Source organism: Streptomyces phaeolivaceus, assembly GCF_009184865.1.
GTDB classification, from domain to species: Bacteria; Actinomycetota; Actinomycetes; order Streptomycetales; family Streptomycetaceae; genus Streptomyces; species Streptomyces phaeolivaceus.
The window spans coordinates 1,949,307-2,410,679 of the sequence record NZ_CP045096.1 but is presented as its reverse complement, the minus strand read 5'-3'; the positions used below and the strand labels follow the sequence as shown (position 1 = coordinate 2,410,679).

Here is a 461,373-nt window from a genome sequence, read left to right as displayed (position 1 = left end):
CGTACACGAAACCGCTGCCCTCGCGGCCCTGGGTGCCCGCGACGCCCTCGATCTTCACCGTGCTGCGCTTGGCGGCACCGGTCGCGGCGGCGGTGACACTGTCCCCGGAGGGTTTGGCGACCTCGGCCGTCGCCTCGTTCTCGAACGGGTTGAAGACCTGCGGGAACCCCGCCTCGGTGAGTGCGGAGGTGGCGTCGGAGAACCAGGCCGGGGTGGTGTCCGGCATGGTGTTCTGCACGGCGCCGAGCAGCGCGGAGTCACGGATCGAGTTGGTCACCACCGGGGACGAGGACGCCCCGAGGACGCTCGCCGCCACCCACGCCACGATCAGCACCGCGACCGTGTTGGCCGCCGCCCCGCCGACGCCGTCGGCCACCCGCAGCGGGCTGCGGTCGATCTCCCGGCGCAGCCGCAGCGCCAGCCGGCCCGCCAGCTCGTGCCCGATCACCCCCGGCACCAGCACCGTCAGCACGGCCGTGACCGTGGCCGCCGGGGTGCCCGCCTCGACCAGCTCCATCATCCAGGGCAGCACCCAGACGCCTATCGCCGCGCCGCCCACGAAACCGGCGAGGGACACACATCCCGCTACCAGCCCGCGACGGTAACCCGACGCCGCGTAGGCCAGGATCACCAGCATCAGCAGGATGTCGAGCACGTCCACTCCAGCCGCCTCTCCTCAGGGACCCTGTAGTACGCGCGGGGCGGGCGCAGTGATCAGCTTCGTCCGCCGCGCGCCCCGTGGACCCGCGTGAACCGGCCACCACCGCGCCACCTCCGCCCTGAATCGTAAAAACGTCCCGGACCACGGGGTTGGTTCCTTCCGCTTCCACCGGGTGGCCCACTCCACATCGCGGCCGGCGCGCATCCGGGTGACTCTGGGGCCATGCGTGTGTTCCGGATGTCACGGGGGGCGCGAATACGGCGGCTGCCGCGGGTGCGGCGCCGCCGTGTACGGCCCCCGCGCGCCCCGGACCCGGTCCGGCGGGGTCCGCGCCGGGCCCACGACCGCCTGCGCCGGGCCCGGGACCGTATACGCGCGGCCCGGGGGCGGCTGGACCTGCCCCGGCCCGTGCTCCTGCTGCTGGCCTGTCTGCCCGGACTGGCGGCCGTCCTCGCGCTGGTGCTGTGCGCGGTCGGCGTGGACCGCACCGGGGACGGCGCGGGCAACTCCGTCGCGGCCCGGCCCGCGCTGCCGCACCAGGCGCCCCGGCCGCCCATCGTCCCCAGGGACCGCTGGCTGGAGCTGGAGAAGGACCCGCCCAGCCAGCCGCCCGCCCGCTACGACGACGAGGTCGCCGCCGTCTTCGTCCACCACACGGACTCGCCCAACGGCTACGAATGCGCCGAGGCGCCCCGCATCATCCGCCACCTGTACGCCGGCCAGACCGGCGCCAAGGACTGGGACGACATCGGCTACAACTTCCTCGTCGACCGCTGCGGCACCATCTACGAGGGCCGCGCGGGCGGCGTCGACCGTGCCGTCACCGGCGCCCACACCCAGGGCTTCAACCACCGCACCACCGGTATCGCGGCCCTCGGCACCTTCACCGCCGGTGTCCCCGTCCCGCAGGTCATGACCGACGCGATCGCCGCCCTCGCCGCCTGGAAACTCGGCCTCACCGACACCGACCCCCGCGGCAGCGTCCGGCTCACCTCCAGCAACAGCCTCAGCCGCTACGCCTCCGGCACCACCGCCCTGCTGCCCACCCTCGCGGGCCACAGCGACGGCTTCATGACCAGCTGCCCCGGCGCGGCCCTCGCCGAACGCCTGCCCGCGATCAGGGAACTGGCGGCCCGTCTCCAGGGCCGGAGTTGAGACGGATCCCCTGAGCGTCGTCGAGACAGATCTCATGAGCTTCACAGACAGCGCGCCGGGCGCTCACAGACTTCTCCAAGATCGCCGCCCTACCTTCGTAGTCGTCAAGCCGACCGGAGGTGGGGAGAACGATGAACAGCCGTACGAAGAACACGTCCCGTGACCCGAAGAGGTCCTGGTCCTCGGCCCTGCGGAGCCCCTGGACGGTGGCCTGCGCGACCGCCGTCGTCGTCCTCGGCCCCTCCGCCGTCACCGCGTCCGCGCTGGACCGCGCCAACTCCGCGCCCCTGCACGGAGCCTCGGCCCCCGAACACCCGGCCCCGGGCCGGGAACGACCCCGCCACGCCCAGCCGTACACCACCGAGCAGTACGCGTACCTGCCGCGCACGCCGAGCCGCGGGCTCAGGGCCTGACGCCGTCCCGCCTTCGGGTCAGCCCTGGCCCCGGAAACGCTCCCAGAGCTTCGGGCACCGCTCCGCGAGCGCGGACTCGTCCTCGAAGTCGAGCGGGGTGCCCTCGGGTTCGGCGGGCGCGGGCGGGATACCGAGATCCGGGGCGACCACACCGGTGAGCTGCTCGTACGCCTCGTCGGCGGCGTACCCCAGCTCCTCGCCGTCCCCGTCGATCTCCTCGTCGAAGTCGTCCAGCAGATCGGCGAGCGCGTCGGGGTCGTGCACGGCCCCCTCGAACACCTCCCGGCCCTGGCCGATCAGCCAGCACCGGAAGAAGTCGAACGCGTCGTCACTGGCACCGTCCAGCAGCACCCAGGCGGCGCCCCAAAGGTCCCAGGTGTAGGCGCGGTTGTAGCGGGACTCGAAGTGCCGCGCGAAGTCCAGCACCGCCTCCGGGTCCAGTCGGCCGAGCCGTTCCACGAGCAGGTCGGCCTGGTCCTCCGGATCGCCCTCGGCGTCCTCGCGGGCCTCGTCCACCAGCTCCCAGAACTCCGTCTCGTCCATCACTGGTCCAGCATCGTGCCTGGGCGGGCCGTACGCACGCGGAGGACGGCGGATTGTTGTGCGGGTCATGTGGCGTACAGCCCGGCGAGCCGGCGCGCGTCGTCCGCGAAGCGCTCCCGCAGGCTGCCCGGGGCCAGCACCTCGGCTTCCGGCCCCAGCGCCGTGAGCTGGGTGTGCGCGACCTCCTCCGACTCGACGCGGAGCGTGACGGTCGTCCGGCCACGGGCGTCGGAGGCCTCCGACGCCGCCAGCGCGTCCCGCGCCGACACGGGATCCACCACGTACGGCAGCCTCCGCACGCCCTCGGCCGAGAGCCGTACGACGACCTCTGCGTGCAGGATCGACCGGGCGAACCGCTCCGCCTGCTCGTCCCAGTAGGCCGGCAGATCGAATTCCTCGTCGCGGGTGAAGCGGTCGCCACCGGTGTCGACGGTGAGGAAACGGTCGATGCGGTAGGTGCGATACGCGTCATGTGTGCGATGCGTGAGATGTGTGCGATGCGTGCGACTCGGGCCGTGGGTCTGCTCCGGGACGTGGGCGCACAGATACCAGACACCGGCCTTGAGGACGAGACCGTACGGCTCCAACTCCCTCTCGACCTCGGTGTCCCCTCTGCCGTACCTCGCCACGATCCGGCGGTCGTCCCAGACGGCGTCCGCCACGGCGGGCAGCAGCTCGGGGGTCTTCGGTTCCTTGAACCAGCTCGGGGCGTCCAGGTGGAAACGCTGGGAGGCCGTACGGGAGGCGTCGCGGAGGGAGGGGAGCAGGGCGGCCGAGACCTTCAGCCGGGCGGCGGAGGCGGCGTCCTCCAGACCCATGTCCCGCAGGGCCCCCGGTACGCCGCTGAGGAACAGGGCCTCGGCCTCGCCGCGGGCCAGCCCCGTCAGGCGTGTCCGATAGCCGCCGATCAGCCGGTAGCCGCCGGCCCGGCCCCGGTCCGCGTACACCGGGACGCCGGCCTCCGACAGCGCCTGCGCGTCCCGGGTGACGGTGCGCTCGGAGACCTCCAGTTCACGGGCGAGTTCGGCGGCGGTCATGGAGGGGCGGGACTGGAGAAGCAGCACCATTTTGATCAGCCGGGCAGCACGCATGCGGCCATGATGCCGGGCGGGGGTGACAGTGCGGGGTGCGTTGTCGGGCGCGGGTGCGTGGGGCTTCTCGCGCGGTTCCCCGCGCCCCTCAAGGGCCTACGACCCGTTCGGGCCGAAAAAGCAGGGCGCAGCCCGCTTTTTCAGGGGCGCGGGGAACTGCGCGAGAAGCCCCACGCACCCGCACCCGCCGACGACCCGCGCCCCCGAGCCATGAGGCGCCCTCGCCCCCTACAGCCCGTACCGCTCCCGCGCTTCCTTCACCGCCGTCGCCTTGACCTCACCACGCCGGGCAAGCTGCGCGAGCGCCGCGACGACCACGGACTGCGCGTCGACCCCGAAGTGACGACGCGCGGCCTCACGGGTGTCGGAGAGGCCGAAACCGTCCGCACCCAGCGAGGAGTAGTCCTGCTCCACCCACTGCGCGATCTGGTCCGGCACCTGCCGCATGTAGTCGGAGACCGCCAGCACCGGCCCCTCCGCACCCTGGAGCGCCTGCCGGACGTACGGCACCCGCTCCTCGCCGCGCAGCAGCGCCGCGTCCGCGTCCAGCGCGTCCCGCCGCAGTTCGCTCCAGGAGGTCGCCGACCAGACATCGGCCGCCACCCCCCACTCCTCCGCGAGCAGCTTCTGCGCCTCCAGGGCCCAGTGGATCGCCGTACCGGAGCCGAGCAGCTGCACGCGCGGCGCGTTCGCCACCGGGGACAGGCCCGCCGACTCGGCCGTGTTGAAGCGGTACAGGCCCTTGACGATGCCCTCGTCCACCCCGGCCACGCCCGGCTTCGCGGGCTGCGGCAGCGGCTCGTTGTACACGGTCAGGTAGTAGAAGACGTTCGGGTCCTCGCCGGGCGCGGCCTCGCCGTACATACGGCGCAGACCGTCCTTCACGATCACCGCGACCTCGTACGCGAACGCCGGGTCGTACGTCAGCGCCGCCGGGTTCGTCGCCGCGATCACCGGAGAGTGGCCGTCGGCGTGCTGCAGGCCCTCGCCCGTCAGCGTCGTACGGCCGGCCGTGGCGCCGACGAGGAAGCCGCGGCCGAGCTGGTCGCCGAGCTGCCACATCTGGTCGGCGGTCCGCTGCCAGCCGAACATCGAGTAGAAGATGTAGAACGGGATCATCGCCTCGCCGTGCGTCGCGTACGACGTCGAGGCGGCGATGAAGTCGGCCATGGAACCGGCCTCGGTGATCCCCTCGTTGAGGATCTGCCCGTCCTTGGCCTCCTTGTAGTACATCAGCTGGTCACGGTCGACCGGCTCGTACGTCTGGCCCTTGGGGGAGTAGATCCCGAGGGACGGGAAGAGGCTCTCCATGCCGAAGGTGCGGGCCTCGTCGGGGACGATCGGCACCCAGCGGCGGCCGGTCTGCTTGTCGCGGACCAGGTCCTTGACCAGGCGGACGAAGGCCATGGTCGTCGCCACGTTCTGGGAGCCGGAGCCCTTGTCGAAGGAGGCGAAGGTCTTGTCGGCGGCGGCCGGGAGGGGCGCCAGCGCGTGCGTACGGCGGGCCGGGGCGGGACCGCCGAGGGCGGCGCGGCGCTCCTGGAGGTAGCGGACCTCGGCGGAGTCGGCGCCCGGGTGGCCGTAGGGCACCACCCCGTCGACGAAGTCGCTGTCCTTGATGGGGAGTTCGAGCAGATCACGCATCTGCTTGAACTCGTCCGTCGACAGCTTCTTCATCTGGTGGTTGGCGTTCTTCGACGCGAAGCCCTCGCCGAGGGTGAAGCCCTTGACGGTCTGCGCCAGGATGACGGTCGGCGCGCCCTTGAACTCGACGGCGGCCTTGTACGCGGCGTACACCTTGCGCGCCTCGTGACCACCGCGCGAGAGGTGGAAACACTCCAGGATCTTGTCGTCGCTCAGCAGCTTCGCCAGCTCGACGAGCGCCGGGTCCTTGCCGAAGAAGTCCTGGCGGATGTAGGCGGCGTCCCGGGTCTGGTACGTCTGCACCTGCGCGTCCGGCACCTCGCGGAGGCGGCGGACCAGCGCGCCCGTGGTGTCGAGCTGGAACAGCTCGTCCCAGGCGGAGCCCCACAGCGACTTGACCACGTTCCAGCCGGCGCCCCGGAACTGGGCCTCCAGCTCCTGCACGATCTTGAAGTTCGCGCGGACCGGGCCGTCGAGGCGCTGGAGGTTGCAGTTGATGACGAAGGTGAGGTTGTCGAGACCCTCACGGGAGGCCAGGGCGAGTGCCGCCGTGGACTCCGGCTCGTCCATCTCGCCGTCGCCGAGGAACGCCCAGACGTGCGAGTTCGAGACGTCCTTGATGCCGCGGCTGGTGAGATAGCGGTTGAAGCGCGCCTGGTAGATGGCGGAGAGGGGGCCGAGGCCCATGCTCACCGTCGGGAACTCCCACAGCCAGGGAAGGCGGCGCGGGTGCGGGTACGACGGGAGGCCGTCGCCGGCGGACTCGCGGCGGAAGTTGTCGAGGTGCGACTCGTTCAGGCGGCCGTCGAGGAAGGCGCGGGCGTAGATACCGGGGGAGGCGTGGCCCTGGATGTAGAGCTGGTCGCCCGAGCCGTCGGCCTCTTTGCCTTTGAAGAAGTGGTTGAAGCCGGTCTCGTAGAGCCAGGCCGCGGAGGCGAAGGTGGCGATGTGGCCGCCGACGCCGTACTTGGAGCCACGGGTCACCATCGCGGCGGCGTTCCAGCGGTTCCACGCGGTGATACGGCGCTCCAGCGCCTCGTCACCGGGGACGGCCGGCTCGGCGGCGGTGGGGATGGTGTTGACGTAGTCCGTCTCGAGCAGCTTGGGCAGCGCGATGCCGTTGCCCTCCGCACGCTCCAGGGTGCGGCGCATCAGGTACGCCGCGCGGTGCGGCCCGGCCGCCTTGGTGACGGCGTCCAGCGAGGCCTGCCATTCGGCGGTCTCCTCCGGATCACGGTCGGGGAGCTGGTCGAGCGCGCTCGGCTGGATGGCGTTGGGGTCGGTCATTGCGCCGCCTCCTCAGTCGAAGGGGGTTCCCTCATCTGTAAGGGTTCGGGGGTGCCCTTGGTCTTTGGCAGGACAGGGCGGGGACCTCGGTGGAGGTCCGTCGGCGACTGTAACCCGCTGATCGATGATCGATCAAAGGGTTGCGGGCAAAATATCTTGATCACGAGAAAGTCGGCACGGGGTGCCTTCTGCGACGACACCGGGTGCCTTGGTGAGCCCGGGTTTCTGCAGGTGGGGCGGCGTTTGAGCGGGGATGCGCTCAAGGGGGGCGGTTGGGGTGCGTGGGCGGGTGCGGGTCCGTCGTGGTTGCTCGCGCAGTTCCCCGCGCCCCTCAAGAGCATGGGGTGAGCCCGGGTGACCAAGGGGCGCGGGGAACCGCGCGACCAGCCCCCACTCACCCGCGGTCGAAGAACTACGCAGGCTCGTCGTCCGTGTGCGGGGCGCAGCCCAACACGTGGGACTTGACCAGGTCGGCGATCCGCGGGTCGCGGCGGCGGAAGGCCGCGACCAGCTCCTCGTGCTCCTCGGCGTACGACTGCTGGACCGTACCCAGCCAGCGGATCGACAGCGCCGTGAAGACCTCGATGCCGAGCCCCTCCCATGTGTGCAGCAGCACCGAGTTCCCCGCCGCCCGCACCAGCTCGCGGTGGAACGCCACCGTGTGCCGCACCTGGGACGTACCGTCCGCGTTGCGGTCCGCCTCGTACAGCGCGGCCACATGCGGCTCCAGCGCCGAGCAGTCCTCCGCCAGCCGCTCCGCCGCCAGCTCCGCCGCGATCGCCTCTAGCCCGGCCCGCACCGGGTAGCTCTCCTCCAGATCGGCGGCGGTCAGATTCCGCACCCGTACGCCCTTGTTCGGCGCGGATTCGATCAACCGCAGCGACTCCAGCTCACGCAACGCCTCCCGCACGGGAGTCTGGCTGACCTCCAGCTCGGTCGCGATCCGCCGCTCCACGATCCGCTCACCCGGCTTCCACCGCCCGCTCACGATCCCCTCCACGATGTGCTCGCGGATCTGTTCGCGCAGCGAGTGGACGACGGGCGCGGTGGTCATGCGGGCTCCTTCGGCGGGGGACCGGCGCGGGGACGGGCCCCAAGGGCGTTGACCTCTAGACAATAAAGCCGTGGCCCTCCGGTGGAGAGGCGCATGGGGGCGCTTTGGCGCAGGTGAGACGAGACTTACACGCTCCCCTGGGGGGCCGGTTTGTAAAGACCCGTACCGGCCAGGCTCGGGGGCCCGTCCGGAACCCGCCGTGAACGCGGCGGTGCCCCGCCCGGAGAACTCCGGACGGGGCACCGCCGTACCGCTTGTACCCAGGGGGCTACAGGCCGAGCTCGACCTCGAACTCGCCCGCCTCCAGGATCGCCTTGACGGCCGTCAGGTAACGGGCCGCGTCGGCGCCGTCGACCAGACGGTGGTCGTAGGAGAGGGTCAGGTACGTCATGTCGCGGACGCCGATGACCGTGCCCTCCTCCGTCTCGATCACGGCGGGGCGCTTGACCGTGGCGCCGATGCCGAGGATCGCGACCTGGTTCGGCGGCACGATGATCGTGTCGAAGAGCGCGCCGCGCGAACCGGTGTTGGAGATGGTGAAGGTCGCACCGGACAGCTCGTCCGGCGTGATCTTGTTCGCCCGGACCTTGCCCGCCAGATCGGCGGTGGCCTTGGCGATACCGGCGATGTTGAGGTCGCCGGCGCCCTTGATGACCGGGGTCATCAGGCCCTTCTCGGAGTCCACCGCGATACCGATGTTCTCGGCGTCGAAGTAGGTGATCGTGCCCTCGGCCTCGTTGATCCGGGCGTTGATCGGCGCGTGCGCCTTCAGCGCCTGGGCCGCGGCCTTGACGAAGAACGGCATCGGGGAGAGCTTGACGCCCTCACGGGCCGCGAAGGAGTCCTTGGCCCGCGCGCGCAGCCGCATCAGCCGCGTGACGTCGACCTCGACGACCGAGGACAGCTGCGCCTGCTCGTGCAGCGCCTTGACCATGTTGTCGCCGATGACCTTGCGGATGCGCGGCATCTTGACGGTCTGGCCACGGAGGGGAGAGGCCTCCAGGGTCGGCGCCTTCTTGGCCGCGGGGGCGGCCGGGGCGGCGGCCGGAGCCGGCGCGGCGGCAGCCGCCTTCGCGGCCTCGGCGGCGGCGATGACGTCCTGCTTGCGGATACGGCCACCGACGCCGGTGCCCTTGACGGAGCCCAGGTCGACACCGTTCTCGGCGGCGAGCTTGCGCACCAGCGGGGTGACGTAGGCACCCTCGTCGGTCGCCTGGGCGGCGGCGGACGCGGCGGCCGGAGCCGGGGTGACCGGGGCGGGCGCGGCGGCCGGAGCCGCCGGGGCGGCGGCGGCGGGCGCGGGCGCCGGAGCGGCGGGAGCCACCGGCGCGGGCGCCGGGGCCGGAGCCGCGGGGGCGGCCGGGGCGGGCGCGGGGGCCGGCGGGGCCGGGGCGGCGGCGGCGGGCGCCGGAGCCGGGGCGGCCGGAGCCGGGGCAGCGGCCGGAGCGGCACCCGGGGCACCGATGACGGCCAGCTTGGCGCCGACCTCGGCGGTCTCGTCCTCGGCGACCGTGATCTCCAGGAGCACACCGGAGGTGGGCGCCGGGATCTCGGTGTCGACCTTGTCCGTGGAGACCTCGAGGAGCGGCTCGTCGGCCTCGACGGAGTCGCCGACCTCCTTCAGCCAGCGGGTGACGGTGCCCTCGGTGACGGACTCGCCGAGCGCCGGGAGGACCACGTCGGTGCCCTCGGCGGAGCCGCCGCCGGTGGCCGCCTCGGCGGTCGGGGCCGGCGCGGGGGCGGCCTGCTCGGTGGAGGGCGCGGCCGGGGCGGGCTCGGCGGCCGGAGCCGGAGCCTCCTCGGCGGCGGGGGCCGGGGCGGCGGCGGGCGCGCCCGAGCCGTCGTCGATCAGGGCCAGCTCGGCGCCGACCTCGACCGTCTCGTCCTCGGCGACCTTGATGGACGCCAGGATGCCGGCGACCGGGGAGGGGATCTCGGTGTCGACCTTGTCGGTCGACACTTCGAGCAGCGGCTCGTCGGCCTCTACGCGCTCACCCTCGGCCTTCAGCCAGCGGGTGACAGTGCCCTCGGTGACGCTCTCGCCGAGCGCCGGAAGGGTTACGGAAACCGCCATGGTTTCTGTTGCTCCTTAACGATTGCGGAAGTCTGGATCGTCGCTTCGTCGACCGAGGGGTCAGTCGTGCGAGTGCAGCGGCTTGCCCGCGAGGGCCAGGTGGGCCTCGCCGAGCGCCTCGTTCTGCGTCGGGTGGGCGTGGATGAGCTGGGCGACCTCGGCGGGGAGGGCTTCCCAGTTGTAGATCAGCTGGGCCTCGCCCACCTGCTCGCCCATGCGGTCGCCGACCATGTGGACGCCGACCACGGCACCGTCCTTGACCTGGACGAGCTTGATCTCGCCCGAGGTGTTCAGGATCTTGCTCTTGCCGTTGCCCGCGAGGTTGTACTTCAGAGCGACGACCTTGTCCGCGCCGTAGATCTCCTTGGCCTTGGCCTCGGTGATGCCCACGGAGGCGACCTCCGGGTGGCAGTACGTCACCCGCGGGACACCGTCGTAGTCGATCGGCACGGCCTTGAGGCCGGCCAGACGCTCCGCCACCAGGATGCCCTCGGCGAAGCCGACGTGCGCGAGCTGGAGCGTCGGGACCAGGTCACCGACGGCGGAGACGGTCGGAACGTTGGTGCGCATGTACTCGTCGACCAGGACGTAGCCGCGGTCGATCGCGACGCCCTGCTCCTCGTAGCCGAGACCGGCGGAGACGGGCCCGCGGCCGACGGCCACCAGCAGCACCTCGGCCTCGAACTCCTTGCCGTCGGCGAGGGTGACCTTGACACCGTCCTGGGTGTACTCGGCCTTCGAGAAGAAGGTGCCCAGGTTGAACTTGATGCCGCGCTTGCGGAACGCGCGCTCAAGAAGCTTGGAGGAGTTCTCGTCCTCGACGGGGACGAGGTGCTTCAGGCCCTCGATGACCGTGACGTCCGTCCCGAAGGACTTCCAGGCGGAGGCGAACTCGACGCCGATGACACCGCCGCCGAGGACGATCGCGGACTTCGGCACGCGGTCCAGGACGAGGGCGTGGTCCGAGGAGATGATCCGGTTGCCGTCGATCTCCAGGCCCGGCAGCGACTTCGGCACGGAGCCGGTCGCCAGCAGGACGTGACGGCCCTGGACACGCTGGCCGTTGACGTCGACGGAGGTGGGGGAGGAGAGACGGCCCTCACCCTCGATGTAGGTGACCTTGCGGGAGGCGATGAGCCCCTGGAGCCCCTTGTACAGGCCCGAGATCACGCCGTCCTTGTACTTGTGCACGGCGGGCACGTCGATGCCCTCGAAGGTGGCCTTCACACCGAACTGCTCGCTCTCGCGGGCCTGGTCGGCGATCTCGCCCGCGTGCAGCAGGGCCTTCGTGGGAATGCATCCCCGGTGCAGGCAGGTGCCGCCGACCTTGTCCTTCTCGATCAGGGCGACGTCCAGGCCCAGCTGCGCCCCGCGCAGGGCCGCGGCGTAACCACCGCTACCACCGCCGAGGATCACTAGGTCGAAAACGGTGCTGGCGTCGTTCGCCACGTCACGTCCTCCATGCATGTGCGCCGTACGCCGGTCGTCCATGACCGCGCGGCGGCTGGGTCCGGCCGCTCTTCTTCGGCCCTGTGGTGGGGGCCCTGTCCTGCCGAGCCCCATCTTCGCACTTGTCGGGAGGGAACGAGACGCCGGGCCGGGGTGTGAGACACCACACGCTCGGATGTGACGCCGCGCTTCGTGACGCGGCCCGAGGACAGCCGACCCAGGGGCGCGGGGAACCGCGCGACCGGCCACAGCCGGCCCGCAGTCGCCCACGCTCCTCGGGCGTCGAGCTCCTGGGCGAACATCAGCCCAGGCCGCCGCATGTCACCCCAGGTCGCCGGAGGCCGCCCGCTCGGCCAGCCGCACCAGCGTCCGCACCGCCGTCCCGGTGCCCCCCTTGGGCGTGTACCCGAAGGGCCCGCCCTCGTTGAACGCCGGCCCCGCGATGTCCAGGTGCGCCCAGGTGATCCCCTCGCCCACGAACTCCTTCAGGAAGAGCCCGGCGACGAGCCCGCCGCCGTAGCGCTCGCCCATGTTCGCGATGTCGGCGGTCGGGGAGTCCATGCCCTTGCGCAGGTGGTCCGGCAGCGGCATCGGCCACGCCGGCTCGCCCGACTCCTCCGCCGCCTCGTGCACGGCGGAGCGGAACGCGTCGTCGTTGGCCATGATCCCGAACGTCCGGTTGCCCAGCGCCAGCATCATCGCGCCGGTCAGCGTCGCCACGTCGACGATCGCGTCCGGCTTGTCCTCGGAGGCCTTGGCGAGCGCGTCGGCGAGGACGAGCCGGCCCTCCGCGTCGGTGTTCAGCACCTCGACGGTCTTGCCGCTGTACATGCGCAGCACGTCACCCGGGCGGGTGGCGGAGCCGGACGGCATGTTCTCGGCGAGGGCGAGCCAGCCCGTGACGTTGACCTCAAGGCCGAGGCGCGCGGCGGCGACGACCGCGGCGAACACGGCGGCGGCACCGCTCATGTCGCACTTCATCGTCTCGTTGTGCCCGGCGGGCTTCAGCGAGATACCGCCCGAGTCGTAGGTGATGCCCTTGCCGACGAACGCCAGGTGCTTCTTCGCCTTGGAGTGGGTGTACGACAGCTGCACCAGCCGGGGCGTGGCCGCGGAGCCCGCGCCGACGCCGAGGATGCCGCCGTAGCCGCCCTTGGCGAGCGCCTTCTCGTCGAGCACGGTCACCTTGATGCCGTGTTCCTTGCCCGCGGTCTGCGCGACGGCGGCGAAGGCCTCCGGGTCGAGGTCGTTCGGCGGGGTGTTGATGAGGTCGCGGGCGCGGTTCAGCTCCTCGGTCACCGCGATCGCGCGCTCGGCGGCGGCCTTGTGGGCCTTGTCGCGGGGCTTCGCGCCGAGCAGGGTGACCTCGGCGAGCGGCGCCTTGCCGTTCTTCGCCTTCGCGGCGTTGTTCGCGGGCGCCAGCTCCTTGTAGACGTCGAAGGAGTACGCGCCGAGCAGCGCGCCCTCGGCGACGGCGGCCACGGCGTCGGCGGCCTGGACGGGCAGCGTGAACGCGGCCTTCTTCGTCCCGGACAGGGCGCGGGCAGCGGCACCGGCCGCGCGGCGCAGCGCCTCCGTGCCGAACGAGCCGTCCTTCTCGGGCACCGCGCCCAGGCCCACCGCCACCACGAGCGGCGCCTTGAAGCCGGACGGCGCGGGCAGCTTCGTCACCTCGCCCTCCGCGCCCGAGGCGCCGAGAGTCGTGAGGACGTCGGCCAGCTTGCCGTCGTACGCCTTGTCCACGGCCTCGGCACCCGGCGCTACGACCGGTGCCTTGGCGCCCTTCGCGACACCGACCACGATCGCGTCGACCCGGAGGCCCGGCGCGGCGGCGGTGCTGAGAGTGAGAGCAGTCACGGTGGTGAAATCTCGCTTCCGATTGAGTTTCGGTGGCCGAACGGATGGGTCGACGTGCCGGGAACGAGCCTAGGCCCTTGTTCGGCCCATCGGACCTGGGGCGTCGGCCGGTTGCGTTCCCGCCGTCCGCACGCGGTCCGCACGGCGTCCGCTGCGACCAGCCTCCCCGACTTTCCGCTCCGGCCGTGCAGGGAGATCCCCATGTCTCAGGCATAGGGGGATCCCTTATGGCCGGGCGGGGGGTGGCGCCTTCCGTGGCGCTATGCGCGTAGCTCCACGGGTCTCCGCGCGTAGCGTGCGCGCTGGATTTCGCTCACTCCTGCGGGCGTTCACCCCTATGTGGCTTCATGGTCATTTTCGTGCCTCGTATGCCCTGGCCTGGGACACACTCGTCCCGCCGGTGAGTGATCAACTCATCGGTCCTCATCATTTCCACGGATTCCCCCCGGCATGCGCTCGGTCCGGCCGCAGGGGGATCTTTTCTCGGGGAGGGGCGAACATGACGCACAGCGTGCCCGGATGGAGAAGCGCCGCCGCGTTCGTGGCGAGCGCGAGCCTGCTGGCGGCGGGCGTGGGCATACCCGAAGCGTCGGCCGCCGCCGCACCGCGCGTCGATCTGCGGGTCCTGCTGCTGGACAACGGCGACAGCCCCGTCCGGGCCATCGCCGAGGAACTGCGGAACACCGGCGTCCCGTACACCCGCGTGGACCTCGACGACGCGAACCGCCCGACCGTGAACGCCGCCTTTCTCAGCGACACGGTCGGCGGCACCCCGCGCGCCAGGTACCAGGGCGTGGTCCTGCCCAACGAGGCCCCGTTCGGCGCCGGTTCGGCCGAGCAGACCGCCCTGGAGACGTACGAGCGGACGTACGGCATCCCGCAGGTCGACGCCTACACCTGGGCGCACCCCGGGGTCGGCCTCGACTACACCAGCGAGGGCGGCTGGGCGGGCTCCCTGGACGGCCGCGAGGCCACGGTGACCGCCGCCGGGAAGGCGAGCCGCTTCGGCTATCTGGACGGGCGGTTCACCTTCGAGGACAACTCCCCTTCCGCGCAGGAGAGTTACGGCTTCGTCGCCCGGCCCCGCGCCGGCTACACCAGCTATGTCGACCTCCCGGTGCCCGGCGGCAGCGGCCGGGGCAGCCTGGTCGGCGAGTACGCCCACGACGGGCGCCGCGAACTGGTCGTCACCTTCGCCTACAACCAGCACCAGCGGCAGTTCCGGGTGCTGGCCCGGGGCATCGTCGAATGGCTGACGGACGGGGTGCACCTCGGGCGGAGCCGCAACTACTTCGCCGTCCACGTCGACGACGTCCTCGCGCCCGACAGCCGCTGGGACACCGAGCGGAACTGCACCCCCGGCAGCTTCAACTGCGGTGACGGGCAAGGCACCGGGACCGAGCCGATCCGGATGACCGCCGCCGACGCCGAGTACGCCAAGCAGTGGCAGCGGTCCAGCGGCTTCACCCTCGACATGGTCTACAACGGGGGCAGCGGCGAGGAGTGGAAGGCGGCGAACGGCGACGCGGACGCCCTCGCCGACCGGCTGCTCGCCGACCGGGCCGCGTACCGCTGGATCAACCACACCTACACCCACCAGTACCTCGGCTGCGTCCAGGACACCTCGACCGTCCCGTGGAGCTGCGCGAAGAACGCGAACGGCACCACCCGCTATCTCAGTCGCGCCGAGATCGCCAAGCAGATCCGCGACAACCACGACTGGGCCGTCGCACGCGGCCTCGCGGTACAGCGCGACGAGTTGGTGACGGGCGAGCACTCGGGGCTGCGGACGCTGCCGCAGCAGCCGGACGACAACCCGAACCTCGCGGGCGCCCTCTCCGACAACGGTGTCAGATGGATCGCCTCCGACAACTCCCGTGAGCCCGCCCAGCGTGCGGTGGGCGCCGCGCTGACCGTGCCCCGGCACCCGATGAACGTCTACTACAACGTGGGCACCGCCGCCGAGATGGTCGACGAGTACAACTGGGTCTACACCTCGGCGGCCGACGGCGGCAGCGGGATCTGCGAGAACAACGCGACCTCCACCTGTCTGGCCGCCCCGCTGGACCCGGCCACGGGGTACGCGACGCACATCGTCCCGCAGGAGGTGCGTACCGCCCTGCTGCACGTGGTCGGCAACGACCCCCGGCCGCACTACGCCCACCAGTCCAACCTGTCCGAGGAGCGCCTCCTCTACCCGGTCCTGGACCAGGTGCTCGCCGACTACCGGGACCTCTTCACCTCCGACACCCCGCTGGAGAGCCCCCGGCAGAACGCGGTCGGCACCGAGTTGAAGCGCCGGGCCGCCTGGCAGACCGCCGTCGCGAACGGCACGGTCACGGCGTACCGGATCGGCACGACGGTGACGGTGACGGCACCCAAGGGGCTGGAGATCCCGCTGACGGCCCCGAAGGGAACAGTCCAGCAACTCCCGCTCGGCACCACCACGTTCGGCACCCCGTACGCGGGAGCCCGCTCGTCCTGGACGACGCCCGCACCACTCCGGTCGGCCGTGAAGCTCAAGCTCCAGTAGAGCGCGCCCCGAAAAGGGGCGCGGGGCTGTATTGGATATGCGGCTCCGCCGCGGGGCGCGACCGGCCCCGACGCACCCGCAGTCGGGGTCCGGTCGGCAGTTCCCCGCACATCATCCGAACAAGAACAACAGGGGGGCGGCGCAGCCATGCGCACCGGCAGTCATGTCACCATGCTCACCGAAGGCACCTACCCGCATGTCCACGGAGGGGTCAGCACCTGGTGCGACCAGCTCGTCCGGGGCATGCCCGACGTCGAGTTCCATCTCGTGTCGCTCACCGGAACCGGCCGCGAACCCGTGACCTGGGAACTGCCGCCGAACGTGTACCGGCACACCTCGGTACCCACCTGGGGCCCACGCCCCGGCCGCGCCCGCGCCCCGTACGGCGCGGCCCGCCGCCGCTTCACCGACGCCCATGAACGGCTGCTGCTCTCCGTCCTGGACCCCGAGGCGCCCCGCGACTTCGGCACGGCCCTGTACGAGTTGGCCGGACTCGCCCGCGACGGACGTCTGTCGGCGGCCCTGCGCACCGAGTCCGCGCTGCGCTCGCTGATGTGGATCTGGACGATGCCGCATCTGGCGACGGCCGCCGCGCACCCCACCGTCCATGACGCGCTCACCGCGACCGATCTGCTGGAACACGCCCTGCGCCCGCTCGCCGCCCGGATCCCGGAGGACTGTGTGGCGCACGCGGTCAGCGGCGGCCTGGCCACCCTGCCCGCGCTCGCCGCCCGGGAGCTGGACGGCGTACCGTTCCTGCTCACCGAGCACGGCATCTATCTGCGCGAGCGCTACCTCGGCCAGCGCGGCAGCGACCAGCGCTGGCCGGTGAAGGCCTTCATGCTCGGCTTCCACCGCGAGCTGACCCGGCTCGGCTACCGCGCCGCCGACCTCATCACCCCCTGCAACCAGTACAACCGCCGCTGGGAGGAGCGCGGCGGCGCCGACGCCGACCGGATCCGCACGGTCTACAACGGCGTCGACCCGGCCGCCTTCCCGCACGCCGGCCCCGAACCCGAGGTGCCCACCCTCACCTGGTGCGGGCGCGTCGACCCCATCAAGGATCTGGAGACGCTGCTGCACGCGTACGCCATGGTCCGCGCCGAGATCCCGGAGACCAGACTCCGGCTGTTCGGTCCCGTACCGCCCGGCGGCGAGGAGTACCGCACCGAACTGGAGAAGCTCGCCGCCGAACTGGGCGTCACGGACGGGCTCACCTTCGAGGGCCGGATCACCGAGGTCCGACGGGCCTACGCCGCCGGGCACGTCGTGATGCTCTCCTCCATCTCCGAGGGCTTCCCGTTCTCCCTCATCGAGGCCATGTCCTGCGGCCGTACGACCGTGTCGACCGACGTCGGCGGGGTCCGCGAGGCGGTCGGCGACACCGGGATCGTCGTCCCGCCGCGCGAGCCGGAGATGATGGCCGCCGCCGCGCTCACCCTCCTCCGTGACGACGAACGCCGCCGGGAACTGGGCGAGTCGGCGCGCCGACGGGTGATCGACCGGTTCACCCTGCGCCGGTCCGTGGACGCCTTCCGCACGATCTACCGGGAGTTGGCGGGCCGGGACGAGACCGTGTACGAGCCCGCGCCGGCGACGGTCGCCGACTGGACCGTCGAACTGCGCGACCCCTGGTACCAGTTGGGGCCGACGGACGGAACCGGCTGGTGAGCCGCGACCTGCCCGCGCCCCCGGGCGGACGGCCGGACACCCTTTCCGCCGTCCCGAGGCAACGCAGGCCGCGCTGGGCCGCGCCCGACCCGGTCGATCAACTGGCCGAGCGGCACCGCGAGTTCATAGCCGCGGCCGTCCACCCGGACGAGATAGCCGCACTGCTGGAGTCCGACGGCATGTCGGACGACCGGACCCGTGAACGCTACGGCTGCCGCAACTCCTTCGCCCTGGCGGAGGAGTTGTACGAACGCGTCGAGCGCGCCCACCCCGAACCGTCGGGCCCCGCGCCCGACCCCTGGCGGATCGGCCTGCTCGGCTGTCTGCTGCGCGGCGTGGTCTTCGCCCTCCCCGGCCTGGCCTACGTCCTCGGCGCACCCCTCCTGGCCGGCCCCGGGGACGGCTCCGGCCTGCCCGCCGGTACGGTCCCGCTGCTGGCCGGCGCGCTGTGCGGCTGGATGTGGAACCAGGGGCTCGCCCACCGGGCGTACTCCTGGCTCGGGTTGGGCGACCGGGACGCGTGCCGCCGCGCCCTGGCCGGCGGGGCCCCGGTGGGCGCGCTGCTCTGCACGGCGGTCGCCCGTCTGGCGGCGGGTGACGGCGATCCGGGCGCGGTGTTCTTCGCCGCGGGGGAGGCCTGCTATCTGGGCGCCGCGACCGTCCTGCTGGTCCTCGGCCGTGAACGGGCCCTGCTGTACAGCCTGTCGCCGATGACGGCGGGCGCGCTGTTCGCCCTGGTCCAGCCGGTGCCCGTCTGGGCGAGGCTCTCCCTGCTGGCCGGTTCCCTGGCGGCGGTCGTGCTGCTGGCGGCCCGTGAAGTCGCGCCCGCCGTACGGCAGTTGCGGCCCGGAAGCGTCACCCTGCTCGCCGCTTCCGACGGCGCCGAGGAGAAGGACCGGGTCTCACCCCGGCTCGCGGCCTCCCTCCCGTACGCCTTCTTCGGCCTCGGCATCGGGGTGCTCGTGCTGTACGCGGCCGTCGGGGACGTGATCGCCCACGAGGGGCGCGGCTCGGTCGCGACGCCCGCCGCCGTGGCGCTCACCCTCAGCATGGGCCCCGCCGAATGGCTGCTGTACCGCTTCCGCAGCGGAGGCCTCGCCGGACTGCGGGCCACCAGCACACCGGGCGCCTTCTGGCGGGCCACCACGGTGACCCTGGTCCAGTGCATGGCCTGCTACCTCGCCTCCCTGCTGATCCTGGCCCACGCCACGGCCGCGCTCTGGCCCGGGGCCCCACGTCTCGACGCCGTCCACTTCGCGGGCCTGCTCCTGCTGGGCGCGGTGCTCTGGACGGGACTGCTCCTCCAGTCCTTCGGCGCGGTCCTGGGCGCCGCCGCCGTCTGCTGCGCCACGGCCCTCACCCAGACGGTGGCCCTGGCGGCGTACCCGGGCGACCCGCACGCCGTCGGCCTGCTCGTCTACGGCGGTGCGGCGACGCTCCAGGCGACCCTGGTCTGCGGCCTGCTGGGAAGGGCGACGGCGCACCGATGAACACACACGCCCCTTCCCGCCCCTCTCTCCTGGTTCCCTACTACGAGCACCCCGCCGACCGCCCCGCCGAATGGGACGCCCTGATCGCCGCCGCGCCCCGTCTCTACGGCGTCGTCCTCAACCCGGCGAGCGGTCCGGGCGACGCCCCCGACCCGGCGTTCATCCAGGCCGCCAACCGGCTGAGGGCGGCCGGCGTACGGCTCCTCGGCTACGCCGACACCGGCTACGGCCGCAGACCCGTCACCGACGTCGTACGCGAGCTGACCCGGTACCACGCCTGGTACGGCACCGACGGCACGTTCCTCGACCAAGTGGCCGCCGAGCCGGGCGGGTTCGACTACTACCGGCGGCTCGCGGCGGCCGTCTGGGGCGCGGGACCCGCCACCCTCGCCCTCAACCACGGCACCCCGCCGCACCCCGCGTACGCCAGGATCGCCGACCTCGTCGTCACCTTCGAGGGCACCTGGGAGACCTACCGGGACCAGCCGTCCGAGCCCTGGCCCGGCGGCAGCGGCGGCCTCGGCGCCCAGGTCTGCCATCTGGTGCACGGAGTGCCGCCCGACATCGATGTCGGCGCCCTGGCCCGTGCCCGGGGTGCCTCCGTGCACTGTGCGGTGCCCGGCGTGGGGGATCATCCCTGGGGTACGTTGCCGCACTCCCTGGAGCCCACCCGATGAGCCGCGCCCTCGCCCGCAGCGCCCTGTTGTCCCTGCTCCTGCTGACAGCGGGGTGCACCGACGCCACCGACGACGAGGCGGGCACCGGCGGCGGGACGGGCGAGGGCGCCCGCTGGCGGCCGGAGCCCGGCACCCCGTGGCAGTGGCAGCTCAGCGGGCGCCTGGACACCTCCGTCGACGTCCCCGTGTACGACATCGACGGCTTCGACCACTCCGCCGACACCGTCGCCGGCCTCCACGACGACGGCCGCAAGGTGATCTGCTACCTCTCCACCGGCGCCTGGGAGGACTGGCGCCCCGACGCCGACGACTTCCCGAAGTCGGTCATCGGGAAGGGCAACGGCTGGGAGGGCGAACGCTGGCTCGACATCCGCGCGACCGACGTCCTCGAACCCCTGATGGCCGCCCGTATCGACATGTGCGCGGAGAAGGGCTTCGACGCCGTCGAGCCCGACAACATGGACGGCTACCGCAACGAGACCGGCTTCCCGCTGAAGGCCGCCGACCAGCTCCGCTACAACCGCCTCGTCGCCCGCCTCGCCCACGAACGGGGCCTCGCTGTCGGCCTGAAGAACGACCTCGACCAGATCCCCGAACTCGTCGACGACTTCGACTTCGCGGTCAACGAACAGTGCGCCCAGTACGAGGAGTGCGACGACCTGACCCCGTTCATCGAGGCAGGCAAGGCCGTCTTCCACGTCGAGTACGAGATACCGACGGGCGACTTCTGCCCCGAGGCCCGGCGCCTGGAACTCAGCTCGCTGCTGAAGAAGTGGGAGCTGGGGGTGTGGCGGAAGGCCTGCTGATCACCCGAGGGCGAACACGACGAGCGCCGCCGTCGCCGCCGTCTCCGCGAGGCCGCCGAACACATCACCGGTGACACCGCCGAACCGCCGTACGCAGTGCCGCAGGAGGAGTGCGGCGGCACCACAGCCGAGGACGACCGCGAGGACCGTACGGCCGATGTCGTACGGCCCGAAGAGCGCCCCCGCGCCCGCCGCCGCGCACCCGACCGCGACGGCCACCAGCAGCGCGCCCCGCACCGGCACCACGCCCGCCACCGCCGCCCCCAGCCCCTCGGGCCGGGCGGCGGGTACGCCGGCGCGCGCGGCCAGGGTCAGGGCCAGCCGCGCGACGGTCGCCGAGACGGCCGCCGCGAGCGCGCCCAGCGCCCAGGACTCGCCGTACGCCTCGGCGAGCGCGGCGACCTGGGCCAGCAGGACGAGCACGAGGGTGATGACCCCGAACGGCCCGATGTCCGACTGCTTCATGATCCGCAGGGCGTCCTCGGCGGGCTTGCCGCTGCCGAGACCGTCGGCGGTGTCGGCGAGGCCGTCCAGATGGAGGCCCCGGGTGAGCGCGGCCGGTACGGCGGCGGAGGCCACGGCGGCGAGCAGGGGACCGGCGCCCAGGAGCAGCAGCAGCCCGCCGAGCGCGGCCGAGGCCAGGCCCACCGCCAGCCCGGCGACGGGCGCGCACAGCATTCCGGCGCGCGCCGCCTCGCGGTCCCAGCGGCGCACGGTCACCGGCAGCACGGTCAGGGTGCCGAAGGCGAACCGCAGACCGTCGGCGAGCGTGGGCGCGGAGGACGAAGGGGAGGGCTCGGGGGGCGTGGGCACCGGCGCAGGCTACCCGGCGGAGCCGGCGGGCTCGGCGGCGCCCGGGGGCAGTGCTGGATAAAGTGCGCATATGGGTCACTGGTGGGAGCGGAACATCATCGAGCCGGGCAAACTGCCGCTGCTTCTCGCGCTCACCGCGTTCATCCTCACGTTCCTGATCACCCGGGTCATCACCCGCCTCATCCGCGCGGGCAAGGGCCCCTTCCGCAACATCAGCGGCAGCGGCGGCGTCCACATCCACCATGTCGTCCCCGGAGTCGTCCTCACCGTCATCGGCGGCTTCGGCTCGGTCGCCGGGGACGGGCACGGCTTCGGCGCGCTGCTGTCCGCCGTGCTGTTCGGCATGGGTGTGGGCCTGGTGCTGGACGAGTTCGCGCTGATCCTGCACCTCGACGACGTGTACTGGAGCGAGGCGGGCCGGCAGAGCGTCGAGGTGGTGGTGCTGACGGCCGCCCTGGTGGGCCTGATGCTGGTCGGCTTCCTCCCGTTCGGCGTCAACGACCTCGACGACGAGGAACTCCAGGACCGGGGCGCCGTCATGGCCACCATGGGCTCGAACTTCCTCATCGCCCTGATCGCGCTCGCCAAGGGCAAGACCCGCACGGCGATCTTCGGGGTGGTCATCCCGTTCATCGCCCTCGTCGGGGCGATCAGGCTGGCCCGCCCCACCTCCGCCTGGGCCCGCCGCTTCTACCGCCGTCGCCCGCGCGCCCGCGCCCGCTCCTGGAAACGCGCCTACCGCCACGACCGTCGCTGGACGGGCCCCAGCCGCCGCCTTCAGGACTGGATCGGCGGCACCCCGGACGAGCCGCCCGCGCTGAAGTCGGCCGCCCGCCCCGCGCTGCCCCCCGGCCCGTCGGGCCCGTCACGTCCGTCCGCTCCCGCCGACCGACCGGGCCCGCCCGACCCGCCGGAGCGCCGCTGACGTACGGCCTCGGCCCCGCACACCACCAGCACCGCCGCGATCGCCGCCAGATGCTCCCTGCCCGCGAGGTTCTCCTTCACCAGCACCTCGACGACCATCGCCACGACCACCGCGCCCGCCGTGGCATACGCCCGGTGGCGCCATCCCAGATACGCGGCGAGTCCCACCACGGCAGCTCCTCCTCGCCCGCGCCCATCACCGCCGGGATCCAGCCGTGCGCCCGCGCCTCGGCGAGCCAGGGCTCGATGGCGCCGGGCCAGGCCTCGGGATCGCCGATCGGGTCACCGGAGGCGAGCGAGACCCCGCCCAGCACGCGATAGGCGATGCCCGCCTTGCCCGTGGGCGACCACACGACGCTCTTCTCCCGCCGCAGGGCGAAGTAGCCGAGGGAGTCCCGGTCGCCGTTCCGCTCCAGCAGCGCCCGCAGCCTCGCCTCGTCGTCCTCGGTGAGCGGGTCGACGGCGCGACGGGAGCGGAAGGCGGCGTAGAACACGGCGAGGACGAGCAGGGTGCTGAGGATGTTGATGACGACGTTCACCCAGGTGGGCGTGGTGATCCCGACGAAGCCGGAGTCGTCGGCGGCGACCGACACCAGCCGCAGGGCCCCGCACCCCCAGCGGTCCCAGAACGACGAGCGGTGCGCGTCGTCGGCCTCGTTGGTGACGGTGACGAGGAGCGTGGCGAGCAGGGAGCACACGAGCAGTCCGCCGACGCCGACGGCCGCGGCGAGCCGGGGGTTCGACCGGTCGCCCTTCGCGTAGAACTCGCGCCGCCCGACGAGCAGCGAGGCCACGAAGGCGGCGGTGAGCGCGGTGGACACCCAGTTCTGGGCGTGCTGCCTGATCTCCGCGAACGCCATCGCGAACAGGAACAGCAGCAGGAACAGCCCGCCCAGCACCACGTTCAGAATCCACGCCGCCCGCTTGCGGCGCCGCATGGTGATCGCCAGGAACGTCGTGAACACGCCCGTCGCGAATCCTGCCGTCAGCAGGTACGGCGTGAAGTAGTCCTCCGTGTTGTGCCGCCGCAGGTCCTGGCCCAGCGACACCCACACGGCCCCGAGGAAGTTGACGAACGCGACGACCCGCAAATACCGGACGGCGAACGCGGCGGCCCGCCGAGACCGGACGTTTCCCATGAAATGGGATCTTAGGGGGCGGGTTTCGATTTCGGGCGCGGGTGAGTGGGGGCTGGCCGCGCAGTTCCCCGCGCCCCGGAAAGCAACGGCCCCTGCTGTTTCAGGGGCGCGGGGAACTGCGCGAGAAGCCCCACCCACCCGCACCCGACAACGAACCCCGGGGCCCGAGGCCTACGTCGCGTCGTACTCCGCGGCGAGATCCTTCTCCTCGGCCACCGCGGCTTCCACCGGCTCCGCCGGTCCCGCCGACTCCCGTTCCGGCAGCTCCGCCGACAGGGACGCCGCGGCCCGGACCAGCGGCAGCGCCAGCAGCGCCCCCACCCCTTCGCCGACCTTCACCCCATGGTCGAGCAGCGGCTCGATGGCCATCCGGTCCAGCGCCTTGGCCTGCGCCGGCTCCCCGCTGCTCTGCCCGGCCAGCCACCAGTCCGGCGCCCGGAACGCGACCCGCTGGGCGACCAGCGCACACGCCGCCGACACCACGCCGTCCAGGATCACCGGCGTCTTCCGCACCGCGCTCTGCAACAGGAACCCGGTCATCGCGGCGAGATCCGCCCCGCCCACCGTCGCCAGCAGCTGCAACTGGTCCCCGAGCACCGGCCGGGCCCGCCGCAGCGAGTCCCGTACGGCCGCGCACTTGCGCATCCACGCCAGATCGTCGATCGCCCGCCCACCGCGCCCGGTGACCACGGACGCGTCGGTCCCGCACAGCCCGGCGACGAGGACGGCCGCCGCCGTGGTCCCGCCGACGCTCACATCGCCGAGGACGACGAGATCCGTCCCGGAGTCCGCCTCCTCGTCCGCGAGGGCGACGCCCACCCGGAACGCCGCCTCCGCCTCCTCCGGCGTCAGCGCGTCCTCGATGTCGATCCGCCCGGACCCGCGCCGCACCCGGTGCCGTACGACCTCGGCGGGCAGCGCCTCGGGGTCGCAGTCGAGCGCGAGATCCACCACGCGTACGGGGACGTCGAGCTGCCGGGCCAGCACCGCCATCGGGCTGCTGCCGTCGAGGACGGCCCGCACCAGCTGGTCCGCGGTGCCCGCGGCCCGCGCGGAGACGCCGAGTTCGGCGATCCCGTGGTCGCCCGCGAACAGCACCGCGCGGGCCTGTCGGATCGGCCGCACCGGCACCGCCGACTGCGCCGCCGCCAGCCATTCACCGAGTTCGTCGAGACGGCCCAGCGCCCCGGGTGGCACGATCTGCCGCTCCCGCCGCGCCTCGGCGTCGCGGCGCACCCCACCGTCGGGGCGCTCGATCAGATCGGTGAAGTCGTCGAGATTAAGCGAGCTCATTCGCCGAACAGTACCGGCAGCGATCGAACACGACAGCGCCACACCGTGACCCCGGGACGTACGGACGTCCCCGCGCGCCACGGGCACGTCATTGCGACCGGGACGGCGACCGCCTACGTACCTTTTTGAGGCGAATGTCCCCATGTCCCGCCCCGCTGTCCCAGGAGCCGCCATGTCCCCCACCCCGCGGCCGGAGCCCGGCCCCTTCACCGGAGAACCGGGAGTCGACCCCTTCCACGAACCGCGCCGGAGCGACTGCCCGTGGTGCGGCTCACGGCAGTTGCGTACGCGGGTGCGTGCGCCGGAGGGGAGGCGGCGCACGCCGGGCACGTTCGTGGTGGACGAGTGCCGGGACTGCGCGCACGCCTTCCAGAACCCCCGGCCCACGACGGACGGGCTGCTGCTGCGGCAGCACCAGCACGCCGTCGAGGACGACCTCGGCCCGAACCCCGTCGGGCGCCGCCGGCGCCGGCACCTCCGGGGCGCGGCCCGCGCGCTGCTGCCGTACCCGGAGCCGGAGAGCTGGCTCGACGTCGGCACCGGCCACGGCCACTTCCCGGAGGCCGCGCGCGCGATCCACCCGTACACCTCCTTCGACGGCCTCGACGCGACCCCGAGGGTCGAGGCGGCGTGGGAGGCCGGGCGGGTGGAGGAGGCGCATCAGGGGCTGCTCACCGACCCGGAGATCACCGCGCGGCTGCGCGCCCGCTACGACGTGGTCAGCATGCTCCACCACCTCGAACACACCACCGACCCCCGTGCGGAACTCCGGGCCGCCCGCGCGGTGTTGCGCCCCGGCGGCCATCTCCTCCTCGAAGTCCCGGACCCGGCCCGCCCGTTCGGCACACTGCCCGGCGGCGGACGGCGGCTGTGGAAACCGTCCGACCGCCCGCGCCCCCTCCACCTCATGCCCCTGCGCAATCTGCTCGCCGAACTGGCGTCCCTGGGCTACGAAGTGCTGGTCCGCCGCGCCTGCGCCCCCCTCCCGCCCCGCGCACACCGCATCATCGCGCGCCGCACGACGCACCCGACCGCCCCCGCGACCCCACGAGAACGGACCGGCGGCGCTCCCTCAGCCCCGTAGCGACAGGGCCTGCCCCGCCACCACAAGCAGCACGTGCTCGCACTCGTTCGCGAAGGCCGTGTTCAGACGCCCGAGTTCGTCGCGGTAGCGGCGGCCGGAGGCGGTGGCGGGGACGATGCCGGAGCCGACCTCGTTGGAGACGGCGACCACCGTGCGGCGCGTGTGCCGTACGGCCACGGTCAGCTCGGTGACACGCGCCCGGAGCGCGCGCTCCCCACCACCGGCCCACTCCGCGTCGTCCCACGCCCCCACCGAGTCCATCGCGTCGGTCAGCCACAGCGACAGACAGTCGATGAGCAGCGGCGCCCCCTCGTCGTCCTTGAGCAGCGGGACGAGATCGCAGGTCTCGGCCGTGCTCCAGGTGCCGGGGCGCCGCTCCCGGTGGACGGCGACCCGCTCGGCCCACTCCCCGTCCCCGCCCCGCGTCCCGCCCGTCGCCACGTACAGCACGTCGGGGAACGCCTCCAGCCGCCGTTCGGCCTCCACCGACTTCCCGGACCGCGCCCCGCCGAGCACCAGCGTGCGGCGCGGTACGTCGGGCACGTCCTGGTAGGCGCCCACCGCCAGCGTCGTCCCGTCGGGCACGGCGCGCGCGCCCGCCGCCGCGAGCCGGCGCGGCAACTCGCCGTCCGGCGGCACACCGTGGTCGAGGTGCACGGCGACGACATCGGTCGTCGGCCCCACGGCCCCCGCCGCCCGCAGCCGCGCCAGCGCGTCCGGCCGCCCCACCACATCGAGGAGCACCATGTCGTACGGCTGCGCCCGCTCCTCCACACCGGCGGGCGCGCCCCCCGGCGGCAGATACAGCAGCCGCTGCCCGCCCGGCCCGGTCACCGCGTACCCCGTCCCCGGCGCGTCCAGGGCCAGCGCCCGCACCCGGTGCCCGGTCAGCAGCGCCAGCTCCCGCCCGTCCGGCACCCGCCCCGGCTGCGGCAGTCCCGCCGGGACCTCCACGGCGGGCCCGTCGTGCGGATGCGACAGCAACACCTGGCGCACACCGGTCAGCGAGTGCCCGGCGCGCGCGGCGGCCAGGGCGGCGCCCGGAGTGAGGTCGAGCAGCAGTGTGCCGTCCACGAGCAGCGCGGTCGCCCCGCGCGCGGCAGCACCGAGCGCGGTCGCGCACACCGCGCACGGACAGTCGGGGCGGGGCAGCCCCGCGGGAGCGCCGGTGCCGAGCAATGTCAGTTCCACACCCCCGAGTCTCCCGTGCGCGGATGAACACCCGCAGGTCTTGTGCGTCCGACTAGGCTCAGGACGGAACCGGATCTTGCTCGGTGCTGCGCGTGCGGTGCCGGGCCGGTACTTACGGAGGCTCACATGGCGGCATGGCTGTGGCGGTTCGAGAAGGCCGACGGGGCGGAGGTCCAGCCCGCGGTCCAGCCCGAGGAGTTCACGACCCAGGGGGATGCCGAGTCGTGGATCGGCGAGCACTGGAAGGCGCTGCTGGAGGGCGGCGCGGATCAGGTGCGGCTCTTCGAGGACACGACGGAGATCTACGGGCCGATGAGCCTGCACGCGTAGCGTTCCGCGACGGGCGGGGCCCCTGTACGGGGCTCCGCCCCGATCCCGCGGAGGGATTTGGCGGGACGGGGTGCGTTGGCGGGTGCGGCCCGGTGGGGCTTCTCGCGCGGTTCCCCGCGCCCCTGGAAAGCCGGGGCTGCGTCCCGTGCTTTTCAGGCCCCCCGCCGGTTGCCTTTCAGGGCCGCGGGGGCCTGGGGTTTTTCAGGGGCGCGAGAAGCCCCACCGGATCCGCACCCGCCAACGACACCCGCACCCCCGAGCTACGAGGCGCCCTCAGCCCCGCACCCCGCACAGGTGCAGCAACGCCGCCACCTGCCGATATGGATCCGTCCGCCCCGCCCGCTCCTCCGCCGCGAGCAGCACTTCCAGGTCGCCCGCCCCCGCAGGCACCCCCGCGTCGTCCGCCGCCAGGTCGGTGAACACCCGCACCCCGTACCACGCGTGCAACGGCGCCCCGATCCCCCCGAGCGCGTCCGTCAACACGGCGAGCCGATCCGCCCGCACATCCAGCCCGAGCCGATTCCGGTACGCGGTGGTGTCGAACGCGGCCAACGCCCCCGCCCAGTCCCCGGCCAGCCCCGCCCGCATCGCGAGCGCGTCGCCGTTCCGTACGAGCAGCGACAGCAGCCCCCCGGGCGCCAGCATCCGCGCCAGCCCCGCCAGTAGGGCGTCGGGCTCCTCGACGTACATCAGCACCCCATGACAGAGCACCACGTCGAAACTGCCCGGCAGGAAGTGCACCCCCGTGTCCCGGCCGTCGCCCTCGACGATCCGCACCCGCCCCCGGATGCCCTCGGGCTCGGCGGCCAGCGCCTCCCGGGCCACGGCGATCAGCCGTGCCTCGCGCTCGATCCCGGTCACCGCGTGCCCGGCACGGGCCAGCCGCAGCGCCTGTGTGCCCTGCCCCATGCCCACGTCGAGCACCCGCAGCCGCTGCCCGACCGGGAAGCGGCCGGCTATCTGCTCGTCGAGCTGCCGGGACACCAGCTCCTGCCGGACGACCTCACGCAGGGTGCCCAGCCGGTTCAGCCAGGCCTCGGCGGCACCACCGGGGAAAGAGGTCGTGCTCAGGGCCGCTCTCCGCGCTTGACCTGCGGCTTCGGCAGCCGGAGGCGACGCATCTGGAGGGTGCGCATGAGGGCGTAGGCGACGGCGCCCTTCTTGTTCGCGTCGGGGAAGCGCGCGGCGAGCTGCTTCTTCAGCCGGAACCCGAGGCTGATCGAGTCGACCACGATCAGCACGATCACGAAGAGCCACAGCAGCAGCGCGACGTTCTGCAGCGACGCCACCTGCACCATGCTCAGCACCAGGATGATCACGGCCAGCGGCAGGAAGAACTCCGCGATGTGGAAGCGCGAGTCCACGAAGTCACGGGCGAACCTGCGCACGGGACCCTTGTCCCGGGCGGGCAGATAACGCTCGTCGCCGGTCGCCAGCGCCTGACGCTGCTTCTCCATCGCGGAGCGACGCTCGTCGCGGGAGCGCCTCGCGGCCTCCTTGCGGGTCGTCGGCGTATTGGCGACGCTTCGGCGCTGCCCCTGGGCCTCACTCCGCTTGGGAGTGGGACGACCCTTGGGGGCCTGCGGGTCACGGGTCTGCTGGGAGTCGGTCGCCAGCGCCTTGTCGGCGACCGATTCCTTCTCGCTCTTGGCGCGGCTACGGAACACAAAACCCAAGGGTACGGGGTGCCGGGGCATGGACCCCAGCCGAGTGGGGAACGATCCGGCAACACCCGACGTCCTTGCTGGAGACAGAGCTGGGGCGAAAGTGTTCGGGAAAACCCGAAAGGCCGGAAAAGGGGGACGCGCGGTGACGGTTCGCCCGTAGGAGATCTGAGGTATTCCGGGGATCGGCCCGTACGTAACCCCGGGAGACACCTACTCCCTACGCCGGAGCGGCGCCGTGCACAGTCGTCCTTGGGGATGAGCGCATCCGTCCCCGAACAGTGCGGTAATAGAAGCAGGGCCCGTACTGTGGGTTCTGTCGAGAGACCTGTGAGCTGGAGTCCGTCAGAAGGGGGCGCGCGAAGCCCATGAGCGGTGTCATGAAGCGTATGGGGATGATCTTCCGCGCGAAGGCGAACAAGGCCCTTGACCGGGCCGAGGACCCGCGCGAGACCCTTGATTACTCGTATCAGAAGCAGCTGGAGCTGCTCCAGAAGGTGCGCCGGGGCGTGGCCGACGTCGCCACCTCCCGCAAGCGCCTGGAGCTTCAGCTCAACCAGCTCCAGTCCCAGTCGTCGAAGTTGGAGGACCAGGGCCGCAAGGCGCTCGCGCTGGGCCGCGAGGACCTGGCCCGCGAGGCGCTCTCGCGTCGCGCCGCGCTCCAGCAGCAGGTGACGGACCTGGAGACGCAGCACTCCACCCTCCAGGGCGAGGAGGAGAAGCTGACCCTCGCCGCGCAGCGCCTTCAGGCCAAGGTCGACGCCTTCCGTACGAAGAAGGAGACGATCAAGGCCACGTACACCGCCGCCCAGGCCCAGACCCGGATCGGCGAGGCGTTCTCCGGCATCTCCGAGGAGATGGGCGACGTCGGCCTCGCGATCCAGCGCGCCGAGGACAAGACCGCGCAGCTCCAGGCCCGCGCCGGCGCCATCGACGAGCTGCTCGCCTCAGGTGCCCTCGACGACCCGTCGGGCATGCACAAGGACGACATCCAGGCCGAGCTGGACCGTCTCTCCGGCGGTACGGACGTCGAGCTGGAGCTCCAGCGCATGAAGGCCGAGCTGGCGGGCGGCCCGTCCGCGCAGCAGCAGGCCATCGAGGGCGGCACCGGCCAGGCTGCCCCGCAGCAGCAGCAGTCGCAGCAGCAGGACACCCCGCGTTTCGACAAGTAGGCGTCTCTCGTCCCGGAGGAGGGCGACATGATCGTACGGATCATGGGGGAGGGGCAGGTGAGGCTGGACGACGTCCACTTCGCCGAGCTGAACAAGCTGGACGACGTACTCCTGGCGGAGATGGAGGTCGGCGACGGCTCGGGCTTCCGCCACACCCTCCACGCCCTCCTGGACAAGGTCCGAGAACTGGGCACCCCCCTCCCCGACGACTCCCTGGAGCCCTCGGAACTCATCCTCCCGTCCCCGGACGCGACGCTGGAGGAGGTCAGGGAGATGCTGAGCGACGACGGCCTGATCCCGGGGTGAGGACCGTCGGACAGGCTTGAAGGGCCGTGTCCTTCAGGGGCGCGGGGCTGTGTCGACATGCGGCTCCGCCGCGTGGTCGCGACCAGCCCCCACCGGCCCTGCACCCGACCGACAACCCACCAAACCCTCCGGCCCCGGTTACAGCTACCACCCGTTCCCCCACCTGCAAGAACCCCGTACGGTGAACAACCGTGACCACCCTCCACCGAGCCAGGACCTGGCTGACAGCGCACCCCACCGCGCTGGACGCCGCCCTCGCCCTGGGCGTCCTCGTCGCGATGGTGGCCGGCTCGTTCGTCGACCCGCACGCCGAGCACGGCGACAAGTGGGGCGCCCGCACCCCCGGCGCGCTCAGCATCGCGCTCATGGTCCCGGCCGCCGCCGTCCTGATCGGCCGCCGCCGCGCCCCCATGGCCGTGCTGGCCGCCACCTCCGCGCTCACCCTCGCCGAACTGGTGACCGGCGACCCGCGAACCCCCGTCGCGATGTCCGCCGTGATCGCCCTCTACACGGTCGCCTCCACCACCGACCGCCCCACCACCTGGCGCGTGGGCCTGCTCACGATGACCGTGCTGACGGGCACGGCCATGCTCGCCGGCCCGCTGCCCTGGTACGACCAGGAGAACATCGGCATCTTCGCCTGGACCGGCATGGCCGCCTGCGCCGGGGACGCGATGCGCAGCCGTCGCGCCTTCGTGCACGCCATAAGGGAGCGCGCCGAACGCGCGGAGCGCACCCGCGAGGAGGAGGCCCGCCGCCGGGTCGCCGAGGAACGGCTGCGGATCGCCCGTGATCTGCACGATGTCGTCGCCCACCACATCGCCCTGGTCAATGTGCAGGCAGGAGTCGCCGCGCACGTCATGGACAAGCGGCCCGACCAGGCCAAGGAGGCCCTCGCCCACGTCCGCGAGGCCAGCCGCTCCGCGCTCAACGAACTGCGTGCCACGGTCGGTCTGCTCCGTCAGTCCGGCGACCCCGAGGCCCCCACCGAACCCGCCCCGGGCCTGGTCCGGCTCGGCGAACTCGTCGGCACCTTCCACAGCGCGGGCCTCGCCGTCGAGGTGGTCCGCGCCGACGAGGGCGTGACCCTCCCGGCCGCCGTCGACCTCGTCGCGTACCGGGTCATCCAGGAAGCCCTGACCAATGTGCACAAGCACGCGGGCGAGGAGGCGAAGGCCGAGGTCAGCGTCGTACGCGTCGGCTCGAACGTGGAGGTCACCGTCCTCGACAACGGCACCGGGGACACGGGTGGGGACGGCGACGGGGACGAGGAGGGGGCCGGGGGTGGCGGTCACGGTCTGCTGGGCATGCGGGAACGGGTCGCCGCGCTCGGCGGCGCCCTCACCACCGGACCCCGCTACGGCGGCGGCTTCCGCGTCCATGCGATCCTGCCGCTCAAGACCCGAACGACCGCGGCAGAACAGGTCGTACGACCATGACCAGCGCTCCGGGGGACCCCGTATGACGATCCGTGTCCTGCTCGCCGACGACCAGGCGCTGCTGCGCAGTGCGTTCCGGGTGCTCGTCGACTCCGAGCCGGACATGGAGGTCGTGGGGGAGGCGTCGGACGGGGCGGAGGCGGTGCGGCTCGCGAAGGAGAAGCGGGCGGACGTCGTGCTGATGGACATCCGGATGCCGGGCACGGACGGACTGGCCGCCACCCGGCTGATCAGCGCCGATCCGACGCTCGCCCATGTCCGGGTCGTCATCCTCACCACCTTCGAGGTCGACGACTACGTGGTGCGCTCGCTGCGCGCCGGCGCCTCCGGCTTCCTCGGCAAGGGCTCCGAGCCCGACGAACTGCTGAACGCGATCCGGGTGGCCGCCGGTGGCGAGGCGCTGCTGTCGCCCGCCGCCACCAAGGGCCTGATCGCCCGTTTCCTCGCCCAGCCGGACGACTCCGACGACGGCGAGGGCGGCGCCGCCGCCCGCTCGGTGCGGCTCGCCACCCTGACCGGCCGTGAGCGCGAGGTGCTGGTGCAGGTCGCCGCCGGGCACTCCAACGACGAGATCGCGGAGCGGCTGGAGGTCAGCCCGCTGACCGTGAAGACACACGTCAACCGGGCCATGGCCAAGCTCGGCGCCCGCGACCGGGCCCAGCTGGTGGTCTTCGCGTACGAGTCGGGCCTGGTACGACCGAGGGTGGACTGAGAGCGGCCGGAGAGTACTCCACTCGGAGTATGCGCGGCATAAGGAAATGGCCCTGGGGAGCGAGGGAACAGGGGCCCCTATGGCCCAGGGTATGAGGTGAGCGCTCACATCTGCGGCACACCGGCTTCACATGAGAGATACAAGCCGTAGGTGGCACATGGGCGTTCGTCCTCCGCTCACGCCACAGAAGAGAGACCCTGACCCATGTCCTGGCTGTCTCGGTTCAGCCTCGCACAGCGGGCCCTCGTCGGTCTGATGTCGATCATCGCGCTCGTCTTCGGGGCGATCGCGATACCCCAGCTCAAGCAGCAGCTGCTGCCCACCATCGAACTGCCCATGGTGTCCGTGCTCGCGCCCTACCAGGGCGCGTCCCCGGACGTGGTCGAGAAGCAGGTCGTCGAACCCGTCGAGGACAGCCTCGAAGGCGTCGACGGCATCACCGGTGTCACCTCCACCGCCAGCGAGGGCAACGCCCTGATCATGGCGTCCTTCGACTACGGCCCCGGCACCGACCAGCTCGTCGCCGACGTCCAGCAGGCCGTCAACCGGGTCCGCGCGCAGCTCCCGGACGATGTGGACCCGCAGGTGATCGCGGGCTCGACGGACGACATGCCGACCGTCGTCCTCGCCGTCTCCTCCGACCAGGACCAGCAGGCCCTGGCGGACCAGCTCGACCGGACCGTCGTCCCGACCGTCGAGGCCATCGACGGCGTCGGCCAGGTCACCGTCGACGGCGTACGCGACGTCCAGGTCACCGTCACCCCCGACGACGCGAAGCTGGCGAAGGCCGGCCTGACCACGATGGCGCTCGCGCAGGCCCTCCAGGCGGGCGGCGTCACCATCCCGGCGGGCTCCTTCGACGAGGACGGCGCCAACCGCACCGTCCAGGTCGGCGGCGGCTACACCTCGCTGGAGCAGATCGAGAACCTGATGGTGCGCGGCGAGGGCGCCAGGAAGCCCGTACGTCTCGCCGATGTCGCGGACGTCGAGGAGGAGCAGGCCAAGGCCGACTCGATCACCCGCACGAACGGTGAGCCGAGCCTCGCGGTCATGGTCACCATGGACCGCAACGGCAGCGCGGTCGCCATCTCCGAGGCCGTCGAGGACAAGCTGGCGGACATGCGCCGCGACCTGGGCTCCGGCGCCACCGTCACCGTGGTCAGCGACCAGGGCCCGGCGGTCGCCAAGTCCATCGAGGGCCTGACCACCGAGGGCACCCTCGGTCTGGTCTTCGCGGTCCTGGTCATCCTGGTCTTCCTGGCGTCGATCCGCTCGACCCTCGTCACCGCGGTCTCCATCCCGCTGTCGGTGGTCCTCGCGCTGATCGTCCTGTGGACCCGCGACCTCTCCCTCAACATGCTCACCCTCGGCGCGCTGACCATCGCCATCGGCCGGGTCGTCGACGACTCGATCGTGGTGCTGGAGAACATCAAGCGGCACCTCGGCTACGGCGAGGAGCGCGAGGAGGCCATCCTCAAGGCGGTCCGCGAGGTCGCCGGCGCGGTCACCTCCTCCACGCTGACGACGGTCGCCGTGTTCCTCCCGATCGGCCTCACCGGCGGCATGGTCGGCGAGCTGTTCGGCAGCTTCTCGCTGACCGTGACGGCCGCCCTGCTGGCCTCCCTGGTGGTCTCCCTGACCGTGGTCCCGGTGCTGTCGTACTGGTTCCTGCGCGCCCCGAAGGGCACGCCCGAGGACGCCGAGGAGGCCCGCCGCGAGGCGGAGGAGAAGGAGGCCAGGAGCCGCCTCCAGCGCTTCTACGTCCCCGTCCTGCGCTTCGCCACCAGCCGCCGCCTGACCAGTGTGGCCATCGCCGCCGTCGTGCTGATCGGCACGTTCGGCATGGCCCCGCTGCTGAAGACGAACTTCTTCGACCCGGGCGACCAGGAAGTCCTCAGCCTCAAGCAGGAGTTGAAGCCCGGCACCAGCCTCGGGGCGACCGACGAGCAGACCAGGAAGGTCGAGAAGCTGCTCGCCGGCACCAAGGGAGTCAAGGACTACCAGGTCACCATCGGCTCCTCCGGCTTCATGGCCGCGTTCGGCGGGGGCACCGACTCCAACCAGGCCTCGTACAGCGTCATGCTGGACGACTCGGGCGACGCCGCCGGTGTCCAGGACACCATCGAGAAGGGCCTCGCCGGGCTCTCCGGGATCGGGACGACGACCGTCGCGGTCGGCGACGCCTTCGGCAGCCAGGACCTCAGCGTGGTCGTCAAGGCCGCCGACGCCGACGTGCTGCGCAAGGCCGCCGAGCAGGTCCGTGACGCGGTCTCCACCATGGACAACGTCACCGACGTCACCAGCGACCTCGCCCAGAGCGTGCCGCGCATCTCGGTGCGGGCCACCGACAAGGCCGCCGCGGCCGGCTTCGACGACCAGACCCTCGGCGCGGCCGTCTCCCAGGCCGTCCGCGGTACGACCAGCGGCCGGGCCGTCCTCGACGACACCGAGCGGGACGTCGTCATCAGGTCGGCGAAGCCCGCCGAGACACTTGAGGAGCTGCGGGACCTGCGGCTGGGCGCGGTGAGGCTGAGCGACATCGCGGACGTCCGACTGGTGGACGGCCCGGTCTCCATGACCCGGATCGACGGCCAGCGCGCCGCGACGATCACGGCCAAGCCCAAGGGCGACAACACCGGCGCGGTCAGCACCGACCTCACCGCCAAGCTGGACGCCCTGAAGCTGCCCGAGGGCGCCACCGCCGCCATCGGCGGTGTCTCCGAGGACCAGGACGAGGCCTTCGCCTCGCTCGGTCTCGCGATGCTCGCGGCGATCGCGATCGTCTTCATGCTGCTGGTGGCGACCTTCCGGTCCCTGGTCCAGCCGCTGATCCTGCTGGTCTCCATCCCGTTCGCGGCCACCGGCGCGATCGGCCTGCTCATCATCACCGGCACCCCGATGGGTGTCCCGGCGATGATCGGCATGCTGATGCTCATCGGCATCGTGGTGACCAACGCGATCGTGCTGATCGACCTGATCAACCAGTACCGCCGCCAGGGCTACGGCACCGTCGAGGCCGTCATCGAGGGCGGTCGCCACCGCCTCCGCCCGATCCTGATGACGGCACTGGCGACGATCTTCGCGCTGCTGCCCATGGCCCTCGGCATCACCGGCGAGGGCGGCTTCATCGCCCAGCCGCTGGCCGTGGTCGTCATCGGCGGTCTGATCACGTCGACGCTGCTGACCCTCCTGCTGGTCCCGACCCTCTACGCGATGATCGAGATCCGCAAGGAGCGCCGGGCCAAGAAGAAGGCCCTGAAGCGGGCGGGCACGGCACCCGCCCCCACCGAGCAGTCGGAGGAGCCGGAGCCCGCCGGGGTCTGACGATCCCGAGGACCGCGGCGGCCGGGTCCCGAACCCCATGTGTTCGGGACCCGGCCGTTCGTGCGCCCGCGTTACGTATCCTGTGCCTCGAACCGCTTCACTGGGGAGGGACTCGGGCGTGGCTCTGCATGGCGACGACCCGAGATCGGTCGGCGGGTACAAGGTGGTCGACCGGCTCGGCAACGGCGGTATGGGCGTCGTCTACCGGGCGCGGGCACGCTCCGGCCGCGAGGTCGCCGTGAAGGTGGTGCACGCCCAGTACGCGCAGGACGCCGTCTTCCGCGCCCGGTTCCGGCAGGAGATCGACGCCGTCCGCAAGGTCAGCGGAGCCTTCACCGCCCCGGTCGTGGACGCCGACCCGGAGGCCGTACGCCCCTGGATGGCCACCCAGTACGTGCCCGGCCGCTCCCTGGCCCAGCTGATCCGCGACCGGGGCCCGCTCCGCGTCACCGAGCTGCGGCCCCTGGCCCTGGGGCTCGTCGAGGCGCTGCGGGAGATCCACCGGGCCGGTGTGGTGCACCGGGACCTGAAGCCGGCCAACGTCCTGATGGCGGACGACGGCCCCCGCGTCATCGACTTCGGTATCTCCCGCGCGGCGGAGAACCGCACCCTGACCGAGACCGGCCAGATGATCGGCACCCCGCCGTTCATGTCCCCGGAACAGCTCACCGACGCCCGCACCGCCGGCCCGGCCTCGGACGTCTTCTCGCTCGGCACCCTCCTGGTGTACGCCCTGACCGGGCGGGGCCCGTTCGACGCGGACAGCCCGTATCTGACGGCCTATCGGGTGGTCCACGACGAACCCGTGCTGGAGGGGGTGGACGCGCCGCTGCGCGCCGTCCTGGAACGCTGTCTGGCCAAGGACGCCGCCGACCGGCCCGGACTCGACGAACTGGCCCAGGAGTTCGCGGCCGTCCTGCCGGAACCGGGACCGGACGACCTTCCGGCGGCGGCGCCGCGCACGGACACCCACGACATCGCGACGGAGCCCCGCCCGGCGCCCGGGACCGACCCCGGACCCGCCCTCCGGCCCGCCCGCCGACGCCGGGTCCGGTCCCTGCTCGCCGTCACCGGCACCGTGGGCGCCCTGGTCCTCGGGCTGACCGCCTACCTGCTGGGACCGGGCGGCGCGGACACCACCGACGCGGCGGCACCGAAGCCGTCCCCGACCTCCCGCTGGACGGCCCCGCCCAGCGGCTGGAACGCCTGGCAGACGACGGTGTTCGCGAAGGCGTCGGCCGGTACCCGCGAGCCGCTGCCCGCCGCGGACGGCGGCCTCGAAGGCGCCCCCTCCTGCCAGGCACAGGGGAACGCCGTCTACTGCGGGGGCGAGGGAGTTCTCCCGGTCCGCGTCGACGCCAGGACCGGAGAGACCGTCTGGCGGGCCGGCCTCGTACCGGCGGACCACCAGCGGGACCGCTACTACGCCTCGGTCCTCGGCGTCCGGGACGGCACCGTCCTCGTACGGCAGACCGTCTCCAGCGACGAACCCGTGGTGGACCCGGTCGATCTCGTCGCCCTCGACGCGGAGACGGGAAAGCGGTTGTGGACCCGTCGCATCGCCACCGACCACATCGAACCGGCCCTGACCGGTGACCTGGTCCTCGCCGCCGACCCGAACGGCGAGCGGGTGACGGCCCGTTCGCCGCGCACGGGCGCCGAGCGCTGGTCCCTGCCGATGCCCGCCGGCCACCGCTGTGTGTTCACCACGGCCGGAGCGGGCACGTACGCGCACTGCCTGCCGGTGACCCGGGACGCGAAGGCGGCGAACTCGGAGTCCCGGGTCCTGGTCGTGGACCGCGCCGACGGCACGGCCCGGACCGTGAAGGTGCCGCTGAACAGCGAGCTCCTCGGCGTGAAGCAGGGCGACCTGGTCCTGGTCGTGGACGACACCGCGTACACCGACGCGACCCGCGGCAGCGACCCGGCGTACGAGACGATCCTGCTCGTGGACCTGGAGACCGGGAACCGCGTGACGACGAAGCCGGGCGAGGACGGGCGGGGCCGGGCGGCACTGACGGGCGGCGTGCTGGTGTTCACCCGGTCCGGCGGCCAGGTCACCGCCGTGTCCCCGCACACGGGCGAGCTGCTGTGGCGGACCAGGACCAGCCTGGAACGGCCGGGCGCGCCCGGGTACGACGCCGGGTCGGGCACCGTCTACCTGGCCAGCGCCACCGGCAGGGTCGCGGCGCTCGACAGGGTCAAGGGCACCCTGCTGTGGGAGACGCTGCCCCGCGCCACGCCGATCTCGTATCTCCTGGGCGCTCCCTGGGCGCTGCCCCACGAGGGAGCGCTGTTCGTGGCCGTCCCCGACGGCACCCTCTTCTCCCTCGACCCCGCCCACCCCGACCGGGAGCCCGTGTCGGGGTGAGCGAGGGACGCGGGCGACGGGCTACGGCAGCGCCAGCATCCGCTCCAGCGCCAGCTTCGCGAACGCCTCGGTCTCCTTGTCGACCTCGATGCGGTTGACGAGGGTGCCCTCGGCGAGGGACTCCAGGGTCCAGACGAGGTGCGGGAGGTCGATGCGGTTCATGGTGGAGCAGAAGCAGACCGTGCGGTCGAGGAAGACGATCTCCTTGCCCTCGGGCGCGAAACGGTTCGCCAGCCGCCGCACGAGGTTCAGCTCGGTGCCGATGGCCCACTTGGAACCGGCCGGCGCGGCCTCCAGCGCCTTGATGATGTACTCGGTCGACCCGACGTGGTCGGCCGCCGCCACGACCTCGTGCTTGCACTCCGGGTGCACGAGGACGTTCACGCCCGGGATCCGCTCCCGTACGTCGTTCACCGACTGCACGCTGAAGCGGCCGTGCACCGAGCAGTGGCCCCGCCACAGGATCATCTTCGCGGCCCGCAGCTGCTCGACCGTGAGGCCGCCGTTCGGCTTGTACGGGTTGTAGAGGACACAGTCGTCCAGCGACATGCCCATGTCCCGCACGGCGGTGTTGCGCCCGAGGTGCTGGTCCGGCAGGAACAGGATCTTCTCACCCTGCTCGAAGGCCCACTCCAGAGCCCGTTTCGCGTTGGACGAGGTGCAGATCGTGCCGCCGTGCTTGCCGGTGAAGGCCTTGATGTCGGCGGAGGAGTTCATGTACGAGACGGGCACGACCTGCTCGGCTATGCCGGCCCCGGTCAGCACGTCCCAGCACTCGGCGACCTGCTCGGCGGTGGCCATGTCGGCCATCGAGCACCCGGCGGCCAGGTCCGGCAGCACGACCTTCTGCTCGTCGCCGGTCAGGATGTCCGCCGACTCGGCCATGAAGTGCACACCGCAGAACACGATGTACTCGGCCTCGGGCCGCGCCGCCGCGTCCCGGGCCAGCTTGAACGAGTCACCGGTGACGTCCGCGAACTGGATGACCTCGTCGCGCTGGTAGTGGTGGCCCAGCACGAAGACCTTGTCCCCGAGCTTCTCCTTGGCCGCGCGGGCGCGCTCGACCAGGTCGGGGTCGGACGGGGAGGGCAGGTCTCCCGGGCACTCGACACCCCGCTCGCTCCTCGGGTCGGCCTCGCGGCCGAGCAGCAGCAGGGCGAGGGGCGTCGGCTGTACGTCGAGCTCCTGGGTCTGGGCGGTGGTCACGGCACGCACCCTTTCTGTTCTGCGGCTCGCCGCCCGGGGGAGGGTCGGCGGGAGATCCGGGCTATCCTTTTCGTCGAATTGACGCTATCTATCATAACCGCTTCACGTCACGTTGACGATGCCCATAGCGTCGATGTGACATGAATCCCGGCCGGCTCTTCGGGACGGGTTCCACCGGCCATGTGCGAGCATGAAGAGAGACGCGAACGAATCCGCGCGCCTCGGAATGAATCCGGGGCTCCGGCGGTTGCAATCGTCGGCAAGCAGTCTCCGTACAACCCGGGAGAGATGTAGATGTCCGTATCGGACGAGACCGGCACCGTCACCGACGGCATCATCGTGACCGACGCCGCCGCGGCCAAGGTCAAGGCCCTGCTCGACCAGGAAGGCCGTGACGACCTGGCGCTGCGCGTCGCCGTTCAGCCCGGCGGCTGCTCCGGCCTGCGCTACCAGCTCTTCTTCGACGAGCGCTCGCTCGACGGCGACGTCGTGAAGGACTTCGAGGGCGTGAAGGTCATCACCGACCGTATGAGCGCCCCGTACCTGGGCGGCGCCACCATCGACTTCGTCGACACCATCGAGAAGCAGGGCTTCACCATCGACAACCCGAACGCGACGGGCTCCTGCGCCTGCGGCGACTCCTTCAGCTAGGAGTCCCGGCGCGCTGGCGCCACGCGTCCGAGCGTACGACGAAGGCGGCGTCCCCCTCCGAGGGGGACGCCGCCTTCGTGTTGTCCCGTCGTCCCGTCGACCAAGCGTGTCCGAGCGGGTCCCGAGCGGGTCCGGGGCCCGCCTACCGCGGCTCCAGCTCCGCGAGACCGCCCTCCGGGATCGCCTTGCCGTCCGACCCGACCACCTTCCGGTCGCCCAGCGGCTGGTCCAGCGACACCGTCCGCTCCATCGCCTTGGCGATCATGATGCAGACCTTGCCCTCCCACGGGGTGTCGGTCACGGTCACCGTCACCTCGCCCGACTCCTCGCTCACCGACGCCGAGTAGTCGCTGCACACCCCGCCCCAGAAGGTCACGGTCAGCTCGTCGCCGTCGACCGTGTAGCCCTCCACCCGCACATCCGCCGAGTCGGGACCGGTGGACGGGGTGTCACCCGGCTCGCCGGGCCTCTCGGTCGGCTCCGAGCGCGGCTCGGGGGAGGCCAGATACTCCGGGTCGACCGCCGGACGCGTCACCGTGTACGTGTCCCCGGCCCCCGACGGACGCACCTCGAACAGCCATGACGGCACCAGCGCGGGCCGGCCGTCCACATGGTGCGAGGCCAGCCCGAACACGGCCTTCTCGACGGTGACCGGCTCCGGCTTCGGCAGCGCGGTCATCCGCTCGCACGGCGTCTCGTCCGCCACGACCGTCCCGCTCCGACCGGTCCCGCTCTCCCCGGTTCCGTTCTCGCCCTCCAGCGGTACGGGGCCCGTGCAGCCGCCGATGCCACCGCGCTCGGTGCCGACGCCCTGGCCGGAACCGTTCAGCAGCTCCAGCGCCCGCTTCGCGTCCACGACGGGATACGTGTCGCCCTTCACCGGCGACTTCAGGTTGCCGCTGCCGCCGACCACCCGGCCGTCGGCGCCGATCTGGATGCCGGTCGTCCAGCCGTAGGTGGGCAGTCCGCCGACCTCGGGGTTCGCGTTCACCACCCGTACCGCGCCCATGAGCTGGGTGGCGTCGAGCTTGGCGTCGTCCTGGCCGACGGCCTTGAGCACCGGGGCCGCGGCCTTCCTCGCCGCCGCCTCGCCGACCGGGTCGCCGCCCTCGGCCGTGCCGGAGGCGCAGACGTCCACCTTCTGGCAGTTGTCGGTGCCCGGCGTGTACCGGTTGAACGTCCAGGTGCCCGGCGCCTGCCTGGTGACGTGCAGCACCGGTCCGGAACCGTCCCCGGCCGCGCCCACCTGCCAGGCGTCGCCCTCGGCCGTGGGTTCGCCCTCCACCCCGAGCGCCTTCGCGAGCCGCGCGACCTCGGCGGCCGTCACCTGGCCCTCGACCGAGTGGACGGGAGCGGAACCGGGGCCCTCGGGCAGCTCGCCGTCCGCGCGATAGGTCACCCCGGACGGGTCGGGCTCACCTGGCGCGATGCCGTTCGAACCGCCGTCGGTGTAGCCGTCGAGCGCGAGCGGCGGGGGAGTGCCGTCACCGCCGGGCGCGGCGGATCCTCCGCCTCCGCCGGACCCGCCGGACGAGGTGGAGGCGAGCAGCGCCCCACCGCCCCCGACCAGCAGCACGGCGGCGGCCACCGAGGCCATGACCACACGGGGGCGCCGCCGACGCGGACGCTCGGCCCCGCCGACACCGACGACCTGACCGGCGTCGGCACCCTCGTCAACGTCAACGTCAATGTCAACATCGACGTCACCGGCCGCGGCCTTCGCTTCGGCCTCGGCGGGCTCACCGGTCTCAGCCTCAGCCTCCGCCACCGCCTCGGCGGGCTCACCGGCCTCGGCCCTGTCGGCCGCGGCGGTCTCGGTGACGTCATCCCCGGCAGCCCTGATCTCCTCGGTGGCGTCGGGCTCGGGGCCCTCGTCCGGGTTCTCGGGGTTGTCGGGTCGCTCGGAGTTCACCGCATCGCTCCTTCGGCACGTCGTACACCGCCTCCCCTATACGGGGGACAGCGATGGGACGCGGCGGAGGAGCCGGCGGTTCCCTCAGTCGCCGTACTCCGGCATCGCGTCCACCAGCCGCGCGGACGTCACCGGCACGGTCACCCCATGGATGAGCGAAGGGGACACCGGAGCCGTAATGACCTTCGCGGGGGCCGCCCAGTGCGGAGCCATCCGGGCGCAGTCGCCGCGCAGCGCCGCGAGGCCGCCGTCCGGGTCGAACGGAACGGTGCCGTGGATCTTGGGGTTCGTCATAACGGCACCGTACGCACCACGAACCCCGCGAAGAAAGACCTACTATCGGGTAGTTTTGCCTGCTTCAGCGCAGGTGGGCGACCCGGTAGCGTGAACTGTCAATCCCCTCTCCCTTCGCAGGAGCGTGTCCTCGCCGTGCGTATCGCAGTCTCCGGCTCCATCGCCACCGACCATCTGATGACCTTCCCGGGCCGCTTCGCCGACCAACTCGTCGCGGACCAACTGCACACGGTCTCCCTTTCCTTCCTTGTCGACCAGCTCGACGTGCGCCGGGGCGGTGTCGGCGCGAACATCGCGTTCGGCATGGGACAGCTCGGCACCCGCCCGATCCTGGTCGGCGCGGCGGGCTCCGACTTCCACGAGTACCGCGACTGGCTCGACCGGCACGGGGTGGACACCTCCTCCGTGCGTATCTCCGAGACGCTGCACACGGCCCGCTTCGTGTGCACCACGGACGCCGACCACAACCAGATCGGCTCCTTCTACACCGGCGCGATGAGCGAGGCCCGCCTCATCGAGCTGAAGACCGTCGCCGACCGCGTCGGCGGACTCGACCTCGTCCTGATCGGCGCGGACGACCCCGAGGCGATGCTCCGCCACACGGAGGAGTGCCGCTCCCGGAGCATCCCGTTCGCCGCGGACTTCTCCCAGCAGATCGCCCGGATGAACGGCGACGAGATCCGGATACTGCTGGACGGCGCGACCTACCTCTTCTCCAACGAGTACGAGAAGGGCCTCATCGAGTCCAAGACCGGCTGGTCCGACGAGGAGATCCTCGGCAGGGTCGGCCACCGGGTCACCACCCTCGGCGCGCGGGGCGTCCGGATCGAGCGGGCCGGCGAGGACCCGATCGAGGTCGGCTGCCCCGAGGAGGAGCGCAAGGCCGAGCCCACGGGCGTCGGCGACGCGTTCCGCGCGGGGTTCCTCTCGGGGCTGGCCTGGGGGGTCTCGCTGGAGCGGGCGGCGCAGGTCGGCTGCATGCTCGCGACCCTCGTGATCGAGACGGTCGGCACGCAGGAGTACGCGTTGCGCCGGGCGCACTTCATGGACCGGTTCACGAAGGCGTACGGCGACGAGGCGGCGGCAGAGGTGAAGAAGCACCTGGGCTGAGGTGGGACACCGCCCCGCGCCCCTGGAGAACCAAGAGGCGCGGGGCGCCCGCTAACGCGCCCGGCGCACCACATACGCCGAACCCCGCTCCGCCGGCTCCTCGCCCACGTACTCCTGGCCCCGCATCTCGCACCACGCCGGGATGTCCAGGCGGGCCGCCTCGTCGTCGGAGAGGACGCGGACCGTGCCGCCGACCGGGACGTCGCCGATGACCTTGGCCAGTTCGATGACGGGGATCGGGCACCGCCTGCCGAGGGCGTCCACGACGAGGACGCCCTCCTCCGCGGACTTCGCCACGGACACCTCGGCGGCGGACACGGGCGCCCCCAGCTTCTCCCGGACCGCCGCGACCGCCCCCGGCAGCACCGACAGGAACCGCTCGACGTCCTCCTCCACCGCCCCCATCGGCAGGGACACCCGGACGTTCCCCTCGCTCAGCACCCCCATGGCCCGCAGCACATGGCTGGGCGTCAGCGTGCTGCTCGTACAGGAGGAACCGGAGGAGACGGAGAAGCCCGCGCGGTCCAGCTCGTGCAGCAGTGTCTCCCCGTCGACATAGAGACAGGAGAAGGTGACGACCCCCGGCAGCCGCCGCTCCGGGTCGCCCACCACCTCCACATCGGGCACCAGCGAAGGCACCCGCGCCCGGATCCGCTCCGTCAACTCCCGCAGCCGTACCGCCTCCGCGTCCGCCTCGGCCCGTACGGCCCGCAGCGAGGCGGCGGCGGCCACGATCGCCGGGATGTTCTCGAACCCGGCCGCCCGCCCCGACTCCCGCTCGTCGGCGGGCCCTTGCACCGAGAACCGGACGCCCTTGCGTACGACGAGCAGCCCGACCCCGGGCGGACCACCCCATTTATGGGCGCTGGCGGTCAGTACCGACCAGTCCCCGTCCACCCGCCCCCACCCGAGCGACTGTGCCGCGTCCACCAGCAACGGCACCCCGGCCGCCCGGCACACCTCCGCCACCTCGGCCACCGGCTGCGCGGTCCCCACCTCGTGGTTGGCGGACTGCAGACAGGCCAGCGCGGTGTCGTCGCGCAGGGCCTCGGCGTACGAGGACGCGGACACCGATCCCGTACGGGCCACCGCCACCCGGGCGACCGTCCCGCCGTCCGCCTCATGGGTCTCCGCCGCGTGCAGCACCGAAGAGTGTTCGACCGCCGACACGATCAGGTGACGCCCCACCCGCCGCCGTCCGGCCAGCGCCCCCGCGACGCCGGAGTGCACGGCCCGCGTCCCCGACGGGGTGAAGACCAACTCGTCCGGACGGCACCCCACGGCCTCGGCGGCGGCCTCCCGGGCGGCATCCAACAACAGGCGCGCCCGCCTCCCTTCCCGATACAACCGCGCGGGATCGGCCCACCCCTCGTCCAGCGAGGCCACCAGCGCCTGCCGGGCAACGGGATGAAGGGGAGCGGAGGATGCAGAGTCGAAGTACGCCACACCTCCACGCTATAAGCAGGGCTGCCCCCAAGGGGTGCGGGGCACTGCGCGAACAACCACAACGCGCGCGCACCCGCCAAACCACCCGAACTCCCGAGCTATTAGGCGCACCCGCCCACCCCAGCTAGGCGCTACAAGTGACCCCCGGCGAGTTGGTACCCCCTCCCCGCGCGACCCCAAATCGCGTCCAGTAGGGTTTGGTCCGCATAAACATCCAAACCCCTGCCCGACGCAGGGCGGCGACCGACCAGCGAGAAGGCCGCAGCCATACCGCGCGGGCGAGACTCTCGGGAAGGCGCTACGTGAGTCCCAACGGCTCCGACCGCTCGCCGCGGCGCCCGATGCGGCGGAAGCTGCTGCAGGCACTGACTGCGGGCCTGGTCCTGGCGACCGCCACCGGTTGCACATACAAGGACTTTCCCCGCCTTGGTATGCCCACCCCGACCACGGAAGAGGCTCCGCGGATCCTCTCCCTGTGGCAGGGTTCTTGGGCCGCCGCGCTCGCCACGGGCGTATTGGTCTGGGGCCTGATCCTGTGGAGTGCTTTCTTCCACCGGCGCAGCCGCACCAAGGTCGAAGTTCCCCCACAGACCCGGTACAACATGCCCATCGAGGCGCTGTACACGGTCGTCCCGCTGATCATCGTCTCGGTGCTGTTCTACTTCACCGCCCGCGACGAGTCGAAGCTCCTCGACACGTCGAAGAAGCCGGACGTCACCATCAACGTCGTCGGCTTCCAGTGGAGCTGGTGCTTCAACTACATCGAGAACGTCGACGGGTCGACCGGCGACGCGAAGACCGACGAGAACCTGGACGCGGTTCCCACCAAGTGGAAGAACCAGTTCCCGGACAACGCGGGCGGCGTCTACACCTGCGGCACCCCCGGCGACAAGAACCCGCAGACCGGCAACCCCGGCCCCACCCTGTGGCTGCCCGAGGGCAAGACGGTCCGCTTCGTGCTGACCTCGCGTGACGTCATCCACTCCTTCTGGGTGGTGCCGTTCCTGATGAAGCAGGACGTCATCCCGGGCCACACCAACGTGTTCCAGGTGACGCCCAACCAGGAGGGCACGTTCCTCGGCAAGTGCGCCGAGCTGTGCGGCGTCGACCACTCCCGGATGCTCTTCAACGTGAAGGTCGTCTCCCAGGAGCGGTACGAGCAGCACCTGAAGGAGCTGGCCGAGAAGGGCCAGACCGGTTATGTCCCGGCGGGCATCGAGCAGACGCAGCACGAGAAGGACCGGGAGGTGAACCAGCTGTGAGCATCATCAACGAACCCCAGGGCACTGCCGCAGACGAGGGCTCGTACGAGGACGAGCTGCCCGTCCGGCGCAAGCAGCCCGGCAGCGTAGTGGTCAAGTGGCTGACCACCACCGACCACAAGACGATCGGCACGCTGTACCTGGTGACGTCGTTCGCGTTCTTCTGCATCGGCGGCGTCATGGCGCTCTTCATGCGCGCCGAGCTCGCCCGCCCGGGTACGCAGATCATGTCGAACGAGCAGTTCAACCAGGCGTTCACGATGCACGGCACGATCATGCTGCTGATGTTCGCGACGCCGCTGTTCGCCGGTTTCACCAACTGGATCATGCCGCTGCAGATCGGCGCGCCCGACGTGGCGTTCCCGCGGCTGAACATGTTCGCGTACTGGCTGTACCTCTTCGGCTCGCTCATCGCGGTCGGTGGCTTCCTCACCCCGCAGGGCGCGGCCGACTTCGGCTGGTTCGCCTACTCCCCGCTGTCCGACGCGGTCCGCTCGCCCGGCATCGGCGCCGACATGTGGATCATGGGTCTGGCCTTCTCCGGCTTCGGCACCATCCTCGGCGCGGTCAACTTCATCACCACGATCATCTGCATGCGCGCGCCCGGCATGACCATGTTCCGCATGCCGATCTTCGTGTGGAACGTGCTGCTGACCGCCGTCCTGGTCCTGCTCGCCTTCCCCGTCCTCGCGGCGGCGCTGTTCGCCCTGGAGGCGGACCGCAAGTTCGGTGCGCACGTCTTCGACGCGGCCAACGGCGGCGCGTTGCTCTGGCAACACCTCTTCTGGTTCTTCGGCCATCCAGAGGTGTACATCATCGCCCTGCCGTTCTTCGGCATCATCTCCGAGGTCATCCCGGTCTTCTCCCGCAAGCCGATGTTCGGCTACATGGGCCTGATCGGCGCGACCATCGCGATCGCGGGTCTGTCCGTGACGGTGTGGGCCCACCACATGTACGTCACCGGCGGTGTACTCCTCCCGTTCTTCTCCTTCATGACGTTCCTCATCGCCGTACCGACGGGCGTGAAGTTCTTCAACTGGATCGGAACGATGTGGAAGGGGTCGCTGAGTTTCGAGACCCCGATGCTCTGGGCCACCGGCTTCCTGATCACCTTCACCTTCGGTGGTCTGACCGGTGTCATCCTGGCCTCGCCGCCGATGGACTTCCACGTCTCGGACTCGTACTTCGTGGTCGCGCACTTCCACTACGTGGTGTTCGGCACCGTCGTCTTCGCGATGTTCTCCGGCTTCCACTTCTGGTGGCCGAAGATGACGGGCAAGATGCTCGACGAGCGCCTCGGCAAGATCACCTTCTGGACGCTGTTCATCGGCTTCCACGGCACGTTCCTCGTCCAGCACTGGCTGGGCGCGGAGGGCATGCCGCGCCGGTACGCGGACTATCTCGCGGCCGACGGCTTCACCGCCCTGAACACGATCTCCACGATCGCCTCGTTCGTCCTCGGCCTGTCGATCCTGCCGTTCCTCTACAACGTGTGGAAGACGGCCAAGTACGGCAAGAAGGTCGAGGTCGACGACCCGTGGGGTTACGGCCGTTCGCTGGAGTGGGCGACCTCCTGCCCGCCGCCCCGGCACAACTTCCTCACCCTGCCGCGGATCCGGAGTGAATCCCCGGCGTTCGACCTGCACCACCCGGAGATCGCCGCGCTCGAACAGCTCGCGCACGGCGGCCCGGCGGCCGAGCTCGCGGCCAGCGGCAAGGAGGCCGGCAAGTGAAGGTCCAAGGCAAGATGTTCATCTGGCTGGCAGTCTTCGTGCTGGCCATGGCGATCGTCTACGGCGTGTGGTCGAAGGAGCCGGCCGGTACCACGGCCCTCTTCCTCGCCTTCGGCCTGTGCATCATGGTCGGCTACTACCTGGCCTTCACGGCCCGGCGGGTCGACGTCGGCGCGCAGGACAACAAGGAGGCCGACGTCGCGGACGACGCCGGTGAGCTGGGCTTCTTCAGCCCGCACAGCTGGCAGCCCCTCGCCCTCGGCGTGGGCGGCGCGCTCGCCTTCATGGGCGTCGTCTTCGGCTGGTGGCTGCTGTACTTCTCGGCCCCGATCATCATGATCGGCCTCTGGGGCTGGGTCTTCGAGTACTACCGCGGCGAGAACCAGAACCAGTAGCACGCGCCACGCGGCGCTAGCACGCACCGCGCGCACGGAAGCCCGGACACTCCGACAGGAGGTCCGGGCTTCCCCCGTTCGCCACGCCGTACGTCGCCCACTCGGCCCACCCGACGCGCCACGCCCCACGGCCGTTCCTACGTTGAACCCATGAGCAACTCACCCCGTAACCGCACGGTCGCCGGCTGCGCCCTGCTGGTGGTCTCCCTGGGAGCGGGCGTCACCGCCTGCGGTTCCGGGGGCCACCCGCTCTCGGGCAAGCCCTACGACGCGGCCGACCACGTCTCCTTCAACGCCCCCACCGGGGACGGCGAGAAGGCCGACCCCGACAAGCCGCTGGAAGTCACCGCCGAGGACGACGGACGCATCACCGACGTCACCGCCGTGGACGCCGCAGGACGCTTCGTGGCGGGCGAACTCTCCGCCGACGGAGGCCGCTGGCACTCCACCTCCCCGCTCGCCGCCAACGCCCGCTACACGGTCCGGGTGAGCACCGAGGACGAGGACGGCGCCCCCGGCCGCGAGACCCTCGCCTTCGACACCGGCCGCCCCCTCACCAAGAAGCGCCTGGACGTCACCTTCGGCCCCGAGGAGGGCCGGTACGGCGTCGGCCAGCCCGTCACCGCCGAACTGAGCCGGCCGGTCAAGGACAAGGCGGCCCGAGCCGTCGTGGAACGCGCCCTCAAGGTGGACTCCACCCCCGCGGCGGACGGCGCCTGGCACTGGGTGGACGACAAGAAGCTCCACTACCGGCCCAAGGAGTACTGGCCCGCCGACGCCACCATCCGGGTGCACAGCAACCTGGAGGGCCTGAAGATAGGCGACCGGCTCTGGGGCGGGAAGGCCGAGCCCATCGAGCTGACGACCGGCGCCAAGATAGTCGCCGTCACGGACGCCGCCTCGCACCACATGACGGTCTACAAGAACGACGAGGTGATCAAGGAGATACCGGTCACCACGGGCCGGCCCGGCTACGACACCCGCAACGGGGTCAAGGTCGTACTGGCCAAGGAAGGCACCGTACGGATGACCAGCGCCAGCATAGGCGCGTCGGACTTCTACGACCTGACCGTGCACCACTCCGTCAGGGTCACCAACAGCGGCGAGTACGTCCACGCCGCCCCCTGGTCGACCGGCTCCCAGGGATACGCCAACGTCAGCCACGGCTGCACCGGCATGAGCATGGGCAACGCCCAGTGGTTCTACGACACCATCAACGAGGGCGACATCGTCGAGGTCGTCAACTCGGGCGGCGACACCATGGCCCCCTTCGGCAACGGCTACGGCGACTGGAACCTCGACTGGAAGAACTGGCGCGAGGGCAGCGCCCTGGTGGGCGGCACGAAGGAGGTACCTGGACCCCAGGTACAGGCCCGCCTGCGACCCGAGTCGGTGTAAGGGGGACGCGGCCGGCGCCCCCCCCGAGCCATCAGGCGCTCAATGCCGACTTCCGACGCAGCAAGGAAGCCAGCGCCGAAGCGAACTCCACCGGCTCCACCGGCAACGTCACCGCCGCGTCCGCCCGGCTCCAGGTCGCCAGCCACGCGTCCTGCGGCCGTCCGATCAGCACCAGTACCGGCGGGCACTCGAAGATCTCGTCCTTGATCTGCCGGCACACCCCCATGCCCCCCATCGGCACGGCCTCGCCGTCGAGGACACAGACGTCGATCCCGCCCCTGTCCAGCTCCTTGAGGACGGCGGCGGGGGTCGCGCACTCCAGGAACTCCACCTGAGGAGCGTCCGGTGCCGGACGGCGCCCCGTCGCCAACCGAACTTGTTCGCGGGTGTTGGCGTCGTCGCTGTAGACCAGCACCGTGGCGGTCGGCTGCATTGTTCCTCCGTGACGTCAGCGTCTTAAGGACAGGCCCGATGCGCGGATGCTACTCCCTCGAACACCACGTCAGCACCGGTACGGAGGGGAGCAACACTCCGAACGGCACCCCCCGGAGTGAGGGCGGGATAAGCGACCGACATAATGTCGGTCGTGGCGACAGCAACGACAGTAGAAACCGGGCACGCGCACCCGTCGGTCAACCGGCCGAACCTCACCAGCGTCGGAACCATCATCTGGTTGAGTTCCGAGTTGATGTTCTTCGCGGCCCTCTTCGCGATGTACTTCACCCTGCGATCGGTGACCGGTCCGGAGTTCTGGACCGAGAAGGCCGACACCCTGAACTTCCCGTTCTCGGCGACGAACACCACGATCCTGGTGCTCTCCTCCCTCACCTGCCAGCTCGGCGTGTTCGCCGCCGAGCGCGGGGACGTGAAGAAGCTCCGGATGTGGTTCATCGTCACGTTCGTGATGGGTGCGATCTTCATCGGCGGCCAGGTCTTCGAGTACACCGAGCTGGTCAAGCACGAGGGCCTGTCGCTCTCGTCCGACCCGTACGGCTCGGTGTTCTATCTGACCACCGGCTTCCACGGCCTGCACGTGACGGGCGGTCTCATCGCCTTCCTGCTGGTCCTCGGACGCACCTACGCGGCCAAGAGGTTCACCCACGAGCAGGCGACCGCGGCCATCGTCGTGTCCTACTACTGGCACTTCGTCGATGTCGTCTGGATCGGCCTCTTCGCCACGATCTACATGATCAAGTAGACCGGGCGGCCGGGCCGGGCGGACCGTACGCCTGCCTCGCACCGAGAACCACCCTTCCAGAAGCACCGACGCAGAAGATCCTGACACCGGGGTAATCCGTGAAAAAGCTCTCCGCACGACGACGCCATCCGCTGGCGGCGGTCGTCGTCCTATTCATCGCGCTGGCGGCCTGCGCGGGGCTCTACACCGCCTTCGCCCCCGCGGAAAAGGCGCAGGCCGATGAAACCGCCCAGACCCTCACCATCGAGGAGGGCAAGAAGCTCTACGCCGTAGGCTGCGCCAGCTGCCACGGCACCGGCGGTCAGGGCACCTCCGACGGTCCGTCCCTGGTGGGTGTGGGCGCGGCGGCCGTCGACTTCCAGGTCGGCACCGGCCGGATGCCGGCCCAGCAGCCGGGCGCGCAGGTCCCCAAGAAGAAGGTCATCTACTCGCAGGCCGAGATCGACCAGCTCGCGGCGTACATCTCGTCGCTGGGCGCCGGCCCGGAGATCCCGACCGAGAACGAGTACGACCCCGAGGGCGCGGACATCGCCGAGGGTGGCGAGCTGTTCCGGACCAACTGCGCGCAGTGCCACAACTTCACCGGCCAGGGTGGTGCGCTGTCCGAGGGCAAGTACGCGCCGCCCCTGAAGGGTGTCGACCCGAAGCACATCTACGAGGCCATGGAGACCGGCCCGCAGAACATGCCGTCCTTCCCCGACACCACGCTGTCGGAGGAGAACAAGAAGGACATCATCGCGTACCTCGACGCGGTCAACGGTGACGAGACCGTGGAGCCCGGTGGCCTCAGCCTCGGCGGGCTCGGTCCGGTCAGCGAGGGTCTGTTCGGCTGGGTCTTCGGACTCGGTTCGCTGATCGCCGTCGCCGTGTGGGTCGCCGCTCGGACCGCAAAGGCCAAGAAGTCATGAGTAGCCAAGAGATTCCAGAAGAGAACCTGCCCGCAGCGCAGGACGACGCGCACGACGCGCACGGCGCGGTGAAGGTCGCGGACGAGAAGAACCCCTTCGCGGACCCCGGCCTCCCGCCCCACGAGCACCGGATCCAGGACATCGACGAGCGGGCCGCGAAGCGGTCCGAGCGCACGGTCGCCCTGCTGTTCACGGTGTCGATGCTGGCCACCGTCGGCTTCATCGCCTCGTACCTGGTGATCGACGTCGACAAGTCGATCTACGTCTGGCCGATCGGTCACATCAGCGCGCTGAACTTCGCGCTGGGCATGACGCTGGGCCTGTCGCTGTTCTGCATCGGCGCCGGCGCGGTCCACTGGGCCCGCACGCTGATGTCGGACGTCGAGGTCGCCGACGAGCGCCACCCGATCGAGGCCGCGCCCGAGGTCAAGGCCAAGGTCCTGGCCGACTTCAAGGCCGGTGCCGAGGAGTCGGTGATCGGCCGTCGCAAGCTGATCCGCACCACGATGTTCGGCGCGCTGGCCCTGTTCCCGCTCTCCGGTGTCTTCCTGCTCGGCGGCCTCGGCCCCGCGCCCGGCACCAAGCTGCGGCACACCACCTGGGCCAAGGGCAAGAAGCTCGTCAACATGAACACCAACGAGCCGCTGCGTGCCTCGGACGTCGCGGTCGGGTCGCTGACCTTCGCCATGCCGGACGGCCTGAGCGAGCACGACCACGACTTCCAGAAGAACATCGCCAAGGACGCCCTGATGATCGTCCGGATCCAGCCGGACGACATCAAGGACAAGCGCGAGCTGGAGTGGTCCCACGAGGGCATCGTGGCGTTCTCGAAGATCTGCACCCACGTGGGCTGCCCGATCTCCCTGTACGAGCAGCAGACGCACCACGTGCTCTGCCCCTGCCACCAGTCCACCTTCGACCTCGCCGACGGCGGCCGGGTCATCTTCGGCCCCGCGGGTCACGCCCTTCCGCAGCTGAGGATCACCGTCGGCGAAGACGGCTACCTCGAAGCGGTCAGCGACTTCGAAGAGCCCGTTGGTCCTGCCTTCTGGGAGCGCGGATGAGTACTGCAACCACCACCGACGCACGCGACAAGCGTGAGAAGGCACCGGCCGGCGAGCGCGTCGCCGACTGGGCCGACGGCCGGCTCGGGATCTACTCCCTGGCCAAGGCCAACATGCGCAAGATCTTCCCCGACCACTGGTCGTTCATGCTGGGTGAGATCTGCCTGTACAGCTTCATCATCATCATCCTCACGGGTGTGTATCTGACGCTGTTCTTCCACCCGTCGATGAACGAGGTGGAGTACCACGGCAGCTACGTCCCGCTGCAGGGACAGCTGATGTCCGAGGCGTTCAACTCGACCATGCACATCTCCTTCGAGGTGCGCGGTGGTCTGCTGATCCGGCAGATCCACCACTGGGCGGCGCTGGTCTTCCTCGCCGGCATGTTCGTGCACATGATGCGGGTGTTCTTCACGGGCGCGTTCCGCAAGCCGCGTGAGGTCAACTGGCTGTTCGGCTTCCTGCTGTTCGTCCTCGGCATGTTCACCGGCTTCACCGGCTACTCGCTCCCGGACGACCTGCTCTCCGGCACCGGTGTCCGCTTCATGGAGGGCGCGGTCCTGTCCGTGCCGATCGTCGGCACGTACCTGTCGTTCTTCCTCTTCGGCGGCGAGTTCCCGGGCGGCGACTTCGTGGCCCGCTTCTACTCGGTCCACATCCTGCTGCTGCCGGGCATCATGCTCGGCCTGCTGGTGGCGCACCTGATCCTGGTCTTCTACCACAAGCACACGCAGTACGCGGGCCCCGGAAAGACGAACAACAACGTCGTCGGCATGCCGCTGCTCCCCGTGTACATGGCGAAGGCGGGCGGCTTCTTCTTCCTGGTCTTCGGTGTCATCGCGGTCATCTCGGCGATCGCCACGATCAACCCGATCTGGACCATGGGCCCCTACCGGCCCGACCAGGTCTCCACCGGCGCCCAGCCCGACTGGTACATGGGCTTCTCCGAGGGCCTGATCCGTGTCATGCCGGGCTGGGAGATCAACTTCTGGGGCCACACGCTCGTCCTGGGTGTGTTCATCCCGCTGGTGATCTTCCCGCTGGTCCTGGTGGCGATCGCGGTCTACCCGTTCATCGAGTCCTGGGTCACCGGCGACAAGCGCGAGCACCACATCCTGGACCGCCCGCGCAACGCCCCGACCCGTACGGCCTTCGGTGTCGCGTGGATCACCTGGTACATGGTCCTGCTGATCGGTGGTGGAAACGACCTCTGGGCGACCCACTTCCACCTGTCGATCAACTCGATCACCTGGTTCGTCCGGATCGCGTTCTTCGTGGCCCCGGTCCTCGCGTTCATCGTCACCAAGCGCATCTGCCTCGGCCTGCAGCGGCGGGACAAGGACAAGATCCTGCACGGTCGCGAGACCGGCATCATCAAGCGCCTGCCGCACGGTGAGTTCATCGAGGTCCACGAGCCGCTCAGCCAGGAGCAGCTGCACACGCTCACGGCGCACGAGCAGTACGCCCCGGCCGAGATCGGTGCCGCGGTCGACGAGAACGGTGTCGCCCGCAAGGTCACCCGCCTGCAGAAGCTCCGCGCCAAGCTGAGCAAGGGCTACTACGGCGAGGACAGCCAGATCGCCAAGCCGACCGTCGAGGAGTACAAGGAGATCACGAGCGGCCACGGCCACCACTGATCGCTTCGCTTCGCCACACCACGGTCGAAGGGCCCCCGTCCGATCTTCGGACGGGGGCCCTTCGCCGTGCCCGTGGCTGGATAGGGTGGGAGCGCACTTTTGATTTCATGGATCGCGCGGCATCTCGCGCGCCACGACACCCAGGAGCGGCTATGAGCGCTGTGACCCCCGCTGGAGGCGACACCGCGGCGGGCCGTTCCTGGCCCACCGTGCTGAACGCGCTGCTCTCCGGGCAGGACCAGGACGCCGGCGCCACGTTCTGGGCGATGGACCAGATCATGCGCGGTGAGGCGACGGACGCGCAGATCGCCGGGTTCGTGGTGGCGCTGCGGGCCAAGGGGGAGACCGTCGACGAGATCACCGGTCTCGTCGAGGCGCTGTACGAGCACGCCAATGTCATCGAGGTGTCCGGGAAGACCGTCGACATCGTCGGTACGGGCGGGGACGGCGCCAAGACCGTCAACATCTCCACGATGTCGTCGATCGTCGTCGCCGGTACGGGCGCGAAGGTCGTCAAGCACGGCAACCGGGCCGCGTCGTCTGCGTCCGGGGCTTCCGATGTGCTGGAGAAGCTGGGCGTCAATCTGGAGCTGACGCCGAAGCGGGTCGCCGAGGTCGCCGAGGAGGCCGGGATCACCTTCTGCTTCGCGGTGAAGTTCCATCCGGCGCTGCGTCATGTGGCCGCCGCGCGCGGGCAGTTGGGCATCCGGACCGTCTTCAACGCGCTGGGGCCGCTGGCGAACCCGGCGAAGGTGCGGGCCCAGGCGGTCGGTGTCGCCGACCCCCGGATGGCGCCCATCATGGCCGGTGTCCTCGCCGAGCGCGGCAACTCGTCACTGGTCTTCCGCGGCGACGACGGCCTGGACGAACTGACGACCACGGCGACGTCGCGGGTGTGGGTCGTCCGGGACGGCAAGGTGACGGAAGAGGCGTTCGACCCGCGTGACGTCGGCCTGGAGCTGGTGCCCGTGGAGGCGCTGCGGGGGGCCGACGCGTCCTTCAACGCGGATGTCGCGCGGCGGTTGCTGGGTGGGGAGACCGGTCCCGTGCGGGATGCGGTCCTGCTCAACTCGGCGGCGGCGCTGGTGGCGTTGGACCCGACATCCGCGTCGCTCGCGGAGCAGCTGCGGGACGGGATGGCGAAGGCGGCGGAGTCGATCGATTCCGGGGCGGCTCGGCGGGCCCTTGAGCGGTGGGTCGCGGCGACGAACCGGTAGTTCTGCGGGTGCGGGTGCGGGTGCGGGTGCGGGTGCGGGTGCGGGTGCGGGTGCGTGGGGGCTGGTCGCGCAGTTCCCCGCGCCCCTGAAAAGCCGGGGCTGCGCGAGAAGCCCCACCGGCCCCCACCGGCCCCCACCGGCCCGCACCCGCCCAACATCCGGACACAAGTTGCGGCGCGACGATCACTTCACGTAGGTTTTCGACAGGTCATGAGTGACAGCCCATAGCCCCGGCTGGCTGTCCGGCAACCCTCCGTCCGTGGCGGGGTGCCCCGGGTGAAGACCGGGCCATAGGCAGCGAGGTCTACGGCAAGCGCGGTTACGAGGGAGTCTTCCGTGAGCAAGCGAATGCGATAGGGCCGCCGAGCCCCGCCTCCGCGCACCCTTCTCTCTTTCCTCCACATGCGCCCTTCCCTTCCTTCGCGCATGCCTCTCACGGGAGTTCGCCATGTCCGTCTTCACCGCTGCCGCCGACCAGTCCGTTTGTGCCCCGTTGTCCGTTCTGGGGCGAGATGTCACCGTCCCGCTCGTCACCGGCGGCGAGGTCACCTACGCCGCCCTCGACTACGCGGCCAGCGCCCCGGCCCTGCAGCGCGTCTGGGACGACGTGGCGGCGTACGCGCCGTACTACGGGAGCGTGCACCGGGGCGCCGGGTACCTCTCGCAGCTGTCGACGGACCTCTTCGAGAACGCCCGGAGGACCGTCGCCGAGTTCCTCGACTGCCGGGACGGCGACCAGGTCGTGTTCACCCGGTCGACCACCGACTCGCTGAACCTCCTCGCCGCCGCCCTCCCCGCCGACTGCCAGGTCTTCGTCTTCGAGACCGAGCACCACGCCTCGCTGCTGCCCTGGCGGGACGCGCGGGTGACCTACCTGGACGCGCCCCGGACGCCCGAGCAGGCCGTCGCCACCCTGGAGACCGCGCTCGCCGGACGCGACCCGTTCGGGCCGGCGCTGGTGTGCGTCACCGGTGCCTCCAATGTCACCGGGGAGATCTGGCCGGTGCGGGAGCTGGCCGCCGCCGCGCACGCGCACGGTGCGCGGATCGTGCTCGACGCGGCCCAGCTGGCACCCCACCACCCCGTCTCCGTACAGGAGTTGGACGTCGACTGGGTCGCCTTCTCCGGCCACAAGCTGTACGCGCCCTTCGGCTCGGGCGTCCTCGCCGGCCGCGCCGACTGGCTCACCGCGGCCGAGCCGTACCTCGCCGGGGGCGGAGCCTCCCGCAAGGTCACCCGGCGCACCGACGGCGGTGTGGACGTCGAGTGGCACGAGACCGCCGCCCGGCACGAGGCCGGCTCGCCCAACGTCATCGGCGCCTACTCCATCGCCTCCGCCTGCAAGGCCCTCACCGAGGCCGGGTTCGACACGCTGGTCGCCCGTGAGCGGTATCTGATCGACGTCGTACGGGCCGGGCTAGCCGAGGTGCCCGAGGTGCGGATCCTCTCCCTCTTCGGGGACGACGCCCCGCGCGTCGGTGTCCTCTCCTTCGTCGTAGAGGGCTGGAACAGCTCCCACTTCGCCGCCGCGCTCTCCGCCGAGTACGGCATCGGCGTACGCGACGGTCTCTTCTGCGCGCACCCCCTCGTCCGCGCCCTCCTCGGCAGTGAGCCGCAGGCGCAGGGCGAGTGCGGCGCACCCGAGGCCGCGCCCGGCGAGCGGTCCCTCAACGCGATCCGGGTGAGCTTCGGCGCGGGCACCCCCGACGAGCACGTGGAGCGGTTCGTGGGCGCGGTGAAGGAGCTGGTGAGCAACGGCGCGCAGTGGAACTACCGCACGGAGGACGGTCGTTGCGTCCCGGCCGTCTGAACCGCGCCAGCCGTCTGAACCGCGCTGACCGCGCCATTCGTTCCGGCCGTTCCGGCCGTTCCGGCCGTCACCCGCGCGCCCAGCACGATCATCCGTAGCGCCCGTTCCGTGGCGTCCGTGAGCAGCTCGTGTGCGCGGACCAGGGCCTCGGCGAGGGCCATCGGCGCGGGCAGGATGCCGGTGTACGCGTCCACGCCGGGCACCTGGTGCGCGCCCTCGCCCAGGGTGCCCGCGAGGGCGAGGACCGGGCGGCCGTGCAGCTTGGCGCGGCGGGCCACCTCGGCGGGCACCTTGCCCCGAGGGGTCTGGTGATCGAGGGCGCCCTCGGCCGTGATGACCAGATCGGCGCGGGCCAGCCGGGCGTCGAGGTCCAGATGGCCCAGCAGCACCTCGAAGCGGGGGAGCAGCCGGGCCCCCAGCGCGGCCAGCCCGGCGCCGAGCCCGCCCGAGGCGCCCGTGCCGGGGCCGGTCCGGAGATCCGTACGCGGCGGGGCGAGGTCGCGGGTGAGGACACGTGCCCAGTTCTCCAGGCCCGCCGAGAGTTCCTCGACCCGCTCCGGCGTCGCCCCTTTCTGCGGGCCGAAGACCCGGGCGACCCCCCGCTCGCCGCACAGCACGTTGAACGGGTTGCAGGCGACCAGCAGTTCCACGTCCGCGAGGCGGGGGTCCAGGCCGGACGGGTCGACGCGGCGCAGCCGGGGCAACTCCCCGCCTCCCGGCGGCAGTTCGACACCGTCCGCGTCCAGCAGTCGCGCGCCCAGCGCCTGGAGGGCACCGGCCCCGCCGTCCGACGTCCCGGAGTCGCCGCAGCCGACCAGGATCCGCCGTACGCCGGTGTCGAGCGCGGCACGGATCAGTTCGCCGACGCCGTACGTGGTCGTGGCGCCGGGGTCGCGGAGGGTGTGCGGGACGAGGGAGAGGCCCGCGACGGCCGCCATCTCGACCACGGCCGTCTCCGCCGTCGTCGTCGCCGGGCCGTGGGAGCCGATGAGGGCGAAGTGGGTGTCGACCGGTGCGCCGACCGGGCCCGTGGCGATCCGGGGGACCAGCCGGCCCCCGGTGGCGGCGGCCAGCGCGGCGGCCGTGCCCTCGCCGCCGTCCACCAGCGGGATCAGGTCCACCTCCGCGTCGGGCAGGACCCGGCGGACGCCCTCCGCGATGGCGTCGGCGGCGGCCTCGGCGGACAGGGACTCCTTGAAGCCACTGGGGGCTACGGCGACTCGGTTCAGCATGTGCTCAGGGCTCCTGGAGAGTGGGTTACGGGACGAGCGGGACGCCCAGCGCCGGCCACAGCACCACTGCGAAGAGCACGACCAGGGCGGCGGTCAGCGGGGCCAGCACGGCGGAGAGCCGCAGCAGGTCGCGCGGGGTGTAGGTGGGGGTGCCGGGCAGGTCGGCGAAGAGGGCGACCGGCTTGGCGGAGGCGGGGAGGGTGTGACAGAAGCCCGCCGCCGCGGTGGAGGCGAGCGCGGCGGCGACCGGGTTGACCCCGGCGCCCACGGCCGCCGCGACGACCAGCGGGACGAGCACCGAGGAGCGCGCCGACCGGGACTGCAGGACCAGATGCGCGGCCGTGCTGACCGCCACGACCGCCACCAGGAACACCAGGGGGGAGACGGCCGCGGGCAGCCCGGAGACCAGCCACTTCGCCGCTCCCGAGTCGCTGAGCGCGACGCCCATCGCCATCGTCGCGGCCATGAAGAGCAGCATCGACCAGGGCACGGTCCGCAGCGCGTCCTTCAGCCGCACGGTGCCCAGCGCCGGTGAGGCGGCGACGACCGCGCCGATCAGCGCGACCACCGCCGGGGAGACCCGGTGCAGCGGCTCGCTGCACCACAGGACCACGACCGTGGCCAGCAGCAGGGCGCAGCGCGACTCGGCGGGGGACCAGGGGCCGGTCACCGGCTGCTCGCTGTGCAGCTGGATCTCCTCGACCGTGATCTTCACGGGGCCCCGGCGGTCCGCGCGCCGGGTCGTCGTCAACAGCACGGCCTCGGCCGCCAGATGGGACGACACGATCGCCAGCGGCAGCCCCAGCAGCAGCCATTCGGTGAACCCGATCCGGTCGCCGGTCGCCTCCCACAGCACCGACACGGTGATCAGATGCGCGCCCGCGCCGATCAGGGTCGCCACCGCCGACAGAAGGATCACGGTCGGGAACAGCAGCGCGAGCATCACGACCAGTCGTCTCCGGTCGGCCAGCGCCTTCGCGAGGGCCAGGAACACGGGGAGCGCGAGGGCGGCGCGGCCGGAGGTGGCCGGCACCGCGAACGCCGTCACCACGAGTGCGGCCGTCGTCAGGTGCGTCAGCTGGCGTACGGTTCGCGCGCCGCTGACCAGGAACGCGGCGGCCCGCCCCGCGAGGCCCGTCCGGGTCACCGCCGCCGCCAGTACGAACGCGCAGATCAGCAGCCATACGGTGTCGTCGCCGAGGGTGCCGAAGAGGGTGTCGTTGCTGATGACCCCGGTGACGGTGAGGGCGAGGCCCGCGCCCAGCGCGATGTAGGTGTCGTCGATGGGGGTGCCGATCCAGGCGGCGGTGGCCAGGGCGAACACGGCGAGGGTGAGGCGGGCGTCTCCGCCGAGGCCGGGGAAGTTGCCGGGGACGATCAGTAGGGCGCAGAGGGAGAGGGCCACGCAGAGGGTGGTGGCCAGGCGGAGGGTCAGGGTCACGTCATCAAGGGTTCAGAGGGGGAGTGAGTCCTTGATGAGTTGTCTATGAAGGAAGCTTCACGTCGATTTCGGGTGCGGGTCCGGTGGGGGCTTGTCGCGCCCACGCGGCGGAGCCGCATATCGACACAGCCCCGCGCCCCTGAGAGTCCCGCGGCCTCAAGGGGCGGCTGTTGTCGGCAGGCGGTAGCCCATACCCCTCACCGTTTCCAGTTGGGCCGCTCCCAGCTTCTTGCGCAGGGCCCTCACGTACACGTCCACGATGTTCGAGCCGGGGTCGAAGTCGTAGCCCCAGACGTGCGACAGGATCTGTTCGCGGGACAGGACCTGGCCGGGGTGGCGCAGGAAGAGTTCCAGCAGGACGAACTCCCTGGCCGTCAGGTCCACGAAGCGCTCCCCGGCCCTGGCCCGGCGCGTCCGGAGGTCCAGGGTCAGGTCGCCGCTGCGCAGCATCGTCACCTCGGGGGCCCTGGCCGCCGTACGCAGCCGGAGGCGGACCCTCGCCAGCAGCTCCTCGAAGCGGAACGGCTTGGTCATCCAGTCGTCGGCGCCGCCCTCCAGACCGGCCACGGTGTCGCGTACCGAGTCCCGGGCGGTCAGCACGATCACCGGGACGGTGACCCGGGCCTCGCGCAGCTCGCGCAGAACGGTGAAGCCGTCGCGGCCGGGCAGGCCGATGTCGAGGACGATCAGGTCGAAGCCGCCGGTGAGGGCGTACTCGTAGGCCGCGTCGCCGTCGCCGACCACGGTCGTGGTGAAGCCGCCCGCGCGCAGGCCCTTCTCCACGAAGGAGGCGATGCGTTCCTCGTCCTCGACGATGAGGACGCGGTTCACGGGAGCGCCTTCGTGGCCTCGGCGCGGTTCATGTGCGTGCCCCTTCCAGGGTCAGGACGAAGGTCGCGCCGCCGCCCTCGGTGTCGTGCAGGCGTACCCGGCCGCCGTGCGCCTCGGCGATCGCGCGGACGATGGCGAGGCCGAGCCCCGCGCCGGTGCCCCGGGCGCCGCGTCGGGCCGTGCCGCGCCGGAACCGCTCGAAGATCACCTCGGCGTCCTGCGGCTGCACCCCGGGCCCCGAGTCGACGACGTACAGCTCGATCGACGGGCCCTCGGCGCGGGAGCCGACGCGGATGGTCTGGCCGGTGGTGGTGTGCTGCACCGCGTTCTGGGCCAGCTGGACCATCGCCTGGGTGATCCGCTGCGGGTCCAACTCGGCCTCCAGATCGGCGACTTCGGCGAGCTGCCAGTCGCGGTCGCCCAGGGTGCGGGCCTTGACGTAGACATTGGCGGTGAGTTCGGCGAGCTGGACCGGCTCGGGGCGGACGAAGTCGGGCCGCTCGGCCTTGGCGAGCAGCAGCAGGTCCTCGACGATGCGGCTCATCCGGTCCAGTTCGTCGGTGACCAGCCGGACCGTCTCCTCGCGCTCGGCGGGATCGTCGCCCATCAGCTCCAGATGCCCGCGCACGATCGTGATGGGGGTGCGCAGCTCGTGCCCGGCGTCGTCCACGAACTCCCGCTGCGCGGCGAACGCCCTCTCCAGCCGGTCCAGCATCGCGTTGAACGTCTCGGCGAGCGCGGCCACGTCGTCCCGGCCGTGCACCGGGATGCGCCGGGTGAGGTCCTGCTCGGTGAGCTGGGCGGCGGCGGACCGCACCAGCCGTACGGGCTTGAGGATGCGGCCCGCGACCACCCAGGCGATCCCGGTGGTCATCAGCAGGGCGACGCCGGAGATGGCGAGCAGGACGCGGAACACCTCGTCGGCGCGTTCCTGCTCGCTCGCCGGGTGGAAGGCGACCACGAACGCGGCGTCCGGCTCGGAGCCGTGGCGGGCGACCTCCACCTTGGCCCAGCGGACCTCCCCGGCGGCCCGGTCCAGCGTGCCCGTGGACCCGGGCGACTCGAAGATCGCCCGGCGGGCGGCGGGGTCCTCGTGCAGCGGTCGCGGGACGGGGATCTCCCGAGGCTGGAAGAACTGCGCGGGGGCGCGTCCGCTTCGGCCGACGAGCCCGATCAGCTCCTCGTCGAGGTCGGCGTTCTGCCGCTCCAGGAAGACCTTCAGCAGCCGTGACGGCTCGGTGAACGGCTCACCGGTCTCCGGATCGACGCCGTGCGCCTGGAGGTTGGTGAACTCCCCGGCCTCCTGTGCGAGCAGTTCGTCGATGCGCTGGTCGACGTCCCGCAGCAGGATCGACCGCGTCGTCGTCGCGACCGAGGCCAGCGCCACGGTCATCACCAGCAGCAGCCACAGCAGGATCCGGACCCGGGCCGAGACCCGCCCGAGCGGTCGGTCAGCCGTCGTCACCGGGGCCGTCGTCGGCGTCGTCCCGGCCGTCCTGCCCGGCATCGTCGTCATCGTCATCACTCGCGGAGCCGTCGGTCACCGGAGGCCGCGACACGACCTCGTCGCTGGGGGTCGCCGTGGGCCGGGTGGGTGTGGGACTCGGTGATCCGCTCTCCAACTCCACCTTCGGCGGCACCTTCGGAGCCTGCGGGCTGTCGGTGAGGGCGAAACTGGTCGCGGCGATCCCGAGCGGAATCGCCACGACGGCGGCGAGAGCCGCGATCCGGCGGGAGAAGACCATGGGGACGATCCTGCGGAGGGGACCCGCCGCCGCGGATGAGGCCGGGATGAGGATTTCTTCATCTCGGGGCGGCGAAGGCACGTTCCCGGGGCGGCGAGGGCGCGCTCAGCCGTCCAGGCCGATGGAGAACGCGGCGTCCAGGTCGTGCTGCGAGTACGCCCGGAACGCGACATGCGTGTCCGTGCCCAGGACCCCGGGGATCTTGCTGATACGGCCGGGGATCACGTCCGCGAGGTCCTCGTGTTCCTTCACCCGGACCATGGCGACCAGATCGTAGGTACCGGTCACGGAGAAGACCTCGGTCACGGATTCGATCGCGGCGATCGATTCCGCGATCTCCGGAATCCGGTCCACGCTGGTCTTGATGAGCACGATCGCGGTGATCACGGCTGTTTCTCTCCCTCAAGGACGTCGACGGGCGCCTTCACTGTAGCCGTCCGCCCATAACGCCCCCACGCGTAGACGAACCCCAGTCCGAACCCCACCAGATGCGCCAGATAGGCCACCCCCGGCCCCGAGGTCTGCCGCCCCGCCGCCAGCCACTGCAGCGCCACCCAGAACGGCAGCGTCACCCACGCCGGGAACCGCAGCGGGAGGAAGAAGAGGAACGGCAGGAGGCTCGTCACCCGCGCCCGGGGGAACAGGAAGAGAAACGCGCCGAGGACCGCGGAGATCGCCCCGGACGCGCCGACCAGCGACTGCGGCGACCCGGCGTGCGCCGCCGCGTAGGCCACCAGCGCGAGACAGCCGCAGCCCACGTAGAACAGGGCGAACTCCACATGGCCCATGCGTTCCTCGGCCATCGCCCCGAAGACGAAGAGGAAGAGCATGTTGCCGAGCAGATGCAGCCAGCTGCCGTGCACGAAGAGCGCGGTGAGCGGGGTGAGCCACGCGCCCGGGGTGCCGTCGAAGAGTTCCACGGGGACGACGCCCCAGCGCCGGAAGTACGCCCGCTGCGCGGCGAGCAGCTCCTCCCCGGTGCCGTACCCGGGGTTGAGACCGGCCGCCGGTCCGACGAGGAAGAGCGCACAGCAGACGGCGATCAGTCCGTACGTCACCGGTGCCGACTCGTTTCGTACGGCGCGGGCGGCCGAGGTGCTCCACTTGCCGATCATGAGCAGAGCATGACGTAACGGTACCTACTCGCACAGACCGCCTCGCCGCCCACGGGGATCGACCGCACCGCCGGAGGCAATCCGTGCCGCCGCCACAGGTGAACGGGCGTCGAGTACCGGTCAGGCCGTAGGGTTACGAGCCACACGCACCGGGACGCCGGCGCTTCACGGAGACTGGAAGAAGGAAGAGCAGCCACGATGACGGTTCCCCTGCCGACGGACACCACCCGCTGGCGCTGCACGCTCTGTGGCAACCTCACGCGGTTCGACGTGACCCGCTCGTCGAAGGTCGTCGAGTACGTTCACCTCGACCTCGCCGGGGAGCCCAAGGTCGAGGAGCGCGACGTGGTCAGTGAGAACATCGAGTCGGTGCGCTGCCGCTGGTGCAACGCCGTGGACCAGGTGGAACTCGTGGACAGGCCGGGCGCCGGCTCCTGAGGGAGCCGGCCCGCACAGACATTTGGGGTGACGGATGGTGGAGAGCTCAGGCGGGGGGCCGGGCGACGGCGCCGCTGAGGTGCTCGACCGTCCGCTGCCCGAGGGCGTCCGCAAGCGCGTGGTGCAGATCGTCTCCGACGGCTTCGGCGGACTGACCGTCGGCGAACTGCCCGCACAGCTGCGGCAGTACGCCCGGTTCACCCCGACCCGCCGGGTGAAGTTCGCGGGCAACGCGATGGCCGCCGCCGTGGAGAGCGACACGCTCTTCAGACAGCGCATCGGGGAGCGGTTCCGGGAGGCCCACCCGGAGCTGGCGGGCGCCCTCGACACGGGCGCGCCGCCCCCGGCCGCGGACCCGCTGGACGTGGCGGCCGCGGCCTACGTACTGCGCCCCACGGGCTGGGTGAAGCTGGTCGCGGCGGCCGGTGAGGAGGCCCTGCGGGCGGACGCCGAGCGGGCCGACGAGGAGAGCCGGGCCGAGCTGGAGCGGCTGCGCGAGCAGCTCGCCGAGGCCCGCGGCCACACCAAGGCCGAGACGGAACGGCTGCGCGCGGAGCTGGAGTCGGCCAAGAAGGAGGCCGACTCGATGCACCGCAAGCTCCGGGCGGCCGTCAGCGACGTCAAGCGCGGCGAGGCCGCCCTGCGCAAGCTGCACGCCGAGATGGAGACCGTACGCACCGACAGCCACGCCCAGGTGTCCGCCGCCGAGAGCGAGACCCGGCGGCTCAAGGCGCGGCTCGGGGAGGCGGAAGCCGCCCTGGAGGCGACCCGGCGGGCCGCCCGCGAGGGCCGCAGCGTCGAGGACATGCGGGTACGGCTGCTCCTCGACACCGTGCTGGACGCGGCCCAGGGGCTCCGGCGGGAGCTGGCCCTGCCGCCGGTCTCCGTACGGCCCGCCGAGACCGTCGACGCGGTCGAGCCGGGGCGGATGACCCCGAAGGACATCGCCGCCCGCGCGCTGTCGGAGAACGACCCGGCGATCCTGGACCAGTTGCTGGCGCTGCCGCAGGCGCATCTCGTCGTCGACGGCTACAACGTCACCAAGACCGGCTATCCGCAGATGCCGCTGGAGAAGCAGCGGCTGCGCCTCCTCGGGCAGCTCTCCCAGCTCGCCGCGCAGACCGGCGCCGAGGTCACCTGTGTCTTCGACGGCGCCGAACTGGCCGCGCCGGTGCTGCTGGCGCCGCCGCGCGGGGTGCGGGTGCTGTTCTCCAAGCCGGGGGTCACCGCCGACGAGTTGATCCGCCAGCTGGTGCGCGCCGAGCCGCCCGGCCGGCCGGTCATCGTCGCCTCCACCGACCGCGAGGTGGCCGACGGGATCGCCAAGGCGGGTGCCCGCCCGGTTGCTTCCGCCGTGCTCCTCAAGCGGCTTTCCTGACCCTTCCGTCGTGTCCGACACAACTGCAACGAACAGGCGCTATGCCCGAATTGACGGAAAGGTTGCGCAACGTAGCGTCAACCGAACGCTACTGAATGTGTGTTGAGTGTAAATTGTGCGCCGTGGGACGGGATTTTTCCTGTGGGGGATTTGAAGTGATCACCGTTGGGTCACTAGGGTCTGGGCTCAAACCTCTGAACGGGTGATCGTCGCCGGAGTCCCCGCCGGCCGGTCGCTCACATGAAGGAGTTCACCTACCGTGGCGTCCCACCGTCGTCCCAAGCAGCCGAGCCGTACGCGTGTGACCGTGCTCACCACCGCCGCCGCCGCTGCCGTGGCCCTCACCTCGCAGGCCGCCAATGCCGCGCCCGCCGAGAAGCCGAGCAAGGACGACGTCCAGGCCAAGGTCCACAAGCTCTACGAGGACGCCGGGCGGGCCACCGACAAGCTCAACGGGGCCGAGGAGAAGCAGGAGAAGCTCGAAAAAGAGATCTCCACGATCCAGGACAACGTCGCCAAGGGTCAGGAAGAACTCAACGAGCTGCGGGAGGGCATAGGCCTGGCGGCCAGCGCCCAGTACCGCTCGGGCGGCATCGACTCCTCGATCCAGCTCTTCCTCTCCGCCGACCCGGACGACTACCTGGACAAGGCCGCCACGCTCGACCAGCTGACCAGCCAGCAGGTCGAGTCCCTGAAGAAGATCCAGGAGAAGCAGCGCACGCTCGCGCAGCAGCGCCAGGAGGCCACGGAGAAGCTGGAGGACCTCGCCGAGACCCGCGAGACCCTGGCCGACAAGAAGAAGGAGGTCCAGGGCAAGCTGGCCGCCGCGCAGAAGCTCCTCAACACCCTGACGGCCGAGGAGAAGGCCGCCCTGGACGAGCAGGAGACCCGCGCCAGCCGCGACGCCGGGGACCGCGTCGAACTCGGCAACGAGGCGCCCGCCTCCAGCTACGGCGCCGCCGCCCTCGCCGCCGCCGACACCCAGGTCGGCAAGCCGTACGTCTCCGGCGGCAGCGGCCCCAACTCCTACGACTGCTCCGGGCTGACCCAGTGGGCCTACGCCCAGGCCGGTGTCTCGATCAGCCGGACCACGTACACGCAGCAGAACGACGGCACGAAGATCGGGCGCGACCAGCTCAAGCTGGGCGACATGGTGTTCTTCAACGACCTCGGGCACGTCGGCCTCTACGCGGGCAACGGCATGGTCCTGCACGCCCCGTACCCGGGCAAGGTCGTCCGCTACGAGTCGATGAGCACCATCGGCAGCTTCCAGTTCGGTGTCCGCGTCGTCGGCTGACACCCACTCGCCTCGAACAGGGCCGATCGTCACACTGTGTGACGATCGGCCCTGTTTTTCTTCAAGATCAGGACACAGCACCGCCCGAACGGGCGAATTCCCGCACCTCGTGCTGACCCCTTCACCCGCTGGTGACCTGGGTCCCAGGCCGGACATCACGCTCTGTGGCCGCGGAGGTCTTTGGCTGGGACACGGTCGCGCGGCTACTGTCGGCCGCGCTTCCCTCACCCGCCGTGAGTGCGCCCCTCCCGGGACGCCCTCCGGCCCGGGGAGCGCCCTGTCCACCGTCGAAGGGAGTGCGGCTTCCCGTGGTGTCCCACAGTCGTCTTGTACCGTCCGGGTTCGACCGGGGCGCGGTCGCCGCCCTCGGCGTGCTGTCCGCCGCTGCCGCCGCCCTCGGTGCCATCCCCGTCCAGCAGGCCGCCGCCGCGCCGCACGACAACACCCGGGCCGAGGTGGACCGGCTGTACGAGGAGGCCGAGCGGGCCACCGAGGCCTACAACAAGGCCGACGAGCGCGCCGACGAGCTGCGCGACCAGGTCGGCATCGCGCAGGACTCCATCGCCCGGCAGCAGGACCGCATCAACACCATGCGGGAGTCGCTGGGTTCGCTCGCCGGCGCCCAGTACCGCTCCGGCGCCGTCGACCCGTCGATCGCCCTGCTGTTCTCCGACGACCCGGACGACTACCTCGACACGGCAGCCGCCCTGGACCGCATCAGCGCCCACCAGGCCGGCGAACTCCACGACCTCCAGCAGGCCATGCGCGACCTCTCCCAGAACCGCGCGGAGGCCGGTGAGAAGCTCACCGAGCTGGAGAAGAACCGCAAGGCCGTCGCCCAGCACAAGCGGTCCGTCGAGGGGAAGCTCGCCGCGGCCCGGCGGCTGCTCAACTCCCTCCCGGACGAGGAGCGCGAGGAGTACGACCGCGCCTCCCGCTCCACCGCCTCCGGCCGCACCGACATGCCCGACCTCTCCGGCGCCGTCGCCCCCAGTGGCCGCGCCGCCGCCGCCGTGGCCGCCGCCCGCTCCGCCCTCGGCAAGCCCTATGTGTGGGGCTCCACCGGCCCCGACGGCTTCGACTGCTCCGGCCTCATGGTCTGGTCGTACGGGCAGGCCGGTGTCGGTCTGCCGCGCACCTCGCAGGCCCAGCGGTACGCCGGCACCCAGGTCCCGCTCTCCCAGGCCCAGCCCGGCGATCTCGTCACCTACCGGTCCGACGCCAGCCATGTCGGCATGTACGCCGGCAACGGCCAGGTCATCCACGCCCCCTATCCGGGCGCCCCGGTCCGCTACGACCCCGTCGCCATGATGCCGATCGCCTCGGTCACCCGCCCCTGACCGACCCCCCGGGGGCCCGGCCGCCGCGCGGTACGGCGACCGGGCCCCCGTACGATCGGGAACGTGGCTGCTCGAAGGCGTACGACGCGTGCCCAGGCCGGGCCGGGGGTCCGGCGCGGGCTCCCGGGACGCCGAGGCGTCCCCTCGGCCGTCGCGCTCGCCCTCGCCCTCCTCGTCGGCTGCGGCGGCAACACGCCCCCCGACACCGCCCGCGCCGACGTCCGGCGGATGCTGGACCGGCGGGCCACGGCCGTCCTGGAGCGGGACGGCACGGCCTACCGCGCCACCGAGGCGACGACCACCTCCGTCGCCGGTCAACTCGCCACCGGAACCGCCGAGTTCGCCAACCTCCGCGCCCTGCCGCTGGCCTCCTGGTCGTACGGCCTCAACGCCTTCCACCGCTCCGGCGACCGGGCCACGGCCGAGGCCGCCCTGCGCTACCGGATCCGCGGCTACGACACGGCGCCCGTCACCGCCGTACGGACCCTGACCCTCGTCCGGGGCGACGACGGGGCGTGGCGGGTCGCCGCCGACGAGCCTTCGGAGAAGGGCACCGAACAGCTGTGGGAGCAGGGGCGGATACGGGCCGTACGGGGGGAGCGGAGCCTCGTGCTGGGGGTCGGGCGGTCGGCGCGGGCCCTCGGGGAATACGCGCGGCTGGCGGACCGGGCCGTGCCCGCCGTCACGGAGGCGTGGGGCGAGGACTGGGCGCGGCGGGTCGTGGTCGTCGTCCCGGAGTCGCTGGAGGAGATGGCGGGGCTGCTGGGGGCGCCGGCGTCCGGGTACCGGGGGATCGCCGCCGTCACCACCGGGGAGGCGGGGGGCGCGGCGAAGGCGCCCGCGGACCGGATCGTCGTCAATCCCGACGCGTACGCCGTCCTCGGCGACTTCGGCCGGCAGGTCGTCCTGACCCATGAGACGACCCATGTCGCCACCCGCGCCCACACCGACGCGGCGACCCCTCTGTGGCTCTCCGAGGGCTACGCGGACTGGGTCGGCTACCGGGGCACCGGCCGTGCGGCTCCCGAGGTGGCCCCCGAGCTGCGGCGGGCGGTCGCGGAGGGCCGCGCCCCCACGGCCCTCCCCACCGACTCCGACTTCGGCTTCTCCGACGACTCCGGCGAGCTGGCCCGCGCCTACGAGGGGGGCTGGCTGGCGTGCCGGATGATCGCCGACCAGTGGGGCGAGGTGCGCCTCGACGAGTTCTACCGGGCCGTGGGGGCGTACGGGGAGCGGGAGGGGGCCGTGGAGGGGGCGCTGAAGGAGGTTCTGGGGACGACGGTGGGGGACTTCACGGGCCGGTGGCGTGAGTATGTGCGGGCTCAGTTGGGGTGAGGGAGGGGGTGGGGGCGGGTGGGGTGGGGGTGCGTAGTCGGGTGCGGCCCGGTGGGGCTTCTCGCGCAGTTCCCCGCGCCCCTGAGAACAACGGCCCCTGCGGGCCGTTGGAAAAGCACGGGGCGCGGCCCCTGCTTTTTCAGGGGCGCGGGGAACTGCGCGACCAGCCCCCACCCACCCGCACCCGACGAACGCACCCCCACCAAACGCTCAGGAACCCAACGGCTCCTTCGTACGAGCGGCCCGCCCCGGGAGCGGCTCACGCGCTGCCCCCGGCACCGTGTCCTGCCACAGCACGCGCGCGGAGCGCACCGCCGCCAGGACCAGGAGGCCGTTGCGGACGAAGAGGAGCGTGACGCCCAGCCAGTCGCTGGTGACGACATGGGCGAACCAGATCGGGAACTCCAGAACGGTCACGAACGACGCCACCAGCACCAGCACGGCCGGCAGCCCCATCCGGCTCGCCCGGAAGCAGAGACAGACGGCCGCCAGCCCGACCAGCCACACCATGTACTGGGGGCTGATCACCCGGCTCGTGGCCGTGAACATCAGCACCCCCACGAACGCCGCGTCCGCGAGCGTGTGCGGAGCGAACCGCCGCGCCCGCACCCGCCACAGCAGCAGCCACGCGAAGGCCACCCCGCTGAGCAGCAGGGCCGCGTCGCTCACGGTGTCCACATACGGGCCGAGGAACTCCACCGAGCCGTAGTTGAGCAGCACCTGGCCGTCCCAGCCGAACTGCCGGGCCACATGGAAGACGAGGGCGCCCAGCGACTCCACCTCGGTGCCCCGGTCCCGCTGGAACGTCAGAAAGGCGAAGGCGCCCGGCATGGAGAGGGCGAGGAGCGCGGCCACCGCGAGACCCGTGCCCACCGCCCACGCCCAGGCCGTACGCCCGCGCGCGCCCAGGAGCAGCAGTGCCGGCCACACCTTCAGCAGGGCCGCGAAGGCCGTCAGCGCCCCCATCGCGCGCGGATGGCGACTGCCGGCCAGCAGCGCCGCGACCGCCACCGCCGTCACCATCACGTCGTAGCGGGCGTACCCGGTCGGGCCGAGCAGGGGCAGGCCCACCACCCACACCCAGGCACCGCGCCGGCTCCTCCCGGGCCGCCCGCCCGTGTACAGGAGCAGCGCCAGCACCACCAGGTCGGCGAGGAGGGCGAGGACGAAGAACGCCGACGCGTAGTCCAGGAAGGGCAGCAGCGCGGGGGAGAGGATCGCGAGGGCGGCGGCGGGCGGGTACTGCCAGGTGACGTCGTCCAGGGGATACGTTCCTGTGCGCAGGGTGCCGTACCAGCCCTGGTAGATCACCGAGACGTCGCCGGTGACGTCCGGGCCCGGGAACACGTACACCTTGAAGACGAACAGCAGCAGGAGCAGCCGGGTGGCGCCCCAGAGCGCGAGCAGCCCGAACGGGAGCCGTCGAGCGCCCGTCATGTCCGTCTGAGCCACGTGAGTCCCTGTCTCCGTCCGCGCTCCGGTTCGCGCCTGTGGGGGAGCGCCTGCGGTGGAGCGTCTGTGGGGGACATGATCCCCCCTCGGCCTGTGAAGCGGCCGTGAAGCACGGCCGGGCCGGGTGGGGATGTGCGCGGGGTGGTGTGGACATGCCTGGGGACGGCGGTCCGGCGCCCGTTCGGTAGGGTCGGCGGCGATGCACAAGACCCTGATCGTGACCAACGACTTCCCGCCCCGGCCCGGCGGTATCCAGGCGTTTCTGCACAACATGGCGCTGCGGCTGGACCCCGAGCGGATCGTCGTCCACGCGTCGACGTGGAAGCGGAGCCGGGAGGGCGTCGAGGCGACGGCCGCCTTCGACGCCGAGCAGCCCTTCACCGTCGTACGCGACCGGACGACCATGCTGCTGCCGACGCCCGCCGTCACCCGCCGCGCGGTCTCACTGCTGCGCGAGCACGGCTGTACGTCGGTGTGGTTCGGCGCGGCGGCCCCGCTCGGCCTGATGGCCCCGGCGCTGCGCCGGGCGGGCGCCACGCGCCTGGTGGCCACCACGCACGGCCACGAGGCGGGCTGGGCGCAGCTGCCCGCCGCCCGGCAGCTGCTGCGGCGGATCGGCGAGGGCACGGACACGATCACCTATCTGGGCGAGTACACGCGCTCCCGGATCGCCACGGCCCTCACCCCCGAGGCGGCCGGGCGCATGGTCCAACTGCCGCCCGGCGTCGACGAGAAGACCTTCCACCCGGGCTCCGGCGGCGACGAGGTCCGCGCCCGGCTCGGGCTCACCGACCGCCCGGTCGTCGTCTGTGTCTCCCGGCTCGTGCCGCGCAAGGGGCAGGACACGCTGATCCGGGCGATGCCCGGCGTTCTCGCGAAGGAGCCGGAGGCGGTGCTGCTGATCGTCGGCGGCGGCCCGTACGAGAAGGAGCTGCGCCGGCTCGCGCGGGAGACGGGGGTCGCCGGGTCCGTCCGCTTCACCGGCGCCGTCCCCTGGTCCGAGCTGCCCGCCCACTACGGCGCCGGCGACGTCTTCGCCATGCCGTGCCGCACCCGCCGGGGCGGTCTGGACGTCGAGGGGCTCGGCATCGTCTACCTGGAGGCCTCCGCGACCGGCCTGCCCGTCGTCGCCGGCGACTCCGGCGGCGCCCCCGACGCCGTCCTCGACGGCGAGACCGGCTGGGTCGTCCGGGGCGACTCCCTCACGGACACCGCCGAACGCGTCACCACCCTCCTCGGCGACCCGGAACTACGGGCCCGCATGGGACAGCGGGGACGGGAGTGGGTGGAGGAGAAATGGCGCTGGGATCTGCTGGCGGAACGGCTGGAAGCGCTGTTGTGAAAGGCCGTTCAGAAGGTCCGTTCCAATCGCTGTCGCGCATCTAGCCGGAGGAGGGAAATCCGCACATGCTGCGCACATGACAGCAAAACTGATGCAACGTCAGCTGACGAGACGTCACATACTTGGTATGGCCGCCCTCCAGACGGCGGCCACCCTCGGCCTCACCCGCATCGACCTCCGGTCCGCCCAGGCGGCCGAGCCCGCCGCCGTCGACAACGCCCCGGCCATCGTCATCGGCTCCGGCTACGGCGCCGCCGTCGCCGCCCTCCGCCTCGGCCAGGCCGGCATCCGCACCCTCGTCCTGGAGATGGGCAGGGCCTGGACCGCCCCCGGCGCCGACGGCAAGATCTTCTGCTCCACCCGGGAACCCGACGAGCGGTCGATGTGGTTCAAGACCCGCACCGAGGCCCCGCTCGCCACCTTCCTCTGGCTGGACGTCGTCAACCAGGACATCAGCCCCTACCCCGGCGTCCTGGACCGCGTCCGCTACGCCAACATGTCGGTCTTCCTCGGCCGCGGCGTCGGCGGCGGCTCCCTGGTCAACGGCAGCATGGCCGTCACCCCCCTCCAGTCGTACTTCGCCGAGCAGTTCCCGACCGTCGACACCAGCGAGATGTACGGCACGTACTTCCCGCGCGCCCGCTCCATGCTCGGCGTCAACACCGTCGACCCCGCCTGGTTCGAGTCCACGGAGTGGTACCGCTTCAGCCGGATCTCCCGCGCCCATGCCCAGAAGACCGGCCTCAAGACCACGTTCGTGCCCAGCGTCTACGACTTCGGCTACATGCAGCGCGAGGCGGCGGGCACCGCGACCAAGTCCGCCCTCGCCGGAGAGGTCATCTACGGCAACAACCACGGCAAGAAGAGCCTCGACAAGACATACCTCGCCGCCGCCCTCGGCACCGGCAACGTCACCATCCACACCATGGAACGGGCCCGGGGCATCCGCCGGCTGAGCGACGGCACGTACGTCGTCACGGTCGACCGTATCGACGGCACGGGCGCGGTCGTCGAGACCAAGGAGTACGGCTGCACGTATCTCTTCCTCGGCGCCGGCAGCGTCGGCACCACCGAACTTCTCGTCCGCGCACGGGCGAAGGGCACCCTCCCCGCACTGGACGCCAGTGTCGGGGCCGGCTGGGGCTCCAACGGCAACGTCATGCTCGGCCGGGCCAACCATCTGTGGGACACGGTCGGGGCGAACCAGTCGACCATGCCGGTCATGGGCATCGACGACTGGGCCAACACCGCCAACCCCGTCTTCGCCGAGATCGCCCCGCTGCCCACCGGCCTCGAACACTGGGTCAGCCTCTATCTGGCGATCACCAAGAACACCGAACGCGCCTCCTTCACCTACGACGCCGCCGGCGACTCGGCGAAGCTGGGCTGGAGCGCCGCCCAGAGCGCGGTCTCCTCCGCCATGGCCAAGAAGCTCTTCGACCGGATCAACTCCGCCAACAGCACGATCTACCGGTACGACCTGTTCGGCTCGTCCAACAAGGTGTTCGCCGACGACTTCACGTACCACCCGCTGGGCGGCTGCGTCCTGGGGAAGGCGACCGACGACTACGGGAGGGTCAAGGGGTATTCGAAGCTGTACGTCACGGACGGCTCGCTGGTGCCCGGCTCGATCGGGGTGAACCCGTTCGTCACGATCACCGCGCTCGCCGAACGCACGATGGCGCGGGTCCTCGTGGAGGACACCGCGCCATGACCGTCGTACGTGTCTGCTGTCTCTGGTGACGCGAACTACTTCTGGTAGATCGCCTCGATCTCGTCCGCGTAGTCCTTCGCCACCACGTTGCGCTTGAGCTTCAGGGACGGCGTCAGGTGGCCCGACTCCTCCGTGAACTGGGAGGGCAGAATGCGGAACTTCCGCACCGATTCCGCCTTCGACACCGCGGCGTTGCCGTCGTCGATCGCGGCCTGCACGGCCGCGTTCAGATCGACGTCCGCGCTCAGCGACGCCGCGGTGGAGCCCGTCGGCTTGCCGTGCTCGGCGGCCCAACGGCCCAGGAACTCCTCGTCGATGGTGACCAGCGCGCCCACGAACGGCCGCCCGTCGCCCACCACCATGCACTCCGCGACCAGGGCGTGCGCCCGGATACGGTCCTCGATCACGGCCGGGGCGACGTTCTTGCCGCCCGCGGTGACGATGATCTCCTTCTTGCGGCCGGTGATGCTGAGGTAGCCGTCCTCGTCCAGGGTGCCGATGTCACCGGTGTGGAACCATCCGTCGGCCAGCGCCTCCTCGGTCGCGCCCGGGTTGTTCCAGTACTCCTTGAACAGGTGCTCGCCGTGCAGCAGCACCTCCCCGTCGTCCGCGATCCGGATCACGGAACCCGGCAGCGGCTGCCCGACCGTACCGATCTTCTGCCGGTCCCAGGGGTTGAACGCGGTCGCCGCACAGGACTCGGTCAGGCCGTAGCCCTCCAGGACCGTGAAGCCGATACCGCGGAAGAAGTGGCCGAGGCGCTCGCCCAGCGGGGCGCCGCCCGAGATCGCGTACTCGCCCTTGCCACCGAGCACCGCGCGCAGCTTGCTGTAGACGAGCCGGTCGAACACCTTGTGCTTGACCTTCAGACCGAGCGCCGGCCCCGAGGCGGTGTCCAGCGCCCGGCTGTACGCGATCGCCGTGTCCGCGGCCCTGTCGAAGATCTTGCCCTTGCCGTCCGCCTGCGCCTTGGCCCGCGCCGAGTTGTAGACCTTCTCGAACACCCGCGGCACGCCGAGGATCAGCGTCGGCCGGAAGGAGGCCAGCTCGTCGGTGAGGTTCTTGATGTCCGGGACGGTGCCCAGCTTGATCGGCGCCATCATCGGCGCGACCTGCACGAGCCGTCCGAAGACATGCGCGAGCGGGAGGAACAGCAGGACCGAGCACTCGCCCGTACGGAACAGGGGGCGCAGCCGCTCCACCACGTTCCCGCACTCGGCGAAGAAGCTGCGGTGGGTGAGGACACACCCCTTGGGGCGGCCGGTGGTGCCGGAGGTGTAGACGATGGTCGCCGGGTCGTCGGCCTTCGCCAGCGAGCCGCGCTCCTCGACGGCCTGGTCGGTGACGCCCTGGCCGAGACGGCCCAGCTCCTCCACCCCGCCGCCCTCGATCTGCCACACGTGCTTCAGCGCGGGCAGCCGGTCGCGCACCGACTCGACGGCGGCCGTGTGCCCGTCCAGCTCCACGATCATGGCGGTCGCGCCGGAGTCGGCGAGGATCCACTGCACCTGCTCCGGCGAGCTGGTCTCGTACACCGGCACGGTGACCGCGCCCGCCGACCAGATCGCGAAGTCCAGCAGGGTCCACTCGTACCGGGTGCGGGACATCAGCCCGACCCGGTCGCCCGGCTGGACCCCGGCGGCGATGAGCCCCTTGGCGGCCGTGCGCACCTCGGTGAGGAACTGGACGGCGTTCACGTCCTGCCAGACGCCGTCCACCTTGCGGGCGATGACGGCGACATCGGGATGCTGCGCGGCGTTTCTACGGACGATGTCGGTCAGATTGCCGTCCGTCGGGACCTCGTACAAAGCCGGAAGGCTGAACTCGCGCAAGACTGCTGCTCCTCATAGGGCTCCGGCGCCACGACTCCGTGTTGCTGCGACGGTGCGGACTGCCCGGACGTTACCCGTCGGTATGGCATCTTCGCGAGGGGGTCCGGTGAGATGTTCTCCGCGTCACACAGGTGGGGTTCTCAAGGTGGGGTTCTCCGGGGCAGAGTAATCCCCCAACTTACCGACTGGCCAGTAACCGGACGTCCGGACGGCACTGTTCACGTATGCCGCACACGCCTACGCTTGATCGCCATGGCACGCACACCGGGCGGTAACGGCAGAACACGCATCCATGTGGTCAGCGACGTGCACGGCAACGCACGCGACCTGGCCCGAGCGGGTGAGGGCGCCGACGCCCTGCTGTGTCTGGGCGATCTGGTCCTCTTCCTCGACTACGCCGACCACTCCCGCGGCATCTTCCCCGACCTCTTCGGCGCCGGGAACGCCACCCGGCTCGTCGAACTGCGCACCGCCCGCCGCTTCGAGGAGGCGCGCGAACTCGGGGCCCGGCTGTGGGCGGGCGTCGGCGAGGAACGCTCCACCGTGATCGAGAAGGCCGTCCGCAAGCAGTACGCCGAGATGTTCGCCGCCTTCCCGACACCGACGTACACCACCTACGGCAATGTCGATATGCCGATGCTCTGGCCCGAGTACGCGGGGCCGGGGACGACCGTGCTGGACGGCGAACGGGTGGAGATCGGCGGGTGGGTCTTCGGCTTCGTGGGCGGCGGACTGCGCACCCCCATGCGCACGCCGTACGAGATCAGCGACGAGGAGTACGCGGCCAAGATCGAGGCCGTGGGGGAGGTGGACGTGCTCTGCACCCACATCCCGCCGGAGGTCCCCGAGCTGGTGTACGACACGGTGGCGCGCCGCTTCGAGCGGGGGAGCCGGGCGCTGCTGGACGCGATCCGTCGTACCCGGCCCCGGTACTCGCTCTTCGGCCACGTCCACCAGCCGTTGGCGCGGCGGATGCGGATCGGGGCGACCGAGTGTGTGAACGTGGGGCACTTCGCGGGGAGTGGGAAGCCGTGGGCGCTGGAATGGTGAGTCTCCGCAAGCGGTAGCCTTCACGCTGCACATACGTGCGCACCCACCTCCCTCACCGGACAGTCTCTGGAGGAGCCACGGCGATGGCGGAATTCACCAGTTCGAGCATCACGATCGAGGCTGCGGCGGCCGACGTCATGGCAGTGATCGCCGACTTCGCCCGCTACCCGGACTGGACGGGCGAGGTGAAGGAGGCGGAGGTGCTGAAGACCGACGGCCAGGGCCGCGCCGAGCAGGTCCGGCTCGTCATGGACGCGGGCGCGATCAAGGACGACCAGACGCTGGGATACACCTGGACCGGGGCGAACGAGGTGTCCTGGACGCTGGTCAAGTCCCAGATGCTCCGTTCCCTCGACGGGTCCTACATCCTCAAGCCGTCCGGGGACTCCGTGACCGAGGTGACCTACCAGCTCACCGTCGACGTCAAGATCCCCATGCTCGGCATGATCAAGCGCAAGGCGGAGAAGGTCATCATCGACCGCGCCCTGGCGGGCCTGAAGAAGCGGGTGGAGTCGGGGGCGTAGCCTCGCGGCTTCGGGGTGCCCGGCACTGGGTTACCGTTCACCCCCATGCGCACCATCCTGATCACCGGGCAAGGCGGCGGCGGCCGTACGACGGTCGCGGCGGCCACGGCCGTCGAGGCGGCCCGCGAGGGCACACGGGCCCTCGTGCTGAGCGCGGACCGCACCGACAGCCTGGGCGCGGTGCTCGGGGTGGCGACCGGCGCGGAACCCGTCCGGGCCGCGCCGAACCTCACCGCCTGGCGCCCCGACGCCGCCGCCGGCTTCCGCCGGGACCTCGTCGCCTTCCAGGAACGCGCCACCTCCGTCCTCGACCTGCTGGGCGCCGGCCGCCTGGACGCCGAGGAACTCACCCCCCTCCCCGGCGCCGAGGAACTCGCCCTCCTGCGGGCCCTGCGCGACGCCGCGCTGTCGGAGGCGTACGACCTGCTCGTCGTCGATCTGCCGCCCTCGCCCCAGGCCCTCGCCCTGCTCGGCCTCCCGGAGGAACTCCGCCGCTATCTGCGCCGCCTCCTCCCGCCCGAACGACAGGCCGCCCGCGCCCTGCGACCGGTCCTCGGACGGCTCGCCGGAGTGCCGATGCCCGCCGAGTGGCTGTACGAGACGGCCGCCCGCTGGGACGTCGAGCTGGCCGCCGTCGCCGCCGTCGTCGAGGACCGGGGGACGAGCGTGCGCCTGGTCGCCGAGCCGGGCCCGGCCGGCGCCGACCACGTACGCCTCGCGAGCGTCGGACTCGCCCTGCGCGCCCTCCCCGTGGACCTGCTGATCGCCAACCGCGTCCTGCCCGAGGGCACCCACGAGACCTGGCTCGCCGGCCTCGTCGCCCAGCAGCGCAAGACGTGGGAGGAGTGGACGGAGGCCCCCGCCGCGGGCCCGGCCCGTCCCGTACGCGGCGTCGCCCACCTCGGCCACGACCCCCGAGGCGTCGACGACCTCACCGCCCTCCGTGTCCCCGGTCCGGGTGACGCGCCCGCCCGCGTCGAGTGGGCCGTCACCGACAATCTCGGGGACGAGGGCGTGCTCGTCTGGCACATCCCGCTGCCCGGCGCGATACGGGACGAGCTGGATCTCGTCCGGCGCGGCGACGAGTTGGTCGTCACGGCGGGCCAGTTCCGCCGTATCGTGCCGCTGCCGTCGGCACTGCGCCGCTGCACCGTCGACGGCGCGGCCCTGCGCGACGGCGCCCTGAGGATCCGTTTCGCGCCGGACCCGCAGTTGTGGCCCCGGACCCGGTGAACCGCATACGCCCGTTCGGGTAACGTCGAAGGTACGAACCGTAGGCAGGAGCCCGCCATGAGCGAAGAGCGCCCCACGTCCGACGCCGCTCGCGAGGACGCGGCCGATCAGGCGCGGACGGCCGACCGGGTGCGCGCCACCGATTCCGACGCCTGGGCGACGGCGTGCGAGGAGGACCTCGCCGCGGAGAAGGCCCGCCGCCGGGCACAGTACGGTCCGCCGCCGGGCTCGGCCGCCGAGGAACTGCGCAAACTGGTCGACACCGTCGCCGACAAGCTGTCCGGCCTCCAGTCGCCGTTGCTCGGCGCCGTCGCCGGGGGCGCGGCCCAGCAGATGGTCCGGCAGGTCGTCCGACAGGCCAAGGACGCCGTCGAACCCGTCATCGAACGCAACCCGGACGTCTTCGACCATCTCGCCGCCGCCGGCGGCGAACTGCTCGCCGCGTACCGCTCCGCCGTCGAGGCCCAGGAGCGCCGCTGGACGAACCGGGACACCACCCACCGGCCGGGACACGACCAGGGCGACGATCCGGGCCCCGGAGAACGCATCGACCTGGACTGAGTCGGGCCCGTCCGCCCGCCGGACGTCGGGAATCCCGGGGCAGGGCCTCGGGTACGGTTGGCCGTAGCGGGGCTCGACCGAAACTGAGGGATTCATGGGACTCACCATCGGCGTCGACATCGGCGGCACCAAGATCGCGGCCGGTGTGGTCGACGAGGAAGGCAACATCCTCTCGACCCACAAGGTGCCGACCCCGGGCACGCCCGACGGGATCGTGGACGCCATCGCCGCCGCCGTCGAGGGCGCGCGAGCCGGGCACGAGATCGTCGGTGTCGGCATCGGCGCTGCCGGTTACGTCAACCGGCAGCGGTCGACGGTCTACTTCGCCCCCAACATCGACTGGCGCAACGAGCCGCTCAAGGAGAAGGTCGAGGCCCGCGTGGGCCTGCCGGTCGTCGTGGAGAACGACGCCAACGCCGCCGCGTGGGGCGAGTACAAGTTCGGCGCGGGCAAGGGCCACCGCAACGTCATCTGCATCACCCTCGGCACCGGCCTCGGCGGCGGCATCATCATCGGCAACGAGCTGCGCCGCGGCCACTTCGGCGTCGCCGCCGAGTTCGGCCACATCCGCATGGTCCCGGACGGACTGCTGTGCGGCTGCGGGTCGCAGGGCTGCTGGGAGCAGTACGCCTCGGGCCGCGCCCTCGTCCGCTACGCCATGCAGCGCGCCAACGCCACCCCGGAGAACGCGGAGCTGCTCCTCGGCCTGGGCGACGGCACCCCCGAGGGCATCGAGGGCAAGCACATCTCCATGGCCGCCCGCCAGGGCGACCCGGTGGCCGTCGACTCCTACCGCGAACTCGCCCGCTGGGCCGGCGCCGGCCTCGCCGACCTCGCCTCCCTCTTCGACCCCTCCGCGTTCATCGTGGGCGGCGGCCTCTCGGACGAGGGCGAACTGGTCCTCGACCCCATCCGCAAGTCCTACAAGCGCTGGCTCGTAGGCGGCAACTGGCGCCCGGTCGCCGAGGTCATCGCCGCCCAACTCGGCAACGAGGCGGGCCTGGTGGGCGCGGCGGACCTGGCGAGAGAACCCGACCCGATCATGTAGACACCGGAAAGCGGCGACCCCGCGCCCTTCAGGGGCGCGGGGATCCGCGCGAACAACCACGACGCACCGGCACTCGCAAACGGACAAATACCCCCGAGCTCTTGGGCGTATCTTGATCCCCATGGCGACCCCGCTCCCCAACTCCCGCACGAACCCCGACGGTTCGGCCACCATCCGCGTCCTCAGCTACAACATCCGCTCCATGCGCGACGACACCGCCGCCCTCGCCCGAGTGATCACCGCCTGCGCCCCCGACCTGGTCCTCGTCCAGGAGGCGCCCCGCTTCTTCCGCTGGCGCAAGAAGCTCGCCCGGCTGGCCGCGGCCTCCGGCCTGGTCACCCTCTCCGGCGGTGCCACCGCCTCCGGCCCCGCGCTGCTGTGCAGCCTCCGCACCACGGTCGAGCGCACCGAGGACGTACTGCTGCCGCTCACCCCCGGCCTGCACCGACGCGGCTTCGCCACGGCCGTGGTCCGCTTCGGCCGCGCCCGCCTCGGCGTCCTGTCCTGCCATCTCTCCCTGCAGAAGGACGAGCGGTACGAGCAGGGCGGCCTGCTTCTCGACCGGCTGGCCGGCCTGGGGGTGCGGCACGTGGTCGCGGGCGGCGACCTCAACGAGCGTCCGAACGGCCGCGCCTTCCGCCGTCTCGCCGGGGAACTCCAGGACTGCTGGGCCACCACCCCCTGGGGTGGCGAGTACAGCTCCACCCCCACCGACCCCCACCAGCGCATCGACGCGATCCTGGCCGGCCCCGGCATCGAGGTCCTCGGCTGCGGCGTCCCCCTCGACCACCCCGGCATCACCGACGAGGACCTGAGGGCGGCCACGGACCACCTCCCGGTCCTGGCCGCGCTCAGGGTCCCGGCCGAGCCGTAGGCCGTGTCCGCGGGGTCCGCCGGTCCGGGCGGCAGCGGCGTACGGCGGGCGGGAACGGCGTACCGCCGGGCGGCAGCGCCGAGGGCCCGCCCGGAACGCTCCCGGGCGGGCCCTCGTACGGCTGCGGTGGTGGGGTCAGACGACCGCGCCGCGGCCCGGATCGTCGTCGTCCTCGTCGTCGTGCTTCATCCGCATCACCAGCGTGGCGAAGCCGCCGAGGAAGCCGCCGATGCCCAGGGTGGTCAGCCACCAGGTCATCTCCCAGCCGAGCAGCACGGCGAGCAGCAGCAGGACCGGGCCGCCGATCACCCCCAGCCAGGCGAACTTGGCGGTCACGTCGGCCTCCGGGAGCGGGGGCGGCTCGGGCGGCACGAAGTGGCCCTCGTCGTCCTCGTCGTCGGTGGCCTCGTCGTCCGTGTCCGGGTCCTCGCCGACCGGATCGGGCACGCTGTAGTCGCGCGGTCCCGCGCCGACGCCGGGGGCGAACGCGACCGAGCTGCCCAGCGGCTTGGGCGCCGCGGGCCCGGCGGCGGCGTCCGGGGACTTGTCCGTGGACTCCTCCGGCTCGGCCTCGATCAGGGCCAGGTCCTCCACCGACTTGAACGGCTTGGCACCCGGCGGGTCCGGCGGCTCCGCACCGAACCCGGCGACGATGGCCCGCCACGCCGCGTCCTCGTCGAACGGCACATGCTGCTCCTCGCCCACATGCTGCTCCTCGCCCGGCGCGTCGCCGGACGAGGCGCCCGCGGGGCTGCCCGAGGAGCCGCCCGGGGAGTCGCCGTGGCGCTCGCCGAGTGGCGCTCCCTTCTCCTCCGGCTCACGCTCGGAGTCGTGCTCAGCCACCAGTGGCCGTCCCTTCCCTCTGCTCCAAGGATCCCGGACCGTTCCGCTCCACGGACCCCGAACCAGACCGCTGTACGGATTCCGCGTCGGACTCCTTCACCCGTGCCGCGTCGGACTCCGTCACGAGCCGGGTGACGAACGCGTGGCTCTCGGCGAAGACGAGGTCCGCGTCGTGGTCCAACGTCGCGACATGATGGCTCTGTTCCAGCAGGATCTCCGTGACGTCCGTCGACGACACCCGGCCGAGGACGCGTTCGGAGTCGACGGGCGGCACCACATGGTCCCGCGGGCTGTGCAGCAGCAGCAACGGCTGGGTGACCTGGGGCAGTTCGCCGTCGACGAGGCGCAGGAAGTTACGCAGCGAGTGCGCCGCGTGCAGCGGCACATGGCCGTACCCGACCTCCTCGACGCCCTCCTTGGCTATGTCGCTGGTGATCCCCTTGGTGGTGGGGACGAAGTGCCGGAGCAGGGGGAGGGCGTGCGCGGCCGGGCCGTGCACCTTGTTGGCCGGGTTGACGACCATCACGCCGGCGACCGCGTCCCCGTGCTTCGCGGCCAGCCGCAGCGCCAGCGCGCCGCCCATGGACAGCCCCGCGACGAAGACGTGCGCACAGCGCTCGCGCAGGACCCGCAGCTCGCGGTCCACCTCCGCGTACCAGTCCTGCCAGCCTGTCAGGCGCATGTCCTCCCAGCGGGTGCCGTGTCCCGGCAGCAGGGGCAGCGCGACGGTCAGCCCCCGCGCGGCGAGATACTCCGCCCAGGGGCGCAGCGACTGCGGGGACCCGGTGAATCCGTGGCAGAGGAGGACTCCGACCTCCCCGCCCTCGTGGTGGTACGGCTCGGCTCCAGGAAGGACCGGCACGGTTCGGTCTCCTGTTCATGAGAAGGGTGTGAATGAGTCCGGATGTGGTTCACCGTACGCGACCGCACTGACACCGACCAGGGGCTTCGCGCGGTGGAGCCCGACACCGGCCGGGGGCGTAGGACTCTTCCTCCGGCGTCCGGGTTAAGGTCTGATCCACGGAACACAGAGAGGCACTCGGTTGTTGTACGGCGCGATGAAGGTCGCTATCGGGGGACCGCTCAAGGTCACCTTCAGGCCTTGGGTGGAAGGCATGGAGAACATTCCGGCCGAGGGCGCCGCGATCCTCGCGAGCAACCACCTCTCCTTCTCGGACTCGTTCTTCCTCCCCGCGGTCCTCGACCGCAAGGTCACCTTCATCGCGAAGGCCGAGTACTTCACCACCCCCGGCGTCAAGGGCAAGCTCACGGCCGCCTTCTTCAAGGGCGTCGGCCAGCTCCCGGTGGACCGCTCCGGCGCGCGCGGCGCGGGCGAGGCCGCGATCAGGAGCGGGATACAGGTCATCGAGAGCGGTGAGCTGTTCGGCATCTACCCCGAGGGCACCCGCTCGCCCGACGGCCGCCTCTACCGGGGCAAACCCGGCGGCCTCGCGCGCGTGGCCCTCGCCACCGGCGCGCCCGTGATCCCCGTCGCCATGATCGACACGGAGAAGATCCAGCCCCCCGGCAAGGTCCTGCCGAAGGTGATGCGCCCCGGCATCCGCGTCGGCAAGCCCCTCGACTTCAGCCGCTACCAGGGCATGGAGCACGACCGCTTCGTCCTGCGGGCACTGACCGACGAGGTCATGTACGAGATCATGAAGCTCTCCGGCCAGGAGTACGTCGACATCTACGCGACCGCCGCCAAACGGCAGATCGCGGACGCGGCCAAGGCCGAGAAGGAGGCCGACAAGGCCGCCAGGGCCGCCCTCGCCAAGGCGGAGAAGGACCGGGCGGCCTCGTAAGGACCGGCCGGCTTCGTAACGGCCGGGTTCCCGGGTACGGTCGCGTTCCCGGACACGACCGTCGTGGCCGGGGTGGGGTGGGGGCATGCCGAAGCGCGAACGGGTCATGACGATGTCGGTCGAGCAGCCGCTGTGGCGTGCGCTCACCGGCTACCGGGTCCTGACGACGATCTACGCGGTCGGACTCTTCGCCAGTGCCTACGACAAGTTCCAGCGCCCCTGGGTGGCCGTCGCCTACTTCGCGGTGCTGGCAGGCTGGACGCTGGCGACCCTGCCCAAGGTCGCGGGCGCGGCCAGCTGCACCAAGCGGTTCCTCGCGGCCGACCTCACCATCGCGATCGTCGGCATCCTGCTCACCCGCCTCGCCGACTCGACCGCGCGGGTCGAGGCCGGAGGCCCCACGCTGCCGTCGATATGGACCGCCGGCGCCGTGCTGGCCTTCGCCATCAAGGGCGGCTGGCGCTGGGCCGCCTTCGCCTCCACGCTCGTCGCCGTCGCCAACCTGATCCACCGGGGCGCCCCCACCCGCGACACCATCCACAACGTGCTGCTGGTCTGGGTCGCCTCCATCGCCATCGGCTACGTCGTCGAGGTCGCCCGCGCCTCCGAGCGCACCCTCGCCCGCGCTCTGGAGATCGAGGCCGCCACCCGGGAACGGGAACGCCTCGCCCGGGACATCCACGACAGCGTCCTCCAGGTCCTCGCCATGGTCCAGCGGCGCGGCACCGCCCTCGGCGGCGAGTCCGCGGAGCTGGGCCGGATGGCGGGCGAGCAGGAGGTCGCCCTGCGCACCCTGGTCTCCGGCGGCCTGGTCCCCGTCTCCCGGGTCTCGGAGGACGCGACGCGGGGAGCGCTCGTACGGGCGGTGGACGAACCGGACGCGCCGGGCGACGCCTCGGACCCGGTGGATCTGCGCGCCCTCCTCGCCCCGTACGCCGGTGCGACGGTCACCTTCTCCGAGCCCGGCGGCCCGGTGCCGCTCGCCCCGGGGGCCGCGCGGGAGCTGGCGGCGGCCGTCGGCGCGGCCCTGGACAATGTGCGCGCGCACGCGGGCGCCGGGGCGCGGGCCTGGATCCTGGTCGAGGACTGGCCGGACGAGATCATCGTGACGGTACGGGACGACGGCCCCGGCATCCCCGAGGGCCGGCTCGCCCAGGCGGAGGGCGAGGGCCGGCTCGGGGTGGCCCTGTCCATCCGGGGACGGCTGCGTGACATCGGCGGCACGGCCGAACTGATCTCGGTGCCCGGACAGGGCACGGAAGTGGAACTGAAGGTGCCCAGGGCCGCGGAAGGGCCCAAGGGCGTACGGGGGAAGGCGGAGAAGCGATGACGGAGAGTGTGGAGCAGGGGGAGAACGTGCGCGGTGGCGGGCCGGGGGACGGGGCGGGACCGTCCGGCGGGCGCGGACCGATCAGGGTCATGGTGGTCGACGACCACCCCATGTGGCGCGACGCCGTCGCCCGCGACCTGGCCGAGTCCGGCTTCGACGTGGTCGCCACGGCGGGCGACGGCGAGCAGGCGGTCCGGCGCGCCCACGCCGCCGCCCCGGACGTCCTCGTCCTGGACCTCAACCTGCCGGCCAAGCCGGGTGTGCGGGTCTGCAAGGAACTGGTCGGCGCCAACCCGGCGTTGCGGGTGCTGGTCCTCTCCGCGAGCGGGGAGCACGCGGATGTCCTGGAGGCGGTGAAGTCGGGCGCTACGGGCTATCTGCTGAAGTCGGCCTCGACGGAGGAGCTGATCGACGCGGTCCGCCGCACGGCCGTGGGCGACCCCGTCTTCACCCCCGGCCTCGCGGGCCTGGTCCTCGGGGAGTACCGCCGCCTCGCCTCCGAACCGGCCCCCGCGCCGGGCGCCGACGAGCCCAAGGCCCCGCAACTCACCGACCGCGAGACCGAGGTGCTCCGGCTGGTCGCCAAGGGCCTGAGCTACAAGCAGATCGCCGAACGCCTCGTCATCTCCCACCGCACGGTCCAGAACCACGTCCAGAACACCCTCGGCAAGCTCCAGCTCCACAACCGGGTGGAGTTGGTCCGCTATGCCATAGAGCGCGGTCTCGACGACGAGTAAACGCGACGAATCACCCCATAGAGTGAGGGTGATTTGATCATCTCCGATCAACTCACCCTCAATCGGCCGCAATTCGCTGGAACGCGCCGGAATTGACTTCCCGTTCATGCCGAAGTGACCTGGATCACTATTAGCGTGGCCCTCGTCAGCCAACCGCGGCGAAGGGACATTTCCATGCGCGTCGGAGTACTCACCGGAGGCGGCGACTGCCCCGGGCTCAACGCCGTCATCCGGGGCGTCGTCCGCAAGGGCGTCCAGGAGTACGGCTATGAGTTCGTCGGCTTCCGGGACGGCTGGCGGGGTCCGCTGGAGAACGACACCGTCCGCCTCGACATCCCCGCCGTGCGCGGCATCCTGCCCCGCGGCGGCACGATCCTCGGCTCCTCGCGCACCAACCCGCTCAAGCAGGAGAACGGCATCCGCCGGATCAAGGACAACCTGGCCAAGCAGGAGGTCGAGGCGCTCATCGCCATCGGCGGCGAGGACACGCTCGGGGTGGCCGCGCGGCTCTCGGACGAGTACGGCGTGCCGTGCGTGGGCGTCCCGAAGACGATCGACAACGACCTCTCGGCCACGGACTACACCTTCGGCTTCGACACGGCGGTCGGCATCGCCACGGAGGCCATCGACCGCCTCCACACCACCGCCGAGTCGCACATGCGCGTCCTGGTCGTGGAGGTGATGGGCCGGCACGCCGGCTGGATCGCCATCCACTCCGGGCTCGCCGGCGGCGCCAACGTCATCCTGATCCCCGAGCAGCGCTTCGACGTCGACAAGGTGTGCGCCTGGGTGACGTCCCGCTTCAAGGCCTCGTACGCGCCGATCGTGGTCGTCGCGGAGGGGGCCATGCCGAAGGACGGCGAGATGGTCCTCAAGGACGGCTCGCTCGACTCCTTCGGCCACGTCCGCCTCTCCGGCGTCGGCGAATGGCTCTCCAAGGAGATCGAGCGCCGCACGGGCAAGGAGGCCCGCACGACGGTCCTCGGCCACGTCCAGCGCGGCGGCACCCCCTCGGCCTTCGACCGCTGGCTCGCCACGCGCTTCGGCCTCCACGCCATCGACGCGGTCCGCGACCGTGACTTCGGCAAGATGGTCGCCCTCCGCGGCACGGACATCGTCCGCGTCCCGATCGCCGACGCGACGGCCCGCCTGAAGACGGTGGATCCGAAGCTGTACGAGGAGGTCGGCGTCTTCTTCGGCTGAGGGCGCCTAGTGGCTCGGGGGTTCGGGTGCGTTGGCGGGTGCGGGTCCGGTGGGGCTTCTCGCGCGGTTCCCCGCGCCCCCAAAGATGAAAAGCACGGGGCGCAGCCCCTGTTTTTCAGGGGCGCGGGGACCGCGCGACCAGCCCCACCGGACCCGCACCCGAACCCACGGCCTAAATCGCCCGCAGCGACCCGACCCCCGCCACCAACTCCCGCACCACACTCACCCCGTCCAACGTCAACACCGACTCCGGATGGAACTGCACCCCCGCGAACCCAGGCCCCCTCAACGCGTGCACCTCCCCGTTCCCCCCACGGCTGACCTCCACCCCGTGCGCCGCCAACTCCACCGCCGTCTCGTCGTCGCAGTGGGCCACGAAGCTGTTGTAGAAACCGACGGTCTCGGAACGCCCGAAGAGATCGATCGCGGTCTGCGCCCCCTGATAGGGCACCTCCTTCCGCACGATCTCCAACCCCAGCTCCAGCGCGATCAGTTCATGCCCCAGGCACACCCCGAGCACCCCGTGCCGATGCCCCCGCAACACCTCGGCGGTCAGCGCCCGCAGGCCCCGCATCTTCGCGTCGCCGAGATCACCGGGATCCCCGGGACCGGGCCCCAGCACCACCACCCCCTCGTGCGCGAGCACCCCCTCCCGCAGCCCCGGCTCGTCGTACCGCCGTACGGTCACGTCCAGCCCCGACGACCTGAGCAGATGCGCCAGCATCGCGGTGAACGTGTCCTCGGCGTCCACCACGAGCGCGTGCCCGGTCAGCTCCGCCGTCCGCTCCCGCATCCGCAGCCAGAACGGCGCCAGCGCCCCCCGCCGCCCGTCCAGCGCGGCCCGCACCCGGGGATCGTCCGCCAGAACCGGCCGCACCCGCTCCGGGCCGGGCCGCCCCGGCCGTACTCCCAGCGCCGCGAGCACCCCCGCCGCCTTCGCGTGCGTCTCGGCGACCTCGCCCGCCGGGTCCGACCCCCGGACGAGCGTGGCCCCGACCGGCACCTTCAGCCGCCCGTCCACCGAGATGTCGGCCGTACGGATCAGGATCGGCGAGTCCAGCGTCTGCGCACCGCCCGAGTCACGTCCCACCAGCGCCAACGCGCCCGCGTAGTAGCCGCGCCCACCCACCTCGTGCCGCTCGATCACCCGGCACGCGTTCTGCACCGGCGACCCGGTGACCGTGGCGGCGAACATCGTCTCCTTCAGCACCTCCCGCACATCCAGCGAGGACCGCCCGCGCAGCTCGTACTCGGTGTGCGCGAGGTGCGCCATCTCCTTGAGCCGGGGCCCGACCACCACCCCGCCCATGTCGCCGACCGTGCACATCATCTTGAGTTCCTCGTCGACGACCATCGAGAGCTCCTCGATCTCCTTGCCGTCGGAGAGGAAGGCGAGCAGGTCCTCCGGTGTCGGCCCGTCGGCCGGATAGCGGTACGTGCCGCTGATCGGGTTCATCACGACCGTCCCGCCGGACATCCGCACATGCACCTCGGGGCTCGCGCCGACGAGCGTGCGCTCCCCGGTGTGCACGACGAACGTCCAGTACGCGCCCCGCTCGCCCTCCAGCAGCCGCCGGAACAGCGCGAGCGCGTCGGCGCGGCCGAAGCCGGGGATCGTGCCCTCGTACGTCCGCCGGATCACGAAGTTGGCGCCCTCGCCGCGCCCGATCTCCTCGTGGAGCACCCGGCCGACGATCTCCGCGTACGCCTCGTCGTCCACGTCGAAGCCTCCGCCCTCGACCCGGACGTCATGCGTGGGCAGCTCCGCGAGGGCCCGGTCCAGCGGCAGCGCGTACGACTCCTCCGGTACCAGCACAGACAGGGGTGTGCCGTCGTCGCGGACGTCGAAGCCGCGTTCGCGGATCTGCCGGAAGGGGATGAGCGCCAGCCCCTCGTCGGGGATGTCGGCGAGCCGCTCGTGGGCGGTCATCGGGCCGATCAGCAGCTCGACCGTGTCGTGGTCGTGCGCGCCGGGCGTGCGGCGGCGCAGCAGCGCGAACGGGCGGTCGTCGGACAGGAGCCGGGTCAGGTCCATGGGTTCCTCTTCCCTGAGGGACCACCGTCGTCGCGGTGATCCCGATCGTGATCGTCATCGGGGAGGAGCGGCCGGGCCCGGGAAACACCGAAGGCCGCCCCTCGGGCGGCCTTCGCGAAGTCTTGCGTACGCGCAGTCAGTGGGCCGCCGGATGAGCGGTCCACCACCAGTTCTGGATCGTGTTCTGGATCGAGTGCGCGAACATGCGCCGCACCCTACCGGACGTTCCGGCCGAACTCACGTGATCCCCACCGGGCGGTCAACTTGATCCCCGCCGGGCGGTCAATTTGTGATCACCGCTTGTTCTGTTCTTTGACATGTTCTAGTCGATTTGTGATCACGGAAGGGCGAGTGCGTCACCCAAACGGAGCATGAGGCCCCTGGCCTTCGTCACGGCGACGGCCGCCCTGCTCGCCGGTCCCACCGGGCAGCCCGCGGCGGCGGCCGAGCCGGTGGTGACGAAGCTGGCGCTGAGCGGCGACAGGTTCAGGATGACCGACACGCGCACCGTGTCGGAGGCCACCACCCTCGACGGCAAGCCGGCGGACGCCGACCTCGCGGACGTCGTCACGACCGACTTCACGACGGACTCCTCCGGGGCGAGCGCCCCCTGGACGAACCTGCGCACCATGGGCGCGTGCGCCGGCGACGACACCACCCCGCGCTGGTGGCCGCAGGGCATGAGCGGCACCGGCACCGCCGACGGGGCCGACGGCGCCATCCAGGACAAGCGCGTCACGGCGGTCGCCTGGCACTACGAGACGTTCAAGACGAACGCGGCCGGCGACTACGAGGCCAACGACAAGTGCCGGACGAACAACCTGCTCAAGCTCACCCTCGTCGACCGTGACACCAAGAAGTGTGGAGACCTTGTCGGACCACCTTCGGGTGGCAGGGGCCGATGAAGCGGGAACCCGAGGGAGCACCGCGCAGCGGTGCTGACCGGAATCGCCTACATTCACGCGGGCGAGGATGTCAATCCTGGCTCTCCCTCGACAAGATCGGCGACCAGCGCCTCGACCTGTCCCGGACTGCTGAACTTCGCCTTCCACAAGGGCTGCGCCCTCCAGCCCGCCGTGTTCTCGCACACCTGGGTCGGCGACACCCGGGCCACCACGGCCCGCGACCGCGCGGTCGGCACCACGGTGTACGCCAACGGCAACTGTGCGGTGGGCACCCCCCAGGCCCTCAGCTACTGGCCCAGGCTCGGCACCGAACAGGTCGGGGAGCTGTGGGGGCTGACGGAGCACATCCGCGCCGGGACGACCCCGCGCACGGTGTTCGCGGTCGGCTTCGACGACAGCGCGGTCATGAACCTGCACTGACGCCCGACGGATCCCGCTCCAGTCGAGCGGGGTTCGTCTCACTTGATGAGCAGTGGGATGGACGCCCGACACGACCCCGTAATGTGGAGGTCGTGACCGTGAACGCTAAGTCCAGCGCGAGCGCTGGCAACACCTGGCGAGACCTGCCCGCGGCGCAGCAGCCCGAGTACCCCGACACCGAGGCTCTGCGCGCAGTCGTTGCGGAGCTAGAGTCGTATCCGCCGCTCGTCTTCGCGGGCGAGTGCGACCAGCTGCGCGCCCGGATGGCGTCCGTCGCCAAGGGAGAGGCGTTCCTCCTCCAGGGCGGCGACTGCGCCGAGGCCTTCGACGCCGTGTCGGCCGACCACATCCGCAACAAGCTGAAGACGCTGCTCCAGATGGGCGCGGTCCTCACGTACGCGGCCTCCGTGCCGGTCGTGAAGGTCGGCCGGATCGCCGGGCAGTACTCCAAGCCCCGCTCCAAGGGCACCGAGACCCGCGACGGCGTGACCCTGCCGACGTACCGCGGCGACTCGGTCAACGGCTTCGACTTCAACGAGGCCGCCCGCATCCCGGACCCCGAGCGCCTGAAGCGGATGTACAACGCGTCCGCGTCCACGCTCAACCTGGTCCGCGCCTTCACCACCGGCGGGTACGCCGACCTGCGCCAGGTGCACGCCTGGAACCAGGACTTCGTGAAGTCGTCCCCGTCCGGCCAGCGCTACGAGCAGCTCGCCCGCGAGATCGACCAGGCGCTGAACTTCATGCACGCCTGCGGGGCCGACCCGGAGGAGTTCCGCACCGTCGAGTTCTTCTCCTCGCACGAGGCGCTGCTGCTCGACTACGAGTCGGCGCTGACCCGCGTGGACTCGCGCACGGGCCATCTGTACGACGTGTCCGCGCACATGGTGTGGATCGGTGAGCGCACCCGGCAGCTGGACCACGCGCACATCGAGTTCGCCTCGCGGATCCGCAACCCGATCGGGATCAAGCTCGGCCCGACGACCACGGCCGAGGACGCGCTGCAGTACATCGAGCGTCTCGACCCGCACCGCGAGCCGGGCCGGCTCACCTTCATCGTGCGCATGGGCGCGGACAAGGTCCGCGACAAGCTGCCCGAGCTGGTCGAGAAGGTCACCGCCTCCGGCGCGACCGTGGCCTGGGTGACCGACCCGATGCACGGCAACACCTTCGAGGCCGCCTCCGGCCACAAGACCCGCCGCTTCGACGACGTGCTCGACGAGGTCAAGGGCTTCTTCGAGGTCCACAAGGGCCTCGGCACCCACCCGGGCGGCATCCACGTGGAGCTGACCGGTGACGATGTCACCGAGTGCGTGGGCGGCGGCGACGAGATCTTCGTCGACGACCTGCACCAGCGCTACGAGACGGCCTGCGACCCCCGGCTCAACCGCAGCCAGTCCCTGGACCTGGCGTTCCTCGTCGCGGAGCTGTACCGGGACTAGTAGCAGATCAAGAGTGGATGTGCCCGTTACCCGGGCATGACGTGGGGCGCGGATCACATACGATCCGCGCCCCACTCCACTTTTGCGGCTCCGGCGTGCCGGGTAAGGTTAGGTTAGCCTCACCGATCATCGGGATGGCGCCACCTATCGATCCCGGCTGGAGGTGAACCGCGTGTACGTCTGCAGTTGCTTCGGTGTCACCGAGCAGCAGGTCAAGAAGCACGCGGCGGACGGCGCCCGCACCCCGCGTCAGATCGCGTCGGCCTGCAAGGCGGGCACCGACTGCGGATCGTGCGTACGCCGGATCCAGGCGATCCTCGGCAGGGGAGCGTGCCCGCGCCGTGAGCCGGCCGATCAGGGTCGGCCCGTTTTCTCCGACTTCGACGAACTCGGCGAACTCGACGAAGCCGCCTAGCCCCCGGGGCCCGTGTACGGGCTCAGCTCTCGGGCTGTTCGATCAGCTGCGCGATGTAGAGCGCCTCGCCGAGCTTCTCCAGCAGTTCCAGCTGGGTGTCGAGGTAGTCGATGTGGTGTTCCTCGTCCTTGAGGATCGACTCGAAGATGTTCGCCGAGGTGATGTCGCCCTTGTTGCGCATCACCTCGATACCGCGCTTGAGACGGTCGATCGCCTCGACCTCGACCTGCCGGTCGGCCTCGAACATCTCCTTGACCGTCTGGCCCACCCGGACGTGGAACAGCCGCTGGTAGTTCGGCAGCCCGTCCAGGAACAGGATCCGGTCGGTGAGGATCTCCGCGTGCTTCATCTCGTCGAACGACTCGTGCCGCGTGTACTTCGCGAGCTTCGTCCAGCCGAAGTTCTCCTGCATCTTCGCGTGCAGGAAGTACTGGTTGATCGCGGTCAGCTCGGCCGTCAGCTGCTCGTTGAGGAATTCGATGACCTCGGGGTCGCCCTGCATCGCAGAGGCTCCTTCCAAGCGGGGGACTGGGAGGTTGCGCCGCGATGATTGCACCGCTGTCGAAGATCGTCCAGTAAGTGCAAGCTTAGTAAGTAAGTGCAGCCTTAGTTTGAAATGTCCGGGTCGGGTGGACCCTGGTCATGTGCACCACTCGGGGTCTGTCAGGATGGAGTCATGGGTCAGCCGGTGGAACGCGAATCAGGAGATCGCGCATCTGAGAACGCGGCATCGTCGCAGCTTCCACCGGGACAGCGGCTCCAGCGCGGCTGGCCGGTCACCCACTACGGGCCCGTCCCCAAGTTCCGTCCGGAGCGCTGGGACTTCCGGGTCTTCGGCGCCACCGCCGACGGCGAGAAGTACTCCTGGGCCCACGAGGAGTTCACCGCCCTGCCGTACGACTCGGTCGTGGCCGATCTGCACTGCGTGACGAAGTTCAGCATGGTCGGCGCGGAATGGGGCGGTATCCCGGCCCGGACGATCCTGGCGACCGCGCCGCCCGCCCCCGAGGTCACCCATGTGATGGTGTGGGCGGAGTACGGCTTCAGCTCCAACCTCCGGCTCGCCGACTTCGCCGACGACCGCACGATCTTCGCCACCCACAAGGACGGCGAACTCCTCACCGCCGAACACGGCTTCCCGCTCCGCCTCGTCGTCCCTCACCTGTACGCCTGGAAGGGCCCCAAGTGGGTCCGAGGCATCGAGTACATGACCGCCGACCGCCGCGGCTTCTGGGAGGAACGCGGCTACCACAACATCGGCGACCCCTGGCAGGAACAGCGCTACTCGTACCAGGAGGAACCGGGGGAGGGGCCCGAGCTCTGATCCCGATGTCGGCAGGAGCGCATGGCCGAGTCGACGACGGTCGGTGCTCTTTCGGGCAAGCGTCCTATTGGGGTGCGTGTGAATCAATTCAATGTGCGAGAACGGTGAGGTTGGCCGGACGGGAATTGTTCGTTCCGGGAAAAGAGCGCCTGCCGTGAATGGTGTTCACGGCAGGCGCTATCCGGTTCCGAGGATTCCGGTTGACTAAATGGACGCGAGAGTGCGGGCGAGGCTTCCCTGCGGGAACTGGAGCTCGCTCGTCTCAAGCAGTCGACGCACGGAGGGGAATTCGTAGGAGCGATATCCCGTCACCACGGTTTTGCTCCTGCGCAGCTGGGTCAGCGCGGCCTCGACCGAGCCGATGCTGAGGCAGAGCGCGTCCGCGAGGTCGGTCTGTGTCGGCCCCTCGACCATGAAGTCGTACTCCTTGCCCGGCACCGCGCAGTGCATGAGCAGGTGTCCCAGCAGCCCACACAGCCGTTGTTCGGGTTTCAGGCCGTGCCGGTTGTAGATGCGCTCGGCTGCCTCCATGCGGTCCACGACGGAGCTGCCGATCGCCTTCATCAGGCCGGAGTTGGTTTCGGCCAGGGCCCGCATCCTGTCCAACGGGACAGCGAGTGTCCACGTCTTGGTGATGCACTTCGCCATCGGCGGGGGCACATGGTCGTCGAAGACCTCGACGGATCCGACCATGGCCCCTGCCCCGAGGAAGCGCACCGTGGACGACTGGCCCATCTGGGTCCGCTCCAGCACGCAGCCGGTCAGCACGATGTGCACCGAGGTGCCTATGTTCGGCCCCCGCAGCTCGTGCCCTCGCGAGTAGGTCCGCGAGCCGGCCGAACCGCTCGTCTCCTCAAGGAAGTTGAGACGGGTCTCCTTGGGGAGCTTGCGCAGGAAGGGGTTGCGCTCGAAGACGGTGCCCAGGCGGCTGGGCGTCTCCTCCCGGTCGATCCGGCCGGTCGTGATGTCCACGTTGTAGAAGGACGATCCGATCTGAATGGGCTCGTCCTTCTTCCAGAAGGTCATTGCGCGCCTGCCTCTCCCGTGGCGCCGGACTGCGGGCTTGGCTGCTCGACGGCCGGCGGGGAGGTGGCCGGAGCCTGCGTGTCGAGGGCGCGAAGGATCGGTGGGAAGGCGATCACCAGGCCGGCGAACGCGGTGATCACCACCCCGATGCGCGCCGGTGTCGACGACAGGACTTTGACTGTGAAGGCGACCGTCGCCGACATGATCAGAAAGATCACGACGGCGGCGATCAGGAACGCTGACATTCGTTGCTACTCCATTTACGATGCGTGGCCGGTCCAGGTGAGGGAAGACGCGATCCGGATTGGTGGTCCGAAGAAAATTCGCGGTCTTCCGGTAGCCAAAGACGATATCTCACCTGTCGGACTGCCCGAGATCTCGTATGTCGACAAAACGGCAGGATTGTCGACCGGGGCAACGGGGCGCCTGAAAATCCCCAAACGGAAGGGGTTCTACGCTTACTCTTCGGTAACTCCTCACTTTTAGGGAATGACCTTGAGGCGGAGCCGGTTACATTGACCGTGCTGACGTTGAGCCTGGCCGGTCCAACAGCAGCTGTCGGGCCGTGGCTCCGGGGGGTGGTACCCCAGGGGCCGCCCCGGCACCGCCCGGACCGTGGGTGTCGCGGGGTAGCCCATCGCGTCCGCCCGGTCACGCAGTGCGGTGATGTCCCTGTCAAAAGGGGTGGTCTGCCGCTTTCCCTATTTATGGGGTGAGTGTGACCCGCTCGCGCTGGACACTCCCGGTTGTGCGCCCCCCGGGGTGGTGACGGCAGTGGAATCCTTGGCCACTGCACGTTCAGGAGACAAGCGTCACACCGGTGGACTGCCGTTTCCTGTACGGCCCCTGACTGCCCGTAGCCCCTTCAGCCGCTCCACGTCCGCCGCGTGGCCCTCCTTGCCGCCCGGGGTTTCGATGATCAGCGGGACGCCCTCCGTCGCGGGGTGGGTCATCAGGGCGCGGAACGGGGCCTCGCCGATGTGACCGGAGCCGATGTTCTCGTGGCGGTCCTTGTGGGCGCCGACGACGTCCTTGGAGTCGTTGGCGTGGATCAGCTTCAGCCGGCCCTCGCCGACGGTGTCCACCAGCAGGTCGAGGGTCCGGTGCATACCGTCCGGGCCCGTCAGATCGTGCCCGGCCGCGAAGATGTGGCAGGTGTCCAGACAGACGCCCAGCTTGGGATGGGCCTCCAGCGCCTCGAAGTACGGCCCGAAGTCCCAGGTGCGTGAGCACAGCGAGGAACCCTGGCCCGCTGTCGACTCCAGCAGCAGGAACGGGTCGTCGTCATGGGTCAACTCGTCCAGCAGCGGCAGCAGATGCTCCCGTACCTGCTTCAGCGCCACCGACCGGTCCCGCCCGCCGGTCGCGCTCCCCGTGTGCACGACCACCCCGAGCGCGCCGATCTCCCGCCCCCGGCGCAGCGAGTGCCGCATCGACTCCACGGACCGCTCCGCCGTCGCCTCGGTGTGCGACCCGAAGTTGATCAGGTACGGCGCGTGCACATACGCGGGGATCGACTCCTCGGCGCACGCCGCCCGGAACTCCTCGTCCTGCCGGGGATTGCCGACCGGAGTGGCCCAGCCGCGCGGATTGGCGACGAAGACCTGAACCGTCTCGGCCCCGAGTTCACGGGCGTACGTCAGCCCTACGGAGTTCAGCCCCCCGGCGACGGGGACATGCCCGCCGACGGGGTTGCGGGACGGGCCGGAAGGGGTGGGGGCGGGGGACTGCGGAGTGCTCACCGCACCAGGGTGTCATGCGGCGGGTGTCGTGGGGCCGACGGTGCCCGGCCGCCGGTTCGAGGCGACGGCCGGGCCGATCCCGTCAGCGGATCTCGATGGTGATGGTCGAGCCCTTGGGCGCGGTGTCACCGCCGTCCACCGACTGGCTCTTGACCTCGTCGCCGAAGAGTCCGAGGATCCCCCGGTCCTCCTCGACCTCGAAGCCGGCGTCCTTCAACCGCCGGGTCGCGTCGTCGACGCTGTCGCCCACGACGTCCGGGACCTCGACCATCACGGGCCCCTTGGAGAGGGTCAGGGTGACGGTGTCGCCCGTGCCGGCCTCCTTGCCCGCCTCCGGCGACTGCTCGGCCACGAGCCCCTTGTCGAACTCGGAGTTGACCCGCTTCGGGGCGATCTTCACCTTCAGGCCCGCCTCCTCCAGCTCGGCGGTGGCGTCCGCGGCCGACGCGCCCGCCACCTCGGGCACCTCCACCGGGGCGCCCCGGCTGACCACGATCCGGACGGCCGCCCCCGAGGAGATCTCGGTGCCGCTGCCCGGCTGGGTGCTGATCACCTGCCCTCGGACGACCTCGTCGCTGAACTCCCGCGTCACCACGCCCGGTTCGAGCCCGGCGTCCTTCAGCTTGGTCTTCGCGAGGTCCAGTCGGTAGCCCTTCAGGTCGGGCACCTTCACGGTCTGCGGGCCCTTGGAGATCGTGATCGTCACGCTGTCGTGGTCCCGGATCCGCTCCCCGGGCGCCGGATCGGTGCTGATCACCCTGCCGTGCTCGACGGTGTCGCTGAACGCCTCCTCGACCTCGACGCCCAGCCCGGCGCCCTCAAGGCGCTTCGTCGCGTTCGCCTCGCTCTGCTGCAGCACGGCCGGGACCTGGGTGAACTGGCCCGAGTTGATGTACCAGACGCCCCCGCCCACCCCGAGGACCAGCAGCACGGCGACGACGACCGCCCACATCCCGCGCCGGGGCGCTGCGGAGGCGCGGTCGCGCCGGGGCGGCGGCGGGGGCGACGCGAACCGGCTCGTGCGGTTCAGCCGGTCGGGATCCGTCCCCACCGACCGCGACACGGACAGCGAACGCGGGATCACGCTCGTCCGGTCGTCGGCGTTGTCATGGCCGCCGGCTATCGCCTGCGGCGGCACCGCGTCCAGCTGCTCGGCGCTCAGCGACGCGCGCGCGTCCAGCGTCTGCGCGAGCAGCGCCACGGCGTCGTAGGGCCGCAGCTCCGGACTGCGGGCGGTCGCCGACGCCACCAGCGCGTCCAGCTCGTACGACAGCCCCGGCACGGCGGCCGACGGCGGCGGCACGTCGTCGTGCAGCGCGTGGTACAGCACCTGCGCGGGGGACTCCCCGGCGTGCGGCTTGCCGCCGGTGAGCATCTCGTAGAGCATCACGCCGCACGCGTACACGTCGACACGGGTGTCGGTGGTGCCGTGCTCCAGTTGCTCGGGGGCGAGATAGGAGACGGTGCCGAGGACGGAGCCGGTGGTGCTGGTGACCGTGTCCACCGCCCGGACGAGCCCGAAGTCGGCGACCTTGACCCGGCCGTCGTCCCCTATCAGCACGTTCTCCGGCTTCATGTCCCGGTGCACGAACCCGGCGCGGTGCGCGGCCCCCAGCGCGGCGAGCACCGGCTCCAGGATGTCCAGCGCTGCCCGGGGCTGCAGCGCCCCGCGCTCGCGCAGCACGTCACGGAGGGTGCAGCCGGCGACGTACTCCATCGCGAGATAGACGTACGAGCCGTCGGTGCCCTGGTCGTAGACCCCCACCACGTTCGGGTGGGACAGCCGGGCCACCGACTTGGCCTCGCGGATGAAGCGCTCGACGAACGTGCGGTCCGCGGCCAGCGTCGGATGCATCACCTTGAGGGCGAGCACGCGGTCGAGGCGGGTGTCCACGGTCCTGTAGACCGTGGCCATCCCGCCGACCGCGATCCGCGCCTCGACTCGATACCGGCCGTCGAGCACCTGGCCGACAAGCGGGTCCTGAAGGGTCGTGTCCACGCAGGTGAGTGTACGAGCCGACGCCGACAGGCCCATAAGTCCCGGGGCGGGCGAGAAGTACTGCAGCAGAGCTGTGACCGAGATCGGAGGGCTGTGACAAGCGGCTGTCCGGCGGAACTCGCTCGGCTGTTCGGGTGAGGGCGAAGTGGCGTGAGATGCGACTCAGAACGCCGGGCGTTCCGGATCCAGCCGCGCCAGCCCCTCGCCCGGCGACGACGCCTCCGCAAAGTGCCGGCGCGGGATGCGGCCCGCCCGGTACGCCAGCCGCCCGGCCTCCACCGCGTGCCGCATGCCCTCGGCCATCAGGACCGGCTCCTGGGCCCGGGTCACGGCCGAGGCGAGCATCACCCCCGCACACCCCAGCTCCATCGCGAGGGCGACGTCCGAGGCCGTACCGGCGCCCGCGTCCAGAATCACCGGCACGCGCGCGTGCTCGACGATCAGCTGGAAGTTGTGCGGGTTGCGGATACCGAGCCCGGACCCGATCGGCGACCCCAGCGGCATGATCGCCGCACAGCCCACGTCCTGGAGCCTGCGCGCGAGCACGGGATCGTCGTTGGTGTACGGCAGCACGGTGAAACCGTCGTCGACCAGCGTCTCGGCGGCGTCCAGCAGCTCGATCGGGTCGGGCAGCAGGGTGCGCTCGTCGGCGATGACCTCCAGCTTCACCAGGGAGGTACCGAGCGCCTCGCGCGCGAGGCGGGCCGTCAGCACGGCCTCGCCGGCCGTGAAGCAGCCGGCGGTGTTGGGCAGCACCCGGATGCCGAGCCGGTCGAGCACGGACAGCACGGAGCCGTGCACGGTGGTGTTCACCCGGCGCATCGCGACCGTCGTCAGCTCCGTGCCGGAGGCCACCAGCGCGCGTTCCAGGACGTCCAGGCCACTCGCCCCGCCCGTGCCCATGATCAGCCGGGACGAGTAGGTCGTACCGCCGAGGACGAAGGGGTCGTCTGCCATGGGATCAGCCTCCTTGGACGGCGGTGAGGACCTCGACGCGGTCCCCTTCGCGCAGGGCGGTGGTCGTCCACCGCGCGCGGGGGACCACGGTTTCGTTGAGCGCGGCGGCGACACCGGAGGCGGACGGGGTGAGCGTCCGCACCAGCGCGTCCAGGGCCGTGCCGGGGGCGATCTGCCGCCGCTCCCCGTTGACGAGGACGGTCAGGGTCCCGGTGGTGCTCATACGGGCTGCTCCAGGAGTTCGCGGACCGCGCCGGCGCGGAACCTCAGGGGGGTGAAGTCGCGGGCCTCCTGCGGCAGTTCACCGGTGGCCAGCACATGGGCCATGACATCGCCGGTGACCGGGGTCAGGAGCACCCCGTTGCGGTAGTGGCCGGTCGCGAGGAGCAGGCCGTCGAGTCCGCTGGGGCCGAGGAGCGGCGCGTTGTCCGGGGAGGCCGGGCGCAGTCCCGCGCGGGTCTCGGTGAGCGGGAGTTCGGTGATCCCGGGGACCAGCTCATGGGCGTCCCGCAGCAGTTCGTACACCCCGCCCGCGGTCACCGTGGTGTCCCAGCCCTGCTCCTCGCTGGTCGCGCCGACGACGAGCTCGCCGTTCTCGCGTGGCACCAGATAGACGTGGCTGCCGCGCACCACGGCCCGCACGGTACGGCTCAGGAAGGGCGCGTACGGCTGCGGCACGGTCAGCCGCAGCACCTGCCCCTTCACCGGGCGCACCGGCGGCAGCACCTCGGCCGGGACCCCGGCGAGCCGCCCGCTGAGGCTGCCCGCGGCGAGGACGACCTGCTCGGCGGTGAGCCGGTCGCCGGCGTCGGTGCGGACCCCGGCGGCCCGTTCCCGGACCACCGACAGCTCCTCGGCCCTGGTCCGGTGGAAGACCACCCCGGCGCGCTCGCAGGCCGCGACGAGTGCCCTGGAGAGCCGCCTCGGGTCGATCTGATGGTCCCCGTCGACCCGCAGTCCGCCGCGCACGCCCGGCGCGAGCATCGGCTCCAGCCGGCGGCAGTCACGGCCGCTCAGCCACTCCGAGTCCAGGCCCGACCGGCGCTGCAGCGCGTGCAGTTCGCGCAAGTGGGCGCGGTCGTCGGAGTCGAGCGCCACGGCGAGCGTGCCGCAGCGGCGGTAGCCGAGGTCGAGACCGGTGGCCTCCGTCAGCTCGGCCGCGAAGTCCGGGTAGCGGCGCGCGGACTCCAGGTTGAGCCCCAGCAGGGTCTGCTCGCCGTAGTGCAGTTCGGTGACGGCGGCGAGCATCCCGGCCGCCACCCGCGCGGCCCCGCCGCCGGGATCGGGATCGACCACGGCCGTGGCGAACCCGCGCCGCGCGGCCCGCCACGCCGTGACCAGGCCGATGATTCCGCCCCCCACGACGAGGACGTCTGACGTGTGCGTACGCGACATGGGCGTCCAGCCCCTCCCTTCGCCGGCATGACCCGGATCAGGTTCGTACGGTCGGAGGCCGCCAGCCTCCCTCTCAGCCCGGTGCGTCCGGGCTCCCGCGAGTGCTCTACGGTGGCCCACCCTAGTCCCCGCCGTTCGCCTCAGTAAGGGAGCCCGTGCCCATGGCCCGCTCGCTCGACGGTCTCGTCCTCGCCCCCGTCGCCGACCAGGCCCCAGGTCAGGTGGGCACCCGCACCCGCTTCGCGTACCACGAGAAGGACGGCGAGATCTGGGCCGAGTACGCGGGCGGGGACGTCGTCCGCGGCCATCTCGTGGGCACGCGCGCGGGGGACCGGCTGGACTTCCGGTACGTGCAGTTGAAGACCGACGGGACCACCGCGTCCGGGCACTGCGTGTCCCAGGTGGTCGAACTGCCCGACGGGCGGGTCCGTCTGGAGGAGACCTGGGAGTGGGAGTCGGGGCCCGGCAGCGGCACGAGCGTCGTGGAGGAGCCGGCCGAAGGCGCCGAAGGTGTGGAACAGCTCACGGGGCACGACCACTGACTGACCATTCGTCAGTTGTCTATGGTGATCAGGTGAGCGAGCAGACGCGGGAGCCGGGACGGACCGCACGACGGGTCGTCGTCGTGGGCGCGGGCATGGCCGGGGTGCGGACGGCCGTCGCCCTGCGCGAACAGGGCTTCACCGGTGACGTCGTCCTCATCGGCGCCGAGCCGCACCAGCCGTACGACCGGCCGCCGCTCTCCAAGGCCGTCCTGCTCGGCAAGGCCGAGGGCTCCGCCTTCGACGTCGACTTCGAGGCGCTCGGCATCGAACTCCGCCTCGGCCGCGAGGTGTCGGGCCTGCGCCCCGCCGACCACGCCCTCGACACGGCCGCCGGACCCGTCCCGTACGACCTTCTCGTCCTCGCCACCGGCGCGGAACCGATCCGGCTGCCGGGCGCCGAGGGGGTGCCCGGGGTGCATCTGCTGCGGACCCTGGACGACGCCGAGCGACTGCGGCCCGTGCTGGCCCGCCGGCACGACATCGTGGTCGTCGGCGCGGGCTGGATCGGCGCCGAGTTCGCCACCGCCGCGCGCGAGGCGGGCTGCGCGGTGACGGTCGTCGAGGCGGCCGACCGCCCCCTCGCGGGCGCGCTCCCCGCCGAGGTGGCCGCGCCGATGACCGCCTGGTACGCCGACAGCGGCGCCACCCTGCGCACCCACGCGCGCGTGCAGCGCGTCGAGCCCGGGACGGTCGTCCTGGACGACGGCACCCGGGTACCGGCGGACGCGGTCGTCGTCGGCATCGGCGCCCGCCCGGCGACGGCCTGGCTGAAAGGCTCGGGCATCGCCCTGGGCGCGCACGGCGAGGTCCTGGCCGACGACCATCTGCGCACCTCCGCGCCGGACGTCTACGCGGTCGGCGACTGCGCCTCCTTCCCCTCCGGCAGATACGGCCGGCGCCTCCTCGTCCACCACTGGGACAACGCCCTCCAGGGCCCCCGCACGGTCGCCGCGAACATCGTCGGCGAGACGCCCGAGCCGTACGACCCCGTCCCGTACTTCTGGTCCGAGCAGTTCGGCCGCTTCGTCCAGTATGCCGGGGACCACGCCTCGGCCGACACCACCCTGTGGCGCGGTGACCCCACCGGCGCCGCCTGGTCGGTGTGCTGGCTGCGTGAGCGCCGGCTGGTCGCCCTGCTGGCGGTGGGCCGCCCCCGCGACCTGGCCCAGGGCCGCCGGCTGATCGAGGCGGGCACGCCGATGGACCCGGAGCTGCTGGAGGATCCGGCGCGGCCCCTGAAGGCGGCGACGGCGTAGACCGGGGGTGGCTCGGCTACCCACTGTCAGTCCCAGATGGCAGTCTTGGAGGCGTGACCGAGATTGACGCAAAGATCGATGCTCTCGTCCCCGCGTGGCTGACCCTCCCCGACATCGCAGAGATGCTGGACGTCGAGGTGACCCGCGTGCGGCAGCTGGTGAAGGAAGGCCAGCTCATCGCCGTACGCCGTGGTGAGAACCGCGCGCTGCACGTCCCCGCCGCCTTCATCGACGAGGACAAGGTGGTCAAGGGCCTCACCGGCACCCTGACCCTGCTGAAGGACGACGGCTTCACCGACGAAGAGATGCTGGAGTGGCTCTTCACTCCGGACCCCAGCCTGCCCGGCACCCCGGCCCAGGCACTGAGCGAGAATCGCGGCACGGAGGTGAAGCGGCGCGCCCAGGCGCTCGCCGTGTGACCCGGAAAGCCTGAAACACCCGAAAATCCGCACCACAGCCGCCTGTGCGGCGTACGGGAGCCGGGCCCGCCAGGGGCACGGCCCCGTACGCCGTGTCGACCACGCACGCCCACGGGGGACCCACGCATGCCCGACGCCACCGCCCGGCTCGCCGACGCCCGGCTCTACCTCTGCACGGACGCCCGCAAGCGCCAGGGCGACCTGCCGGAGTTCCTGGACGCGGTCCTGGCCGGCGGTGTGGACATCGTGCAGCTCCGCGACAAGGGCATGGAGGCCGCCGAGGAGCTGGAGCACCTCCGGATCCTCGCGGACGCCTGCCGCCGCCACGGCAGGCTGCTCGCCGTCAACGACCGCGCGGACGTCGCGCACGCCGCCGGCGCGGACGTGCTGCACCTCGGCCAGGGCGACCTTCCCGTCCCCGCCGCCCGCGCCCTCCTCGGCCCGGACGTCCTCATCGGCCGCTCCACCCACGCCGAAGGGGAGGCCGCCGCCGCGGCCGTCCAGGAGGGCGTGGACTACTTCTGCACCGGTCCCTGCTGGCCCACCCCCACCAAGCCCGGCCGCCACGCCCCCGGCCCCGACCTGGTGCGGTACACCGCCGCCCTCGGCACCGGCCGCCCCTGGTTCGCCATCGGCGGCATCGACCTCGGCAACCTCGACGAGATCGTCGAGGCGGGCGCCCGCCGGGCCGTCGTCGTCCGGGCGATCACCGAGGCCGACGACCCCGGAGCCGCCGCGGCAGAGTTCACCAAGCGCCTGCGCGCCCTAGGTCCTGTCTGACAATTCCCGTCTGCCCCGCGACGCCATGCACGCACTCTCGCCGCACCGGGCGCAGAGCCAAGTACGTCCGGTACGAGGCTCCACGCCCGGCACGCCGAGAGCACGCTCCCCCAGTCTCGGCTTCGCTCGACCGGGAGGTACCCCCACGACGCCACGAGGCCGCCCTCCGGGCGACGACGGGAATTGTCAGACAGGCCCTGGGACGCGCTCCCGGCCCGCGGCCGTCCAAGGCGTGGACAGCAGGTCGGCAAAACGGACAAAAACCCCGGGTCTGGTTGGGAGACGGCCCCGACCTGACTAACCTGCCGGTATGGCCCTAGGAACCGCTTCCACCAGGACTGATCGCGCGCGCACCGTGCGCGACATGCTCGCCACGGGCAGGACCACGTACTCCTTCGAGTTCTGGGCGCCCAAGACGGAGAAGGGTGAGCGGAACCTGTGGAACGCCCTCCGCAGGATCGAGGCGGTCGCCCCGAGCTTCGTCTCCGTGACGTACGGCGCGGGCGGCTCCACCCGGGCCGGCACGGTGAAGGCGACCGAGCAGATCGTCGCCGACACGACCCTCACCCCGGTCGCCCACCTCACCGCGGTCAGCCACTCCATCGCCGAGCTGCGCAACATCATCGGCCAGTACGCGGACGCCGGGATCCGCAACATGCTCGCGGTCCGCGGCGACCCGCCCGGCGACCCCATGGCCGAGTGGGTCGCGCATCCGCAGGGCCTCACCTACGCCGCCGAACTCGTCCAGCTCATCAAGGAGTCGGGTGACTTCTGTGTCGGCGTCGCGGCCTTCCCGGAGATGCACCCGCGATCCCCGGACTGGGACAGCGACGTGGCGCGCTTCGTCGACAAGTGCCGGGCGGGCGCCGACTACGCGATCACGCAGATGTTCTTCCATCCGGAGTCGTACCTGCGTCTGAGGGACGCGGTAGCCAAGGCAGGCTGTGAAACCCCTGTCATTCCCGAGGTCATGCCCGTCACCAGCGTGAAGATGCTGGAACGGTTGCCGCAACTCAGCAACGCCGCGATCCCGCCCGCCCTGAAAGAGCGGATCGTCACAGCCAAAGACGATCCGGCCGCTGTACGCTCCATTGGCATCGAGTTCGCCACGGAGTTCTGCGCGAGGCTGTTGGACGAAGGAGTCCCCGGACTTCACTTCATCACCCTGAACAACTCCACCGCGACTCTGGAAATCTACGAGAACCTGGGCCCGCACCATTCACCACGGGCCTAGACCGGTCGCACTCGCGTACGACACACTGCGTAGCGGCCACAGGGAGAGGGGCGTACATGGGCTGGACGGTCCTCTACATCGCGTTCGGTGTCGTCGCGTTGTGGCTGCTGGGTGAGGTGCTGCTGCAGTACAAGGCACGCCTGCGCTGGCGGCTGCTCGCCTTCGCCGGATTCCTCGTCGTCGTCCTCGGTGTGCTCATCCCCAACGTGATCGTCATCGCGCTGGGCGCGATCGGCTTCGCCATCGGGCAGACCTATGTGACGCTCTCCTTCCGCCGCGGCTTCGAGGCCGGCTGGGCGGTCCGCCCGCGGTCCGCCGAGGGCGACGGCGAGGGCGGCGGCAGGCTCCCGAAGGCCGGCAAGAAGCGCCGGCGCGGCGAACCGGACCGCCAGGACCCGAGCCTGGAGGTGATGGACCTGGAGTCCACGGCCGCCGGTTCGTACGGCCAGGGCGACGACCGGCTCGACGACGACCCCGAGGACGACGTGTTCGTCCGCCCGCAGTCCGCGCCCGCCACGGCCGGGGCCGCCACCGTCTACTCGCCGGAGCCCATGCCGGACGACACCAGCACATACGGCATCTACGGCGGCGACGACAACGCCTACGCGGGCACGGCGGCCGGCCAGCCCTACGCGACCGCCGACCAGGCCGCGCAGGACGAGGCCTTCGCCTACTACGGCTACGACCAGCAGGGTTACGGCTACGACCCGAACCAGCAGCAGTACGCCGCCTACTCCGACCCGTACATCGGCACCCAGACGTACGACGCCACGGCCTCCTACGACCAGTCCTACGGCCAGCAGGGATACGGGCAACAGGGCTACGGCCAGGACCAGTACGGCAACGCCGGCTACGGTGCCGAGACCCCGCCCGGCGGTGTGTGGGTGCCGCAGCAGCGCAGCACCGACGACTCGTTCGACCCGTTCGGCAACAACAACGACCAGTCGGCGGCGGACCAGCAGTACCCGTACCAGGGCAACGGCAACGGCAATGGCCAGAACGGTTACGACGAGCAGCAGTACCGTTTCTGAAGGCTCACCCGGACCTCGGTGAGACTCACTGCGAGCCGCGGAAGTCCGGGCCCTCCACGATCAGGCCGGCCACCAGCGCGCCCGACATCCCCGCGTGCGGGAGGCCGCCACCGGGATGGGACCAGCCGCCGACGGTGAACAGGCCCGGTGTCGCGGTGGAGTTGGACGGGTGCAGCCATCGCCCGTCGGCCGCCGCGAGCGCCGGGGCCGGGACCGCGCCGCCCTCCGCGCCGGTCGCCCGCGCGATGTCGGCCGGGGTGCGGACCTCGTGCCACAGCAGGCGGTCCCGCAGGTCGGGTACGGCGCGCTCGGCGGCGGTGAGCAGCCGCTCGGCCCGCTGAGCGAGGTCCTGCGGCGCGGCCGGGCTCCGGCCGGGGACCGCGCACGACACCGTGACCGCCTCGTGGTCGGCGTCCGGCACCAGCCCCGGATCGCCGGGGCGCAGCACCGTGACCGTGGGCCCCGCGACCGCCCCGGCGGACGGCCCGAACAGCGACTCCAACTCGGCGTCACGGTCCTCCGCGTGCACCACCGTCCGGTGCGCGGTCCCCTCCGGACGGCCCCCGCGCAGCGCCAGCAGCACGGTCAGCCGGCTCGTCGCCTCCTGCTGGGCCGCGACATCACCCTCACCCCGTACGACCGGACGCCGCGACAGACGGTCCAGCACCTCGGGCGCGACCCCGGCGACCACGAAGTCCGCGTCGGCCACCGAGCCGTCCGCCAGCTCCAACCCGGCCGCCCGGCCGTCCCTCTCGACGATCCCCGTGACCTCGGCGCCGAAGACGAACTCGACCCTGCGGGCCAGACACCGTTCGTACAGCGCCCGCGCCAACTCCCGCAGGCCGCCCCGGACGTACCAGACGCCGAAGGCGTGCTCCATGTACGGCAGGACCGCCGCGCTCGCCGGGACCGCCCTCGGGTCCAGGCCGTACGCGAGGGCGTGGCTCTCCAGCAGGGCGGTGAGCCGGGGGTCGCGCAGCTCCCAGGCGCCGACCTCGGCGAGGGTGGTGGCACGGCGGGTGCGCAGGAGTCGCCTGTGGGGCACCGAGGGGTACGGCTCGCGCTCGGCGAGGACCTTCCAGTCGGACCACAGCGGCTCCTCCAGGAGGGGCCGGCGGGTGCGGTCCCAGGCCTCGCGGGCCCGTACCAGGAAGTCGCCCCAGCGGTCGCCGGTGCCCGCGCCGAGCGCGGTGTCCAGGGCGGCGACCACGCCCGCGCGCGAGGCGCCCGGCAACGTCAGGTCCGTGCCGTCCGCGAAGACATGGCGGGCCGCCGGGTCCACCTGGACCAGGTCCACGCACTTCTCCAGCGGTTCCTTGCCGGTCTTGAGGAACAGATCGCGGTAGACGGCGGGCAGGGGCAGCAGCCCCGGGCCCGTGTCGAACGTGAAGCCGTCGCGCTCGAAGCGGCCCACGGCTCCGCCGTAGGTCGCCGTGCTCTCGCGCACCACCACGTGGTGGCCGGCGACGGCCAGCCGGGCGGCTGCCGCCATGGCGCCCAGGCCGGCGCCGATCACCGCGATCTCTGCCATGTGAGCGACCTTATCGGCCGCCGCTTTCCTTCTTCGGTCGCGGTCGGGGGAGGGGGGTTCGGTCGGCTTGGCGGGTGCGGGTTGTCTGTGGCTGCTCGCGCCCACGCGGCGGAGCCGCATATCGATACAGCCCCGCGCCCCTTGGTGGCGGTTGCGCCGCCGACCAGGGGAGTACTTGCGCGGGCGCTGTTGTCACCAGTCGGCAACAGGGTGGGGTGGGGCTGAGTGCGCAGGGCTGAGTACGCGTACCTATGCGGTGAGATGAGTATGTGTACGGATGGGCTCCCACCTGCGGGAACGGGAGAGTAGGAGACACGGGAAGGGGCGCGGATCCGGCACCGCCGACACGGGGCGGCGGAACGGCTCCCGCGCTCTTACCGCTCCTTCCGTCGACGGTGGTCGGCGGGAGCGAGGCACGGGGGAGTACGGGGGAGCACGGGGGAACGGGGAAGCGCCGGTTCGAGGTGGCCCGCGGGGGACGCGGCCAGTTCGGACCGGCGCTTTCGTATGTGCCCGGCTCGCAGAAGTGCGGCCCGGTCAGCGGTTGCCGCTCACCCGGCCCTGGAGCAGCCGGGACAGTGCCGCGTGGACGTCGTCCAGGGAGCGCTCCGGCTGGAAGGCCTTCCAGTCCAGGGCGGCCACCAGGACCATGCCGACCAGCGCCGACGCCGTCAGGCCGACATCGATCTCGTCGCTCAGCTCGCCCCCTTCGACGCCCTCGCGCAGCACACCCTCGACGACGGCGACCGCCTCCTGCCGGACGACCATCAGCGTGGACTGCCAGGCCCGGTTGGTGCGCCACAGTTCGGCGACGTAGAGCTGGGTGAAGGAGGGGTAGCGGTCGATGAAGACGAGTCCGGCCCGGATCATCGCGTCCAGGGCGTCGACCCGGCTGCCCCCCTCCTTCGCCGTCCCCTCGGCGGCCTCGCGGAGGGAGGCGGTGAGGAGTCCCACACCGTGCCGGAGCAACTCCTCGAAGAGGACCGACTTGCTCGCGAAGTTGTAGTAGACCGTGCCCTTGGCGACTCCGGCCCGCTCGGCGATCTCGTCCACCGTGGTGGCGGAGAACCCCTGTTCCGCTATGAGGGTGACGGCCGCTTCGTAGAGTTTCTGCCGGGTCGCCTCGCGGCGGCCCCCGCCTGCGCCGCCGGGGGCGTTGCTGCTTTCCATGGCCCTGATTGTCACAGGAACCGTGCCGTGCGCGGGAACCGTACGGTGCGCGGTCACAGACTCAGCTCCGGGTGCAGCCGGTCCAGGGTCCACACCTGCTTGCGGCGGGCCGACAGGGCGGTCAGCGCGAGGGCGCCCACGGTGAAGGCCACCAGCACCGCGCACGCCTGCCAGACCGGGCCCAGACCACCGCCCGTGATCAGTCTGCGCAGCGCGTCCACGACATGGCTCATCGGCAGGAAGGGATGCACCGCGTTGAAGAAGTCCGGGCTGGTCTGCACGGGGTACGTGCCGCCCGCGGACGTCAACTGGAGCATCAGGAAGGCCAGGACGAGGATCCGGCCCGCCGCCCCGAAGCGCGCGTTGAGCCACTGCACGATCGCCGCGAAGCACGCCGTCACCAGGAACAGGAAGCCCACCGTCCCGGCCGCCCGCGCCATCTCCAGACCGACCGCCCAGTGCAGTACGGCCATCAGCGCGACCGTCTGCGGCATGCCCAGCGCGGCCACCGGCAGCCAGCCCGCCAGCGCGATCCGCCACGCCGAGGCACCCGCCGCGAGGGCCCGCCGGTTGAGCGGCTGGATCAGCATGTACGCCACCATCGCGCCCACCCACAGGGACAGCGGGATGAAGTACGGGGCGAACCCGGTGCCGTAGTTGGGCGCCTTGTGCAGGTCCCTGGTGGCCAACTCCACCGGGTCCGCCATCACTTCGGTACGCCGGTCGCGGTCCCGCTCGTCGTGGTCGGGGATCCGCTCGGCCCCGTCGCGCAGTCCGCCCGCGAGCTTGCCGGAGCCGTCGGCCAGCTTGTACATGCCGCCCTTGAGGTCGACCGCGCCCGTCTTCAGGGCGTCGACGCCCGTGTCCAGGTCCTCCGCGCCGGTCTTCGCCGTGCCGAGGCCCGTGTGCAGCGTCTTCGCCCCCTTGGCGACCTTCGTGGCACCCTTGTCGAGGGCGTTCACCTTGGCGACGGCGTCGTCGAGGTCCGTGGAGAGGGTGGGCGCCGCCTTCGCGAGGGCACGGGCCTGCTTCTCCAGGGTCTCCAGATCCTTGTCGAAGGCCTTGAGATCACCGCCGTAGTTCTTCACCACGGTGTCGACGTCCTCGGCGAGCACGGCCGCCTCCGCCGCCGCGTCCTTCGCCTTCTTCAGGTCCGCGCAGGCCGCGTCGGGCAGTACGGCCTCCTCGCAGCGCCGCTCGTACACGTCGTCCAGGGTGTCGGAGGCGGTACGGGTGCCCGTCGCGGCGGCCGGGGCCGTCTCCACGAACGCGTCGAGGTGCTCCCGGATCGTGGCCGCCGAGTCGGCGACCAGGGTGGCGGTGTCGGCGATCGTCCTGCCGTCGTCCTTGAGGAAGGGCCGCACCTGGTCCGCCGCGGCGCCGACCTTGTCGGCGAGCTTGCCGGTGCCGTCCGCGACCTGTTGGGCGCCGTCCTCCAGATCGCCCGCGCCCTCGTCCAGGTCCTTCAGCCCGCCGGACAGCTTCCCGCTGCCCTCCTTGGCGGTCCTGAGCCCGTCCGCGAGATCCTTGGAGCCCTGCTCCGCCTTGTCGATCCCGCCCTTGAGGTCGTCGGCGCCGTCCGCCGCCTCCTCGGTCTTCCCGTGGATGTCCGAGAACGAGATGAAGATCCGGTCCAGGAACGACCGCGACGCCTTCGTCGACGCCGCCGTCCGCACCTCCGAGAACACCGTCCGCGAGATCTGCCCGACGATGTAGTTGTTCGCGTCGTTCGTCCGCACCTGGAGGGCACCCGTCTCCGGCACGTCCCCCGAACTGGACGCGATCCGCTCGCTGAAGTCCTCCGGCATGGTCAGCGACAGGTAGTACGTGCCGTCCTCGACGCCCGCACGGGCCTTGGCGGTGCTCACCGTGTGCCATTCGAAGGTGTCGCTGTCCCGCAGCCCCTTCGCGATGTCGTCGCCCGCCGTCAGCCTCTCCTCGCCGACGGACGCCCCCTTGTCGTCGTTCACCAGGGCCACGGGGATACGGTCCAGCCGGCCGTACGGGTCCCAGAAGGACCACAGGTACAGGGCGCCGTACAGCAACGGCAGCAGCAGGAGCGAGACCAGCGCGGCGCGCGGCAGCTTCCCCCGGCCGAACCGCCTCAGCTCAAGCGCGGCGAGTCCCGGCGAGCGCATCGGCCGTCTCCTTGTCGTCGTCGGACTCTTCGTCGTCGTTGTGCTTGTCGTTCGCGGACTGCTCGGGTGCCGTCGACACGACGATCGCGCCCGCCCCCTCGGGTGCCTCGCTGCACACCGCCACCACCGTGATCCCGGCGGACTCGGTGAGGGAGCGCAACAGGGCCCACATCTCGGCCCGTTCGGCGTCGGAGAGCTTCAGGTCGGCGTCGTCCACGCCGAGCAGCCGGGGGCGGCCGACGAGCGCGAGGGCGACGGACAGCCGCAGGGCCTCCATCCGGTCCAGGTCGCGCACGGCGGTCCGGGAGCCCTTCGGCAGGGACTCGCGGTCGAGCCCGGCGGCGGCCAGAGCGGCCTCGATCCGGCTCTTCGCCTCGGCGGCGCGCTCGGCCCGGGGGCGCAGCAGCCCGCGCAGGGAGCCGTCGAACCGCCGCAGCAGCAGCGCCCGTTCGCGCAGGTGCTCCCCGACGGTCAGGGCCGGGTCGAGGTCCGTCACGCCGGGGACATGGGCGAGGGCGCTGATCCGGCGCACGGCCGCCATCCGCTTCGGCAGCGGGAGCGAGCCGATCGCGGCGTGGCCCTCGCTCGGCCTCATCCGGCCGGTGAGTGCGAGCAGGAGACAGGTCCGGCCCGACCCGGACGGCCCCTCGACCGCGATCAGCGAGCCGGCCCCCGCCGCGAAGTCGACACCCCGGAACGCCCAGCCGCGCGGCCCCTTCAACCCGAACCCCTCGGCGCCGACGGCGACACCACGTGCCGTCCCCTGCTCCGTCGCCTCGGCGTCGGCCGCTGCTTCCGACTCCGACTCCGACTCCGACTCCGACTCCGACTCCGCCTCCGCTGGCTCCGCCATGCCCCCAAGCCCCTCTGTTCCGCCCTGCGCACTTTTGAACTGACTGGTCAGTACAAAAACTACTCCGAACCTCTGATCGAAGCAAAAGAGCAGGTCAGAACGGATTGTCAGTGGCATACCGCACGATGGGCACATACGGCACCTCGTGTCAGAGCGTGCCGTCCGCAGACGACAGGAGGTTCGTCATGGCCAGCTATCACGCAGCAGCCGCCAACCGGCGCCGCGCCCCCGGCCCTGCCCCCTCACTGACCGGCCCGGCGAGCGATGTGCACCCCGTGCTCCGCCGGGCCACGGCCCCGCCCGCCGCCCTCGACCTGCTCGCCCAGGCCCGCTCCGGACTCGACGAGGCATCCGCCCTCCCGACGCCCAACGAGCGGTACGCCACCGCCCATCTCGCCGCCCTGCGCACCGCCGCCGCGGTCCTCGCCGCCCGGGGCCGCCCCGAGCTCAACCCGAAGCGCCGCGCCAGGATCCGGAGCGCCTGGGAAGTGCTCCCCGAGATAGCCCCCGAACTCGCCGAGTGGAGCGCCCTGTTCGCCTCCGGCGCCGCCCGCCGCGCGCGTGCCGAGGCCGGCATCCAGGGCGCGGCGAGCGTGCGCGACGCCGACGACCTCATACGCGACGTGGCGATGTTCCTGCGCCTGGTCGAACGGATGCTGGTGCTCCAGCCGGTGCTGCCCCATCCCCGGCAGGACGGCGGCCCCGGAGTCCCGGACGCGGGCTGACCGACCGCCCCGGCGCCGCCCACTAGGGTTGGGGTCATCAGCACCCTCCGTCACGGCCACCGGGCCTGGTGGAGGACGCAAGCCCATCGCTCCGCCGCACACCTGGCGGTGCCGCGCCGAGGAGTAACTGCCGTGTCGGACCCGATGCGACCCCGCGCCGCCCTCCGTACCGCCGTGGTCTGGGAGGTCCTCCAGGACGCCCTCGACCGCCGGGTGAAGGCCACCGGGCGCGAGTCGCTGGACGTACTGGACACCGGGGGCGGCAGTGGCAGGTTCGCGGTGCCCGCCGCCCGTCTCGGCCACCGCGTCACCGTCGTCGACCCCAGCCCGAACGCGCTGTTCGCGCTGGAGCGCCGGGCCGCCGAGGCCGGTGTCGCCGACCGTGTGCGAGGCGTCCAGGGCGACGCGCACGGCCTCTTCGACGTCGTCGAGCGCGGCGGGTACGACGCCGTGCTCTGCCACGGCGTCCTGGAGTACATGGACGACCCCGCCGAGGGCATCGGCAACGCGGTCGCCGCGCTGCGCCCCGAGGGTGTCCTCAGCCTGCTCGCCGCCGGCCTGGGCGGCGCGGTGCTCGCACGGGCCCTCGCCGGACACTTCAAGGAGGCCCGGCAGGCGCTCGACGACCCGAACGGACGCTGGGGCGAGGGTGATCCGGTTCCCCACCGCTTCACCGCCGGGCAGCTCACCTCGCTCGTGACGGGCGCGGGTCTGGAGGTCGCCGCCGTGCACGGCGTCCGGGTCTTCGCCGACCTGGTCCCCGGCGTCCTCGTGGACACCGAGCCCGGTGCCCTGGACGCCCTGCTGGAGCTGGAGGCGGCGGTCGCCGAACTGCCCGCCTTCCACTCCGTGGCCACACAACTTCATGTGCTGGGCGAGACGCGAGGGACCGCCGAGTCCTGAGCCGTCCCCCGGTGCGGCGGAGGGTGACCCGCTGATCAGGGGCTCGGCGGCGGATGGAGTACGCCACAGGCCCCCCGATCGGGCGCCGGGAGCCGTATGATCGAGGGAGACCGTTCCGGCATGACGGGCCGTCCGCTGGGGAATTCACACCTCAGCGGATCGGAGTGCCATGGCGGGTTCCGGTTGGCGAATTGGCGTAGAGGGGCGGGTTTCAAGGGGGCGATTCCCTGCCTATCCTGAAGAGGACCCCCCGGGTCGCTCCGGCGACCGCACGATGAGGAGGACTCCGTGCCGCTCTCAGAGCACGAGCAGCGCATGCTCGAGCAGATGGAGCGAGCGCTGTACGCCGAAGATCCCAAGTTCGCGTCAGCGCTTGAGGGAAGCGGGCTGCGTACGTACACCCGGCGGCGGGTCTACCAGGCGGTCGCGGGCTTTCTGGTGGGTATCGCGCTCCTCATGGCCGGAATGGTCGCACAGCAGATCTGGGTCAGCGTGGTGGGGTTCCTCGTCATGCTGGGCTGCGCCGTGCTCGCCGTCACCGGTTGGCGCAAGGCCCCCAAGCCGGGTGAGCAGCCCACCGGTGCCGCAGGCTCCGCCGGTGAGCGTCGTCAGCCACGACAGCGCCGCTCCATGATGGACCGAATCGAACAGCGCTGGCAGCGCCGTCGTGACGAGCAGGGCGGCCACTGAGCCCGCCGGACCGTCGATCCGACAGCCACGGCTGAACAGCTGAACACGGACGAAGGGTGACCACCCGAGGGGCGGTCACCCTTCAGTCATGTCCTTCGGGCAAGCCCGTCCGCCGTGCCCTTCGGCCCCGTCCTCCACGCCTCCCCGAAATCGAACGGATGCGGCTGTCGGGCGGGCCGTGTGCCGCTGTCCGCCCCTGTCCTCAGGGCATACGCCGACACCGCACACCTCTGCCCCCGCCGGGTTCGCCCGGCGGGGGCAGACGGTGAGGCTGACGGACGGGCTGACGGCCCAGGGAGGCCGCTAGCTGTTCTGGCCCGGTGAGGGGCGCCGCCAGGGCAGGCGCGGCGCCGGGACCCGGGACAGCAACTCGTCCCTGGTGTCCGCCCAGCGGGCGGACAGCGCCCAGACCACCCGGATGGCCGAACGCGGCAGCAGCAGTGCCCGGAGCTTCGTCCGGCGCCCGGCGTGCGCCCTGAGGCCGACCTCCACCTGGTGGGCGTCCCGGGCGAGGCCCGCCGGGATCTGCGGACGTGGAGCGAACAGGACCTGCTCCACCGCCGCCGCGACCCGGTGCACCGCCTCCGCCGCCGACGGTTCCAGCTCGCCCAGCCGCACGATCCGCGCGGCGGCCTTACGGGGCGTCTGCGACTCGTCCGGCGCGATCCCGTAGTCCCACGCCGTGTCGGCCACCTCCTGCCAGGCGGCCAGCGCATGGGCGGCCGCGGCCTCCGTACGGCCGTACCCGGAGGCTCCGCCCGCCGGGGCCGGGGAACCGACCGGCCCGCCGCCCCCTGCCTCGCCGGTCACGTCCCGTGCCGGAGTGGTTCCGCGGGCGCTCTTGGCCACCGTGCCGTCGTGCGCGCCCAGTCGTACGGACCGGACCCGCAGCCGCCACAGCATCGGCAGCAACGGGATCGCCAGCACCAGCAGCGCGCCCGGAAGGATCAGCAGCGTCCAGGGCGAGAAGAACAGCAGGCCCCAGAACGAGCGCTTGTCGTCGTCCCCACCCGCCACCGCAGCCGCGGACTCGCTCGCGCAGGCACCGAGCTTCACCTCCTGCGGGGTGCAGCTCGCGCTCGCGGACGGCTCGGCCGACGGCTCCGCGGTCGCCGACTGAGAGGGCCGGGGCACCTCGGGCAGGCCGCCGGTGCCGGTGTCCTCGGGCACCGTGTAGGGGGGAGTCGAACCACGGTTGGGGGTCGGCTCGAAGCGGGTCCAGCCCACACCCTCGAAGTACAACTCCGGCCAGGCGTGCGCGTCGCGCAGACCCACCGACATCGTGCCGTTCGTCTGCGGGGTGCCCGGGGTGAAGCCCACCGCCACCCGGGCCGGTATGCCCAGCGTGCGGGCCATGGACGCCATCGCGAAGGAGAAGTGGACACAGAAGCCCTCCTTCTCCTGGAGGAACCTGGCTATCGCACGGGCGCCCGTACCGGAGCGCACCTCGGTGTCGTACGTGAACTCGCCGCTGAACGCGAACCAGTCCTGCAGCTTCACCGCCCGCTCGTAGTTGTTCGTCGCGCCCTTGGTGACCTCCAGCGCCGTCTGCGCCACCACCGGCGGCAGCGAGGCCGGCACCTTGGTGTACTCCCGCCGCAGGGACGGCGGGGGTTCCGGCGCCGAGGACAGCTGCTCGGCCGTGGGCTGCACGATCAGGCTCTCGACCGTGTACTGGGCGCCCCGGGTGTCCTGGTCGTGGTCACCGACGAGGGTGCGCCCGACGGGCTCGTACCGCCAGTCGCCGTCGATGTCCACGCCCGTCACCGGGTAGGGCATCGGCAGCCAGTCCTGCTCGTAGTTCTCCGCCGCGACGATCCGGGTCGTGATCGTCGACCGCTTGACGTCGGTGCTGAGGCCCGTGGGTGTGCCGAAGTCGTCCGGCACCTCGGTGATGGAGCGTTCGGTCGGCTTCCAGGAGGTGCCGTCGAAGTCGTCCAGGGAGACGATCCGCAGATACATCTCCTGCACGTTGTCCGTGTTGGTGCGGTACGACAGGACCTGGCGGTCCTCGTCCACGTTCAGGCTGTCGCGCAGCGACACCAGCGGGTTCACCGCGGAGATCGTCCCGCCGCCACCGGAGCCGGCGCCGATACCGGCGCCCGTGCCGTCCAGCAGCCCGCCGTCGAGGGACGGCAGCCCGAGCGGCACCACCAGGGCGATGCCCAGCGCCACCGCGCCGATCCGCCGCCCGGTGCGCACCGGGGCCACCGCGCCGCCCGAGGACTCCGGGCGCGGGGTGTGCGACGCGCCGCCGAAGACCCGGCCCCACTGCGAGAGCCGGTCACGGCTCTCGGTCAGGAGCAGCAGCAGATAGCCGGCGGAGGCCAGCACGAACCACAGCCACGCGGCGCCGTCGGAGAGCCCCGCGGCGACCGAGTACAGCGCGAGCAGCGGCAGACCGGCCGGGGCCGCGGAGCGGAACGTCACCGCGAGCGCGTCCACCAGCAGGCCTATCACCAGCACACCGCCGATGATCATCAGCCGGATGCCGTCGCTCAGCGGCGCCGGGATGGCGTACCGGCCGACGTCCTCGGCGCCCGTCTGCAGCAGCGTCCCGAAGTACTGGAACGTCTCCGGGCCGGGGACGATCCCGGCCACCGCCTGCTCCCGGGCGAAGACCAGCGTCAGCATCATCAGTGTGACCAGCGCCTGCGCGGCCACGGTCAGCGGCCGGGCCAGCGGGACCCGTCGCGTGAGCGCTCCCACGCCGGTCTGCACGCCCAGCATCAGGGCCGCCTGGAAGATCCAGGTCGCCGGATCGACCAGTGGCAGCAGCGCGCACGCCGCCATGATCGTGGCGGCCCAGGCGCACAGCGCCAGCCTCGCCCGCCCGCTCATGACCATCCCTCCATGCCGCTCCCGGACACCACACCGGTGCGCTGCTGGTCCGCCTGGCGCCACAGGTCCGTCAGCGAGGCGCCGCGCGGCACGGTCAGCGCCGTCCAGCCCGCCTCGTGCAGCAGCCGCAGCGACTCCTCGCTCGCGCTCCCGGCACCGGGCACCTCGCCCGGTTCGGTCGTCCACGCCTCGCTGTCCAGCAGGAAGGCGACCGCCCCGCCGCTGCGCTGACGCATCTTGCCGATCACCGTCGCCTGCTCCTCGTCGAGGTCGCCGAGGAAGGCGACCAGCAGCCCCTCGTTGCCGCCGCGCAGCACGTCGTACGCGGGTGACAGGCCCGTGCCGTCGGAGTGGTCGATCACCGCGAGGGTGTCCATCATCAGTCCGGCCGCGTCGGCGGACTCCTGGCTGGCGCCCGCGAACCCGTCGGCGCCCTCACCGGGCACCGAGCTGCCGGTGTCCGTCAACAGCCGTACGGAGAAGCCCCGTTCGAGCATGTGGACCAGCATGGAGGCGGCGCCGGAGACGGCCCACTCGAAGGCCGAGTCCGGGCCCGCGCCGAGGAAGGCCTCGGCCCGGGTGTCCAGCAGCACCGTGCACCGGGCACGCTGCGGCTGCTCCTCGCGGCGCACCATCAGCTCGCCGTATCGCGCGGTCGAACGCCAGTGCACCCGGCGCAGATCGTCGCCGTGCCGGTACCCGCGCGGGATGATGTCGTCCTCGCCCGCCAGGGCCAGCGAGCGGTGCCTGCCGTCGCCGTACCCCTTGGCCTCCCCGCTCAGCCGCACCGGCGGGAGCGCCTCCACGCGCGGGACGACCGTCAGGGTGTCGAAGGTCGAGAAGGACCGGGTCAGCTCGCACATGCCGAACGGGTCGGTCAGGCGCAGCTGGAGCGGGCCCAGCGGGTAGCGGCCCCGCAGATCGGAGCGGACGCGGTACGACACCTCGCGGCGCCCGCCCGCCTCCACCCGGTCGAGGACGAACCTCGGGCGCGGACCGAGCACGTACGGCACCCGGTCCTGGAGCATCAGCAGTCCGGTGGGCAGCCGCGAGACATTGTCCATCCGCAGATGGACGCGGGCCTCGCTGCCGGCGGGCACGCGCGCGGGGGAGAGCCGGCGGCTGCCCGCGACCCGATAGCGGGTGCGGTACAGCACGGTCGCGCAGACCAGCGGCAGCACCGCCAGCAGCAGGCCCACCCGCAGCAGATCGCTCTGCCCGAGGACGTAAGCGCAGACGGCCGCCGCCACACCGGCGGCCAGGAACGAGCGCCCGCGCGTGGTGAGCCCGGCGAGGGCCGTGCGCGGCCCGCCCTTGTCCTGCTCCGGGGCCGGTGCCGGCCCGCCGGTGCTCATCCAAGCCTCCGCGGCGGCTGCTGCGGATACGCGGGCGCGGTGTGCGCCGACCCGAAGCCGCTCTGCGCCTGCGGAGCCTGCGGCACCGGCGTGCGCTGCAGGATCTCCTGCACGACCTGCTCCGGCGTACGCCGGTTGAGCTGGGCCTGGGCGGTGGGCAGCAGCCGGTGGGCGAGGATGGCCACGGCCAGCGACTGGATGTCGTCCGGCAGTGCGTACTCCCGGCCGCTCAGGGCGGCGGTCGCCCTCGCCGCACGCAGCAGATGCAGCGTGGCGCGCGGCGAGGCGCCGAGTCTGAGATCCGGGTGGCTGCGGGTCGCGCCGACCAGGTCCACCGCGTACCGCCGGACCGTTTCCGCGACGTGCACGCCCCGGACGGCCTCGATCAGCTTCACGATCTCGTGCGCGTGCGCCACCGGCTGCATGTCCTCCAGCGGCGAGACCCCGCCGTGGACGTCGAGCATCTGCAGCTCGGCCTCCGGGCTGGGGTAGCCGACGGAGACACGGGCCATGAAGCGGTCGCGCTGGGCCTCCGGCAGCGGGTAGGTGCCCTCCATCTCCACCGGGTTCTGGGTCGCCACCACCATGAAGGGGGTCGGCAGCTCGTACGTCGTGCCGTCGATCGTGACCTGGCGCTCCTCCAGGGACTCCAGGAGCGCGGACTGAGTCTTCGGCGAGGCTCGGTTGATCTCGTCGCCGATCACGATCTGAGAGAAGATCGCGCCCGGCTTGAACTCGAACTCCTTGCGCTGCTGGTCCCAGATGGACACACCCGTGATGTCCGACGGCAGCAGGTCCGGCGTGAACTGGATTCGTCGCACCGAGCAGTCGATGGACCGCGCCAGCGCCTTGGCCAGCATGGTCTTGCCGACGCCGGGGACATCCTCGATCAGAAGATGTCCCTCGGCGAGCAGCACTGTCAGCGAAAGCCGTACGACCTCAGGCTTGCCCTCGATCACTCCTTCGACCGAACTGCGGACTCGCTCCACAGTGCTGGTCAGATCAGTGAGGCTCGCTCGATCGTCATAGGTCGTCACACGGCCCTCCTCGGCCCGTTCTTTCTCCGGGCCGTCGCTCTGCGATGCGGACCGGCCCACCCCGAAACACGGACACCACGCGCGAACTGCTCAGCGTGACGTCACATCCGCATTCTTGCTGCCGTTACCAATCCGTGTCACTCGCCTGTGGATAACAGTCCGCGATATGTCCGTTTTGCTGTCTTTTGAAGGCCGGGATGCCAGCAGATTGACAGGAAACCAGGGCTGCGCGGGACCGCGCCCGGACAGTAGGAGGGCGGTCCCGGTCGCCCGGTTCGACGGGGCTCAGGCCGGGTCGATCTCCCGGAGCAGACCCGTCCTGACGTCGAAGACGAAGCCGCGCACATCGTCGGAGTGCGGCAGGAACGGGTTGGTGCGCACCCGCTGCATGGACTGCCGCACGTCCTGGTCCACGTCCCGGAAGGACTCCACCGCCCAGGCCGGACGCTGGCCGACCTCGGCCTCCAGCTCGGTGCGGAAGTCCTCGGTCAGGGCCTCCAGGCCGCAGCCGGTGTGGTGGATGAGGACGACGCTGCGGGTGCCGAGCTTGCGCTGGCTGATGGTGAGGGAGCGGATCACGTCGTCGGTGACCACGCCGCCCGCGTTGCGGATGGTGTGGCAGTCGCCCAGCTCCAGGCCGAGCGCGTCGTGCAGGTCGAGGCGGGCGTCCATGCAGGCCACGACCGCGACACGGAGGACGGGGCGGGCGTCCATCCCCGGGTCGGTGAACGCGGCGGCATAGCGCTCGTTCGCCTCGACGAGGCGGTCGGTGACGGTGCCGTCGGATATGGCGCCTTCGGGGCCCGTGGGAACTGCTGCGGAGGTCGTCATAGCCAAGACGGTACTGGTCACGCCCGTTCGGGGCGCTCTGTGAGAGAGGACAAAGAACGTCATTGAGCCTTGTTGTGAGGTAACCCACAGGAGTGGCGGGATCACGGCCGTATGGGTGATTTCTCCTAATTCACGGCATTCGCGGTTTCGGCGGCGGGAGGCGCCGCGACGCGCAGGCCGGTTGATTGACCGCGCAGGGCCGTGGACTAAGGTGAGGCCGAGCGGGGGGCGAGGCCTCCCGCCGGACCGAAACCCCAAGGAGATCCGGTGACGACCCGGCGTCTCCCCGCGTGCGCGGCGCGTACGTGCGGCTCGCGCCGGACCTGAGAGGGCCCCTTGAGCAACAGCCGCCACGTCCCCGTCATGCTCCAGCGCTGTCTGGACATGCTGGCCCCGGCCCTTACGGAGCCCGGCGCGGTGGTGGTCGACTGCACACTCGGCCTCGGCGGCCACAGCGAGGCCCTCCTCACCCGGTTCCCCGAGGCACGCCTCGTCGCCCTCGACCGCGACAAGGAGGCCCTGCGCCTCTCCGGCGAACGACTCGCCCCCTTCGGCGAGCGCGCCACCCTCGTGCACGCCGTCTACGACGAACTCCCCGACGTCCTCGACCGCCTGGGCATCCCGCGCGTCCAGGGCGTCCTGTTCGACCTCGGGGTCTCCTCCATGCAACTCGACGAGGCCGACCGGGGCTTCGCGTACGCCCAGGACGCCCCCCTCGACATGCGGATGGACCAGACGACCGGCACGAGCGCGGCCGAGGTCCTCAACACCTACGCGCCGGGCGAACTCGTCCGGATCCTCCGGGCGTACGGCGAGGAGAAGCAGGCCAAGCGGATCGTCTCCGCGATCGTGCGCGAGCGCGACAGGGAGCCCTTCACCAACAGCGCCCGCCTCGTCGAACTGATCCGCGACTCCCTGCCGCAGGCCGCCAAGCGCACCGGCGGCAACCCCGCCAAGCGCACCTTCCAGGCGCTGCGCATCGAGGTCAACGGCGAACTCACCGTTCTGGAGCGGGCGATCCCCGCCGCCGTGAAGGCCCTCGCGGTCGGCGGCCGGATCGCCGTGCTGTCGTACCACTCGCTCGAAGACCGGCTGGTGAAGCAGGTGTTCGCGGCGGGCGCCGCCACCACCGCGCCCCCCGGACTGCCCGTCGTCCCCGAGCGCTATCAGCCGAGGCTCAAGCTCCTCACCCGTGGTGCCGAACTTCCCACCGAGGAAGAGGTCGCCGAGAACCGGCGCGCCGCCCCCGCACGTCTGCGCGGGGCGGAACGCGTGCGGGAGGACGTCGAATGAGGAGTGCGTGACACGCGTGAGCAGGAAACCCGAACTGAGGGGCCGGGCCGCCCGTCTCGCGCGGCTTCTGCCCACGAGGCCCAAGGGGGCCGCCCGCACCCCGTTCGTCCTCCTGGTCGTCCTGCTGCTGGGCGGCGGCCTCATCGGCCTCCTCGTGCTGAACTCCGCGCTCAGCGAAGGGTCGTTCAAGCTCGACGACCTCCAGGACGACGTGAAGAGCTACACCGACGAGGAACAGGCGCTCCAGCGTGACGTGGACGCCTACTCCGCGCCCGACGCCCTCCAGCGCCGCGCCCGCGAGCTGGGCATGGTCCCCGGCGGCGACCCGGCCTTCCTGAACCCCGACGGCACGGTCAAGGGCGTCCCCGGCGCCGCCCAGCAGTCCGTGGCCCGGATGCCGCTCGTCCTCGCCCCGGAGGTCCTCGACCCCGGCCCGCCCACGAGCCCGACGCCCACGCCGACACCGAGTCCCACATCCTCGGTCCCGGCCGGCGCGACGCCGTCACCGCCGCCGACCCCGGAGCCCGCGGGCGCCCCCGTCTCCACCCCCACCCCGAGCCCCACCCCGTCCGTACAGTCCACCCAGCTCCCGACGACCCCCGGCAGGTGACGGAAGTGGCCGATTCAGGCAGGCAGCCCCCGCGCCGCCGCGTACCCGGACCCGCCCGGCCCGTACGACCGGGCGGCCAGCAGCGACGGCCGGGCCCCGGTGGCCGCCCCACCGCGCAGCGCCGCCCGGCCACGCCCCGGCCGCCGGCCGGCCGCACCATCCGCCTGGGCAGCCCCCGGCCCCGGCTGCGCATGGTGAGCCTCGCGCTGACCCTGGTGATGATCGCCTTCGTCGTACGGCTGCTCCAGGTGCAGGCCGTCGACGCGAGCGAGTACGCCGCCAAGGCCGACCAGAACCGTTACGTCGGCCGGGTGCTGGCCGCCGAGCGCGGCGGGATCACCGACCGCAACGGCGTCGCCCTGGCGATCAGCACCGACGCCAACGACATCACGGCCGACCCGACGATGTTCACGCGTGAGCAGCTGAAGGTCGACGACGGACCCGAGCAGGCCGCCGCGCTCCTCGCGCCGATCCTCGGCGCCGACCAGGACGCGCTGACCGAGAAGCTCCGCACGAAGAACACGCGCTATGTGCTCCTCGCCCGCCGCCAGACCCCCCAGGTCTGGAACCAGATCAGCGACCTGAAGTCCGCGCTCGTCCAGCGGGCCAGGACGGAGAAGGGCACCGTCAACGTCCTGGCCGGCGTCTTCCAGGAGCCCAGCACCAAGCGCGTGTACCCCAACGGCGACCTCGCCGCCGGGATACTGGGCTGGGTCAACGCCGAGGGCAAGGGCGGGGGTGGCATCGAGCAGCAGTTGAACAACCGTTTGGCAGGCAAGGACGGCAAGATCCGCTACGCCCAGTCCGGCGGCCGGCTCGTGCCCACGGCCGGCTCCACCGAGACCCCGGCCGTGGCCGGCTCCGACGTCGAGCTGACCATCGACCGCGACATCCAGTGGGCCGCGCAGAACGCCATCACCGAGCAGGTGAAGAAGTCCGAGGCCGACCGGGGCTACGTGATAGTGCAGGACACCCGCACCGGCGAGATCCTCGCCATGGCCAACTCGCCCGGCTTCGACCCCAACGACCTCACCAAGGCGAACCCTGACGCGCTCGGCAACACGGCCCTCCAGGACGCCTACGAGCCCGGCTCCACCGCCAAGGTCATGTCGATGGCCGCCGTACTGGAGGAGAACGTGGCCACGCCCGCGACGCATGTCGTCGTGCCCAACAGGCTGCACCGGGGCGACCGGCTCTTCAAGGACGACATCGACCACCCGACCTGGTACCTGACGCTCAACGGCGTCCTCGCCAAGTCCAGCAACATCGGCACCATCCTCGCCACCGGCGAACTCGGCAGGAACCAGCAGGAGTCCAACAAGATCCTCTACAACTACCTGCGCAAGTTCGGCATCGGCGACTACACCGGCCTCGGCTTCCCCGGCGAGACCAAGGGCATCCTCGCCGAGCCCGGCGACTGGTCGACCTCGCAGCAGTACACGATCCCCTTCGGCCAGGGCGTGTCGATGAACGCCATGCAGGCGGCGTCCGTCTACTCGACGATCGCCAACGGCGGCGTACGCGTCGAACCCACCCTCGTCCGGGGCACCGAGGGACCGGACGGCCGCTTCACCCCCTCTCCCAAGCCCGAGAAGACCCGGGTCGTCAGCGAGAAGACGGCGAAGACCCTCGCGCGGATGCTGGAGTCCGTCGTGGACGACGAGGAGGGCACCGGCACCAAGGCGCGCATCCCCGGCTACCGGGTCGCGGGCAAGACGGGTACGGCCAACCGTGTGGATCCGGCCACCGGCAGATACCGCGGCTACACCTCGTCGTTCGCCGGGTTCGCGCCCGCCGACAAGCCGAGGATCACCGTCTACTGCGCGATCCAGAACGCCACCAAGGGCAACTACTTCGGCGGCCAGATCTGCGGACCCATCTACAAGGAGGTCATGGAGTTCGCCCTGAAGACCCTCCAGGTCCCGCCCACCGGGGCGAAGCCCGCGAACCTGCCCGTCGCCTTCACCCCCTGACCCCGCCTCCTGCCCGCACCCTGATCAACCCGTCGATCAGCGCAACCAGCCAGGAACCGACTCGTGACCATGATCACTCCCGACCCCGGGAACCACGCACCACGGCACCGCTCGCACAAACCCTCGCTTCGCCCCCGCAGGGGTGTGCCCGGTACGCTCACCGCCGTGCCACACGCTGATCAGTCCCAAACCACCCAGAAGGGCGTTCCTGTGACATATCCGGGACCGCCCAGGCCGACCCAGGTCTCCGCCACACCCCTCGCGGAGCTCGCCGGCCAGGTGGGTGCCGAGCAGCCGGGCAGCGCCGCTGAGATCACGGGCATCACCCATGACTCGCGGGCCGTCCGACCCGGCGATCTGTACGCCGCCCTGCCCGGTGCCCGTCTGCACGGCGCCGACTTCGTGGACCAGGCGGTCGGCCTCGGCGCCGTCGCCGTGCTCACCGACCCGACCGGCGCCGAGCGCGCCACCGCCGCCGGACTGCCCGCGCTCGTCGTTGCGAACCCGCGCGCGCGGATGGGCGAGCTGGCCGCCACGATCTACGGCCGGCCGGGCCGCGATCTGCTCCAGATCGGCATCACCGGCACCTCCGGCAAGACCACCACCGCGTATCTGATCGAGGGCGGTCTGCGGACCGTCCGCTCCACCGGCCTCATCGGCACGGTCGAGACGCGCATCGGCGACGAGCACGTCAAGTCCGAGCGCACCACCCCCGAGGCCACCGACCTCCAGGCCCTCTTCGCCGTCATGAGCGAACGCGGTGTCGACTCGGTCGTCATGGAGGTCTCCAGCCACGCGCTGGTCCTCGGCCGGGTCGACGGCTGCGTCTTCGACGTGGCCGTCTTCAACAACCTCAGCCCGGAACACATGGAGTTCCACTCCGACATGGAGGACTACTTCCGGGCCAAGGCACAGCTCTTCACCCCGGAGCGCAGCAGGCTCGGCGTCGTCAACCTCGACGACGAGTACGGCCGCCGCCTCGTCGACGAGGCCGGTGTCCCGGTCGTCACCTTCTCCGCCGAGGGGCACCCGGACGCCGACTGGCGGGCCGAGGACGTCCGGGTCGGGCCGATGGACTCCACGTTCACCGTGGTCGGGCCCAAGGGCGAGCGGATCACCGCCAGGTCGCCGCTGCCGGGCACTTTCAACGTCGCCAACACGCTGGCGGCCGTCGCCGCGCTGGCCGTCGCCGGGATCGACCCGCAGACCGCCGCCGACGGCATCGCCGCCGTACCGGGCGTGCCGGGCCGCCTGGAGCGTGTCGACGCCGGGCAGCCGTATCTCGCGGTCGTCGACTACGCCCACAAGACGGACGCCGTCGAGTCGGTCCTCAAGGCGCTGCGCAAGGTCACCGAGGGCCGTCTGCACGTCGTCCTCGGCTGCGGCGGCGACCGGGACACGACCAAACGCGGGCCGATGGGCGCCGCCATGGCCCGGCTCTCCGACACCGCCGTACTGACCTCCGACAACCCCCGCTCCGAGGACCCCCTCGCCATCCTCGCCACCATGCTCCGGGGCGCGGCCACCGTGCCCGCGCACGAGCGCGGGGAGGTCCTCCTCTTCGAGGACCGGGCCGCCGCGATCGCCGCGGTGGTGGCGCGCGCGCGACCCGGCGACACCGTGCTGGTCGCGGGCAAGGGCCATGAGCAGGGCCAGGACATCGCCGGCGTGGTCCGTCCCTTCGACGACCGCCAGGTGCTCCGCGAAGCTATCCAGCAGACCCAGGGATGAACTTGTGATCGCCCTCTCTCTCGCCGAGATCGCAGAAGTCGTCGGCGGGCAGACGCACGACATACCGGATCCGTCGGCACAGGTCACCGGACCGGTCGTCCGGGACTCCCGTGAGGTGGAGCCCGGCAGCCTCTTCGTCGCCTTCGCGGGCGAGCGCGTGGACGGACACGACTTCGCGGCCGCGGTCGTCGAGGCGGGTGCGGCAGCGGTGCTGGCGTCCCGTCCCGTCGGCGTGCCCGCGATCGTCGTGACCGACGTGCAGGCGGCGCTCGGCGCCCTCGCCCGGCACGTCGTCAGGAAGCTCGGCACGACCCTCGTGGCCCTCACCGGCTCGGCGGGCAAGACCAGCACCAAGGACCTGATCGCCCAGGTGCTGCGGCGCAAGGCGCCCACGGTGTTCACGCCCGGCTCCCTCAACAACGAGATCGGACTGCCCCTCACCGCGCTCAGCGCCACGGAGGAAACCCGTTTCCTGGTCCTGGAGATGGGCGCCCGGGGCATCGGCCACATCAAGTACCTCACCGATCTGACCCCGCCGAAGGTCGGCCTCGTGCTGAACGTCGGCACCGCCCACATCGGCGAGTTCGGCGGCCGGGAGCAGATCGCCCAGGCCAAGGGCGAGTTGGTGGAGGCGCTGCCGCCGGCGAGCGAGGGCGGCGCCGCGATCCTCAACGCCGACGACCCCCTCGTCCGGGCCATGGCGTCCCGTACGAAGGCGAAGGTGCTCCTCTTCGGCGAGTCCGGCGAAGCGGACGTACGCGCCGAGAACGTGACGCTCACGGACGCCGGACAGCCCGCCTTCAGGCTTCACACACCCTCCGGTGCAAGCGATGTGACCATGCGCCTGTACGGTGAGCACCACGTGTCGAACGCGCTCGCCGCGGCCGCCGTCGCCCATGAGCTGGGCATGTCCGCAGACGAGATCGCCACCGCGCTCTCCGAGGCGGGCTCCCTCTCCCGCTGGCGCATGGAGGTCACCGAGCGCCCGGACGGCGTGACGGTCGTCAACGACGCCTACAACGCGAACCCCGAGTCCATGCGAGCCGCTCTGCGCGCGCTCGCGGCGATGGGCAAGGGGCGGCGGACCTGGGCGGTGCTCGGCAAGATGGCCGAGCTCGGGGACGAATCGCTCGCCGAGCACGACGCGGTCGGACGGCTCGCCGTCCGGCTCAATGTCGGCAAGCTCGTCGCGGTCGGGGGCAGGGAAGCGTCCTGGCTGCAACTGGGCGCATATAACGAGGGTTCGTGGGGTGAGGAGTCGGTGCACGTGTCCGACGCACAGGCGGCGGTCGACCTGTTGCGCAGTCAGTTGCGCCCGGGAGACGTCGTACTCGTGAAGGCGTCCCGGTCGGTCGGGCTGGAGAGCGTGGCGCAGGCGCTGCTCGACAGCGGCAACGAGGGTGAGGTTGCCGCCCGATGATGAACCAGATCCTGTTCGCAGGAGTCATCGGTCTGTTCCTGACCCTGGTCGGCACCCCGCTGCTGATCAAGCTGCTGGCCCGCAAGGGCTACGGTCAGTACATCCGCGACGACGGCCCGCGCGAGCACGCCAGCAAGCGCGGTACGCCGACGATGGGCGGTATCGCCTTCATCCTGGCGACGATCATCGCGTACTTCCTGGCCAAGGTGATCTCGGGCCAGCCGCCGGCCTTCTCCGGTCTCCTGGTGCTCGGCCTGATGGCCGGCATGGGCCTGGTCGGCTTCCTCGACGACTACATCAAGATCGTCAAACGGCGTTCGCTGGGCCTGCGGGCCAAGGCGAAGATGGCCGGCCAGCTGATCGTCGGTATCGCCTTCGCGGTCCTCGCGCTGCAGTTCCCGGACGTCCGCGACCAGACGCCGGCCTCCACCAAGATCTCCTTCGTCCAGGACTTCGGCTGGACCATCGGCCCGGTGCTGTTCGTCATCTGGGCGCTGTTCATGATCCTCGCGATGTCGAACGGCGTGAACCTGACCGACGGTCTCGACGGACTGGCCACCGGCGCCTCCGTCCTCGTCTTCGGCGCGTACACGTTCATCGGTGTCTGGCAGTTCCAGGAGTCCTGCGCCAACACGGAGGCCCTCACCAATCCGGAGGCCTGCTTCGAGGTACGAGATCCACTCGACCTGGCGATCGTGGCCTCCGCGCTGATGGGCGCCTGCCTCGGCTTCCTGTGGTGGAACACCTCACCGGCCAAGATCTTCATGGGTGACACCGGCTCGCTGGCCCTCGGCGGCGCGCTCGCCGGTCTCGCGATCTGCTCCCGCACCGAGCTGCTGCTCGCGCTCCTCGGCGGTCTGTTCGTCCTCATCACCATGTCGGTCGTCATCCAGGTCGGCTCGTTCAAGCTCACCGGCAAGCGCGTCTTCCGCATGGCCCCGCTCCAGCACCACTTCGAACTCAAGGGCTGGTCCGAAGTCCTCGTGGTCGTGCGCTTCTGGATCATCCAGGGCATCTGTGTGATCGTCGGGCTGGGCATCTTCTACGCGGGATGGGCGGCCGACAAGTGACCGACTGGCAGGGCAAACGCGTCACCGTCGCCGGACTCGGCGTCTCCGGCATCCCGGCGGCCAGGGTTCTGCACGGCCTCGGCGCGGCCGTCACCGTCGTCAACGACGGCGACGACGAACGCGCCCGGACACAGGCCGAGGACCTGGAGGCGCTCGGCATCACCGTGCGCCTCGGTGACGGCGCGACCCTGCCGCAGGGCACCGAACTGATCGTCACCACCCCCGGCTGGAAGCCGGACAAGCCGCTGTTCGCGGCGGCGGCCGAGGCCGGCGTCCCGGTCTGGGGCGACGTCGAACTGGCCTGGCGGCTGCGCGGCCCCGACGCCGCCCCCTGGCTGGCCGTCACCGGCACCAACGGCAAGACCACGACCGTCCAGATGCTCGCCTCCATCCTCGGGGCGGCGGGCCTGCGCACGGCCGCCGTAGGCAACATCGGGGTCTCGCTGCTGGACGTCGTCCTCGGCGACGAGCGGTACGACGTACTGGCCGTGGAACTGTCCAGCTACCAGCTCCACTGGTCGCCCTCGCTGCGCGCCCACTCCGCCGCCGTCCTCAACCTCGCCCCCGACCACCTCGACTGGCACGGCTCCATGGAGGCGTACGCCGCCGACAAGGGCCGTATCTACGAGGGCAATCGGGTCGCCTGCGTCTACAACGCTGCCGACAAGGCCACCGAGGACCTGGTGCGCGAGGCGGACGTCGAGGAGGGCTGCCGGGCCGTCGGATTCACGCTCGGCACCCCCGGACCCTCCCAACTCGGCGTCGTGGACGGCATCCTGGTCGACCGCGCCTTCGTCGAGAACCGGCAGCAGAACGCCCAGGAACTCGCCGAGGTCTCCGACGTCAGCCCGGCGGCCCCGCACAACATCGCCAACGCCCTCGCGGCGGCGGCCCTCGCACGGGCCTTCGGAGTGCCCGCCGCGGCCGTACGGGACGGGCTGCGGGCCTTCACCCCGGACGCGCACCGCATCGCGCATGTGGCCGACGTGGACGGCGTGGCGTACATCGACGACTCCAAGGCCACCAACACCCATGCCGCGCAGGCCTCGTTGGCGGCGTACGAGTCGATCGTGTGGATCGCCGGCGGACTCGCCAAGGGCGCGACCTTCGACGAACTCGTCGCCGGAGCGGCCGGCCGGCTGCGGGGTGTCGTGCTGATCGGCGCGGATCGCGCGCTGATCCGGGAAGCGCTCACGCGACACGCGCCGCAAGTGCCGGTCGTCGACCTCGACCGGACCGACACTGGGGCGATGCTCGCCGCCGTCCGCGAGGCGCGGACGCTGGCGCGGGCGGGCGACACGGTCCTGCTGGCGCCGGCCTGCGCGTCGATGGACATGTTCGTCAACTACAACAAGCGTGGGGACGCGTTCGCGGAGGCTGTGCGCGAACTCTCCTCCGCGGACGGCTGACCGGCCCGGCTTCGCCTGGCGGCGCCGGGTGAGACTGGGAGGGACGCGTGACACGGACGTGGTCGGTCGGCGGCGAAGGCGTCCCCGATGCCGAGTAGCCGCACGAGCCGTGCGCCCCTCCAGCGCGTCACCCGCCGCCCGCCCGTCTCCCGGCCGCCGCGCGAGAACCCCCTGCGGCGGTTCCTCACCCGGGCCCGCAAGGCCTGGGACCGGCCGCTGACCGCCTACTACCTGATCCTCGGCGGCAGCCTGCTGATCACCGTGCTGGGCCTGGTGATGGTCTACTCGGCCTCCCAGATCACGGCCCTGCAGAAATCGCTGCCGGGCACCTTCTTCTTCCGCAAGCAGTTCCTCGCGGCCACGATCGGCACCGTCCTGCTGCTCCTGGCCTCACGGATGCCGGTCAAGCTGCACCGGGCGCTGGCCTACCCGATCCTGGCCGGCTGTGTCTTTCTGATGGCCCTGGTTCAAGTGCCGGGGATAGGGCAGTCGATCAACGGCAACCAGAACTGGATCGCCGTCGGCGGCTCCTTCCAGATCCAGCCCAGCGAGTTCGGCAAGCTGGCGCTGGTGCTGTGGGGCGCCGATCTGCTGGCCCGCAAGGAGGACAAGCGGCTGCTGACACAGTGGAAGCACATGCTGGTGCCGCTCGTTCCGGTGGCGTTCATGCTGCTCGGGCTGATCATGCTCGGCGGTGACATGGGCACCGCGATCATTCTCACGGCGATCCTGTTCGGCCTGCTCTGGCTGGCCGGGGCGCCGACGCGCATGTTCGTGGGCGTGCTGTCCATCGCCGGGCTCATCGGGTTCGTCCTGATCAGGACCAGTGAGAACCGCATGGCCCGTCTGGCCTGCATCGGAGCCACCGAACCCCGTACGGACGGCGCCGACTGCTGGCAGGCCGTGCACGGGATCTACGCCCTGGCCTCGGGCGGAATCTTCGGCTCCGGGCTCGGCGCCAGTGTGGAAAAATGGGGTCAACTCCCGGAAGCGCACACCGACTTCATCTTCGCCGTCACCGGTGAGGAACTGGGCCTCGCGGGGACGCTGTCGGTGCTCGCCCTCTTCGCGGCTCTAGGCTATGCGGGTATCCGCGTGGCCGGACGCACGGAGGACCCCTTCGTCAGGTATGCCGCGGGAGGCGTGACCACCTGGATCACCGCTCAGGCAGTGATCAACATCGGTGCGGTGCTCGGTCTGCTGCCGATCGCCGGAGTCCCGCTCCCGCTGTTCTCCTACGGAGGGTCCGCCCTGCTGCCGACCATGTTCGCCATCGGGTTGCTGATCGCGTTCGCGCGCGACGAGCCCGCGGCGCGGGCGGCGCTTGCCATGCGGCAACCCCGCTTTGGTAGAAAGCGTGGCGGCGGCCCTTCGGGGCCCGGGAGATGGAACACGATGCGACGGCGTGCCTCGGCACGTTCGTCCGGAGAGCGGTGAATTTCGGTGCATGTCGTACTCGCCGGTGGCGGAACCGCCGGTCACATCGAGCCCGCGCTCGCGCTCGCGGACGCCCTGCGCAGGCAGGATCCGACCATGGGCATCACGGCCCTGGGCACGGAGCGCGGCCTGGAGACGCGCCTCGTCCCCGAGCGCGGCTACGAACTCGCGCTGATCCCCGCCGTACCGCTGCCTCGCAAGCCCACCCCCGAGCTGATCACCGTGCCCGGCCGGCTGCGCGGCACGATCAAGGCGACCGAGCAGATCCTGGAGCGCACCAAGGCGGACGCCGTGGTCGGCTTCGGCGGCTATGTCGCCCTGCCCGGCTATCTCGCCGCCAAGCGCCTCGGTGTGCCGATCGTCGTCCACGAGGCCAACGCCCGCCCCGGTCTCGCCAACAAGATCGGCTCCCGGTACGCCGCCCAGGTCGCCGTCTCCACCCCGGACAGCAAGCTCCGCGACGCCCGCTACATCGGCATCCCGCTGCGCCGCGCCATCGCCACCCTGGACCGGGCCGCCGCCCGCCCCGAGGCCCGCGCCCTGTTCGGTCTCGACCCCAACCTGCCGACCCTGCTGGTCTCCGGCGGCTCCCAGGGCGCCCGCCGCCTCAACGAGGTCGTCCAGCAGGTCGCGCCCTACCTCCAGCAGGCCGGGATCCAGATCCTGCACGCGGTCGGTCCGAAGAACGAACTGCCGCAGGTGCACCAGATGCCGGGGATGCCCCCGTACATCCCGGTACCGTACGTGGACCGGATGGACCTCGCGTACGCCGCGGCCGACATGATGCTCTGCCGCGCGGGCGCGATGACCGTCGCCGAACTCTCCGCCGTCGGGCTCCCGGCCGCCTACGTCCCGCTGCCCATCGGCAACGGCGAACAGCGGCTCAACGCCCAGCCGGTGGTCAAGGCCGGCGGCGGACTGCTGGTCGACGACGCGGAACTGACGCCCCAGTGGGTGCAGCAGAACGTTCTGCCCGTCCTCGCCGACCCGCACCGGCTGTACGAGATGTCGCGCGCGGCCAGCGAGTTCGGCCGCCGGGACGCCGACGACCTGCTCGTCGGGATGGTGTACGAGGCGATCGCGTCGCATCGCCGTTAGGACCGGGTGACGGAGGGCTGGAAGCGTGGCCGGAGCGACCACCGCCGAACGCGGCGCCGACGAGGACCTGGACCCCGGTCCGCCGTCGCGGCGGCGGCTCCCCGGCCCCCGGGCGCTGATCGCCGCCGCGGTCGCCCTGGTGCTGATCGGCGGCGCCTCGGTCTGGGCCCTGTACGGGTCCTCCTGGCTGCGGGCCGAGCGGGTCTCCGTCTCGGGCACCCGGGTGCTGACCGAGGCCCAGGTGCGCGAGGCCGCCGACGTTCCGCTCGGCGATCCGCTGGTCTCCGTCGACCTCGACGGGATCGAGGCCCGGCTGCTCGGGAAGCTGCCCCGGATCGACTCGGTCGAGGTCGTCCGTTCCTGGCCCGATGGAATCCGGCTGAAAGTGAGCGAACGTACGGCGGTCCTCCTTGTCGAAGCGGCCGGAAATTCGGGCAACTACGTCGAAGTGGACGCCAAGGGAGTGCGTTTCGCGACGGTCTCCCGAGCCCCGGAAGGCGTCCCCCTCCTCGAATTGGCGATGTCCCGGTCCGGTTCCTCCGCCGCCAGTCTGCGGCGATTCGGCGAGGACCGGCTCGTCCGGGAGGCGGTGCGGGTCGCCGACGCGATTCCGGCCGCGCTCGCGCACGAGACCCTCGTCGTCAAGGTCCGCTCCTACGACTCCATCTCGCTGGAGTTGAGCGGAGAACGTACGGTCGCCTGGGGCAGTGCGGAGAGGGGGCGGGCGAAGGCCCGTGCGCTCACCGCACTGATGGAAGCCGCCCCGGACGCCGGGCACTTCGACGTGAGCGTCCCCACCGCGCCCGCGTCATCAGGAAGTTGACGCACATCCGCGCAGGCCAGCACCCTGGTTGGGCACCGCTATGGCTGATCACATAGGGTGAAAAGAAAAACGGGAGGTTCGGCGTGTTCGTTGAACGTGCGCCACTTGTCGACTTAGTGTCCTGTTCGGAAGAGTCCAAGGAACAGTCACACTGGTAACCCTAAACTTCAGCGTTAGGGTTCGGGTCGGCGTTCGGACCGTCCCACTTCGGCATCAGTCGTCGCATCGCGGGTCCCTCGCGAAGCGGCGACACGTAACTCGAGGCGAGAGGCCTTCGACGTGGCAGCACCGCAGAACTACCTCGCAGTCATCAAAGTCATCGGTGTCGGCGGCGGTGGTGTCAATGCCATCAACCGGATGATCGAGGTCGGTCTCAAGGGCGTCGAGTTCATCGCCATCAACACCGACGCGCAAGCTCTGTTGATGAGCGACGCCGACGTCAAGCTCGACGTCGGCCGTGAACTCACCCGCGGACTCGGCGCCGGCGCCAACCCGGCCGTCGGACGCAAGGCGGCCGAGGACCACCGCGAGGAGATCGAGGAGGTCCTCAAGGGGGCCGACATGGTCTTCGTGACGGCCGGCGAGGGCGGCGGCACCGGCACCGGCGGCGCGCCCGTCGTGGCCAACATCGCCCGCTCGCTGGGCGCCCTCACCATCGGCGTGGTCACCCGCCCCTTCACCTTCGAGGGCCGCCGTCGCGCCAACCAGGCCGAGGACGGCATCGCCGAACTCCGCGAAGAGGTCGACACCCTCATCGTCATCCCGAACGACCGGCTGCTGTCCATCTCGGACCGCCAGGTCTCGGTCCTCGACGCGTTCAAGTCGGCCGACCAGGTCCTGCTCTCCGGTGTCCAGGGCATCACCGACCTCATCACCACCCCCGGTCTGATCAACCTCGACTTCGCCGACGTCAAGTCCGTGATGTCCGAGGCCGGTTCGGCCCTCATGGGCATCGGCTCGGCCCGCGGCGACGACCGCGCGGTGGCCGCCGCCGAGATGGCGATCTCCTCGCCGCTCCTGGAGGCGTCCATCGACGGCGCCCGGGGCGTCCTGCTCTCCATCTCCGGCGGCTCCGACCTCGGCCTGTTCGAGATCAACGAGGCCGCCCAGCTGGTCAGCGAGGCCGCCCACCCCGAGGCCAACATCATCTTCGGCGCGGTCATCGACGACGCGCTCGGCGACGAGGTCCGGGTCACCGTCATCGCGGCCGGCTTCGACGGCGGCCAGCCCCCGGCCAAGCGGGACAACATCCTGGGCTCGGCCGCGGCCAAGCGCGAGGAGCCCGCGCCGGTGCGCCCCGCCGAGAGCCGCCCGTCCTTCGGCTCGCTCGGCAGCGTCAAGCCCAAGGAGGAGCCGGCGCCCGCCCCGGAGCCGGTGAACGACGTCCAGGTCGCCCCGCCCGTCCCGCCGTCCCGGTCCTACACGGACAGCGCGGCGGAGGAGCTGGACGTGCCGGACTTCCTCAAGTGATAGGACGGCGCGAGCACGTGAGCGGCGCGCACTTCGCCTTCACCGACAGGTGGGGCGGGGTGAGCGCCGCTCCGTATGAGGAGCTCAACCTCGGCGGAGCGGTCGGTGACGCCACCGACGCCGTCCTCACCAACCGGGAACTGGCGGCCAAGTCGCTGGGCCTGGAGCCGGACCGGGTCGTCTGGATGAACCAGGTGCACGGCGCGGACGTGGCCGTGGTCGACGGACCCTGGGACTCCGGTTCCGCCTCACCGTCCGCCGCCGACCCCGGCTCCGGCGACCTGAAGATCCCGTCCGTCGACGCGATCGTCACCACCCGGCGCGGTCTCGCGCTCGCCGTCCTCACCGCCGACTGCGTACCCGTCCTGCTGTCCGACCCCGTCGCCGGGGTCGCGGCGGCCGTCCACGCAGGCCGGCCCGGCATGATCGCCGGGGTCGTCCCCGCCGCCGTACGGGCCATGACCGAACTCGGCGCCGACCCCGCCCGGATCGTCGCCCGCACCGGACCCGCCGTCTGCGGCCGGTGTTACGAAGTGCCCGAGGCGATGCGCGCCGAGGTGGCCACCATCGAGCCGGCGGCGTACGCCGAGACGAGTTGGGGCACTCCCTCCGTGGATGTGTGCGCCGGAGTGCACGCACAGCTGGAGCGCCTCGGGGTGCACGACCGGGAGCAGTCGCCGGTGTGCACGCTGGAGTCGCGCGACCACTTCTCGTACCGCCGCGACCGCGCCACAGGGCGACTCGCGGGATATGTCTGGCTGGACTGAGGGACATGACGGACCGTAGGGCACAACTCGCCGAGAACCTGGCGAAGGTGGAGGAGCGCATCGCTGCCGCCTGCGTGGCGGCGGGGCGCAAGCGGGACGAGGTGACCCTGATCGTGGTCACCAAGACCCATCCCGCGAGCGATGTGCGGATCCTGTCGGAACTCGGTGTGCGCCATGTCGCCGAGAACAAGGACCAGGACGCGGCGCCCAAGGCTGCCGAATGTTCGGATCTGCCCCTTGTGTGGCACTTCGTGGGGCAGTTGCAGACCAACAAGGTCCGTTCCGTGGTGGGTTACGCGGATCTCGTGCAGTCCGTCGATCGTTCCCGGCTTGTCACGGCATTGTCCAAGGAGGCCGTTCGGGTCGGACGTGAGGTGGGATGTCTCATCCAGGTCGCGCTCGACGCCGATGAGAGCGGCCGGGGAGAGCGAGGAGGCGTCGGTCCGGGCGGAATCGAAGAGCTGGCCGACCTGCTGGCCGGCGCGCCGGGGCTGCGGGTCGATGGTCTGATGACCGTCGCGCCGCTCACCGGGGAGTTCGCCGGGCGCCAACGGGCCGCGTTCGGGCGGTTGATGGATTTGTCGACCGACCTGCGCCGAGCCCATCCGGCTGCGAACATGGTCTCCGCGGGGATGAGTGCGGACCTCGAGGAGGCCGTGGCGGCCGGAGCGACACATGTGCGCGTCGGCACTGCGGTACTCGGAGTCCGTCCCAGGCTCGGGTAACGTCGCCAAGAAGTCGGACCACAGCAGAAAATATGGTCATTCCGTCGAGAGGCGGGCGCAACGACCTCGTGGATCGCGGGCACTTGGGAAGTCGTCGATCCACCACAGAGCGGAGGACTCAGAGCATGGCCGGCGCGATGCGCAAGATGGCGGTCTACCTCGGCCTCGTGGAGGACGATGGGTACGACGGCAGGGGTTTCGACCCCGATGACGACTTCGAGCCCGAACTCGACCCGGAGCCCGAGCGGGATCACCGCCGGCATGAACCGGTGCACCAGCCCCACCAGTCACATCAGTCCCAAAGGGACGAATCGGTACGAGTGGTGCAGCCCCCGGTGCAGCGCGAACCGGTGTCGCACGCCACTTCGCTCCCCGCGGAATCGGTGCGACCCGCCCGGATCGCGCCCGTGGCGTCCATCACACAAGAACGTTCGAGTCTGGAGAAGAACGCACCGGTGATCATGCCCAAGGTCGTGTCCGAGCGAGAGCCTTACCGGATCACCACGTTGCACCCCCGGACCTACAACGAGGCCCGTACCATCGGGGAACACTTCCGTGAGGGCACCCCGGTGATCATGAATCTGACCGAGATGGACGACACAGATGCGAAGCGACTTGTCGACTTTGCGGCCGGTTTGGTGTTTGGTCTTCACGGCAGCATCGAGCGGGTGACGCAGAAGGTGTTCCTGTTGTCGCCTGCTAACGTCGATGTCACGGCGGAGGACAAGGCCCGTATCGCAGAGGGCGGGTTCTTCAACCAGAGCTGAGACGCAGGACCGGAACAAGGAATGAGACAGGGGAGAGGGAAGCACGGATCATGAGCGTGGTTTGGCAAGTGCTCTGGGTCGCTCTGATGTGTTTCCTCATCGTGCTGATCTTCCGGCTGGTCATGGACTACGTGTTCCAGTTCGCCCGCTCGTGGCAACCCGGCAAGGCCATGGTGGTCGTTCTGGAGGCCACCTACACTGTCACTGATCCACCGCTCAAGCTTCTGCGGCGGTTCATCCCGCCGCTGCGTCTCGGGGGCGTGGCGCTCGACCTGTCCTTCTTCGTACTGATGATCATCGTCTACATCCTGATCAGCATCGTGGGTGGGCTCGCGAGTTGACTGTGGACGATCCGGTCTTGCCGACTGCCGATGACTACGTTGAGGTGAAGAGATGCCGTTGACCCCCGAGGACGTGCGGAACAAGCAGTTCACGACCGTCCGCCTCCGAGAAGGCTATGACGAGGACGAGGTCGATGCCTTCCTCGACGAGGTCGAAGCCGAACTGACGCGCCTGCTCCGCGAGAACGAGGACCTGCGCGCCAAACTGGCCGCGGCCACGCGCGCTGCTGCCCAGAACCAGCAGAACATGCGCAAGCCTCCGGAGCCTCAGGACCAGCAGCAGGGCGGCATGCAGCAGGGCGGCATGCAGCAAGGTGGCATGCAGCCCGGCGGCATGCAGCAACAGGGCGGTATGCAGCAACAGGGCGGTATGCAGCAACAGGGTATGCGCGGTCCCGGTGGACCCGTACCCGCTGGGATATCGGGCCCGCCGCAGCAGATGGGGGGCCCCATGGGTGGCCCGCCCCAGCTGCCGAGCGGTGCTCCGCAGCTGCCCGCGGGCCCCGGTGGCCAAGGGCAGCAGGGTCCCGGCCCGATGGGTCAGGGACCGATGGGCCAGGGCCCCATGGGTCAGGGCCAGATGCAGCCGCAGATGGGCCAGGGCCAGATGGGCCAGGGTCCCATGGGCGGTCAGCCTCAGATGCAGCAGCAGATGGGTGGCCCGATGGGCGGCCCCATGGGTGGTCCCATGGGCGGCCCCGGTCAGGGCCCCGGCGGCGACAGTGCCGCGCGCGTGCTCTCGCTGGCCCAGCAGACCGCCGACCAGGCGATCGCCGAGGCCCGTTCCGAGGCCAACAAGATCGTCGGTGAGGCCCGTAGCCGCGCCGAGGGTCTGGAGCGGGACGCCCGTGCCAAGGCCGACGCGCTGGAGCGGGACGCGCAGGAGAAGCACCGCGTCGCGATGGGCTCCCTGGAGTCCGCCCGCGCCACGCTGGAGCGCAAGGTCGAGGATCTGCGTGGCTTCGAGCGCGAGTACCGCACGCGTCTGAAGTCGTACCTGGAGTCGCAGCTGCGTCAGCTGGAGACCCAGGCGGACGACTCGCTGGCTCCGCCGCGCACCCCGGCGACCGCGTCGCTGCCGCCGTCCCCGGCGCCCTCCATGGCCCCGGCCGGCGCGAGCGCCCCGTCGTACGGCGGCAACCCGGGCGGTATGGGCGGAGGCATGGGTGGCGGTATGGGCGCCCCTGCTCCGGCCGCGCCGTCCTACGGCGGTCAGCAGCAGATGTCGCCGGCCATGACCCAGCCGATGGCTCCGGTCCGGCCGCAGGGTCCCTCCCCGATGGGGCAGGCTCCTTCGCCGATGCGTGGGTTCCTGATCGACGAGGACGACAACTGACGAATACTGGTACGCCGTAGGCGTCGGCAGCGTTCAGGGCGGGGCCCCGGATTTTCATCCGGGGCCCCGCCCTTTGCTGTGCTCGCTGTCGGTCAGACCTTGCGCAGGCGGAAGGTCAGGGTGAGGGGCTCGTCCGTGAAGGGCGTGCCGTAGGTGTCGTCGGCCTCGCCGGTCGCGAAGTCCGTTGCCAGGACCTCGTCCGCGATCAGCGCCGAGTGTTCGGTCAGCGCGGCGGTCACCGCCGGGTCCGTCGCCGTCCAGCGCAGGGCGATACGGTCGGCGACGTCGAGGCCGCTGTTCTTGCGGGCCTCCTGGATGAGGCGGATCGCGTCCCGGGCGAGGCCCGCGCGGCGGAGCTCCTCGGTGATCTCCAGGTCGAGGGCGACCGTGGCACCGGAGTCGGAGGCCACCGACCAGCCCTCGCGCGGGGTCTCCGTGATGATGACCTCGTCCGGGGCGAGGGCGACTGTCTCGCCGTCGACCTCGACCGAGGCCGTGCCCTCGCGCAGGGCCAGGGACAGGGCCGCCGCGTCCGCGTTCGCCACCGCCTTGGCCACGTCCTGGACGCGCTTGCCGAACCGCTTGCCCAGGGCGCGGAAGTTGGCCTTGGCGGTGGTGTCCACCAGGCTGCCGCCGACCTCGCTCAGCGACGCCAGCGAGCTGACGTTGAGCTCCTCCGTGATCTGCGCGTGCAGCTCGGGGTCGAGGGCGTCGAAGCCCGTGGCGGCCACCAGGGCGCGCGACAGGGGCTGGCGGGTCTTGACGCCCGACTCCGCGCGCGTGGCGCGGCCCAGCTCCACCAGACGGCGCACGAGGACCATCTGCTTCGACAGCTCGGGGTCGATCGCGGAGAGGTCCGCCTCCGGCCAGGCGGCCAGGTGCACCGACTCCGGGGCGCCCGGGGAGACCGGCACGATCAGGTCCTGCCAGACCCGCTCGGTGATGAACGGGGTCAGCGGGGCCATCAGCTTGGTGACCGTCTCGACGACCTCGTGCAGGGTGCGCAGCGCGGCCTTGTCGCCCTGCCAGAAGCGGCGACGCGACCGGCGTACGTACCAGTTGGACAGATCGTCGACGAAGGCCGAGAGGAGCTTGCCGGCGCGCTGGGTGTCGTAGGCCTCCAGGGCGCCGGTGACCTGGTCGGTGAGGGCGTGCAGCTCGGACAGCAGCCAGCGGTCCAGGACCGGGCGGTCGGCCGGGGCCGGGTCCGCCGCGGACGGGGCCCAGTTCGAGGTGCGCGCGTACAGGGCCTGGAAGGCGACCGTGTTCCAGTACGTGAGGAGCGTCTTGCGGACGACCTCCTGGATGGTGCCGTGGCCGACGCGGCGGGCCGCCCAGGGGGAGCCGCCGGCCGCCATGAACCAGCGGACGGCGTCGGCGCCGTGCTGGTCCATGAGCGGGATGGGCTGGAGGATGTTGCCCAGGTGCTTGGACATCTTGCGGCCGTCCTCGGCGAGGATGTGGCCGAGGCAGACGACGTTCTCGTACGACGACTTGTCGAAGACCAGGGTGCCGACGGCCATCAGCGTGTAGAACCAGCCGCGGGTCTGGTCGATGGCCTCGCTGATGAACTGGGCCGGGTAGCGGGACTCGAAGAGTTCCTTGTTCTTGTACGGGTAGCCCCACTGCGCGAACGGCATCGAACCCGAGTCGTACCAGGCGTCGATGACCTCCGGGACGCGCGTGGCCGTCGTGGAGCAGCCGTCCTGGGGGCAGGGGAAGGTGACCGCGTCGATGAACGGGCGGTGCGGGTCCAGCTGTGACTGGTCGGTGCCGGAGAGCCGGGTCAGCTCCTCGCGGGAGCCCACGCAGGTGAGGTGGCCCTCCTCGCAGCGCCAGATCGGCAGAGGGGTGCCCCAGTAGCGGCTGCGGGACAGCGCCCAGTCGATGTTGTTGTTCAGCCAGTCGCCGAAGCGGCCGTGCTTGACCGAGTCCGGGAACCAGTTGGTCTTCTCGTTCTCCTGGAGGAGACGGTCCTTGACGGCGGTGGTGCGGATGTACCAGGACGGCTGCGCGTAGTAGAGGAGCGCGGTGTGGCAGCGCCAGCAGTGCGGGTAGCTGTGCTCGTACGGGATGTGCCGGAAGAGCAGACCGCGGCTCTGGAGGTCCTCGGTGAGCTTCTCGTCCGCCTTCTTGAAGAAGACGCCGCCGACCAGCGGGACGTCCTCCTCGAACGTGCCGTCGGGGCGGACGGGGTTCACCACGGGAAGGCCGTACGCGCGGCAGACCTTGAGGTCGTCCTCGCCGAAGGCGGGGGACTGGTGGACCAGGCCCGTACCGTCCTCGGTGGTGACGTATTCGGCGTTGACGACGAAATGCGCCGTTTCCGGGAACTCCACCAGCTCGAACGGACGTTGATACGACCAGCGCTCCATCTCGGCGCCGGTGAAGGTCTGACCGGTGGTCTCCCAGCCCTCGCCGAGCGCCTTGGCGACGAGCGGCTCGGCGACGACGAGCTTCTCGGTGCCGTCCGTGGCGACCACATAGGTCACCTCGGGGTGGGCGGCGACCGCGGTGTTGGACACCAGCGTCCACGGCGTGGTCGTCCACACCAGGAGCGCGGCCTCACCGGCGAGCGGACCGGAGGTGAGCGGGAAACGGACGAAGACCGAGGGGTCGACGACCGTCTCGTAGCCCTGCGCCAGCTCGTGGTCCGACAGGCCGGTGCCGCAGCGGGGGCACCAGGGGGCGACGCGGTGGTCCTGGACCAGCAGACCCTTGTCGAAGATCTCCTTGAGCGACCACCAGACGGACTCCACGTACTCGGGGTCCATGGTCCGGTAGGCGTCGTCGAGGTCGACCCAGTAACCCATGCGGGTCGTCAGCTCGGTGAAGGCGTCGGTGTGCCGGGTCACGGACTCGCGGCACTTGGCGTTGAACTCGGCGATGCCGTACGCCTCGATGTCCTTCTTGCCGTTGAAGCCCAGCTCCTTCTCGACCGCCAGCTCCACGGGGAGGCCGTGACAGTCCCAGCCGGCCTTGCGGGCGACGTGGTAGCCGCGCATCGTGCGGAAGCGGGGGAAGACGTCCTTGAAGACGCGCGCCTCGATGTGGTGGGCGCCCGGCATGCCGTTGGCGGTGGGCGGGCCTTCGTAGAACACCCACTCGGGGCGGCCCTCGGACTGCTCCAGGCTCTTGTTGAAGATCTTCTGATCGCGCCAGAAGTCGAGCACCGCGTGCTCGAGCGCGGGCAGATCGACCTGGGCGGGCACCTGGCGGTACGTCGGCTCTGTCATGAGCGGGCTTCCTCCAACGGACTTGCTGCCTTCCGTCGGAGGGACGAGAGCTTCGATCCTTCGTACGCCGTGTGCGGCGCGCTCCCGCGGTACCACCCTCCTTGGCCCTCCTGTGCGCCGTACGCGCCGGTGAGCCCCCTCATTGAGGTCGCGATACCGGGTCTACTCGCCGTGCCCCAGGGACTGCGACAGGGGCTTCGGCTTTCTTCCGGCGGCTCCGGGGTGATCTTCACATCGCGCTCGCCCCCGGGCTTCCACCGTCCCCGGGTCGCTCTGGGCTGCGTACGACGCTACTCGTCCCCATCCACGCTTCTCGCTCCGCCCAGTGTACGGCGCCGCACCGACAGCGGCGGACCGGTTTTCCGGGGGCGCGGTGACCTGCGGGGTGACCCGAATGGAGCGGGTCGGGCGTCCGGATCCTGGGACGACCGGCGCGGCGGAATACCCGGCGGGGAGCTGGGCACAACGCTTGCAGGCTCGCCGCGCGACGGTCGTGGGGCGGGCAAAATGGGTGGTCCGCCCCGTTGCCGCGCGACTCGGGTCGATTTATCGTCCCAGCACGATTCGCGTGCAAGATCACAATATGTGAAGGGGCCGCGGCCATGGTGGCGAAGAAGACCGCCGTACAGCAGTCGGCGTCCGGTAGATCCACGGTGGCCTCCGGCGGCGGGGACGGCGGAGACGAGGGCGAGAAGGCCGCGGCGGAGAAGGCGGCCGGCAGGAAGACGGCGGCGAAGAAGGCGGTGGCGAAGCGGGCGGTGGCGAAGCGGGCGGTGGCCAAGAAGGCCGCGGTCAGGAAGACGACGAGCGCCAAGAAGGCGACGACCGCCGGGAAGACGACGACGGCCGGGAAGAGCACGACGAAGAGCGCGGCGAAGAGCCCCTCTGCCAATGCCGAGAAGAGCACGGTCAAGAAGGCGGGCGCGGCCGAGGCCGCCGAGACGACGGGAGCCACGACGGTGGTTGCGAAGAACACTCCTGGTACGGCTACGGCGGCGAAGAAGAAGCCCTCCGCCGTCCCCAAGGCACGACCCGCCGCGGTGAAGCCCGGCGAGCTGGCGGTACGCCCCGGTGAGGACCCCTGGAGCCCGGACGAGGTGGCCGAGGCCCGGACGGAACTGCAGTCCGAGGCGATGCGGCTGCGGGCGGAGCTGGAGGCCTCCGAGCGGGCGCTCACGGGCCTGATGCGGGACTCCGGGGACGGTGCCGGAGACGATCAGGCCGACACCGGGGCGAAGAACATCACGCGCGAGCACGAACTGTCGCTCGCGCACAACGCGCGCGAGATGCTCGACCAGACCGAGCGCGCCCTGGAGCGGCTCGCCTCGGGCACGTACGGGCTCTGTGAGAACTGCGGCAATGCGATCGGAAAGGCACGGATGCAGGCATTCCCCCGGGCCACGCTGTGCGTGGAGTGCAAGCAGAAGCAGGAACGCCGCTAGCGATCACCGCCTGAGCCCCTGGTCCGCGCGGGTCGTGTCGTACCTTTGTCCTCAGTCAGGAACCTAGGTTGAGGGACTCACGTGGCAGAGGCGGAGCGCATCATCGGTACGCCGGACATTCCAGACGCGGCCGGGGCCGACCCGGAGCGGTCCGACGGCGAGAACGGTGCGGTGGCGGAGCGGGCCGACGCGACCGCGCGACCGCGCGGCAAGCGCCGGATCGCCGTGCTGTTCGGGGTCGCCGCGCTGGCGTACGCGCTCGACCTGGTCAGCAAGATGATCGTGGTCGCGAAGCTGGAGCACCACGAGCCGATCGAGGTCATCGGGGACTGGCTGAAGTTCGAGGCGATCCGCAACGCGGGCGCGGCCTTCGGCTTCGGCGAGGCCTTCACGATCATCTTCACGGTGATCGCGACGATCGTGATCGTGGTGATCGCCCGGCTCGCCCGCAAGCTCTACAGCCTGCCCTGGGCGATCGCGCTCGGTCTGCTGCTCGGCGGTGCGCTGGGCAACCTCACCGACCGGATCTTCCGGTCGCCGGGGGTCTTCGAGGGCGCGGTCGTCGACTTCATCGCGCCCAAGGGCTTCGCGGTGTTCAACCTGGCGGATTCGGCCATCGTGTGCGGCGGCATCCTGATCGTGCTGCTGTCGTTCCGCGGGCTGGACCCCGACGGGACCGTCCACAAGGACTGACGCCGCTCGTTCGGGAGGGAGCGGCGAGGGCCTGGAGTTGTCCACAGGCGCGGTCTGGGGTGAGTCACCCGTCCGGCATACTCGTCGGGTGAGCACGATTCCCGAGATCCGTACCCTGCCCGTGCCCGACGGCCTGGAGGGCGAGCGTGTCGACGCCGCCATCTCCCGCATGTTCGGCTTCTCCCGTACCAAGGCCGCCGAGCTCGCCGCCGCGGGGAAGGTCACGGTCGACGGATCGGTGGTCGGCAAGTCGGAGCGCGTGCACGGCGGGGCCTGGCTGGAGGTCGAGATGCCCCAGGCGCCCGCGCCGGTGCAGGTCGTCGCCGAGCCGGTCGAGGGCATGGAGATCGTGCACGACGACGACGACGTGGTCGTGATCGTCAAGCCGGTCGGCGTGGCCGCGCACCCCAGCCCCGGCTGGTCCGGGCCGACCGTCATCGGCGGACTCGCCGCCGCCGGGTACCGCATCTCGACGTCCGGCGCCGCCGAGCGCCAGGGCATCGTGCACCGGCTCGACGTGGGCACCTCGGGTCTGATGGTGGTCGCCAAGTCGGAGTACGCGTACACCTCCCTGAAGCGCCAGTTCAAGGAGCGGACCGTCGACAAGCGCTACCACGCGCTGGTCCAGGGCCACCCGGACCCCACGAGCGGCACCATCGACGCCCCCATCGGCCGGCACCCCAACCACGACTACAAGTGGGCCGTCACCGCCGAGGGCAAGCCGTCGGTCACGCACTACGACCTCATCGAGGCGTTCCGGGCCGCCTCGCTGCTCGACATCAAGCTGGAGACCGGGCGCACCCACCAGATCCGCGTCCACATGTCCGCCCACCGGCACCCCTGCGTCGGCGATCTGACGTACGGCGCCGACCCCACGCTCGCCAAGCGGCTCGGTATCACCCGCCAGTGGCTGCAGGCCGTGCGGCTCGGCTTCGAGCACCCCGGGGACGGGAGCTGGGTCGAGTTCGAGAGCGACTACCCCGCCGATCTGCAGAAGGCCCTCGACAAGGTGCGCGAGGAGACCTACGCGTGAGTCCGGCGCCGGTGTCCTATGTGGTGCGCGTCGCCGATGACCCCGGTGACCGCGAGGCGTGCTTCGCGGTGCGCAAGGAGGTCTTCGTCGTCGAGCAGGGGGTGCCGGAGGACCTGGAGTACGACACGTACGACGCCGACGCCGTGCACGTCCTGGCCGTACGGGACGACGGGCTGCCGCTCGGCGCCGGGCGGTTGCTGTACGGGGAGGCCGCCGCCGGCAAGACCGGTGGGGCGCCCGGGGTGGGGTCCCTGGGGCGGCTCGCGGTCGTGGCGCAGGCCCGGGGGCTGGGTGTCGGGGTCGCCCTGGTGCGGGCGGTCGAGGAGGCGGCCCGGGAGCGCGGGCTGACCGGAGTGGACCTGGGGGCGCAGACACACGCGCTGGGTTTCTACGAGCGCCTGGGGTATGCGGCGTACGGGCCGGAGTTCCTGGACGCGGGGATACCCCATCGGGCGATGCGGCGGATGCTTTAGCGTTCGGCGCCGCGGGTGGGGCACCCTGGGCATCCGGTCGGTCTTGATCGCCTAGCACCAGCGGAGCGCCCCCATGGATCAGTTGGCCCTGTTCTTCGTCCTGCTGGTCGGGGCCGTGGTCAGTGTCCCGGTGGGGGAGCGGCTGAAGCTGCCGGCGCCGGTGCTGATGACGCTGCTCGGCATCGCGCTCGCCATCCCGGGATTCGTGCCCAATGTGGAGATCCCGCCGGACCTCATCCTGCCGCTGCTGTTGCCGCCGCTGCTGTACGCGGCGGTGCGGCGGACCTCCTGGCGGCAGTTCACCGCGAATCTGCGGCCGATCCTTCTGCTGGCCGTGGCGCTGGTGTTCGTGACCACCGCCGCGGTGGCCGCCATGGCGCAGGCGATCGTGCCCGGACTGCCGATCGCGGCGGCCGTGGCGCTCGGCGCGCTCGTCGCGCCGCCGGACCCGGTGGCGGCGACCGCCGTGGCCGGGCAGCTCGGGCTGCCCCGCCGGCTGGTGTCGATCCTGGAGGGCGAGGGCCTCTTCAACGACGTCACCGCCATCGTGCTCTACCACGTGGCCATCGCCGCCGCCGTCAGCGGAACCTTCTCCTGGCCCGAGGCCGCGCTCCAGCTCGTGCTGTCGGCCGTCGTCGCCGTCGCCGTGGGGGTCGCGCTCGGCTGGGCGGCCAACAAGCTGATGGACTTCCTGGAGGACGCGACGCTGCAGATCGGGCTGACCCTGCTCGTGCCGTACGCGTCGTACGTGATGGCCGAGGAACTCCACGGGTCCGGGGTGCTCGCGGTGCTCACCACCGCGTTGTTCCTCGCCGAGTACGCGCTCGGCGCGGACGACGTCCTGACCCGGCTCGCCGGGCACACCGTCTGGGACGTCGTGGACACGCTGGTCACCGGTGTCGCCTTCGGGCTGATCGGGCTGGAGCTGCACAACGCGATCCGTACGGCGTCCGGGCGGTGGCCCGAGATGCTCGGCTGGGCGGCGGCCGTCGTGGTCGTCGTGGTGCTCGTACGGCTGGTGTGGCTGCTGCCTGCGGCGTGGCTCGCGCGGCGGTGGCACGCCAAGCGGGACTACGACGAGGAGATCCCGATGTCGTGGCGCGAGACCGTGGTGATGTGGTGGTCGGGGATGCGCGGGGTGGCCTCCGTGGCGCTGGCGCTGGCGATTCCGCTGGAGACGGACAGCGGGGCGCCGTTCCCGGACCGGGACGAGATCGTGTTCATCGCGTTCGGGGTGATCATGGCGACGCTGGTGCTGCAGGGGCTGACGCTGCCGCGGCTGGTGCGGTGGTTGGGGGTGCGGGCGGACGAGGGGGCCGAGAAGGACTTCGAGAAGGCGTTGGCCGTACGGGCGGCGAAGGCGGCGAAGCGGCGGCTCAAGGAGATCGAGGAGGTGGAGGAGCTGCCGGAGGAGATGTCCGAGCGGCTGTTGCGGCGGGCCTTCGAGATCGGGGTGCGGATCAGTCCGGAGGTGGGGGAGGACGAGCGGCGGGAGGGGCACGAGCAGCGGGTGCGTCGCCTGCGGAAGCTGCGGCGGATCCAGGGGGAGATGCTGAGCGCGGCTCGGCACGAGGTGCTGGCCGCGCGGAGTGAGCCGGGGGCGAATCCTGAGGTGGTGGATCGGGTGCTTCGGCATTTGGACGTGCGTAGCTTGCGGTGAGTTGGGAGGGCGCAGGTTGTGGGGGTCTCCCACCCGCGCACCGCCCGTGACTCCTTGGTGGAGTGGAGGAGTGCGGGTTTCCTGTGGGGGCGCGCGCTTCGTCGGCGGCTGCGGATCGTGGGGGGCGTTCGGGGGTGTCGTGTTGCCGGCATGTGGCGAGTGCGTGGCGGGGGCGATGGGTTCGTGGGGTGGGGAGCCCGGGGTTTGTAGGGTCGGGGGATGGCTCGCAATGTGGTGGTCAGTGGTGGTGGGACGGGGATCGGGCGCGCGGTCGCGGAGGTGTTCGCGGGGGGTGGGGATCGGGTGCTGCTCCTCGGGCGGCGCGCCGAGGTGCTGAAGAGCGCGGGGGTGCGCGGGGCGCTGACGTACGCGGCCGATCTTGCCGATCCGGAGAGCGTACGGGGGGTCGCCGAGTTCGTGGCGGCGGAGTTCGGGACCGTGGACGTGCTGATCCACAGCGCCGGCGGGAACGGCGGGCTGGAGCCCGGGGCGGAGGGGAGTGATCCGCTCGATGCCGTGGCGCACGACTGGGGGCTCAACTTCCGGCTGAACACACTGACCGCCGTGCTGCTCACCGAGGCGCTGCGGGAGCGGCTGGCCTCGCCGGGCGGACGGGTGCTCTTCCTGTCGTCGATCGCCGCGTACCGGGGGTCCGGGAGCGGGGCGTACGCCGCGTCCAAGGCGGCGCTGCACCCGTACGCGTTCGATCTCGCGCGGGAGTTCGGGCCGCGCGGGATCACGGTGAACGTCGTGGCGCCCGGCTATGTGGAGGACACCGAGTTCTTCGGCGGTCCGGTGGCGCAGGCGCGGCGGGCCCGGCTCGTCGCGGAGACCTCGACGGGCCGGGCCGGTACGCCCGCGGACGTCGCCGACACTCTGCACTGGCTCGCGTCACCCGGTGCCGGACATGTCACCGCGCAGATCGTCCAGGTCAACGGGGGCGCCGAGCGCGGGCACTGAGCGCCGGCCTCACCCCCGGCCGGTCGACCTCGGCGGCTCGTGGACGCGGGCCCGGCTGGCGCGGGGGGCCGTGCCGTCGCGGAGGGCGTCGGGGTGGGACGGGGGGAGGACCGCGTCGGCGGTGTTGACGCGGGGGAGGGCGTAGGGGTGGGTCTCGGTGAGCCAGTGGATGAGCTGTTCGCGGACGGTGACGCGGACGGTCCACAGGTCGTCCGGGTCCTTGGCGGTGACGAGCGCGCGGACCTCCATGGTGGAGGGGGTCGCGTCGGTGACGGTCAGGTCGAAGTGGCGGCCGTCCCAGGCGGGGCAGGAACGGAGGATGTCGCGCAGTCGCTCGCGCATCGCGGGCAGCGGCGCGGCGTGGTCGACGTGCAGGAAGACCGTGCCGGTCATCTGGGCGCCGCCCCGGGACCAGTTCTCGAAGGGCTTCGAGGTGAAGTACGACACCGGCATCGTGATGCGGCGCTCGTCCCAGGTGCGGACCGTCAGGAAGGTGAGGGTGATCTCGTCGACCGTGCCCCACTCGCCCTCCACCACGACCACGTCCCCGAGGCGGACCATGTCGCCGAAGGCGATCTGCAGACCGGCGAAGAGGTTGCTCAGCGTGGACTGCGCGGCGATACCGGCGACGATGCCCAGCAGCCCGGCCGAGGCCAGCAGCGAGGTGCCGGCCGCGCGCATCGCCGGGAAGGTCAGCAGCATCGAGGCCACGGCCACCACACCGACGATCGCCGCGACCACCCGCGTGATCAGCGTCACCTGGGTCCGCACCCGGCGGACCCGGGCCGGATCGCGGTGGGCGCGGGCGTAACGGCTGTACGTCGTCTCCACGATCGCCGCGGCGATCCGGATCACCAGCCAGGCCGTCGCCCCGATCAGCACCAGCGTCAGGGTGCGTCCGACGGCGGTCCGGTGCTGCTCCAGCAGCTGCGCCTGGTCGTACGACGCTCTGAGGAAGGCCGCGCACAGGACCAGTTGATAGGGGATGCGACCGCGGCGCGGCAGGCCCCACAGAGGTGTCTCCGGGTGCCGCTGGTCCGCTTTGCGCAGCAGCAGGTCGGTCGTCCAGCCGATGAGCAGCGTGAGGACGACCGAGCCGCCGATGACGATCAATGGGCGGAGTAGATTCTCCATGCCTTCGAACGTAACCGGCCGCGCGGGGTCATGAACATGTGACTTCGGACGCCCTCGGGGTACGGGCGCCCAGCCGGTCGGCGGAGTCGTTGTCGGACCCGGCTGGCACCATGGCCCCATGAACATCGTGCTCTTCCACTCGACCTACGGACCGCGGCCCGCGGTGCGCGCGGCGGCTGACCGGCTGCGTGCCGCCGGACACGAGGTGTGGACCCCCGACCTCTTCGACGGACGGACGTTCGACACGGTCGAGGAAGGCATGACCTTCAACCAGGAACTGGGCAGAGAGGAACTGCTGAGGCGGGCGGTGCTCGCCGCCGCGCCCTACTCGGAGCGAGGGCTCGTCTACGCCGGGTTCTCGCTCGGCGCCGCCACCGCGCAGACCCTCGCCCTGGGCGACAAGAACGCGCGCGGGCTGCTGCTCCTGCACGGCACCTCGGACATCGCCGCCACCGCGTCCGTGGACGACCTGCCCGTCCAGCTGCACATCGCCGAACCCGACCCGTTCGAGCCGGACGACTGGCTGAGCGCCTGGTATCTGCAGATGCGCAGGGCGGGCGCGGACGTCGAGGTGTACCGCTACGCCGGCGCCGGTCACCTCTACACCGATCCCGAGCTGCCCGACTACGACGAGGAGGCCGCCGAGGCCACCTGGCGGGTGGCACTCGGCTTCCTCGACAGTCTGTAGGCCCACGGTCCACAGGGGTCGCTACACGGGGTCGTACGTCCGCTCCACCTTCTGCGTCCCGGTCCGCGTCCGGTACGAGCGCGCCCAGGAGGACCTCGCGTCGGCCTTCGTGCGGTCGGACAGGACGTAGAAGTCCATCTGCGCCCGCGCGGCGGTGATGTCCAGGACGCCGTAGCCGTGCCGGTCGGTGTCGACCCAGTGGACATGCCGGTTGGCGGCGCGGATCAGCGGGGAGGCCAGCGCGGAGACCGTGCCCTCGGGGACCTTCACCAGGTCGTCGAGGTTGTCGGAGGTGACCGACGTGACCACGAACTCGGTCGCGGCGGAGGCCGACAGCGGGTACGTACCGGCGTTCACCGGCACGTCGTTGGCCCATGCCATGTGGATGTCGCCGGTGAGGAAGACCGTGTTGCCGATCGCGTTCTCCCGCAGATGCGCGAGGAGTTCGCGGCGGTCGTCGGTGTAGCCGTCCCACTGGTCGGGGTTGAGGGCGAGGCCCTCCTTCGGCAGGCCCAGCAGCTCCGCGAGCGGCTCGAAGAGGTCGGCCGTGAGGTTGCCGAGGGCGAACGGGGCGATCATCACCGAGTTGCCGACCAGCCGCCAGGCCGTGTCGGAGGACTTCAGCCCGGCCTTCAGCCAGTCCAGCTGGGCCCGGCCGGTCAGCGTACGGTCCGGGTCGTCGACCTCGCCGTCGCCGATCCCCACCTGCTGCGAGCGGAAGGACCGCAGGTCGAGGAGGGAGAGGTCGACGAGCTTGCCGAAGCGCAGTCGGCGGTAGGTGGTGCCCGCGATCGCCGGGCGCACCGGCATCCACTCGAAGTACGCCCGCTTGGCCGCCGACTGACGGTCCGCCCAGCCGCCCTCCGTGCCCTCGGTGTGGTTCTCGGCGCCGCCCGACCAGGCGTCGTTGGCGATCTCGTGGTCGTCCCAGATGGCGACGACCGGCGCGGCGGCGTGCAGGGCCTGCAGATCCGGGTCGGTCTTGTAACGGGCATGCCGGACGCGGTAGTCGGCGAGCGAGAGGATCTCGTGGGTCGGCGCGTGCGGCCGTACGACCTTGCCGCGGGTGCCGTACTCACCGGTGCCGTACTCGTAGATGTAGTCGCCGAGGTGCAGCCACGCGTCCAGGTCGCCGCGCGCGGCGAGATGGCGGTAGGCGGCGAAGTAGCCGCCCTCCCAGTTGGCGCAGGACACCACGCCGAAGCGCAGGCCGGTGACGGCGGCGTCGGCGGCCGGCGCGGTGCGGGTGCGGGCGGCGGGCGAGTCGGTGCCCCCGGCCGAGAAGCGGAACCAGTAGTTCGTGGCGGGCGCGAGGCCGCGGACGTCCGCCTTGACGGTGTGGTCGGAGGCGGCGGTCGCGGTCGTCGACCCCTTGATGACGATGTTCGTGAACGCCTTGTCCAGGGCGACGGTCCAGCCGATCTCGACGTCCGGGCCGAGCCCGGAGCCGGGTGTCGCGGCGGCGGTGGGCGTCACCCGGGTCCACAGCAGGACCCCGTCGGGCAGCGGGTCACCGGAGGCGACACCGTGCAGGAAGGCGGGGGCCTCGGCCGCGCGGGCCGGTATCGCGGCGGCCAGCGGTGGAGCGAGGACGGCCCCGGCCGTGGCCGCCTTGACGACCGTACGGCGGCTCGGGGCGCCCGAACTCGTGGGCCGGGCGGGGGAGTCGGGGCAACCGGGGCTTGAGGGAGATCTGCGACTGGTCACGGCGGACGAGATTACTGATCGGTAGGGCCGGAGGTAAGGCGGTGGACCGGAATCCACTCAATGTTCAGACGGGCGTGCGCTGTTCGTCGGTCGGTGAACAGCGCGGGGGACTGGGAGTGGGGGGAGACCCGACTTCCAGGGGGCGTGCGGGGAGGGCATGGCGGTCACTGCTCGTCGGCGTATCGCCTGGCCAGGGTGATCAGGGCGGCGCGGTCGGGGCGGCCGGTGCGTTCGCGGAGGCTGGCGAGGTGTTTCTCGACGGTGCGCGGGGAGAGGAAGAGGTGCTCGGCGATCTCCTGGTTGCCGAGCCGGGCGCCGAGCAGACGCAGCACCTCGTACTCCCGGGCGGTCACCCCGGCGCGCCGCAGCTCCGGCGGGATCGTGTCGTGGCCCTGGCGGCGGCGCGGCACGGGGGCACCGGCCTCGCGCAGCAGCGCCCGGCACGCCGCCGCCACCCGGGTCGTGCCCCGCTGGTGGAAGAACTGCTCGGCGGTGCGCAGCCATTCGACGGGCCGGCCCCAGCCGTCGGCGAGTGCGGCCTGGGCGCCCAGACGCAGACAGAGATGGGCGGCCAGCGGGGTGGCGGCGGTCCCGGTCAGCGCCTCCTCCGCCGTCTTGGCGGCCTCGGTGGCCCGGCCCTCCCGGCCCAGCAGGACGGCCCGGGACCAGCCGGCGAAGGGGCGGTCCCAGTGGGTCCGGGTGAGCCGGTCGGTGCCGGGGCCGTCCAGCTCGGCCCAGTCGGTCGTACCGCGCAGGGTGCGCAGCAGGAGGTACGGGCCGAGGAAGCCGGTGACGCCACCGGTGCTGGGCAGCGCCTTCATGACGCCGTCCGCGTCGGTGAACTCGGCCAGCGCGCGGTCGGGTTCCTCCCGCAGCAGGGAGCAGACGCCCTGGGCCCAGCCCCACACGGAGGTGTCGGCGTAGCCCCAGAGCGCGCCGGCGCTCCGCCCGGCGAGCGCGCGCTGAAGGGCACGCAGGGTGGCGTCGAGCTTCTCCCGGTCCCCGAGCGAGGCGGCGATGATGCCGTCCACGCCGACGCCGATCAACTCCACCTCGCGCAGCCGCAGTCGGCGCGCCGTCGACTGGAGCCGACGCGCGGACTCGGTGGCCCGGTCGTGTTCGTCGCGCAGGATGTGGGCGAGCGTCAGATGCATGTCGGCCCAGGCCGTCATCAGCACCGCGCCGGTCTCCTCGGCGGCCCCTCGGGCGGCGACCAGCCGGTCGGTGCCGGTGAACCGGACCCGGTCCAGCACCCCCAGTTCCAGCAGGCCGCGGATCCGCCACACCGGCAGCGCGTGGGCCTCGGCGGTGGCGACCAGCCGGGCGAACGCGTCCTCCGCCTCGCCGAGATCCCGGGGCCGTAGGCAGTAGCCGAGCATGTTCAGCGCCTTGCACGCCACCTCCGGCAGCCCCACCTCCTCCGCGGTCGCGACGGCGCCCTCGGCGAGCGCCCGCGCGCTCTCCAGCCGGTCCGGGCGCTGGGAGTTGAGCACCAGATGGGCGGCGACCGCGTCCAGGGCGGCCCGGGACGCGGGGTCGGGCGTGTCGCCGAGCAGGTCCCTGGCCTGCCGTACGGCGGTCAGGCCCTCCTCCCACTGCTGGGCGGTCGCCGCGGCCCGCGCACGGGTGAGGAAACCGGCCGCGCGGCGGCCCGCCGGCGCGCCCGACACCGTCAGGACACGGTCCAGCCGGTTCCCGAGTTCGGGTACGCGCCGCACGTCACCGGTGAGGACCAGTGTGCCGAGCAGTTCCTCCAGCAGCCGGGCCACCGCCTCCGTGGGCGCGTCCGGCGTGTCGGCGGTCAGCTCCAGGCCGCGGTCGAGGAGTTCCACGGCGGTCAGCAGCGCGCCCCGCGCGACCGCCTGCCGCCCGGCCCGGGTGAGCAGCACTGCGGCCCGCGCCGGCCGCCCACCGGCGACACACAGCTCCGCCGCGAGCCGGTACAGGTCGTCGCCGGCGTCACCGGCGTCACCGGCAAGGGAGCGGCGGGGGGCGCGGGGCTGAGGGAGGGGCTGAGGGAGGGGCTGGGCGAGCGCGAGGGGGTGGGTGTCGGGTTCGCCGTACGGGAGGTCGGAGGGGCCGACCGGTACGTGGGGACGGGCGTCCCGTGTGGTGGGCGTGTCGGGGTCCGCCGTGCTCGCCGGGGTCGGGCGTGTCGGGTCGTACCCGTCCTCGTGTCCGGTTTCCTCGCCTTCCTCTTCCTCGACGCCCGCCTCCTGAGGTCTCGTGCCCTCGCGCGGGAGCGCCTCAGGGCTCGTGGCCTCCTCACCCGCCGCCCTCGCCCCCTCGATCGCGTCAGCCGCGGCCAGGCAGAGGGCCGCGCGTTCGGGCGGGAGCAGCCTGCGGGTGATGGCGTCGGCGGTCAGGGCGTGGCGGAAGGTGTGCCAGCCGGGGTCGGACGGGGTGGCGGCGCCGGAGACGAGATGGGCGTGGGCCGCGTGGCGGAGCTGGGTGAGGGCGGTGGCGTGGTCCAGGCCCGCGGCGCGGGCGGCGATGTCCACGGGGAAACGTCTGCCGAGGACCGCCGCCGCCTCCAGCAGGGCGATGCCGGCCGGCGGCAGCTGGTCCACGCGTTGCAGGACGGCGGCGGCGACGGTCGCGGGCACACCGGCGTCGAGCGAGCCGGTCACCGTCCAGCGCGCGGCCCCGTCCCGGACGAGACCGCCGCCGTCGACCATCGCGCGCAGCAGCTCCTCCACGACGAAGGGGACGCCCTCGGAGACGGTATGCAGCCGGTCCAGCACGGCCGCCGGCACCTCCTCCGCCGTGGCATGGCCCAGACACCGCGCGGCCAGTTCGGCGGTGCCGGCCGGCCCGAGGCGGGCGAGGCGGACCGTACGGGCCGTACGACGGGAGGTGGCGGCCTCGGCGAGGTCGAGCGCCGGGCCGGACTCACCGCGCAGGGTGGCCAGCAGGACGGCCCGCTGACCGGCGAGGTTGTCCGTCAGATAGTCGACGATGGCGAGCGTGTCGGCGTCGGCGTCGTGCAGGTCCTCCAGCACCAGGACACAGCCGTCGTCCCGGCCGAGCACGTGCAGGAGCCGCAGCACCGCCTCGGCGTATCCGACGAGGGGCGCGCCGTCCTGGGGCGCCAGCCCGCACAGCCGGGACAGCAGCGGTTCGTAGAGGCCGAGGTCGCCGTCCGAGGGTGCGCCGTCGCCCCGTAACCCGGAGAACACCGCCTCCGCGAGCGGGCGCAACGGCACCGCGCGCCCGGCGGACGCGGCCCGCCCGCGCAGGACCCGTGCTCCGGCGTGCGCGGCGGTGGACGTGGCCTCCTCGACGAGCCGGGACTTGCCGATACCGGGCTCGCCCAGCACGAACACCGACGAGCCCCGCCCCTCCCGGGCCGCCCGGACGGCAGCCGCCAGAAGCTCCCGCTCCGCTTCCCTGCCGACCAGGGCCGGCGACGACAGTGACGAGAACGGCGAGGATGCCGAGGGCGCCGCGAACGGCAAGCTCGTCGGCACCGAAGAGAAGGACGACAACTCCAGGCCCCCTGCGCCCTGTCGGGATGGTCGTGGCAACCCCTGTACGTCTCCCGTACGTCTCCCGTACGTCTCTCGTGCGGGAGACGTACGCCCCCGTACGACGCCCCCGCCGGGTACCCCTCGAATACGCCTTCGAGGCGCGTAACAGGGTAGCCCCCGGTTTCACAGTGGCCGCACAACTACATGGGGGATCTTCCCCGATACCCGGGGGTCCGGAGTCCGGCACGCTTCTGTTTCGGCAGGGCAGGGGGGCCAGGGCATGAACCGGGGGGACATGCCCTGCCTGCTTCTTTTTCTTTCGGCAGGGAGGTCGTCAATGCAGCGTGCCCGGATATGGGTCGCCGCCGGAGTGCTGGGCGTGGTCCTGTGCGGGTGCTCGTCATCCGCCGGAACCAGCGGGAGCGGGAGCGACGGCGGGTCGTCGTCCGCCGGGGCGGCGGGGAAGGCGGCGGACGAGCCGGAGGTGCCGGTGACCACCCAGGACCTGGAGCGGGTCTGCACGGACGGGCTCGGCTTCGCGGGGCTGCCGGCCTACGACCGGACGAAGAAGACCGTGCACCCGGCGCAGCTCATGAACAGCACCGGCGACGGCTGGACGAGCGGCGTGCCGGTCGACGGCGACTTCCCCAAGGGCTGGTTCCTCGACTACGAGGACAAGCCCGAGCAGGCGGAGCTGGTCGTCTGTGTCGAGCGCACCAAGGCCACCGCGACCGGCAAGATCTGCGACATGGAGGCCGACGGCAAGCCGCTGAAGATCAAGACGTACAACACCTCGTACCGGGTGCGGGTCGTGGAGGCCCGCACCGGCAAGGAGCAGTACACCCACAGCGGCGAGGCCGAGTCCGACGAGTGCCCGGTCTACATCTTCACCTCGGACGGCGAGGACGCCGACAAGTACTACAACGAGGTCCGGCCCGAGGACTACCGGGGACGTGTCAAGCCGTACATCGCGCCCTAGCCCGTCCCCGACAGACGGACGGGCGGGTGTTTCGGAAAACTGGCCTCCGGGGGCACCCGCCCGTTCTCGAAGCGACGTGTGACCGCCGCTTCGCGCCGGCTACTTGGTGACGCCCGCGTCCTTGAGCGCCGTCTCCCAGTCCGCGACCGACGACGGGTTGGTGATCGCCTTGTCGTTGATCTTGATGGTCGGGGTCGACTCGACACCCTCGGCGTCGTCGAAGGACTTGCTCATCTTCATCGCCCAGGCGTCGTAGGTGCCCTTCTCGACGGCGTTCTGGAACTTCTTGTTGTTCTTCAGCGCGTCGACCGTGTTCGCCACCTTGATCAGATAGCTGTCCTTGGCGAACTCGTCCGTGGACTCCGACGGGTGGTACTTCGTCGAGTACAGCGCGGTCTTGTAGTCGAGGAAGGCCTCGGGGCTGACGTCCAGGGCGGCGCCGAGCGCGCTCAGCGCGTTCTTGGAGCCCTCGCCGGTGAGATTGCCGTCGAGGAAGGTGCCGAGCGTGAAGGAGAGCTTGTAGTCGCCGTCCTCCATGCCCTTGTTGACCGTCTCGCCGACGGTCTGCTCGAAGCTGGCGCAGGCCGGGCAGCGCGGGTCCTCGAACAGGTGGATGACGTTTTTGGACTTGGAGTCGCCGATCAGCACCGTGGTGCCGTTCTTGCCCGAGGTGTTGGCCGGGGCGACCACCGTGGCGTCGGCGGCCTCCTCCCACTTGGTGGGCTTGTTGTTCTGCACGACGGCGTAGCCGATGCCGCCGGCTATCGCCAGTACCCCGACGATCGAGGACGCCACGATCGCCTGCCGCCTGATCTTCGCGCGCTTGGCCTGCCGCTCGCGCTCCAGACGCAGCCGCTCACGGGCCGCCGACTTCGCCGCGCTGCTGTTCCGCTTGCTCATGGTGGGTGAACTCCCTGAAGGACGCGCACACGTGGTGCGCGGAATTGGATGGTGGGGACGTGCTCGTGCTCAGAAGGCGGTCACGCGAAGGTGACCGAGCACGGCGGTCCACGCCGTCCCAGGGAGTGGGCGAAGAGAAGGGTGCGGGCGGTGCCCGTACGGTGCGAGGTGCGCCTCGGCCGCTGCTCCGCCGGGGCGGGCCGCACCATGACCGCGGCGACCGCGATCAGCAGCGGCCGGAAGCCGGCGGCGACCGCGGCGTCCAGCAGCTGGGCCAGCGCCCGCTCGCCCCGCCGCAGCCACGCGGCGGCCAGCAGGCCCACGGCGATGTGCGCGGCGAGCAGCAGCCAGGCGGCGGCCGGACCGGCGCCCGCGAGCAGCACCCCCGCCCGCTCGGAGCCGTCGGCGACCCGCGCCAGCGGTGCGCCGACGCTGCCGCCGCCGCACAGCACGTCCAGCCCGAACTGGCGCAGCGGACCCGTCACGGGGCCGCCCGCCTCGCCGTAACAGGCGTGCTGTCCCGTGGTGAAGACCGTGTCGGCGGCCAGCTCCAGCGGGATCAGCACCCCGGCGATCCGCCCGAAGCCGCGCTCACGGCCGGCCAGCGCCCAGGCGACGAGGAAGACGGCGGCGGCGATCGCGGCGACGGTGGTGAACGGGAGCGGGACCCCGGACAGCAGCACGTGCGACGCGGTGCTGAGCGTCACGACGACCGCCGTGAACAGCGCCGCGCGTACGGCTCTGAAGTGGGTCCCGGATATGTCCATGGCGTTGGAGAGTCTCCCACGTGCACCCGTAAGGGACCGCTAAACGGCCCCTGTGAGTGGTCGATGCCTCACTACCTCACTACCTCACTACCTCATTGCGTCAATGCCTCATTGCGTCAGTGCCGTGCTTCCTACAGGCCGGGGATCCGGCCGTTGCGGAAGAGGTCCACGAAGATCTGGTGGTCCGCACGCGCGCGTGCCCCGTACGCGTGCGCGAAGTCGACCAGGAGCGGCGCGAAGCCCTCCTCGTCGGCCGCGATCGCCGCGTCGATGGCGCGCTCCGTGGAGAACGGCACCAGGGACTGCCCGGTCAGGTCGTCCGCCGCCGCGTGCATGGTGGCCGTGGCCCGGCCGAGGTCGGCGACGACCGCCGCGATCTCCTCCGGGTCGTCGATGTCGCTCCAGTCCAGGTCCACCGCGTACGGCGACACCTCGGCGACCAGCTGCCCGGCGCCGTCCAGCTCGGTCCAGCCCAGCCACGGGTCCGCGTGCGCCTGAAGCGCCCGCTGGGAGATCACCGTGCGGTGGCCCTCGTGCGCGAAGTACTCACGGATCCGCTGGTCGGTGATGTGCCGGGAGACTGCCGGGGTCTGCGCCTGCTTGATGTAGATCACCACATCGTTCTCCAGGGCGTCGCTCTGCCCCTCCAGCAGGATGTTGTACGACGGCAGGCCCGCCGAGCCGATACCGATGCCCCGGCGGCCCACGACGTCCTTCACCCGGTACGAGTCCGGGCGGGTGAGGGACGACTCCGGGAGCGTCTCCAGATAGCCGTCGAAGGCGGCCAGCACCTTGTACCGGGTCGCCGCGTCCAGCTCGATGGAGCCGCCGCCCGGCGCGAAGCGGCGCTCGAAGTCGCGGATCTCCGTCATCGAGTCCAGGAGGCCGAAACGGGTGAGCGAGCGGGCGTCACGCAGCGCGTCCAGCAGCGGGCCCTGCGCGGTGTCCAGGGTGAAGGGAGGCACCTCGTCCAGCTTGGCGCCCGTCGCTATGGCGTGGATCCGCTCGCGGTAGGCCGCCGCGTACGTCTCCACCAGCTCGGTGATCTGCTCGTCGCTCAGCGCCTTCGCGTACCCGATGAGCGCCACCGAGGCCGCGAAGCGCTTCAGGTCCCAGGTGAAGGGGGCGACGTACGCCTCGTCGAAGTCGTTCACATTGAAGATCAGGCGACCCGTGGAGTCCATGTACGTGCCGAAGTTCTCCGCGTGCAGATCGCCGTGGATCCACACGCGCGAGGTGCGCTCGTCGAGGTAGGGCCCCTCGGCCTTCTCCTCGTCCAGGTCCTTGTAGAACAGGCACGCGGTGCCCCGGTAGAACGCGAAGGCCGAGGCCGCCATCTTCCGGAACTTCACGCGGAACGCGGCCGGGTCGGCGGCCAGCAGCTGGCCGAAGGCGGTGTCGAAGACGGCGAGGATCTCCTCGCCGCGTCGCTCGTCGTTGAGCTGCGGGACCGACATCGCTGGGTGCCTCCTGGTGGATCACGGGTGGGTCGACTTCTGAACGTGCGAGGGCGCGCGGGAGTGCCCGCGACTCCTCTCCGAAGGTACGGGGGACACCCCTCGCGGTGTCAGTGCCGAGGCATAGACTTCGACGCTGTCCCCCCAGACTGTCAGCAGCCCGTGGGGAAGCCGTTCACGCCTGTTTCCCCTGTGACCCCTGGAGGCCGAAGCCGTGTCAAAGCCGCCGTTCACGCACCTGCACGTCCACACCCAGTACTCGCTGCTGGACGGTGCCGCGCGGCTCAAGGACATGTTCAACGCGTGCAACGAGATGGGCATGACCCATATCGCCATGTCCGACCACGGCAACCTCCACGGGGCCTACGACTTCTTCCACACCGCGAAGAAGTCCGGCGTCACCCCGATCATCGGCATCGAGGCGTACGTCGCCCCCGAGTCCCGGCGCAACAAGCGCAAGATCCAGTGGGGCCAGCCGCACCAGAAGCGGGACGACGTGTCCGGTTCGGGTGGTTACACGCACAAGACGATCTGGGCGGCGAACAGAACCGGTCTGCACAACCTCTTCAAGCTCTCCTCGGACGCGTACGCCGAGGGCTGGCTGCAGAAGTGGCCCCGGATGGACAAGGAGACCATCTCCCAGTGGTCCGAGGGGCTCATCGCCTCCACCGGCTGCCCCTCCGGCGAGCTGCAGACCCGGCTGCGCCTCGGCCAGTTCGACGAGGCGGTGAAGGCGGCCTCCGAGTACCAGGACATCTTCGGCAAGGACCGCTACTTCCTGGAGCTGATGGACCACGGCATCGACATCGAGCACCGGGTCCGCGAGGACCTGCTCCGGGTCGGCAAGAAGCTCGGCATCCCGCCGCTGGTGACGAACGACTCGCACTACACGTACGCGCACGAGGCGACCGCCCACGACGCCCTGCTGTGCATCCAGACCGGCAAGAACCTCTCCGACCCGGACCGCTTCAAGTTCGACGGCACCGGCTACTACCTGAAGTCCACCGACGAGATGTACGCCGTCGACTCCTCGGACGCCTGGCAGGAGGGCTGCGCCAACACCCTGCTGGTCGCCGAACAGATCGACACCTCCGGCATGTTCGAGGCCAGGAACCTCATGCCGAAGTTCGACATCCCCGAGGGCTTCACCGAGGTCACCTGGTTCCAGGAGGAAGTCCGCCTCGGCATGAACCGCCGCTTCAACGGCAACGTCCCCGAGGACCGCCAGAAGCAGGCCGAGTACGAGATGGACGTCATCATCCAGATGGGGTTCCCGGGGTACTTCCTCGTCGTCGCCGACTTCATCATGTGGGCCAAGAAGCAGGGCATCGCCGTCGGCCCCGGCCGCGGTTCCGCCGCCGGTTCGATCGTCGCGTACGCCATGGGCATCACCGACCTCGACCCGATCCCGCACGGACTGATCTTCGAGCGGTTCCTCAACCCCGAGCGCGTCTCCATGCCCGATGTCGACATCGACTTCGACGAGCGCAGGCGCGTCGAGGTGATCCGGTACGTGACGGAGAAGTACGGCGCCGACAAGGTCGCCATGATCGGCACCTACGGCAAGATCAAGGCGAAGAACGCCATCAAGGACTCCGCGCGCGTGCTGGGCTACCCGTACGCGATGGGCGACCGGCTCACCAAGGCGATGCCCGCCGACGTCCTCGGCAAGGGCATCGACCTGAACGGCATCACCGACCCCTCCCACCCGCGCTACAGCGAGGCGGGCGAGATCCGGTCGATGTACGAGAACGAGGCGGACGTCAAGAAGGTCATCGACACCGCCAAGGGCGTCGAGGGCCTGGTCCGGCAGATGGGTGTGCACGCGGCCGGCGTGATCATGTCCAGCGAGCCCATCGTCGACCACGCCCCGATCTGGGTGCGGCACACCGACGGTGTGACGATCACACAGTGGGACTACCCGCAGTGCGAGTCGCTCGGCCTGCTGAAGATGGACTTCCTCGGCCTGCGCAACCTCACGATCATGGACGACGCCATCAAGATGGTGAAGGCCAACAAGGGCATCGACCTGGAGATGCTCTCCCTCCCGCTGGACGATCCCAAGACCTTCGAACTGCTCTGCCGCGGTGACACCCTCGGCGTCTTCCAGTTCGACGGCGGCCCCATGCGCTCGCTGCTCCGCCAGATGCAGCCCGACAACTTCGAGGACATCTCCGCCGTCTCGGCCCTCTACCGGCCCGGCCCGATGGGCATGAACTCGCACATCAACTACGCGGAGCGCAAGAACAAGCGCCAGGAGATCACCCCGATCCACAAGGAGCTGGAGGGCCCGCTCGAAGAGGTTCTCGCGGTCACCTACGGCCTGGTCGTCTACCAGGAGCAGGTGCAGAAGGCCGCCCAGATCATCGCCGGGTACTCCCTCGGCGAGGCCGACATCCTCCGCCGCGTGATGGGCAAGAAGAAGCCCGACGAACTGGCGAAGAACTTCGTCCTCTTCCAGGCGGGCGCCCGGAAGAACGGCTACAGCGACGAGGCCATCCAGGCCCTGTGGGACGTCCTGGTCCCGTTCGCGGGCTACGCCTTCAACAAGGCCCACTCCGCCGCGTACGGACTCGTCTCCTACTGGACCGGCTATCTCAAGGCCAACTACCCGGCCGAGTACATGGCCGCGCTGCTCACCTCGGTCAAGGACGACAAGGACAAGTCGGCGGTCTACCTCAACGAGTGCCGGCGCATGCGCATCAAGGTGCTCCCGCCGAACGTCAACGAGTCCGAGCACAACTTCGCCGCCCAGGGCGACGACGTGATCCTCTTCGGCCTCGAAGCCGTGCGCAACGTCGGTACGAACGTGGTCGAGTCGATCATCCGCAGCCGCAAGGCCAAGGGGAAGTACGCCTCCTTCCCCGACTACCTCGACAAGGTCGAGGCGGTCGCCTGCAACAAGCGCACCACGGAGTCGCTGATCAAGGCGGGCGCCTTCGACACGATGGGGCACACCCGCAAGGGCCTCACCGCGCACTTCGACTCGATGATCGACAACGTGGTCGCGGTCAAGCGCAAGGAGGCCGAGGGCCAGTTCGACCTCTTCGGCGGCATGGGCGAGGAGGAGAGCGACGAGCCCGGCTTCGGACTCGACGTCGAGTTCACCACCGACGAGTGGGAGAAGACCTATCTCCTCGCCCAGGAGCGGGAGATGCTCGGACTCTATGTCTCCGACCACCCCCTCTTCGGCCTGGAGCACGTGCTCTCCGACAAGGCCGACGCGGGCATCGCCCAGCTCACCGGCGGTGAGCACGCGGACGGCGCGGTCGTCACCATCGGCGGCATCATCTCCGGCCTCCAGCGCAAGATGACCAAGCAGGGCAACGCCTGGGCCATCGCCACGGTGGAGGACCTCGCCGGTTCCATCGAGTGCATGTTCTTCCCGGCGACCTACCAGCTCGTCTCCACCCAACTCGTCGAGGACGCGGTCGTGTTCGTCAAGGGCCGCCTCGACAAGCGCGAGGAGGTGCCGCGCCTGGTCGCGATGGAGATGCAGGTCCCCGACCTGTCCCACGCGGGCACCAACGCACCGGTGATCCTCACCATCCCGGCCACCCGCGTCACCCCGCCCATGGTCAGCCGGCTCGGTGAGATCCTCACCCACCACAAGGGCGACAGCGAGGTCCGGATCAGGCTCCAGGGCCCGACCAAGACGACCGTGCTGCGCCTGGACCGCCACCGAGTGAAGCCGGATCCGGCCCTGTTCGGCGATCTGAAGGTGCTGCTCGGCCCGTCCTGCCTGGCCGGCTGAGCGGGGCCCGGCGGACCCGGACGGACCGACGGGCGCGTGGAGCGCGAGGGGCGCATCCGATGCATCGGATGCGCCCCTCGGTGTGCTCGGGCCTCAACAGCCCGTCCCGCCATGTCAGTTGTGACCGAAGCGCTTCTGCCGACCCTTGCGGGCCATGTCGCCGGGGGTCACCTGGGTCGCGCGCTGTTCGGCCTGCGACTCCAGCGAAGACTGCTGGGCCTCCTGCTGACCACGCTCGGACTGCGGCTGCTTACGGTCCTGCTTCTTGTTCTTGGCCATGGTGATCTGCCTCCTGAAGGGGGTCTAGGGGCCAGGGCCGCGACCAGACTCACATAGCATGACAGGGCGCGCATTTCGGAAAATCACCGTCCGTGACGAGAGTTGTCGGACCGTGTGCCGTACGGGAGGGGGCGCGCGGCGCACACGCCACGCCGAAGATCGAGTTCCGGCCGTTAACCTCCGCGCGGTCGGGCAGACTCGAAGGAAGCCCGAAGCAAACCTCCCGGAAAGAGGGTGGATCGCGTGGACCGCTGCATCGTCCTGGTGGACGCCGGGTATCTGCTCGGCGCGGCCGCCAGCCTCCTCGCCGGGGAACCCTCCCGCTCCCGCATCACCGTCGATCACGCCGCCCTCATCCAGGGGTTGCGCGAGCGCGCCGAGGCCGACACCGAGCGGCCGTTGCTGCGCATCTACTGGTTCGACGGCGCCCCCGACCGCGTCCCGCAGCCCGAGCACCGCCGACTGCGCGTGATGCCCCGGGTCACCGTCCGCCTCGGCGCGCTGACCCGCAGCGACGGGCGCTGGGCGCAGAAGGGCGTGGACGCCGCCATGCACGCCGAACTCACCGAACTGGCCCGCAATCGCGCCTGCTCCGACGTGGTCCTGGTGACCGGCGACGGCGATCTGCTGCCGGGCATGATGGCCGCCAAGGAGCACGGCGTCGCCGTCCATCTGTGGGCCGTGCAGGCCGCCGACGGCGACTACAACCAGTCCGAGGACCTGGTCGCCGAGGCCGACGAGCGGCGCGTGCTCGACCGGATCTGGATCACCAAGGCGGTACGGGCCAAGGACATCGGCGGCGTCTGCGCACCGCAGCCGGTGCCGCGCCCGGAGATCGCCGCGATCCTCTCGGCGCCGCTGCCCGAGTCGGCCCTCGCCGCCGCCGCCGAGCGGCAGACCGGGGAGCCGGAGCACGCCTCGGCGGCGGGCGCCGGACGCAACGGCGCCGACGAGCGGGCGGCCACCTCCAAGGGCGTACCGACGCCGAAGGATCTGGCGGCGATGCGCGGGCCCGGAGCGCACGCCGTGCAGCATCCGACGACCGCGACTCTGCGGTGGTCCTCCGACAAGGGGTGGGTGGACCGGCCCGGGGGCGCGGCGGAGCCGCCGGAGGCGGCGGCCATGCCGACGCTGGCGCAGCTGACGACGGCGGAGCAGCGATGGGCCGACCGGGAGGAGGACATCACGACCGTGGGGGGCGACCCCTTCGAGGTCGGACAGGTGTTCGCTCGACGGTGGATGGCGCGGCTGACCGACCAGACGCATCTGCAGAAGCTGTCGACGATGTATCCGCGGGTGCCGCATCGGGTGGACGGGGAGCTGTTGCGGTACGCGGCGCGGTTCGGGCTGCTGGCGCACAAGGACGACCAGATCGATGAGCACGATCGGTATGCGATCAGGGCCGGGTTCTGGCGGGAGATCGACGCGCGGACGGGGGTCGAGCACGCGCCGGCGGGGGAGCGTTAGGGGCGCCTGGTAGCTCGGGGGCGCCTGTTCGCGGGCGGGCGCGCGTTCGTTGTGGCTGGTCGCGCAGTTCCTCGCGCCCCTGAGGGGCGCGGCTGGGGTGACCCGGCGGAAAAACCGTGCCCCCGACCCCGTAGGCTCGTCCCTCGTGAGTACGCGTACCGCACAGGCGATCCGGCACGGTGGGGATGTCGTGTGTGCTGTGCGGGGGCTCACCAAGACGTATCCGGCGACCCGGGGACGGCGGGGTGCGCCGGGGACCCCCGAGGTACGCGCCAACGACGCGGTGGCGCTGGAGGTCCGGCGCGGCGAGATCTTCGGACTGCTCGGGCCCAACGGGGCGGGCAAGACCACCCTCGTACGGCAGCTGACCGGGCTGATGCGGCCCGACGACGGCACCGTCGAGATCCTGGGCCACGACATCGTGCGGCACCCCGAGCGGGCCTCCCGGATCCTCGCCTACCTCGGGCAGGAGTCGACCGCCCTCGATGAACTGACCGTGGCGCTCGCAGCCGAGACCACCGGACGGCTGCGCGGCCTGGAGGTACGGCGCGCGCGGGCCGAGCGGGACGCGGTGCTGGAGGAGCTGGGGCTGACCGAGCTGGCCTCACGGCCCCTGAAGAAGCTGTCCGGCGGACAGCGACGGCTCGCCTGCTTCGCCACCGCGCTCGTCGGGGAGCGGCCCCTGCTCGTGCTCGACGAACCCACCAGCGGCATGGACCCGGTGGCCCGGCGCGCCGTATGGGCCGCCGTCGACCGGCGGCGCGACCGGTCGGGCACCACGGTCCTGCTGGTCACCCACAACGTCATCGAGGCCGAGACCGTGCTCGACCGGGTCGCCGTCCTCGACGAAGGGCGGGTCATCGCCTGCGACACGCCGACCGGACTGAAGGAGCAGGTCGCGGGCGAGGTCCGCGTCGAGCTGGTGTGGCGGGAGAAGGCCCCGCTGGACGTGCCCGAGGTCGCCGCGCTCCGCCCGCGCGCCGTGGAGTCCGGACGCCGCTGGACGCTCCGGCTCGCCCCCGAGGAGGCGCGCGCGGTGGTGGCCACCGTCACCGGCGGCGCTGCCTTCGTGGCGCTCGACGACTTCACCCTCGCCACGCCGAGCCTGGAGGATGTCTATCTGGCCCTCGGCGGCAGCGCGGGCAGCGCACAGGGACTGGTCAAGGGGTGAGGGACGCGGGCGTGAGCCGGAGAACAGTCGAAGCGGACGTGAACGGCAGGGCTGCCGCAGCCGTACGAAAATGGGCGACAGCCGAAGCGAAGGGGAGCAACTCGACGTGAGTGTCGTACCCGCCGAGATCCTGCCGGGCAAGGCCCTGGCCGTAGAGCAGCGCGTGGAGCGCGGAGCCGCCGAACTGGGGCCCCGCGCGCGCCTGTGGCCGGCCCTGTGCGCGGTGTACGTGGCACAGCTCTCCCGGGCGCGGGTCGCACGGATCCCCCTGCTCTTCGTCGCCACCTTCCAGTCCGTCGGGATCATGATCCTGATGCGCGGAGTGGTCGACGGCGGGGCCGAGGCGCACGCGGTGGTCGCCGGTTCGGCGGTGCTCGTCGTCGCCTTCGTCGCGCTGAACCTGCTGGCCCAGTACTTCGGGCAGCTGCGCTCCAGCGGCGGCCTCGACCACTACGCGACGCTGCCCGTGCCGCCCGCGGCCGTGGTGCTGGGCGCGGCGGGCGCGTACGCCTCCTTCACCGTCCCCGGCACCGTCGTGACCGCCGTCTTCGGCTGTGTCCTCTTCGGGCTGCCGCTGACCCACCTCTGGGTGCTCGCCGCCGTGATCCCGCTCGCCGGGGCCGCGCTCGCCGGGCTGGGCGCCGCGCTGGGCCTGCTCGCCCCGCGCCCGGAACTCGCCACCGTGCTCGGGCAGCTCGGCATGTCGGCCGCGCTGCTCCTCGGTGTGCTGCCGGCCGACCGGATGCCGGGCTTCGTCCGGTTCGCGCGGGACCTGCTGCCCTCGACCTACGGTGTGGAGGCCCTCGCACGGACCTTCGAACCGGACCCCGACTGGGCGTTCGTGCTCGGTGACCTCGCCGTGTGCGCGGGCGTCGGGGTCGTCTCGCTCGCCGTCGCCACCTGGGCGTACCGGCGGGCCGCCGTCCGGTGACGCGGCGCACAGCCGCGCCTGGCACGATGGCAGGGTGACCGCACCGTTGACTCCCCCTCCGCCGCCGCACAACCAGTCCCCGAACGACCCGTGGGCAGCACCGCCCACCAGCGGTGGGGGCGAGTCCGCGCTCTGGTACGAGCCGGAGAAGCCGGCCGGGCCCGGACTGCGGACCGAGCTGATCGAGGCCGCCGTCGCCACCGTGGTCATGGCCTTGCTCGGGGGCGCGCTGCTCGGTCTTCTGTGGTGGTGGCTCGCGCCGCACGTACCGCTCGTCTCCGACGGGTCGGCGGTCTACTTCAGGGACACCGAGGGCGAACAGGCCGTCGGGGTCGACGGGACGTTCACGCTGCTGGCCCTGGGCGCGGGTGCGCTCAGTGGGCTCGTTGTCTTCCTGCTGCGCCGGCGCGGCGGGGTGCCGCTGGTCGTGGCGCTGCTGGTCGGCGGGCTGCTGGGGGCCGTGCTGGCGTGGCGGCTCGGGGTGTGGCTCGGGCCCGAGACGGATGTCGCGGCGCGGGCGAAGGAAGTGGGGCAGGGGGTGACGTTCTCGGCGCCGCTGAAGCTCGCGGCGAAGGGGGCGTTGTTGGCGTGGCCGTTGGCGGGGCTGGTGGTGCACCTCGGGTTGACGGCGTTGTTCGGGCCGCGTGATCCGGAGCCGCTGGAGCACGAGTCGATGTTGGGCGCCTCATAGCTCGGGGGTGCGGGTTGCCTGGCGGCTGGGGGTCCGGTGGGGCTTCTCGCGCAGTTCCCCGCGCCCCTGAAAAGCAGGGGCTGCGCCCGCTGCTTTTCAGGCCCGCGGCCCCGTCGCGCTTTCAAGCCCGCAGAGGGCTGGTCTTCCAGGCCCGCAGGGTCTGTTCTTTCAGGGGCGCGGGGAACTGCGCGAGAAGCCCCACGGGACCCGCAGCCGACGTACTCGCCGCGGCAGCCAAGAACGCTACGCGCGCCCGATGGGCGCGAACACCGCCTCCGTGAGCGTCAGCAGATCCCGTGGGGACAGCTCGACCTCCAGACCGCGGCGCCCGGCGGACACGCACACCGTGGCGTGGGCGTCCGCCGACACGTCCAGCACCGTGCGGAGCTTCTTGCGCTGGCCGAGCGGGGAGATACCGCCCCGCACATACCCCGTCGTGCGCTCCGCGAGCGCCGGGTCGGCCATCGCCGCCCGCTTGCCGCCGACCGCCGCCGCCAGCGACTTCAGGTCCAGCGACCCCGCCACCGGCACGACCGCGACCACGAGCGCGCCGTCCACGTCCGCCACCAGGGTCTTGAACACCCGCCCGGGCGACACGCCCATCGCCTCGGCCGCCTCCTCGCCGTAGGACGGATGCGCCGGATCATGCTCGTAGGCGTGCACGGTGAACTCCACGCCCGCCGTGGTCAGAGCCACCGTCGCGGGCGTGCCACCCCCGCCCGACTGCTGCTTCTTCGCCTTCTTCGCTATCAGCCTTCGCTATCGGTCTTCGGCATCGGTCCTCGGTTTCAGCCTTCTCGCGTGTGCCGGTCGGGATCATCGGGATCACGGGATCAGTTGAGGCTCGTCGGCCCGCGGGTCAGCTCCGACGCCGGCAGCGACGGCAGGCTGCGGATGATCGCCGACTCCGCGCGCAGCAGTTTCAGCTCGTCGCGCAGCCGGGACGCGGTGTCCGGGGCCTGGAGGAGCCGCTGCTTGGCGGGCGTGTCGAGCATCATCGCCGCCGCGATGAGATACGACACGACGGCCGGCTCGTCCGGGAGGTCCGCCCCCGTCGACAGCGAGCGCTCCCGGGCACCCGCGAGCCGCTTCTGGTACTGGCGGAACGCCCGCAGCACACCCTCGGCGAGCGCGCCCGCCTCGTCCCCGGCGTCCTCCGGCAGCTCCTCCAGGTCCGCCACCAGGAACGGCCCCGAGGCGTCCACCGAGAGCAGGCGCACCCGGCTGGTACCGGTCGCGAGGACCTCGAACGTGCCGTTGTCGCGCTCCCGGATGGTCGCCGCGTCCGCGATACAGCCCACGGAGTGGAACGCCTTCGTCGGCTCGTCGCCGAAACCGGCGGTCGGCCCCCGCTCGGGCAGGGCGGTCGGATCCGGCATGCCGGGGGCGCTCTGCGCGACCTCGTGGCCGTCGCGGATGGCGACGACGGCGAAGCGGCGGGGTTGGTCCTCGGGGGTCTTCAGCAACTCGCGCATCATGGCGCGATAGCGCTCCTCGAAGATGTTCAGAGGAAGCACGAGCCCCGGGTACAACACCGAGTTCAGGGGGAAGAGCGGCAGCCGGACGGTGGTCACGAGGCCAGAGCCTAATGGTCGTCGGGGCGCGCGCGTTCGCCCGTATTCGTTTGGTGACCTCAGGTGAGGCCTATCCTTCGGCCCGCGCAGGCCGCTCGGGCCGTGCGCGCAGCGGCATCGAGCACGCCACCTCCAGCCGTACGCCGTCCCGCAGCTGGAGGAACTGGCCCAGCGGATCGTCCGACACCCGGTCCCACGGGAAGGACGTGGCGTACGGGCCGATCATGCGCAGCTGGGCCAGGGCGTCCGGCCAGCGCTCCAGGCGGACCAGGACATAGGTCAGCAGATTGCGGACCTCGGCCGGCCAGGGGTCGCCGAGCGCGTACTCGGCGGAGAGCGCGATCGCGCCGTCCGCCGCCTCGTCCAGCCGCCCGCGCGGGATCACGGCACCGCCGCCCTCGGTGAGGTACGAGAAGGCCGCCCGGACCGGCAGGGCGCGGACGAGGGAGCCGGGGAGGGCGTCCTCGGCAGCCCGCTCGGCGAAGTCGAAGCACTCGCGGTGCGAGCCGTACCAGGCGGCGGAGAGGTACTTCAGGGCGGAGACATGGCAGCCGTAGTGGTGCGGGGAGCGGCGGACCGCCTCCGCCCACAGCCGCTCGAAGCCGGCGTGGCCGAGGCCCGTGCCCCGGGCGTGGTCGAGGGCGATCCGCCAGGGCACCGGATCGCGTGGCTCGCCCTCCGCGGCGGCAGCGATCAATGGATTGACCTCGCGCAGCAGTTCGACCCGGGCGGGGGAGTGCCAGCCGCGCGCCACCGCCAGCTCGGCCTTGATCAGCAGCACGTCCGGGTCGTGCGGGGCGGCCGTCTGCCAGGCCCGCAGCCAGGCGTCGCGCGCGTGGCCGAAGGCGGCGAGCCGCAGCGCGTACCGGTCGCGGCTCTCCCACTCGGCGGCCTCCCGGGTGGTCGCCAGCAGCTTCGCCGCGGGCGCGTACTCACCGCGGCCGGCCGCCACCAGCACGGGGCCGAGCCGCTCGTCGGGGGCGTCGAGCAGCACCTCGTCGTCGGCGGGCAGTCCCGCGGCGAGCCGTGCGGTGTGGCGTGCCATCCGGGCGGTACGGACGAGCGCGCGCAACGGATCCATGGCGCCGTGCCCCCTTCGCGCCTAAACCGGCGCCGCGCTCGCGGACCGGGTGCTCACCGTCGTGGTTTCGCGGTTGATGGTTTCGGTACGAAGACGGTGCCAAGACGGGTCAGGTTGTGTGCTTCCCAGATTAGGTCCGGTTCGCTGGGCGTTTCCTGGGCGGAACCTGTCAGTTCCTGCTCAGCAGCCGGGTGGCGCCCGCCGCGACCGTCGTCGCGAGGATCCAGCCCAGGATGATCACCACCGCGGCCAGCCACTGCCAGCCGCCGCGCAACTGCCAGTAGCCGACCTGGCCCAGGTCGATGACCGGCAGCAGCAGATCCAGGGCGAACAGGGAGGCACTCCAGTTCGGATGCTCGCCGCTCTTCATCGGCGGATGGTGGGCGTGCGAGAAGGCGTACGAGGTCAGCGCCCACAGCACCGCCATCCACACCGCGGCACGGCCCGGCCGGTACCCGTAGGCGACCGTCCAGTCCTGCGCGTAGCCCCAGAGCTTGGCCGCGAGCGGCAGGTTCTCCCGCCGGTGGCGCTGCTTGGCGAGGAGCACCTCGCGGGCGCCCTCGTCGTCCCCGCCGGCCCGCAGCACGGTCGCCAGCCGCTCGTACGGCTCCGGGCTGTACTCGGCGGTCGCCGCCGCCACCCACTCCAGCCGTCTGGCCAGCGGGAACCCGTCGCGCGGTACGAGGGTCTCGTACTGGAAGCCGCCCATGTGGAGGTTGCCGGGACCGGGCCAGCTGTCCGCCCTGTCGATCAGGACGCCGACGCGGGCCCCGGACAGGACGACCTTGCCGCGCTCGGGCTTCTCGCCGAGGAAGCGCAGCTCGGGCACCTGGACGCGGCGCAGCGACAGCTCCTGGTCGTCCGTGAAGGTGAACCGGGCGCGCTCCAGGTCGACGGAGTCGCCGAACCGCCCGTCGTCCAGCCGGATCCCGCCCTGGCACTCGAACCGCTGCACCCGGGTGCCGCGCGCGGGCGTGCTGCCGCTGGTGTGCAGCGGATTGCCGACCCCGGCCGGGGTCAGATAGAGCGTGCGTTCGACGGTCAGCTGGGGTGCGTTCAGGGCCAGGCGGTCGTACGGGTTGGCCAGCCGGCTGCCGCGCAGACTGAGCGAGGCACCGACGGTCGCGCCGCGCAGACTCAGCTCGCCGTGCGACTCCAGCATCTCGGCCTGGACGTCCTGGGCGACGGTCAACCCGTCGGCGGAGAGCGAGCGGCCGTGCCGGTCGCGGTAGACGATCGCCTGGTTGAGCAGCAGATCCGTGCCGATATGGGCGTCCGCGAGCCGCACCCCGTTGTGGAACCGGCAGCGCGGCAGATGCAGATCGCCCTCCGTGTGCAGCCGGGCCGCCTCCAGCCGGGGCACCGAGCAGTCCACCAGCCGCACGGTCGTGAACCGGGCCTCCGGGACCAGGATCTCCTTCTCGAACCGGCAGCCCCGCAGCTCCACGTACGGCACCACCTGGCCGCCCGCCAGCTCCAGGACACCCCTGATCTGGACGCCGACCAGCTTCAGCGCGGACACCCGCCCGGCCAGCGCGGGCGGTCCGTCCAGCAGCAGCCAGGCCACGATCCGGGCCCGTACGCTCCGCTCGGGCCCCCAGGGGTGGCCGCCGTGCGGATCGTCCACCGCGATGTCCCCGTCGCGCAGGTCGTACACGCTGCCGTTGCGGAACGCCTGCCACATGCCCGCCTCGGCGGCCGTCAGATCGTCCGGCAGGTCCCCGTCGTCCCGGATGCCGGGCCCCTCACTCACTGCGCTTCCTTCCCCCGTCCCTCACTCACGTGTATGGCACAACTGGTCACTCGGGTGATGCCCGCTGTGTCACCTCTCGAACACTGAACGTGAAGAGGATCTTCCGCGTTCCCCGCTGATCTGTATCAGCCATTGATACGCGCGAACAGTGGCCTGCGGAGGTCTGAGAGAATTGGGCGTGTGATCTCCCGAATCGATCTGCGCGGCGACGCCCTCCCGGAGGGACCCGCCCTGCGCGACCTGCTGCCCCGAGCCGACTTCGACGTCTCGGCCGCCCTGGAGAAGGTGCGTCCGATCTGCGAGGCCGTGCATCATCGGGGCGACGCGGCGCTGATCGACTTCGCGGAGAAGTTCGACGGGGTGCGCCTGACCTCCGTACGGGTCCCGGCCGAGGCCCTCGCACAGGCGCTCGAACAGCTCGACCCGGCCGTCCGCGCGGCCCTGGAGGAGTCGATCCGCCGCGCCCGCGTCGTCCACCACGCGCAGCGCCGCACCACGCACACCACCCAGGTCGTCCCCGGCGGCACGGTCACCGAGAAGTGGGTCCCGGTCGAGCGCGTCGGCCTCTACGCCCCCGGCGGCCGGTCGGTCTACCCGTCCTCCGTGATCATGAACGTGGTCCCGGCGCAGGAGGCCGGTGTCCCCTCGATCGCCCTCGCCTCCCCGGCGCAGGCCGAGTTCGACGGGCTCCCGCACCCCACGATCCTGGCCGCCTGCGCGCTGCTCGGCGTCGACGAGGTGTACGCGGCCGGTGGCGCCACCGCCGTCGCGATGTTCGCGTACGGCACCGAGTCCTGCCCGCCGGCCAACATGGTCACCGGACCGGGCAACATCTGGGTGGCCGCCGCCAAGCGGTACTTCACCGGGGTCATCGGCATCGACTCCGAGGCGGGCCCGACCGAGATCGCCGTCCTCGCGGACGACACCGCCGACCCGGTGCACGTCGCCGCCGACCTGATCAGCCAGGCCGAGCACGACCCGCTCGCCGCCGCCGTGCTCGTCACCGACTCCGTCGCGCTCGCCGACGCGGTCGAGAAGGAGCTCCAGCCGCAGGTCGAGGCCACCAAGCACGTCGAGGACCGGATCCGCCCCTCGCTGGCGGGCCGGCAGTCCGCGATCGTCCTGGTCGACGGCGTCGACGAGGGCCTCAGGGTCGTCAACGCGTACGGCGCCGAGCACCTGGAGATCCAGACGGCCGACCCTGTCGCGGTCGCCGAGCGGGTCGTCAACGCGGGTGCGATCTTCATCGGCCCCTGGGCGCCGGTCTCGCTGGGCGACTACGCGGCCGGCTCCAACCATGTGCTCCCGACCGGCGGCTGCGCCTGCCACTCCTCCGGTCTGTCCGTCCAGTCCTTCCTGCGCGGCATCCACATCGTGGACTACACCGAGGACGCGCTGGCCGAGGTCGCGCACCACGTGGTGACGCTGGCGGAGGCGGAGGACCTGCCCGCGCACGGCGCGGCGATCAAGGCACGGTTCGGCTGGAAGGTACCTGGCAAGTGAGCTTCGGAATCGACGATCTTCCCGTACGGGACGAACTGCGCGGGAAGAGCCCGTACGGCGCCCCCCAGCTGGACGTCCCCGTACGCCTGAACACCAACGAGAACCCCTACCCGCTGCCCGAGTCGCTGGTCGAGCGGATCGCCGAGCGGGTGCGGGATGCCGCCCGGCACCTCAACCGCTACCCCGACCGGGACGCGGTGGAGCTGCGGACCCGGCTCGCCGAGTATCTGACGAAGACGTCGGGGTACGGCGTCGACCTGACAAACGTCTGGGCGGCCAACGGCTCCAACGAGGTCATCCAGCAACTGCTCCAGACCTTCGGCGGACCCGGCCGTACCGCGATCGGCTTCGAGCCCTCGTACTCCATGCACGGGCTGATCGCGCGCGGCACCGGCACCGACTGGATCTCCGGGCCGCGGGGCGACGACTTCACCATCGACGTCACCGCCGCCGAGCGGGCGATCGCCGAGCACCGCCCGGACGTCGTCTTCATCACCACCCCCAACAACCCCACGGGCAACGCGGTCCCCCGGGAGACCGTGCTCGCCCTGTACGAGGCCGCCCAGGCCGCCGGGCCGTCCATGGTCGTGGTCGACGAGGCGTACATCGAGTTCAGCCACGGCGACTCGCTGCTGCCGCTGCTCGACGGACGGCCGCATCTCGTCGTCTCCCGGACGATGTCCAAGGCCTTCGGCGCGGCCGGTCTGCGCCTCGGCTATCTCGCCGCGCACCCGGCGGTCGTGGACGCGGTCCAGCTCGTACGGCTGCCGTACCACCTCTCCGCCGTCACCCAGGCCACCGCGCTGGCCGCCCTGGAGCACACCGACACCCTCCTCGGCTATGTCGAACAGTTGAAGACCGAGCGGGACCGGCTCGTCGCCGAACTGCGCGCCATCGGCTACGAGGTGACCGAGTCGGACGCCAACTTCGTGCAGTTCGGCAGGTTCGAGGACGCGCACGACGTCTGGCGGCGGATCCTCGACCGGGGCGTCCTGGTCCGGGACAACGGCGTACCGGGATGGCTGCGGGTCACCGCCGGAACTCCCGCCGAGAACGACGCGTTCCTCGACGCGGTACGTGAACTGAAGAAGGAGACGGACGCATGAGCCGTGTAGGACGCATAGAGCGGACGACCAAGGAGACGTCGGTCCTCGTCGAGATCAACCTCGACGGCACCGGCAGGACGGAGATCTCCACCGGGGTCGGCTTCTACGACCACATGCTCGACCAGCTCGGCCGGCACGGTCTGTTCGACCTGACCGTGAAGACTGACGGCGACCTGCACATCGACTCCCACCACACCATCGAGGACACCGCCCTCGCGCTGGGCGCCGCCTTCAAGCAGGCCCTCGGCGACAAGGTGGGCATCTACCGCTTCGGCAACTGCACGGTCCCGCTGGACGAGTCCCTCGCCCAGGTCACCGTCGACCTGTCCGGCCGCCCCTACCTCGTGCACACCGAGCCCGAGAAGATGGCGCCGATGATCGGCGAGTACGACACCACGATGACCCGGCACATCCTGGAGTCCTTCGTCGCCCAGGCCCAGATCGCGCTGCACGTGCACGTGCCGTACGGGCGCAACGCCCACCACATCGTCGAATGCCAGTTCAAGGCGCTGGCGCGCGCCCTGCGCTACGCCTCCGAGCGCGACCCGCGCGCGGCCGGCATCCTTCCCTCCACGAAGGGCGCGCTGTGAACGGGCTGTCCACCGTCCTGATCGTCGTCGGCCTCTTCCTGGTCGGCGGGATCATCTCGTTCGCCAAGCAGCAGATGCCGAGGAGCCTCATCACGCTGCTGTCGGTCGGCGCCGCGATGTGTCTCGTCGCGGGCATCCTGCGGCTGGAGGTGTGGAATTGAGCGCCGCTTCGAAACGAGTCGTCGTCTTCGACTACGGCTTCGGGAACGTCCGGTCCGCCGAGCGCGCCCTCGCCCGCACGGGCGCCCAGGTCGAGATAACGCGTGACTTCGACACCGCCATGAACGCCGACGGGCTGCTCGTCCCCGGCGTCGGCGCCTTCGCCGCCTGTATGAAGGGCCTGAAGGAGGCGCGCGGCGACTGGATCATCGACCGCCGGCTCTCCGGCGGACGCCCGGTCATGGGCATCTGCGTCGGCATGCAGATCCTCTTCGCGCGCGGTATCGAACACGGCGTGGAGACCGAGGGCCTCGACGAATGGCCCGGAGCCGTCGAACCGCTGCAGGCCGAGATCGTGCCGCACATGGGCTGGAACACCGTCGACGCCCCGGCCGACACCCGGCTGTTCGCCGGCCTCGACGCCGACGCCCGCTTCTACTTCGTGCACTCCTACGCCGTCCACGACTGGGCCCTGGAGACACACAACCCCGCGCTGACCGCGCCCAAGGTCACCTGGTCGACGCACGGCAAGCCCTTCGTGGCCGCCGTGGAGAACGGCGCGCTGTGGGCCACCCAGTTCCACCCCGAGAAGTCCGGCGACGCCGGAGCGCAGCTGCTGAACAACTGGATCGGAACCCTCTGATGGCTTCGAAGCTCGAACTCCTTCCCGCCGTGGACGTCCGCGACGGCCAGGCGGTGCGGCTCGTCCACGGCGAGTCCGGCACGGAGACCTCCTACGGCTCCCCGCTGCAGGCCGCCCTCGCCTGGCAGGGCGCCGGCGCCGAGTGGCTGCACCTGGTCGACCTGGACGCCGCGTTCGGCACCGGCGACAACCGGGACCTGGTCGCCGAGGTCACCCGGGCCATGGACATCAAGGTCGAACTCTCCGGCGGCATCCGGGACGACGCCTCCCTGGCGAAGGCCCTGGCCACCGGCTGCACCCGGGTCAACCTGGGCACCGCCGCCCTGGAGACCCCCGAATGGGTCGCCAAGGTCATCGCCGAGCACGGCGACCGGATCGCGGTGGGCCTCGACGTACGCGGTACGACCCTGAAGGGCCGCGGCTGGACCCGTGACGGCGGCGACCTCTACGAGACGCTGGAGCGCCTCGACAAGGAGGGCTGCGCGCGGTACGTCGTCACGGACATCGCCAAGGACGGCACCCTCCAGGGCCCCAACCTGGAGCTGCTGAGGAACGTGTGCGCGGCCACCGACCGCCCGGTCGTGGCCTCCGGCGGCGTGTCGTCCCTCGACGACCTGCGGGCCATCGCCGAACTGGTGCCCCTCGGTGTCGAGGGCTCCATCGTCGGCAAGGCCCTGTACGCCAAGGCGTTCACCCTGGAAGAGGCACTGGAGGCCGTGTCATGACCGTTCCCGAGACGAGCGCGTTGTCATGACGTCCGATGCCGTGCGGCGGGTACGGAGCGGGAGTCCCTGGGAGGAGTCCTTCGGTTCCGCGCGCGCCGTCGCGGCGGGCGACCGCGTCCTGGTGGCGGGCACGACGGCCTTCAAGGGCGATGTGCTGTACGGGGAGGGCGACCCGTACGAACAGGCCAAGGTGGCCTTCACCGGCGCGATCGAGGCGCTCGGCGAGTTCGGGCTCGACGCCGGGTCCGTGATCCGTACGCGGATGTATCTGACGCACATGCGGGACGTCGAAGCCGTGGGGCGGGCCCACAAGGAGATCTTCGGCCCGGTGCGTCCGGCCGCGACCCTGCTGGTCGTGGAGGGTTTCGTCGACCCGCGCATCCTTGTCGAAGTAGAAGTCGAAGCATTCAGAGGAGCCGTGGATCCATGACCCTCGCGGTCCGAGTCATCCCCTGCCTGGACGTGGACAACGGCCGGGTCGTCAAGGGTGTCAACTTCCAGAACCTGCGCGACGCGGGCGACCCCGTCGAGATGGCGAAGGTGTACGACACCGAGGGCGCCGACGAGCTGACGTTCCTGGACATCACCGCCTCGTCGGGCAACCGCGAGACGACGTACGACGTGGTGCGCCGCACCGCCGAGCAGGTCTTCATCCCGCTCACGGTCGGCGGCGGCGTCCGCACCGCCGAGGACGTGGACAAACTGCTGCGGGCCGGCGCGGACAAGGTCGGCGTCAACACGGCGGCGATCGCCCGCCCCGAGCTGATCCGCGAGATCGCCGAGCGCTTCGGCCGCCAGGTGCTGGTCCTGTCGGTCGACGCGCGCCGCACGCCCTCCGGGTCCTTCGAGGTCACCACCCACGGCGGTCGCAAGGGCACCGGCATCGACGCCGTCGAGTGGGCCCACCGGGCCGCCGAACTGGGCGCCGGCGAGATCCTGCTCAACTCGATGGACGCGGACGGCACCAAGGACGGCTACGACCTGGAGATGATCGCGGCCGTACGGGGGCACGTCACCGTTCCCGTCATCGCCTCCGGCGGCGCCGGCAGGCTGGCGGACTTCTCCCCGGCCATCGAGGCGGGCGCCGACGCCGTCCTCGCCGCGTCCGTGTTCCACTTCGGCGACCTGCGCATCGGCGAGGTCAAGGACGCGCTGCGGGGGGCGGGACACCCCGTGCGGTGACGCCGTGGGCGCCTTCGAACTCTGATGTAAGCCCCGGCCACCAGGTGGCCGGGGCTTACATGCAGGCCACGCGTACCGCGGCCTCGCCTCAGATACCCAGCTGCTTCGTCTCGTGCAGCTTGGTGATGGCTTCCTTCTCGCCCTCCAGTTCGACGTCGGCGACCTGCTGGCGGCCGTAGAGGAACAGGAGCAGCTCGGAGGGCTCGCCGGTGACGGTGACGACGGGGGCGCCCCGGTGGGCGACCGCCGTCCGGCCGTCGGGGCGGCGCAGCACCATGCCGGTGGGGGAGCCGCGGCCCATCAGACGGGCCGTGCGCTCCAGACGGGACCAGAGGGCGTCCTGGAAGACATGGTCCAGCTCGCGCGGGGTCCACTCGGGCCGGGCGCGGCGGATGTCCTCGGTGTGGACATAGAACTCGATCGTGTTCGAGGCCTCGTCGATCTGCTTGAGGGAGAAGGGCGAGAAACGCGGCGGACCGGTACGCACGAGCTGGATCAGCTCCTCGTACGGCTTCGCGGCGAACTCCGCCATCACCCGGTCCAGGCGCGACGCGAGCTGCTTGATCAGAATGCCCCCGGCGGCGTCGGGGCGGCGCTCGCGCACCACCACGTGCGCGGCGAGGTCACGGGTCGTCCAGCCCTCGCACAGGGTGGGGGCCTCAGGGCCCGCGGTCTCCAACAGGTCGGCGAAGAGAAGCCGTTCACGCTTGGCATGGGTCGACATGCCGCCAGCCTACGACCGGGCCGACGCTCCGCCCAGCGCAGGTCCGGCCGAGACACGACGGACCCCCTGGGACCGGGTGGTGTTCGTATGACAAGAAGGTCCGGCCTGTGGACAACCGGCGAGGCCGGTCCGCGCGGCGCGGCACAATGGCACGCATGACCAGCACGCCGTCCCCCAGCAGCCCTCCCGGTCCCGGAGCCCCCGCCGGCCCCGGCGCTTCCAGCGCGCTGGACCCCGGGATCGCCGCGCGCCTCAAGCGCGGCGCCGACGGGCTCCTGCCCGCCATCGCCCAGCAGTACGACACCGGTGAGGTGCTCATGCTCGGCTGGATGGACGACGAGGCCCTGCACCGCACGCTCACCACCGGCCGCTGCACGTACTGGTCGCGCAGCCGCCGCGAGTACTGGGTGAAGGGCGACACCTCCGGCCACTTCCAGTGGGTGAAGTCCGTCGCCCTGGACTGCGACGCCGACACCCTCCTCGTCAAGGTCGACCAGATCGGCGCCGCCTGCCACACCGGCGCCCGCACCTGCTTCGACGAGGACGTCCTCGAGTCAGCCGAGGGCGGCGCCGATTCCGACGTCCCGTCACTGGATCAGTAAGGTCAGCCGCCATGGACCTCGAGACGTTCCGCAAGCTGGCCGGCGACCGCCGGGTCATCCCCGTCAGCCGCAAGCTCCTCGCCGACGGCGACACCCCGGTCGCGCTCTACCGCAAGCTCGCCGCCGAGCGCCCCGGCACCTTCCTGCTGGAGTCCGCGGAGAACGGCCGCGCATGGTCCCGCTACTCCTTCGTCGGCGTCCGCAGCCACGCCACCCTCACCGCCCGGGACGGACAGGCCCACTGGCTGGGCACCCCGCCCGTCGGCGTCCCCGTCGACGGCGACCCCCTCGCCGCGCTGCGCGCCACCATCGAGACGCTCCACACCCCCCACCACGAGGGCATGCCGCCCTTCACCGGCGGCATGGTCGGCTATCTCGGCTACGACATCGTGCGCCGCCTGGAGAAGATCGGCCCCGGCGAGCGGGACGACCTAGGGCTGCCCGAACTGACCATGCTCCTGACCAGCGATCTGGCGGTCATGGACCACTGGGAGGGCTCGGTCCTCCTCATCGCCAACGCCATCAACCACAACGACCTGGACACGGGCGTCGACGAGGCCCACGCCGACGCCGTCGCCCGCCTCGACGCCATGGAGGCCGACCTCGCCCGGCCCGTCGCCCAGCCCCCGGCGGCCCTCCCGCCCTCCGAGCTGCCCGAGTACACCGCGCTGTGGGGCGGCCCCGACTTCCAGGAGGCCGTCGAGGACATCAAGGAGCGCATCCGGGCCGGCGAGGCCTTCCAGGTCGTCCCCTCCCAGCGCTTCGAAACCCCGTGCACGGCGAGCGCGCTGGACGTGTACCGGGTCCTGAGGGCGACCAACCCCTCCCCGTACATGTACCTGTTCCGCTTCGACGGCTTCGACGTCGTCGGCTCCTCGCCCGAGGCCCTGGTCAAGGTCGAGGACGGGCAGGCCATGGTCCACCCCATCGCCGGCACCCGGCACCGGGGCGCCACCCCGCAGGAGGACCAGGCCCTCGCCGAGGAACTGCTCGCCGACCCCAAGGAGCGCGCCGAGCACCTGATGCTCGTCGACCTGGGCCGCAACGACCTGGGCCGGGTCTGCGAACCGGGCTCGGTCGAGGTCGTCGACTTCATGTCCGTCGAGCGGTACTCCCACGTCATGCACATCGTGTCCACCGTCACCGGCCGGGTCGCGCCCGGCCGCACCGCCTTCGACGTGCTGACCGCCTGCTTCCCCGCCGGCACCCTCTCCGGCGCGCCGAAGCCCCGCGCGATGCAGATCATCGACGAACTGGAGCCGTCCCGCCGGGGCCTGTACGGCGGCTGCGTCGGCTATCTCGACTTCGCGGGCGACTCCGACACCGCCATCGCCATCCGCACGGCCCTCCTCCGGGGCGGCACGGCGTACGTCCAGGCCGGCGCCGGCATCGTCGCCGACTCCGACCCCGTCGCCGAGGACACCGAGTGCCGCAACAAGGCGGCGGCGGTCCTGCGCGCGGTGCACACGGCCAACCGGCTGGGGCAATAGGGCGCTTCTCACGTGAACCCCGGGTGACGACCCACCCGGGGGGCAGGCGATAGTGGGGTACGTGACCGCAGTACCTCACCCCCGTTCCGAACCCGTGGCCGTCCGCGCCGGCCGGCGCAGTCTCGCCCTGGCGCTGCTCAGCGGTGCGCTCGGCGCTGCCGTCGCGCTGCTCGCCAGCCGCCAGCGCTGGTCGGAGGGCACCGTCACGGTGGCCGGCGGCCCCTTCCCGCTGACCGCCCAGGGCAGCGACGTCACGGGCGTGCCCGCCGCGCTCGCCGTGGTCGGCCTCGCCGCGCTCGTCGCCGTCTTCGCCGTACGCCGCTCCGGGCGCGTCCTCGTCGCCGTGCTGCTCGCCCTCTCCGGCGCGGGCACGGTCGCCGCCGCACTGCTCGGCGCGTACGACGGCTCGGCGCTCGACGACAAGGCGGCCGAGGCCTCCGGCGACAACGCCGCGACCGTCGACACGCTCAGCCACACCGGCTGGCCGTACGTCGCGGCCGTCGGCGGCGCGCTCATCCTGCTCGCCGGGCTGCTCGCGCTCCGCTACGGACGGCTGTGGCCCGCGATGTCCGGCCGCTACGAACGCGACGGCACCCCCCGGCCGCGCAAGGCCGCGCCGGTCGACCCCGACCGGCCCGAGGACATCTGGAAGGCCCTGGACCGGGGCGAGGACCCGACGGCGCCGGGAACGTGAGAGTGGACACCCCCGCGCCACGCACGCGCGGGGGTACGGGACAATGGGCGGTGAGCGTCCGACTCAGCACGAGCGTCGAGCGACACGCATCGAGCACCACGCAATGAACAACGAGGAGCAAGTCATGGCGGGCAGCAGCCACGGTCACACCCCGGCCGCCTGGACCGGCGTCACCATCGCCTTCATCGGTTTCTGCGTCTCGGGCGCCTACATGGTGATGGCCCAGCCGCTGGGATTCTGGGCCGGCATGGTCATCGTCGTCCTCGGCGGCGTCGTCGGCTTGGTCATGAGGTCCATGGGCCTGGGCATGCCGAAGGACGCGCACGCCGTGTACGAGACGGCGACGGTCCGCGCGCAGGCGACGGCGACCCCCGAGCCGGCCGGCGCCAAGAGCTGACGTCCGCACGAGGGACGGCCCGGCACACCACCGGGCCGTCCCTCGTGCGCGTGTACGGCCCGCGCGGGGCAGAATGCGGTGTGTGAACGCCGAGACCCACGAGACTCAGCCGACCGCGCCCGCACCCCCGACCGTGCGGCCCTCGCGCGCCCGCCTGTGGGTGCCCGCCGGGGTGCTCGCGGCCGTCGGCGGGGCCTTCGCGTATGTCGCGGCCGTGGACCCGAACGAACCCGGCCACTATCCGGTCTGCCCGCTGTGGCGCTTCACCGGCCTCTACTGCCCCGGCTGCGGCGGACTGCGCAGCGCGCACGCCTTCGCGCACGGGGACATCGCGACCGCCCTCACCGACAACGCGCTGGCCGTGGCGGGCTTCCTGGGCTTCGCGGTGCTGTGGACCGTTTGGGTGGTCCATGTGGCGCGCGGCCGGCCCCTGCGGCTCCGGCTCGGACCCGTGCAGATCTGGTCGCTGGGCGCGTTGGCGCTGGTCTTCACGGTTGTCCGGAACTCGCCGTTCGGTGGCTGGCTGCATCCTTGATCAAATGGTGAACGTCCAGGTAGTGGGACCGCCGTCAACCGGATGCGAGGCCCACGCCGTCCTGCGGATACCATCACAGTGAACCGCCTGAACACCGAGAACCGCTCGACTGTCAATACATGACCGTCAAACGTTGTCACCGATTTTTGCCGTTTCTATCGTTTCACCGTCTGAAAGGGGACCGCTCGCGTGAGTGTGCTCGACGAGATCATCGACGGAGTCCGTGCCGACCTCGCGGAGCGGCAGGCGCGCGTCAGCCTCGACGAGCTCAAGGAGCGCGCGGCGAAGGCTCCGGCGGCCAAGGACGGCGCGGCCGCGCTGCGCGGCGACGGCGTCAAGGTGATCTGCGAGGTGAAGCGCTCCAGCCCCTCCAAGGGCGCGCTCGCCGCGATCGCCGACCCGGCCGGTCTCGCGGCCGACTACGAGGCGGGCGGTGCGGCGATCATCTCCGTCCTCACCGAACAGCGCCGCTTCGGCGGCTCCCTCGCCGACCTGGAGGCCGTCCGCGCGCGCGTGGACATCCCCGTTCTGCGCAAGGACTTCATCGTCACCTCGTACCAGCTGTGGGAGGCGCGGGCGTACGGCGCCGACGTCGCCCTGCTGATCGTCGCGGCCCTCGACCAGCCGGCGCTGGAGTCGCTGATCGAGCGCGCCGAGTCCATCGGGCTCACCCCGCTCGTCGAGGTCCACGACGAGGACGAGGTCGAACGCGCGGTGGACGCCGGTGCCCGGGTGATCGGGGTCAACGCCCGCAACCTCAAGACCCTCGAGGTCGACCGCACCACGTTCGAGCGGGTCGCCCCCGAGATCCCCGACTCCATCGTCAAGATCGCCGAGTCCGGTGTCCGGGGCCCGCACGACCTCATCGCCTACGCCAACGCCGGCGCCGACGCGGTCCTCGTGGGCGAGTCCCTTGTCACCGGCAAGGACCCCAAGACGGCCGTCGCCGACCTCGTCGCCGCGGGCGAGCACCCGGCGCTGCGGCACGGGCGGAACTGACCCGGCCATGACCGACCACGCCTTCACCGCCGGCCGTCCGGGGTGCGCCCCGGCCGGGGCGGTGGGGTGCGGATCGCCGCCGGTCGGCCTCTCGTGGACCACCCCCGATGTCGCCCGCACGGGTGATGCGGGACCGGTAGGCTGTGCCCTGATGTTCTCGATCACCATGACTCCCCGGGACCCCTACGCCCGCCTCGCGCGCGGGTGCCGTCCCCGTGGCTGCCGGGCGCCGGCCCGCCGGGTCCACGGGCGCCGGGTCCGCTATGTCATCGGTGACGAGCCGGGTCAGGTGAACGGCATGCGATGGCCCCGGTCCCGTACGCGCGCACGCCCTGCGGGCAGCTGAGCCGCCGCCTCCTTCCGTGACCGCCGGATGCGCTGTCCCCGGTCGTCGGTGAGAGCGCCGACGACCGTCGGTTCGGCGGTGGGCGAAGCCGGGTGGTGGGGGCCGCCGGGCCGGGGTCGAAGCGAGGCCGTGGCTGACGCCGCGCCACGGCTGATGCCAGGCCACAGCTGACGCCGAGCCACAGCTGACGCCGAGCCGTGGAACGGCAGGTCTCCCGAGCCGGCCTCAAGGGCGGTGTGCGCACGTGATCGCTGTGAGTCATAGTCCGATCGACGACGGGGCCACGCCCCTGCGAGGTAGTCGCATGTCCAGTGAGTTCTTCATTCCCGACCCCGAGGGTCAGGTCCCCAGCGCCGAGGGGTATTTCGGCGCGTTCGGCGGCAAGTTCATCCCGGAGGCGCTGGTCGCCGCCGTGGACGAGGTCGCCGTGGAGTACGACAAGGCGAAGCACGACCCGGAGTTCGCGCGGGAGCTCGACGATCTGCTCGTCAACTACACCGGGCGGCCCAGCTCGCTCACGGAGGTGCCCCGGTTCGCCGAGCACGCCGGTGGCGCGCGGGTGTTCCTCAAGCGCGAGGACCTGAACCACACCGGGTCGCACAAGATCAACAATGTGCTGGGGCAGGCCCTGCTCACCAGGCGCATGGGCAAGACCCGGGTCATCGCCGAGACGGGAGCCGGTCAGCACGGCGTCGCCACCGCCACGGCCTGTGCCCTCTTCGGCCTCGACTGCACGATCTACATGGGCGAGATCGACACCCAGCGGCAGGCCCTGAACGTCGCCCGGATGCGGATGCTGGGCGCCGAGGTCGTCGCCGTGAAGTCCGGCTCCCGGACCCTCAAGGACGCCATCAACGAGGCGTTCCGGGACTGGGTCGCCAACGTCGACCGCACCCACTACCTGTTCGGGACCGTCGCCGGACCCCACCCCTTCCCCGCCATGGTCCGCGACTTCCACCGCGTGATCGGGGTCGAGGCACGACGCCAGATCCTCGAACGCGCCGGGCGCCTCCCCGACGCCGCCGTCGCCTGTGTGGGCGGTGGCTCCAACGCCATCGGCCTCTTCCACGCCTTCATCCCGGACGCCGACGTACGCCTCATCGGCTGCGAACCGGCCGGGCACGGCATCGAGACCGGTGAGCACGCGGCGACGCTGACCGCCGGTGAGCCGGGCATCCTGCACGGCTCGCGGTCGTACGTCCTCCAGGACGAGGAGGGCCAGATCACCGAGCCCTACTCGATCTCGGCGGGCCTCGACTACCCGGGCATCGGCCCCGAGCACGCCTACCTCAAGGACAGCGGGCGCGGCGAGTACCGCGCGGTCACCGACGACGCGGCCATGCGGGCGCTGCGGCTGCTGTCGCGCACCGAGGGCATCATCCCGGCGATCGAGAGCGCCCACGCGCTCGCCGGCGCCCTGGAGGTCGGCAGGGAGCTGGGCGAGGACGGGCTGATCGTCGTCAACCTGTCCGGGCGTGGCGACAAGGACATGGACACCGCCGCGCGCTACTTCGGCCTGTACGAGAGCGGCGCCGACGCCGAGGTCGCCGCCGACGCGGCCGATCTCGCGGAGATCGAGGGGGACGCCAAGTGAGCGGCAACATCCAGCTGTTGAGCGACACCCTCGCCGCCGCCAGGGCGGAGGGGCGGTCCGCGCTGATCGCCTATCTCCCGGCCGGGTTCCCGACCGTCGACGGCGGTATCGCCGCGATCAAGGCCGTCTTCGAGGGCGGCGCCGATGTCGTCGAGGTCGGGCTGCCGCACAGCGACCCGGTCCTCGACGGGCCCGTCATCCAGACCGCCGACGACATCGCCCTGCGCGGCGGCGTCAAGATCGCGGACGTGATGCGGACGGTGCGGGAGGCCTTCGAGGCCACCGGGAAGCCCGTCCTCGTCATGACGTACTGGAACCCCATCGACCGCTACGGCGTCGAGCGCTTCACGGCCGAACTGGCGGCGGCGGGCGGCGCGGGCTGCATCCTGCCCGACCTGCCCGTGCAGGAGTCGGCGCTGTGGAGGGAGCACGCGGAGAAGCACGGCCTCGGCACGGTCTTCGTGGTCGCGCCCAGCAGCAAGGACGCCCGGCTCGCCGAGATCACCGCGGCGGGCAGCGGCTTCGTCTACGCCGCCTCGCTGATGGGCGTCACCGGCACCCGTGAGTCGGTGGGCGCACAGGCCCAGGACCTGGTGGAGCGCACCCGGGCCACCGGCTCCGGCCTGCCGGTCTGCGTCGGGCTCGGGGTCTCCGACGCCGAGCAGGCGGCCGAGGTCGCCGGGTTCGCCGACGGGGTGATCGTCGGGTCCGCGTTCGTGAAGCGGATGCTGGACGCGCCGGACGAGGCGGCCGGTCTGGACGCCGTACGGGAGCTGGCGGGCGACCTCGCGAAGGGCGTGCGCCGGGGCGCGTGAGCAGGTACGTGGGCGGGCGGGTCATCCGGCACGCCGAGGGGGCTCGTGACGTTCACCCGTTATTCGTACGGGATGGCTGGACGTAACGGGCAATCCGCTCACTCGAACGGGTGGAAGTGGGACCGGGGAGGCGCGGTGCGCCTCCCCGGTTCGTTCTGCGGGATGTGAGCGAGAAGAACCGTGAGGGAAAGCGCACCGCCCGGGAACGGCTGGCGGAGGAGCGCGAGAAGCAGAAGGCCGCCGAGAAGCGCCGTCGGGCACTGATCGTGGGCGCCTCGGTGCTGGGCGCACTGGGACTGGCCGCCGTGATCGGCGTCGTGGCGGCGAACGCGGGCAAGGACGACGCCGACACCGCCGGCCCGGTCGTCGCGCCCTCGGGGGCCAACGGCGAGGACAGCCTCGCGATCCCCGTCGGGGACGCCGGAGCCAAGTCGACCCTCTCCGTGTGGGAGGACTTCCGCTGCCCGGCCTGCAAGTCCTTCGAGGACGCCTACCGCGCGACGATCCACGAGCTGACCGAGGCCGGAAAGCTGAAGGTCGAGTACCACCTCGCCACCCTGATCGACGGGAACATGGGCGGCAGCGGCTCCCGCAAGGCCGCCAACGCCGCCGCGTGCGCACAGAACGAGGGCAAGTTCCCCGCGTACCACGACGTGCTCTACCAGAACCAGCCGCCCGAGACGGACGACGCCTTCGCCGACGAGAGCAGACTCCTCGACCTGGCGAAGAAGGTGGACGGGCTGGACACCGCCGCGTTCCGCACCTGTGTCGAGGACGGCACGCACAACAGCTGGGTCGCGAAGTCGAACGAGGCCTTCCAGAAGGGCGGCTTCTCCGGCACCCCGAGCGTCTTCCTCAACGGCACCAACATCTACGCGGACCAGTCCATGACCCCCGCCAAGCTGAAGCAGATGGTGGAGGCGAGGGCCGCGGGGTGAGCCGGAGGTGAGTTGCGTGTGAGGCGAGTGGCCACGGGGGCCCGTGGGGCGTCGGGGAAGTAGTGGTACGGCGTTATGGACCCGTTGCCGGGCCGCCCGTCGTCGGCCGGGCCCGGCAGGGTAGCGTCGACCCTGCCATGGAACTTGCCTACATTCCCAGCCCGTCGCGCGGGGTGCTGTACCTCGGTCCCGTCCCGCTGCGCGGCTACGCCTTCTGCATCATCATCGGTGTCTTCGTAGCCGTCTGGCTCGGCAACAAACGCTGGGTCGCACGGGGCGGACAGGCCGGTACGGTCGCCGACATCGCCGTCTGGGCCGTGCCCTTCGGTCTGATCGGCGGGCGCCTCTACCACGTGATCACGGACTACGAGCTGTACTTCAGCGAGGGCCGTGACTGGGTCGACGCCTTCAAGGTCTGGGAGGGCGGACTCGGCATCTGGGGCGCGATCGCGCTCGGCGCGGTGGGCGCGTGGATCGGCTGCCGTCGGCGGGGTATCCCGCTGCCCGCGTACGCCGACGCCGTCGCCCCCGGTATCGCGCTGGCGCAGGCGATCGGGCGCTGGGGCAACTGGTTCAACCAGGAGCTGTACGGCAAGCCGACGGATCTGCCGTGGGCCGTGGAGATCACGTCCTCCACGGACGGGCGGCTGCCGGGGACGTACCACCCGACGTTCCTCTACGAGTCGCTGTGGTGCATCGGTGTCGCGGTCCTCGTCATCTGGGCCGACCGGCGCTTCAAGCTCGGGCACGGGCGGGCGTTCGCGCTGTACGTCGCCGCGTACTGCGCGGGGCGGTTCTGGATCGAGTACATGCGGGTCGACGAGGCCCACCACATCCTCGGGATGCGCCTCAACAACTGGACCGCGATCTTCGTCTTCGTCCTCGCCGTGATCTACATCGTCCTGTCGGCGCGGAAGCGGCCGGGGCGGGAAGAGATCGTCGAGCCGGGTGTCTCCGACGGTGACGGGGGCGAGGGTGCGGCGAAGGACGGCGAGAGCGCGCCGAAGGATGACGACGGCTCGGAGGCCATGGAGTCCTCGGAGGTGGTGGAGTCTTCGGCGGAGGCGGAGTCTTCGGCGGAGGCGGAGGCCTCTGGCTCCGGGGGCGAGAAGAAGGCCGAGTCCGTGGAGAAGAGCTGACGATGTTTCGCGACCCACCTGCCCTTTCCGGGCGGGTGGGTTTTCGCGTTCCGGGGTGGTGGGGTGCGTTGTCGGATGCGGGTCCGGTGGGGCTTCTCGCGCAGTTCCCCGCGCCCCTGAAAAGCCAAGGCCGTGAAGTTATGGGCTGATCGTCGGCGTCAAGATGTTGATGCTGAGGGTGGCTGTGTAGGTGCGTCGGTCGATATTGAGGCTTTTGTAGGCGTATCGGGACAGGGGTCGTTTCACTGCGCGGGGGCTGATGCGGAGGCGGCGGGCGGGCATGAGGTGTTCCAGGACGGTTCGGCCGATCGTCCCGACGAGGTCGATCGTGGTGCCGGCGATGATGCCCGCGGCCTGGACGATCTGGTCGCGGGCGCATCGCAGGGCAACGCTGAAGCTGGCCCGGTCCGGGTCTGTTCCGGGTGTGGCCCCTGTGGCGTCGGCGATAGCGATCCGCAGGGCCTGGTAGGCGCTCAGCAGGGCGTAGACCTCCTGGGCGATGCCGGGCGGAGTGGTGGAGCGCAGGACCCGCCGGCCCAGCATCGTTTTCTTGATCGCGAAGTAGGCGGACTCCACTTCCCACCGCTCGTGATACAGACTGACCAGGTCGGATGCCGGGTAGCGGTGGTGGTCCAGGAGGTTGGTGGCCAGCCGGTAGAGCCCGGTGCGGCGGCCCTGGCTGGTGGTGACGGTGATCTCGCATTCGATGATGCGGACCTCGAGGGCGCCGAAGCGGGAGAGGTGGGAGCCGTCGCCGAAGCGGGCCAGGACGGGAGGTTTGCGGGTGGCAGTGATGCGTGCGAGGAAGGAGGCTTCGGTGGCGGCGACGGCTGTCAGGAACGCGTTGCCCGAAAAGCCCCGGTCCAGCAGGACGATCATTCCGGCGTGCAGGGAGCGCATGAGCCGCCTGCCGTGTCCGGTCTCTCCCTGGGAGCGCGGTCCGAAGGCGGCATCCAGGATCGCCCGGGTGCCACAGGCCACCAGCGCGGTCAGGCAGATCTGCGGGTAGCCGGCAGTTCCGAACCGGTTGGACCCCTTGCCCAGACGGGCCCGGTGCGGCGGGCTGTCGGGAACGTCGAGGTAGGTGCCGTCGATCGCAACGGCCAGCAGGCCCTTGAAGCGGGCGCCGCGGGTGCGGATCACCGTGGCCGGCCCGCGCAGCAGATCGAACAGGGCCCGCATGGGCCGCACGCCCAGACGCCTGCGGGCGTCCCAGAGCCCCGCGCCGGTGATCTTCACGACCGGTATCGTCTCCAGCGCGGCGGTGAGCCTGCGCCAGACGGCCAGGTAGCCGCAGTCCTCGAACAGGGCCGCGGCCAGCAGCAGGTAGACCACCACCCGGGCGGGAATCTTCCGCAGCCGTTGCTGGACAGCACCGGTCTCGGCAAGGACCGCATCGACCATCTCGAACGGGATGATCCGGGTGAGTTCCCCCAGATGCCCCGGGGCGAACACGCCCTTGGCTACCGTGATTTCCCGCGTGATGACACACTGATCGGACAGCGGAGCCTCCGGTCCTGTGAACGGCTGTCTTGGTCGACTGCCAGTTCTACCGGGGCTCCGCTTCCCACGTTCCAAGAAGCCATAGAACCAGAGCGCACTTGCCAACGCTCCCAAAGCCCTAACTTCACGGCCTTGCCTGAAAAGCGGGGGCTGCGCCCCTTGCTTCTCAGGCCCGCAGGGCCTGGTCGAAGGGGCGATCAGCGCTTGGCGGGGCGGTTGGCGAGGGTCAGGGTTCTGTGGGCCGCGGCGACGACGGCGGCGTCGATGAAGCGCCCATCGGGAAGCGCCTGGGCGCCGGGGTCGGTGGCGGCGGCCTCAAGGGTCTGCTCGGCCGATTCCACCTCCTCGTGGGTGGGGGTGTAGGCGCGTTCGATCACCGGGAGCTGTCGCGGATGGAGCGCGGCACGCCCGAAGAAGCCGAGGCCACGACCATGGGCGCAGGAGGACGCCAGACCGTCCAGATCCTTCGTGTCCGGGTAGATCGACTGCGCCGGTGAGGGAAGCCCCGCCGCCCGTGCCGCGACGACCACCCGGGAGCGGGACCAGTCCAGGGCCCGGTCCTGCCCGGCGGCCAGGGCCAGATCCGCCCGGAGGTCCGCCTCACCCAGGGCGATGCCCCGCAGAGCGGGATGCGCGCCGGCGATGTCGTACGCCCGTTCCACACCCAGCGCCGATTCGAGGAGGGCGTACAGCGGGATCGCCCCGCCCTCCGCCGGCGCGGTGCGCTCCGCGACCTTCGCGACCTCGGCGGGGGAGGTGACCTTCGGGAGCCGGAGGGCCGTCAGACCGGGCAGCGGGGAGAGGGTCCTGAGGTCCTGCTCCGCCTCCGGGGTGTCCAGGGCGTTCACCCGGACATGGACCGGGACGGGCGGCGGGGCCGAGAGAAGCTCGGCGGTGGCCGCGCGGGCGTAGGCCTTGCGGTCGGGCGCGACCGCGTCCTCCAGGTCCACGATCACCACGTCCGCGCCCGAGGACAGAGCCTTGGCGACCACCTCCGGGCGATCTCCGGGGGCGTACAGCCAGGTCAGGGGAGGAGGCGCCGTCGGCCGCGGGGTCACAGGGCGCCCTCCTGGCGGAGGGTGGCGATGTCCGGTTCGGACAGGCCCAGTTCGGCGAGGATCGCGTCCGTGTCGGCACCGTGCGCACGGCCCGCCCAGCGGATCGCGCCGGGGGTCGCGGAGAGCCGGAAGAGCACGTTCTGCATCCGCAGGGGGCCGAGGTCGGGGTCGTCGACGGTGGTGATCGTGTCCAGGGCGCGGTACTGCGGGTCGGTCATCACCTCGCGTACGTCCTGGATGGGGGCCACCGCCGCCTCCGCCTTCTCGAACACCTCGATGACCTCCTCCCGGGTGTGGCGGGCGATCCACGCGCCGACCGCCTCGTCGAGGACGTCCGCGTGCCGGGCCCGCTCCGCTCCCGAGCCGAACCAGGGCTCGTCGATCAGCTCGGGCCGTCCGACCAGGCGCATCACCCGTTCCGCGATCGACTGGGCGGAGGTGGAGACCGCCACCCAGGAGCCGTCAGCCGTGCGATAGGTGTTGCGGGGCGCGTTGTTGGCGGAGCGGTTGCCCGTACGGGGCTGGACGTGGCCGAGCTGGTCGTACCAGAGGGGCTGGGGGCCGAGGACGGTGAGGATCGGCTCGATGATCGCCATGTCGACCGTCTGCCCCTCGCCGGTGCGGTCACGCGCGGCGAGTGCCGTCATCACCGCGTACGCCGTGGCCAGGCCCGCGATCGAGTCGGCCAGGCCGAACGGGGGCAGGACCGGTGGGGCGTCCGGCTCGCCGGTGATCGCGGCGAAGCCGCTCATCGCCTCGGCGAGCGTGCCGAAGCCGGGGCGGTGCGCGTACGGGCCGAACTGGCCGAAGCCGGTGACGCGGGCCAGGACCAGGCGCGGATTGGCCGCCGACAGCTCCTTCCAGCCCAGGCCCCACTTCTCCAGGGTGCCGGGGCGGAAGTTCTCGATGATCACATCGGCGGTGGCGGCGAGGCGGAGGAGGGTGTCCCGGCCGCCGGGGGTGGAGAGGTTCAGCGTCAGGGTGCGCTTGTTGCGGCCCAGCAGCTTCCACCACAGGCCCACGCCGTCCTTCGACGGGCCGTGGCCCCGTGACGGATCCGGCTTCGTGGGGTGCTCGACCTTGATGACCTCCGCGCCGAAGTCGCCGAGCATCGTGGCGGCGAGGGGGCCGGCGAACAGGGTGGCGAGGTCGAGGACGCGGAGGTGACGGAGCGGGGGGTCGTACGCCTGGGGCGTGGGTGGCGCCTGCGTCATGGGTGCGGGGTCTCCCGGAGGGTGAGGTGGGCCAGGGTGTCGAAGCCGACGCCGTTGAAGTCGGCGATCGAGGTGGCCAGGCGGTTCTTGAGGGGGGCCGTCCAGCGGTCGGGCAGCGCGTCCGGGGAACCGGTCAGCAGGCCCGCGATGCTGCCCGCCGTCGCGCCGTTGGAGTCGGTGTCCCAACCGCCGGACACCGCACGGCAGATGGAGGCCGTGAAGTCGCCGTCCGCGTGGGTGAGGGCGGCGGTGAGCAGGGCCGTGTTGGGGATGGCGTGGACCCAGTGGTGGTCGGCGTAGACGGAGTGGAGGGCGTCGACGACCGTGTCGAAGTCGCGGTGTCCGGTGGCGAGTCGGAGGGCGTGGGTGATCGCCTTGGCCAGGCGGGAGTTCGGGGGGACGACCGTCAGGCCGGTGCGCAGGCAGTGGTGGATGTCGTGGGTGCCGGTGCCGGTGCCGGCATCGGTCCCGTGCTCCGGGGCTGCGGCTGCTTCCGCGATGGTGGCCGCGACGAACATCGCCGCGTACACGCCGTTCGCGGTGTGGGTGAGGGTGGCGTCGCGGTGGGCCTGTTCGGCGGCGGCGGCCGGGTCGCCCGGGTTGGTCCAGCCGTGGACGTCCGCGCGGATCAGGGCGCCGATCCATTCGCGGAACGGGTTGCGGTGGCGGGCGGTGTGGGGTGGGTCGATGCCGGTGAGCAGGTTGCGGTAGGCGACGCGTTCGGCGGTGAAGGTGCGGCCCGCGGGGAGTTCGTCCAGCCAGAGGGTCGCCACGTCCGTGGTGGTGAAGTCGCGGCCGTGGCGGGACAGCAGGAGGAGGTTGAGGAGGGGGTAGTTGAGGTCGTCGTCCTCGGGCATGCCGTCGATGTTCTCGGCGAGGGAGGTGGGGGCCGAGCGGCGGTTCCAGGGGTGGGCGGTCAGGAGGTCCTGCGGGACGCCTCGGGCGGTGAACCAGGTCGTGAGGGGCCAGTTGCTGGTGACCGCGGCGAGTTGGCGGATGGCGGGGAGGGGGAGCTTCTCGACGGGTTTGCCCAGGAGACAGCCTGCGGCTCGGCCGAGCCAGGCGGATTCCAGGCGGCGGACGTATGTGGCTGGGGTGGCACGGGTGGGCGCAGAATGAGCGGGCGTCGGCCAGTTCGGGCACCGGGCCTTGATCCTGGCCAGGTCCGTTGGTTCGTGTTCCGTCAACGCGCTTGGTAGGTCTGCCAGTTCGTCGAGGAGGTCTTCGGCGAGTTGGCGCAGGTAGCGGGAGGCGGGGTGGGGGGAGGCGCCGGCGCGGAGGGGGGCCGGGGGGCCGCCCGCCGCGTGCCAGCGGGCGGCGACGGCCGCGGGTTCCCGGCCGTCCTGGCGGGCCTGGTGGAGTTCATGGCCGAGGAGGTCCTCCGGCTGGACCCAGGTGAGACGCAGGGGGGTCACCGGAGGGAGGCCAGAGCGGCGAAGGCGGCCTCGTGGGCGCGGCGGCGCTGTACGTCCCGGGTGTGGATCCGGCGGGCGACCTCTGTCAGCGTCGTGGCCGGTGCGTGCAGGTCCAGTCGGCTCGCCTCCGCCACCGTCTTGGCCCAGTCGGACGGGATCTCCGAGCCCAGGGCGCCGGCGAGGGCGCCGGACATCGTGGCGATCGAGTCGCAGTCACGGCCGTAGTTCACCGAACCGAGCACCGCGTGGCGGTAGTCGCCGCGGGCCACCAGCAACATGCCCAGGGCCACCGGGAGTTCCTCGATCGCGTGGAGCCGGGAGGGACGGCGGGCGCCCAGGGAGGGGGCGCGGTAGTCCGGGCCGACCGTGTCGAACGGGGCGATAGCCTCGCGCAGCGGCCGTAGCGCCGACTCGAAGTCCGTATGACGGCCCGCCGCTTCGCACACCGCCTCGATCGCCGCGCGGGTGCCGTCCTTGGCCACGGCGAGGCCGGCCTCGACCACCGACTCCGCCGTCGCGCCCGGCGTGCACGCCGCCGCGACCGCCGCCGCGAACACGCCCGCCGCCTCCCTGCCGTACGACGACTGATGCGCGCCCGCGACATCGAGCGCCTCGGCGTACGCGCCGCGCGGATCGGCCGCGTTGACCAGGCCGACGGGGGCCATGTACATCGCGGCGCCGCAGTTGACGATGTTTCCGGTGCCGGCCTCGCGGGGGTCGATGTGGCCGTAGTGGATGCGGGCGACGAGCCATTTCTCGGCGAGGAAGACCCGTTGGAGGGGGAGGGCCTCCGCCTCCAGCTCGGGGATCCAGCGCGGGGTCGTCATCATGTCCGGCACCAGGTGCTCGGCGACGGAGTAGGCGTCGAGATGGTCGCGTACCCGGTCGTACACCCGGACCAGCGCGTGGGTCATCAAGGTGTCGTCGGTGACGTGGCCGTCGCCCTTGTGGTACGGGGCGATGGGGCGGGCGGTGCGCCAGTCGTCGCCGTTCCAGGGGCCGACGATGCCGTGGACACGGCCGCCGTGGCGTTCGAGGATCTGCTCCGGGGTGTAGCCCTCGACCGGGCCACCGAGGGCGTCTCCGACGGCCGCGCCCACCAGGGCGCCGGTGATGCGTTCGGCGAGGGTGGTTTCCGGCACTGTTTCCGATGTGGGCGTCATGCCCCGATAACGTGCGGGATGGTGTGAGGTTATGTGTTCGCCAGATGTTCGGCGAGGTGTACGAGATCGGTGCCGGTGAGGCGGGGGAGGGCGCAGCCGGACAGGGTGCGGCAGGCCTCCCGCCAGGTGTCGGGGATGGCGGCGGCGCCGCCGAGCGCGCCGGTCAGGGCGCCGGCGAGGGCGGGCGCGGAGTCGGCGACCCGGGAGAGGCAGGCGGCGGCGGGAACGGCCTCGGCGATCCGGCCCCGGGCGGCGGTGGCCAGGGCGAGGGCCACGGGGACGGTCTCGGCGGCGGCGATGCCGTAGCTGTAGACGTGGTCGACGATCTGGTGCTCCAGGAGCGGGACCAGAGCGAATGTTCCTTCTCTTTTGTGGCGGTGTGCGAGGTCCAGGGCGTGGCGGGCGTTGCGGCCGATCTCCGTCCCGGCGGGGAGTTCGGCGAGGGCCGCCGCCGTGCAGTCGTCGACGTCCGCGCCGACGAGCGCCAGCGCGAGCGCGGCGGCCATCGCGCGTGCGCCGTGCACGCCGTCGCCGTCCTGGGTGTAGCGGGCGTCGAACTCGGCGAGGTCGGCGGCGCGGCGGGGGTCGCCCGGGTGCGCGACCGCCAGGACGCAGGCGCGGACGCAGGCCGCGTCGTCGAAGTAGTGGGGGTTGTCGTGGCCGGTGGCGGGTGGGCGCAGACCGGTGGCGAGGTTGCCCAGGCCGGCGCGTACGGAGATACGGGCGCGCAGGGGGAGTACGGCGGACTCGACCTCGGGGGCGCGTTCCGCGGCGGCGGCGATCTCGCTGGCGACGGCGTTCCAGGAGAGGTCGATCGAGGCGCGGGTGCGGCGTTCCAGGCTGAGGTCGCCGAGGGCGGCGGTGTCGGTCGCGCGCAGGAGGGCCTCCGCGGCGAAGGCCGCCCATTCCGCGTCGTCGGAGGGGCCGAGGCGGAGGGGCTCGGGGGGCTGGTTGAGGGCGATGGGGACGGGGAGGGTGGTCGTCGCGTTCTGTTCGGCGAAGGTGTCGAGTTCGCGGGTGAGGCGGCGGGTCCACTCCGGCATACGGGCGGCTCGGTGGCGGGCGGCGGGCCAGCCGGCGGCGTCGCCTGCGGCTAGGCCGAGCAGGAGGCCCTCGATGCGGGTGCCCTCCGGGGGGCGGGGGGCGCCGGCCTCGGCTTCGCCTTCGGCCAGGCTTGGTTTCCCACCCGCACCGCCCGTGCGGGTTTCGTCGTCGAGTGCGGGTGGCCCCAGTGGGGCGTCCTCGCCGTCGGCGGCCACGGGTCGGAGGGCGACCGGCTTCGCCACGATCGTCTGTCCGGTAGCGGTCGGCTTCGCCACGATCGTCTGTCCGGTAACCGTCGGCTTCGCCGTGGCCGTCCGTCCCGCAACCGTCGGCTTCGCCGTGGCCGTCCGTCCCGCAACCGTCGGCTTCGCCGTGACCGTCCGTTCGGCATCCGTCGGCTCCGTCGGCTCCGTCGGCTCCGTCGGCGTCGTGGGCGTCGTGGGTTCGGGGCCGCCGGGTGTGGTGAGAGGGGTGGTCTCCTCCCACGGGGTCGGTGGGGTCATGACGGGGTCTCCGATGTGGGGGCCGGGGCCAGGGTGAAGGCGGTCGGGGGTGGGGTGGGCCGGTCCTCGTGGTGGAGGGGGGTCGTGGTGGTGGCCCATTTGCCGCCTTCGCCGGGTACCAGGAGTTCGGCCACGTCCAGGACGTGGTGGCCGGCCATGGAGGGGAGGCAGCTGCCTCTCGCCGGGCCGATGGCGGTGGTCCACTCGGGCGGGATCGCGCGTACGCCCCGGGTCGCGCCGGCCAGCGCGCCGGCGACCGCGGCGGTCGTGTCGGCGTCGCGGCCCATGTTCACCGCCGTCAGCACCGACTCGGTGAAGTCACCGTCGGCCGCCGCGTAGGCGCCGAAGGCGAGGGCGACGGCCTCGGGGGCGAGGTCGGTCCAGGGGTAGCCGCCGATGACGACGGCGGAGCGGACCGCGCGTTCGCCGCGGTGGGCCACCGCGACGGCGCGACGCAGGGAGCGGGCCGTCCAGGAGTCGTCGGGGATCACCGCCAGGGCCGAGGCGACCACCGCGATCGTCGGCGCCCCCGCCATCGCCGCCGCCACTCCCGCCGCGACCGCCTGGCCGCCGTAGATGCCCTCGCCGTCGTGGCTGACCGAGCCGTCGACGGCGACCAGCCGGGCCGCCTCCGCCGGGCGGCCCGCCGCGAAGACGCCGAAGGGGGCCGCGCGCATGGCCAGTCCGTCGCTCCAGGCGTGCCGGTGCTGGGCGGAGATCGGCGCGGCGAGGCCCCGGCGGAGGTTCTCCAGGGTGCCGCGTTCACTGAAACCGGCGCCCCGGAACGGGCCCTCGTCCCGGTCCGCGATCCACTGGTGCCAGGCCGTCTCCACATGGGTGACCGTGAGCGCCGATCCGTGCCGGGCCAGCAGCAGCCCGGAGAAGATGGCGTACTCGGTGTCGTCCGTGCCCGACGGGTGCTCGGCCACGTACCCCGTGATGCGCCCCCAGCGCGCGCGGATCTCGGAGGGCTTCATGTTCTCGGCGGGCGCCCCCAGCGCGTCCCCGACGGCGAGTCCGAGCATGGCCCCGCGTGCCCGTTCGCGGAGATCGGCGGCGTCCCCCGGTGCCGGGACGGGGGGAGTGCAGGCGATGGAAGGCATACGGTCGCCTCTCTGGCCCGTGGGCGGCTCTCTGGGCCCGTGGGCAGTTGATCCGCTCTGAAGATTTCTCTGTGAAGATCTCTCCCACATCGGCCGCCTCACCGGCGCGGGAACGCTCACGTATCACCCGGTCGACATCTGTGCAGGGTCATGTACGAATGAGCGGCAAGGGTTTCTCGAACAATCGCCAACGCGGGTAAGTACGGCCTTCCTTGCTGGCGGGAGCGATTTTCCGAGCGTACGTTCGATGTATGGCGATCATCGACACCGCAGCCGCACCGCACGAGGCGCACCGTGACAACCACACCCACCGGGATGTGAACGGGGGGCGGCTGCGGCCCGCCGTGTTCGGGGCGATGGACGGGCTCGTGTCCAATCTGGCGCTGATGACCGGTGTCGCGGGCGGATCGGCCGGCCGGGAGGCGGTCGTCGTCGCCGGACTCGCGGGGCTCGCCGCCGGGGCCTTCTCCATGGCCGCCGGCGAATACACCTCCGTGGCCTCGCAGCGCGAACTCGTCGAGGCCGAACTCGACGTCGAGCGGCGTGAGTTGCGCAAGCATCCCCGCGACGAGGAGAAGGAGCTGGCAGCGCTCTACGAGAGCCGCGGGGTCGAGGCCGGGCTCGCGCGGGAGGTGGCGAGGCAGTTGTCGCGCGATCCCGAGCAGGCGCTGGAGATCCACGCCCGGGAGGAGCTGGGTGTCGACCCGGGCGACCTGCCCTCGCCGGCCGTCGCCGCCGTGTCGAGCTTCGGCGCCTTCGCGCTGGGCGCCCTGCTGCCCGTACTGCCGTTTCTGCTCGGCGCGGGAGCGCTGTGGCCCGCCGTGCTGGTGACGCTCCTGGGGCTCTTCGGGTGCGGGGCGGTGGTGGCCGGGGTGACGGCCAGAAGCTGGTGGTTCGGCGGGCTGCGGCAACTGACTCTCGGGGGCGCCGCGGCGGGTGTGACGTACGCCCTGGGCAGCCTGTTCGGCGCGGCCGTATGATGGATCGGATGGCTACGTATACGCGGGACCGTATAAGTAGTCGTTACTACGCGGTTTCGAATGCTTAACCGCTGGGCATGAGCCGTAAGCGCCGCAGGCAACGACGCCTGCACAGCACCTGAAGTAGTGGGCGACGGCGCCCCCTGCGCCCCCTCGGTCGACCGACATCGATCTGTCCGGTCGGCCCCCTTTGAGTACCTCTTGATCACGCCGCCGAGCGCACACCCCTCCGCGCCCGTGGCGTCCGCATGTTGGGACGAAGTATTCGGTTCCCGAGAATCGTTCCATCATGTAACCTGCACGAAATTTTGCACTTTAACGCAGAGGGCCAGCGTCGTCCCTCGGCAATCGCATATGCCAGATGACGACGACGGGAGAGCCGATGCGTACGCCGCGCCAGCCGTCCCAGCACTCCGCGAATGGCCAGAAGTGGTCCTTCATGGATGCTCGCCCTGCTGCGCAGGGTATGTACGACCCCCGCAACGAGCACGACGCCTGCGGTGTCGGCTTCGTGGCCACCCTCACCGGCGAGGCGAGCCATGCGCTGGTCGAGCAGGCGCTCACGGTTCTTCGCAACCTGGAGCATCGCGGCGCGACCGGCTCGGAACCCGATTCGGGGGACGGAGCCGGCATTCTCTCGCAGGTCCCCGACGCGTTCTTCCGTGAGGTGGCCGGATTCGAGCTCCCCGAGGCCGGCTCGTACGCCGTCGGAATCGGCTTCCTGCCCGACGAGGGCACCGAGGACGCCGTCGCCCGTATCGAGGCCATCGCCGCCGAGGAGGGCCTGACCGTCCTCGGCTGGCGCGAGGTGCCCGTCGCCCCCGAGCTGCTCGGCGCCACCGCCCGCTCGACGATGCCCTCCTTCCACCAGGTCTTCGTCGCCGACGGCGGCCCGGTGCCCGCCACGGGCATCGACCTCGACCGCAAGAGCTTCGTGCTGCGCAAGCGCGCCGAACGCGAGGTCGACGTCTACTTCCCCTCGCTGTCCGCGCGGACGATCGTCTACAAGGGCATGCTGACCACCGGCCAGCTGGAGCCCTTCTTCCCGGACCTGTCCGACCGCCGCTTCGCCTCCGCGATCGCGCTCGTGCACTCCCGGTTCTCCACCAACACCTTCCCGTCGTGGCCGCTCGCCCACCCGTACCGCTTCGTCGCGCACAACGGCGAGATCAACACGGTCAAGGGCAACCGCAACTGGATGGTCGCCCGCGAGTCCCAGCTGACCTCCGACCTCTTCGGCGGTCAGGAGACGCTGGACCGGATCTTCCCGATCTGTACGCCGGACGCCTCCGACTCGGCGTCCTTCGACGAGGTCCTCGAACTGCTCCACCTCGGCGGACGCTCCCTGCCGCACTCCGTGCTGATGATGATCCCGGAGGCGTGGGAGAACCACGACTCCATGGAGCCCGCCCGCCGCGCCTTCTACCAGTTCCACTCCACGATGATGGAGCCCTGGGACGGCCCGGCCTGTGTCACCTTCACCGACGGCAAGCAGGTCGGCGCGGTCCTCGACCGCAACGGCCTCCGCCCCGGCCGCTACTGGGTCACCGACGACGGCCTCGTCGTCCTCGGCTCCGAGGTCGGCGTCCTCGACATCGACCCCGCCAAGGTCGTCCGCAAGGGCCGCCTGCAGCCCGGCAAGATGTTCCTCGTCGACACCGTCGAGCACCGCATCATCGAGGACGACGAGATCAAGGCCGGTCTCGCCGCCGAGCAGCCGTACGCCGAGTGGCTGGAGGCCGGGGAGATCGAGCTCTCCGACCTGCCCGAGCGCGAGCACATCGTGCACACCCACGCCTCGGTCACCCGCCGCCAGCAGACCTTCGGCTACACCGAGGAAGAGCTGCGCGTCATCCTCGCGCCGATGGCCAAGACCGGCGGCGAGCCGCTCGGTTCGATGGGCACCGACTCGCCGATCGCCGCGCTGTCCGCCCGTCCGCGGCTGCTCTTCGACTACTTCACCCAGCTGTTCGCGCAGGTCACCAACCCGCCGCTGGACGCGATCCGCGAAGAGCTGGTCACCTCGCTGCGCAGCTCCCTCGGCCCGCAGGGCAACCTGCTCGAGCCGACCGCCGCGTCCTGCCGCAGCGTCACCCTGCCGTTCCCGGTGATCGACAACGACGAGCTGGCCAAGCTCATCCACATCAACGCCGACGGCGACATGCCCGGCATGAAGGCGGCCACCCTCTCCGGTCTCTACCGGGTCTCCGGCGGCGGCGACTCCCTCGCCGCGCGCATCGAGGAGATCTGCGCCGAGGCCGACGCCGCCATCGGCAACGGCGCCCGGCTGATCGTCCTCTCCGACCGCCACTCGGACGCCGAGCACGCGCCGATCCCCTCGCTGCTGCTCACCGCCGCCGTCCACCACCACCTCATCCGCACCAAGCAGCGCACCCATGTGGGCCTGCTGGTCGAGGCCGGTGACGTCCGCGAGGTCCACCACGTCGCCCTGCTCATCGGGTTCGGCGCCGCCGCCGTCAACCCGTACCTGGCGATGGAGACCGTCGAGGACCTCGTCCGCGCCGGGACCTTCCTCTCCGACATCGAGTCCGAGCAGGCCATCCGCAACCTGATCTACGCCCTCGGCAAGGGCGTCCTCAAGGTCATGTCCAAGATGGGCATCTCCACGGTCGCCTCCTACCGGGGCGCCCAGGTCTTCGAGGCCGTCGGCCTCGCGGACGAGTTCGTCGCGAAGTACTTCATCGGCACGGCCACCAAGATCGGCGGCGTCGGCATCGACGTCATCGCCAAGGAGGTCGCCGCCCGCCACGCCAAGGCGTACCCGGCCAGCGGCATCGCGCCGGCCCACCGCGCCCTGGAGATAGGCGGCGAGTACCAGTGGCGCCGCGAGGGCGAGCCGCACCTGTTCGACCCGGAGACGGTCTTCCGCCTCCAGCACTCGACCCGGACGCGCCGCTACGACATCTTCAAGAAGTACACGGACCGCGTGAACGAGCAGTCCGAGCGGCTGATGACGCTGCGCGGCCTGTTCGGCTTCAAGGAGGGCGTGGCCGGGCGTGCGCCGATCTCGATCGACGAGGTCGAACCGGCCACCGAGATCGTCAAGCGGTTCTCGACCGGCGCCATGTCGTACGGCTCCATCTCCAAGGAGGCGCACGAGACGCTCGCCATCGCCATGAACCAGTTGGGCGGCAAGTCCAACACCGGTGAGGGCGGCGAGGACCCGGACCGCCTGTACGACCCGGCGCGCCGTTCGTCGATCAAGCAGGTCGCCTCCGGTCGCTTCGGTGTGACGAGCGAGTACCTCGTCAACGCGGACGACATCCAGATCAAGATGGCCCAGGGCGCCAAGCCCGGTGAGGGCGGTCAGCTGCCCGGCCACAAGGTGTACCCGTGGGTCGCCAAGACGCGTCACTCGACGCCGGGCGTGGGCCTGATCTCCCCGCCGCCGCACCACGACATCTACTCCATCGAGGACCTCGCCCAGCTGATCCACGACCTGAAGAACGCGAACCCGCAGGCGCGGATCCACGTGAAGCTGGTCTCGGAGGTCGGTGTCGGCACGGTCGCCGCGGGTGTGTCCAAGGCGCACGCGGACGTCGTCCTCATCTCCGGCCACGACGGCGGTACGGGCGCCTCGCCGCTGACGTCGCTGAAGCACGCCGGCGGTCCCTGGGAGCTGGGCCTCGCCGAGACCCAGCAGACACTGCTGCTCAACGGCCTGCGCGACCGCATCGTCGTCCAGACCGACGGCCAGCTGAAGACCGGCCGTGACGTCGTCATCGCCGCGCTGCTCGGCGCCGAGGAGTTCGGTTTCGCGACCGCGCCGCTGGTCGTCTCCGGCTGCGTCATGATGCGCGTCTGCCACCTGGACACCTGTCCGGTCGGCATCGCCACGCAGAACCCGGAGCTCCGCGACCGGTTCGCGGGCAAGGCCGAGTACGTCGTGAACTTCTTCGAGTTCATCGCCGAGGAGGTCCGCGAGATCCTCGCCGAGCTGGGCTTCCGCTCCATCGAGGAGGCCGTCGGCCACGCCGAGACCCTCGACGTGGCCCGCGCGATCGACCACTGGAAGGCACAGGGCCTGGACCTGGAGCCGCTGTTCCACGTGCCCGAGCTGCCCGAGGGCGCGGTGCGCCACCGGATCATCGAGCAGGACCACGGTCTGGAGAAGGCGCTCGACAACGAGCTGATCAAGCTCGCCGCCGACGCGCTGGCCGCCTCGGACGCCACCGACGCCCAGCCGGTCCGCGCCCAGATCAAGGTCCGCAACATCAACCGCACGGTCGGCACGATGCTCGGCCACGAGGTGACCAAGAAGTTCGGCGGGGCCGGTCTGCCCGACGACACCATCGACATCACCTTCACCGGCTCGGCGGGCCAGTCCTTCGGCGCCTTCCTCCCGCGCGGTGTCACGCTGCGCCTGGAGGGCGACGCCAACGACTACGTCGGCAAGGGCCTCTCCGGCGGCCGGGTGATCGTCCGCCCCGACCGGGGCGCCGACCACCTCGCCGAGTTCTCGACCATCGCGGGCAACACCATCGCCTACGGCGCGACCGGCGGCGAGCTGTTCCTCCGCGGTCGTACGGGTGAGCGGTTCTGTGTCCGCAACTCCGGCGCCCTGGTGGTGTCCGAGGGCGTGGGCGACCACGGCTGCGAGTACATGACCGGCGGTCACGCGGTCGTCCTCGGCGAGACGGGCCGCAACTTCGCGGCCGGTATGTCCGGCGGCATCGCGTACGTCGTCGACCTGGACCGCGACAACGTCAACGTCGGCAATGTGGGCGCCGTCGAGGCCCTGTCCGAGGACGACAAGCAGTGGCTGCACGACGTGGTGCGCCGCCACGCCGAGGAGACCGGCTCCACGGTCGCCGAGAAGCTGCTCGCCGACTGGCCGACGGCCGTGGCCCGCTTCAGCAAGATCATCCCCAGCACGTACAAGGCAGTGCTCGCCGCCAAGGCCGCCGCCGAGCAGGCCGGTCTCTCCGAGACCGAGATCACCGAGAAGATGATGGAGGCGGCGATCAATGGCTGACCCGAAGGGCTTCCTCAACCACGGGCGCGAGGTCGCCAAGTCCCGCCCCGTCGACGTACGGCTGAAGGACTGGAACGAGGTCTACGTCCCCGGCTCCCTGCTGCCGATCATCAGCAAGCAGGCGTCGCGCTGCATGGACTGCGGCATCCCGTTCTGCCACAACGGCTGTCCGCTCGGGAACCTGATCCCCGAGTGGAACGACTACGCCTACCGCGAGGACTGGGCCGCCGCGTCCGAGCGGCTGCACGCCACGAACAACTTCCCGGAGTTCACGGGCCGGCTGTGCCCCGCTCCCTGCGAGTCGGCGTGTGTGCTCGGCATCAACCAGCCGGCCGTCACCATCAAGAACGTCGAGGTCTCGATCATCGACAAGGCGTGGGACAGCGGCGATGTCGCGCCCCAGGCCCCGGAGCGCCTCTCCGGCAAGACGGTCGCGGTCATCGGCTCGGGCCCGGCGGGACTCGCCGCCGCCCAGCAGCTGACGCGGGCCGGTCACACGGTCGCCGTGTACGAGCGCGCCGACCGCATCGGCGGTCTGCTGCGCTACGGCATCCCCGAGTTCAAGATGGAGAAGCGGCACATCAACCGCCGTATCGAGCAGATGCGCGCGGAGGGCACCCGCTTCCGTACGGGCATCGAGATCGGCCGCGACCTCAAGGCGACGGACCTGAAGAAGCGGTACGACGCGGTCGTGATCGCGGCGGGCGCCACCACCGCCCGTGACCTCCCGGTCCCCGGGCGCGAGCTGAACGGCATCCACCAGGCCATGGAGTACCTGCCGTTGGCCAACAAGGTGCAGGAGGGCGACTTCGTGGCGCCCCCCATCACGGCCGAGGGCAAGCACGTCGTGGTCATCGGCGGCGGCGACACGGGCGCGGACTGCGTGGGCACCGCCCACCGCCAGGGCGCGGCCTCCGTGACACAGCTGGAGATCATGCCGCAGCCGGGCGAGGACCGTGCCCCGAACCAGCCGTGGCCGACCTTCCCCATGCTCTACAAGGTGACCTCCGCGCACGAGGAGGGCGGCGAGCGGGTCTACTCCGTCTCCACCACCCACTTCGAGGGCGACGAGGACGGCAACGTCCAGTTCCTGCACCTCAGCGAGGTCGAGTTCATCGACGGCAGGCTGACGCCGAAGCCGGGCACGGAGCGCAGGATCCCCGCCCAGCTGGTCACGCTGGCGATGGGCTTCACCGGCACCGACCGAGAGAACGGCCTGGTCGACCAGTTCGGCCTGGACCTCGACGAGCGCGGCAACATCGCCCGCGACGCCGACTTCCACACCAACGTGCCGGGCGTCTTCGTCGCCGGTGACGCGGGCCGCGGCCAGTCCCTCATCGTCTGGGCGATCGCCGAGGGCCGCTCTGCGGCCCAGGGCTGCGACCGCTTCCTGACGGGGACGAGCGAACTCCCGGCGCCGATCAGGCCCACGGACCGCTCACTGATGGTCTGACCCACCTCCGCCCCACCGGGTCGACAGACGTCCCGTACAAAGGCGTACGGAACACGGACGACGCCCGCCCACCAGTCCCCGACCGGACTACTGGGCGGGCGTCGTCGCGTGTGCGGGGGCGGTGGGTCTACTTGGCGGGGGTGATCCAGGTGACGATGACGGCGGCGGCGACGGCGAGGATGCCGAGCACGGCGAGCCACCTGGCCCACTCGATCAGCCTCCAGATCTCTCCGGGCCGCTTGTTCTCGTAGTCGAGCAGCCGGGTGGGCTCTCCGTAGAAGTCGGCTCCCGGGCGCCCGTGGGCGGCGAGCACGGTGAGCCAGGAGGACACGATCAGGGCGACGAATCCCCCGGCCAGGAGCGAGATCACGGTCCAGCGCGGACAACCATGGAGCTTGCTCAGGTCCTCCTGTCCCTTGAGCACGAAGACGGCCGTGAGGAGACCGGTGAGCGAGGCCACGAAGTTGCGGTAGCCCTCGGCCTGTTGGAGCGCGGCCGACAACTGCTGCTCCGGACGGGTCATCTGCTCCAGACGGAGTTCGGCCTCGTCGAGTTCGGCGCGGGTGTACGTCATGGCGTCGCACCCTTTGTCCAGGAGGCGATGGTGATCCGTGCGCCACAGCCGTCCTCGACCCCGTCGGGGCGGCCCGGTGGGCCCTGGACTGTGCGACGTTGCGGCCCACGTACTCAGCGAGGTCCACAAGACCCGTCTTGACCCGGTCGTGGACCGCTTCGCCGCCCGAGGTGGTCTCCCACAGGGCGGAGTCCGTGACCATCGTGGTCCAGGGGAGCGGCTCCTTGTACCCCTTGCACAGTTCGAGCGCGTCCACGGGCTGTTTGAACTGTGCGAGATGCTTGACCGTCGGTGGTTCCACCGGCTCGTCCGCGGCGAGCCTGCGCATCTCCTGCTCGGTGTAGCGCATGATCTCGCCGAACGTGGTCGGCGGTGTCTCGGGTGCGAGCGCCCGCGCCAGCGCCTGGGCGAACCAACTACCGTGTTCCGGATCGGCGTACGCGCGCTGCCCCGCTCCGCAGCTGTACAGCCACACGACGTCCTGGGCGGGTACCCGGACTCCGGACGAGTCGTCGTTCTGCGGCAGTTCCGCCTCCCGGCAGGCGTCCAGACAGACGACGACCGTCACTCCCTTGGGCAGACCGCCCAGCTGCAGGCCCACGGGGTCGGCGGCGAGCAGCGAGTCCTTCAGCAGGGTGGCGGTGCCGTCGGAGCGGGGATCGCCGGGCTGCGCGTCGGCGGCCAGCAGATAGTCGTTCTCGCCCAGCGTCACCCCATGGCAGGAGATGTAGACGAAGGCGGTGTCTCCCGGCTCGCAGGAGGCGAAGAAGCGGCGCAGCTCGCCCCTGAGCCCGTTCTTCCCCAGTTCGAGTTCGGAGACCTGGCCGACATGGTGCTCCTTGACGGTGTAGCCCGACAGCTCCAGGGCCCCCGTCACGAGCGAGACGTCCTTCTCGGCGCAGGGCAGCGGGGCGAACCTCGCATGGAGCTCCGGATCCTTGGCGAGGAACGGTGTCGAGGTCACTCCGATCAGCAGCGCCCGCCGCAGCCCTTGGTGTTCACCCTGCACCATGCCTGCGGACCCCACCCGTAACTCCCTCGCCGACGTGCCGATCACCGACATGATTCCAGAAGTGTCCGGCCTGCGGCGTACGTTGAGCACCACACCGAAAGGGGCGCGGGCCGATGCCCCCCTGGGCCCTAGCCCGTCATCGCCACGACCCCCGCCACCGCCAGCACCACCAACAGCGCGAGCACCGCGACGCACGCCCCCGCCTGTGCCAGGGCCCGTCGTCGGTCCCGGGGTGCGTAGGCGAAGCCGAGGGCCACGAGTCCGCCCGTCAGCAGGCCTCCGAGGTGGCCCTGCCAGGACGTGACGACCGCCGAGATGATCAGCCACACCAGCAGGCCCGCCATGAAGCGGTTGATGCCGGCGGGGTCGGCGCCGAGGCGGCGGGCCAGGACGTAGTACGCCGTGCAGACGCCGAAGATCGCGCCGGAGGCGCCGACCGTGTTGCCGTCCGGGTCGAGGAGGAGGACGAGTACGGAGCCGCCGAGGGCGGAGAGCAGGTACAGGGTCAGGTAGCGGGCGCGGCCGAGTTGGGCCTCCACCACACGGCCCACGTTCCACAGCGTGACCATGTTCATCACGATGTGGAGGATGCCGAACGTGCCCCCGGTGGGCGGGAGATGGAGGAAGGCGCCGGTGATCAGGCGGTACCACTCGCCGTCGATCACGCCTTCGAGCCGGAAGTCGGACGGGTGGTTGCTCTGCCAGATGTAGTGGAGGCCGTCCGGGCCGAGCAGGCCGCGGCCCAGCATGGCGAAGTCGTCCACGATGGACGGGCGGAGGAGTTCGGCGACGTAGGCGACGACGTTCAGGCCGATGAGGACGTACGTCACCAGGGGGACCGTGGAGATCCGGCCGCCGAAGGCCGTGCGGGCCTGGCGGATCGTTCTCGCGCCCTCCTTCACGCACTCCGGGCACTGGTGGCCCACGGCCGCGTCCCGCATGCAGTCCGGGCAGATGAACCGCTCGCAGCGGGTGCAGCGGACGTACGACTCCACTTTCGGGTGGCGATAGCAGGTGGTGACGGCGGGCTCGGGCGACGACGGGGACTCGGGTTCCACGGCCGGCTCCTTGTGGGTGCGGGGCTGATGACGAGCCGGTGAGGACGGCGGCGAACAAAATAGCGAACGAGGGGGAGTGGGCGGGGAGGGGGAGTGCCCTAGCCTCGGGAGCTCCGTCGCGCTTCGGTGTCAGGAGGCCCCATGTCCGCGATCAGTCTCAGCAAGGTGCGGGAGACCGCCCCCGCGTTGGTGGACCTGTACAAGGCCGCCGGGGTCTCTCTCGACAAGCACGGGTTGAAGGGGCAGCGGGCCGCTGTCTATCTCGTGGTCGACCACAGCGGTTCCATGCGTCCGTACTACAAGGACGGCAGTGTGCAGGCTCTCGCCGATCGTGTGCTCGGGCTGTCGGCACAGCTCGACGACGACGGGAGCGTGCCGGTCGTCTTCTTCTCCACCGGGATCGACGCGGTCACGGAGATCGGGCTCGCCGATCACCACGGCCGGATCGGGCGGATCGTCGGCGGGCTGGGGCACATGGGGCAGACCAACTACCACCTGGCGATGGACGCCGTCATCGACCACTACCTCGACTGCGGTGCCGAGGACCCGGCGTTCGTGGTGTTCCAGACGGACGGCGGTCCGACCAGCAGACTCGCCGCCGAGCGGTACATGTGCAAGGCGGCCCACCTCCCCTCTTCTGGCAGTTCATCGGCTTCGGCGACCCGCACGGCAAGCAGTTCGACTTCCTGCGCAGGCTCGACGAGTTGGCCGTGCCGGGGAAGCGGGTCGTCGACAACGCCGGGTTCTTTCACGCCGGTTCGGATCCGAGGGCCGTGTCCGACGGGGAGTTGTACGACCGGCTGCTGGGCGAGTTCCCGCTGTGGCTGCGGGCGGCTCGGGCGGAAGGGATTGTTCCGCCGCCCCGGTGAAAGAAGTGGGGAGTGGGCCCCATTTGCATCACCGGGTGTGCGTGCCACTCTGAGGGAGGCCGAGGGGAGGGCTTCGCGTGGGTGGGGAGCGGGTCGCGGACTGGCCCGACGGGCGGCTCGGGCCGCACGGGATCGCCAAGGCCAATCTGCGCAAGGTGTTCCCCGGACCACTGGTCCTTCATGCTCGGCGAGATGGGCGTCGCCTGGCTCAGCCTCTACGGCGTCCTGCTGATCGGCGGCGGCAACGACATCGTCGCCACCCATCTCCATCTCTCCAACAACGCCATCACCTGGTTCGTCCGCGTCGGCTTCTTCGTGGTGCCCGTCCTCGCCTTCGTCGTCACCAGGCGGATCTGTCCGGGCCTGCAACGCCGCGACCGCGACAAGGTGCTGCACGGCCGCGAGACCGGCATCGTCGAACGGCTTCCGCACGGCGAGTACGTCGAGGTCCACGAGCCGCTCACCCAGGCGCAGTTGTTCACGCTGACCCGGCACGAGCAGGAACCGCCGTACGAGATCGGGCCGGTCGTCGACGCGAACGGGGTGCGGCGGCGGGTCGGGCCCGTCGACCGGGTACGGGCGCGGCTCGCCCGCGCCATGTTCGGGCCCGGGACGCGGATCCCCAAGCCGACGGTCGAGGAGTACCGGGAGATCACCGGCGGCGGTCATCGGCATTGAGGGCCGCGCTCCGGCGCGCGGCGGCGGCGAGCACCGTGCCGCGGCACTCACCGGGGCTGCCCCACACCGTCCGCAGCGCGGTGGCCTTGGTCAGCCAGAGCGACAGGTCGTACTCCGCCGTGTAGCCGATCGCGCCGTGCAGTTGGAGCGCCGTGCGCGCCGTCGCGTACGCCGCCTCGCACGCCGTCACCTTGGCCGCCGCCACATCCGCCGGGTCCAGCGTGACCGCCGCCCCGAACACCAGGGGGCGCGCGAACTCCAGGGCCACCTTGGCGTCCGCCAGCCGGTGCTTCACCGCCTGGAACGAGCCGATGGGCACCCCGAACTGGGTGCGCTGCCCGACGTACGCCACCGTCCGGTCCAGGAGCGCGAGTCCGAGGCCGAGGGCCTGCGCGGCGACCGCGAGGCGGGCCCAGACGAGGGCGTGGGCGAGGGCGGGCGGGTGTGTGGCGAGGAGTTCGCCGCCGGGGGAGAGCGGGGTCGGGCGGCGGGCCGGGTCCAGGGAGGGGCGGACCGGGCCGTGGCCGGGGGAGAGGCGCAGTCCGCCCGTGTCCGGATCGAGCGAGAGACGGGTCGTCGCCGCGTCGCCGTCCAGCGCGTACGACCCCGGCCCGGGGGCCACCGTGGCCATGGCCTCCCCCGACACCAGCGCCGGAAGCAGCCGCTCGGCCGGGCCCGGGTCCTCCAGGCCGGCCAGCAGCACCGCCGCCGTCACCGTCTCCACGAGCGGGCCCGGCACCGCGTGCCGCCCCAACTCCACGAAGGCGACGGCCAGTTCGACGGGGAGCGGGCCGACCCCGTCGTACGTCTCCGGCGCCGCCAGCGCGAAGACGCCGGCCTTGGCCAGACGCGACCACAACGCGCGCCCCGGCCCATGCTCCCCGCGCCCCCAGGCCCGTACGACGGACGGGGTGTCGGCGGCCGTCAGCATGGCGTCCAGCGACCCGGCGAACGCCCGCTGCTCGGTGTCCAGGAGGAAGCGCATCAGCGGCGGCCCTTCGGCAGGCCGAGGAGGCGCTCGGCGATGATGTCGCGCTGGATCTCGTTGGTGCCCGCGTAGATCGGGCCCGCCAGGGAGAAGACATAGCCCTCGGACCAGTCGGTGTCCGCCGCCCCGCCCTCCTCGCCGAGCAGTTCGAGCGCCGTTTCGTGCAGGGCGATGTCGTACTCGGACCAGAAGACCTTGTTGAGGCTGGACTCGGGGCCGGCCGGTGCGCCCTCCATCAGCCGGGAGGCGGCGGCGTGGGTGAAGAGCTGGTAGGCGCGGGCGCCGATCAGCGCGTCGGCCACCCGGTCGTGTGCGGAGGCCGGGCTGCCCTGGGCGTGCCACAGGGCGAGCAGCCGGTCCGCGGAGGCCAGGAAGCGGCCCGGGGAGCGGAGCATCAGGCCGCGTTCGCTGCCGGTGGCGGACATGGCGATCCGCCAGCCCCGGCCGGGCTCGCCGATGACGTCCTCGTCCGGGACGAACACCTCGTCGAGGAAGAGTTCGGCGAAGGCGGGCCTGCCGTCGAGGCGGCCGATCGGACGGACCGTCACCCCTGGCGCGCGCAGGTCGAACATCAGGTAGGTGAGGCCCTGGTGCGGCTTCGGGGTGCCCGGCTCGCTGCGGAACAGGCCGAACGCCCGGTCCGCGAAGGCCGCCCGTGACGACCAGGTCTTCTGACCGGACAGCAGCCAGCCCCCGGCCGTGCGCACCGCCCTGGAGGTGAGCGCGGCGAGGTCGGACCCGGCCTCCGGCTCCGACCAGGCCTGGGCCCAGACCACCTCGCCGGAGGCCATCGGGGGCAGCACCCGCGCCCGTTGCTCCCGCGTGCCGTGGTCGAAGAGGGTGGGCGCGAGGAGGCTGACACCGTTCTGGACGACCCGGCCCGGGGCGCCCGCCGCGTAGTACTCCTCCTCGAAGACCAGCCAACGCCACAGGTCCGCGTCCCGGCCGCCGTACTCGGCCGGCCAGTTCACCACCGACCAGCGGTCGGCGGCCAGTTCCGCCTCCCAGACGCGGTGGGCGGCGAAGCCCTCCTCCGTCTCCAGGGAGGGGAGCCGCTCGGACGGGACATGGGCGCGCAGCCAGGCGCGGGCCTCGGCGCGGAAGGCCTCGTCGGAGGGGGAATGGGTGAGGTCCATGGGGGGTCCCTCTTTCGCCTGACAAACGTTTGGGAGGGCTGACAAACGTTTGGTCGACGCCTGCCAAACGTTAGACCTTCCCTAACAAGTGTTTGGTAGGTTAGCGTGCCCGCATGAGCAACGTCGAGACTCCGGCGTACCTCCCCGCCCATGGCCTCCTCACCGGCCGCACCGCCGTCATCACCGCGGCGGCCGGCGCGGGCATCGGCGGAGCGACCGCGCGACGCTTCCTGGAGGAGGGCGCGCGCGTCCTGATCAGCGACGCCCACACGCGCCGACTCAAGGAGTGCAGGACCGAGCTGGCCGAGGAGTTCGGGGCGGAGTCCGTGCGGGCGGTGCCGTGCGACGTCACCGACGAGGATCAGGTACGGGCGCTGTTCGAGGCGGCGGGCCGGCTGCACGGGCGGCTCGACATCGTCGTCAACAACGCGGGTCTGGGCGGCACTTCGCACGTCGTCGACATGACCGACGAGCAGTGGTCCAAGGTGCTGGACGTGACCCTGAACGGCACGTTCCGGTGCACCCGGGCGGCTCTGCGGCTGATGCGGGAGAGCGGCGGCGGGGTGATCGTCAACAACGCCTCCGTCGTCGGCTGGCGCGCCCAGGCCGGCCAGGCGCACTACGCTGCGGCGAAGGCGGGCGTGATGGCGCTGACCAGGTGCGCGGCCGTGGAGGCGGCCGAGTACGGGGTCCGGGTCAACGCCGTGTCGCCGAGCCTCGCCCTGCACCCGCACCTCGTGAAGGTCACCACCCCGGAGCTGCTGGAGGAACTGACCGCGCGGGAGGCCTTCGGGCGGCACGCCGAACCCTGGGAGGTGGCCAATGTGATCGTCTTCCTGGCCTCCGGCTACTCCTCGTACATGACGGGTGAGATCGTCTCCGTCAGCAACCAGCACCCGTAAGGACAACGAACAGCGTGCCCACCAAGAAGAAGCCCCTGGCGCCCGTCGCCGCGCCCGCCCGTCGCCGTGAACTCCTCGACAAGGCCGCCAACGTCTTCGCCGCCGTGGGGTACACCGCCACGACCGTCCGCAGGATCGCGGACGATGCGGGCATGCTCGCGGGCAGCCTCTACTACTACTTCGAGTCCAAGGACGCGATGCTGGAGGAGATCCTGCGGACCTTCCTCGACGAGCTCTGGGAGGCCTACGACGCCGTCCTGGACGCCGGGCTGAGCCCCCGGGTGACCTTCGAGGCACTGGTCGTCGAGTCGTTCCGGGCCATCGACCGGCACCGCCCCGCCGTCGAGATCTACCAGAACGAGGCCAAGCAGCTCGTGGCGCAGGACCGGTTCCTGTTCCTCGACGCGTCCCAGACCAAGTTCGAGAAGGCATGGCTGTCCACGCTGGAACGCGGGGTCGCCGTCAAGGAGTTCCGGGCCGACCTCGACACGAGGGTCACCTACCGGTTCGTGCGCGACACCGTCTGGGTCGCCGCCTCCTGGTATCGGCCGAACGGACGGTACAGCCCGGAGGAGATCGCCCGGCAGTACCTGTCGATGGTCCTGGACGGGATCGCCGTACGGGACGAGCAGCAGGCACACGCGGAGCCGCACACGCGGAGCCGCACATGAAGAGCCGCACATGAAGCACCTTTGACGTCAGGGGAGTTGCCATGGCCGAGGCCTATATCGTCGAAGCGGTCCGTACGCCTGTCGGGCGGCGCGGGGGAGGGCTCGGCCGGGTCCATCCGGCCGACCTCGGCGCGCACGCCCTCAAAGCGCTGGTCGCGCGCGCGGGCGTGGACCCCGCAGCCGTGGAGGACGTCGTCTTCGGCTGCCTGGACACCGTCGGACCGCAGGCCGGTGACATCGCCCGGACCAGCTGGCTGGCCGCCGGGCTGCCCGAGGAGGTACCGGGCACGACCGTCGACCGGCAGTGCGGCTCCTCGCAGCAGGCCGTGCACTTCGCCGCCCAGGCCGTCCTCTCCGGCACCCAGGACCTGGTGGTCGCGGGCGGCGTCCAGAACATGACGATGATCCCGATCGCCTTCGCCTCCCGCCAGGCCGCCGTGCCGCTGGGCCTCACCGAGGGCCCGTTCGCGGGCAGCGAGGGCTGGCGGGCACGGTACGGGGACCGGCCGGTGAACCAGTTCGCCGGCGCCGAGATGATCGCCGCCAAGTGGGGCATCGGCCGCGGCGACCAGGAGGAGTACGCGCTGCGCTCCCACCGGCGGGCGGTACGGGCCGTAGACGAGGGCCGCTTCGCGCGCGAGACCGTGCCGTACGGGGACGTCACCGTCGACGAGGGGCCGCGCCGGGACACCTCCCTGGAGAAGATGGCCGCCCTGAAGCCGGTCATCGACGGCGGCACCGTCACCGCCGCCTGCTCCTCCCAGGTCTCCGACGGCGCCGCCGCGCTCCTGCTCGCCTCCGAGCGGGCGGTACGGGAGCACGGGCTGACTCCGCGCGCCCGCGTGCACCACCTCTCCGTACGCGGCGAGGACCCCATCCGGATGCTCACCGCGCCGATACCGGCGACCGCGTACGCCCTCAAGAGGACCGGCCTCACCCTCGACGCGATCGACCTCGTCGAGATCAACGAGGCCTTCGCGCCGGTCGTCCTGGCCTGGCTGAAGGAGACGGGCGCCGACCCGGAGAAGGTCAACGTCAACGGCGGCGCGATCGCCCTCGGGCACCCGCTGGGCGCGACCGGCGCCAAGCTCATGACGACCCTCCTGCACGAACTGGAGCGCACGGGCGGCCGGTACGGGCTCCAGACGATGTGCGAGGGCGGCGGACAGGCCAATGTGACGATCATCGAGCGGCTGTGACGATCATCGAGCGGCTGTGACGGTCGGCCGGGCGGCGGTGACGGCCACCGGGCGGCGGTGACGGTCGGCGGGCGCTGAGCCTCAGGCGCCGCCGAGACGCTCGCGCACGTCGTCCGCCTCCTTCATGATCCGTTCCACCAGCTCCGCGCACGACGGCAGGTCGTCGATCACCCCGGCGACCTGCCCGGCCGCCATCACCCCGAGGTCCGTACGGCCGTCCACCATCGCGGACCTCAGCAGCATGGGCGTGTTGGCGGCGAGCAGGACCTGACTCCAGGTGAGGTCCTTGCCGTGCCGTAGCGCGAGGCCGTCGTGGACCATCCGGCGCCAGGTGAGCCCCGACAGCCGCCGGAAGCCGGCTGCGTGGCGCACGGCGTGCAGCAGGGCGCGCGCCCGGCCGGACGCCTCCAGCGCGCTCACGAACTCCGTGCGGAGCATCCGGTGCGGCAGCCCGTCCACGGCCCTGGTGACGGTGACCTCCTTGACCGTGGCCGCCAGATAGCGGGCCTTCACCGCGTCGGGCACCGTCGAGTCCGAGGTGAGCAGGAACCGGGTGCCCATCGCCACCCCGGCCGCCCCGAACGCCAGCGCCGCCACCAGCCCGCGCCCGTCGTGGAAGCCACCGGCGGCGACGACGGGGATGTCGACGGCATCCACGACCTGCGGCAGCAGCACGGTCGTCGCCACCTCCCCGGTGTGCCCGCCGCCCTCGCCGCCCTGCACGACCACCGCGTCCGCACCCCAGGCCGCCACCTTCTCGGCGTGCCGCCGGGCACCGACGGACGGGATCACGACCACGCCCGCGTCCTTGAGTTCGGCGATCAGTTCCCTGGACGGCGCCAGCGCGAACGACGCCACCCGGACGCCCTCCTCGACGATGATCCGCACCCGCTCCCGGGCGTCCCCCGCGTCGGCCCGCAGATTCACCCCGAAGGGCGCGCCGTCCGTACGGGACCGCACCTCCCTTACGGCGTCCCGGAGTTGCTGCGGAGTCATCGTCGCGGAGGCCAGGATGCCGAGCGCGCCCGCGTTCGCCGTGGCGGAGACAAGCCGGGGGCCGGCCACCCAGCCCATGCCGGTCTGCACGATCGGATGGCGGACACCGACGAGCCGGGTGAGAGCGGTCTGCATCAGTCACTCACTTTCTTGTCCGCCGGTCGTGTCCGCTCCTGTCAGCCCTGGACTTCGCGCGCGCGGGTGTTCTCCGGATCGATCACCTCGCGGATCAGCCGCAGCTCGGCCCCGGTCGGCTCCCGGGTGTACGGCACCTCGTCCGGGACGGCGAGGGCGAAGCCGGTGGCCTCCCCGACCTGCTCGACCGTGACGCCCGGGTGCAGCGAGGCCAGCCGCATCGTGCGGTCGGGCGTCTCGAAGTCGAACACACCGAGGTCGGACACGACCCGGGGGAGGTGGTGGAAGCGGGCGGCGGCCGGATGCTCGGCCACCCGGTCGTAGCCGACCCCGCACACCATGTCGACCCGCTCGACGAAGACCCGCCGGGAGTGCCTCGGCACCCAGTAACTGGTCGGATTGTTCAGGGTGTTGACCGGGGCACCCCGCACCCCGAGCAGCTGCCGCCGCGGTTTCGCCCAGTCGCCGACGCAGGAGATGTTCTGGTTGCCGTACCGGTCGAGCTGGCTCGCGCCCATCATCACGTGCCGTCGGCCGCCGGTGACCAGGGCCAGATGCCGCCGGTAGGGCAGCCAGCCCTCCACGGTGCCGTCGAGACCGACGAGCAGCGCCTCGCCGTCGGTCAGCAGCAGCTCCGGCGCGAAGGTGCGTTTGGCGAGGCGCGCGCCCAGCGACGGGACGAGCCCCATCGGGCTGGCGAGGATCTCCCCGGCACCGCGCCAGGCCTCGGCGCAGGCGATCACGCAGTACTCGGCACGGGTCGCTCCGCTCATGAGCCCTCCTTGTGCCACGCCCGCACGGCCGACCGGTACGACTGTTCGTCGCCGGAGAGGAACCGCTCGGCGAACTCCTCCCACGGCGTGCCCGCGTACGACTTCTGGAAGGCCTCGTCCCGGCTGTAGTCGGGGGCGCACGACGTGAAGTGCGCGCCGTTCGGTGCCTTGATCACGCCCGTCACCACATGGCGGCCGACCAGCAGCGACTGCGGCGGCCCCTCCTTCGTCAACTCGGCCGTGTCCACCAGCCGTTCGCACGACACGTACGCCGTGTCGGCCGCCTCGCAGAACAGGTCGTCGAAGTACGGGTCCGGGCCCAGATACTGGCCGTTGCCCTGCCGGTCGGCCCGGTTGACGTGCACGAACGCGGCGTCCAGCCGTAGCGCGGGCATGGCGACGAAGGTCTCCCCGTCGTCGTACGGCGAGGTGACGGTCCGCAGGCCCGGGTTGACCCGCATCACGTCCGAGCCGATGCCCGCCCGTACCGGCAGGAACGGCAGCCGGTGCGCGGCGGCCCGCAGCCCCCACATGAACATCGCCTCGTCGATCTCCATCAGCTCGAACGCGCCCCGCTCGCGCGCCGCGCGGTAGTGCGGTTCGAGGGGGATGGAGTCGAGGGTGGCGAAGGCGGCGACCAGTTTCCGGATCCGTCCGGCGGCGGCGAGCATGCCCACGTCCGGGCCGCCGTACGAGACGACCGTGAGATCGGTGACCTCGGACCGGAGCAGCGCTCTCACCAGAGCCATCGGCTTGCGGCGCGAGCCCCAGCCGCCGATGCCCAGGGTCATGCCGCTCGCCAGCCGCGACACGGCCTCCTCGGCCGTCATGGTCTTGTCACTCACCCGCGCGCTCCTTCCCGGACTCCCTCGCCGCCCCGGACCCCATGGCCTTCCCGCCCTTCCCGCCCGTCCCGAACGTGTCGCGGACCTCGTCGGCCACCCCGCTGAGGTTCGCCTCGAAGGTGAAGCCCTGCTCGAAGCGGTAGCTGCGGCGGACGTCGACGGGGTCGATACCGTTGACGGCGGCCTTGGCCAGCCGCAGCAGCCGGCCGTCCTTCGCGGCGATCTCCCGCGCCAACTCCAGCGCTGCGGCGCGCAGTTCGGCACGCGGTACGACCCGCCACACCGAGCCGTGGGCCCGCAGCTCGGCGGCGGTCGCCGTACGCGCGGTGTAGAACAGCGCGCGCATCAGATGCTGGGGCACCAGCCGGGCCAGATGCGTCGCCGCGCCCAGCGCGCCCCGGTCCAGCTCCGGCAGCCCGAAGGTCGCGTCCTGGCTCGCCACGATCGCGTCCGCGTTGCCCACCAGCCCGATCCCGCCGCCCAGACAGAACCCCTGCACGGCGGCCACCACCGGCACCTCGCACTCGTACACGGCGGCGAAGGCCTCCGCGCAGCCGTGGTTGGCGCCGAGCAGCGCGCTCCGACCCGCCGCCTGGATCTCCTTGACGTCCACCCCGGCGTTGAACCCGCGCCCCTCCGCGGTCAGCACCACACACCGCACCTCGGGATCACGGCCCGCGCCGCGCACGGCGTCGGCCAGCTCGAACCACCCGCGCACCGGCAGCGCGTTCACCGGTGGGAAATCGATCGTGACGACGGAAATCCCCTTTTCCGGGGACGAGGTGGAGACACCCATCGGAGCATCAGCTACCTTCCACCTAACGTTTGTTAGGTATGTCTCGTGAGGGGACGGTAGCAGCGGATGCGCCTCAACGGGAAGGTCGCCGTCGTCACCGGCGGCACACGCGGTGTCGGCGCCGGACTCGCCCGCGCCTTCGCCGAAGCCGGCGCCGAGGTCGTGACCTGCGCCCGCCGCCCGCCCGAAGTGCCGCTCAAGGGCGCCGAGTTCATGCCGCTCGATGTCCGCGACCCCGACGCCGTCCACCGCCTCTTCGCCGAGCTGCCCCGTGTGGACGTCCTCGTGAACAACGCCGGCGGCACCCCCTACCGCCCGCTCGCAGGGACCGACGCCCGCCGCCACGCGCGCGTGATCGAACTCAACCTCACCGCCCCGCTGACCGTCTCCCTCGCCGCGCACGCGCACCTCCGCCGGGCCCGGGGCGCGATCGTCATGATCGGCAGTGTGAGCGGCAGCCGCCCCTCACCCGGCTCGGCGGCGTACGGCGCGGCCAAGGCGGGCCTGGACCACCTCGCGCGCTCCATGGCCGTGGAATGGGCCCCGGAGATACGCGTCAACACCCTCGTCCTCGGCATGGTCCGCACCGAACTCGCCCACCTCCACTACGGCGACGAGCGGGGCGTCGCCGCCGTCTCCCGCACCGTCCCGCTGGGCCGCCTCGCCACCCCCGCCGACATCGGCGAAGCGGCCGTCTTCCTCGCCTCCGACGCCGCCGCCTACATCACCGGAGCCTCCCTCCTCGTCCACGGCGGCGGCGAACGCCCGGCCTTCCTGGACGCGGCGACGACGAACACCGACACGACAGACACGACAGACACGACAGACACGACAGACGCGACAGACGCGACAGACACGACAGACGCGACAGACGCGACCGTCGCGACAGACGAAGGAGAACCGCGATGAGCACCACGCCGATGGGCGCAAACCGGCTCTGCGAGGGGCGCGTCGTCGTCGTGACCGGCGCGGGCCGTGGGTTGGGACGGGCGCACGCGCTCGCGTACGCCGCCGAGGGCGCCCGTGTGGTCGTCAACGACCTCGGTGTGGGCCTCGACGGCACCCCGGGCCCCGACAGCCCGGCCGCCCGGGTCGTCCAGGAGATCCGCGCCGGGGGCGGGGACGCGGTCGCGCACGGCGGCGACATCGCCACGACCGCCGGCGCCGCCTCCCTCGTCCGTACCGCCCTGGACACGTACGGCCGCCTCGACACCCTCGTCAACAACGCCGGCTTCCTGCGCGACCGCATGCTCGTCAACCTCGACGAGGACGACTGGGACGCCGTCCTCCGCGTCCACCTCAAGGGCCACTTCCTCCCCCTGAGGCACGCCGCCGCCCACTGGCGCGCCGAGACCAAGGCGGGCCGCACCCCGACCGCGCGCGTCGTCAACACCAGCAGTGGCGCGGGCCTGCTCGGCTCGCTCGGCCAGGGCAACTACAGCGCCGCCAAGGCGGGCATCCTCGGCCTCACCCTCGTCGCCGCCGCCGAACTCGCCCGCTACGGCGTCCAGGTCAACGCCATCGCCCCCGCCGCCCGCACCCGTATGACCGAGGCCACCTTCGCCGAGACCATGACCGCTCCCGAGACCGGCTTCGACGCGATGGCCCCCGAGAACGTCTCCCCGCTGGTGGTGTGGCTGGGCTCCGCCGCGAGCGAGGGCGTGACCGGCAGGGTCTTCGAGACGGAGGCCGGCCGTATCACCGTCATGGAGGGCTGGCACCCGGGCCCGACGCAGGACAGGGGCGCACGCCGAACCCCGGAGGAGGCGGGAGAGACCGTACGAAAGCTACTGCCGCAGGCGAGGACACCGGGGCCGGTGTACGGCGCCGGATGAATCGGGACTGTCAGAGCAAGGCCGCCCCGCTTTTTTGGGGGCGCGGGGCTGTATCGATATGCGGCTCCGGCGCGTGCGCGCGACAAGCCCCCACCGAGCCCGCACCCGCCGACGCACCGAACCAACCCACCCCTCCCGCGCCCCCAAACCTACGTGTCGCACTCCAACACCGTCCGGCACAACCCACACCGAGCCCGCACCCGCCCCCGCACCGGCACCCGAATCCTCTGCTGACACGTCGGACAGGGAAACGACACCCGCAACGACCCGCCCCCGCCCCCACCCCCCTCCGCCGTGAACGCATACGGCACCCCCACCCCCGGCGCAGCCGACCGCAGGTCCCCCGCATGGCGCCGGTCCCGCGCGTACCGCCGCCGCCCCGCCCACCCCGCCGCCGTCAGCGGCGGCTGCCGCTCGTCCCGCAGCGCCCGCACCCGGCCCTCCGCGTACGCGGCGTACGCCTGCGCGCTGGTGAACCACACCGACGGGTCCTCCCCGAACACCTGCGCCCGCTTGGCCAGCACATACCCGAACTCCTCCGGCGTCAGATACCCCAGCTTCTGCGACGACGCCCCGTCCTCCCGGTACGCGTCCAGCAGGAGCCACCCCGCCCCCAGATACGTCGCCGCCGTGTCCGTGAGGATCTCGTTGTCACGGGTCCCGGGGAAGGACAGCCCGAGCCGGTGCAGATAGACATGCATGACCTCGTGCGCGAGAGCCGCCCCGATGTCCCGCCGGTGGTCCCGGAAACGGTCGTTGAGTTCGACGAAGTACTCGGGGCCCGCCGCCAGCTCCACGCTCGCCGCCTGCGTCATCTCCCGGAACCCGACGATCATCCGGGCGTCCGGCAGCCGGTAGTGCCGCACCAGCTCCCGGGCCACCCGCTGGGCGCCGAGATGCAGATCGTCGGTGTCGCAGAACGCCACGTCGACGGGGGCCACACTGGTGTCGAAGGTCTGGATCGTGTCGTAGGAGAGCCGTTTGTACAGCGCGGTGATCGACGCCCGCACGGTCTCCAGGTGCGGGTAGCCGTGCTCGACAGGTCCGCCGTTCGCCACGTCCGCACCCCCAAAGACGCCTCGATACGTTCCACTCTAAGCCGGTTCGGGCCGCGAACGGCGGCGTCGTAGGGTGACGACCATGACCACCAGCAACACCAACGAGGCGAACAGCGGCAGCACGCCGGCCGGCGCGGTCCGCGCCGTCGACGCGGACGTCCGCGCGGAACTCACCCGGCTGCGGGACAGCATCGACAACATCGACGCCGCCGTCGTCCACATGCTCGCCGAACGCTTCAAGTGCACCCAGCGGGTCGGCCACCTCAAGGCCGCGCACCAACTGCCCGCCGCCGACCCGGGCCGCGAGGCCCAGCAGATCAACCGGCTGCGCGGACTCGCCGAAAGCGCCAAGCTGGACCCGGCGTTCGCGGAGAAACTGCTCAACTTCATCATCGCGGAGGTCATCCGCCACCACGAGCGCATCGCGGACGACGCCCTGAGCGGCACGACCGGCGCGGCACCGCACGCGGGGGAGTGACAGTGGGCCCTCCAGCGGGCATCCTGCGTGAGCACTCCTCGTCAGGAAACGACTGCACGCGGTGAGAGGCCATGCCGTCGGAAGCCAAGATCCTCATCGTCGACGACCATGAGGACACGCTGTACGCCCTGGAAAGCGCCCTGGCCCCGCTCGGCTACCGGCTGACCCGCGCCACCAGCGGCGACGCGGCACTCAAGGAAGTCCTCCGCGGCCAGGTCGGCCTGCTCCTCCTCGACGTCCGCATGCCCGGCGTCAGCGGCCTCGACGTCGTCCGCTACATGCGCGGCGTCGAACAGACCCAGCACATCCCCGTCATTCTCCTCACCGGCTTCGGCCCCGACGCCGAACTCACCGCCGCCGCCTTCCGCCTGGGCGTCGCCGACCTCGTCATGAAGCCCATCGACCCCTGGGCCCTGCGCACCAAGGTCCGCTACCTCTACGACGCCCATGAACGCGCCCACGCCCTGGAGCGCGAGGTCCGCGACCTGCGCGCCCGCCTCAAGGAGCACGAGGAACTCACCCGCGACCCCGGCGACGGCCACCACCGCGAGGGGCGCGTCCCCGCGCAGCACGACAGCACGCGGGACAGCACACGGGACAGCGCGCAGGGCGGCCGTGCGGCGGACCGGGCATAGGGCGCATACGACCGGACGGGCGGCGCACGCGACCGGACAAAGGTCGCGTACCAGGCCCGCCCCTGTCCTGCGCCAAAGGCATCAGGCAGCATGTCCCTCATGTCCGTACTGACGCGCGACGAAGCGCATGCCCGTGCTCGGCTCCTCGACGTCCACCGCTACGAGATCGCCCTCGACCTCACGCGCGGCGACGAGACCTTCGACTCCCGTACCGTCATCCGCTTCACCGTACGGGGGAAGAAGAAGGCCGCGGACACCTTCGTCGAGCTGAAGCCCGCCGAACTGCGCTCCGTCACCCTGGACGGGGAACCCCTCGACCCCGAGACCCTCGACGGCAACCGTCTCCCGCTCAAGGGCCTCACGGCGGGCGCCCACGAACTGCGCGTCGACGCCGCCATGCGCTACTCCCGCACCGGCGAGGGCATGCACCGCTTCACCGACCCCACCGACGGCGAGACCTACGTCTACACCCAGCTCTTCATGGACGACGTGCAACGCGTCTTCGCCGCCTTCGACCAGCCCGACCTCAAGGCCGTCTTCGACCTCACCGTCACCGCCCCCGAGGGCTGGACCGTCCTCGCCAACGGCGTCACCGCACCCCAGGACGACGGCACCTGGCGGGCCGCCACCACCCCGCTTATCTCCACCTACCTCGTCGCCGTCGCCGCCGGCCCCTGGCACTCCGTGCGCACCGAGCACCGCGGTCTGCCCTTCGGCATCCACTGCCGCCGCTCGCTCGCCCCCCACCTCGACACCGACGCCGACGAGATCCTCACCATCACCCGCGCCCTGTACGACCGCTACCACGAGAAGTTCGAGGAGCCGTACCCCTTCGACTCCTACGACCAGGCGTTCGTCCCCGAGTTCAACGCCGGCGCCATGGAGAACCCGGGCCTCGTCACCTTCCGCGACGAGTTCGTCTACCGCTCCGCCGTCACCGACACCGAACGCCAGACCCGCGCCATGGTCATCGCCCACGAGATGGCCCACATGTGGTTCGGCGACCTCGTCACCCTCAAGTGGTGGGACGACATCTGGCTGAACGAGTCGTTCGCCGAGTACATGGGCTACCAGACCCTCACCGAGGCCAGCCGCTTCACGGACACCTGGGTCGACTTCGGCATCGCCCGCAAGGCCTGGGGCTACGACGCCGACCAGCGCCCCTCCACCCACCCCGTCGCCCCCGAGAACGTCGACGACACCGCCGCCGCCCTCCTCAACTTCGACGGCATCTCCTACGCCAAGGGCGCCTCCGCGCTGCGCCAACTCGTCGCCTGGCTCGGCGAGAAGGACTTCCTCGCCGGCATCAACGCCCACTTCACCCGGCACCGCTTCGGCAACGCCACCCTCGCCGACTTCATCGACAACCTCGCCGGCGCCACCGAACGCGACGTCCACGCCTGGGCCGACGCCTGGCTGCGCAGCACCGGCGTCGACACCCTCACCCCCAAGGTCGCCCGCGCCGCAGACGGCACCCACACCCTCACCGTCGACCGCACCGGCAGCCGCCCCCACCACATCGCCGTCGGTGTCTACGACCGGGACCCCGGCGACGACCAGGGTCACCTCACCCTCCGCGACCGCGTCGAACTCGACATCCCGCAGACCACCGACCAGCCCATCGGCAAGCGGCCCGCGCTGCTCCTCCTCAACGACGGCGACCTCACCTACGCCAAGGTCCGCTTCGACCCCGACTCCTTCGCCGCCGTCACCGCCCACCTCAGCGGCCTGCCCGACCCGCTCACCCGCGCGGTCGTCTGGAACGCCCTGCGCGACGCCGTACGCGACGCCGAACTCCCGCCCACCGCCTACCTGGAGGCGGCCCGCACCCACCTCCCGCGCGAGACCGACCTCGCCGTCGTGCAGGGCGTCCTCGCCTTCGCCACCACCCAGGTCGCCGACCGCTTCCTCGCCCCCGAGCAGCGCGCCGCAGGCCTCGCCACCCTCGGCTCGCTGTGCCGCGACCTCATCCGCCGCACCGAGGACGGCGACAACCCCGGGCTGCGCCTCACCGCCGTACGTCACTTCATCGACGTCGCCGCCCACCCCGAGACCATCGCCGCCTGGCTCGCCGACGGCACGGTTCCGGGCGGGCCCGAGCTGGACCCCGAACTGCGCTGGCGGGTCCTCGGCCGCCTCGCCGTGCTCGGCGCGGTGGACGCCGCCGAGATCGCCGCGGAGCTGGAGCGGGACCCCAGCGCCAGCGGACAGGAGGGCGCCGCCCGCTGCCGGGCCGCGCTGCCCGAGGCGGAGGCCAAGCGGGCCGCGTGGGAGGCCATGTTCACCGGCGACGACCTCTCCAACTACCTGTTCACCGCGACGGCCCAGGGGTTCTGGCAGCCGGAGCAGGCGGAACTGCTGGGGGAGTACGTGGAGCGGTACTGGGCCGACGCGTCGTCGCTGGCCGCTCGGCGCGGGCCGGCGATCGCGGAGGCGGCGGGGCGGTGGGCGTTCCCGGCGTACGCGGTGGATCCCGAGACGCTGGGGCTGGGGGAGCGGTGCCTTCGTGACGGTGAGCTGATCCCGGCGCTGCGGCGGAAGCTGGTGGATCAGCTGGACGACCTGGCGCGGGCGTTGCGGGTGCGGGAGGGATAGACCGGGGCGCGCTGTCGTTGCGGGCGTTCCCCCGTACCCTCTTTCGGTTGTAATCAACGGCCTTTTCGGGTCCGGCACCCGATCGGCGTACAAGATGGGATTCCCCGTGCTCGGAGGAATCCATGACCGCCCCGCCTCTCGCCTCGGGACCCCAAGGTCCCGCCGCGCTCCGGCCGTTGCTCGACATCGTGCTCGACGCGTTGCGGGAGGGGGCCGAGGCGCGGGGCGGGCCCCTCCCGGCCGGTGGCCCGGAGGCGGTCGCGGCGAGGGTGCGGGACGCGCTCGGGGAGCCGCTGCCCGCCGAGGGCGACCCGGAGGCGCTGCGGCGGCTGGTCCGGGCCCTCGCGGCGGGCACCGCCGACCCGGCCGACCCCCTGTGCGCGGCCCATCTGCACACCCCGCCCCTGGCCGTGGCAGCCGCCGCCGACCTCGCCGTCTCCGTGCTGAACCCGTCGCTCGACTCCTGGGACCAGGCCCCGGCGGCCTCCGCGCTCGAAGCGCTGGTGACCCGGGCGCTGGCGGAGGCGGCCGGTGCCGCCGACGCGCTGGTCACCACCGGGGGCACCGAGTCCAACCACCTCGCCGTCCTGCTGGCCCGCGAGGCACACCCAGGGGTAAGGCTCGTCCACGGGGCCAACGCCCACCACTCCCTGCCCCGCGCCGCCTGGCTCCTCGGCCTGCCCGACCCCGTCGCCGTCCCGACCCCGGCAGGCGTCCTGGACCCCGCCGCCCTGGACGACGCCCTCACCCAGCTCCAAGGGCCCCTCATGGTCGCCGCCACCGCCGGCACCACCGACGCCGGGCTCATCGACCCCCTGCCCGAGATCGCCGACCTGTGCGCGGCGCACGGCGCCCGCCTCCACATCGACGCGGCCTACGGCGGAGGACTCCTCTTCAGCGACCGGCACCGGGCCCGCCTGGACGGCCTCGCCCGCGCCCACACCATCACCCTGGACCTGCACAAACTCGGCTGGCAGCCGGTCGCCGCCGGCCTCCTCGCCGTACGCGACACCCATGACCTCGCCGTCCTCGGCCACCGGGCCGACTACCTCAACGCGGACGACGACACCGAGGCCGGGCTGCCCGATCTGCTCGGCCGTTCCCTGCGGACCACCCGGCGGCCCGACATCCTCAAGATCGCCGTCACCCTCACCACCCTGGGCCGCGGCGGACTCGGCCGTCTCGTCGACCAGGTCTGCGCCCTCGCCCAGGAGTTCGCGACCGCCGTCGAGGCCCACCCCGGCTTCGAACTCCACGACCGGCCCACCCTCAGCACGGTCCTCTTCCGGCCCGCCGGAGCCCCGGACGACACCGTGGCCGCCGTACGCCGCCGACTCCTCCACGACGGCCGGGCCGTCATAGGCCGCGCCGTGCTCGACGGCCGTCTGTGGCTCAAGGTCACCCTGCTCAACCCGTACGCCCGCCCGGCCGATCTCACCGCCCTGCTGAAGCTCGTAGACCTCGCAGCACTCCCCGAAGGACACACCCCCGGATGAGCACGCCCCCCGCGCCCGACCGGCGCGCACCCGAAGCCCCCCGCGACCTCGTCGGCGTCGGCATCGGCCCCGCCAACCTCTCCCTCGCCGCCCTCGCCCACCCCCTCGCCGAACTCGACGCCGTCTTCTACGAACAGCGCCCCGGCTTCGACTGGCACCCCGGGCTCCTCATCGAGGGCGCCACGGTCCAGGTCCCGTTCCTGGCCGACCTGGTGACCCTCGCCGACCCGAAGAGCCCCTGGTCGTTCCTGAACTACCTCAGGGACCGCGACCGGCTCTTCCCCTTCTACTTCGCCGAGCGGTTCCACATCCAGCGCGCCGAGTACGACGCCTACTGCCGCTGGGTCGCCGAGAACCTCCCGGGACTGAGATTCGGACACCAGGTCGACTCGGTGCGCTGGAACCCCGAACGGGACCTCTTCGAGGTCGACCACACCCATCTGGACGGCGACGGGGAGACCGAGGTCCTCGGCCGCACCTACGCCCGCAACATCGTGCTCGGCGTCGGCACCGAACCGTACGTCCCCGAACCCCTCAAGCCGCTCGTCGAGGCGGCCGGCGTGCCCGTCGTCCACGCCGCCGACTACCTCGGCGAGCGCGACCGCCTCCTGGCCGCCGGGCATGTCACCGTCATCGGTGCCGGACAGTCGGGGGCCGAGATCTTCCTCGACCTGCTGCGCCACCGGCCCGCCGGCCGCGAGCGGCTGCACTGGCTCGGCCGCACCGAGGCGTTCGCGCCCATGGAGTACTCCAAGCTGGGCCTGGAACACTTCACCCCGGACTACACCCGCTACTTCCACGCCCTCGCCGAACCCACCCGGGACCGGCTCGTCGCCGCGCAGTGGCAGCTCCACAAGGGCATCGGCGCCGACACCATCGCCGCCATCCACGACGAGCTGTACCGCCGCACCCTCGACGGCGGCTGGCCCGACGCCGTCCTCACCCCCGGCGTCCACGTCCGCACGGCCGGCCGCCTCGCCACCACCAAGGTCGAACTCCACCTCGAACACGGCGAACAGGGCACCCGCTCCCGCCTCACCACCGACGCCGTCGTCCTCGCCACCGGCTACCACGAACGCCCCCTCGACCGCGTCCTCGCCGGCCTCGACCCGTACATGCGGCGCGACAGCCGCGAACGGCCCCGCGTCGACGACCGGTTCCGGATGATCCTCGACCCGTCCGTCACCGCCGCCGGCCGCCATGTCTACGTCCAGAACGCCGAACTGCACACCCACGGCGTCGGCGCCCCCGACCTGGGCCTCGCCGCCTGGCGCAGCGCCACCATCCTCAACACCCTCACCGACAAGGAGCCCTACCCGCTGCCCGGCCGTACCGCCTTCACCACCTTCGGCCTCGAACCCCGGCCGCAGATCCCGGCCGCGCGCAGGGAGAAGTCCGCCCTGCGACTGACACCGCTCGCCGACGTAAGGTAATCGAACAGCAAAGAAGCAGGGCAGGAGTGGTGACGGCTGCAAGGAAAATGCCTACCCGGCTCCTCACCGACGAGATCGGCGCCGCTCTGCTCTCCCGGGTCGAGCGGGACGTCCTCGACATCCCCGGCGTCAGCCATGTCATCGTCCACACCGGCCTCAACGACCTCGGCCTGCCCGGCGCCATCGCCTTCCCCGAACCCGCCAAGCTCCCCACGGCCGCCGACCTCGTCACCGGCCTGACCGCCCTCGCCGACCGTATCCACTGCGCCGGACTCACCGTCATCGGCGCCACCATCGGCCCCTACACCGGCACGGTCTACCCCGGCTACGACACCGAGGAGGGCCAGCACGTGCGCGCCGAGGTCAACACCTGGCTCCTCGGCACCGACCACCCCTTCGACGCCGTCATCGACATCGCCGCCGCCGTCGCGGACCCGGACCGCCCCACCCGCATCCGCGACGACCACAACAGCGGCGACGGCCTCCACGTCGACGACGCCGGCGCGAAAGCCCTCGCCGACACCGTCGACCTGTCACTCCTGGACCTCCGGAGCAACGGCGTACCGTTCCCCTAGAAGACCGGCGTACCGTTCCGCGTCAGCTTCCAGTCCACCGAGGCGAAGGCCGCCGGGTCGATCGACCCCTTCGCCGTCACCCACGCGATCATCGTGTTACGGATCTCGTCCGAGTTCGACCACAGCAACGGGGCCGCGGCGACATGCGGGAAGTTGCCGCCGCCGTTGGCCCGGTAGTTGTTCACCGCGAACACGAACTTCCGGTCGTCCGCCAGCGGCGCGCCCTCGAACAGCACGTTCGTGATCCGCGACCCCGCCGGCTTCGCGATGTCGATCTCGTACGACAGACCGCTCACCGCGTCGTAGTTGTAGTCCGGCGTCCCGTTCGCGTTCGTCAGCTTCGCCGGATCGACCGCCGCGTCCGCCGCCGTCCGCACGAAGTAGTTCGCCGAGAACTCCAGATACGCCTTCATCTGCGCGCCCGTCATCAGACGCGCCTCCAGCGTGTTCTCGAAGACGTACAGACCCGCCACGTCCCGGATGGTGACGTTCCCCGCCGGGATCACCGCGCTCCGCGAGAACGCCGCCGCCTGCGACAGCACCGGCAGCGACCCGTACTCACCCGACGCCAGCGCCTGCTTCACCGTGTCGGCCTGGATGTGGTTGATCAGATCGATGATCGGCACATCCTTGTAGGGCGCCTCCACCGACGTCATCTCGGACGCGTTCGTACCGATGATCTGATTGACGTACGCGACAACCTTCTTGTGCTCGTCACCGAGCATCTTCACGATCTTCGGGTCCTCCTCCACCGTGTTGGAGTTCAGGACCTGCGCCGCGACCTTCTCGACCGTCCAGCGGCCCTTGCCCCACACCAGCTCGAAGTCGAACAGCGTCAGCCGCTGCCCCCACTTCAGCGGCTCCGACAGCACGACCTGCTTCCCGGTCTCCTTGTTGGTGACGAAGTACTCCGGGATCTCCGTGTGCGCGTGCCCGACCAGGATCGCGTCGATCCCGGGAACCTGCTCGGCCACGAGCCCCGCCGCGTTCTCGATGTACGGCAGCTGATCACCGTACGACGACGTCCCCGACGACCCGCTGTGCGCCGACACGATGACGACGTCCGCGCCCATCGACCGCAGCTTCGGCACCCACTTCGCCGCCTGCTCCTCCAGCCCCGGGAACGTCATCTTCCCCTGCACGTTCGCCTTGTCCCAGATCGCGATCCCCGGGTTGGTGAGCCCCAGCACCGCCACCTTCACATCCCGCCCGTGCTTCGTACGCAGCCGGTGCATGCTGTACGGCGGGAACGCCGGGCGCAGCGTCTTCGCGTCCAGCGCGTTGGCGCCCAGCAGCGGGAAACGACACTGCTCCTGGAACTTCCGCAGCACCGGAATGCCGTAGTTGAACTCGTGGTTGCCCAGCGCCGCCGCGTCGTAGTCCATCGCGTTCATCGCCTGCGCCATCGGGTGCACCGGACCGCCCTTGGCGGTGATCGGGTCCACCTTCGCGTAGTAGTACGACAACTGCGTGCCCTGGATGGTGTCACCGGCGTCGATGAGCAGCGTGTTCCGGCGCCCCTTCTCCTTGCGGATCCGGTCGACCAGCGTGGAGATCTTCGCGAGACCGACGTCGTTGTGCGCCTTGTCGTCGAACTCCTTGTCCGTGAAGTAGTCCCAGTTGAAGACATTGCCGTGCAGATCGGTCGTCCCCATCACGGTGAAGCGGTACCGCTGCGGGGCCTTCTTCCCGCCGGCCGTCGCCGTGGCCGCCCGCGCGCCGGGAGCCATCGCCGTACCGGCGACGGCCACTCCCGCACCGGTCACGGCCGACTTCTTCAGGAACTTCCGGCGGTTCAGGGGCATCTCTGGGCACTCCTCGGAGGAACGGACGGTCTCAACGCGCGTAGACATCGGATGCCACAACGCGCGTAGATTCTGACCCGTCCCGCCCCCGCCGCAACAGCCCCCACAGGTTTCGATCTGGTGACCTGCGGGTGCCACGACCAGGCCACGGGCGGCGGACACGAGTGACAGAGTGGGGCGTATGACCACCAGCCCCGAGGAAGCCCAGCCCGCCGCCCTCCCCTACGGCACCCCCGACGCGCCCCGCATCGCCGTCCGCGGCGAAGCCCACCTGGAGTTCGACCCCGAAACGGCCCGCATCGGCGTCACCGTCCTCGCCCGGGGCAAGGACCGGCGCGCCGCCCTCGACGACCTCACCCGCCGCAACGCCACCGTCCTCGACCTCGTCAAGAGCTACGGCGACGCGGTCGAACGGCTGGAGACCGGCGCCTTCTCCATCACCCCCGAACTCAAGGAGAAGAGCAGGGGGGAGCGGGTCCACGCCTACCACGGCCGCGTCCACATCACCGCGGAACTCACCGACTTCACCGCACTCGGCGAACTCACCTCCCGTCTCGCCGATCTGGACCTCACCCGCGTCGACGGCCCCTGGTGGTCCCTCCGCCCCGACTCGCCCGCCCACCGGCAAGCCCGCCAACAGGCCGTACGCGAAGCCGTGCAGCGCGCCAGGGAGTACGCCGAAGCCCTCGGCACCTCCCTCGCCGCACTCGTCGAACTCGCCGACATCGGAGCCGAGGCCCCCCAGCCCGTCGGCCCCCCGGCCCCCGGCGGCCGAATGCGCTCCCTGGCCGCCGCGGCCGACGACCTCGCCGCGCCCCTCGACCTCGAACCCCAGCGCCAGCGCGTCCACGCACAGGTCAACGCCCGCTTCACGATGCTGCCCCCACGACTGTGACCGACGCCGGGCCGCACCGCCCCGCACCGCTCCGCGCCGTCCCGGGCCGCCCCGGAACGCCTTCAAGGTCTGACGGCCATTCGGTGATCACTTGTCAATTACCCTTCACCCAACGGCCGTTGAGTAGTCACGCTCCACCAAATCACTACCGGCGGGTAAGCCATAGGCTCGCCCCATGCGCCGAGCAAAGATCGTCTGCACCCTCGGGCCCGCCACCGACTCGTACGACCAGATCAAGGCCCTGGTCGAGGCCGGCATGGACATCGCCCGCTTCAACCTCAGCCACGGCGGCCACGCCGAACACGACGAGCGCCACCAGCACGTCCGCAAGGCCGCCGACGAGACCGGCCGCAGCGTCGGCACCCTCGCCGACCTTCAAGGCCCGAAGATCCGCCTCGGCCGCTTCACCGAAGGCCCCGTACTCCTTGAACGCGACGACACCTTCACCATCAGCGTGGAGGAGGGCGTCGAGGGGGACAGCGAGATCTGCGGCACGACGTACGACGGCCTGGCGGCCGACGTCAGCCCCGGTGAGCGGATCCTCGTCGACGACGGCAAGGTCACCCTGGAGGTCACGGCGGTCGACGGCCCCCGTGTCCGCACGAAGGTCGTTGAGGGCGGCATGGTCTCCGACCACAAGGGGCTGAATCTGCCCGGGGTCGCCGTATCGGTCCCCGCCATGTCCGAGAAGGACGAGGAGGACCTCCGCTGGGCCCTGCGCACGGGCTTCGACATCATCGCGCTCTCCTTCGTCCGCTCCGCCCGGGACATCGAGCACGTTCACCGGATCATGGACGAGGAGGGCCGCCGGCTCCCGGTCATCGCCAAGATCGAGAAGCCGCAGGCGGTGGCGAACATCGACGAGATCGTCGCCGCCTTCGACGGCATCATGGTCGCGCGCGGCGACCTGGGCGTCGAAATGCCCCTGGAACAGGTCCCCTTGGTCCAGAAGCGCACCGTCAAACTCGCCAAGCGCAACGCCAAACCGGTCATCGTCGCCACCCAGATGCTCGACTCGATGATCCACAACTCCCGGCCCACGCGCGCCGAGGTCAGTGACGTGGCCAACGCGGTCCTCGACGGCACGGACGCGGTGATGCTGTCCGGCGAGACCAGCGTCGGCAAGTACGCGGTGGAGACGGTCCGCACGATGAGCCGTATCGTGGCCGCGGCGGAGTCGGACATGCTGGCCAAGGGACTCCCGCCCCTCACCGAACACAACAAACCCCGCACCCAGGGCGGCGCGATGGCCCGCGCGGCGGCCGAGATCGGCGACTTCCTCGACGCGAAATTCCTGGTCGCCTTCAGCCAGTCCGGCGACACGGCCCGCCGACTCTCCCGCTACCGCTCCCCGATCCCCCTCCTCGCCTTCACCCCCGCCCCGGCGACCCGCTCCCAACTCAGCCTCACCTGGGGCGTGGAGACCTTCCTCGGCCCCGAGGTCGACTCCACGGACGCGATGGTCGACCAGGTCGACGAACTGCTGCTGAGGTACGGCCGCTGCAAGAAGGGAGACGTGGTCGTGATCACGGCGGGGTCGCCGCCGGGGGTGGCCGGCTTCACGAACATGGTGCGCGTCCACCACATCGGGGAGGACGACGGCCCGAGGTAGGCCGTCAGTACTTGGGGCCGACGTGGGTGTCCATGAGGGCGACGGAGGCCTTGCGGGCGATGGAGATGTTGCGTGCGTTCGCGAGCTTCCAGTCGACGCCTACTTGGTCAAGCGTTGTTGTGAAGAGCTGGACGATGTCGCTCGACACGTTGGTGAAGAAGTACCGGGGGTATTCGTAGCGCTTGCGTTCCCCTCCGACGACACGGGTCGTCCAGTTGGTGATGCGACAGCCGTCGGAGTGGATGAGGCCCCGGATGAACTCCCAGGGATACGTGCCGACGATGGTTTGCTGCCAGGGCGCGAGGGCGATGGGACGTTCATGCTTCTTGCCGGGGCCGTGCTGGGGGAAGAGCAGAGGCCAGTGTCGGTAGTAGCTGGTCACCATCGTGTAGCCCTCTTTCTGGAGAGCGTAGACGCCAATGCCGGGCCGTACCGCCGTGATCGCTTCGCGACACTGTTTGAGGAGCCCGGGCCATGCGTTGGCGCACGCGATGCGGAGGTAGTAGCCAGTACCGCGTGGGTGGGCGCTGATGCACCCGTCGCCGAGATAGAGGCCGAGTAGGTAGGCGTATGCAGGTTCATCGGCGGGTGGCCCGGGGGCCGGAGTCGCCATTCGGGGCAGGGGCTCAAGGCGCTCCTGCCAGGCACGGATGGCGGAGCGTGAGATGCCGGTTTCTCGGCTCACCGAGTTGAGGCTGCGCCCCTGAGCCACCAGTGCGAGTGCTCGCTTGCGTGTGCTGGCGTCGTACATGCGGCCACTCTCGGTGACTGATCGCGACCGCGTGCAGCAAAAAGCGGATGTTCACGAGAACGTGAACATCCGCTTCTGAAGTGCCCGGTGTGGGATTCGAACCCACATGCCCTAAGGCACGGTGGTTTGAGCACCGCGAGTCTGACCAGTTCCTCCAACCGGGCAAGCTGTGTAGCTGCGGGAAGTGTACCGGTTCACCGGAGTGACCTGCAGCTAGGTAGTCTCTTGTCAGCAGTACCCCTGCCCCGAACGAGGAGCCCCCGTGACCGCCCCCGAGTCGCCCCAGCCCGTCGCCGACGACGATGACAAGTCGCATGTGCCTCCGCTGACGACCCGTGTCGTCATCGCCGAGGACGAGGCCCTCATCCGCCTCGATCTCAAGGAGATGCTGGAGGAGGAGGGCTACTCCGTCGTGGGGGAGGCCGGGGACGGCGAGCAGGCCATCGAGCTGGCCCGGGAGCACCGGCCGGACCTGGTGATCCTCGATGTGAAGATGCCCAAGATGGACGGCATCTCGGCGGCCGAGAAGATCGCCGAGGAGCGCATCGCGCCCGTGCTGATGCTGACCGCGTTCTCGCAGCGCGACCTCGTGGAGCGGGCCCGGGACGCGGGTGCGATGGCGTATCTGGTGAAGCCGTTCAGCAAGAGTGATGTGGTGCCGGCCATCGAGATGGCGGTGTCGCGGTTCACCGAGCTGAAGGAGCTGGAGAAGGAGGTCGCCGACCTCACGCTCCGCCTGGAGACCCGCAAGCTCGTCGACCGCGCGAAGTCGATTCTGCAGACGGAGTACGGGCTGACCGAGCCGGCCGCGTTCCGGTGGATCCAGAAGACGTCGATGGACCGGCGGATGAGCATGCAGCAGGTCGCCGAGGCGGTCATCCAGGACGCCGACGAGAAGAAGGCCGCCAAGGGCTGACCTCCGCCCCCGCTCGTACGCGTATGACGAGGCCCGCACCCCCTACCTGAAAGGGGGTGCGGGCCTCGTCGTACGAGATGTCCGGCGTCGGCCTCAGTCCTCGCCGAGGTACGCCTTGCGGACCGACTCGTCGTGCAGCAGGTCTCCGCCCGTGCCCGAGAGGACGATCTTGCCGATCTCCATGACATGGCCCTGGTCGGCGAGGGAGAGCGCGGCCTGCGCGTTCTGTTCGACGAGCAGGATCGTGGTGCCCTGGGACTTCAGTTCGGCGATGGTGGCCATGATCTTCTGCATCATGATGGGGGACAGGCCCATGGAGGGCTCGTCCAGCATCAGCAGTTTCGGCTGGGACATGAGCGCGCGGCCCATCGCCAGCATCTGCTGCTCGCCGCCCGAGAGGGTGCCCGCGGCCTGCTTACGGCGTTCGCCCAGGATGGGGAAGAGGTCGTAGGCGCGCTGGATGTCCTTCTCTATGCCGGCCTTGTCGTCGCGCAGGAAGGCACCGAGGCGCAGATTGTCCTCGATGGTCATGCGCGGGAAGATGTGCCGTCCCTCGGGGGAGTGGGCGAGGCCCAGCGCGACGATGTCGTGCGCGGGGACCTTCTTCAGCGACTTGCCGTTGAACTTGATCTGGCCGCCGACGGGCTTGAGCAGGCCCGACAGGGTGCGCAGGGTCGTGGTCTTGCCGGCGCCGTTGGTGCCGATGAGGGTGACGACCTCGCCGGCCTCGACCTTGAAGGAGATGCCCTTGACGGCTTCGATCTTGCCGTAGGCGACCCGGAGGTCCTCGACTTCGAGCAGTGCGGTCATCGGTCGTTCTCCTTGCCGGGCGCGCCGGGCGCGGTGTCCTTCGTGGGCTCGGCGTTCGCTTCGGCGGCTTCGACTTCGGCGACCTCGTCCTGACCGGGCGCGTCCTCGAAGGGTTCGCCGAGGTAGGCGGCGACGACCCGCTCGTCGCCCTGCACGGTGGCGCTGTCGCCCTCGACGAGTTTTTCGCCCTGGACGAGGACGGCGACGCGGTCGCAGAGGTTGAAGATGAACCGCATGTCGTGCTCGATGACGAGGACGGCGATGCCCTTGTCGCGGATGGCGAAGACGAGTTCCTCGGTGGCGCGCGTCTCCTGCGGGTTCATACCGGCGGTGGGCTCGTCCAGGAGGAGCAGACCCGGTTCGCTGGCCAGGGCGCGGGCGATCTCCAGCTTGCGCTGCTCGCCGTAGGGGAGGTTGCGGGAGAGGAGTTCGGCCTTCTCGGCGAGGCCGACGAACTCCAGCAGCTCCATGGCGCGCGCCCGGGAGGCGGCTTCGGCCTTGTGGAAGCCGGGGCCGCGCAGCAGGGCGGACCAGAGGCCTTCCTTGGTGCGGGTGTGGCGTCCGACGAGGACGTTTTCCAGGACCGTCATGTTGGCGAAGAGACGGATGTTCTGGAAGGTGCGGGCGATGCCGGCCGCGGTGACCTTGAAGGACTTGGGCGGCAGGACCTGGCCCTTGTAGCGGACCTCGCCCTCGGTGGGGATGTAGAGGCCGGTCAGGCAGTTGAAGAAGGTCGTCTTGCCGGCGCCGTTGGGGCCGATCAGTCCGACGATCTCACCGCTGTTGACGGTCAGGTTGACGTTGCGTACGGCGGTGAGGCCGCCGAAGCGCATGGTGACGCCGCGGGCGTCGAGGACGGTCTCGGCGGGGGTGGCGCCGGGGGTGGCGTCCTTGGTGGTGGTGTCGGTGGTCATGGGTCAGGCCCCTGCCTTGCTGAGGACTGTGGGTGCTTCGGCCTCTTCGTGGAATTCGAGCTGGCGGCGCCGGTTGGGGATGAGTCCCTCCGGGCGGAAGCGCATGAGGAGCACGAGGGCCATGCCGAAGGCGAAGAGCTGGAGGTCGCCGAGGAACTGGAGCTTGGCCGGGATGAGGTAGAGCAGTGCCGCGCCGACGAGGGGTCCGCTGATGGTGCCCATGCCGCCGAGGACGACGGCGGCGAGGAGGAACGCCGAGTTCGGCGGGACCACGTGGGCGAACTGGTACTGCTCGGGTGTCACGGTGTACGTGACGTGGGCCTGGACGGTGCCGGCGAGGCCGGCGAGCGCGGCGCCGAGGGCGAAGGCGATGAGCTTGACCCGGAAGCCGTTGATGCCCATGGCCAGTGCGGCGGTCTCGTCCTCGCGGATGGCGATCCAGGCGCGGCCGATGCGGGAGTCGCTGCTGCGTCGGAAGACGATCACCACGACGAGGGTGATGAGCAGCATGAGGAAGAAGTAGTTGGCGAAGCGGGCGATGGTGAACCCGGCGATGGTGTGCTCGGCGCCGAAGTCGAAGCCCAGGATGTTGAGGTTGGGGATCGAGGCGATGCCGTTGGAGCCGTTGGTGATGTCGGGTCCGGAGGTGCCGTCCATGTTGAGGACCGCGATGCGGAAGATCTCACCGAAGCCGAGGGTGACGATGGCGAGGTAGTCGCCGCGCAGCCGCAGGGTCGGGGCGCCGATGATGACGCCGAAGATCATGGCGACGGCGGCGCCGAGGATGGCGCTGGCCCAGAAGGGCAGGTGGATGTCGAAGGGTGAGGAGGGGGAGCCGGAGACCATGGCCGCGGTGTAGGCGCCGACGCCGAGGAAGGCGACGTAGCCGAGGTCGAGGAGGCCGGCGAGGCCGACGACGATGTTGAGGCCGAGGGCGACGGTGGCGAAGATCAGGATGTAGACGCCGATGGTCGCGTAGCGGTCGTCGGACTGGGTGAAGGGGAACGCCGCCGCCGCGGCGAACGCGCCGATCATGGTGACCGTGCGGTGCTTGGCGGTGAGCGCTGAGACGCGGGCGACGAGGCCGGCCTTGGAGAGGGCGGCGAAGCCGAAGCCGGCGGTGATGAGGAAGCCGACGAAGAGTTCGTCGTACTCGGTGCCGATGCCGTAGGTGAAGACGGTCAGGCCGAGGGCGAGTGCCGCGACGATGACCAGGATCTCGGCGTAGGCGGGGAGTTGGCGTGCCGGGGCGGCGGTGCCGCCGGCGAAGCAGGCCTTGACGACGGCCCAGGCGTTGCGCAGGCCGAGCTGGAACTGTTCCCAGGAGCTGTCCTCAGGGTCTGCTGTCTCGGGCTGCGGCCGTGTGAAGGGCAGGGCGAGGGCGCCGAGGAGGGCGGCGAGGGTGGCGACGGCTGCGACGTAGCCGCCGGGCTCCAGGTTGACGATGCCGCCGAGCTGGAGGCTGATGGCGAGGACCGTGTACCAGGCGGTGGCGAAGGTGCCGAGCGCGGCGAGCTTGATGGCGCTGTCGGCACCCGCGGGGGTGAGCCAGCGCAGGCCCTTGACGCCGTAGGAGGCGAGGCCGAAGAGCGCGGTGAGGGCGCCGCCGATGAGGACGAGGATCTGGAGGCCGCCCGGGTAGCCGTAGACGGTGAGGTTTCCGGGGAAGGCGGAGGTCCAGGTCCAGGAGAGGAAGGCGGAGACGACGGCGAGGGCGCCGCCGCCGGTGGCGAGTGCGCGGCCGGTGTTCTCCGGGAGGCCCACGAGACCCCTCGAAGTGTCGTCGTGCTTGGCGGCGGGCGCCGGGGATGCGGTGGTCTGTGTGGTCATCGGTGTCACGCCCTGTCCGCCACGCGCTCCCCGAGCAGGCCCTGGGGCCTGACGAGAAGGACGAGGATGAGGAGTGCGAACGCCCAGACGTTGGCCCAGGACTGGCTGCCGAACTGGTCCATGCCGGGGATGTCCGAGATGTATGCGGTGGAGAGGGCTTCGGCGAGGCCGAGGGCGACGCCGCCGAGCATGGCGCCGTAGATGTTGCCGATGCCGCCGAGGACGGCGGCGGTGAAGGCCTTGAGGCCGAGGATGAAGCCCATGCGGAACTGGACCTGGCCGTACTTGAGGCCGTAGGCGACGGCTCCGACGGCGGCGAACGCGGCGCCGAGGGCGAAGGCGACCACGATGATGCGGTCGGTGTTGATGCCCATGAGCTTGGCGGTGTCGGGATCCTGCGCGGTGGCCTGCATACCGCGGCCGGTGCGGGTCTTCATGACGAAGTAGGCGAGGACCGCCATGCTGATCGGGGCGGCGACGAGCAGGAAGATGTCACCGGTCTGGATGGTGACGTTGCCGATCTCGAAGGGGCCGCCGTCGATCTGCGGGAAGTTCACGGACTCCTTGGCGTCCGGGTACCAGGCCCATACGGCCTGCTGGAGCGCGAGGGAGAGGCCGATGGCGGTGATCAGGGGTGCCAGGCGTGGGGCGGTGCGCAGGGGGCGGTAGGCGAGGCGTTCCGCTCCGACGGCCGCGAGTACGGCGACGATGATGCCGCCGATGAGCATGAGGGGGAGCGCCACCCACAGGGTGGTGCCGTCGGGCAGCACGTACAGGTAGACCGTGATGGCACCGAAGCCGCCCAGCATGAATATCTCACCGTGGGCGAAGTTGATGAGCTGGACAATGCCATAGACCATCGTGTAGCCGATGGCGACCAGCCCGTACATGGATCCCAGTAGCAGGCCGTTGACCAGCTGCTGCGGCAGTTCGTTCACCGCATGTCCTTCCGAGATTCGGATGTTCGACGAATGTGACCGGATGCGAGTCCGCGCGGGGCGCTGTAGTGCAGCGCCCCGCGCGGCTCATGTGTGTGCGGGTGGGGTCAGCCGGTGTACGTGCCGGACTCGACCGCCTTCCACTCCCCGCCTTCGACCTTGTAGACGGTCAGCTGCTTGTTGGTCGTGTCGCCGTACTCGTCGAAGGAGACCTTGCCGGTGACGCCGTCGAAGGAGACGTTCTGCATGGCTTCGGTGATCTTCGCGCGGGCGTCGTCGGGGAGCTTGCCGTCGTTGTCCTCGACGACCTTCTTGACGGCCTCGATGATCGCCCAGGCGCTGTCGTAGGAGTAGCCGCCGTAGGCCGCGTAGGGCTCCTTGTAGCCCGCTTCGGTGTAGTTGGCGACGAACTCCTTGGCGGAGTCGAGCGTCTCGACCGGGGCGCCGACGGAGGTGGAGAAGTCGCCGGTGGCGGCGTCGCCGCCGAGGTCCATGTAGGCCGGGTTGTTGATGCCGTCGCCGCCGGCGACGGGGATCTTGGCGCCGGCGGCCTTGATCTGCTTGGTGAGCGGGCCGGCCTGCGGGTACTCGCCGCCGTAGTAGACGACGTCGGCGCCGGAGGACTTGACCTCGGTGGCGACCGCGGAGAAGTCCTTGGTCTCGGGGTCGATGTGCTCGGTGCCGACGACCTTGCCGCCGAGCTTCTCGAACTCCTTGGTGAAGGTGCCCGCGAGGCCGGCGCCGTAGGTCTTCTTGTCGTCGATGACGAAGACCTTCGTCTTCTTGGCCTTGTTGTACAGGTACTGCGCGGCGAACGGGCCCTGGATGGCGTCCGTGGTCGCGGTGCGGAAGTACGACTTGTACGGGCGGACCTTCTCGGTCTCCCACTTGGGGCCCTGGGTGAGGGTCGGGCCGGTGTTGGCGGGGGAGACCTCGACGAGCTTGGCGTCGTCGAAGACCTTCTGCATGGACTCGGCGACGCCGGAGTTCAGCGGGCCGACGACGCCGAGGATGTCCTTGTTGGCGACGAAGGTGGCGGCGTTCTGCTGGCCGGAGGAGGGCTGCGCCTGGTCGTCGAGAGCCTCGATCTCGAAGGTTATGCCCTCGACGTACTTCTCCTTGTTGGCCGTTTTGGCGGCGAGGTCGGCGGAGTTCTTGATGCCGAGGCCCATGGCGGAGAGGTCACCGGTCAGCGGGGCGTCGACGCCGATGACGATCTTGGTGCCACCGCTGGTGTCCGAGCCGCCGTTGCCCTCGTCGCGCGAACCACAGGCGGTGAGAGTGAGTGCTCCCGCCGCCAGAGCGGCGGTGATGGCGATGAGCGAACGTTGACGCACGATCAGTCCTTTCCCTGGCACGGCCCTTCCTGTTTGGAAGCGGCCGAGTCGAGCGCTGGGCCGAAGACGTGACTTCGATTCCGTTGGCGCGGTGACTGGGCGTGACTCTAAGCGTGTGTGGGGAACGTGGAGGAGAGTCTGACCAAGGCTGTGACGCTCTTGTTATGACACGAGGTAATGCAGAGCGGTACTCAGTGGGTGGATGTGCGGAATTCAGGCCGATTCGCCCTGTCCGCATGCTGAGAACCCGCAGGGTCGACGCGGGTAGGTTCAGGAGTGTTCAGGCTTTTGGTGATGACATGGAATCGTTGCTACAGGCGACTTGGAGGGCATCGGAGAGGTCCTGCGCATAGCGCTCGCCCAAGATGAAACTGTGCGGTTCTATTGCGCGCGTATTACGTAGAGTTACATCCAGGAAAGGAAGTCCGGCGTTCTCCGGCACTTTTCCGCATTCCGTGATGCGCATGGTGATGACGATCTTTCGGGGCTCTTTCGTCCCGATCCGGAACGGAGTGTGCGGGTCCGTCCGCAGGCTGAGACCCGCGTACGGCTGGGCCATCCGTTCGACCGTGATCGCCGGGCCGTACCGCACGCGCAGCTCCAGCTCGAAGCCGAAGCTCCCGCGCGGCGTCCCGGCGGACCGGGTCACCGGGCCCAGATAGCTCACCCCGATCGCCTGGGAGGGGTACGGGGCCTCCCTCGGCGTCGGCTCCGGCGTCGTCGGCGCCGGGTGCGGCCGGGTCGCGTACAGGGCGACGCCGCCGGCCAGTACGGACATGGCCGCCGCCACCGCGAGCACGGCGCGGCGGTGCCGGGCGTACACCTGCGCCAACGGCCCGCGAGGGGGCTCCGGCGCGGACGCGGAGCCCGGTCCCGGCGCGTCCCCCGCGCGCGTGCCCTCACCGGGCTCGACCGGGCCGACACCGCTCATGACCAGGGACCCCCGCCCGGACCGCCCGAGCGATACAGCTCCCGGCAGTCCGCGCGTGCCCGCCGGACGATCAGCCGCTCGGCGGCGGTCGGCCCCGCGCGCTCCTTCTCCGCCCGTGCCGCGTCCACGACCGCCCGCAGGACGTCGTACTGCCCGTTCGACAGCCCCATGGACTGGTAGTCCCCGTAGGTGCCGCCGTCCAGCACCTCCCGCGCCCAGTGCGCGACGATCCGCGCGCACAACGCCTCGGGCGGCGTGGCCGACGGGGACGGCCGGTGCGGGGTGGCCGAGGCCGACGGCGAGCCGCCGCGTCCGTCCGTCCGCCCGTCCGTCGTGCCCGCCGCGCACCCGGTGACCAGGACGCCGATCAGCAGCGTCGGCCCGAGTGCCGCCCCCGGACGGCGGGGCGCTCCTCCCGTTGCCATGCCTCGACGCTAGGGCCTGTCCGCCCCGGGCGACCAGAGGCGAAGTGGCCGTCACCGCCGCCCGCCCGGCCTTCGCCGCGGTCAATCCGCCGCCCGCGCCGGCTCACCCGCCGCCACCGGGGCGTCGCGCAGCAGACAGGTCAGGCGGGCCGTGCACACCCGCTTGCCCGCCTCGTCGCTGACGACGATCTCGTACGTCGCCGTCGAGCGGCCCCGGTGCAGCGGTGTGGCGACACCGGTGACCAGCCCGGACCGTACGCCCCGGTGGTGGGTGCAGTTCAGGTCGACGCCGACGGCGATCTTGGAGCTGCCGGCGTGCAGCATGGAGCCGACCGACCCCAGCGTCTCCGCGAGCACGGCGGACGCGCCGCCGTGCAGCAGCCCGTACGGCTGGGTGTTGCCCTCCACCGGCATCGTCCCCACGACCCGGTCCGCCGACGCCTCCACGATCCGGACGCCCATACGGGTGCCCAGATGTCCGGCGGAGAACATCGCCACCAGGTCGATGCCGAGGGCCGCGTACTCGTCGATGACCTCTTGCGGGAACTTCGCGTGGTGCTGCTCGCCCATGGGGCTCCGTTCGTCGTCGGTCGCGCGCCGCCGGCCGGGGGCGCCGCCGGCGCGGGTGCGCCGGCCCTCCTGAGCAAACGCTCAGTCGGTCGACGATTGTTCCAGACGGACCACGACGGACTTGCTGGCCGGGGTGTTGCTGGTGTCGGCGGTGGCGTCCAGCGGGACCAGGACGTTGGTCTCCGGGTAGTAGGCGGCGGCACAGCCGCGGGCCGTCGGATAGTGCACCACCCGGAAGCCGTCGGCCCGGCGCTCCACACCGTCCTTCCACTCGCCGACGAGATCCACGTACGACCCGTCGGCGAGCTTCAGCTCCCGCGCGTCCTCGGGGTTGACCAGGACGACCCGGCGGCCGTTCCTGATGCCCCGGTAGCGGTCGTCGAGGCCGTAGATCGTGGTGTTGTACTGGTCGTGCGAGCGCAGCGTCTGAAGGAGCAGACGGCCCTCGGGCAGTTCGGGGTACTCGACGGGCGCGGCCGTGAAGTTGGCTTTGCCGGTGGCCGTGGGGAAGCGGCGCTCGTCGCGCGGGGCGTGCGGGAGGGCGAAGCCGTTCGGGTCGGCCACGCGCGCGTTGAAGTCCTGGAAACCGGGGACCACGCGCGCGATGCGGTCGCGGATGGTCGCGTAGTCCTTCTCGAACTCCTCCCACGGTGTGCGGCTCTCCTCGCCGAGGACCCGGCGGGCCAGCCGGCACACGATGGCCGTCTCGGACAGCAGCTGCCCGCCGGCGGGCTCCAGCCGGCCGCGTGAGGCGTGCACCATGCCCATCGAGTCCTCGACGGTCACGAACTGCTCGCCGCCGCCCTGGAGATCGCGCTCGGTGCGGCCCAGGGTGGGCAGGATCAGCGCCCGCGCGCCCGTGACGGCGTGCGAGCGGTTCAGCTTCGTCGACACATGCACGGTGAGCCGGGCCCGGCGCATCGCCGCCTCCGTGACCTCCGTGTCGGGGGAGGCCGACACGAAGTTGCCGCCCATCGCGAAGAACACCTTCGCCCTGTCGTCCCGCATGGCCTTGATGGCCCGGACGACGTCGTAGCCGTGCTCCCGGGGCGGGGCGAAGCCGAACTCCTTCTCCAGGGCGTCCAGGAACGCCGGGGCGGGCCGCTCGAAGATGCCCATGGTGCGGTCGCCCTGCACGTTCGAGTGCCCGCGCACCGGGCAGACACCGGCGCCGGGGCGGCCGATGTTGCCGCGCAGCAGAAGGAAGTTGACCACCTCGCGGATGGTCGGCACGGAGTGCTTGTGCTGGGTGAGGCCCATGGCCCAGCAGACGATGGTCCGCTTCGAGGCGAGCACCATGCGCAGCGCCTCGTCGATCTTCTCGCGGGTCAGGCCGGTCGCGGTGAGCGTCTCGTCCCAGTCGGCGGCGCGGGCGGCCTCGGCGAACTCTTCGAACCCGTGGGTGTGCTCGGCGACGAATGCCTCGTCGACGGCACCCTCCGTCTGCAGGACCAGCTTGTTCAGGAGGCGGAACAGTGCCTGGTCGCCGCCGATGCGGATCTGCAGGAACAGGTCGGTGAGGGCGGCGCCCTTGAGCATGCCCTGCGGGGTCTGCGGGTTCTTGAACCGCTCCAGGCCGGCCTCGGGCAGCGGGTTCACGGTGATGATCCTCGCGCCGTTCGCCTTGGCCTTCTCCAGGGCGGACAGCATCCGAGGATGGTTCGTCCCCGGGTTCTGGCCGGCGACGACGATCAGATCGGCCTTGTAGAGGTCCTCCAGCAGGACGCTGCCCTTGCCGATGCCGATCGTCTCGTTGAGCGCGGAGCCCGAGGACTCGTGGCACATGTTGGAGCAGTCCGGCAGGTTGTTCGTGCCGAACTCGCGGGCGAAGAGCTGGTACAGGAAAGCGGCCTCGTTGCTGGTCCGGCCGGAGGTGTAGAAGAGGGCCTCGTCGGGAGAGGCGAGGGCCTTCAGCTCCTCGGCGACGATGTCGAGGGCGCGCTCCCAGGACACCGGCTCGTACCGCTCGCCGCCCTCGGGCAGGTACATGGGGTGGGTGAGCCGCCCCTGCTGCCCCAGCCAGTAGCCACTGCGCGTGGCGAGATCGGCCACGCCGTGGGCGGCGAAGAACTCCGGGGTGACCCGCCGCAGCGTGGCCTCCTCGGCGACCGCCTTGGCGCCGTTCTCGCAGAACTCCGCGGCGTGCCGGTGGTCCGGTTCCGGCCAGGCACAGCCGGGGCAGTCGAAGCCGTCCTTCTGATTGACCCGCAGCAGCGTCAGCGCGGTCCGCTTCACCCCCATCTGCTGCTGCGCGATCCGCAAGGTGTGCCCGATCGCCGGCAGGCCCGCCGCCGCGTGCTTGGGCTCCGCGACCCGCGGCGCGTCCTGAACCGGATCACTCTTCGGCGCCTTGCCGGCCATGGCTGCTCCCCATTCGCGTACGCGTGTGCTGATTCGGGCGTGAGGCTACGACTCCGATCCTCGCACGCACGCACGACGGGAAACGAGCGGGACCGGCGGACGGGACCGGCGGACGGGACGGGCGCCGGAGGCGGGGGCCGGGTGTCAGTGGTACGTGGCAGGATCGGGGGCGTGGCAGAGACTGGAACGAAGAAGACCGACAGCACCCCCGGCGGCAGCCGTCCCCGGCTGATGCTCATGGACGGGCACTCGCTGGCCTACCGCGCGTTCTTCGCGCTGCCCGCGGAGAACTTCACGACGGCGACGGGCCAGCCGACCAACGCGATCTACGGCTTCGCGTCGATGCTGGCGAACACGCTGCGCGACGAGGCCCCCACCCACTTCGCGGTCGCGTTCGACGTCTCCCGCAAGACCTGGCGCTCGGAGGAGTTCACCGAGTACAAGGCGAACCGCTCCAAGACCCCGGACGAGTTCAAGGGCCAGGTCGAGCTGATCGGCGAGCTGCTCGACGCGATGCACGCCGCCCGCTTCGCCGTCGACGGCTTCGAGGCCGACGACATCATCGCCACCCTCGCCACCCAGGCCGAGGCCGCGGGCTTCGAGGTCCTCATCGTCACCGGCGACCGCGACTCCTTCCAGCTCGTCAGCGAGCACACCACCGTGCTCTACCCGACGAAGGGCGTCTCGGAGCTGACCCGGTTCACCCCCGAGAAGGTGTTCGAGAAGTACGGCCTCACCCCGGCCCAGTACCCGGACTTCGCGGCCCTGCGCGGCGACCCGTCCGACAACCTCCCCGGCATCCCCGGCGTCGGCGAGAAGACCGCCGCGAAGTGGATCAACCAGTTCGGCTCGTTCGCTGACCTCGTCGAGCGCGTCGAGGAGGTCAAGGGCAAGGCCGGGCAGAACCTCCGCGACCATCTGGAGGCCGTCAAGCTCAACCGCCGCCTCACCGAGATGGTGCGCACGGTCGAGCTGCCCAAGGCCGTCGCCGACCTGGAGCGGGAGGCGTACGACCGCAAGGCCGTCGCGATGGTCCTGGACACCCTGGAGATCCGCAACCCGTCGCTGCGCGAGCGTCTGCTCGCCGTCGACCCGGGCGCCGAGGAGGCCGACGCCGGTGAGCCGGCCGCCCCCGGCGTCGAGGTGGACGGCACGGTCCTCGGCTCCGGCGAGCTGGCCCCCTGGCTCGCCGAGCACGGCACGGAGATCCTCGGCGTCGCCACCGTCGACACCTGGGCGCTCGGCACCGGCTCGGTCGCCGAGATCGCGCTCGCGGCGGGCGGGGGAGCGGCGGGCGGGGGAGCGGCGGGCGGGGGAGCGGCGGGCTGGTTCGACCCGAGCCAGCTGGACGAGGCCGACGAGACGGCGTGGGCGGCGTGGCTCGCCGACCCGGCCAGACCGAAGGTGTTCCACAACGCCAAGGCGTCGATGCGGGTCTTCGCCGATCACGGCTGGACCGTCGAGGGCGTCGGCATGGACACCGCGCTCGCCGCTTACCTGGTCAAGCCGGGCCGCCGCTCCTTCGACCTGGACGCGCTCTCCCTGGAGTACCTGGGCCGCGAGCTGGCGCCCGCCGCCACGGCCGACGGGCAGCTGGCGTTCGGCGCGGACGAGGGCGCCGAGGCCGACGCGCTGATGGTGCAGGCCCGCGCGATCCTCGACCTCGGCGCGGCCTTCGGGGAGCGCCTTCAGGAGGTCGGCGCGGCCGATCTCCTCCGGGACGTCGAACTGCCGACCTCCGCGCTGCTGGCCCGGATGGAGCGGCACGGCATCGCGGCGGACCGGGCCCATCTGGAGGCCATGGAGCAGATGTTCGCGGGCGCGGTGCAGCAGGCGGTGAAGGAGGCGCACGCGGCGGCGGGGCACGAGTTCAACCTCGGCTCGCCCAAGCAGCTGCAGGAGGTCCTCTTCGGCGAGCTGGGCCTGCCCAAGACCAAGCGCACGAAGACCGGTTACACCACGGACGCGGACGCTCTCGCCTGGCTGGCCGGCCAGACGGAGAACGAGCTGCCGGTGATCATGCTCCGCCACCGTGAGCAGGCGAAGCTCCGGGTCACCGTCGAGGGCCTGATCAAGACGATCGCCGCGGACGGCCGCGTCCACACCACCTTCAGCCAGACGGTCGCCGCCACGGGCCGGCTGTCGTCCACGGACCCCAACCTCCAGAACGTCCCGGTGCGCACCGACGAGGGCCGGGCCATCCGCCGGGGCTTCGTCGTCGGCGAGGGCTTCGAGTCCCTGATGACGGCCGACTACAGCCAGATCGAACTGCGTGTGATGGCCCACCTCTCCGAGGACGAGGGCCTGATCGAGGCGTTCACCTCCGGCGAGGACCTGCACACCACGGCCGCCGCGCAGGTGTTCGGCGTCGAGCAGTCCGCCGTGGACGCGGAGATGCGCCGCAAGATCAAGGCGATGTCGTACGGCCTGGCCTACGGCCTTTCCGCGTTCGGCCTCTCCCAGCAGCTGAACATCGACGCGGGTGAGGCGCGGGCCCTGATGGACGCGTACTTCGAGCGGTTCGGCGGCGTACGGGACTATCTGCGCCGGGCCGTCGACGAGGCGAGGGCGACGGGCTTCACGGCGACGCTCTTCGGCCGCCGCCGCTATCTGCCCGACCTCAACAGCGACAACCGCCAGCGTCGCGAGGCCGCCGAGCGGATGGCTCTCAACGCGCCCATCCAGGGCACCGCCGCGGACATCGTCAAGATCGCCATGCTGAACGTCGGCCGTGCCATGGACGAGGCGGGCCTCGCCTCCCGGATGCTCCTCCAGGTCCACGACGAAATCGTCCTGGAGATCGCCCCCGGAGAGCGCGACCGCACGGAGCGGATCCTCCGCCACGAGATGGCCAACGCGGTTCATCTGCGGGCCCCGCTGGACGTCTCGGTGGGGTACGGCCCCGATTGGGAGTCGGCGGCGCACTGACGACCAAGGGGCGACGGGGGGCGACGGGGGGCGACGGGTGCGGGCGGGCTGCGTTGTCGGGCGCGGGCCCGGTGGTGCTTCTCGCGCAGTTCCCCGCGCCCCTCAAGAGACTGGGCGCCGCCGAACTGAAGAGCGACGGGTCTGCGGGGCGTGAGGGGCGACACGCGTTTGCGGGCCCGTGAAAGGCGACGGGGCCGCGCCCCTGAAAAGCACGGGGCGCAGCCCCGGCTTTTCAGGGGCGCGGGGAACTGCGCGACCAGCCCCCACCCACCCGCACCCGACCCCGCACCCGACCCCGCACCCGACCAAGACACGCACCCGCACCTGACCACGCACCCAAAACCACCCGCACCCAAAACCACCCGCACCCGCACCCGCACCCCGCGCCCGGTGTCACCCGACCGGCCCCCACCACCGCGCCCCCAGCGGAGCGCAACCGCAAGGATGCCCGCATGGGCATACGCACGCTCCGCCGCCGTACAGCGACAGCTGCCACCCGCCTGTCAGGGATGCGAACCCGCCTCGCCAGGGCCCCCTGGACCGGCCCACGCGTCCGACGGCCGCACAGCCTCTACCCCTGGCCGCTGACCCACCCCCTGGCGGCCCTCCTCGGACACGTCCCCCCGTACGCCCCCCGCGCCGCCAGACCCCGCATCCCCAGCGGAGTACCCGCCCGGCGCCCGGCCCTCAGCGGCGGACCGAGCTGTCCGCCTCCGCGTCGACGCCGGGCACCGGAGCGGCCGGAGCCGGACGCCGCGCCCTGACACCGACGCCGTACAGGACCACGCCGACCACCAGCCCGGCGCCCGCCCCGAAGCACACGGTCGGGATCACCTCGTACGGCTTGGCGACCGCACCCCAGTGCGCCCACCAGCGGGCCACCCGCTGCACGGCCGCGACCAGCGCGCAGCCCCCGATGACCGCGCCCGCCACCCACCGGTCGGCCGAGGACAGCACGGGCACGCCCACGGGCTCGGCCACCGGCTGCCGGCGCAGGGCCAGCCGGAGGAAGGCGGCGATCGCGACCGCCGCGACCGCGGAGCCGCCGTACTGGAGGTACCAGTAGAGCGGCGAGCCCGCGATCTCCTCGCCGAGGACGGGGAAGAGCCGCATCCCCCACCGGTCGAGATGCGTGAACGCGTCCCACACCACATGGGTCAGCGATCCGAGGGCGGCGGACACGTACCACCACAGGACCAGCGAGGGGCTGAACCGCCGCGCCCCGCTCCCGCAGCGCACCAGCGCGGCCACCCTGCCCTGCCGCCCCCTCGGCAGCAGCGCGACCAGCGGCTCACGGAGCAGCAGCCACAGCCCGACCAGCGCCCAGGTGACGAGGACGTCGACGGTGAAGACCCCGGCGAAGGAGTGCGTGACATCGCCGAACTCCATGGCCTCGGGCAGGACGCTCGCCACGTAGTAGGTCATGTCGGGCGCGAACGAACCGGCGACGAGGACCGACGCCACCAGAGGTCCGCGTGCGGTCCCGTTCCCCCGCAGGGCGGGCAGTACGGCGGCCGCGTGGCTGAGCGTGAAGGGCAAGTCGTCCCCCTGTGACGGACTTTGACCGGACGGGTCGGTCCGGCGATGACCGGTCGCCAGTATGCGCGACTCGGGCCCGCCCCTCCGAAGCGTGCCCGCGTGACAGGAAACCGATATGGCCAATAGGTGAATACCGGGCACGAACGGGTGTCCGGGCGACGGAAGTTGTCGTAGGGTCGCCTGGGCCGTCGTGCCGGTTGGTGCGGTGGCCACCGGAGTTCTGGAAAAGGGAATGCCGGAACAGGGCAACCAAGACCGCAACTCCGGAGTCGGTGTACCTGGGCAGGGAAGCCGGTCCGGCGAAACCGGAGAATGCCCGAGGCATCAGTAGACGGACACACGGGAAGAACGCCGAGGCGTTCGGCCACCGGGAGGGGTTCACTCAATGGCGGCGCAGTTCGGTTTGAGGCTCCGCAAGGGGGCGGCCACGACCGCCCTGGCCGCGGCCACGGTGGCGGCGCTGGCCGCCTCCCAGGCCCCGGGAGTGACCACCGACAGCGCGGGCAGACAGAGCGCGGGCGCGCCCTCGCCGGAGATGAGCACCCAGGCGGACGAGACCGCCTCGGGCAACTCCCAGTACTTCACGGACCTTCCGCCCCTCGACAGCCCCACCCCGACGACGGGCACGGGCGGCACCTCGGGCACCACCGGCGGCTCCGAGCGCGGCATACCCGCGACCGTCCTCGACGCCTACAAGAAGGCGGAGTCGTCGCTGCGCGACTCCAAGCCCGGCTGCAATCTGCCCTGGCAGCTCCTCGCCGCCATCGGCAAGGTGGAGTCCGGCCAGGCGCGCGGCGGCCAGGTCGACGCCGAGGGCACGACGACCGGCATCCTCGGCCCGCAGCTCAACGGCAACGGCTTCGCGAACATCAGCGATACCGACAACGGCGTGTACGACGACGACACCACGCACGACCGGGCGGTCGGCCCGATGCAGTTCATCCCCTCCACCTGGGAGTGGGCGGGCCGCGACGGCAACGACGACGGCGTCAAGGACCCCAACAACATCTACGACGCCGCCCTCGCCGCCGGCCACTATCTGTGCCGCTTCGACTGGGACCTGTCGAACGACGCCAACCTGCGCAGCGCGATCCTCAGCTACAACAACTCGACGGAGTACTACAACACCGTCATGACGTGGCTGGAGTACTACCGCAAGGGCACCCACGAGATCCCGGACGGCACCGGCTCCCTGCCCGAGACCCCGAGCTCCGGCAACACCGACAGCTCCGGCAGCGGCGGGAACGACAACGGCGACTCCTCGGCGAGCCCCAGCCCCAGCCCCACCCCGCCGAAGCCGGAGAAGCCGGAGACCGAGGAGCCCGGCGGCGGCACCACCACGCCGCCCCCGCCGACCACCAACCCGCCCTCGACGCCCGGCACTCCGGGCACCCCCACCGACACGGTGGACCACCTGGAGAACGCGGGCGCGGCGAACCTCACGGCCATGGCCGGCGACACCTTCACCGGCAGGCTCGTCACCCGCACCGAGACCAAGGCGGGCAAGGCCGTGGCGAAGGTCCGGGTCCGTTTCACCGTCGTCGGCGACTCGGACACCACCTTCACCGGTGGCGAGAAGGTCGCGACCGTCCAGACCGACAGCGCGGGCAAGGCCACCGCCCCGGCGCTCGTGGCCGGGGAGAAGACCGGCACGGTCACGGTCCGCGCCACCGTCGTCGGCCGTACCGTGGCCGCTCTCGACCACAAGGTCACCGTCACCGCCCGCCGGGCCGACGCCCTCGCCCGCACCACGACCACCGCGCTGACCTGCGTCCCGAACGGGGAGTTCGCGGAGCAGATCGGCCTCAAGGCCACCTACCGGGGCGCGATCGCGGACAACGTCGCGGTCAAGGCGACCCTCGTCAAGTCGCTCCTCGACGTCACCGAGAACGACAAGGGCCCCTACTTCAAGGACGCGGACGAAAAGCCCGTACGCACCCTGGCACTGGAGACCGACGCGGACGGCCTCCTCACCCTCCCGAAGCTCTCCGCGGACGACGCCGTCGGCACGTTCCTGCTCCGCGTGGAGACCGAGGGCGGCGCGACCCTCACCCTGGAACTGACGGTGGAGGAACCCGCCGAGCCGACGGAGCCCACGGACCCGGCCACGCCCGCCGATGCGGAGACCCCGAGCACCGACGCGTCCTAGGCCGTGTCCGCACGCTCGGCCGTACGGACACGGCGGCGCCCTTTCTTCCAGGAGGGGCGCCGTTGTTGTCTGCGCAACGTGTTCTCATCTCGCCCCCGCGTTGCTACGGTGCCGGACCTGACGAAGTATCAGTTCCCGTCGTGAGACCCGTAGTCGGGAGGTCCGTATGCGCGCCCTGATCGCCGTCGCGACCGGTCTCGTCCTCGCCCTCGCCCTGGCGTTCACCCTCACGGCCGTGGGCTCACCGACGGGTGAGACGTCCCCGAAGCCGTTGCTCACGACGATCCCCGCACATCCGTAGCCGCCAGGGAAGGAGGCCGAGATGCGCCGTAGGGCCGGTCTGATCCTGCTCGCGCTCGCCGTGTTCTTCACCGCGCTGTCCCCACTGCTGCGCTGGTACGTCTTCCCGAACCTGGCCAAGATCCCGGCGAACCAGTACCAGGACATGGTCCTGGAGGCGAAGGACGCCACCCTCCTCGACTACGCCACCATGACCGCCCGTACGGTTCCGAAGGTCACCATCGTGCAGACCCTCAAGGGCGATGTGGAGGCCTCCGAGGAGATCGAGAAGACCACCGACCGGGACGTCGTCGTCTGGGACGGCCTGTCGTACGTCCAGGGCCCGGACGGCGAGACGGTCTCCCGCATCCCAGAGCGGTACATCTTCGACGCCCACACCCAGGAACCCGTGCACGCCAAGGGCGAGACGGTCGACGGCGACCCCGTGAAGCGGGAGGGCCTGGAGTTCAAGTGGCCCTTCCTCACGGAGAAGAGGGACTACGAGTACTTCGACGCCCAGGCCCGGATCACCGCCCCCATCCACTACAAGGGCACCCAGGACTTCCGCGGCGTCGAGGTCTACTACTTCGAGCAGACCATCCCCTGGACCGAGGTGCCCTTCCCGCGCGTGATGCCCGTCGAGGGCATCACCCGGGAGACGGTCGCGCAGACCGGCACGACCCGCTGGTACACCACGGTCCGCAAGTTCTGGGTGGAACCCGTCACCGGCGCCCCCGTCTACGGCGAGGAGATCCACAAGGAGGAGCTCCGCGGCGGCACACTCCTGGGCGACCGCGAGAAGGTGACCGCCTTCGCCGGGCACGTGAAGATGCGCGAGGACTACATCGAGCACACCGTCGACCTGGTCGAGTCCCAGCGCCTCCTGGTCCTCCTCATGACCTCCTACCTGCCCTGGGGCTTCCTCGGCCTCGGCATCCTGCTCCTCGCGCTCTCCCTCTACGTCGAGGCCCGGGGCCGCCGCCCCGGCGAACCGGAGTCCAGCAGGCCCACGGAGACCGAGCCGGTCAACGCCTGAGCGGATCGACGCCCGAGCAGGTCGGTCCCCGAGCCGGTCAACGCCTGAGCCGCGCGTTCGTGTGCCGGGTCGCCTCGGCCGTCGCCGGGTCCTCGGGCCACGGATGCTTGGGATAGCGCCCGCGCAGCTCCGCCCGTACGGCCTTGTACCCGTCCCTCCAGAACGAGGCGAGGTCGGCGGTGACGGCGGCGGGCCGCCCGGCGGGCGACAGCAGATGCACCAGCACCGGCACCCCGGCCAGCACGGGCGACTCCCGCAGCCCGAACATCTCCTGCAGCTTCACCGCCAGCACCGGCTGCTCGGGCCGCGCGTAGTCGACCCGGATCCGGGACCCGCTCGGCACCTCGATCCGCTCGGGCGCCAGCTCGTCCAGCCGTACGGCGTCGCCCGTGGCCCACGGCAGCAGCCGCCGCAGCCCCTCCCCGGCGTCGATCCGCCCGAGGTCCGCCCGCCGCCGGGCCCGGCCCAACTCCGGCTCCAACCAGTCGTCCACGCGCGCGTGCAGGGCACCGTCGGACACCTCGGGCCACGGCTCGCCGAGCCGCTCCCGCAGGAACGCGAGCCGCTCCCGCAGCCGGGCCGCGTCCTCGGACCACCGCAACAGGCCGAGCCCCTCGGTCCGCAGCCCTTCCAGCAACGCCTCCCGTACGAGGCCGGGTGCCGCCTCCCGCAACGGCCGCACCGCCAACTCCACGGCCCCCAGCCGCTCCACCCGCCGGGCGACGACGTCCCCGTCCCGCCACGCGACCTCCTCCACCCGGCCGTACAGATTCCCGGCGGCCTCCCTCGCGACCCCCTCGTCCACGACGACCCCGAGCCGCACGCGCGCGTGCCCGGCGCCCACCGCCCGGTCGGCGACAGCCACGGCGATCCAGGGCACCCCGCGCAACGCGGACCCCTCCGGCACCTCGGCCCGAGTCCCGGAGACCATGAGATACGACCCCCCGTCCCGCTTTGCGACCCGCTCGGGAAACGCGAGCGCCACCACCACCCCGACCCGCCGATCCTCCCCGCCACCCTGCGGAGCATCACCGCACGGTTCGCCCGGTGGGGAGTCATGGGTGGATTGCGGGTGGGAAAGGGACCGCGCCGGAGGCGCGGGCGGTGATGCGGCCCGCAGACGCCGTGTCTCCGTGCGCCAGCGGGCCGCGTAGGCGTCACCACCGCGCCGGGCACGGCGCAGCGCGGCGGCCAGATCGTCGCCGTACTCCCGTGGCGGCTCCTCGCTCAGCAGCGCGACCACCTCCGCCGCGCGCTCCGCTCCGACCAGGGGCGTCGCGTCGAGGAGGGCGCGGGCCAGCCGGGGGTGCAGGCCCAGGCGGGACATCCGGGTGCCGCGTTCCGTGGCCCGCCCCGTGGCGGAGACCGCGCCGATCGCCGCGAGGACGCTCCGCGCCGCCGCCATCGCCCCGCCCGGCGGCGGGTCCAGCAGAGCGAGCCCGGTCCCCTCCGGATCGCCCCAGCACGCCGCCTGCAAGGCGAACGCCGTCAGGTCGGCCACCTTGATCTCCGGGGAGGGGAAGCGCGGCAGACGGGCGTCCTCGGCCTCCGCCCAGCAGCGGTAGACCGCGCCGGGAGCCTCGCGCCCCGCCCGCCCGGCCCGTTGCCGCCCGGCCGCCTGCGAGGCCCGTACCGTCGTCAGCGCGCTCAGCCCGCGCGCGTGGTCGACCCGTGGCTCCCGCGCGAGCCCGGAGTCCACGACCACCCGCACCCCGGGCACCGTCAGCGAGGACTCGGCCACCGAGGTCGCCAGGACCACCCGACGGCGCTCCCCGCCCGCCAGCACCGCGTCCTGCACGGCCGCCGGCGCCCGCCCGTGCACCTGGAGCACCTCCACGTCACCGAGATCCCCCAGCTGCCCGGCCACCCGCGCGATCTCGCCGACCCCCGGCAGGAAGCACAGGACGTCACCCTCCCGTTCGGCCAGCGCCCGCCGCACCACCGACGCCACATGCGTCAACGCCGCCGGGTCCACCCGCATCCCGTGCGGCGGCCGTACCGGACGGGCCGGCGGCGCCCACACGATCTCGACGGGGTACGACACCCCCTGCGCCGCGACCACCGGCGCCCCGCCCAGCAGCCGGGCCCAGCCCTGCGCGTCCGTCGTCGCCGACGCCGCCACCAGCCGCAGTTCGGGCCGCAGCGCCGCGCGTACGTCCAGGAGGAACGCCGCGACCGTGTCCGCGTCCAGATGCCGTTCATGGCACTCGTCGAGCACGACGACGTCGACGCCCGGCAACTCCTGGTCCCGCTGCAACCGTTGCAGCAGGACACCGGTCGTGACGACCTCCACGCGCGCGCGTGGACCGACGACCCGTTCGCCGCGCACGGTGTAGCCGACGCTCTCGCCGACCTTCTCGCCCAGCAGCCACGCCATCCGCCGTGCCGCCGCCCGCGCCGCGATCCGCCGTGGTTCGGCGACGACCACCCGCCGTACGGGGCCGCCGTCCAGCAGCCCCGCCAGGGCGAGCGGCACCAGCGTCGTCTTGCCCGTGCCGGGCGGCGCCACGAGGACGGCGGTGCCGTGCCCCTCCAGAGCGGTGTCCAGAGCGGGCAGGGCGCCGCGCACGGGCAGCGCGTCCAGGGCGTCGTAACGGATCACGCCCCCAGTGTGTCGCGTGCTCCCCTCAGTCCCGCTCGCACACGAAGATCGCCGTCCCGGGGATCAGGTTGCCGCGCAGCGGGGACCAGCCGCCCCACTCGGAGGTGTTCCAGGAGGGCCACTCCGGCTCCACCAGGTCGACCAGCCGGAAGCCCGCCGCCACGACGTCCCGGACGCGGTCGCCGATCGTGCGGTGGTGCTCGACGTAGACCGCGTTCCCCTTGTCGTCCTGCTCGACGTACGGCGTGCGGTCGAAGTAGGAGCCGGAGACGGTGAGGCCCTCGGGGCCGGGCTCGTCGGGGAAGGCCCAGCGGATCGGATGGGTCGCCGAGAAGACGAAACGGCCACCGGGGCGCAGCACTCGGCGGACCTCCCGCAGCACCCGCACGGGGTCGGCGACGAAGGGCAGCGCCCCGTACGCCGAGCACGCCAGGTCGAAGGAGGCGTCCGCGAACGGCAGATCACCGGCGTCGGCGCACACCAGGGGGAACGATCCGCCGATGCGCAGGGCGTGCTGCAGCTGGCGGTGGGAGAGGTCCAGGGCGACCGGGCGGGCACCCTGGGCGGCCAGCCAGCGCGCGCACTGCGCGGCACCGGCGCCGATCTCCAGGACGTCGCTGCCCTTCAACTCCTCGGGCGGCCCCAGCAGCTCCGCCTCCACCTCGTCGAGCCCTTCCGGACCCCAGACGAACCGGTCGTCGCCGAGGAACGTGCCGTGCTCGATCTGGTACTCGTCGGCGTTGCGGTCCCACCAGCCCCGGTTGGCCCGGGAACTCTCCGTCACCCCGGCGTCGCGCCGGGTGGCCTCCGCGTCGTCCGCCTCGGACGTGTCGCCGGCCCCGTGGACCGCGTCGGCTTCGTGGACATCGGGCTCTTGGATGATCGGCTCCCTCGTCGTACTCTTCCGTAACCTGCGTGGCGCGACCCGCTCCGGTGGTGTCACGAATGGGGTCTCCCAGGCCCGCGTGGCCTCAAGGGACAGGTTTTGTGCCGGGTATGCGGCGTTCCGCCCCGGGTGTGCGCCTTCGCGCATTGACCCTGCCTGGCTGCCCCCGTATGCTACAAGTTGCGCTGCGGGCCTGCGCACCTCAGACGTAGCAGGCTGCGCTCGCATCTGTCGTATGTCCCCTCGGTTTTCGAGGCGTCACCGGCTTTTTGCCTGGTGTGGCGCTTCCTTGGCTGTCCGGCCTTCTTCAGAGCGACACGGGCTCCCGGCGTAGCAGTACCTACGACTTCAATGTCCGTACCGGAGCCCTTTCCCACATGACGAGCAGCACCGAGACCACCGCCACCACCCCGCAGGTTGCGGTCAACGACATCGGTAACGAGGAAGCCTTCCTCGCCGCGATCGACGAGACGATCAAGTACTTCAACGACGGCGACATCGTCGACGGCGTCATCGTGAAGGTCGACCGGGACGAGGTCCTGCTCGACATCGGTTACAAGACCGAAGGTGTCATCCCGAGCCGCGAGCTCTCGATCAAGCACGACGTCGACCCGAACGAGGTCGTCAAGGTCGGCGACGAGATCGAAGCCCTTGTTCTCCAGAAGGAGGACAAGGAAGGCCGCCTGATCCTCTCGAAGAAGCGCGCCCAGTACGAGCGCGCCTGGGGCACCATCGAGAAGATCAAGGAAGAGGACGGCATCGTCACCGGTACCGTCATCGAGGTCGTCAAGGGTGGACTCATCCTCGACATCGGCCTCCGTGGCTTCCTGCCGGCCTCCCTCGTCGAGATGCGCCGTGTCCGCGACCTCCAGCCCTACGTGGGCAAGGAGCTCGAGGCCAAGATCATCGAGCTGGACAAGAACCGCAACAACGTGGTCCTGTCCCGCCGCGCCTGGCTGGAGCAGACCCAGAGCGAGGTCCGCCAGACCTTCCTCACGACCCTGCAGAAGGGCCAGGTCCGCTCCGGCGTCGTCTCCTCGATCGTCAACTTCGGTGCGTTCGTGGACCTCGGCGGCGTCGACGGTCTCGTCCACGTCTCCGAGCTCTCCTGGAAGCACATCGACCACCCCTCCGAGGTCGTCGAGGTCGGCCAGGAGGTCACGGTCGAGGTCCTCGACGTCGACATGGACCGCGAGCGCGTCTCCCTGTCGCTGAAGGCGACCCAGGAGGACCCGTGGCAGCAGTTCGCCCGCACGCACCAGATCGGGCAGGTCGTTCCCGGTAAGGTCACCAAGCTCGTTCCCTTCGGCGCGTTCGTGCGCGTCGACGAGGGCATCGAGGGTCTGGTCCACATCTCCGAGCTGGCCGAGCGCCACGTGGAGATCCCGGAGCAGGTCGTCCAGGTCAACGACGAGATCTTCGTCAAGGTCATCGACATCGACCTCGAGCGCCGCCGCATCAGCCTCTCGCTGAAGCAGGCCAACGAGTCCTTCGGTGCCGACCCGGCCTCGGTCGAGTTCGACCCGACCCTGTACGGCATGGCCGCGTCCTACGACGACCAGGGCAACTACATCTACCCCGAGGGCTTCGACCCCGAGACCAACGACTGGCTCGAGGGCTACGAGACCCAGCGCGAGGCTTGGGAGGGCCAGTACGCCGAGGCGCAGCAGCGCTTCGAGCAGCACCAGGCCCAGGTCATCAAGTCCCGCGAGGCCGACGCCGCTGCCGCGGCCGAGGGCGGCGACGCCGCGGGTGCGGCTCCGGCCGCGGGTGGTGGCTCGTACTCCTCCGAGGGTGCGGACACCTCCGGCGCCCTGGCTTCGGACGAGGCCCTGGCGGCTCTCCGCGAGAAGCTGGCCGGCGGCCAGAGCTGAGCACTCACGGCTGACCGTTAGCCGATGACGCTTGAGGGCCCGCACCCTTCTGGGTGCGGGCCCTCAGTGCTGCTCCGGGGGCGCGGGCCCTCACGGGCGAGCAGCCGACGGCGGTTTCCGCGCGGAGGGACCGGCCGGTGGCGCGGGGGCGTTTGTTCGGGACGACGGGCGCACTGGGGCTCGCGCCCACAGCGGAAGCCGCCCGGCGCGCACGGGCCCCACCGCGCGCCCCGGAAGGGCGACTTCACGCTCCGTGGACGCGGAGTGCTGGTCGGCGACTACAACTTCGGTGCCACGCCCGACTCCTGCGCTCGGATCGCGCCCCGGGAGCGCGAACGGCGCGCGGTGGCCGCGGGGGTGGGGATCCACGGCGCCAAGTACCGCACGGAGCCGGCGTCCTCGTTCTCCCACCACCGGCGCCGGACACCCCATGTGGAGGCCGCCCGGAACTCCGTCCCCGGCGGACCCGACCACCGCCGCCACAAACCGCTCGCCGTGACCGCGCTCCACGCGCGCGTGGAGCGCGCATGCGGCGGTCGTGACGGGCGCGGGCCGTATTCGTGAAGCGGTTTCCGGGAATGCCCGGCCACCGTTCCGCGTTGTGGAGGAGGAACACGAGGAGGAGCGGTCACAGTGCTTGATCCGCAGGGTTTGTACGCATGGGAGCCGAAGGGCCTGGCAGTCGTCGACATGGCGCTCGCCCAGGAGTCGGCGGGACTTGTCATGCTCTACCACTTCGACGGATACATCGACGCGGGTGAGACGGGCGACCAGATCGTCGAACGACTGCTCGGCTCACTGCCCCACCAGGTGGTGGCCCGCTTCGACCACGACCGGCTCGTGGACTACCGCGCGCGGCGCCCGCTGCTCACGTTCAAGCGCGACCGCTGGACCGCTTACGAGGAGCCGACGCTCGACGTACGGCTCGTCCAGGACGCCACCGGAGCACCCTTCCTGCTGCTGTCGGGCCCCGAGCCGGACGTCGAGTGGGAGCGCTTCGCCGCCGCCGTCCGGCAGATCGTGGAACGGCTCGGCGTGCGCCTGTCGGTGAACTTCCACGGCATCCCCATGGGCGTCCCGCACACCCGCCCCGTCGGCCTCACCCCGCACGGCAACCGCGCCGAGCTGGTCCCCGGCCACCGCAGCCCCTTCGAGGAGGCCCAGGTACCCGGCAGCGCCGAGTCCCTCCTGGAGTACCGCCTCATGGAGGCCGGACACGACGTGCTGGGCGTCGCCGCGCACGTGCCGCACTACATCGCCCGCTCGCCCTACCCGGACGCCGCCCTGACCGTCCTGGAGGCCGTCACGGCGGCCACCGGGCTGGTGCTGCCCGCCGTCGCGCACGCGCTGCGCACGGAGGCGCACCGCACACAGACGGAGATCGACCGGCAGATCCGCGAGGGCGACGAGGAACTGGTCGCCCTGGTGCAGGGCCTTGAGCACCAGTACGACGCGGCGGCGGGCGCCGAGACACGGGGCAACATGCTTGCCGAGCCCGTCGACATCCCGTCCGCGGACGAGATCGGGCGCGAGTTCGAGAAGTTCCTGGCGGAGCGTGAGGGCGACGGCTGAGACCGGGTCCGGAGAGCTGGAATCCGGAGAGCTGGAATCCGGAGAGCTGGAATCCGGAGGACCGGGGTCTGTGAGGACCGGGATTCGTCGGTGGGCCCTGTGGCGGTGTCAGTGGCAGGGCCTAAGCTGCCGGGCATGCTGAAACTGGGTCTCACCGGCGGAATCGGCGCCGGCAAGAGCGAGGTGTCGCGGCTGCTCGTGGAGTGCGGCGCCGTGCTGATCGACGCCGACCGCATCGCACGCGAGGTCGTCGCACCGGGCACCCCCGGGCTCGCGGCGGTCGTCGACACCTTCGGCGAGGGCGTGCTCGCCGAGGACGGCAGCCTGGACCGGCCGAAGCTCGGCTCCCTCGTCTTCGCCGACCCCGAGAAGCTCGCCGCGCTGAACGCGATCGTGCACCCCCTGGTGGGCGCCCGCTCCAGAGAGCTGGAGAACGCCGCCGCCGAGGACTCCGTCGTCGTCCACGACGTCCCCCTGCTCGCCGAGAACGGACTCGCCCCGCTGTACGACCTGGTGGTCGTCGTGGACGTGGCCCCCGAGACCCAGCTCGACCGCCTCGTCCGCCTGCGCGGCATGACCGAGGAGGACGCCCGCGCGCGCATGGCCGCCCAGGCCACCCGCGAGAAGCGGCGGGAGATCGCGGACATCGTCATCGACAACGACGTTCCCCTGGACGACCTGCGCAGACGCGTGCGGGACGTCTGGGCGGACCTCGTACGACGGGCACACGCGCCCCGGGAGCGGTCCGAACACACACAGGAATAGCGGGGTCGCAGGGGGCGTTGAACCCTCGCAGCAAGGGAAGGACTCAGCCGTGCCCGAGACCAGCGGTTCCACCGGACGTAGCCCTCAGACGCATGTCATCGACTTCCGCGCCGCCGAGCAACTGCTCGCCGCGCGCGATCCGCGGGGCGCGGTCAAGCTGCTCGACCGGGTCATAGCCGAGCACCCCGAGAACACGGCGGCCCGGCTGCTGCGCGCCCGCGCCTTCTTCGCGGCGGCCCAACTGCGCCCGGCCGAGCTGGAGTTCACCATCGTCCTGGAGCGCGAGCCGGACAACGCGTTCGCGCACTTCGCCCTCGCGCGCACCTACCAGCGCCAGGCCCGCGACGACCAGGCCAAGCGCCACTTCCGGCTGGCTGCGGCCCTGGACCCGAACCCGGAGTACCTGGAAGCGGCACGCTTCGATTCCTGACGGCCGCGCGGGGGCGCTCGCTACGGGTGGCGGTGCCTCGGCGGCTGGTACGGCGGGACGTCCCGGCCCGGCTGGTAGTGCGGGCCCTGGCGGATGTGGCGTACGACCATGACCAGGTCGACGGTGACGATCAGCCACAGCACCCCGCAGGCGACGGCCCACCCGGGGCGGCCGACGAGCACGAAGGCCGCAGTCCCGGCGATCGCCCAGATCAGACCCCATACGCTCAGCCAGAGCCGCATCCGCAGAGGACTGCGCGCTGTCGTCGGTTCACTGCCGGTACGCATCGGATCTCCTCCTCGCCCTACTCGGAAACGTACTCCCCGCCCCGTACGTTCTCCAGGGGACCGATGCGGTGCGACGGGGGAGGGACGATGCTGCTGGACGCGGTGCGGGCGGACGAGAGGCTCGCCGACTGGCTGAAGGGCCTGGAGGAGAGCGAGAGCACCCGGGAGCGCGCCTCGGGCGGTGCCCGGGGCGGTTCCCTCAGCGGCTTCCCGGGGGCGGAGGCGCGGCTGCCGGACGTGCCGGTCGTGCCGGACGGCGACGAGCTGCTGGACGCGCTGGTGGACCTCGCCGTGCCGTTCGAGGACATCAACGACCTGATCGCGCTGCGCCGCACACTGGCCGCCGACGAGGGCGCCACCTGGCTGCTCGGCCGGTGCGCCGACGGTCTCGTGCGGGACATGGGGAGGATCGGCAAGGGGCTGCGGCTGCTGCCGCTCCCCCTGGAGTCGGGCCCGCTCGGCCGCTACTTTCATGTGTACGCCTTCGTCGCCGCCCTGCCGTACGTGCGCGCCCACCACCGCGAGCGCGGCATCCCCGACGACATCTCCCGGCGCACCCTGGCGGACCTCGGCCGGGGCCTGGTGCTGCACCGCCGGGCGTACGGCGTGGGCGGGCTGATGGCGCCGACCTGGTTCTCGCTGCACTTCCACGGGGAACTGTTCCAGCTCGGCCGGCTGCAGTACCAGCGGTCACGGGTCGGCGGCCGGGAGGGCGTCGCGCTGGCGGCGGCGGGTCTGCCGCTGCGGCCCGGGGACCTCTGTCTCGACCTGCACATTCCCGACTACGCGGGACCGCTGACACCCGCCGCGTGCGACCGGTCGCTGGCGGCGGCCCATGACTTCTTCGCGCGGCACTACCCGCAGGAGCGCTACACGGCGGGCTGCTGCCACTCCTGGCTCCTCGATCCTCAGTTGAAGAGGTATCTGCCGGCGGACGCCAACATCGTCCGGTTCCAGGAGCGGTTCCGGACCACCTGCGGCACCGGCGAACCCGAGGACCACCTGCCGATCCGCTTCGTGTTCGGGGACCCGGACCTGCCGGTGGAGACACTGCCGCGCCGGACGCGCCTCGAACGGGCCGTGGCCGACCATCTGCGGGCCGGTGGGCACTGGTACAGCGGGCATGGGTGGTTCGCTTGGTGAGGTGCACTCGGGCTCGTCGGCATGAGCGGCCCGGGGCACGCAGGTTCACCCCATCGAGTGCGGCGTGACAGGAACGGCCCTTGTCCGTCCGGCCGTTGGACGGATATGAGCATTCAGATGCGTGAGGGACACGAGGGGACCGGACCCGGCGCGATCACCCCGGACGGCTGCGCGGTCGAGTTGTACGCGCGACTGCCGGTGGGCGACGAGCCGGAGGTGATCGCGGGCGTCGCGCCCGCGGGCGCGGGCATTCTCGAACTGGGCAGCGGGGTGGGCCGGATGACCCACCCCCTGATCGAGCGGGGGTTCACCGTCACGGCCGTCGACGAGTCGGCGGAGATGCTGGAGCGGGTGCGCGGGGCCCGTACGATATGCGCCCCGATCGAGGGGCTCGACCTGGGCGAGACGTTCGACGTGGTCATGCTCGCGTCGTTCCTCGTCCACACCGGGGATCCCGAGGAGCGGCGCGCCCTGCTCGCGACCTGTCTACGGCATGTCGCGGACGACGGCTTCGTGCTGATCCAGCGCGAGGGGGAGGACTACCACACGAACGTGCCCCGGGAGCGGGTCGACCCCCGTGGCTTCACCGTCCGCATAGCGTCGACCGAACCGGTCGGGGACGGGGTCAACTCGGTGTTCGTGGAGTACATCTTCCCGGACGGCGAGTGGACCCAGACGTTCCGGGCGCGACCACTGACCAAGGAGCAGTTCGAGGACGCGTTGGGGGAGGCGGGGCTGAAGGTGGACCGGTATCTGACGGAGGACCGGATCTGGGTGAAGGCGGTGCCGTCGGCATGAGCGCGTGAAATCCCGGCGGACGGCGATGAGTTCGAGGGAGTGGCCCGGTCTACCTCTGTGACAGCACCACCGAACCGCTTCACACAGGAGATGCCATGTCCGAGACCACCGCTCCCGTCACCCGCGTCGCCTCGCCCGCCGGCCCGAAGGGCACCACGCGCGGCAGGGGCGCCCGGATCTCGCTGCGCGCGCTGCAGATCGTGATCGCGCTGTTCTACGCGTTCGCGAGCGCGCTGCCCAAGCTGATCGCGCACCCGTCGGCCGTCGAGTCCTTCGACACGCTCGGCTGGGGCAGCGCCGGGATGTACACCATCGGCGCGCTCGAACTGGCGGGTGCCATAGGGCTGTTGATCCCCGCGCTGGCCTCGGTCGCGGCGGTGTCGCTGAGTGCGCTGATGGTGGGCGCGTTCATCACCCAGATCACCGCGTTCGACGGGGAGCACGCGGCGACACCGCTCATTCTGATCGTTCCGCTCGCCCTGATCGCCTGGGTGCGACGCGAGGACGTGACAGGGCTGACGAAGTTCGTACGACGGGAGGCGTGAGCGCCGCTGCCGCGATGCGCACGCGGTCGGCTAGGTGGGGCGGCGTTGGCGTTCGGCGTTGGCGGACTCGGCCAGGCCGCGGAGGCGTTCCAGGTCGCGGCGGTCGCGTTTGGTGGGGCGGCCGGTGCCCCGGTCGCGGATGCCGGCGGGGGCGGTGGCCTCGCGGGGCGGGGGCGGCGGGGAGTTGTCCACGTAGCACTCGACGGCGACGGGCGCGCCGACCCGCTTGCGGATCAGACGCTTGACGACGACGATCCGCTCGTGGCCGGCGGCCTGCCGCAGTCGCACCTCGTCGCCGACGCGCAGCGCGTACGCGGGCTTGACGCGTTCGCCGTTGACACGGACGTGGCCGCCCCGGCAGGCGGTGGCGCCCGCCGAACGGGTCTTGACCAGGCGGACGGACCAGATCCAGCTGTCGACGCGCACGGTCTCGCCGCTCGCCGGGCGGGCGGCCTCGGCGGACGCCGCCGGCGACCCGTCGGAGCCCCGGTCCGTGGTGGCCGGACCGTCCGTCCGCTCCTCCGTACCTTCAGAAGCCATGCCTCGACCTTAGCTCCCCGGCCGGACCGACACGGGCCTTCCCTCGGTCTTCCGCCAGCCTTCGACCGGCCTCCCTCGGCCCTCCCTCGGTTCTCCTGGGGAGGCGATCGCCGGACGTACCGTGGAGACATGGGCGGCGGCAGTGGTGGTGACGGCGAGGGCTTCGTCGAGGGCGGTGGCGAGGGCGGTGGGAGCGCCGGGCTGGCCGCGCTCGACGCGCGGATCGCCGGGTGCCGGGCCTGTCCCCGGCTGGTCGAGTGGCGGGAGGAGGTGGCGCGGACCAAGCGTGCCGCGTTCGCCGACCAGGAGTACTGGGGGCGGCCGGTGCCGGGCTTCGGGCCGTCCGACGCCGCCCTGCTGATCGTCGGGCTCGCGCCCGCCGCGCACGGGGCGAACCGGACGGGGCGGATGTTCACCGGCGACCGCTCGGGCGACGTGCTGTACGCGGCGCTGCACGAGGTGGGCCTGGCCTCGCGCGGCACCGCGGTCGCCCTGGACGACGGGCTGGAGCTGTACGGCGTACGGATCACCTCCCCCGTGCACTGCGCGCCGCCCGCCAACAAGCCGACGCCCGAGGAGCGCGACATTTGTCGGCCCTGGCTGGTCCGGGAGTTGGAGCTGCTGCGGCCCACGCTGCGGGCGCTGGTCGTGCTCGGCGCCTTCGGCTGGCAGGCCACGCTGCCCGCGCTCGCCGAGGCCGGTCTGCACGTCCCCCGGCCACGGCCCGCCTTCGGCCACGGCACCCATGTACCGCTCGACGGGCTCGACCTCTTCGGCTGCTTCCATGTGAGCCAGCGCAACACCTTCACCGGCCGCCTGACCCCCGCCATGCTGCGTGAGGTCCTGCGTACGGCGGCGAAGGCGGCGGGGCTGGACGTCACCTCGTAGCCGAGGGGGAGGGGTGGCAGGGCATCGCGGGCCGGTCGGGGCGGGCGGAAAAGCGGATGCCCGCGCCGTCGTACGCCGGTTAAGGTCGCGCGATGCCCATCTATCCGGAGATCGAACCGTACGACCACGGCCTCCTCGACGTCGGGGAAGGCAACCGCGTCTACTGGGAGGTCTGCGGGAATCCGCGGGGCAAGCCGGCGGTCGTGCTGCACGGCGGGCCGGGGTCCCGGGCCAACGCGTGGTTCCCCCGGCTGTTCGACCCCGAGGCGTACCGGATCGTGCTGCTCGACCAGCGCGGCTGCGGGCGTTCGACGCCGCCGGCGAGCGCGTACGCGACCGATATGAGTGTCAACACGACGGATCGTCTGATCGCCGATCTGGAGCTGCTGCGGCGGCATCTCGGGATCGGGCGGTGGCTGGTGTGGGGCGTGTCGTGGGGGTCCGCGCTCGGGCTGCGGTACGCGCAGACGTGTCCGGCGGCCGTGACGGAGCTGGTGCTCACGGGGGTCGCCACGGCCTCCGACGCCGAAGTCGCCCTGCTGACCAGGGGACTCGGGCAGTTCTTCCCGGAGGCCTTCGAACGGTTCCTGGCCGAGCTGCCCGAGGACGAGCGGGACGGGAACCTGCCGGCCGCGTACAACCGGCTGCTGGAGTCGCCCGACGAGGCGGTGCGGGCGCGGGCGGCGCGGGCCTGGACCGACTGGGAGACGGCCATCGCGGCGCAGCCGCCCCGCTCGGTGCCGCGCTACGAGGACCCGGTGTTCCGCTACGCCTTCGCCCGCACCGTCACCCACTACTGGGGCAACGGCCACTTCCTCGACGGGGGCGGCGCGGACGGCGTCGTCCTGCGTGACGCGCCGCTGCTCAAGGGCATTCCGGGCACCCTCGTGCAGGGGAGCCTCGACCCCGGCAACCTCCTCGGCGTCGTCTGGCGCCTCCACCACGCCTGGCCCGGCAGCGAGTTGGTCCTCGTCGACGACGTGGGACACGACGCGGGCGCACCGGACATGGCGCAGGCGCTCGTGGCGGCGACGGACAGATACGCCAGGGGCTGAGGCGGGGAGGGCGTCGAGCCCCGGCTCCGACCGGGGCCTACGGTGCGCTGTCCTCGCCGAACAGGTGCCGCACCGTCGACCGGTAGTTGGTCCGGACGTGGGTGAGGGCGTGGGCGCGGGCGCGGTCGGGGTCGCCGGAGGCGATGGCGTCGTACAGCTCGCGGTGTTCGGTGAGGAGTTGGGGCCACTCGGTGTTCTGGCGGGTCAGCCAGCGCAGCCTGCCGTCGACCGGTTCCATCACGGAGATCAGCAGGCTGTTGCCGGCCATGGCGAGGACACGGTCGTGGAAGCGGGTGTTGATGTCGGTGATCGTCTCGGCGTCCCCGGCGCGGGTCGCTTCCGCCGCCCGGTCGAGCAGGGCCGACAGCTCCGCGAGTGACTCCGGGGTGGCGCGGGAGGCGGCGAGCCCGGCGGCGTAGACCTCCAGGGCCTCGCGCAGTTCGAAGAGTTCCGCCACGTCCGCCGGGGTGAGTCGGCGGACGACCGTGCGGCGCGGGGTCTCGAAGTGGACGAAGCCCTCGGCGACCAGCGCGCGGATCGCCTCGCGCACGGGCACCCGGGAGACCCCGAAACGGTCGGCCAGTTCGCGTTCCACCAGCCGGTCGCCCGGACGCAGGCGCCCCGCGATGATGTCCTGCCGCAAGGCGCCGAGGACGCGCTCGCGCACCGCGCCGAGGGGTTCGATCTTCGCTCCTTCCGGAGCCACGGAGCTCATGGGGCAATCTTCGTCGACTCCGGCGGTCTTTGGTTCCGGGGGCGACTCTGCTGCGCAATTCCAGGGAGCCTCCGCCGCCCGGACCGCGACCTGCGATGACGCGGTGGCCGGTGCGGCTTTCCCAGCGGGTCCCTGCTGCTCAGCCGAATTGCGCAGCAGAGTCGGGGGCTCCGATCGCCGGCTCCGGGGGTCTTTTACGGGGCGTTAACAACGGCGACATCGGTCCGAACGGTTGACGGGAGGACCATGAGCGCAGTTTGGTATACCAAACGACCCGAGGCGCTTCCCCCGGTTCCCCACACCCGGTCCCGCACCCGTCCCCACCACCTACCCTCGTCTCCTCTCGCTCCTGGAGGCCCCGTGTCCCTCGCCGACAGTGCCGAAGCCACCGACACCGCGGTGTTCGTCCCCGACCCCCGCCTCACCAACGAGGACCTCGCCCCCGCCGAGAAGCGGAACTGGAAGGTCTTCGACCTCTTCGCCCTGTGGATGTCCGACGTCCACAACCTCGGCAACTACACGTTCGCCGCAGGGCTGCTCGTCCTCGGCATGAACGTCTGGCAGGTGTTCACCTCACTGCTCGTCGGCTTCGTGATCATCTACATCGGGATGAACTGGATGGGGAGGATCGGACAGCGCCACGGCGTGCCCTTCCCCGTGGTCAGCCGCATCAGCTTCGGCGTCTGGGGCGCCAACATCCCGGCCCTCATCCGGGCCGTGATCGCCATCATGTGGTACGGCATCCAGACCTACCTGGCGTCCGTCGCGGTCAACATCATGCTGCTGGCCGCCTGGCCGGGCCTGGAGTCCTGGACCCACGGCTCCTTCCTCGGCCTGCACCGGCTCGGCTGGATCTCCTTCATCGCGCTCTGGCTGATCCAGGCGCTGATCATCAGCCAGGGCATGGAGTCGGTCCGCAAGTTCCAGGACTTCTGCGGTCCCGCGATCTGGCTCGTGATGATCGCACTGGCCGTGTGGATCCTCGCCAAGGCGGGCTGGACCATCTCGCTCACCTCGACCCCGAACCCGGTCTCCGTCGGCGAGCAGTGGCGGCAGTGGTTCGGCGCGATCGGGCTGGTCCTCGCCACCTACGGCACGCTGATGCTCAACTTCTGCGACTTCTCCCGCTTCGCACCCGACTACCGCACGGTCAAGCGCGGCAACTTCTGGGGCCTGCCCATCAACTCGACCGCCTTCGTGGTGGTGTCCGTCATCGTCACGGCGGGCTCGATCGAGGTCTTCGGCAAGGCGATCACCGACCCGGCCCATCTCGTCGCCGAGATCGGCAACACCTGGATCCTCGTCCTGGGCGCCCTCACCTTCGCCATCGCCACCATGGGCGTCAACATCGTCGCCAACTTCGTCTCACCCGCCTACGACCTCGCCAACGTCTGGCCGCAGAAGATCACCTTCAAGGTCGGCGGTCTGATCAGCACGGTCGCCGCGCTGGTCGTGACCCCGTGGAACCTCTTCTCCAACCCCACCGTCGTGCAGTACTTCCTCGGCGGCCTGGGCGCCTTCCTCGGCCCGCTGTTCGGTGTGATCATGCTCGACTACTTCTGGGTCAAGCGCGGCCGGATCGACGTCGACGAACTCTTCAACGCCGAGCCCGGCTCCCGCTACTACTACCGCAAGGGCGTCAACCCCAAGGCCCTGTGGGCGTTCCTCCCGGCCGCCGCGGTCTCGGCGGTCCTCGCCCTGGTGACCACCTTCAGTGCGGTCGCCCCGTACTCCTGGTTCATCGGCACGGCGCTCGCCGCGGGTCTGTACGCGGTGCTGTGCCGGGACGAGCGGGCCGCCGGGCCGGCCTCCGCACGGCCGGTGGCCGGGCAGACAGCCGTGGAGGGCTGAGCGTGCGCATCGTCGTCACCAACTGCAACACGACGCAGTCGATGACCGAGGAGATCGTGCGAGGTGCCCGGGCCGCCGCAGGCCCGGGCACCACCGTGACCGGACTGACCCCCGCCTGGGGCCCCGAGTCCGCGGAAGGCTGGCTCGACAGCTATCTCTCCGCCGCCGCCGTCCTCGACACCCTGCGGACCTACGAGGAACCGTACGACGCCGTCGTCCTGGCCGGCTTCGGTGAACACGGGCGCGAGGGCGCGCGCGAACTGGTGGACGTCCCCGTCGTGGACATCACCGAGGCCGCCGCCCACCTCGCCTGTCTGCTCGGACGGCGCTACGGCGTCGTCACCACGCTCGAACGCTCCTGCGGGCAGATCGAGGACAGCCTCGACGCCGCCGGGGTGGGCCGCAACTGCGCGGCGATCGTCGGCACCGGGCTCGGCGTCCTCGACCTCGCCGACGCCGACCGCACCACCCGGGCCTTCCTCGCCGCCGGACAGCGGGCCCGCGACGCCGGGGCCGAGGTGCTGGTCCTCGGGTGCGCCGGGATGACCGGACTGCAGCGGACGGTGGGGGAGAAGCTCGGGGTGCCGGTCGTCGACGGGGTGGGGGCGGCCGTGAAACTCGCCGAGTCACTGGTGGCGTTGGGGCTGACCACCAGCCGGGCGGGGAGCTATGCGAAGCCGTTGCGGAAGAGGAGGAGTTGGGGCCGGGGGTGAGGTGAGCCGGGGGATCGCGTGATCCGGTGCGCGGGGGAGCGGGGCGCCGTAGGGGGCCTCCTCGAGGGTGTGGGCGGCTGCGGGTTTGTGGACGACCGGTCGCGCGGTTCCCCGCGCCCCTTGCGGGGCCCGGGTCGGCGGTGCTTTCTACGGCACCACCGCCGTCGCCGTGATCTCCACCAGCTGGCCCGTGTAGCCGAGGCAGGCCACGCCGAGGAGGGTTGAGGAGTGGGGGCCGATGCTGAGGCCGGACGCCTCGACGACGTCCCAGACCGCCGAGAGCACCTTGGGCCGGTCGCTCACGACGTACACATCGGTGTAGGCGACGTGCTCGAAGTCGCTGCCCACCGCCCGCAGTTGCTCCCCGAGGTTCGCCAGCACCTGTTCCGCCTGCCGTACCGGATCCCCCTCCCCGACCAGCCTCCCGTCGGCGTCCAGCGGGACGGAACCGGCAAGGAAGGCGAGCTTCGTCCCGGCCTCGACGACGGACGCGTGCGCGTAGACGGGCGGCGAGAAGAGGCTGGGGACGGTGGTGCGCCGAATCATGAAGGCTCCCGGTAGCGATGGAGGACGATCTCCCGATCATGCGGACCCGCTGCGCCGACCGCACCCGAATTCCCGGCCGCGCCATGAGGTCCGACCGCGCCGCACGGTCCGACCGCGTCGTGAGGGCCGTGCGCGCCGTACGGACTGTCCACCCGCCATCCCTCCTCCCGTGCCATCCGCTCGAACACCCCGATCCGGTAGGCGAGCCCCTCCGGCTCCCCGAGGTCGCACCACCGCTGCGCCGCCGCCCACTCCTCCTCTCCGCGTACCAACGGGCGCCCCCGCACCGCCAGATGCAGTGCCAGCGTCGACCGCGCGTAGAACCTCAGCCGTACCGCGTCCCGCTCGTCCGCCGGCCGTACGCTCTCCTCCGTCTCCCGCAGCCACAGCCGTCCGCCCTCGCCGCCCGCGACGAGCAGCGGTACGAGCGCGTCGCCCCCGACCGCCGCCCAGAAGGTCAGCTCCCCGTCGTCCCCGGCCACCCGGACCTCGTACCGGGGCAGATACGAGAGGCGGGCGAAGCCGAGGGCGTGCTTCCAGGACGTGACCCACAGACCGCGATTGAGGTAGTGGCGGACGGACTTCTGCCAGGTCCAGTGGGCGTCCAGACGGAACCCGTGCAGGCCCTCCGCGCGGCACGCCTCGTACACGGTGTCCAGCACGGCGGTGGCGAGGCCGCGCCGCCGGGCCACCGGGTGGACGTAGAGAGAGGTGACCAGCAGCGCGCCCGCGCCGATGGGCCAGGTGTCCACGGCGACCGTACCGACGATGCCCGGCGGGGTACGCCGTGTGCCGCACCGGTGGTCGTTCCTCTCGTCGCTGATCCAGTACCTCCTCCGGTACTCGTCGTCGTTGTCGTGGGCCCGCCCGTGGGAACCCAGCCGGATACGTAACTCCCGTTCGCGGACGCCCGAGAGCGAGTCGGGGTCGACGCACTCGCCGAGGGCGCCCTCGGCGAGCGAGGCGAGGTCCCAGCGCGCGAACCGGCGGTCGTCGGCGGGGCCGGCGGCCGGGCGCAGAACAGCACTGGACGACAGACGGCCATGCACCCGCCGGGCTTGATCGTTTCCTGATCGCATATGCCGGAGGGTAAGGACAGGATCACCTCCGCCGCCCCGACTGCCCGCATTCCGGGCCCACTTGACCTCCGGCTTCACTGAAGAGGTGGACCGACTCCTTGCTCACGCGCTTGCCTCTCGCACTCCTGTGCAAGGGATGGGTACGCCTCCGCGATGGCCGCACAGATCCGCTCCCGCAACAGCGTCGCCGCCTCCGCCCGTCCGGAACCCCGCCCGTGGCCGGGCCACGCGTCCAGGAACCGGTCGTAGTGGCCGAGGCGATGGCGCAGATAGCCGACCTTCCAGGGGGCCAGGGGATCGAGGGAGGAGTGGGTGACCGGGCCGTCCATGGCGGCCGTGCCGTCCCCCGCCCGGCCCCACTCCGCTTCCCGCCTCGCCCGGTGCTCCGCCGCCCGGAGCGCCAGCCTGCCCGGAGCCAGGCGGGGGACGTCGATCGGCTCGTCCCTGATCCGCTGCAAAATCTCCTCCCGTCGCCTGCGCATCGCCGCCCGCACCGCCTCCGACCGGCGCTCCGAGGACTCCGCCACCGCCCGGAAATCCTCGCTCCGCTCCGCCGCCTCGACCCTCTCCAGTCGGTACAGCCGGATCCTCGGCGCGTCCCTGAACCGGGGGTTCGCACCGAGCCGGTCCGCGGCCCCGAGCAGCCGGTGCGCCATGCCGCCCGTCCACCCGCGGATCCGCAGCCCGGCCAGTGACACATACCGCTGCCCGTTCTCCTCGTAGCCACCCATCCCGCGACCTCCCCCGCAGCCCCGGCGCCCCTGGATCCGGGCACGCCGCGGCGCACCCGGAAGGCATCCGGATCGTCACTCTCTGTGACGACTTCTTCATTGAAGCGCACGCCACTGACAATCGGCCGGGCGGAGCGCCCGGCCGCTGATCGGACCGAGGGGAGGGCGAGGGGGGGCCGAGGGGAGGGTGAGGGTGCGGACGCGGTGGCCGGATCAGTCGTCCGAGGTCACCACGGCCGGCTGACCTGCGAGGATGCCGCCGTCAAGGACGAACTCGGTGCCCGTCGAGAACGTGGCGTCGGCGATGATGAAGAGCACCATGCGGGCGACCTCCTCGGGCTCGCCGAAGCGCGGAATGGGCTGTCCGGAGGTGTAGGCGTCACCGAAACCGGCCGTCATCGGGGTGCGGATGGCGCCGGGGTGGACGGAGCAGACGCGGACCCCGTCGGGGGCCAGCTCCAGCGCGGCGGTCTTCGTCAGCCCGCGCAGCCCCCACTTGCTCGCCGCGTACGAGCCGATGCCCGCGTAGGAGGTCAGTCCGGCGAGGGAGGAGATGTTCACGATCACCCCGCCGCCGGCCCGGCGCAGCGAGGGCGCCACCGCGCGCATCCCCAGCCACGGGCCCTGGAGGTTGACGTCGACGACCCGGCGGAACGAGGCCAGGGACTGGTCCTCCATCGAGCCCCACTCGGCGATCCCCGCGTTGTTCACCAGCACCGAGACCGGGCCCAGGTCCCGTTCCACCTCGGCCACCGTCCGCCGCCAGCCGTCCTCGCTGCTGACGTCCAGGCTCAGACCGCGCGCCCGGCCGCCGAGTTCCGCCGCCAGCCGCGCCCCTTCGGCGTCACGGACATCGGCGATCACCACGTCGGCCCCCTCGGACGCGAGGAGCCGAGCCACCGCGGCCCCGATCCCTCCGGCCCCACCGGTGACGATCGCCACCCGCTCGCTCAGACGTCCCATCACGACCTCCCGCTCCTGAGTACTGCGTCATCGGTACCGCGCCCCACCCCCAGCATCGGCCGCGACCCGGCCGGCCGCAGTTCGGGCCGGAGCGGATTCCCTCCGAATAATCCTTCGAAGTGAATGCGGGCCCGCTGTTACGGTCTCTCACGTGGCGAAACTCAATCAGATCATCGCAGTGGAGAAGGGCGTCAAGGCCAAGTCCCATCAGGACCTGACGGCCGCTCATCATGGGCTGCAGAAGCCGGCGTTGCTGGCCGGTATCGCGCGTACCTATCAGCCGAAGGACGAGGAGGGTGAGCAACTGCCGCCCGAATCGACCCGGGTGCAGGTACGGGCGGAGGACGTACTGCGGGAGACGGCGGGGGTTCTCACGCGGCTGTTCGATGTGACCGCCACCAAGGACTGGGCCAACTGCACGGCACGGGCGGATGTGAAGGTCGAGGGACGGGTGCTCGTCGCCGACGTTCCCGTGGCCTATCTGCTCTTCCTGGAGAAGCAGCTCGGGGAGATCAACACACTGGTGCGCAGACTGCCGGTGCTCGACGCCTCCGAGGCGTGGGCGCAGGACCCGTCCACCGACGCCTGGAAGACCGAGGCCGTGCGGACGGTGCGGACGAAGAAGGTGCCGCGCAACCATGTGAAGGCCGAGGCGACCGACAAGCACCCCGCCCAGGTGGAGGTGTACTACGAGGACATCCCGGTCGGTTACTGGACCACCGTGAAGTTCTCCGGAGCCCTGCCCGCCCGGCGCGTGAACGAAATCCTGGACCGCGTCGAGAAGCTGCAGCAGGCCGTGAAGTTCGCACGGGAGGAAGCGAACGGAGTGGAGGTCGTCGACCAGCGCGTCGGTGACGCCGTTTTCGGCTACCTGTTCGGGTAGCCTCACAGACTCCCCGCCCGGCCTTGACGCCGAGCGGGGTGCGCGAGGAGCGCAAAGCTGAAGCTGAGGCTTGTCGTGACGGAGCGGACCGTACCCGCCAAGGAATTCAGGGACGGGCCGCGATCAATCTCAGACTATTGCTCCAGACTCAGTATTCGCCGCCGATCGCCGCAACGACCGGACTCGGGCCCCGGACGTCGAAATGCTGGTTCAAGTCCAGCCCGCGCAGCTCGATGCGTGGTGGTCCAAAGGCAGGACGCGGCGACATGATGACTGACCTGGGTTCTCAACCGTGGCGGCGTGCCCATGTGGCGGCATATCAGGGCCCGGGGGCCGGCTACGCCCCCGGGTCCACCTTTATTGCGTTCATAAAGAACATGGCTCCTGCAGGGTTCGTCACATCGCGGTAATACAAGAGTTCCATATTCTCCAGGTCCGGGACCTACGGTGGAGAGCACACCAGCCCGACGCCCCGGCCGCCGTCGCCCGAAGGCACACCCCCGCCCTCACCCGACGACAGGAGCCCCGTGATCCGCCGCGCCGTCCTGACCCTCCCTCCCTGGCTCGCCCACGCTCTGCGCGCCCAGCGGGGGCCGGTGCCCTGGAACGCGGTGGTACGAGGCGCGTTGGCCGGCGGGCCGCTGCTGCTCGTGGCCGTCCTGCTGGAACGGCCCTCCCTCGGCGTCGTCGCCGCGCTCGGCGCCATGCTCGCCGGGATCAACGACCGCCCCGGCAGCCGACGCGTGGCCGTACAGCGCCTCGGGGTCCCCGCGCTCGCCGGTGCCGTGGGGCTCCTCGTCGGCACGTACGCCGGTCAGTACACCGGCCCCGTCGTCCTCACCCTGCTGCTCACCGTGCTCGGACTGATCGCCGGCGGGATGAGCGCGATCGGACCCGTGTCCTCGGGCGCGAGCACACAGGTGCTGGTCGCAGCCGCCATCGGGGCCGGAATGCCGCTGCCGGAGCCCGGTTGGGAGCGCGCGCTCGGCTATCTCGCCGGCGCGGGCTGGCTGCTCGCGCTCTGCCTCGCGCTGCCCACACCGGCGGTCCTCACCGCCGGCGACTACCGCTTCGACGGGGAACGCGACGCCGTCGCCGCCGTCTACGACGCGATCGCCGCACTGCTGGACGCCGTCGGCACCCCGGACGCGATCGCCCGACGTGCCGCGCTCACCGCCGCCCTCGACCACGCCCAGGACGCGCTCGCCGGACCCCGGCTGCGGCGCTACGCCAGCTCGTCGTCCGAACGGCGGCTGCACGCCCAGTACACCGCCGCGCTGCCCCTCGCCGAGGCCGCCACCGCGCTGGCCTGGGCCGGGGACGCCGTCGTCGGCCGTGCCTCCGAAGGCCCCCGCAGGCTCGCCTCCGCCGTACGCGGCAACACCGCCACCGGCCCACTGCCCGCGCCCTCCCGGTCCGCGCCCGCGCTGCGTGCCCTCGACGACGCGCTCCTGCGCGCCGCCGAGGCCTTCGACCGCGGCGGCGACCCACACGACCTGCACACCCGCCGCCGTACCCTCGGCTCGCTCGTACGACTCGGCCTCGGGTCCGGCGGACGCGAGTACGGGCTGCGGGTCGCCCTGTCCTTCGGGGCCGCCGCGGCCGTGGCCCAGGTGCTGCACCACGAGCACTGGTACTGGCTGCCCGCGACCGCCGTCTTCCTCGTCAAGCCCGACCTGGGACCGCTCGTGTCCCGGGTGCTGTGCCGGGCCGCCGGGACCGTCCTCGGCGCCGTGCTCTTCGCCGGGTTCGCCGCCGTGCTGCCCCGGCCCGAAGGACTCGTCGCGCTGGTCGCGGTCAGCGGGGCGCTGATCCCCGTCGCCACCCGGCACTTCGCCGCCCAGACCGCCGTCGTCACCGTCCTCGTGCTCGCCCTCGTCATGGTCGGCGGCGACCCCCAGGCCTCCTGGAGCCGTATCGCCGAAACACTCCTGGCCTGCGCCATCGTCCTGATCGTCGGCCATCTGCCGATACCGAAGGGACAGCGCGGAGGGGGCGTGCGCGCCCGGCTCACCGAAGCGGGGACGGCCGCGTACGCCTACCTCGCGCACGTCCTGAGCGAGCCGCGCACGCCCGGCGCCCGCCCCGGACCGGGTGGTTCGACACCCTCGGGTCGCGCGTCCACGCCCAACGGTGTCACCGTGTCCGTCGGGGCCGCGCTGCCCGGTGAGGCCGACGAGCGGGCCGCCCGCTGGACGCTGCGCCGCGAGGCCTACCGCACACTGGCCCAGGCCCGCGCCGCGATCACCCTCTCCGGAGCCGAACTGCCCGCCCTGGCACGGCACACCGAGGGCACCGACGAGATCGCCGCGCTCCTCGAACGACTGGTCGACACCACCACCGCCTGCGCGGTCCACCTCGACGACACCGGACGGCTCGGCCGCCGCCACACCGAGCGGATCACCGCCCTCCTCGACGACCTCGCCCGTCACCGGCGGCACGCGGGCATCAGCCTCCCCGCCGCCCCGGACCTCACCGACGTACTGCCGAGGCCCGGCCTGAGCGCGTGAGACCGGGCGCGTGAGCGCGAGCGTGCGACCGGAGCCTGCGAACAGGAGCGCGTGAGCGCGCGTGACGGCCGGGTGGCGCGCGCCGGGCGCGACCAGATCCCACCCCCCACCACCCACCGGTTGTCCACTTCACTACCCTCCCGTTCACTACCCTCCCGCGCACGCCCCGGCCGTACGGTGACGACATGACGCCGCCTCCATCCCCACCTCCGCCCCCCACCCCCTCCCTCGCTCCCGCCGATCTCGTCATCACCGGCTGCACCGCCCTCGTCCACGACGAGCACGAGGGGATCGCCTTCGTCGAGGACGCCGCGATCGTCGTACGGGACGGGGCGATCGCGAGCATCGGACCGGCGGAGGAGACAGCCCCCGTGGCCACGGCGGAACGCATCGACGCGCGCGGCCAGGTCGCCATGCCGGGGCTGATCAACTGCCATACGCACGCCCCGATGGTGGCGCTGCGCGGCATCGCGGAGGACATGCCGGCGGAGGAGTGGTTCAACGACGTCATCTGGCCCGTCGAGTCCAATCTGACGGCGAACGATGTGGAGTTGGGGGCCCGGCTGGCCTGCGCGGAGATGATCCGGGGCGGGGTGACCTGCTTCGCCGACCACTACTTCTCGATGGACGCCGTCGCCGCCGTCGTCGAGGAGACCGGGCTGCGGGCGCACCTCGGGGAGGCGTTCTTCTCCTCGCAGGGCCCCGAAGGGCGGGCCAGGTCACTGGAGTTCGCGCTACGCCACCGGGGCGCGGCCGGCGGTCGTATCACCACCGCGCTCGCCCCGCACGCCCCCTACACCGTCGAGGACGCCGACCTCGTCACGACCGCCGAACTCGCCCGCGAGCACGGTCTCCCCGTGCATCTGCACGCCTCGGAGAGCCGCGACCAGACCGACAACAGCCTCGCCCGGCACGGCTTCACACCCATCGAGGTCCTGGAACGCACCGGACTCCTCGGCCTCGACGCGGGCGTGCTCATCGCGCACGGCACCGGGATCGTCGAGCGCGACCTGCCGGTCCTGGAGCGGGCGACCGGGCCGGTGGCCGTCGCGACCGCGCCCCGCGGCTATCTCAAGTTCGCCTGGCCCACCACCCCCGTGCGCGCCCTGCGCCGGATCGGTGTCCCCGTCGGACTCGCCACGGACGGCGCCGCCTCCAACAACTCCCTCGACGTGTGGGAGGCCATGGCCCTCACCGCGCTGGTGCAGAAATCCACCGAGGGCGACCCGCGCTGGCTGACCTCCCGCCAGGCGCTGCACCACGCCACCCTGCAGAGCGCGCGGGCCGTCGGGCTGGGGGAGCGGATCGGCAGCCTCGCCCCCGGACGGCGGGCCGACATCGTCCTCGTCGACCTCACCGGCCCGCACACCCAGCCGGTGCACGACCTCGCCGCCACCCTCGTGCACAGCGCCCGCTCCGCCGACGTCCGCACCACGATCGTCGACGGCCGCGTCCTGATGCGCGACCGCGAACTGCTCACCGTCGACGTGCCCACGACTGTACGGGAGCTGACGGACCGCCTGCCCGCACTCACCGACCGCGGCCACGGCGGTCGCATCCAGGACTACGACAAGCCGCCCGAGTAGCCGACGGAGGGCTCCCGCACGGAAGCGCGCCGAAAAAGTCCCGCCCCGCCGATGAGTTCCGTGTCCCCCTCCGGTCCACCCCGGTGGAACGCATCGCACCGGAGGAGGAACACATGTCGCTTCCGCGGATCGTCCCGCGTGAGGAATGGCGCACCGCGCGGGAGGAACTGCTGCTCAAGGAGAAGGTCCTCACGCGCGCGCGGGACGCGGTGGACGCCGAGCGGCGGCGGCTGCCGATGGTCGAGGTCGACGAGGAGTACGTGTTCGAGGGCGGTGACGGCAAGGCCACGCTGGTGGACCTCTTCCGGGAACGCCGGCAACTGATCGTCTACCACTTCGTGTTCGACCCGGAGTGGGCCGCGGGCTCCCGCGACTGCTCGGCCTTCCTCGACCAGGTCGGACACCTGGCGCATCTGCGCGCGCGGGGGACCGAGTTCGCCGTCGTGTCCCGGGCGCCGTACACACGAATCCTCCCCTTCAAGGCGCGCATGGGATGGACGGTGCCCTGGTACTCGTCGTACGGCAACGCGTTCGACCACGACCACGACACCGTCGGACGGCCGGGCGTGAGCTGCTTCCTGCGGGAGCGCGAGCGGATCTTCCTCACGTACTCGGCTCACGGACGGGGCCTGGAGGGACTCGGCTCCACGGCCGGGCTGCTGGCCCTCACGGCACTGGGAGCGGTCGGCGACGAGCGGATCCGGTACCACGACGAGTACGAGGAGTGACAGTGGGACCGACGAAGACGACTGACGAAGACGACTGACGAAGACGACTGACAAAGAGGGCTGACAAATAGTGCAAGCGCTGGTACTCGGAGTCACCGGAATGTGTGGTTTCTGAGAGGTACCTCACGATCCGTGGTTGACCTCGTGTCAACTACGTCTCAGTACCGTCACTTCGCGAGCCGTTCACCCCGTGGTTGGCGTTTAAATCTACAAGCTGCCCAGCCACGGGATCACGGGCCACGGGTACAGCGCGACATGGAGGTGCAGGGTGAACGTGCGAACTGTGCTGGGGCGCTTTCCCGCCGGTGGGCCGCGCGGCTCGTGGCCGGCCGAGGAGCTGGCCCACGCGGCCCGCCTGGAGGGCCAGCAGGCCGAGGTCGTGATGGACATCGCGACGGACATGTTCCTGGTCATCGTGCGCGGCGCCGACACCGCCGCGACCGCGTCGGCCTGACCTCACCCCGCCTTCGGGGCGGGCACCTTCGCCGCGAACTGCTCGGCCTGGAGCTGGTACAGCTCCGCGTACACCCCGCCCGTGGCCAGCAGCTCGTCCGGGGTGCCGGACTCCACCAGACGGCCCTGGTCGAGGACGTGCACCAGGTCGGCGTGCCGGACCGACGCAAGCCGGTGGGTGATCAGTACGACCGTCTGACCGGCGCCCGCCAGCGCGCGGATCTTCTCGAAGACCTCCAGCTCGGCGCGGGCGTCCAGGGCCGCCGTCGGCTCGTCCACGATCAGGACGCGCCCCCGCCGGTACGCCGCCCGCGCGATCCCCAGCCGCTGCCACTGCCCGCCCGACAGCTCGTGCCCGCCGCTGAACCCCCTGCCCAGCAGCGTGTCGAGGCCGCGCGGCAGATCCTCCACCACGTCCTGCGCCCCGGCCTCCGCGACGGACGTCGCGAGCCGCTCCTCGGTCAGCGGCGCGGAGGGACGGCCGATCGCCATGTTGACGCGGGCCGTGAAGGGCCACCGTTTGAAGTCCTGCGCGACCATCGCGATGCGCTCGGCCAGCTGACTCCGGTCGGCGCCCGCCGCGTCCACGTCGTCCCACATGATCCGGCCCCGGTCCGGGGCGTACAGCCCGGCGAGCAGTTTGACCAGGGTGGTCTTGCCCGAGCCGTTCTCACCGACGAGCGCCACGATCTTGCCCAGCGGCACGGTCAGGGTGACCTCGCTGAGCGCGGGCCGGGTGGCTTTGCCCGGGTAGGTGAAGGTCACGTTCTCCACCCGGATCTCCCGGGGGTCCTCGGGCAGCGGATCACCGCCCTCCGGGATCGCGCGCTTGGCGGCCTCCACGTACAGCCGCTGCATGTCGCCCACGAAGAGGGCCTCCTCGTGCAGCGAGTTCACCTCCAGGACCAGCGTGTCGAGGCTGGCGGAACCGGTGCGGATCGCGATGACCGCCGTACCCGCCACGGACAGCGCCATCGCCCCGCCGAGCAGCAGACCGCCCAGCGTCGCGTACGTCGCCACGGTGGCCAGCCCGGTCCAGACGGCCGCGTACAGGCCCGTACGGGCCGCCAGCCGGGCCAGGCGGGCCTGCTCGGCCTCCGCCGTCTCCGACATCGAACGGAAGTGACGCAGCAGGAACGGGCCCACGCCGTGCACCCGGATCTCCGGAGCCGCCTCCGGCTCGATCAGCAGGGAGCCGATCAGATAGCCCGCGCGCGCGTGCTGCACCCAGGCGTGGAAGGACGTGTAACGGCGGCGCGCGATGGTCAGGGAGCTCCAGGCGCTCGGCAGGGTCATCGTGACCAGGAGCGGCAGCAGGGCCGGGTGCAGCACGGTCAGCACACCGGCCGCCGCGACCAGCGAGATCAGCGCGTTCACCACACGCGCCGAGTAGCTGATCATCCGGCGGGCCGACTGGGCGCCGTACTTCGCGGTGTCCAGCAGCTTGTGGAAGCCGTCGTCCTCGATCGCGGACAGCTCCACGGCCGCCGCCCGCTCCAGATACAGCTCGGTCGCGACGCGCTCCACCTTCGGCTCCAGCCGGCCCGTGGCGTACGTCGACGCGGCCCGCAGCAGGGTGGACACCAGCATCACGGCGGCGATGGTGACGAGCGCGGGGGCGGCTCCCCGCAACCGCTCCTCGACAGTGCCGTCCGCGAACAGCCGGGCCAGGATCGTGTTCACCGCGAGCAGGTTCACCGCCTGGGCGAGACCCCGGCCCGTCTCGGCCGCCAGCACGGTCCGGGCGGCCCACCGGTCCGCCTGCCAGGCCAGCCGGAAACTCGACGCGAGCAGCGACGGCAGCCGCCGCACCATCGCGCGGAAGTTCAGCTCCAGAAACGCGTTCGCATGCTGCGACCAGCCCATGTCGTACCGCAGTGGCCCCCCGAACAGCAGCAGCTCCGACTCCGACGTCTCCGGTTCGCCCCCATCACGCGCCTTCCCCACCCACGGCCTCCCCCGACTCATCGCCGACACGCCACTATCCCGGCACCCCCCGCCCCCGACCAGGGCGCACGACACCTCCACCCACCCTCACCCGGAGCACGCGGGGCGCGAGGAGACGGGGAGACGTACGCCGGAGTGGGTGGGGTGGGGTGGGGGGAGTGGGGTGGGGGAGTGGGAACGGGTCTGTGTTGGACGGGGATCTGCCGGACCGGCATGTGCGGGGCGTGACCGAGGGGCGCGAGCGGGCGCGGACGGTCCGCCGCCGACCGGGGCCGGCTGCACCACTCTGCGCCACCGGCTGCTAGAGGTCTGGCCGCTCGGTATGGGCGTGGCCTGGCGGGAATACGGGAGACGGCAGTGCGCCGGACCCCCATGCGCTGGAGGGGGATGCGGGCCTCGGCCGTGCGCTGGCCGACGCGGACGGCATGCGCGGGCGCGGGACGCAGCTATGGGGCGCGGGGCGCAGCTATGGGGCGCGGGGCGCAGACGTGCGGCGCGGGGACGTGGGGGAAAGGCCGCAGGCCCCTTCCCCCACAGGAGCGCGGGGATCTGCGCGATCAACCCCCACCCACCCGAACCCGCGCAACGAACGGACCACCCCCGAACGAGGCGGGATCCAGGGGCGCAGCCCCTGGCCACGACCCCGCCCACCCGGCGGAGCCCTACGCGGTCAGCCGAGACCAGGTCGGCGTAGTCCCCGTGACCCGGCACAACGCCAGATACAGCGGTATCGGCGGCGTATAGGGAATCGCCCCCTCCGGCCGCAGGATCAGCCCGGGAACCCCCGCACCGTCGGAGACCAACGCCCCGGTGGTGTAGCGCACCGGCGCCGGCCACTCCAGTGCGTAGTCGGAGTCGGCCGGCACGATCCACCACCACTGCGCCCGGTCGGCGTAGACGCAGCCCACACGGGGCAGCCGGGGCAGAACCATCGGCCCGAGCCGGGCCGGGACGGCCACCGCGTCACAGCCCATCGGAGCGGTCATGCCCTCGGGGAGGGGAAGGGGGCGAGGCGGCGCGGCGGGACGCTGGGCGCGGCGCAGTCGGGTCAGGGTGTCAAGGCTCACCACGCGGGCCACTCTGCCCTCACCGGGGGGCCGAGCGGGACCGATCGACGCGCTCACACCCATTCGGCCCCCGTCCGCCGTCCGACTTTCGGCCGGACCCCGAATTCCGTACGACATTCGAAACCCGTGCGGTGCCCGGCCTCGGCACCGTTGAGGCGGCCCTCGGCGCCCTTGAGACGGAACGCCTCCGCCTCGCCGTCCCGGTCCTCCGTGGGCGGCTTCTTCGCACCCCAGCCCAGATCGGACCGGGCGGTGCGATCGGACGACCGTGCTCCGGTGTCCGTACCCCTGCCGGCGCCCTTGGGGACGTGCGCGGGGACGTTCACGCCGACGCTCGCGGAAACGGCTGTGGAAGCGCTTGTGGAAACGCTTGTGGAAACGCTCGTGGGGACGTCCGCGCGCACCTCGGCCGCGCGGACCGCGCCGGCGAGGAGCCCACGCGGCACGTCCGCCCACACCAGAAGCCCCAGACCGACCGGCTGCGCGCCCCAGGAGCGGCAGAGGGACTCTATGAGGAGCAGCCCTCTGCCGTGTTCCTCCTCGGGCCGCTGCGACGAGGGATGCGGCTCACCCGGAGCGCAGCCCTCGTCCCGTACGGCTATCCGCACCAGGTCGTCGCCGTCGTGCAGCTCGCAGACGATCTGGGTACTGGCGGTGTGCACGATCGCGTTGGTCACCAGCTCGGAGACGACCAGGGCGGCCGTGTCGCAGGTGTCCTCGCAGAGGGACCAGCCGGTGAGCTGGTCTCGGGTCACGCGCCGGGCCTGGGCCACGGCACCCGGGTGCGCGGCCAGCTCGAATCGAAACCGGCGCTCGGCGACTGTCTCGGGGCGCGCCCCGGCGGCCGGACCGGGACCGACACGGTCTCCGGCGGCGTCTGTTCCTAACGGCGCAGGGGGCGGAATCACGCTTGCCACTATCGCCCCGCCGTGAACACTTGGCAAGTGTCACTCTGAAAATTGCAGAGTGCCGTATGACTCTCTGAACGGTCATGGCACACTGCACGCAACAGCACGTGTAGCGGCGCCAGTTGGAAATCCCTCGCACAACGTTCGTATGCACGCACAGTGTTCGTTTGTGTACACGGACCTGTGCGGTGAGCGAGGCCTCCGAACGGCGCCGCCGGACTGTCAGGACCGGGCAGCCCGGGTATCGACGCAGGTCAGCGCAGGGCCAAGAGGAGAACTAGGGAGAGAGGGGCGAGATGAGCGAGCCGCGGTCCGCGCCGACGGTCGGCCAGGTCGTGCTCGGCCGGCGCCTGCTGGACCTGCGCGAGCGCGCGGGCATCCGACGCGAGGAGGCCGGGCGCATCCTGCACGTCACCGCCGCCACGGTCCGCCGCATGGAGACCGCCGAGGTCGCCCTCAAGATTCCCTACCTCCAGCTCCTGCTGAAGGCCTACGGCGTCGGCGACGAGGAGGCCGAGACCTTCGTCCGACTCGCCGAGGACGCCAACAAACCCGGCTGGTGGCAGCGCTACCACGACATCCTGCCGGGCTGGTTCTCCATGTACGTCAGCCTGGAGGGCGCGGCCGGCCTGATCCGCGGCTACGACCCCCACTTCGTCCCCGGACTGCTGCAGACCGAGGACTACGCGCGCGCGGTCATGACCTCGGGCGCCATCGGCCAGACCAAACCCGAGGACATCGAGCGCCATGTCTCCCTGCGCATGCAACGGCAGGAACTGCTCACCCGTGAGGGAGCACCCCGGCTGTGGTTCGTGATGGACGAGACCGCCCTGCGCCGCTCCGTCGGCGGACCGGCGGTCATGCGCGCCCAGATCGACCGGCTGCTCGAAACCATGGAGCTGACGCATGTGACGCTCCAGATCGCCACGTTCGACACAGGACCGCACCCGGGCACGTACGGGCCGTTCGTCCTGTTCCGATTCGCCATGGCCGAACTTCCGGACATGGTCTACAGCGAGTACTTGACCGGCGCCGTCTACCTGGACGACCGCTCCGAGGTGGCGACCCACCTCGAGGTCATGGACCGCATGGCGGCGCAGGCCGCCACGGCACAACGCACGAAGGAGATCCTCCGGGATCTCCGCAAGGAGCTCTGAAGACACCGAATGGAATTCATCAAGTCGCAGTCGCAGTCGCAGTCGCAGTCGCAGCCGCAGTCGCGCACGCGTACCCAGTCGCGCATACGCGTCTACAACGGCATGCCCGCCCGGGAACTCGGCAGCGAGGGCTGGCACAAGCCCTGGAGCGGCGGCAACGGCGGCAACTGCCTGGAGGCCATGAAGCTCGCCGACGGCCGGATCGCCGTACGGCAGTCCACCGACCCCGACGGACCGGCGCTGATCTACACACCCGACGAAATGAACGCGTTCATCCAGGGAGCCAAGGCGGGGGTGGCCGACTTCCTGCTCTCCTGAGGCCTGTTGCGCACTCCCTGTTGTTCAGCCGATCCCCCTATGTTGGCCCTGAGTTGATCACCCACTGCCGCAGATTCCCAAGGTTCCCAAGGTTCCCAAAGTTCCCAAGGTTTTCAAGATTCTTATGGAGTTCGCCATGAACGGGCGTCCCCCCGTCGAGATCGACACGAGCAGACCCCATCCCGCGCGGATGTACGACTGGTACCTCGGCGGCAAGGACAACTATCCCGTCGACGAGGCCATGGGCAAGCAGATGCTGGCCCTCGACCCCCGGGTACCGGTGATGGCACAGGTCAACCGTGCCTTCATGCACCGCTCCACCCGCTGGCTCGCCGAACACGGCGTACGCCAGTTCCTCGACATCGGCACCGGCATCCCGACCGAGCCCAACCTGCACCAGATAGCCCAGCGCGTCGCCCCCGAGGCGAGCGTCGTCTACTGCGACAACGACCCCATCGTGCTGGCCCACGCGGCGGCCCTGCTGCGCGGTACGCCCGAGGGGCGCACCGAATATCTGCAGGCCGACGTGCGCGACCCGCACGCCGTCGTCGAGGGCGCGAAGAAGGTACTGGACTTCAGCAGGCCGGTGGCCCTGTCGCTGATCGCGCTGCTGCACTTCGTCTCCGACGAGGACGGCGCGCACGCCCTCGTCCAACGGTTGATGTCCGAACTGCCCTCCGGCAGCTACCTGGTCGTCACCCACGCCACCGCCGACTTCACCCCGGAGGAGTCGAAGGCGGCGACGGAGAAACTCAAGGCCGCGGGCGTCACCCTGGCCCTGCGCTCCCGCGAGGAGTTCACCCGCTTCTTCGACGGCCTCGAACTGGTCGACCCCGGCGTCGAGGTGCCCCACCACTGGCACCCCGAACTCGGCGACCCGATCCCCGGCCAGGACGACGGGGTGATCCCGGGATACGGGGCGGTGGCACGCAAGCCGTAGGGCGCCACCGGACGGACAGTTGTACATGAGCGAGAGCGGCGCGGGCCGGATGGTCGCGCCGCTCACGCATGTCCCGGGCGCCGCGCCCGGGAGCCACCCCGTCCACCTGCGCGGCGACCACAGCCGCCCCACCCCCGTGCCGGTACGGCGACCGCCCCGGGATCGCGGCTACGCGGTCATCGGCCGGTCGTACGGTCCGATCGGTGACGGCAGCCGCTCCGCCCCGGTCAACCAGTGGTCGACGGCCGCGGCCACCGCCCGCCCCTCGGCGATCGCCCAGACGACGAGGGACTGCCCACGCGCGGCGTCCCCGGCGGCGTACACACCGGGCACGTTCGTCGCGAAGTCCGGCCCCCGTGTGATCGTCCCGCGCGGATCGAGGGCCAGCCCCAACTGCTCGACCAGCCCGTCATGACGGTCCGGCCCGGAGAACCCGAGCGCGAGCAGCACCAGATCGGCCGGCAGCGTCCGCCCGGTGCCGGGCCGGACCCGCCGCCGCTCGTCCACCTCGACCAGGTGCAACGCCCGCACATGCCCCGCCTCGTCCCCGGTGAAGCGCAGCGTGGACGCCGCGAAGAGCCGCGCGTCCGCATCCGCCGCCGGCGCGGACCGAAGATCACGCGCCTCCTCGTGAGCCGCCGAGAGCCGATACACCTTCGGATACGTCGGCCACGGCTCGACATCCTCGTCGCGCTCCGCCTCCGGCAGCGGATAGATGTCCAACTGCGTCACGGACACGGCCCCTTCCCGCACCGCCGTCCCCAGACAGTCCGCCCCCGTGTCACCACCCCCGACGATCACCACATGCTTCCCGGCCGCCGACAACGGCGACACCTCCAGATCCCCCTCGCACACCCGGTCGGCCAGCGGCAGATACTCCATCGCCTGATGAATCCCGTCCAACTCCCGCCCGGGAACATCCAGTTCCCGCCAGGCCGTGGCACCCGTGGCGACCACCACCGCGTCGTACCGGGCCCGCAACTCGCCCGCCCCGACATCCCTCCCCACGGCGGTCGACGTACGGAACCTCGTGCCCTCCGCCCGCATCTGCTCCAACCGCCGGTCCAGATGCCGCCGCTCCATCTTGAACGCCGGTATCCCGTACCGCAGCAACCCCCCGATCCGGTCCGCCCGTTCATACACGGCGACCGTGTGCCCGGCCCGCGTCAACTGCTGCGCAGCCGCCAGCCCGGTGGGCCCGGAGCCGATCACGGCGACCGTCTTCCCGGACAGCCGGTCGGGCGGACGCGGCGGTATGAAACCGTCCGCCCAGGCCCGGTCCGCGATGGCCACCTCGACGTTCTTGATGGTCACCGCGGGCTGATTGATCGCCAGCACACACCCCGCCTCGCACGGCGCGGGACACAGCCGCCCGGTGAACTCGGGGAAGTTGTTCGTCGCGTGCAGCCGGTCGCTCGCCGCCCGCCAGTCCTCCCGCGACACCAGGTCGTTCCACTCGGGGATCAGATTCCCCAGCGGACAGGCGTCGTGACAGAACGGGATCCCGCAGTCCATACAACGATCGGCCTGCCCGCTGATGATCGGCAGCAGCGCCCCCGGCACATACACCTCGTCCCAGTCCCGCACCCGCTTCTCCACGGGCCGACGGGGCCACTCCTCGCGCGGGGTGGTCAGAAAACCCTTGGGATCGGCCATGGCCGTCTCCCTCACATGGGGCGTACGCGTACGGGCCTGGCAGGCCGTACACCGGCGGACTCGGATCGCGTGTGGGGGTGGGGGCGGGGGAAGGGGGCGTGCGGCGCAGGCGTGGAGCGCGCGGCTGTACGCCTTCGGGCGGCACTCTCTCCCCGCCACGATACGACGCGCCCGCCGCCCCCGCCTCAGGCGAGCGCCAGCAGATACGACAGCGCCGCGGCGGCCGAGGCGACCCCCCGGACGTGGTTCCACGTCGTCCACCCGCTCACGTACTCGCGCCAGTACGTCGCCGCCTCCGCCGTCCCCGGGTCGAGCCTGGCGAGCGTCTCGTTGCGCGGCACGTTCGCCACCATCGTGACCCCGAAGCACCCGAACAGATACAGAGCGCTGCCCAGCAACAGCGCCACCCTGCCGTCGTCCGGCCACAGCACGAACGTCACGACCGCCAGCACGGCGCACAGCACCGCCGTCCCCACGAACACCAGCATGAACGCCGGTGTCAGCGCGCTCACATTGATCGCCTGCATCGCCGCCACGCCCTGCGCCGGCGGCAACGACGCCAGCCCCTTCATCACGAACGTCGAGAACCCGCAGAACACCCCCGCCACGACCGCCGTCCCGAGCAGCCCCAGCACCGTCAGCACGAAGTAAGGCCCATCGATCATGTCCGCTCCCACCTCGATCCCCCGCGTCCAGGCATCCCTGCCCCACCTACCGTCACCTCAAGTGAACATCCACACGACCACAGTCACCCTGGCTGAGATACGCGCCCACATACGCGAACGTCCAGCCCTGGCCCGACCATCGCTGCCTCCGCCTTCCCTTCGCGGCGGGGGGCTCCCCCTCCCCCCCCAGCCCCACCCTCTCCGCCACCCACCCCCCTTCACTCCCCACCCCGCCACCCCCGCAGCGTCGTCTCCACCGCCCCCGCGATCCGTCGGCGCGCCTCGTAGCGGGGTACGCCGGTCATCAGGAGCTGGTCGTACGGCGTGTCCACGTGCCGTACGGACGCGATGACGGCCGAGGTCACCGCCGGCTCCGTCAGGGCGCGGCCCGCGGCGCTGCGGCCGACGCGACCGCTGCCGCGCAGGGAGGCATGGGCGGCGATCTCCCGGGCCCGCTCGGCCGGGCACGCGGGGAACAGGCGCCGAATCTCCCCGGCGAACGCGTCGGTGAAGCGCAGATCCTCCGCCGCCCGCCGCCGCGCGTCCCGCACCCGGCGGCGCCGTCGCACCTCCGCGTCCGCCAAGCAGCGCTCCTCGGCACGGGCGAGCGCCGCCTCCTCGACCAGGACGCCCTGCCGTTCGTACCGGCTCCGGCGCCGGTTGAACCGTACGACCACGGCCGACAGCGCGCTCTCCTCCCGGACGCGCCGGGTGAGCGCGGTGTCGCCCCGGGGCACGAAGACCAGGTGCCCGAGGTCCGCGCAGTCGAGGCACCGCGGCGCTCCCTCCTCCAGCACCAGCATCGCCACCGGACCGCTCCGGCACTCGGCGCAGTGCTTCTTCCTGAGCGCCTGCACGACGACAAGTCCGGTACGGGACGGGGGAGTAGCGAGTGCTGCCATACGCGGTTCATTCCCGCTGGTGACCCCATGGTCACGTGGTTGTCGGGCCGGCCTCCCGACCGGCTCGGGCCGGGCCGGCCGCGCGCGGCATCATGGGCCGTGTGCGATTCGAAGCGATCACCTGGGAACGGCTCGGCGACCTTCTCGCCGACCGGCTCCTCGACCTGAAGCCGGACGACGGCTCGCCCTGGCCGCGCGTCGCCTTCGACGGCGCCCCGGCCGCCCGCCCGGGAGACCTCGCCGCTCGCGTGTCGGAGGCGTTGCGGGTACGCGGCCGGTCCTCTCTGGTCGTGGGCACCGAGGGTTTTCTGCGGCCGGCGTCGCTCCGCTTCGAGTACGGCCACGAGGACGTGGAGGCGTACTACGACGGCTGGTTCGACACCGCCGCCCTGTGGCGCGAGGTCTTCGGCCCGCTCGACCCCGGCGGCACGGGCCGGATCCTGCCCGACCTCTGGGACCCCGCCACCGACCGCGCGACCCGCACCCCCTACGTCCAACTCCCGCCCGGCGCGCTCCTGCTGGCGCACGGCCCCCTCCTCCTCAAGCATTGGTTCCCCTTCGATCTGACCGTCCATGTCCTCCTCTCCCAGGGCGCCCTGCGCCGCCGCACCCCGGAGGCCGAGCACTGGACCCTCTCCGCCTTCGAGCGCTACGGAACCGACATCGACCCGGCCGCCACCGCCGACGTCGTGGTGCGCGCCGACGACCCGCGGCACCCGGCCTGGAACGGCTGACCGGGGGAAGGCGGTACGGGGCGGGGCAAGGACGGGTGGGACGGGGTCTTCCGAGTGCGCTTGTCGCCGGTCGCGGCAAGAATGTAGGGCGCCGGGACTAGCGGTGCGTCCTGCGCCGCGCCGGCCGTCCGGCACCGGGAGGTACTACATGACCACCGCCGGAGACATCATGCACCGCGGGGCCCAGTGGATCCCCGCCCACGAGACCCTGGACCGTGCCGCGCAGCTGATGCGCCAGCTGAACGTCGGGGCACTCCCCATCAGCGACCAGAACGAACGGCTCTGCGGCATCCTCACCGACCGCGACATCGTCGTCGGCTGTGTCGCCCTGGGCCACGACCCGTCGAAGATCACGGCCGGTGAACTGGCCAAGGGCACACCGCGCTGGATCGACGCGAACGCCGACGTCAGTGAAGTGCTCCAGGAGATGAAGGGGCATCAGATCCGCCGGCTCCCGGTGATCGAGAACAAGCGTCTCGTCGGCATGATCAGCGAAGCCGACCTGGCCCACCATCTGCCGGACGACCAGATCGCCTCCTGGGCCGAGAGCGTGTACGCGAGAAGCGCGACGCACTGACCCCTTTCACCTGCCCGCTTCGCTCTCCACGCTGTCTGGCTCCCGCTCCTCACTCCCCACCCAACTCCCTGCCCACCCTTGCTTCCGCTTCGGGAGTCACAGCCATCCGTTGCGCTTGAAGCCCCGGTAGAGGGTGACGCAGGCGGTGGCTATGACCCCCAGCACCAACGGGTAGCCGAACCTCCAGTGCAGCTCGGGCATGTGCTCGAAGTTCATGCCGTACACCCCGCACACCATGGTCGGCACGGCGATGAGCGCCGCCCACGCCGTGATCTTGCGCATGTCCTCGTTCTGCGCGACGCTGACCTGCGCTAGATGCGCCTGAAGGATCGAGTTGAGCAGTTCGTCGAACGCGGCGATCTGCTCGGTGGCCCGCAGCAGGTGGTCGGAGACGTCCCGGAAGTAGGCCTGTATCTCCGGGTCGACCACCCGGATCGGTCGTGAGGTCAGCTCCAGGAGCGGGCGGGCGAGCGGGGCCACCGCCCGCTTCAGTTCGAGCAGTTCGCGCTTGAGCTGGTAGATGCGCCCCGGGTCGACGCGGGCGCCGTTCGCGGCGAACACATCGGTCTCGACCTGGTCGATGTCCGTCTGGACCGAGTCCGTGACGTTCAAGTAGTCGTCGACCACGTGGTCCGCGATCGCGTGCAGCACCGCGGCCGGGCCCTTGGCCAACTGCTCCGGGTTCGCCTCCAGTTCCTCCCGCAGTGGTCCGAGCGATCCGTGCCGCCCGTGCCGGACCGTGATCACGAAGTCGGTGCCGACGAAGACCATGATCTCGCCGGTGTGCACCACCTCGCTGGTCGCGGTCAGCTCGGTGTGCTCGACGTAGCAGACCGTCTTGAACACCGCGAACAATGTGTCGTCGTAGCGCTCCAGCTTAGGGCGCTGATGGGCCTCGACCGCGTCCTCCACCGCCAGTGGGTGCAGATCGAAGAGTTCGGCGATGCCGGAGAACTCCCGCTGCGTCGGCTCGTGCAGTCCCAGCCAGACGAAGCCGTGGTCGTGCCTGCGGACCTGCTTGACGGCCTCGACGACATCGCGGACGGCGGGCGAGCGGACACCCTTGTGGTACGTCACGCAGTTCACCACCGACGTGCCCAGCGGGGAGCGAGCCGGATGGCTTAGGTCGACGCGAGGGCGTCGTCGGGCCAGCCGTGCCATCCTGCGCAGGCCGCCGACCCTGTCGAGGCCGGTGACCTTCCGCAGATTCCCTGCCATGGACATCTGGCTTCTCCTTGCGTGGATCTCCTCGCACCGCACTTCGTGCCTGTCGCGCCAGTTTGCCAGGGTCGATTGAGTACCGGGTAAGCCTGTGGGAACGGAATGTTCCGCTTCGCTTGTAGACGCTCCGACGTATCCCGCCGTTCCGGTCCACCACTCGGTCAAATGGGATGATCGCGACATGATGCGAACCGACGGGTATCTCCTCGACCACCGGCGGGCCGAGACGGGGCAGGGCCCCGACGCCTTCGCCAGACTCTTCGACCCCACGACGTTCCGGCACATGGAGGGCTTCGGCCTGGGTTCCGGCTGGCGCTGCTGGGAGGTCGGCGCGGGCGGCACCTCCGTCGTCTCCTGGCTGGCCAAGAAGGTCGGACCGACCGGCAAGGTCATCGCCACCGACACCGACATCTCCTGGGCCGTCCCCTCGGTCACCCGCCCCCCGGTCGAGGCCCTGGTCCACCGCGTGGGCGTCGACGAGCCGCCGGGGGACGGCTTCGACCTCGTCCACGCCCGGCTCGCCCTGGCCCACGCGCCCGACCGCGACCAGGCACTGGCGTCGATGATCAAGGCTCTGCGTCCCGGCGGACGGCTCCTGATCGAGGACGCCGACCCTGCCCTCCAGCCCCTGGCCTGCCTGGAGGAATCCGGCCCCGAACACCAACTGGCCAACCGGCTTCGCCAGGCCGTCGCCGCGTTGCTCGCCGAACGCGGAATCGACGCCGCGCACGGCCGTAGGCTGCCGCGCCTGCTACGTGCGGCGGGGCTGCGCGGTGTGGAGGCCGACGCGTACTTCCCCGTTTCCTCACCCGCCTGCTCGGCCCTGGAGTCGAGGACCGTCGGCCGGCTCCGTGAGGCGCTCGTCTCGGCCGCCCTCGCCACGGACGAGGAGATCGACCGGCACCTCGCCGACGTGACCTCCGGCGCGATGGACATCGCCGCCCCACCACTGATCTCGGCGTGGGGCCGGAAGGCATAGCGGCACACCCGGCCCCGCGGCGAGGCCCGCGTTCCCGGCGGGGCCGACCGCCGTCCTGGTGCCGCACGGTCGCTGCTGCTGCTGCCGCTGCCGCTGCTGCTGCCGCTGCCGCTGCCGCTGCCGCTGCCGCTGCTGCCGCTGCCGCCGAGGCCCCGGCCCGCATCGATGCCGTCGTGGCCGAAGCCCCCGGAGTCGCACGCTCCACCCCTCAGGCCTCAGGCCTCAGCCGCCCACCGACCCGCAGGTGCGGAGCCGGTCTCAGTCGCCGCCCGGCGGCCTCCCGCCCACCTTCCCCACCGCCTGCGCCCCCGCCCCGCACCCCGCGATCGCCGCCTTCTCGACATCCGCGCCCATGAGCAGCGCGGCCAGGAACGCGCCGGTGAAGGCGTCGCCCGCGCCGGTGGTGTCGCGGGGCACGGCGGGAGCCGCCGGGATCCGTGACTCGATGCCGCCCCCGCGGGCGATCAGCGCGCCGTCGGCGCCCTGTTTGGCCACGACCAGGGGAACGACATGGCTCAACTTGGCCGCCGCGTCGACCGGATCGGGCAGCCCGGTCAGCAGGCACGCCTCGTCCCGGCTGGGCAGCAGCATGTCGACACCATCGACGAGCGCCAGGAAACGGTCCACACCCAGCGACGCCAGAAACCCTGTCGACGCGGGATCGACGCTCACCGGCACCCCACGCGCGCGTGCCGACTCCAGGGCCACGGCGACCAGTGCGCGGCTCGGCTCCGAGAAGAACAGATACCCCGACAGATGCAGCCGAGCGACCCCGTCGAGCAGGGACGGCGACCAGTCGTCGGGGTCCAGCCGCAGCGCGGCACCGCTGTCGGTGAGGAACGTGCGTTCGGCCCCGTCGCCCGTGTCCACCAGACAGATCACCGTCCCCGTGGCCGCGTCCGGGTCGACGACCAGATGGGGCCGTACCCCCGAAGCCCGCAGCTCCCGTTCGTGCCACTCGGCGCCGTCCGTGCCCACGCGCCCGAGCAGCCGTACGTCCGCGCAGCCTCGATACGCCGCCCAGCAGGCCACGTTGGCACCTGCCCCGCCCGGCAGCGTCCGGATCGCGGAGGCCGTGTCGGTGCCCGCCGCGAGGGGCCCGCGGTGCCGGGCGACGACATCCGTGACGACGTCCCCCACCACGAGCAGCGCCCCGCCCTCCGCGCCGACGGGCCCGTTCACGCCGTGCCGCGCCACCTCACGCCCCGGCCCAGGCCGCCGCGATGCGTGAAGCGAGCCGTACGTTGCCGCGTACCGCCGCCAGGTTGGCGCCGAGGGAGGCGCCGTCGGTGTGCCGCACGAGGTAGCCCAGCAGGAACGGGGTGACCGCCTGCCCCGTGACGCCCTCCGCCTCGCAGGCCCGCAGCGCCTCGGCGAGTACACGCGCGTGCAGCTCGGGATCGAGCTGTTCTTCCTCGGGCACGGGGTTGGCGACGATCAGCGCCGACTCCGGGCCGTCGAGCGCGTCCTGCGCCCGCATGACGTCGGCGACCTCGGCCGGCGACCCGAGCGTCCACTCCACCGGATGACCCGAGTCGGACAGATAGAAGCCGGGGAAGCGCTCCGTGCCGTACCCCGCGACCGCGACGCCGAGCGTCTCCAGACGCTGCAAGGTGGCGGGGACGTCCAGGATCGACTTCACGCCCGCGCACACCACCGTGATCCGGGTGCGGGCGAGGAGCCCCAGGTCGGCGGATTCGTCCTGGGACACCGTCCACTGCCGGTGCACGCCGCCGAGCCCGCCCGTCGCGAACACGCGTACGCCCGCCAGGGCCGCCAGTTGGGCGGTCGCCGACACGGTGGTCGCGCCGCTCGCCCCCGAGGCCACCGCGAGCGGCAGATCCCGGTGGCCCAGCTTGCGGATGCCGTCCTCGTTCGCGACGCGCTCCAACTGGTCCTTGGCGAGACCGATGTGCGGCCGCCCGTCCAGCACGGCGATCGTCGCCGGTACGGCGCCGTCCCGCCGGACGACCTCCTCCAACTCCAGCGCCACCTGCAGATTGCGCGGGCGGGGCAGCCCGTGCGCGATGATCGTGGACTCCAGCGCCACCACGGGTCGACGCGCGTCAACCGCTTCCCGTACCTCTTCGGACACCACCAGCACGCGCCTGCCTCCTGTCTGTCGTTCTTCCCTCATCCCTGGCGGACGGCGCGCCCGGCCAAACCCTTGCGCCCTGTGGTGCGGGACACCAGCCTGAGGTGCATGACGGACAACACGACACGTCTCGACCATGTCGTCCTCTGGGTGCGGGAGCCGGTCGCGGCGGCCGACTTCTACCAGAAGGCGGTCGGCCTGGAGCCCGTACGGGTCACCGAGTACGCGGCGGGACGGGCCCCCTTCCCCTCGGTGCGCCTCAACGACGAGACCATCCTCGACCTCATGCCACTCGCCATGGCCGAGACCATGACCATGGTGCCCGGCGCCGCCGACAGCGCGGGCCACCCGGTCAACCACGTGTGCCTCGCCATGCCCGGCGACGCCTTCGACGAACTGCGTACCCGCCTGGAGGAACGGGCGGTCCCCGTCTCGGACTTCTCGTACGACTCCTTCGGCGCGCGTGGCACGGCCCGGCGCAGCTTCTACTTCCGCGACCCGGACGGCAATGTGTTCGAGGCACGGCACTACGCATAGCCACTAGCGACCGGCGGTTTTCAGCCAGTCTCGGGTTGCCGGAACGACTGCCGATGACCGATTCGCGTCACTGTGCGCGCCTGTGGCACCTCCCGCGCAAAGGCCACGCACGGGCACGCAAAGTCCACGCATGGCTGCTTCAGAACAGGTCGCCTCAGAACAGGGGCTCCGGAAGCACCCCTTCCAGTGCCAGCAGTCTCCGCTTGGTCTCCAGCCCGCCGCCGAAGCCCCCGATGCCGCCGTCGCTCTCGACGACCCGGTGGCACGGCACCACCACGGGCAGCGGGTTCGACCCCATGGCGACACCGACCGCCTGGGCCGCGCCCGGCTGCCCCACACGCCGCGCGAGGTCGCCGTAGCCGACGACCGAGCCGTAGGGGACACCGGAGGCCAGCTCACGCAGCACCTGGCGGTTGAACCCGGAGATCAGCGACCAGTCCAGCGGCAGCTCGAAGTCGTGCCGCTCGCCCGCGAAGTACGCCTGGACCTGACGTATCGCCTCGGCCAGCTGAGGCGCGCCGGGGGCCTGCACCGGGGTGGTGCCGAGACGGGAGGCGAGCCGGTCGAGCGTCCGGTCGCGCACCTCGTCCGTGGCGTGGAACACGACGTTCACCAGGCCGTCGTCCGTCGCGGCCAGCAGCAATGGACCGATGTCCGTACCGACGACGGTCCATTCGACCTGCAGCTCGTCCTGCGCATGGCTGTTCATGGGACCACCGTAAGGGCCGCCACCGACAACGACCGCGGCGTGCGTTCCTCCGCGGAACGCACGCCGTCGGCCCGGACCGCCGTCAGCCCTGTGCGGCGTCAGCCTGTGTGGCGTCCCGGACCACGTCCGGCTTGTTCGTGATGATGCCGTCCACGCCATAGTCCGCCACCCGGCGGGCGTTGACCGCGTCGTTCACGGTCCAGGTGAGGATCTCCAACGGCTTGCCGTGCGGACCCTCCAGCGCGTGGATCGTGGCGACGTAGGAGCCGGAGACGGTCGTGTACGAGGAGTTGATCTGGTCGCTGAACGTCGCGTACTCCGGCAGATCGGCGATGTCCGGGGTGCCGAGCAGGCCGGTCTTCACCGCCGGGTTCAGGTCGTGGACCCGCCGTACGGTGTCGGCGCTGAAGCTCTGGATCACCAGCCTCTCCAACTGCGCCGGGGCGAGCCAGCCCTCGTTGCTGAGCACCTTCAGGGTCTCCTGCTCGATGCCCGGGTAGAGCTGCGGGTTCTTGATCTCCAGGACGAGCTTCTGATGGTTGCGCGACACACGCCTCATGTACTGCTCCAGCGTCGGCACGCGCGCGCCCGCGTAGTCGCCGCCGAACCAGCTGCCCGCGTCCAGGCGCGCGATCTCCGAGGCGGTGAAGTCCGCCACGTTCCAGGGCGCGCGCTCCGGGTACAGCTCCTCGACGTTGGTCGTGCGCGTCAGTGTCGCGTCATGGAGGACGACGAGCCGGCCGTCCCTAGTGCGCTGGACGTCGTTCTCGACCCATTCGAAGCCCATCTCGTCGGCCTTGTCGACGGCGGCCAGGGTGTTCTCGGGCGCGTAGGCGGAAGCTCCGCGATGCGCGACGACCAGCGGACTGTCGGCGTCGGCGGCCGCATGGGCGGCGGAAGTGGGGAGCAGGAGGACGGCGCCCCCCATGAACGCTGTGGTCGCGGCGGCAACTGCGCGCACGTGCATGCGTACTCCTCGCGTCGATCGATCACGGTCAGCTCAAGAGTGACAGCAGAGGGTCAACGGAAGGAGGGTGCAGGATGACCACGAATTGAATGGAGTCGCCCAAGTCCGCTCACGGGCACCGCACAAGTGGGGCAAGGGCGTGTTTCTTTGCCGGAAAATCGTTCGACCATTCCGGTGGGGGTCATACTCTCTGCGACAACCCTGACCGTCGTGGCGGTCCCGGGGCTGGGGGCATTGCAGAAAATCCAGGGACGCGACAGGGCGGGAAAGGCAGCCGCGAATGCAGGGCACGGTCGACGGCTTCAGCTACGGACTCGTCACACCGGTGGTGGCCTATCTGATGGCCTGCCTCGGTGGAGCGCTCGGTCTGCGCTGCACCACCAGATCGATGCTCGTCGACGGCCGCTGGCGGATCGGTTGGCTCGCGCTCGGTTCGACGGCCATCGGATCCGGCATCTGGACCATGCACTTCGTCGCGATGATGGGCTTCAAGGTCCAGCAGACCCCGGTCCACTACGACGCGTTGACCACGTTCGCGAGCCTCGCCGTCGCGATCGTCATGGTCGGCATCGGGATCTTCATGGTCGGCTCCAAGGGGGCGACCGGGGCCGCGCTCTTCACCGGCGGCACCATCACCGGACTGGGCATAGCCTCCATGCACTACCTGGGCATGGCCGGAATACGACTCAACGGCACGCTTCAGTACAACACCCTCACCGTGGCCGCCTCGGTCGTGATCGCCGTGGTGGCCGCGATCGCCGCCCTGTGGGCCGCCGGACAGGTCCGCGGCTTCCTGTGGAGCGTGGGCGCCAGCCTCGTCATGGGGATCGCCGTCAGCGGCATGCACTACACGGGCATGGCAGCCCTCAGCGTCCATCTGCACAGCGCCACCGCGCCCGCCCCGGCCGACGGTTCCTCGTCCGCCGTCCTGCTGGCCCCGCTGATGATGGGTCCGCTGGTCTTCCTGCTGCTCGCGGGCGTCGTCGTGATGTTCGACCCGTTCATGATCATGGGAAGGTTCCACGGGAGCCCGGTCGAGCGGCGCCCCGGCATCCCCACCCAGCCCACCGCGCACACCTGCCGGCACCCGGAGTCCCGCACCGGCCTCGAGCACCGGGAACGGGGCGGCTCCCGCACCCCGCAGAACCGCTGATCGGAGCCCGTTGTCAGTGCGGGGTCGTACGGTGGAACCCATGCGGCCCGTTTCCAAGATCGAACGCACGGTGGCGCCCCTCGAGGTCGTCAGCCCCTACCAGCCGAGCGGTGACCAGCCCACGGCCATCGCCGAGCTGGCCCAGCGCATCGGAGCAGGTGAGAAGGACGTCGTCCTGCTCGGCGCGACCGGCACCGGCAAGTCCGCCACCACCGCGTGGATGATCGAGAAGCTCCAGCGCCCCACCCTCGTGATGGCGCCGAACAAGACGCTGGCCGCCCAGCTGGCCAATGAGTTCCGCGAACTGCTGCCGAACAACGCGGTCGAGTACTTCGTCTCGTACTACGACTACTACCAGCCGGAGGCCTACGTCCCGCAGTCGGACACCTACATCGAGAAGGACTCCTCGATCAACGAGGAGGTGGAGCGCCTGCGCCACTCCGCGACGAACTCGCTGCTCACCCGCCGCGACGTCGTCGTGGTCGCCTCGGTCTCCTGCATCTACGGCCTCGGCACACCCCAGGAGTACGTGGACCGCATGGTCCCTCTCAAGGTCGGCGCGGAGTTCGACCGGGACGAGCTGCTGCGCCGCTTCGTGGACATCCAGTACACGCGCAACGACCTCGCGTTCACCCGCGGCACCTTCCGGGTGCGCGGCGACACCATCGAGATCTTCCCGGTCTACGAGGAACTGGCCGTCCGCATCGAGATGTTCGGCGACGAGATCGAGGCCCTCTCCACCCTCCATCCCCTCACCGGCGAGATCATCAGCGACGACGAACAGCTGTACGTCTTCCCGGCCACCCACTACGTCGCCGGCCCCGAGCGCCTGGAGCGCGCCGCCAACGACATCGAGAAGGAACTCGGGGAGCGCCTGGCGGAGCTGGAGAAGCAGGGCAAGCTCCTGGAGGCCCAGCGGCTGCGCATGCGCACGACGTACGACCTGGAGATGCTCCGGCAGATCGGCTCCTGCTCGGGTGTGGAGAACTACTCGATGCACTTCGACGGCCGAGAGCCCGGCTCCCCGCCGAACACCCTGCTGGACTACTTCCCGGACGACTTCCTCCTCGTCATCGACGAGTCCCATGTGACCGTGCCCCAGATCGGCGCGATGTACGAGGGCGACGCCTCCCGCAAGCGCACCCTCGTCGACCACGGCTTCCGGCTGCCCTCCGCCCTGGACAACCGGCCCCTGAAGTGGGAGGAGTTCCAGGAGCGCGTCGGCCAGACGGTCTACCTCTCGGCGACCCCCGGCCAGTACGAGCTGTCCCGCTCCGACGGACACGTCGAACAGATCATCCGCCCCACCGGCCTGATCGACCCCGAGGTCGTCGTCAAGCCCACCGAGGGTCAGATCGACGACCTGGTGCACGAGATCCGCAAGCGCACCGAGAAGGACGAGCGGGTCCTCGTCACCACCCTCACCAAGAAGATGGCCGAGGACCTCACCGACTACTTCCTGGAACTGGGCATCCAGGTCCGCTACCTCCACAGCGACGTCGACACCCTGCGCCGTGTCGAACTGCTGCGTGAGCTGCGGGCCGGCGAGTACGACGTCCTGGTCGGCATCAACCTCCTCAGGGAGGGCCTCGACCTCCCCGAGGTCTCCCTGGTGGCGATCCTCGACGCCGACAAGGAGGGCTTCCTGCGCTCCGGGACCTCGCTGATCCAGACCATCGGCCGCGCGGCGCGCAATGTGTCGGGGCAGGTCCACATGTACGCCGACAAGATCACCCCGGCGATGGAGAAGGCCATCGACGAGACCAACCGCCGCCGGGAGAAGCAGGTCGCGTACAACAAGGCGAAGGGCATCGACCCCCAGCCGCTCCGCAAGAAGATCAACGACATCGTGGCGCAGATCGCCCGCGAGGACGTCGACACCGAGCAATTGCTCGGCTCGGGTTACCGCAAGGGGAAGGACGGCAAGGGTGCCAAGGCCCCCGTCCCCTCCCTCGGCGGCAAGGCGGCCAGGTCCGCCAAGGGCAAGGCCGAGGCGACCGTCCCGACCGACCGCCCCGCGGCCGACCTCGCCCAGCAGATCGAGGAGATGACGGAACGCATGCGCGCCGCCGCCGCGGATCTGCGGTTCGAGATCGCCGCCCGGCTGCGCGACGAGGTCTCCGAGATGAAGAAGGAACTGCGGCAGATGAGAGAGGCGGGCCTCGCCTGACGCCCCCGTCGAGTGCCGGGGGAGGGGCGTGCCCCGGGAGCGGGCGCGCTGTGTTGCAAGACCGACACAAAGTGCGACACAGGCTGCGGCAATGTCGGTGCCGCTGCGTAAGGTGCTGCACATCCGCGGACTCCGCGGAAACAGGGGACAGTTCGAGAGGGGAATCAGCGCGTGACCGTCAACATGACCAAGGGTCAGGCCATCAGTCTGCAGAAGAACGACGGAGGCAGTCTGACCGCGGTACGCATGGGTCTCGGCTGGCAGGCTGCCCCCAGGCGCGGCCTGTTCGGATCCCGCACCCGTGAGATCGACCTCGACGCCTCCGCCGTGCTGTTCGCGGACAAGCAGCCCGTCGACGTCGTGTTCTTCCGCCACCTGGTGAGCGACGACGGCTCCGTCCGCCACACCGGCGACAACCTGGTCGGCGGCGTCGGGCAGGGTGGCGACGACGAGGCGATCCTCGTCGACCTGGCCCGGGTGCCGGTCCACATCGACCAGATCGTCTTCACCGTGAACTCCTTCACGGGCCAGACCTTCCAGGAGGTGCAGAACGCGTTCTGCCGCCTGGTCGACGAGACCAACGGCCAGGAACTGGCGCGCTACACCCTCGCGGGCGGCGGCCAGTACACGGCCCAGATCATGGCCAAGGTGCACCGCGCGGGCACGGGCTGGCAGATGACCGCCATCGGCACGCCCGCCAACGGCCGTACCTTCCAGGACCTCATGCCGGCGATCCTGCCGGTCCTGTAGGCGAGCACCACGCACCACGCACCAAGCGACACAGGGGGACGAAGTCGATGACGGCCGAGCTGGTCCGGGGGCAGAACCATCCACTGCCCGAGGTCCGACTGGAGATCCGCGTCTCGGCCGGCACGCCGATCGTGGCCGGCGCCACCCTCGGCGACGAGCACGGCCGGGTGCACGGCGTGGAGTGGGTCGCCCACCCGGGCGCGCCCACCCTGCCGGGCATCGAGGTCCCCAAACAGGCGGCGGCCGACCACCGCCTCGCCGTGGACCTCGATGCCCTGACACCGTCCGTGCACCGGGTCACCGTGCTGCTCGCCCTGCCGTCCGGCAGCGGCGGCCCGGCACGGTTCGGCGCCGTCGCCGCCCCCTTCGTCGCGGTCACCGGCCTCGACGGCACCGAGGTCGCCAGCTACACCATCACCGACCTCGAACCCGAGTCGGCCGTCGTCGCCCTGGAGCTGTACCGCAGGCAGGGCGTCTGGAAGGTCCGCGCGGTCGGCCAGGGGTACGCGGGCGGCCTCGCGGAGCTGCTCGCCGATCAGGGCCTGCCACAGGCCCAGCAACTCGCCGGCACCATCCAGGAGGCCGTGGCCCAGGGCCTCGCCCGCTCCGTGGCCGCGCCTCCGCCCCGGCTGCCGGACGCGGACCGCCCCCGCCAGACGGCCGCACCCGCCCAGGGCCCCGACCAGACCCACGGCGGCACGGCACCCCAGGGCCTGACCGGGAGCACCACGCCGCAACAGGGACACCAGCCCACCTCCCCGTACGGCACGACACCCCCGTACGGCTCCCCGCACGACGCCACACGGCCCGATCACACGTCGGCGCAGCACGGCGGCCCGGCCCCGGCCGACCCGTCCACCGGCGCCCAGCCCGCCGCGCCCACCACCGGCGGTCCCGTCAACTACACCCACCCGGGGCGGCAGACCACCGCGCCGCCACCGCCCCCGCCGACCGCGCCTCCGGCCCAGCCGGGGCAGCCCGCGCGGCCCGTCGCCGGGGACGCGACCGGCTGGTCCATGGAGGAGCGGCTCTACAACCAGGTGTGGGGCATGTTCGAGGACCTCGCCCGCACCACCGCCGCCTACCGCAGCGCCGTCGACTTCGCGGAGTCGCGCATGGAACAGGAGCTGGACAAGGTCCTGTCCGACCCGCGCAGCCGCGTCAGCGGTCAGGGTGACGCCGCGCGTGAGGCCGCCCGCGCCCGGCACGCCCAGCTCGTCGACCAGGCCAGGGAGGCTCTCGACCGCGATCTCGTCCAGCTCCGGGCCGAGGCCGAAGTCGTCGAGCCCGCGCTGCCCCCGGCGTTCGCGAGCTGGGACAACCCGGTCTGGCACGGCTACCGGACGCCGATGGAGATCCCGATGGCCCTGCGCCTGGGCGACCTCCATCTGCCGGAGAGCGAGGGCGTGCGCATCCCGATGCTGGTCCGGCTGCCGCTGGAGCGCGGCCTGTGGATCGACAGCGGTCGCTCCGGCTCCGGCGACGTGCTCGCCGACTCGGACGAGCTGCGCCGCCTCGCACTGGACACGGCGGTGGCGCTCGCCGCCCGCCTGCTCGCGGTCTACCCGCCCGGCGAGTTCGCCGTACATGTCGTCGACGCGGCCGGAGCCGGCTCGTCGGCGCTGGCGCCCCTGACCCGGGCCGGTGTGCTGGCAGCGCCGCCCGCGGCCGGAGCGGCGGGCGTCTCCGAGGTCCTGGGGCGGCTCACGCAGCGTGTCGACCTCGTGCAGATGGCGGTGCGCGGCGGCGCGGCCGACGCCCTGCCCCCCGGATTCGACACGGCCGAGCAACTGCTGATCGTCAACGACTTCCCGCACGGCTTCGACGACCGCGCCGTCACCCAGCTCCGCTATCTCGCGGACGAGGGACCGGCCGTCGGCGTCCACCTGATGATGGTCGCCGACCGGCAGGAGGCCGCCGCCTACGGGCCGTTGCTCGACCCGCTGTGGCGTTCGCTGATGCGACTCACCCCCACCCCCGACGACCATCTCGCCGACCCCTGGGTCGGGCACGCGTGGACGTACGAGCCGTCGAGTGTCCCGCCCGGCAGCCGGGTCATGCAGGACGTGCTCGCCCGGGTCGCGGAGGCCCGCCGCTCCTGGAACCGGTGACCACCCACCCCGTACCAAGCCCTTGCAAAACTTCCTGACCTGCGGTTTTGATGCTTTCTTTGCCTGACCCTTTACCTATTCTTGGTGATTGGGTACTCTTTTCGTGCGGAGGGGAGTACTCCCTACTTGCTGCGGCGTACCCGTCAATACGGATCAATCCTGATCCCGGGGCGTCGGCCCGGCGGCACCAGGCGTTGTGGAACGCCCTGGAGGACCGGGTGGAAGAGACCTCCGGTAGCGCAACGACGCTGCTATTTGCCGTTACGTACTGCCGGAGGCGCAGTGGATGTTTCCACGACCCTGTGGGTCACGACTGTTCTGGGCCTTGCCGCCCTCATCGCGGTCGACTTCTTCATCGGCCGCAAGCCCCATGACGTGTCCATCAAGGAAGCCGGAATCTGGACGGTCGTCTGGATCGCCCTGGCCGCCCTCTTCGGACTCGGGCTGCTCGTCTTCGCCGGTGGCCAGCCGGCCGGAGAGTTCTTCGCGGGCTTCATCACCGAGAAGTCGCTGAGCGTCGACAACCTCTTCGTGTTCGTCCTGATCATGGCGAAGTTCGCGGTGCCCTCGCAGTACCAGCAGCGGGTGCTGCTGGTCGGTGTGCTGATCGCCCTGGTGCTCCGCGCGATATTCATCGCCGCGGGCGCGGCGATCCTCGCCAGCTTCGCCTGGGTCTTCTACATCTTCGGCGCGTTCCTGATCTACACCGCCTGGAAGCTGATCCAGGAGGCCAGGGCCGAGGGGTCGGACGAGGAGTGGGAGGAGAACAAGCTCCTCAAGGCCGCCGAGAAGCGCTTCGGAGTAGCCGACCGCTACCACGGCACCAAGCTGTGGATCGAGCAGAACGGCAAGCGCGTCATGACGCCGATGCTGGTCGTGATGCTCGCCATCGGCACCACCGACGTCCTCTTCGCACTGGACTCCATCCCGGCGATCTTCGGCCTGACCCAGGACCCGTACATCGTGTTCACGGCCAACGCGTTCGCGCTGATGGGCCTGCGGCAGCTGTACTTCCTCATCGGCGGTCTGCTGAAGAAGCTGGTCCACCTGTCCTACGGCCTGTCGGTCATCCTCGGCTTCATCGGGGTGAAGCTGGTGCTGCACGCACTGCACGAGTCCGGGGTACACGTCCCCGAGATCTCCATCCCGGTGTCCCTCGGAGTGATCTGCGGGGTCCTGATCATCACCACGATCACCAGCCTGCTCGCCACCAAGAAGCAGGCGCGGGCCGAGGCCGAGCAGAAGAAGGCCGACGGCGCGGAGAAGGACAGCGTCGAGGCCTGACCAGGCCCGAGGGCCGACACCGCACAGCAATCACGGATGGGGCCCCGCACCACGGAGACGCAGATCCCTGGCGTCCACCGGAGTGCGGGGCCCTTTCACGTCTGAAAGGATCACCGCATGCTCGCTCGGCTCCGGTCGCTCACGACGCGATGGACTGATGTCGTCCCGGTGGCCGCGGTCGTCCTGCTCGCTCTCACCTGGGGACGTGATCTGCCCCCTGCGGCCGTCGCCCTGGTGACGCTGGTGCTCGCGGGAGCCGTACTGGCCGCCGTCCACCATGCCGAGGTCGTCGCGCACCGGGTCGGCGAACCGTTCGGCTCGCTCGTCCTCGCCGTCGCCGTCACGATCATCGAAGTGGCCTTGATCGTCACCCTGATGCTCGACGGCGGCGACAAGAGCGCGACCCTCGCCCGCGACACCGTCTTCGCCGCCGTGATGATCACCTGCAACGGCATCGTCGGCATCTGTCTGCTGGTCGCCTCACTGCGCCACGGACTGGCGGTCTTCAACCCCGAGGGCACCGGCGCCGCCCTCGCCACGGTCGCGACGCTGGCCACGCTCAGCCTGGTGCTGCCCACCTTCACCACCAGCAAGCCCGGCCCCGAGTTCTCCACGGCCCAGCTCACCTTCGCGGCACTGTCCTCACTGGCTCTGTACGGCCTGTTCGTGGCGACCCAGACCGTGCGGCACCGGGACTACTTCCTGCCGATCACCCGGCTGGGCGAGGTGATCACAGAGGACGACCACGCGGAGGCGCCGACTGCCCGCACCGCCCGGATCAGCCTCGGACTGCTCGGCCTGGCGCTCGTCGGCGTCGTCGGCCTCGCCAAGGGCGTCTCACCCACCATCGAGTCCGGAGTCGACGCGGCCGGACTGCCGCACGCCGTCGTCGGCGTGGTCATCGCACTGCTCGTACTGCTCCCCGAGACCATCGCCGCCCTGCGCGCCGCCCGCCGCGACCGGGTCCAGACCAGCCTCAACCTCGCCCTCGGCTCCGCCATGGCCAGCATCGGTCTGACCATCCCGGCCGTCGCCCTGGCCTCCGTCTGGCTCTCCGGCCCCCTCGTCCTCGGCCTCGGCGCCACCCATATGGTGCTGCTCGCCCTGACCGTCGTGGTGGCCTCGCTGACCGTGGTCCCGGGACGGGCGACACCCTTGCAGGGTGGGGTCCATCTGGTGCTGTTCGCGGCGTACCTGGAACTGGCGGTGAATCCGTAGCACGGTCGCCGTCGCGCGGGCCGTGGGCACGGGACACCGGTGCTCACCCCGCGGCGGCCTCCGGCTCCGCCGTCGCCGCGAGCGGCACCGGCCGGGTCTCCGGCAGCAGCGCGAAGCAGCCCAGGCTCAGCACGGCGATCCCGGTCAGATACGCGCCCACACCCCAGGGCACCCGCCCGCCCTGCGCCACGGCGGTGGCGACGATCGGCGTCAGCGCGCCCCCGAGCACCCCGCCCAGGTTGTAGCCGACCGCGGCCCCCGTGCAGCGCACCCGGGGCTCGTACAGCTCCGGCAGGTACGCGGCGATGACGGCGAACATCGTGACGAACGCCAGCATCGCCACCAGGAAGCCGAAGAAGATCAACAGGGGTTCGCCGGTCGCCAGCAACGCGACCATCGGGAACATCCACAGCACGGTGACCGTGCAGCCGATCAGGCACAGCGGGCGCCGCCCGTACCGGTCGCCGAGCACCGCGGCCACCGGTGTCAGGGCGCCCTTCACCACCACGGCGCCCATGATGCAGGTCAGCATGACGGTGCGGCTGATCCCGAGCCGCTCGGTGCCGTACGCGAGGGACCAGGTCGTCACCGAGTAGAACACCGCGTACCCGACCGAGAGCGCGCCGGCCGTCAGCAGGACGAGCCGCCAGTGGTCGCGCACGACCTCGGCGAGCGGCACGCGCGCGGGCTCGTCGATCCGCAGGAACTGCGGGCTCTCCGTGAGCGACGACCGCAGCCACAGCCCCGCCAGGGCCAGGACACCCGCCGCCCAGAACGGCACCCGCCACCCCCAGGCGGCGAACTGGGCCTCCGTCAGGCTCGCCGACAGCGCCAGCATCACCCCGTTGGCCAGCAGGAACCCCACCGCGGGCCCGACCTGCGGGAAGCTCGACCACAGCCCGCGCCGATCCGCCGGCGCGTGCTCCGCCGTCAGCGCCCGAGCCCCTGCAGAAAACGCAGGACGAGGAGGAGGAAGGGGGCGGCCACACCGATCGAGTCGAACGTGGGGACGCAGCCGACGGCCACGGTCGCGCCCCCGGTCAACAGCAGTGAGGCGACGAGCACCGGCCGCCGCCCGTGCCGGTCCCCGATGTGCCCGAACAGCACCGAGCCGAGCGGCCGTGCCACGAACCCGACCCCGAACGTCGCGAAGGCCGCGAGGGTCCCGGCCAGGGGCGAGAACGTCGGGAAGAACAGCGGCCCCAGGACGAGGGCCGCCGCCGTCCCGTAGACGAAGAAGTCGTAGAACTCGATGGCCGTTCCGGCGAGCGAGGCCGATGCGAGTCGCAGCATGGAGGGCGGTTTCACGGAGCGTGCAGGTTGCATGTCGCGTCAACTACCCACGGTGACGGGCGGTTACGGGGGGCGTGCGGAGGCGCGTTCGAGGTCAATGTGGTCCGGGAGGCGTCAACGAGCCTCAGTAGGTCACGGTGATGCGCCGGGCGGGCCCGTCCACCCGGATCACGCCCCCGTAGGGGACGACGAGTTGCGGATCCGTGTGTCCGAGATCCACGTCGAAGACGATCGTGGTGTCGGGGGCGTACGTCCGCATGGCGAGCAGGACGGCCTCCCGCTGCCCGGCCGTGTAACGGGCCGCTTCCTCGGGGGTGTTGGGCCGGTCGAACGACCAGGCCTTGGGGCGGCCCATCAGGAGCGCGGAGAAGCGCCGGAGCAGACCGCGCTCGCCCATGTTCCGCAGGGTGCGGAAGACCTCCTCGCCGCTCGGCAGGTCCTCCGAGGTCTCCAGGAAGAGCACACCGCCGTCGAACACGGACAGATCCCGCGGCACCTCGCGGTCGGCCATCAGCAGCCAGCCGAGGATCTCCAGACAGCCGCCCCAACTCCGGCCCTCCACCACGCGGTCGGGGTTCACCCAGGTCCATCCGGTACTCGGCACGGTCTCCGGCTCCGCGTCGAAGGTCGCGGCGTCCGCCCAGTCGCGGTCGATGTCGTTGAAGCGTGCGGCGGGCCGCAGTTCGTAGGGCCCCGGCGTGAACAGGGCCGCGCGCAGGGAGTCCGCGGTCGGCGGGGCCATGGCACCGGACCTGCCCAGCGAGGTCATCACGGTGCCGCCGTGGTAGCCGACGACACCGGTGTTGTACAGATATGCCAGCATGTTGGTGTTGTCGCTCATGCCGAAGAACGGCTTGGGGTGGGCCCGAAGCAACTCGCGGTCCAGATACGGCAGCACGGTGATCTGGTCGTCGCCGCCGATCGAGGCGAACACCGCCCTGATGTCCGGGTCGGCGAAGGCCGCGTGCAGGTCGTCGGCCCGTTCCCGCGCCGTCGTGCCCATCTTCCGTGTCGTCGGGTACTCGACCGGTTCGAGACCGTACTCCTCACGCAGCCGCTCCAGGCCCAGTTCGAACGGGTGTGGGAACAGACCTGGCAGACCGGCGCCGGGCGAGACGACGGCCACACGGTCGCCGGGGGAGGGCTTGGGAGGGTACGAAGGCGGGGTCATGCGGGGAGGGTACGGCCTGCTGCCCGGCGGTTTCACCGTGATAAACCGGGGTCGAGCGGCGGTCCCGACAGACCGCCCACCCCGACGGACCGGAGGAACCGTGCCCCGCAGCCTGGCCAACGCCCCGATCATGATTCTCAACGGCCCCAACCTGAACCTTCTGGGGCAGCGCCAGCCCGAGATCTACGGTTCCGACACGCTCGCCGACGTCGAGGCGATGTGCGCCAAGGCGGCGGCCACGCACGGGGGCACGGTCGACTTCCGCCAGTCCAACCACGAGGGCGAACTGGTCGACTGGATCCACGAGGCACGGCTGAACCACAGCGGGATCGTCATCAACCCCGGCGCCTACTCGCACACCTCCGTGGCCATCCTCGACGCCCTCAACACCTGTGACGGGCTACCGGTGCTGGAGGTGCACATCTCCAACATCCACCAGCGGGAGACGTTCCGGCACCACTCCTACGTCTCCCTGCGCGCCGACGGGGTCATCGCCGGATGCGGGGTGCAGGGCTATGTGTTCGGCGTGGAGCGGGTCGCCGCGCTCGCGGGGGCGGGGAAGGCCGAGGCGTAAGCACCGGGCTCCAGGAGCACGCCCCTTACAGGCGGCCCGCCTCCACGATCCGTCGCAGGAACTGCCGCGTGCGTTCCTGCCGCGGGTCGCCGAAGACCTGATCCGCGGTGCCGCGTTCCAGCACGACACCTCCGTCCAGAAAACAGACCCGGTCGGCGACGTCACGGGCGAAGCCCATCTCGTGCGTGGCCAGGACCATCGTCATACCGTCGGCCTTCAGGTCGCGGACGACGTTCAGGACCTCGCCGACCAGCTCCGGGTCGAGGGCCGCGGTGATCTCGTCGAGCAGCAGGAGCCGGGGGCGTACGGCCAGGGCGCGCACGATCGCCACGCGCTGCTGTTGGCCGCCGCTGAGCCGGTCCGGGTAGGCCTGCGCCTTCCCGTTCAGCCCCAGGCGGTCCAGGAGTTCATGGGCCCGTGCCTCCGCTTCGGCGCGGGCGACACCGTGCACCCGGCGCGGCGCGAGCGTGATGTTGTCCAGCACCGTCATGTGCGGGAACAGGTTGTACGCCTGGAAGACCACGCCGATACGGCGCCGTACCGCGTCCTGGTCGACACGCGGGTCGGTGATCTCCTCGCCGTCCAGCCAGATCGCTCCGTCGTCGATGTCCTCCAGGAGGTTGGCGCAGCGCAGCAGTGTCGACTTGCCGGATCCGGAGGCGCCGATGAGGGCGGTCACGGTGTGCGGCGCGACCTCCAGGTCTACGTCCCGCAGTACGACCGAACCGCCGAAGGTCTTGCGCACGGACTCCATGCGCAGCACGGGGGCGCCCGCGGTCTCCGCGGATTCTGGGGTCTCGCTCATGTCGTCCCTCCCTGTGCCCGCTGCCGGTCCATCCGGGCCGTGACCCAGTCGGTGAAGCGGGTCATCGGGATGGTCAGGGCGACGAAGACCAGTCCCGCGACGATGTACGGCGTGTAGTTGAGGCTGCGTCCCACGATGATGTCGGCGGCGCGTACGGCGTCGACCGCGCCGCCGATCGAGACCAGACCGGTGTCCTTCTGGAGGGACACGAGGTCGTTGAGGAGTGGCGGTACCTGACGGCGTACCGCCTGGGGGAGCACGACGTGCCGCAGCGCCTGCCGGTTGGTGAGGCCCAGCGAGCGGGCCGCCGCGCGCTGCGAGGGGTGCACGGACTCGATGCCGGCGCGGAACACCTCGGCGACGTACGCCGAGTACGTGAGTGTCAGCGCGGTGCCGCCGAGCAGGACGGGGTCGACGGTCACACCCTGGAGCCGGAGCGCCGGGACGCCCAGTACCACGATCATCAGATTGATGATCAGCGGCAGCCCGCGGAAGAAGTCGGTGTACGCGGCGGCCAGCGCCCGCAGCGGGAAGAACACCGGGCCCCGCAGGGTGCGCGCGATCGCGATCAGCATGCCGAGGACGAGCACGGCGACACCGCAGATCAGCAGCAGCCGTACGTTGAGCCACAGCCCTTCGAGGACCTTGGGGAACGCCTCGCGCGCGTACTCCGCGCTGAAGAACGTCTCCTTGGTGCGCGGCCACCCGGGCGCGTTGACCACGACCAGATAGAGGACGACGGCCGTGACCAGGGTCGACAGGGCGGCGACGGCGGTGGCGCGGCGGGCCCGGTCGCGCTTGTAGCGCTCCCGGTCGAGCCGGCGCCGCGAGGGGACGTAGCCGTCGTCCGCGTCGGGCGTTCCACCGTCGCCGTCCGCGTCCTCCCGGCCGGGCTCCTCCTTCACGACCGTCACTTGAGCACCGGCGCGTCGACGGCGTCGGAGAGCCACTCCTGCTCGATCTTCGCCAGTGTGCCGTCCGCGCGCAGGGCGTCCACGGCGGTCGTCACGCAGGACGTGAGGGCGCTGCCCTTGTCGAGGACGAGTCCGAACTGTTCGGGCGTGCCGCCCTGGTTCTCGAACTGCCCGACGATCTTCGCGTCCGTCACCTCGGCCGCCGTGACGTAGAACGCGGTCGGCAGGTCGAGCACGATCGCGTCGATCTGGCCGTTCTTCAGCGCGGACTTGGCCTGGTCGTTCTTCGCGTACGCGGCGGCGTCCTGGGTCGGCTTCACCACGTCGTCGATGTAGTCCAGGCTGGTGGTGCCGACCTGGGCGCCCAGATGCAGCTTCCTCAGGTCGGCGATGCTCGTGGCCTTCGCGGCGGGGGAGTCCTTCAGCGCGACGACGGCCTGACGCACGTCGTAGTAGCCCGACGAGAAGTCCACGGCCTTCTTGCGCTCGTCGCTGATCGACACCTGGTTGACGTCGAAGTCGAAGGTCTTCGCACCCGGCGCGAACGCCTTGTTGAAGGGCACGCTCTGCCAGACGACGTCCGCCTTGTCGTAGCCGAGCTGCTTCGCCACGGCATACGCGACCGCCGACTCGAAGCCCTCGCCGTTCTTCGGGTCGTCGTCCTTGAACCAGGGCTCGTACGCCGGCTGGTCGGTGGCGATCGTCAGCTTGCCGGAGGTCTTCGTGCCCAACTCGCCCTTGGCGCAGGAGGCCCCGGACGCCGAGGCGGACGCGGAGGCCGAGCCGGAGGCGTCCTCCTCCGGCTGCGGGGCGCAGCCCACCGCGACGGCGGCGAGCAGGGCGGCTATGGCGGCGGAGGCGGCACGGCGCGAGGAGCGCGGGGCGCGCAGGACAGGACGCATGGCGTGAGATTGACAGCGCGACGTCCTGTTTGTCGAGGTCACATGGGCAATTGTCCGAATCCTGGGAACACGTGCTGCAGTCATGTGAACGGGCAGTCATGTGAATGCGCGGTCATGTGAACGCTCGGCGTCGGAGTCCTGCGAATGTTCGGGCGGGGCCGCCGGCCGAGGGCGGGGACTGACAGGCCGGCGGCCCATCCACACGGGAGCCGTCATCCCGTGCGGACCTGCCTCCAGTGGACTACGCCACGACGTGCGCGGGGAGCGCGCGCGAGACACCGGCGCGTGCGTTCGATTCACACGGGGCGCGTGAGAGGGCGCTCGCGCCCCCTGTCGGTCGCTTCACCAACTGCCGTACGGAACGGGGGAGTTCACCAGCCCCGTGCGCGCCACTCCGGCAGCTGCGGACGCTCGGCGCCGAGCGTGGTGTCGTTGCCGTGCCCCGGGTAGACCCAGGTCTCGTCGGGCAGGGCGTCGAAGATCTTCGTCTCCACGTCGTGGATCAGGCTCGCGAACGCCTCGGGGTCCTTGCGGGTGTTGCCCACCCCGCCCGGGAAGAGGCAGTCCCCGGTGAACACATGCGGATGCCCGTGCGGGTCGTCGTAGACCAGGGCGATCGACCCCGGCGTGTGGCCCACCAGGTGGCGCGCGGTCAGCTCCACGCGCCCCACCCGGATCGTGTCCCCGTCGCCGACGGGGACATCGGTCGCCACCGGGATGCCCTCGGCGTCGTCCCGGCCCGCGTACGTACGGGCGCCGGTGGCCGCCACGACCTCGGCGAGCGCCTGCCAGTGGTCGCCGTGCTGATGCGTGGTGACGACGGACGCGATCCCGTCGTCACCGATGAGGGTGAGCAGTGTGCCGGCGTCGTTCGCGGCGTCGATCAGCAGCTGCTCGTCGGTGGCCCGGCAGCGCAGCAGATACGCGTTGTTGTCCATCGGGCCCACCGCGACCTTGGAGATCATCAGATCCCGCAGCTCGTGCACATCCGCGGGACCGCCGACCCTCACCGCTCCGCTGTACGTCATGGGGGCAGCCTATAGCGGGGGCAGGGAGGGGAGTGCGCCTCCTTCGACGTGCAGTGCGGAGCCGTCGCGGCGGCCGGCGAGCCAGCCGAGGAGGTCGGCCTGCCGGCCGCTGACCGTGAGATCGGGAAGCGGTGGCCTGTAGTCGCTGTCGAGCTGTTCGGCCGTAACGCCTTCGACCGCTCCCGTGAGAAGCAGGCGCCCGTCGTCCTGCTTGATCGTCAGAGCGGGGACGTCGGGGTGCTTGGAGAACCGGTGGGCGAGGAAGTTGATCTCGCGCTGCGTGAATTCCTCGGACAGATCCTCCAGGTCGTGCCCGGTCCCCAGATCCACGTGGTGGAGCTCCACCTCGATCCACCGCCGGAAGGGCAGCCAGGCCGCGGTATCGAGGACCCCGTTGCGCAGCTCGACCGTGCGGGACCAGTCCTGGGAGAGCGAGGCGGTGTCCTGGAAGCGGTTCGCGCTGTCGCGTACGTCGGTGAGCTGGGTCTTCAGGGGGCGCGGCGCGTCCCGCTCGATGTCGGCGTCCCGGGCCTCGCCGGAGACGTACATGGGGCGGCCCTCGAAGACGTTCACGAGGGCGTCCGCGTTGCGGGCGAGGTGGGCGAGGACATGACCGCGGGTCCAGCCGGGCAGCCGTGACGGCTGGGTCACATCGGCGTTGTCCAGTGCGGCGACCGCGGTGAGTAGCCGGTCCGTCGCTTCGCATACAGAGGCCAGGTCACGCGCGTGATCCATCATGACGGCGACCTTAGCCCCGCCACACCTTCGGGTGAAGGTGTCCGGCCCGGCCCGCAAATCGAATGCACGTGCTATATGGTCGGGTGCGGCGTCGGGCATGCTGGAAGGCCCGGGATTGTTGTGGAACGGGGAAACAGGACCGGCGCTGTCAGTGGCTCCCCCTAGTCTGTGGAGGACGGGGGCTCCGGCCCCTGTCACCTCACTCAAGAAAGGTGCGGACCGGCGTGGCCGACCGTCTCATCGTCCGTGGCGCGCGCGAGCACAACCTGAAGAACGTCTCGCTCGACCTGCCACGCGACTCGCTCATCGTCTTCACGGGCCTGTCGGGGTCGGGCAAGTCCTCGCTGGCCTTCGACACCATCTTCGCCGAGGGGCAGCGCCGGTACGTCGAGTCGCTCTCCTCCTACGCCCGGCAGTTCCTCGGCCAGATGGACAAGCCGGACGTCGACTTCATCGAGGGCCTCTCCCCGGCGGTCTCCATCGACCAGAAGTCGACCTCGCGCAACCCGCGCTCGACGGTCGGCACGATCACCGAGGTCTACGACTACCTGCGACTGCTCTTCGCGCGCATCGGCAAGCCGCACTGCCCCGAGTGCGGCCGCCCGATCACCCGCCAGTCGCCGCAGGCCATCGTCGACCGGGTGCTGGAGCTGCCGGAGGGGAGCCGCTTCCAGGTCCTGTCGCCGCTGGTGCGGGAGCGCAAGGGCGAGTTCGTCGACCTCTTCGTGGACCTCCAGACCAAGGGATACAGCCGCGCGCGGGTGGACGGCGAGACCGTCCAGCTCTCCAACCCGCCCACCCTGAAGAAGCAGGAGAAGCACACCATCGAGGTGGTCGTCGACCGCCTCACGGTGAAGGACTCCGCCAAGCGTCGTCTCACCGACTCCGTGGAGACCGCCCTCGGCCTCTCCGGCGGCATGGTCGTGCTGGACTTCGTCGACCTCCCCGAGGACGACCCCGAGCGTGAGCGCATGTTCTCGGAGCATCTGTACTGCCCGTACGACGACCTGTCCTTCGAGGAGCTTGAGCCCCGCTCCTTCTCCTTCAACTCGCCCTTCGGCGCATGCCCCGACTGCTCCGGCATCGGCACGCGCATGGAGGTCGACCCCGAGCTGATCGTCCCGGACGAGGACAAGTCGCTCGACGAGGGCGCCATCCACCCCTGGTCGCACGGACACACCAAGGACTACTTCGGCCGCCTCATCGGCGCCCTCGCGGACGCGTTGGGATTCCGGACCGACATCCCCTTCGCCGGTCTTCCGCAGCGCGCGAGGAAGGCCCTGCTGTACGGCCACAAGACGCAGATCGAGGTGCGCTACCGCAACCGGTACGGCCGCGAGCGCGCGTACACCACGGCCTTCGAGGGCGCTGTCCCCTTCGTGAAGCGGCGGCACGGCGAAGCCGAGAGCGATGCCAGTCGGGAGCGCTTCGAGGGCTATATGCGCGAGGTGCCCTGCCCGACCTGTGAGGGCACCCGCCTGAAGCCGATCGTCCTCGCGGTCACGGTCATGGAGAAGTCGATCGCCGAGGTCTCCGCCATGTCCATCAGCGACTGCGCGGACTTCCTGGGCGAGCTGAGGCTCGATGCCCGCGACAAGAAGATCGCCGAGCGGGTGCTGAAGGAGGTCAACGAACGGCTGCGGTTCCTGGTCGACGTCGGCCTCGACTACCTCTCGCTGAACCGCGCGGCCGGCACGCTCTCCGGCGGCGAGGCCCAGCGCATCCGCCTGGCCACCCAGATCGGCTCCGGCCTCGTCGGCGTCCTGTACGTCCTCGACGAGCCCTCCATCGGGCTGCACCAGCGCGACAACCACCGGCTCATCGAGACCCTCGTCCGGCTGCGCGACATGGGCAACACGCTCATCGTCGTCGAGCACGACGAGGACACCATCAAGATGGCCGACTGGATCGTCGACATCGGCCCCGGCGCCGGTGAGCACGGCGGCAAGGTCGTGCACAGCGGCTCCCTGAAGGAGCTGCTCGACAACACCGAGTCGCAGACCGGGCAGTACCTTTCGGGCCGCAAGGCCATCCCGCTGCCCGACATCCGCCGCCCGCTCGACCCCAACAGACGACTCACCGTGCACGGCGCCCGGGAGAACAACCTCCAGGACATCGACGTGTCCTTCCCGCTGGGCGTCTTCACCGCCGTCACCGGTGTCTCCGGCTCCGGCAAGTCCACACTGGTCAACGACATCCTGTACACGCACCTGGCCCGCGAGCTGAACGGCGCGAGGAGCGTCCCCGGGCGGCACACGCGCGTGGACGGCGACGACCTCGTCGACAAGGTCGTCCACGTCGACCAGTCGCCGATCGGCCGCACCCCCCGGTCCAACCCGGCCACGTACACCGGAGTCTTCGACCACGTCCGCAAGCTGTTCGCCGAGACCACCGAGGCGAAGGTCCGCGGCTATCTGCCCGGCCGCTTCTCCTTCAACGTCAAGGGCGGCCGATGCGAGAACTGCGCGGGCGACGGCACCATCAAGATCGAGATGAACTTCCTCCCGGACGTCTATGTCCCGTGCGAGGTCTGCCACGGCGCCCGGTACAACCGGGAGACCCTGGAGGTCCACTACAAGGGCAAGTCCATCGCCGATGTGCTGAACATGCCGATCGAGGAGGCCACGGACTTCTTCGAGGCCGTCCCCGCGATCGCCCGCCACCTCAGGACACTGAAGGACGTCGGCCTCGGCTATGTCCGGCTCGGCCAGTCCGCGACCACCCTTTCCGGCGGTGAGGCACAGCGCGTCAAGCTCGCCAGCGAGTTGCAGCGCCGCTCCACCGGACGCACGGTCTACGTCCTGGACGAGCCGACCACCGGTCTCCACTTCGAGGACATCAGCAAGCTCCTCACGGTGCTGTCCGGCCTGGTCGACAAGGGCAACACGGTCATCGTCATCGAGCACAACCTCGATGTCGTCAAGACCGCCGACTGGGTCGTGGACATGGGGCCGGAAGGCGGCGCCGGCGGTGGCCTGGTCATCGCCGAGGGCACGCCGGAGCAGGTTGCCGGGGTTCCGGCCAGCCACACGGGCAAGTTCCTGCGGGAGATCCTCGGCGCCGACCGGATCAGCGACGCGTCCTCGGTGAAGGCCCCGCGCAAGACCGTGGCGAAGAAGGCGGTCGCCGCCGGGACGACGGCGAAGAAGACGGTCGCCGCCAGAGCGACCGCGAAGAAGGCCGCACCCGCCAAGAAGACCACACGGACCCGCAAGGCCTGAGACGCTCGGGCGGAAGATCCCGCCAAATCCAGAAAAAGCCGGTGGCCCGCGGGAACTCCCCGCGGGCCATCGGTCGTTCATCAAACAGCCGCCCCGGCCCCGCAGTGATCGACCCCCTGTTTCCCGGGTTCGACGCACCGCGTGTCCGGTCGCACCTTGACAACAACATCGAGAAGCAAGGCCGAGAGTGGCGGTGCGAGGGCCACCCTCGGCGGCGGCACACCCTGTACGTTCGACCCGTGAGCGACAACGAGTTGGCCGCCTTCCTGCGCAGCCGCCGCGAAGCCATCACCCCGGCCGAGGCGGGGCTGCCCACCGGCCCCCGCCGCCGCGCACCCGGCCTGCGCCGCGCCGAGCTGGCCACCCTCGCCGGGATCAGCGTCGAGTACCTCACCCGACTGGAACAGGGGCGCGACCGCACCCCCTCGTCCCAGGTGCTCGGCGCCCTCGCGGACGCGTTGTGCCTGCGCGTGCCCGACCGCGACCTGCTGCGCCGACTCGCCAAGGAGAGCGGCGACGAGAAGACACCCTGCCCGGCGCCCGCCCCACCGGCCCGCACCGTACGGCCCACCGTGCGGGCCCTCCTCGACCGGCTGGAGCCCACCCCGGCCGTGCTGCTCGACCGGCTCGGCGACATCGTGGCCCACACCTCCGGCTACGAGCGGTTCGCCCGGCCGCTCGGACTGCTCGACGGCACCCCGCCCAACGTCCTGCGGTATCTGTTCACCGACGAGCGGGCCCGCACGTCTACCCGGGCTGGGAGCGGCTCGCCGACGAGCAGGTCGCCCATCTGCGGCACGAGGCCCTGCCGCACGACCCGCATGTCGCCGCCCTGACTGATGAGTTGACGGTCACCGCGGGAGCACGGTTCACCCTGCGGCTGAAGGGCGTACCGGCCATGCCGCTGCGCAACGGCACGGATCTCGTCGAGCACCCGGAGGCGGGACGGCTGCGCCTGTCGTACGAGACGCTCGCCCTGCCCGACGACGGTCACCGCCTCATGGTCCACCTCCCGGCCGACGAGACCACGGCCACCGCCCTCGACCACCTCAACGGCCGCAGACCGGGCGCCCTGCGGGCCGTCGGGGGCTGACCGCGCGTGAGCGCGAGGGGGATCCCGCGCGAGGCGGCCTAGAACTCACCCATCTCCGCCGCGTACGGCGGCTCCGCGCCCGCCCGGGAGCAGGTGATCGCCGCGGCGTGGGCGGCGAAGCGCAGCAGGCGGGTCCAGTCGTCGGCGCCCAGGGCGGTGAGGGCCGCGCCGGAGAGGGCGTCCCGGGCCGCGAGACCGTGCAGAAGGGCCGCGTTGACCGTGTCGCCGGCGCCGATGGTGTCGACGACATCGACCTTCTCACCCGGTACGGAGCGCTCCGCGCCGGCCCGGGTGTGGACGGTCAGACCGTCACCGCCGTGGGTGACGACGACGGCGGAGGGGCCGGAGTCCAGCCACAGCCGGGGGGTGCCGCCCAGCCACTCCGCGTCCTCCTCGGAGAGCTTGAGCAACGACACCGAGGGCAGCCAACTCTTGAAACGGGTCCGATAGGCGTCCGCGTCCGGGATCAGGCCCGGCCGGACATTGGGGTCGAGGGCGGTGAACACCCCCTGGACGGAGGCGGCGTGCAGCAGCCGCTCATAGGCGCTCGCACCGGGCTCCAGGACGAGTGAGCAGGTGCCGAAGGAGACGGCCCGGGTGCCGGCGGGGAGCCGGTCGGGAGTCTCGAACAGCCGGTCGGCGCTGCCCTCGACATAGAAGGAGTACCGGGCGGAGCCTCCCTCGCCGATCGAGGCCAGGGCGAGGGCCGTCGGCTCGGGGCCGCGCTGCACGGACGCCACCTCCACACCCGCGTCGCGCAGGCCGCCCAACAGGGCCTCGCCATAGCCGTCGTACGACACCCGGGAGCAGAAGGTGGTGGGGGAGCCGAGACGGCCGAGCGCCACGGCCGTGTTGTAGGGGCCGCCACCGCGCGCGGGCCGCAGATCCACGAGTGCCCCCGCACCTTGCGGGACCAGGTCGATCAGGGCTTCACCGGCGACGACGATCACAAGGCGGTCCTTTCTCGGGGCTCGGCCGGAAAGTATCGCAAAGGCGTGCGGACCGCGACGGGCGGTCACCTCGACGCCGACCCCGCACCCCCGAGTCCCGCGGCCCGCACCCCCGGGCCGCTCACTCCCAATCCCAGCCGATGCCCACGATCCCCGTGCGGACGCGGGGTTCGACGAGGTGGACCGAGCGGTGCAGGGCGCTCAGGGAGAGGGTCTGCCGGCCACTGCGGGGGGCGGCGGCGGAGTGCTGGCTGAAGCGGTGGCAGCGCAGCGGCAGGGCCCGTTCGTCGAAGCGGACCTGAAGGGCGTACTGGCCGCCCGTGGAGCGGAAGTCGCGGACGTACTCGGTGCAGACACCGGCCGTGCCGTCGTCGAAGCCGTAGCGGAAGAAGAACGTGTCGCCGCTGCGCAGCCGGGTGTCGAAGAGGAGTTCGGCGACGAGGATCCCGGTGTCCTGGTCCCAGCGCACCCGGCCGCTGCGGCAGTTCTCCAGGGCACGGACGGCCATCCGCTCCGGCGCGCAGCCCGGGTCGCCGTGGTGGACGGCCACATAGCGGTCCACCCCGTCCTTGTGGGCGCGCACGATCTGCTGGGACTCGCGGCCCAGCAGCTCCCGGCACGCGCCCAGCCGGACCCGCTCGTGGTGGCCGACGGTGTGCACACCGCCGTCGAGCGTCACCCCCAGTTCGCCGAGGAGCCGTTCCAGGACGCCGGAGGCCTCCACGACCGAGCGGTAAGAACGGCTGGCGGAGCGTTCCGGGCCGGGGCCCTCGTCGGCCTGGACGAGCAGCCGGATCAGCGACTCGTCCGGGAGCTGGAGTATCTCCTCCAGCGCCCGCACGGCCCGCAGCGACTCGGGGCGCTGCGGACGCCGGGCGCCCTGCTGCCAGTAACTGAGACTGGTGACACCGACCTTGACCCCGTAGCGCGACAGATGGTGCTGCACACGCTGCAGCGGGAGCCCGCGGGCGGCGATCGCGGCGCGCAGCGCGACATGGAAGGGGCCGCCCCGCAGGACCGACTCCAGCTCCGCCGCGGAGTCGTCCGTGACCGCCGCGACGTCCGCGTGCTCTGTGGCGTGCCGCATGCAGGGGCCTTTCTGTAGAGGAGAACGCGACGGGCGGTCGGACCGCGCGGGCCGGTCGGGGCGCCCGGCGGACGCCCGGGGCGCCTGGGGCCGCGGGAGCTCCGGGGACCTGGACGGGCGTCCGTCTTCACATCCGTAGGACGGCGTTCCCTGCCCCGAGTTCCCCCGCATTGAAGCGTGTTGACCAAGTCCCGACAACACCTGCCGCCAGACATGGCCGGACACCCCCGGCAAGATCCTCAACGCTCCGGGGACCCGTGATCGGGCCCCAGCAGGTCCCGCAGCGCCTGCCCCGAGAGCTTCGACTTGTGCAGAAATCCCCGGGCCGGACTGGCGGCGACGAGTTCCTGGATGTCGTCCAGCGGGTGTGTGGAGGTGAGGATGATGACGGACGCGGCGGTCGCCGCGAGCCTCGGCGCCAGCTCCAACCCGCTCTCGCCGTCGAGGTCGATGTCCAGAAGGACGAGATCCGGGGCCAACTCCACAGCCCGTGCCAGCGCCTCCGCGCCTGTGGAGGCCACGCCGACGACGTGGATCCCGTCGCGCTCCAGCAACGTACGGGCAGCCTCCAGGAACCGGGCACTGTCATCGACGATGAGACAGCGCATGGACATGGTCACAGCCTCCCAAGGGGGTCATGGGCACACATTCCGGCTAGCCGTAAAGTGTCCCCGCCGACGGATTCCCGTTAGCCGGAATGTGCTGAAGTCCTTTGCCGGATCGACGGGTTCACTCTCACCGAGGGAATCGAACGCGACACGAGGAGTAGCATGTCGCTGCCCTGGGGGCCGTGTCGTCCGGTCGAGTGGGGGTGTGCGATGAACACGCAGCGCCGGGACCTGGGAAAACAACCTGTTCGCCGTGCCCTTTTGTGGGGCGTGGCGGCTGCCGTGCTGCTCCTGCCCGGGTGCAGCGGCGGTGACGGTGAGGGCCGGGCCGACGAGGGGGACAAGGCGGCGGGAGACACCACCTGCGACGGGCGGATCGACGGCACCGCGCACATCACGATGTGGTTCCACGCGGGACAGAGCGGTGAGCAGACCACGCTGAAGAGCCAGGTCAGAGAGTTCAACAGAGCCCAGAAGCAGGTACGGGTCGAACTGGTCACCCTGCCCGAACAGCGCCCGTACACCGAACTCGTGCTGTCCGCGGCGGCCAGCGGCGACCTGCCCGACCTGCTCGACTTCGACGGCCCCAACCTCTACAGCTACGCCTGGTCCGGCACCCTCAAGCCGATCGACTCCTGTGTGCCCGCGAAGATCCGTGAGGACCTGCTCCCGTCGGTCCGGGAACAGGGCACCTACGACGACCGGCTGTGGGGCATCGGCACCTTCGACTCCGGGCTCGGCCTGTACGTACGGCCGTCGGTGCTGAAGAAGGCCGGGGTCCGCATCCCGAAGGGCGTCGACGACGCCTGGACCGCCGACGAGCTGACGGGGATCCTGCGCAAGCTGCGCGCACAGGGCTACCAGGCGCCGCTCGACCTGAACTTCACCGACTCCGAACTGGCCGACGAGTGGAACACCTACGCCTTCGCACCGGCCGTGTGGTCGGCGGGCGGCGACCTCATCGACCCCGAGGAGTTCCGCACGGCCGACGGGTTCCTCAACGGCCCCGGGTCCGTCGAGGCGCTCACCACCATGCGGCGCTGGGTGCGGGAGGGCTATGTCGACAAGGACCCGGAGGAGGACAAGAGCGCCTTCGTGAAGGGCCGTACGCCCATCTCCTGGATGGGGCACTGGAAGTACGGCGAGTACAGCGAGGCGCACCCCGGTGACGTGGCGATCGTGCCGCTGCCCGACTTCGGCACGGGTACCGTCACCGGTATGGGTTCCTGGCAGTGGGGCATCCCCTCCGGGGGCGCCGACGGCGACGCGGTGTGGCGTTTCCTGGAGTACCTGCTGCAGCCGGAGCAGGTGGCCAGGATGAGCGAGGCCAACGGCGCCATCCCGGGGACGGAGGGGGCGGTGAAGCTGTCCCCGCTGTACGACGAGGACGGAGCGGAGCGGCTGTTCATCGAGCAGCTGCGCAGCGGCGCCGCCCGGCCCAGGCCGCAGACCCCGGCCTATCCGGCGGTCACCGTCGCCTTCTCGCACGCGGTCGCCGACATCGTCTTCTCCGGAGCGCCCGTCCGGAAGACGCTGGACAAGGCGGTCGAGGAGATCGACCAGGATCTCGCCGCCCACGACGGTTACCCGAAGAGCGGACCGTGACCCGCGCGGCCGGACCCCGGCGACGCACTCCCCGGGTGCCCGGTCGGCTCAGCGCTTCGAGGACACCCAGGCGTGCCCGGCCGGCACTCCTGCTCTGCATGGCCCTGCTGTTCACGGGCTGCGAAGCGGGCGGCGACGACGGGGAGCACACCCGGCGGGCCGCCGACGCGACCTGTGACGGGCGGATCGACGCTCCCGCCCAGATCACGATGTGGTTCCACGAGCCGGCGGCACGCGGCGAGGCGGAGGCCGTGCGCGCCCAGGTCCAGGCGTTCAACACGTCCCAGGACGAGGTGACCGTCCGGCTCGTCGACCTCCCGGAGGGCCAGTACGACGACCTGGTCCGGACGGCGGCGGCCGAGGGCGAACTGCCCGACCTGCTCGACTTCGACGCCCCGAAGCTGTTCAGCCACGCCTGGGCCGGCGACCTCCGCCCGATCGACTCCTGCGTCCCCGAGTCCCTGCGCGCGGACCTGCTCCCCTCCGTCCTCGAACAGGGCACCTACCGGGGCAGGCTGTGGGGCCTCGGCACGTTCGACTCCGGACTCGGCCTGTACGTACGGCCGTCGGTGCTGAAGAAGGCGGGCGTCCGCATTCCGAAGGGCATCGGCGACGCCTGGACCGCCGACGAGTTCACCGGCATCCTGAAGAAGCTGCGCACCCTGGGCTACGAGAGTCCGCTGGACCTCCAGTTGCCGTGGGCCGGTACCGAATGGGGAACGTACGGGTTCGCGCCGGCCGTCTGGTCGGCGGGCGGCGACCTGATCGAACGCTCCACCTATCGAACGGCCGACGGAGTGCTCAACGGCCCGCAGTCGGTCGAGGCGCTGACGACGCTGCAGGACTGGGCGAAGGCGGGATACGTGGACGCGAACAAGGACTCCGGGGCCTTCCAGAAGGGCAGAAGCCCGGTGTCCTGGAGCGGCCACTGGCGGTTCCGCGAGTTCGGCGAGGCGCACCCGGGCGATGTGACGATCGTGCCGCTGCCCGACTTCGGCACGGGCAGCGCCACCGGGATGGGGTCCTGGCAGTGGGGCATGCCCGCCGGCCGGGCCGACGGCGACGCCGTATGGCGCTTCCTGTCCTTCCTGCTGCGCCCCGACGAGATCCTGCGGATGACCGACGTCAACGGCGGCATACCCGCCACCGGCACCGCGATCGAACGGACCGACGCGTTCGCCCTCGGCGTGCCCGGCCGTCTCTACATAGACCAACTGCGCAACGGGACCGCCCGCCCCCGGCCGCAGACCCCCGCCTATCCGGCGATCACCGAGGCCTTCGCCGAGGCGTTCGAGAAGATCATGCGGGGGGACGCCGTGAAACCCGCCCTGGACGAGGCCGTTCGGGCCGTCGACAAGGATCTGGCGGACCACGGCCACTACCCTCCGACCGGACCGTGAGGCCCGGCCGTGCTCCGCCCACCGTCCCGCGGACGAGCCCCCGCCCCCCGCCCCTCCACGACGCGATTCCGCCGCAGCGCCGCGACCGCGGACGGCGTCCCGTTCCTGGCCCGGCTGCGCGTCGGCCCCAAGCTGATGCTGCTCGTCCTGCTGCCGGTCACCGTCCTGCTGGCCTTCACCGCGTTCGCCGCCGTGACCCAGTGGGAGGAGGCACGGACCCTGCGCGACTTCGACACCGCGATCGAGGTGGCGTTCACGACCAGCGAGGTCTCGGACGCCGTCGCCCGTGAGCGGATCGCCGCGGTCGAGGCCCGGCTCAGCGCCGAACCCGACACCCTGCGCGGCCGGTCGGAGGCCCAGCGGATCACCGACCGCGCGCTGCGGCGGGCCTTCGGGGAAGCCGTCGACCGGCGGCCGGGGACCGATGTCGCCGGGGTCCTCGACGCCGTACGCCGTCAACTGCACGCGCTGCGGGTCCAGACGGGCACCGGCTCGCTGGACGCGCGGGCCGTGACCCAGCGGTACGAGGTCATCGAGAACAAGGTCCTCGACGCCGTCGCCGCCCTCGAATCCGGGCGCCCCTCCAGGGCCTCGGGGCGCGCGGCCGACGCCCACATGGCGATGCTGCGGGCCGTCGCCGCCACCGAGAGCGAACGGGCCGAACTCGCCATCCTCTTCCACTCACCGGGCGAGGGACATGCCACGGCCGCCGCGGGCCGCTGGACCGAACTGGAGAAGGCACAGCTCAGAGCGTTCCAGCAGACCGCCTCGGACGAACTGCAGGCCGAACTGCACGCCGCGATCTTCGAGGTTCCCGGACGCGAGGTCCGCAAAGTCCGGGACCTGCTCGCCGACACCGACCCCCGGCCCGCCGACTGGCCCTCGTACGGCACCTGGCTGTCCGACTCCGAGCGCTACGTCGACACCCTGCACGGCATCCAGGACCGGGCCGCCCGTGAACTCGACGCCACCGCCCACCGCGATCTGCGCGCCACCCGCGCCCGCGCCTTCACCGAACTGGGCGTCTCCCTCGCCGTCCTCGCCCTCGTCACCCTCCTCGCGCTGGCCCTGCGCCACTCCATCACCCGCCCCCTCGGACAGGTCTCCGAGGGCGCCCGCGCCCTGTCGGACGGCGACCTCTCCTATGACATCCGCTACGCGGGGCGCGACGAACTCGGCGACGTCGCCGACACCTTCCGCGAGCTGCGGGTGACCAGCGAGCGGCTGGCCGGGGAGATCCGGGACATGAACACGGCGATCGACGCGGGCCGGCTCGGACACCGGGCCGACGTCGACTCCTTCGACGGCACCTGGGCCCAGCTGCTCGGCGGCATGAACGGCACGATGGCCTCCTTCGCCGCGGCCCACGGCCGGCGCAGACGGGCCGAACAGGAACTGGAGGGCATCTTCAACCTCTCCCTGGACCTGCTCTGCATCAGCGGCGTCGACGGCTTCTTCAAACGCGTCAACCCGGCCTTCGAACGCACCCTGGGCTATCCGATCGAGACCCTGACCGCCCGGCCGCTCCTCGACTTCGTCCACGAGGAGGACCGGGACCGAACCCGCGACGCCGTGGCACGCCTCGCGGGCGGCGCCGAGGTCGCCGAGTTCGAGAACCGGTACGTCCGCGTCGACGGCAGCGAGTGCTGGCTGCAGTGGAGCGCCCGGTCCGTCCCCGAGGAGGGCCTCATCTACGCCGCCGCCCGCGACGTCACCGAGAGCCGCCGGGCCGCGCGCGAACAGACCGCGCTGCGCCGGGTCGCCACCGCCGTCGCGCGCGGTGTGCCGCCGGCCGACGTGTTCGGGAAGGTCGCCGAGGAGGTGGCGTCCCTGCTGGACACGGCCGCGACCGTGCTGCGGTACGAGCCCGACGGCAGCGTCAAGGTCCTCGGCGAGGCGCCCGCGCGCGTGGACACGGGCGCCGAGGCCGCCCGCACGACCCGCCGCGAGGCTACCCGGAGGACCGTCGACGAGGTCGCCCGCACCCGGTGCGCCACCCGCTCGGGCACCTCCGTGGGCGCCCCCATCGTCGTCGAGGGCCGGCTCTGGGGGGTCGTCGTGGCGGCCTCGCTCCTCGACCCGCTGCCCGGGGGCACCGAGTCCCGGCTCGCCGACTTCACCGAACTGATCGCCACCGCGATCGCCAACGCCGACAGCCGCGCCCAGCTGACCGCCTCACGCGCGCGTGTGGTCGCCGCCGGGGACGCCTCCCGGCGCCGTATCGAACGCGATCTGCACGACGGCGTCCAGCAGCGCCTGGTCTCCCTCCAGCTGGAGCTGCGGATGGCGGAGACCCTGGTGGAGGACCGTTCCTCGGAGCTCGCGCAGCAGCTGGACCAGCTGGCCAAGGGCCTCGACGACACCTTCCAGGACCTGCTCCAGGTGGCCCGGGGCATCCATCCGTCCGTCCTCTCCCGGGGCGGCCTGGGCCCCGCTCTGCGCGCTCTGGCCCGCCGCTCCGCCATCCCCATGGAACTCGACCTCGCCCTCGCGGGCGCCCGCCTCCCGGAACAGGTCGAGGTGGCCGCGTACTACGTCACTTCCGAGAGCCTCACCAACGCCGTCAAGCACGCGCGCGCGAGCGTCGTGACCGTGGCCGCCGAGGAACGCTCGGGCGTACTGGAGCTGGTCATCCGCGACGACGGGGTCGGGGGAGCGGAACCCGACAAGGGATCGGGGCTCATCGGGCTCATCGACCGGGTGGAAGCGATCGGCGGCAGGTTGACGATCACCAGCCCGCCGGGGAGCGGTACGACCCTGCGGGTGCGGCTGCCGCTGACACCGCCCGGGGAGGCCGCGGCGGCCGTCCCGCCGTGTGCGTGACCGCCCGAAGCGTACGCGGTGGGACCCGTTCAAAGGGGGGAGTCCGGGTCCCGGTACGGGGCGCACGTTCCGGGCGGTCGAATCGGACGGCGGAGACGGCCGTCCGGCTCTCGGGCAGCCGGAGGTCTCGCCGTCTCCCGTCAGAGGCGTCGATTCCCCTGCGGCCGCACTTCTTCGAGCATTGCGGGCAAACGTTCAGGTGTCTTCACGGCCCGCCCCCAACTAGGCTTCCGGCTAGCCGTAAGACCCATGTTCAGGCAGGCTGTTGGGACGAACGGGACAGGTCGGGCAAGGGGGAGACCGAGACCATGGAGGCCGATCAGCGTCCGCTGCGCGGACGGGTGGTGCTGGCGGACGACGACGTGCTCCTGCGGGAGGGGTTGGCGAGCCTCTGCGAGCGCGTCGGCTACGAGGTGGTGGGGCAGGCCGGTGACGCCGGCGGCCTCATGGAGCTGGTGGAGACACAGCTTCCGGACATCGCGATCGTCGACATCAGGATGCCGCCGACACAGTCCACGGAGGGGCTGAAGGCCGCCGGAGTGATCCGGGAGCGGTATCCCTCGGTCGGGATCCTCGTGCTGTCGGCGTTCGTCGAGGTCGAGGACGCGTTGGAGCTGCTGGCGGGGGGCCGTGCCATCGGCTATCTGCTGAAGAGCCGGATCACCGTCGTGGACGAGTTCCTGGAGACCCTGGACCGCATCCGCCGAGGCGGGTCGGTGGTGGACCCGTCGCTGGTGCAGGAACTGGTGGCCGCGCAGAGACGCGACGACCCGCTGTCGATGCTCAGCAACCGGGAGCGGGAGGTTCTCGGGCTCATGGCCGAGGGGCGGTCCAATTCGGGGATCGGCCGGCGGCTCTGGGTCACCGAGGGCACGGTCGAGAAGCATGTGCGGAGCATCCTGGGGAAGCTGCGGCTGCCCGAGGAGCCGGACGACCACCGGCGGGTCCTGGCCGTGCTGACGTTCCTGGAGACGCGCTAGTACTGCAACCGCATCTGCGGGTTGTGGCCTCGGCGTTTGTAGTGGGAGCGGCGGGCACGGGCCTGGCTGCGTCGTCGGAAGCGTGACCAGTGCAGATGATGGTCGTTGCTGTGGTGGCGGGGCGTGACGATGATGTGGCCGATCAGTCGGCGGATCTCCGGGACGCTGAGGGGTATGAGGTCTTGCTCGTCGTCCGCTCCGCCCCTTTTGCGGCTTCTGCGGCGCGGACGGCGGTCAGGTAGGCGAGGGCGGCCATGGCCAGGGTGATGTGGCGGTACCAGGCCCGGTAGAGCCTCACCTGGTAGTGGTCCAGGCCGCACTCGCCCTTGGCGGTCTGGAAGCACTCCTCCACCGCCCACCTCGCGGCGGCTACCTTGACCAGGTCTTTCAGCCGGGAGGCCACCGATCCGTAGCAGACGTAGTAGGCGATCTCGGTGGGGTCGCTGATGCTGCGGCGGGCCAGAACCCAGTGCCCGAAGCCGTTCTCCCAGTACGGGCGGATGGCGACGCGGGCCCAGTCGTAGATCCGTTCGCCGTGCGCGCCCTGGCCCCCGGAAACCCGCTTCCACGCTTGCCTGGGCAGGGCGGCGACCAACTGGTCCACCCTGGCGTCGCCGCCGTCCGCCGTGGTCACGGTGTCGTTGACCTTGGTGGCCAGTACGTGCGCGATCCTGCGTTCCTCCAGCCATACCCGCAGGTGCTTGACCTGCCCGTATGCCTCGTCAGCGGTGACCCACGCGAACGGGATGCCTGCGTCGACGGCACGTTGCAGCATCCACTTGCAGTGCTCATTCTTGGTCGCGAAGGGGATCTCGTCGTCGATCCCGGCTGCGCGGCAGCGCTCACGGTCATCCGTCCAGGAAACGGGGATGTAGAGCTCACGGTCGATCAATGCCCGCCCCCTGGCGGAGGCGTAGGCCAGGAAGGTCCCGATCTGGCAGTTCTCCGTGCGGCCGGCGGTACCTGTGTACTGCCGCTGGACTCCGGCGGACTTGGTGCCCTTCTTCAGGAAACCGGTGTCGTCGCAGATCAGGACCGCGTTCTTGGCTCCGATGGTCTCCACGACGAAGTCGCGCACATCGTCGCGGACCGCGTTCTCGTCCCAGTCGGAGTGGTTGAGCAGGCGCTGGACGCCGTCCGGGCGGAGCTGCCCGACCTGCTCGGACAGCGTCCACCCGTTCTTCTTCTCCAGCGGCGCGACGAGTCCGTTCAGGTAGTCCAGCGCCCGCTCGCGGGGCTCCGACCTGCCGAAACGGTGGGCGAACCGGGCATGGAGCCCGGCCACCCCCTCGGACCACGACTCGACCTGCTCAACCGTCAGCGCATCAGCACACAGTCATACCAACGAGACCGCCGACCATCCGTCACGCCAGATGCGGTTGCAGTACTAGAGCCCGAGGAGAACGGTCGTTCGACGAGGGTGGGCCGGTCTGTCCACAGGGGCCCCCGCGCTGTCACTCCCCGCCAGTAGGGTGTGAAGCATGGCCGATCCCTCCAGCTACCGCCCCAGTCCGGGGCAGATCCCGGACTCTCCCGGGGTGTACAAGTTCCGTGACGAGCACCGTCGGGTGATCTACGTCGGGAAGGCGAAGAGCCTGCGTCAGCGCCTGGCCAACTACTTCCAGGACCTGACCGGTCTCCACCCGCGCACCCGCACGATGGTCACCACAGCTGCCTCCGTGGAGTGGACCGTGGTGTCCACGGAGGTCGAGGCGCTTCAGCTGGAGTACTCCTGGATCAAGGAGTTCGACCCCCGGTTCAACGTCAAGTACCGCGACGACAAGAGCTATCCGTACCTCGCGGTCACGATGAACGAGCGGTACCCGCGCGTGCAGGTGATGCGCGGTCACAAGAAGAAGGGCGTGCGCTACTTCGGGCCGTACGCGCACGCGTGGGCGATCCGGGACACGGTCGATCTGCTGCTGCGCGTCTTCCCCGTACGCACCTGCTCCGCCGGCGTCTTCAAGAACGCGTCCCGCACCGGGCGGCCCTGTCTGCTCGGCTACATCGGCAAGTGCTCGGCCCCCTGCGTCGAGCGGATCTCCGAAGAGGACCACCGCGAACTGGCCGACGAGTTCAGCGACTTCATGGCCGGCCGCACGGGCACCTACATCCGCCGCCTCGAAAAACGGATGACGGACGCGGCCGAGGAGATGGAGTACGAGCGGGCCGCCCGGCTGCGCGACGACATCGAGGCCCTGAAGAAGGCCATGGAGAAGAACGCGGTCGTGCTCGCCGACGCGACCGACGCCGATCTGATCGCCCTCGCCGAGGACGAGCTGGAGGCGGCCGTCCAGATCTTCCACGTACGCGGCGGACGCGTGCGCGGCCAGCGCGGCTGGGTCACCGACAAGGTCGAGGCCGTCACCACCGGTGACCTCGTCGAACACGCCCTGCAGCAGCTGTACGGCGAGGAGACCGGCGACTCCGTGCCCAAGGAGGTCCTCGTCCCCGCGCTGCCCGACCCCGTGGGGCCCGTCCAGGAGTGGCTCACCGGGCGGCGCGGCGCCAACGTCTCCTTGCGCATCCCGCAGCGCGGCGACAAGAAGGCGCTCATGGAGACCGTCGCCCGCAACGCCCAGCAGTCGCTGGTGCTGCACAAGACCAAGCGCGCCTCCGACCTCACCACCCGCTCCCGCGCGCTGGAGGAGATCGCCGAGGCCCTCGACCTGGACAGCGCCCCGCTCAGGATCGAGTGCTACGACATCTCCCACCTCCAGGGCGACGACGTCGTGGCCTCCATGGTCGTCTTCGAGGACGGACTGGCCCGCAAGAGCGAGTACCGCCGCTTCCAGATCAAGGGCCGGGTCGGAGACACGCAGGTCTGGCACGGCGAGGGGCAGGACGACGTCCGCTCCATGCACGAGGTCATCGCCCGCCGCTTCCGGCGCTACCTCGCGGAGAAGGAGAAGACCGGCGAGTGGGTGGAGGACGAGAACCCCCTCACCGAGGAGGACGGCCGGCCCAAGCGGTTCGCCTACCCGCCGCAGCTCGTCGTCGTGGACGGCGGACAGCCGCAGGTCGCCGCCGCGCGGCGGGCGCTCGACGAGCTGGGCATCGACGACATCGCCGTGTGCGGCCTCGCCAAGCGCCTGGAGGAGGTCTGGGTGCCCGGCGAGGACGACCCGGTGGTCCTGCCCCGCACCAGCGAGGGCCTCTATCTGCTCCAGCGCGTCCGCGACGAGGCCCACCGCTTCGCGATCACCTACCAGCGGACCAAACGCGCCAAGCGTTTCCGGGCGAGCCCCTTGGACGACGTGCCCGGCCTCGGGGAGGCTCGCAAGCAGGCCCTGCTGAAGCACTTCGGTTCGCTGAAGAAGCTGCGTTCCGCGACGATCGACCAGATCTGCGAGGTTCCCGGCATAGGCCGCAAGACGGCCGAGACGATCGCCGCGGCCCTCGCCCAGGCGGCTCCGGCCGCCCCCGCCGTGAACACGGCCACTGGAGAGATCATGGAGGAAGAGGAGCCCGGTACGACGGCGGACCCCTCTGGGGAGCCCGTGGCCGCGGGCGCCCCGGACCGGCGGCGAGGGCAGGAGACATGACCGAGCACGCACAGCGCCCAGAACTCCCGGAACCCGCAGAACTCCCGGAGCGCATGGCGCGTCCAGAAGAAGAACAGCACCACGAGCACACAGCGGAGCGCGGGGAAGCCCACAGCGCGGCGGGCGACGATACCCCGCGGCACCCAGCGCCACAGGAAGACGGAGCACACGTGAGTACGGGCATCGAAACAGCCGGGGTCCCCGAGGCGGCCATCCCCGAGCTGGTCATCATCTCCGGCATGTCCGGCGCCGGACGGTCCACGGCCGCCAAGTGTCTGGAGGACCTCGGCTGGTTCGTCGTCGACAACCTGCCACCCGCCCTGATCCCCACCATGGTGGAGCTGGGCGCCCGCTCCCAGGGGAACGTGGCCCGGATCGCGGTCGTCGTCGACGTCCGAGGCCGCCGCTTCTTCGACAACCTCCGTGACTCCCTCGCCGACCTGGCGACCAAGCACGTCACCCGGCGGATCGTCTTCCTGGAGTCCTCCGACGACGCCCTCGTGCGCCGCTTCGAGTCGGTCCGCCGCCCGCACCCCCTCCAGGGCGACGGCCGCATCACCGACGGCATCGCCGCCGAGCGGGAGCTGCTGCGCGAGCTGCGCGGCGACGCCGACCTGGTCATCGACACCTCCAGCCTGAACGTGCACGAGCTGCGGGCCAAGATGGACGCCCAGTTCGCCGGCGAGGAGGAGCCCGAGCTGCGGGCCACCGTCATGTCCTTCGGCTTCAAGTACGGCCTCCCGGTCGACGCCGACCTGGTCGTGGACATGCGCTTCCTGCCCAACCCGCACTGGGTGCCGGAGCTGCGCCCGTTCACCGGCCTCAACGAGGAGGTCTCCGCCTACGTCTTCAACCAGCCGGGCGCCAAGGAGTTCCTCGACCGCTACACCGAGCTGCTCCAGATGATCGCCGCCGGTTACCGCCGCGAGGGCAAGCGGTACGTGACCATCGCGGTCGGCTGCACCGGCGGCAAGCACCGCTCGGTCGCCACCTCCGAGAAGCTCGCCGCCCGCCTCGCCTCCCAGGGCGTCGAGACCGTGGTCGTGCACCGGGACATGGGGCGCGAGTGACCGGACCCACCGCGTCGCGGCCGAGCAGGCTCAGCAGACTGCGCCGGGTCGTCCCCGAGGGCCGTGAGGGCAGGCCCGCCGAGGCACGCGGCGCCCGGCCGCGCCGCCGGGGCGCCCAGCCCAAGGTCGTCGCGCTCGGCGGCGGCATGGGCCTGTCCGCCTCGCTCGCCGCGCTGCGCCGGATCACCGGCGACCTCACCGCCGTCGTCACCGTGGCCGACGACGGGGGCTCCAGCGGACGCCTCCGGGACGAACTGGGCGTCCTGCCGCCCGGCGATCTGCGCAAGGCGCTGGCCGCGCTGTGCGGCGACGACGACTGGGGCCAGACCTGGGCCCGGGTCATCCAGCACCGCTTCCAGTCCCAGGGCGACCTGCACGAGCACGCGGTCGGCAATCTGCTGATCGTCGCTCTGTGGGAGCAGCTCGGCGACCATGTCCAGGCCCTCGACCTGGTCGGCAGGCTGCTGGGCGCCCAGGGCCGGGTGCTGCCCATGTCGGCCGTACCGCTGGAGCTGCAGGCCCTGGTCAAGGGGCACGATCCGGCGCGCCCGGACGACGTGGACACCGTCCGGGGGCAGGCGACCGTCGCGCTCACCCCCGGCGAGGTGCAGTCCGTGCACGTCGTGCCGCACGACCCGCCCGCCGTGCCCGAGGCAGTGGCGGCGGTCCGCGACGCCGACTGGGTGGTCCTCGGCCCCGGCTCCTGGTTCTCCTCGGTGATCCCGCATCTGCTGGTGCCCGAGCTGCTCGACGCCCTCACCGAGACCAAGGGCCGGCTCGTGCTGTCGCTGAACCTCGCCCCGCAGCCGGGAGAAACCGATGGCTTCTCCCCGCAGCGTCATTTGGAGGTTTTGGCACGACACGCCCCTAAACTCGCCCTGGACGTGGTGCTGGCCGACGAGGCCGCCGTGCCCGACCGCGATTCCCTGACCGACGCCGCCAAACGGTTCGGTGCCGCGGTCGAGCTGGCGCCCGTGGCCAGGACCGATGGATCTCCGCGGCACGACCCGGAGCTGTTGGCCGCCGCGTACGACCGTATTTTTCGGATGCATGGAAGGATCGGCCCATGGCGATGACGGCAGCGGTGAAGGACGAGATCTCCCGGCTACCCGTCACCCGGACCTGCTGCAGAAAGGCGGAGGTCTCGGCGATCCTGCGGTTCGCGGGCGGGCTGCACCTGGTGAGCGGCCGCATCGTGATCGAGGCGGAGCTGGACACCGCGATGGCGGCCCGCAGACTCAAGCGGGACATCCTGGAGATCTTCGGCCACAGCTCCGAACTGATCGTGATGGCACCCGGCGGACTGCGCCGCGGCTCCCGTTACGTGGTGCGGGTGGTCGCCGGCGGTGACCAGCTGGCCCGCCAGACCGGCCTGGTGGACGGCCGGGGCCGCCCGATCCGCGGCCTGCCGCCCCAGGTGGTCTCCGGGGCCACCTGCGACGCCGAGGCGGCCTGGCGGGGCGCCTTCCTGGCCCATGGCTCGCTCACCGAGCCCGGCCGCTCGTCCTCCCTGGAGGTGACCTGCCCGGGACCGGAGGCCGCCCTCGCCCTGGTCGGCGCCGCCCGGCGGCTGTCGATCGCGGCGAAGGCCCGCGAGGTGAGGGGCGTGGACCGGGTCGTCGTCCGGGACGGGGACGCGATCGGCGCGCTGCTCACCCGGCTCGGCGCCCATGAGTCCGTGCTCGCCTGGGAGGAGCGGCGGATGCGCCGCGAGGTCCGGGCCACGGCCAACCGGCTCGCCAACTTCGACGACGCCAACCTGCGCCGCTCGGCCCGTGCCGCCGTCGCCGCCGGCGCCCGGGTGGGCCGCGCCCTGGAGATCCTCGCCGACGACGTCCCCGAGCACCTCGCCGCCGCCGGACGGCTGCGCATGGAGCACAAGCAGGCCTCCCTGGAGGAACTGGGCGCGCTCGCCGACCCGCCGCTCACCAAGGACGCCGTCGCCGGCCGCATCCGACGGCTGCTGGCCATGGCCGACAAGCGCGCCTCGGACCTCGGCATCCCGGGCACCGAGGCCAGCCTCACCGAGGAGATGGCCGAGAATCTCGTGGGGTGAGAGACACCCGAAAGGCCCAACTCGCCGGTGCCGACGCCCATTTGGGTGCTGTCGGCACCGGCCTTCGGCTTTCTGCGTGAATTCCGTGTATGGCCTGTGAGGCATCCTTGACGTGACCCATATCTGACATGAGCCTGGCGTCTGTTCGCCGCTGGGGCGAACCACTGCAAGGGGGGCTCATGAGACGAAGAGCGAGAGCGATCCTCGCCGCCGGCGCGCTCCTGCTGGGCGGTGGCGCGGGACTCGCACCACTGGCCCAGGCGGCCGAGAACGACGGCTCCGACACCGAGGAAGTCAAGGTCTTCCGCGCCGAGGTGACGAAGAAGCAGATACCGCTGCTGCTCGCCGCCGGACAGGACGGCCACGAACTCAGCGAGCAGGCACCGGAGAAGGGCACCGCGTCGGTCGAGGTCTATCTGACCGACAAGCAGGCGGACGCCTTGGAGGAGCAGGGCGTCGAGCTGAAGGAGCACCGGCTCACCAGCAAGGCCGAGGCGCGGGTGACGGCCGCGGGCGACGGGGTCTACCGGCCCTACAGCGGCGTCGGCAACCTCAAGGAGGAGATCCTCCGCACGGGCCAGGAGAACCCGTCCCTGACCAAGGTGGTCTCCCTCGGCAAGTCCCTCGGGGGACAGGACATCCTCGCGGTCAAGCTGACCAAGGACGCGAAGAAGACCAAGGACGGCGTCAAGCCCTCTGTGCTGTACCTGTCCAACCAGCACGCGCGTGAGTGGATCACGCCGGAGATGACCCGGCGGCTGCTCCACCACTACCTGGACAACTACAAGTCGGACAAGCGGATCAAGAAGATCGTCGACACCACCGAGCTGTGGTTCGTGCTCTCCGCCAACCCGGACGGCTACGACTTCACCCACGCGGACACCGACAACCGCCAGTGGCGCAAGAACCTGCGGGACGTCAACGGCGACGGCTCCATCACCGTCGGCGACGGCGTCGACCTCAACCGCAACTTCCCCTACAAGTGGGGCTACGACAACGAGGGTTCGTCCCCGGCCCCCACCAGCGAGACCTACCGCGGCGCCGGCCCCGCCTCGGAGCCCGAGACCAAGGTCCTGGACGCCTTCGAGAAGCGCATCGGCTTCGAGTACGGCATCAACTACCACTCCGCCGCCGAACTCCTCCTCTACGGGGTCGGCTGGCAGGTGGCGAGCCCGACGCCGGACGACGTCCTGTACAAGTCCCTCGCCGGCACGCCCGAGAACTCCGCGATCCCCGGCTACCACCCCCAGCTCTCCTCGGAGCTGTACACCACCAACGGCGAGGCGGACGGCCACGCGTCCAACGTCAACGGCGCGGCGTTCTACACCCCCGAGATGTCGACCTGCCAGACCGCCTCGAACATCGACCCGAACGACGCCTGGCGGCCCGAGGACTGCGCCTCGGTCTTCACGTTCCCGGACGACGAGAAGCTGATCCAGCAGGAGTTCGAGAAGAACATCCCGTTCGCGCTCTCCCTCGCCGAGTCCGCGGCCACACCCGACCAGCCGAAGTCCTCCGTCGGCGTCGACGCCCCCGACTTCACCCCGGCCGAGTTCACCACCTCGTACTCGCGCGGCGCCGACCAGGAGATCTCCGTCGTCGCCCGCAAGTCGGTGCGCGACAAGGAGCTGAACTACCGGATCAACGGCCGCGGCCGTACGTACGACCAGAAGCTCAAGTCCTGGAAGGGCGGTGAGACGTTCGGCGGTGAGGACAACCTGTACTTCGACGAGTACCGGGCCAAGGTGCGGGACGGCGAGCCGGGCGACAAGGTCGAGATCTGGTTCACCGGTGAGACGAAGAAGGGCAAGCCCACCAAGAGCGAGCGCTTCACGTACACGATCGCCGAACGGCCCAAGGCCGACACGCTCGTCCTCGCCGAGGAGGGCGCGACCGCGACCCAGACACAGGCCTACGTCGACGCGTTGAAGGCCAACGGCAAGAAGGCGCTCGTCTGGGACGTCGCGACCCAGGGCGCGCCCGACGCGCTCGGCGTACTGGAGCACTTCAAGCAGGTCGTGCACTACACGGGCGCCGTCCGGCCGGGCGTCGCCACCCAGCTCGAACTGCGCGCCTACCTCAACGAGGGCGGCAAGCTGATCGAGGCGGGCGAGAGCGCCGGCGGCTCCGTCGACCTCGGCGGCGGCACCCTGTCGAACGACTTCAGCCAGTACTACCTGGGCGCCTACAGCCGTACCTCCCTGCCGAACGCCACGGCCTTCGCGGGCCTCGGCAAGCTCGACGGCTTCTCGGGCACGCTCGGCGACGCGCCCGGGAACCCGCTGAACACCGCCGGTTCGTTCGGTGTCACCTCGGACGCGCTGCCCGCCACGACGTTCCCGCAGTTCGCGAGCGCCGGCGCGGGGCAGTACCCCGGGACCGTCAATCCGTACGGCCCCTACGAGGGCGCGTCCATGGCCGCCGCCACGCACACCGACTACGCGTGGAACCGCCTCACCCGCACCATCGACCTCACCTCGGTCACCGCGGCGGACAAGCCGACCCTGCGCACCCAGCTGCTGTGGAGCACCGAGGAGGGCTACGACCACGCCCTCCTGGAGGCGCACACGGTCGGGGCGGACGACTGGACGACGCTGCCGGACACCGGTGGCGCCACCTCCACCGCCGTGCCCACCGAGTGCGAGGCCGGGTTCTTCATCCAGGGCCACCCGGCGCTGAAGCGGTATCTGACCCTGGGCGCGGGGGGCTGCACGCCCAGCGGCACCAGCGGCGCCTGGAACAGCTTCACCGGGGCCTCGGACGGCTGGCAGCAGGTCGAGTTCGACCTGTCCGCGTACGCTGGGAAGACCGTCGAGGTGTCGCTCAGCTATGTCACCGACCCCGGCAGCGGCGGTCGCGGCCTCCTCGCCGACAACGCCGCCGTCGTCATCGGCGGCACGCCCGGCGCGGTCGAGGGCTTCGAGACGTCGCTCGGCGCCTGGAGCACCCCCGGCCCGCCCGCCGGCAGCCCGGCGGTCGTGAAGGACTGGGGTCTGTCGGGTGAACTGTTCAAGACCTACGGCGCGGTCACCACGGACGACACCGTGCTGCTGGGCTTCGGTCTGGAGCAGGTCCCCGGGGCGGCCGACCGCAAGGCACTGCTCGGCAAGGCGCTGGCGGCGCTGAGGAAGTGAGCGCCGACTGAGCCGAACGAGTGGCGAACGCCCTCGTGAGCGGCCCTCCGGACCTCTGGAATCAGATGATCGGGGGGCCGCTCAAAAGGTAATCACCTTGCAAAACCAGGGCGGTCCGTACCCCTACCGGCGAGTACGGACCGCACCGGCATGTATAGGGCATCTCGATGTCACTCGCCGGGCGCCGGGGCTGTAGGGTCGTAGGCGGTCGGGGACATCCCATACAGCTCGCCGGCACTGAGCCGGCGTACCAACGAGGAGATCGGTTCGTGACGATCCGCGTAGGCATCAACGGCTTTGGCCGCATCGGTCGTAACTACTTCCGCGCGCTGCTGGAGCAGGGTGCGGACATCGAGATCGTGGCTGTCAACGACCTGGGTGACACCGCGACCACCGCACACCTCCTGAAGTACGACACCATCCTGGGCCGTCTCAAGGCCGAGGTGTCGCACACCGCCGACACGATCACCGTGGACGGCCGCACCATCAAGGTGCTCTCCGAGCGCAACCCCGCCGACATCCCGTGGGGCGAGCTGGGTGTCGACGTCGTCATCGAGTCCACCGGCATCTTCACGAAGAAGGCCGACGCCGCGAAGCACCTCGCCGGCGGCGCCAAGAAGGTCCTCATCTCGGCTCCGGCCAAGGACGAGGACATCACCATCGTGATGGGCGTCAACCAGGACAAGTACGACCCGGCGAACCACCACGTCATCTCCAACGCCTCCTGCACCACCAACTGTGTGGCGCCGATGGCGAAGGTCCTCGACGAGAACTTCGGCATCGTCAAGGGTCTGATGACGACGGTCCACGCGTACACCAACGACCAGCGCATCCTGGACTTCCCGCACTCGGACCTGCGCCGCGCCCGCGCCGCCGCCGAGAACATCATCCCGACCACCACCGGTGCCGCGAAGGCCACCGCGCTGGTCCTGCCGCAGCTCAAGGGCAAGCTCGACGGCATCGCGATGCGCGTCCCGGTCCCGACCGGCTCGGCCACCGACCTGGTCGTGACGCTCCAGCGCGAGGTCACCAAGGACGAGGTCAACGCCGCGTTCAAGAAGGCCTCCGAGGACGGCGCCCTCAAGGGCTACCTGGCCTACACCGAGGACGAGATCGTCTCCTCGGACATCGTCAGCGACCCGGCCTCCTGCACCTTCGACTCCTCCCTGACCATGGTCCAGGAGGGCAACACGGTGAAGATCCTCGGCTGGTACGACAACGAGTGGGGCTACTCCAACCGCCTCGTCGACCTCACGGTCTTCGTCGGCGAGCAGCTCTGACCGACAGAGCAGGCACCCAGATGTGAAGGCAGGGCTCGGGCGGCGCAGGGACGCGCCGTCCGAGCCCTGACTCACGTGGGAAAAGGCCCTCCTACGATCTCGAGCACCACAAGTCCTCCTCGGGAGCCCTCTTTCATGAAGACGATCGACGAACTCCTCGCCGGGCCCGTCACCGGCAAGCGGGTCCTCGTCCGCGCCGACCTCAATGTGCCGCTGGACGGCACCACCATCACCGACGACGGCCGTATCCGCGCCGTGCTGCCCACCGTGAAGGCGCTGGCCGAGGCGGGTGCGCGCGTCGTCGTCGCCTCCCACCTGGGCCGCCCCAAGGGCGCCCCGGACCCGGCCTTCTCCCTCGCCCCGGCCGCCGCGCGCCTCGGTGAACTCCTCGGCGCCGACGTGGCGTTCGCGACGGACACCGTCGGCGAGTCCGCCACCGCCACGGTCGCGGGCCTCGCCGACGGACAGGTCGCCGTCGTCGAGAACCTGCGCTTCAACGCCGGTGAGACGTCCAAGGACGACGCCGAGCGCGGCGCCTTCGCCGATCAACTCGCCGCCCTCGCCGACGTCTACGTGGGCGACGGCTTCGGCGCGGTGCACCGGGGGCACGCCTCGGTCTTCGACCTCCCGGCCCGGCTGCCGCACTACGCCGGGTACCTCATCGCCACCGAGGTCGGCGTCCTGAAGCGGCTCACCGACGACGTCCAGCGCCCCTATGTGGTCGCGCTCGGCGGCGCCAAGGTCTCCGACAAGCTCGCCGTCATCGACCAGCTGCTCGGCAAGGCCGACCGCATCCTCATCGGCGGCGGCATGGCGTACACCTTCCTCAAGGCCAAGGGGTACGAGGTCGGCGGCTCCCTCCTCCAGGAGGACCAGCTCGGCGCGGTCACCGAGTACCTTCAGCGCGCGGAGGCGACCGGTGTCGAGCTGGTGCTGCCGGTCGACGCCGTCGTCGCGCCCGCCTTCCCGGACCTGAAGACCAAGGCTCCGGCCGACGCCACCGCGGTCGCCGCGGACGCCATGCCGGCCGACCGGATGGGCCTGGACATCGGTCCGGAGTCCGCCACGCTGTACGCCTCGAAGATCGCCGACGCCGCCACCGTCTTCTGGAACGGCCCCATGGGCGTCTTCGAGCACCCCGATTTCGCCGAGGGCACCAAGGCGGTCGCCCAGGCACTCCTCGATTCCAAGGCCTTCACGGTCGTCGGCGGCGGCGACTCCGCCGCGGCCGTGCGCATCCTGGGCTTCGACGAGAACGCATTCGGCCACATCTCGACCGGTGGCGGCGCCTCCCTCGAATATCTAGAGGGCAAGACGCTCCCCGGTCTCGCCGCACTGGAGGACTGACCCTCAATGAGCACGCGTACGCCCCTGATGGCGGGCAACTGGAAGATGAACCTCAACCACCTCGAGGCCATCGCGCACGTCCAGAAGCTCGCCTTCGCCCTCTCCGACAAGGACTACGAGGCCTGCGAGGTCGCGGTCCTGCCGCCCTTCACCGACCTGCGCTCGGTCCAGACCCTGGTCGACGGCGACAAGCTCAAGATCAAGTACGGCGCCCAGGACATCTCGGCCCATGACTCCGGTGCCTACACCGGCGAGATCTCCGGCCCGATGCTGGCCAAGCTCAAGTGCACGTTCGTGGCGATCGGCCACTCCGAGCGCCGCCAGTACCACGACGAGACCGACGAGATCGTCAACGCCAAGGTCAAGGCCGCCTACAAGCACGGCCTCACCCCCATCCTGTGCGTCGGCGAGGAGCTGGAGGTCCGCGAGGCGGGCGACCACGTCGCCCACACGCTCGCCCAGGTCGAGGGCGGTCTCAAGGACGTCCCCGCCGAGCACGCCGAGACCGTCGTCGTCGCCTACGAGCCCGTCTGGGCCATCGGCACCGGCAAGGTCTGCGGTGCCGAGGACGCCCAGGAGGTGTGCGCGGCCATCCGCGGCAAGCTCGCCGAGCTGTACTCCCAGGAGACGGCCGACGCGATCCGCATCCAGTACGGCGGCTCCGTCAAGGCCGGCAACGTCGCCGAGATCATGGCCCAGGCCGACATCGACGGCGCCCTCGTCGGCGGCGCCTCGCTGGACGCCGACGAGTTCGTCAAGATCGTGCGCTTCCGCGATCAGTGATCGTGCGCGGCCGTGATCGGTCGAGTGGGGCCGGTGAGTAGGCCCTGACGGCGTAACGTCGTACTCTTGGCGGGGACCGGCCCCAGCGGCCGGTCCCGTCGTCCATCAGAATCCGAGGAAGTTGGTCCAGCCGTGGTTATGGGGTTCTCGATCGCCCTGATCGTCTTCAGCCTGCTGATGATGCTGCTGGTGCTGATGCACAAGGGCAAGGGTGGCGGCCTCTCCGACATGTTCGGTGGCGGTATGCAGTCCTCCGTCGGCGGCTCCTCGGTCGCCGAGCGCAACCTCGACCGGATCACCGTGGTGGTCGGTCTGTTGTGGTTCGCGTGCATTGTCGTCCTCGGCATCCTGATGAAGGTCAACAACTGACCCTCGGACCGACACCGGCGAGACGACGCGTCACGGACGCACCAATCCGCACGTAAAGCCCCATGCTGGGTACGCGACTTCGAACGCGGCCTATCATGGGGCTTGCGTCTGTGGGCGGGATGTAACTCCAATCACTGGACGCGCGTTGGGCCTTACGTAGACTGAGGCGCTCGCAGCGAAGCGAAACGCCGACTCGCTTCGCCGCACCATCACGCAGGGAGTTACGACCGTGGCAAGTGGCAACGCGATCCGAGGAAGCCGGGTCGGGGCGGGGCCGATGGGCGAAGCCGAGCGCGGCGAGTCCGCACCCCGGCTGCGCATCTCCTTCTGGTGCTCCAACGGACACGAGACCCAGCCGAGCTTCGCCAGCGACGCACAGGTCCCCGACACCTGGGACTGCCCGCGTTGCGGCTTCCCGGCCGGACAGGACCGGGACAACCCCCCGGCCCCACCCCGCACCGAGCCCTACAAGACCCACCTCGCCTATGTACGGGAGCGGCGCAGCGACGCGGACGGCGAGGCGATCCTCGCCGAGGCACTCGCCAAACTGCGGGGCGAGATCTAGCAGCAGAGACCGGCCGGGCACCGAGAGTGTCCGGCCGGAGGTGTGTGGGGCGCCCCGCGGGGCGTGGCCACGGCCTGGCGCCCGAACGCTCCGGCGCTGCCTGTCACCGTTTTCCTCGTGTTGTCCGTCGCCGTGCTGATACCGGGGCCGGCCTCGGACGTATGTGTTGTTGTGCCGGACGACCAGGGGACGTCGGCTCGTGTTCCCTTGTGATCAATTAGGTTGGGACGGCAGCGGGGCAAGGTACGCAGGCAGGACCAGGTAGGAAAGAAGGCTGAAGTCCGAGATGAACGCAGAAAGCCGTACCCGGCTCGACCGGACGCCCGAGTGGATCGCGCTGGCCGAGCACCGGGAGCAGCAGGGCGGGGTGGGACTGCGCGAGCTGTTCGCCGCCGACCCGGAGCGTGGCGCCGGGTACACGCTGGAGGTCGGCGATCTGCACGTCGACTACTCCAAGCATCTGGTCACCGACGAGACGCTGCGGCTGCTGCGCGAGCTGGCCGTCGCGACCGACGTGTTCGGGCTGCGGGACGCCATGTACCGCGGCGAGAAGATCAACACCACCGAGGACCGCGCCGTCCTGCACACCGCGCTGCGCGCCCCGCGCGACGCGGTGATCGAGGTCGACGGCGAGAACGTGGTGCCGGGTGTGCACGCCGTCCTCGACAGGATGGCCGGCTTCGCCGAGCGCATCCGCTCCGGCGAGTGGACCGGGCACACCGGCCGGCGCATCAAGAACGTCGTCAACATCGGCATCGGCGGCTCCGACCTGGGCCCGGCGATGGCCTACGAGGTGCTGCGCTCCTACACCGACCGCGATCTGACCGTCCGCTTCGTGTCGAACGTGGACGGCGCCGACCTGCACGAGGCGGTCCGGGACCTGGACGCGGCGGAGACGCTCTTCATCATCGCCTCCAAGACGTTCACCACGATCGAGACGATCACCAACGCGACCTCCGCGCGCGACTGGCTGCTCACCGAGCTGAAGGCCGGCTCCGAGGCCGTCGCCAAGCACTTCGTCGCCCTGTCGACGAACGCCGAGAAGGTGTCGGACTTCGGCATCGACACCGCCAACATGTTCGAGTTCTGGGACTGGGTCGGCGGGCGGTACTCCTACGACTCGGCGATCGGCCTGTCGCTGATGATCGCGATCGGCCCGGACCGCTTCCGGGAGATGCTCGACGGGTTCCACCTGGTCGACGAGCACTTCCGCACCGCGCCCGCCGAGTCCAATGTGCCGCTGCTGCTGGGCCTGTTGGGGATCTGGTACGGCAACTTCCATGACGCGCAGTCGCACGCGGTGCTGCCGTACAGCCACTACCTGTCCAAGTTCACGGCCTATCTGCAGCAGTTGGACATGGAGTCCAACGGCAAGTACGTGGGCCGGGACGGGGTGCCGGTGGAGTGGCAGACCGGGCCGGTGGTGTGGGGCACGCCGGGGACCAACGGGCAGCACGCCTATTACCAGTTGATCCACCAGGGCACCAAGCTGATCCCGGCGGACTTCATCGGCTTCGCCGAGCCCGTCGCCGAGCTGAGCGACACGCTCAAGGCCCAGCACGACCTCCTGATGGCCAACTTCTTCGCCCAGACCCAGGCGCTGGCCTTCGGCAAGACACCGGACGAGGTACGGGCCGAGGGCGTGGCGGAGGAACTGGTGCCGCACAAGACGTTCAAGGGGAACCACCCGACGACCACGATCCTGGCGAAGGAGCTGACCCCGTCGGTCCTCGGCCAGCTGATCGCGCTGTACGAGCACAAGGTGTTCGTCCAGGGCGCCGTCTGGAACATCGACTCCTTCGACCAGTGGGGCGTCGAGCTGGGCAAGGTCCTCGCCAAGCGCGTCGAGCCCGCGCTGACCGAGGGCGCCGACGTGCCGGGGCTCGACGAGTCGACGAAGGCGCTGGTCGCCAAGTACCGGACGCTGCGCGGGCGGTAGCCGTCACGGCAGGCGTGGGCAGGGGGTGGGGAAGCGGGCGGCCGCGCGACGTCCACTTCCCCACCGGTCCGGCAGGCCCGGCCTGGGCTCAGTGCCCCAGCCCGGCGCCCCCGTCGACCGGGATCACCGCGCCGCGCACATAACCGGCGCCGGCCAGGAAGGCCACCGCGTCGGCGACCTCCTCGGGGGTGCCCGTGCGCCCGGCGGGCGTGGTAGCGGGCCGGGGCGAGCAGTTCCGACAGTCGGGCGGGGCTGAACCGGGCGGACAGCTCGGGGTCGGCGACCAGCACCTCGCGCAGGGGCCGGCCGGTGCCGGCGGCCTCGGCCGACGCGGCGGTCAGCAGCTTCTTCGCGCGGGCCTTGCCGAACACCGGCGCCAGCGCCACGGCCAGCCGTTCGGTGACGATGGCACCCCCGGTCAGATCGACATTGGCCCGCATGCGCCCCGGGTGGACGATCAGGCCCTCCGCCAGTTCGACGGCGGTGTGCGCGGCCCCGCCCGCCAGCCGCAACGCCTCCCGCAGCGGCTGCCACTCGGCGTGCCAGGCCCCGGCGGGCCGTTCGTCCTCGGCGAGCAGACACTGCGCGAGGACGAGGACGAGGGCGTGCGCGGGGACCTGCCGGGCGGCGGACACGATCAGTGTGGCCAGCGCGGGGTTCCGCTTCTGCGGCATGGCCGAGGAGGCACCGCGCCCGGCCCCCGCCGGCTCGGACAGCTCACCGATCTCGGTACGGGACAGCGTCTGCACATCCAGCGCGAACTTCCCGAGCGCCCCGGTGACGACTTGGAGGACGGCCCCGAGTTCCGCGACGGGCGTGCGGACGGTGTGCCAGGGGAGGGTGGGCTCGGCGAGACCGAGGGCCGAGGAGAAGGGCCCGAGCAGTTCCAGACCGCCCGCGTCGGGGGCGTCGCCGCGATGTCCGGCCCGCTGTCGCGCCCCACGATCCACCACCGCGTACTCCCGGTACGCGGCCAACGTCCCACCCGCTCCCCCCAATTGCGCCGGAAGCCCGGACGCCACCGCCCGCACCCGCACCACCGCGTCGACGACCGGCTCCAGCCACCCCGCCGCCTTCAGCCCGAGGGTCGTCGGCACGGCGTGCTGGGCCAGGGTGCGGCCGGCGAGGAGCGTACGGCGGTGGGTGTCGGCCAGGGAGGCGAGCGCGGCGGCCACCCGGGAGAGGTCCGCCGCGATCAGACCGAGCACCCGACGGCCGATCACCATCGCCGCCGAGTCCAGGATGTCCTGACTGGTGGACCCCCGGTGCACATACTCCGCGGCGGCCGGATCCTCCTCGGCGACGACCTCGGTGAAGGCGGTCACCAGCGCCACCACCGGATTGGCGGCGGCCCTGGCGGCGTGGGCCAGGGCGACCAGGTCCAGCCGTCGCACCCGGGACGCCGAGGCGATCGTCTCCACCGTCGCGGCCGGGGTCAGTCCGACCGCGCACTGGGCGCGGGCCAGGGCCACCTCGACGTCCAGCATGGCCTGGAGCCACGCCTCGTCCGTCACCTCCGCCGCGGCGGGTGTACCGGCCCAGGTGGGGGCGAGCAGGCCCGCCTCGGTGCCCACGGACAACGTGTTCACGTTCCTCGACTCCCTGTGCCTGTCGTCCGGCGGGCCGCCGGGGCGAGCCCCAGCGCCGCACGGGCGATCGCGTAACCGGGCGTCAGCGTGGGCGACTTGAGACCCAGACGGCCGATCCGCCCGGGGGGCAGCGGGGTGCCGTCCTCGGCCAGCACGGCGGCCTCGGCGAAGCTGATCGGCTTGCCGACGCGGCGGGAGTAGGCCGAGGTCTTTTTGGTGTGCCGGTTGTGGAAGACCGAGTAGCCGGCCTCCGAGGACCCCGGCCCGTCCACGAACACCGAGCCGTCGACCCGGGCCCGGCTCAGGTCGCGCCGGATCTCAAGACGGCTCCCGTGCTGGACGAGTGCCCTGATGTGCGCCTCGTGCGCCGCGTCCCCGGTGTTGAACCACACCTGCACGCTGGACAGATCGCGTGCCGTCAGATCCTCCGCCGCCATCTCGCCGAAGGTCCCGGCGAACGCCAGCACGGTCGTCGGCCGGAACCGCTCGATCGCGTCCAGCACGTCCGCGCCGCGCTGGCTGGAGAGCAGCCTGATGTCCGTGCGCAGCAGCAGGCAGTACAGCAGCGTCGCCACCATCGCGTTGTGCGCGCCTGGCAGTCCCACCAGCGTGCGCTCCATGTCGGCCCCGGTGGAGAACCGCAGCCGGTGCAACTGGGCGTACATCAGGGTCCGGTGGGTGTGCGGCACCCCCTTGGGCAGGCCGGTCGTGCCGGAGGAGTGCGAGATCAGCACGGGGTCGGTCGGGTCGTGCCGGTACGGGTACGACGGAGGGAGCGACGCGCGGTGCTCCGGCCGGACGTCTGCGGCGGTCAGACGGAAACGGAGTCCGAGCCCGCCCCCGATCCCGTCGCGCCCGGAGCCCTCCGCACCCCCTTCGTCCCCGTCGGCGAGCACCTCGCGGTGCGCCTCGTCCGTGAAGGCGCCCACCGCGCCCTGGCGGCGCACGTACTCCCGGGCGATCTCGGGGGACAGGTTGCCGTTGACGAACGACGGGATCGCGCCGAGCGAGGTCAGCGCCAGGAAGTTTGCGCTAAACCGGGGCCTCGGCGGCGTTCATTCTGGCCAATACGCTCGGTGGGGGCTTCGCTCCGCTTGTCGCGACGTGGTTGAACAGTCAGTGGACGTCGCCGTTGGTGCTCGGGTTCTACACGGGTGGGTTGTGTCTGGTGAGTCTGCTGTGCCTGGTGGCTCTGCCGAAGACCCGTGAGGACGACTTCGCCGTCTGAGTCGGTTCACAGCGCGGGTCCGGTGGGGCTTCTCGCGCAGTTCCCCGCGCCCCTGAAAGCAAAGCAGGGGCTGCGCCCCGCTTCGCTTTTCGGCCCTTAAGGGGGGCGGGGAACTGCGCGACCAGCCCCCACCGGACCCGCACCCGACAACACACCCCCGCGCGAAGGGGCGCAGCCCCTGGGGGATGGGACGGGTAGGGGCGGCGGGGGCGAGGCGAATCGTCAGGGCGAAGCCGGCGGGTACAGCGAGCGCGGCAGCTGCGAAGCCGCCGCCGCGTCCAGGAGCCACAGCGTGCGGGACCTCCCGGACGCGCCCGCCGCCGGCGCCTGAATCTCCCCCGCACCCGACAACGCGATCGCCGCCGCCCGAGCCTTGTCCTCACCGGCGGCCAGCAACCACACCTCCCGCGCCGCCCGAATCGCCGGCAACGTCAACGTCACCCGGGTCGGCGGCGGCTTCGGCGCCCCCCGCACCCCCACCACCGTCCGCTCGGTCTCCCGGACGGCGGGCAACTCGGGGAACAGCGAGGCCACATGCGTGTCCGGCCCGACCCCCAGCATCAGCACATCGAACGTCGGCACCGCCCCATGGTTCTCCGGCCCCGCCGCTCGCGCCAACTCCTCCGCGTACGCCCCGGCCGCCGCGTCCACATCGGCACCCCACGGCCCGTCCGACGCGGGCATCGCGTGCACCCGCTTCGGATCCAGCGGCACCGAGTCCAGCAGCGCCTCCCGGGCCTGGGTGACATTGCGCTCCGGGTCGCCCTCGGGCAGGAACCGCTCGTCACCCCACCACAGGTCCAGCCGGGCCCAGTCGATGGCGTCCCGGGCGGGCGCCGCCGCCAGCGCGGCGAGCAGCCCGTTGCCGTTGCGGCCACCCGTGAGGACCACCGAGGCGTAGCCGCGCGAGGCCTGCGCGTCCACCACCTTGGTGATCAGCCGGGCCGCCGCGGCCTGCGCCATCAGCTCCTTGTCGTGGTGCACGACCAGCTGCGGAGTACTCACGGTGCCGTCGCCTTCTTCACGGGCGGCATCTGCGCCGGAGTGGGCCGCTCGGAGTCGTCGTCACCGACCGACCCCGCGACACCGGCCGACTCGGCAGACCCGACCGACCCCGACGGAGCGGCCGGCGGCAACGCGGGCGCGGACGTACGGGCTGGAGCGGCAGCAGACGAGACACCCGAACCCAGCGCGGAGCCGGATACCGATCCGGAGCCAGAAGCAGAGCCGGATACCGATCCGGAGCCAGAACCGACCCCGGAAACCGAAGCACCCCCCGGAGCAGCGGCCGAGGCCGTCGCGGCCGTCAACGCACTCCCCGTCGAACCTCCCAACCGATCCACCCCGAACCGCAGCGCCGAAGCGTACGTGTCGTCCGGGTCGAGCCTGCGCAGCTCCTCCGCCAGCAGCTCGGACGTCTCGCGGCGCTTCAGCGCGACCGCGCGGTCCGGCTGGTCCTCCAGCGTGAGCAGGGCGAGGCCCCCGTTGGGCCGGTAGAGCCGGATGGGCCCCGTGCTGGTCAGCATCCGCACCTCGTTGAGGCCGGGCCCGGCCGACACCCCACGCCGTACATGGACGTGGAGCCGGTCCGCCAGCCACATCGCCAGCAGTTCCACGCTCGGGTTGTACTGCTCGCCCTGCACCTCCGCGGAGATGACCTCGCAGTCCACCTGGTCGAGCGCGGCGGCCAGCATGGAGCGCCACGGGGTGATCCGGGTCCAGGCCAGATCCGTGTCGCCGGGCTCGTAGTTGTCGGCGCGGGTCCGCAGTTCCTCGATGGGCTTCTCGGCGGCGTAGCTGTCGGTGACCCGGCGCTGGCCGAGCGCGCCCAGCGGATCGCGGGCCGGGTCGAGCGGCGCGTTCACCGGCCACCAGACGACGACCGGCGCGTCCGGCAGCAGCAGCGGCAGCACCACCGACTGGGCGTGGTCGGCGACCTCGCCGTACAGCCGCAGCACTACCGTGTCACCGGTGCCCGCGTCCGCGCCCACCCGTACCTCGGCGTCCAGGCGGGACTTCGTACGGTCGCGGGGGGAGCGGGAGACCCGCTTGATGACCACGATCGTGCGCGACGGGTGCTCGCGCGAGGCGTCGTTGGCGGACTTGAGCGCGTCGTACGCGTTCTCCTCGTCCGTGACGATGACCAGCGTGAGCACCATGCCGACGGCCGGGGTGCCTATCTCCCGGCGGGCCTTCACCAGCGCCTTGTTGATCTTGCTGGCCGTGGTGTCCGTGAGGTCTGTCTTCATGGCCGACGCCAGCTCCGTCCGTCTCGTTCGAGCATCTCGTCCGCCTCGACGGGACCCCACGTGCCCGCCTGGTACTGCGCGGGCCTGCCGCTCTTGTCCCAGTACTCCTCGATCGGGTCGAGGATCTTCCAGGACAGCTCGACCTCCTCGGTGCGCGGGAAGAGGTTCGAGTCGCCGAGCAGGACGTCGAGGATGAGACGCTCGTACGCCTCGGGCGAGGACTCGGTGAAGGACTCGCCGTAGGCGAAGTCCATGGACACGTCCCGGATCTCCATCGAGGTGCCGGGGACCTTCGAACCGAAGCGGACCGTCACGCCCTCGTCGGGCTGGACGCGGATGACGATCGCGTTCTGGCCCAGCTCCTCGGTGGCGGTGGAGTCGAAGGGGGAGTGCGGCGCCCGCTGGAAGACCACCGCGATCTCGGTGACCCGCCGGCCGAGACGCTTGCCGGTCCTCAAGTAGAACGGCACGCCCGCCCAGCGGCGGTTGTCGACCTCGACCTTGATCGCCGCGTAGGTGTCGGTCTTCGACTTGCGGTCGATGCCGTCCTCTTCGAGGTAGCCGATGACCTTCTCGCCGCCCTGCCAGCCGGCCGCGTACTGCGCGAACACGGTGTCCCGGCCCAGGTCCTTCGGCAGCTTCACCGCGCCGAGCACCTTGGTCTTCTCCGCGGCGAGCGCGTCCGCGTCGAAGGACGCGGGCTCCTCCATGGCGGTGAGCGCCATCAGCTGGAGCAGATGGTTCTGGATGACGTCACGGGCCGCGCCGATGCCGTCGTAGTAGCCCGCCCGGCCGCCGATGCCGATGTCCTCGGCCATCGTGATCTGGACGTGGTCGACGAAGGACCTGTTCCAGATCGGCTCGAACATGGTGTTGGCGAAGCGGAGCGCCAGGATGTTCTGGACGGTCTCCTTGCCGAGGTAGTGGTCGATACGGAAGACCTGGTCCGGGGCGAAGACCTCTTCCACGGTCGTGTTGAGGTCCTCGGCCGACGCCAGATTGTGGCCGAACGGCTTCTCGATGACCGCGCGCCGCCAGGAGCCACCGCTCTGGTCCGCCAGCCCGTGCTTCTTCAGCTGCTGGATGACGACCGGGAACGCGGACGGCGGCACGGACAGATAGAAGGCGAAGTTGCCGCCCGTGCCCTGTGCCTTGTCCAGCTCCTGGATGGTGTCGCGCAGCCGCTCGAAGGAATCGTCGTCGTCGAAGGTGCCCTGGACGAACCGCATGCCCTGGATGAGCTGCTGCCAGACCTCCTCGCGGAAGGGCGTGCGCGCGTGCTCCTTGACCGCGTCGTGCACCTCCTGCGCGAAGTCCTCGTTGGCCCACTCCCGGCGTGCGAAGCCGACGAGCGAGAAGCCCGGCGGCAGCAGTCCGCGGTTGGCGAGGTCGTACACGGCAGGCATCAGCTTTTTGCGTGACAAATCGCCTGTGACGCCGAAGATGACCAGGCCCGACGGCCCCGCGATACGCGGGAGCCGTCGGTCCGCGGCGTCACGCAGCGGATTGCTGCTCGACAAGGTGTTCAGCCCTCCGAGGGTGCGAGGCGCTGAAGCTCCGCCTCGGTCGACTTGAGCAGGTCGTTCCAGGACGCCTCGAACTTCTCGACGCCCTCGTCCTCCAGCAGCTGCACGACCTCGTCGTACGAGATCCCGAGCTTCTCCACCGCGTCCAGCTCGGCACGCGACTGCTCGTACGTGCCGGCGATCGCGTTGCCGCGGATCTCACCGCTCGTCGCGGTGGCCTCCAGCGTGGCCTCCGGCATGGTGTTCACCGTGTTCGGCGCGACCAGCTCGTCGACGTACAGCGTGCTCTTGTACGCCGGGTCCTTGACGCCGGTCGAGGCCCACAGCGGACGCTGCTTGTTGGCGCCCGCGCTCTCCAGGGCGCTCCAGCGCGCGCCGTCGAAGACCTCTTCGTACGCCTGGTACGCGAGGCGGGCGTTGGCGACACCGGCCTTGCCGCGGGCGGCCTTGGCCGCGTCCGTGCCGAGCGCGTCGATCCGCTTGTCGATCTCGGTGTCCACGCGGGACACGAAGAAGGACGCCACCGAGTGGATCTTGGAGAGGTCCAGGCCGCGCTCCTTGGCCTTCTCCAGACCGGCCAGGTAGGCGTCCATGACCGCGCGGTAGCGCTCCAGCGAGAAGATCAGCGTGACGTTGACGCTGATGCCGAGACCGATGGTCTCGGTGATCGCGGGCAGGCCCGCCTTCGTCGCCGGGATCTTGATCAGGGTGTTCGGGCGGTCCACCAGCCAGGCCAACTGCTTGGCCTCGGCGACGGTCGCCCCCGTGTTGTGGGCGAGACGCGGGTCGACCTCGATGGAGACCCGGCCGTCCTGACCGTTGGTCGCGTCGAAGACCGGGCGCAGGATGTCGGCGGCGTCGCGGACGTCCGCCGTCGTGATCATCCGGATGGCCTCGTCGACGGTGACCTTGCGGGCGGCGAGGTCGGCGACCTGCTGCTCGTAGCCGTCACCGCTGCTGATCGCCTTCTGGAAGATCGACGGGTTGGTGGTGACGCCCACGACGTGCTGCTGGTCGAGGAGCTCGGCGAGGTTGCCGGACGTGATGCGCTTGCGCGACAGGTCGTCCAGCCAGATCGCGACGCCCTCCTCGGAGAGGCGCTTGAGTGCGTCTGTCATGGAATTACATCTCCTACGTGTGTATGTAAGCGTCCGTGAGCGTCAGCGCTGAGCGGCGGCCAGGGATTCCTGCGCGACCGCGGCCACGTTCTCGGCGGTGAAGCCGAACTCGCGGAAGAGGACCTTGCCGTCGGCCGAAGCGCCGAAGTGCTCCAGCGAAACGATGCGACCGGCGTCCCCGACGTACTTGTGCCAGGTGAGCCCGATCCCGGCCTCGACCGCGACACGCGCCTTGACGGACGGCGGCAGAACGCTGTCCCGGTACCCCTGGTCCTGCTCCTCGAACCACTCCACGGACGGCATGGACACCACCCGCGTGGGCACGCCCTGCGCCTGCAACTGCTCGCGCGCGTCGACGGCGACATGCACCTCGGACCCGGTGGCGATCAGGATCACCTGAGCGTCACCGCCGTCCGCCTCGAAGAGCACGTAACCGCCCTTGGCGGCCTCCTCGTTGGCCTCGTACGTCGGCACACCCTGACGGGTCAGCGCGAGGCCGTGCGGGGCGCCCTTGCCGAACTCCTTGGTGTAGCGCTTGAGGATCTCGCGCCAGGCGATCGCCGTCTCGTTGGCGTCGGCCGGGCGGACCACGTTCAGACCCGGGATCGCCCGCAGCGCGGCCAGGTGCTCGACCGGCTGGTGCGTCGGACCGTCCTCGCCGAGACCGATGGAGTCGTGCGTCCACACGTACGTCACCGGCAGGTGCATCAGCGCGGACAGGCGCACCGCGTTGCGCATGTAGTCGGAGAACACGAGGAACGTGCCGCCGAAGACACGGGTGTTGCCGTGCAGCGCGATGCCGTTCATCTCCGCGGCCATGGCGTGCTCACGGATACCGAAGTGGATCGTGCGGCCGTAGGGGTTCGCCTCCGGCAGCGGGTTGTCCGCCGGGAGGAACGACGACGTCTTGTCGATCGTCGTGTTGTTCGAACCGGCGAGGTCGGCGGAGCCGCCCCACAGCTCGGGCACGACCGCGCCGAGCGCCTGGAGGATCTTGCCGGACGCGGCGCGCGTCGCGACACCCTTGCCCGTCTCGAACTCCGGCAGGTGCGACTCCCAGCCCTCGGGCAGCTCGCCCGCGCTGATCCGGTCGAACTCGGCGGCCCGCTCGGCGTCGCCGTCGCGCCACTCCTGGAACCGCTTCTCCCAGACGGCACGGGCTTCGAGCCCACGCTCGCCGAGGGCGCGCGTGTGCGCGATGACCTCGTCGGAGACCTCGAAGTTCTTCTCCGGGTCGAAGCCGAGGACCCGCTTGGTGGCGGCGACCTCGTCCGCGCCGAGCGCCGAGCCGTGCGCGGCCTCGGTGTTCTGCGCGTTCGGGGCGGGCCAGGCGATGATCGAACGCATCGCGATGAACGACGGCCGGTCGGTGACGGCCTTCGCCGCCTCGATCGCCTCGAACAGCGCGGCCGGGTCGAGGTCGCCGTTCTCCTTCGGCTGGACGCGTTGCACGTGCCAGCCGTACGCCTCGTACCGCTTCGCGGTGTCCTCGGAGACGGCCGTCTCGGTGTCGCCCTCGATCGAGATGTGGTTGTCGTCCCACAGCAGGACCAGGTTGCCGAGCTTCTGGTGACCGGCCAGCGAGGACGCCTCGGCGGAGATGCCCTCCTGGAGGCAGCCGTCACCGGCGATCACGAAGATGTGGTGGTCGAACGGCGACTCGCCGACCGCGGCCTCCGGGTCGAACAGACCGCGCTCGTACCGCGCGGCCATCGCCATGCCCACGGCGTTGGCGACACCCTGGCCGAGCGGCCCGGTCGTCGTCTCGACGGCCTTGGTGTGCCCGTACTCGGGGTGCCCCGGGGTCTTCGAACCCCAGGTGCGGAAGGACTCGAGGTCCGCCAGCTCCAGGCCGAAACCGCCCAGGTACAGCTGGATGTAGAGGGTCAAGGAGGAGTGGCCGGCGGACAGGACGAACCTGTCACGGCCCACCCAGTCGGGGTCGGCGGGGTCGTGGCGCATCACCTTCTGGAAGAGGGTGTACGCGGCGGGCGCGAGGCTCATCGCCGTACCCGGATGGCCGTTGCCGACCTTCTGTACGGCGTCGGCTGCCAGGACTCGGGCGGTGTCGACGGCGCGCTGGTCCAATTCGGTCCACGCGAGGTCTGTAGTGGTCGGCTTGGTGCTCACCCTGGGTCAGGGCTCCTCTCCACATGTCTCGTGCCGGTGTTCTTCACGGCACCGGCCGTTGTCGAGCCTACCCCCGTAGGAACGCGCGTTTTTTCGAGTCATTCCAGACTGCCGGGACTATGTCCGGTCCGCCTCCCGACCCGGCATTCCGCATGGTGAGACCTGAGGGTTCCGCTGTTCGACATCTGAATACGGAGCCGCTCGTCCGACTGCTCAACCGAAGTGTGTTCGGCTCGTCCCGGGGCGCCCGCCAACACGACCCCACCCCCTTGAAAGGCTGGCTCTGGGCAACGTCTACAGTGGCGTGGTACGCGCGAGCCGTTACGGGGAGTTCACAACCGGAGGCTTGCTGAGGAGTCTCTGTCAGGGGTGTGCGTGACGGCCGTCGAATCCCGTCCACCGGGAGTGCTTGGCGCGAGCAGCACGAGCAGCAGCCGGGGTCAGCGGCCGATCGGGGCCCGGGTCAAGGCCTTCGTGGCGCTGACGAAGCCACGGATCATCGAACTGCTGCTGATCACCACCGTGCCGGTGATGTTCCTGGCGGAACAGGGTGTTCCGGACCTCTGGCTGGTGCTCGCCACCTGCGTCGGCGGTTATCTCTCCGCCGGCGGCGCCAACGCGCTCAACATGTACATCGACCGGGACATCGACGCGCTCATGGAGCGCACGTCGCAGCGTCCGCTGGTCACCGGGATGGTCACCCCGCGTGAGGGCCTGGTCTTCGGCCTCGCCCTCGCCGTGATCTCCACCGCCTGGTTCGGCGTCCTCGTCAACTGGCTGTCCGCCTGGCTGTCGCTCGGGGCGCTCCTCTTCTACGTCGTCGTCTACACGATGATCCTCAAACGGCGTACGTCCCAGAACATCGTCTGGGGCGGTATCGCCGGCTGTATGCCGGTCCTCATCGGCTGGTCCGCCGTCACGAACTCGATGTCGTGGGCCGCGGTCATCCTCTTCCTCGTCATCTTCTTCTGGACCCCGCCGCACTACTGGCCCCTGTCCATGAAGGTGAAGGAGGACTACGCCCGCGTCGGCGTCCCGATGCTCCCGGTGGTCGCCTCCAACAAGGTGGTCGCCCGGCAGATCGTCCTCTACAGCTGGGTGATGGTCGCCGTCTCCCTGATGCTGACCCCCCTCGGCTACACGGGCTGGTTCTACACCTCGGTCGCCCTGGTCACCGGCGGCTGGTGGCTCTGGGAGGCCCACGCCCTCCAGACCCGCGCGAAGAACGGCGCGACGGGCGGCAAGCTCAAGGAAATGCGCCTGTTCCACTGGTCGATCACGTACGTCTCGCTGCTCTTCGTGGCGGTGGCGGTGGACCCCTTCCTGCGCTGAGCGCGCCTTGAGGGACGCGGGGCTGTATCGATGTGCGGCTCCGCCGCGTGGGCGCGAGCAACCACGACGGGCCCGAACGCACCCACTCACCACAACGCGCGACGGCGAGTGGCCAAGCCCACAAACCCCACCATCGCCGCCCGCTCTACCCATCGGTAGCATCCTGCCCATGGCAGACACCAAGCAGGCAGACGAGGCCAAGGCAACCAAGGCCGCCGCGAAGGCCGAGCGCCGAGCGACCCGGCTCGCCAAGCAGATCGGCGCCTTCGCGAAGGCGCACCGCGGCGCCGAGGCCCAGGTCGCCTACATCGGCGAACAGGGCGCCCGCATCGTCCTGGTCGGCGAGGACGGCGGCTGGGGCGACCTGGTCGCCCCGTCGTACGCGATCGCCGAGGCGGCCGTGGCCAAGGCCGGCGTCACCGTCCACGAGGACTTCGACGGCGAGTTCGCCGCCAAGGTCACGACCGGCCCGTACGAGTGGTCGCGGATGGCCGGAATCCAGGTCGGCGGCCCGAGCAACAGCAACACCTGAGCCCGGCTCACCCGTTAGGACCTGTGGGAGTTCACAGGTCCAGCCCCGGGGAGCCCGATGATCGAGACGCCGTCCCTCGTGGACCAGTACTGCCACGGCGTACTGCGCACGGAGCTGGGCCTCGGCACCTTCGAGGCCCACCTCGCCCGCAGCGAGGGCCCGCCCGCGCCCGGCACCACCTTCTTCGACACCCAGACGGGCTTCGCCGTACGCCGCTGGTGCCCGCCCCTGCTGGGCCTGGAACCGCACTGCCCACCGGCCCGCTATCTCGCCCGCCGCCGCGAACTGGGCGTCCTGGAATCGGGCCGCAGACTTCTCCGGGGCAGCGGCATCACCACCTATCTCGTCGACACGGGACTGCCGGGTGACCTCACCGGACCGCGTGAGATGGCCTCCACCGGGGACGCGGACGCCCATGAGATCGTCCGCCTCGAACTCCTCGCCGAACAGGTCGCCGACACCTCCGGCACGGTCGAGTCGTTCCTGGCCAATCTCGCCGAGTCCATGCACGCCGCCGCCGAGAACGCCGTCGCCTTCACCTCGGTCGCGGGCGTACGGCACGGACTGGCGTTCGCGCCGGAGCCGCCCGGTCCGGGGGAGGTGCGGGGCGCGGTGGGGCGCTGGCTCGCGCACCGGCCGGTCGGCGGGGCGCTCACCGACCCGGTCCTGCTGCGCCATCTGCTGTGGATCGCCGTCGCCTCCGGGCGCCCGCTCCAACTCCACGCCGGCCTCGGCGAACCCGGGCTGCGCATCGACGCCACCGACCCCGTCCTGCTCACCGACTTCGCCCGCTCCACGGCGGGCCTCGGCACCGATCTGGTGCTGCTGCACGGCTACCCGTACCACCGCCACGCGGCCCACCTCGCCGGTGTCTTCCCGCATGTCTACGCCGACCTGGGCGCCGAACTCGTCCGCACCGGCGCCCGCGCCACCGCCGTACTCGCCGAGGTCCTCGAACTCGCCCCCTTCGGCAAGCTCCTCTTCTCCAGCGGCGCCCACGGCCTGCCCGAGCTGCACGTCGTCGGGGCCCGGCTGTTCCGCGAGGCGCTGGCCCGGGTGCTGGGCACCTGGGTGGCGGAGGGCGCCTGGTCCCTGACGGACGCCCAGCGCGTGGCGGGGCTGATCGCGGCGGGGAACGCGCGGCGGGTGTACGGGCTGGGGTGAGCCGGAGAGACTGGCCGCATGACACGCAGCGACGCGACCGCCCCCTTACCCGACGCGGGCGCCGCCACCGAGGCCCTGGTCGGACGCTTCCTCGACGAACTGGGGGCACTCGCCCCGCTCGCCGTCTGGGCCCACGGTTCCCTGGGCGGGGGCGACTACCAGGAGGGCCGCAGCGACCTGGATCTGATCGCCGTCCTGGACGGCCCGGTCACCACCCGCACCGTCTGGCGCGCGGGCCGGCTGCACGCCCGGCTGCGCCACGAGCCGCTCGCACCCCTCCTGCACTGCACCTATCTGACGCCCGGCACGGCGGCCGACGCCGAGCGCGGGCATCTGACCTGGGCGCACGGGCGGCTCTTCCGGCGGACGGTCACCCCGGTCACCCGGCGCGAACTGCACACCTTCGGCCTGGTCCTGCACGGCGAACCGCCGAAGGCGCTGCTGCCGCCGGTCTCCGACATCGAGCTGGACGCCTTCGTCGTCCGCGACCAGAGGGAGTTCTGGCGCCCGGTGGTCGACCGGGCCCACCTGTGGGACCGGGACGTCTGGGTCGACCTCGGACTGCTGACCTTCGCCCGCGCCACCGCCACCCTGCGCGACGGCCGCCTGATCTCCAAGAGTGAGGCCCTGGACCTGCTACCCACCCTGGGCGCCCCCACCGAGGTCGTCGAGGACATCCGCCGACGCCGCTACGGCGAACGGGCCGAGGAAGTGCCGTACCGGGGCGAGCTGACCCGGCTGTTCCTCGGCCCGGCGATCGACGACCTGGTTGCGGTCCACGGCTGACTCAGCCGTTTGCGGCGACCGGTGTCTCCGCCGCCGTAGGGGTGGGGACGTCGACCTCGTCGGCCGGTCGCTCCCGCAGGGACAGCAGCACCCGCAGGGTGGCGATCCACACCAGGCAGGAACCGAACATATGGGCGCCGACCAGAACCTCGGGGAGGTCGGTGAAGTACTGGACGTAGCCGATGACACCCTGTGCGAGGAGGACCAGGAACAGGTCGCGGGTGCGGTTCAGGGGGTCGCGTGGGGCGTCGACCGCCTTCAGGACGAACCACAGGGCGAAGGTCAGCGTCACCACGATCCAGGCCAGGACCGCGTGCAGCTTGGTGACGTTCTCCCAGTTCAGCGGGATGCGCTCGACCTCGCTGGAGTCACCGGCGTGCGGACCGGCGCCCGTGACGACCGTGCCCACCGCGATCAGCAGCAGGGTGACGCCCACCAGCACCCACACCAGCTGCCGCACCGCCTTGCCGACCAGCGGACGCGGCGCCGTGTCGCCCTCGCCGGTGCGGTGCCACATCACGGCGGCGACCGCGATCAGCGCGGTGGAGAGCATGAAGTGCGCGGCCACCGTGTACGGGTTCAGGCCCACGAGGACCACGATGCCGCCGAGCACCGCGTTGCTCATGACCACCCAGAACTGCGTCCAGCCCAGCCGGGTCAGGGCGCGCCGGTACGGCTTCTGGGAGCGCGCGGCGACGATGGCCCAGCCGACCGCCGCGCACAGCACGTACGTCAGCATGCGGTTGCCGAACTCGATGGCACCGTGCACACCCATCGCCCGGGTCGCCGTCAGCGAGTCGTCGGTGCACTTGGGCCAGGTCGGGCAGCCGAGGCCCGACCCGGTGAGCCGTACGGCACCACCGGTCACCACGATGACCACCGCCATGACGAGCGCGGCGAGAGCCGCGCGCCGGACCGTTCGCGGGTCCGGGGTCCAGCGGGCGGCGATGAAGGCGAGCGGGTTGCGCACAGCGGAGACGAGGTCGTCGCGGGTCGGTTTCGGCACGCGCACCATCGTAGGCCGCCGCTTGTGCACGCATTCACGAGGGGTCGCCCTGTGCCTCCGGGCCGCCCTACTCCCAGCGGAAGAACCGCGCCGCCGCGCCCAGCCCCAGCACCGCCCACACGGCGAGGATCCCGAGGTCGGCCCACGGCATGCCGGCGCCGTGCCGGAGGACGTCCCGCAGTCCGTCCGACAGCGCCGAGATCGGCAGCAGCCCGAGCACGCTCTGCGCCGCGTCCGGGAACCTGTCCAGCGGGACGACGACGCCGCCGCCCACGAGCAGCAGCAGGAACACCAGATTGGCCGCCGCGAGCGTCGCCTCCGCCTTGAGCGTGCCCGCCATCAGCAGCCCGAGCCCCGAGAACGCGGCCGTGCCGAGGACGAGGAGGAGCAGTACGGCCAGCGGGTTCCCGTGCGGGTCCCAGCCCATCGCGAAGGCGATCACGGTGAGCAGGGCGACCTGGAGGATCTCCGTGACCAGCACGGACAGTGTCTTCGCGGTCATCAGGCCCCAGCGGGGCAGCGGCGAGACCGCCAGCCGCTTCAGCACGCCGTAGCGGCGCTCGAAACCGGTGGCGATGGCCTGGCCGGTGAACGCCGTCGACATCACGGCCAGTGCGAGGACGCCGGGGGTCAGGAAGTCCACGGCCGTCCCCTCGCCCGTGTCGACGATGTCCACCGAGCCGAAGAGGACCAGCAGCAGGGTCGGGATGACGACCGTCAGCAGCAGCTGCTCGCCGTTGCGCAGCAGCATCCTCGTCTCCAGGACCGCCTGCGCCGCGATCATGCGGGGGAGCGGGGCGGCCCCCGGCCTCGGCGCGTAGGCGCCGGTGTTCGCGTCCGTGCCGGTGCCCGTACTCGTGCTCGCGCTCATGAACGCAGCTCCTTGCCCGTCAGTTCGAGGAACACGTCTTCGAGGGTGTGCCGTTCCACCGAGATCCGGTCCGGCATCACCCCGTGCTGGGCGCACCAGGAGGTGACGGTCGCGAGGAGCTGCGGGTCGATCTTGCCGGTCACCCGGTACGCGCCGGGCGTCAGTTCGGCGGCGGTGGAGTCCGCCGGGAGCGCCTTCAGCAGGGAGGCGACGTCGAGGGCCGGGCGGCCGGTGAAGCGCAGGGTGTTCTCGGCGCCGCCCCGGCACAGCTCCTCGGGCGTGCCCTGGGCGATGACCTTGCCGGCGTCGATGATCGCGACATCGTCCGCGAGCTGCTCGGCCTCGTCCATGTGATGGGTGGTGAGGATGACCGAGACACCGTCCCCGCGCAGGTCGCGGACCAGCTCCCAGGTGGCCCGGCGGGCCTGCGGGTCGAGGCCGGCGGTCGGCTCGTCGAGGAAGACCAGCTCGGGGCGGCCGACCACGGCCATCGCGAGGGCGAGCCGCTGCTGCTGGCCGCCGGAGAGCCGCCGGTAGGTCGTACGGCCGCAACTCCCGAGGCCCAGGCGTTCTGTCAGCGCGTCCACGTCGAGGGGATGGGCGTGCAGCCCGGCCACGTGCCGCAGCATCTCGTCGGCGCGGGCGCCGGAGTAGACGCCGCCGGACTGGAGCATCACGCCGACCCGGGGGCGCAGGGCCGCCGCCTCGCGGACCGGGTCGAATCCGAGCACGGACACCGAACCGGAGTCCGGCTTCCGATAGCCCTCGCAGGTCTCGATCGTGGTCGTCTTGCCCGCGCCGTTCGGGCCGAGTACGGCGGTGACACCCGCCCCGGCCACCAGGTCCAGGCCGTCCACCGCGGTCTTGCCGCCGTATCGCTTCACCAGGGACCGGACCTGGACCACGGGGTCGCTTCGCATGCGCCCGAGTCTAGGTACGCGGCCGGGTGCCGAGACGGGCGGGTCCGGAGATCTCCTCCTCACGGGGACGGTGCAACGGGAGCCAGCGCTCGGCGTACGCCACCGCGTCGGCCACCGGGAACAGACGTACGTCCGCCGCGCCCACCCTGGCCGGGACGATGCCCCGGTCCCGCTCGAAGTCGTGCCCCAGTTCGTCGAACCGGTCCGAGTCGATCGACACCTCGGTCACCACCTCCCAGCCGTCCGGGCCCGGCCGGCCGACCTCGACCAGGGGCGCGGGTATCCGGTACTCGGCCAGATGGAAGCTGGTGCAGGTGTCGTAGCCCGCGCCCAGCAGCAGCACCCGGGCGCCCGCCTGCTCCAGCCGGGCCAGGGGGCTGCGCTCGCCGAGACGGCAGTCGGGGGCGTGGTCCGCGAGGAGCGCCGCCGCGGCCGGGCCGATCGCCGCGAAGGACGTCTGCGGGTGCGCGCTGCGCAGCGCGCCGGGCCAGGTCCGCACGGTCTCCGGGATCACACCGACCCCGCGGGTGGGGGTGATCGCGGGGTCGTAGGCGGGCATGGCGGCGCGGACGGGCTCCCACCACTCCTCGGGCACCGGCGGATGCGCCCAGAGCGCGGGGTCGGAGAGGTCGCCGGACTGGCTGGGGACGACGAGGGTGCCGTCCGGACCGAGCGCGTCGAGCAGTGCTCTCACGACTGTGACGGCGCCTCCGCAGACCCAGCCGAGCGCGCTGAGCGAGGAGTGCGCGAGCAGGGTCTCGCCGGGCTCGACACCGGCGGCGCGCAGGTCCGCCGTGAGGTCGGCGAGAGTGACAAGTGGGCCGGTGGGAGGGGTTGTCGGCATGGTGTGGGAGTCTTCCGGAGTGATCTTCGGGGCGCCACCGGTTTGATCGATCAGTGATCGTTTCCGCAGGTCAGCTTAGGTTTACCTAAGTGATGCACGGCACCGCTCACCCGTCCGGACGCGGCTTGCCCCTGTCTGAGGAATTACGCAACAATGGCGTTGTGAAAAACGTTGGCGAGGCTCCGCAGGAGGAACTCGCGACCGGGGAGCGGTCGACACGCAACCGGGTCGCGCGGTCCATCCTGTCCCACGGTCCGTCGACCGTGGCCGACCTCGCCGGCCGCCTCGGACTCACCCAGGCGGCCGTGCGCCGGCACCTCGACGCGCTCGTCGGCGACGACGTCGTGCAACCCCGTGAGCAGCGCGTCTACGGCGCGCGGACCCGCGGGCGCCCGGCCAAGGTGTTCGCCCTGACGGACTGCGGACGGGACGCCTTCGACCAGTCGTACGACAAGCTGGCCGTGGACGCCCTCAGCTGGATCGCGGACCGGGAGGGCGGGGAGCAGGCCGTCACCGCCTTCGCCCGCGCCCGGATCGCCGCCGAGGCCCGTGCCTACCGCGAGGCCGTCGAGGCCGCCGCGCCCGAAGAGAAGACCGAAGCCCTGGCCAAGGCCTTGAGCGCCGACGGGTACGCTGCTACGGCACGCAGTGCCCCCCACCCCCACCAGGGTGAGCAGCTCTGCCAGCACCACTGCCCGGTGGCCCATGTGGCCGAGCGGTTCCCACAGCTCTGCGAGGCCGAGACCGAGCTCTTCGCCGAACTGCTCGGTACGCACGTCCAGCGGCTGGCCACCATCGCCCACGGCGACGGCGTCTGCACGACGTTCATCCCCAGAATTTCCAAGCAAGCCCACGACACCGCATCAGCAAGCACCGCCGGGAGGAACCCCGCATGACGCTCCCCATTGAGGAGACCGCCCACCCCGAGCTCGAGGGCCTGGGCAACTACGAGTACGGCTGGGCCGACTCCGACGTGGCCGGTGCCTCTGCCAAGCGCGGTATCAACGAGGACGTCGTCCGCGACATCTCCGCGAAGAAGAGCGAGCCGGAGTGGATGACCAAGCTCCGTCTCAAGGGCCTGCGCCTGTTCGAGAAGAAGCCCATGCCGAACTGGGGCTCGGACCTGTCGGGCATCGACTTCGACAACATCAAGTACTTCGTGCGTTCCACCGAGAAGCAGGCCGCTTCCTGGGAGGAACTGCCGGAGGACATCAAGAACACCTACGACAAGCTCGGCATCCCCGAGGCGGAGAAGCAGCGCCTCGTCGCCGGTGTCGCGGCCCAGTACGAGTCCGAGGTCGTCTACCACCAGATCCGTGAGGACCTGGAGGAGCAGGGCGTCATCTTCCTCGACACCGACACCGCCCTCAAGGAGCACCCGGAGCTCTTCAAGGAGTACTTCGGCACGGTCATCCCGGTCGGCGACAACAAGTTCGCGTCGCTGAACACCGCGGTGTGGTCCGGCGGCTCCTTCATCTACGTGCCGAAGGGCGTGCACGTCGAGATCCCGCTCCAGGCCTACTTCCGGATCAACACGGAGAACATGGGCCAGTTCGAGCGGACGCTGATCATCGTCGACGAGGACGCCTACGTCCACTACGTCGAGGGCTGCACGGCCCCGATCTACAAGTCGGACTCCCTGCACTCCGCGGTCGTCGAGATCATCGTGAAGAAGGGCGCCCGCTGCCGCTACACGACCATCCAGAACTGGTCGAACAACGTCTACAACCTGGTCACCAAGCGCGCCGTGGCGTACGAGGGCGCGACCATGGAGTGGATCGACGGCAACATCGGCTCCAAGGTCACCATGAAGTACCCGGCCGTCTACCTGATGGGCGAGCACGCCAAGGGCGAGACCCTCTCCATCGCCTTCGCGGGCGAGGGCCAGCACCAGGACGCCGGCTCCAAGATGGTCCACATGGCGCCGAACACCTCCTCCAACATCGTGTCGAAGTCCGTGGCGCGTGGTGGCGGCCGTACGTCCTACCGCGGTCTCGTCGAGATCGGCGAGGGCGCGCCCGGCTCCAAGTCGAACGTCCTGTGCGACGCGCTGCTCGTCGACACCATCTCCCGCTCGGACACGTACCCGTACGTCGACGTCCGTGAGGACGATGTGTCCATGGGCCACGAGGCCACCGTCTCCAAGGTCAGTGACGACCAGCTCTTCTACCTGATGAGCCGCGGCATGACCGAGTTCGAGGCGATGGCGATGATCGTGCGCGGCTTCGTCGAGCCGATCGCGAAGGAGCTGCCCATGGAGTACGCGCTGGAGCTCAACCGGCTGATCGAGCTGCAGATGGAAGGCGCGGTCGGCTAAAGCCGGCCCGCCTCCCGGCAACGGCCCGCCTCATGGGCGGGCCGAGGATCTCAACGACGCAGGAAAGAGAGCAGACCGACAGCCATGGCTGAGGCTCAGAACATCCCGGTGGGCAGCACGACCGCCGGCCAGATCGCGGTGGCCGCCGAGTCGACCGTCGCCACGCGCATGAGCGCGCCCCCGTCCTTCGACGTGGCGGACTTCCCGGTCCCGCACGGCCGCGAGGAGGAGTGGCGGTTCACCCCGCTGGAGCGGCTGCGCGGACTGCACGACGGCACCGCCGTCGCGACCGGTGACGGCCTGAAGGTCGATGTGCGGGCCCCCGAGGGCGTCACCGTCGAGGCCGTCGGCCGCGACGACGCCCGCCTTCGCCGGGCCGGCGCCCCCGTGGACCGCGTCGCGGCCCAGGCGTACTCGGCGTTCGAGAAGGCCGGAGTGATCACCGTCCCCAAGGAGACGGTCCTCACCGAGCCCATCCGGATCGCCGTGCACGGCGAGGGCGCCACCGCCTTCGCCCACCAGGTGATCGAGCTGGGCCCCTTCGCCGAGGCCGTCGTCGTCATCGACCACACCGGTGACGCCGTCCTCGCCGCGAACGTCGACTACCTCCTCGGTGACGGCGCCAAGCTGACCGTCGTCTCCGTCCAGGACTGGGACGACAAGGCCGTGCACGTGGCCCAGCACAACGCCCTCATCGGCCGGGACGCGAGCTTCAAGTCGGTCGTCGTCACCTTCGGCGGCGACGTCGTACGCCTCCACCCGCGCGTGACCTACGCCGGCACCGGCGGCGAGGCCGAGCTGTTCGGGCTGTACTTCACGGACGCCGGCCAGCACCAGGAGCACCGACTCCTGGTCGACCACAACGTCCCGCACTGCAAGTCGAACGTCGTCTACAAGGGCGCGCTCCAGGGCGAGGGCGCCCACGCCGTGTGGATCGGCGATGTGCTGATCGAGGCCAAGGCCGAGGGCACCGACACCTACGAGATGAACCGGAACCTGGTCCTCACGGACGGCGCCCGGGTCGACTCGGTGCCGAACCTGGAGATCGAGACCGGTGAGATCGTCGGCGCCGGCCACGCCTCCGCGACCGGCCGCTTCGACGACGAGCAGCTCTTCTACCTGATGGCCCGCGGCATCCCGGCCGACGAGGCCCGCCGTCTCGTCGTCCGCGGCTTCTTCGCCGAACTGGTCCAGCAGATCGGTGTGGACGACATCCAGGAACGCCTTCTCGTGAAGATCGACGAGGAGCTGGAGACTGTGACTGGATCGGGTCGATGACCTTCGTACGCGCCTGTGGGCTGAGCGAGCTGGAGGAGGACACCCCCAAGCGGGTGGAACTCGACGGCACGCCGGTCTCGGTCGTGCAGACCGAGGGCGAGGTGTTCGCCATCCACGACATCTGCTCGCACGCGAACGTCTCGCTCTCCGAGGGCGAGGTGGAGGACTGCCAGATCGAGTGCTGGCTGCACGGCTCCGCGTTCGACCTCAGAACCGGCAAGCCGTCCGGCCTTCCCGCGACGCGCCCCGTCCCCGTATACCCCGTAAAGATCGAAGGGGACGACGTACTCGTCTCCCTCACCCAGGAGTCCTGAGGAACCCATGGCAACGCTTGAAATCCACGACCTGCACGTCACCGTCGAGGCCGACAACGCCACGAAGGAGATCCTCAAGGGCGTCGACCTCACCGTGAAGCAGGGCGAGACGCACGCCATCATGGGCCCCAACGGCTCCGGCAAGTCGACCCTCGCCTACTCGCTCGCGGGCCACCCGAAGTACACGATCACCGGCGGCACCGTCACCCTCGACGGCGAGGACGTCCTGGAGATGTCCGTCGACGAGCGCGCCCGCGCGGGCCTGTTCCTGGCGATGCAGTACCCGGTCGAGATCCCGGGTGTCTCCGTCTCCAACTTCCTGCGCACCTCCGCCACCGCCATCCGCGGCGAGGCCCCCAAGCTCCGGCTGTGGGTCAAGGAGGTCAAGGAGGCCATGCAGCGCCTCAACATGGACCCCGCCTTCGCCGAGCGGAACGTCAACGAGGGCTTCTCCGGCGGTGAGAAGAAGCGCCACGAGATCCTTCAGCTGGAGCTGCTCAAGCCGAAGATCGCGATCCTCGACGAGACGGACTCCGGTCTGGACGTCGACGCGCTGCGCATCGTGTCGGAGGGCGTGAACCGCGTCCGCGAGTCGGGCGAGGTCGGCACCCTGCTGATCACGCACTACACGCGCATCCTGCGCTACATCAAGCCCGACCACGTGCATGTGTTCGCGAACGGCCGTATCGCCGAGTCCGGCGGCCCGGAGCTCGCCGACCAGCTCGAGGCCGAGGGCTACGACAAGTACGTGAAGGGTGGCGCATCCGCGTGACACAGCTGCCGGGCCTCCTCGACACCGAGGCGATCCGCAAGGACTTCCCCATCCTGGACCGCCAGGTCCACGACGGTAAGAAGCTCGTGTACCTGGACAACGCGGCGACCTCGCAGAAGCCGCGCCAGGTGCTGGACGCCCTGAGCGAGTACTACGAGCGCTACAACGCCAACGTCCACCGCGGTGTGCATGTGCTCGCCGAGGAGGCCACGGCGCTGTACGAGGGTGCGCGCGACAAGGTCGCGTCGTTCATCAACGCGCCCAGCCGCGACGAGGTGATCTTCACCAAGAACGCCTCCGAGTCGCTGAACCTCGTGGCGAACATGCTCGGCTGGGCGGACGAGCCCTACCGGGTGGACTCCGAGACCGAGATCGTCATCACGGAGATGGAGCACCACTCCAACATCGTGCCGTGGCAGCTGCTCTCGCAGCGCACGGGCGCGAAGCTGAAGTGGTTCGGGCTGACCGACGACGGCCGGCTCGACCTCTCCAACATCGACGAGATCATCACGGAGAAGACGAAGATCGTCTCCTTCGTGCTGGTGTCCAACATCCTCGGCACGGTCAACCCGGTCGAGGCGATAGTGCGCCGGGCGCAGGAGGTGGGCGCCCTGGTCTGCATCGACGCCTCGCAGGCCGCGCCGCACATGCCGCTGGACGTACAGGCCCTCCAGGCCGACTTCGTGGCCTTCACCGGCCACAAGATGTGCGGTCCGACGGGCATCGGCGTCCTCTGGGGCCGCCAGGAGCTGCTGGAGGACCTGCCGCCGTTCCTCGGCGGCGGCGAGATGATCGAGACCGTGTCGATGCACTCGTCGACCTACGCGCCCGCCCCGCACAAGTTCGAGGCGGGCACCCCGCCGATCGCGCAGGCGGTCGGTCTGGGCGCGGCGATCGACTATCTGAACGCCATCGGCATGGACAAGATCCTCGCCCATGAGCACGCGATCACCGAGTACGCGGTGAAGCGGCTCACGGAGGTCCCCGACCTGAGGATCATCGGCCCGGCCACGGCCGAGGACCGGGGCGCGGCGATCTCCTTCACTCTCGGCGACATCCACCCGCACGACGTGGGCCAGGTCCTCGACGAGCAGGGCATCGCGGTCCGGGTCGGCCACCACTGCGCCCGTCCCGTCTGCCTGCGCTACGGAATTCCCGCGACCACCAGGGCGTCGTTCTATCTGTACTCCACGCCGGCCGAGATCGACGCACTGGTCGACGGCCTGGAGCACGTACGGAACTTCTTCGGCTGAAGGGCGTGAGCTGAGACCGTGAAGCTGGACTCGATGTACCAGGAAGTCATCCTGGACCACTACAAGCACCCGCACGGGCGGGGCTTGCGGGATGGCGACGCCGAGGTGCACCACGTGAACCCGACGTGCGGCGACGAGATCACCCTGCGAGTGAGGTACGACGGCACCACCATCGAGGACGTCTCGTACGAGGGCCAGGGCTGCTCGATCAGCCAGGCCTCGGCCTCCGTACTGAACGACCTCCTCGTCGGCAAGGACCTCGCGGACGCGCGGAAGATCCAGGAGACCTTCCTGGAGCTGATGCAGTCCAAGGGGAAGATCGAGCCGGACGACGCGATGGAGGAGGTGCTGGAGGACGCGGTCGCGTTCGCCGGTGTCTCCAAGTACCCCGCCCGGGTCAAGTGCGCCCTCCTCAGCTGGATGGCGTGGAAGGACGCGACGGCCCAGGCGCTGGGCGCCGACGCCGACGTCGAAAGGAAGACGGCATGAGCGAGACCCTGGAGATGAAGCCGGCCTCCGAGGAGGAGGTCCGCGAGGCCCTGTACGACGTCGTGGACCCCGAGTTGGGCATCGATGTCGTCAACCTGGGCCTGATCTACGGCATTCACATCGACGACGCGAACATCGCGACGATCGACATGACCCTGACCTCCGCGGCCTGCCCGCTGACGGACGTCATCGAGGACCAGGCGAAGTCCGCCACGGACGGCATCGTCAACGAACTCCGTATCAACTGGGTCTGGATGCCCCCGTGGGGCCCCGACAAGATCACCGACGACGGCCGCGAGCAGCTTCGGGCGCTCGGCTTCAACGTCTGAGCACCGATGACATGAGTGTGGCCCCCGGCGATCCGCCGGGGGCCACACTCATGTCATCCGCGCTCGGTGGTGGCTCCGGTCAGGAGAAGCCCTTCACCAGGTTGAACGTGGCGTCCGAGTAGAAGGAGCCGCTGTGTTCGGCGCGTTCCAGGCGGAGCTGGAAGTTGCGGTGGCGGACGTAGTGGCCGGGGTAGTTCACCGACTCCAGCATGACCGAGCCCGAGTAGCCCGAGCGGGGGCAGAAGGTGGCGTCCTGCTTGAAGAGGCGGGAGCCGTCGTTGCCCGACACGCGGAGTACGAAGTTCTGGTGGCGTACGTATCGGCCGTCCGTCATGCGGAACGAGTAGCAGGAGGAGTTGGCGAGGCCGGAGACCACCTTGAAGGAGGAGCCCTCCTTGGTCTCGCTGCCGCTGCGCGAGCTCACCTGGTCCAGCTGGATCACGCCGTTGCGCAGATGCCAGTAGCGGTCCGGGTAGTTGACGGACCGTACGGACTTGCGCGTGGTCGAGGTGGAAGGCGGCTTCCTGGTGGGCGACGTCGTCTTCGACGGCTCGGCGGTCGGCTTGGAGCCGCCCTGCTGCTTGTCGTCGGACGAGTCGGAGTCCTTGGAGCCGTCGGAGTCCTCGCTCTTGTCCTTGCCCTTGTCCTCGCTCTTGCCCCCGTCGCCCTTCGAGCCGCCCTCGGCGCCCTGGGGCTCCGACAGACCGCTCTTGCCGTCCGGTGCCGAGGTCGCCGGAGGCGAATTGGGCGGCAGGGAGAGGGAGGGGAGGACCCGGTCGTCGGCGGCGGTGGTGGTGCCGTTCCGGTCCGACGAGTCATCAGGTCCCGAGCCCTGCAAGGTGATCGCGGTCACGCAGGAGGAGACCACGGCGAGGGCGAGGGCACCGGCCAGCCAGAGGCGGCGGGTGCCCGGTATCCGGGTGTCGTCCGGGGCGACACCCGTCTCCCACACCTTCGCGGATCTGAGCACCGGAAGGTTGGGCGTGTTCTGGTCCGGATCAGGTCCGGGCTTTTGTGGCGGCATGCGCGGTTCCTTCAGCGTCGCCAGATGCGGACGCGAATCGTCATGGGGTCGACAGGGAGGAGCCAGACGCGACCCGGAACGCGAGATTTTCAAGATCATCACATTCGGGAGCTTGACCGTTGAAACAGTAGTGGACCGAGTGACGCCCGGGGGGCCCTTTCAGTGAGCGCTTCCATAACAGAACGGCCCCGAAAGAGGGGCCTCTTGGCGGTCGTCGAGGCTCAATTCGGCCCATATCCAGGCCTGTACACACGATGTGCCTCACGTGGGGAATGTGTACACCCGTACGCACCATGTGTACGCTCGTACACATGGGATATCTGTTGCTCGCCGGCGCCATAGCCGCCGAAGTGGCCGCCACCACCGCCATGAAGTACAGCGAGGGCTTCAGCAAGCTGTGGCCGACAGTGGTCACCGGTGTGGGGTACCTCGTCTCCTTCGTCCTGCTCGCCCAGGCGTTGAAGTCCATGTCCATCGGCACGGCGTACGCGATCTGGTCCGGTGCCGGCACCGCGACTGTCGCCGTGCTCGGTCTGATGCTCTTCGGGGAGGGGCTGAGCGTCCCCAAGGTCGCCGGAATCGTGCTGATCATCGCGGGAGTCGTGGTGCTGAACCTGGGAGGCGCCCACTGATGGCCCGGCGCTATGACCCCGAGCGGCGACAGCGGATCATCGACGCCGCGATCCGGGTCGTGGGGGACAAGGGCATCGCCGGGCTGAGCCACCGCAGCGTGGCCGCCGAGGCGGACGTCCCGCTCGGCTCGACGACGTACCACTTCAAGACCCTCGACGAGCTGTTGGTGGCCACGCTGCGGCAGGCCGACGAGGGCTTCGCGAAGACGTTCGCCGACGCCCTCGGGGACCCGGACACGGACCCCGGCACCGACCTCGCCGCCGAACTGGCCGCGCTGGGCGGCCAGTGGTTCGCGGGCGACCGGACGGGCCTGGAGGTCGAGTACGAGCTGTATCTCGCCGCACTGCGCAGGCCCGCGCTGCGGCCCGTCGCCGACGAGTGGGGACGGGCCTTCGCCGACTGCCTCGCCCGCCGCACCGACCCGGTGACCGCACGGGCGCTGGTCGCGCTGATCGACGGCATCTGCCTCCAGGTGCTGCTGACGGGCGCGCCCTACGACGAGGAGTACGCACGGGAGGTGCTGGCCCGGGTGATTCCCTGAGGCGCCCGCCCCGACGACTTCGCGTGAACCGTGAACCTTCCACCGCCGGTCGGACAACAGGAGGTGACAGGAACACGGCGAAGCAGAAGGCGGGCTTGTGACGAACAGGGGGAGAACCTGGTGAGTGGACCACCGCCACAGACGCAGGCGCGGATCGAGGACGACGCCGAGACCGTCGCCCAGTCGCTGGAACAGCCCGAGCTGTTCGCACGGCTCTACGACCGCTACGCCCCGGACATCCACCGGTACGTGGCCCGGCGGCTCGGCGACGCCCTGGCCGACGACCTCACCGCGGACACCTTCCTCACGGCCTTCCGCATCCGGGCCCGCTACGACCGGGCCCACCCCAACGCCCGCCCCTGGCTGTACGGCATCGCCGGCAACCTCATCGGCAAGCACCGCCGTACGGAGGTCCGGGCCCTCAGGGCGCTGGCCCGCACCGGACACGATCCGGTCGCCGCGTCCTGGAGCCAGACCTGGGTCGAGCGGACCGACAGCCGGGTGGCCGCGCAGGGGCCGCTCGCCGGGGCGCTCGCGGCGCTCCCGGCGGGGGACCGGCATGTGCTGCTGCTCGTCGCCTGGGCCGACCTCAGCTATCAGGAGGTCGCCCAGGCCCTGGACATCCCGGTGGGAACGGTCCGCTCGCGGCTCAACCGCGCGCGGCGGAAGGTACGGACAAGGCTGGGCGCCGACCCGGCGTTCGTCGGCGGCACCGCGGAGGTGGTCTGACATGGACGAGTTGACCGAGGTACGGCAGTTGCGTTCCGGGGCATCGGCCCCCGACCGGGCTCGCCTCGCTCCCGGCCGCGCACGGCTGCTGGACGCGGCGTGGGCCGGTGAGCGGCGCCGACGGAGGTGGGCGCGGCGGGAGTTCGTGCTCGCGGGGGTGGTGGCGGCGGTGACCACGGTGGCGGTGACGGCGTCCCTGCTGGAGGGGTTGGACGGCCCGTCGCCGAACGGGAAGCCGGCGGCGCTGACGGGCGCGGACCTGAAGGGGATGACCCCGGCCGAGTTGCTGGAGCGGGCGGCGGAGGCGGTGGAGGGGCAGCCGGCGGTCCCGGAGCCGAGGGCCGATCAGTGGATCTACCGCAAGTCGACGCTGGAGGCACCGGACGAGGAGGAGGTACAGGTCACCGGTGTGACGGCGGTCTCGCAGGAGATCTGGACGCGCTACGACGGCGGGGCCGCGGCCCAGGGGTGGCGTTCCACGGAGGACGGAAGCCTCAGGCTCCGCACCACGGAGACGCGGCAGGGGGCCCAGGGCGAGGGCGACAACCGTTCCCCGCGGGAGCTGTACCGCTTCCTGACCACCCTGCCGTCCGACGGCGAGGACGCGCTGGAGGCGATCCGGGAGGAGGACGCCCTCCCCGCGGAGAAGGGGAGTACCCAGGTCGAGCAGGACCACGCCGAGATCTCCGCCCTCCTCGACGCCGACATCAAGCCCTCCAAGGGCTTGGCCGGTCTCTACCGGGCGCTGGCCACCCTGCCCGACCTCGCCCTGGCCGACCACCTGGTCGAGGACGGCACGGGGCGCCGGGTCATCGCGTTGAGCGAGGGCACGGCTCCCGACCGGTACCGGCTGATCGACCCGGAGACGTACGACGTGCTCGGTACGCAGGACATCCGGGGCGGCAAGGTGATCGGCGGCAGCTCGCTCATCACCAGCGCCGTCGTCGACGCGGCGGGCGAGCGCGGCTGACCCCAGGTCCCTGATGACGTGCGGCCCGCCCCACGGGGGTGGCCGGGCCGCACGGCGCCGGGCCTCCGTACCGTATGTCCGTATCGTGCCCGGCACCTGAGACGCCCGTGGCGCGGGTTGGCCCGTAGCGGTCCCGGGCGGTTAGGTTGCCCTCATGACCGACACGACTGCTCCTCGTACCACCGGCGCCGTGGCCGCCGGCCTCGCCACGATCGCCACCGACGGCACCGTTCTCGACACCTGGTTCCCCGCGCCCGAACTCAAGGCCGAGCCGGGCCCCTCCGGCACCGAGCGGCTGACCGCCGAGCGGGCCGCGGAGCTGCTCGGCGGCGGCGCGACCGCCGCGATCGGTCAGGACGCGCGCCGGGGCGTCGAGGTCGTCGCGGTCCGCACGGTCATCTCCTCGCTCGACGAGAAGCCGATCGACACGCACGACGCCTATCTGCGCCTGCACCTGCTCTCCCACCGTCTGGTGAAGCCGCACGGCCAGAGCCTGGACGGCGTCTTCGGCCTCCTCGCCAACGTCGCCTGGACCTCGCTCGGCCCGGTCGCCGTCGACGACATCGAGAAGGTGCGGCTCAACGCCCGCGCCGAGGGCCTGCACCTCCAGGTGACCTCCCTCGACAAGTTCCCGCGCATGACGGACTACGTGGCCCCCAAGGGCGTCCGGATCGCCGACGCCGACCGGGTCCGCCTCGGCGCGCACCTCGCCGAGGGCACCACGGTCATGCACGAGGGCTTCGTCAACTTCAACGCGGGCACCCTCGGCACCTCGATGGTCGAGGGCCGGATCTCCGCCGGTGTCGTCGTCGGCGACGGCTCGGACATCGGCGGCGGCGCCTCCACCATGGGCACGCTCTCCGGCGGCGGCAACGTCATCATCTCCATCGGCGAGCGCTGCCTGATCGGCGCCGAGGCGGGCGTCGGCATCGCGCTCGGCGACGAGTGCGTCGTCGAGGCCGGCCTCTACGTCACCGCCGGCACCCGGGTCACCATGCCCGACGGCCAGGTCGTCAAGGCCCGCGAACTCTCCGGCGCCTCCAACATCCTCTTCCGCCGCAACTCGGTCACCGGCACGGTCGAGGCCCGCCCGAACAACGCGGTCTGGGGCGGCCTGAACGAGGTCCTGCACAGCCACAACTGACCTCGCGGCGTCTCGTACGGGTTGATCTTCGTGACCTTCGTGTGGTCCAGGCAGATGAACGGGTGGACACAGGGTCCGATCAGAAGCCGAGCCGACGAGATGAGGGGCCGAGGGATGAGGAACGACCGGGCGAGGACCGTGGCACGAGTGGTCATGGCAGGGCTGGCCACGGTGCTGCTGTGCGGGATGCAGGCCGGAGCCGCGCACGCCGACGAGACCAACAGGGCCTCGCACAACGGTCCCCGGATCGGGCTGATCAACGTCGGCCAGGTCGACGACCCGATGGAGGACGTACTGGAGCACACCCTGCTGTTCGGTGACGGATACCGCTGGGGCTGATCTCCACCGGGTGGCAGGCTCGGGGCCCGCACGCGCTTCACGCGCGTGCGGGCCCCGAGCGTTGTCCGGACCTTTTCCGACGCGGTGGCATAGCCGTGGGCCGGTCCGCGCGTCACAAGGGGCACAGGGGCGGGACACGGGGCCCGCCGGAGAAGAGAAGGTGACGATGGATGCCGCGGGGCAGGAGAGTTTCCGGGAATTCGTGGCCGGGCGGTCGTCGGCGCTGCTGAGGACGGCCGTGCTGCTGAGCGGCGGCGACCGGCACGCCGCCGAGGATCTGCTGCAGAACGCGCTGATCAAGGCCGCCGGGCGCTGGCAGCGCATCGACGAGCCCGAGGCGTACGTACGGCGGATCCTCTACCGGCAGCAGGTCAGCCGGTGGCGGCTGAAGTGGCGGCGCCGCGAACTGACCGTCGCCGAACCGCCCGAGAGCGCCGGTGACGCGGACGGGGCCGCCGGGGTGGAGCTGCGGCTCGTGATGCGCGGGGCGCTGGCCCGGCTCACCGCCCGGCAGCGGACCGTGCTCGTGCTGCGCTACTTCGAGGATCTGCCCGAGGGCGAGGTGGCCCGGATCCTCGGGTGCTCCGTCGGGACCGTACGGTCCACGACCCACCGCTCGCTCGCCCGACTGCGCGCACTCGCGCCCGAGTTGGCCGCGCTCGGTCCCGCCGTGGCCGAGCAGGAGCCGTCCCGTGACTTCTCGCCCGTGGAGGTGCGTCCGTGAACGTCGACGAACTGGTGCGTGACTCCCTGCGGGAGCAGGCCGCCGAACAGCCGCCCCTGGCGGCGGACTTCGCCGCGCGGGTGCTGACCGTCCGGCGCCGCCGCCGGACCCGCAGGCTCGCGACCGGCGCCGCGGCCACCGCCGCCGTGGTCGCCGTCGCGGTGGCCGTGCCGTTGCTGGACTCCGGCAAGGAACAGGTACGGCTCGCCACCGAGATGAACAAGAGCGACATCATCGCCCACCCCGACCAGTCGCCGCCGCGTGACCTGATCGCGGCGGGGGATGTGGCGCTGGCCGCGTACTACACCTGGGACACGGTGATCACCAAGAAGAAGGACACGGCCGTCGGGCAGCGTTCCTACTCGATCCTCGACCAGGAGACCGGCAAGTACGTCCCGGATTCCCGCTGGTCCATGGTCGCGGTCGCCCCCGGCATGCGCACCGCCGCTGTCCTGGAGAAGGACCTGCCCGCCAAGCGGATCGGGCTGCTCGACCTGCTCACCGGCGAGGTCGAGCGCTGGATCCCGGTGGACCGGGGCGTGGCGAGCGTGGAGTTCTCGTCCGACGGCACCAGGATCGTCGCCACCACCTACGGCAAGAACCCCGATCTGCTGACCAGGGCGGGCAACGACCTCGACGGTGACGGCAAGAAGAACGACTTCATGCCGGAGTGGTCCAAGTCGTACCGGACCGGCTTCTACATCGTCGACGTCGACTCCGGCGGGACCGAGTGGACCGAGCTTCCCGTGGAGGACCCGGAGAACCAGATGGGCGTCGTCAACTCCCGTCAGGACTTCTCCTTCAGCGGCGACGGCAAGCTGGTCCGCTCCGGGCTGAGCACGGAACCGTACGACCAGTACTACGACCTGAAGGGCGACAAGGTCGACAAGCCGGCCGACGAGAAGTACCTGAACTCGTGGGTGCAGGCGCGGCTCTCTCCCAACGGCAAGCTCGCGGCCGGTGATTTCGCGGGCGGCGCCAAGACCACCGCCTCCGAGATCCTCGACCCCCGCACCGGCAAGCGGCTCCACAAGATCCCCGGACAGCAACTGCTCGCCTGGGCCGACGACGAGCGGCTCGTCGCCTGGGACATCAAGGCAGGCGACAACGAGTTCCGCAACCGCCTGGTGCTCGTCACCGTCGGCAGCGACAGGACGATCCCGCTCAGCGGCGTCCGCAAGGGCAACGACGGGGCCCCCGGGCGCTGGAACGCGGTCTTCGCCACCCGCTGACCGGGCCAGCCGACCGCCCCTCTCAGGCGGTGACCAGTTCCTCGTGCGCCGCCAGCAGCCCGTCGGTCACCTCCTGACCGGCGGGCCGCAGCGGTGCCCGGACCGGGCCGCCGGGCAGGCCGAGCCGCCCCAGGAGGGCCTTCGCCGTGACGGAACCGGGCAGGCCCGAGGACATCATCAGCTCGGTGAGCGGGATCGTCCGGCGCTGGAGGCGGGCCGCCTCGGCGGTGTCGCCCGCGTCGAACGCGTCGACGACGGCCCGGAAGGCGCGGGGCGCCGCGTTCGCGACCGTGCCGATGTACCCCGACCCGCCGATCGCGTACAGCGCGAGGACGTACTCGTCGCAGCCCGTGTAGTACGCCAACTCCGTCCCGGCCAGCACCTTCTGGGTGCCGAGGAGGTCGTACGCGCAGTCCTTCACCGCCACGATCCGGGGGTGGGCCGCCAGCCGGATCATGGTCTCCGGTTCTATGCGGGTGCCGGTCCGGCCGGGGATGTCGTACAGGGCCACGGGCAGCCCCGAGGCGTCGGCGAGTGCGCGGAAGTGGGCCTCGACGGCGTCCTGCGGGGGCCTGCTGTAGTACGGCGTGACCGCCAGCAGACCGTCCGCGCCCGCCTTCTCGGCCGCCAGCGCCAGCTCCACGGTGTGGCGGGTGTCGGCGGTGCCCACCCCGGCCACGACCACCGCCCGGTGGCCGACCGCCGCGCGCACCGCGCGGATCAGCTCCGCCTTCTCCGTGTCCGTCGTCGTCGGCGACTCACCCGTCGTACCGGACAGCACCAGCCCGTCGCACCCCTCGGCCACCAGCCGGTCGGCCAGCCGCTGCGCTCCGTCGAGGTCGAGCGCGCCGGACGCGGTGAAGGGCGTGATCATCGCGCAGAGCGCGCGACCGAAGGGGGTGGGCCGGTGGGTGCGGTGGGTGAGGGTCATGAGGGTATCGTCGGCCCGATCATCGTGAAGCTCCACTTAATTCTTCTACGAGATAAGTGGTGCGTCTGCTACACGGACGGGGTCGGTTCGTCGGAGGGGGGTAGTGCGGGCCGGGCCGGGTACTCGGGCCTCCCGAACAGGTGAGGAACAGGTCAGGAGGCGGGACATGGCGACCGGTACCACCGAGTCCAGGCCCACGCGATTCGCGCGGTCCGTGCGGTCCGCGCGCCCGGCGGCGGGCGAACACGACCACCACTCCGTGGGCGAGCTGGTCGGGCAGGCCACCGAACAGCTCTCCCTGCTCGTACGACAGGAGGTCGCCCTCGCGAAGGAGGAGCTGGCCGAGAAGGGGCGGCGCGCGGGGCGTGGCGGGGGGCTCCTGGGGGCGGCCGGCGCGGTCGCCTACGTGGGGTTCATGACCCTCGCCGGGGCCGGCGTCGCGGCACTCTCCCTGGTGCTGGACGTGTGGGCCGCCGCGCTCATCGTGATGGCCGTGCTGTTCGTCATCGCGGCGGTGCTGGCGGCGGTGGGGCGCGCGCAGCTGCGGCGGGCGACCCCGCCCAGGCCGGAGCAGGCGCTGCGCGGCGTCAAGGCGGACATGGACGAGATCAAGGGAAGGGTCCGGCGATGACGCACGCATCCGGCAGGACGAACGGTTCCGTGGGCGCCAAGGGCCCCGACGAACTCCGGCGGCAGATCGAGGCGACCCGCGCCCAGCTCGGCGACACCGTCGAGGAACTGGCCGCCAAGGCCGACGTGAAGGCGAGGATGCACTCGGCGTGGGAACGGGTGCCCCGCGAGGCCGTCATCGGCGGCGCGGGCGTCGCCGTGGCGGCCACGGCCGGGGTACTGGTCTGGCGCCACTACCACTAGCTAGGGCCTGTCGTCACATTCCCGTCTGCCCCACGACGCCCGGCACGCTCCCCCACTCTCGGCTTCGCTCGACCGGGAGGTACCCCCACGACGCCGCGGGGCCGCCCTTCGGGCGACGACGGGAACTTGACGACAGGCCCTGGGACGCCTGCGCCCCGCACGGGACGCCTCCCGCCCGTCCCACCCGCCCGGCCCTTCTTGACCTGAACCTCGGTCGAGGTTGAAGGGTGGTCGGTGCACGCACCTCGCGTACCGATCATGGGAGAGCGGCATGACCCGTCGTACGGACACCCACCCCGTCCTCGATCGCCCCGGTGTCGGGGCGCCCTTCTTCAGCGCCTGGGAGGTGGGCACCCCCGAGCGGCAGCGGCGGACCGTCGACGCCATCGCCGACACCTGGGAGCGGCGGCCGTGGCCCACGGACGGGCTGTCGGGGTATTTCGTCTACGCCGCCGAGGACGGTTCCGGTCTGCTGCACTACGCGCAGTGGGCCGACGAGCAGTCCTACGAGGCCTTCGTCAAGACGCGTCGGCAGGAGCGCAACGACGCCATCGACACCGCAGTGCCCGGGATCGAGCGGGTGTGGATCGGGCGCTATCGGCGGTACCGCAGCCTCACGAGGCTCACGAGCCGCACGGTGGGCGACGGCAGCCGTGCCGTACGCGTGCCCGGGTGTGTCGTGATCGTCGACATCGAGTTCGACGGGCCGGACCCGGCACGGCAGCGCGCCTGGGTGGACGCCGTCGAGGAGGCGCTCGCCGCCGAGCCGACCCCGCATCCCGGCGGTATCTCCGCCCACTTCCACCTCGGCACCGGCGGCACCCGCGTCCTCAACTACGCCGAGTGGGAGACCGCCCAGGACCACATCGACGCCCTCGCCGCACCCGGCGACGGCATCGGCTCGACCTCGCCGCTCTGGGAGCGCGTCCAGAACTGGCCCGGCCTCAGGAGCAGCACGGTCAAGCGGTACGAGTACGCCCTCGGCCTCGTCCCCGACTGAGCCCCGAGCCGCCGACTGGGCCCGGCACCGCCTTTCCTGCCCCGTGCTTCTGGGACAACCAGTACGACGGCGCCGCCAAGCACACCGAGTTCTCTCTGCACACCCTGCGCCAGTATCTGACGCGCTTCGCGGGCCGTACGATCACCGCGTTCGCCACCTTCGACGGGCCCGAGACGGCCGGGGGCGCCGACGCGCTCACCGTCGTCGGGCGGGCGCTCGGCCTCGCCGACGACACCGCGGAAGGGGCTCGGGCCCGGGTCGAGGGGCCCGACGGGCAACTCCTCGACGCCGTCGTCGACTACCGCAACCCGTACTTCATCGGCCTGCGCACCGACGACGCCCTCATCCGCTTCTTCGGCCGCAACCACTGGGGCTACCGCGTCGGCATGAGCGTCCACGACTTCGCGCCCGGCGCCGACGCCGAGGCGGACGAGAACGCGTGGCAGGGCTGGCTGAACGGTGTGTTCAGCCAGCCCTGAGAACCACCGCCGACGGCGTCGGGGGTGTTACGGCTCGAAGCGCAGCACCTGCGGGTCGTGGTCGCTGATCTGGTCGTTGAACTCCGAGTTCGTGTGCACGCTGTCGTACTCGAACCCGTCGGCGCGCCGGACCGACCGGCTGACCAGGATCTGGTCGAGGACCTGGGTGTTGCCCTGGAAGACGTACGAGTAACGCTCGTACTTCGGCAGCGACTTGACCGCCGACCACAGGGCGCCGCCGTCCTCCAGCAGCTCGGTGGTCTCGGAGAACTCGAAGTCGTTGATGTCGCCGAGGGCGATGACGGCCGCCTTCTTGTCCTTCGCCAGGATCTGCTTGACGAAGGTGTTCACGACGGTCGCCTGAAGGTGACGCTGGGTCTCCGAGGAGCGCTTCGGCGGCTGGAACTCCGAGTGCAGCGCCTGGTCGCCGCCCTTGGACGCGAAGTGGTTCGCGATCACGAAGACGGTCTTGCCCTGGAAGGAGAACTCGCCGGCGAGCGGCTTGCGGCTGTTCGTCCAGGCGGCGTTCGCCGGGTCGACCCGGCCGGGGGAGACCGTCAGCCGTGCCTCGCCGTCCTCCTGCGTCACGCCGACGGCCGTCGTGGCGTCGCCGCCCGCGCGGTCGGTGAAGGAGACCCGCTCGGGGTTGAACAGGAAGACCTGGCGGATGTTGCCGCCGGGCTCACCGCCGTCCGCGAGGTTCACCGGGTCGATGGACCGCCACTCGTACGCCGGGCCGCCCGCCGCCTTGATCGCGTCGACCAGCTTCGTCACCGTCCGGTCGGCGGCGACCGTACCGTCGTTGGTGGCACCGTTGTTGTCCTGGATCTCCTCCAGGGCCACGATGTCGGGCGACCGCAGGTGGTGCGTGATGGCGGCGGCGTGGTCCGCGAAACTGGCGTCCGAGGGGTCCAGGTTCTCCACGTTGTACGTCGCCACCGCCAGCTCGCCGCGCGCCTGCTTGACGGTGGTCTCGCGCTCCAGGCCGCCCTGCTTCAGGGTGCCCAGCTGGTTGGCGACGAGCGTGTAGCCGCCGAACTGGTTGTAGTCCAGCGGGCCGGCCGTAGTGCCCTTCAGGGTGTCGCCGACGTTCGCCTTCGGGAAGTCTGCGACCGCGCCGAGCGACTGGATCTGGAGCCGGCCGGTGTTCTGCGAGGAGTACGAGTCGTACACCGTGCCACCGCGGCGGTTGTCGTTCTCCCGGGGCTTGACCGTGACCCACAGCTCGGTGAACGGGTCGGTCGCGCCGACCACCCGGGTGTCGGAGACCTGGACGTTCATGCCCTCCAGGGACTCGTAGTGGTCCAGGGCGTACTCGGCCGGGGCGAGCGTGAGGCCGTTGACCGAGCCGGCGGCGGCGGGGTCGCCCGCCGGGGCGTACTTCTTCGGCACGGACTTGGTGTCGATGACGGTCGCGGCCGGGACGGCGTTGCCCGAGGAGACCACCGTGATCGTCGGGCGGGTGATCTGCGTCACGGACTGGTTTCCGGACGAAGTGCCGCCCGGCACGAACTCGCCGACCGTGCCCGACACCGTCACCGCGTCGCCCACCGCGACCGTCGGCCGGGAGCTGGTGAAGACGAACACGCCCTCGCTCGTGGCCGGGTCGGCGTCGGCCCGCGTGTCCTGGATCCAGAAGCCGCGCGAACCGTAGGTGCGCACGCCCGTGACGATGCCCTCCACGCCGGTCACCTGCTGACCGACGAGCGGGGACGTCCGGGTGGTGCCCTGGATGTCGTGGATACGTATCGACTCCGCCTCGGCGGGCGAGGTCAGGACCACGGCGGACACCGTGGAGCAGATGGTGGCGACGGTCAGCGCGCCGATGCGCGCGGTTCTCTTGCTCGGCAAGGGGATCCCTCCGGGGACGTACGTGGGCGCCGGGACGAGAGTGGACGGGGGTGGAGAAGTGGGGGTGGCCTGCGACCGGTGGGGCGGTGCGACGCGCGTAGAACTCCGACTGACGCCGATGAACTTCTCGACGGACAATCGGTGAACTTCGGCGGACGCCGACGAATGCCGACGAATGCCGACGAATGCCGACGAACGCCGTTGAACGACGATGAACGACGATGGTCATGTCTGTGGGCGGCCCCGGAATCACCCCAGAGCTACCCGTGAGTTTCTACGCGCGTCAATCTCCTGCCTGGTCAGGCCAGTTGTCAAGGTTTCAGCCACACCCGACTCCTGGCAGGTACATGAACCGGGCGGCATGGGTCCAAATCCGTCTAGGCTGAGCGGCTGCGTACTCGTACGCGTATCGCTCACGGGCACCCCTTGCGAGGGCCACCCGCCACCCGCCACCAGCTGTCCCGCAGTTCCGCAGTTCCACCGATCCGCCGTTCCGTCGTTCCGAGGAGACCCCCACCGATGTCAGACAGCTCGCCACTGCCGCCGGTGCGGCTCCTCCCCGAAGCGGAGTTGGCGCGCGAGGCGCTCGCCACCCCCCTGCTCGCGCGCGCCGTACGGCTCGCCCGCTGGGCCGGGCCGGACACCCGGGTGGGCGCCGGGGGCGAACTCGTCGAGGAGCAGTTGCCCGCCGCCGCCGAGGCGCTCGGGCTCACCGGCGGGCGCGCGGAGGGAGCGGACGGCGACGGCGGCTTCGACGGCTCGGGCGGCGACGACGCGGCTGCCTCGGCCAGTGAGGCCTGGCGGGTGGCCGTCGACACCGGGCTCGTCGAGATCGTGGACGAGGAGGAGGGGACGGTCGCGGTGGGCGAGGATCTCGCGCTCCTCACCTCCGGCGGCCCGCAGGACGTGCTCGGCATCTGGCTCGCCGCCCTGGAGACCGCCCTCGCCGACGCGAGCGTGCCCGACCTCGACGGCCTGGTCGACGCCATGGACTCCGGCGGCGGGATCGACCTCTCCCAGCTGGACTGGGACCCCGAGGCCGAGGCGGAGTTCCTCGACGGGGTGCTCGGCAACCTCTACCTCCTCACCGTCAGCGAGGACGGCCCCGACGGGCCGGTGCCGCTGCCCGCGCTCGCCGCGTCGATGATCGTCCCGGACGACATGGGGGAGCCCACCAACGACGTACTGGAACAGGTCTCGGACGCGATGATGCGGCTCGACGACCAGTTCCGGGTGCTGGAGCCGATCGGGCTGGTGGAGTACCAGCCCGTGGACGAGGCGCTGATGACCGACGCGGAGGAGGCCGTGGCCGCCGCCGAGGGGGCGGGCGGGCCGGGGTCGTCGGGGTCGCCGGTGGTCGACGACACCGATGTCACGCGGTACGGCATGGTCCGGCTCACCCCGCTCGGGCTGTACGGCGTCCGGGCCCGGCTCCAGGAGGCGGGCGTGCCCGCGCCGGCGGTCGGGGACCTCGTCGACAAGGGCGCGGACGCGCTGCTGGACGGCACCGCCGGGTTCCCGCCGGCGGCGGCGCACGCCGAGACCGAGCAGTGGCTCGCGCGCCGGGAGTCGCTGGACGCGGCGCGCGAGCTGCTCGCGGCGGCGCGCGGCTCCGACCCGGGCGCCCCGCTGCGGCGGCTGCGCTGTCAGCAGGCGCTGTCACTGGTGGGGGCGGTGGCCGAGCCGGCGCTCCGGGAGGTGCTGGACGACCCCGAGCTGGGCGGGCTGGCCCGGGTGTGGCTCACCGAGCGGGGTGCCGCGGAGGTGCCCGCGCCGTCCGAGGCGATGGTCTTCTGGCTGACCATCGACACGGTGGCCGCGCAGCTCGCCGCCGAGGGGAACTCCGCGGAGCTGCGGGCGCTGGTGGAGGGGCTCGCGGCGCAGCACGGGTCGTTCTTCGCGGCGGCGTGGCGGGTGGAGCACCCTGCCACGCCGGATGTGCTGGAGGCGATGGGGAGGATCCACCCCGACAAGAGGGTGGCGAAGGAGGCCCGCAAGGCGGCGTTCAAGGCGCGGTCTCAGATGGGGCCGGGCGCGGGCGCCTGATAGCTCGGGGGTGCGGCGTTCGTCGACGGGTGCGGGTCCGGTGGGGCTTCTCGCGCAGTTCCCCGCGCCCCTAAGAGATGAAAAGCACGGGGCGTAGCCCCTGCTTTTCAGGCAAGGCCGTGAAGTTATGGGCTGATCGTCGGCGTCAAGATGTTGATGCTGAGGGTGGCTGTGTAGGTGCGTCGGTCGATATTGAGGCTTTTGTAGGCGTATCGGGACAGGGGTCGTTTCACTGCGCGGGGGCTGATGCGGAGGCGGCGGGCGGGCATGAGGTGTTCCAGGACGGTTCGGCCGATCGTCCCGACGAGGTCGATCGTGGTGCCGGCGATGATGCCCGCGGCCTGGACGATCTGGTCGCGGGCGCATCGCAGGGCAACGCTGAAGCTGGCCCGGTCCGGGTCTGTTCCGGGTGTGGCCCCTGTGGCGTCGGCGATAGCGATCCGCAGGGCCTGGTAGGCGCTCAGCAGGGCGTAGACCTCCTGGGCGATGCCGGGCGGAGTGGTGGAGCGCAGGACCCGCCGGCCCAGCATCGTTTTCTTGATCGCGAAGTAGGCGGACTCCACTTCCCACCGCTCGTGATACAGACTGACCAGGTCGGATGCCGGGTAGCGGTGGTGGTCCAGGAGGTTGGTGGCCAGCCGGTAGAGCCCGGTGCGGCGGCCCTGGCTGGTGGTGACGGTGATCTCGCATTCGATGATGCGGACCTCGAGGGCGCCGAAGCGGGAGAGGTGGGAGCCGTCGCCGAAGCGGGCCAGGACGGGAGGTTTGCGGGTGGCAGTGATGCGTGCGAGGAAGGAGGCTTCGGTGGCGGCGACGGCTGTCAGGAACGCGTTGCCCGAAAAGCCCCGGTCCAGCAGGACGATCATTCCGGCGTGCAGGGAGCGCATGAGCCGCCTGCCGTGTCCGGTCTCTCCCTGGGAGCGCGGTCCGAAGGCGGCATCCAGGATCGCCCGGGTGCCACAGGCCACCAGCGCGGTCAGGCAGATCTGCGGGTAGCCGGCAGTTCCGAACCGGTTGGACCCCTTGCCCAGACGGGCCCGGTGCGGCGGGCTGTCGGGAACGTCGAGGTAGGTGCCGTCGATCGCAACGGCCAGCAGGCCCTTGAAGCGGGCGCCGCGGGTGCGGATCACCGTGGCCGGCCCGCGCAGCAGATCGAACAGGGCCCGCATGGGCCGCACGCCCAGACGCCTGCGGGCGTCCCAGAGCCCCGCGCCGGTGATCTTCACGACCGGTATCGTCTCCAGCGCGGCGGTGAGCCTGCGCCAGACGGCCAGGTAGCCGCAGTCCTCGAACAGGGCCGCGGCCAGCAGCAGGTAGACCACCACCCGGGCGGGAATCTTCCGCAGCCGTTGCTGGACAGCACCGGTCTCGGCAAGGACCGCATCGACCATCTCGAACGGGATGATCCGGGTGAGTTCCCCCAGATGCCCCGGGGCGAACACGCCCTTGGCTACCGTGATTTCCCGCGTGATGACACACTGATCGGACAGCGGAGCCTCCGGTCCTGTGAACGGCTGTCTTGGTCGACTGCCAGTTCTACCGGGGCTCCGCTTCCCACGTTCCAAGAAGCCATAGAACCAGAGCGCACTTGCCAACGCTCCCAAAGCCCTAACTTCACGGCCTTGGCTTTTCAGGGGCGCGGGGAACTGCGCGACCCGCCCCCACTCACCCGCCCCCACTCACCCGCACCCGCCCACGCGCAGGCACTCGCGAGCCACCACGCGTTCAACCGGCGTTCAAGCGGGAGCGCGACCGTATGGCGCGACAACTCAGGGTCCGCCCCCCACGGTCAGCCCCCGCCACGCAGGAGACAGCATGCCGCTCACCCGCAGGGACTTCGCCAGACGATCCGCGGTCACCGGAGCCGGTGTCGCGCTGGCCGGCAGCGTGGGCGCACTCGCCACCGCGCCCAACGCCCTCGCGTCGACGGACTCGGACGACGACGCGTACACGGAGACCGACGACGCGGCCCACGACGGCAGCGGTGGCGGCAACGGCACCGAGCGCGGGGCGGACCGCCACGCCGGCGTCGGCTACGGCCCGCTCCTGCCGGACCCCAAGGGCATCCTGGCGCTGCCCGCCGGATTCAAGTACCGGATCATCACCCACAGCGGGAAGACGAAGCTGGAGTCGGGCGAGTTCACCCCGGGCAAGCACGACGGCACCGCCGCCTTCCCCGGCCCCCGGGGCACCACCCTCCTCGTCAACAACCATGAGCTGAAGGGCCCCCGGGCCAACTGGGAGTTCCCGGTGCCGCTCACCGAGGGCCTCGTCTACGACCCCGCCGCGGCCGGCGGCTGCACGGTGGTCGAGGTCCGCCCCGACGGACGCGTCGCCGAGTGGGTCGGCATCGCCGGCACCTCCACCAACTGCGCGGGCGGCAGCACCCCGTGGAACACCTGGCTCACCTGCGAGGAGAACTCCGACCGGGCCGGCGTCAACGGCATGACCAAGGACCACGGCTACGTCTTCGAGGTCGACCCCTGCGACCGCCGCGCCAACCGCGCCCCGAAGCCGCTGAAGTTCTTCGGCCGCTACGACCACGAGGCCGTCGTCATCGACCCCAGGCGCGGCCACGCCTACCTCACCGAGGACGCGGCGGCCCCCAACGGCCTCTTCTTCCGCTGGACCCCGCCCAAGGGCTTCACCCACGGCCCCGGCCGCTTCCGTACCCTCGCCGACGACGCGGGCGTCCTCCAGGCCCCTCGCTGCTACGACTCCGGCGGCCGGTTCGTCGACGACCTCTCCCGCGCCACGAGGATCGGCACGGTGTACGGGGTCGACTGGATCGACGTCCCCGACCGCGACGCGAAGACCGTCGCCGTGCGCAAGCAGTTCACCGACACCGAGATCACCCGCGCCCGCAAGCTGGAGGGCATGTGGTGGGGCGACGGCGGCGCGTACATCGTCTCCTCGTACGCCCGTGACGAGAGCCCCGTGCACCACGACGGCCAGGTCTGGTTCCACGACCCCAAGCGCCGCACCCTCACCCTGAAGGTCCTGCTCGGCGTCAACCCGGACCCGTCCGTCGACGGCGCCCTCGACGGCCCCGACAACATCACGGTCTCCCCGTACGGCGGCATCGTCCTCGCCGAGGACGGCGAGGGCGTCTCGCATCTGTTCGGCGCCACCGACAGCGGCCGTACGTACCCGATCGCCCGCAACGACCTCGCGCTGACATCGGCTGCTACCGCAGCGGGCGGCATCGAGGAAGCCCCGGAGTACAGCGAGTTCGCCGGAGTCACCTTCTCGCCCGACGGCCGGACCCTTTACGCGAACATCCAGACCCCGGGAATCCTGCTCGCGATCACCGGACCGTGGAAGCGGCAGAAGCGGTAATTAATTCAATGGCCCGTCGCGCGGCGCGCCTCCTAGAGTGAAGCCTGTCCAGGTGCGAAGGCAGGACCTACTTCCTCTGCTAAGGGGCGTGCGCGGGTTCGAGTCCCGCCACCGGCACCAACACGCCGGTGTAGCTCAGGGGTGAGAGCTGCCATGTCGGTTCCGCCGAATTCGATCTCTGGACACCCAAAGCTTCACGCACCTCCCGGTGCGTTCTTTCGATCTCGGGAGGCGCGGCAGATGGTGGGTGCCCGGTGCGCAGGCAGCGGATACTTCGGGAACTGGTGGGGGTGACTCCTCATGCGGGTTCGAATCCCGTCATCGACCCAGGGTCGGTGTGGCGGAACGGAAGACGCGCCAGTTATGAGCACCGCCGCCGAATTCGACCTCGGGCACCTTCCTTTTGCCGCGCCTCCCCCCGAACACGGAAACCGGAAACGGAATTCGGGGGAATTCGTCATGGCGCGATTCAACACGAAGGCAGGCAAGGCACAGCCCACCTCGCGGGTCACCTCGACGGGGCGTGTGCTCCGTACCCACGAGGGCGGCCGAGGCCGTGAGCGGGACGAGCGCTCGGAACTGTTCCTGCTCTCCCTCGCCAACTTCGTCGCGCAGAAGACCTTCTACGAGAGCGGCGAGGACCGGGACGGCCGGTTCGCCGCACTCGTGCGCCGGCTCGCCGTCACCGACCCGGCGTGGACGGCCGGCCTGCTCGGCTGGCTGCGCGGCGAGGGCAACCTCCGTACCGCCTCGATCGTGGGCGCCGCCGAGTATGTGAAGGCGCGCCTCGACGCGGGCGTCACCGACGGGCCCACCAACCGCCAGGTCGTCGACTCGGTGCTGCGGCGCCCGGACGAGCCCGGTGAACTGCTCGCCTACTGGACCTCGCGCTACGGCCGCACCCTCCCCAAGCCGGTGAAGCGGGGCGTCGCCGACGCCGTACGACGCCTCTACACCCCCAGGTCGCTGCTGAAGTACGACACCCCGTCCAAGGGCTACCGCTTCGGCGACATCCTGAACCTGGTGCACGCGGCGCCGGACCCGGACAAGCCGTGGCAGGGCGACCTGTTCCAGTACGCCCTCGACCGGCGCCACAACCCGGACACGGCCGTCGTACCCCGGTCGCTGCCCGTGCTCGCGGCCCATCGCGACCTGATGGAGCTGCGGCCCGCCAAGCGGCGCAAGGTCGTCACCGGTGCGGGCGGCGCCCGGCGCCTCGCGGACGCGGGCATCACCTGGGAGGCGCTCGCGGGCTGGCTGCGGGGACCGATGGACAAGGCGGCGTGGGAGGCCGTCATCCCGTCCATGGGTGTCATGGCCCTGACCAGGAACCTGGGCAACTTCGACCGGGCGGGTGTCTCCGACGAGGTCGCCACGCAGGTGGCGGCACGGATCAGCGATCCGGCGGAGGTCGCGCGGTCGCGGCAGTTCCCGTTCCGCTACCTCTCGGCGTACCGCCACGCGCCCTCGCTGCGCTGGGCGTACCCGCTGGAGCGGGCGCTCGGCCACTCGCTGGCCAATGTGCCCGCGCTGCCCGGCCGGACCCTGGTCCTGGTCGACCGCTCGGGCTCGATGTTCTGCTCGCATCTGACCGACCGCTCGCAGCTCAGCTACGCGGACGCGGCGGCGATCTTCGGCTCGGCGCTCGCGCTGCGGGCGGCGGACGCGGATCTCGTCGAGTTCGGGAGCACGAGCCGGGTGGTGCGGTTCGGCGCGGGCGAGTCCGTGCTGAAGATCATCGAGCGGTTCGGCGACCTGGGCGGCACCGACACCACCGAGGCCGTCCGCCGCCACTACCGGGGGCACGACCGGGTGCTGATCGTCACCGACGAGCAGGCCTCCTACAGCCACCACGGCGACCCGACCGCGCAGGTCCCGGCCGCCGTGCCGGTCTACACCTGGAACCTCGCCGGCCACCGGGCGGCCCACGGCCCCTCCGGCAAGGGCGACCGCCACACCTTCGGCGGCCTCTCGGACGCGGCCTTCCGGATGGTGCCGCTGCTGGAGGCCGCCCGGGACGCCCACTGGCCGTGGGCCCACGGACGGGGCTGACGGCCGGGAGCGAACGACGGGGGTTGAACGACGGGGGTTGAACGACGGGGGTGAGTGTGGCCCGTATCCCAGTAGGGGTGCGGGCCACACTCTTGTTCGGGATCCGTACTGACATCTAACATTTCAGTTCATGGAGGCCATACGACCGGTCAGCCGCACCCTTCTCAGGGACCGCGCCTACCGCGCCATCCGGGACGCCATCGTGGCCGGGGAGATCGAGCCCGGCGCGGTGGTGCGCGACGCCGAGTTCGCCGAGCTGCTGGGGCTGTCGCGGGCGCCGGTGCGGGAGGCGTTCTCGCGGCTGGTGGACGAAGGGCTGCTGGAGAGCAAGCCGCAGAGCTACACCCGGGTCACCCCCGTCGTCGCCGCCGATGTGCGGGACGCCGCCGCGGTGGTCGGCGCGATGCACGAGCTGGCCACCCGGACCGCCGTGCCCCGGCTGTTCGCCGCGGACGTCGAGACGATGCGCTCGGCCAACGAGCGGTTCGCGGCGGCCGTCGGCTCGGGCGACGTGGACGCCGCCCTGGTCGCCGACGACGAACTCCACGACGTCCTCGTCCGGGTGAGCGGCAACCGCGCCGCCGCCGCGACCATCGCCCGCTACACCCCGCTCATCCGCCGCCTGGAGCGCCGGCGCTTCGGCGAGGGCGGCAACTGCCGTTCGGCCGGACTGCACGACCAGCTGATCGAGGCCTGCGCGGCCGGCGCCACGGACGAGGCCGTCCGGGTCACGGCGGAGATCTGGCGCGGCCTGGCCGCACTCGTCGACGAGCCGGACGACGAGCCGAGCGGTGGGTTGGATGGCGAGCTTGGCGCTGGGCCGGACGATGAGCCGAGCCGTGGGCTGGATGGCCGGCCGAGCGACGGACCGGCCGAACACCCCGCCGCCGCCCAGCCGCCCGCCACCGCTCAGCCTCCCGCCGCCCGGCCCCCCATCGACGCCCCCGTGCCCGAAGCGGGCCACTGACCCTTCCCCGCCCGCCCGCCCGCCCCGCGCCCCGTCCCCGCCCCACTCCACCCCGGGAGGACCCGTGTCCCTTTCTTCCTTCGCGCGCTACCCGCTCCTCTTCGGGCCCTCGCCGGTCCACCGGCTGGAGCGGCTGACCGCGCACCTCGGCGGCGCCACCGTCTGGGCCAAGCGCGAGGACTGCAACTCCGGTATCGCGTACGGCGGCAACAAGACCCGCAAGCTGGAGTACCTGGTCGCCGACGCGCTCGCCCAGGGCTGCGACACCCTCGTCTCCATCGGCGGGGTGCAGTCCAACCACACCCGCCAGGTCGCCGCCGTCGCCGCCCGCGCCGGGCTCAAGTGCGTGCTGGTACAGGAGAGTTGGGTCGACTGGCCGGACGCCGTGTACGACAAGGTCGGCAACATCCTGATCAGCAGGCTGGCCGGCGCCGACGTCCGACTCGTCCGGGCCGGCTTCGGCATCGGCTTCAAGGAGAGCTGGGAGCTGGCCCTCAGGGAGGTCGAGGAGCGCGGCGGCAAGCCGTACGCCATCCCGGCCGGCGCCTCCGACCACCCCCTCGGCGGCCTCGGCTTCGCCGGCTGGGCGTATGAAGTCGCCGAGCAGGAGCGGGAGTTGGATGTCTTCTTCGACACGGTGATCGTGTGCTCGGTGACCGGCTCGACCCAGGCCGGCATGGTCGCCGGGTTCGCGGCGCTGGAGGAGGCCGGCGGACGGCCGCGCCGGGTGATCGGCATCGACGCCTCCGCCAAGCCGGCCACCACCCGCGAGCAGGTCGCCCGCATCGCCCACAACACCGGCCAACTCATCGGCCTCAAGCGGGAGTTGACGGTGGACGACGTGGAACTGGACGAGCGCTACCACGCCGGGATCTACGGCGTCCCGGACGACGCCACCCTCGTCGCCATGCAACTCGCCGCACGCACCGAGGGCATGGTCACCGACCCCGTCTACGAGGGCAAGTCCATGGCCGGGATGGTCGACCTGGTCGAGCGCGGCGAGATCGGCCCGGAGTCCACGGTCCTCTACGCCCACCTCGGCGGCCAGCCCGCGCTGAACGCGTACAGCGGGGTCATCCAGTGACAACGGGCGCGGCACTTTGCCGCGTGAGGCGGCGGCGGACGCCATGAAGATCCGATCGCTCTCCGGCGAAGCCGGACCAGTACGCTGCCCCCATGATTCGCGCTGTGGTCTTCGATGTCGGTGAATGCCTCGTCGACGAGACACGGGAGTACGGCACTTGGGCGGACTGGCTCGGTGTACCTCGGCACACCTTCGCCGCGATGTTCGGCGCGGTCGTCGCTCAGGGGCGGGACTACCGTGAGACGTTCCAGGAGTTCCGGCCCGGCTTCGACCTGCACGAAGAGCGGGAGAATCGTGCGGTCGCAGGGCAGCCGGAGCACTTCGGTGAGGAGGACCTGTACCCCGATGTCCGTCCGGCGTTCGCCCAACTGCGGGCGGACGGGCTGTGGCTGGGCATCGCGGGCAACCAGACCGTGCGCGCCGGCGGTCTGCTGCGCGGGCTGTTCACGGACGATGTGGATCTGATCGGCACGTCGGACGACTGGGGTGCCTCGAAGCCGGATCCGGAGTTCTTCGTCCGTGTCGCCGAGGCGGTCCCCTTCGCGCCCCACGAGATCCTCTACGTCGGTGACCGCGTCGACAACGACCTGCGGCCCGGGGCAGAGGCGGGGATGCACACGGCGCTCGTACGCCGTGGTCCGTGGGCGACGATCCAGTGGCACACCGAAGAAGCCGAGAAGCTCCCCACCTTCCGTGTGGAGAGTCTTCTCGAACTGCCCGCTCTGATCGCCGACTTCAACGAGTGAGCGCACTGACCGTCGTGGCCCAGCCGAACAGCCGGTCGTCGAGGTCACGGACGCACGTCTCGTGCTGATGCGGGGCGAGTGAGCGGCGTACGTCGCGGACGCGGTCCAGGCCCGTCGCGTACCAGGTGCGTTCGAGCTGATCGAGCGCGCGGAGCGCGTATCCGCAGGCGGCTTCCGGGTTGTCGGCCGCGGCCTCCACCGCGGCCAGGTCGCCGAGGACGACGGTGCTCTGTTTCTCCTCACTCGGGTCCAGTTCGTCGAGGGCGTGGAGCAGGGTGGCGCGGGCCTGCGGAAGATGACCGGCCAGCAGTTGGGTGTTGCCCTTGAACGCGGCCAGACGGGCCGGGCCGAACCAGTCGAGCCACTCCGGCACGGTGTGCGCGTTGCCGTCGGCGAGGACGGTCTCGGCGTGGCCGATGAGATGCAGCGCGGTACGGGTGTTGCCGCACCGCGTCTCGCACTCCGCCTCGACGGCGTCCAGCCAGGCGAGCAACTCGGCGGGGGCAGGTCCGCGACGGGCGTATGTGCGGGCCGCGACCATGCGCTCCACCGCTGCGTCGCGCTCACCCGCCCAGGCCGGGATGAAGGCCGTGTGGGCGAGGACCGCAGCGCCGAGCAGGGCGTCGTCCGCCTCGCCCGCCGCCTGCAGCGCGCGCAGCAGGGTCTGCTGGGCGCGGTCGGCGTCGCAGAGGTCGAAGAACTCGATGCGACCGGCGAGGAGCCGGCTCTCGGCGAGCGCGGTCGCGACGGCGCGACGGGTTTCCCCGGCGGTCTCCGGGAGGAGGGCACAGCCGAGGGCGGCGTGCGCGACGGAGGCGGAGTGCAGTGTGGCCGGTGCGACGGACCAGTACAGACGCCGGTGAGCGCGGGTGACCGCCGAGAAGTCGAGGGCGACTGACGACGGTTGGATGACGACGGCCCGGGTGGGTACGGCAGTGAGGCCGACGGCCGCCGCTGTGGCCGCCGGCCGCGCACGTCTGCCGCTGTCGGTGCGTACGCCGGGCGGCGGGGTGAAGCCGAGCGATTCCATGTCCTGGCCGAGGAGGTGTGCGAGGTTCCGTCCCACCTCGGCCTGGGGCCAGGGCGGGGAGCTGGACTCCCAGCGGCGGACCTGCCGCACGCCGACGTGGAGGGCTCCGGCCAGAGCCTCCTGAGAGTGGTACCCGGCGGCGATCCGCGCGGACTTGAGCCGGGTGTTGCCTGCGGTCTTGGCCACCATCCACCTCCGTGTCGGACACGCTGTCAGTGTCACCGTCAGAGTTACTGCAGGTCCTCAGTCTGACTTCCCGTCACCCTCAAGAGCTAGAGAAAGTCCTATTCCTTGCCGTTAAGAGTCCTTCTGAAGTCCTGGGAAAGGGGGGAAAGTAGGGCCAGCCTTGTATGCGTTCATCCCTCGACGCCAAGGAGTTCCGATGCCCACTGCCGTCCTGGAGACTTGTTTCCCCCAGCGGAGGGCGTTGTGACGACGGAGGAGAGGAAGCCGGCCATCTGCGGCGGCTTCGAGTGGGACGCCGAACCGGGCCAGGTTCGCCACCTCGCCGCCACCGAGGCAGCGTTCTGGGACACCTATGACAAGGCCCTTGAACACGCCGCCTCATGCCTCGCCTGCCGGACTCGCCGGGACGAGGACGGTGTGTCGCAGGGCATGTGCTCGGCGGGTGACCGGCTGCTGAGAGACCACCGGCGCGCCCGGCGCCGCGCCCGAACCGAAGCCCGGAGGGATGCCGTATGAGCCGGATCTACGGACGCTGCCAGGAGCCGATCAAGGTCGGTGAGCCGTACGACGAGTTCATCCCCGCCTCCGGGAGCGCGCCCACCGTGCGGCTGCATCGACAGGTATGCGTGAGGGCACCGCATCAGTCGGCTCCGGTCGTGAGACGCCGCTGGGGTTCCGGCGTGTGACCCTCCTGAGCGTGTCACGGTGACATGCTGTGCCGCCCGAGAGGCGTTGTGCCACTGGGGCGGCAGCCAGCCATTGATATGCCGTCTGGCCTGGGCTCTTGTGCTACAGCGCCTGGGCCGCCGGCTTCACCATCCCCCTGACCGTGCGGGACTTCACGAAGTCGCCGATCGCGGTCATCTCCCACTCGCCGGAGAACTGCTTGATCAGTTTGGCCATCATCACGCCGGTCTGGGCCTCGGCGTTGGTGAGGTCGAAGCGGACGAGTTCCTCGCCGCTCGCGGCGTCGATGAGACGGCAGTAGGCCTTGGCGACCTCGGTGAACTTCTGGCCGGAGAAGGAGTTGACGGTGAAGACCAGGCCGGTGACCTCCTGGGGGAGCCGTCCGAGGTCGACCACGATGACCTCGTCGTCGCCGCCGCCCTCACCCGTGAGGTTGTCGCCGGAGTGCTTGATCGCGCCGTTCACGATCGAGAGCTTGCCGAAGTAGCAGCTGTCGATGTGGTTGCGCTGCGGGCCGTACGCGATGACCGAGGCGTCCAGGTCGATGTCCTTGCCCCGGTACGCCGGCTCCCAGCCGAGGCCCATCTTGACCTGGGAGAGCAGCGGGCGTCCGCCCTTGACCAGGGAGACCGTCTGGTTCTTCTGGAGGCTGACGCGGCCCTTGTCCAGGTTGATCTTGCCGGCGCCGGGGGCGGGGGCGGGAGGGGCAGGGGGTGCCGGGGGTGCCGCGACCTGCGGGGCCGGCGGGGGCTGCACCGCGGGGGGCGGCGGAGTCACGGGACGCACGGGGGTCGTCGGAGGCGGGGTCGGGGCGGGGTCCTCCACCGAGACGCCGTAGTCCGTGGCGATGCCCGCGAGGCCGTTCGCGTACCCCTGGCCCACCGCGCGGGCCTTCCACGCGCCGTTGCGCAGATAGATCTCCACGATCACCAGGGCCGTCTCCGGGCCCAGGCGCGGCGGGGTGAACGAGGAGATCACCGAGCCGTCCGCCGCGTTGCGGATCGTCGCCGTCGGCTCGATGCCCTGGAACGACTGGCCCGCCGCGTCCGGGCTCGCCGTGACGACGATCTTCTCGATGCCCGGCGGGACGGCCGTCGTGTCCACCGTGATCGAGTCGGGCGCCGTACCGCCGCCGGAGCGGTACGTCACTCCCGGGCCGGTCGGCTGGTTGTAGAAGATGAAGTCGTCGTCCGAGCGCACCTTGCCGTCGGCGGTGAGCAGCAGGCCCGATACGTCGAGCCGCACGGGCGCGGCGACGTCCACCGCGACGTGGGTGACGGGCAGCGGGATGTTCGAGCCGGGGGTCATAGCGGTCATGCCGGGTGAACGATCCGGGCCGCTTTACCGTTCCCTTACCAGCGCCCGCCGGGCCGCCGTTCGGGTCAGCGTCGGTTCAGTGGCGGTTCAGCGGCGGTTGCGGGGGTGTTCCCGGGCCGTGCGCTCGTTGCCCCGCCGGTAGTTCCCGGTCCAGCGGGCCATCACCAGCTGCGGGTCGCCCACCGCAACCTCGGCGAGGAACCGGGTGGCCCGCGGCCCGCGCAGCGTCGTGGCCGGGTGGCCGTGATGGCCGATCGTCACCGTGCCGTCGGCGTGCTCGATGCAGGTGAATCCGTGGGGGCGTGGCATGCCCCGGATGGTAGGCGCGCGGAGGGCGCCGGCCCACCGAATATCGCAGGTCACCGAAGACCGGCGGCCCGCCTCTCCCCGCTCCCCGCCCCTCACCCCCAGAAACGCGCCAGCGCCCCCTCCTTGTACGGGGCCGGTGACACGCTCAGTTCGCCGGAGAACGGGCGGTCCAGGCTCAGCCTCAGCAGGGTCGGGAGGGAGGACTGGGCCAGGGGCAGGCGGGCGCGGCGCTCCGCGACCACCTCGTCGAGATGGGCCGCGGCCTTGGCGTGGTACGTCTTGTGGGACTCGGCGGTCGGCTCGTAGGACTGAAGTGCCCGGTACACGCCGCGGAGGGCCTGTTGCGCGACCGATGGTGCCCGTCCCTGACCGTTTCGTCGTGCCGGGGCCCGTCGCGGACCTGGGGCGGCGGGGGGATCGGGCAACGGGCGTGCCCGAACACGGGAGCGGGCGGGCCCGTTCGGTGCCCGCCCGCTCCTTCTCGTACGCCGTACGGCCCTCGTTTCCCGCACGACGTACGAATCCCTGGTGTTTCCCGGTACGGCCGGTGTCCGTCAGTACGGCCAGATCGGCGGGTCGCTCACGAAGTGGCCGCCGAGGTGGGCGTGGGCCACGTTGTCCGGGTCCAGTTCGCCCTGCTCGGCGATCAGTTTCTCCGCGTACGGCTCGGAGTCGTCCCGAGGTTCGTAGCCGAGGGCGCGGGCGGAGGAGAGGTCCCACCACAGGCGGGTGTTGGCGGAGGAGCCGTAGACGATCGTGTGGCCGACGTGCTCGGCGGTCAGGGCCGCGTGGAAGAGGCGGGCGCCGTCGGCCGGGCTCATCCAGAGGGAGAGCATGCGGACGCTGGTGGGCTCGGGGAAGCAGGAGCCGATGCGTACGGAGACCGTCTCCAGGCCGTGCTTGTCCCAGTAGAGCTGGGCCAGGTCCTCGCCGAAGGACTTGGACAGGCCGTAGAAGGTGTCGGGGCGGTGCGGGGTGTCGACCGGGATCAGCGGGTCCTCGCCCTGCGGGCGGGGGGTGAAGCCCACCGCGTGGTTGGAGGAGGCGAAGACGATCCGGGGGACGCCCTCCGCGCGGGCGGCCTCGTACAGGTTGTACGTCCCCTCGATGTTCGCCCGGAGGATCTTGTCGAAGGAGGCTTCCAGGGAGATGCCCGCGAGGTGGATGATCGCGTCGACGCCCCGCACGGCCTCGCGCAGGGCGTCCCTGTCGGCGAGGTCGGCCGTGACCGCGTCCGGCGCGCCCTCGACGGGCAGCAGATCCAGCAGGCGCAGCTCGTAGCCGTATGCCGGGAGCAGCTCCCGCATCAGGGTGCCGAGGCCGCCGGCGGCGCCGGTGAGCAGAACGGTGCGGGGAGCGGGCATCCGTGGATCTCCTTGCATCGCCATGGCCGTCGCCCGCGCCGACCGTGCACATGGGCGTCCGACATTCACATTCATGGACACGCTAAGGAGTGCGGTCCGCGTGCGTCAAGTGTGACGTGGCGGCGGGAAAACGCTGGTGCGGTGGGGGTTGCCCGGCTTGACCGGCCGCAAGGGGGCGCCTTAGCGTGCTTCTGTTCAGAAATATAAACATGGATCAGCGACATAAACTGGGAGCGCCCGTGACGTCAGCCCCTCTCGCCGCCCGGCTCCGGATCCCCAGCGGCCCGCTGTTCTTCCCCGTCACGGCGTACGGCCCGGACGGCGCGGTCGATCTCGACGCCTGCCGCGCACACGTCCGCCAGGGCGTCGAGGCCGGGGCCGCCGCGGTCTTCGTCTGCTGCGGCACCGGCGAGTTCCACGCGCTCACCCCCGAGGAGTTCCAGAGTTGCGTCCGCGCGGCCGTCACGGAGACGGCCGGCCGGGTGCCGGTGGTGGCCGGCGCGGGCTACGGCACCGCCCTCGCCGTGCGCTACGCGCGTCTCGCCGAGGAGGCCGGCGCCGACGGCCTGCTCGCCATGCCGCCCTACCTGGTGGTCGCGGCCCAGGAAGGCCTGCTGCGCCACTACCGCGAACTCGCCGCGGCGACCTCCCTGCCCGTCGTCGTCTACCAGCGCGACAACGCCGTCCTCACACCCGGCACCGTCGTCGAACTGGCCCGCACCGAGGGCATCGTCGGCCTGAAGGACGGCGTCGGCGACCTCGACCTGATGACCCGGATCGTCAGCGCGGTACGCGGCGAAGTACCGCATGATTTCCTGTACTTCAACGGCCTGCCCACCGCCGAGCTGACCCAGCCCGCCTACCGGGCCGTCGGCGTCCCCCTGTACTCGTCGGCCGTCTTCTGCTTCGCGCCGGAGATCGCCCTCGCGTTCCACCGCGCCCTCGAAGCCGATGACCGCACGACCGTGGACCGGCTGCTCGACGGGTTCTACCGCCCCTTCGTGGAACTCCGCGCCCTCGGACGCGGCTATGCCGTGTCACTGGTGAAGGCCGGGGTACGGCTACGGGGGCTGGACGTGGGAGAGGTACGGCCGCCGCTGCACGAGCCGGCCGAGGAACACGTCAAGCGGCTGGGCCAGTTGATCGAGCGCGGCCACGCGCTGCTGGAAGAGTGCCGGGAGGGCAAGTGAAGGCGTCGACGTTCGTCTACCCGTGGGACGTCAACGGGGACCCCGCCGCCGCGGAACGCATCGCGGGGCTGGGCGTGGGGCAGGTGACGCTCGCCTCCGCGTACCACTCCACGCGCGCGCTCACCCCCCGCCACCCCCGGCAGCGGATCGTCACCGCCGAGCACGCGGCCGTGCTGTACCCGCCGGGCGCGCACTGGGAGGGCCGTACGCTGCGGCCGTACCCGGCGGGGGAGTGGGCACCCGGCGACGCGTTCGGCGAGGCGGCGACCGCGCTCGCGCACGCCGGTCTGGAGGTGCACACCTGGGTCGTCCTCGCGCACAACTCCCGCCTGGGCGCCGAGCATCCCTCGACCTCCGTGGTCAACGCGTACGGGGACCGCTATCCGTGGGCGCCCTGTATCGCGCAGGAGGCGACCCGCGCGTACCTCGTCGACCTGGCCGTGGAGGCGGCGGTCCGCCCGGGGGCGCGCGGCACGGAGCTGGAGTCGCTCGGCTGGTACGGCATCTCCCATCTCCACGCCCACGACAAGACGGCCGGGGTCGGGCTCGGGGACGCCGGGCAGTACCTGATGTCGCTCTGCTTCTGCGCGACCTGCCAGGACGGCTACGCCGGGACCGGTCAGGACCCCGACGAACTGGCGGCGGCCGTCCGTGACGCGCTGGAGCCGCTGTGGCGCGGCGAGACCGTCGACGAGGGCTGGCCGGGCGTGGAGAAACTCCTCGGCGCGGAGCGGGCGACCGCGACCCGGGTGTGGCGCGACGCGATCGCCCGCTCCCTCCAGGAGACGGCCGTCACGGCGGTACGGGCCGCCGCGCCCGCGGGCTTCCAGGTCCTGCTGCACGCCGACCCGGTGACCCACCACTGCGGGGCCAACCCCGGCGTCGACCCCGCGCACATCCTGGGCGTGGCCGACGGCGTCGTCGTCCCGTGCGCGGGCGGCCCCGGCCTGCTGCCCGCCTTCGCGGAGGCCGGCGCCGAAGGCGCTGTCCTGGCCGCCAACTTCGGCATCGTCTCCGGCATGGGCGGCAGCCCCGTGACCCTGGCCGAGGACGCGGGACGCGCGGTGGAACTGGGGGCGACGGAACTCCGCCTGTACCACGCGGGGTTGGCCTCCGACCAGGACCTGACGGCGGTACGGGAGGCGTTGACGGCGGTGGGGTGAGGCGAGAAGGGCGCGGGTGCCACGGCCTTCGGCTCAGCGCAGCACGCGGTACGTCACGTGGGTGACCTGGCTCGCCGCACGCGAGGTCAGCTGGTCCAGCCCCAGCGGGGGGACGCCCTCGAAGAGACGGGTGCCCGTGCCGAGGGTGAAGGGGACGATGTGCAGGCGCAGTTCGTCGATCAGACCGGCGGTGAGGTACTGGTTGACGGTGGTCGCGCCGCCGAGGACGGTGACATCACCGTCGCCGTCCCCGGCTGCCGCGCGGGCCCGTGCCAGGGCGGCGGCGATGCCGTCCGTGACGAGGTGGTACGTGGTGCCGCCGGCCATCGGCCGCGGCTCGCGCGCGTGATGGGCGAGCACGAACACCGGTGCGTGGAACGGCGGTTCGTCGCCCCACCGGCCGTTCCACCGCCGGTCCCACGCGCCGCGCACCGGGCCGAACATATTGCGCCCCATGACGAAGGCCCCGGCGGTGTTCAGGCGCTCGATCTCGGCCCGGTTCTCCTCCGGGGTGTCGAACATCCAGGCGTGCAGCCTGCCGCCCGAACCGTCGCCGCCGTCGTCGCCGAACGGGCGTTCCTCCGTCTGGTGGTGCCCGGCGGAGCAGCCGTCGGCCGAGATCGTGATGTCGCGGATCACTTCGCCCATGCGTCCAGGGTCCCCCACGCGTCAGCGCGTGCGCAGCAGCCGGGCCGCCGTCAGGAGGGACATCGTCCCGGTCGCCGTCAGCGGCAGCGGTAGGGGGACCTGTTCCACCAGGGCCGTGCCTAGGGCCTGTCGTCACCTTCCCGTCGTCGCCCGGAGGGCGGCCTCGCGGCGTCGTGGGGGCCCCTCCCGGTCGAGCGAAGCCGGGACTGGGGGAGCGTGCTCTCGGCGTGCCGGGCCCTGTCCCGCGTACAACCCTGCGAAAGAACGCACAAACCCGGCGCACGCCCCCGCCCGTCTCCGTACGCTCGCGGACATGCCCCTGAGCCTCACCGTCCTCGGCACCGCCTCACCGCATCCCCGTCCGGGCCGGCCGGCCTCCGGGTATCTGCTGCGGGGCGGGGGCGCCGAGATATGGGTGGACGCGGGGTTCGGCACGTTCGCCGAGTTGCAGCAGCACACGGATCCCACCCGGCTCACGGCGATCTGGATCTCGCATCTGCACGCGGACCACAGCGCCGATCTGATCGCCGCGCTGTACGGGTTCGCGTACGGCGGCCTCACTCTGCCCGCGCCGCTGCCCGTCTACGCGCCCCGCGACTGCGCCGCCCGGCTCGCGGGTTGCTTAGGGCGGTCGGACACCACCTTCCTGAACGGCGTCTTCGACTTCCGTCCCCTGTACGACGGCCACTCCGCCCGGCACTGGAACCTCACCCTCACCGCCCGTGCCGTCGTCCACGACGTGGAGTCCTACGGGCTGCGCGCCGAGTGCCAGGGCCGGGTGTTCGCGTACTCCGGGGACAGCGGCCCGTGCGACGCGCTGGGCCGACTGGCGGGCAGCGCCGACCTGTTCCTGTGCGAGGCGGACGTCGACACACATCGCGAAGGCGAACCCCGGGTGCATCTCACACCGGAGGAGGCCGGGACGTACGCCAAGGGCGCCGGCCGGCTGCTGATCACCCATGTGGGGCCCACGCTCACCCCGGAGGGCGCGACCGGACGGGCGGCCGTCGTCTTCGGCGGCCCCACCGACAGCGCACGCGAGGGCGACACCAAGATGGTGTGACGGCGGGCACATCTTCTTTTGACAGAAGCATTGACGAAACACAGAGGCCCTCCTACGTTCAACGCGTCGTACTTCGTACGTCATATATGAGACGCGATACGTGAGATCCCATACGTGAGATCCCATACGTGAGATCCCGCACGCAAGACTTCGAGAGGCGCGCATGACCTCTGTGCCCACGCCGATCCCGTCCCGCACGCAGTTCGTGCTGGAGGGGATCAAGCACCGCATCCTCACCGGGCAGTTGACGCCCGGTCAGGCCCTGGTCGAGACCGAGCTGGCCGCGCAGTTCGGCGTGTCCAAGACGCCCGTGCGCGAGGCGCTGAAGACGCTGGCCGGGACCGGGCTGGTCGTGATGAACCAGTACAAGGGTGTCACGGTGCGCATGGTGGACGCGGACATGGCACGGGAGGTCTACGACGTACGGCTGCTCCTGGAGCCGGAGGCGCTGCGCCGCTCGGTGCGGCGCGAGGTCCCGTGGGACGCCGCGAGCGATGCGCTGACCAGGGCCGACGAGGCCTCGGACACCGCCGAACGGTCGCTGGCCAACCGGGAGTTCCACCGCGCGCTGTACGTACCGTGCGGCAACCCGCTGCTCGGCCGGATGCTCGACGAGGTACGCGACCAGGCCGCGCTGGTCTCGGCCGTCGCCTGGGCCGCCGACCCCTCCTGGGAGCGGGAGGCCGCCGAGCACCGGGAGATCCTGCGGCTCGCCCTCGACGGAGACGCGGACGGCGCCGCCGCCGCCCTGTACGCGCACATCGCCTCGTTCGTCGAACGGGCCTTCCCGGAGGCCCGAGTGGAACAGCAGGCCCAGCGGTCCCAGTAAGCCCCCGAGTCCACGAGGCACGGCGGAGCCGCCCGACGCGGCGGCCCCGCCCGCCCTCCGCAGTCCTCCAAGAACTCCTTGCAGAGGAAGGTCATCCATGAGCAGCGTGACGTTCGAGACCCAACGGACGGCTCTGGCCGACGTGGTGGCGATCCCGGTGACTCCGTTCGCCGAGGACGGCACCGTCGACCAGGGCGCCCACCGGGCCCTGCTGCGTCGGCTGCTCGACGGAGGCGTCACCACCCTCACCCCCAACGGCAACACCGGCGAGTTCTACGCCCTCACCCCCGAGGAGCGCCGGCTCGTCACCGAGCTGACCATGGACGAGGTCGGCGACCGCGCCGTGATCCTGGTCGGCGTCGGGCACGACATCCCGACCGCGATCGCCTCCGCCGAGCACGCCCGCGCGGCCGGGGCGCGGATGGTGATGGTCCATCAGCCGGTCCACCCCTATGTCTCGCAGAGCGGCTGGGTCGACTACCACCGGGCGATCGCGGAGGCCGTGCCCGAGCTGGGCGTCGTGCCCTACATCCGCAACGCCCAGCTCACCGGGGAGCGGCTCGTGGAACTCGCCGACGACTGCCCGAACGTCATCGGGGTCAAGTACGCCGTCCCGGACGCCGCCCGCTTCGCCGCCTTCGCCCGTGACGCCGGCCTGGAGCGCTTCGTCTGGGTCGCCGGGCTCGCCGAGCCGTACGCGCCCTCCTACTTCTCGGCCGGCGCCACCGGCTTCACCTCGGGGCTGGTGAACGTCGCCCCGGCCGTCTCGCTGAACATGATCGAAGCGCTTCGATCGGGGGACTTCCCGGCAGCCATGAAGGTGTGGGAGCAGATCCGCCGCTTCGAGGAGCTGCGCGCCGCCAACGGCTCCGCCAACAACGTCACCGTCGTCAAGGAGGCCCTCGCCTCCCTCGGCCTCTGCCACCGCGACGTCCGGGCCCCCAGCAGGCAGCTTCCCGAGACCGAACGCGCCGAGGTCGCCGCCATAGCCGCCGGATGGTCGATATGAGCAGGCCCGTCGACAGGAAGAAGCCCGAGGATCTCCGCAGCCACCAGTGGTACGGCAGCGGTGTCTCGTCGGGGCTGCGCTCCTTCAGCCACCGGGCCCGCACCCGTCAGCTCGGCTATCTCCCCGAGGAGCATCTCGGCAAGCCGGTCATCGCGATCCTCAACACCTGGTCGGACATCAATCCCTGTCATGTGCACCTCCGGGACCGCGCGCAGGCGGTCAAGCGGGGTGTGTGGCAGGCGGGCGGTTTCCCGCTGGAGTTCCCGGTCTCGACCCTCTCCGAGACCTTCCAGAAGCCGACCCCCATGCTCTACCGCAACATGCTCGCGATGGAGACCGAGGAGCTGCTGCGCTCGTACCCGGTCGACGGGGCCGTCCTGATGGGCGGCTGCGACAAGTCGACCCCGGCGCTGCTGATGGGCGCGGCGAGTGTCGATCTCCCCACCGTCTTCGTGCCCGCCGGGCCGATGCTGCCGGGCCACTGGCGCAACGAGATCCTCGGCTCCGGCACCGACATGTGGAAGTACTGGGACGACAAGCGCGCCGGGCTCATCGGCGACTGCGAGATGACCGAACTGGAGTCCGGTCTCGCTCGTTCGCCGGGCCACTGCATGACGATGGGCACGGCCTCCACGCTCACCGCCGCCGCCGAGGCCCTCGGCGTCACGGTCCCCGGCGCGTCCAGCATCCCGGCCGTCGACTCGGGCCACGACCGCATGGCGGCAGCCGCCGGGCTCCGGATCGTCGAACTGGTCCACCGGGACCGGAAGTTGAGCGACATCCTCACCGCCGACGCATTCGAGGACGCCGTCACCACCGTCCTCGGACTCGGCGGCTCCACCAACGCGGTCATCCATCTCATCGCCATGGCCGGCCGCGCGGGCGTCAAGCTCACCCTGGACGACTTCGACCGCATCGCCCGTACGGTCCCGGTGCTGGCCAACGTCCGGCCCGGCGGTCAGCGGTACCTGATGGAGGACTTCCACTTCGCGGGCGGCCTCCCCGGCTTCCTCTCCCGGATCACCGACCTGCTCCACCTGGACCGGCCGACCGTCTCGCACGACACGATGCGTGAGCAGCTCGACGGGGCGCAGGTGCACAACGACGACGTGATCCGGACCCGGGACAACCCGGTCGCCACCGAGGGCGGGGTCGCCGTGCTGCGCGGCAACCTCTGCCCGGACGGCGCGGTCATCAAGCACATCTCCGCCGAGCCCCACCTGCTCGAACACACCGGCCCGGCGGTCGTCTTCGACGACTACCGGACCATGCAGCGGACCATCAACGACCCGTCCCTCGGCATCACCGCCGACACCGTCCTGGTGCTGCGCAACTCCGGGCCCAAGGGCGGACCGGGTATGCCCGAGTACGGGATGCTGCCCATCCCCGACCATCTGCTGAAGCAGGGCGTACGGGACATGGTGCGGATCTCCGACGCCCGGATGAGCGGCACGAGTTACGGCGCCTGCGCCCTGCACGTGGCACCGGAGTCGTACATCGGCGGACCTCTCGCCCTGGTCCGCACCGGTGACTCGATCACCCTGGACGTCGAGGCACGCACGCTCCGACTCAACGTGGACGACGAGGAGTTGGAGCGCCGCCGCGCCGACTGGACCCCACCGCCCACCCGCTACGAACGCGGCTACGGCGCCCTCTACAACGACCAGATCACCCAGGCGGACACCGGCTGCGACTTCGAGTTCCTGGCCAGACCGGGCAAGGTCCCGGACCCGTACGCGGGCTGAGCGCCCCGTAAGGGGCGCGGGGAACTGCGCGACAAGCCCCCACGCCCGCACCCGCCAACGCACCCCAAGACGCACCCCGTACCGCGAAACCAGACACACCCCTGCACATCGAGAAAGCGCTTCCTGCAAGACAAGGCAAGTCAAGACAACGCACGACAACACACGACAAGGCAACACAACGCACCACGACGTACCCAGAAACGGAGCCCCAGTCATGGCCCAAGCCGCAGCCGTGGCGAAACCGCCCGCGCCACCCCGGCGGAGCCGTGCGCGGAGCCGTGCGCGCCGTACCTCGGCGACCCCGCGCAGGCTGCCGTACCTGCTGATCGCCCCGGCCGCCCTGCTCATGCTGGGCTTCATCGCCTACCCGGTCATCAGCGTCTTCTACTACAGCCTGCAGCACTACAACCCCACCAAACCCTGGCGGAACGGCTTCGCCGGCTTCGACAACTTCGTCCACGCCTTCACCGAGGACCCCATCTTCTGGGACACCCTCGTCTTCAGCGCCAAGTGGGTGATCGTCGAGGTCTCGCTGCAACTGCTGTTCGGTCTGGCGCTCGCGCTGATCGTCAACCAGACGTTCGTCGGCCGGTCCCTCGGCCGCGCGCTGGTCTTCTCGCCCTGGGCCGTCTCCGGCGTCCTGACCTCCGCGATCTGGGTGCTCCTCTACAACTCCCAGACAGGCATCACCCGTTACCTCGCGGACATGGGCATCGGCGAGTACGGCACCAGCTGGCTCTCCGACACCTCCACCGTCTTCTCGGCGGCGATCGTCGCCGACCTGTGGCGCGGTGTCCCCTTCTTCGCCATCCTCATCCTCGCCGACCTCCAGTCCATCTCGAAGGACCTGTACGAGGCCGCCGAGGTCGACGGCGCCAGCCGCGTCCGGCAGTTCCTGCACATCACGCTGCCGCACCTGAAGGACGCGATCATCCTCTCCACGCTGCTGCGGGCCGTGTGGGAGTTCAACAACGTCGACCTCCTCTACACCCTGACCGGCGGCGGCCCTGCGGGGGAGACCACGACGCTCCCCCTCTACATCGCCAACACCTCCGTCGACGCCCACAACTTCGGCTACGCGTCCGCCCTGACCACGGTCGCGTTCGTGATCCTGCTCTTCTGCTCGATGGTCTATCTGCGGCTGAGCAAGTTCGGAGGCGAGTCCAAGTGATCACCCAGGACGCCGAGAAGGTCGCCCCCGTGCGGCCCGCGCCCGTGGCCGAGGAGCCCCCGCGGCGACCGGGCAAGGTCCGCCGCGCCTGGGACGAGGTCCCGCGCCGGCACATCTACCTGCCCCTGTCGATCTATCTGGTCTTCACCCTCGTCCCCTTCTACTGGATCCTGCTCTTCGCGCTCCGCAAGCCCGGCTCGACCTCGCTCGTGCCCTGGCCCATGACCTTCGAGCACTTCGAGAAGGTGTGGAACGAGCGCAGCTTCGGGGTCTACTTCCAGAACAGCGTGCTCGTCGGAGTCGTCACCCTGCTGATGACCACGCTCGTCGCCCTGGCCGGCGGCTACGCCCTCGCCCGCTTCGACTTCAAGATCAAGCGCGGGTTCATGCTGGCGCTGCTCTGCTCCCAGTTCGTGCCGGGCGCGCTGCTCCTGGTCCCGCTGTTCCAGATCTTCGCCGAGCTGCGGATGATCAACTCGCTGGGCAGTGTCATCCTCGCCGAGACGGTCTTCCAGCTGCCGCTGTCGATCATCCTGATCAGCAACTTCATCAAGAACGTGCCGTACTCGCTGGAGGAAGCGGCCTGGGTGGACGGCTGCAACCGGTTCACCGCGTTCCGGGTGGTCGTGCTGCCGCTGCTGCGGCCCGGTCTGATCGCCGTCGGCTCCTTCGCCTTCGTGCACTCCTGGAACCACTTCCTGTTCGCCCTGATGTTCCTCAGCAACCAGGACAAGCAGACCATCCCGGTCGGCCTCAACACCCTGCTCAGCGCGGACAGCGTCGACCTGGGCGCGCTGGCGGCCGGCGGCATCATCGCCGCCGTCCCGGTGGTCATCGTCTTCGCCTTCATCCAGAAGTGGCTGATCACCGGCTTCAGTGCGGGGGCGGTGAAGGGATGAGAAGACTCCAACCGGCGCTCGCGCTGGGGCTGTTGGGCGCCCTGCTCAGCACCCCGGCCGACGCCGGGACCCGTGACATCAGCCGGGACACGCTCGCGACGGACGACGGCTGGGCGGCGGCCGACGGTGGTACCACGGGGGGTTCCACCGCCGACGACGCCCATGTCCTCACCGTACGCACCCGCGGCGAGCTGGTCCGCGCGCTCGACGGCGGCAGCGCCACCCCGAAGATCATCCGGATCGCGGGGACCATCGACGCCAACACGTCCGACGACGGCGACAGGCTCGACTGCGCCGACTACGCGACCGACGGCTACGACCTCAAGGCGTACCTGGCCGCCTACGACCCGCGCACCTGGGGCTCCGCCAAGCCCAGCGGCCCCCAGGAGGAGGCCCGCCAGGCGTCGGCGGCCCGCCAGGCCGAGCGGATCGAACTGCCGGTCGGCTCCAACACCACCATCGTCGGCCTTGAGGATGCCGTCCTCAAGGGCGCCAGCCTCCAGCTCAAGGGCGTCGACAACGTCATCGTCCGCAACCTCGAACTCCGCGACGCCTACGACTGCTTCCCCGTCTGGCAGCCCAACACCGGTGGCCTCGGCGACTGGAAGACGGCGTACGACAACATCTGGGTGCGCGGCGCCAGTCACGTCTGGATCGACCACGTCACCCTCTCCGACAAGGGCCACCCGGACGCGGACGAGCCGACCCACTTCGGCCGCAACCACCTCCGCCACGACGGTCTGCTCGACATCACCAACGCCGCCGACCTGGTCACCGTCTCCTGGTCCCGCTTCCTCGACCACGACAAGGGCATCCTGATCGGCAACGGGGACACCGCCACCGGTGACCGGGGCAAGCTGCGGGTGACGCTGCACCACAACCAGTTCGAGAACGTGGTGCAGCGCGCGCCGCGCGTCCGCTTCGGGCAGGTGCACCTCTACAACAACCGGTACGTCGTCCCGGCCGACGCCCACGACCACCGGTACTCCCTCGGTGTCTCCACCGAGTCGGCGGTGTACGCGGAGAACAACGCGTTCACCACGCCCGGCCATGTCGAGGTCGCCGACCTGGTGAAGAGCTGGAACGGCACCGCGCTGCACCAGACGGGCACCCTCTTCAACGGCTATCCGATGGATCTGCTCGCCATTCACAACGCCTACAACTCCGGCAGTGAGCGTGACCTCACGGCCGACGTGGGCTGGACGCCTACCCTGCACCAAAAGATCGACAGCGCCGGGAAGGCCGACCGAGAGGTGGCACGCGGCGCGGGCGCAGGGAGGATCCGATGAACACCGCCAAGCACGAGACCACCGCCAAGCACGAGACCACCGCCAAGCACGAGACCACCGCCACGCACAGCACCCCTGTCGACACTCCGCTTCCGCTCGTCCTCGCGGGCGCCCGGGGCCACGGCCGCTGGCATCTGGAGAACATCCGGCGGCTGGCGGACAAGGGGATCGTCCGGCTCGCCGGGATCTGCGAGCTGACCCCGCTGGGCGCGGACGAGATCCCGGACGGCCTCGGCACACCCGAGCAGTCCGCCGACTTCGGGGCACTCCTCGACTCGACGGGCGCCGCGATCGCGGTCATCTGCACCCCGATCCCCACCCACACCGACCTCGCGCTGACGGCGGCCGAGCGGGGCGTCCACGTCCTGCTGGAGAAGCCGCCGGCCCCGTCGTACGCGGAGTTCCGCCGGATGGCCGACGGGGTCGCGGCGGCCGGGACGGTCTGTCAGATCGGCTTCCAGTCGCTGGGCTCGCACGCCGTTCCCGCGATCCGGAAGATGGTCGCGGAGGGGCTGATCGGTGAGGTCACCGGTATCGGCGGCGCCGGGGCCTGGGCCCGCGCCGAGGCGTACTACCGGCGTGCGCCCTGGGCGGGCAAGCGCCGCCTGAACGGCGTGGACGTGATCGACGGGGTGCTCACCAACCCCCTCGCGCACGCCGTCGCCACCGGGCTGGCGCTCGCCGACGCGGGCCGCGCCGAGGACGTCGCCGGCATCGAGACCGAACTGCTGCGCGCCAACGACATCGAGTCCGACGACACCTCCTGCGTCCGTGTCACCACCGCCGACGGCGGCCGGATCACCGTCGCCGTCACCCTGTGCGCCGAGCACCCGGGCGAGCCGTACAACGTCGTGCACGGCACCAGCGGCCGGATCACCTACTGGTACAAGCAGGACCGCGTGCTCGTCCAGCGGGCCGGACACGGTCCCGAGGAGATCGAGTACGGCCGCACAGACCTGTTGGAGAACCTCGTCGACCACCTCGTCGACGGCACCGACCTGCTGGTCCCGCCGGACGTGACCGGCGCGTTCATGAAGGTCGTCGAGGCGATCCGCACCGCCCCCGACCCGGTCGCGCTCCCGACCGAGGCCTGGCACCACCTGCCCGAGGAGGACCGCCGGATCGTCGACGGCATCGACTCCCTGGTCACGGCCGCCGCCGACACCCTCGCCCTCTACTCCGAGCTGGGCGCCCCCTGGGCGCTCCCCGATGCCCCAGCGAAAGAGGTGAGCACGTGACGATGACCGACGAGTCCCTCGTCCTGCGCGTGGCGGGCCGTCCGGTGGGCCGCTATCTCACCCGGCCCGAACTGCCGGTCCGGCTCTCCCCGCGCCCCTGTCTCCACCCCGTCACCACCCTGTCCGGTACGGCGGTCACCGAACTGAGCCCCGCCGACCACCTCCACCACCTCGGCGTCGGTGTCGCCGTTCCCGATGTCGAGGGGCACAACTTCTGGGGCGGGCGTACCCACGTCCGCGATCAGGGCCCGACCGAGCTGGACAACCACGGCTCCCAGCGCCACACCGCCTTCCAACTGCGCGACCCCGACGGCTTCGTCGAGGAACTGCGCTGGGTGGCGTCCGGCACCGAGTTACTGCGCGAGCGCCGTACCGTCGCGGCCACCGAACTCACCGACACCGCTTGGGCGTTGGACTTCACCTTCTCCCTCACCAACATCACCCGTGCCCCGGTGTCGATCGGCAGCCCCGCCACCAACGGCCGCCCCGGCGCCGCGTACGGCGGTTTCTTCTGGCGGGCCCGCAAGGAGGCCGCGGCACCCCGGGTCTTCACCGCCGACGCGGAGGGCGAGGCCGAGGTCCACGGCCGCCCCGCCGACTGGCTCGCGCTGGCCGGCGGCACCTGGACACTCGTCTTCGCCGGGGCCACGCAGACCACCCGCCGCGACCCGTGGTTCGTCCGCGCCGACGAGTACCCGGGCGTCGGCTCCTCCCTCGCCGCCACGGACCGCCTCCCGGTCGAGCCGGGCGGAACCGTCGTACGCCGGGTCGTCACCGTCGTCGCCGACGGCACCCTCGACCGGGGCGAGGCGGCGGCACTCGTACGGAAGGCGGTGAGCCCGTGACCACCTCGGTGAGCGCGCCCGCCTTCTCCGCCGACCGGGGCGACGGCACGTACCGCAATCCGATCCTCGACGCCGACTGGTCCGACCCCGATGTCCTGCGCGTGGGCGACGACTTCTACCTGACCGCCTCCAGCTTCGGCCGGGCCCCGGGCCTTCCCCTCCTCCACTCCCGGGACCTGGTCAACTGGACACTCGTCGGCCACGCCCTCCCACTCCTCGAACCGGCCGCCGAGTTCAGGGTCCCGCGCCACGACTGCGGGGTGTGGGCGCCCTCGCTCCGCCACTTCGACGACCGGTTCTGGATCTTCTGGGGCGACCCCGACCACGGGATCTACCAGATCAACTCCCCGCAGATCAGGGGCCCTTGGACCCGCCCGTACCTGGTCGAGGCGGGCAAGGGACTCATCGACCCCTGCCCGCTGTGGGACGAGGAGACCGGTGAGGCGTACCTCGTGCACGCCTGGGCCAAGTCCCGCTCCGGCGTCAAGAACCGGCTCACCGGGCACCGGATGCGGCCCGACGGCACCGGACTGCTGGACGAGGGCAAGGTCGTCGTGGACGCGGACCGGCTCCCCGGCTGGTTCACCCTGGAGGGGCCCAAGCTCTACCGCCACGACGGCTGGTACTGGATCTTCGCCCCCGCCGGGGGAGTGGAGACCGGCTGGCAGGGCGTCTTCCGCTCCCGCGAGTTCTTCGGCCCGTACGAGGAGCGGATCGTCCTGGAGCAGAAGGACACCGACGTCAACGGGCCGCACCAGGGCGGCTGGGTGCGCACGGCGGCCGGCGAGGACTGGTTCGTGCACTTCCAGCAGCGCGGCGCGTACGGCAGGGTCGTCCATCTCCAGCCGATGCGGTGGGGCGACGGAGGAGGCTGGCCGGTGCTCGGGGACGAGGGCGCCCCCGTGACCGTCCACCGCAAGCCGGAGCTGCCGCCGCAGCCGCCGGCCGCGCCCGCCACCGACGACGATTTCCCCGGCGGCCGGTTCGGACGCCAGTGGCAGTGGACCGCCAACCCGCAGAACGGCTGGGCCACCCAGCACTCCGGGGACGGGCTGCGGCTCACCTGCGTACGCTCCGTGCACGCGCACGACCTGCGGAAACTGGCGAATGTGCTCACCCAGCGGCTGCCGGGGACCCCGGCCGTGATCGAGGTGGAGCTGGCTCTCGGCAGCGAGGATCCGGGGGCGCGGGCCGGGCTCGCCGTGCTCGGGGACGCGTTCCGCTGGATCGGGCTCCAGCGGGGTGCCGACGGGACCGCGCACCTCGTCCACCGGTTCGCCGAGACGGTCGCCGACCGGGAACGGGACGCCGACCATCCGCGCCCGGCGCCCGGCGGGCGGGCCCGGCTGCGGATCGAGACCTCGACCGGGGCGCGCTGCCGCTTCTCCTACGACGTGGGGGAGGGGTGGGAGCCCTCGGGACAGGTCTTCGCCGCCACCCCCTGGCGCTGGGTCGGCGCCCTGCTCGGCCTCTTCGCGGTCGCGCCCACCGGTGGCGGACACGCCGGGGCGGCCATGTTCACGCGATTCCGCATCACTCGCTCGTAGCCCGACCCATAGCTCTACGCACGTCATTCGAACGAACGGCTGTTGGGAGCCGCATTGACTTCCTCCCCAGCTCTACGGGTGGGGGGTTCCAGCGGTCGCCCGCTGGGTTTCCTGCTTCGCCGACGATCGCCCCGTCCGGGAGGACTCCCGTTGAGGTCTTACACCGTCTCCACAGGCAGACGCCGCCAGCCCGGCGGCCAGGATGTTGCGTGCCGCGTTCGCGTCGCGGTCATGCACCGCGCCGCACTCGCACGTCCAGGTTCGGACGTTCAGCGGCAGCTTCGCCGTGATCGTGCCACAGGCCCCGCACAGTTTGGAGCTGGGGAAGAAGCGGTCGATCACGACGAGTTCGCGCCCGTACCAGGCGCACTTGTACTCCAGCATCGAGCGGAGGTCCGTCCACGCCGCGTCCGAGATGGCGCGCGCGAGCTTGCCGTTCTTCAGCAGGTTGCGGACGGTGAGGTCCTCGATCACGAGCGTTTGGTTCTCACGGACGAGCCGAGTGGTGAGTTTGCGCAGGAAGTCCCGGCGCCGGTCGGCGATCCGGGCATGCACCTTGGCCACCTTCCCCCGGGCCTCCTCCCGGTTGTGGGAACCCTTCACCTTCCGCGACAGTTCTCGCCGCGCGCGGGCGAGGCGAGCGCGGTCACGGCGCTCGTGCCGGGGATTGGTGATCTTCTCCCCGGTGGACAGGGTCGCGAGGGAGGTGATTCCTGCGTCCGGACCGACTGCCAGGTCCGAGGCGGGCGCGGGGGCAACGGTGTCCTCGCACAGCATCGAGACGAACCAACGTCCGGCGCTGTCGCGGGACACGGTCACCGTCGAGGGCTCTGCTCCTTCCGGGAGCGGACGCGACCAGCGGATCCGCAGCGGAGCGACCATCTTCGCCAGCGTCAGGCGCCCGTCGCGCCAAGTGAAGGCACTGCGGGTGTACTCGGCCGACGCACGGGACTTCTTCCGGCTCTTGAAGCGTGGGTACTGGGCGCGCTTGGCGAAGAAGTTCCCGAACGCCGCCTGGAGATGGCGCAGTGCCTGCTGGAGCGGGACGGAGGAGACCTCGGTGAGGAAGGCGAGTTCCTCGGTCTTCTTCCACGCCGTCAGTGCGGCGGACGACTGCACGTAAGAGACGCGGCGCTGCTCCCCGTACCAGGCACGCGCGCGCTCCTCCAGCGCCTTGTTGTACCCGAGGCGGACACCGCCGAACGTGCGGGACAGCTCAGCTGCCTGCTCGTCCGTGGGGTGAAAGCGGTACCTGAAAGCCCGCCTGACCTGCTGCGTCATGCCTCACGCGTTATCAGATTCCGTGTGAAGTGCAGGTCGGCCGCCGCGGTCGTTGCGGCCAGTCCGGTCCGCTCCGTGGCACAAGAGACCCCCACAACTTCATAACCCTCGTATCCAGAAGAGAGAGCCGTTCAATGAAGATCAGCAATCGCAGAAGCAGGCGTGCCGCCGTGGCCGTCGCCCTGGGTTCCGTCCTCGCACTGACCGCCACCGCCTGCGGTGACGACGGCAGCGGCACGGGCGGCGACAAGGGCTCCGAAGGAAGCGGCAAGGGCAAGGTCCTCTTCTGGGACAACAACGGCGGTGTCCGCACCGACATCTGGAAGGAGATCATCACCGACTTCGAGAAGGCCAACCCGGACATCGAGGTCGAGTACGTCGGGATCGCCGCCACCGAGTACCAGTCCAAGGTCGACACCTCCATCCAGGGCGGCGGTCTCCCGGACGTCGGCGGTGTCGGCGCGGCCATGGCCGCCGGGTTCGCCGCGCAGGGCGCGCTGGAGCCGCTGGACGACCGGCTCGCCAAGTCCTCCCTCAGCGGCAAGCTCAACGAGTCGATGGTGGAGTCCCTGAAGTCGGCCGGCGGCGGCGAGGCCCTGTACTCGATCCCGACCTCCGCCAACAACGGTGTCCTCTACTACCGCACCGACCTGTTCAAGGCGGCGGGCCTCGCGGACCCGACCGACTGGGACAAGTTCTACGCGGCGGCCGAGAAGCTCACCGACAAGGACAAGAACGCGTTCGGCTACACCATCCGCGGCGGCGCCGGGTCCATCGCGCAGGCGCTGGACGCGATGTACGGGCAGTCGGGGATCACCTCGTTCTGGGACGCGAGCGGGGAGAAGACCACCGTCAACGACCCGAAGAACATCGCGGCCCTGGAGAAGTACGTCGGCCTGTACAAGAAGGTCACGCCCGCGGCAGACCTCAACAACGACTTCACCAAGATGGTCGCGCAGTTCGACTCCGGCACGATCGGGATGCTGAACCACAACCTGGGGTCGTACCAGGACCATGTGAAGGCGTTCGGCGCCGACAGGTTCCGGGGCATCCCGCAGCCGACCGGGCCCGGCGGCAAGCGGGTCCAGGTGTCCAACCCGGTCGACGGGCTCGGCATGTTCAAGAGCTCGAAGAACAAGGAAGCCGCCTGGAAGTTCATCGAGTTCGCGACCTCGCACGAGGAGAACTCCAAGTTCAACAAGTCCGCCGGGCAGGTGCCGTCGAACAACGACGCCGCGAAGGACACGTGGATCTCCGATGCCGAGCCGACGAAGCTGGCCGCCGCCGCGCTGACCGACGGGTCGACCACGATCGTGCAGTTGCCGTACTACCTGCCGGACTGGAACACGATCTCGAAGGCCGACAACGAGCCGGGGTTCCAGAAGGTGATGGATGGTCAGAGCAGTGCGAAGGAGTTCTTGGACACGCTGGCCGACCAGTTGAACAAGGCTCAGGCCGAATGGAGCGAGCAGAAGGGCTAGTAGCTCGGTCCGGATCGTTCGTGGCCGGCTGCGCGTTTGATGTGGCTGGTCGCGCCCACGCGGCGGAGCCGCATATGTCACAGTCCCGCGCCCCTAAGAGCTGGGGCGCGGGGCCCTCCTGGGAAGGCACCCGCACGTGTCACTCACTCGTAGACAAGTCGCCAGTGCGGCTCTCGCCGCCGTTCCGCTCGGGGCCGCCGCCACCGGGACCGCCTCCGCCGCGCCGGCGCGGCGGGAGCGGACGGTCTTCATCGCCGGTGATTCCACCGCCGCGCAGAAGTACGCCGACGCCGCGCCCGAGACCGGGTGGGGCATGGCACTCCCGTTCTTCCTCCGGGCGGGGCTGAAGGTCTCCAACCACGCGGTGAACGGCCGTAGTTCGAAGAGTTTCATCGACGAGGGGCGGCTCGCTGTCGTTCTTGAGGCGATCAGGCCCGGGGACTTCCTGATCGTCCAGTTCGGGCACAACGACTCCAAGGTCGCCGATCCCACGCGGTACACCGAGCCGTGGACGACGTACCAGGACCATCTGCGCCAGTACATCGACGGCGCGCGGGCGCGGGGCGCCCGGCCCGTCCTCGCCACCTCCGTCGAGCGCAGAAAGTTCGACGCGAGCGGCAACGCCGTGCCGACCCATGGCGACTATCCGGCAGCGGCGATCGCTCTCGCCGCGGAGGAGGGTGTCGCGCTTCTCGACATCCAGGCGCTGTCGATCGCGTTGTGGCAGCGGCTCGGGGTCGAGGAGACCAAGAAGTACTTCAACTGGACCGCCACCGAGCAGGACAACACGCACTTCAATCCGCCGGGGGCGATCGCCGTGGCCCGGCTGGTCGCGGATGAGTTGCTGCGGCACCGGGTGCTTTCCCTGCGGGACGTCCGGCGTCTGGGTGAGGAGATCCCGGACTCCTGGATCACCTGGCCCCAGGCGTAGTCGCCCTTCGCGCGGTTCCCCGCGCCCCCGAGAAAAGACCTCCCTCCCCCTTTGCTTTGAAAGGAACCGTATTCATGCGTCCTCATATCTGGCATGCCCATGCCGCAGCGGCTCTCGTCGGCTGCACCGCGCTCGTGCTCGGTGCCGCCGGGACCGGTGTCGCCCAGTCCCAGGGGCGGGACCTCGGCCGGCAGGTCCTCGGCGCCGGTGACGGCTGGGGTTCGGCGGTGGGCGGGACCACCGGCGGTTCGGCCGCCGACGCCTCGCACGTCTACACCGTCACCACCTGGGCCGAGTTCAAGGCCGCGCTGAGAGCCGGCGGTGACGCGCCGAAGATCATCAAGGTGAAGGGGATGATCGACGCCGTCTCCGAGGGGTGCGAGTCCTTCGTCACGGGCGGCTACGACCTCCAGCAGTACCTCAAGGACTACGACCCGGCCGTCTACGGCAACGACCAGGTCGCCAAGGGCCCCCAGGAGGACGCGCGGGTCGCGTCCATGGCGAACCAGGACTCGGCGATCAAGGCCGCCGTCCCGTCCAACACCACCATCGTCGGCGTCGGCAAGAACTCCGGCATCCTCGGCGGCAGCCTCCAGATCAAGGCCGTCTCCAACGTCATCATGCGCAACCTCACCATCGAGGCGCCGCTCGACTGCTTCCCCAAGTGGGACCCGACGGACGACAACAACACCGGCAACTGGAACTCCGAGTACGACGCCGTGGTCGTCTACGGCACCGACCACGTCTGGCTGGACCACAACACGTTCACCGACGGCCGCTACCCCGACAGTGAGCGGCCGAGCTACTTCGGCAAGGTCTTCCAGCAGCACGACGGCCTCACGGACATCGTGCGCGGCTCCAACTACGTGACCGTCTCCTGGAACCGCTTCCAGAACCACGACAAGAACATGCTGATCGGCAACGGCGACGGCCACGTGGCCGACGACACCGGCAAGCTCAAGGTCACCCTGCACCACAACCGCTTCGACGGGATCCTCCAGCGCTCCCCGCGCGTGCGGTTCGGACAGGTCGACGTCTACAACAACCACTACGTGGTGGCCGAGGAGCAGAAGCACGACTACCACCTCTTCGGCGTCGGCTTCCGCTCGCAGCTGCACGCCAGCGACAACGCGATCTCCCTGCCCGCGGGCGCGAGCGTCGGCAAGACCCTGAAGAAGTGGAACGAGTCCCCGCTCACCGCCGAGAACAACTACGTCAACGGCAGGCTGACGGACCTCATCGCCGTCCACAACGCGGAGATCCCCGCGGAGATCCTCCAGTCCGGCGCCGGGTGGACACCGACCCTGCGGACCGAGGTCGACTCGCCGCGCGCGGTACCGGGCATCGTCGCGGGCGGCGCGGGCGCCGGAAAGGTCTGCTGATGACGGAACGTCATGCAGGCGTGTCCAGAAGGGCGTTCGTCGTCACCGCAGTCGGCGCCGGGGCCGCGCTCACGCTCGGGGCCGCGCCCCACGCCCGAGCCGCCCACGGCCGCCGGGTCTTCGGCCGGTACGGTTCGCCCTCCGCCCGCCTCACCGCCCGGACTCTGTACGTGCACGCCGGCGGCGCCGGTGACTTCACCACCGTCCAGGCCGCCGTCACCGCCGCGAGCGGCAGCGGCTACACCCTGGTCCTCGCCCCGGGCGTGTACCGGGAGACGGTCGCCGTCACGGCCGCCCGTACGGAGATGACCTGGATCGGTGCCTCGGGCGACCCGCGCGATGTCGTGGTCGTCTACGACAACGCCGCCGGGACGCCGAAGCCCGGCGGCGGCACCTACGGCACCACCGGATCGGCCACGACCCTCGTCCAGGCCGACGGGTTCACCGCGCGCGACCTCACCTTCGCCAACGACTGGCTGCGCGCCGACCACCCGGAGATCAGCGGCACCCAGGCCGTCGCCATCAAGGTGCAGGGCGACCGGTCGGCGTTCGTGCGATGCCGGTTCCTCGGGCATCAGGACACCCTGTACGCCGACTCGATGGCGCTCGGCACCTTCGCCCGGCAGTACTTCCGGGACTGCTACGCCGAGGGGGACGTGGACTTCGTCTTCGGGCGGGCCACGGCCGTGTTCGAGCGCTGCCGCTTCCACACCCTGACCAGGACCGATCTGGCGTCGGCCCCGTACGGGTTCGTCTTCGCGCCCTCCACGGCCGGCGCCAACCCGCGTGGCTATCTGGTCACCGGCGGCCGGATCACCAGCGGGGCCCCGGACGGCCACTACAAGCTGGCCCGCCCCTGGGTGCCCAGCTCCGACACCACCGCCCGGCCCATGCTCACCGTGCGCGAGACCCGCCTCGGTGCCGGGATCGACGCGGTGGCGCCGTACACCAATATGTCCTCGGGCTTCCCCTGGCAGGACCAGCGCTTCGCCGAGTACCGGAACACCGGGCCCGGCGCCGTCGTCTCCGTCCCCGAGAACCGGCCCCAACTCACGGCCGCGCAAGCCGCGTCGGCCACCCGTGAGGCGTATCTCGGCGACTGGACCCCGTGGGAGAGGTGCTGAGATGCGGCGGCGCACACTGCTGACCGGGATCGCCGGAGCCGCCGGTGGCCTGGCCGGCGTCGGCCCGGCCCCGGCGTTCGCCCACGAGCGCACCCGCCGGATTCTGCACGTCCGGCCCGGCGGGTCCCTCCAGGCCGCCGTGAACGCCGCCACCGGCCCCGGGTGGACGATCGTCGTCCACCCGGGGACGTACCGGCAGGTCGTCAACATCCCTGCGGACAAAGGGGAGTTGACCCTGCGTGGCGCGTCCCGCGACCCGCGCGCCGCCGTCGTCGTCTTCGACCGTGCCAACGGCACCCCGAGGCCCGAGGGCGGCACCTACGGCACCGCGGGCTCCGCCACCTTCACCTCGGCGGCGCCCGGCCTGACCGTACGCGACCTGACCCTCGCCAACGACTGGCTGCGCGCCGACCACCCCGACTGGACGGGGACACAGGCGGTCGCCGCGTACGTCACCGGGGACCGGTCGCACTTCGAGAACGTCCGCTTCCTCGCCCACCAGGACACGCTGTTCGCGGACACCACCGCGCTCGACGCCTTCGACCGGCAGTACTACCGCCACTGCCACATCGAGGGCGATGTGGACTTCGTGTTCGGGCGGGCGAGGGCCGTCTTCGACTCCTGTCACTTCCGCACCCTCCAGCGGGAGGTGACCTTCACCCCCAAGGGCATGGTCTTCGCCCCCGCGACCGCCCGCGCCAACCCCTACGGCTTCCTCGCGCTGCGCGGTCGGATCACCTCCGGTGCCGAGGACGCCGCGTACAAGATCGCCCGGCCCTGGGTGCCCTCGTACGAGACGACCGCCTGGCCCTCGCTGGTCGTGCGGGACACCTGGATCGGGCCCGGGATCGACGCGGTCACCCCGTACACCAACATGCGCGAGATCTACCCCTGGCAGACCATGCGCTTCCGCGAGTACGCCAACTCCGGTCCGGGCGCGGTGATCCCGGTGCCGGAGAACCGGCCCCGGCTGACCGCCGCCGAGGCGCGGGCGCACACACGGCGGACGTATCTCGGGGACTGGAGGCCCTGTGACCGCCGGTGACCCGGTGCCGGTGGGGCGGAGGGCCTTCGTGGTGGGCACGGGAGCGGCGGCCCTCTTCGGCGGCGCCACCGCCGGGTCCGCCGAGGCGGCGCCGCCCCTGCCCCGGCCTTGACCGGCACCCTCCCCGACTTCCACCCCCTCCTCAAGGACGAGCTGCGCTTCCCGCTCGCCTGGGGCACCTCGCCCATCCGGGACTTCCGCACCTGGCGGCGGACGGCGAGGGCGAAGGTCGAGGAGCACCTGTTCGTCGGCCGGGACGACACCCCGTACGACCCCGAGTTCGGCGAGCGAAGCACCGAAGGGGACGGCTGCACACGGGAGTCGGTCACCTTCTCCCTCACCCGGTACGGCCGTGTCCGGGGCGCCCTGCTCACCCCGCACGGCACCGGACCGTTCCCGGCCGTGCTCCTGCTGCACGATCACGGCGCCAGGTTCGACATCGGGAAGGAGAAGCTGGTCCGGCCCTGGTCCGACGAGAGTCGGCTGCCCTCGGCGCAGGCCTGGGCGGACCGGTACTTCAGCGGGCGGTTCGTCGGTGACGAACTGGCCCGGCGGGGACATGTCGTCCTCGCCGTGGACGCGCTCGGCTGGGGCGACCGGGGCCCGATCACCTACGAGGAGCAGCAGGCCCTCGCGAGCAACCTCTACCACCTGGGCTCGTCGCTCGCCGGGCTCATGGCCAGGGAGGACGTGCGCGCGGCGGGCTTCCTGGCGGGGCTCGACCGGGTGGACCGGCGCCGGGTCGCCGCCCTCGGCTTCTCGATGGGCGCGTTCCGGGCCTGGCAGACGGCCGCGCTCAGCGACGACATCGCCGCCACCGTCAGCGTCGGCTGGATGACCGGCCTCAAGGAGGTCCTGGTCCCCGGCAACAACATCCTGCGCGGCCAGTCCGCGTTCCACATGCTCCACCCCGGGCTCGCCCGGTACCTGGACTTCCCCGACGTGGCGGGCATCGGCGCCCCCAAGTCGATGCTGTTCCAGAACGGCGGACTCGATCCGCTGTTCCCCGCCGACGGCGTCCGCGTGGCCCACGACAAGCTGCGCGCCGTCTGGCGTTCGCGTCACGCCGAGGAGCGGCTGCGGCTGAGGACCTGGCCCGAGCTGGGCCATGTGTTCACCGCGCCGATGCAGGACGAGGCCTTCGACTGGCTCGCCTCGGTCCTGTGAATCCCCTCCCACCCGCACGGGAAAGGAACCGCTCCCCATGTCCCTTCCGTCTCGTCGCACCGCTCTCGTCCTGAGCACGGCCCTGGCGCTCGGCACCGGCCTGGCCGTCCTCCCCACCCAGGCACACGCGGCCACCGTGGTCGTCAGCAACTCCACCGACCTGTCCAACGCCGTCAAGAACGCCGTCGCCGGCACCACCATCCAGGTGCGCGCCGGCACGTACTACCCGACGGCCACCCTCCAGTCGACGGCCAACGGCACCTCGTCCAGCCGGATACACCTCCAGCCGTACGGCTCGGAGACCGTGAAGATCGACGGCTCGAACCTCCCCGACGGCGACTGGATCTTCAAGCTGACCGCCGACTACTGGACCGTCTCCGGGATCACCTTCCAGAACTCCCCGGACAGCGCGGTCGTCTGCCAGTCCTGCGCCTCCACGGTCTGGGACAACATCAAGACCATCAACGGCGGCGACTCCGGCTTCACGCTCACCGGCGACAGCACCACCAACAACCTGGTCCGCGACATCGACTCCTACGGCCACTACGACCCGGCCAACCACGGTGAGAACGCCGACGGCGTCGCCGTGAAGTTCGGCTCGGGCAGCGGCAACCTGATCACCGGGGCCCGTCTCTACAACAACTCGGACGACGGCCTGGACTTCTGGTCCTTCTCCTCGCCCGTCACCGTCGAGCACACCTGGGCGATGGGCAACGGCAGGAACCGCTGGTCGGACTCCGCGTTCGCGGGCGACGGCAACGGCTACAAGCTCGGCGGCGACGGCGAGACCGTGGCCCATGCCATCAACAACTCGGCCGCCTGGGACAACGCGGGCAACGGCTTCACCGAGAACAGCAACAAGGGCGCCATCGTCCTCAACCGCACCACCGCCTACGCCAACGCCAAGTGGGGCTACTACTTCGCCACCGGCGCGGCCCGCCTCGGCAAGAACCTGGCGGTGAGCAACAGCGGCGGCTCCGTCAACAAGGGCTCGTCGGTCGTCTCGTCCGGCAACAACTGGGACTCGGGCATCGCGACCCCGGCCTTCCGCTCCACCAACGCCTCGACGACGTTCAACGCCCGCTCGTCGAGCGGCACGCTGCCCGCGACCACCTTCCTGACCACGGGCAGCACGACCATCGGCGCGACGATGGACTGAGCGGCGACGGACTGAGCGGTGACCGGCCGATCCCCTAGGAGAACGCGGCCAGCAGGCGGTCGTACTCCTTCTTCGTCACCGGCATGACCGTGCCGTGCCTCGGGCTCGTGGGCAGTTCGTAGTTCTCGGACGGTGTCCACCGGCCCGAGGCGAGGTCGGTCGTCTCGAACGGGAGGTAACCCCGGCCGCCGTACTCGTCGATGAAGAGGTACCACTTCTCCTCGGTGTTCGACTTGAAGACGGTCGGGCCCTCGCCCCGGCTCATCGCGCCGCTGCCGATGCAGTCCGAGACGAAGTCGTACGACGTGTCCGTGAGCGTCCGCGACCGCTCACCGGTGATGAACTTCGCGCACGGGCTGGAGGAGTTCGGGTCGCGCTCGTCCTTGGTGTAGCGGTAGTACGTGCCCCGGTGCTCGACGACCGTCGAGTCGATGACCGAGTAGCCGGGGTCGTTCCACACCTTCGGCGCGCTGAACGTACGGAAGTCCTTCGTCGTCGCGTACATCATCTTGTTGTACGTGGAACCGGTGTGCTCCGGGTCGTCGTCCGCGTAGAGTTTCGACGCCCAGAAGACGACGAACCTGCCGAGCCTGCTGTCCCAATAGGCCTCCGGCGCCCAGGTGTTGCCCGCGTTGTCCGGGGACACCTTCACCAGGCGCTGATCGGTCCAGTGGACCAGGTCCCGGGACTCCCAGATCATGATCGACTTGCTGCCGTGCCGCTGAACGTAGTCCCAACTGCCGCTGCTGCTGCGGTACATGCGCAGGTCGGTCGCGATCATGTAGAACTTGTCGCCCTTGGGGGAGCGGATCACGAACGGGTCGCGCAGGCCCTTCTCACCGATGGTGGAGGTGAGGACGGGCGCGCCCGCGTTCAGCTCCCGCCAGTGCAGGGCGTCGTTGCCCTCGCTGAGCGCGTAGCGGATCTGCTCGCCGTCGGCGGTGCCCTCTCCGGTGAAGTAGGCGAAGAGATAACCCGCGTACTTCGCGGGCTTCTTCGCCTGCTGCGCCTGTCCCGATCCGGACTGCGCCGGGGTCGGCGGTGCGGCCAGGAGCCCGAGGAGAAGGGCCAGAAGGGGGAGCAGGATCGTACGGGCGGTACGGCTCATGACACATCCTGTGGGAGTCTGGTGGATTCTGTTGGGCGGGCTGTCCTCGGAGTGTTGCCAGTGGGGTTGAGCCCGTCAATCGGTGTGCGTGTGAAGACTCCGAGCGAAACTTTCGAGCGTTTTCGCGGGGTCGCGGCAACCCTTTCGCGGCGGGTGGCGACCAGTGATCAGAAGCGGGCCGGGGCGGCCCCTCCGGTCCGCTTCGTCCTCTCCTCCGCCAGGGCCTGTCGTCACGTTCCCGTCCCCGAGAAAGGAACCCCCTGTGCGTCAGAGCAGCAGCGGGCGCCACCGAAGAACCCGCACCCTGTCGATCGCCGCCGCCGTGTCCGTCGCCGCCGGGGCGGGCGGCGTCTTCCTCGGCCTCGCGCACGACGGGGCCCAGGCCGCCGCCACCACGGTCACCGTCTCCAGCACCGCGTCCCTGGAGTCGGCCGTCGCGAAGGCCGTCGCCGGTACGACGATCCAGGTGCGCGGCGGCACCTACCGGCCGACCAGGACCCTGAAGTCCACCGCTGACGGCACCGCCTCGGCCCGGATCACGCTCACCGCGTACGGCAGCGAGAAGGTGAGGATCGACGGGTCCGCACTGCCCGCCGGGTCCTGGCTCGCCGGGATCTACGGCGACTACTGGACCGTCTCCGGCCTCACCTTCCAGAACTCCCCGGCCCAGGGCTTCGTCGCCACCTCCTCGGTCGGCGGTGTCTTCCAGAACCTGGTCACCGCGGACAACGGCGACTCCGGGTTCACCCTGCGCGGCGACGGCACGACGGACAACCTCGTGCGGAACCTGGACAGCCACGGCAACTACGACGCCGCGAACCACGGTCGGAACGCCGACGGCATCGCCGTGAAGTTCGGCTCCGGCACCGGCAACAGGATCACGGGCGCCCGTCTGTACGACAACGCGGACGACGGGCTCGACCTCTGGCAGTTCTCCTCGTCCGTCACCATCGACCACTCCTGGGCCTTCGGCAACGGCAAGAACCGCTGGAACGACTCCGCTTTCGAGGGCAACGGCAACGGGTTCAAGCTGGGCGGGGGAGGCGTCTCGGTCGCGCACCTGGTCAACAACAACGAGGCCTGGGACAACACGCTGCACGGGTTCACCGAGAACTCCAACACCGGCGCGATCCTGCTGAACCGCAACACCGCGTACGCCAACAAGGAGAACGGCTTCTACTTCGCGACCGGCAAGGCCCGGCTCGCCCGCAATCTTGCCGTGGGCAACGGGACCGCCAAGGCGAAGCTGGGGCGCTCCACGGTGTCGGCCGCCAACAACTGGGACAGCGGGGTGACTTCGCCGTCCTTCCGGTCGACGGACGCGTCCACTGCGTACGGCGCCCGCGGGTCGGACGGCTCGCTGCCGGCCACCACGTTCCTGACGACGGGCTCCACCGCCATCGGCGCGACGATGAACTGACCCACGAGCAGGGTGATGACGTAGGACAGGGCGAGAAGGCGCCCCCCACCGGTCGTCACCGGCGGGGGGCGTTTCTCGTGCCGACCCCGAGGGGGGCTCCGGTCGGCACCTGCTACCGGCCGAGGGGGGCTCAGACCGGCAGGTCCTCGTTCACGGGCCGCCGGAAGCGGCGGGCCCCAGTCGTTGATGGATACCCGGGGATGCCCGCCCGCGAACGTTCCCGGGTCACTTGTACGTGACGGCGGAGGACGGGAACTTGCAGGTGGTCCCGTCCGCGCCCACCCCGATCCGGGTCGGCTCCCTGCCCGAGCTGTTGCCCTTGAACCGCACGCAGGTCTTGACCTTCTTCTTCGGGTCGCCATGGATGCGGATCCCGGACAGGGTGGCGGTGTCGCCGTAGTTGGCGTTGACGCCGACGATCACCTTCAGGGGTGCCACGACGTCGATGTCGCCGAGCACGATCGTGCGCTTGTACTGCTTCTTGCAGTTGCCGCAGGAGCGCACCAGCTTGCCGGAGTTCTCCACCCGGAAGCCGGTGACGGTGAGCTTCCCGGCGCCGTTGAACTGGAGGACCTTGTCCGAGGCCTTCCTCGCACCGCCGCCGACGACCTTGTACACGGCCTTCGACGAGGTGCCCTTGAAGCTGGCCGCGTCCTCGCCGACATCCAGCCACCACACGTTCTTCAGGGTGCAACTGCCCTTGCAGTGCACGCCGTCCGCCCCCGGCACACCGATGACGACGTTCCGCAGGACCGCGCCGTCCGCCAGCTCGAAGATCGGGTCCTGGCCCTCGTCCTGGCTGCCGTCGCCGAGGGCGCCCCTGCCGAAGAACTTCCTCAGCTTGCCGTCGTACGTCCCCGAGACCTTGATCGTCTTGGTGACGGCCTTGCTGCCCTTGGCCGTCGGCCAGGTCGCGGCGGCATCGGCGCCGGCCAGCAGCGAGGTCGTCGTCAGGGCCCCGCCGGTGAGGGCGAGCGCGGCGACCGAGCCGATCACGGCCCGCCGGCCGCTGACCCGACGGCGGTGCCGGACGCGCTGTTCTGCAGGTGCGGTCATGTACCCGATTCCTTGCTGGTGGTGACTCTTGCGCCTACTGGTCGCCACCGCCGGAGAAAGGGTTGCCGCCGCCCCGGGATTTCTTCGGGATCCCTTCGCGACCTCTTCGGGGTCTCCTCGGGATCCCTCTACGAATCGCCGTCGTCCGAGGTGCTGTTGTCGTCGCCGTCGTCGTCGTGGCCCTCGAAGTCGCCCGCCACCGCGAGGTCCTCGCCGCCCGCCTTCGCCGTCATCGCGTAGCGGTCGTCGCCCGCGTCACGGCCGCCGCGCTCGTGGTTGTACTGCCCGGCGAAGACGAACTCGCCCTTCGGGACCGTGCGTCCGTCCTTGAGCACCCAGGTGTAGACCAGGAAGCCGTCGTCCGCCGCGACCGTGAGGTCGAAGTCCTGCTCCGCCAGCGACCGCCAGGCGCCGGCCGAGGTGACCCCACCGGTCTGGGCGATCCGCAACTGCACGGTCAGCTCGGTGAGTTGCTCGCCCGTCTTCAGGGTGAGATTGCTCTGCGCCCAGAAGTCGTTGCTGTGCGGGTCGACCGAGCCGTCCGACCAGAGCGGGCCGTCCTCCTCGCTTCCCGAGGTGGGCAGCTCCGGCACGGTCGTGTCCTTGGCGGACGGGCTCCGCGACGGCGTCGAGCTGGGCTTCTTCTCCTGCTTTCCGCCGGTGCCCGGAGTCGGATGGTCCGGGTGGACCGGGGCCCGGCTCGTCGCGGCCGGGGACTCGACCGGCGTCGGGGAGACCACGACCGTCCCCCGGTCGGCCGGCGGGGTCTCCTCGCCCTTCACCGCGGAGGCGACCGCGTACCCGCCGACCGCGAGCACCCCCGCGACCCCGGCGGTGGCGGTGACCACCCGCACCCAGCCCCACAGCGGCGGCCGGGTCGCCTTGCGGCTCCGGCGCTCCTCGGGGGCGGCCATCCCGCGCTCGATCCGGGCCAGGATGCGGGCGCGGTCGGGCTCGTGGGCCTCGGCGGACTCGCGCAGCCGGGCGCGCAGCTCCTCGTGCACGTCCCTCATCGGTCCCTTCCTCCGCTGCCCGGCGCACCCGCACCGGTCACACTCGCGCCTCTCACGCCCCCGCTCGTGATCCCGGCGTGCATACGCCGTGGCGCGTCCTCGGTGCCGAGCAGCTTCTGCAACTCGGCCATGCCCTTGGACGTCTGGCTCTTCACCGTACCGACCGAGACCCCGAGGGCGAGCGCCGTGTCCTTCTCCGAGAGGTCGAAAGCGTGCCGAAGCACCACACAGGCCCGCTTGCGGAACGGCAGTCTGCGCAGCGCCGACTGGACGTCGACCACACCGGGCACATCGGGATTCTCGGTCTTCTCCTCGCGCTGCGACCAGAACAGCGTGATCCTGCGGCGCTCACGGACCGCGCTGCGGATCCGGGTACGCGCCAGATTGGCGACCACGCCACGGGCGTACGCCACCGGATGGTCCGCCGCGCGCACCCGGTCCCAGCGGTGCCACATCGCGAGCAGCGCGTCCGCGGCCAGATCGTCGGCGGCGTCCGCCTCACCCGTCAACAGGTGTGCCAGACGCGACAGTTCGGCATAGTGCCGTTCGAAGAAGGCGTGGAACTCCACGGAGGCTGCGTCGTCGACGACAGTGCCCACGGGGACCTCTCTTCTCGCTGCGGGCCACGGCAGCCGAGCCGGCTGCCTGTGTGTGTCCTGTGAATGACAGGTGATCGTCCGGGGTCGACCCCCGACGAGATCCGGAAGAGTAGCAGTGATCGTGAAAGGTGTTCGTACGCGGCTTCGAACGCCGTCTTGCAGGGAGAATTCCGATTCCGTAACACGGAGAAAACCTGAATCGGGTTCACCGGGGGAACAATCCAGCCAGCATCCGCGCGTAGTCAACGCATGTCACTAGGAGCACCGTTCATGTCCGAGGCACAGAAGGTGGCCGACCGGTCCGAGGCCGAGCCACCCGGGGCGAACAGCGTCGATCGCTTCTTCAAGATCACCGCCCGGGGGTCCACCTTCGCCCGTGAGATCCGCGGCGGCTTCGCCACGTTCTTCACGATGGCGTACATCCTTGTCCTGAATCCCATCATCCTCGGCAGCGCGAAGGACAAGTACGGACACACCCTCGACGGGGCCGAACTCGTCACCGCCACCGCCCTGGTGGCCGCGGTGATGACGATCATCATGGGCGTCGGCGGCAACCTGCCGCTCGCGCTCGCCGCCGGCCTCGGACTCAACGCGGTCGTCGCCTTCCAGATAGCCCCGCTGATGAGCTGGGCCGACGCGATGGGCCTGGTCGTCCTCGAAGGCCTGCTGATCTGCGTCCTGGTGGTCACGGGCCTGCGCGAGGCCGTCATGCACGCCATCCCGCAGGCGCTCAAGCAGGCGATCAGTGTCGGCATCGGCCTGTTCATCGCCTTCATCGGCTTCGTCGACGCCGGGTTCGTCAGCCGCATACCGGACATCGCGAACACCACCGTCCCGGTGCAGCTCGGCGCCGGCGGAGCGCTGTCCGGCTGGCCCGTCCTGGTCTTCTGCGCCGGTGTCCTGCTGACCATCGCGCTGCTCGCCCGCAAGGTGAAGGGCGCGATCCTCATCAGCATCCTGACGATGACGGTCGTTGCGATCGTGATCAACTCGGTGGCCGACATCAAGAGCTGGGGCCTGACCACCCCGAAGGTCCCCGACGACATCGTCGCCGCCCCCGAGTTCGGACTGATCGGCGACTTCAGCCTGTTCGGCTCGTTCGGCGAGACCACCGTCATCACGGTCGTCCTGCTGATCTTCACCCTGCTGCTGTCGGACTTCTTCGACACCATGGGCACGGTCGTCGGCATCACCGCCGAGGCGGGCCTCCTCGACGAGGAGGGCAAGGTCCCGCACCTCGGCCGGGTCCTCCTCATCGACGGCGCCGCGGCCGTCGCGGGCGGCGCCTCCTCCTCGTCCTCCGCGACCTCCTACATCGAGTCCGCGGCCGGCGTCGGAGAGGGCGCCCGCACCGGCTTCTCCAACCTGATCACCGGCGGCCTCTTCGCGATCGCCCTCTTCCTCACCCCGCTGCTGACCATCGTCCCCATGCAGGCCGCCGCGCCCGCGCTGGTCGCCGTGGGCTTCCTGATGATGACCCAGGTCAAGAACATCGACTGGGACCGCTACGACATCGCCATCCCGGCGTTCCTCACCATCGCCGTGATGCCGTTCACCTACTCCATCACCAACGGAATCGGCGCCGGTTTCCTCGCCTTCGTCCTCATCAAGACGGTCCTCGGCAAGGCGAAGGAGATCCACTGGCTGCTGTGGGGCACCTCGGCCCTGTTCCTGATCTACTTCGCGATCAACCCGATCCAGCAGCTGTTCGGCGTGAAGTAACACCCCGCGCGCCGAAGACGAAGGGCCGCCCTCCGGGGGGAGTGAGGGCGGCCCTTCCTATTCAGGTGGTTCGGGTGGTTCGGGTGGTTCGGGTGTCCTTCAGTCCTTCAGCGCGGCCTCCATGACCGCCTTGGCCACCGGCGCGGCCAACCCGTTGCCGCTGACCTCCGACCGCGCCGCGTTCGACTGCTCCACGACGACCGCGACGGCGACCTCCTTGCCGTCGGCCTTCCCGTACGACGTGAACCAGGCGTACGGCGTCTTGCTGTTGTTCTCGCCGTGCTGGGCCGTACCGGTCTTGCCGCCCACCGTCGCCCCGCTGATCCGCGCGTTGGTGCCGGTGCCCTCCTCGACGACCGTCCGCATCGCCGACTGCAACTGCTCGGCCGTGCCGGAGCTCATGATCTCCTTCGTCTCCGCCCCGGAGTCGTAGTCCTCCAGGACATCGCCACCACCGTTGGTGATCTGCGACACCATGTGCGGCGAGACCAGCTTGCCGCCGTTGGCTATCGCCGCCGACACCATCGCCATCTGGAGCGGCGTCGCGGTGACGTCGTACTGGCCGATACCCGTCAGGGCCGTGGAGGGCCTGTTCATGTCCGACGGATAGACACTCTCGTACGCCCGCACCGGCACGTCCCGCGTCTTGTCGTCGAACCCGAACTTCTCCGCCATCGCCCGGACCTTGTCCTGCCCGAGGTCGACGGCCATCTTCGCGAACACGTTGTTGCACGAGTACTGCAGCGCCGTACGGATCGTGGCGTTCTCACAGGGCGCGCTCGGGTTCTCGTTCGACAGCTCCGTGGTCGTGTCCGGCAGCGTGTACGGGTCCGGGCTGTCGGTCCTGGTGTCCACCGACCCGTACAGCCCGTCCTCCAGCGCGGCGGCGGCCACCACCAGCTTGAACGTCGACCCCGGCGGCAGCGGCTGGCGCAGCGCCCGGTTGGTCAGCGGCTTGTCCTCGTCGGCGGTGAGCTTCTTCCACGCCGTACCGGCGGTGTTCGCGTCGGTGAGCGAGGACGGGTCGTACGACGGGGTGGACACCACCGCGAGGATCTTCCCGGTCGTCGGGTCGATCGCGACGGCCGCGCCCTTCTTGTCGCCGAGCGCGTCGAACGCGGCCTTCTGCACGGCCGGATCGATCGTGGTGATCACATTGCCCGGGTCGGCCCGCTGACCGGTGACCGTGTCCATCACGGTCTTCAGCCGCAGGTCCGTGCCGTCGAGCAGGTCCTGGTAGATGCCCTCCAGCTGCGTCGGCGCGTAGGCCTGAGAGGCGTAGCCGGTGACCGCCGCGTACAACTCGCCGTCCTTGTACGTGCGTTTGTACGCGAGATCGCTTCCCTCGGTGCGGGCCGAGCCGGTGATCGACTCGCCGGCCACGATGATGTTCCCCAGCGGGTCCGCGTACGTCTTGATCGCGTTGCGCCGGTTGTCCTTGTCGTCCGCGAGCGCCGTGCCCTCGTAGAACTGCACCCAGGTCGCCCTGACCAACAGGGCGAGCACGAGCAGCAGGGTGAAGACGGCGGAGCGCCTGATCGTCTTGTTCATCGCACCCGGAAAGACGAGCGGGATGCGATCAATCGTTCCCTTCGCCCGGCTTTCTCATGGGGTCTTCATGCGGCCTCAGAGCCGCCGGGTCGCCAGCGTCAGCCGGTCGCGCGCGTCGAAGAGGGCGTCCTTGACCAGTTGCTCATGGGCCGGGGTCAGCCGGGCCACCGGGACCGAGCAGCTGATCGCGTCACGGGCCGGGGTGCGGTACGGGACCGCCACGCCGAAGCAGCGCAGCCCGAGCGTGTTCTCCTCGCGGTCCACGGAGAACCCCTGCTCACGGATCTGCCGCAGCTCCTCGATGAGCCGCTCCCGATCGGTGATCGTGTGCTCGGTCAGCGCCGGCAGGGTCTCCGGGAGCATCTTGCGGACCTGCTCGTCGGTGTGGGTGGCCAGCAGCGCCTTGCCGAGCGAGGTGGAGTGCGCGGGCAGCCGGCGGCCGACCCGGGTGAAGGGCCGCAGATAGTGCTGCGACTGCCGGGTGGCGAGATAGACGACGTTCGTGCCGTCGAGACGGGCCAGGTGGATCGTCTCGGTCGTGTCGTCCGACAGCCGGTCCAGCGTCGGCCGGGCCAGCGCCACCACTTCGTCACCGTCGATGTACGAGGTGCCCACGAGCAGCGCCCGGACGCCGATGCCGTACCGCGTGCCCGTCGCGTCCGTCTCCACCCAGCCCAGCTCCACCAGGGTGCGGAGCAGCATGTACAGGCTGGACTTGGGGTAGCCGACGGCCTCCTGCACCGCCGCCAGGGAGTGCATACCGGGGCGTCCGGCGAAGTATTCGAGTAGCTCGACGGTCCTCACCGCCGACTTGACCTGTGCTCCGCCGCCCGTCTCGACTGCCGACATCGCCCTTGACCCCTTCGTTCGACGGGAAATAGTCTCCGACAGCATATTCATCATCAGAGACAGCGTTCAGCATATCGAACGACCTCGGTGAATGACCATGAACAGCCCAGAAATACCCTGGTGAACGGCACCGGGAAAATGTGGAGGGACCCGCGGTGGCAGCAGCACCAGTCTGGAGTGTCGACCCCCGTACCGGGAAGCAGCGCGAGCAGGTTGCGGTGGAGGCCACAGCGCGGGAGGTGGACGCCGCCGTCCGCGCGGCGCACGCCGCCCGCGGCTCCCTGGCCGACCGCACGGTCCGCGCCGCCTTCCTGCGCACGGCCGCCGACCAGCTCCAGGCGGCGAAGGACCAGCTCGTCGAGGTCGCCGACGCCGAGACCGCGCTCGGCCCGGTCCGGCTCACCGGGGAACTCGCCCGCACCTGCTATCAGCTGCGGGCCTTCGCCGACATCGTGGACGAGGGCGCGTTCCTCGACGTGGTGATCAACCACCCCGACGACACCGCCACCCCGCCCATCCCGGACCTGCGCCGCTACAAGGTGCCGCTGGGCGTCGTCGCCGTCTACTCGGCCTCCAACTTCCCCTTCGCCTTCTCCGTCCCCGGCGGCGACACGGCGAGCGCGCTGGCCGCCGGCTGCCCGGTCGTCGTCAAGGCCCACCCCGACCACCCGGCGCTGTCCGAGCTGGTCGCGATCGTGCTGCGCCGGGCCGCCGCCGAGCACGGCATCCCCGAGGGCGTCCTCGGCCTGGTCCACGGCTTCGAGGCGGGCGTCGAGCTGGTCAAGCACCCGCTGGTCACCGCCGCCGGTTTCACCGGTTCGGTACGCGGCGGCCGTGCCCTCTTCGACGCGGCGGCGGCCCGACCCGTGCCGATCCCGTTCCACGGCGAGCTGGGCTCCCTGAACCCCGTCCTGATCACCGAGGCCGCCGCCGCCGAGCGCGCGGAGGCCATCGGTACCGGCCTCGCCGGCTCCATGACCCTCGGTGTCGGCCAGTTCTGCGTCAAGCCGGGCCTGGTGCTGGCGCCCGCCGGTGACGCCGGAGACCGGCTGCTGAAGTCCCTCACCGACGCGGTCAGCGACGTCGACTCCGGGGTCCTGCTGGACCACCGGATGCGCGACAACTTCCTCGCCGGAGTCGCCGAGCGCGCCGAACTGCCCGACGTCGAGTCGCCGGTGACCGCCGGCGCGGGCGGCGAGCACACCGTCAGCCCCGGCTTCCTCACCGTCCCCGCCGGCAAGCTGGCGACCGAGGGTGAGCACGACCTCCTCCTGGAGGAGTGCTTCGGGCCGCTCACGGTCGTCGCGCGCTACGCGGACGAGGACGAGGCCAAGTCGGTCCTGTCCCGGCTGCCGGGCAACCTCACCGCGACGGTGCACCTGTCCGGTGGGGAGGCCGCCGGGGAGGGGCGCGGACCGGAGCTGCTGGCCGAGCTGACACCGCTCGCCGGACGCGTCCTGGTCAACGGCTGGCCGACCGGTGTGGCCGTGGCCGCCGCCCAGCACCACGGTGGTCCGTACCCGGCGACGACCTCGACGTCCACGTCGGTGGGCGGTACGGCGATCGAGCGGTGGCTGCGGCCGGTGGCGTACCAGGGGGCGCCGGAGGCGCTGCTGCCGGCTGAGCTGCGGGACGAGAACCCGTTGGGGATTCCTCGTCGGTTCAACGGCGTTCTGGAACGGTGACGGTAGCGCCGTAGGGGGTTCGGTGCGGTTTCGGGCCGCGCGTGCGTCGTGGTCGCTCGCGCGGTTCCCCGCTCCCCTTTTGGGGCGCGGTGGTGGACCGGGAGCTGCAAGAATCCCCCAATGGACGTTGAGATCCCCGAACTGCCCTTCCCCCTCCGCACATACGGGCCCGATGGGCACTGGTCCTATGAGGACGGGGTGCTCACCGGGTGGGCCGGTGCGCGGCAGGACCGGTTCGTGCCGCCCACGGACGACGGGCTCGAACCCGCCTCGGACGCGCCCCGGCTGCTGGGGTCGCCGGAGGGGGACTTCCAGCTGATCGCCCGCGTCACCGTCGGCTTCGCCGCCGGGTTCGACGCGGGCGTGCTGTACGTCCACGTGGGGCAGCGGGCCTGGGCGAAGCTCTGCCTGGAGAACTCACCCGACGTCCCCACCGTCTGCACGGTGGTCACCCGGGGTCACTCGGATGACGCCAACTCCTTCACGGTGGACGGCAGTTCGGTCTGGCTGCGGGTCAGCCGAACCGGCCGCGCCTTCGCCTTCCACGCCTCCCGCGACGGCAAGCAGTGGACCTTCGTCCGCCTCTTCACCCTCGCCGACGCGTACGAGAGCGGCGCCGCCCTCATCGGCTTCATGACCCAGTCCCCGATGGGCGAGGGCTGCGTCGTCACCTACGACGAGATCGAGTTCCGCCCCGACTGGCCGAAGGACCTCAGAAACGGCAGCTGAGCCGTGCCCGGGGGAGTGGGCCGGCGACCGGGAATGCCCCAAACCGCTTGAATGTTCATCAACCGTAGAAGCGGAGGCCGTCTCCGTACCCGTACGACCTGGAGAGAGCTGACACCATGCGCGTCGAGATCTGGAGCGACATCGCCTGCCCCTGGTGCTACGTGGGCAAGGCCCGCTTCGAGAAGGCCCTCGCGACCTTCCCGCACCGTGACGGCGTCGAGGTCGTGCACCGCTCCTTCGAGCTCGACCCGGGCCGGGCCAAGGGCGACATCCAGCCGGTGCTCACCATGCTGACCAAGAAGTACGGGATGAGCGAGGCCCAGGCCCAGGCGGGCGAGCACAACCTCCGTGAGCAGGCCGCCGCCGAGGGGCTTCCCTACCGCGCCGAGGGCCGTGACCACGGCAACACCTTCGACATGCACCGCCTGATCCACTTCGCCAAGGAGCAGGGCCGGCAGAGCGAGCTGCTCCAGGCCTTCTACCGGGCGAATTTCGCCGAGGAGCGGTCCGTGTACGCCGACGCGGACGGGTATCTGGTCGAGCTGGCCGTCGAGGCGGGGCTCGACGAGGAGGCCGCGCGCAAGGTGCTGGCCGACCGGGACGCGTACGCCGACGCCGTCCGCGCGGACGAGCGGGAGGCGGCGGAGCTGGGGGCGAACGGCGTGCCGTTCTTCGTGCTGGACCGGAAGTACGGGGTGTCCGGGGCACAGCCCGCCGAGGTCTTCGAGAAGGCGCTCGCCCAGGCGTGGGGGGAGCGGCCCGCGCCGCTGAAGGTCGTGGCGGCGGAGGGCGCGGAGGCCTGCGGGCCGGACGGGTGCGCGGTGCCTCAGTAGGCGGTGTCCATGTCGACCGGCTCCTCGGCGTTCTGTCCGGCTGACTTCCGAGACCCACTGGCGCGGACCGCGCCAGGACGCTAGGAAGGCTTCACGAGGTGGTGGTGCCGGTGGAGCCGACGCTCGAACAGCCGTCCATCGATGTGGAGTTGCATCGGCGGCTGGTGTACGGGGACGAGTCCGCGCTGCGTGAGCTGTACGCGGCGTACGGGGGACTCGTCCGGCGGGTGGCCGTCCGGGTCACCCGCAGCCCGGCGGCGGCCGAGGACGTGGCGCAGGAGGTCTTCGCCCAGCTGTGGAGCAGACCGTACGGCTTCGACGCGCGCCGGGGCTCGCTGCGCACCTGGCTGTCCATGGTCGCCCACCGGCGGGCCGTCGACTGGGTGCGCGGCGAGGCCCGGCACCGCAAGGACGCCCGCGCCGACGACTCCGCGCTGCACGCGATCCCGGACACCGGCCCCGGCCCGGCCGAGGCGGTCGTCGACCGCGAGCGCTCCCTGGAACTGCACACCGCCCTCGCCGAACTCCCGCGCCCCCAGCGGGAAGTGGTCCACCTCGCCTACTTCGCGGGCCGCACCTACCGCCAGGCCGCCGTCGAACTGGGCATACCCGAGGGCACCGCGAAGACCCGCCTCCGCTCGGCCCTGCGCAAACTGGCGGAGTCCCTCGCGGACCCACCGGACCCGGCAGCCGTGAGGGGCGCGTGATGGGGGCGCACACGACCCTCCGGACCGTGCGGGGCGTGCGTATCGTGGACGTGGCAGGGCGAAAGGGCGGCGCGCGATGACCAACGACCACGACGGCGTACGGGAGCTGCTGGCCGCCTGGGCCGTTGGCGCGCTCCCGGCCGCCGACCAGCGGACGGTCCCCCCGCATCTGACCGCCTGCGAGTCGTGCGCGGCGGAGGCGGACCGGCTCCGCGACACGGTACGACTGCTGGACGGCGAGGCGACCCCTGACGCGGCCCCCGGCGCGGTGAACGGGAGCGCCGGCGCCCTCCTCGCGCTCGCCCTGCGCGCCCGGCGCCCCCGCGCCGCCGAGATCGCCCATCACGCCGCCCCCTACGCCGCCGCAGTGGCCGGACTCCAGGCGCTGGTACCGGAGTTGGAGGGCCGCTGGGGCACACCGGTCGTGCACGACTGGGACGCGCACGCCACCGTCGCGCACCTGGTCGCCGCCGACGAACACCTCGCCCTGCGCCTCGGTGTCGGGGCCGTCCTGCCCGCCTCGCACATCCCGGAGGGGACATCCGCGGGGGACGCCTGGGCCAGGCGCACCTTCGACGTCATCGCTCACGAGCACGGGCGCGCCCCGGAGGAGACGGTCGCCACCTGGGCCGCGCAGGCCGCCGCGCTGCTGGCCACCCCGGAGGCCGCCGACCCCGAACTCGCCGCCCGCGCCGTCACGGTGATGGGACTGCGGCTGCCGGTCGCCGACCATTTCGTGGTCCGGGCCTTCGAGGCGTGGATCCACACCGACGACATCGGCCGCGCGCTCGGCCTCGCCGTCCCGCCGCCCCCCGACGAACACCTCTGGTCCCTGGTCCGCCTGGCCGTCCGCATCCTCGGCCTGGCCCTCCACGACGCGCCCCCCGTCCGCTTCGGGGTCACCGGCCCCACCGACACCGGCTGGATCCTCGGCACCGACACCGACCCCGTCCACGCCGAACTCACCCTGGACCCCGTCGACTTCTGCCTCCTGGTCGGCGGTCGCTACGCCCCGGACGAGGTCCCCAGGACCATCACGGGCGACGAGACCGCGGCAAGGACCGTACTGGAGACGGCGGCGTCACTGGCATGGCTGTGAGGGGCGCCCCGTGAGGAGCGCCCCGTACGGGGCGCGGGGAACCGCCTGACCGGCCCCCACGGACCCGCACATGCCCACGACCCCTCAACGCCCCGTCGATTCCGCGCAAAGGTTCGACTCGACCCGGGCCAGCAGCCGCAAGAACCGAGCGCGCTCGGCGGCGTCCAGCCCGGCCAACGTCAGCTCCTCCAACTCCGCCCAAGCCGCCTCCACCCGCTCCAGAAGAACCCCGCTCTCCTCGGTCGCCTCCACCAGCACGGCCCGCCGATCCGCGGGATCGGACCGCCGCCGCACATGCCCCGCCTGCTCCAGCCGCTGCAGCATCTTCGTCACCGTCGACGGATCGAGGTCGAGCAGCCGGATCAGGTCGGACTGCCGCGCCGGCCCGCTCTCCCACAGGTGCATCATCACCAGCTCCTGCCCGGGGTGGAGCCCCAGCCCCCGCAGCAGCCGTCCGGCGGCGTTGCGATGCAGCCGGGCCACCCGGGAGACCGCGTGGCTGACCGGCCCGCCGCGCGCCGCGGACGGCAGCGCGTTCGAACGCTTCTCGGTGGGGTGCATGGAAAACTCCCTGGTCAGCTCGGTCTCACCGCCCAAGGTACCTCTCGGTCAAAAAAAGGTTGGCCGACCAAGGAATGGGCTACAGTGCTCCCCGGTTGCATTGATCGGCCGACCACATAACCCACCCACCGGGAGTTACCGTGACCACCGCCTACGACCCCGTCGACCTGTCCGGCACACGGCTCGCCAACCGCATCGTCATGTCCCCCATGCCCCTCCCCCAGTTCTCGGCTTCGCTCGAACCGGGGGGACCCCCATCGGGCCGCCGAGGGCGGGCGCCCCACCGCGCTCACCGCCGAGTACTACGCCCAGCGCGCCTCGGCCGGCCTCATCGTGACCGAGGGCGTCCAGCCGTCCCACGTGGGCCAGGGCTACCCGCACACTCCCGGTCTGCACGACGAGGACCAGGTCGCCGCCTGGCGCCCGGTCACCGACGCCGCGCACGCGGCCGGCGGCACGATCTTCGTCCAACTGATGCACACCGGCCGGATCGGCCACCCCGTGCTGCCCGAGGGCCTGCACCCGGTCGGTGTCTCGGCGGTCGCCGCGCAGGGGCAGGTGTACACGCACGAGGGCCCCAAGGACTTCGTCACCCCGCGCGAGCTGACCCACGACGAGGTCCTCGGCACCGTCCAGGACTTCGCGACGGCCGCGCGCGGCGCGATCGAGGCCGGCTTCGACGGGGTCGAACCGCACGGGGCCAACGGCTATCTGATCCACCAGTTCCTCGCACCCGGCTCCAATCTGCGCACCGACGACTGGGGCGGCTCCGAGGAGAACCGCATCCGGTTCGCCGTGCGGACCGTGCGGGCCGTCGCGGAGGCCGTCGGCGCCCACCGCACCGCGCTGCGGCTGTCGCCCGGCAACCCCTTCAACGACATCAGCGAGCCCGACCCCGAGTCCACGTACACCGCGCTCGTCCAGGCCCTGGAGCCGCTCGGTCTGGCGTATCTGCACATCGGCGAGGCCCCCGGGCAGCGCGAGCTGACCCAGCGGCTGCGCAAGCTGTTCTCCGGCACCTTCGTGCTCAACCCGGCGACGGACGGCCCCACCGGACCGGACGACCTGGCCCTCGTCGAGGACGGCACCGCCGACCTGGTCGCCTTCGGTCAGCTCTTCCTCGCCAACCCGGACCTCCAGGCCCGGCTGAAGGCGGGCGGCCCGTACAACCAGCCCGACCCGGCGACCTTCTACGGCGGCGACGCCAAGGGATACACGGACTACCCGGCGCTGTAGTCGCCACTGTAGTCGCCGGTCCGGTCCGGGCACGTGAAAGGGCCGGGCTGTCGCCGAGGGGGGCGGCGACAGCCCGGCCCGTCACCGGGGCGGCGGGATCACCCCACCGGGGTGAAGTCCCGCGCGCCGATGAACTCCGGCCGGCGGATCGGAGCCGCGAAGGGCTCCACGGCCGTGTTCTCCACGCTGTTGAAGACGACGAAGACATTGCTGCGCGGGAACGGCGTGATGTTGTCGCCGGAGCCGTGCATGCAGTTGCAGTCGAACCAGGTCGCCGAACCGGCCTTGCCCGTGAACAGCTTGATGCCGTACTCGGAGGCCATGGCCGTCAGCGCCTCGTCGGACGGGGTGCCGGCGTCCTGCATCCGCAGCGACTTCTTGTAGTTGTCCTTCGGGGTGGCCCCGGCGCAGCCGAGGAACGTCCGATGCGACCCCGGCATGATCATCAGACCGCCGTTGGTGTCGTGGTTCTCGGTCAGCGCGATCGAGACGGACACCGTCCGCATGTTCGGCAGACCGTCCTCGGCGTGCCAGGTCTCGAAGTCGGAGTGCCAGTAGAACCCGGACGCGCCGAAGCCGGGCTTCACATTGATCCGCGACTGGTGGACGTAGACGTCCGAGCCGAGGATCTGCCGGGCCCGCCCGACGACCCGCTCGTCGCGCACCAGCCGCGCGAACAGCTCGCTGATCCGGTGCACCTCGAACACCGACCGGATCTCCTGCGACTGCGGCTCGACGATCGACCGCTCGTCGGCCCGGATCGCCGGATCGGCGACCAGCCGCTCCAGCTCCCGGTGGTAGACGGCGACCTCGTCCGGCGCGATCAGCTGCTCGACGGGGAGGAAGCCGTCGCGCTCGTACGCCTGGAGTTCGGCGAGGGAGACCGGGCCGGGGGTGCCGGGGGAGCCCCAGACGACCGGGTCCTTGCGCGGGACCGACACCTCGGTGGCGCCGCGGCTGGGGTAGAGATCGGTGAGCGTGGTCATGAGGGTCAGCCCTCCTCCGTCAGCAGGGGATAGACGCCGTTCTCGTCGTGGTCCTCCCGTCCGGTCACGGGCGGGTTGAAGACACAGAGGCAGCGGAAGTCCTCCTTGATCCGCAGCGTGTGCCGCTCGTGCCCGTCGAGGAGGTACATGGTGCCGGGCGTGATCGTGTAACTCCGCCCGGTCTCCTGGTCGGTGAGCTCGGCCTCGCCCTCGACGCACACGACGGCCTCGATGTGGTTCGCGTACCACATGGACGTCTCCGTACCCGCGTACAGGACGGTCTCGTGCAGGGAGAACCCGACCCGCTCCCGGGCGAGCACGATCCGCTTGCTCTCCCAGGTGCCGGACGCCGACTTCACATGCCGGTCGGTTCCTTCGATGTCCTTGAACGAACGGACGATCACGGTGCTGCGATGCCTCCTAGTTAGATGAACTCCCGTACGGCGTCGGACGGTTTCCCGTACGGGGTCGGACGGTTTCCCGTACGGGGTCGGACGGTTTCCCGTACGGGGTCGGACGGTTTCCCGTACGGGGTCGGACGGTTTCCCGTACGAGGTCAGACGGTTTCCCGTACGAGGTCAGACGGTTTCCCGTACGGCGCGGGCGAGGACACGCAGGCCCTCGTCCAGTTCCTCGGGCGTGATGGTGAGCGCGGGCAGCAGTTTGACGACCTCGCTCTCCGGGCCGGACGTCTCGATCAGCAGCCCGAGTTCGAAGGCCCGCTTGGCGATCCGCCCGGCGCGCGCCTTCTCGTGGAACTCGATGCCCCACACCAGGCCGCGCCCCCGGTACTCCTTCACATCGGCGAGGTTCTCCTCGGTGATCGAGATCAGCGCCTGCTCGGCCTGCTCACCGCGCTCGCGGGTCTGCTTCTCCATCGCGGAGCCGTCCGCCCAGTACGTCTCCAGCGCGGCCGTCGCCGTCACGAACGCGGGGTTGTTGCCGCGGAACGTGCCGTTGTGCTCGCCGGGCTCCCAGATGTCCAGCTCCGGCTTGAACAGGCACAGCGACATAGGCAGCCCGTAGCCGCTGATGGACTTGGAGACGGTCACGATGTCGGGCGTGATGCCCGCCTCCTCGAAGGAGAAGAAGGCGCCCGTGCGACCGCAGCCCATCTGGATGTCGTCGACGATCAGCAGCATGTCCTGCCGCTCGCACAGTCCGGCGAGCGCCCGCAGCCACTCCGGGCGGGCGACGTTGATGCCGCCCTCGCCCTGCACGCTCTCGACGATCACGGCGGCGGGCTTGTTCAGCCCGGAGCCCTGGTCCTCAAGCAGCCGCTCGAACCACAGGAAGTCCGGGACCTGCCCGTCGAAGTAGTTGTCGAACGGCATCGGCGTGCCGTGCACGAGCGGGACGCCCGCCCCGGCCCGCTTGAAGGCGTTGCCGGTGACGGCGAGCGACCCGAGCGACATGCCGTGGAAGGCGTTGGTGAACGACACGATGGCCTCGCGCCCCTTCACCTTCCGGGCCAGCTTCAGCGCCGACTCCACCGCGTTGGTGCCGGTCGGCCCCGGGAACATCACCTTGTACGGCAGATCGCGCGGGCGCAGCACCAGATTCTGGAAGGACTCCAGGAACGCCCGCTTCGCGGTCGTCGACATGTCGAGCCCGTGGGTGACGCCGTCCCGTTCCAGATAGTCGATCAGGGCGCGTTTGAGCACCGGGTTGTTGTGGCCGTAGTTGAGTGACCCGGCGCCGGCGAAGAAGTCCAGGTACGTGTGGCCGTCCTCGTCGAACATCCGGCTGCCCTGCGCGCGGTCGAAGACGGTGGGCCAGCCGCGGCAGTAACTGCGCACCTCGGACTCCAGGGTCTCGAAGACGCTCAGGTCGGGCTGGGTGATGGTCACGTCGAATCGCTCCTCGGTGCGTGGGGGTGCGGGAGGTGAGGGAGGGGGATGAGGGGGGTGCGCGGGGGGCTCAGGGGGACAGCGGGCCGATGCGGTGCAGCACCTCGGGCTGGTGCGGGCCGTCCGGGAAGTCCGCCGCCTCGAACAGGACCGTCCGCTCGACGCGCGCGCCATGGCGTTCGGCGTACGAGGCGAACAGCCGCTCGGAGGCGGTGTTGTCCGGCGAGATGGTGGTCTCGACCGCGGTGAGGGAGTGCTGTCGCGCGACCCGTGCGGTGAGCCCGTCCAGGAGCGCGGCGGCGAGCCCGAGCCCCCGATGGGCCTCGTCGACGGCCACCTGCCACACGAGCAGGGTGTCCGGCCGCTCGGGCCGCACATACCCGGTCACGAACCCGACCGGCTCCCCGGACTCGTCCCGCGCCACCGCCGAGGTGTCCGCGAAGTCCCGGCACCACAGCAGATAGCTGTACGAGGAGTTCAGGTCCAGGACTCCGGAGTCCCCGGCGATGCGCCACAGCGCGGCGCCGTCCGCCACGCTCGGGCGGTCGATCCGAATCCCTTCCACGATTTCCGTCAGCGGTTCTGCTTGTGCGGCAGTCATGGGCTTGAATTTACCCATGGGAATTTCGAATTGCATCGCCCCCCGGGGTTACGTATGGGCCGTCCACGTGTTATCACGCGGGCGTGAGCGGCCCAGGGAAACGGGGGCGATGTGAGGGTGTTTGCCCGTAAATTACCGCACAAAAGGGGCGCGTTGTGGAGTCGGTCACATGTATACAACCCTCACGAGATCTGCTCGAATTAGCCCCGTGAGTGTTCGCGAAACCTTTGCGTTTAGGAGAGGGAAGAGCGGGCAGAAGAATACGGGATCCTGTTCTGTTGATTCCGCTGCATTTCTGCCGCAAAAGGCCGACTGCAATTCCCTATATTCCCTCGATTCCCTTAGATTCCCTAGATTCCTTCGGCCTTCTCGGTGAAGTGGTGCTCCGGTCACGCCCAGGCCGCCGTCGCCGCCCGGCGGGCCCCCGCCGGATCGACCGGCGCGCCGAACTCCGCGAGGGCCGCGCCCAGCCCCGCGAGGGCGGCGTGCACGACGCCCGGGGTCGCGTCGGGCCCGTAGTGGTTGACCCGGATCATCTCCGAGGCGAGGGCGCCGCCGCCCGCGGCCAGCGGCAGGGCGGGGTCCGCGGCGAGAGCCTTGGCGACCAGCTCCGACGCGTCCACCCCGGCGGGCGCCCGGAGCGTCGTGGCCACCGGCGCGGCGTCGGCCGCCTCGTGGACGTACGGCTCCAGACCGCCGCCCAGCGCCAGCGTCCCCGCCCGGGTCGCCGCCGCGGCGGACGCGTGCCGGGACATCACCGCCGCCAGGCCCTCCGCCTCCACGCGCTCCACACAGGCCTCCAGGGCGAGCATCTCCAGCTGGGCGGGCGCGTGCAGGAGCGCGCGCCGGCCGCCGTCGATCCAGCGCTCCTTCCAGTCCAGCAGGGAGAGGTACGAGCGGCGCGGCGCCCTCGGGTTGGCCGCCATCCGCGCCCAGGCCCGCTCGCTCACCGAGATCGCCGACACCCCGGCCGGTCCGCCCAGTGCCTTCTGCGCCCCGATCACGCACAGGTCGACGCCCCACGCGTCCGGCAGCACCGGCTCGGCGCCGACGGAGGCGACCGCGTCCAGGTGGAACAGCGCGCCGTGCGCGCGGACCACCTCGCCGATCTCCGCCACCGGGTTGGTGTTGCCGGTCGCCGCCTCCGCGTGGACCAGCGACACGAAGTCGATCGCCGGGTGCTCGGCGAACGCTTCCCGGATCTGCTCGGCCGTGACCGCCGTGTGGAAGGGGACGGCCAGATCGATCACGGTCGCCCCGCAGTCCCGCAGCCAGTTCCCGAAGGTCTGCCCGTACGGGCCGGTGATCACGTTCAGCGCGGTCGTGCCGGGCCCGGCGGCCCCGCGGATCGCGCCCTCCAGCGGCAGCAGCGCCTCGCCCTGGGTGATCACGACGTCCTGCGCGGTGGAGAGCAGCCGCCCCACCCGGTCCTCGACGGACGCGAAGTGCGCCGCGCTCAACGGGGCCAGATCCAGAAACGGGTGTGTCACGGGGTGCTCTCTTCACTGACGGGGTAGATGGTTCCGAGGGTACCGACGGCACCCGCACACCCCGCACCGGTGACATCCGAGGTCAGGCGCCCCGATGGCCATCGGATTGGTTTGGGAAAGTCAAACATCTCCTTATAATCGGTTGTCTCAGTCATCCCACAGGAGGTCTCCCCGTGAACTCGGTCCCCGGACGCCGGTCCCGCATCCTGGCCGCCACCACCGCCGCGGCCGGTCTGCTGCTCGTGGCCGGCTGTTCCTCGGACGGCGACGGCGGCAGCGGCACCAAGACCGCGGCCGGCGGGGTGGAGCTGGTCAAGGCCGGTCAGCTCACGACCTGCACCCACCTCCCGTACCCGCCGTTCCAGTCGGAGATCGACGGCAAGGTGCAGGGCTTCGACGTGGCGCTGATCGACCTCGTCGCCGAGGACCTGGGCGTGAAGCAGGAGATCCTCGACACCCCGTTCGAGAACTTCAAGACGGGCGCCTTCCTGAACTCCGGCGAGTGCGACCTCGCCGCCGCCGGTATGACGATCACCGACGAGCGCAAGAAGAACGTCGACTTCTCCGACCCGTACTTCGAGGCCACGCAGGCCGTCCTCGCCGCCAAGAAGGCCGACATCCGCTCCTTCGCGGACCTCAAGGGCGACGGGGACTACAAGGTCGGCACCCAGGCGCAGACCACCGGCGAGGACTACGCCAAGAGCCAGGGCATCGACTCCGTCTCCTTCGAGTCCTCCGACGCCGTCCTCAACGGCCTGCGCACCGGCCAGGTCGACGCCGTCGTCATCGACTACCCGGTCGTCCAGGGCTGGCTGAAGAACGCGGAGCTGGCCGACGCCTTCGAGGTCGCCGAGCAGGTCAACACCGGTGAGGAGTACGGCATCACGGTGAAGAAGGGCAACACCGCGCTGCTCGCCGCCATCGACAAGGCGCTGGCGGACGCGAAGTCCGACGGCACGTACAAGAAGCTGTACGAGCAGTGGATCGGCCCGTACGACGAGAGCGCCGCCTCCGCCACCCCGTCCGCCTCATGAGCGTGACCGACCCGGACACCACGCTCCAGCCGAAGCGGAAGGGCCTCAGCCGGAGCCGGAAGCGCGCCCTGTCCCGGGGCGCGCAGTACGTCGTCTTCGTCGCGGCCGTCGTCGCCTTCGCGGTGTCCGCCGACTGGGCGCGGCTGAGGAACCAGTTCGCCCAGTGGGACATCGCCGAGCAGATGTTCCCCGACGTCATCACGCTCGCGCTCAAGAACACCGTGCTGTACACGCTGTCCGGCTTCGTGTTCGGACTCGTCCTCGGCATGGTCATCGCGCTGATGCGGCTGTCGTCGGTCGGCCCGTACCGCTGGTTCGCCGGCGTGTACATCGAGATCTTCCGGGGCCTGCCCGCCCTGCTGATCTTCATCTTCATCGGTGTCGCCGTGCCGCTGGCCTTCCCCGGCACGGAGATCCCCGGCGGCACCTACGGCAAGGTGGCGCTCGCGCTGGGCCTGGTGGCCGCCGCGTACATGGCGGAGACGATCCGCGCGGGCATCCAGGCGGTCCCCAAGGGCCAGCTGGAGGCGGCCCGTTCGTTGGGCTTCTCGCCCGCGCGCGCCATGGTCTCGATCATCATCCCGCAGGCGTTCCGGATCATCCTCCCGCCGCTCACCAACGAACTGGTCCTGCTCTTCAAGGACTCCTCGCTCGTCCTGTTCCTCGGCGTCACGCTGGAGGAGCGCGAACTGTCCAAGTACGGCCGTGATCTGGCCAGCACCACCGCCAACTCCACGCCGATCCTGGTCGCCGGCCTGTGCTATCTGCTGGTGACCATCCCGCTCGGCTTCGTCGTACGCCGTATGGAGGCGAAGGCCCAGGAGGCCGTGAAATGACCCGGCCCGAAATCCGCGTGAGCGGCCTGCACAAGTCGTTCGGCACCAACGAGGTGCTCAAGGGCATCGACCTGGAGATCGGCCGGGGCGAGGTCGTGTGTGTGATCGGCCCCTCGGGGTCGGGCAAGTCGACCCTGCTCAGGTGCGTCAACCTCCTGGAGGAACCCACCCGGGGCCAGGTCTTCGTCGGCGGCACCGAACTCACCGACCCCGACGTCGACATCGACGCCGTACGCCGCCGTATCGGCATGGTCTTCCAGCAGTTCAACCTCTTCCCGCACCTCACGGTGACCGAGAACCTCACGCTGCCGCAGCGCCGGGTCCTGAGGCGGGACAAGGCGAAGGCGGCGAAGGTGGCCGCCGAGAACCTGGAACGCGTCGGCCTGTCCGAGAAGGCGACCGCCTACCCCGCCTCCCTCTCCGGCGGCCAGCAGCAGCGCGTGGCGATCGCCCGCGCGCTGTCCATGGGCCCCGAGGTGATGCTCTTCGACGAGCCGACGTCCGCGCTCGACCCGGAGCTGGTCGGGGACGTCCTCGCGGTGATGCGGATGCTCGCGAACGAGGGCATGACGATGATGGTGGTCACCCACGAGATGACCTTCGCGAAGGAGGTCGCCGACCGGGTGGTCTTCATGGACGACGGGGTCGTCGTCGAGGACGGCACCCCGGCCCAGGTCATCGGCGCCCCACAGCACGAGCGCACCCGCCACTTCCTCTCCCGCCTGCTGGACCCGGCGATGGCGAACGTGGAGGAGGACGACACCGCCGCCCCGTAAGGGCGCCCCCGTCAGGGGCGCGGGGAACCGCGTGACAAGCCCCCACCGGGCCGCGGCCGAAGAACAACCCGTTGAGCGAAGCGCATATCGTGCCGTACATGAGCGACCACACCGTGCTGCACGTAAAGGGACGCGTCCTCATCACCCCGGAGGACGTCCGCGACGAACTCTGGGTCGTGGACGGCCGTATCTCCTACGACCGCCCCACCACCGCCCGAGACGTCCGCACGGTCCACGGCTGGGCCCTCCCCGGCCTGGTGGACGCCCACTGCCACGTCGGCCTCGGCCCCCACGGCCCGGTCCCGGAGGACGTCGCGGAGAAGCAGGCCCTGACCGACCGCGACGCGGGCACCCTGCTGATCCGCGACGCCGGGTCCCCGTCCGACACCCGCTGGATCGACGACCGCGACGACCTCCCGAACATCATCCGCGCGGGCCGCCACATCGCCCGTACCCGGCGCTACATCCGGAACTTCGCCCATGAGATCGAGCCGGAGGAACTCGTCGCGTACGTCGCCCAGGAGGCCCGGCGCGGCGACGGCTGGGTGAAGCTGGTGGGCGACTGGATCGACCGGGGTGTCGGCGACCTCACGGCCTGCTGGCCCCGGGAGGCCGTGGAGGCGGCCATCGCGGAGGCGCATCTGCTGGGCGCCCGGGTCACCGCCCACTGCTTCGCCGAGGACTCCCTGCGGGACCTCGTCGAGGCGGGCATCGACTGCGTCGAGCACGCGACGGGCCTGACCGAGGACCTGATCCCGCTCTTCGCCGCACGCGGGGTCGCCATCGTCCCCACCCTCGTCAACATCGCCACGTTCCCGTCCATGGCGGACGGCGGCGAGGCCAAGTTCCCGGACTGGGCCGCCCATATGCGCCGCCTCCACGCACGCCGTCACGACACCGTCCGCAACGCCTACGACGCCGGTATCCCCGTCTACGTCGGCACCGACGCCGGCGGCTCCCTCGCGCACGGCCTGGTCGCCGCCGAGGTCGCGGAACTGGTCACCGCCGGAATCCCGCCGCTGGCCGCCCTCGCCGCCACCACCTGGTCCGCCCGCGACTGGCTCGGCCGCCCCGGCCTCACCGAGGGCGCCCCCGCCGACCTGATCGTCTACGACGAGGACCCCCGCGCGGACGTCCGTGTCCTCGGTACGCCGTCGAGGGTGGTGCTGAACGGGCGGGTGTTCGGCTAGCCGACCGGTTCCGCGCTCAACTCCGTTGCGTGTCAGAACTGTTGACCGCATGCTGAAAACGTTTTAACTTCCCCTCACTCGGACTTCGAGAGCAGAGGGGGACCCGTGGCCGCTGTACTACGGGAACGCGCAGGTGCAGAGGAGGTCGGGTCGGCGCACCCTGGGACGGATGGTGCGCCACCGCGACGAAAAGGTTTACAGAGCAAGGGCCGGATCCGGGGCTCCCGCGCCCTCGTCCTGCTCATGCTCCCCGGCCTCGGCTACTTTCTGCTGTTCCACTACGGCGCCCTGGCCGGCAACCTCATCGCGTTCAAGGAGTACGTGCCCTTCGACGGTGTCTGGGGCAGCCCCTGGGTCGGCCTCGGCAACTTCCAACGCATGTTCGAGGACGGGGCGTTCTGGGCGGCCGTCCTCAACACCCTCTGGATCGCCGTCCTCCAGCTCGTCTTCTACTTCCCGGTGCCGCTCGGCCTCGCCCTGCTGCTGCACAGCCTCACCCGCGACAGCGTCCGCCGCTTCGTGCAGTCGGTGGCGTATCTGCCGCACTTCATCTCCTGGGTGATCGTCGTCGCCCTGTTCCAACAGGTGCTCGGCGACACCGGACTGCTCAACTCCTCCCTGGACGGCATGGGGTTGAGCACCGTCGACATCATCGGCGACCCGGACGCCTTCCGGTCGCTCACCGTCGCCCAGGTCATCTGGAAGGACGCCGGCTGGGGCACGATCATCTTCCTCGCCGCCCTCGCCCAGGTGGACGAGCAGCAGTACGAGGCCGCCGCGATCGACGGGGCCGGGCCCTGGCGGCGCTTCTGGCACGTCACCCTGCCCGCCATCCGCCCGGTGATCGTGCTGCTGCTCATCATGCGGCTCGGCGACATCCTCTCCGTCGGCTTCGAACAGATGCTGCTCCAGCGCGACGCGGTCGGCCCGGAGGCCGCCGAGATCATCGACACCTTCGTCTACTACCAGGGCATCGTCGGCGGCGACTACGGATTCGCCGCCGCGGCGGGCCTGTTCAAGGGCGTCGTCGGCGCGCTGCTCGTCTACGCCGCAAACAAGGTCGCCCACCGCCTCGGCGAACAGGGGGTCTACAAGTGAGCGCCCGCACCCGCACCGCCGGCCGCGCCGGGTCCCGTACCGCCGTCCGGCCCGCCTGGCTGGAGAAGCCGAAGCCGCTGACCCGGGCCGCCAAGGCCGTCGCCCTCGTCGCCGTCGTCCTGCTGGTGTGCGTGCCGTTCCTGGTGATCGTGTCCACGTCGCTGGCCTCGACGGACGAGGTCGTGGCGAACGGCGGCTGGGTCCTCTGGCCGGCTGAGCCGAGCCTCGACGCCTACCGTGACATCCTCGACGGCGGCATCGTCACCCACGCCCTCGGCGTCAGCGCGGGCGTCACCCTTGTCGGTACCCTCCTCAGCCTCGCCTGCACGGTCACCCTCGCCTACGCGCTCTCCCGCCCCGGCGTCTTCGGCGGTCGGCCCGTGCTGCTGCTGATCCTGTTCACCTTCCTCTTCCCGCCCGGCATGATCCCGAGCTTCCTGCTGGTCAAGGAGCTGGGCCTGCTGGACAGTTACGCCTCCCTGGTCCTGCCGGTCCTGGTGAACGTCTTCAACCTCGTCGTCCTGCGCGGCTTCTTCCAGGGCATCCCCGAGGAGCTGTACGAGGCCGCGCGGCTGGACGGGGCGGGGGACTGGCGGGTGCTGTTCTCGGTCGTCCTGCCGCTGTCCAAGGCCGCGCTCGCCGTCGTCGGACTGTTCTACGCGGTGGCGTACTGGAACTCCTGGTTCTACGCCTCGCTGTACCTGGAGAGCGACCACTGGCCCCTCCAACAGGTCCTGCGCACCTATGTGGTGGCCGGCTCCGGCCTCACCGACGCGACCACCGGCGAGGGCACGGTCACCGCGCCGCAGACCGTGCAGATGGCGGTGCTGGTGATCGCCACCGTACCGATCCTGCTCGTCTACCCGTTCCTGCAGAGGTACTTCACCAAGGGCGTGCTCACCGGCGCCATCAAGAGCTGACCGTCCCGCAAGACCTGACAGTCCATCAAGAGCCGTGCACGGAAAGGTCGTCCGCCCATGTCCAGCATGTCCCGCCGTACGTTGCTCCGCTCCGTCGCCGTCGGGGGCGCCGCCGCGACCGCCCCCGCCCTGCTGACCGCCTGCTCGACCGGTTCCGGCGACAGCGACGTCTCCAACGCGGGCAAGAAGCTCGCGCCCTGGCCCGCGTACACCCCCGTGAGCGGCCCGAAGCCGGACCTTCCGCCCACCGAGGCCGGCGTCCAGGCCGGCTACACCGCCTACCCCGCCGACCTCGCCAAGTCCGTCTCCCGCACCCCGGGCGACGGCTCCACGGTCAGGGTCATGTCCGTGTCGTTCGGCACCCCGCCGAAGCCGGCCTCCGCCAACCGGTTCTGGGCGGCCGTAGAGAAGGCCCTCGGGGTGAAGATCGAGTACACGATCGTCCCCCAGGCCGACTACCAGAAGAAGATGGCGACGGTGATGGCGGGCGACGCCGACACCCTCCCCGACATCATCAGCGTCTTCTCCGGCTTCGTCCTGCCCCGCGAGGCCGAGTTCGTCCGCCGCCGCGCCGAGGACCTCACCCCGTACCTCTCCGGCGACGCGATCGCCGACTACCCGAACCTCGCGAACATCCCCACCCACGCCTGGCGCGACATGGGCCGCATCGGCGGCCTCCTCTACGGCATCCCGCTGGAGCGCCCGCTGCCCGGCTCCACGCTCTGGCTCAACCAGGGCATGTTCACCGACGCGGGCATGAAGGAGGGCTGGACCGCCGACGAGTTCGCCGCCGTGGCCAAGCGCGCCACCGGCGGCCGTACCTACGCGCTCGGCGCCGCCACGGGCTCCCTCTTCGGCAACGCCGTCCACGCCGCCGCCCACAACGCCCCGATGGAGTGGTCCGTCACCAAGGGCGGCACCTTCGAATCCGCCTGGGCCGACGAACGCCTCAAGGCGGCCATCGCCTTCCAGGCACGGCTGCGCGAGGACGGCTCGTACCACCCGGACGCCACCTCGATCTCCCAGATCGATCTGACCACGCTCTACTACAACGGCACCGTCGGCTCCATGCAGGACGGCTTCGGCGCCTACCTCCCCAAGTACCGCGAGAGCAAAGGCAAGTTGACCCCGGCCGCGGCCCTGCCGTACAGCGTCGGCGGCGAACCCGGCGGGATCGTCGCCGCCCGCCGCTCCTTCGGCTACACCGTGCTGAAGAAGGCGAAGAAGGAACGGATCGAACTGCTGCTGCGCGTCCTCGACTATCTCGCCGCCCCCTTCGGCAGCCAGGAGTGGGAACTCGTCCACTACGGCGTCGAGGGCACCCACTTCACCCGGGGCACCGACGGCTCCCCGCAGCCCACCAAGCTCGGCGAGGTGGAGAACAACACCAACCTGCCGCTGAAGTACCTCGCCGAAGGCCCCCAGGTGCTGTTCGTACCGGGCATGCCGGACGCCGTACGGGCCCTGCACACCTGGCAGACGAAGGTCGTGCCGCACGCCATCCGCAACGCCTCCTTCGGACTCCAGTCCGCCACCAAGAACTCCCAGGGCGCCACACTCAAGGCCCTCGTCGAGGACGCGGTCACCGGAATCGTCGCCGGACGCCTCCCGCTCTCGGAATGGGACGCCACCGTGAAGAAGTGGCGGCAGCGCGGCGGCGACAGAATGGCCGAGGAGTTCGCGAAGGACTACGCGGCCAACACGTGAGCAGCGGCCGACGGCCGGTGCTCGGCGGTCGTCGACCGGCGGAATCGGAACAGGAGACGCGGGGGATGGGGAACGACATGGCGCACGAGGAGCCGGAACTCAAGGACCCGATGGCCAGGGGCCGGGTCACGATCCGTGAGGTCGCCGTACGGGCCGGGGTGTCCACGGCCACCGCCTCCCGCGCGCTCAGCGGCAACCACCCGGTGCCCGCCGCCACCCGGGCCCGCGTCGTGCGCGCCGCCCGTGAACTGGACTACGTCGCCAACGCGCACGCCCGCGCCCTGGTCGGCGGTGGCCGCAAGATGGCCGCCGTCGTCGTCCGCCAGGTCACCAGCCCGTTCTACGCCCAGGTCGCCGAGGGTGTGGAGGCCGAGGCCGCCGACCGGGGCTGGCTGTGCGTGGTCGGCGCGACCGGGGGAGACCCGCAGCGGGAGATGGACTTCGTACGGCTGATGCGGGAGGAGGGGGCACGGCTGGTGATCCTGGTCGGCGGGGTCGTCGAGGACGACGCGTACCGCTCGCGGGTCGCCCAGTACGCACAGGCCCTGGACGCGTCGGGCGCCCGTCTGGTGCTGTGCGGCCGGCCCGCCCCGGACCCCGGGATCCCGGCGCTGGTCGTCGAGTTCGACAACGAGGCCGGGGCGCGGGCGATCACCGGGTATCTGCTGTCCGCCGGGCACCGCCGGATCGTCTTCCTCGGCGGGCTGCCCGGGAACACGGCACTCGACGCCCGGGTCGCCGGATACCGGGCCGCGCTCGCCGAGCACGGGCTGCCGCCCGAGGCCGCGCATGTCGTCGACTGCGGGCTCGGGCGGCCGGCCGGGCTCCGGGCGATGACCGAACTGCTCAAGGGGAGACGGGAGTTCACGGCCGTGTTCGCGGGCGACGACATGGTCGCGGCGGGGGCGCTCCGCGCGATCGCCGAGGCCGCGCTGAGCGTGCCCGACGACATCTCGGTGGTCGGGTACAACGACATCCCGCTGGCCGAGGACTTCAATCCGCCGCTCACGACGGTGCGGACTCCTGCGGAGGAACTGGGGAGGGCGGCGGTGCGGATCGCTCTGCGGGATGCGGCGAGCGCGGCGGGGCGCCATCACCTGCTGGGCACGCACATAGTCGTGCGGCGGAGTGTGGGGCCACCGAGAGGTGCGTTGTGACAGCGCGGGTGCGTGGGGGCTGGTCGCGCGGTTCCCCGCGCCCCTTCAGGGCGCGTCGCCCTTGCCCTCGGCCACAACTCACCGGAGGTTGCGACCCCGTATGACCGCGCAGCACGTGACGCCCGTCAACAATTCGACACTTCCGCCCACAGACCCCTCCCTCTCCCCCCTCACCGGCTGGACCCGCGCCCACTGGGAGGCCGTGGCCGATCGGCTGCTCGACGGGCTGGTGCCCCATGCCTCGCCGGGGCTGGCCCAGTACCGGCTGCCGGGGCGGGCCAGCCACTCCGGGCCCGTGTCCGACGGTCTCGAAGGGTTCGCGCGGTCCTTTCTGCTCGCCGCCTTCCGGATCGCCGGCTCGGGAGGGCGGGTCGGGCCCGCGCTGATCGAGCGGTACGCGGCCGGGCTCGCCGCCGGGACCGATCCGGGCGGCGGCGACGAGCGATGGCCGGCGATCACCGACCGGGCGCAGCCCATGGTGGAGGCCGCGTCGATCGCGATCGCGCTGCACGAGACCCGGCCCTGGCTGTGGGACCACCTCGACGACGCCGTACGCGGTCGACTGGCCGACTGGCTGGGCGGGTTCGTCGGGGCGGACGTCAACGACTCCAACTGGCGGCTCTTCCAGGTGATCACCGAGGAGTTCCTCGCCTCGGTCGGCGCCCCGCACAGCCGCGCCGAGATCGACGCGGGGCTCGCCCGGCTCGACGACTGGTACCGGGGCGGCGGCTGGTACACGGACGGCGACGGACGGAAGTTCGACTACTACAACGGCTGGGCGCTGCACCTGTACCCGGTGCTGTGGGCCCGGATCGCGGGGGCGAGGGCGGACGCGGCGCGGGTGGCCCGGCACCGGGCCCGGCTGCGTGAATTCCTCGGCGCCCACCAGCACTTCTTCGGCGCCGACGGGGCCCCGGTGCACCAGGGCCGCTCCCTCACCTACCGTTTCGCGACCACCGCCCCGCTGTGGGCGGGCGCCCTCGCCGACGCCACGCCGCTGCCGCCCGGCCGCACCCGCCGCCTCGCCTCCGGCACCCTGCGCCACTTCGCGGAACGCGGCGCGCCCGACGAACACGGCCTGCTCACCCTCGGCTGGTACCGCCCGTTCCTCCCCGTCACCCAGCGCTACTCGGGCCCCGCCTCCCCCTACTGGGCGAGCAAGGCCTTCCTCGGCCTGCTCCTCCCCGAGAGCCACCCCGTGTGGACCGCGCCGGAGGAACCCGCGCCCGTCGACACGGCCGACACCACCCTCGCCCTGCCCGGCCCCGGCTGGCTGCTGCACTCCACCGCCGCCGACGGGATCGTACGGCTCGTCAACCACGGCAGCGACCGGTTACCGCCCCCGCCCGCCCGCGCCGACGACAGCCCGCACTACGCCCGCCTCGCCTACTCCAGCGCCACCGCCCCGGAGACCCCGCCGCCCCCGCGGACGGGCCCCGACAACCAGTTGACCCTGCTCGCCCCCGACGGCACACCCTCCCCACGGGGCCGCATCCACGCCCTGGGCGCCGAGGGCCACCGCGCCGCGTCCCGCTACGGCGACGGGGGCGGGGGCGCGGACGGGGGCGGCATCGTCACGGTCAGCGTGGTGCACGGTCCCTGGGAGGTGCGGGTGCACCGCGTCGACGCCCCGGCCGGCACACCCGTACGGGAAGGGGGCTGGGCCGTGGCCGACGACAGCGGGCCGCCCACGGGGGAGTCGGGGCCCGGCCGGGCGCTGGCCCGCCGCGCGGACGGTCTGACCAGCGCGCTCGTGGGCCTGCACGGCTGGGGCGACGGGCCGGGTGCCGTCGTACGGGCCGTCGGCGCGAACGCGTACGGACACCACTCGGCGACGCCCGTGCTCGAAGGACGCGCGGGACCGGCAGAGGACGACGGCGGCGGGTCCGTCCTGGTCACCCTCGTCGTGCTCAGCGGCGACCCGCACACCCCGCACGCCCCGCACACCCCGTACACCGGCGCGAGCGCGACGGTCGACGCCGCCGGGGACGTCGCCATCCGCTTCCCGGACGGCACCCGGCAGACAGTGCGTCGGGCTTCTCCGCTCAGCGGTCCGCCAGCGTCATCGCCCGGTCCAGTGCCTGGAGGAACCCGTTGACCGTGGTCCGGTCGCGGACCGCCAGGCGCAGCCACTCCTCGTCCAGCCCCGGGAAGGTGTCGCCCCGGCGGACGGCGAAACCGAGGCTGCGCAGATGCCGTCGTACGGCGGTCGCGCGGGGCAGCCGCATCAGCACGAACGGGCCCTCGGCGGGCTCGGCCACGAACAGCCCGTCGGGCGCGAACTCCCGCAGCCCGGCGACCAGATGGGCCCGGTCGGCGGCGATCCGGCCGGCCGCCTCGGCGGCCTCCGCCAGCGCCCGGTCCGACATGCACGCCTCGGCCGCCGCCAGCGCGGGCGTCGACACCGGCCACAGCGGCTGGGCCCGCTCCAGCCCGGCCGTCGTCTCGGGCGCGGCGAGGACGTATCCGATCCGCAGACCGGCCAGCCCCCATGTCTTGGTGAGGCTGCGCAGCACCACGAGACCGGGCACGTCCGTCCGCCCGGCCAGCGCCTCCCGCTCACCCGGCACCGCGTCCATGAACGCCTCGTCCACCACCAACGTCCGCCCCGGCCGCGCCAGTCGGGCGATCGACGCCGCCGGGTGCAGCATCGACGTCGGGTTGGTCGGATTGCCGACGACGACGAGGTCCGCGTCCTCCGGCACGGCCGCCGCATCCAGCCGGAAGCCGTCCGCCTCCCGCAGCAGTACCCGGTCCACGGTGTGCCCGGCGTCCCGCAGCGCGGCCTCCGGTTCCGTGAACTGCGGGTGCACGACCACCGGCCGCCGCACCTTCAGGGCCCGCGCGAGCAGCACGAACGCCTCGGCGGCGCCCGCCGTCAGCAGCACCCGGTCCACCGGCAGCCCGTGCCGGGCCGCCACCGCCGCCCGCGCGGCCCGCCCGTCGGGGTAAGCGGCCAGCCCGGTCAGTGACCCGGCGATCCGCTCCCGCAGCCAGGCGGGCGGTGTGCCGGTCCGGACGTTCACGGCGAGGTCGATGAGCCCCGCCCCGCCGTCCCGCACCTCGGCGTCACCGTGATGCCGCAGATCGTGCGCCGCGTCGTCGTGCCGTCGCGGATCCTGACCCGCGTGCCGCAGGCCGTGCTTGCTCCCGGAGCCGGATTCAGTGTGCATGGGAGTGCTTGTGTCCCCAATGGTGATGATCGTGACCGTGCTGTCCGTCGTCGTCCGGACGGCCCTGCGGCTGCCGCGGCAGCCCTGCGACGCGGTTCATGCGCGGGCCGCCCTCCAGCGCCTCCCGGTACCGCTCCACGATCAGATCGAGCAGCTCCGGCTCCGGTCCGACGACATCGGCCGACCGTACCCCGATCTCCGGACGAGCGGCAGCCCAACCCTCGGTCTGCTGCCGCACCCGGTCCGCCGGTACGCCGCCGAGCGGGAAGTACGGCAGGACGACGATCCGCCGCGCGCCCAGCCGCACACACCGGTCGAGACCGCTCGGCACATCCGGCGCCGCCGACGACACGAACGCCGGCTCCACACCCCCGTACCCGCGCCCCTCCCACAACAGCCGGGCCGCCCGGTGCACCTCGGCGTTGGCCTCGGGGTCGAGGGACCCGTGCCCCACGAGCAGCACGGTCACATCGGCCCGGTCACCCGGCGTACGCGGCGAGGCCGACCCGAGCGCCTCCTCCACCCGCCGCTCCAGCAGATCCAGCAGCGCGGGGCGCGGCCCCGGGGGACGGCCGAGGCCGTACGACACCTCCGGGTGCCGCTCCCGCACCTGGGCCAGCGCCGCCGCGACGTCCGCCTCCGCGCGCCCGGCGGGCTCCCACGCCAACGGGACCACGACGAACCGCCGCACCCCCCGCTCCACCAACTCGGCCACGGCCTCCCCCAGCCCCGGCCGGAACGGCTCGGCGAAGCCGCCCCCGACACGCAGTTCGGGGTGACGGCGCCCCAGCTCACGCAGTAAGTCGCGGAAGCCCTCGGCCCCGGCGTCGTCCCGGGAGCCATGACCGGCGATGAGCAGGGCGGGCGGCGGGGTGATCACGATGTCTCCTCGAAGGCGAAGGCGAAGGCGAAGGCGAAGGGGTGCTGGTGCTGGGGCTCGGGCTGCGCTGGGGGCTACGGTCTCTTGACGATCATCATGCCGGTCGCCGTGCGACCGCACACGTCACCCTCCCCGCCCGCCCGTCCACCGGCTCCGACTTCCGCTTCGGCACGAGCAGTTCACCCCCACCCACGAGCGCGGCGGCCTCCGCGACGGACGCGGTACCGACAGCGGCCAGCGCCGTCCCGGAGGGATTCGGTACCGCAACGGCCGCCAACTCCTCGGCGGGGTAGGACACCAGAGGCACCCCGAGCCGCTCGGCGGCCTGAACGAGGCCGGGTTCGCCCGCTCTGGCATCCACGGTGGCCAGCACGGAAACGTCCCCGCGGGAGACCCCGGCCTCCCGCAGCGCCGATTCCACCAGCCCGAGAACCTCCACCACCGACACACCGATGGCGGCCCCCACACCCACCACGAGCGAGTCGATCCGCCGGTCAGCCACAGCCGCGCCCCCTTCCTGGGGGCGCGGGGCGGTGACATGTGCGGCTCCGCCGCGTGGGCGCGACAAGCCCCCACGAACCCGCACCCGAAATCCGACCCACCCGCTCCACACCACCCCGGGGCGCCGCAACCAAGAGGCCCACCTCATCCGGTAGCAAAGAGCCATGGCGGTCTTCGTGGCACTCGGCGCATTCCTGATGACCCTCCTCGGCGGCTGGACGGCCCAACGCGTCACGGACCGCCGCCACCTCGTCCTGGGCCTGGCCGGCGGCCTGATGCTCGGCGTCGTCGGCCTCGACCTGCTCCCCGAGGCCCTGGAGGCCGCGGGCGACGAGGTCTTCGGCGTCCCCGCCGCCCTGCTGCTGTTCGTCGCCGGCTTCCTGCTGGCGCACATGGTGGAACGCCTGCTCGCCGCACGGCAGGCCGCGCACGGCGCGGAGGAGCACAACGGCCGTACGCCCCAGGTGGGCCTGACGGCCGCCGCCGCGATGGTCGGACACAGCGCCATGGACGGCGTCGCCATCGGCGCGGCCTTCCAGATCGGCGAGGGCATGGGCATCGCCGTCGCGCTCGCGGTGATCGCCCATGACTTCGCGGACGGCTTCAACACGTACACCCTCACGAGCCTGTACGGCAACGCCCGCCGCCGCGCGCTCGCGATGCTGTTCGCGGACGCTGCGGCCCCGGTGGTGGGAGCCGCCTCCACCCTGCTGTTCACGATCCCGGAGGGCCCCCTCGGCTGCTACCTCGGCTTCTTCGGCGGCGCGCTGCTCTATCTCGCCGCCGCCGAGATCCTCCCCGAGGCCCACCACGAACACCCGGCCCGCTCCACCCTGCTGTGCACGATCGCCGGGGCGGCCTTCATCTGGCTGGTGGTGGGGGTGGCGGAATGAGGCACCCGGCGGGAGGACGGACCTGCCGGGCACGCTCATGACGTCCGGCATCTCTCCACGAACCGCCGCGCGACCGAGGGCTCCGCGGCCCAGTGCGTATGCAGATAGCTCGCGTGCACCCCTTGCCGCACGAACCCCTCGACCCGTGCGGGAGGTGTCCGTATCCCCCAGGCGGGAGCGGCCCCGGCGCCGGGCTCGACGACCGTGCGATGGAACTCGTGCGCCCGCATCCGGGTCCCGGCCGGCGCCAGCGCGCTGTCGGTGACGGCCACCGCGTCCCGGTAGCCGAGGGTCAGCCGCTCGTCCATCCGGGCCGTCGCGTCGAGCACCCCGCACATGGGCCGCCCGTCCAGCTCCCCGCACAGATAGAGCAGCCCGGCGCACTCGGCGGCCACCGGCGCCCCGCCGAACGCCAGCTCGGCGACCGCCTTGCGCAGCGGCTCGTTGGCGGACAGCTCGGCGGCGTACATCTCCGGGAACCCGCCACCGATCACCAACCCGCCCGTCCCGTCCGGCAGTTGCTCGTCCCGCAGCGGATCGAAGACGACGACCTCGGCACCGGCGGCGGTCAGCAGCTCGGCGTGCTCCGCATAGGAGAAGGTGAACGCGGGCCCACCGGCCACGGCGACCACCTCCCGCCGCCCCGGCGCGGCGACCACGGGCGGTTCCCACGCCGTACCCGACAGCGGCCCGGCGGTCCTGGCCAGCGCGACCAGCGCCTCCAGATCGCACCCCGCACGCACCTGCGCGGCCATCGCCGCCACGGCCTCCAGCGCCGCGCTCTGCCGCTCGGCGACCGGCACCAGCCCCAGATGCCGGGACGGCGTGTCCACCTGCGGCGCCCGCCGCAGCACCCCCAGCACGGGCACCCCGGTCGACTCCAGGGCGTCCCGCAGCAGTTCCTCGTGCCGGTCGGAGGCGACCTTGTTGAGGATCACGCCCCCCATCCGCACCTCGGGGTCCCAGGACGCGAACCCGTGCACCAGCGCCGCCACCGACCGCGACTGCGACGAGGCGTCCACCACCAGCACCACCGGCGCCCGCAGCAGCTTCGCCACATGCGCGGTCGACGCCAGCTCGCCCTGCCCCGAGGCCCCGTCGTACAGCCCCATCACCCCCTCGACCACGGCGATGTCACACCCGCGCGCGCCGTGCGCGAACAGCGGCGCGACCAGCTCCGGCCCGCACAGATACGCGTCGAGGTTCCGCCCCACCCGCCCGCTGGCGAGCGCGTGATATCCGGGATCGATGTAGTCGGGCCCCACCTTGTGCGGGGACACGGCGAGCCCCCGCTCGGTGAGCGCGGCCATCAGCCCCGTCGCCACGGTGGTCTTGCCGCTGCGCGAGGAGGGCGCGGCGATCACCAGCCGGGGCACGGACGGCAGAAGAAGGGAGGCGGAGGGGGCGGAGGAAGCGGAGGAAGCGGAGGAAGGGGTCATGGTGTCGTCGTCACCACTCGATGCCCCGCTGGCCCTTCTGGCCCGCGTCCATGGGGTGCTTCACCTTCGACATGTCCGTCACCAGGTCCGCGAAGTCCACCAGCTTCTCCGGCGCGTTCCGCCCGGTGATGACGACATGCTGCGTCCCCGGCCGGTCCCGCAGCACCTCGATCACCTCGTCGGTGTCGATCCACCCCCAGTGCAGCGGGTACGCGAACTCGTCCAGCACATACAGCTTGTACGTCTCGGCCGCCAGGTCCCGCTTGACCTGCTCCCAGCCCTCCCGGGCCTTGTCCTCGTTGGCCGAGTTGTCGCCCTGCACGACGTCGCGCTGCACCCACGACCAGCCCTCGCCCATCTTGTGCCAGTCGACGGACCCGCCCTCACCGGACGCCCCGAGGACCCGCAGCGCGTTCTCCTCGCCGACCTTCCACTTCGCCGACTTCACGAACTGGAACACCCCGATCGGCCACCCCTGGTTCCAGGCCCGCAGCGCGAGCCCGAACGCGGCGGTCGACTTTCCCTTCCCGATGCCCGTGTGCACGAACACCAGCGGACGGTTGCGTCGCTGACGTGTCGTCAGCCCGTCGTCCGGTACGACACTCGGCTGCCCCTGCGGCATCTACGCCACCCTCCTCGAAGTCCCCTGCGGTCCCTGCGTACCCTGCGTACCCTGCGTACCCTGCGTACCCTGCACATCCCGTACCAGCCCGGCGATGGAGTCCGCCCGCAGCTCGTCCAACGTCACCGCCGTACCGCCCAGTTCACCCGCGAGCTGCCCGGCGAGCCCCAGCCGGACATGGCCCGACTCGCAGTCCACGACCACGGAGGCGTGGCCCTCGGCCGCGAACAGCCGCGCCGCACGCCCGGCCAGCGCCACGGGCTCCGGCCCGCCGGTCGCCCGGCCGTCGGTCACCACGACGACCAGCGGCCGGCGCGCGGGGTCCCGCAGCCGCTCCACCCGCAGCACGTCGTGCGCCTTCAGCAGCCCGGCCGCGAGCGGCGTCCGCCCGCCCGTCGGCAACGACTCCAGCCGGGCCGCCGCCGCGTCCACGGACGAGGTCGGCGGCAGCGCCACCTCGGCGGCCGACCCCCGGAAGGTCACCAGCCCCACCTTGTCCCGCCGCTGATAGGCGTCGAGCAGCAACGACAGCACGGCACCCTTCACCGCGCTCATCCGCTGCCGCGCCGCCATCGACCCGGACGCGTCGACCACGAACAGCACGAGGTTCCCCTCGCGCCCCTCCCGGGTCGCCTGCCGCAGATCGTCCCGCCGGACCACCAGCCCCGGCCCCGACCGCCCCCGCGTCCGCTGATGCGGCGCGGCGGCCCGCACGGTCGCCGCCAGATGCAGCTTGGTCAGCGTGCCGCGCGGCCTGCGCGCCCCGGTCGTACGCCCGTGCTCGGTCCGCGCCCGCGAACGCCGCCCGGCCGCACCCTCCCCGAGCCCCGGCACACTCAAGACCTTCGTACGGAACGGCTCGGCGGCCCGTACGGCCGACTGCTCCCCGGCGGCGGGCGCCTGCGCCGGCACACCCTCCCCGGACTCCGGCCGCGCGCCGCTGTCGCCGCCCTGCGGCCCCTCGGGCTCGGGAGCGGGCGGCTGCCCACCACCACCGGGCCCGTCGGGGTCAGGGTCCTCGTCGGGTGAGTCGTTCGATTCGTCGGAGTTCCGCGGCGGCTCCGCGAACTCCTCCAGCGTCTCGTCGAGCCTGTCCTCGTCGAGGCCGGGCGCGTCGAAGGGGTTCCGCCGCCGCCGGTGCGGCAGCGCCAGCAGCGCGGCCTGCCGCACATCCTCGGCGAGCACCTCGGTCCGCCCGGCCCACGCGGCCAGCGCCGTGGCGGTCCGGGCCATCACGATGTCGGCCCGCATCCCGTCCACCTCGAAGGCCGCGCAGGTCGCCGCGATCTGCAACAGCGCCCCGTCGCCCAGCACCACGGACGGCAGCAACTCCCGTGCCGAGACGATCCGTTGCCGTACGTCGGCCTCCTCGTCCGCCCAACGGGCCGTGAAAGCCGCCGGATCGTCGTCGTGGGCGAGCCGCCGCCGCACGACCTCCACCCGCCGCTCCGGCTCCCGCGAGGCCGCGACCTCCACGGTCAGCCCGAACCGGTCGAGGAGTTGGGGCCGCAGCTCGCCCTCCTCCGGGTTCATCGTCCCGACCAGCAGGAACCGCGCGGCATGCCGTACGGAGACGCCCTCGCGCTCCACGTACGAGGCGCCCATCGCCGCCGCGTCCAGCAGCAGGTCGACGAGGTGGTCGTGGAGGAGGTTGACCTCGTCGACGTAGAGGATGCCCCGGTGCGCGTCCGCGAGCAGGCCCGGCTCGAACGCCTTCACGCCCTCGGAGAGCGCCCGCTCGATGTCGAGGGCGCCGACGAGCCGGTCCTCGGAGGCGCCGACCGGCAGCTCGACCATGCGCGACGGCCGTGTCTCGAACGCCGGCTCGTGCGGCCCGTCGGGGCACGCGGGGTCCGGCTTCAGCGGATCACAGGAGAACCGGCACCCGACGACGACCTCCACCTCCGGCAGCAGCGCCGCGAGCGCCCGCACGGCGGTGCTCTTGGCGGTGCCCTTCTCGCCTCGTACGAGCACACCGCCGACCGCCGGCGACACCGCGTTCAGCAGCAGCGCCAGCCGCAGATCGTCCTGGCCGACGACGGCCGTGAACGGAAACGGAACACTCACAGTACGTCGCCCTCCAAGTCACCTTCCGGTCCGGGCGGTTGCCGCGAGACCGTTCGTTCCTGTCGTACGTCCGTCGTGCTCATCCGGGCACCCCCGGCGCCCCCGGCGGCACGAACGGCAACCCCGGCGGTGGCCCCGACTCGATGAGCCGCCACAGCGCGTCCGTGTCCGCGTGCTCCTCGATCAGGTCGCCGAGCCGGTCCAACTGCTCCTCGCGCAGCGCCGCGAACGATGTGTCCGGGGCCGGTACGAACCGGCGCCCCGACGCGGCGGCCACCTCGCGCAGAAAGGCCCGCCGGAACCCGTCCGACTCCAGCGACCCGTGCCAGTGCGTGCCCCAGGTCTGCCCGACCCGGCAGCCGTCCAAGAAGGCTTCCCCGCCCAGCACTTCGGCGACCCCGTGATGGATCTCGTACCCCTCGACCCGCTCGCCGAGAGCCTCGCCCACGGGCCGCGTGAGCGTCTTCTCCTCGGCGAACCGCACCCGCACGGGCAGGACGCCCAGCCCCTCCACCCGCCCCCGCCGGCTCTCGACCTCGTCCTCGATCCGCTCCCCGAGCACCTGGAACCCGCCGCAGATCCCGAGCACCGGCCGCCCTTCCGCGGCCCTGCGGACGAGCGCGTCGGCGAGCCCCCGCTCCCGCAGCCACTCCAGCGCCCGGACGGTGCCCCGGGTGCCGGGGACGACGACGAGGTCCGCGTCGGCCAGTTCCTCGGCCCGGTCCACGAACCGCACCACGACACCGGGTTCGGCGGCGAGCGCGTCCACATCGGTGAAGTTGGACATCAGCGGCACCGCGCACACCGCGACCCGCAGCACGTCCTCCCCGACGGGCGGCGCGACATTGGACTCCCGGACCGTCCCGCGCAGCGAGACCCGCAGCCCGTCCTCCTCGTCGATCCCGAGCCCGTGCCGGAACGGCAGCACCCCGTACGTCCGCCGCCCGGTGAGCCCGTGCAGCATGTCGAGCCCCGGCTCCAGCAGGGTGACGTCGCCGCGGAACTTGTTGACGAGGAACCCGGCGACATGGGCCTGGTCCTCGGGCGAGAGCAGCGCGACCGTGCCGAAGAAGGACGCGAAGACGCCACCGCGGTCGATGTCGCCGACGACGAGCACGGGCAGCCCGGCGTTCCGCGCGATCCCCATGTTGACGATGTCGGTGCGCCGGAGATTGATCTCGGCGGGCGAACCGGCCCCCTCGCAGATCACCGCGTCATAGGTGCCCCGCAACTCGGCGAGACACTCCAACACGGTCCCGAGCAGCCGCTGTTGCCGCCCGCCGTGATAGCCGCGCGCGCTCATCTCTCCCACGGGCTTCCCCAGCAGCACGACCTGGCTGCTCCGCTCGCCCCCGGGCTTCAGCAGCACGGGGTTCATGAGCGCGCTGGGCTCCACCCGGCAGGCCTGCGCCTGCATGGCCTGGGCCCGCCCGATCTCCGCGCCCTCCTTCGTCACGAAGGAGTTGAGCGACATGTTCTGCGCCTTGAACGGCGCGACCTTGACGCCCTGCCGCACCAGCCACCGGCAGATCCCGGCGGTGACCACACTCTTCCCGGCGTCGGAGGTGGTCCCGGCGACCAACAGCCCACCGCTCATCCCCGACTCCCCGCCCACCGTGCCGAGCGCCTCGTCATCCGTCCCCGCAGCATCGCCGCCCCCGCACTCGCTCCGAGCGCCAGCCACCCGACCCGCCGGGACAGCCGAACGGCCCGCTCGATGTCCTCCACGGCGACGGCGCGCCCCTCCCCATTCAGCACAGGCCGATGCTCGACCCGCCCCCCGTACGACAACGTGCCCCCCAATCGCACTCCGAGCGCCCCCGCGAACGAGGCCTCCACCGGCCCCGCGTTGGGACTCGGATGCTTCCCCGCGTCGGCCCGCCAGGCCCGTACGGCCCCCCGGGCGTCCCCGCCGGAGGCCGCGGCCAGGACGGCGGTCAGCCGGGCGCCCGGCCACCCCGCCACGTCGTCCAGCCGCGCGGAGGCCCAGCCGTACCGCCGGTATCGCTCCGACCGGTGGCCGACCATGGCGTCCAGGGTGTTGACGGCCCGGAACCCCACCAGCCCCGGCACGCCGCCGACGGCACCCCACACCAGCGCCCCCACCACCGCGTCGGAGGTGTTCTCGGCGACGGACTCCACGACCGCGCGTGCGATGCCGTCCGCGTCGAGCGCCTGCGGATCCCGTCCGCACAGATGGGGCAACCGGGCCCGCGCGCCCTCGACATCGCCCGCGTCGAGGGACCGCCCGATCGCCCTGGCCTCCCGCCCGAGCGAGGTCCCCCCGACGACGGCCCAGGTGGCGGCGGCGGTCAACGCGACGGAGGCGGTACGCGACGGCCGCGCCGCGGACGCGGCAGCCGCCCCCAGCGCCATGGCGCCGCCCGCGCACACCGCGGTGTGCAGCGCGCCCCACCCCCGGTGGTCGCGCCACAGCACCCGCTCCACGGCGCCGGCGGCCCGCCCGAACGCGGCGACCGGATGCCCCCGGCGCGGATCGCCGAGCAGCAGATCACCGAGGAGTCCGGCGGCGGCGCCGTACGCGAAGACGCGGTCGGCACGCACCGGTTCAGCCGTTCACGGGGTCGGGCAAGGACCGGGCGCTGGGCCCCGACGGGCAGCCGCACATGGCGCACATGGCGATTTGTCCTCACTCAGGGTGTCCACGCCCTGGTTCGACGAGACCGACGGCGAGAGTTCCTGGCTCCCGGGAGGCGCTTCGAGCCGCTTCCCCGGTGACAGTGGCGGGACCGCGCCGGACTCGCACCGGCTTCCTCTCCTGCCGTCGTACATGGCCCCGGCAGTCCACCACGCCCCTTCGAGACCCGTCAACTTGCTGTTGACCTGCGGCGCAGCGGTGTGCCGAGCCCCACACCGCCGAATTCCCGTCAGACGCCCGAATCGGCTCTTTCCACGCTCTTCCCCGATGCCCAAGCTGGGAACACTTGAGGGAACGGCAGGTGCGCTGACTGGTGAGGTGGAGGTCAGGGTGTTCGACAGGGAGCCGTCGGCGTGCACATGGTTCAGGAGCAGTTACACCGGTGAGACCAGCATGTGCGTGGAAGCGTCGATCAGGGAGCGCCACATCCTGGTGCGTGACTCAAACTGGCATCAGAACGCTGTGCTCTCCTTCCGTCACGCCGCGTGGTGTGGTTTTCTGGCGGGGCTTGTGGACCCGGGAGCGGGCGGATCGTGAAGATCCGTTCGGGGGACGGGAGGTACACGCGATGGAAGATCGGATCAAGGGAACCGCCTCGGCGCGCGCGAGGGCGTCGAGGGACCGACGGACGCTGCTGACCGCCGCGGCCCCCCTGGTTCTCTTCAGCACGGTGGCCGGTGTGCTGGCCGTCGGAGTGGGCGCGCTCGCCGCCCTGCTGGTGCCGGGGACGGAGGCGCGGAGCGTCGTCTGGCTGGTGGTGACCGCCCTGATCGCCTCGGGAGCCGGCCTGTGGTGGGGGCTCACTCCGGTCACGGAGCGGCTGAGGGTCCTGGATCGGGCTCTGGCCGGGGCCCGGCCGCGGGGGCCGGAGCGGCGCTGAGGCCGGTGGTGCGCGAGGCGTCGGCGCGGGCGCGCAGAATTCTGCCGAGCCCCGCGGCGAGCGAGGTGAGCAGGGCCGCGCCGATCGCTCCGGTGACCGCCGTGGCCAGTGGGGTCGTCGAGCCGAACTGAGTCGTGGGCACGACCCGGCTCGCCACCGCGATGCTCAACAGCAGCACGCTGGCGCAGAACGTGCCCAGCAGCATGCGGGTCGACATGAGCCGTATCTCGCCGTCGACCCGGGCGCTCTCCACCCGGATGAGCGCCTCCGCCCATTCCCGCCGCTGCATGGCGTACGACTTGAGGGTGCAGTCGTCGAGCGTCCCCGGGGGCTCGCCGTCGGGGGAGGCCGGTGGGGGAGAGCCGCCCGGGTCTCCGCCGCCAGGAACGGTGCGGCGCGCCGTGAACCGGCTCCACCACTCTCGCCGTCCGAAGACCGTCATCGGCCCTCCCCCGTGTCCGCCCCGGGCGTCCCGGCCCGGTGCTCAGTCGTTGTCGAGGCTTTCCTTGACCGTGTCGAGGAACTCGATCATCCGGTCACCGTCGTACGCGTTGTCGCTGATGTCCGCGAAGCACTCCTGGTAGCGGACCGTGAGATCGAGGTCGTCACGGTTCGACAGTCCGCCGTTGGGGCCTTCGAGATAGAGCAGGTCGTCGTCGTCCTGGAACCCGAGCAGGACGAACGGGCTGAGGGTGCTGAAGTGGGCCCCCATCGTGAACGGCAGGAGCCTGATGCGTACGCGCGGGCGCCGCGCGAGGGTCTTGAGGTGCTCCAGCTGCTGACGCATCACCTTGGGGCCGCCGATCACCCGTCGTACGGCGGCCTCGTCCAGCACGACCTCGACGCGTGGGCCCGAATCGGAGTCGAGATAGCGCTCCTGTCGTGCGATGCGCAGTTCCACCGACCGGCGGATGTCGCCGCTGTCGGAGACCGGTGTCAGCAGCGCGGTGGCGTAGTCCTCGGTCTCCAGCAGGCCGGGGATCACGATCGGGTGGTGCATCCGGATGGAGGTCGCGGCCCCCTCGTAGCCGAGGTACTGGGCGTACTGCGGGGAGACCAGATTGCCCCAGGAGGCCCACCAGGACGGCCCCTTGGAGCCGCGTGCGGCGTCCTCCAGCTCGCCGATCAGCGTCGGGTCCGTGATCTCGTACTGCTGGATCAGTGCCCGTACGTCGGTGACGCTGACGCTGACGGCGCCGGCCTCGATCCGCATGATCTTCGACAGCGACCAGTCCAGGGCGTTCGCGGTCTGCTGCTTGGTCAGCCCGCACTTGTACCGGGCCTTCCGCAACTCGACTCGTAGCCTGCGTCGATTCAGGCTCGGATCGATGTCCCTGGGCATGGCGCTCCCCTGCTCCGCTGTCGGGTGGCCATCGCCGATTCGGCGTGTGTCTGATAGCTTACGCCGATTGGAATATCGTCGTACAGCCATCGTCCAAATGACATGTGTCATTTCGACGATGGTCACGGTTGCTGTGGACAATAGACAAAGCCCCCGTACCGGGTCAAACGGTACGGGGGCTCTGTCTTGGTGTGTCGTCAGGCCATGATCAGGTAGATCCCGTACGCCACCGCCGCCGCGCACGCGGCGAAGCAGGTGTACGCCGCCGTGGTGGCGAGGGCCGGTGAGGTGCCCGCGGTGGTCGCGGCCTCGCTCTTGGAGAGGCCGACGATCCCCAGGGTGAAGAGGCCGACGAGGGCCACGGTGACCACGAGGCTGACTCCGAAGACGGAGCCCAGGGCTGCCCAGTCGATGTGCATGGTGGTGATCTTCCTCAGGGAGTCGCGGGGCTCAGACGGCGGGCGTCGGCGCGGACGAGTTCGCCGAGGCGGTGCTCTCGGCGTGGGCCGGCGCGGCGGGGGCCGGGATGGTCGCCGCGAGCTCCTCGCCCACGGGGCCGGCGGCCGGCGGCGTCACGGCGGCGATCGCCGTGGTCACCACCCCGGGCGGCTCCTCGGTGTCGTTGACGTTGGTGTGGTCGATGACCTCGCGGCGCGACACCACCCAGATCGCGGCACTGGAGCCGATGAGGAAGACCGCGACGACGGCCGTGC

General features: G+C 71.2%; 400 protein-coding genes, 1 tRNA gene, 17 pseudogenes and 3 riboswitches (2 of these 421 running past the window's edge). Of the genes and pseudogenes, 249 read left to right on the top strand and 169 right to left on the bottom strand.

Annotated features, from left to right (window positions below):
- Positions 1 to 661, bottom strand: the 5' portion of a protein-coding gene (locus tag F9278_RS11300) for a MarP family serine protease (RefSeq protein ID WP_152168208.1). Its footprint begins 524 nt before the window's first position; only the first 661 of its 1,185 coding nucleotides appear in the window; it begins with the start codon at positions 659 to 661; its stop codon lies off the left edge, out of view.
- 414 nt (positions 662 to 1,075) lie between these two features.
- On the opposite strand from F9278_RS11300, the gene F9278_RS11295 reads away from it, so the two are divergent.
- Positions 1,076 to 1,816 carry a peptidoglycan recognition protein family protein gene (locus F9278_RS11295; protein ID WP_193241984.1) on the top strand — a complete coding sequence of 247 codons (741 nt, stop codon included), beginning with the start codon at positions 1,076 to 1,078 and terminating at the stop codon, positions 1,814 to 1,816.
- A gap of 131 nt (positions 1,817 to 1,947) precedes the next feature.
- Positions 1,948 to 2,229, top strand: a complete 282-nt coding sequence (locus F9278_RS11290; RefSeq protein WP_152168207.1) for a hypothetical protein — start codon at positions 1,948 to 1,950, stop codon at positions 2,227 to 2,229.
- A gap of 18 nt (positions 2,230 to 2,247) precedes the next feature.
- On the opposite strand, the gene F9278_RS11285 is transcribed toward F9278_RS11290, so the two are convergent.
- The 7 genes from F9278_RS11285 to F9278_RS11255 all read right to left on the bottom strand — a co-directional run bounded on the left by F9278_RS11285 (position 2,248) and on the right by F9278_RS11255 (position 13,228).
- Positions 2,248 to 2,775, bottom strand: coding sequence for a DUF4240 domain-containing protein (locus F9278_RS11285; RefSeq protein WP_193241438.1), 528 nt, complete (start codon positions 2,773 to 2,775; stop codon positions 2,248 to 2,250).
- 62 nt (positions 2,776 to 2,837) lie between these two features.
- Complete coding sequence (locus F9278_RS11280) at positions 2,838 to 3,863, bottom strand: helix-turn-helix transcriptional regulator (RefSeq protein ID WP_152168206.1); 1,026 nt, start codon at positions 3,861 to 3,863, stop codon at positions 2,838 to 2,840.
- 228 nt (positions 3,864 to 4,091) lie between these two features.
- Positions 4,092 to 6,794, bottom strand: coding sequence for a pyruvate dehydrogenase (acetyl-transferring), homodimeric type (aceE, locus tag F9278_RS11275; RefSeq protein WP_152168205.1), 2,703 nt, complete (start codon positions 6,792 to 6,794; stop codon positions 4,092 to 4,094).
- Between the two features lie 412 nt (positions 6,795 to 7,206).
- Positions 7,207 to 7,848, bottom strand: coding sequence for a GntR family transcriptional regulator (locus tag F9278_RS11270; protein WP_005478380.1), 642 nt, complete (start codon positions 7,846 to 7,848; stop codon positions 7,207 to 7,209).
- A gap of 268 nt (positions 7,849 to 8,116) precedes the next feature.
- Complete coding sequence (sucB, locus tag F9278_RS11265; protein WP_152168204.1) at positions 8,117 to 9,922, bottom strand: 2-oxoglutarate dehydrogenase, E2 component, dihydrolipoamide succinyltransferase; 1,806 nt, start codon at positions 9,920 to 9,922, stop codon at positions 8,117 to 8,119.
- 60 nt (positions 9,923 to 9,982) lie between these two features.
- Positions 9,983 to 11,371 carry a dihydrolipoyl dehydrogenase gene (gene lpdA, locus F9278_RS11260; protein WP_152168203.1) on the bottom strand — a complete coding sequence of 463 codons (1,389 nt, stop codon included), beginning with the start codon at positions 11,369 to 11,371 and terminating at the stop codon, positions 9,983 to 9,985.
- Positions 11,372 to 11,692: 321 nt separating this feature from the next.
- On the bottom strand, positions 11,693 to 13,228 hold the full coding sequence (locus F9278_RS11255; protein WP_152168202.1) for a leucyl aminopeptidase: 1,536 nt from the start codon (positions 13,226 to 13,228) through the stop codon (positions 11,693 to 11,695).
- Positions 13,229 to 13,727: 499 nt separating this feature from the next.
- Here F9278_RS11255 and F9278_RS11250 point away from each other — a divergent pair, with 499 nt between their 5' ends.
- The 5 genes from F9278_RS11250 (at position 13,728) to F9278_RS11230 (ending at position 20,405) form a co-directional block, all read left to right on the top strand.
- Positions 13,728 to 15,761 (top strand): hypothetical protein, encoded by a 2,034-nt coding sequence (locus F9278_RS11250; RefSeq protein ID WP_226966693.1) that lies wholly within the window; start codon positions 13,728 to 13,730, stop codon positions 15,759 to 15,761.
- A gap of 147 nt (positions 15,762 to 15,908) precedes the next feature.
- Positions 15,909 to 17,432, top strand: coding sequence for a GT4 family glycosyltransferase PelF (gene pelF / locus F9278_RS11245; RefSeq protein ID WP_152168201.1), 1,524 nt, complete (start codon positions 15,909 to 15,911; stop codon positions 17,430 to 17,432).
- The gene (locus F9278_RS11240) at positions 17,429 to 18,922 is read left to right on the top strand and encodes a hypothetical protein (RefSeq protein ID WP_152168200.1); all 1,494 of its coding nucleotides are present in this window, start codon (positions 17,429 to 17,431) and stop codon (positions 18,920 to 18,922) included. Before pelF ends, F9278_RS11240 begins: the two co-directional genes overlap by 4 nt.
- A complete protein-coding gene (locus F9278_RS11235) occupies positions 18,919 to 19,599 on the top strand; it encodes a spherulation-specific family 4 protein (RefSeq protein WP_152168199.1) in 681 nt (226 codons plus the stop codon). The genes F9278_RS11240 and F9278_RS11235 overlap by 4 nt, the downstream gene beginning before the upstream one ends.
- A complete protein-coding gene (locus F9278_RS11230; protein ID WP_152168198.1) occupies positions 19,596 to 20,405 on the top strand; it encodes an endo alpha-1,4 polygalactosaminidase in 810 nt (269 codons plus the stop codon). The genes F9278_RS11235 and F9278_RS11230 overlap by 4 nt, the downstream gene beginning before the upstream one ends.
- Here the strand turns inward: F9278_RS11230 and F9278_RS11225 are convergent, their stop codons facing one another.
- Positions 20,406 to 21,218, bottom strand: a complete 813-nt coding sequence (locus F9278_RS11225) for an adenosylcobinamide-GDP ribazoletransferase (RefSeq protein WP_152168197.1) — start codon at positions 21,216 to 21,218, stop codon at positions 20,406 to 20,408.
- Positions 21,219 to 21,288: 70 nt separating this feature from the next.
- Here F9278_RS11225 and F9278_RS11220 point away from each other — a divergent pair, with 70 nt between their 5' ends.
- Positions 21,289 to 22,143 carry a hypothetical protein gene (locus F9278_RS11220; RefSeq protein WP_152168196.1) on the top strand — a complete coding sequence of 285 codons (855 nt, stop codon included), beginning with the start codon at positions 21,289 to 21,291 and terminating at the stop codon, positions 22,141 to 22,143.
- A gap of 178 nt (positions 22,144 to 22,321) precedes the next feature.
- Here F9278_RS11220 and F9278_RS11215 read toward each other — a convergent pair.
- Positions 22,322 to 23,281, bottom strand: a pseudogene (locus F9278_RS11215) (phosphatidylglycerol lysyltransferase domain-containing protein); the annotation flags it as partial.
- A gap of 171 nt (positions 23,282 to 23,452) precedes the next feature.
- Positions 23,453 to 24,574 (bottom strand): nicotinate-nucleotide--dimethylbenzimidazole phosphoribosyltransferase, encoded by a 1,122-nt coding sequence (gene cobT, locus F9278_RS11210; protein ID WP_226966692.1) that lies wholly within the window; start codon positions 24,572 to 24,574, stop codon positions 23,453 to 23,455.
- Positions 24,575 to 24,746: 172 nt separating this feature from the next.
- On the opposite strand from cobT, the gene F9278_RS11205 reads away from it, so the two are divergent.
- Positions 24,747 to 25,658: a class I SAM-dependent methyltransferase gene (locus F9278_RS11205; protein ID WP_152168195.1), complete on the top strand. Its 912-nt coding sequence runs from the start codon at positions 24,747 to 24,749 to the stop codon at positions 25,656 to 25,658.
- On the opposite strand, the gene F9278_RS11200 is transcribed toward F9278_RS11205, so the two are convergent.
- Positions 25,647 to 26,849 carry a bifunctional adenosylcobinamide kinase/adenosylcobinamide-phosphate guanylyltransferase gene (locus F9278_RS11200; protein ID WP_152168194.1) on the bottom strand — a complete coding sequence of 401 codons (1,203 nt, stop codon included), beginning with the start codon at positions 26,847 to 26,849 and terminating at the stop codon, positions 25,647 to 25,649. The genes F9278_RS11205 and F9278_RS11200 overlap by 12 nt on opposite strands.
- A 126-nt stretch (positions 26,850 to 26,975) precedes the next feature.
- On the opposite strand from F9278_RS11200, the gene F9278_RS11195 reads away from it, so the two are divergent.
- The gene (locus F9278_RS11195; RefSeq protein ID WP_152168193.1) at positions 26,976 to 27,179 is read left to right on the top strand and encodes a hypothetical protein; all 204 of its coding nucleotides are present in this window, start codon (positions 26,976 to 26,978) and stop codon (positions 27,177 to 27,179) included.
- A gap of 273 nt (positions 27,180 to 27,452) precedes the next feature.
- On the opposite strand, the gene F9278_RS11190 is transcribed toward F9278_RS11195, so the two are convergent.
- A complete protein-coding gene (locus F9278_RS11190) occupies positions 27,453 to 28,163 on the bottom strand; it encodes a class I SAM-dependent methyltransferase (protein WP_152168192.1) in 711 nt (236 codons plus the stop codon).
- An 83-nt stretch (positions 28,164 to 28,246) separates the two neighbouring features.
- A complete protein-coding gene (locus tag F9278_RS11185) occupies positions 28,247 to 28,876 on the bottom strand; it encodes a DUF3043 domain-containing protein (RefSeq protein WP_193241437.1) in 630 nt (209 codons plus the stop codon).
- A gap of 347 nt (positions 28,877 to 29,223) precedes the next feature.
- Here F9278_RS11185 and F9278_RS11180 point away from each other — a divergent pair, with 347 nt between their 5' ends.
- From F9278_RS11180 to F9278_RS11155, 6 genes are all read left to right on the top strand, one after another.
- Positions 29,224 to 30,015: a PspA/IM30 family protein gene (locus F9278_RS11180; protein ID WP_152168190.1), complete on the top strand. Its 792-nt coding sequence runs from the start codon at positions 29,224 to 29,226 to the stop codon at positions 30,013 to 30,015.
- A gap of 27 nt (positions 30,016 to 30,042) precedes the next feature.
- Positions 30,043 to 30,321 carry a PspA-associated protein PspAA gene (pspAA, locus tag F9278_RS11175; protein ID WP_152168189.1) on the top strand — a complete coding sequence of 93 codons (279 nt, stop codon included), beginning with the start codon at positions 30,043 to 30,045 and terminating at the stop codon, positions 30,319 to 30,321.
- A 191-nt stretch (positions 30,322 to 30,512) separates the two neighbouring features.
- The gene (locus tag F9278_RS11170) at positions 30,513 to 31,760 is read left to right on the top strand and encodes a sensor histidine kinase (RefSeq protein ID WP_152168188.1); all 1,248 of its coding nucleotides are present in this window, start codon (positions 30,513 to 30,515) and stop codon (positions 31,758 to 31,760) included.
- A gap of 22 nt (positions 31,761 to 31,782) precedes the next feature.
- Positions 31,783 to 32,472 carry a response regulator gene (locus F9278_RS11165; protein ID WP_152168187.1) on the top strand — a complete coding sequence of 230 codons (690 nt, stop codon included), beginning with the start codon at positions 31,783 to 31,785 and terminating at the stop codon, positions 32,470 to 32,472.
- Between the two features lie 204 nt (positions 32,473 to 32,676).
- Entirely contained in the window at positions 32,677 to 35,796 is a 3,120-nt protein-coding gene (locus tag F9278_RS11160; protein ID WP_152168186.1) for an efflux RND transporter permease subunit, read from the top strand.
- Positions 35,797 to 35,914: 118 nt separating this feature from the next.
- Positions 35,915 to 38,167, top strand: coding sequence for a protein kinase domain-containing protein (locus tag F9278_RS11155; protein ID WP_152168185.1), 2,253 nt, complete (start codon positions 35,915 to 35,917; stop codon positions 38,165 to 38,167).
- Positions 38,168 to 38,188: 21 nt separating this feature from the next.
- Here the strand turns inward: F9278_RS11155 and nadA are convergent, their stop codons facing one another.
- On the bottom strand, positions 38,189 to 39,373 hold the full coding sequence (gene nadA, locus F9278_RS11150; RefSeq protein WP_152168184.1) for a quinolinate synthase NadA: 1,185 nt from the start codon (positions 39,371 to 39,373) through the stop codon (positions 38,189 to 38,191).
- A gap of 294 nt (positions 39,374 to 39,667) precedes the next feature.
- On the opposite strand from nadA, the gene F9278_RS11140 reads away from it, so the two are divergent.
- On the top strand, positions 39,668 to 40,024 hold the full coding sequence (locus F9278_RS11140; protein WP_152168182.1) for a HesB/IscA family protein: 357 nt from the start codon (positions 39,668 to 39,670) through the stop codon (positions 40,022 to 40,024).
- Positions 40,025 to 40,166: 142 nt separating this feature from the next.
- On the opposite strand, the gene F9278_RS11135 is transcribed toward F9278_RS11140, so the two are convergent.
- Positions 40,167 to 41,936: a hypothetical protein gene (locus F9278_RS11135; protein ID WP_152168181.1), complete on the bottom strand. Its 1,770-nt coding sequence runs from the start codon at positions 41,934 to 41,936 to the stop codon at positions 40,167 to 40,169.
- A gap of 84 nt (positions 41,937 to 42,020) precedes the next feature.
- Entirely contained in the window at positions 42,021 to 42,230 is a 210-nt protein-coding gene (locus tag F9278_RS11130; protein WP_152168180.1) for a hypothetical protein, read from the bottom strand.
- Positions 42,231 to 42,365: 135 nt separating this feature from the next.
- Here F9278_RS11130 and F9278_RS11125 point away from each other — a divergent pair, with 135 nt between their 5' ends.
- On the top strand, positions 42,366 to 43,340 hold the full coding sequence (locus F9278_RS11125; RefSeq protein ID WP_152168179.1) for a carbohydrate kinase family protein: 975 nt from the start codon (positions 42,366 to 42,368) through the stop codon (positions 43,338 to 43,340).
- A 51-nt stretch (positions 43,341 to 43,391) separates the two neighbouring features.
- Here the strand turns inward: F9278_RS11125 and F9278_RS11120 are convergent, their stop codons facing one another.
- On the bottom strand, positions 43,392 to 44,786 hold the full coding sequence (locus F9278_RS11120; RefSeq protein ID WP_152168178.1) for a cysteine desulfurase/sulfurtransferase TusA family protein: 1,395 nt from the start codon (positions 44,784 to 44,786) through the stop codon (positions 43,392 to 43,394).
- Positions 44,787 to 45,088: 302 nt separating this feature from the next.
- Between F9278_RS11120 and ctaC the strand changes: the two genes are divergently transcribed.
- The 4 genes from ctaC to F9278_RS11100 all read left to right on the top strand — a co-directional run bounded on the left by ctaC (position 45,089) and on the right by F9278_RS11100 (position 49,574).
- The gene (gene ctaC / locus F9278_RS11115; protein ID WP_152168177.1) at positions 45,089 to 46,048 is read left to right on the top strand and encodes an aa3-type cytochrome oxidase subunit II; all 960 of its coding nucleotides are present in this window, start codon (positions 45,089 to 45,091) and stop codon (positions 46,046 to 46,048) included.
- Positions 46,045 to 47,781: an aa3-type cytochrome oxidase subunit I gene (ctaD, locus tag F9278_RS11110; RefSeq protein ID WP_152168176.1), complete on the top strand. Its 1,737-nt coding sequence runs from the start codon at positions 46,045 to 46,047 to the stop codon at positions 47,779 to 47,781. Before ctaC ends, ctaD begins: the two co-directional genes overlap by 4 nt.
- A complete protein-coding gene (locus F9278_RS11105; protein ID WP_045555372.1) occupies positions 47,778 to 48,176 on the top strand; it encodes a cytochrome c oxidase subunit 4 in 399 nt (132 codons plus the stop codon). The genes ctaD and F9278_RS11105 overlap by 4 nt, the downstream gene beginning before the upstream one ends.
- 150 nt (positions 48,177 to 48,326) lie before the next feature.
- Positions 48,327 to 49,574 carry a L,D-transpeptidase gene (locus F9278_RS11100; protein ID WP_152168175.1) on the top strand — a complete coding sequence of 416 codons (1,248 nt, stop codon included), beginning with the start codon at positions 48,327 to 48,329 and terminating at the stop codon, positions 49,572 to 49,574.
- Between the two features lie 31 nt (positions 49,575 to 49,605).
- Here the strand turns inward: F9278_RS11100 and F9278_RS11095 are convergent, their stop codons facing one another.
- Positions 49,606 to 50,007 carry a response regulator gene (locus F9278_RS11095; protein WP_152168174.1) on the bottom strand — a complete coding sequence of 134 codons (402 nt, stop codon included), beginning with the start codon at positions 50,005 to 50,007 and terminating at the stop codon, positions 49,606 to 49,608.
- 144 nt (positions 50,008 to 50,151) lie between these two features.
- Between F9278_RS11095 and ctaE the strand changes: the two genes are divergently transcribed.
- The 6 genes from ctaE to F9278_RS11060 all read left to right on the top strand — a co-directional run bounded on the left by ctaE (position 50,152) and on the right by F9278_RS11060 (position 57,408).
- Positions 50,152 to 50,772: an aa3-type cytochrome oxidase subunit III gene (gene ctaE, locus F9278_RS11090; protein WP_086754464.1), complete on the top strand. Its 621-nt coding sequence runs from the start codon at positions 50,152 to 50,154 to the stop codon at positions 50,770 to 50,772.
- Between the two features lie 98 nt (positions 50,773 to 50,870).
- Entirely contained in the window at positions 50,871 to 51,680 is an 810-nt protein-coding gene (gene qcrC / locus F9278_RS11085) for a cytochrome bc1 complex diheme cytochrome c subunit (RefSeq protein ID WP_152168173.1), read from the top strand.
- Complete coding sequence (qcrA, locus tag F9278_RS11080; protein ID WP_152168172.1) at positions 51,677 to 52,744, top strand: cytochrome bc1 complex Rieske iron-sulfur subunit; 1,068 nt, start codon at positions 51,677 to 51,679, stop codon at positions 52,742 to 52,744. The genes qcrC and qcrA overlap by 4 nt, the downstream gene beginning before the upstream one ends.
- On the top strand, positions 52,741 to 54,381 hold the full coding sequence (qcrB, locus tag F9278_RS11075) for a cytochrome bc1 complex cytochrome b subunit (protein WP_152168171.1): 1,641 nt from the start codon (positions 52,741 to 52,743) through the stop codon (positions 54,379 to 54,381). The genes qcrA and qcrB overlap by 4 nt, the downstream gene beginning before the upstream one ends.
- A 152-nt stretch (positions 54,382 to 54,533) precedes the next feature.
- Positions 54,534 to 55,598, top strand: a complete 1,065-nt coding sequence (trpD, locus tag F9278_RS11070) for an anthranilate phosphoribosyltransferase (RefSeq protein ID WP_152168170.1) — start codon at positions 54,534 to 54,536, stop codon at positions 55,596 to 55,598.
- Between the two features lie 206 nt (positions 55,599 to 55,804).
- Positions 55,805 to 55,920, top strand: a riboswitch (SAM riboswitch).
- Between the two features lie 126 nt (positions 55,921 to 56,046).
- A complete protein-coding gene (locus F9278_RS11060) occupies positions 56,047 to 57,408 on the top strand; it encodes an aminotransferase class V-fold PLP-dependent enzyme (protein ID WP_152168168.1) in 1,362 nt (453 codons plus the stop codon).
- Here the strand turns inward: F9278_RS11060 and F9278_RS11055 are convergent.
- The 7 genes from F9278_RS11055 to F9278_RS11025 all read right to left on the bottom strand — a co-directional run bounded on the left by F9278_RS11055 (position 57,369) and on the right by F9278_RS11025 (position 63,772).
- The gene (locus F9278_RS11055) at positions 57,369 to 58,640 is read right to left on the bottom strand and encodes a glycerate kinase family protein (RefSeq protein ID WP_152168167.1); all 1,272 of its coding nucleotides are present in this window, start codon (positions 58,638 to 58,640) and stop codon (positions 57,369 to 57,371) included. The two genes, F9278_RS11060 and F9278_RS11055, sit on opposite strands and share 40 nt — an antisense overlap.
- Before the next feature lie 25 nt (positions 58,641 to 58,665).
- Positions 58,666 to 60,081 carry an SLC13 family permease gene (locus F9278_RS11050; protein ID WP_193241436.1) on the bottom strand — a complete coding sequence of 472 codons (1,416 nt, stop codon included), beginning with the start codon at positions 60,079 to 60,081 and terminating at the stop codon, positions 58,666 to 58,668.
- A gap of 156 nt (positions 60,082 to 60,237) precedes the next feature.
- On the bottom strand, positions 60,238 to 60,912 hold the full coding sequence (locus F9278_RS11045; RefSeq protein WP_152168166.1) for a response regulator transcription factor: 675 nt from the start codon (positions 60,910 to 60,912) through the stop codon (positions 60,238 to 60,240).
- Between the two features lie 28 nt (positions 60,913 to 60,940).
- Positions 60,941 to 62,428 (bottom strand): sensor histidine kinase, encoded by a 1,488-nt coding sequence (locus F9278_RS11040; RefSeq protein WP_404818869.1) that lies wholly within the window; start codon positions 62,426 to 62,428, stop codon positions 60,941 to 60,943.
- A complete protein-coding gene (locus F9278_RS11035; protein ID WP_152168165.1) occupies positions 62,364 to 62,657 on the bottom strand; it encodes a small secreted hydrophilic protein in 294 nt (97 codons plus the stop codon). Before F9278_RS11035 ends, F9278_RS11040 begins: the two co-directional genes overlap by 65 nt.
- A 105-nt stretch (positions 62,658 to 62,762) precedes the next feature.
- Positions 62,763 to 63,044: an Lrp/AsnC family transcriptional regulator gene (locus F9278_RS11030; RefSeq protein WP_152168164.1), complete on the bottom strand. Its 282-nt coding sequence runs from the start codon at positions 63,042 to 63,044 to the stop codon at positions 62,763 to 62,765.
- Positions 63,041 to 63,772, bottom strand: a complete 732-nt coding sequence (locus F9278_RS11025; protein ID WP_152168163.1) for a rhomboid family intramembrane serine protease — start codon at positions 63,770 to 63,772, stop codon at positions 63,041 to 63,043. The genes F9278_RS11030 and F9278_RS11025 overlap by 4 nt, the downstream gene beginning before the upstream one ends.
- Positions 63,773 to 63,970: 198 nt before the next feature.
- Between F9278_RS11025 and F9278_RS11020 the strand changes: the two genes are divergently transcribed.
- The 5 genes from F9278_RS11020 to F9278_RS11000 all read left to right on the top strand — a co-directional run bounded on the left by F9278_RS11020 (position 63,971) and on the right by F9278_RS11000 (position 69,560).
- Positions 63,971 to 64,210 (top strand): hypothetical protein, encoded by a 240-nt coding sequence (locus tag F9278_RS11020; protein ID WP_086760482.1) that lies wholly within the window; start codon positions 63,971 to 63,973, stop codon positions 64,208 to 64,210.
- 34 nt (positions 64,211 to 64,244) lie between these two features.
- A complete protein-coding gene (locus tag F9278_RS11015; protein WP_152168162.1) occupies positions 64,245 to 65,588 on the top strand; it encodes an NYN domain-containing protein in 1,344 nt (447 codons plus the stop codon).
- A 259-nt stretch (positions 65,589 to 65,847) separates the two neighbouring features.
- Entirely contained in the window at positions 65,848 to 66,885 is a 1,038-nt protein-coding gene (locus F9278_RS11010; RefSeq protein ID WP_193241434.1) for a C40 family peptidase, read from the top strand.
- 308 nt (positions 66,886 to 67,193) lie between these two features.
- Complete coding sequence (locus F9278_RS11005; protein WP_152168161.1) at positions 67,194 to 68,225, top strand: C40 family peptidase; 1,032 nt, start codon at positions 67,194 to 67,196, stop codon at positions 68,223 to 68,225.
- A 63-nt stretch (positions 68,226 to 68,288) separates the two neighbouring features.
- Positions 68,289 to 69,560 (top strand): Cif family virulence factor, encoded by a 1,272-nt coding sequence (locus F9278_RS11000; protein WP_152168160.1) that lies wholly within the window; start codon positions 68,289 to 68,291, stop codon positions 69,558 to 69,560.
- A 210-nt stretch (positions 69,561 to 69,770) separates the two neighbouring features.
- Here F9278_RS11000 and F9278_RS10995 read toward each other — a convergent pair whose 3' ends face one another.
- Positions 69,771 to 70,997, bottom strand: a complete 1,227-nt coding sequence (locus F9278_RS10995) for a glycosyltransferase 87 family protein (protein WP_193241983.1) — start codon at positions 70,995 to 70,997, stop codon at positions 69,771 to 69,773.
- A gap of 214 nt (positions 70,998 to 71,211) precedes the next feature.
- Between F9278_RS10995 and F9278_RS10990 the strand changes: the two genes are divergently transcribed.
- Together F9278_RS10990 and F9278_RS10985 are read left to right on the top strand one after the other, a co-directional pair.
- Positions 71,212 to 72,354: a glycosyltransferase family 4 protein gene (locus tag F9278_RS10990; RefSeq protein WP_152168158.1), complete on the top strand. Its 1,143-nt coding sequence runs from the start codon at positions 71,212 to 71,214 to the stop codon at positions 72,352 to 72,354.
- Positions 72,355 to 72,445: 91 nt separating this feature from the next.
- Entirely contained in the window at positions 72,446 to 74,068 is a 1,623-nt protein-coding gene (locus tag F9278_RS10985) for a GMC oxidoreductase (RefSeq protein ID WP_450373517.1), read from the top strand.
- 35 nt (positions 74,069 to 74,103) lie between these two features.
- Here the strand turns inward: F9278_RS10985 and F9278_RS10980 are convergent, their stop codons facing one another.
- Positions 74,104 to 75,900 (bottom strand): AMP-dependent synthetase/ligase, encoded by a 1,797-nt coding sequence (locus F9278_RS10980; protein WP_152168156.1) that lies wholly within the window; start codon positions 75,898 to 75,900, stop codon positions 74,104 to 74,106.
- A gap of 252 nt (positions 75,901 to 76,152) precedes the next feature.
- On the opposite strand from F9278_RS10980, the gene F9278_RS10975 reads away from it, so the two are divergent.
- From F9278_RS10975 to F9278_RS10950, 6 genes are all read left to right on the top strand, one after another.
- Positions 76,153 to 76,950 carry a metallophosphoesterase family protein gene (locus F9278_RS10975; protein WP_152168155.1) on the top strand — a complete coding sequence of 266 codons (798 nt, stop codon included), beginning with the start codon at positions 76,153 to 76,155 and terminating at the stop codon, positions 76,948 to 76,950.
- A gap of 83 nt (positions 76,951 to 77,033) precedes the next feature.
- Positions 77,034 to 77,474, top strand: coding sequence for an SRPBCC family protein (locus tag F9278_RS10970; protein ID WP_152168154.1), 441 nt, complete (start codon positions 77,034 to 77,036; stop codon positions 77,472 to 77,474).
- Positions 77,475 to 77,519: 45 nt separating this feature from the next.
- Complete coding sequence (locus F9278_RS10965) at positions 77,520 to 78,707, top strand: ArsA family ATPase (protein ID WP_152168153.1); 1,188 nt, start codon at positions 77,520 to 77,522, stop codon at positions 78,705 to 78,707.
- A 57-nt stretch (positions 78,708 to 78,764) separates the two neighbouring features.
- Positions 78,765 to 79,268, top strand: coding sequence for a DUF5304 domain-containing protein (locus tag F9278_RS10960; protein ID WP_152168152.1), 504 nt, complete (start codon positions 78,765 to 78,767; stop codon positions 79,266 to 79,268).
- Positions 79,269 to 79,362: 94 nt separating this feature from the next.
- The gene (locus F9278_RS10955; RefSeq protein WP_152168151.1) at positions 79,363 to 80,316 is read left to right on the top strand and encodes an ROK family glucokinase; all 954 of its coding nucleotides are present in this window, start codon (positions 79,363 to 79,365) and stop codon (positions 80,314 to 80,316) included.
- Positions 80,317 to 80,437: 121 nt separating this feature from the next.
- Positions 80,438 to 81,190 (top strand): endonuclease/exonuclease/phosphatase family protein, encoded by a 753-nt coding sequence (locus tag F9278_RS10950; RefSeq protein ID WP_152168150.1) that lies wholly within the window; start codon positions 80,438 to 80,440, stop codon positions 81,188 to 81,190.
- Between the two features lie 135 nt (positions 81,191 to 81,325).
- On the opposite strand, the gene F9278_RS10945 is transcribed toward F9278_RS10950, so the two are convergent.
- Both F9278_RS10945 and F9278_RS10940 read right to left on the bottom strand, forming a co-directional pair.
- Positions 81,326 to 82,033, bottom strand: coding sequence for a hypothetical protein (locus F9278_RS10945; protein WP_152168149.1), 708 nt, complete (start codon positions 82,031 to 82,033; stop codon positions 81,326 to 81,328).
- A complete protein-coding gene (locus tag F9278_RS10940) occupies positions 82,026 to 82,895 on the bottom strand; it encodes an alpha/beta hydrolase (RefSeq protein WP_152168148.1) in 870 nt (289 codons plus the stop codon). The genes F9278_RS10945 and F9278_RS10940 overlap by 8 nt, the downstream gene beginning before the upstream one ends.
- A gap of 196 nt (positions 82,896 to 83,091) precedes the next feature.
- On the opposite strand from F9278_RS10940, the gene F9278_RS10935 reads away from it, so the two are divergent.
- The 4 genes from F9278_RS10935 (at position 83,092) to F9278_RS10920 (ending at position 87,108) form a co-directional block, all read left to right on the top strand.
- Positions 83,092 to 83,838 carry a lysophospholipid acyltransferase family protein gene (locus F9278_RS10935; protein ID WP_152168147.1) on the top strand — a complete coding sequence of 249 codons (747 nt, stop codon included), beginning with the start codon at positions 83,092 to 83,094 and terminating at the stop codon, positions 83,836 to 83,838.
- An 85-nt stretch (positions 83,839 to 83,923) separates the two neighbouring features.
- Complete coding sequence (gene macS / locus F9278_RS10930) at positions 83,924 to 85,168, top strand: MacS family sensor histidine kinase (RefSeq protein ID WP_193241433.1); 1,245 nt, start codon at positions 83,924 to 83,926, stop codon at positions 85,166 to 85,168.
- 89 nt (positions 85,169 to 85,257) lie between these two features.
- Positions 85,258 to 85,905 (top strand): response regulator, encoded by a 648-nt coding sequence (locus tag F9278_RS10925; RefSeq protein ID WP_152173790.1) that lies wholly within the window; start codon positions 85,258 to 85,260, stop codon positions 85,903 to 85,905.
- 174 nt (positions 85,906 to 86,079) lie between these two features.
- Positions 86,080 to 87,108 carry a 6-phosphofructokinase gene (locus F9278_RS10920; protein ID WP_152168146.1) on the top strand — a complete coding sequence of 343 codons (1,029 nt, stop codon included), beginning with the start codon at positions 86,080 to 86,082 and terminating at the stop codon, positions 87,106 to 87,108.
- Between the two features lie 172 nt (positions 87,109 to 87,280).
- On the opposite strand, the gene F9278_RS10915 is transcribed toward F9278_RS10920, so the two are convergent.
- The gene (locus F9278_RS10915) at positions 87,281 to 89,143 is read right to left on the bottom strand and encodes an anthranilate synthase family protein (RefSeq protein WP_152168145.1); all 1,863 of its coding nucleotides are present in this window, start codon (positions 89,141 to 89,143) and stop codon (positions 87,281 to 87,283) included.
- A gap of 136 nt (positions 89,144 to 89,279) precedes the next feature.
- A complete protein-coding gene (locus tag F9278_RS48680; protein WP_226967272.1) occupies positions 89,280 to 89,348 on the bottom strand; it encodes a trp operon leader peptide in 69 nt (22 codons plus the stop codon).
- A gap of 166 nt (positions 89,349 to 89,514) precedes the next feature.
- Here F9278_RS48680 and F9278_RS10905 point away from each other — a divergent pair, with 166 nt between their 5' ends.
- The 4 genes from F9278_RS10905 to F9278_RS10890 all read left to right on the top strand — a co-directional run bounded on the left by F9278_RS10905 (position 89,515) and on the right by F9278_RS10890 (position 92,325).
- Positions 89,515 to 90,048, top strand: a complete 534-nt coding sequence (locus F9278_RS10905; RefSeq protein WP_193241432.1) for a hypothetical protein — start codon at positions 89,515 to 89,517, stop codon at positions 90,046 to 90,048.
- Positions 90,049 to 90,078: 30 nt separating this feature from the next.
- Positions 90,079 to 90,468, top strand: coding sequence for a hypothetical protein (locus tag F9278_RS10900; RefSeq protein WP_226966691.1), 390 nt, complete (start codon positions 90,079 to 90,081; stop codon positions 90,466 to 90,468).
- Positions 90,469 to 90,560: 92 nt separating this feature from the next.
- The gene (locus F9278_RS10895) at positions 90,561 to 91,910 is read left to right on the top strand and encodes a class II 3-deoxy-7-phosphoheptulonate synthase (RefSeq protein ID WP_152168143.1); all 1,350 of its coding nucleotides are present in this window, start codon (positions 90,561 to 90,563) and stop codon (positions 91,908 to 91,910) included.
- Between the two features lie 163 nt (positions 91,911 to 92,073).
- Positions 92,074 to 92,325: a (2Fe-2S)-binding protein gene (locus F9278_RS10890; protein WP_152168142.1), complete on the top strand. Its 252-nt coding sequence runs from the start codon at positions 92,074 to 92,076 to the stop codon at positions 92,323 to 92,325.
- 22 nt (positions 92,326 to 92,347) lie between these two features.
- On the opposite strand, the gene bfr is transcribed toward F9278_RS10890, so the two are convergent.
- Positions 92,348 to 92,827, bottom strand: coding sequence for a bacterioferritin (gene bfr / locus F9278_RS10885; protein WP_152168141.1), 480 nt, complete (start codon positions 92,825 to 92,827; stop codon positions 92,348 to 92,350).
- Between the two features lie 174 nt (positions 92,828 to 93,001).
- Between bfr and F9278_RS10880 the strand changes: the two genes are divergently transcribed.
- The gene (locus F9278_RS10880) at positions 93,002 to 93,649 is read left to right on the top strand and encodes a sulfite oxidase-like oxidoreductase (protein WP_152168140.1); all 648 of its coding nucleotides are present in this window, start codon (positions 93,002 to 93,004) and stop codon (positions 93,647 to 93,649) included.
- Positions 93,650 to 93,853: 204 nt separating this feature from the next.
- On the opposite strand, the gene F9278_RS10875 is transcribed toward F9278_RS10880, so the two are convergent.
- The 7 genes from F9278_RS10875 to thiO form a co-directional block, all read right to left on the bottom strand.
- Positions 93,854 to 94,675 carry a Crp/Fnr family transcriptional regulator gene (locus F9278_RS10875; RefSeq protein WP_152168139.1) on the bottom strand — a complete coding sequence of 274 codons (822 nt, stop codon included), beginning with the start codon at positions 94,673 to 94,675 and terminating at the stop codon, positions 93,854 to 93,856.
- Positions 94,672 to 94,920 carry a hypothetical protein gene (locus tag F9278_RS10870; protein WP_152168138.1) on the bottom strand — a complete coding sequence of 83 codons (249 nt, stop codon included), beginning with the start codon at positions 94,918 to 94,920 and terminating at the stop codon, positions 94,672 to 94,674. Before F9278_RS10870 ends, F9278_RS10875 begins: the two co-directional genes overlap by 4 nt.
- Positions 94,921 to 95,487: 567 nt before the next feature.
- Positions 95,488 to 96,417 carry a deoxyribonuclease IV gene (locus tag F9278_RS10865; RefSeq protein ID WP_152168137.1) on the bottom strand — a complete coding sequence of 310 codons (930 nt, stop codon included), beginning with the start codon at positions 96,415 to 96,417 and terminating at the stop codon, positions 95,488 to 95,490.
- An 82-nt stretch (positions 96,418 to 96,499) separates the two neighbouring features.
- Entirely contained in the window at positions 96,500 to 98,416 is a 1,917-nt protein-coding gene (gene pknB, locus F9278_RS10860; protein ID WP_193241431.1) for a Stk1 family PASTA domain-containing Ser/Thr kinase, read from the bottom strand.
- A 162-nt stretch (positions 98,417 to 98,578) separates the two neighbouring features.
- A complete protein-coding gene (locus F9278_RS10855; protein WP_152168136.1) occupies positions 98,579 to 99,373 on the bottom strand; it encodes a thiazole synthase in 795 nt (264 codons plus the stop codon).
- A gap of 4 nt (positions 99,374 to 99,377) precedes the next feature.
- Positions 99,378 to 99,578: a sulfur carrier protein ThiS gene (thiS, locus tag F9278_RS10850; RefSeq protein ID WP_152173788.1), complete on the bottom strand. Its 201-nt coding sequence runs from the start codon at positions 99,576 to 99,578 to the stop codon at positions 99,378 to 99,380.
- Between the two features lie 14 nt (positions 99,579 to 99,592).
- The gene (gene thiO, locus F9278_RS10845) at positions 99,593 to 100,768 is read right to left on the bottom strand and encodes a glycine oxidase ThiO (RefSeq protein WP_152168135.1); all 1,176 of its coding nucleotides are present in this window, start codon (positions 100,766 to 100,768) and stop codon (positions 99,593 to 99,595) included.
- Positions 100,766 to 100,877: riboswitch (TPP riboswitch) on the bottom strand. (Overlaps the previous gene by 3 nt.)
- 52 nt (positions 100,878 to 100,929) lie before the next feature.
- On the opposite strand from thiO, the gene F9278_RS10840 reads away from it, so the two are divergent.
- From F9278_RS10840 to F9278_RS10815, 6 genes are all read left to right on the top strand, one after another.
- Complete coding sequence (locus tag F9278_RS10840; RefSeq protein ID WP_152168134.1) at positions 100,930 to 101,310, top strand: hypothetical protein; 381 nt, start codon at positions 100,930 to 100,932, stop codon at positions 101,308 to 101,310.
- A gap of 32 nt (positions 101,311 to 101,342) precedes the next feature.
- Positions 101,343 to 102,569, top strand: coding sequence for an NAD(P)/FAD-dependent oxidoreductase (locus tag F9278_RS10835; RefSeq protein ID WP_152168133.1), 1,227 nt, complete (start codon positions 101,343 to 101,345; stop codon positions 102,567 to 102,569).
- A 53-nt stretch (positions 102,570 to 102,622) separates the two neighbouring features.
- Complete coding sequence (locus F9278_RS10830) at positions 102,623 to 102,988, top strand: Rv2175c family DNA-binding protein (RefSeq protein WP_152168132.1); 366 nt, start codon at positions 102,623 to 102,625, stop codon at positions 102,986 to 102,988.
- A 126-nt stretch (positions 102,989 to 103,114) separates the two neighbouring features.
- On the top strand, positions 103,115 to 103,768 hold the full coding sequence (gene thiE / locus F9278_RS10825; RefSeq protein WP_152168131.1) for a thiamine phosphate synthase: 654 nt from the start codon (positions 103,115 to 103,117) through the stop codon (positions 103,766 to 103,768).
- Between the two features lie 310 nt (positions 103,769 to 104,078).
- On the top strand, positions 104,079 to 105,002 hold the full coding sequence (metF, locus tag F9278_RS10820) for a methylenetetrahydrofolate reductase [NAD(P)H] (RefSeq protein WP_152168130.1): 924 nt from the start codon (positions 104,079 to 104,081) through the stop codon (positions 105,000 to 105,002).
- 56 nt (positions 105,003 to 105,058) lie between these two features.
- Positions 105,059 to 106,033 (top strand): SCO2102 family sporulation regulator, encoded by a 975-nt coding sequence (locus tag F9278_RS10815; protein WP_152168129.1) that lies wholly within the window; start codon positions 105,059 to 105,061, stop codon positions 106,031 to 106,033.
- Between the two features lie 25 nt (positions 106,034 to 106,058).
- Here the strand turns inward: F9278_RS10815 and F9278_RS10810 are convergent, their stop codons facing one another.
- The 4 genes from F9278_RS10810 to F9278_RS10795 all read right to left on the bottom strand — a co-directional run bounded on the left by F9278_RS10810 (position 106,059) and on the right by F9278_RS10795 (position 111,725).
- Positions 106,059 to 107,564 (bottom strand): phytoene desaturase family protein, encoded by a 1,506-nt coding sequence (locus F9278_RS10810; protein ID WP_152168128.1) that lies wholly within the window; start codon positions 107,562 to 107,564, stop codon positions 106,059 to 106,061.
- Between the two features lie 537 nt (positions 107,565 to 108,101).
- Positions 108,102 to 108,734 (bottom strand): TetR/AcrR family transcriptional regulator, encoded by a 633-nt coding sequence (locus F9278_RS10805; RefSeq protein WP_152168127.1) that lies wholly within the window; start codon positions 108,732 to 108,734, stop codon positions 108,102 to 108,104.
- Between the two features lie 53 nt (positions 108,735 to 108,787).
- The gene (locus tag F9278_RS10800; RefSeq protein WP_152168126.1) at positions 108,788 to 110,872 is read right to left on the bottom strand and encodes a YhgE/Pip domain-containing protein; all 2,085 of its coding nucleotides are present in this window, start codon (positions 110,870 to 110,872) and stop codon (positions 108,788 to 108,790) included.
- Positions 110,844 to 111,725: an ATP-binding cassette domain-containing protein gene (locus F9278_RS10795; RefSeq protein ID WP_152168125.1), complete on the bottom strand. Its 882-nt coding sequence runs from the start codon at positions 111,723 to 111,725 to the stop codon at positions 110,844 to 110,846. The genes F9278_RS10800 and F9278_RS10795 overlap by 29 nt, the downstream gene beginning before the upstream one ends.
- Before the next feature lie 185 nt (positions 111,726 to 111,910).
- Here F9278_RS10795 and F9278_RS10790 point away from each other — a divergent pair, with 185 nt between their 5' ends.
- The 3 genes from F9278_RS10790 (at position 111,911) to F9278_RS10780 (ending at position 114,043) form a co-directional block, all read left to right on the top strand.
- Positions 111,911 to 112,450 carry an SAV_6107 family HEPN domain-containing protein gene (locus F9278_RS10790; RefSeq protein ID WP_152168124.1) on the top strand — a complete coding sequence of 180 codons (540 nt, stop codon included), beginning with the start codon at positions 111,911 to 111,913 and terminating at the stop codon, positions 112,448 to 112,450.
- A 132-nt stretch (positions 112,451 to 112,582) separates the two neighbouring features.
- Positions 112,583 to 113,353, top strand: coding sequence for a class I SAM-dependent methyltransferase (locus F9278_RS10785; RefSeq protein ID WP_193241430.1), 771 nt, complete (start codon positions 112,583 to 112,585; stop codon positions 113,351 to 113,353).
- A 288-nt stretch (positions 113,354 to 113,641) separates the two neighbouring features.
- Positions 113,642 to 114,043 (top strand): DUF3040 domain-containing protein, encoded by a 402-nt coding sequence (locus F9278_RS10780; protein WP_152168123.1) that lies wholly within the window; start codon positions 113,642 to 113,644, stop codon positions 114,041 to 114,043.
- 303 nt (positions 114,044 to 114,346) lie between these two features.
- On the opposite strand, the gene F9278_RS10775 is transcribed toward F9278_RS10780, so the two are convergent.
- The 4 genes from F9278_RS10775 to F9278_RS10760 form a co-directional block, all read right to left on the bottom strand.
- On the bottom strand, positions 114,347 to 116,884 hold the full coding sequence (locus tag F9278_RS10775; protein WP_152168122.1) for a transglutaminase TgpA family protein: 2,538 nt from the start codon (positions 116,882 to 116,884) through the stop codon (positions 114,347 to 114,349).
- Complete coding sequence (locus F9278_RS10770) at positions 116,881 to 118,239, bottom strand: DUF58 domain-containing protein (RefSeq protein WP_152168121.1); 1,359 nt, start codon at positions 118,237 to 118,239, stop codon at positions 116,881 to 116,883. The genes F9278_RS10775 and F9278_RS10770 overlap by 4 nt, the downstream gene beginning before the upstream one ends.
- Positions 118,236 to 119,276, bottom strand: coding sequence for an AAA family ATPase (locus tag F9278_RS10765; RefSeq protein WP_152168120.1), 1,041 nt, complete (start codon positions 119,274 to 119,276; stop codon positions 118,236 to 118,238). The genes F9278_RS10770 and F9278_RS10765 overlap by 4 nt, the downstream gene beginning before the upstream one ends.
- Before the next feature lie 285 nt (positions 119,277 to 119,561).
- On the bottom strand, positions 119,562 to 120,107 hold the full coding sequence (locus tag F9278_RS10760) for a beta-class carbonic anhydrase (RefSeq protein WP_152168119.1): 546 nt from the start codon (positions 120,105 to 120,107) through the stop codon (positions 119,562 to 119,564).
- 336 nt (positions 120,108 to 120,443) lie between these two features.
- Here F9278_RS10760 and rsmH point away from each other — a divergent pair, with 336 nt between their 5' ends.
- The 16 genes from rsmH to F9278_RS10680 all read left to right on the top strand — a co-directional run bounded on the left by rsmH (position 120,444) and on the right by F9278_RS10680 (position 138,377).
- On the top strand, positions 120,444 to 121,400 hold the full coding sequence (gene rsmH / locus F9278_RS10755) for a 16S rRNA (cytosine(1402)-N(4))-methyltransferase RsmH (protein WP_152168118.1): 957 nt from the start codon (positions 120,444 to 120,446) through the stop codon (positions 121,398 to 121,400).
- Positions 121,401 to 121,416: 16 nt separating this feature from the next.
- Positions 121,417 to 122,010, top strand: coding sequence for a hypothetical protein (locus F9278_RS10750; RefSeq protein ID WP_152168117.1), 594 nt, complete (start codon positions 121,417 to 121,419; stop codon positions 122,008 to 122,010).
- Positions 122,011 to 122,201: 191 nt separating this feature from the next.
- On the top strand, positions 122,202 to 123,983 hold the full coding sequence (locus F9278_RS10745; RefSeq protein WP_319023144.1) for a peptidoglycan D,D-transpeptidase FtsI family protein: 1,782 nt from the start codon (positions 122,202 to 122,204) through the stop codon (positions 123,981 to 123,983).
- Between the two features lie 63 nt (positions 123,984 to 124,046).
- Positions 124,047 to 125,714 (top strand): UDP-N-acetylmuramoyl-L-alanyl-D-glutamate--2,6-diaminopimelate ligase, encoded by a 1,668-nt coding sequence (locus F9278_RS10740; RefSeq protein WP_193241428.1) that lies wholly within the window; start codon positions 124,047 to 124,049, stop codon positions 125,712 to 125,714.
- Between the two features lie 4 nt (positions 125,715 to 125,718).
- A complete protein-coding gene (locus tag F9278_RS10735) occupies positions 125,719 to 127,134 on the top strand; it encodes a UDP-N-acetylmuramoyl-tripeptide--D-alanyl-D-alanine ligase (protein ID WP_152168114.1) in 1,416 nt (471 codons plus the stop codon).
- On the top strand, positions 127,131 to 128,204 hold the full coding sequence (gene mraY, locus F9278_RS10730) for a phospho-N-acetylmuramoyl-pentapeptide-transferase (protein ID WP_152168113.1): 1,074 nt from the start codon (positions 127,131 to 127,133) through the stop codon (positions 128,202 to 128,204). Before F9278_RS10735 ends, mraY begins: the two co-directional genes overlap by 4 nt.
- Positions 128,186 to 129,613, top strand: a complete 1,428-nt coding sequence (gene murD, locus F9278_RS10725) for a UDP-N-acetylmuramoyl-L-alanine--D-glutamate ligase (RefSeq protein WP_193241427.1) — start codon at positions 128,186 to 128,188, stop codon at positions 129,611 to 129,613. Before mraY ends, murD begins: the two co-directional genes overlap by 19 nt.
- An 87-nt stretch (positions 129,614 to 129,700) precedes the next feature.
- Positions 129,701 to 131,050, top strand: a complete 1,350-nt coding sequence (gene ftsW, locus F9278_RS10720) for a putative lipid II flippase FtsW (protein WP_152168111.1) — start codon at positions 129,701 to 129,703, stop codon at positions 131,048 to 131,050.
- Between the two features lie 6 nt (positions 131,051 to 131,056).
- Positions 131,057 to 132,148 carry an undecaprenyldiphospho-muramoylpentapeptide beta-N-acetylglucosaminyltransferase gene (gene murG / locus F9278_RS10715; RefSeq protein WP_152168110.1) on the top strand — a complete coding sequence of 364 codons (1,092 nt, stop codon included), beginning with the start codon at positions 131,057 to 131,059 and terminating at the stop codon, positions 132,146 to 132,148.
- Between the two features lie 25 nt (positions 132,149 to 132,173).
- The gene (locus F9278_RS10710; RefSeq protein ID WP_152168109.1) at positions 132,174 to 132,971 is read left to right on the top strand and encodes a cell division protein FtsQ/DivIB; all 798 of its coding nucleotides are present in this window, start codon (positions 132,174 to 132,176) and stop codon (positions 132,969 to 132,971) included.
- A 279-nt stretch (positions 132,972 to 133,250) separates the two neighbouring features.
- Positions 133,251 to 134,441: a cell division protein FtsZ gene (gene ftsZ / locus F9278_RS10705; protein ID WP_086757870.1), complete on the top strand. Its 1,191-nt coding sequence runs from the start codon at positions 133,251 to 133,253 to the stop codon at positions 134,439 to 134,441.
- The gene (gene pgeF / locus F9278_RS10700) at positions 134,438 to 135,208 is read left to right on the top strand and encodes a peptidoglycan editing factor PgeF (RefSeq protein ID WP_152168108.1); all 771 of its coding nucleotides are present in this window, start codon (positions 134,438 to 134,440) and stop codon (positions 135,206 to 135,208) included. The genes ftsZ and pgeF overlap by 4 nt, the downstream gene beginning before the upstream one ends.
- Before the next feature lie 5 nt (positions 135,209 to 135,213).
- Positions 135,214 to 135,933, top strand: coding sequence for a YggS family pyridoxal phosphate-dependent enzyme (locus F9278_RS10695; RefSeq protein ID WP_152168107.1), 720 nt, complete (start codon positions 135,214 to 135,216; stop codon positions 135,931 to 135,933).
- 125 nt (positions 135,934 to 136,058) lie between these two features.
- Entirely contained in the window at positions 136,059 to 136,700 is a 642-nt protein-coding gene (gene sepF / locus F9278_RS10690) for a cell division protein SepF (protein ID WP_152168106.1), read from the top strand.
- Between the two features lie 50 nt (positions 136,701 to 136,750).
- Positions 136,751 to 137,041, top strand: a complete 291-nt coding sequence (locus F9278_RS10685) for a YggT family protein (RefSeq protein WP_152168105.1) — start codon at positions 136,751 to 136,753, stop codon at positions 137,039 to 137,041.
- 52 nt (positions 137,042 to 137,093) lie between these two features.
- On the top strand, positions 137,094 to 138,377 hold the full coding sequence (locus F9278_RS10680) for a DivIVA domain-containing protein (protein WP_152168104.1): 1,284 nt from the start codon (positions 137,094 to 137,096) through the stop codon (positions 138,375 to 138,377).
- 92 nt (positions 138,378 to 138,469) lie between these two features.
- Here F9278_RS10680 and ileS read toward each other — a convergent pair whose 3' ends face one another.
- On the bottom strand, positions 138,470 to 141,613 hold the full coding sequence (ileS, locus tag F9278_RS10675; RefSeq protein ID WP_152168103.1) for an isoleucine--tRNA ligase: 3,144 nt from the start codon (positions 141,611 to 141,613) through the stop codon (positions 138,470 to 138,472).
- Between the two features lie 602 nt (positions 141,614 to 142,215).
- On the opposite strand from ileS, the gene F9278_RS10665 reads away from it, so the two are divergent.
- From F9278_RS10665 to F9278_RS10640, 6 genes are all read left to right on the top strand, one after another.
- A complete protein-coding gene (locus tag F9278_RS10665; RefSeq protein WP_152168102.1) occupies positions 142,216 to 143,055 on the top strand; it encodes a TraR/DksA family transcriptional regulator in 840 nt (279 codons plus the stop codon).
- 81 nt (positions 143,056 to 143,136) lie between these two features.
- The gene (lspA, locus tag F9278_RS10660) at positions 143,137 to 143,748 is read left to right on the top strand and encodes a signal peptidase II (RefSeq protein ID WP_152168101.1); all 612 of its coding nucleotides are present in this window, start codon (positions 143,137 to 143,139) and stop codon (positions 143,746 to 143,748) included.
- Between the two features lie 88 nt (positions 143,749 to 143,836).
- Positions 143,837 to 144,781 (top strand): RluA family pseudouridine synthase, encoded by a 945-nt coding sequence (locus tag F9278_RS10655; protein WP_060885031.1) that lies wholly within the window; start codon positions 143,837 to 143,839, stop codon positions 144,779 to 144,781.
- On the top strand, positions 144,778 to 145,254 hold the full coding sequence (locus tag F9278_RS10650; protein WP_152168100.1) for a GNAT family N-acetyltransferase: 477 nt from the start codon (positions 144,778 to 144,780) through the stop codon (positions 145,252 to 145,254). The genes F9278_RS10655 and F9278_RS10650 overlap by 4 nt, the downstream gene beginning before the upstream one ends.
- Before the next feature lie 73 nt (positions 145,255 to 145,327).
- Positions 145,328 to 146,914 (top strand): Na+/H+ antiporter, encoded by a 1,587-nt coding sequence (locus tag F9278_RS10645; RefSeq protein WP_152168099.1) that lies wholly within the window; start codon positions 145,328 to 145,330, stop codon positions 146,912 to 146,914.
- 219 nt (positions 146,915 to 147,133) lie between these two features.
- Positions 147,134 to 147,874, top strand: a complete 741-nt coding sequence (locus F9278_RS10640; protein ID WP_152168098.1) for an SDR family NAD(P)-dependent oxidoreductase — start codon at positions 147,134 to 147,136, stop codon at positions 147,872 to 147,874.
- 9 nt (positions 147,875 to 147,883) lie between these two features.
- On the opposite strand, the gene F9278_RS10635 is transcribed toward F9278_RS10640, so the two are convergent.
- Positions 147,884 to 149,008, bottom strand: coding sequence for a mechanosensitive ion channel family protein (locus F9278_RS10635; protein ID WP_152168097.1), 1,125 nt, complete (start codon positions 149,006 to 149,008; stop codon positions 147,884 to 147,886).
- 94 nt (positions 149,009 to 149,102) lie between these two features.
- Between F9278_RS10635 and F9278_RS10630 the strand changes: the two are divergent.
- Positions 149,103 to 149,696 (top strand): annotated as a pseudogene (locus tag F9278_RS10630) (dienelactone hydrolase family protein); the annotation flags it as partial.
- Between the two features lie 21 nt (positions 149,697 to 149,717).
- Here the strand turns inward: F9278_RS10630 and F9278_RS10625 are convergent.
- Both F9278_RS10625 and F9278_RS10620 read right to left on the bottom strand, forming a co-directional pair.
- A complete protein-coding gene (locus F9278_RS10625; RefSeq protein WP_152168095.1) occupies positions 149,718 to 151,403 on the bottom strand; it encodes an alkaline phosphatase D family protein in 1,686 nt (561 codons plus the stop codon).
- 164 nt (positions 151,404 to 151,567) lie between these two features.
- Positions 151,568 to 154,873, bottom strand: coding sequence for a helix-turn-helix transcriptional regulator (locus F9278_RS10620; RefSeq protein ID WP_226966690.1), 3,306 nt, complete (start codon positions 154,871 to 154,873; stop codon positions 151,568 to 151,570).
- A gap of 337 nt (positions 154,874 to 155,210) precedes the next feature.
- Here F9278_RS10620 and F9278_RS10615 point away from each other — a divergent pair, with 337 nt between their 5' ends.
- A complete protein-coding gene (locus F9278_RS10615; protein ID WP_152168094.1) occupies positions 155,211 to 155,852 on the top strand; it encodes a hypothetical protein in 642 nt (213 codons plus the stop codon).
- Between the two features lie 99 nt (positions 155,853 to 155,951).
- Here the strand turns inward: F9278_RS10615 and F9278_RS10610 are convergent, their stop codons facing one another.
- From F9278_RS10610 to F9278_RS10600, 3 genes are all read right to left on the bottom strand, one after another.
- Positions 155,952 to 156,752, bottom strand: a complete 801-nt coding sequence (locus tag F9278_RS10610) for a DsbA family protein (RefSeq protein ID WP_152168093.1) — start codon at positions 156,750 to 156,752, stop codon at positions 155,952 to 155,954.
- Between the two features lie 80 nt (positions 156,753 to 156,832).
- Positions 156,833 to 157,519, bottom strand: coding sequence for a hypothetical protein (locus F9278_RS10605; RefSeq protein ID WP_152168092.1), 687 nt, complete (start codon positions 157,517 to 157,519; stop codon positions 156,833 to 156,835).
- Between the two features lie 131 nt (positions 157,520 to 157,650).
- Complete coding sequence (locus F9278_RS10600) at positions 157,651 to 158,976, bottom strand: DUF2252 domain-containing protein (RefSeq protein ID WP_152168091.1); 1,326 nt, start codon at positions 158,974 to 158,976, stop codon at positions 157,651 to 157,653.
- Between the two features lie 214 nt (positions 158,977 to 159,190).
- On the opposite strand from F9278_RS10600, the gene dnaE reads away from it, so the two are divergent.
- On the top strand, positions 159,191 to 162,730 hold the full coding sequence (dnaE, locus tag F9278_RS10595) for a DNA polymerase III subunit alpha (protein ID WP_152168090.1): 3,540 nt from the start codon (positions 159,191 to 159,193) through the stop codon (positions 162,728 to 162,730).
- Positions 162,731 to 162,844: 114 nt separating this feature from the next.
- Here the strand turns inward: dnaE and F9278_RS46110 are convergent, their stop codons facing one another.
- On the bottom strand, positions 162,845 to 163,009 hold the full coding sequence (locus tag F9278_RS46110; RefSeq protein WP_086755445.1) for a hypothetical protein: 165 nt from the start codon (positions 163,007 to 163,009) through the stop codon (positions 162,845 to 162,847).
- Between the two features lie 243 nt (positions 163,010 to 163,252).
- On the opposite strand from F9278_RS46110, the gene F9278_RS10590 reads away from it, so the two are divergent.
- From F9278_RS10590 to F9278_RS10575, 4 genes are all read left to right on the top strand, one after another.
- Positions 163,253 to 164,476, top strand: a complete 1,224-nt coding sequence (locus tag F9278_RS10590; RefSeq protein WP_152168089.1) for an NYN domain-containing protein — start codon at positions 163,253 to 163,255, stop codon at positions 164,474 to 164,476.
- Positions 164,477 to 164,621: 145 nt separating this feature from the next.
- The gene (locus tag F9278_RS10585) at positions 164,622 to 165,647 is read left to right on the top strand and encodes an ABC transporter ATP-binding protein (protein ID WP_152168088.1); all 1,026 of its coding nucleotides are present in this window, start codon (positions 164,622 to 164,624) and stop codon (positions 165,645 to 165,647) included.
- Positions 165,648 to 165,717: 70 nt separating this feature from the next.
- Positions 165,718 to 166,578, top strand: a complete 861-nt coding sequence (locus F9278_RS10580) for an ABC transporter permease (protein ID WP_152168087.1) — start codon at positions 165,718 to 165,720, stop codon at positions 166,576 to 166,578.
- Between the two features lie 34 nt (positions 166,579 to 166,612).
- Positions 166,613 to 167,269: a DUF2567 domain-containing protein gene (locus tag F9278_RS10575; RefSeq protein ID WP_152168086.1), complete on the top strand. Its 657-nt coding sequence runs from the start codon at positions 166,613 to 166,615 to the stop codon at positions 167,267 to 167,269.
- 243 nt (positions 167,270 to 167,512) lie between these two features.
- On the opposite strand, the gene ybaK is transcribed toward F9278_RS10575, so the two are convergent.
- The 4 genes from ybaK to F9278_RS10555 form a co-directional block, all read right to left on the bottom strand.
- Complete coding sequence (gene ybaK, locus F9278_RS10570) at positions 167,513 to 168,019, bottom strand: Cys-tRNA(Pro) deacylase (protein WP_152168085.1); 507 nt, start codon at positions 168,017 to 168,019, stop codon at positions 167,513 to 167,515.
- 83 nt (positions 168,020 to 168,102) lie between these two features.
- Entirely contained in the window at positions 168,103 to 168,843 is a 741-nt protein-coding gene (locus F9278_RS10565) for an LON peptidase substrate-binding domain-containing protein (RefSeq protein WP_152168084.1), read from the bottom strand.
- 70 nt (positions 168,844 to 168,913) lie between these two features.
- On the bottom strand, positions 168,914 to 169,924 hold the full coding sequence (locus tag F9278_RS10560) for a hypothetical protein (RefSeq protein WP_152168083.1): 1,011 nt from the start codon (positions 169,922 to 169,924) through the stop codon (positions 168,914 to 168,916).
- Between the two features lie 169 nt (positions 169,925 to 170,093).
- A complete protein-coding gene (locus tag F9278_RS10555) occupies positions 170,094 to 171,677 on the bottom strand; it encodes an oxidoreductase (RefSeq protein ID WP_152168082.1) in 1,584 nt (527 codons plus the stop codon).
- 180 nt (positions 171,678 to 171,857) lie between these two features.
- On the opposite strand from F9278_RS10555, the gene hisD reads away from it, so the two are divergent.
- The 8 genes from hisD to hisF are packed head-to-tail and all read left to right on the top strand — an operon-like array spanning position 171,858 to position 177,585.
- Positions 171,858 to 173,180: a histidinol dehydrogenase gene (gene hisD, locus F9278_RS10550; protein ID WP_152168081.1), complete on the top strand. Its 1,323-nt coding sequence runs from the start codon at positions 171,858 to 171,860 to the stop codon at positions 173,178 to 173,180.
- Positions 173,177 to 174,286 (top strand): histidinol-phosphate transaminase, encoded by a 1,110-nt coding sequence (locus tag F9278_RS10545; RefSeq protein WP_152168080.1) that lies wholly within the window; start codon positions 173,177 to 173,179, stop codon positions 174,284 to 174,286. Before hisD ends, F9278_RS10545 begins: the two co-directional genes overlap by 4 nt.
- On the top strand, positions 174,283 to 174,876 hold the full coding sequence (hisB, locus tag F9278_RS10540; RefSeq protein WP_013004386.1) for an imidazoleglycerol-phosphate dehydratase HisB: 594 nt from the start codon (positions 174,283 to 174,285) through the stop codon (positions 174,874 to 174,876). The genes F9278_RS10545 and hisB overlap by 4 nt, the downstream gene beginning before the upstream one ends.
- Positions 174,873 to 175,037, top strand: coding sequence for a hypothetical protein (locus F9278_RS46105; protein WP_193241426.1), 165 nt, complete (start codon positions 174,873 to 174,875; stop codon positions 175,035 to 175,037). Before hisB ends, F9278_RS46105 begins: the two co-directional genes overlap by 4 nt.
- A complete protein-coding gene (hisH, locus tag F9278_RS10535) occupies positions 175,034 to 175,678 on the top strand; it encodes an imidazole glycerol phosphate synthase subunit HisH (RefSeq protein WP_404818868.1) in 645 nt (214 codons plus the stop codon). Before F9278_RS46105 ends, hisH begins: the two co-directional genes overlap by 4 nt.
- Complete coding sequence (gene priA / locus F9278_RS10530) at positions 175,678 to 176,403, top strand: bifunctional 1-(5-phosphoribosyl)-5-((5-phosphoribosylamino)methylideneamino)imidazole-4-carboxamide isomerase/phosphoribosylanthranilate isomerase PriA (protein WP_152168078.1); 726 nt, start codon at positions 175,678 to 175,680, stop codon at positions 176,401 to 176,403. The genes hisH and priA overlap by 1 nt, the downstream gene beginning before the upstream one ends.
- A 25-nt stretch (positions 176,404 to 176,428) precedes the next feature.
- Positions 176,429 to 176,833 carry a RidA family protein gene (locus F9278_RS10525; protein ID WP_152168077.1) on the top strand — a complete coding sequence of 135 codons (405 nt, stop codon included), beginning with the start codon at positions 176,429 to 176,431 and terminating at the stop codon, positions 176,831 to 176,833.
- Entirely contained in the window at positions 176,830 to 177,585 is a 756-nt protein-coding gene (gene hisF, locus F9278_RS10520; protein ID WP_152168076.1) for an imidazole glycerol phosphate synthase subunit HisF, read from the top strand. Before F9278_RS10525 ends, hisF begins: the two co-directional genes overlap by 4 nt.
- Positions 177,586 to 177,673: 88 nt before the next feature.
- Here the strand turns inward: hisF and F9278_RS10515 are convergent, their stop codons facing one another.
- Positions 177,674 to 178,309, bottom strand: a complete 636-nt coding sequence (locus F9278_RS10515) for a TIGR03085 family metal-binding protein (RefSeq protein WP_152168075.1) — start codon at positions 178,307 to 178,309, stop codon at positions 177,674 to 177,676.
- Between the two features lie 155 nt (positions 178,310 to 178,464).
- Here F9278_RS10515 and hisI point away from each other — a divergent pair, with 155 nt between their 5' ends.
- The 11 genes from hisI to lgt all read left to right on the top strand — a co-directional run bounded on the left by hisI (position 178,465) and on the right by lgt (position 187,858).
- Positions 178,465 to 178,911, top strand: coding sequence for a phosphoribosyl-AMP cyclohydrolase (hisI, locus tag F9278_RS10510; protein ID WP_193241425.1), 447 nt, complete (start codon positions 178,465 to 178,467; stop codon positions 178,909 to 178,911).
- Positions 178,912 to 178,922: 11 nt separating this feature from the next.
- Positions 178,923 to 180,401, top strand: coding sequence for an anthranilate synthase component I (locus F9278_RS10505; RefSeq protein WP_152168074.1), 1,479 nt, complete (start codon positions 178,923 to 178,925; stop codon positions 180,399 to 180,401).
- A gap of 52 nt (positions 180,402 to 180,453) precedes the next feature.
- The gene (locus tag F9278_RS10500; RefSeq protein ID WP_152168073.1) at positions 180,454 to 181,095 is read left to right on the top strand and encodes a TIGR02234 family membrane protein; all 642 of its coding nucleotides are present in this window, start codon (positions 180,454 to 180,456) and stop codon (positions 181,093 to 181,095) included.
- Positions 181,096 to 181,219: 124 nt separating this feature from the next.
- Positions 181,220 to 181,492, top strand: a complete 273-nt coding sequence (locus F9278_RS10495) for an HGxxPAAW family protein (protein WP_152168072.1) — start codon at positions 181,220 to 181,222, stop codon at positions 181,490 to 181,492.
- Positions 181,493 to 181,565: 73 nt separating this feature from the next.
- Positions 181,566 to 182,027, top strand: a complete 462-nt coding sequence (locus F9278_RS10490) for a DUF2752 domain-containing protein (RefSeq protein WP_152168071.1) — start codon at positions 181,566 to 181,568, stop codon at positions 182,025 to 182,027.
- Positions 182,028 to 182,216: 189 nt separating this feature from the next.
- Positions 182,217 to 183,026 (top strand): indole-3-glycerol phosphate synthase TrpC, encoded by an 810-nt coding sequence (gene trpC, locus F9278_RS10485; protein WP_152168070.1) that lies wholly within the window; start codon positions 182,217 to 182,219, stop codon positions 183,024 to 183,026.
- A 7-nt stretch (positions 183,027 to 183,033) separates the two neighbouring features.
- On the top strand, positions 183,034 to 183,372 hold the full coding sequence (trpM, locus tag F9278_RS48675; RefSeq protein ID WP_404818867.1) for a tryptophan biosynthesis modulator TrpM: 339 nt from the start codon (positions 183,034 to 183,036) through the stop codon (positions 183,370 to 183,372).
- 304 nt (positions 183,373 to 183,676) lie between these two features.
- Positions 183,677 to 184,966, top strand: coding sequence for a tryptophan synthase subunit beta (trpB, locus tag F9278_RS10475; protein ID WP_152168069.1), 1,290 nt, complete (start codon positions 183,677 to 183,679; stop codon positions 184,964 to 184,966).
- Positions 184,963 to 185,781 carry a tryptophan synthase subunit alpha gene (gene trpA / locus F9278_RS10470; protein WP_152168068.1) on the top strand — a complete coding sequence of 273 codons (819 nt, stop codon included), beginning with the start codon at positions 184,963 to 184,965 and terminating at the stop codon, positions 185,779 to 185,781. Before trpB ends, trpA begins: the two co-directional genes overlap by 4 nt.
- A 164-nt stretch (positions 185,782 to 185,945) precedes the next feature.
- Positions 185,946 to 186,719, top strand: a complete 774-nt coding sequence (locus F9278_RS10465; protein WP_193241424.1) for a DsbA family protein — start codon at positions 185,946 to 185,948, stop codon at positions 186,717 to 186,719.
- A gap of 137 nt (positions 186,720 to 186,856) precedes the next feature.
- The gene (gene lgt / locus F9278_RS10460; RefSeq protein WP_152168066.1) at positions 186,857 to 187,858 is read left to right on the top strand and encodes a prolipoprotein diacylglyceryl transferase; all 1,002 of its coding nucleotides are present in this window, start codon (positions 186,857 to 186,859) and stop codon (positions 187,856 to 187,858) included.
- A 138-nt stretch (positions 187,859 to 187,996) separates the two neighbouring features.
- Here lgt and F9278_RS10455 read toward each other — a convergent pair whose 3' ends face one another.
- The 7 genes from F9278_RS10455 to F9278_RS10425 form a co-directional block, all read right to left on the bottom strand.
- Entirely contained in the window at positions 187,997 to 189,313 is a 1,317-nt protein-coding gene (locus tag F9278_RS10455; RefSeq protein WP_193241414.1) for an IS4 family transposase, read from the bottom strand.
- 245 nt (positions 189,314 to 189,558) lie between these two features.
- Positions 189,559 to 190,419: an HpcH/HpaI aldolase/citrate lyase family protein gene (locus F9278_RS10450; RefSeq protein ID WP_152168065.1), complete on the bottom strand. Its 861-nt coding sequence runs from the start codon at positions 190,417 to 190,419 to the stop codon at positions 189,559 to 189,561.
- Entirely contained in the window at positions 190,416 to 191,633 is a 1,218-nt protein-coding gene (locus tag F9278_RS10445; protein WP_152168064.1) for a CaiB/BaiF CoA transferase family protein, read from the bottom strand. Before F9278_RS10445 ends, F9278_RS10450 begins: the two co-directional genes overlap by 4 nt.
- Positions 191,630 to 193,048: an ADP-ribosylglycohydrolase family protein gene (locus F9278_RS10440; RefSeq protein ID WP_152168063.1), complete on the bottom strand. Its 1,419-nt coding sequence runs from the start codon at positions 193,046 to 193,048 to the stop codon at positions 191,630 to 191,632. Before F9278_RS10440 ends, F9278_RS10445 begins: the two co-directional genes overlap by 4 nt.
- Positions 193,045 to 194,211 (bottom strand): ADP-ribosylglycohydrolase family protein, encoded by a 1,167-nt coding sequence (locus tag F9278_RS10435; protein ID WP_152168062.1) that lies wholly within the window; start codon positions 194,209 to 194,211, stop codon positions 193,045 to 193,047. Before F9278_RS10435 ends, F9278_RS10440 begins: the two co-directional genes overlap by 4 nt.
- 29 nt (positions 194,212 to 194,240) lie before the next feature.
- Positions 194,241 to 195,758 (bottom strand): ADP-ribosylglycohydrolase family protein, encoded by a 1,518-nt coding sequence (locus F9278_RS10430; RefSeq protein WP_152168061.1) that lies wholly within the window; start codon positions 195,756 to 195,758, stop codon positions 194,241 to 194,243.
- Entirely contained in the window at positions 195,755 to 196,861 is a 1,107-nt protein-coding gene (locus F9278_RS10425; protein ID WP_152168060.1) for an ADP-ribosylglycohydrolase family protein, read from the bottom strand. Before F9278_RS10425 ends, F9278_RS10430 begins: the two co-directional genes overlap by 4 nt.
- Before the next feature lie 251 nt (positions 196,862 to 197,112).
- On the opposite strand from F9278_RS10425, the gene F9278_RS10420 reads away from it, so the two are divergent.
- The 3 genes from F9278_RS10420 to F9278_RS10410 all read left to right on the top strand — a co-directional run bounded on the left by F9278_RS10420 (position 197,113) and on the right by F9278_RS10410 (position 204,290).
- Positions 197,113 to 197,841: a VIT1/CCC1 transporter family protein gene (locus tag F9278_RS10420; protein WP_152168059.1), complete on the top strand. Its 729-nt coding sequence runs from the start codon at positions 197,113 to 197,115 to the stop codon at positions 197,839 to 197,841.
- Positions 197,842 to 198,223: 382 nt separating this feature from the next.
- Positions 198,224 to 202,837: a glutamate synthase large subunit gene (gltB, locus tag F9278_RS10415; protein ID WP_152173783.1), complete on the top strand. Its 4,614-nt coding sequence runs from the start codon at positions 198,224 to 198,226 to the stop codon at positions 202,835 to 202,837.
- Entirely contained in the window at positions 202,830 to 204,290 is a 1,461-nt protein-coding gene (locus tag F9278_RS10410) for a glutamate synthase subunit beta (protein ID WP_152168058.1), read from the top strand. Before gltB ends, F9278_RS10410 begins: the two co-directional genes overlap by 8 nt.
- A gap of 127 nt (positions 204,291 to 204,417) precedes the next feature.
- Here F9278_RS10410 and F9278_RS10405 read toward each other — a convergent pair whose 3' ends face one another.
- The 3 genes and pseudogenes from F9278_RS10405 to F9278_RS10395 form a co-directional block, all read right to left on the bottom strand.
- Positions 204,418 to 204,864, bottom strand: a complete 447-nt coding sequence (locus F9278_RS10405) for a hypothetical protein (protein ID WP_152168057.1) — start codon at positions 204,862 to 204,864, stop codon at positions 204,418 to 204,420.
- Positions 204,865 to 205,198: 334 nt separating this feature from the next.
- A pseudogene (locus F9278_RS48670) lies at positions 205,199 to 205,876 on the bottom strand (caspase family protein); the annotation flags it as partial.
- 128 nt (positions 205,877 to 206,004) lie between these two features.
- Positions 206,005 to 206,934 (bottom strand): rhomboid family intramembrane serine protease, encoded by a 930-nt coding sequence (locus F9278_RS10395; protein ID WP_152168056.1) that lies wholly within the window; start codon positions 206,932 to 206,934, stop codon positions 206,005 to 206,007.
- Positions 206,935 to 207,075: 141 nt separating this feature from the next.
- On the opposite strand from F9278_RS10395, the pseudogene F9278_RS10390 reads away from it, so the two are divergent.
- Together F9278_RS10390 and F9278_RS10385 are read left to right on the top strand one after the other, a co-directional pair.
- Positions 207,076 to 207,803, top strand: a pseudogene (locus F9278_RS10390) (vWA domain-containing protein).
- A 195-nt stretch (positions 207,804 to 207,998) separates the two neighbouring features.
- Positions 207,999 to 208,481: pseudogene (locus tag F9278_RS10385) on the top strand (ubiquinol-cytochrome c reductase cytochrome b subunit); the annotation flags it as partial.
- On the opposite strand, the gene F9278_RS10380 reads toward F9278_RS10385, so the two are convergent.
- Positions 208,456 to 209,466: an acyl-CoA dehydrogenase family protein gene (locus F9278_RS10380; protein ID WP_152168055.1), complete on the bottom strand. Its 1,011-nt coding sequence runs from the start codon at positions 209,464 to 209,466 to the stop codon at positions 208,456 to 208,458. The pseudogene F9278_RS10385 and the gene F9278_RS10380 sit on opposite strands and share 26 nt — an antisense overlap.
- Positions 209,466 to 210,605: an acyl-CoA dehydrogenase family protein gene (locus F9278_RS10375; RefSeq protein ID WP_152168054.1), complete on the bottom strand. Its 1,140-nt coding sequence runs from the start codon at positions 210,603 to 210,605 to the stop codon at positions 209,466 to 209,468. The genes F9278_RS10380 and F9278_RS10375 overlap by 1 nt, the downstream gene beginning before the upstream one ends.
- A gap of 113 nt (positions 210,606 to 210,718) precedes the next feature.
- Between F9278_RS10375 and F9278_RS10370 the strand changes: the two genes are divergently transcribed.
- Genes F9278_RS10370 through F9278_RS10360 form a run of 3 tightly spaced genes read left to right on the top strand, consistent with a single transcriptional unit; the run spans position 210,719 to position 213,377 of the window.
- On the top strand, positions 210,719 to 211,507 hold the full coding sequence (locus F9278_RS10370) for an SDR family oxidoreductase (protein ID WP_152168053.1): 789 nt from the start codon (positions 210,719 to 210,721) through the stop codon (positions 211,505 to 211,507).
- 14 nt (positions 211,508 to 211,521) lie between these two features.
- Entirely contained in the window at positions 211,522 to 212,178 is a 657-nt protein-coding gene (locus F9278_RS10365) for a TetR/AcrR family transcriptional regulator (protein ID WP_152168052.1), read from the top strand.
- 41 nt (positions 212,179 to 212,219) lie between these two features.
- The gene (locus tag F9278_RS10360; protein ID WP_152168051.1) at positions 212,220 to 213,377 is read left to right on the top strand and encodes an acetyl-CoA C-acetyltransferase; all 1,158 of its coding nucleotides are present in this window, start codon (positions 212,220 to 212,222) and stop codon (positions 213,375 to 213,377) included.
- An 81-nt stretch (positions 213,378 to 213,458) separates the two neighbouring features.
- On the opposite strand, the gene F9278_RS10355 is transcribed toward F9278_RS10360, so the two are convergent.
- Genes F9278_RS10355 through F9278_RS10340 form a run of 4 tightly spaced genes read right to left on the bottom strand, consistent with a single transcriptional unit; the run spans position 213,459 to position 216,922 of the window.
- On the bottom strand, positions 213,459 to 214,508 hold the full coding sequence (locus F9278_RS10355; protein WP_152168050.1) for an NAD(P)H-dependent flavin oxidoreductase: 1,050 nt from the start codon (positions 214,506 to 214,508) through the stop codon (positions 213,459 to 213,461).
- A 41-nt stretch (positions 214,509 to 214,549) separates the two neighbouring features.
- Positions 214,550 to 215,281, bottom strand: coding sequence for a CoA-transferase subunit beta (locus tag F9278_RS10350; RefSeq protein ID WP_152168049.1), 732 nt, complete (start codon positions 215,279 to 215,281; stop codon positions 214,550 to 214,552).
- Positions 215,278 to 216,126, bottom strand: a complete 849-nt coding sequence (locus F9278_RS10345) for a CoA transferase subunit A (RefSeq protein ID WP_152168048.1) — start codon at positions 216,124 to 216,126, stop codon at positions 215,278 to 215,280. The genes F9278_RS10350 and F9278_RS10345 overlap by 4 nt, the downstream gene beginning before the upstream one ends.
- The gene (locus tag F9278_RS10340) at positions 216,119 to 216,922 is read right to left on the bottom strand and encodes an enoyl-CoA hydratase family protein (protein ID WP_226966689.1); all 804 of its coding nucleotides are present in this window, start codon (positions 216,920 to 216,922) and stop codon (positions 216,119 to 216,121) included. Before F9278_RS10340 ends, F9278_RS10345 begins: the two co-directional genes overlap by 8 nt.
- Positions 216,923 to 216,988: 66 nt before the next feature.
- Here F9278_RS10340 and F9278_RS10335 point away from each other — a divergent pair, with 66 nt between their 5' ends.
- Together F9278_RS10335 and F9278_RS10330 are read left to right on the top strand one after the other, a co-directional pair.
- Positions 216,989 to 217,831 carry an SDR family oxidoreductase gene (locus tag F9278_RS10335; protein ID WP_226966688.1) on the top strand — a complete coding sequence of 281 codons (843 nt, stop codon included), beginning with the start codon at positions 216,989 to 216,991 and terminating at the stop codon, positions 217,829 to 217,831.
- On the top strand, positions 217,828 to 218,757 hold the full coding sequence (locus F9278_RS10330) for an SDR family oxidoreductase (protein WP_226966687.1): 930 nt from the start codon (positions 217,828 to 217,830) through the stop codon (positions 218,755 to 218,757). The genes F9278_RS10335 and F9278_RS10330 overlap by 4 nt, the downstream gene beginning before the upstream one ends.
- Before the next feature lie 149 nt (positions 218,758 to 218,906).
- Here the strand turns inward: F9278_RS10330 and F9278_RS10325 are convergent, their stop codons facing one another.
- On the bottom strand, positions 218,907 to 219,815 hold the full coding sequence (locus F9278_RS10325; RefSeq protein WP_152168047.1) for a hypothetical protein: 909 nt from the start codon (positions 219,813 to 219,815) through the stop codon (positions 218,907 to 218,909).
- A gap of 82 nt (positions 219,816 to 219,897) precedes the next feature.
- Between F9278_RS10325 and F9278_RS10320 the strand changes: the two genes are divergently transcribed.
- The 6 genes from F9278_RS10320 (at position 219,898) to F9278_RS10295 (ending at position 227,027) form a co-directional block, all read left to right on the top strand.
- Positions 219,898 to 220,293, top strand: coding sequence for a chorismate mutase (locus F9278_RS10320; protein WP_152168046.1), 396 nt, complete (start codon positions 219,898 to 219,900; stop codon positions 220,291 to 220,293).
- A 71-nt stretch (positions 220,294 to 220,364) separates the two neighbouring features.
- A complete protein-coding gene (locus F9278_RS10315; protein ID WP_152168045.1) occupies positions 220,365 to 220,928 on the top strand; it encodes a response regulator in 564 nt (187 codons plus the stop codon).
- Between the two features lie 90 nt (positions 220,929 to 221,018).
- A complete protein-coding gene (pepN, locus tag F9278_RS10310; protein ID WP_152168044.1) occupies positions 221,019 to 223,523 on the top strand; it encodes an aminopeptidase N in 2,505 nt (834 codons plus the stop codon).
- Positions 223,524 to 223,645: 122 nt separating this feature from the next.
- Positions 223,646 to 225,019 (top strand): pyridoxal phosphate-dependent decarboxylase family protein, encoded by a 1,374-nt coding sequence (locus tag F9278_RS10305; protein WP_152168043.1) that lies wholly within the window; start codon positions 223,646 to 223,648, stop codon positions 225,017 to 225,019.
- Positions 225,016 to 226,452, top strand: a complete 1,437-nt coding sequence (locus F9278_RS10300; RefSeq protein ID WP_152168042.1) for a lysine N(6)-hydroxylase/L-ornithine N(5)-oxygenase family protein — start codon at positions 225,016 to 225,018, stop codon at positions 226,450 to 226,452. The genes F9278_RS10305 and F9278_RS10300 overlap by 4 nt, the downstream gene beginning before the upstream one ends.
- A gap of 47 nt (positions 226,453 to 226,499) precedes the next feature.
- Positions 226,500 to 227,027 carry a GDSL-type esterase/lipase family protein gene (locus F9278_RS10295; RefSeq protein WP_193241423.1) on the top strand — a complete coding sequence of 176 codons (528 nt, stop codon included), beginning with the start codon at positions 226,500 to 226,502 and terminating at the stop codon, positions 227,025 to 227,027.
- On the opposite strand, the gene F9278_RS10290 is transcribed toward F9278_RS10295, so the two are convergent.
- Positions 227,024 to 228,832 (bottom strand): 5'-nucleotidase C-terminal domain-containing protein, encoded by a 1,809-nt coding sequence (locus tag F9278_RS10290; protein WP_152168041.1) that lies wholly within the window; start codon positions 228,830 to 228,832, stop codon positions 227,024 to 227,026. The two genes, F9278_RS10295 and F9278_RS10290, sit on opposite strands and share 4 nt — an antisense overlap.
- 181 nt (positions 228,833 to 229,013) lie before the next feature.
- On the opposite strand from F9278_RS10290, the gene F9278_RS10285 reads away from it, so the two are divergent.
- Positions 229,014 to 229,727, top strand: a complete 714-nt coding sequence (locus F9278_RS10285) for an SIMPL domain-containing protein (RefSeq protein ID WP_152168040.1) — start codon at positions 229,014 to 229,016, stop codon at positions 229,725 to 229,727.
- A gap of 175 nt (positions 229,728 to 229,902) precedes the next feature.
- Positions 229,903 to 231,339, top strand: a complete 1,437-nt coding sequence (gene pyk / locus F9278_RS10280) for a pyruvate kinase (protein WP_152168039.1) — start codon at positions 229,903 to 229,905, stop codon at positions 231,337 to 231,339.
- 4 nt (positions 231,340 to 231,343) lie between these two features.
- Here the strand turns inward: pyk and F9278_RS10275 are convergent, their stop codons facing one another.
- Both F9278_RS10275 and F9278_RS10270 read right to left on the bottom strand, forming a co-directional pair.
- Positions 231,344 to 232,090, bottom strand: a complete 747-nt coding sequence (locus F9278_RS10275; protein ID WP_152168038.1) for a helix-turn-helix domain-containing protein — start codon at positions 232,088 to 232,090, stop codon at positions 231,344 to 231,346.
- A gap of 81 nt (positions 232,091 to 232,171) precedes the next feature.
- Positions 232,172 to 232,254: transfer RNA gene (locus F9278_RS10270), tRNA-Leu, on the bottom strand.
- 98 nt (positions 232,255 to 232,352) lie between these two features.
- Here F9278_RS10270 and F9278_RS10265 point away from each other — a divergent pair.
- On the top strand, positions 232,353 to 233,006 hold the full coding sequence (locus tag F9278_RS10265; RefSeq protein WP_152168037.1) for an ANTAR domain-containing response regulator: 654 nt from the start codon (positions 232,353 to 232,355) through the stop codon (positions 233,004 to 233,006).
- A gap of 93 nt (positions 233,007 to 233,099) precedes the next feature.
- On the opposite strand, the gene F9278_RS10260 is transcribed toward F9278_RS10265, so the two are convergent.
- The 9 genes from F9278_RS10260 to F9278_RS10220 form a co-directional block, all read right to left on the bottom strand.
- Positions 233,100 to 233,816 (bottom strand): ABC transporter ATP-binding protein, encoded by a 717-nt coding sequence (locus tag F9278_RS10260; RefSeq protein ID WP_152168036.1) that lies wholly within the window; start codon positions 233,814 to 233,816, stop codon positions 233,100 to 233,102.
- Positions 233,813 to 234,730, bottom strand: a complete 918-nt coding sequence (locus tag F9278_RS10255) for an ABC transporter ATP-binding protein (protein WP_152168035.1) — start codon at positions 234,728 to 234,730, stop codon at positions 233,813 to 233,815. The genes F9278_RS10260 and F9278_RS10255 overlap by 4 nt, the downstream gene beginning before the upstream one ends.
- A 3-nt stretch (positions 234,731 to 234,733) precedes the next feature.
- Positions 234,734 to 236,560 (bottom strand): branched-chain amino acid ABC transporter permease, encoded by a 1,827-nt coding sequence (locus F9278_RS10250; RefSeq protein ID WP_152168034.1) that lies wholly within the window; start codon positions 236,558 to 236,560, stop codon positions 234,734 to 234,736.
- A 5-nt stretch (positions 236,561 to 236,565) separates the two neighbouring features.
- A complete protein-coding gene (locus F9278_RS10245; RefSeq protein ID WP_152168033.1) occupies positions 236,566 to 237,498 on the bottom strand; it encodes a branched-chain amino acid ABC transporter permease in 933 nt (310 codons plus the stop codon).
- A 107-nt stretch (positions 237,499 to 237,605) separates the two neighbouring features.
- A complete protein-coding gene (locus F9278_RS10240) occupies positions 237,606 to 238,835 on the bottom strand; it encodes a branched-chain amino acid ABC transporter substrate-binding protein (RefSeq protein ID WP_193241422.1) in 1,230 nt (409 codons plus the stop codon).
- A 280-nt stretch (positions 238,836 to 239,115) separates the two neighbouring features.
- Positions 239,116 to 239,766, bottom strand: a complete 651-nt coding sequence (locus tag F9278_RS10235) for a Tat pathway signal sequence domain protein (RefSeq protein ID WP_152168031.1) — start codon at positions 239,764 to 239,766, stop codon at positions 239,116 to 239,118.
- A complete protein-coding gene (locus F9278_RS10230; protein WP_152168030.1) occupies positions 239,763 to 240,191 on the bottom strand; it encodes a hypothetical protein in 429 nt (142 codons plus the stop codon). Before F9278_RS10230 ends, F9278_RS10235 begins: the two co-directional genes overlap by 4 nt.
- An 81-nt stretch (positions 240,192 to 240,272) precedes the next feature.
- A complete protein-coding gene (locus tag F9278_RS10225) occupies positions 240,273 to 240,761 on the bottom strand; it encodes a hotdog fold thioesterase (protein ID WP_152168029.1) in 489 nt (162 codons plus the stop codon).
- 81 nt (positions 240,762 to 240,842) lie between these two features.
- A complete protein-coding gene (locus tag F9278_RS10220; RefSeq protein WP_152168028.1) occupies positions 240,843 to 243,122 on the bottom strand; it encodes an FdhF/YdeP family oxidoreductase in 2,280 nt (759 codons plus the stop codon).
- A gap of 171 nt (positions 243,123 to 243,293) precedes the next feature.
- On the opposite strand from F9278_RS10220, the gene polA reads away from it, so the two are divergent.
- A complete protein-coding gene (gene polA, locus F9278_RS10215; protein WP_152168027.1) occupies positions 243,294 to 246,050 on the top strand; it encodes a DNA polymerase I in 2,757 nt (918 codons plus the stop codon).
- Positions 246,051 to 246,737: 687 nt separating this feature from the next.
- Here the strand turns inward: polA and F9278_RS10210 are convergent.
- Entirely contained in the window at positions 246,738 to 247,589 is an 852-nt protein-coding gene (locus F9278_RS10210) for a DUF4184 family protein (RefSeq protein ID WP_152168026.1), read from the bottom strand.
- A gap of 385 nt (positions 247,590 to 247,974) precedes the next feature.
- Here F9278_RS10210 and F9278_RS10205 point away from each other — a divergent pair, with 385 nt between their 5' ends.
- From F9278_RS10205 to F9278_RS10195, 3 genes are all read left to right on the top strand, one after another.
- A complete protein-coding gene (locus tag F9278_RS10205) occupies positions 247,975 to 249,738 on the top strand; it encodes a lytic transglycosylase domain-containing protein (protein ID WP_152168025.1) in 1,764 nt (587 codons plus the stop codon).
- Positions 249,739 to 249,904: 166 nt separating this feature from the next.
- Positions 249,905 to 250,039 carry an SPW_0924 family protein gene (locus F9278_RS10200; RefSeq protein WP_152168024.1) on the top strand — a complete coding sequence of 45 codons (135 nt, stop codon included), beginning with the start codon at positions 249,905 to 249,907 and terminating at the stop codon, positions 250,037 to 250,039.
- A gap of 21 nt (positions 250,040 to 250,060) precedes the next feature.
- The gene (locus F9278_RS10195) at positions 250,061 to 251,053 is read left to right on the top strand and encodes a DUF3068 domain-containing protein (RefSeq protein ID WP_152168023.1); all 993 of its coding nucleotides are present in this window, start codon (positions 250,061 to 250,063) and stop codon (positions 251,051 to 251,053) included.
- A 37-nt stretch (positions 251,054 to 251,090) separates the two neighbouring features.
- Here F9278_RS10195 and hrpB read toward each other — a convergent pair whose 3' ends face one another.
- Together hrpB and F9278_RS10185 are read right to left on the bottom strand one after the other, a co-directional pair.
- A complete protein-coding gene (hrpB, locus tag F9278_RS10190) occupies positions 251,091 to 253,655 on the bottom strand; it encodes an ATP-dependent helicase HrpB (protein WP_152168022.1) in 2,565 nt (854 codons plus the stop codon).
- Between the two features lie 25 nt (positions 253,656 to 253,680).
- Positions 253,681 to 254,598, bottom strand: coding sequence for a class I SAM-dependent methyltransferase (locus tag F9278_RS10185; RefSeq protein WP_193241421.1), 918 nt, complete (start codon positions 254,596 to 254,598; stop codon positions 253,681 to 253,683).
- Positions 254,599 to 254,918: 320 nt separating this feature from the next.
- On the opposite strand from F9278_RS10185, the gene rpsA reads away from it, so the two are divergent.
- From rpsA to F9278_RS10160, 5 genes are all read left to right on the top strand, one after another.
- Positions 254,919 to 256,415, top strand: coding sequence for a 30S ribosomal protein S1 (gene rpsA, locus F9278_RS10180; RefSeq protein WP_045555221.1), 1,497 nt, complete (start codon positions 254,919 to 254,921; stop codon positions 256,413 to 256,415).
- A 264-nt stretch (positions 256,416 to 256,679) separates the two neighbouring features.
- A complete protein-coding gene (locus F9278_RS10175; protein WP_152168021.1) occupies positions 256,680 to 256,979 on the top strand; it encodes a hypothetical protein in 300 nt (99 codons plus the stop codon).
- Positions 256,980 to 257,048: 69 nt separating this feature from the next.
- Positions 257,049 to 257,987, top strand: coding sequence for a PAC2 family protein (locus F9278_RS10170; RefSeq protein WP_152168020.1), 939 nt, complete (start codon positions 257,049 to 257,051; stop codon positions 257,985 to 257,987).
- A gap of 135 nt (positions 257,988 to 258,122) precedes the next feature.
- Positions 258,123 to 258,752, top strand: a complete 630-nt coding sequence (gene coaE, locus F9278_RS10165; protein WP_152168019.1) for a dephospho-CoA kinase — start codon at positions 258,123 to 258,125, stop codon at positions 258,750 to 258,752.
- Between the two features lie 49 nt (positions 258,753 to 258,801).
- Positions 258,802 to 259,182 carry a tetratricopeptide repeat protein gene (locus F9278_RS10160; protein WP_152168018.1) on the top strand — a complete coding sequence of 127 codons (381 nt, stop codon included), beginning with the start codon at positions 258,802 to 258,804 and terminating at the stop codon, positions 259,180 to 259,182.
- Positions 259,183 to 259,202: 20 nt separating this feature from the next.
- On the opposite strand, the gene F9278_RS10155 is transcribed toward F9278_RS10160, so the two are convergent.
- A complete protein-coding gene (locus tag F9278_RS10155) occupies positions 259,203 to 259,469 on the bottom strand; it encodes a DUF6343 family protein (RefSeq protein WP_152168017.1) in 267 nt (88 codons plus the stop codon).
- 87 nt (positions 259,470 to 259,556) lie between these two features.
- On the opposite strand from F9278_RS10155, the gene F9278_RS10150 reads away from it, so the two are divergent.
- The 3 genes from F9278_RS10150 (at position 259,557) to F9278_RS10140 (ending at position 261,955) form a co-directional block, all read left to right on the top strand.
- Complete coding sequence (locus tag F9278_RS10150; protein WP_152168016.1) at positions 259,557 to 260,612, top strand: acyltransferase domain-containing protein; 1,056 nt, start codon at positions 259,557 to 259,559, stop codon at positions 260,610 to 260,612.
- A gap of 105 nt (positions 260,613 to 260,717) precedes the next feature.
- The gene (locus F9278_RS10145; RefSeq protein WP_152168015.1) at positions 260,718 to 261,410 is read left to right on the top strand and encodes a class I SAM-dependent methyltransferase; all 693 of its coding nucleotides are present in this window, start codon (positions 260,718 to 260,720) and stop codon (positions 261,408 to 261,410) included.
- A 95-nt stretch (positions 261,411 to 261,505) separates the two neighbouring features.
- Positions 261,506 to 261,955 carry a DoxX family protein gene (locus tag F9278_RS10140; protein ID WP_152168014.1) on the top strand — a complete coding sequence of 150 codons (450 nt, stop codon included), beginning with the start codon at positions 261,506 to 261,508 and terminating at the stop codon, positions 261,953 to 261,955.
- A gap of 30 nt (positions 261,956 to 261,985) precedes the next feature.
- Here F9278_RS10140 and F9278_RS10135 read toward each other — a convergent pair whose 3' ends face one another.
- Positions 261,986 to 262,495 carry an RNA-binding S4 domain-containing protein gene (locus F9278_RS10135; RefSeq protein WP_152168013.1) on the bottom strand — a complete coding sequence of 170 codons (510 nt, stop codon included), beginning with the start codon at positions 262,493 to 262,495 and terminating at the stop codon, positions 261,986 to 261,988.
- A 129-nt stretch (positions 262,496 to 262,624) separates the two neighbouring features.
- Here F9278_RS10135 and F9278_RS10130 point away from each other — a divergent pair, with 129 nt between their 5' ends.
- Complete coding sequence (locus F9278_RS10130; protein WP_152168012.1) at positions 262,625 to 263,383, top strand: uracil-DNA glycosylase; 759 nt, start codon at positions 262,625 to 262,627, stop codon at positions 263,381 to 263,383.
- A gap of 92 nt (positions 263,384 to 263,475) precedes the next feature.
- On the top strand, positions 263,476 to 264,438 hold the full coding sequence (gene pip / locus F9278_RS10125; protein WP_152168011.1) for a prolyl aminopeptidase: 963 nt from the start codon (positions 263,476 to 263,478) through the stop codon (positions 264,436 to 264,438).
- 37 nt (positions 264,439 to 264,475) lie between these two features.
- Here pip and F9278_RS10120 read toward each other — a convergent pair whose 3' ends face one another.
- Positions 264,476 to 265,153 (bottom strand): GntR family transcriptional regulator, encoded by a 678-nt coding sequence (locus tag F9278_RS10120; RefSeq protein WP_152168010.1) that lies wholly within the window; start codon positions 265,151 to 265,153, stop codon positions 264,476 to 264,478.
- Between the two features lie 360 nt (positions 265,154 to 265,513).
- Here F9278_RS10120 and F9278_RS10115 point away from each other — a divergent pair, with 360 nt between their 5' ends.
- Complete coding sequence (locus F9278_RS10115) at positions 265,514 to 267,004, top strand: NCS1 family nucleobase:cation symporter-1 (protein ID WP_152168009.1); 1,491 nt, start codon at positions 265,514 to 265,516, stop codon at positions 267,002 to 267,004.
- A gap of 2 nt (positions 267,005 to 267,006) precedes the next feature.
- Positions 267,007 to 267,717 (top strand): aspartate/glutamate racemase family protein, encoded by a 711-nt coding sequence (locus F9278_RS10110; protein WP_152168008.1) that lies wholly within the window; start codon positions 267,007 to 267,009, stop codon positions 267,715 to 267,717.
- Between the two features lie 147 nt (positions 267,718 to 267,864).
- Here the strand turns inward: F9278_RS10110 and F9278_RS10105 are convergent, their stop codons facing one another.
- The 4 genes from F9278_RS10105 to F9278_RS10090 all read right to left on the bottom strand — a co-directional run bounded on the left by F9278_RS10105 (position 267,865) and on the right by F9278_RS10090 (position 271,036).
- Positions 267,865 to 268,263, bottom strand: coding sequence for a RidA family protein (locus F9278_RS10105; protein ID WP_152168007.1), 399 nt, complete (start codon positions 268,261 to 268,263; stop codon positions 267,865 to 267,867).
- A complete protein-coding gene (locus F9278_RS48135; protein WP_152168006.1) occupies positions 268,260 to 269,342 on the bottom strand; it encodes a GNAT family N-acetyltransferase in 1,083 nt (360 codons plus the stop codon). The genes F9278_RS10105 and F9278_RS48135 overlap by 4 nt, the downstream gene beginning before the upstream one ends.
- A gap of 74 nt (positions 269,343 to 269,416) precedes the next feature.
- A complete protein-coding gene (locus F9278_RS10095) occupies positions 269,417 to 270,073 on the bottom strand; it encodes a hypothetical protein (protein ID WP_226966686.1) in 657 nt (218 codons plus the stop codon).
- 213 nt (positions 270,074 to 270,286) lie between these two features.
- Complete coding sequence (locus F9278_RS10090) at positions 270,287 to 271,036, bottom strand: SDR family oxidoreductase (RefSeq protein WP_152168005.1); 750 nt, start codon at positions 271,034 to 271,036, stop codon at positions 270,287 to 270,289.
- A 151-nt stretch (positions 271,037 to 271,187) separates the two neighbouring features.
- Between F9278_RS10090 and F9278_RS10085 the strand changes: the two genes are divergently transcribed.
- The 5 genes from F9278_RS10085 to F9278_RS10065 all read left to right on the top strand — a co-directional run bounded on the left by F9278_RS10085 (position 271,188) and on the right by F9278_RS10065 (position 277,197).
- Positions 271,188 to 271,919, top strand: coding sequence for a DUF7873 family protein (locus F9278_RS10085; RefSeq protein ID WP_152168004.1), 732 nt, complete (start codon positions 271,188 to 271,190; stop codon positions 271,917 to 271,919).
- 527 nt (positions 271,920 to 272,446) lie between these two features.
- The gene (locus F9278_RS10080) at positions 272,447 to 274,429 is read left to right on the top strand and encodes an FUSC family protein (protein WP_152168003.1); all 1,983 of its coding nucleotides are present in this window, start codon (positions 272,447 to 272,449) and stop codon (positions 274,427 to 274,429) included.
- 185 nt (positions 274,430 to 274,614) lie between these two features.
- Positions 274,615 to 276,015, top strand: coding sequence for an amidohydrolase (locus tag F9278_RS10075; protein WP_152168002.1), 1,401 nt, complete (start codon positions 274,615 to 274,617; stop codon positions 276,013 to 276,015).
- 113 nt (positions 276,016 to 276,128) lie between these two features.
- Entirely contained in the window at positions 276,129 to 276,743 is a 615-nt protein-coding gene (locus F9278_RS10070; protein ID WP_152168001.1) for a DUF899 domain-containing protein, read from the top strand.
- 268 nt (positions 276,744 to 277,011) lie between these two features.
- The gene (locus F9278_RS10065) at positions 277,012 to 277,197 is read left to right on the top strand and encodes a hypothetical protein (protein WP_152168000.1); all 186 of its coding nucleotides are present in this window, start codon (positions 277,012 to 277,014) and stop codon (positions 277,195 to 277,197) included.
- Between the two features lie 2 nt (positions 277,198 to 277,199).
- Here F9278_RS10065 and F9278_RS10060 read toward each other — a convergent pair whose 3' ends face one another.
- The 3 genes from F9278_RS10060 to F9278_RS10050 all read right to left on the bottom strand — a co-directional run bounded on the left by F9278_RS10060 (position 277,200) and on the right by F9278_RS10050 (position 281,118).
- On the bottom strand, positions 277,200 to 279,143 hold the full coding sequence (locus tag F9278_RS10060; RefSeq protein WP_152167999.1) for an ABC transporter ATP-binding protein: 1,944 nt from the start codon (positions 279,141 to 279,143) through the stop codon (positions 277,200 to 277,202).
- A gap of 662 nt (positions 279,144 to 279,805) precedes the next feature.
- The gene (locus F9278_RS10055) at positions 279,806 to 280,273 is read right to left on the bottom strand and encodes a hypothetical protein (protein WP_193241420.1); all 468 of its coding nucleotides are present in this window, start codon (positions 280,271 to 280,273) and stop codon (positions 279,806 to 279,808) included.
- Complete coding sequence (locus F9278_RS10050; RefSeq protein WP_226966685.1) at positions 280,264 to 281,118, bottom strand: ATP-binding protein; 855 nt, start codon at positions 281,116 to 281,118, stop codon at positions 280,264 to 280,266. Before F9278_RS10050 ends, F9278_RS10055 begins: the two co-directional genes overlap by 10 nt.
- 296 nt (positions 281,119 to 281,414) lie before the next feature.
- Between F9278_RS10050 and F9278_RS10045 the strand changes: the two genes are divergently transcribed.
- The 3 genes from F9278_RS10045 (at position 281,415) to F9278_RS10035 (ending at position 283,533) form a co-directional block, all read left to right on the top strand.
- Entirely contained in the window at positions 281,415 to 282,275 is an 861-nt protein-coding gene (locus tag F9278_RS10045; RefSeq protein ID WP_152167996.1) for a helix-turn-helix domain-containing protein, read from the top strand.
- Between the two features lie 102 nt (positions 282,276 to 282,377).
- A complete protein-coding gene (locus F9278_RS10040; protein WP_152173779.1) occupies positions 282,378 to 282,593 on the top strand; it encodes a DUF397 domain-containing protein in 216 nt (71 codons plus the stop codon).
- A gap of 124 nt (positions 282,594 to 282,717) precedes the next feature.
- Complete coding sequence (locus tag F9278_RS10035) at positions 282,718 to 283,533, top strand: SAM-dependent methyltransferase (protein WP_152167995.1); 816 nt, start codon at positions 282,718 to 282,720, stop codon at positions 283,531 to 283,533.
- Positions 283,534 to 283,701: 168 nt separating this feature from the next.
- Here the strand turns inward: F9278_RS10035 and F9278_RS10030 are convergent, their stop codons facing one another.
- The 3 genes from F9278_RS10030 to F9278_RS10020 all read right to left on the bottom strand — a co-directional run bounded on the left by F9278_RS10030 (position 283,702) and on the right by F9278_RS10020 (position 286,756).
- Complete coding sequence (locus F9278_RS10030) at positions 283,702 to 285,189, bottom strand: glutamate synthase subunit beta (RefSeq protein ID WP_152167994.1); 1,488 nt, start codon at positions 285,187 to 285,189, stop codon at positions 283,702 to 283,704.
- A 185-nt stretch (positions 285,190 to 285,374) separates the two neighbouring features.
- Positions 285,375 to 285,854 carry an anthrone oxygenase family protein gene (locus F9278_RS10025; RefSeq protein ID WP_152167993.1) on the bottom strand — a complete coding sequence of 160 codons (480 nt, stop codon included), beginning with the start codon at positions 285,852 to 285,854 and terminating at the stop codon, positions 285,375 to 285,377.
- 218 nt (positions 285,855 to 286,072) lie between these two features.
- Entirely contained in the window at positions 286,073 to 286,756 is a 684-nt protein-coding gene (locus tag F9278_RS10020; protein WP_152167992.1) for a DUF2293 domain-containing protein, read from the bottom strand.
- A 92-nt stretch (positions 286,757 to 286,848) separates the two neighbouring features.
- On the opposite strand from F9278_RS10020, the gene F9278_RS10015 reads away from it, so the two are divergent.
- Together F9278_RS10015 and F9278_RS10010 are read left to right on the top strand one after the other, a co-directional pair.
- On the top strand, positions 286,849 to 287,490 hold the full coding sequence (locus F9278_RS10015) for a nucleoside/nucleotide kinase family protein (protein ID WP_193241419.1): 642 nt from the start codon (positions 286,849 to 286,851) through the stop codon (positions 287,488 to 287,490).
- A gap of 148 nt (positions 287,491 to 287,638) precedes the next feature.
- Positions 287,639 to 288,067, top strand: a complete 429-nt coding sequence (locus F9278_RS10010; protein WP_152167990.1) for a CBS domain-containing protein — start codon at positions 287,639 to 287,641, stop codon at positions 288,065 to 288,067.
- Positions 288,068 to 288,163: 96 nt separating this feature from the next.
- Here the strand turns inward: F9278_RS10010 and corA are convergent, their stop codons facing one another.
- Positions 288,164 to 289,291 carry a magnesium/cobalt transporter CorA gene (gene corA / locus F9278_RS10005; RefSeq protein ID WP_152167989.1) on the bottom strand — a complete coding sequence of 376 codons (1,128 nt, stop codon included), beginning with the start codon at positions 289,289 to 289,291 and terminating at the stop codon, positions 288,164 to 288,166.
- Positions 289,292 to 289,469: 178 nt separating this feature from the next.
- Between corA and F9278_RS10000 the strand changes: the two genes are divergently transcribed.
- Complete coding sequence (locus F9278_RS10000) at positions 289,470 to 290,267, top strand: methyltransferase domain-containing protein (protein ID WP_152167988.1); 798 nt, start codon at positions 289,470 to 289,472, stop codon at positions 290,265 to 290,267.
- Between the two features lie 258 nt (positions 290,268 to 290,525).
- On the opposite strand, the gene F9278_RS09995 is transcribed toward F9278_RS10000, so the two are convergent.
- Both F9278_RS09995 and F9278_RS09990 read right to left on the bottom strand, forming a co-directional pair.
- Positions 290,526 to 291,449: a carbohydrate kinase family protein gene (locus tag F9278_RS09995; protein ID WP_152167987.1), complete on the bottom strand. Its 924-nt coding sequence runs from the start codon at positions 291,447 to 291,449 to the stop codon at positions 290,526 to 290,528.
- Between the two features lie 16 nt (positions 291,450 to 291,465).
- Positions 291,466 to 292,404, bottom strand: a complete 939-nt coding sequence (locus F9278_RS09990) for a pseudouridine-5'-phosphate glycosidase (RefSeq protein ID WP_193241418.1) — start codon at positions 292,402 to 292,404, stop codon at positions 291,466 to 291,468.
- A 66-nt stretch (positions 292,405 to 292,470) separates the two neighbouring features.
- Here F9278_RS09990 and F9278_RS09985 point away from each other — a divergent pair, with 66 nt between their 5' ends.
- Positions 292,471 to 292,899 carry a VOC family protein gene (locus F9278_RS09985; protein WP_193241417.1) on the top strand — a complete coding sequence of 143 codons (429 nt, stop codon included), beginning with the start codon at positions 292,471 to 292,473 and terminating at the stop codon, positions 292,897 to 292,899.
- Positions 292,900 to 293,053: 154 nt separating this feature from the next.
- On the opposite strand, the gene F9278_RS09980 is transcribed toward F9278_RS09985, so the two are convergent.
- Positions 293,054 to 293,608 (bottom strand): methylated-DNA--[protein]-cysteine S-methyltransferase, encoded by a 555-nt coding sequence (locus F9278_RS09980; RefSeq protein WP_152167984.1) that lies wholly within the window; start codon positions 293,606 to 293,608, stop codon positions 293,054 to 293,056.
- A gap of 82 nt (positions 293,609 to 293,690) precedes the next feature.
- The gene (locus F9278_RS09975) at positions 293,691 to 294,575 is read right to left on the bottom strand and encodes a glycerophosphodiester phosphodiesterase (RefSeq protein ID WP_152167983.1); all 885 of its coding nucleotides are present in this window, start codon (positions 294,573 to 294,575) and stop codon (positions 293,691 to 293,693) included.
- Positions 294,576 to 294,855: 280 nt separating this feature from the next.
- On the opposite strand from F9278_RS09975, the gene F9278_RS09970 reads away from it, so the two are divergent.
- From F9278_RS09970 to F9278_RS09945, 6 genes are all read left to right on the top strand, one after another.
- Positions 294,856 to 295,728 (top strand): MHYT domain-containing protein, encoded by an 873-nt coding sequence (locus F9278_RS09970; protein WP_152167982.1) that lies wholly within the window; start codon positions 294,856 to 294,858, stop codon positions 295,726 to 295,728.
- A 40-nt stretch (positions 295,729 to 295,768) separates the two neighbouring features.
- Positions 295,769 to 297,898, top strand: coding sequence for an excinuclease ABC subunit UvrB (uvrB, locus tag F9278_RS09965; protein ID WP_152167981.1), 2,130 nt, complete (start codon positions 295,769 to 295,771; stop codon positions 297,896 to 297,898).
- A gap of 171 nt (positions 297,899 to 298,069) precedes the next feature.
- Positions 298,070 to 298,648 (top strand): TerD family protein, encoded by a 579-nt coding sequence (locus tag F9278_RS09960; protein ID WP_045560970.1) that lies wholly within the window; start codon positions 298,070 to 298,072, stop codon positions 298,646 to 298,648.
- Positions 298,649 to 298,695: 47 nt separating this feature from the next.
- Positions 298,696 to 300,759 (top strand): TerD family protein, encoded by a 2,064-nt coding sequence (locus F9278_RS09955; RefSeq protein WP_152167980.1) that lies wholly within the window; start codon positions 298,696 to 298,698, stop codon positions 300,757 to 300,759.
- A gap of 282 nt (positions 300,760 to 301,041) precedes the next feature.
- A complete protein-coding gene (locus F9278_RS09950) occupies positions 301,042 to 302,043 on the top strand; it encodes a TerC family protein (RefSeq protein WP_152167979.1) in 1,002 nt (333 codons plus the stop codon).
- A gap of 117 nt (positions 302,044 to 302,160) precedes the next feature.
- On the top strand, positions 302,161 to 303,261 hold the full coding sequence (locus tag F9278_RS09945) for a calcium:proton antiporter (protein WP_152167978.1): 1,101 nt from the start codon (positions 302,161 to 302,163) through the stop codon (positions 303,259 to 303,261).
- A 43-nt stretch (positions 303,262 to 303,304) separates the two neighbouring features.
- Here F9278_RS09945 and F9278_RS09940 read toward each other — a convergent pair.
- Together F9278_RS09940 and F9278_RS09935 are read right to left on the bottom strand one after the other, a co-directional pair.
- Positions 303,305 to 304,554: pseudogene (locus F9278_RS09940) on the bottom strand (MFS transporter).
- A 124-nt stretch (positions 304,555 to 304,678) separates the two neighbouring features.
- Complete coding sequence (locus F9278_RS09935) at positions 304,679 to 305,725, bottom strand: S66 family peptidase (RefSeq protein ID WP_152167977.1); 1,047 nt, start codon at positions 305,723 to 305,725, stop codon at positions 304,679 to 304,681.
- Between the two features lie 100 nt (positions 305,726 to 305,825).
- Here F9278_RS09935 and aroQ point away from each other — a divergent pair, with 100 nt between their 5' ends.
- Complete coding sequence (aroQ, locus tag F9278_RS09930; RefSeq protein ID WP_152167976.1) at positions 305,826 to 306,299, top strand: type II 3-dehydroquinate dehydratase; 474 nt, start codon at positions 305,826 to 305,828, stop codon at positions 306,297 to 306,299.
- A 25-nt stretch (positions 306,300 to 306,324) separates the two neighbouring features.
- On the opposite strand, the gene F9278_RS09925 is transcribed toward aroQ, so the two are convergent.
- From F9278_RS09925 to F9278_RS09905, 5 genes are all read right to left on the bottom strand, one after another.
- Positions 306,325 to 307,104: an amino acid ABC transporter ATP-binding protein gene (locus tag F9278_RS09925; RefSeq protein ID WP_193241416.1), complete on the bottom strand. Its 780-nt coding sequence runs from the start codon at positions 307,102 to 307,104 to the stop codon at positions 306,325 to 306,327.
- Entirely contained in the window at positions 307,101 to 308,018 is a 918-nt protein-coding gene (locus F9278_RS09920; RefSeq protein ID WP_152167975.1) for an amino acid ABC transporter permease, read from the bottom strand. Before F9278_RS09920 ends, F9278_RS09925 begins: the two co-directional genes overlap by 4 nt.
- The gene (locus tag F9278_RS09915) at positions 308,015 to 308,920 is read right to left on the bottom strand and encodes an ABC transporter substrate-binding protein (RefSeq protein WP_152167974.1); all 906 of its coding nucleotides are present in this window, start codon (positions 308,918 to 308,920) and stop codon (positions 308,015 to 308,017) included. The genes F9278_RS09920 and F9278_RS09915 overlap by 4 nt, the downstream gene beginning before the upstream one ends.
- 371 nt (positions 308,921 to 309,291) lie before the next feature.
- Positions 309,292 to 309,948, bottom strand: a complete 657-nt coding sequence (locus F9278_RS09910; RefSeq protein ID WP_152167973.1) for an MBL fold metallo-hydrolase — start codon at positions 309,946 to 309,948, stop codon at positions 309,292 to 309,294.
- A gap of 9 nt (positions 309,949 to 309,957) precedes the next feature.
- Positions 309,958 to 310,686, bottom strand: a complete 729-nt coding sequence (locus F9278_RS09905; protein WP_152167972.1) for a maleylpyruvate isomerase family mycothiol-dependent enzyme — start codon at positions 310,684 to 310,686, stop codon at positions 309,958 to 309,960.
- Positions 310,687 to 310,910: 224 nt separating this feature from the next.
- On the opposite strand from F9278_RS09905, the gene uvrA reads away from it, so the two are divergent.
- Positions 310,911 to 313,907 carry an excinuclease ABC subunit UvrA gene (gene uvrA / locus F9278_RS09900; RefSeq protein WP_152167971.1) on the top strand — a complete coding sequence of 999 codons (2,997 nt, stop codon included), beginning with the start codon at positions 310,911 to 310,913 and terminating at the stop codon, positions 313,905 to 313,907.
- Positions 313,908 to 314,146: 239 nt separating this feature from the next.
- Positions 314,147 to 315,000, top strand: a pseudogene (locus F9278_RS09895) (helix-turn-helix domain-containing protein).
- A 38-nt stretch (positions 315,001 to 315,038) separates the two neighbouring features.
- Here F9278_RS09895 and F9278_RS09890 read toward each other — a convergent pair.
- The 3 genes from F9278_RS09890 to F9278_RS09880 form a co-directional block, all read right to left on the bottom strand.
- Positions 315,039 to 315,950, bottom strand: coding sequence for a carbohydrate kinase family protein (locus tag F9278_RS09890; RefSeq protein ID WP_152167970.1), 912 nt, complete (start codon positions 315,948 to 315,950; stop codon positions 315,039 to 315,041).
- A 121-nt stretch (positions 315,951 to 316,071) separates the two neighbouring features.
- A complete protein-coding gene (locus tag F9278_RS09885) occupies positions 316,072 to 317,037 on the bottom strand; it encodes a hypothetical protein (protein WP_152167969.1) in 966 nt (321 codons plus the stop codon).
- 239 nt (positions 317,038 to 317,276) lie between these two features.
- Entirely contained in the window at positions 317,277 to 317,651 is a 375-nt protein-coding gene (locus F9278_RS09880; protein WP_152167968.1) for a response regulator, read from the bottom strand.
- 204 nt (positions 317,652 to 317,855) lie between these two features.
- Here F9278_RS09880 and F9278_RS09875 point away from each other — a divergent pair, with 204 nt between their 5' ends.
- The 4 genes from F9278_RS09875 (at position 317,856) to F9278_RS09860 (ending at position 324,453) form a co-directional block, all read left to right on the top strand.
- Complete coding sequence (locus tag F9278_RS09875) at positions 317,856 to 319,250, top strand: ABC transporter substrate-binding protein (protein WP_152167967.1); 1,395 nt, start codon at positions 317,856 to 317,858, stop codon at positions 319,248 to 319,250.
- A 98-nt stretch (positions 319,251 to 319,348) separates the two neighbouring features.
- Positions 319,349 to 320,650, top strand: coding sequence for an ABC transporter substrate-binding protein (locus tag F9278_RS09870; RefSeq protein WP_152167966.1), 1,302 nt, complete (start codon positions 319,349 to 319,351; stop codon positions 320,648 to 320,650).
- A 135-nt stretch (positions 320,651 to 320,785) separates the two neighbouring features.
- Positions 320,786 to 323,473, top strand: coding sequence for a PAS domain S-box protein (locus F9278_RS09865; RefSeq protein WP_152173777.1), 2,688 nt, complete (start codon positions 320,786 to 320,788; stop codon positions 323,471 to 323,473).
- A 308-nt stretch (positions 323,474 to 323,781) separates the two neighbouring features.
- Positions 323,782 to 324,453, top strand: coding sequence for a response regulator (locus tag F9278_RS09860; RefSeq protein ID WP_152167965.1), 672 nt, complete (start codon positions 323,782 to 323,784; stop codon positions 324,451 to 324,453).
- A 142-nt stretch (positions 324,454 to 324,595) separates the two neighbouring features.
- On the opposite strand, the gene F9278_RS09855 is transcribed toward F9278_RS09860, so the two are convergent.
- Complete coding sequence (locus F9278_RS09855; protein WP_152166950.1) at positions 324,596 to 325,774, bottom strand: IS701 family transposase; 1,179 nt, start codon at positions 325,772 to 325,774, stop codon at positions 324,596 to 324,598.
- Between the two features lie 160 nt (positions 325,775 to 325,934).
- Here F9278_RS09855 and uvrC point away from each other — a divergent pair, with 160 nt between their 5' ends.
- From uvrC to pgi, 11 genes are all read left to right on the top strand, one after another.
- Positions 325,935 to 327,998 carry an excinuclease ABC subunit UvrC gene (uvrC, locus tag F9278_RS09850; RefSeq protein ID WP_152167964.1) on the top strand — a complete coding sequence of 688 codons (2,064 nt, stop codon included), beginning with the start codon at positions 325,935 to 325,937 and terminating at the stop codon, positions 327,996 to 327,998.
- Positions 327,999 to 328,051: 53 nt separating this feature from the next.
- Positions 328,052 to 329,068 carry an RNase adapter RapZ gene (gene rapZ / locus F9278_RS09845; protein ID WP_152173776.1) on the top strand — a complete coding sequence of 339 codons (1,017 nt, stop codon included), beginning with the start codon at positions 328,052 to 328,054 and terminating at the stop codon, positions 329,066 to 329,068.
- Complete coding sequence (locus F9278_RS09840; RefSeq protein ID WP_152167963.1) at positions 329,065 to 330,144, top strand: gluconeogenesis factor YvcK family protein; 1,080 nt, start codon at positions 329,065 to 329,067, stop codon at positions 330,142 to 330,144. The genes rapZ and F9278_RS09840 overlap by 4 nt, the downstream gene beginning before the upstream one ends.
- Positions 330,135 to 331,124 (top strand): DNA-binding protein WhiA, encoded by a 990-nt coding sequence (gene whiA / locus F9278_RS09835; RefSeq protein WP_152167962.1) that lies wholly within the window; start codon positions 330,135 to 330,137, stop codon positions 331,122 to 331,124. Before F9278_RS09840 ends, whiA begins: the two co-directional genes overlap by 10 nt.
- Before the next feature lie 179 nt (positions 331,125 to 331,303).
- The gene (locus F9278_RS09830; protein WP_152167961.1) at positions 331,304 to 334,258 is read left to right on the top strand and encodes a M14 family metallopeptidase; all 2,955 of its coding nucleotides are present in this window, start codon (positions 331,304 to 331,306) and stop codon (positions 334,256 to 334,258) included.
- 269 nt (positions 334,259 to 334,527) lie between these two features.
- Positions 334,528 to 335,538 carry a type I glyceraldehyde-3-phosphate dehydrogenase gene (gap, locus tag F9278_RS09825; protein ID WP_152167960.1) on the top strand — a complete coding sequence of 337 codons (1,011 nt, stop codon included), beginning with the start codon at positions 334,528 to 334,530 and terminating at the stop codon, positions 335,536 to 335,538.
- A gap of 135 nt (positions 335,539 to 335,673) precedes the next feature.
- On the top strand, positions 335,674 to 336,885 hold the full coding sequence (locus tag F9278_RS46960) for a phosphoglycerate kinase (RefSeq protein WP_152167959.1): 1,212 nt from the start codon (positions 335,674 to 335,676) through the stop codon (positions 336,883 to 336,885).
- 6 nt (positions 336,886 to 336,891) lie between these two features.
- Complete coding sequence (gene tpiA / locus F9278_RS46955; protein WP_152167958.1) at positions 336,892 to 337,668, top strand: triose-phosphate isomerase; 777 nt, start codon at positions 336,892 to 336,894, stop codon at positions 337,666 to 337,668.
- 138 nt (positions 337,669 to 337,806) lie between these two features.
- On the top strand, positions 337,807 to 338,037 hold the full coding sequence (gene secG / locus F9278_RS09810) for a preprotein translocase subunit SecG (protein WP_029181151.1): 231 nt from the start codon (positions 337,807 to 337,809) through the stop codon (positions 338,035 to 338,037).
- Positions 338,038 to 338,266: 229 nt separating this feature from the next.
- Complete coding sequence (locus F9278_RS09805) at positions 338,267 to 338,602, top strand: RNA polymerase-binding protein RbpA (protein WP_010352468.1); 336 nt, start codon at positions 338,267 to 338,269, stop codon at positions 338,600 to 338,602.
- Between the two features lie 286 nt (positions 338,603 to 338,888).
- The gene (gene pgi, locus F9278_RS09800) at positions 338,889 to 340,541 is read left to right on the top strand and encodes a glucose-6-phosphate isomerase (protein WP_152167957.1); all 1,653 of its coding nucleotides are present in this window, start codon (positions 338,889 to 338,891) and stop codon (positions 340,539 to 340,541) included.
- Between the two features lie 88 nt (positions 340,542 to 340,629).
- On the opposite strand, the pseudogene F9278_RS09795 reads toward pgi, so the two are convergent.
- The 3 genes and pseudogenes from F9278_RS09795 to F9278_RS09785 form a co-directional block, all read right to left on the bottom strand.
- Positions 340,630 to 340,758: pseudogene (locus F9278_RS09795) on the bottom strand (SDR family oxidoreductase); the annotation flags it as partial.
- A pseudogene (locus tag F9278_RS09790) lies at positions 340,754 to 342,130 on the bottom strand (class-II fumarase/aspartase family protein); the annotation flags it as partial. The pseudogenes F9278_RS09795 and F9278_RS09790, both read right to left, overlap by 5 nt.
- Positions 342,127 to 343,128, bottom strand: coding sequence for an AMP-binding protein (locus tag F9278_RS09785; protein WP_264300210.1), 1,002 nt, complete (start codon positions 343,126 to 343,128; stop codon positions 342,127 to 342,129). The pseudogene F9278_RS09790 and the gene F9278_RS09785, both read right to left, overlap by 4 nt.
- A 38-nt stretch (positions 343,129 to 343,166) precedes the next feature.
- Between F9278_RS09785 and F9278_RS46950 the strand changes: the two are divergent.
- Positions 343,167 to 343,358: pseudogene (locus F9278_RS46950) on the top strand (MFS transporter); the annotation flags it as partial.
- A 222-nt stretch (positions 343,359 to 343,580) separates the two neighbouring features.
- Here F9278_RS46950 and pgl read toward each other — a convergent pair.
- Genes pgl through tkt form a run of 5 tightly spaced genes read right to left on the bottom strand, consistent with a single transcriptional unit; the run spans position 343,581 to position 350,381 of the window.
- Complete coding sequence (pgl, locus tag F9278_RS09775; protein ID WP_152167955.1) at positions 343,581 to 344,363, bottom strand: 6-phosphogluconolactonase; 783 nt, start codon at positions 344,361 to 344,363, stop codon at positions 343,581 to 343,583.
- Positions 344,360 to 345,607: a glucose-6-phosphate dehydrogenase assembly protein OpcA gene (gene opcA / locus F9278_RS09770; RefSeq protein WP_152167954.1), complete on the bottom strand. Its 1,248-nt coding sequence runs from the start codon at positions 345,605 to 345,607 to the stop codon at positions 344,360 to 344,362. Before opcA ends, pgl begins: the two co-directional genes overlap by 4 nt.
- Positions 345,604 to 347,136, bottom strand: coding sequence for a glucose-6-phosphate dehydrogenase (zwf, locus tag F9278_RS09765; protein ID WP_404819006.1), 1,533 nt, complete (start codon positions 347,134 to 347,136; stop codon positions 345,604 to 345,606). Before zwf ends, opcA begins: the two co-directional genes overlap by 4 nt.
- A complete protein-coding gene (gene tal, locus F9278_RS09760) occupies positions 347,133 to 348,251 on the bottom strand; it encodes a transaldolase (RefSeq protein ID WP_152167952.1) in 1,119 nt (372 codons plus the stop codon). The genes zwf and tal overlap by 4 nt, the downstream gene beginning before the upstream one ends.
- 42 nt (positions 348,252 to 348,293) lie before the next feature.
- Positions 348,294 to 350,381 (bottom strand): transketolase, encoded by a 2,088-nt coding sequence (gene tkt / locus F9278_RS09755; protein ID WP_152167951.1) that lies wholly within the window; start codon positions 350,379 to 350,381, stop codon positions 348,294 to 348,296.
- A 375-nt stretch (positions 350,382 to 350,756) separates the two neighbouring features.
- Here tkt and F9278_RS09745 point away from each other — a divergent pair, with 375 nt between their 5' ends.
- From F9278_RS09745 to F9278_RS09730, 4 genes are all read left to right on the top strand, one after another.
- On the top strand, positions 350,757 to 351,713 hold the full coding sequence (locus F9278_RS09745) for a heme o synthase (RefSeq protein WP_152167950.1): 957 nt from the start codon (positions 350,757 to 350,759) through the stop codon (positions 351,711 to 351,713).
- 169 nt (positions 351,714 to 351,882) lie between these two features.
- The gene (locus tag F9278_RS09740; protein WP_152167949.1) at positions 351,883 to 352,245 is read left to right on the top strand and encodes a hypothetical protein; all 363 of its coding nucleotides are present in this window, start codon (positions 351,883 to 351,885) and stop codon (positions 352,243 to 352,245) included.
- 57 nt (positions 352,246 to 352,302) lie between these two features.
- Positions 352,303 to 353,409, top strand: a complete 1,107-nt coding sequence (locus F9278_RS09735; protein ID WP_152167948.1) for an amidohydrolase family protein — start codon at positions 352,303 to 352,305, stop codon at positions 353,407 to 353,409.
- An 18-nt stretch (positions 353,410 to 353,427) separates the two neighbouring features.
- Positions 353,428 to 354,195 carry a nucleotidyltransferase gene (locus F9278_RS09730; RefSeq protein ID WP_152167947.1) on the top strand — a complete coding sequence of 256 codons (768 nt, stop codon included), beginning with the start codon at positions 353,428 to 353,430 and terminating at the stop codon, positions 354,193 to 354,195.
- A gap of 1 nt (position 354,196) precedes the next feature.
- On the opposite strand, the gene F9278_RS09725 is transcribed toward F9278_RS09730, so the two are convergent.
- Genes F9278_RS09725 through F9278_RS09710 form a run of 4 tightly spaced genes read right to left on the bottom strand, consistent with a single transcriptional unit; the run spans position 354,197 to position 357,836 of the window.
- A complete protein-coding gene (locus F9278_RS09725) occupies positions 354,197 to 355,210 on the bottom strand; it encodes a COX15/CtaA family protein (protein ID WP_152167946.1) in 1,014 nt (337 codons plus the stop codon).
- A gap of 58 nt (positions 355,211 to 355,268) precedes the next feature.
- Positions 355,269 to 356,072, bottom strand: coding sequence for an ABC transporter permease (locus F9278_RS09720; protein ID WP_152167945.1), 804 nt, complete (start codon positions 356,070 to 356,072; stop codon positions 355,269 to 355,271).
- On the bottom strand, positions 356,069 to 356,992 hold the full coding sequence (locus F9278_RS09715; protein WP_152167944.1) for an ABC transporter ATP-binding protein: 924 nt from the start codon (positions 356,990 to 356,992) through the stop codon (positions 356,069 to 356,071). Before F9278_RS09715 ends, F9278_RS09720 begins: the two co-directional genes overlap by 4 nt.
- Positions 356,993 to 357,002: 10 nt before the next feature.
- On the bottom strand, positions 357,003 to 357,836 hold the full coding sequence (locus F9278_RS09710; RefSeq protein ID WP_152167943.1) for an aminoglycoside N(3)-acetyltransferase: 834 nt from the start codon (positions 357,834 to 357,836) through the stop codon (positions 357,003 to 357,005).
- Between the two features lie 161 nt (positions 357,837 to 357,997).
- Between F9278_RS09710 and F9278_RS09705 the strand changes: the two genes are divergently transcribed.
- The 8 genes from F9278_RS09705 (at position 357,998) to F9278_RS09670 (ending at position 364,588) form a co-directional block, all read left to right on the top strand.
- Complete coding sequence (locus tag F9278_RS09705; protein ID WP_152167942.1) at positions 357,998 to 358,732, top strand: helix-turn-helix transcriptional regulator; 735 nt, start codon at positions 357,998 to 358,000, stop codon at positions 358,730 to 358,732.
- Positions 358,729 to 360,153 (top strand): Fe-S cluster assembly protein SufB, encoded by a 1,425-nt coding sequence (sufB, locus tag F9278_RS09700; RefSeq protein WP_152167941.1) that lies wholly within the window; start codon positions 358,729 to 358,731, stop codon positions 360,151 to 360,153. Before F9278_RS09705 ends, sufB begins: the two co-directional genes overlap by 4 nt.
- 84 nt (positions 360,154 to 360,237) lie before the next feature.
- Positions 360,238 to 361,431, top strand: coding sequence for a Fe-S cluster assembly protein SufD (gene sufD / locus F9278_RS09695; RefSeq protein ID WP_152167940.1), 1,194 nt, complete (start codon positions 360,238 to 360,240; stop codon positions 361,429 to 361,431).
- The gene (locus F9278_RS09690; RefSeq protein WP_152167939.1) at positions 361,428 to 361,745 is read left to right on the top strand and encodes a non-heme iron oxygenase ferredoxin subunit; all 318 of its coding nucleotides are present in this window, start codon (positions 361,428 to 361,430) and stop codon (positions 361,743 to 361,745) included. The genes sufD and F9278_RS09690 overlap by 4 nt, the downstream gene beginning before the upstream one ends.
- A 7-nt stretch (positions 361,746 to 361,752) precedes the next feature.
- Positions 361,753 to 362,517: a Fe-S cluster assembly ATPase SufC gene (gene sufC, locus F9278_RS09685; RefSeq protein ID WP_152167938.1), complete on the top strand. Its 765-nt coding sequence runs from the start codon at positions 361,753 to 361,755 to the stop codon at positions 362,515 to 362,517.
- A complete protein-coding gene (locus F9278_RS09680) occupies positions 362,514 to 363,770 on the top strand; it encodes a cysteine desulfurase (protein WP_152167937.1) in 1,257 nt (418 codons plus the stop codon). Before sufC ends, F9278_RS09680 begins: the two co-directional genes overlap by 4 nt.
- An 18-nt stretch (positions 363,771 to 363,788) precedes the next feature.
- Entirely contained in the window at positions 363,789 to 364,259 is a 471-nt protein-coding gene (sufU, locus tag F9278_RS09675) for a Fe-S cluster assembly sulfur transfer protein SufU (RefSeq protein WP_152167936.1), read from the top strand.
- Entirely contained in the window at positions 364,256 to 364,588 is a 333-nt protein-coding gene (locus tag F9278_RS09670) for a metal-sulfur cluster assembly factor (protein ID WP_005477879.1), read from the top strand. The genes sufU and F9278_RS09670 overlap by 4 nt, the downstream gene beginning before the upstream one ends.
- A 79-nt stretch (positions 364,589 to 364,667) precedes the next feature.
- Here F9278_RS09670 and F9278_RS09665 read toward each other — a convergent pair whose 3' ends face one another.
- A complete protein-coding gene (locus F9278_RS09665; protein ID WP_226966684.1) occupies positions 364,668 to 365,612 on the bottom strand; it encodes an AbfB domain-containing protein in 945 nt (314 codons plus the stop codon).
- A gap of 311 nt (positions 365,613 to 365,923) precedes the next feature.
- Between F9278_RS09665 and F9278_RS09660 the strand changes: the two genes are divergently transcribed.
- From F9278_RS09660 to F9278_RS09625, 8 genes are all read left to right on the top strand, one after another.
- Positions 365,924 to 366,244, top strand: coding sequence for a DMT family transporter (locus F9278_RS09660; protein WP_152167935.1), 321 nt, complete (start codon positions 365,924 to 365,926; stop codon positions 366,242 to 366,244).
- Positions 366,244 to 366,786, top strand: a complete 543-nt coding sequence (locus F9278_RS09655) for a TetR/AcrR family transcriptional regulator (protein ID WP_152167934.1) — start codon at positions 366,244 to 366,246, stop codon at positions 366,784 to 366,786. The genes F9278_RS09660 and F9278_RS09655 overlap by 1 nt, the downstream gene beginning before the upstream one ends.
- A gap of 120 nt (positions 366,787 to 366,906) precedes the next feature.
- Positions 366,907 to 367,515 carry an RNA polymerase sigma factor gene (locus tag F9278_RS09650; protein ID WP_152167933.1) on the top strand — a complete coding sequence of 203 codons (609 nt, stop codon included), beginning with the start codon at positions 366,907 to 366,909 and terminating at the stop codon, positions 367,513 to 367,515.
- A gap of 1 nt (position 367,516) precedes the next feature.
- Positions 367,517 to 368,485 (top strand): CU044_5270 family protein, encoded by a 969-nt coding sequence (locus F9278_RS09645; protein WP_152167932.1) that lies wholly within the window; start codon positions 367,517 to 367,519, stop codon positions 368,483 to 368,485.
- A 154-nt stretch (positions 368,486 to 368,639) separates the two neighbouring features.
- On the top strand, positions 368,640 to 369,629 hold the full coding sequence (dapD, locus tag F9278_RS09640) for a 2,3,4,5-tetrahydropyridine-2,6-dicarboxylate N-succinyltransferase (RefSeq protein WP_152167931.1): 990 nt from the start codon (positions 368,640 to 368,642) through the stop codon (positions 369,627 to 369,629).
- Between the two features lie 114 nt (positions 369,630 to 369,743).
- The gene (locus F9278_RS09635) at positions 369,744 to 369,968 is read left to right on the top strand and encodes a hypothetical protein (RefSeq protein ID WP_152167930.1); all 225 of its coding nucleotides are present in this window, start codon (positions 369,744 to 369,746) and stop codon (positions 369,966 to 369,968) included.
- 166 nt (positions 369,969 to 370,134) lie between these two features.
- Positions 370,135 to 370,692: a SigE family RNA polymerase sigma factor gene (locus tag F9278_RS09630; protein WP_152173774.1), complete on the top strand. Its 558-nt coding sequence runs from the start codon at positions 370,135 to 370,137 to the stop codon at positions 370,690 to 370,692.
- Positions 370,689 to 371,924 carry a WD40 repeat domain-containing protein gene (locus F9278_RS09625; protein ID WP_152167929.1) on the top strand — a complete coding sequence of 412 codons (1,236 nt, stop codon included), beginning with the start codon at positions 370,689 to 370,691 and terminating at the stop codon, positions 371,922 to 371,924. Before F9278_RS09630 ends, F9278_RS09625 begins: the two co-directional genes overlap by 4 nt.
- Before the next feature lie 22 nt (positions 371,925 to 371,946).
- Here the strand turns inward: F9278_RS09625 and dapA are convergent, their stop codons facing one another.
- Complete coding sequence (gene dapA, locus F9278_RS09620; protein ID WP_193241415.1) at positions 371,947 to 372,855, bottom strand: 4-hydroxy-tetrahydrodipicolinate synthase; 909 nt, start codon at positions 372,853 to 372,855, stop codon at positions 371,947 to 371,949.
- 166 nt (positions 372,856 to 373,021) lie between these two features.
- On the opposite strand from dapA, the gene F9278_RS09615 reads away from it, so the two are divergent.
- From F9278_RS09615 to F9278_RS09600, 4 genes and pseudogenes are all read left to right on the top strand, one after another.
- Positions 373,022 to 373,486: a phage holin family protein gene (locus tag F9278_RS09615; protein ID WP_152167927.1), complete on the top strand. Its 465-nt coding sequence runs from the start codon at positions 373,022 to 373,024 to the stop codon at positions 373,484 to 373,486.
- A pseudogene (locus F9278_RS48665) lies at positions 373,483 to 373,623 on the top strand (DUF3618 domain-containing protein); the annotation flags it as partial. The gene F9278_RS09615 and the pseudogene F9278_RS48665, both read left to right, overlap by 4 nt.
- A 376-nt stretch (positions 373,624 to 373,999) precedes the next feature.
- Positions 374,000 to 374,728, top strand: coding sequence for an antibiotic biosynthesis monooxygenase (locus F9278_RS09605; protein ID WP_152167925.1), 729 nt, complete (start codon positions 374,000 to 374,002; stop codon positions 374,726 to 374,728).
- 50 nt (positions 374,729 to 374,778) lie between these two features.
- Positions 374,779 to 375,207 (top strand): annotated as a pseudogene (locus F9278_RS09600) (SRPBCC domain-containing protein); the annotation flags it as partial.
- A gap of 27 nt (positions 375,208 to 375,234) precedes the next feature.
- On the opposite strand, the gene F9278_RS09595 reads toward F9278_RS09600, so the two are convergent.
- A complete protein-coding gene (locus tag F9278_RS09595) occupies positions 375,235 to 377,058 on the bottom strand; it encodes an endonuclease/exonuclease/phosphatase family protein (protein ID WP_152167924.1) in 1,824 nt (607 codons plus the stop codon).
- A gap of 519 nt (positions 377,059 to 377,577) precedes the next feature.
- Between F9278_RS09595 and F9278_RS09590 the strand changes: the two genes are divergently transcribed.
- Complete coding sequence (locus F9278_RS09590) at positions 377,578 to 379,104, top strand: hypothetical protein (protein WP_152167923.1); 1,527 nt, start codon at positions 377,578 to 377,580, stop codon at positions 379,102 to 379,104.
- 125 nt (positions 379,105 to 379,229) lie between these two features.
- Here F9278_RS09590 and F9278_RS09585 read toward each other — a convergent pair whose 3' ends face one another.
- The gene (locus F9278_RS09585) at positions 379,230 to 380,546 is read right to left on the bottom strand and encodes an IS4 family transposase (protein ID WP_193241414.1); all 1,317 of its coding nucleotides are present in this window, start codon (positions 380,544 to 380,546) and stop codon (positions 379,230 to 379,232) included.
- A 373-nt stretch (positions 380,547 to 380,919) separates the two neighbouring features.
- Between F9278_RS09585 and F9278_RS09580 the strand changes: the two genes are divergently transcribed.
- The 5 genes and pseudogenes from F9278_RS09580 to F9278_RS09560 all read left to right on the top strand — a co-directional run bounded on the left by F9278_RS09580 (position 380,920) and on the right by F9278_RS09560 (position 387,292).
- Positions 380,920 to 382,443 (top strand): alkaline phosphatase PhoX, encoded by a 1,524-nt coding sequence (locus F9278_RS09580; protein WP_152167922.1) that lies wholly within the window; start codon positions 380,920 to 380,922, stop codon positions 382,441 to 382,443.
- A gap of 459 nt (positions 382,444 to 382,902) precedes the next feature.
- Entirely contained in the window at positions 382,903 to 384,495 is a 1,593-nt protein-coding gene (locus tag F9278_RS09575) for a TROVE domain-containing protein (RefSeq protein WP_152167921.1), read from the top strand.
- Positions 384,496 to 384,625: 130 nt separating this feature from the next.
- Positions 384,626 to 385,264, top strand: a pseudogene (locus F9278_RS09570) (GntR family transcriptional regulator); the annotation flags it as partial.
- Positions 385,265 to 385,526: 262 nt separating this feature from the next.
- Positions 385,527 to 386,546, top strand: a complete 1,020-nt coding sequence (locus tag F9278_RS09565) for a 1-aminocyclopropane-1-carboxylate deaminase (protein ID WP_152167920.1) — start codon at positions 385,527 to 385,529, stop codon at positions 386,544 to 386,546.
- Between the two features lie 92 nt (positions 386,547 to 386,638).
- Complete coding sequence (locus F9278_RS09560; RefSeq protein ID WP_152167919.1) at positions 386,639 to 387,292, top strand: HAD family hydrolase; 654 nt, start codon at positions 386,639 to 386,641, stop codon at positions 387,290 to 387,292.
- Here F9278_RS09560 and F9278_RS09555 read toward each other — a convergent pair.
- A complete protein-coding gene (locus tag F9278_RS09555) occupies positions 387,282 to 388,508 on the bottom strand; it encodes a helix-turn-helix transcriptional regulator (RefSeq protein ID WP_152173772.1) in 1,227 nt (408 codons plus the stop codon). The genes F9278_RS09560 and F9278_RS09555 overlap by 11 nt on opposite strands.
- 243 nt (positions 388,509 to 388,751) lie before the next feature.
- Between F9278_RS09555 and F9278_RS09550 the strand changes: the two genes are divergently transcribed.
- A complete protein-coding gene (locus F9278_RS09550; RefSeq protein WP_226966682.1) occupies positions 388,752 to 389,024 on the top strand; it encodes a hypothetical protein in 273 nt (90 codons plus the stop codon).
- Between the two features lie 273 nt (positions 389,025 to 389,297).
- Here F9278_RS09550 and F9278_RS09545 read toward each other — a convergent pair whose 3' ends face one another.
- The 4 genes from F9278_RS09545 to F9278_RS09530 form a co-directional block, all read right to left on the bottom strand.
- Positions 389,298 to 390,503 carry a TerD family protein gene (locus F9278_RS09545; RefSeq protein ID WP_193241982.1) on the bottom strand — a complete coding sequence of 402 codons (1,206 nt, stop codon included), beginning with the start codon at positions 390,501 to 390,503 and terminating at the stop codon, positions 389,298 to 389,300.
- Positions 390,504 to 390,599: 96 nt separating this feature from the next.
- Positions 390,600 to 390,821: a hypothetical protein gene (locus F9278_RS09540; RefSeq protein WP_152167917.1), complete on the bottom strand. Its 222-nt coding sequence runs from the start codon at positions 390,819 to 390,821 to the stop codon at positions 390,600 to 390,602.
- 92 nt (positions 390,822 to 390,913) lie between these two features.
- On the bottom strand, positions 390,914 to 391,147 hold the full coding sequence (locus F9278_RS09535; protein WP_152167916.1) for a hypothetical protein: 234 nt from the start codon (positions 391,145 to 391,147) through the stop codon (positions 390,914 to 390,916).
- A gap of 228 nt (positions 391,148 to 391,375) precedes the next feature.
- Positions 391,376 to 392,185, bottom strand: a complete 810-nt coding sequence (locus F9278_RS09530) for an NAD-dependent epimerase/dehydratase family protein (protein ID WP_152167915.1) — start codon at positions 392,183 to 392,185, stop codon at positions 391,376 to 391,378.
- A gap of 209 nt (positions 392,186 to 392,394) precedes the next feature.
- Between F9278_RS09530 and F9278_RS09525 the strand changes: the two genes are divergently transcribed.
- Positions 392,395 to 393,375, top strand: coding sequence for a 5-dehydro-4-deoxyglucarate dehydratase (locus F9278_RS09525; RefSeq protein ID WP_152167914.1), 981 nt, complete (start codon positions 392,395 to 392,397; stop codon positions 393,373 to 393,375).
- Positions 393,372 to 394,538 (top strand): hypothetical protein, encoded by a 1,167-nt coding sequence (locus tag F9278_RS09520; RefSeq protein ID WP_152167913.1) that lies wholly within the window; start codon positions 393,372 to 393,374, stop codon positions 394,536 to 394,538. The genes F9278_RS09525 and F9278_RS09520 overlap by 4 nt, the downstream gene beginning before the upstream one ends.
- Positions 394,539 to 394,571: 33 nt before the next feature.
- On the opposite strand, the gene F9278_RS09515 is transcribed toward F9278_RS09520, so the two are convergent.
- A complete protein-coding gene (locus tag F9278_RS09515; RefSeq protein WP_152167912.1) occupies positions 394,572 to 395,186 on the bottom strand; it encodes a dihydrofolate reductase family protein in 615 nt (204 codons plus the stop codon).
- A 313-nt stretch (positions 395,187 to 395,499) separates the two neighbouring features.
- Between F9278_RS09515 and F9278_RS09510 the strand changes: the two genes are divergently transcribed.
- The 10 genes from F9278_RS09510 to F9278_RS09465 all read left to right on the top strand — a co-directional run bounded on the left by F9278_RS09510 (position 395,500) and on the right by F9278_RS09465 (position 406,821).
- Positions 395,500 to 396,249, top strand: a complete 750-nt coding sequence (locus F9278_RS09510; protein WP_152167911.1) for an MBL fold metallo-hydrolase — start codon at positions 395,500 to 395,502, stop codon at positions 396,247 to 396,249.
- A gap of 163 nt (positions 396,250 to 396,412) precedes the next feature.
- A complete protein-coding gene (locus F9278_RS09505; RefSeq protein WP_152167910.1) occupies positions 396,413 to 397,078 on the top strand; it encodes a GntR family transcriptional regulator in 666 nt (221 codons plus the stop codon).
- 97 nt (positions 397,079 to 397,175) lie between these two features.
- Positions 397,176 to 398,087, top strand: coding sequence for a dihydrodipicolinate synthase family protein (locus F9278_RS09500; RefSeq protein ID WP_152167909.1), 912 nt, complete (start codon positions 397,176 to 397,178; stop codon positions 398,085 to 398,087).
- The gene (gene araD, locus F9278_RS09495) at positions 398,084 to 399,832 is read left to right on the top strand and encodes an L-arabinonate dehydratase (protein ID WP_152167908.1); all 1,749 of its coding nucleotides are present in this window, start codon (positions 398,084 to 398,086) and stop codon (positions 399,830 to 399,832) included. The genes F9278_RS09500 and araD overlap by 4 nt, the downstream gene beginning before the upstream one ends.
- 214 nt (positions 399,833 to 400,046) lie before the next feature.
- Positions 400,047 to 401,003, top strand: coding sequence for a carbohydrate ABC transporter permease (locus tag F9278_RS09490; protein WP_152167907.1), 957 nt, complete (start codon positions 400,047 to 400,049; stop codon positions 401,001 to 401,003).
- A complete protein-coding gene (locus F9278_RS09485) occupies positions 401,000 to 401,902 on the top strand; it encodes a carbohydrate ABC transporter permease (RefSeq protein WP_152167906.1) in 903 nt (300 codons plus the stop codon). Before F9278_RS09490 ends, F9278_RS09485 begins: the two co-directional genes overlap by 4 nt.
- Positions 401,899 to 403,191: a pectate lyase family protein gene (locus tag F9278_RS09480; protein ID WP_152167905.1), complete on the top strand. Its 1,293-nt coding sequence runs from the start codon at positions 401,899 to 401,901 to the stop codon at positions 403,189 to 403,191. The genes F9278_RS09485 and F9278_RS09480 overlap by 4 nt, the downstream gene beginning before the upstream one ends.
- Positions 403,188 to 404,429 (top strand): Gfo/Idh/MocA family protein, encoded by a 1,242-nt coding sequence (locus F9278_RS09475; protein WP_226966681.1) that lies wholly within the window; start codon positions 403,188 to 403,190, stop codon positions 404,427 to 404,429. The genes F9278_RS09480 and F9278_RS09475 overlap by 4 nt, the downstream gene beginning before the upstream one ends.
- 2 nt (positions 404,430 to 404,431) lie before the next feature.
- On the top strand, positions 404,432 to 405,274 hold the full coding sequence (locus tag F9278_RS09470) for a DUF6807 domain-containing protein (RefSeq protein WP_152167904.1): 843 nt from the start codon (positions 404,432 to 404,434) through the stop codon (positions 405,272 to 405,274).
- Positions 405,271 to 406,821 carry a glycoside hydrolase family 43 protein gene (locus tag F9278_RS09465; RefSeq protein ID WP_226966680.1) on the top strand — a complete coding sequence of 517 codons (1,551 nt, stop codon included), beginning with the start codon at positions 405,271 to 405,273 and terminating at the stop codon, positions 406,819 to 406,821. The genes F9278_RS09470 and F9278_RS09465 overlap by 4 nt, the downstream gene beginning before the upstream one ends.
- 72 nt (positions 406,822 to 406,893) lie before the next feature.
- Here the strand turns inward: F9278_RS09465 and F9278_RS09460 are convergent, their stop codons facing one another.
- Positions 406,894 to 408,102, bottom strand: coding sequence for an RNA-guided endonuclease InsQ/TnpB family protein (locus F9278_RS09460; protein WP_152167903.1), 1,209 nt, complete (start codon positions 408,100 to 408,102; stop codon positions 406,894 to 406,896).
- Positions 408,103 to 408,236: 134 nt separating this feature from the next.
- Between F9278_RS09460 and F9278_RS09455 the strand changes: the two genes are divergently transcribed.
- From F9278_RS09455 to F9278_RS09425, 7 genes and pseudogenes are all read left to right on the top strand, one after another.
- Positions 408,237 to 409,583 (top strand): ABC transporter substrate-binding protein, encoded by a 1,347-nt coding sequence (locus F9278_RS09455; protein WP_152167902.1) that lies wholly within the window; start codon positions 408,237 to 408,239, stop codon positions 409,581 to 409,583.
- A gap of 136 nt (positions 409,584 to 409,719) precedes the next feature.
- A complete protein-coding gene (locus F9278_RS09450) occupies positions 409,720 to 410,514 on the top strand; it encodes a rhamnogalacturonan acetylesterase (RefSeq protein WP_152167901.1) in 795 nt (264 codons plus the stop codon).
- A 74-nt stretch (positions 410,515 to 410,588) separates the two neighbouring features.
- Entirely contained in the window at positions 410,589 to 411,896 is a 1,308-nt protein-coding gene (locus F9278_RS09445; protein ID WP_152167900.1) for a pectate lyase family protein, read from the top strand.
- Complete coding sequence (locus F9278_RS09440; RefSeq protein ID WP_152167899.1) at positions 411,896 to 413,020, top strand: pectinesterase family protein; 1,125 nt, start codon at positions 411,896 to 411,898, stop codon at positions 413,018 to 413,020. The genes F9278_RS09445 and F9278_RS09440 overlap by 1 nt, the downstream gene beginning before the upstream one ends.
- 1 nt (position 413,021) lies before the next feature.
- Entirely contained in the window at positions 413,022 to 414,065 is a 1,044-nt protein-coding gene (locus F9278_RS09435; RefSeq protein ID WP_152167898.1) for a pectinesterase family protein, read from the top strand.
- Positions 414,052 to 415,232 (top strand): annotated as a pseudogene (locus tag F9278_RS09430) (dienelactone hydrolase family protein). Before F9278_RS09435 ends, F9278_RS09430 begins: the two are co-directional and overlap by 14 nt.
- 37 nt (positions 415,233 to 415,269) lie before the next feature.
- A complete protein-coding gene (locus tag F9278_RS09425) occupies positions 415,270 to 416,391 on the top strand; it encodes a right-handed parallel beta-helix repeat-containing protein (protein ID WP_152167897.1) in 1,122 nt (373 codons plus the stop codon).
- A gap of 40 nt (positions 416,392 to 416,431) precedes the next feature.
- On the opposite strand, the pseudogene F9278_RS09420 reads toward F9278_RS09425, so the two are convergent.
- Positions 416,432 to 417,499: pseudogene (locus tag F9278_RS09420) on the bottom strand (glycoside hydrolase family 43 protein); the annotation flags it as partial.
- A 262-nt stretch (positions 417,500 to 417,761) separates the two neighbouring features.
- Here F9278_RS09420 and F9278_RS09415 point away from each other — a divergent pair.
- Positions 417,762 to 418,919: a right-handed parallel beta-helix repeat-containing protein gene (locus tag F9278_RS09415; protein ID WP_152167896.1), complete on the top strand. Its 1,158-nt coding sequence runs from the start codon at positions 417,762 to 417,764 to the stop codon at positions 418,917 to 418,919.
- Positions 418,920 to 419,144: 225 nt separating this feature from the next.
- Here the strand turns inward: F9278_RS09415 and F9278_RS09410 are convergent, their stop codons facing one another.
- The 3 genes from F9278_RS09410 to F9278_RS09400 form a co-directional block, all read right to left on the bottom strand.
- On the bottom strand, positions 419,145 to 419,975 hold the full coding sequence (locus tag F9278_RS09410; protein WP_152167895.1) for a pectate lyase: 831 nt from the start codon (positions 419,973 to 419,975) through the stop codon (positions 419,145 to 419,147).
- 128 nt (positions 419,976 to 420,103) lie between these two features.
- Entirely contained in the window at positions 420,104 to 420,988 is an 885-nt protein-coding gene (locus tag F9278_RS09405) for a hypothetical protein (RefSeq protein ID WP_152167894.1), read from the bottom strand.
- Positions 420,985 to 421,587, bottom strand: a complete 603-nt coding sequence (locus F9278_RS09400) for a SigE family RNA polymerase sigma factor (protein ID WP_152167893.1) — start codon at positions 421,585 to 421,587, stop codon at positions 420,985 to 420,987. The genes F9278_RS09405 and F9278_RS09400 overlap by 4 nt, the downstream gene beginning before the upstream one ends.
- Before the next feature lie 270 nt (positions 421,588 to 421,857).
- On the opposite strand from F9278_RS09400, the gene F9278_RS09395 reads away from it, so the two are divergent.
- The gene (locus F9278_RS09395) at positions 421,858 to 423,309 is read left to right on the top strand and encodes an NCS2 family permease (RefSeq protein ID WP_152167892.1); all 1,452 of its coding nucleotides are present in this window, start codon (positions 421,858 to 421,860) and stop codon (positions 423,307 to 423,309) included.
- 99 nt (positions 423,310 to 423,408) lie between these two features.
- On the opposite strand, the gene F9278_RS09390 is transcribed toward F9278_RS09395, so the two are convergent.
- The gene (locus F9278_RS09390) at positions 423,409 to 424,860 is read right to left on the bottom strand and encodes a peptidoglycan D,D-transpeptidase FtsI family protein (RefSeq protein ID WP_152167891.1); all 1,452 of its coding nucleotides are present in this window, start codon (positions 424,858 to 424,860) and stop codon (positions 423,409 to 423,411) included.
- A 75-nt stretch (positions 424,861 to 424,935) separates the two neighbouring features.
- Positions 424,936 to 425,709 carry an IclR family transcriptional regulator gene (locus tag F9278_RS09385; RefSeq protein WP_152167890.1) on the bottom strand — a complete coding sequence of 258 codons (774 nt, stop codon included), beginning with the start codon at positions 425,707 to 425,709 and terminating at the stop codon, positions 424,936 to 424,938.
- Between the two features lie 155 nt (positions 425,710 to 425,864).
- Here F9278_RS09385 and F9278_RS09380 point away from each other — a divergent pair, with 155 nt between their 5' ends.
- From F9278_RS09380 to F9278_RS09360, 5 genes are all read left to right on the top strand, one after another.
- Positions 425,865 to 427,394, top strand: coding sequence for an aldehyde dehydrogenase (NADP(+)) (locus F9278_RS09380; RefSeq protein WP_152167889.1), 1,530 nt, complete (start codon positions 425,865 to 425,867; stop codon positions 427,392 to 427,394).
- Between the two features lie 120 nt (positions 427,395 to 427,514).
- A complete protein-coding gene (locus F9278_RS09375; RefSeq protein WP_152167888.1) occupies positions 427,515 to 428,123 on the top strand; it encodes a DUF1349 domain-containing protein in 609 nt (202 codons plus the stop codon).
- A gap of 116 nt (positions 428,124 to 428,239) precedes the next feature.
- Positions 428,240 to 428,956: a DsbA family oxidoreductase gene (locus tag F9278_RS09370; RefSeq protein WP_152167887.1), complete on the top strand. Its 717-nt coding sequence runs from the start codon at positions 428,240 to 428,242 to the stop codon at positions 428,954 to 428,956.
- Between the two features lie 98 nt (positions 428,957 to 429,054).
- Positions 429,055 to 429,663 carry an RNA polymerase sigma factor gene (locus F9278_RS09365; protein ID WP_152167886.1) on the top strand — a complete coding sequence of 203 codons (609 nt, stop codon included), beginning with the start codon at positions 429,055 to 429,057 and terminating at the stop codon, positions 429,661 to 429,663.
- Positions 429,664 to 429,739: 76 nt separating this feature from the next.
- Entirely contained in the window at positions 429,740 to 430,762 is a 1,023-nt protein-coding gene (locus F9278_RS09360; protein WP_152167885.1) for a maleylpyruvate isomerase family mycothiol-dependent enzyme, read from the top strand.
- An 84-nt stretch (positions 430,763 to 430,846) separates the two neighbouring features.
- On the opposite strand, the gene F9278_RS09355 is transcribed toward F9278_RS09360, so the two are convergent.
- Positions 430,847 to 431,323, bottom strand: coding sequence for a MarR family winged helix-turn-helix transcriptional regulator (locus F9278_RS09355; RefSeq protein WP_152167884.1), 477 nt, complete (start codon positions 431,321 to 431,323; stop codon positions 430,847 to 430,849).
- 140 nt (positions 431,324 to 431,463) lie between these two features.
- On the opposite strand from F9278_RS09355, the pseudogene F9278_RS09350 reads away from it, so the two are divergent.
- Positions 431,464 to 432,559 (top strand): annotated as a pseudogene (locus F9278_RS09350) (alkene reductase).
- 98 nt (positions 432,560 to 432,657) lie between these two features.
- On the opposite strand, the gene thpD reads toward F9278_RS09350, so the two are convergent.
- From thpD to F9278_RS09325, 5 genes are all read right to left on the bottom strand, one after another.
- Positions 432,658 to 433,545, bottom strand: coding sequence for an ectoine hydroxylase (thpD, locus tag F9278_RS09345; protein ID WP_152167883.1), 888 nt, complete (start codon positions 433,543 to 433,545; stop codon positions 432,658 to 432,660).
- Between the two features lie 5 nt (positions 433,546 to 433,550).
- Positions 433,551 to 433,949, bottom strand: coding sequence for an ectoine synthase (locus F9278_RS09340; RefSeq protein ID WP_152167882.1), 399 nt, complete (start codon positions 433,947 to 433,949; stop codon positions 433,551 to 433,553).
- A 174-nt stretch (positions 433,950 to 434,123) separates the two neighbouring features.
- Positions 434,124 to 435,395 (bottom strand): diaminobutyrate--2-oxoglutarate transaminase, encoded by a 1,272-nt coding sequence (gene ectB, locus F9278_RS09335; protein ID WP_152167881.1) that lies wholly within the window; start codon positions 435,393 to 435,395, stop codon positions 434,124 to 434,126.
- Positions 435,396 to 435,465: 70 nt separating this feature from the next.
- Positions 435,466 to 435,996 (bottom strand): diaminobutyrate acetyltransferase, encoded by a 531-nt coding sequence (gene ectA / locus F9278_RS09330; RefSeq protein ID WP_193241413.1) that lies wholly within the window; start codon positions 435,994 to 435,996, stop codon positions 435,466 to 435,468.
- A gap of 389 nt (positions 435,997 to 436,385) precedes the next feature.
- Complete coding sequence (locus F9278_RS09325; protein WP_152167880.1) at positions 436,386 to 437,486, bottom strand: pyridoxal-phosphate-dependent aminotransferase family protein; 1,101 nt, start codon at positions 437,484 to 437,486, stop codon at positions 436,386 to 436,388.
- A 173-nt stretch (positions 437,487 to 437,659) separates the two neighbouring features.
- Here F9278_RS09325 and F9278_RS09320 point away from each other — a divergent pair, with 173 nt between their 5' ends.
- The 9 genes from F9278_RS09320 to F9278_RS09280 all read left to right on the top strand — a co-directional run bounded on the left by F9278_RS09320 (position 437,660) and on the right by F9278_RS09280 (position 448,302).
- Positions 437,660 to 438,520, top strand: coding sequence for a transporter substrate-binding domain-containing protein (locus F9278_RS09320; RefSeq protein WP_152167879.1), 861 nt, complete (start codon positions 437,660 to 437,662; stop codon positions 438,518 to 438,520).
- A gap of 2 nt (positions 438,521 to 438,522) precedes the next feature.
- The gene (locus tag F9278_RS09315) at positions 438,523 to 439,356 is read left to right on the top strand and encodes an amino acid ABC transporter permease (protein ID WP_152173767.1); all 834 of its coding nucleotides are present in this window, start codon (positions 438,523 to 438,525) and stop codon (positions 439,354 to 439,356) included.
- Positions 439,353 to 440,132, top strand: a complete 780-nt coding sequence (locus tag F9278_RS09310; RefSeq protein ID WP_152167878.1) for an amino acid ABC transporter ATP-binding protein — start codon at positions 439,353 to 439,355, stop codon at positions 440,130 to 440,132. The genes F9278_RS09315 and F9278_RS09310 overlap by 4 nt, the downstream gene beginning before the upstream one ends.
- Positions 440,133 to 440,230: 98 nt before the next feature.
- Positions 440,231 to 441,322, top strand: a complete 1,092-nt coding sequence (locus F9278_RS09305; RefSeq protein WP_152167877.1) for an amidohydrolase family protein — start codon at positions 440,231 to 440,233, stop codon at positions 441,320 to 441,322.
- A gap of 243 nt (positions 441,323 to 441,565) precedes the next feature.
- Positions 441,566 to 442,420 (top strand): ABC transporter permease, encoded by an 855-nt coding sequence (locus F9278_RS09300; RefSeq protein WP_152167876.1) that lies wholly within the window; start codon positions 441,566 to 441,568, stop codon positions 442,418 to 442,420.
- A complete protein-coding gene (locus F9278_RS09295) occupies positions 442,417 to 443,340 on the top strand; it encodes a carbohydrate ABC transporter permease (RefSeq protein WP_152167875.1) in 924 nt (307 codons plus the stop codon). Before F9278_RS09300 ends, F9278_RS09295 begins: the two co-directional genes overlap by 4 nt.
- A gap of 57 nt (positions 443,341 to 443,397) precedes the next feature.
- Entirely contained in the window at positions 443,398 to 445,047 is a 1,650-nt protein-coding gene (locus F9278_RS09290) for an extracellular solute-binding protein (RefSeq protein WP_152167874.1), read from the top strand.
- 65 nt (positions 445,048 to 445,112) lie between these two features.
- A complete protein-coding gene (locus tag F9278_RS09285; protein WP_226966679.1) occupies positions 445,113 to 446,204 on the top strand; it encodes a LacI family DNA-binding transcriptional regulator in 1,092 nt (363 codons plus the stop codon).
- Between the two features lie 100 nt (positions 446,205 to 446,304).
- The gene (locus F9278_RS09280; protein WP_152167873.1) at positions 446,305 to 448,302 is read left to right on the top strand and encodes a DUF2264 domain-containing protein; all 1,998 of its coding nucleotides are present in this window, start codon (positions 446,305 to 446,307) and stop codon (positions 448,300 to 448,302) included.
- Here the strand turns inward: F9278_RS09280 and cobC are convergent.
- From cobC to F9278_RS09265, 3 genes and pseudogenes are all read right to left on the bottom strand, one after another.
- Entirely contained in the window at positions 448,250 to 449,377 is a 1,128-nt protein-coding gene (cobC, locus tag F9278_RS09275) for an Rv2231c family pyridoxal phosphate-dependent protein CobC (protein ID WP_152167872.1), read from the bottom strand. The two genes, F9278_RS09280 and cobC, sit on opposite strands and share 53 nt — an antisense overlap.
- Positions 449,367 to 450,257, bottom strand: coding sequence for a sirohydrochlorin chelatase (locus F9278_RS09270; RefSeq protein WP_152167871.1), 891 nt, complete (start codon positions 450,255 to 450,257; stop codon positions 449,367 to 449,369). The genes cobC and F9278_RS09270 overlap by 11 nt, the downstream gene beginning before the upstream one ends.
- A gap of 100 nt (positions 450,258 to 450,357) precedes the next feature.
- Positions 450,358 to 450,747: pseudogene (locus F9278_RS09265) on the bottom strand (cobalamin biosynthesis protein); the annotation flags it as partial.
- A 175-nt stretch (positions 450,748 to 450,922) separates the two neighbouring features.
- Between F9278_RS09265 and F9278_RS09260 the strand changes: the two are divergent.
- Positions 450,923 to 451,651 carry a ZIP family metal transporter gene (locus tag F9278_RS09260; protein ID WP_152167869.1) on the top strand — a complete coding sequence of 243 codons (729 nt, stop codon included), beginning with the start codon at positions 450,923 to 450,925 and terminating at the stop codon, positions 451,649 to 451,651.
- Positions 451,652 to 451,686: 35 nt separating this feature from the next.
- On the opposite strand, the gene F9278_RS09255 is transcribed toward F9278_RS09260, so the two are convergent.
- The 5 genes from F9278_RS09255 to F9278_RS09235 all read right to left on the bottom strand — a co-directional run bounded on the left by F9278_RS09255 (position 451,687) and on the right by F9278_RS09235 (position 458,344).
- Positions 451,687 to 453,090, bottom strand: a complete 1,404-nt coding sequence (locus tag F9278_RS09255) for a cobyrinate a,c-diamide synthase (RefSeq protein ID WP_152167868.1) — start codon at positions 453,088 to 453,090, stop codon at positions 451,687 to 451,689.
- Positions 453,091 to 453,100: 10 nt separating this feature from the next.
- Complete coding sequence (gene cobO, locus F9278_RS09250; RefSeq protein WP_152167867.1) at positions 453,101 to 453,712, bottom strand: cob(I)yrinic acid a,c-diamide adenosyltransferase; 612 nt, start codon at positions 453,710 to 453,712, stop codon at positions 453,101 to 453,103.
- Positions 453,713 to 455,779: a putative cobaltochelatase gene (locus F9278_RS09245; RefSeq protein WP_152167866.1), complete on the bottom strand. Its 2,067-nt coding sequence runs from the start codon at positions 455,777 to 455,779 to the stop codon at positions 453,713 to 453,715. It lies immediately after the preceding gene.
- Positions 455,780 to 455,858: 79 nt separating this feature from the next.
- The gene (locus F9278_RS09240) at positions 455,859 to 457,376 is read right to left on the bottom strand and encodes a cobyric acid synthase (RefSeq protein ID WP_152167865.1); all 1,518 of its coding nucleotides are present in this window, start codon (positions 457,374 to 457,376) and stop codon (positions 455,859 to 455,861) included.
- A complete protein-coding gene (locus F9278_RS09235) occupies positions 457,373 to 458,344 on the bottom strand; it encodes a cobalamin biosynthesis protein (RefSeq protein WP_152167864.1) in 972 nt (323 codons plus the stop codon). The genes F9278_RS09240 and F9278_RS09235 overlap by 4 nt, the downstream gene beginning before the upstream one ends.
- A 129-nt stretch (positions 458,345 to 458,473) precedes the next feature.
- Positions 458,474 to 458,556, bottom strand: a riboswitch (cobalamin riboswitch).
- A 149-nt stretch (positions 458,557 to 458,705) separates the two neighbouring features.
- On the opposite strand from F9278_RS09235, the gene F9278_RS09230 reads away from it, so the two are divergent.
- Together F9278_RS09230 and F9278_RS09225 are read left to right on the top strand one after the other, a co-directional pair.
- A complete protein-coding gene (locus F9278_RS09230; RefSeq protein WP_193241412.1) occupies positions 458,706 to 458,975 on the top strand; it encodes a DUF397 domain-containing protein in 270 nt (89 codons plus the stop codon).
- Positions 458,976 to 459,006: 31 nt separating this feature from the next.
- A complete protein-coding gene (locus F9278_RS09225; RefSeq protein ID WP_226966678.1) occupies positions 459,007 to 459,318 on the top strand; it encodes a hypothetical protein in 312 nt (103 codons plus the stop codon).
- Here the strand turns inward: F9278_RS09225 and F9278_RS09220 are convergent.
- The 4 genes from F9278_RS09220 to F9278_RS09205 form a co-directional block, all read right to left on the bottom strand.
- Positions 459,248 to 459,760 carry a hypothetical protein gene (locus F9278_RS09220; RefSeq protein ID WP_152167862.1) on the bottom strand — a complete coding sequence of 171 codons (513 nt, stop codon included), beginning with the start codon at positions 459,758 to 459,760 and terminating at the stop codon, positions 459,248 to 459,250. The two genes, F9278_RS09225 and F9278_RS09220, sit on opposite strands and share 71 nt — an antisense overlap.
- Positions 459,761 to 459,802: 42 nt before the next feature.
- Positions 459,803 to 460,660, bottom strand: coding sequence for a helix-turn-helix domain-containing protein (locus tag F9278_RS09215; protein ID WP_152167861.1), 858 nt, complete (start codon positions 460,658 to 460,660; stop codon positions 459,803 to 459,805).
- 197 nt (positions 460,661 to 460,857) lie between these two features.
- A complete protein-coding gene (locus F9278_RS09210) occupies positions 460,858 to 461,079 on the bottom strand; it encodes a hypothetical protein (protein WP_152167860.1) in 222 nt (73 codons plus the stop codon).
- 31 nt (positions 461,080 to 461,110) lie between these two features.
- Positions 461,111 to 461,373, bottom strand: the 3' portion of a protein-coding gene (locus F9278_RS09205) for an inorganic phosphate transporter (RefSeq protein ID WP_152167859.1). The gene runs 1,000 nt beyond the window's last position; 263 of the gene's 1,263 nt are visible here — the last part of the coding sequence; its start codon lies beyond the right edge, outside the window; its stop codon occupies positions 461,111 to 461,113.

Coding starts and splice junctions, on each gene's coding strand:
- F9278_RS09240 (WP_152167865.1), bottom strand. CDS start 457,376: ATGAGCGGTGGGCTGTTGGTCGCCGGGACCACCTCCGACGCCGGGAAG.
- trpB (WP_152168069.1), top strand. CDS start 183,677: ATGTCCAGTGAGTTCTTCATTCCCGACCCCGAGGGTCAGGTCCCCAGC.
- F9278_RS09980 (WP_152167984.1), bottom strand. CDS start 293,608: ATGAACAGCCATGCGCAGGACGAGCTGCAGGTCGAATGGACCGTCGTC.
- F9278_RS11185 (WP_193241437.1), bottom strand. CDS start 28,876: ATGCCCCGGCACCCCGTACCCTTGGGTTTTGTGTTCCGTAGCCGCGCC.
- F9278_RS11130 (WP_152168180.1), bottom strand. CDS start 42,230: ATGACGAACCCCAAGATCCACGGCACCGTTCCGTTCGACCCGGACGGC.
- F9278_RS09875 (WP_152167967.1), top strand. CDS start 317,856: ATGAACACGCAGCGCCGGGACCTGGGAAAACAACCTGTTCGCCGTGCC.
- rapZ (WP_152173776.1), top strand. CDS start 328,052: ATGGCGCGTCCAGAAGAAGAACAGCACCACGAGCACACAGCGGAGCGC.
- F9278_RS10275 (WP_152168038.1), bottom strand. CDS start 232,090: ATGTACGACGCCAGCACACGCAAGCGAGCACTCGCACTGGTGGCTCAG.
- F9278_RS10205 (WP_152168025.1), top strand. CDS start 247,975: ATGGCGGCGCAGTTCGGTTTGAGGCTCCGCAAGGGGGCGGCCACGACC.
- F9278_RS10040 (WP_152173779.1), top strand. CDS start 282,378: ATGCCCGCCCGGGAACTCGGCAGCGAGGGCTGGCACAAGCCCTGGAGC.
- F9278_RS10805 (WP_152168127.1), bottom strand. CDS start 108,734: ATGGAAAGCAGCAACGCCCCCGGCGGCGCAGGCGGGGGCCGCCGCGAG.
- F9278_RS09390 (WP_152167891.1), bottom strand. CDS start 424,860: ATGAACAAGACGATCAGGCGCTCCGCCGTCTTCACCCTGCTGCTCGTG.
- F9278_RS10000 (WP_152167988.1), top strand. CDS start 289,470: ATGATGCGAACCGACGGGTATCTCCTCGACCACCGGCGGGCCGAGACG.
- F9278_RS10645 (WP_152168099.1), top strand. CDS start 145,328: ATGGATCAGTTGGCCCTGTTCTTCGTCCTGCTGGTCGGGGCCGTGGTC.
- ftsW (WP_152168111.1), top strand. CDS start 129,701: ATGCCGAGTAGCCGCACGAGCCGTGCGCCCCTCCAGCGCGTCACCCGC.
- F9278_RS09425 (WP_152167897.1), top strand. CDS start 415,270: ATGTCCCTTCCGTCTCGTCGCACCGCTCTCGTCCTGAGCACGGCCCTG.
- F9278_RS10145 (WP_152168015.1), top strand. CDS start 260,718: ATGAGCATTCAGATGCGTGAGGGACACGAGGGGACCGGACCCGGCGCG.
- F9278_RS10685 (WP_152168105.1), top strand. CDS start 136,751: ATGAGCGTGGTTTGGCAAGTGCTCTGGGTCGCTCTGATGTGTTTCCTC.
- F9278_RS09230 (WP_193241412.1), top strand. CDS start 458,706: ATGCCCAAGCTGGGAACACTTGAGGGAACGGCAGGTGCGCTGACTGGT.
- F9278_RS10955 (WP_152168151.1), top strand. CDS start 79,363: ATGGGACTCACCATCGGCGTCGACATCGGCGGCACCAAGATCGCGGCC.
- F9278_RS10035 (WP_152167995.1), top strand. CDS start 282,718: ATGGAGTTCGCCATGAACGGGCGTCCCCCCGTCGAGATCGACACGAGC.
- trpM (WP_404818867.1), top strand. CDS start 183,034: ATGACCGACCACGCCTTCACCGCCGGCCGTCCGGGGTGCGCCCCGGCC.
- F9278_RS11165 (WP_152168187.1), top strand. CDS start 31,783: ATGACGATCCGTGTCCTGCTCGCCGACGACCAGGCGCTGCTGCGCAGT.
- F9278_RS10375 (WP_152168054.1), bottom strand. CDS start 210,605: ATGGACCTCACCCATTCCCCCTCCGACGAGGCCTTCCGCGCCGAGGCC.
- F9278_RS10970 (WP_152168154.1), top strand. CDS start 77,034: ATGGCGGAATTCACCAGTTCGAGCATCACGATCGAGGCTGCGGCGGCC.
- F9278_RS10515 (WP_152168075.1), bottom strand. CDS start 178,309: ATGTCGACCCATGCCAAGCGTGAACGGCTTCTCTTCGCCGACCTGTTG.
- metF (WP_152168130.1), top strand. CDS start 104,079: ATGGCCCTAGGAACCGCTTCCACCAGGACTGATCGCGCGCGCACCGTG.
- mraY (WP_152168113.1), top strand. CDS start 127,131: ATGATGAACCAGATCCTGTTCGCAGGAGTCATCGGTCTGTTCCTGACC.
- F9278_RS10880 (WP_152168140.1), top strand. CDS start 93,002: ATGGGTCAGCCGGTGGAACGCGAATCAGGAGATCGCGCATCTGAGAAC.
- F9278_RS10360 (WP_152168051.1), top strand. CDS start 212,220: ATGGCCGAGGCCTATATCGTCGAAGCGGTCCGTACGCCTGTCGGGCGG.
- uvrB (WP_152167981.1), top strand. CDS start 295,769: ATGCGGCCCGTTTCCAAGATCGAACGCACGGTGGCGCCCCTCGAGGTC.
- F9278_RS46110 (WP_086755445.1), bottom strand. CDS start 163,009: ATGGCCAAGAACAAGAAGCAGGACCGTAAGCAGCCGCAGTCCGAGCGT.
- F9278_RS10420 (WP_152168059.1), top strand. CDS start 197,113: ATGGCGATCATCGACACCGCAGCCGCACCGCACGAGGCGCACCGTGAC.
- F9278_RS10070 (WP_152168001.1), top strand. CDS start 276,129: ATGTCGCTTCCGCGGATCGTCCCGCGTGAGGAATGGCGCACCGCGCGG.
- F9278_RS09645 (WP_152167932.1), top strand. CDS start 367,517: ATGGACGAGTTGACCGAGGTACGGCAGTTGCGTTCCGGGGCATCGGCC.
- F9278_RS10965 (WP_152168153.1), top strand. CDS start 77,520: ATGCGCACCATCCTGATCACCGGGCAAGGCGGCGGCGGCCGTACGACG.
- F9278_RS09500 (WP_152167909.1), top strand. CDS start 397,176: ATGAGCAGCGTGACGTTCGAGACCCAACGGACGGCTCTGGCCGACGTG.
- sucB (WP_152168204.1), bottom strand. CDS start 9,922: ATGGCGGTTTCCGTAACCCTTCCGGCGCTCGGCGAGAGCGTCACCGAG.
- F9278_RS09830 (WP_152167961.1), top strand. CDS start 331,304: ATGAGACGAAGAGCGAGAGCGATCCTCGCCGCCGGCGCGCTCCTGCTG.
- F9278_RS09370 (WP_152167887.1), top strand. CDS start 428,240: ATGCGCGTCGAGATCTGGAGCGACATCGCCTGCCCCTGGTGCTACGTG.
- F9278_RS10140 (WP_152168014.1), top strand. CDS start 261,506: ATGTCCGAGACCACCGCTCCCGTCACCCGCGTCGCCTCGCCCGCCGGC.
- F9278_RS09530 (WP_152167915.1), bottom strand. CDS start 392,185: ATGCCCGCTCCCCGCACCGTTCTGCTCACCGGCGCCGCCGGCGGCCTC.
- F9278_RS09525 (WP_152167914.1), top strand. CDS start 392,395: ATGGATCAGCGACATAAACTGGGAGCGCCCGTGACGTCAGCCCCTCTC.
- F9278_RS09480 (WP_152167905.1), top strand. CDS start 401,899: ATGAGAAGACTCCAACCGGCGCTCGCGCTGGGGCTGTTGGGCGCCCTG.
- macS (WP_193241433.1), top strand. CDS start 83,924: ATGCCGAAGCGCGAACGGGTCATGACGATGTCGGTCGAGCAGCCGCTG.
- trpD (WP_152168170.1), top strand. CDS start 54,534: ATGAGCGCTGTGACCCCCGCTGGAGGCGACACCGCGGCGGGCCGTTCC.
- F9278_RS10120 (WP_152168010.1), bottom strand. CDS start 265,153: ATGAGCTCCGTGGCTCCGGAAGGAGCGAAGATCGAACCCCTCGGCGCG.
- gltB (WP_152173783.1), top strand. CDS start 198,224: ATGCGTACGCCGCGCCAGCCGTCCCAGCACTCCGCGAATGGCCAGAAG.
- F9278_RS09955 (WP_152167980.1), top strand. CDS start 298,696: ATGACGGCCGAGCTGGTCCGGGGGCAGAACCATCCACTGCCCGAGGTC.
- F9278_RS10260 (WP_152168036.1), bottom strand. CDS start 233,816: ATGACCGCACTGCTCGAAGTCGAGGACCTCCGGGTCGCCTACGGCAAG.
- F9278_RS10435 (WP_152168062.1), bottom strand. CDS start 194,211: ATGACGCCCACATCGGAAACAGTGCCGGAAACCACCCTCGCCGAACGC.
- F9278_RS11055 (WP_152168167.1), bottom strand. CDS start 58,640: ATGCTGAACCGAGTCGCCGTAGCCCCCAGTGGCTTCAAGGAGTCCCTG.
- F9278_RS09285 (WP_226966679.1), top strand. CDS start 445,113: ATGGGGAACGACATGGCGCACGAGGAGCCGGAACTCAAGGACCCGATG.
- F9278_RS10330 (WP_226966687.1), top strand. CDS start 217,828: ATGAGCACCACGCCGATGGGCGCAAACCGGCTCTGCGAGGGGCGCGTC.
- F9278_RS10015 (WP_193241419.1), top strand. CDS start 286,849: ATGGGCCGTGTGCGATTCGAAGCGATCACCTGGGAACGGCTCGGCGAC.
- F9278_RS09260 (WP_152167869.1), top strand. CDS start 450,923: ATGGCGGTCTTCGTGGCACTCGGCGCATTCCTGATGACCCTCCTCGGC.
- F9278_RS10220 (WP_152168028.1), bottom strand. CDS start 243,122: ATGGCCGGCAAGGCGCCGAAGAGTGATCCGGTTCAGGACGCGCCGCGG.
- F9278_RS09670 (WP_005477879.1), top strand. CDS start 364,256: ATGAGCGAGACCCTGGAGATGAAGCCGGCCTCCGAGGAGGAGGTCCGC.
- F9278_RS10810 (WP_152168128.1), bottom strand. CDS start 107,564: ATGGCAGAGATCGCGGTGATCGGCGCCGGCCTGGGCGCCATGGCGGCA.
- F9278_RS09560 (WP_152167919.1), top strand. CDS start 386,639: ATGATTCGCGCTGTGGTCTTCGATGTCGGTGAATGCCTCGTCGACGAG.
- dapA (WP_193241415.1), bottom strand. CDS start 372,855: ATGACCCTCACCCACCGCACCCACCGGCCCACCCCCTTCGGTCGCGCG.
- F9278_RS09665 (WP_226966684.1), bottom strand. CDS start 365,612: ATGCCGCCACAAAAGCCCGGACCTGATCCGGACCAGAACACGCCCAAC.
- F9278_RS10680 (WP_152168104.1), top strand. CDS start 137,094: ATGCCGTTGACCCCCGAGGACGTGCGGAACAAGCAGTTCACGACCGTC.
- F9278_RS09355 (WP_152167884.1), bottom strand. CDS start 431,323: ATGCACCCCACCGAGAAGCGTTCGAACGCGCTGCCGTCCGCGGCGCGC.
- pip (WP_152168011.1), top strand. CDS start 263,476: ATGCCCATCTATCCGGAGATCGAACCGTACGACCACGGCCTCCTCGAC.
- F9278_RS11180 (WP_152168190.1), top strand. CDS start 29,224: ATGAAGCGTATGGGGATGATCTTCCGCGCGAAGGCGAACAAGGCCCTT.
- F9278_RS09215 (WP_152167861.1), bottom strand. CDS start 460,660: ATGCCCAGGGACATCGATCCGAGCCTGAATCGACGCAGGCTACGAGTC.
- F9278_RS09740 (WP_152167949.1), top strand. CDS start 351,883: ATGGCAGACACCAAGCAGGCAGACGAGGCCAAGGCAACCAAGGCCGCC.
- priA (WP_152168078.1), top strand. CDS start 175,678: ATGGCTTCGAAGCTCGAACTCCTTCCCGCCGTGGACGTCCGCGACGGC.
- secG (WP_029181151.1), top strand. CDS start 337,807: ATGGGGTTCTCGATCGCCCTGATCGTCTTCAGCCTGCTGATGATGCTG.
- F9278_RS11280 (WP_152168206.1), bottom strand. CDS start 3,863: ATGCGTGCTGCCCGGCTGATCAAAATGGTGCTGCTTCTCCAGTCCCGC.
- F9278_RS10355 (WP_152168050.1), bottom strand. CDS start 214,508: ATGCAGACCGCTCTCACCCGGCTCGTCGGTGTCCGCCATCCGATCGTG.
- aceE (WP_152168205.1), bottom strand. CDS start 6,794: ATGACCGACCCCAACGCCATCCAGCCGAGCGCGCTCGACCAGCTCCCC.
- F9278_RS10795 (WP_152168125.1), bottom strand. CDS start 111,725: ATGGCGGAGCCAGCGGAGGCGGAGTCGGAGTCGGAGTCGGAGTCGGAG.
- F9278_RS10605 (WP_152168092.1), bottom strand. CDS start 157,519: ATGGACATATCCGGGACCCACTTCAGAGCCGTACGCGCGGCGCTGTTC.
- F9278_RS10150 (WP_152168016.1), top strand. CDS start 259,557: ATGCTGCTGGACGCGGTGCGGGCGGACGAGAGGCTCGCCGACTGGCTG.
- F9278_RS10770 (WP_152168121.1), bottom strand. CDS start 118,239: ATGAGCACCGGCGGGCCGGCACCGGCCCCGGAGCAGGACAAGGGCGGG.
- F9278_RS09910 (WP_152167973.1), bottom strand. CDS start 309,948: ATGACGTACAGCGGAGCGGTGAGGGTCGGCGGTCCCGCGGATGTGCAC.
- araD (WP_152167908.1), top strand. CDS start 398,084: ATGAGCAGGCCCGTCGACAGGAAGAAGCCCGAGGATCTCCGCAGCCAC.
- F9278_RS10760 (WP_152168119.1), bottom strand. CDS start 120,107: ATGACGACCTCCGCAGCAGTTCCCACGGGCCCCGAAGGCGCCATATCC.
- ectA (WP_193241413.1), bottom strand. CDS start 435,996: ATGACTGCCGCACAAGCAGAACCGCTGACGGAAATCGTGGAAGGGATT.
- F9278_RS10600 (WP_152168091.1), bottom strand. CDS start 158,976: ATGTCGGTCCCGCAGCTCAACGACGAGCGACGCGGCGAGGAGATCCTC.
- F9278_RS10095 (WP_226966686.1), bottom strand. CDS start 270,073: ATGGGTGGCTACGAGGAGAACGGGCAGCGGTATGTGTCACTGGCCGGG.
- F9278_RS10315 (WP_152168045.1), top strand. CDS start 220,365: ATGCCGTCGGAAGCCAAGATCCTCATCGTCGACGACCATGAGGACACG.
- F9278_RS09605 (WP_152167925.1), top strand. CDS start 374,000: ATGACCCGTCGTACGGACACCCACCCCGTCCTCGATCGCCCCGGTGTC.
- F9278_RS10800 (WP_152168126.1), bottom strand. CDS start 110,872: ATGCGCTCGCCGGGACTCGCCGCGCTTGAGCTGAGGCGGTTCGGCCGG.
- F9278_RS09410 (WP_152167895.1), bottom strand. CDS start 419,975: ATGACCGCACCTGCAGAACAGCGCGTCCGGCACCGCCGTCGGGTCAGC.
- thiE (WP_152168131.1), top strand. CDS start 103,115: ATGCCCGACGCCACCGCCCGGCTCGCCGACGCCCGGCTCTACCTCTGC.
- F9278_RS10105 (WP_152168007.1), bottom strand. CDS start 268,263: ATGATTCGGCGCACCACCGTCCCCAGCCTCTTCTCGCCGCCCGTCTAC.
- F9278_RS09455 (WP_152167902.1), top strand. CDS start 408,237: ATGAAGATCAGCAATCGCAGAAGCAGGCGTGCCGCCGTGGCCGTCGCC.
- F9278_RS09290 (WP_152167874.1), top strand. CDS start 443,398: ATGTCCAGCATGTCCCGCCGTACGTTGCTCCGCTCCGTCGCCGTCGGG.
- sepF (WP_152168106.1), top strand. CDS start 136,059: ATGGCCGGCGCGATGCGCAAGATGGCGGTCTACCTCGGCCTCGTGGAG.
- cobO (WP_152167867.1), bottom strand. CDS start 453,712: ATGCCGCAGGGGCAGCCGAGTGTCGTACCGGACGACGGGCTGACGACA.
- F9278_RS10405 (WP_152168057.1), bottom strand. CDS start 204,864: ATGACGTACACCCGCGCCGAACTCGACGAGGCCGAACTCCGTCTGGAG.
- thiO (WP_152168135.1), bottom strand. CDS start 100,768: ATGTCGCGTACGCACACGTCAGACGTCCTCGTCGTGGGGGGCGGAATC.
- F9278_RS09725 (WP_152167946.1), bottom strand. CDS start 355,210: ATGGTGCGCGTGCCGAAACCGACCCGCGACGACCTCGTCTCCGCTGTG.
- F9278_RS11160 (WP_152168186.1), top strand. CDS start 32,677: ATGTCCTGGCTGTCTCGGTTCAGCCTCGCACAGCGGGCCCTCGTCGGT.
- F9278_RS10665 (WP_152168102.1), top strand. CDS start 142,216: ATGGTGGCGAAGAAGACCGCCGTACAGCAGTCGGCGTCCGGTAGATCC.
- F9278_RS09460 (WP_152167903.1), bottom strand. CDS start 408,102: ATGACGCAGCAGGTCAGGCGGGCTTTCAGGTACCGCTTTCACCCCACG.
- F9278_RS11270 (WP_005478380.1), bottom strand. CDS start 7,848: ATGACCACCGCGCCCGTCGTCCACTCGCTGCGCGAACAGATCCGCGAG.
- F9278_RS10010 (WP_152167990.1), top strand. CDS start 287,639: ATGACCACCGCCGGAGACATCATGCACCGCGGGGCCCAGTGGATCCCC.
- F9278_RS10025 (WP_152167993.1), bottom strand. CDS start 285,854: ATGATCGATGGGCCTTACTTCGTGCTGACGGTGCTGGGGCTGCTCGGG.
- F9278_RS10505 (WP_152168074.1), top strand. CDS start 178,923: ATGGACCTCGAGACGTTCCGCAAGCTGGCCGGCGACCGCCGGGTCATC.
- F9278_RS10320 (WP_152168046.1), top strand. CDS start 219,898: ATGACCACCAGCAACACCAACGAGGCGAACAGCGGCAGCACGCCGGCC.
- F9278_RS09445 (WP_152167900.1), top strand. CDS start 410,589: ATGCGTCCTCATATCTGGCATGCCCATGCCGCAGCGGCTCTCGTCGGC.
- thpD (WP_152167883.1), bottom strand. CDS start 433,545: ATGACCACGCTCACCGATCTCTACCCCAGCCGCGGCGCCACCGAGGTG.
- sufC (WP_152167938.1), top strand. CDS start 361,753: ATGGCAACGCTTGAAATCCACGACCTGCACGTCACCGTCGAGGCCGAC.
- F9278_RS10745 (WP_319023144.1), top strand. CDS start 122,202: ATGGTGAGCCTCGCGCTGACCCTGGTGATGATCGCCTTCGTCGTACGG.
- F9278_RS09860 (WP_152167965.1), top strand. CDS start 323,782: ATGGAGGCCGATCAGCGTCCGCTGCGCGGACGGGTGGTGCTGGCGGAC.
- F9278_RS10380 (WP_152168055.1), bottom strand. CDS start 209,466: ATGCGCTTCCTCCTGGACACCGAGCAGCGGGCGTTCGCCGGGTCGCTG.
- hisB (WP_013004386.1), top strand. CDS start 174,283: ATGAGCCGTGTAGGACGCATAGAGCGGACGACCAAGGAGACGTCGGTC.
- F9278_RS11235 (WP_152168199.1), top strand. CDS start 18,919: ATGAACACACACGCCCCTTCCCGCCCCTCTCTCCTGGTTCCCTACTAC.
- F9278_RS10250 (WP_152168034.1), bottom strand. CDS start 236,560: ATGACCACACAGACCACCGCATCCCCGGCGCCCGCCGCCAAGCACGAC.
- F9278_RS09510 (WP_152167911.1), top strand. CDS start 395,500: ATGCCCCTGAGCCTCACCGTCCTCGGCACCGCCTCACCGCATCCCCGT.
- F9278_RS10030 (WP_152167994.1), bottom strand. CDS start 285,189: ATGGCCGATCCCAAGGGTTTTCTGACCACCCCGCGCGAGGAGTGGCCC.
- F9278_RS10995 (WP_193241983.1), bottom strand. CDS start 70,997: ATGACGGGCGCTCGACGGCTCCCGTTCGGGCTGCTCGCGCTCTGGGGC.
- F9278_RS09580 (WP_152167922.1), top strand. CDS start 380,920: ATGCCGCTCACCCGCAGGGACTTCGCCAGACGATCCGCGGTCACCGGA.
- F9278_RS10960 (WP_152168152.1), top strand. CDS start 78,765: ATGAGCGAAGAGCGCCCCACGTCCGACGCCGCTCGCGAGGACGCGGCC.
- F9278_RS10045 (WP_152167996.1), top strand. CDS start 281,415: ATGAGCGAGCCGCGGTCCGCGCCGACGGTCGGCCAGGTCGTGCTCGGC.
- F9278_RS11020 (WP_086760482.1), top strand. CDS start 63,971: ATGACGGTTCCCCTGCCGACGGACACCACCCGCTGGCGCTGCACGCTC.
- F9278_RS11095 (WP_152168174.1), bottom strand. CDS start 50,007: ATGCAGCCGACCGCCACGGTGCTGGTCTACAGCGACGACGCCAACACC.
- F9278_RS11250 (WP_226966693.1), top strand. CDS start 13,728: ATGACGCACAGCGTGCCCGGATGGAGAAGCGCCGCCGCGTTCGTGGCG.
- pgi (WP_152167957.1), top strand. CDS start 338,889: ATGAACGCAGAAAGCCGTACCCGGCTCGACCGGACGCCCGAGTGGATC.
- F9278_RS10225 (WP_152168029.1), bottom strand. CDS start 240,761: ATGGGCGAGCAGCACCACGCGAAGTTCCCGCAAGAGGTCATCGACGAG.
- F9278_RS11025 (WP_152168163.1), bottom strand. CDS start 63,772: ATGATCGGCAAGTGGAGCACCTCGGCCGCCCGCGCCGTACGAAACGAG.
- F9278_RS09395 (WP_152167892.1), top strand. CDS start 421,858: ATGTCCGAGGCACAGAAGGTGGCCGACCGGTCCGAGGCCGAGCCACCC.
- F9278_RS10295 (WP_193241423.1), top strand. CDS start 226,500: ATGCCTACCCGGCTCCTCACCGACGAGATCGGCGCCGCTCTGCTCTCC.
- F9278_RS09225 (WP_226966678.1), top strand. CDS start 459,007: ATGGAAGATCGGATCAAGGGAACCGCCTCGGCGCGCGCGAGGGCGTCG.
- F9278_RS10410 (WP_152168058.1), top strand. CDS start 202,830: ATGGCTGACCCGAAGGGCTTCCTCAACCACGGGCGCGAGGTCGCCAAG.
- F9278_RS09905 (WP_152167972.1), bottom strand. CDS start 310,686: ATGATGGATCACGCGCGTGACCTGGCCTCTGTATGCGAAGCGACGGAC.
- F9278_RS10335 (WP_226966688.1), top strand. CDS start 216,989: ATGCGCCTCAACGGGAAGGTCGCCGTCGTCACCGGCGGCACACGCGGT.
- F9278_RS09655 (WP_152167934.1), top strand. CDS start 366,244: ATGGCCCGGCGCTATGACCCCGAGCGGCGACAGCGGATCATCGACGCC.
- F9278_RS09305 (WP_152167877.1), top strand. CDS start 440,231: ATGAGCGACCACACCGTGCTGCACGTAAAGGGACGCGTCCTCATCACC.
- F9278_RS09505 (WP_152167910.1), top strand. CDS start 396,413: ATGACCTCTGTGCCCACGCCGATCCCGTCCCGCACGCAGTTCGTGCTG.
- F9278_RS10230 (WP_152168030.1), bottom strand. CDS start 240,191: ATGGCAACGGGAGGAGCGCCCCGCCGTCCGGGGGCGGCACTCGGGCCG.
- F9278_RS10985 (WP_450373517.1), top strand. CDS start 72,446: ATGCAACGTCAGCTGACGAGACGTCACATACTTGGTATGGCCGCCCTC.
- sufD (WP_152167940.1), top strand. CDS start 360,238: ATGGCTGAGGCTCAGAACATCCCGGTGGGCAGCACGACCGCCGGCCAG.
- F9278_RS10430 (WP_152168061.1), bottom strand. CDS start 195,758: ATGACCCCACCGACCCCGTGGGAGGAGACCACCCCTCTCACCACACCC.
- F9278_RS11205 (WP_152168195.1), top strand. CDS start 24,747: ATGTCCCCCACCCCGCGGCCGGAGCCCGGCCCCTTCACCGGAGAACCG.
- F9278_RS09255 (WP_152167868.1), bottom strand. CDS start 453,090: ATGACCCCTTCCTCCGCTTCCTCCGCTTCCTCCGCCCCCTCCGCCTCC.
- F9278_RS09730 (WP_152167947.1), top strand. CDS start 353,428: ATGACACGCAGCGACGCGACCGCCCCCTTACCCGACGCGGGCGCCGCC.
- ctaE (WP_086754464.1), top strand. CDS start 50,152: ATGTCGGTCGTGGCGACAGCAACGACAGTAGAAACCGGGCACGCGCAC.
- F9278_RS09360 (WP_152167885.1), top strand. CDS start 429,740: ATGACCAACGACCACGACGGCGTACGGGAGCTGCTGGCCGCCTGGGCC.
- F9278_RS10855 (WP_152168136.1), bottom strand. CDS start 99,373: ATGGCAGACGACCCCTTCGTCCTCGGCGGTACGACCTACTCGTCCCGG.
- hisI (WP_193241425.1), top strand. CDS start 178,465: ATGACCAGCACGCCGTCCCCCAGCAGCCCTCCCGGTCCCGGAGCCCCC.
- F9278_RS10580 (WP_152168087.1), top strand. CDS start 165,718: ATGGGCGACAGCCGAAGCGAAGGGGAGCAACTCGACGTGAGTGTCGTA.
- F9278_RS09925 (WP_193241416.1), bottom strand. CDS start 307,104: ATGAGCGAGACCCCAGAATCCGCGGAGACCGCGGGCGCCCCCGTGCTG.
- F9278_RS10875 (WP_152168139.1), bottom strand. CDS start 94,675: ATGACCTTCTGGAAGAAGGACGAGCCCATTCAGATCGGATCGTCCTTC.
- F9278_RS10300 (WP_152168042.1), top strand. CDS start 225,016: ATGAGCACGCCCCCCGCGCCCGACCGGCGCGCACCCGAAGCCCCCCGC.
- F9278_RS10640 (WP_152168098.1), top strand. CDS start 147,134: ATGGCTCGCAATGTGGTGGTCAGTGGTGGTGGGACGGGGATCGGGCGC.
- F9278_RS09515 (WP_152167912.1), bottom strand. CDS start 395,186: ATGGGCGAAGTGATCCGCGACATCACGATCTCGGCCGACGGCTGCTCC.
- F9278_RS10975 (WP_152168155.1), top strand. CDS start 76,153: ATGGCACGCACACCGGGCGGTAACGGCAGAACACGCATCCATGTGGTC.
- F9278_RS09970 (WP_152167982.1), top strand. CDS start 294,856: ATGCAGGGCACGGTCGACGGCTTCAGCTACGGACTCGTCACACCGGTG.
- pepN (WP_152168044.1), top strand. CDS start 221,019: ATGTCCCTCATGTCCGTACTGACGCGCGACGAAGCGCATGCCCGTGCT.
- F9278_RS10950 (WP_152168150.1), top strand. CDS start 80,438: ATGGCGACCCCGCTCCCCAACTCCCGCACGAACCCCGACGGTTCGGCC.
- F9278_RS10090 (WP_152168005.1), bottom strand. CDS start 271,036: ATGGGACGTCTGAGCGAGCGGGTGGCGATCGTCACCGGTGGGGCCGGA.
- corA (WP_152167989.1), bottom strand. CDS start 289,291: ATGTCCATGGCAGGGAATCTGCGGAAGGTCACCGGCCTCGACAGGGTC.
- F9278_RS09660 (WP_152167935.1), top strand. CDS start 365,924: ATGGGATATCTGTTGCTCGCCGGCGCCATAGCCGCCGAAGTGGCCGCC.
- F9278_RS10990 (WP_152168158.1), top strand. CDS start 71,212: ATGCACAAGACCCTGATCGTGACCAACGACTTCCCGCCCCGGCCCGGC.
- F9278_RS09210 (WP_152167860.1), bottom strand. CDS start 461,079: ATGCACATCGACTGGGCAGCCCTGGGCTCCGTCTTCGGAGTCAGCCTC.
- F9278_RS11100 (WP_152168175.1), top strand. CDS start 48,327: ATGAGCAACTCACCCCGTAACCGCACGGTCGCCGGCTGCGCCCTGCTG.
- F9278_RS10915 (WP_152168145.1), bottom strand. CDS start 89,143: ATGGACCTGACCCGGCTCCTGTCCGACGACCGCCCGTTCGCGCTGCTG.
- F9278_RS10790 (WP_152168124.1), top strand. CDS start 111,911: ATGGCCAGCTATCACGCAGCAGCCGCCAACCGGCGCCGCGCCCCCGGC.
- F9278_RS10635 (WP_152168097.1), bottom strand. CDS start 149,008: ATGGAGAATCTACTCCGCCCATTGATCGTCATCGGCGGCTCGGTCGTC.
- F9278_RS11230 (WP_152168198.1), top strand. CDS start 19,596: ATGAGCCGCGCCCTCGCCCGCAGCGCCCTGTTGTCCCTGCTCCTGCTG.
- F9278_RS09615 (WP_152167927.1), top strand. CDS start 373,022: ATGGCGACCGGTACCACCGAGTCCAGGCCCACGCGATTCGCGCGGTCC.
- F9278_RS10285 (WP_152168040.1), top strand. CDS start 229,014: ATGACCACCAGCCCCGAGGAAGCCCAGCCCGCCGCCCTCCCCTACGGC.
- F9278_RS09715 (WP_152167944.1), bottom strand. CDS start 356,992: ATGCGAAGCGACCCCGTGGTCCAGGTCCGGTCCCTGGTGAAGCGATAC.
- opcA (WP_152167954.1), bottom strand. CDS start 345,607: ATGAAGACAGACCTCACGGACACCACGGCCAGCAAGATCAACAAGGCG.
- F9278_RS09915 (WP_152167974.1), bottom strand. CDS start 308,920: ATGCGTCCTGTCCTGCGCGCCCCGCGCTCCTCGCGCCGTGCCGCCTCC.
- F9278_RS10290 (WP_152168041.1), bottom strand. CDS start 228,832: ATGCCCCTGAACCGCCGGAAGTTCCTGAAGAAGTCGGCCGTGACCGGT.
- dapD (WP_152167931.1), top strand. CDS start 368,640: ATGACCGACACGACTGCTCCTCGTACCACCGGCGCCGTGGCCGCCGGC.
- pspAA (WP_152168189.1), top strand. CDS start 30,043: ATGATCGTACGGATCATGGGGGAGGGGCAGGTGAGGCTGGACGACGTC.
- tal (WP_152167952.1), bottom strand. CDS start 348,251: ATGACAGACGCACTCAAGCGCCTCTCCGAGGAGGGCGTCGCGATCTGG.
- F9278_RS09870 (WP_152167966.1), top strand. CDS start 319,349: ATGGCCCTGCTGTTCACGGGCTGCGAAGCGGGCGGCGACGACGGGGAG.
- F9278_RS09280 (WP_152167873.1), top strand. CDS start 446,305: ATGACCGCGCAGCACGTGACGCCCGTCAACAATTCGACACTTCCGCCC.
- hisF (WP_152168076.1), top strand. CDS start 176,830: ATGACCCTCGCGGTCCGAGTCATCCCCTGCCTGGACGTGGACAACGGC.
- F9278_RS10610 (WP_152168093.1), bottom strand. CDS start 156,752: ATGAGCAAGCGGAACAGCAGCGCGGCGAAGTCGGCGGCCCGTGAGCGG.
- murD (WP_193241427.1), top strand. CDS start 128,186: ATGGGCGGCCGACAAGTGACCGACTGGCAGGGCAAACGCGTCACCGTC.
- F9278_RS48135 (WP_152168006.1), bottom strand. CDS start 269,342: ATGCGATCAGGAAACGATCAAGCCCGGCGGGTGCATGGCCGTCTGTCG.
- whiA (WP_152167962.1), top strand. CDS start 330,135: ATGGCGATGACGGCAGCGGTGAAGGACGAGATCTCCCGGCTACCCGTC.
- uvrC (WP_152167964.1), top strand. CDS start 325,935: ATGGCCGATCCCTCCAGCTACCGCCCCAGTCCGGGGCAGATCCCGGAC.
- F9278_RS09435 (WP_152167898.1), top strand. CDS start 413,022: ATGCGGCGGCGCACACTGCTGACCGGGATCGCCGGAGCCGCCGGTGGC.
- F9278_RS09545 (WP_193241982.1), bottom strand. CDS start 390,503: ATGACCCCCGGCTCGAACATCCCGCTGCCCGTCACCCACGTCGCGGTG.
- F9278_RS10495 (WP_152168072.1), top strand. CDS start 181,220: ATGGCGGGCAGCAGCCACGGTCACACCCCGGCCGCCTGGACCGGCGTC.
- F9278_RS10525 (WP_152168077.1), top strand. CDS start 176,429: ATGACGTCCGATGCCGTGCGGCGGGTACGGAGCGGGAGTCCCTGGGAG.
- F9278_RS11195 (WP_152168193.1), top strand. CDS start 26,976: ATGGCGGCATGGCTGTGGCGGTTCGAGAAGGCCGACGGGGCGGAGGTC.
- sufB (WP_152167941.1), top strand. CDS start 358,729: ATGACGCTCCCCATTGAGGAGACCGCCCACCCCGAGCTCGAGGGCCTG.
- tpiA (WP_152167958.1), top strand. CDS start 336,892: ATGAGCACGCGTACGCCCCTGATGGCGGGCAACTGGAAGATGAACCTC.
- F9278_RS09885 (WP_152167969.1), bottom strand. CDS start 317,037: ATGCGGCACGCCACAGAGCACGCGGACGTCGCGGCGGTCACGGACGAC.
- F9278_RS09935 (WP_152167977.1), bottom strand. CDS start 305,725: ATGACCCCGCCTTCGTACCCTCCCAAGCCCTCCCCCGGCGACCGTGTG.
- F9278_RS10255 (WP_152168035.1), bottom strand. CDS start 234,730: ATGACCACCGACACCACCACCAAGGACGCCACCCCCGGCGCCACCCCC.
- rpsA (WP_045555221.1), top strand. CDS start 254,919: ATGACGAGCAGCACCGAGACCACCGCCACCACCCCGCAGGTTGCGGTC.
- F9278_RS09375 (WP_152167888.1), top strand. CDS start 427,515: ATGGACGTTGAGATCCCCGAACTGCCCTTCCCCCTCCGCACATACGGG.
- F9278_RS10200 (WP_152168024.1), top strand. CDS start 249,905: ATGCGCGCCCTGATCGCCGTCGCGACCGGTCTCGTCCTCGCCCTCGCC.
- F9278_RS10775 (WP_152168122.1), bottom strand. CDS start 116,884: ATGAGCGGGCGGGCGAGGCTGGCGCTGTGCGCCTGGGCCGCCACGATC.
- F9278_RS09385 (WP_152167890.1), bottom strand. CDS start 425,709: ATGTCGGCAGTCGAGACGGGCGGCGGAGCACAGGTCAAGTCGGCGGTG.
- F9278_RS10870 (WP_152168138.1), bottom strand. CDS start 94,920: ATGTCAGCGTTCCTGATCGCCGCCGTCGTGATCTTTCTGATCATGTCG.
- F9278_RS09735 (WP_152167948.1), top strand. CDS start 352,303: ATGATCGAGACGCCGTCCCTCGTGGACCAGTACTGCCACGGCGTACTG.
- F9278_RS09575 (WP_152167921.1), top strand. CDS start 382,903: ATGGCGCGATTCAACACGAAGGCAGGCAAGGCACAGCCCACCTCGCGG.
- F9278_RS09300 (WP_152167876.1), top strand. CDS start 441,566: ATGCTCCCCGGCCTCGGCTACTTTCTGCTGTTCCACTACGGCGCCCTG.
- F9278_RS09985 (WP_193241417.1), top strand. CDS start 292,471: ATGACGGACAACACGACACGTCTCGACCATGTCGTCCTCTGGGTGCGG.
- F9278_RS10055 (WP_193241420.1), bottom strand. CDS start 280,273: ATGGGTGTGAGCGCGTCGATCGGTCCCGCTCGGCCCCCCGGTGAGGGC.
- F9278_RS09440 (WP_152167899.1), top strand. CDS start 411,896: ATGACGGAACGTCATGCAGGCGTGTCCAGAAGGGCGTTCGTCGTCACC.
- F9278_RS10425 (WP_152168060.1), bottom strand. CDS start 196,861: ATGCCTTCCATCGCCTGCACTCCCCCCGTCCCGGCACCGGGGGACGCC.
- F9278_RS09540 (WP_152167917.1), bottom strand. CDS start 390,821: ATGCCACGCCCCCACGGATTCACCTGCATCGAGCACGCCGACGGCACG.
- F9278_RS09945 (WP_152167978.1), top strand. CDS start 302,161: ATGCTCGCTCGGCTCCGGTCGCTCACGACGCGATGGACTGATGTCGTC.
- F9278_RS09405 (WP_152167894.1), bottom strand. CDS start 420,988: ATGAGGGACGTGCACGAGGAGCTGCGCGCCCGGCTGCGCGAGTCCGCC.
- cobC (WP_152167872.1), bottom strand. CDS start 449,377: ATGCACACTGAATCCGGCTCCGGGAGCAAGCACGGCCTGCGGCACGCG.
- pelF (WP_152168201.1), top strand. CDS start 15,909: ATGCGCACCGGCAGTCATGTCACCATGCTCACCGAAGGCACCTACCCG.
- qcrB (WP_152168171.1), top strand. CDS start 52,741: ATGAGTACTGCAACCACCACCGACGCACGCGACAAGCGTGAGAAGGCA.
- F9278_RS10135 (WP_152168013.1), bottom strand. CDS start 262,495: ATGGCTTCTGAAGGTACGGAGGAGCGGACGGACGGTCCGGCCACCACG.
- F9278_RS09975 (WP_152167983.1), bottom strand. CDS start 294,575: ATGCACGTGCGCGCAGTTGCCGCCGCGACCACAGCGTTCATGGGGGGC.
- F9278_RS10935 (WP_152168147.1), top strand. CDS start 83,092: ATGAAGGTCGCTATCGGGGGACCGCTCAAGGTCACCTTCAGGCCTTGG.
- F9278_RS10445 (WP_152168064.1), bottom strand. CDS start 191,633: ATGACGCAGGCGCCACCCACGCCCCAGGCGTACGACCCCCCGCTCCGT.
- F9278_RS11060 (WP_152168168.1), top strand. CDS start 56,047: ATGTCCGTCTTCACCGCTGCCGCCGACCAGTCCGTTTGTGCCCCGTTG.
- bfr (WP_152168141.1), bottom strand. CDS start 92,827: ATGCAGGGCGACCCCGAGGTCATCGAATTCCTCAACGAGCAGCTGACG.
- F9278_RS11040 (WP_404818869.1), bottom strand. CDS start 62,428: ATGACGACGATGCCGGGCAGGACGGCCGGGACGACGCCGACGACGGCC.
- F9278_RS09590 (WP_152167923.1), top strand. CDS start 377,578: ATGTCAGACAGCTCGCCACTGCCGCCGGTGCGGCTCCTCCCCGAAGCG.
- F9278_RS09310 (WP_152167878.1), top strand. CDS start 439,353: ATGACCCGGCCCGAAATCCGCGTGAGCGGCCTGCACAAGTCGTTCGGC.
- F9278_RS10195 (WP_152168023.1), top strand. CDS start 250,061: ATGCGCCGTAGGGCCGGTCTGATCCTGCTCGCGCTCGCCGTGTTCTTC.
- qcrA (WP_152168172.1), top strand. CDS start 51,677: ATGAGTAGCCAAGAGATTCCAGAAGAGAACCTGCCCGCAGCGCAGGAC.
- F9278_RS09475 (WP_226966681.1), top strand. CDS start 403,188: ATGAACACCGCCAAGCACGAGACCACCGCCAAGCACGAGACCACCGCC.
- F9278_RS11220 (WP_152168196.1), top strand. CDS start 21,289: ATGGGTCACTGGTGGGAGCGGAACATCATCGAGCCGGGCAAACTGCCG.
- lgt (WP_152168066.1), top strand. CDS start 186,857: ATGGAACTTGCCTACATTCCCAGCCCGTCGCGCGGGGTGCTGTACCTC.
- F9278_RS10615 (WP_152168094.1), top strand. CDS start 155,211: ATGCAGCGTGCCCGGATATGGGTCGCCGCCGGAGTGCTGGGCGTGGTC.
- F9278_RS11035 (WP_152168165.1), bottom strand. CDS start 62,657: ATGGTCTTCTCCCGCCGGATCGCGGCTCTCGCCGCCGTCGTGGCGATT.
- F9278_RS46960 (WP_152167959.1), top strand. CDS start 335,674: ATGAAGACGATCGACGAACTCCTCGCCGGGCCCGTCACCGGCAAGCGG.
- F9278_RS10130 (WP_152168012.1), top strand. CDS start 262,625: ATGGGCGGCGGCAGTGGTGGTGACGGCGAGGGCTTCGTCGAGGGCGGT.
- F9278_RS10490 (WP_152168071.1), top strand. CDS start 181,566: ATGCGGTGTGTGAACGCCGAGACCCACGAGACTCAGCCGACCGCGCCC.
- F9278_RS09630 (WP_152173774.1), top strand. CDS start 370,135: ATGGATGCCGCGGGGCAGGAGAGTTTCCGGGAATTCGTGGCCGGGCGG.
- F9278_RS10350 (WP_152168049.1), bottom strand. CDS start 215,281: ATGAGCGGAGCGACCCGTGCCGAGTACTGCGTGATCGCCTGCGCCGAG.
- coaE (WP_152168019.1), top strand. CDS start 258,123: ATGCTGAAACTGGGTCTCACCGGCGGAATCGGCGCCGGCAAGAGCGAG.
- F9278_RS11140 (WP_152168182.1), top strand. CDS start 39,668: ATGTCCGTATCGGACGAGACCGGCACCGTCACCGACGGCATCATCGTG.
- ileS (WP_152168103.1), bottom strand. CDS start 141,613: ATGACAGAGCCGACGTACCGCCAGGTGCCCGCCCAGGTCGATCTGCCC.
- F9278_RS10920 (WP_152168146.1), top strand. CDS start 86,080: ATGCGCGTCGGAGTACTCACCGGAGGCGGCGACTGCCCCGGGCTCAAC.
- F9278_RS09865 (WP_152173777.1), top strand. CDS start 320,786: ATGCTGCTCGTCCTGCTGCCGGTCACCGTCCTGCTGGCCTTCACCGCG.
- F9278_RS10155 (WP_152168017.1), bottom strand. CDS start 259,469: ATGCGTACCGGCAGTGAACCGACGACAGCGCGCAGTCCTCTGCGGATG.
- F9278_RS09720 (WP_152167945.1), bottom strand. CDS start 356,072: ATGAGCGCGAGCACGAGTACGGGCACCGGCACGGACGCGAACACCGGC.
- F9278_RS10695 (WP_152168107.1), top strand. CDS start 135,214: ATGACGGACCGTAGGGCACAACTCGCCGAGAACCTGGCGAAGGTGGAG.
- F9278_RS10840 (WP_152168134.1), top strand. CDS start 100,930: ATGGCCCGCTCGCTCGACGGTCTCGTCCTCGCCCCCGTCGCCGACCAG.
- F9278_RS09490 (WP_152167907.1), top strand. CDS start 400,047: ATGGCCCAAGCCGCAGCCGTGGCGAAACCGCCCGCGCCACCCCGGCGG.
- pyk (WP_152168039.1), top strand. CDS start 229,903: ATGCGCCGAGCAAAGATCGTCTGCACCCTCGGGCCCGCCACCGACTCG.
- F9278_RS10370 (WP_152168053.1), top strand. CDS start 210,719: ATGAGCAACGTCGAGACTCCGGCGTACCTCCCCGCCCATGGCCTCCTC.
- F9278_RS10815 (WP_152168129.1), top strand. CDS start 105,059: ATGGGCTGGACGGTCCTCTACATCGCGTTCGGTGTCGTCGCGTTGTGG.
- F9278_RS09220 (WP_152167862.1), bottom strand. CDS start 459,760: ATGACGGTCTTCGGACGGCGAGAGTGGTGGAGCCGGTTCACGGCGCGC.
- F9278_RS09710 (WP_152167943.1), bottom strand. CDS start 357,836: ATGCCGACAACCCCTCCCACCGGCCCACTTGTCACTCTCGCCGACCTC.
- F9278_RS09470 (WP_152167904.1), top strand. CDS start 404,432: ATGACCGACGAGTCCCTCGTCCTGCGCGTGGCGGGCCGTCCGGTGGGC.
- F9278_RS09635 (WP_152167930.1), top strand. CDS start 369,744: ATGAGGAACGACCGGGCGAGGACCGTGGCACGAGTGGTCATGGCAGGG.
- cobT (WP_226966692.1), bottom strand. CDS start 24,574: ATGAGCTCGCTTAATCTCGACGACTTCACCGATCTGATCGAGCGCCCC.
- F9278_RS10305 (WP_152168043.1), top strand. CDS start 223,646: ATGACCGCCCCGCCTCTCGCCTCGGGACCCCAAGGTCCCGCCGCGCTC.
- F9278_RS10340 (WP_226966689.1), bottom strand. CDS start 216,922: ATGGGTGTCTCCACCTCGTCCCCGGAAAAGGGGATTTCCGTCGTCACG.
- F9278_RS11290 (WP_152168207.1), top strand. CDS start 1,948: ATGAACAGCCGTACGAAGAACACGTCCCGTGACCCGAAGAGGTCCTGG.
- F9278_RS09880 (WP_152167968.1), bottom strand. CDS start 317,651: ATGTCCATGCGCTGTCTCATCGTCGATGACAGTGCCCGGTTCCTGGAG.
- F9278_RS10075 (WP_152168002.1), top strand. CDS start 274,615: ATGACGCCGCCTCCATCCCCACCTCCGCCCCCCACCCCCTCCCTCGCT.
- F9278_RS10235 (WP_152168031.1), bottom strand. CDS start 239,766: ATGAGCGGTGTCGGCCCGGTCGAGCCCGGTGAGGGCACGCGCGCGGGG.
- F9278_RS10560 (WP_152168083.1), bottom strand. CDS start 169,924: ATGGATCCGTTGCGCGCGCTCGTCCGTACCGCCCGGATGGCACGCCAC.
- F9278_RS09990 (WP_193241418.1), bottom strand. CDS start 292,404: ATGAGGGAAGAACGACAGACAGGAGGCAGGCGCGTGCTGGTGGTGTCC.
- F9278_RS10905 (WP_193241432.1), top strand. CDS start 89,515: ATGAGGCCCCTGGCCTTCGTCACGGCGACGGCCGCCCTGCTCGCCGGT.
- F9278_RS11015 (WP_152168162.1), top strand. CDS start 64,245: ATGGTGGAGAGCTCAGGCGGGGGGCCGGGCGACGGCGCCGCTGAGGTG.
- F9278_RS09690 (WP_152167939.1), top strand. CDS start 361,428: ATGACCTTCGTACGCGCCTGTGGGCTGAGCGAGCTGGAGGAGGACACC.
- F9278_RS10925 (WP_152173790.1), top strand. CDS start 85,258: ATGGTGGTCGACGACCACCCCATGTGGCGCGACGCCGTCGCCCGCGAC.
- F9278_RS10020 (WP_152167992.1), bottom strand. CDS start 286,756: ATGGCAGCACTCGCTACTCCCCCGTCCCGTACCGGACTTGTCGTCGTG.